The following is a 457,205-nucleotide window of genomic DNA, read 5'->3' on the forward strand; positions in this document are numbered from 1 at the left end:
TTAACGATATGCGACTGCTCGGCGGTGAACACGTCCGGCATCAGACGGTTTTCCAGGTACAGCACCCCGACCATATTGGCCTGCTTAAACATCGGCACGCACATCACCGCCGCGCCGGAGGCAACCAGATACGGGTCCTGACTGAAGGGACTGAAGTCCTCCGGCTTGCCGGTGCGAATCTCCTGGCCGGTACGGATCACCGCAGAGAGCACCGAAAGCGGCATGTCGGTGGCGGCAGGCCGCTCTTTGACAATTTTCACCCTGATGCCATCAGCGCTGGCTTCCGCCCAGGCTTCCGTTTCGGGAATGTTGCCATCCAGCACGCGGATCAGCAGGCAACGCTGCGCCCCGGCGCGCTCCAGCAACATGCGCATCAGGATATGGATCAGGCGGTCCAGATTGATCTCTTCGGTAAGGGCGCGCACCGCCGTCACCACACTCTCCAGATCGCGAATGGATTCATCTTCAAACGGAATGGTGGCGAAGGCATGGCTTTGCTTCTGCGTCGCCAGCTGCGGATAACGCTGCTCCAGCTGGCGCACCCTGGCAAGCGCGCCCCAGTTTTCCCAGCCGCTGATCGCCCCTTTGAGATAGGCATCGGCGGGCACGTCCAGCGCCCAGGCTTTGGCGCAGTAACCGGCCAGCTCATAGGCTAATGCGTTGATATGGATAAAACCGGACTGCCGTGACAGATTTATCGCCGCTTCGTACTGGCTGAGCGCCTCCCCGAGATTACCCTGGAGGCGCGCCAGTTCGGCGGCGATCAACGCGGCCTTATCCGCAAACAACGCAGGATTTAGCGTGGCCCAGTGGCTGATTTTATCCAGGTGGTATTGCACCTGCTGACGGATGCGGCCCGCCTCCGGCCCGGCTTTAAGCGGCACCGTCAGGCTCAGGGCGCTATAGAAATGCAAATCCATCAGGTAGATATAACCGGGCACCGCGCTCACCAGCTGTGTCGCCTGCGCAAAACACGGCAGCGCCAGGTCATACTCGCTGGCGTGGAAATGGGCCATACCGCGATATAACCACGACCAGAACAGCACCATCGCTTTTGGCCCGGACATCAGCCCCGGCTCGCTACCGATTAAATGCGGCGGCCAGGCATCAACCCCGGTAAATTTCTCCCCCGCGCTGCCGCGCAGATGCATCACAAAATGTTTTTGCATCAGCAGCACGTTCGCGACATCGGGATAAAACGCCTGTTGCGTAAAGGCCAGCCCGCGTTCGATGGAGGTCAGCACCGATTCCAGATGATCGCCTCGCGTCAGGTAGTTCATCACCTGATGGCGCAACGAGAGGCAGGCAAAGGAGCGATCGCCCTGCGCCAGCGCGACCTTGAAACTCTTTTTTGCGCAATCGATTGCGAAGCTAAGCGGTTGGGTCCAGATCCCCACCTGATCAAGCGGTAACAACGTCCGCGCTTTGAAACGGATAAAGTTGTGTTTCTCAGCCAGCTGCGTGGCTAACAACCCGCATTGAAAGCCGTAATGGTACTCCTGGTAACGGTCGGTGATCAGCACGCTAAACCACGACAGGCCAAATACCGATGCCCCCGCCAGACCGTGATCCAGCGTGATATCCAGCATTTTGCACACCAGCAGCAGATGCAGGCGCGGGCAATCGTAGGAGGAGGCAAAGATGGTGCTGGCCATCAGATTCAGCACCGACTCCGTTTCCCGATTGGTCATTGCTGGCAGCGCGCCTATCACCGCCTCGGGATCGCTGCCAAGTCGCGACTTCAGGGCGTTATAGGCGGCGTTGCACTCTTCCTCGTCAGGATAGCGATTGAAGTGCACGCCAAATACCGCCAGCCACGCCAGCGCGGTCTCCAGCGCCAGATAGTTATCCGACTGACGCATATGGATTTCCGCTGACAAACAGGCGGCGGCAGATTTCTCCGTCAGATTGCCGGGCATCCCCAGCAGTACGGTGCACAGGCGCTGCGCTTCGCGCAGATTCCCTTGCAGGAACTGGCACTCCGCTTCCTCAAAGCCAAGCAAAAAATTGTCCGGGGCCGGATGCTGCATAGGCAGAGCGCGCGCCGTATGCAGATAGCGTAAGGCCGAGGCATAATCCCCTGCCCGTTTGGCGCGCTGCGCCGCCGTGAGGCTCAGGCGAAAATAGTTGCGGCTTTGCGCCCTGGTCAGCGGCACCTCTGACGCCATGGCGATATGGTGCACGGCGCGGAATAACGTCTCGTTGCCCTCGGCGCGCGGGGCAGATTCCGCCAGCAGACAAGCCGCCTGCTGATGGATGCGCAGCTTCTGTTGGCAGCCGATAAGCAGGAAGGCGGCATCATGCACACGATCGTGCGTAAAGGCGTATTCATCGCTGGTCACGGTAATAAACCGGGCGGCAATCGCCGGACGTAACCGCTCCTGAATTTTACGCGGGTTGATGCCAAGAATATGGCTCAGCAACGCCAGCTCGCCGTTGCCGCCTAAACAGGCCAGACAGCCAAGCAGCTGACGGGTTGACTCCGGCATCCGCTCCAGCTGGCGGACCACCAGGCTGGCGACATTATCCGTGTACTGCCGCGCCTGTAGCGCCGTCTGGTCGTAGTGCCATTTCAGCGGATCCTGGGAGCAGAAGATCAAGCCATCATCGATAGCCTGTTTGAAAAATTCCTGCAAAAAAAGCGGATTGCCGCCGGTTTTCTCATGGATCAGCTGCGCCAGCTCGCTGGTGCTGCTGGTGCGGGTATGCAGCATCCCCGCCAGCCAGCGCGCCACCCTTTTGACATTCAGCGGTTCGGGGGTGATGGCGGTGATACGCGCCGCCGCGCTACGAATGCGCGTCAGGAAGTCGGCGATCAGCGGGCAAGGCATGGATTCCGCATCGCGATGCGCAATCACCAGCAAAAACGGCAGATTTTCATTGCGTTTGAACACATTCTCCAGCAATTGCAGGCTGGTGTGATCCGCCCAGTGCACGTCATCAATCAGCATCACCAGGGGTTTGCCGGAGGAGGCCAGCGCTTTAATCAGCGCGCAGGCCATTTGATTAAAGCGTTCGCGCGCATCGATCGCTGGTTCCGTCGCCGCGCCGGGCTGAATATCCAACAGCTGCCGCAGTTCAGGCACCAGTTCAGCCGCCAGATCGGCATCGTGGCCCAGCGCCCGCAGCAGGCGGGTACGCCAGCCGAGGACTTCGCTCGCCGACAGGCCCAGCAGATATAACGCCAGAGTACGGAATGCGGCGGTCAGCGCCGAGTATGGCACCGGCGGTGAGTGCTGATCGGCTTTGCCAACCGTTAACAGGATCGGTTTGTGTTGCAGCTTTTTTAACGCCGAGGCGATGATGGCGGATTTGCCCGACCCCGGCGCCCCGCCGATCATCACCAGGTTATGTGTGCCACTACGCTGCGCCTCTTCCAGCGCGTTAAGCAACACCCGCGCCTGGGGATGGCCGGTAAAGAGCGTTTCAACACGATAGTTCGTCGTGAAACGTTCCTGTAGTCCGAGCGTAAACGGCGCAATGCTGCCTTCCGGCGTCAGTGTCGCTTTACAGCGCCGCAGATCCGCCAGCAGGCCGTCGATGGTCTGGTAGCCATCGGCGGGTGATTTCGCCAGCAGACGCAGGATGATCGCCGCCAGCATCGGCGGCACATCCTGGCGCACCGAGTGCGGTGGACGTGGCGCGGTCGCCAGATGGTGGTGGATCCACTCCGCCTGCCCGGCCTGCGGCGAGCCGAATGGCAATCTGCCGGTGAGCATTTCATACAACACCACGCCAAGGCTGTAGAGATCGCTCAGGTTGCTGACCGGATAAGGCGTGCGCCCGGTATGTTCGGGCGACATATACGCCAGAGTGCCGCCCGAGGCGCGCAGCGAGTTTTTCAGCTGCGAATCGGCCGTGACCGTAGCGAGGCCAAAACCACCCAGCCGGTATGAACCGTCGTTATTGAGGAACAGATGACCGGGTTTAATATCGCCGTGCACAATTCCCTGATGATGGGCCTGACTGAGCGGCAGGCAGAGCTGGATGGCATTACGCAGATAATCCGCGATCTGCTCCGGCGGCACGCTGATGATCCCGGCCAGAGTGCGGTAAGGAAATGTCGGGTAGACCAGCGCGAAGCGTCCGAGATAGCGGGTATGACCGGCGGGTTTGACTGCCCAGCGCGGCGTCAGATGAGGGGCGAGCGCCAGCTCGTTTTTTAACAGCTGCGTGGCCTGGAATGTGACCTCGTCACTGGCGGCGGTGGCGATAATCACCGCCTCACCGGCGCTGTTATGCCCCATCAGCCAGGCGATGCTGCCATCCTGCGCCAGCGGGGTCAGCATCGTCTCCTCGCGCAGTGTCACTTGTTGTTCGTCACTAGCTTCCTGCGAGACAGAGATGATGCTCATTAGCGTGCTTCTCCGTACGTCAGTTCATGGCGGATGAGGGTCAGGAGCGTATCAACATCGATGGGTTTGCGTAAAAAGGTTACGGCGCCCAGCGCAATCGCATACCACTGCACAGATTCTTCCTGTTCGGCGGAGATGAAAATCACCGGCAGCGTCACGGCGCGTTGCTGCAAAATAGCGAAGAGTTCAAAACCGCTCATGCCCTTCAGTCTGACGTCGATGATCAGCATCGCGGCACCCGCTAATGCCGTCTCATCGCAGAGGAGTTCTTCGCCCGATTCATACAGGCTGGTGGTGTATCCGTCAGAATGCAGTAAATTGCTCAGGCCGTTACGGACTGAGCGTTCATCGTCAACGATAACAATCTGCTGTGGCAGCGTCATGCTGTAATCCTCTGATAATCCGCACGCGCGCGTGAGGCAATTCCTTACGGGCCTTTTTCACCACCTGGCGGAGGGGTGCCGCTGATTTTCGGCACGCACTCATGGCGGAACCAGGCGAGCGTCACCGGCTGACCGGCGATCAGCCGTTTAGCCAGCGGCACCAGCTGTTCGCCCACCAGCATGCCAAACAATCCCAGTAAGGCAATCACCGGCGGCGCCGGTGAGTTAACATCCATCAGGCCATACAGCACACCGGCGATGATACCGACGCCCAGCGAGATAACGTACGATTTCAGCATGTTCCGTCCTCCCCGACAACGTAAGTTATCGCCGCGTGACGGTTTTCGCTCTGAACAGAGAGGGCGCTGGTCTGATGGTGCGGCTTAATCTGCGCGGTGATCTGGCCGCCGATGATCATGCCGAGTAGACCAATTAACGCGATGGCGGGTGGTGCGGGCGAGCGGACCCGCAGCAGCGCATAGAACAGGCCAATCAGCACCCCCGCGCCCAGAGAAATGATCAAAGGATTCATTACGATCCTCCAGTGACCGACACCGTGGGTGCCGGTCAGCGCATGGGTATTAGCGTGCCGGTACCGCTGGCAGGGTACGGTGCTCGCTCTCCTGACGGGATGGCGCCTTGTGCACCATGGTGTAGGCATAATCAATGCCGATGCCGTAGGCGCCGGAATGCTCCTTGGCAATCTTCATCACCGCGTCATAGGTGTCGCGGTGCGCCCAGTCACGCTGCCACTCCAGCATCACCTGCTGCCAGGTAACCGGGACCACGCCCGCCTGGATCATGCGCTGCATCGCGTAGTCATGGGCTTCTTTCGAGGTGCCGCCTGATGCATCGGCCACCATATAAATTTCATAACCGCCTTCCAGCATCGCGCACAGCGCAAAACTGTTGTTGCACACTTCGGTCCACAGGCCCGATACCACCACTTTCTTCTTACCGTTCGCCGCCAGCGCATCACGCACTTTCTGGTCATCCCAGGAGTTCATTGAGGTACGTTCAAGAATGTCCTGGCCGGGGAACACGTCCAGCAGTTCGGGATAGGTATAACCAGAGAAACTCTCGGTTTCTACCGTGGTGATAATGGTCGGAATGTTAAAAACCTTTGCCGCTTTAGCCAGCGCAACGGTGTTGTTTTTCAGCACCTGGCGATCGATCGACTGCACGCCAAACGCCATCTGCGGCTGCTGATCGATAAAGATAATCTGGCTGTTATGCGGGGTCAGAACTTCAAGTTTAGCGTTAGACATGAATGTACCCATTGAGGTTAGTAACTGGATTAATGAACGAAGAAAAATGCAGTGAGGGGGTCACTGTCAGAGCGGAGTGTAAGGGGCATCAGGGAGGCGGACTATTATCTCTGTGTATAAGTATACGAACGTATAGGTATCCCTTTGTATAACTAGACGGCGTTTCTCCCTGCTCACCATAATCCTGACCTGATCGTGCTCTGACGCCCTGCGCCAGCGCATTTCCCGTCCTGCGGCTCGCCGCGTTTTCGGACATCTCAGTTCAGGAGGATCTATGGTGACGCTTGGTAAAGCAGATCTGATTTTAATCAACGGTAAATTCCACACGGTGGATCGCGGCAATCCGCTTGCCAGTGCGGTAGCGATTCGTGAAGGAAAATTCCTGGCCGTCGGCAGCCAGGCAGAGGTGATGGAGCACCACTGTGAAGGCACTAAGGTCATCGATCTTAAAGGGCATACCGCCGTTCCTGGCCTGAATGATTCCCACCTGCATCTGATCCGCGGCGGCCTTAACTACAACCTGGAACTGCGCTGGGAAGGCGTGCCGTCGCTGGCCGATGCGCTGCGGATGTTGAAAGAACAGGCGCTGCGCACCCCTTCTCCGCAGTGGGTGCGCGTGGTGGGCGGCTGGACTGAGTTTCAGTTTGCCGAGCGTCGGATGCCAACGCTGGAGGAGATCAACGAAGCCGCCCCGGATACCCCGGTGTTTATCCTGCATCTTTACGATCGCGCGCTGCTGAACCGCGCCGCGCTGCGGGTGGTGGGATATACCAAAGATACGCCGAACCCGCCGGGCGGAGAGATCCAGCGCGACAGCAACGGCAATCCGACCGGGATGTTAATCGCCCGTCCGAACGCGATGATCCTCTACGCCACGCTGGCGAAAGGCCCGAAGCTGCCGCTGGAGTTGCAGATCAACTCAACGCGTCAGTTTATGCGTGAACTGAACCGCCTCGGCCTGACCAGCGCCATTGATGCGGGCGGCGGCTTTCAGAACTATCCCGAAGATTATGCGGTGATCGCCGAGCTGCACAGCAAGCAGCAGATGACCATCCGTATCGCCTATAACCTGTTTACCCAGCGTCCCGGCCATGAACTGGAAGATTTTGAAAAATGGACCGATATGCTGACGCCAGGCCAGGGCAGCGACTATTTCCGCCACAACGGCGCCGGTGAAATGCTGGTGTTCTCCGCCGCAGACTTCGAAGATTTCCTCGAACCGCGTCCGGACCTGGCGCCCGGCATGGAGGATGAGCTGGAGCGCGTGGTGCGCCACCTGGTTGAACATCGCTGGCCGTTCCGCCTGCACGCCACCTATAACGAATCCATCAGCCGGATGCTGGACGTGTTTGAAAAAGTGGATCGCGAGATTCCGTTCAACGGCCTGCACTGGTTCTTTGATCACGCCGAAACCGTGACGCAGAAAAACATCGACCGCATCAAAGCGCTGGGCGGCGGCATTGCGGTGCAGCACCGTATGGCGTTCCAGGGCGAATATTTCGCCGAACGTTACGGCATCGAAGCCACCCGCCATACTCCGCCGGTGACAAAAATGCTGGAGACCGGCGTTCCGGTAGGTCTCGGCACCGACGCCACCCGCGTCGCCAGCTACAACCCGTGGACCGCGCTGTACTGGCTGGTGTCCGGCCGTACCGTCGGCGGAATGCAGATGTATGACGTCAATGCGCGTCTCGATCGCGATACCGCGCTGATGCTGTGGACTCAGGGCAGCGCCTGGTTCTCCAGTGAGCAGGGGAAAAAAGGCCAGATCATCGTCGGCCAGCTGGCCGATATGGCGGTGCTGAGTAAAGACTATTTCAGCGTCCCGGAAGAGGAGATCAAAGGGATTGAGTCGGTGCTGACGGTGGTGGACGGCAACGTAGTATATGCCGCCGGTGCTTTCAGCGCCGAAGCGCCGCCGACCCTGCCTGTACTGCCGGAATGGTCGCCGGTGGTGAAGGTGCCGGGCCACTATCGCAGCGCCCCGCCGGATGCCGCGACCCGCGTGGGTATGCTGTCCCAGGCGCACCATTGCAGCGGTCCGTGCGGCGTGCATAGCCACCAGCATGATTTTGCCCGTGGCGCTGAAGTGCCGGTTGCCGAAGAGAACGCCTTCTGGGGCGCGCTCGGTTGCAGCTGCTTTGCGTTTTAATCCGATGAAAACCTCATCCGTTTTCTCGCTCCCGCCCCGGATTGATCTGGGGCTATTCTTCCTGCGTCTGACCGGCAGCCTGCTGTTGCTCCACGTACATGGCTTGCCCAAGGTGTTCCATTTCCAGCTGGAACTGACGCGCATCGAAGATCCGTTCGGCATGGGGCCTTATATGAGCCTGATCCCGGCGATCGTGGCTGAGGTGGTCTGCCCGATTTTGATCATCCTGGGCTGGTGGTCACGTCTCGCCTGCCTGCCGATTATCGGCGTGCTGCTGGTGGCGATGCTGTTTGTTCACCCGGACTGGTCGATCGCGGACGGCCAGTTTGGCTGGTTGCTGCTGATCATCTTTACCACCCTGGCCATCACCGGGCCGGGCGCGTGGCGGATTGGCGTCAAACCGAAGCAGGAGTGGCGACATGGCACAGGTTAATGATGTGCACAGCGCGGGGACCGACCTCCCCGCTGACCACCCCGCTCAGCCCGCCTCGCCGTGGCAGCCGCTGCGGCAGCCGGTGTTCCGTATGCTGTGGCTGGCGACGGTGGTGTCCAACATCGGTTCATGGATGAACGATGTTGGCGTTAACTGGAGCATGTTGACGCTCAGCGCCGATCCGCTGTCGGTGGCGCTGGTGCAGGCCGCCAGCAGTTTGCCAATGTTTCTGTTCGCGCTGCCTTCCGGGGTGATGGCCGACATCGTCGATCGACGCAAATATCTGCTGTTTTCCCAGCTGTGGGTCTTTATCGCGGCGGCCAGTCTTACGCTGCTTTCGCTGACCGGCCATGTCACGCCCTGGGTGCTGCTGGCAGCCGCTTTCCTGCTCAGTACCGGCGCGGCGATGAGTTCACCGCCCTTCCAGGCGATTGTGCCGGATCTGGTGGAAAAAAATGAACTGGGATCGGCCATCGCCCTTAACTCGCTGGGCATCAACATCAGCCGCGCCATCGGCCCGGCGCTGGGTGGCCTGATCCTGTCGTTTGCAGGCCCGTGGATGGTGTTTCTGCTTAACGCGCTATCGGTGCTGGGTGTGGCCTGGGTGTTGTATCGCTGGAAAGCGGCCCCGAGCGTACAGCGCCTGCCGCCGGAGCACTTTTTCCCGGCGGTGCGTGTTGGCTTACGTTATGTCCATGCGGCGCCGGTCTTCCGTAACGTACTGGTGCGTACCTGCGCCTTTTTCCTGTTCGGCAGTGCCGGATGGGCCTTGCTGCCGCTGGTGGCGCGACGCGAACTCGGTCTTGGCCCCGGTGGTTACGGCATCATGCTGGCCTGCATCGGCGTCGGCGCGATCTGCGGCGCCGTGCTGCTGCCTGGGTTGCGCAAAAAATTCAGCGCCGACCGTCTGATGGTGCTCGCCAGCCTGATGTTTGCGCTGACCATGCTGGCGCTGGCGTTTATTCGTCACTTCTGGTGGCTGAACGCCTGTGAGTTCTTCACCGGTTTCGCGTGGATCGCGGTGCTGTCGACCCTCAATCTGGGGGCGCAGCGCAGCGCGGCAAAATGGGTGAAGGCCCGCGCGCTGGCGGTGTACCTCACGGTGTTCTTTGGATCGATGACCGTCGGCAGTACCTTATGGGGCCAGCTTGCCGCCCATTTCAGCATCCCGATATCGCTGTGTATCGCCGCCGCAGGCATGTTCCTGTCCTGTGCCACCGTCTGGCGCTGGCGGCTCGATCAGGACCCGGATCTCAACCTTGAAATCCTCAACGACAGCGACAGCAGCCCCGCCCCCGACGTTCATCACAACCGTGGCCCGGTCATGGTCACTTATGCCTATCAGATTCGGAACGAGGACGCCCACGCGTTTGTGGTGTGTATGCAGGATATGCGCCGGGTGCGCCGTCGCGGCGGTGCCATTAACTGGTCAATTTATGAGGACGTGCTGCAACCCGGCCTCTTCGTAGAAACCTTTGTGGTGGGTTCCTGGATGGAGCATCTGCGCGAAAAGGAACGCTACACCATCAACGATCGCAAGATTCAGAGCCGGGTTTACGCTTTTCATCAGGGCGATAGCCTGCCCGAAGTTCGCTACCTGGTTGCACCGCTGTAACGCCAAATCAACGTCATCACTACGAGGTCAATGCAATGAGCACATTCAGAACCACAGACGGTACGCAGATTTATTTTAAAGATTGGGGCAAAGGCAAACCGGTGCTGTTCAGCCACGGCTGGCCGCTGGATGGGGATATGTGGGACAGCCAGATGAACTTCCTGGCCGAGCGTGGCTATCGCGTTATCGCCTTTGACCGTCGTGGCTTTGGCCGCTCTGATCAACCGTGGCAGGGTTATGATTACGACACCTTCGCCTCCGATATCAATGACCTGATCAACTGCCTGGGCCTGGAAGAAATCACCCTGGTGGGCTTCTCGATGGGCGGCGGCGACGTGACCCGCTATATCGCCAACTATGGCACCGCGCGTGTTGCCGGTCTGGTGCTGCTGGGCGCGGTCACGCCGATCTTTGGCAAAACCGCCGATTATCCGCAAGGGGTGGATCTATCCGTGTTTGCCGGTATCGGTGACGGCCTGCGCAAAGATCGTGCGCAGTTTATCAGTGACTTTGCCGTGCCTTTCTACGGCACCAATGCCGGTCAGACCGTCTCTGACGGCGTGCTGACGCAGACGCTGAATATCGCTCTACTGGCCTCGCTGAAAGGTACGCTGGATTGCGTCACCGCATTTTCCGAAACCGACTTCCGCCCGGATATGCAGAAGATTGACGTGCCGACGCTGGTTATCCACGGCAGCAACGATCAGGTGGTGCCGTTTGCCACCACCGGTAAGGTGGCGGCTGAGATGATTCAGGGCGCGGAACTGAAGGTTTACGAGAATGGCCCGCATGGCTTTGCCGTGACCCATCAGGACCAGCTGAATGAAGACCTGCTGGCATTTTTGCAGGCGCACTAACTCGCCAGGGCCGCAACCTGGAGGGTTGCGGCCTGCGGTTTAGCCGGTCTAGCCGGTTTAGCGGGAAGGATGGTTCACTTCAATCGGACGAAGGTCAAACAGCAACACTTCCGCCGCATCCCCATCGCTGAAGCTGAGGGATTTTTCATTTCGCACCCGCGCGCCATCGCCAGCTTTGAACCTTACCCCGTTGACGGTGATGCTGCCACGCGCCACATGGATATAGGCATAGCGGTCATCATCGAGCGTGAGGGTCTGCTGCTCGCCCGCACTGAACAGCCCGGCGTAGATGCGGATATCCTGACGAATGCTCAGCGCGCCCTCTTCACCCTCCGGGGAAGCAATCAGACGCAGATTGCCGCGTTTTTCACTCTCCGGCACCGAGATCTGCTGATAGCCCGGCGGGGTGTTTTTCTCGTCCGGCACCACCCAGATTTGCAGGAAGTGGACGCCGTTGTCACTGGAGTGGTTAAACTCGCTATGGGTCACGCCGCTACCGGCGCTCATCAGCTGCACATCGCCGGGGATAATCACCGAGCCGGTGCCCATAGAATCTTTATGCGCCAGCGCCCCTTCCAGTACGTAGGAGATGATCTCCATATTGCTGTGCGGATGCGCACCAAAACCGCGTCCTTTTGCCACCTGGTCGTCATTGATCACCAGCAGGTCTGAAAAACCAACCTGTTTCGGGTCCCAGTAGTTGGCAAACGAAAAGGTATGGTGTGAATGTAACCAGCCGTGTGCACCTACTCCGCGTTGTTCTGACAGGCGTTGTTCGATCATGATCTGCTCCTTAATTCTCTGTGTTAACCGGGTAAAGGGCGGGTTTCCCTTCGTTAAACACAGCTTACTGGTAAACAGATCTGCCAGACAATGGCGCAGAAACTCAATCAGTGTAACGTTTTAGTGGACAATGCTGGCATGAAAATGCGCGATAAATCGCACGTCTTTTTGGGGGAAAACCGGCCTGGGATCAGACCGGTTGCAACAGAAATTACAGGTTGGAGAATTTGTGCAGTACGCGCACCAGCTGGGTGACAAATCCGTATTCGTTGTCATACCAGGAGACGGTTTTAACCAGCTGAATATCACCGGCTTCGCTGATTTCGGTCTGGGTGGCATCGAAAATCGAACCAAACGGCAGGCCAATCACATCGGAAGAGACGATCGGATCTTCGGTGTAATTGAACGATTCGTTGTTTTCACACGCCTGCTTAACCGCAGCATTCAGCTCAGCCACCGTGACTTTTTTATCCAGCACGGAGACCAGCTCAGTCACCGATCCGGTTTTCACCGGTACGCGCTGCGCATGTCCTTTCAGCTTGCCGGACAGCGCCGGGATCACCAGGCCAATCGCTTTGGCTGCCCCGGTGGTATGCGGGATCACGTTCTCCACTGCGGCGCGCGACGCACGAAAATCTTTTCCGCGCGGCCCATCAACCAGCGCCTGGGTGCCGGTATAGGCGTGTACCGTGGTCATGGTGCCGACCTTGATGCCAAAGCTGTCATTCAGCACTTTCGCCATCGGCGCGAGGCAGTTGGTGGTGCACGACGCCACTGAAATGATGCTGTCATCGGCCGTCAGAGTGTCATCGTTGACGTTAAACACGATAGTTTTCATATCGCCAGCCGGGGCTGAGATCAGCACTTTTTTGGCACCGGCATCCAGATGCGCCTGCGCTTTTTCCGCAGAGGTATAGAAACCGGTGCATTCAATCACCACATCCACGCCCAGCTCGCCCCAGGGAATATTCTTCGCATCTTTTTCAGCGAAAACTTCAATGGGTTTACCGTCAACCACCAGGCTTTGCGCCTCGGCACTGACCGAGACCGGGAACGCGCCGTAGTTGGAATCGTACTTCAGCAGATAAGCCAGCATTTCCGGAGAGGTGAGATCGTTAATCGCGATCACCTCAACCGGCTCCTGTTGTTCAAGAATCCGGCGCAGCACCAGGCGACCAATACGTCCAAAACCGTTAATACCAATTTTTTTCATGAGAGATGTCCTTGCCTTGAATGAAGAAGAGTTCAATAACAACCGGGGAATATGACATTAAAATTAACCTAACAGCGTGAGTAACCCCACGCATTCTGTGCGCAAAATTCCACCAGCAGTGAGATTCAGAAAACGCCAGCGGTGAGGCTGAGAAGGTATACAAACGGATAGGCAGGCAGGGGTAAAGTTATACGGATGGATAATTGATTTCTGACCGGTGAGGCAAAAGTCGCCGTCACGGCGACTTTCTTAACCTAACTTAGCGGGCGCGCCACAGTTTCTGGCTGGCGATATCCGCTCCCGCGCGCAGCGCACGGAATTTCTCACGCACCACGGTGGGATGCACTTCTGGCTTATAGGTAGCCTGCGAGGAGAAACCACAGTCGGCACCGGCCAGCACATTCTCTTTACCCACGCGTTCAGCGAAGCGAATCAAACGCTCAGCAATCAATTCCGGATGCTCCACGGTGTTGCTGGCATGGCAAATCACGCCGGGGATCAGTCGCTTCCCTTGCGGCAGCTTTACCTGCTCCCAGATGTGGTATTCATGCTCGTGACGCACGTTACCCGCCTCAAACGAGTAATCGGACACGTTGATATTCAGCATGTAGCGAACAAACTCGATAAACGGCACATCGTGGATGCGCGGGCCTTCATTGATGCTGTAGCAGGTGTGGTAACGAATTTTCTCCGCCGGGAGGCCACGCAACGCATGGTTGAGAATATCGACGTAGTTATTCGCCTTCTCAATGATTTGCGTATTGGTTAAATGGCGGTCCGCGAACAGATCCGGCAGGAATGGGTCATCGATTTGCAGGCCAAAACCGGCATCGATAATCGCTTTATACTCAACGCGCAACGCTTCCGCGACGGCAGAGAGATAATCGCCCTCGCTGGCGTAAAATTCGTTGCTGCCCACGCCGGTCGGGGCCACTGAGGGAACAAAGGCGCCATAGGCATTGGCGGATTTGGCCGCGTCCGCCAGATTGGTGAGATCGCGTTGCAGCTGCGCCACACCGTGATAAGAAACCGGGCCGGTGCAGGCGACCGGCACAAACGGCACCAGGTTTCCACCCAGCATCGCTTCACCAAAATAGCTTTTGTAGTACTCGGGGAAGGCTTCGACTTCAGCATCGAATGCGGCATAGCCCTGGCCGGGACGGGGTTCAAAACCGGCAATACGATCGCGAACGTAGGCAAAGAAACCCACTTTTGACATTTCACCATCGGCAACGATATCGATACCATCCGCTACCTGCTGCTGCACGGATTCAAACACCGCGTCGCGGATGCCGCTCTCCAGCTGCTCATGGTTATCTTCACCCTGAATGCTGGCTTTCATCATATCGAGCAGCTTAACCGGGCGTGCCAGACTGCCTACGTGGGTGGTCAGAATTCGATTATCAACGGACACAGAAATCTCCTGGATGGATGCATTTAGCTCGCCATACCTGAATACAAAACTGCTCCGATGTCAAATGGTTGCCGACGCCGCCCTTGTTGTCCAGCGGCGGCGTTGGCGCAGAAACTTACATCATTTGCGGTTCACGAATCGCATTGCCACGGTCGAAGCGGCTTAAGCGATAAGGCGCCAGATCGGTGTACGGCTGATCGTTCAGCACAATCTGCGAGCATAACTTCCCTGCCCCAGGACCGATGCCAAAGCCGTGACCGCTAAAGCCGGACGCCACAATCAGGCCAGGCAGCTGGCTGATTTCGTCAATCACCGGCACCAGGTCCGGTGTGGTATCGATCCAGCCACCCCAGGCGTGATCGACGGCGATGCCCTGCAATTCCGGGAATTCATGCACCATTTTCGCAATGGCTTCACGCAGAATTTGTGCATCCGGCGCCGGATCCAGCACGCGGATCTTCTCAAAGGGTGAGATTCCGTCCATCGACCAGGAACCTGCGGCTTCCGGGCCAGAGAAGAAGGAGCCGTTCAGGCGGATTTTCAGTTTTTTGGCGATTTTGCTGCGATACATCGGATAAAAGCGCATGGCGTAACGCAGGTTCTGCGGTGCAAGGTCGAGTTGCCCTCGCCCGGAAATCGCCACGGTATAGCTGCCATCCAGCCGACGGCGGATCGCCAGTCCCGGTACGCTCAGACAGCCTTTGGTCACTTCCGGCGCTAGTGTGGTTTTAAATGCGGTGCCGAGGATATTGGCGCTCGGCAGTTCAATCCCGTAGCGGTTACAGAAACGGGAACTCCAGGCGCCGCCGCAGCAGATGACTTTGCTGGCTTTCACCAGGCCGCGCTCGGTCCACACCCCGGTGACGCGCCCGCCGCTGATATCCAGCCCGCGTACCGCGCAGCGCTGCTGAATATTCGCGCCAAGCTGCTGCGCTCCCATCGCCAGCGCCGGTACCGCCTGTGACGGCTCCGCACGGCCATCGGTCGGCGACCAGACGCCGCCGAGCCACGCTGTTTTGCCGCCGATACGCTCACCGGCCTCTTTGGCCGACAGCATGTCGCTGTGGAAACCGATATTTTTGGCCTGTTTGCCCCAGTTTTCCCATTTCGCCAGATCGGCAGCCTCAGTGGTGCCGTACAGAATGCCGCTGCGGCGAAAGCCTAAATCCCGGCCAATCTCTTCACCCAGTTCGGACCAGCGTTGCAGGCTGTACATCGCCATCGGCAGTTCGTAAAGATCGCGGTTCTGCTGGCGCACCCAGCCCCAGTTGCGGCTGGACTGCTCACCGGCCACGACGCCTTTTTCGAACAGCGCCACTGACACGCCGCGCTTAGCCAGTTCATAAGTCACCGAGGTGCCAATGATCCCGGCGCCAATCACAATCACATCCACAGCGTCGGGAAAATTCGGGCTGTCGGGCACTGCATCAATCTTTACGCGCATAAAAAGTTCCTCAAGGTCACAGGTGATGATCCGGCTTGATATGCATGATCCACAGCACCTTTGCGTCCTGATCGGTATGATTAAAAATGTTATGCATCAATGAACTGCTGAACTGGAAACTGTCGCCGGGGCGCAGAATAGCGCTATCGCCCGCCAGCTCCAGCGTCAGTTCACCGCTGATCAGCAATCCAGCCTTCTCCCCCATCCCCATCAGCATCTCATCGGAGCGGACCTGCGGTGGGATAACGATCAACATAAACTGGATGTCATGATCGCCGGTTGGCGACAGCATCTCTTTGGCGATGCCGCGTCTGCCGACGTTGAAATGCGGGCGATCGGCCTCGCGACGCACATAATGCTCCGCGCCACGCGGCGCTGGCGCGCTTTCCTCCAGAAAGGCGGTGAGCGGCACCTGCAACACCAGCCGCAGCTGCTCCAGTACGCGAATCGTCGGGTTCGTCAGATTACGTTCTAACTGGCTGATCGCCCCGGCAGAGACGTTAGCCAGCAGCGCCAGTTCGTTAATCGTCATATTGCGCGCTTTGCGGATACGCCTGAGGCGCGCGCCAATATCGGCCTCCAGCGAACCGGGAGCGCTCTCGGCAACATTCACTTTATTCATGCAAAAGGTTCCATGCGTTGGCTGCCAGCGTGTGCAGAGGCACCGGATTATTTTCACTATAATGAAATTCAGCCTTAGGGTGTCAACCCGCGAGGCGATAAAAATGAAATAGCCGACAGAAATGGATTTTTATTATTGATTTTATTAGCAATAATTATCCATCCGAAGTTGCTATGACTCGCATAAGCAAAGCCTATGGCTGCGCCGGTCAATGGCGTAATCTGGCTACAGGTGGCGATGGATATTCATTTAAATGAATGAAGGCGGGCGAGGATTGCGGTGCAGCGTCAGGCGCTGAGGAAAAAAAAGGCCGCATTACGCGGCCACGCTTACCGGTTCTGATAGAGATCCCAGCGATTGCCATAAATATCTTCGAACACTACCACCGTGCCATACTCCTCCTCGCGCGGTTCTTCACAGAACGTCACGCCCTGCGCTTTCATGCGCTGGTAATCGCGCCAGAAATCGTCAGTTTGCAGGAACAGAAAGACGCGCCCGCCGCATTGGTTGCCGATAAAACTTTCCTGACGCGGATTGGAGGCTTTAGCCAGCAACAAATTACAGTCGCTTTCCGGATTCGGGTTCACCACCACCCAGCGTTTGCCCGGTTGCGGGGTGTCCTCTATCAGGTGGAAGCCCAGCTTTTGCGTGTAATATTCGATCGCCCGATCATAATCATCGACCACAATGGCGACATATCCCATACAGCGTTTTTGCGTTCTCATGGTTCTTAACTCCTGTTATGACCTTAAACGTTAACTGACCGCAATATTCCGCGCGATGGTTTGCAACATGCGCTTTCTGATCCAGCCACTGGCGGGCCGGATAGCCAGCCAATAGAGCAGCATCCTGCGACGGACTGCGGCGGTCGGGCAATAAATAAAGGTTTCAGTGATGACCTGATAGTTACCGTCGCCGTTGTCGATCACCTGATTATGAAGGATCAATCTGGCGCAATCGTTACGGGTGAAAGCGCGATAAGCCTGCTCATCGGCAATCGGCTCCAGCCCCATATCCATTTGCCAGAAACGGCCAATTAATCCCAGCGTACAGCTGGTTGCGTCGCTGTGCAGTTCGGTAAATTTTTGCAGATTAAAATCGGCGGGTCTGGCTAGCAACTTTTGTGGCCACTGGCGGATGATCAAAAGCGTACGCACCACCGCATCCTGTTGCGCATCAAAGGTTTTTAACGCCCCGATGATCTGTCCGGGGTGGTCGGCCATCATGCTGGCGTGATGCTTTTCATGAAAATGCACCGCAGGCAGCCACTCAGCGGCGGCCCATTGGTGGCTGTGGTTCTGGCTCAGACATCCCATATCTTTCATCCATAAAAAATAAAAAGCAGGCCAGCGCCTGCTTTATCGATGATTATGCGGCGCCGCCTGCCACTTTATTTAGCGCAATAACCTCTGAATGCTCGATTAACGGCGGCAGCTCGCCAAACAGCTTCGTAATATGCGGCGCGTTAAGATGTTTATCCAGTAACGCCTGGCTTTGCCACTCTTCGATCCAGATAAAACGGCGTGGATTCTGGCTGTCGCGATTAAGCTGATAAGTGATGCAGCCTTCCTCTTTTAAGGTCTCGGCAATCACGCCACGAAATAATGCCTCAGCCTGATCTTCACATCCTGGTTTGATTACAAACAACGCCACAACAGGAACCGTCATATTCACCTCCACTATGAAAAATAATAAGCAGCAATACGTTAGCGCAGCATTCCTGGGCTGTCAGTCTGAAAATGTGCGGCGGAAATTATTATTTTTCTCGCTTGCTGTGGGGAAATTATTCACGTCATAATTGTTGCGCTTATGTAACCAGAGGCGCTCTGAATGCCGGAAATATCCAACCTGTTGACCTTCGCTGTGGTGGCGCTGGGCCTGGTGCTGACGCCAGGGCCGAATATGATCTATCTGGTCTCGCGTTCCCTGTGTCAGGGTAAACGCGCGGGCTATATCTCGCTCGGCGGCGTGGCGCTGGGGTTTGTGTTTTATATGCTGTGCGCCGCGCTCGGCATCACCGCCTGGCTGTTCGCCGTTCCCTGGGCCTACGATGCGTTGCGTCTGGCCGGCGCGTTATATCTGCTCTATCTGGCATGGCAGGCGATTAAACCCGGTGGCCGTTCGCCTTTTGCGGTGCGCGATCTGCCCAAAGATAATGCGCGCAAACTGTTTACCATGGGGTTTATTACCAACCTGGCGAATCCGAAAATTGCCATCATGTTTTTATCGCTGTTGCCGCAATTTATTACGCCGGGGCATGGCAGCGTGCTGCTGCAATCGCTGGTGCTGGGTATGACGCAAATTCTGATTAGCCTGACGGTCAACGCCATTTTTATTACCACGGCGGGTCAGGTCTCGGCATTCTTTATGCGGCGACCCACCTGGCAATTAATTCAGCGCTGGCTGATGGGAACGGTGCTGGCGGGACTGGCGGTGCGTATGGCGCTCGACGCGCGCAAATAGCTGCGCGGCAGGCACCAGAGGCGCCTGCCCGTCATTAACCCAGCAGTTTTCGGTACTGAATAAACTCGGTTTTGCTGGCGACCCGATCATACAGCTGCCGCGCCGTGGCGTTGGATTCCTGCGTCGTCCAGTAAACCCGTGAACATCCCCGCGTTTCCGCCTGTTGATACACCGCCAGAATCAGCGCCTTGCCTGCACCTTTGCCGCGTGCGGCGGCGCTGACAAACAGATCCTGCAAATAGCAATAATCCCCCAGCGTCCAGGTGGAGCGATGGGTGAGATAATGCACCAGACCGATGAGTTCCCCTGCCTCTTCCGCCACCAGACAATGCATCGGTTGATCCTGCGCCAGCAGGCGGCGAAAGGTTTCTGCGGTGGTGTCGGTGCTGATTTCTGTTTGATAAAAGCGCTGATACCCCTGCCACAATGCCAGCCAGCCGGTGAAATCATCCGCGCGTAACGCTCTCAATTGCATGGTTAATCCTTACCCTGTATCGCATGAATTATCTTGTCGGCCGCGATAACGCGGTCATCATTCGGGAACCACTTATTGGCCAGCATAATCACCGCCACCTTCTCCGACGGGATAAACACCGCGTAAGTGGAGAAGCCGTTGGTGGAGCCGGTTTTGTTATACCACGCCTGCTGTGGCGCGGCCTGCGGCGGCACCAGCGGCGTAGCGGACATGCCTTTCATAATGCGCTGGCTGCTGTTGCCAGCCACCAGCGCGGCCTGCGTCACCGGCAGCGGATAATATTCCCACATCATCGCCTGAGTGAACGCTTCGGTGCGATATTCACCGTTATGGGTGGCGGCGATCGCCTGCTGCCACGCCGGAGCCACCGCCAGCGCGTTGCTCTGGATCGCCAGCCAGCGAATCAAATCGGCGCTGCTGGATTTCAACCCATAGGCTTCCGCGTCCAGCGGGGCTGGCGTGACGCGCACCGGCTGGTCCTGCTTGTTGTAGCCCTGGGCATAGTTGTTCATCTGCGCCGGTGGCACCTGAATCCAGCTATGGTGCATCCCCATCGCGGGCAGCAGCAGCTGTTCCATCGCCTGCTGAAAGGGTTGATGCAGACTTTTGGCGGCGATCATGCCGAGCATCCCAATGCCGGGATTGGAATAGACGCGCTGCGTGCCGACCGGCGCAGATGGCTGCCAGCGTTGATACCAGGCCATTAACTGCGCCTGATTGGTCACCTCGTCCGGTACAAACAACGGCGTACCGCTGGTGTGGGTCGCGAGGTTAAGCAGGGTGACGCGATCAAAAGCGCTGCCCTTCAGTTCCGGCAGCCACTGGCTGGCGCGATCGCTGAACTGCAACTTATGCTGCTGCGCGGCATAGCTGGCGAGGGTGGCGGTGAAGGTTTTGCTGAGCGAACCGATTTCAAACAGCGTGTGCTGGCTGATCGGCTGCTTTGTCGCTTTCGACGCCACGCCGTAATTATAAAACGTCGTTTTACCGTTATGCAGCACGGCGATCGCCATACCAGGCACCTGGTACTGTTGCATCAGGGGTTTGACGATGTCGTCGAGGCTGGCGGTTTGCGCCAGCGCGCTGCCGCTCACCAGCGCCGCCAGCGTGCTGAGGGTTGCCATTAAACGCATTGATATTCCTTTCATTTGAGTTTCAGGCCGAAATCAGTCACTCGCTATAGATTTCCCTGCGTCCTTTGACTAACCCAACCCCACAGGGGTGTCGATTAAGTGAACGAAATCACAACTGAGAAACATTTTATTAACCATAAATTGATCTTTTTCTGCCCTGCCCGTATAGCTTATGAAAATTATTTCACGCATACGAAATAATTTTCAGCACCTGCCCCGGCTCGTTTTACCGCGTTTTGTTGTCACGGCTGAGCCACACCTATTCAGCGTTTATCCGGGGAAAACCATGAACAAAATCTCAGCCGTTCTTACCTCTCTGCTCGTTGCGGGTTGTTTATCCAGCCCCGTCCGTGCCGCCGATGATGCGCCTCAATTTCGCTGCAAGCCCGGCGAAACCTATTACATGAACGTGATGGTCACCGGCGTCGAATACTGGTTCCCGGTGTACGAAATGTTTAAACAGGCCGCCCATCAGCTCGGCTGTAAAACGGTGTATGGCGGTACGCCTGCCTATGATGTGAATCAGCAGCTGGCGAGTTTCGAACAGGTGCTGGCGCAAAAACCGGCGGGCATCTTCCTGCATCCGATGAACCCGGACCCGTTTATCGAGCCGATTAATCGCGCCGCCGAAATGGGGATCCCGGTTGTGACCTTTGCCGCCGACTCCCCGCACAGCAAACGCGTGGCTTATATCACCTCGGATAACTTCCGCGAGGGCAAAGCCGCCGCCGACGAGCTGGGTAAAGCGATGGGGAAAGAAGCAGAGTTCGCCGTGCTGGAAAACCCCGGCCAGGATAACCATGACCGCCGCGTCACCGCGTTTATCAACGAGATGAAAACCGCCTTCCCGGACAGCAAGCTGGTTGCGCGGGCGGCCACCTATCAGGACCCGTCTAAAGCCTATAACGCAGTGCTGTCGATGTTGCAGGCGCATCCCAATCTGAAAGGCATCTTTATGCCGGAAGCCAGTTCGGCGATTGGCGCCGCGCAGGCGGTGGCAGAAAACGGCGGCAAGGTCAAAGTGATGACCGTCGATGTGAATGCCAAAGTGCTGGATATGATCAAAAGCGGTCAGGTATTTGGCGCCATCAACCCCAATCAGGGCATTCAGGGCTATCTGGGTTTTATCACGCTGTTTATGGCCGCCCATCCTGAACTGATTGACCCGATGAACGATGCCAAACGCAATGGCGTCAACCCCTTCTCGTTCCCGATTCTCGACAACGGTTACGCGGTGGTCACCAAAGACAACGCGGACGACTTTCGCTGGGATGCCTACCTGAAACGCCGTGGCACCAAAGGCATCAACGAGTAAGGAGCGCATGATGACAGCACTGCTTGAGCTGCGCGGCATCAGCAAAAGTTTCGGTCCGGTGAAGGCGTTGCAGGGCGTTGACTTCTGCTTGCAGGCGGGCGAAATCCACGCGCTGGCCGGTGAAAACGGGGCCGGGAAATCCACCCTGATGAATATCATCGACGGTATTTTGCGTCCGGACGGCGGAGAAATGCTGCTGGAGGGCCAGGCGGTGACGATCCGCTCGCCGCGTGAAGCACAGCGGCTGGGGATTGGCCTGGTCCATCAGGAGATCGCCCTGTGCCCGGATATCAGCGTCTACGAAAATATCTGGATGGCGCATGTAGCGAGCCATCGCGGCATGTTGTTGCCGCACAAGGCACTGCGGGAGAAGGCGCAACAGGTGATGAATCGCCTGGCGCCCATTCCGGTCACGCGCAAGGTCGGCGATCTCTCGCTGTCCCAGCAGCAACTGGTGGAGATCGCCAAAGCGCTCACTCTGGATTGCCGCCTGCTGATCCTCGACGAACCCACCGCCGCGCTCACCGAGCCGGAAGCGCAAACGCTGTTTGGCATTGTGCGCCAGTTGCAGGCGCAGGGCATCACCGTAGTGTATATCAGCCATCGCATGGCGGAGATCTTCGCGCTTTGCCAGCACATCACCATCCTGCGCGATGGCCGCACGGTGCACAGCGCACCGCTCAGCAGTATGACACCCGATGAGGTGATCACCCGTCTGGTGGGCCGCGAGCTGTCTCAGCTCTACCCCGATAAGCGGCCGCCCTGCCAGCTGCCGCCGCTGCTGGAGGTGCGTCAGCTGGGCGATGGCAAACATTTTCATGACATCAGCTTCGATCTGCGACCGGGGGAAATCCTCGGCATCGGCGGACTGATGGGCGCCGGACGCAGCGAAATCGCCCAGGGCATCTGTGGCCTGCGGCCGGTGAAACAGGGCGAGATTCGCATCCGGGGTGAGGCGGTGATCCTGAAGGATTATGCCAGCAGCATCCAGCGTCGCATGGTGTATCTGTCGGAGGATCGCAAAGACGCCGGGCTGTTTCTGGATATGCCGATCGACTGGAACATCTCGGCGCTGGATATCCGTGCGGTCAGCCACCACGGTCTGACGCTCAGCCCGCGTCGTGAACGGCAGCAGGCCGAGGTTCTGGCGCAGCAGGTCAGGCTCAAGCGCAGCAAGCTGAGCGATCCGGTCTCCTCCCTTTCCGGCGGTAATCAGCAAAAAGTGGCGCTGGCGCGCGTGTTGTCGGTCAATCCGCAGCTGGTGTTGCTGGATGAGCCGACGCGCGGCGTTGACGTCAGCGCCAAGGCGGAAATTTACCAAATCCTCGCCGGTCTGGCGGCGAACGGCATCGGACTGGTGGTGATCTCGTCAGAACTGCCGGAGCTGATTGGCTTATGTGACCGCATCCTGGTCATTCATGAAGGGCGCATCAGCGGTGAAGTGGCCGGTGAGGCGATGACGGAAGAAAACCTGATGCGGCTGGCGGCTGGCATCTCACCGGAAACGGAGGCTGTATGGCACTAAATACCACCCTGCCCGCGGCGCGCAAATCACCGTGGGTGCTGTTTGGCGGCCTGCACAAGCAGCGGGAAATCGGTCTGATCGTGATCATCGCGCTGATCTTTGTGGTGATGAGCTTTACCTCACCCTATTTCCTCACCTGGACCAATATGAAGGCGATGCTGCTGTCGTTTTCGATTGAAGGCATCGTGGTGATCGGCATGACCATTCTGCTGATTGTCGGCGGCATTGATCTCTCCGTGGGCGCAGTGGTGTGCCTGTCGATGGTGGTGGCCGGGCAGCTGTTTCTCAACGGCGTCGATCCCTGGCTCGCCAGCCTCGGCGGTATGCTGGCGGCGGCGCTGGTGGGCGTGCTGATGGGGCTGACGGTGACCAAAATCGGCCTCAGTCACTTTATCGCCTCGCTGGCGGCGATGGTGATTGTGCGGGGCCTGTGCATGATCATCACCCAGGGCACGCCGCTGTCGCTATTTACCTTGCCCGCCAGTTTTAAGTTTATCGGTCAGGGCGCCCTGTGGGGCATTCCGTTCGTGATCATCCTGTTTTTCCTGCTGGTGGCGCTGTTTGACTTCCTGCTGCGCAAAGCCACGCTGTTTCGCAAGGTGTTCTACACCGGCAGCAACGAACGCGCGGCGGCCTATTCCGGCATTAACATCAACCGTATCAAGCTGTGGGTCACGGTGCTGACCTCCACCCTCGCCGGTCTGGCGGGCATCATTTATATGGCGCGTCTTGGCTCCGCCACCCCCACCTTCGGCGTCGGCATGGAACTGAACGTGATCGCCGCCGCGGTCATCGGCGGTGCCAGCCTGAAAGGCGGAACCGGTTCGATTCTCGGCGCGGTGCTGGGCGTGGCGCTGCTCTCCATCGTCACCAGCTCGCTGATCCTGATTAACGTTTCCGTTTACTGGCAGGATCTGATCAAAGGACTGATTCTGCTGGCGGCGGTCTCCATCGATCATCTGTTAAATAAATACCGGGCGGCGTAACGCCCACAGCAACAAGGAATGACAGCCAATGGAATTCGATAGCGAACATCCCGCATTTCATAGCGCCCGTCAGATCTATCAGGTGCTGGTGATGTATTACCTCGACGGAAAAAAGCAGTCCGACATTGCCGCAGAGACCGGATTATCGGTAGCCAGCGTCAACCGGCTGATCCGGCAGGGCAAAGAGAGCGGCATGGTGGAGATCACCATCAAATCCCCCTGGCTTTCCGCCCATCAGCTGGAGAGCGACCTGGCGCAGCTGGGGCAGTTGCAGCAGGTGGTGGTGGCACCCAACGTGGCGCGCAGCGAAGAACAAAACCTGCAAATGGTTGGCGCCGCCGCCGCCGATTATCTGCTGTCACGTCTGCGCGATGGCGATGTGATTGCCATCACCGGCGGTAAAGGCGTCAGCGCGCTGGTCGATGCACTACAGCCGTCACGTAAATATGATGTTCAGGTGGTGCCCGCTCTCGGCTGCGTGCAGGGAAAACACTACACCGACGTTAATCATGTGGCATCCGAAATGGCGGCGCGCTTGGGCGGTCATGCGTGGCAAATTCATGCGCCGTTGTTTACCGATTCCGCCGATGAACGCGAAATGCTGATGGGGATCAGCGCGGTCAATCAGGTACTGGACAAAGCGCGCCACGCCACGCTGGCAGTGGTGGGTCTGGGATCGATCCACACCGATAACTCCAGCTATTACGATCTTAACCTGACGGCGCGACATGCCTCTGCCAGCATCGAGACCAGCGGCGCGCGCAGCGAACTGCTCGCCTGGCTGCTGGATGCGCAGGGACAACCCGCCCGGTTTGACGCCAACCGGCGGCTGGTCGGACTCACCCTGCCGGAGTTGCAGCGCATCCCCTTTTCCATGGCGGTGGTGGCGGGACGCGACAAAGTCGATCCCATCCACTGCGCGCTGCACGGTCACTGGCTGAAAGCGCTGGTGACGGATGAATCCACCGCCGCCGCCGTGCTGGAACTGAACCTGGGAGGTCATGATGCCTGAACCTTTAACCCGTGCCGCCCGTCTGGCCGCCCTGCGTCAGCGCAGCAGCGTGCCGGTCCTGATCGTGGGTGGCGGCATTAACGGCATCAGCACCTTCCGCGAACTGGCGTTGCAGGGCATTCCGGCGATTCTGGTGGAGAAAGGCGACTGGTGTCAGGCGGCGAGCGGCGCGCTGTCGCGCATGATCCACGGCGGGCTGCGTTATCTGGAGACCGGGGAGTTCGCGCTGGTGAAAGAGTCGGTCACCGAACGCGATCGTCTGCTGAAAAACGCCCCGCATTATGTCTTCCCCCTGCGCACCACGGTGCCGATTGATAATCTTGCCGGTGGGCTGCTGAACGCCACCCGCCGCTTTTTGCGCCTCAGCGATAAACCCACCCGGCGCGGCGCATTGCTGATCAAAACCGGGCTGAGCCTGTACGACATCTACACGCGGCAAAACGGCACCATGCCCAAACATCAGGTGCAGGGCGAAGCGGCTACCCGTCAGCGCTGGCCCGGCTTCGCCCCCTGGGTGAAGTACAGCGCCAGCTATTACGATGCGTGGATCAGCGCCCCGGAACGGCTGGGGGTCGAGCTGGTCAGCGATGCCGAACACGCCTGCCCGCAGGCGCTGGCGCTGAATTATATGCAGCTGGTCAGCGCGGACGGCGAAACCGTGACCGTGCAGGATGGGCTGAGCGGCGAACAATTTTCGCTCCAGCCGCATGTGCTGGTGAATGCCAGCGGCGCCTGGGTGGATCAGATTAATCAGCGGCTGGCCCCGGCCGCCACCGCGACAAAACTGATCGGCGGCACCAAAGGTTCGCATCTGATTATTGACCATCCCCCGTTGCTGCATGCGCTGGCGGGCGAAATGGTCTATTTCGAAAATCAGGAAGGCCGCGTCTGCATTATGTTTCCGTGGTTTGGCAAGGTGCTGGTCGGTTCAACCGATATCCGCGTCGATGATCCCGATGCGGTGGTATGCGAGGAGGCGGAAAAAGCCTACATCCTCGCCTCGCTGCGCTTTGTCTTTCCGCAGGTCGAGGTGCCGGATCAGGCCATCGTTTACACCTTCAGCGGCGTGCGCCCGCTGCCTGCCAGCGACGCGAAGGTGAACGGCCAGATTTCGCGCAATCATTCGCTGGTGCTGCTGCCGCCGGATGCCGCCCGTGCCTACAGCACGCTGTGCCTGGTAGGCGGCAAATGGACGACCTTTCGCTGCTTTGGCGAACAGGCTGCCGACCGGGTGCTGCGCCTGCTGGGCGAGCAACGCCGCGTCTCCAGCGCCGATCTCGCCATCGGTGGCGGTCGCGATTTCCCTGCACCCATGGCTCAGGCCGACTGGCTGGCCCAGCTGGCGCAACAGCACGGCGTGCCACTGCCGCGTGTGACGCAGCTGGTGCAGCGCTACGGTACGCGCGCCCTGCCGTTACTGACGCTGATTCAGCAGCAAGGTGAAAAGCCGCTACGGCATCACGCCGATTACAGCGCAACCGAGCTACGCTATCTGATTGAACATGAACAGGTGTGCCAGCTGGAGGATCTGCTGGTACGCCGTAGCAGCCTGGCGATTTGTGGCGAACTCAACCCGCCGCTGATGCAGGAAGTTTCACAGCTGCTGGCGCAGACGCTGGGCTGGAGCGAAAGCCAGCGCATCCAGCATTTACAACAAAGCTGCGCCAGCCTCGCCGGTTTACACGGCCTGACTGGCCTTTACCCACCGTTTTTCCAGGAGGAAACACGACATGTCAGTAACCAGTAAAGTTCGCATGAATCGCCTGTTTCATCACGGCAAATGCCTTGATGTGGCGATCGACCACGGTATCGCCAACGAGCCAGATTTTCTTATCGGCCTGGAAAATATCACCAGCGTAATGAGCAACCTGATCGCCGCCCAGCCTGACGCCATTCAGGTCAATTACGGTCAGGCCGATCTGCTGCAACAGGAAGCGGGCCGCAAACCGGCCCTGGTGATGCGGACGGATGTCGGCAACGCCTATAACGCCGCGCGTCACCGCGAGATGTGGGCGGTGTTGCACAACCCGGATGAGCCGATTCTTGCCGCTCTGCAAATGGATGCCGCCGCCGTGGTGGTCAACCTTTATCTGATCCCCGATGAACCGGGCATTTTCCGCATGTGCGTGGAAAATATTGGCCGCCTGCGCCAGGCGTGCGATCGCTACGCCATGCCGCTGATGATTGAGCCGCTGGTGATGGCACCCGCCGGACAGGGTGCCGCCTACGGTTCCCTCGGCGATGTGGAGAAAATCGTACCGCTGGTGCGGCTGGCACGCGAACTGGGAGCCGACATTATCAAAGCCGATCCAACGGAAAACATAGAAGATTTTCACCGCGTGGTGGAAGCCGCCCGTTGTCCGACGCTGGTGCGCGGCGGCGGTAAAGGTGAGCTGGGGGCGGTGCTGCAAAAAAGCGCCGCGCTGATGGCTCAGGGTGCCAGCGGTATGGTGTACGGCCGCAATGTGTACCAACACGATAACCCGTCGCGCGTGGTGAAAGCGCTGATGGCGATTATTCATCAGGGAGCCAGCGGCCCGGACGCGATGGAAATTTATCAGCAGGGTTAAGCCTTACCTGCACCGGCGCTTAAGCGGTGCGCCGTCTTCGCCTATTAAACGGAGTCGGATATGAGTCAGATCCTCGGTATTGATGCCGGAAACACCATGATCAAAGCGGTGCTGTTTGATCTTAGCGGCCAGGTGCTGTCCGTGGCTGAATGCGCGGGTGAAACCCACCAGCCGCAGGAAGGTTATGCCGAACGACCGGTGGCCGATATCTGGCATGGGGTCAGTCACGCGGTCAGCCGCTGTCTGCAACAGGCAGGTAAGCTGGCGCAGGATGTGATCGCTGTCGGGGCGGCCGGTCACGGCAACGGGCTGTATGCGCTGGATCGCCAGCAGCAGCCGTTATTCGGCATCCAGTCCATCGACCATCGCGCGCTGGAAACGGTGCAGGCGCTGGAACGCAGCGGCGCCGATCGGCTGATTTACGCGTTGTCCCTGCAAAAACCCTGGCCAGCGGCGACGCCGGTATTGATCCGCTGGATCAAACAATATCAGCCGGATCGTTGGGCGCAGGTGGCGCATCTGCTGTGCGCCAAAGATGTGATCGCCCATTTTCTCTGTGGCAACGTCAGCGCCGATTTTTCCGATGCCGCAGGTGCCGGGCTGATCGACTATCGCCAGCGCGGCTACAGCCGCGAGCTGCTGGCGCTGTATGGCATTGAAGATGCCCTGCCGCGCCTGCCCGCCTTACGTGAATCCTGTGATGTGGTCGGCCATGTCAGCGCCCATGCCGCCCGCCTCACCGGTCTGCCGCCGGGCATTCCGGTGGTGGCGGGGATTTTTGATGTGGTCGCCAGCGCCGTGGGTTCCGGGGTGGTCAACAGCGGCGAAGCCTCGATTGTGGCCGGGACCTGGAGCATCAATCAGGTGGTGGTCGATAAACCCGATTATCTGCGTCCGGTGTTTATGAACTCCATCATCGAAAAAGATCGTTATATGGCGATTGAGGCCAGCGCCACTTCGGCCGCCAATCTCGACTGGTTTCTGCGTGAATTCGACGATGGGCGTGCCGGTCAGGGTGCGGCGCGCAGCAGCGACAGCGTCGCCCATGTGCAACCGAATGCCCAGCTGCCGCTCTATCACCCCTACCTCTATTCCGGCCGCAAATCGGAACCGGCCAAGGCGGGTTTTTATGGCCTTGGCGGCTGGCACACCCGGGCCGATATGTTGTTTGCGCTTTTCGAGGGCGTCACCTTTGCCCATCGCGCCCATATCGATCGTCTGCGCGCGGCGGGCATTGCCGTCAGCCGGGCCACCCTGTCCGGCGGTGCGGCTCGCAGTTGCATCTGGCCGCAAATGTTTGCCGATGTGCTGGATATGCCAATTCGCGTCGCGGAATGCAAAGAAACCGGCGCATTAGGTGCCGCGCTGTGCGCGGGTGTCGGGGTGGGCGTGTGGAAAAATCTCGCCGACGCCGCGCAGCAGGCAGTGCAGATCAATGCCGGTGAACTGCTGCCGCGCCCGGATCGTTTTGCCTTCCATGATCGACGCTATCGGGTATTTAAAAAACTGGAGCTGGCGATGAGCGAGATGTGGCAGGAAGCGGGTTAATTGTTTGCAGCATCGGGAAAGGCGTGTATAAACAATGCTCTACCCGATGAATCAGGAGCAGCATCTTGCAAATCAACCAGCTACCGTTTGGCATTACCCTGTGGGATCAAATCGAAGCGGAAACCCATCCCGGTGACAGCGGTTTTGCGCTGTGGCGCACCCAGCGCTTCAACGATATTCGCGTACGAATGGTGGAGTATTCGCCGGGGTATCTGGCGGATCACTGGTGCCTGAAGGGACATATTTTGCTGTGTCTTGAAGGGGAAATGGTGACGGAACTGGAAGATGGACGCCGCTTTACCCTGACGCCTGGCGTCAGCTACCAGGTCGCGGATAACGCGGAAGCGCACCGCTCATCAACGGTAAGCGGCGCGAAGTTATTTATCGTCGATTAACCGTGCGCCCCGCCAGTTGACTGACGGGGCGTATCACTTAATGGCCGGGTTTAGCCAGCGCGTAAGCGGCCGTCAGATCCAGACGTTGCCAGAAGGATTGGTCCGCCGTGTTACCGGACAGCGGGTAGCCGCCAGGCAGCGCCGATTTCACCATCAACGCCCGACGCTGGGCATCGGACAGCTGCGGCAGCGCGGTTTTCAGCAACACTTCAGCCCCCGCAGGCACCGTTACCGCCGCATTTTTGCCCGCTGCGCGCGGCAGGTTGTAACTCATGGTAAAGCGATAGAACTGTTTCATCTGCGGTGAACGATAAGGATCGTCCTGACCCGCGCTCCGCGCACACTCGGCCAGCGAGGTGCCGCACTCTTTCTCCAGCGCTGCCCGCAGCTGATCGCGTGCTTCGCTGAACAACGCCTGATAGCGTGTGTCATTCAGATAATTCGCCACATTACGCTCGGCCACCATGCGTGAACCCATCACGTCCAGCGGATAATGCACGCCCAGCACCAGACGTGAATAACCGTAACGGGCGCCGCGGATCACCAGCGCTTCGAAGCGCTCCGGCACCATCTCCGCCAGCAGCAGCGCATCGGTGTAACCCGTGTTGGTATGACCGCTTGGGAAAGAGCCGCCATCGGCGGTATACGGCTGGTTGTCTTTCACCACGACATCATCCGGCACCAGATGAATGGTGTTGCCAGGATGCAGGAACGGACGCGGATAGTTGAAATGTTTTTTCGCTGCGCTGGTGCTGACTTCGCTGGCTTTAATCAGCGCCGCCGCTTTGCCGAGTTCACCTTTGTCATACGCGGCGAGAAAGGCTTTACCGAGACGTGGACCCAGCGCATCGGCGAGGAAATAGAGATGATTGATACCTTCCGCATCTGCCAGCGCCTGCTGGCGGGTGCCCCGGGTGGCATTCAGGTTGATGTCGGTGACGGTAGCGCGGCTGGCATCCAGCACGCTGGCGGGCAGTGCGCTAAAGCCTGACAGCAATGCAATATCCGCCTGCTGATTGGCTTTAGTCTGAAAATCGTAACCACGGCTCTTCAGCCAGCCATAGTCTGCCTGAGTCGGTGATTGTTTGGCTTTTTCCAGCAGGTCACGCGTCAGCGCAGGTTTGTTACCCTGTAACGCGGCGCGTTCGCCCTGCAACATCTGCTTTTCAAGATCGTTATAGCCTGCCTGAGCAGAACCGGTAGAAGTCTGGCTGGCGAGCGCGGCGGCGTCCGGCAGCGAAATGGCATGAGCCTGCTGCGCCAGCAGCATGACTGTCGCAATCAGTGTGTAACGGGTTTTCATTATTTTCCCCTGTTTTCAGAATATTACCTTGCCGGGGAAACACGCTAGCACCCTGTTGTGACAGTTTTATTTCAGTTAACGACACTGACTGGCACAGTTTTGTACGCAAATCTGCGCCAGCGAACCACAGGCGCCGTTGTTATCGTTCTTGCATTGCGATTGCTGCACGTAGCAGTTTTGCTGGCAGGACTGAATATCGCACTTCGCTGCCACGGGCGTCAGTTGCGGTAGCCGCGATTTTTGCTCTGGCTGCCAGTTGGTTTGCGCTGCGGCGCCGAGGCTGGTCAGCAGCAGCAACAGAAGGGTCCACTTCATCGCCTTATCCTCGCGTTGTTGATGTCTACAGTATGTACCCGGTTGAGGTTTATGGCGACCCGCTCGTCTGCGGCGTGATGCATTGCGTGAAACGAATGGTCCAGACTGGTGCGCGTTCATGCACCATTTCCGTGCAATCACCCATCGGTCACGCGTCTGCCAAGGCATGGAGGCGCTACCATCCTGCTCCGCGGCATTGGTACAAAAGTTGCAAGCCTGATTCGGTATAGCAAAGGAGAAGGTTATGAAAGCGATTGTGATTGGTGCTGGCATCGGTGGAATGAGCGCGGCGATTGCGCTGGAAAAAGCAGGCTATGAAACAGCGGTTTTTGAAGCGGTTAAAGAGATGAAGCCGGTGGGTGCGGCCATCTCCATCTGGCCTAATGGCGTGAAGTGTCTGAATGCGCTGGGCATGAAAGCGTCGCTGCGCGCGCTCGGTGGCAATATGGCGTTTATGGCCTACAACGATGCCCACACCGGCAGCACCCTGACCCGCTTTAGTATGTCGCCGCTGGTGCAGCAGGTTGGCGAATATCCCTACCCGGTCGCCCGCGCTGAATTACAGGCGATGCTGATTGATACCTATGGTCGCGCGCGCATCAGCTTTGGCAAACGCGTTACCCAGGTGGAACAGACTGCCACGGGCGTTACCGCCTGGTTTGATGACGGCAGCGAACAAAGCGCAGATTTCCTGATCGCCGCCGATGGCACCCATTCGGTAATCCGCCATTACGTGTTGGGCGAAAGCGTTGAACGTCGTTACGCCGGTTACGTTAACTGGAACGGGCTGGTGACCATTGACGAAAGCATCGCCCCTGCCGATCAGTGGACCACCTTTGTTGGCGAAGGCAAACGCGTCTCGCTGATGCCGGTGAGCGACAACCGGTTCTATTTCTTCTTTGATGTGCCGCTACCCAAAGGCTTAGCGGAAGATCGCAGCACCCTGAAAGCCGATCTTAAGGGCTATTTTGCCGGCTGGGCCGATCCGGTGCAGCGCCTGATTGACACCATTAACCCGGAAACCACCAATCGGGTAGAGATTCACGATATCGAACCTTTCAGCCAGTTCGTCAAAGGGCGTGTCGCGCTGCTGGGCGATGCGGCACACAGCACCACGCCGGATATCGGCCAGGGCGGCTGTGCGGCGATGGAAGATGCAATCGTGCTGGCGCAGACGCTGGCGGCGCATTCGCTGGGGATTGAGGATGCGCTGCTGCGTTATCAGGCGCGTCGGGTGGAGCGCACCAAAGATCTGGTGCTGAAGGCGCGTAAACGTTGTGATGTGACCCATGCGAAAGATGCGGCGGTGACTGCGGCCTGGTATCAGGATCTGAAGAATGAAACCGGCGAGCGCGTGCTGGCCGGTATGTGCGACACCATCGAGGGTGGGCCATTAGGTTAATCACCTGCGGCGACTGACCTGGTCGGCATAAATGCCGACCCTACGCTGAACGCCTGTAGGGTGCGCATTGATGCGCACCGGGCTGCATCTTCCGCGACTGACCTGGTCGGCATAAATGCCGACCCTACACCGAACGCCTGTAGGGTGCGCATTGATGCGCACCGGGCTGCATATTCCGCGACTGGCCGGGTTGGCATAAATGCCGACCCTACACCGAACGCCTGTAGGGTGCGCATTGATGCGCACCAGGTCCAATCGGTTATTCCCCTTCTAACCCGCGGTTTTTCAGCATCGGACCGATCTCCGGTGCTTTTCCACGCCACGCCAGCCACAGATGCTGCAAATCCGTGCTATTGCCGCGCGAAAGGATCTGGTCGCGGAAATGCTGACCATTCTCACGGGTTAAGCCGCCCCGCTCCTCAAACGCCTGATAGCCATCATCCGCCAGCATTTGCGTCCAGATATAGGCGTAATATCCGGCGGCATAACCGCCGCCCCAGATATGGCGGAAATAGCTGGAACGGTAGCGCGGTGGCACTACCGATAGCGCAATGTTCTCGGCCGCCAGCGCCTGCAACTCAAAATGGCTGACATCTTCCGGGTTGTCATGGGTGGTCAGCGAGTGCCATTGCAGATCGAGCAGCGCCGCCGCCAGCAGTTCCGTCATGTCGTAGCCTTTGTTGAACTTCGCTGCGCGCACCATTTTCTCGCGCAGCGCAGCAGGCATCGGCTCACCGGTCTGGTAGTGGCGGGCATATTGGGCAAACACCTGCGGATTGCTGGCCCAGTGTTCGTTAATCTGCGACGGGAATTCGACAAAATCGCGCGGCGTGGCGGTGCCGGAGAGGCCCGGATAACGCTGTGAGGCGAACAGGCCATGCAGCGCGTGGCCAAATTCATGGAACAGGGTGATCACCTCATCCCAGCTCAGCAATGCAGGCTGGCCCGCCGCCGGTTTGGTGTAGTTGCAGACGTTGTAAATCACCGGCCGGGTGCCGAGCAGCGTCGATTGATCGACAAAGTTACTCATCCACGCGCCGCCGCTTTTGTTGTCGCGCTTAAAGAAATCGGTGTAGAACAGCGCCAGCGGCGTATCGTCGGCATCAAAAATCTCATACACGCGCACATCCGGGTGATACACCGGCAGATCGTGACGCTCGCTGAAACGAATGCCAAACAGCTGGCTGGCAGACCAGAACACCCCTTTCTCCAGCACGTTTTCCAGCGCGAAGTAAGGACGGAGCTGGCTCTCATCCAGCGCGAATTTGGCTTTGCGCACCTGCTCGGCGTAGTAGCTCCAGTCCCAGGCGCGCAGCGGGAAACTGTGATGCGATTGTTCAATCGCCTGCTGAATATCCGCCGCTTCACGTTCGGCGCGACCGCGTGCCGCAGGCACGATATTACGCATAAAACTGAACGCCGCTTCGGGCGTTTTCGCCATCTGATCCTGCATACTCCACTCGGCATAGGTGTTAAAACCGAGTAACGCGGCCTGCTGCGCGCGCAGCTGCGCCATGCGCAGCACCAGCGCACGCGTATCGTTATCGTCGCCCTGTTCACAACGCGTCAGGGAGCGCTGGAACAACACTTCACGCGTGGCGTGCACGCTCAGCGACTGCAATGCCGGTTGCTGGGTGGTGTTCTGCAACGGAATCAGCCACTCGCCCGCCAGGCCGCGCGCTTCCGCCGCAGCTTTGGCATGGGCCAGTTCTTCTTCGCTCAACCCCGCCAGCGCTGCGGGATTGCTGACGGTGTAGGCGCCGGCTTTGGTGGCCGCCAGCAGCCGATTGCCAAAACGGGTGCTGAGGGTCGCCAGCTCCTGATTAATGGCGCGCAGCTGTTGTTTATCGGCATCGTTCAGACTGGCCCCGGCCAGTTGAAAATGCTGCCACACCACCTCCACCAGACGCATCGATTCAGCATCCGGGGCTTGCGAGCCGCGATGCTGATAGACGCTGTCGAGGCGCGCGAAAAGCTGGCTGTTGAGCTTGATTTCGTCATTGAGCGCGGTCAGCTGCGGCGCGATCAGTTCATCAATTTCCTGCAAGCGATCGCTGGTATTGGCCGACGTCATGGCGCTGAATACCATATTGACGCGGTTAAGCAGCTGCCCGCTGCGCTCCAGCGCTTCATAGGTGTTGGCAAACGTAGCAGGCTGTGGATTGCTGGCGATGGCCGCGACTTCGCGACGCTTCTCTTCGATACCGGCTTCCAGCGCGGGCAAAAAATCCTCTTCCTGGATGAGATCAAACGGTGGGGTCTGATATGGCAAGGTGCTGGCGGTGAAAAACGGATTGGCTCTTGAGTTCATTATCGCTCCTGATAATCAGCAACGCCGAAGCAGGCTCCGGCGGGATGTTTCTATCCTGGCAGTTTCGGCGCGGCTCAACAACTTATCCTCTGGCGCTGATACACGCTGATGATCTCACCGGCCACCGCGATGGCGATTTCGGCAGGCAGTTTACCGGTGACGTCCGGTAAGCCGATGGGGCAACGCAGCCGTGCCAGCAGGTCCGGCGCGACGCCTTTACCCTCCAGCCGGTAACGAAAGCGCTGTGCTTTGGTTTCTGAGCCAATCACCCCGGCGTAGCGAAAATCGCCGCGCCGCAGGATGGCCTCACTTAACGCCAGATCGAGCGGATGATGATGAGTCATCACCACGAAATAGCTGCCCGGCGCGGCGTCGGCTACGCAGTCCACCGGCTCGTCTTCCTGGCGTACCGTCACCCCTTCCGGCACTGCACGGAACTGCGCCGCACGGCTGTCGATCCAGGTTATGTGACAGGGTAACGTCGACAGCAACTGAACCAGCGCCTGTCCCACATGCCCGGCGCCATAGACCTGAATTTCCGGCTGCTGCTGCATCAGCGGTTCAAACAGGATGGTTGCCATGCCGCCGCAGCACTGACCAAGGCGCGCGCCCAGGGCGAACTCTTCGGTATGCGGCGCGCCACGTTGCTGTTGCAGCATCTCCCGCGCCTGGGCAATGCATTGATACTCAAGATGGCCGCCACCGATGGTGAGAAAGCTGTCGCTGGCCGTCACCACCATTTTGCTGCCACTGTCGCGCGGAACCGAACCGCGCTCGCTCAGCACGGTGATCAGCACGCAGCTTTCGCGTTTTTCCCGCAGGCGGTGCAGCACGTTAATCCAGTCGTGATAGATCATCATCCGCTCCCGAGAGGCGTTGAACGCCCCAGAAAACCCGCTCCGGCGTAGCCGGGGCGTCCAGCTGCGGATGCTGACGATAATCCGCCACGCTGGCGACCGCATCCTGTAAGGCACACCACACGGCAATCCCCAGCATAAACGGCGGCTCGCCCACCGCTTTGGAATGAAACACCGTCTGCTGCGGATTTTTACGGTTCTCCAGCAGGGTGACGCGCAGATCGGCCGGAACATCGCTGATGGCGGGAATTTTGTAGCTGGCCGGGCCGTCGGTAAGCAGCCTGCCCTGATCGTTCCACACCAGCTCCTCACAGGTCAGCCAGCCCATACCCTGCACAAAACCGCCCTCCACCTGACCGATATCAATCGCCGGATTAAGCGATGCGCCGACGTCATGCAGGATATCGGCGCGCAGCAGTCGATATTCGCCGGTCAGCGTATCAATCAGCACCTCGCAGCAGGCTGCGCCATAGGCGAAGTAATAAAACGGCGTGCCACGCCCGGCGTTGCGGTCGTAATGGATGCCCGGCACGCGATAGAAACCGGTGGCGGAAAGCGGTACCTGATTAAGCCATGCCTGCTGGCACACCTCGGCAAAGGTGAAATGCTGCGCGCCAACGCGCACGATGCCATTGCTGAAGCTCACCTGATCCGCGGTGCACTGATGAACCTTGCACAGCATCGCGGTTAAGCGTTCACGCAGGATCTGCGCCGCATCCTGCGCGGCTTTGCCGTTGAGGTCAGCCCCGCTGGATGCCGCCGTCGGTGAAGTATTCGGGACTTTGCCGGTATCAGTGGCGGTGATCTGGATGGTGCCGATATCGATTTGAAGCACTTCCGCCACAATCTGCGCCACCTTGGTGTTCAGCCCCTGGCCCATCTCGGTGCCGCCATGATTCAGCTGCACCGTGCCATCGGTGTAGATCAGGATCAGCGCGCCCGCCTGGTTGAGGAAGCTGGAGGTAAAGGAGATGCCGAATTTCACCGGCGTCAGCGCCAGTCCACGTTTCATCACGCGGCTGCTGGCGTTAAAAGCCTGGATTTCCGCGCGCCGCGCCGCGTAATCGCTGCTCGCTTCCAGCTGGGCAGTGATCTCATCCAGCAGGTTGTCTTCCACCTGCTGATGATAATGGGTGATGTTGCGATCCTGTTTGCCGTAGTAGTTACGTTTGCGCAGCTCCAGCGGATCGAGTCGCAGCTCGCGCGCGATATGATCCATGATCTGCTCAATCGCCACCATGCCCTGCGGGCCGCCAAAGCCACGGTAAGCGGTATTAGAAGCGGTATTGGTGCGGCAGCGATAGCCGGTGACCCGCGCATCGCCGAGGTAATAAGCATTATCTGCGTGGAACATGGCACGATCGACTATCGATCCACTAAGATCGAGCGAATAACCGCAATTTCCTGCCAGATCGATCTTCACGCCGCAGAAACGCCCGTCATCATCGAAGCCCACATCGTAGCGGACGTAGAACGGATGGCGCTTGCCGGTGATACGCATATCATCACGTCGCGCCAGGCGCATTTTCGCCGGTCGCCGCGTCTGGCGCGCCGCAATGGCGCACAGACAGGCCACGCCCGCCGCCTGGGTCTCTTTGCCGCCAAAACCGCCGCCCATGCGCCGCATATCGATGGTGACGTTGTTCATGCTGATGCCCATCACTTCAGCCACCAGTTTTTGCACTTCAGTCGGGTTTTGCGTGGAGGAGTAAACCTGTAGGCTGGCGTCTTCGCCGGGGATCACCAGCGCCGTCTGGGTTTCCAGATAGAAATGTTCCTGGCCGCCAATATGAAAGGCGCCCTGGAGACGGTGCGGCGCCCGCGCCAGCGCCGCATCGGCATCGCCGCGCTGATGCACATGGGGCTGCTGCACAAAATGCCCCTGCTCCAGTGCCTCGCACACATCCAGAATCGCCGGCAGGGGTTCATAGTCGACGATAGCCGCCATCACCCCGGCGCGGGCCGCCTCCGGTGATTCCGCCGCTACGGCGATCACCACCTGGCCGAGATACGACACTGTGTCCTGCGCCAGCAGCGGATCGCCCGGCTCCAGCGGCCCCACATCGTTAACGCCGGGAACATCCTGCCAGGTCAGCACGCTCACCACGCCCGGCACCGCATAGCACGGCTGCACATCCAGCCGGGTAATGCGCGCATGGGCGTGCGGGCTGAGCAGCGGGCAAAGATGCAACATGCCAGGCAGCTCGGGCTTATCATCGATGTAAATCGCTTCGCCAGAGACGTGTTTATCGGCGCTTTCATGCTTGCGGCTGCGCCCCACGCCGCTCTGGATTCCGGCATCAAACTGGGTTTTCCGCAGGGTTTCGTTCAGATCCGGTCGGTTATGAGACATAGCGCGTCACCTCCGTAATCGTCAGCTCGCCGCTGGCCTGCGCGTAATAACGGCGCAGCAGATTGCGCGCCACCCGCAGGCGATACTCCGCGCTGGCGCGGAAGTCGCTCAACGGCTGGAAATCGCTGCTCAATAGCGCACAGGCGCTTTCGATGGTGGCGAGCGTGAAAGGTGCGCCCGTCAGTGCCGCTTCCGCGTGTCGCGCGCGTTTGGGCGTCGCCGCCATTCCGCCAAAAGCGATGCGCGCCCGTACCACCAGGCCATTCTCCCGTTGCAGATTGATGGCGCAGAAAATGGCGGAGATGTCGTCGTCGAGGCGCTTTGACACCTTCCAGGCGACAAACTCAGGTGACACTGTCACTCTGGGGATGATGATGCTGTGAATAAACTCGCCGGGCTGCAACAGGGTCTGCCGATAGCCGGTAAAGAACTGATCGAGCGGCACGTCGCGCTGCTGCCCACCCTGCTGCAACCTGAGCGTGGCGCTGAGCGCCAGCAGCATCGGCGCCGCATCACCAATCGGTGAGGCATTGCCGATATTGCCGCCCAGCGTGCCCTGATTACGGATCTGCAACGAGGCGAAGCGCTCCAGCATCGCGCTGAACGCCGGGATACGCGTCGTAAGAAATTGATAGCATTGATGCAGTGACGCACCGGCCCCGAGATGCCAGCTCTCCTCGTCTTCGTGGCAGGTTTTCAGCTCCGCCACCTGTTCCAGCGCAATCAGCAGCGGAATGCGCTGATACTGTTGGGTGATTTGTAACGTCAGATCGGTGCCCCCCGCCAGCAGGCGGGCGTCGGGATGCTGCTGGTACAACGCGGCCAGCTGCGCCAGGGTTTTCGGCACATAGCAGCGGCTGCCGTTGGCCTCCAGCACCTGCACATCCTGATTGCTCAGCGCCTGTAAACGCTGCACCAGATTGGCTTCGCTCTGGCTGAAGTTATCGCATACCGGTTGTTCACACGCCTGCTGCGCGGCCTCCATGATCGGTCGATAGCCGGTGCAGCGACACAGATTGCCAGCCAGCGCCTGTTCCGCCTGGTGACGATCCCAGCCGTGGCTGTTTTTCTGTAAGGTGAACAGCGACATAACAAAGCCCGGCGTGCAGTAGCCGCACTGCGAACCGTGGCAATCCACCATCGCCTGCTGCACCGGGTGCAGATCGCGCCCCTGACGCAAATCCTCCACGGTAATCAGCTGTTTGCCTTGCAGGCTGCTGACCAGCGTCAGGCAACTGTTCACCGTTTCGTACTGCATCCGCCCCGCCACCACTTTTCCCAATGTCACGGTACAGGCACCGCAATCACCGGAAGCGCAGCCCTCTTTGGTGCCGCGCCGTTGCTGGCGAGTACGCAGATAATTCAGCAGCGTGAGATTCGGATCGAGATCGCACTCGGTCACCAGACGGTTATTAAGCAGAAACTGAATCATGCCGCTTGCTCCGCGCTGTCCCGCTGCCAGACCGGCTGGCCGTTAACCCAGGTTTGGGCGATGTTACGGTCATCGCCCAGCGTCATCAGCACAAACAGCTTTTCCCAGATGTCTTTGCTGTTGGCGCAGCGCAGCTGTTGCAGGGCGGATACCGCCGGATCGAGCACCACGAAATCCGCCTCTTTGCCGGGGTTGAAGTTGCCGATGGCATGATCGAGATCGAGTGCATGTGCCCCGCCCAGCGTGGCGTGATAAAAGGCTTCACAGGCGCTGAGTCGGTAGCTTTGCAGCTGGCCGACTTTGTAGGCTTCACCCAGCGTTTGCAGCAGGTTGAAGGTGGTGCCTGCGCCAACATCGGTGCCGATACCCATGCGTACGCCCTGCTGCCAGCAGCGCTTAATATTGAACAGGCCGCTGCCGAGGAACAGGTTGGAGGTGGGACAGAAGGCAATCGACGAATCGGTATCGTGCAGGCATTGCCATTCGTGATCGTCCAGATGCAGGCAGTGGGCAAATACGCTGCGTTTGCCGGTGAGTTGATGCTGGTGGTAAACGTCGAGATAACCGTCATGCTCCGGGAACAGCGCCTTCACCCAGGCGATCTCCTGCGGGTTTTCGCTCAGATGGGTATGCAGCCAGGTGTCGGGAAACTCTTCCCGCAGCTGACGGACTTTCTCCAGCAACTGCGGCGATGAGGTTGGGGCAAAACGCGGCGTCAGCGCGTAGCTTAAGCGCCCACGATTGTGCCAGCGCTCAATCAGCGTGCGGGTTTGCAGATAGCTGGCCTGAGGCGTTTCGGTCAGATAGGCGGGCGCGTTGCGATCCATCATCACCTTGCCCGCGATCAGACGCATATTAAGCTGCTCCGCCGCGCTGAACAGCGCCTCCACCGATTGCGGATGCACCGTGCCAAATACCAGCGCGGTGGTGGTGCCGTTCGACAGCAGCTGATGCAGGAAAAATGCCGACATCTGCGCGGCATGATCGGGACAGTGGTACTGGCTTTCTACCGGGAAGGTGTATTGATTGAGCCACTCCAGCAGCTGTTCGCCAAAGGCACCGATCATCTCAGTCTGCGGGTAGTGAATATGGGTATCGATAAAGCCCGGCACGATCAGTTTGCCGCGCAGGTCGATCAGGCTGGCCGGGTCCACCCACGTCCGGGCGCTTTCCCAGTTTTCGAGGCTGACCACTTTGCGGTCGCGCAACGTCAGTACCCCATCCTCCAGATAGCGCGCCTGGTCCGCGATGGCGTCGGGTTGGGAAGCGAGTCCGGTGAAATCAAAAAAGCTGGCGCGCAGCGTGGTGTCGGATGCAGAAGGCATAAATAATTCCTTAATCGGGAAAACCGTGCGGCTTTCTCCGCTGATAATTGCAGGTGATGATGGCCTTTAAACTAAATAGCAAACGCCATGCCAACCAACAGAACTTATTTATCTGTTGTTATTCAATGAATTAGGTTGCATTACAAAAAGATTGTGGCAGGCTGGATAAGCAATCGAATGCGCAAACGGTTGCCCGGCGCCGCCGCGTACCATAACGGTGCAGCCCTGCGCCATTATCGTGCAGGAAAAATTCTGCAACGGCTTTTCATGGGCAGCGAACAGGGTTAATGCTAAGGTGTGGCGTGGAACCTGAAATTGTTTCAGGATAGGTTGAATATGGATTTTTAATTTTTTTAAAATTAAAACAAAATTTCTTTTTCAGAAAGACATTTATTTTTTTGTCCGCCATTGCGGGAGTCTGTTATTTATAAGAAAAAAAAGGTAATTAACCGTCTTTGAGCATTGTTATTATGATTATCCAGAATAAAGTGCAGAAAAGCACTATTAGAATCCAAACTGGCCGTTGTGACATTTTCTACTCCCTGTCTTTCATTTCCCTGGTGACAAGAAAATATGCATTTAAAACTATAATTTCAAAATGGTTTCGCAGATCGATTATTGCTGATTGATCGTTCAAAACAATCAATTACCGATTCACTGACCTGATTTATCTGAAAACACACAAGTACATAACACCTGTAAAACAACTTCACTCAAATAACCATAACTATATGATTAAAAGGTATTTTTATAAATTAATAACTAATCTACTCTATAAATGACTTAACACTGGTTAAGACGTTAACAGGGAGATAAAGGGATGAAACTTTTTGGTTTACTTTTAGCCTGCGGAATAATCGTATGCACTTCAGCTCAGGCGGCCGTGCATCAGGCGGTGTCAGTCGCGGAAGCAAAAAAAATGCATGATGACAGGCACGTCGTGGTTGAAGGGAAAATCACCGGGCTGGCTGGTGATGATGATTACTGGCTGGAGGATGCTACCGGGAAAATTCGCATCGATGCGGATGACGACGATGATGATGACGGAAGTTACAGGCTAATTGGAAAAGAAGTTCGCGTAGCAGGTGAAATTGACCGTGATGATGGACAGGTGGAAATTGACTCGGACAGTATTCAGATACTGAAATAACGCCACTGCCCTGCACGCTTAAATAGCTTACAGGGCAAGGTTATCAAGAAATAAACGATAGCTCATTACTGAATTATATATTGCCGCAAAGTTATTTTGTAACATCTGCTTTGCCTCATCAGTCGTCACTCTCCGTTCTAAAGGTAAACATCACATCGTAAATAACCGACGCTGTCAGCTTCTCCGATATCACCATAACTATCATCCGTATAAAGGATGATTTTTTAAGTTACTGCCATAAATACCTCACAAAGGCGCCAAACTCGCCGTCGGATCAGAAACGGGATACCAGTTCAAACCGTTGGAAAAGCGCGGCTGCATAGCCGGAATAAGCGTGGTATCGGTGCATCCCGACCTGCGTCATTTTTTCCAGCACGCTGACTAACGATTCTCTGTTTTTCTGCGCGTCGGAGCTGTCGATAATCAGCGGAAGACGGGATTCTGATTCGAGCATAGTTTTCCCCAGGCATAAAAAAACCTCGCAGGGGCGAGGTTCATTGTGGTTTCTTTAGGTCGGGGGGTAAACTTTTGATTCCGGTTTAGCGTTCTCGGGTATTACGTCACTCCCACAATGTTTACATTTGAGTGGTTCTTTGCGAATAGCTTCAGCGCAAAATGTGCATTTCCTGTAATAACCTGACTCCCCGTTTAGCACTGCACGCTGTTCCGATGTTCTGGTTGAGAGCGCTACGATCAATCCGATTACTGGAGAAAGGAAAGCTATTAACCCAGAAATTAATCCATTGCCAAGCGTTATAGTTAAAGCTGCTCGAATCAGCAGGAATCCTGCTAAATACATAGAGAATAAGTAAATTATTCCGATGCTCATCCCGTTTCGTTTACCAGCAATAACACTTACCAATATTGCAGCAAACCCGTAAAGCAAAAAACTAAATATTGGTTCCATATCCTTAGATCCATGTCAGCTATAATTCCCGAAAATTCTAACACCTACCATGTATATGGGAATAACCTGAGCGATATTTCGGATTTTGTGTCATCTACTTTTCCGTTCAGTCTTCAGGGTGTGATTCAGCGTAAAGGTGTATCTGCTCATTCCCGCACTCAATCCACAAGAATTTCAATGAAAGATGAAGCTGCAAGACCAAGTTAGTGTCATTTGATTACAGATAAATGCGATTACTGATCTTATATCAGGATTTTCAAACGTTCATTCAAGGTATATTTAGCGAGGTGGGTACACCACGTTAACTGTAAGGAAACAGTAAAGCATGAAAAAATTTATTCTGGTTCTGTTATGCATGATCTTCCTGTCACCAGCATTAACTTTTGCCAATGACAGTCATCATGAAAACGGGCGAAATTCTGCGCATAAGCATGAAAAAAAAGGTAAGCACGGACATTCTGAAAACAAGTCAGAATTCAGAGGGCATGATTCCAGGTATAAACAAGATGGCCCCGCCCGGCATAAGCATAATAATAGAAAGATGAACTCCGGTCGCTCTGACTATCACCATGATAATGATTAATAGTATTGACCACATAGGATGAAAAATGACCCGCCGGTTGCGGGTTATTTTTTCGTTCCTTCAAGTTGGCCTGCTTTCCCTGCTTTATTGTCCACTCTTTACTTTCCGTTTTCTCTCGGTATGAAACAGCGTTCGCCATTCACATCAATACGGTTGACAAGAATAAGCATGTTCTCACCTGATAAAAGCACGCCGGAGCGGGCATAAATTTTATGCGGTCACGTTAATTGCGGAGGTGATGGTAATGGTGGCGTCACCTTCTGCAACGCCCGTCATAACGCCTGGCGCATCGACAGCCACAATGCTTTCATCAGAAGATGACCAGGTTCGTCCCCGCAGACGTTAGGGTTGCCGACAGTTCAGTCGTTGCGCCGTCGGGCTAGTCATCGTTCACGTGCACTTTAGGGAAGTCGAAGGTGTAAGAGCCCTCGTTATTCTCCAGTGTAAAACTGAACGGCAGCGTTGCGTCTGAATGTTGTTATTGAAGGAGATACCGAACGCGTCCACGCAGAAGCTGGAACCGCCATCAGTACTGTTGAGGCGGATGTTGCTGACCTTCCTGTAACACAGATCACCGGCGTTATCCTCGGGATCCGTGAAATATCTGACATCGTTTGCCCGTGATGTCTGACCCACCCCAGCTCCGCGACCGTCATCGTCATCGTCATCGTTGGGAATATCTGGCCGCATTTGCGGCATTTTAAAAAAAAACCTGCTTTCGCAGGTTGAGAATATGAAGCAAAATTTAATACTAACAGGCATACAACAAAACAATAAAAGCGTGTCACATTCGCGTTTAACACGCCTGTGATATTAATTTATTTTGGTTTTCAATATTTGATTAATGTCAATTTACGCACTCTAAATATCATAAAAACAATCTCATATGAGAATGAATGTTGAGTTAACACGCCTGATATTAACCGCGATAGTTCAGGGAAGTCAGCGAACCGAACCGCCCGACATGCATCGAGTTAAATCTGAATATCAGTATTGATTCCAATCAATTAATTGGGAGTCACTTTCAATTAAATAAAGTAAAATAACATCATAGATTAATGAATTGTTAAATAAATAAAAAAGTGAGAAACAAAAAATTAAGTCTTGAGTTAATAAAATGCTGAAAGTAACATCTTTCTTTGAATAGCCATGATGGCTATTTTAACCGAATGCCAATAGGAATTATTGATGAAATATTTAACTGCCACTCTTTTAGTTTCTTGTATGTTTCCCTACCTTGCATCAGCCAGTGCCATTGAAGATTGCAAGGCTAAAAGAATGGCTCTTGATAACGAGTTGAAAATTGCTCAGCAATACAACAATACAGGTAAAATCTCAGGATTAAAGCGCGCCATCACTGAAGTAAATACATACTGCACACCGGACGTGTTAAGCAGGATACCCAAAATCGGATTCACAAACTGGAACGAAAAATTTTTGAGAAAAAGGAAGATATCCAGGAAATCGAATACGACCTCGAAGGAGCAAAAACAGACGGTAACATTGATAAGATTTCAAAATATCAACTTAAGCTAGGTAAGAAAAAAAGCGAACTTGACGCCCTAATAGATGAACTCTTCAATACTCAAACAGAATTCAATGAATTAAAATAAAAACCCGCACGAAGGCGGGTTCTTTTCTTTAATCCTACCGATTGCGCGTTCAGCTTCGCGAAGAAGATATAGATCTAACAGGTTACTGGCTTGAAATTCAAGGAGTATTTTAATGCCAGCAACTGAGAAACAATCACATCCTTTATTTAATTTTTAGAAATGAATTGTTGATCTTTTTTTCATCCACCACACTACGCTTTCAACCGTCGCGACAACCGCACCTGCAGGATTTCGCTTTCCCTGCTCGGCTCGCCATTTCGGATCGTTTGACATGTCATGCCACAGACGCAGCCATAAATCGGCCATAAATACATTTTATTGAAGCTGGTCAGATTATTAAAAAAGACCCAGTCGACTATTAACGCCATTTAAGCTGCGCAGCATAAAGATATTTATTCAAAGAAAATAAAAAATTATTTAACCAATTAAAATCCAGTAAAAATTGCGCTGCAATGGTCTATAATGAAAGTAGACGGCAATGCAACTATTTGAGAGTAACAAACCCAAAGTCTCAGCCAATACCTTAAAAGGCTATAGCGCGACTTTAGGCGTTGTTGAAGGCATCGCAAGAAAAAACACCTTAATAAAAAATATTCGATATAACGATATTCTTAATTATCGCAGCGAATTTCTTCACAGTATGACAATGTATGCCCACGGCTCAAGATGCTGTCGGCAGGGGCCAATCCGACATTCATCGCGACACAGATGGGCCATGAAAACGCGCAAATGGTTTACGAGGTTTACGGTTCGTGGATTGGTGAACTCAGCGGAAGCCAGGTTGACATGCTCAACACGGTACTGGCATTTTAGTTTTGCCCCTTATATGCCCCTTTTTAATTTTTTCTTTGATTTTTTCATTTAAAATCAATAAATTGATCACTACATGCAATTGTTTAAGGAACAGTGAGATGATTATTTTTGTTACCGGCGCGACCGCCGGTTTTGGTCAAAGTATCACCCGCCGCTTCATTGCTACAGGTCATAAAGTGATCGCCAGCGGACGCCGTACCGAGCGTTTGCAGGAATTGAAAGACGAACTGGGTGACAATCTGTACACCGTTCAGCTGGATGTGCGCAATCGCGCGGCGATTGAAGAAGTGATCGCCGGGCTGCCTGCCGAATGGCGCAATATCGATGTGCTGGTGAACAATGCCGGTCTGGCGCTGGGGATTGAACCGGCGCATCGGGCGAACATCGAAGACTGGGAAAATATGATCGACACCAACAACAAAGGTCTGGTGTATATGACGCGCGCGGTGCTGCCTGCCATGGTGGAGCGTAACGTCGGTCATATCATCAATATTGGTTCGGTTGCCGGTAGCTGGCCGTATGCCGGTGGCAACGTCTATGGCGCCACCAAAGCCTTTGTGCGTCAGTTCAGTCTCAATTTACGTACCGATCTGCACGGCACCGCGCTGCGCGTCACCGATATCGAACCCGGCCTGGTGGGCGGCACCGAGTTTTCCAACGTGCGCTTTAAGGGCGATGACGGCAAGGCGGATAAGGTCTATGAAGGAACCACCGCGCTGACGCCGGAAGATGTGACCGAAGCGGTTTACTGGGTGGCGACGCTGCCAAAACACGTCAACATCAACACGCTGGAGATCATGCCGGTCACACAGGCGCTGGCCGGTCTGAAGGTGCATAAGGAATAAATTGCCAGGGTCGGCATGTTTGCCGACCTTACGCCCGCCCCCAGCCCGCCACAATAATCAGCATACCGCTGAAAGCAATCAACGCCCCCGCCCAGTCCCACGGACTTAGCTTTACGCCATCCACCACCCGCAACCAGATCAATGCCGTCAGCACGTAAACGCCGCCGTAGGCTGCATAAACGCGTCCGCTCGCTGCCGGGTGCAACGTCAGCAGCCAGACAAACAGCATCAGGCTGGCGGCGGCGGGCAGCAGCAACCACGCAGTTGCGCCCTTCTTCAGCCATAACCACGGCAGGAAACAGCCAACAATTTCGGCCACCGCAGTTAAAAAAAACAGCAGCGTGGTTTTGAACAGCATAAAAAGTCTCTCTGAAGTCTCAACAACAGGCTCACCGCTGGTGAGCAAACGAGCAGCGATGATATACTAGCGAAGATTGTTGTTACAGCCACCCTCGCGGCTGTGCTGGCGTTAACTGAAGGAAAAGATGATGAAAAAACAATTTCCCGCACTGCTTGCTGCGCTCCTGACTGCCAGCGTATTGCTGGCCGCCCCGCTGGCCTCAGCGAAAACCGATCGCCTGATTATTCAGGACGGCGACAACGCAGCCAGCAATGAAGCGGCACGTCAAAGCCAGGAGCAGTGGAACGATACGCGCAATCTGCGTAACAAGGTGAATACCCGCGTGGAGAAGGAGTTCGATAAAACCGATAAAGCCTTCGATACCCGCGACTCTTGTGAAAAAAGCTACAACGTCAACGCCTACTGGGAACCGAACACCCTGCGTTGCCTGGACCGCCGCACTGGCCGTGTGGTTGCACCGTAACCAGCGACAACTGCTATAGTCTTCAAGGGAATTCAAACCAAAGGAGTGTGTGATGAAAAAACGTGTGGCAGTTATATTGCTCTCCCTGCTGGCACTGCCGGTGCTGGCGCAGGCGTCCTGTGAAAGCGTAAAAGCAGACATCAGCAAAAAAATCATCGGCAACGGCGTGGCGGAGTCCGATTTCACCCTGGATATTGTGCCGAACGATCAGGCTGACCAGGCGGGTGGACAGGTTGTCGGTCATTGCGACAACGACACGCAGAAAATCGTTTACAAAAAGCTGGGGCGCGACGCCGACAGCAACGTGCCCAACGGCGCAGGCAGCTCGCAGGATACGTCACAGTAATGTCGGGTCGGCATTTTGCCGACCCCCTTCTTATTCTTCCGCTTCCGGCCGCTGATGCGGCATCAGCCACGCAATCCACAGCGCCAGCACGGCAATCAGCAGCGCCACCACAAACACCCAATGCAGCGAACTGGCAATCTGGCTGGTCCAGAAATGCAGCGTATCCTGCGGTAACGTCTGACGGCTGTCATGCGACATGATTTTCTGCATCGGATCGCTGGCCTGCGGCAGCCGCAGCATCAGATTGTAATTCAGCACTGCTCCCATCAGTGCAGTACCAATCGCCGACCCCAGCATCCGACTAAACATAATAGACGCGGTGCAGATACCGCGAATTTCATAGTGCGCATGGTTCTGCACCGACACCAGAAACGTGGTACTGGTCATCCCCATGCCGGTGCCAATCACAAACGCCGTCACACCCGCCTGTATAATGCTGCTGTCGGCGCGCAGCAGCAGCAATAAGGCGCTACCGGCAATCAGCAGCAGTGCGCCCAGCTGTGCGGTGAAACGGTAGGACGTGATCAGCATCAGACGGCCGCTCAGGGTGCTGGCGAGCGGCCAGCCAATCGACATCATCGCCAGCGCACTGCCCGCCTGGAGCGGCGTGCCGCCGATAATGCCCTGAATCCAGGTGGGCAGGAAGGCGCTGATCCCCATCATCGCAGCGCCAATAATCAGATTCCCGGCGTTACCGGCGACAATTAACCGGCTGCGCCAGATCGCGAGCGGGAACAGCGGCGCGGCAGCACGTTGTTCATGGCGTTTGAGGAACACCGCAGCGATCAGCGCCATCGCCAGGAACAGCAGCAGCCAGTAGCCCAGCACTTCCGCCTGCAACAGCGCGATCAACAAGGCGCTGACGCTCAGCATCAGCCAGGCACAGCCGGTAATATTCAGCGCGCAGCGCTCCTGTTGCTCGCGTGCAGGCAGGAAACGCGCCAGCAGCAACATCGAGAGCAAACCAATGGGGACGTTGACCCAGAAGATCACTGACCAGCTGAAGTGTTGCACCAGCCAGGCACCGCTGAGCGGACCGAGGATCGCCGCTACGCCCCATACGCTGGAGAGCCAGCCCTGCACGCTGGCGCGCTCACGCGGCGCGTAGATATCCGCCACGATGGTGGTGCTGAGCGGCATGATGGCGCCAGCGCCCAGCCCCTGGAAAGCGCGGAACAGGATCAGCCAGGTCATGCTGTGGGCGAAACCGCACAGCACCGAGCCGATGAGAAACAGCGATACGCCGATAAAAAACAGCGTCTTGCGGCCCCACATATCCGCCAGTCGCCCGTAAAGCGGCACCGTCACCGCCTGGGTAAGCAGATAGATGGAGAAGACCCAGCCGAACTGTGAAAAGCCCCCCAGGTCAGCGATGATGGTGGGCATCGCCGTGGCGACAATGGTGACTTCAATTGCCGCCATAAACATCGCCAGCATACAGGCGATCAATACCCAGTGGCGGTTTTCCGTGTGTACTTCTGCGCTCTCAGTCATTTTTCTTCCTTCCTTTGTGCCAAGGCTAGTCGAAATTTTCCGTTGTCAATTTCCTCTGCGTGCGCCTCATTTGTGACGGTGTAACAAAAATCGATGAATTTTTTTCATTGACGTGAAATGCCTTAACTCATGCGGGTTAAGCCCGGATTTTCCCCCTTTTCTATCTGTCTGATTTTGCCGCAAAAACTGGCATGTTCCGTTTTACATTGCTATAGGTCTAAAACCACTTTCCGTCATCTCACTGGAAAAGTGTCGTTAAGTAGTCGTTTTATCTGCCATTGCGCCGCGACGGGCTGTGCAGAACTTTTATTGTTTAACGCTAAGGCATTTAGCACTTTTGCGAATCAGGGAGACGCACGCTATGCAAAACGCATCGCTCGCCCGCCGAGCCGGACTGGCAGTGCTCGCCATTGTGGCGATCATTGGCCTGCTGGTCTGGGGTCTTGGGCTGGATACGCTGCGCGCCCGCAAGGTAGACCTGATCTATCTTGGGCAGCAGCATCTGTTTCTGGTGTTCTGGTCAATGTTTTTCGCGCTGCTGATCGGTATCCCCAGCGGCATTCTGCTGAGTCGTCCGTTTGCCCGCCGCTGGGCAGAGTATGTGATGCAGATCTTCAACGTCGGCAATACGCTGCCGCCGCTGGCGGTGCTGGCTCTGGCGATGGTGATTGTCGGGATCGGCGATCGCCCGGCGGTGATTGCGCTGTTCCTCGCCTCGTTACTACCCATCGTGCGTAATACCTATGCCGGACTGAGCGCGGTGCCCCCCTCGCTGCTTGAAGCCGCCAACGGTATTGGCATGACCAAATTTCAGCGTTTGCGTCAGGTGGAAATCCCGAATGCGCTGCCGGTGATCCTTGCCGGGGTGCGAATCGCTACCGCGATTAATGTCGGCACCGCGCCGCTGGCGTTCCTGATTGGCGCCAGCAGCTATGGCGAGCTGATCTTCCCTGGTATCTATCTCAATGATTTCCCGACGCTGATCCTCGGTGCAGTGGCAACCGCCCTGTTCGCGCTGATCCTCGACATGCTGCTTGCCGCATTGGGACGTTTCCTCAGCCCGCATTCAGCGGCATAACACAAGGAGCTTTGCGATGGCCACTGCCAACCCGCTGGCGCGCTGGGCGAAACGCACCGCGCTGGCGCTGACCGCAACCCTGGCACTCAGCCAGGCTGCTGCGGCCGCCACACCGATTGTGATGGCGACCAAGAGTTTTACCGAGCAACACATTCTGTCCGCGATGACGGTTATGTGGCTGCAAAAGAAAGGTTTTCAGGTGATCCCAAAAACCAATATCGCCACCACCATTGGTCGTAACGCGATGATTAATAAGCAGATCGATATGACCTGGGAGTACACCGGCACCTCGCTGATCATCTTTAATCACATCACCAAACCGATGTCGTCGCAGGAAGCCTATAACACGGTAAAACAACTCGACGGCAAGGTGGGTCTGGTCTGGCTGGACCCGGCTCCGATGAACAATACCTACGCTTTCGCCATGCAGCGGTCCCGTGCGGATAAAGAAGGCATCAGCACCATGTCGCAACTGGTGGCGAAGCTGGAACAAATCCGCAAAACCGACCCGGACCATAACTGGAAGCTGGGCCTGGATTTGGAGTTTGCCGGGCGTTCAGATGGCCTGAAACCGTTGCAGAAGGCATACAACATGCCGCTCGATCGACCGCAAATCCGTCAGATGGATCCCGGCCTGGTGTACAACGCCGTCAAGGAAGGCTTTGTTGATGCGGGGCTGATCTACACCACCGACGGACGCGTAAAAGGCTTTGATCTCAAGGTGCTGGAAGATGATAAACACTTCTTCCCAAGTTACAACGTCACGCCAGTGGTGCGTCAGGATGTGCTGGCGAGCCATCCGGGGCTGGACACGGCGCTGAATCAGCTGTCTGCGCTGATTACCGACGAGGCGATTACCGAGATGAATAAGCGCGTCGATATTGATCACCAGTCACCCGAACAGGTGGCGCGTGATTTCCTTAAATCCAAAAACATGCTGTAAGGAGGCGCTATGGATACCCTGCATTACATCATGGATAACTGGGATAGCCTGCTGGCCCTGACGTGGCAGCATACCTGGCTGGTGCTGGTGGCGGTAGGTTTTGCCATTGTGGTTGGCGTGCCGCTCGGCATTCTGATTGTACGTTTTAAGTGGCTGGCGACGCCGGTGCTGGGCATCGCCACTATCGTGCTGACCATCCCGACCATCGCGCTGTTTGGTCTGATGATCCCGCTGTTTTCGCTGATCGGTCAGGGCATTGGCGCTCTGCCCGCGATTACCGCCGTGTTCCTTTATTCGCTGTTGCCGATTGTGCGTAACACCCATACCGCGCTGGAAAATTTGCCGCCAGGGCTGCGTGAAGCAGGCCGGGGGATCGGCATGACCTTCTGGCAGCGTCTGCGCTGGGTGGAGATCCCAATGGCGCTGCCGGTGATTTTTGGTGGTATCCGCACTGCGGTGGTGATGAACGTCGGCGTGATGGCGATCGCCGCAGTAATCGGTGCCGGTGGTCTGGGTATCGAGCTGCTGGACGGCATCAGCGGCAGTGATGTGCGTATGTTAATTGCCGGCGCGTTGATGATTTGTTTGCTGGCTATTGTTCTTGACTGGCTGCTGCACCGTTTGCAGTCGGCGCTGACTCCTAAGGGGATTCGATAATGATAAAACTGGAAAACCTGACGAAAACCTTTACTCAGAAAAACGGCACCAGCTTTAACGCCGTAGATAACGTCAGCCTGGAAGTCCCTGCCGGGGAGATGTGTGTGCTGCTCGGCCCTTCCGGCTGCGGCAAAACCACTACGCTGAAAATGATTAACCGCCTGATCCCATCGACCAGCGGCAAGATTTTGATTAACGGTGAAGATACCAGCGGCCAGGATACCGTGACGCTGCGTCGCAATATCGGTTACGTGATCCAGCAGATTGGTCTGTTCCCGAATATGACCATCGAAGAGAACATCACCGTGGTGCCGCGGATGCTGGGCTGGGATAAAAAGCGCTGCCGCGAGCGCGCCACCGAGCTGATGAGCATGGTGGCGCTTGATCCGACGAAGTTTCTGCATCGCTACCCGCGTGAGATGTCGGGTGGTCAGCAGCAGAGGATCGGGGTGATCCGCGCGTTGGCGGCGGATCCGCCGGTGCTGCTGATGGATGAACCTTTCGGCGCGGTCGACCCGATTAACCGTGAAGTGATCCAGAACGAATTTCTCGATATGCAGCGCCAGCTGAAGAAGACCGTGATGCTGGTGAGCCACGATATCGATGAGGCGCTGAAGCTGGGCGATCGCATCGCGGTGTTTGGTCAGGGCAAAATTGTGCAGTGCGCCAGCCCGGATGAATTGCTGGCAAGACCGGCGAATGATTTTGTCGGTTCATTTGTCGGCCAGGACCGTACCCTGAAACGTTTGTTGCTGGTGCAGGCGGGTGACGTCACCGATCAACAACCGACTATCACCGTGCAGCGCAACACGCCGTTGCAGGAAGCCTTCGCCACCATGGATGACAACGATATGCGTTCGGTGACGGTCGTGGATAACGACGGCAAGCCGCTCGGCTTCGTTAAACGTCGTGAAGCGCGCGGTGCCAGCGGTAGCTGTGAAGAGAAACTGCATACCTTTAAGGTGACCGGCAAAGCCGAAGAGAACTTGCGCGTGGTGCTATCGAAGCTGTATGAACACAATACCGTCTGGATGCCGATCGTTGATGAAGAGGGTCGCTACAGCGGGGAGATTTCGCAGGATTATATCGCGGATTATCTCAGCTCAGGACGTACGCGCCGGCGGTTAAATCCTTAACGGCCCAAACCCGTAGCGGCGCAATTTATCGCGCCGCTACGGGTGGTGTTTAATGGGATTCTTCTGCGGCGGCCTTCAGCGCAGGCTGCGCCTGCTCTGATGGTAAAATCACGTTCAGCACAATCGCCAGAATCCCGCCCGTAGTCACCGCATGACCAAACAGGTTACTAATCAGCATCGGGAACTGTTTCAGCACATCCGGCACTGCTTCTACCCCAAGTCCCAGACCAAAAGAGACGGCGACGATCAGCATTTCACGACGTCCCAGCGGCGTTTGTGTCATCACCCGAATACCCGCAGCCACCACGCTGCCAAACATCACCAGCGTAGCGCCTCCCAGCACCGGCGGCGGGATCTGCTGCAACAGGTTGCCAATCACCGGGAAAATGCCCAGCAGCACCAGCAGCAGGCCAATCACCATACCGACATAGCGGCTGGCGACGCCCGTCATCTGAATCACGCCGTTGTTTTGTGCAAAAGTGGTATTGGGAAAAGCGGAAAACATCGCCGCCAGCACGCAGCTGATGCCATCGGCCAGAATGCCGCCCTGTAAACGGCGCTGAAAGCCTTCGCCTTCAATCGGCTGGCGCGACAGCAGGCAGTTGGCGGTTAAATCCCCCACCGCTTCGATCACGCTGATCACCGACACCAGCGCAATCGGCACGAAAATCGCCCAGTCAAAATTGAAGCCGAAGCGGAAAAAGCCCGGCATCACCAGCCAGCTGCCCGCAGCCATCGGTTTGAGATGCAGATGGCCGGTCAGGGCTGCGGCAACACAGCCGACAGCGATCCCCGCCACCACAGCGGTCAGACGCGCCCAGCGATTCCGCGTGCGGTTCAGCGCCACAATCACCAGCAGGGTCAGTGCGCCCAATGCCAGATTCCACGGCGCGCCGAAATCTGCCGCGTTTTGACCGCCAGCCCAATCGGTGATGCTGACTTTAATCAGGCTGATGCCGATCAGGGTGATGACCGTCCCGGTGACGACCGGCGTCAGCACTTTACGTAACGGCGCAACACAGCGGCTGATCAACATCGGGATGAGCGCTGCGATCAGGTTGCAGCCAAAGATCATCGCCATAATCTCTTCCGGGGAGCCGCCGCGTGCTTTCACCATCAACCCGCCGGAGAGGATCACGCCGAGAAAAGCAAAGCTGGTGCCCTGCAAACAAATCATACCGGCACCGACACCCATAAAACGCCGCGCCTGAATAAAGGTGCCGAGGCCGGACACCAGTAATGACATGCTGATCAGATAAGGAATGTACGCCTGTAAACCCAGAACCGAACCAATAATCAGCGGTGGCGTGATAATCCCCACCACGCTGGCCAGCACATGTTGCAGTGCGGCAAAAAATGCGGGGGCTGGGCCAATGCGTTCTTCCAGCCCATACAGCAAACCTTTTTCATCTGAGTGCGACATAACGGTGCTCCGGCAGTAAATTCATCAGGTCAGCTGATGCATGAATCACGCCAGAGCGACAGGTTATAGTGAAATTTTTGGCAGGATATTGAATTTAAACAAAATTAACGGGCAGAAAAAAACGGCTGAATCTGCAACCTTAGATTCAGCCATTTCGCATTTGCCACTTTTCGTTTCATCAGGCGGCGGGTTTTGCACTATCGCTGCGCGTCAGACGGTTATCCAGCAGGGAGAGATCCAGATAGCCGCTCAGCTCGCGCTGCTCCGCGCGCGGCAGATACGGCAGCTCACCCAGCAGCGGCGCGCCCAGCTTCTCACTCAGGACATCAATGATTTCAGCATAATGCGCCAGCCCCGGATTTATACGGTTCGCCACCCAACCCACCAGTGGCAATCCGTCGTGCGCAATGGCGTCAGCCGTCAGTAAAGCGTGGCTGATGCATCCTTCTTTGATGCCGACCACCATCACCACCGGCAGTTGTTCCTGTTTCACCCAGCCTGATAGCGGTTGCAGGTCATTCATCAGGCAGCGCCAGCCACCGGTGCCTTCAACCACCACATGGGCAGCACGTTCCTGTAATGCGGCCAGTCCCTGACTCAGCAGCGGATAGTCGATCCGCTGCGCCGGGCTGGTACTGATTTCATCCTCTTCCAGGGTAATAGGATTGACGGCGGCATAGGGTAATGCCAGGCCAGAAGCCTGCTGCAACAGTAGCGCGTCTTTATTGCGAAGCCCCTCGGGCGTCTGTTTCGCGCTTTTGGCGACAGGTTTATACCCCACCGCACACTGGCCAGCTTGTGCAAAGCACTGCAAAAGGGCACGAGATACCACGGTTTTACCCACCGCGGTGTCGGTGCCGGTAACAAAGAGCGTTTTCACCCTTCTTCCTCCTTCGTTAAAGCGATGTGAAACCAGATGGTACGAAGGGGCAGTTTAAGGAAATGTCGAACCTGACAGATTGCGTTAGCGCAAACTTAAGGCGAGCTGATTAACCCTGAAGCAGTTTCACCAGCAGATGGCCGGAGTAAAGAGCATCTTTGATTAACGCCGCCGCGCTGAGCGTGCCGGGGTCGTTAAACGCGGTAGGCGCCAGCTGGATGTCGTCGCTGTAGGCGGGCAATGCCTGCTGTCGAATGGTACTGTTCACGGCGGGAAACAGGACATCGGCCGCCTGATTGAGTGGCGAACCGATAAGAATTTGTCGTGGATTGAAGATATTTACCATCATGGCCAGCATCCGGCCAATATGATGTCCGACCCCGGCAATCACATCGCGCGCCAGGCGATCGCCCCCCTGCGCCGCCTGGCACAGGGCTTCGATGGTGAGCGGAACGTCGTGCAGACGACTCTCCGGCTGGGCCGGTAAACGCTGTGCTGCCAGGCTGAGCAGGCTGCCGATGCTGGCCACCGTCTCCAGGCAGCCATGATTGCCGCAGTAGCACTGCTGCCCATAAGGGTCGATCTGGGTGTGACCAATTTCCACCAGCGCACGCCCGCTTTTATGCAGCAGCTGCCCACCGGTAATCACCCCGGCTCCCACCGTTTCATCAATAACGATTTGAATCACGTCCTGCGCCCCGCGCGAGGCACCAAACAGCGATTCCGCCAGCGTCCAGGCGGAGATATCGTGCTGCACAAACACCGGCAAGCCGGTATGTTGCGACAGGGTCGCGCCGAGCGGCATGTCTTCCACATCGTAGCCGGGCATCCGCCGCACCACGCCAGACGCGGCGTTGATCAGGCCGGGTACGGTGATGGCAATGGCGGTCAGGCGCTCCAGCCGCTTCTGGTGACGGATAAAGAATGCATCAACCAGCGCCTGTAACTCCAGCAGCAGCGGTTTGTCGTCGCTGGCGAGCAGCGGCAGACGATCTTCCTGCAACGCGCGACTGCTGAGATCGCGTAACGTCAGCGTGATATGACCGGGTTGAATGCGGATTGCGAGATAGTGCCAGGCAAAGGTGTCGAGGATCAGGCCAATCGCCGGACGGCCACGGCTGCCAGGCTCCTGAAACTCCGTCTCCTGCACCAGATGTGCGTCCAGCATTTCACGCACAATTTTGGTGATGCTGGCGGGCGCCAGCTGGGCACGTTTGGACAGCTCAATACGCGAAATCGGGCCGAAATGATCGATCAGTCGGTAAACCACGCCTGCGTTGGTCTGCTTTATTTGGTCAATATGGCCAGGCTGACTGTCCAGATTCACGCCCTGCTCCCGGTTATTTTCGCGCTTCTAAATAAATATCCGCTATGGTGCGGCAGATTGGCAGGCAGCGCCAAATATTTGATTAGAAATGTGATTTATCGCACATAAAGCCAGGTGGTTTAGCTGCCGTCTGGCTTAGGTTTCAGCGTTACGTTGCAAAAGCATCATCATATTCGCCATCTGCGCGCTCGGTTCACGCGTGGCCGACCACACCAGCCACACTTCAGACAGCGCATCGGTTTCATGCAGCGGCAGCCAGACCACATCGGCCAGGCGCGCGCGCCGGAATGATGCGGGCAAAATCGAGACCCCCAGCCCGGTGGCGACCAGCCCGAGGATGGTCATCGCCTCACCCACTTCCTGCGTAATAAAAGGTTTGATCTGGTAACGATGCAGCAAGCCGAGGATCTCGCCATACAGCGCCGTACCGCCCTGCGGATCAAAAAATACAAAGGGTTCCTTCGCCAGCGCCTGGATAGAGATCGATTCCGCATCAGCCAGCGGATGCGCCCAGTGCACCACGGCGCACAGCGGTTCGCGCAGCAGCAGCTGATGCTGCAAATCACTCGGCAACGGTGTATTGCGCATCACCCCCAAATCCAGCCTTCCTTCATGCAGCGGCGCCAGCTGCTGCCGGGTATTAATCTCCTGCATCTGGATATGGACCTCCGGCCAGCGCTGACGAAAATGATACAAGGCGTCAGATACCAGTCCGGTAAACGGCGCCGAAGATGTGAAACCGATACGCAGCTCCCCTTCCTGACCGTTGTGCAGCCGTGCGGCGCGGCTGGCGGCCTGCTCCACCTGCAAAAGAACGCCGCGTGCATCCTGGAGAAACTGCTGTCCGGCGGCGGTGATCTGCACGCTGCGATTGGTGCGGGTGAAAAGCTGCGCGCCAATCTCCTGTTCCAGCTGTTGAATCTGCTGGCTGAGTGGGGGTTGAGAGATATTCAGCCGCAGCGCGGCACGACCAAAATGCAGTTCTTCTGCCACGGCGATGAAATAACGCAGATGGCGCAGCTCGATATTCATATTTTTAACGTCTCATTCGAGATTATTAATATATTGTACAACCTATTCATGCTTTTCTACGATATGAATTCCTGATAAAAACTGAGGATTTTCCGTGAGTCGCACTTCTCAGGCTGTGACACTTGATGAGGATGAAGTGTCCGTTGAGCCTGCTTCTGTCGCAACGCCGCTAACCTGGATTGAACGCGGATCGCCGCAATTTATGCGGGTGACCCTTGCCCTGTTCTCTGCCGGTCTTGCCACCTTTGCCCTGCTGTATTGTGTTCAGCCGATTCTGCCGGTGCTCTCCCAGCAGTTTGGCGTCTCGCCTGCCGCCAGCAGTATTTCGCTGTCGTTGTCCACGGCACTGATGGCGCTGGGTTTGCTGGTGACCGGACCGCTGTCCGATGCCATTGGCCGTAAATCGGTGATGGTGACCGCGCTGTTGCTGGCCGCGATCTGCACCGTGATCTCCGCGATGATGACCAGCTGGCACGGCATTCTGCTGATGCGCGCGCTGATTGGCCTGTCATTAAGCGGCGTTGCGGCGGTGGGGATGACTTACCTGAGCGAAGAGATTCATCCGCGCGTGATCGCGTTCTCGATGGGGCTGTATATCAGCGGTAACTCAATCGGTGGGATGAGCGGACGCCTGCTGACCGGGGTGCTGACCGACATCTTTTCGTGGCGCATCGCCATTGGCGTAATTGGCTGCTTTTCGCTGGCTTCCGCGCTGATGTTCTGGAAAATCCTGCCCGCCTCACGCCATTTCCGCCCGGCCTCGTTACGGCCACGTAATTTGCTGATCAACTTCCGCCTGCACTGGCGTGATAAAGGACTGCCGCTACTGTTCGCGGAGGGCTTCCTGTTGATGGGCGCGTTTGTCACCCTGTTCAACTACATTGGCTATCGCCTGCTGAGCGCGCCGTGGTTTCTCAGCCAGGCGGTGGTGGGTTTGCTGTCGGTGGTGTATCTGACCGGGTCGTGGAGTTCTCCCAAAGCCGGGGCGATGACCAGCCGTTTTGGCCGCGGTCCGGTGATGATCGGTGCGACGGCGATCATGCTGTGCGGTCTGCTGCTGACGGCCTTTAATACCCTGTGGATCATCCTGCCTGGGATGATGCTGTTTACCGCCGGATTTTTTGCCGCCCACTCCGTTGCCAGCGGCTGGATTGGTCCGCGCGCCCGTCGCGCCAAAGGCCAGGCCTCTTCCCTCTATTTATTCAGCTACTACGTCGGCTCCAGCGTAGCCGGAACCTTAGGCGGCGTGTTCTGGCACAGCTTTGGCTGGGGCGGTGTGACCGCGTTTATCAGCGTGCTGCTGCTGCTGGCGCTGCTGGTTGGCTGGCGGTTGCAGTGCCGTAAACTGTAATCCTCTTCATCTTTCCTTCGGGGCCTTGCGCCCCGCTCTCTCCCCGCCAGGACACGTTCGGACAAACCTTTAGTACCAAATAAAACAAAATACCCAGAGATCGCTATAATTCCTTCTATTCCAACAATAGTTAGAATTTTTTTTTCACAGCAATGAGGAAGCCAGATGGGTCTCTATTATTATGTCGATAAGCACGCGGGCTATAACGATAATCATGTGGTACATGCAACGGGTTGTCCCTTCCTTCCCCCCGATACGGCGCGGCGTTTTCTCGGCACTTTCTATACCGCAAACGCGGCAATTCAGCAGGCGCGTAAATTTTATCCCAGCGCCCTGGGTTGTGAACATTGTTGCCCGGTGGCGGTAAAAAAAAACCTGACCACTCAACATAGCGTGGCGCTAAAACACATGGTGCGACTCTGATAATCCTGGCCTGAAATCGCCCGCGACGTTGCGCCATTTTGTTAAGTTTTCCTGCCGCATTTCGCTATGTTAGACACAGGCTATTTTCTTTAGGTGATTAATTAATGCGGGAAAAATTCGCAACGTCGCAAATTGCCCTCCACTGGCTGACTGTCCTGTTGATCGCCGTCGCTTATACCACCATTGAACTGCGTGGCTTTGCACCGCGTGGATCGCTGCTGCGTAGTCTGATGATGATGACGCACTTCAGCTGTGGCGTCTCGGTGTGGGTGTTGATGCTGGTACGTGGCGCGCTGCGTCATCGCCACCGCACGCCGGGCATTATGCCGCCCCCGCCGCGCTGGCAGCAGTGGATTGCCAATCTGATGCATATCCTGCTCTACGCGCTGTTCCTGGTGTTGCCGTTGCTGGGCGTGTCGTCGAAATATCTCAACGGACGGCCGTGGCAGCTGTTTGGTCTGCCAATGCCGGTCGCCGCTACGCCGGATTTCGATCTCGCCGATACGCTGATTGGCTGGCATGAAACCCTGGCGCCGCTCGGCTACTGGCTAATTGGCCTGCATGCCGCCGCCGCGTTGCTGCATCACTATGTTCTGAAAGACAACACGCTGGCGCGTATGATGCCCGCGCGGAAACGGAGTTAATAACCTCAGGCTATTAACCCGCGCGTTGGCGATAAAAAATATTCAGTAATAAAACGCGCTTAGACGGTTTCCCTCAGCGTTTTAATCCCTCACAATAGGCACAAATTGTGACGAAGGTCACTTTACATGGGTGCACCTTCGCCCCTCACCTGCTGCCTGACTGATCTTAAATTAATGCAATCAACTACCGTCTCTCGTAAAACGGCCTGGCTACGTGTGGTACTGCTGGCTATCGCTGCTTTCGTCTTTAACACCACCGAGTTTGTGCCGGTCGGCCTGCTGTCCGATATCGCCGCCAGCTATGGAATGAAAACCGCGGATGTCGGCATCATGCTGACCATCTATGCCTGGGTGGTGGCGCTGTTATCGCTGCCGCTGATGCTGCTGACGCGCAATGTCGAACGCCGTATGCTGCTGGCGATCCTGTTTGTGCTGTTTATCGCCAGCCATGTGCTCTCCTCGGTCGCCTGGGACTTCAACTCGCTGGTGCTTTCGCGTATCGGCATCGCGCTGGCCCATGCGGTGTTCTGGTCGATTACCGCCTCGCTGGCGATTCGTGTCGCCCCGGCTGGTAAAAAAACCCAGGCACTGAGTATGCTGGCAACCGGCACCGCACTGGCGATGGTGCTGGGCGTTCCGATTGGCCGCGTGGTCGGGCAATATCTCGGCTGGCGCACCACCTTTGGCATGATTGGTCTCTCCGCGCTGGTGCTGCTGGTGCTGTTGATGCGCATTCTGCCGCGCCTGCCGAGCGAACATACGGGTTCGCTCAGCAGCGTACCGATGCTATTTCGTCGCCCGGCGCTGGTCAGCATGTATGTGCTGGTCACGGTGGTGGTTACCGCGCATTACACCGCCTACAGCTATATCGAGCCGTTTATGCAGGTAGTGGCTAACGCCGGTGAGAACTTCACCACGCTGTTGCTGCTGCTGTTTGGATCGGCGGGCATTATTGGCAGCGTGTTGTTCAGCACGCTCGGCAATAAATATCCGTCCTCGCTGCTGATCGCCGCTATCGCGGTGATTACCCTGAGCATGGGGCTGCTGATTTTCGCTGCGGTGCGTCCGGCAGCCATCGTCACGCTCTGTATTTTCTGGGGTATGGCGATGATGATGATCGGACTGGCGATGCAGGTACGCGTGCTGTCGCTGGCTCCGGATGCTACCGACGTGGCGATGTCGCTGATGTCGGGTATTTACAATATTGGGATTGGTGCTGGCGCCCTGTTGGGAAATCAGGTCAGCCTGCATATGAAGATGGCGGATGTGGGCAACGTCGGCGGGATCATTGGTCTCGTGGCGCTGTTCTGGTGTATCTACATTTTCCGTCGTTATCCGCAGTTACGTTCCAACGGTTAAAAAAAGGGCTTCAGATAGCTACTATCTGAAGCCTGCCCCTTCGAATCAACGTCTGATATCAATTATTTATAAATGTCTGCTGTGCCATGCAGGTTGTTCTTGCCAGAGGTCGAAGTGATGCGGAAAGACTTTGCTCCGGCAGCATTGGCCTTTTCCGACAGTTGATTCTCCAGTGATGTCAGATCCGTACTACCTGTTGAGGTCACCACGCCAACCTGCTGTTCATTAAGCGGGGTCTGATCGACCTGCTCGGCAGCGAAACTGGCAAATGCGATGGATGACAGGGCCGCAGCGGCCAACATCAGTTTTAAACTTTTCATAATCGTCTCTCTTCTTGCAGATGAATTGGGTTGATCGCCATTAAATTAACAATCGTTAAATAAATGCTAGATCCAAAGCCGTTCTCGCGTCAATAGATTTATTAACGTTTGTTATTTTAATGGGAAGTGGCGTCAGTATGGGCTTCCGTGCTATGTGGCACTTCACCAAACAGGCGATTTTTACCGGCGGAGCACAAACGGGCAAATCAGTCGCTACGCTCTGCGCTTCGGCATTGCATATTTTTTTAATGATCGGTAATTTAATAAGGTGTTTTGCACGCTGTGAGGATGTATGAACCAATCCACAACGCCCCTGCGGAAAAGTCGCGGGCGGCCAAAAGTGTTTGATCGTGAAGACGCCTTGGATAAAGCGCTGATGCTGTTCTGGGCGCACGGTTACGAAGGTACCTCGCTGGCCGATCTGGTGAGCGCCACCGGAGCCAAGGCACCCACGCTGTATGCCGAATTTGCCAACAAAGAAGGTCTGTTCAAAGCGGCGATGCAGCGCTATCTCGACAAGTTCAGCGCGCAACGCAATGCGGTGCTGCATGATAAAACGCGTAATGTGCAGTCGGCGATTGAAGCCTATTTTCGCGCTACCGCTGCCTGTTTTACCGCCAGCGATAAACCGGCGGGCTGCTTCTTAATTTCGACCTCCAGCGCGCTGTCGCCGGATTCCGCCGATGTCGCCCGCCTGCTGGAACAGCAACATCATGCGCAGGAAATCGCGTTGCAGCAGTTCCTTGCGGCCCGCCAACAGCAGGGCGAAATTCCGGCTGACAGCAATACCGCCACCATGGCGAGTTTTCTGGCCTGTTTGCTTCAGGGGATGTCGGTGCGCGCCCGTGAAGGGGCGAGCCGCGAGGATTTAGAACAGATTGTTGATACGCAGATGGCGATCTGGCCAGCGCTGGCGGGATATTGCGCGTCAGATTCGCTGCCGCTGGCGCAACGGACGGCATAAGGCCTGTCCGTTGCGCACCCTGACCTAAGGCAGGAAAAACATCGGTTTTAACTCAGCGCTGACCGGGCTGTCGTCGGCGTTGGAGGGCATCAAATCCTTCATCGATGCCCACCAGCGCTGGCATACCTCGGTTTGCGCCACTGCCGCCCAGCGCGCCTCCGACTCAATCTCCACGCTGGCGAACAGCAAATGACGTTCCGCATCCAGCCAGATCGCGTAATTGTGGGCGCCATGCGCCCTGAGCGTCTCTGCCAGTTCCGGCCAGATGGGTGAATGACGACGCAGATACTCGGCATGGCAATCCGCATGTACCTGCATCACAAAGGCTTTACGCAACATTGGCGCGCTCCACCTGCAACGCCGCCTGCCAGGGTCGCACGCCAAAACGCTCGCCCAGCGCAATCAGCTGCTCGGTGGTGATGCTCTGCCGAATCCCGCCCATCGATAGCGCCTTAACCACCACTTCCGAGGATTTCTCTGCGGTATCGATCAGGCCAAAGGTCTCATCGAGGTTTGGGCCGGCAGCAAAAATACCGTGGAACGGCCACATGACCAGGCTGTGGGTCGCCATCTCATCCGCCGTTGCCTGACCGATCCCATCGGTGCCCGGCACCATCCACGGCAGAATGCCGACGCCATCCGGGAACACCACCAGACATTCGGTGCTGCCTTCCCACAGCAGGCGGGTAAAGCGCGCCGGGTCCAGTTCCACCACGTAGCTCAGCGCCATAAAGTTGGTGGCGTGACAGTGCATAATTACGCGATCAACGCCGTTGCTGGCCTGCTTGCGTACGCTGTGCGACTGAAAATGCGCCGCCAGCTCGGAAGTCGGCAGGCCGCCGTGGCTCAGTCCCCAGTGGATTTTGTATGACAGTCCTTTGTCATCCACCTGCAACAGCACCAGACTGTCGGCCGGATCGAGTTGGACATTGCGGAAGAACTTGCCGGAACCGGTGACCAGGAACCAGTCATTCGCCAGCGCCGGAGCGGGTTTACTCAGCTCAATGCAGCGCGGTTCGGAATAGAAGTCTGCGGCATACGGCAGCACCTCTTCCGGCGTCAGGCGCAGGCTGACGTTGCCGCCGTTGCGCTCATCCCAGCCCTTCAGCCACATATCGCTGGTCGCTTTAACCATTCCCTGAACAAATGCGGAGGTGAGAATACTTTGCATGGTGTGTCCCTTAACGTTGAGCCAGAATCTGTTGTTCATAATGACGGACATCGCTCAGCCAGCTGGCGTCGGCGGGTACATCGTGACGCAGACACCAGGCTTCCCATACCGCCTGCCACGGCAGTGATTTCTGTTCTTCCAGCAGCGCCAGACGGGCGGTGTAATCCCCCTCCGCTTCCAGTTTGCGCAGCTGGTCAGTCGGCTCCAGCAGTGCGCGCAGTAGCGCCTTTTTGGCATTGCGCGTACCGATCACCCAGGCAGCGATGCGGTTGATCGAGGCATCAAAGAAGTCGAGGCCGATATGCACCTTGTCGAACAACTTCTGCCGCGCGATCTCATGGGCAATCGCCTGAGTTTCGTCATCCAGAATCACCACATGATCGCTGTCCCAGCGTACCGGGCGGCTGACATGCAGCAGCAGACGCGGCACATACAGCATGGCGGTGGAGATTTTGTCGGAGATCACTTCGGTGGGATGGAAGTGGCCCGCATCCAGCGTCAGCGCAGTCTGGCGACTGGCGGCATACCCCAGATAAAATTCGTTGGAGCCGACGGTGTAGCTTTCGGCGCCGATACCAAACAATTTGCTCTCCACCGCATCGATATGATGCTGCGGGTTGAGTTTCTCGCTGATGATCTCATCCAGCGCCGCCAGCAGACGCTGACGTGGCCCCAGCCGATCCACGGTCAAATCTTTCATGCCATCCGGCACCCAGATATTCATCACCGAGGCGCTACCCAGCTGCTCACCGAATGAGGCGGAGATATGGCGGCTGGCTTTGCAGTGATCAATCCAGAACTGGCGGATACCGTTGTCAGCGTGAGACAGGGTAAAACCGTCGGCGCTGAGCGGATGGGAGAAACAGGTGGGGTTAAAGTCCAGCCCCAGTTTGTTGCTTTTCGCCCACTCCACCCAGTTGCTGAAGTGCGCCGGTTCAATGGCGTCACGTTCCACCGGTTTGTCACTTTCCAGATAGATGGCATGGAGGTTAAGGCGTTTGGCGCCGGGGATCAGCGACATGGCTTTGTCGAGGTCAGCACGCAGTTCCACCGCGTTACGCGCCCTGCCGGGATAGTTACCGGTGGCCTGAATGCCGCCAGTCAGCGCCCCCTGCGGGTTTTCAAAACCACGTACGTCATCACCCTGCCAGCAGTGCATCGACACCGGAATACCATCCAGTTGCGACATCACCTGGTCCACATTCACGCCAATCGCGGCGTAACGTTGTTTAGCCAGTTCAAAGGCCTGTTCAATCAGCTTTGTCATAAGCGAGTTCCTTAGCGGGTTGGCTCAGCGCGGCGAAGCGTGCCTGGCTGGCACGAAAAGCGCTGTTGTTAAGCGGGGCAAATTTTTCTAACGGAAAGTTCTGGCTGATGCAGCGGCGTAAATCGGCAACATCGCGCAATTCGCCGAGGGCGATTAACTGGCAGCCGACATTACCCAGCGTCGAAGCTTCCACCGGCCCGGCGAATACCGGCAGCTGGCAGGCATCGGCGCACAGCTGGTTCAGCAGCGGGTTCTGGCAGCCGCCGCCCACCACATGCAGCTGGCCAATCGGCGCAGCGCGCAGCTGGCCCAACTCGCCAATCACCTGGCGATACAGCAGCGCCAGGCTGTCGAAGATGGTGCGTGCCAGTGCGGCCGGCGACTGCGGAATCGGCATATGCTGCTCGGCGCAGGCGTTTTGGATCTCCTGCACCATGCTGTCCGGGTTGATAAAACGGCTGGCGTTGGGATTGATCAGCGCGCGACAGGCAGGCTCATCGGCAGCCTGCTGAATCAATGCACAAAGGTCGGTGATCTGTAACTCGCTGCATACGCGCTGCAATAGCCACAGACCCATAATGTTCTTCAGTACCCGATAGCCTTCTGCGCCGCCTTCATTGGTGATATTGGCGTCCAGCGCAGCGCTGCTGAGACAAGGTTGCAGGCTTTCAATGCCCATCAGAGACCAGGTGCCGGAGCTGAGATAGGCGGCATCCTCCTGCATCAGCGGCGTGGCCAGCACCGCACTGGCGGTGTCGTGGGTAGCCACGGCAATCACCGGAATGGCATGGCCGCGTGGGCTGGTCCAGTGGCCGACGGTATTGCCTGGCGCGTGGGGTTGACCAAACCAGGCGGCATCCACCCCGGCCCAGGCGAGCAGATCGCGATCCCACTCGCCGCTGGTGATATTCAGCAGCTGCGTGGTGGTGGCGTTGGTGTATTCCCAGTTCAGCTGACCGGTGAGGCGATAATGCAGGTAGTCCGGGATCATCAGCGCGTGTTTTACCTGCGCCTGCCAGTCCGGCTGCTGCTGATGCAGCGCGCGCAACTGATAAAGGGTATTAAACGGCAGAAACTGAATGCCGGTACGCTGATAAATCGCCGCCTTACCGAGATCGTTTAGCGCCTGCGCCATCTGCCCCTGGGTGCGGGCGTCGCGGTAGCTCACCGCTTCACCCACTCGCTGGCCGTCTGCATCCAGCAACACCAGATCTACGCCCCAGGTATCGATGCCGATGCTGTCCGGCACAATGCCTTCCTCATCCAGCTGTTGCAGTCCCTGACGAATCTCCTGCTCAAGACAATCCAGATCCCAGCAGTCATATCCGGCCCGACGCACGCGTTGATTGGCGAAACGACGAACTTCGCGCAGGGTGATGTGTTGCGCTGCGGAGGTCCACTGAGCGAGCATCACGCGCCCGCTGGATGCGCCTAAATCAATGGCAACAATGTTACGCATACTCATGGCGTGTTCTTCCTGTGATGAGATGCATACAGAGTAGAAATCCTGCCTTTTTGCCACCTTCCCCTTACTGCCAGCGCGCCATTGCCGCTGGCACGGTGGCAAAGATGTTCGTGAGACAGCTCACAGAACCACACAAGCACCGAGTTGTGAGCTTCGCCGCATTTTCTCGATCAACGCGCGAGATCTTGAAAAATTAGCCATTTTCCTGCATCGCCCGGTGCAAAATTCAAGGTAAGGTGCGAACCGCGTGGGTAGACTCGGTTACGGTTTTGTTAATAATGAGAGGCGAACCATGACCGTTTTACACAGCGCAGACTTCTTCCCTGCCGGGGATTACGCCATTGCCATCGAGCCGCGTGTGCCGCAGCAGGCGTTTCCCGAGCACCATCATGATTTCCACGAAATCGTGCTGGTAGAACAGGGATCGGGCATCCATGTGTTTAATGGTCAACCGCAGGCGCTGTGCGCCGGGTGCGTCTGCTTCGTGCGCGATCACGATCGCCATCTGTATGAGCAAACTGAAAACCTATGCCTGACCAATGTGCTGTATCGCAGCCCAGCGGCGTTTCGCTTTCTCTCCGGCTTGCAGGCGTTGCTGCCGCGAGAAGAGGATGGCAACTATGCTTCGCACTGGCGCATCAATAACAGGGTGATGAGCCAGGCGTTGCAGCTTGTGACGCAGATGAATCAGCAGGGCGTCTGGTCTCTGGAGAAGCAGGCGCATCAGGAGCAGCTGTTCCTGCAACTGCTGGTGCTGCTGCGCGAGGCGGGTCACAACGATGCAGCGCAGGATCAGGAAGCGCGGCTGCACCGATTGCTCGACTGGCTGAATGAGCACTACAGTGAAGAGATTGCCTGGGAAGCGCTGGCCGATCGTTTTTCGCTGTCGCTGCGTACGCTGCATCGCCAGATGAAACAGCAGACCGGCAACACGCCGCAACGCTACCTGAACCGGCTGCGCCTGTTACAGGCGCGCCATCTGCTGCGTCATAGTGATATGCGCATTACGGATATCGCCTACCAGTGTGGATTTGGTGACAGCAACCATTTTTCCACGCTGTTTCGGCGGGAATTTGGCTGTGCGCCCCGAGCGGAGCGCCAGCAGATGTTGTGATCTGGAGTTAGCCTCATGTCGCTGATCTTGTCGCGCGAAGATTATTTCCCGGCCCCCAGTCTGCCGATTGCGGTGGCCGAACGCCTGCCGCAACCCTCCTTTCCGCCCCATCGCCATGAGTTCAGTGAAATTGTGATTGTCTGGCGCGGCAACGGTCTGCATGTGCTGAACGATCACCCGTGGCTGATCACCTGCGGGGACGTGTTCTACATCCGTGATAACGACTGCCACAGCTATGACAGCGTCAACGATTTGGTGCTGGATAATATTCTCTACTGCCGCGACCGTTTTCATCTCGGACTGGACTGGAGCCAGTTGCTGCCGCCACATGACGCCGAATCGCCAGGCAGCTGGCGCTTAACCACGCGCGGCATGGCGCTGGCGCGGGGCGTCATCACCCAGCTGGAGCGTGAAAGCCGCAAAAGCGACCCGCTCTCCATCCAGCTCTCTGAGGCGTTGTTTTTGCAGCTGGCGCTGATTCTGCGTCGTCACGGCTATGTTGCGGATCGCCCGTGGGCATTGCCGGAAGGCGAACAGCTGGATTTGCTGATGTCAGCGTTGCAGGGCGCGATTGATCGTCCGTTCGACCTCGCGACCTTTTGCCAGCAAAATGCGCTGAGCGAACGGGCGCTGAAACAGCTGTTTCGTCAGCAAACCGGTATGACCGTGGGTCACTACCTGCGCCAGCTGCAACTGTGCCAGGCGAAATATCTGCTGCGTACCCAGGATTGGTTAATCAGTGAAGTGGCCGCGCGTTGCGGCTTTGATGATAGCAATTACTTCTCGGTGGTGTTTACAAGGGAAACCGGCCTGACCCCAAGCGCCTGGCGACAACGGTTTTTGCCGCGTCCCGCAGTGATGGTTAACCCGGTCAGCATAAATGCTGACCCTACAATGTAGGGTGGCCATTAATGGCCACCGCAGAGAAATTAGGCCGCCATCCCCAGGCCCATGCGAAGGTGAATCCGGTGTAGGGTGGCCATTAATGGCCACCGCAGAGAAATCAGGCCGCCATTCCCAGGTCCATGCGAAGGTGAATCCGGTGTAGGGTGGCCATTAATGGCCACCGCAGAGAAATCAGGCCGCCATCCCCAGGCCCACGATATTGGCGGCAATAATAATCACCACGCAACCCAGCGACAGCACGCGCACCGGACGCTGACCGACCGATTTCCACTCCTTCATCACCAACCCGACCAGGCCGCCGCACAGCACGTACAGACTCATATGCAGCATCCAGCTGACAAAATCATACTGCGCCGGAATTCTGGCGTGGCCCCGGGCGTAGAAGAAAAATTGCAGATACCACATAGTGCCGCCCAGCACGGCAAACGCGATGTTCGCCAGCAGCATCGGTTTCGCCACAGAGAAGTCGGCGCGCACCGACAGATCGGATTTCACTGCCAGGCGAATAAAGCAGTACGCCAGGTTCACCAGCGCACCACCGCCCATAATCACCACATAACTCGGCAGCGCCACATATAACGGATTGATGCCCAGCTGGGCAGCGGCTTCATGCATCGGTTTCGCCGCGTCCATCGCAAATGACATACCGGCGGAGAAGATGCCGCAAATCACCGCCAGCACTAACCCTTTTTTCAGGTTGAACTCTTCGGCGTTGATGCCGAGCGCCCTCTCCTTCAGCAAACCGGCACGGGAAACAATCGCCACGCCAATCAGCGCCACAAACACCCCCAGCAGGGTTAAGCGACCGCCGGTGGAACTGAACAGTTCAACAAAACGTCCCTGCAACAGCGGCGTCATCAGCGTTCCCACGACCAGCGTGATACCGATGGCGATACCGATACCCATCGACATCCCGAGGTAGCGCATGGTCAGACCGTAGTTGATGTTACCGATGCCCCACATGGCGCCAAACAGAAACACCGGCAGCAGCTGTGAAAAGCTAAAGCTGCCGTAGTACGCCCAGAAGTTTGGCAGCAGCACCGCACTCACTACCCACGGCAGAATCAGCCAGGACATGATGCCACCGACCGACCACATGGTTTCCCAGGACCACTTTTTCACCTGTTTAAATGGGGCATAAAAACATGCGGCACTGGCGGCACCCACCAGATGCCAGAAAATACCTGCAATGATGGCACTGTTCATTGTTATTCCTTCGTAAGGTTGAGGCCAACAGGAAACCGACGGTCTCCCGATTACCGGCAGTCTACGGCGGGCAGCTTTTCCTCAGCCTTTGGATGGCTGCCGGAGATGTTGCGTGGTTGGCAAAATCCGGTGGGTACTCAATATGCGGATCACAAAATCGCATTTGCGGGCAGGCGCGTTAGAAAAACAGATAACCCTTTTATTATTATCAATTTTTTCTGGAAATGATGTGTTGATCAGCACAGTTTTAACCTGACTGCCAAACATTGGCTTAACATGGCAATCACACAAAGCACGCTTCGCGGCTTCCCCCGGCTACGATAAATCCGTATAACGTTGGGGAAATCATCAGGACGAAGGAATGAGATGAATACCAAATGGTTGACGCTGTTGCTCTCGCGTCCGGTGAGTCGCGTAATGCTTGATGATATCCGGGCGATTGTGCCGCCGGAATCGCTTAACGTGTTTATTAATGGACTGGAAGAGACGCGCTACGCCCGCCTCGAATGCGTACAAAGCGAAGATAACTGCGCCCTGCTGGCGTCAGCCATCGTGGTGTGGCGGCAACTGGGGCATATCCACAGTATTCAGTATCAAAAAGGTGAGCTGCTGCGTGAAGTGGACGATGCTACGCAGTTTCAGCTGTTCAGTATGATGAAAACGCATCGCGCCCTGGTTCAGCTGGCCTGAACCCGCTTTTACTCTCAGGACTACCATGAAAATCGGACTGCTTTTCCCCATCGCCATTATTATTGCCGGTATCAGTTTCCTCGCCTGGTTTATCGCCAGCGGCGCCGCGATGCCCGGCTCCTGACAGCTTTTCGGACTCCGCCGCGCCCGTCACTAACCCGCTGAATACGCAGCATTTCATCCGTTATGCTGCGTTTGTCATGCCGTTCTTCCCTTCTCTGCCATCTGGCAAAGCGCGTTGGCACTGAGAAAAAGGTGCTACAGCTTGATCTGTTTCACTCTGCATTTCACACAAATTTAACGAAACCGATCGCGGAGACCCTACAGATGACAACGCACCATCAACATTTCATCAACGGCGAATTTGTTACGCACCAGAATGATAAGTGGATTGAAGTGATTAACCCGGCCACCGAAGCGCTGCTGTCGCGCGTGCCGGAAGGGACAAAGCAGGAAGCCGCTCAGGCGATTGCCGCCGCAGAAGCGGCCCAGCCAGGCTGGGAAGCGCTGCCCGCGGTGGAGCGCGGGAACTGGTTGCGTAAAATCGCGGCCGGTATTCGTCAGCGCGAAGCGGAACTGACGGCCACCATCGTTGCCGAGGGCGGTAAGACCCAGGGCCTGGCGCAAACCGAAGTGCTGTTCACCGCCGATTATCTCGAATATATGGCCGAATGGGCGCGCCGTTATGAAGGTGAAATCGTCAACAGCGATCGTCCCAATGAAAACATCTTCGTGTTTAAGAAAGCGATTGGCGTCACCACCGGTATTTTGCCGTGGAACTTTCCGTTCTTCCTGATTGCGCGCAAAGCCGCACCGGCGCTGGTCACGGGTAACACCATCGTGATTAAACCGAGCGAGCTGACGCCGAATAACGCGGCGATTTTCGCCCGGATTCTGGCGGACATTCAGCTGCCAAAAGGCGTGATCAACTTCGTCTTCGGCTATGGCCCGGAAGTAGGTCAGGAGCTGGCGGCTAACCCGAAAGTGGGTCTGGTGAGTCTGACCGGCAGCGTCAACGCCGGTATCGCCACCATGGAAGCGGCGGCAAAAAACGTCACTAAAGTGTCGCTGGAGCTGGGAGGCAAGGCGCCGGCTATCGTGATGGACGATGCCGATCTCGATCTGGCGGTTAAAGCCATCGTCAGCTCGCGCGTGATCAACACCGGGCAGGTCTGTAACTGTGCCGAACGCGTCTACGTGCAGGAAGGCATCTACGATCGCTTTATCAACGCGCTGACCGACGCCTTTAAACAGGTGAAATTCGGCAACCCGGCGGAACAAACCGATATTGATATGGGGCCGCTGATCACCTCAGCCGCGCTCGGTCGCGTTGAGCAGAAAGTGGCGAAGGCAATCGAGCAAGGCGGCAAAGTGGTGCTGGGCGGTAAACGCGCCGGGGATAAAGGCTTCTATTTTGAACCGACCATTATTACCGGCGTACGTCAGGATATGGAGATCATGCGCGAAGAGATCTTTGGCCCGGTGCTGCCGGTGATGACCTTTAAAACCCTGGATGAAGCGATTACTCTGGCGAATGATTGTGAATACGGCCTGACCTCATCGATTTACACCCAAAACCTGAATACCGCGATGATTGCGCTGCGTCAGCTGAAATTCGGTGAAACTTACATCAACCGCGAGAATTTCGAAGCGATGCAGGGCTTCCATGCGGGCTGGCGTAAGTCCGGTGTCGGCGGCGCCGATGGCCGTCACGGACTGGAAGAGTATCTGCAAACCCATGTCGCGTATCTGCAATTCTCGTAATTGACATGGCCTGGTCGGCTTCACTGTCGGCCAGGCTAAACGTCGGCATCCATCCCGTTATCAGGACATAACCCCTCCAAAACAAAAATCTGCAACATCAAACGCCACATAAAGAAAATCATGGCACCTCAGTGCATTACGTATATGTACATACAAACTAAAAATATAATATACGCCAACACTTTCAGGATTAGATTCAGGGAATAAGCGTGAAAATAAAAATACCTCTTCTGGCTTTATTGGCGTTAACGGGCTGCGCACAAACCACACCAAAATTAGACACCGCCCCTATAATCAGCCAGGTTGAAAGTCTGAAATCACAAAATAATGATAACCACACGCCAATAGTGAACGTTGTCAAAGTTCAGCCCGTCAATATCACCAAACCCTGCCTGGTTGCCCTCGGATTAGCACCAAACAGCCCGCAGCCAGAAACAAAATGGTATGGTGATTGTAATAATGGCTATGCGGAAGGACTGGGGCTGTCTGTATTAATAAATGAAGGGCAAAAGATATTCTGGGTAGAAGAGTATCAGGGCAGTGGTATACCCGTGGATTATGGCAGTTTCCCCAGCTCAGGTAATTTCGTTACCCACGGTGTTCTCGATGCGCATACCATCTCGGCGAATAATATGCTGGTGAATACTGAAAATGGCTACGCTTCGCTGATTAATGTGCTGCAATACGTCGATATTGCCAACGGCAGAGAGTATTCAACAGCCACCAATCTTGCCAATGGCCTGACTTTCCTGATCTCACGCTACGTTAAAAGCGGGCTGACCATTAAAGTCATTCAATCCAACGACAGCACCGTAAACGTCGTCGCTGAGTTTGATATTTCCGCCAAAAACACCTTGATCTTCAAAGCGGTAAAATTACAGAACGGTCAGGTTGTTAGTAATATCAACGGCACAAATTATGATGCTTCCGCGATGCTGCCCTATTTCGAGCAGGAGTTTGCCACGATAAATAACCTGGCAGCCAAAGCCAATATGGCTAAAGATATCGGCAAAGAGAAAGTGAAAACGCTTGCCTATGCGATCTGCCAAAAGAAAAACCGACCGGCGGATGTCAGCGAGTTTTGTAATATCAAACCGTTCGAATCGTATAAAGCTGAATTTGTCAGAAGCAGCGAATATTATAAACGTGAACGCGCGTTACGTATGCAACAAATTCAGAATGCGACGCTGCTGGCAATACAGCAGCAGCAATTGCAACAGCAGCAACTTCAGGCGCTGAATCAATCGATGGCTGACCTCAACCGCACGGCGCAAAATATGCAGGCCAGCGCAATTAACAGTATGCAGAGCTATACGCCGCCGACTCCCAGCGTGCCGGTTTATAATCAACCCAGCATTTATACCTGCCAGGGAATATCAAACTGGACCTACTGCCGCCAGCAGCGCTAAAAAGTTAAAAAGGTCGCCAGCAATGGCGACCTTTTCATTTACACCAGAAAGTTAGGCTAAACGCTGTTTACTGCGCAGCAGCGCGATGCCGCTCAGCAGTGCCACCGCCATCAGATAATAACTCGGCGCCAGGCTGGTGCCGGTAGCGCTGATCAGCAGGGTACACAGCAGCGGGGCAAAGCCACCAAACACCGTCACCGCCACGTTGTAGCTAATGGCCATGCCGCTGGCGCGCGTTCCCACCGGGAACAGATCCGCCATCACCGACGGCACCGTCGAGAAGTAAATCGACTTCAGCAGCGCCATCCAGCCCACCAGCAGCATCAGCGTGGTTGGCGTGGTGTGATTGACCACCATTTTAAATGCCGGATAGATGGTGACGATCAGCAGAATCAATGATCCCCACATCAGGGGCACACGCCCCACCTTCTCCGCCCACAGCCCCATCAGCGGCGTGACCACCGTCAGGATCACCCCAGCCAGCAGCGTGGCGCTGAAGGCCGCAGAACCCGGCAGATGCAGCGTTTTGGTGGCGTAAGTCGGCACGTAGTTCAGCATGTAATTCACGGCGGTGGAGATCACCATCAGCCCGATAGCCAGCAGCATCAGCTCCTTCTGGCGGCCAAACAGCCGTTTCAGCGGCGCCGCTTCCGGCTGGTGTTGTGCAAAACTGGCCGGTTCATGTACGTGACGACGGATATAGATGCCGAGCGGGCCGATCAGCAGGCCAAAGGCAAACGGAATACGCCAGCCCCAATCCTGAATCTGGCTTTCCGTCAGGATCTGCGTCAGACCGAGACCAAACGCCGACGCCATCAGCGTACTCGCCCCCTGGGTAGCGAACTGCCAGCTGGCGATAAAGGCTTTACGCTCCGGGAAGTGTTCCACCAGAAACGCCGTGGAGCTGCCGAACTCGCCACCGGCAGAAAAGCCCTGAATCAGACGTGCCAGCAGGATCAGCACCGGCGCAGCCAGGCCGATCGAGGCATAGCCCGGCATCAGGGTGATGATGGCGCCACCCAGCATCATCAGGTTGATCGACAGCAGCAGCGCCTTTTTACGACCGTGGCGGTCGGCGTAGTTGCCCAGCACAATCGCCCCCAGCGGGCGGATCAGGAAGGAGACGCCAAAGCTGCCGAACGTCAGCAGCAGCGATACCGAAGGATCGCTGGTCGGGAAAAAGGCATGGGCGATATAGCTGGCGAAAAAGCCGTATACCGCGATGTCAAACCACTCCAGCGCGTTGCCGATACAGGTGGCGAACAGGGTTTTATGCAGGCTGGGTTTAACCGCGCTGGCCGGTGCGCTCTGGCTCAGGCTACTCATTTGGCACCTCCGGCGTGGGCGCGGTGACGGGCAATCAGATCCGCGCCCTGCTCACCCAATTCCCACAGCAGGCGCGTCATAATTTGCAGCCCTTCGCGCGCAATGGATTTCAGCATATGTTCGTTGACGCCATGCTGACCGCAGGCCGGATAGGAGTGCGGCACCCATAGCGTCGGCAGGCCGAGAATATCGGAGAACACTTCATTCGGCAGCGATCCACCGAGATTCGGCAGCAGCGCCGGTTTTTTGCCGCTGGTTTCAGCCATGCTCGCCAGCACCCAGTTGACCAGCGGATCGGTGGGATCGAGACGGGTGGCCGGCGATCCACGCATAAATTCGACCCTGACCTGGTGAAAACCATGCTGTTGCAGGTGCGCTTCGATGTGCTGGACCAGGTTTTGCCAGTCGGTGCCGACCACAAAACGCAGCTGGCAGACCGCGCTGGCTTCGCCCGGAATGGCGTTCATCGGACGCGCCGGATTGCCGGTGAGAAACGCCAGCACTTCCAGCGTGTTCCAGCCGTACAGGCGTTCAGTCGGCGTCAGTCCCGGTTCACCCCAGTTGACGTCAATCTGCGGATCGCCCGGCATCCCGCCAACCTCGATGTCGCTGAGAATGGCGCGCACATCATCGGTCAGCGAGGTTGGCTTCAGCGCCGCCACCTGCAACTCACCACGGGCGTTGACCAGCGAGGCAATGGCGTTCGCCAGCTGGGTGCCAGGGTTGGTGAGCAAACCGCCCCAGTTGCCGGAGTGATAGGCGTTGTCACGCGCGTTAATGGTCAGACGGAAATTGACGCAGCCACGCGAGCCAAGAAACAGCGTCGGACGGACCGCATTGAGGCGCGGACCGTCGGAGGCGATAAACAGATCGGCCCGGAGCAGCTCGCCATGCTGTTCACACAGTTCCGCCAGGCCCGGTGAGCTGATCTCCTCGCCCATTTCAAACAGCATTTTGCAGTTAAAGCCAAGGCGACCGTCGCGGGCCTTAAATACCTGCTCCAGCGCCGCCAGATTGACGCAGTGCTGGCCCTTATTATCCGCGCTGCCGCGACCATACCAGCGGTCGCCCTCTTCTTTCAGCTGCCACGGCGACAGGCCATCGCGCCAGTTCTCATCATCGCCAAACACCACATCGCCGTGACCGTAGCTCAGCAGCGTCGGCAGTGCCGGATCTTCAATACGTACCGCCACCAGGAAGGTATCGATAAAATGCAGCGTGAAGCCCAGCGCACTCAGCTGCGGGCCGATCTCGGCGTGCAGGTAGTGATGCAGTTCCTCACCACGGTCCGCGCGCTGGCTTTCGGTGACCAGCGCCACGCGGCGCGCCAGCAGTTGCTGGAATTCCCCGCTGTCGAAATAGTCGCTGGCCTGTTGAACGACCTGTTGTGCTGTCATGTTTGCCCTGTCTTTTGTTGGTTTTATCATCATCCTTATCTTTGCGGAAAGGCTGATTTGCCACAATTATCAATTTATCGAGTAAGATTTGCTTTTAAAGCAAAGCTAAGCTGCCCGATAACGAGGCATGCACCATCAGGAGGCAGGACGTGCTGAGTAATGAAATTCGCTATTTTCTGGCCGTCGCCAACGCCGGATCGTTGAGCGCCGCCAGTGAGCAGCTGTTCGTCGCGGTGTCGGCCATCAGCCGCCAGATCCAGCGACTGGAAAATCAGGTCGGCGTGCCGCTGTTCGATCGCCACGCGCGCGGCATGGTGCTGAATGAAGCGGGTGAAATTTTTGCCCACCACGTCCGCAAAAATATGCTGGATATGGAGTATGCGCTGGCGGAGATTAAGGGATTAACCGCGGTGCGGCGCACGCAGATCCGCGTTGCCTGTACCGACGGCATGGCCTTTACCCTGCTGCCGCGCCTGTTTGCTGGTTTCCGCGCCAGCCATCCCGGCGTCCTGTTCAACCTGAAAGTGGCGAGTACCCAGGGCGTGGCGGAGCTGATTCGTAATGGCGAATGCGATCTGGCGTTGCAGTTCAGCCTGCACGCCGAGCGCGGCGTAGATGTGATTGGCTCCTGGCCCGCGCCGGTGCTGCTGGTGATGCATCACAGCCATCCGCTGGCCCATGCCGAACGGGTAACGCTGGCCGACCTCAGCCAGTATCCGCTGGCACTGCCGGAGCAAAACACCACGGTGCGCCAGCTGTTTGATCTCTCCTGCCATATGAGCGGCCATGTGATTGAGCCGGTGCTGACCTGTGACAACTTCTCCACCCTGTATCATTTTCTGCTGCGCACCCCGCTGGCGATCACCATCAGCAGCCCGTTTACCGTGCTGTATGAAGCGGAAACCCACGGCCTGTTGCTGCGCTCGGTAGGAATCGATCAGCTGAACCAGCGTACGTTGCAGCTCCAGACGCAATCAGGGCGACCCCGCAGCGCCGCCCTGACGGTGTTTCTCGATTTCCTGTTGCAGCAGTTGAACGCGATGGAAGCGCCGCTGCAATTGCGCTGGAAGCCGTAACCCTTACGGCTGCATATCCACCGGATAGAAGATGTGCTTGCCGAACGGATCCACCTGATAACCGCTGACAGATTTGCGCACCGGCTCGAAAATGGTCGAATGCGCGATCATCACCGCAGGCATCTGGTCGTGCATGATTTGCTGCGCTTCGCGGTACAGGGCGATGCGTTTGCTGTGATCCTGCTCGGCCCGCGCTTCGGTGATGATCTTTTCAAACGGCGGGTAACACCATTTTGACGAGTTGGAGCCGCCGTTGGCCGAGGTGCAGCTGTACAGCGGGCCAAAGAAGTTATCCGGGTCGCCGGTGGCGGTGGTCCAGCCCATTAACGCCGCCTGATGCTCGCCACTTTTCACCCGCTTGAGATATTCACCCCATTCATAGCTGACGATATTGGCTTTGATCCCCACGGCTGCCCAGTCGGCCTGAATCATCTCCGCCATACGTCGGGCGTTCGGGTTATAAGGTCGCTGCACCGGCATCGCCCACAGGGAGATTTCCGTGCCCGGTTTGATCCCCGCCTGTTGCAGCAGCGCTTTGGCTTTTTCCGGATCGTAGTCGTAATCCTTAATATCGTTATCTGCGCTCCAGACGTCCGGCGGCAGAATGTTTTTCGCCACCGTGCCGGTGCCTCTGAAGATCGCCTCAATAATCGCCTGCTTGTTGATCGCCATCGCCAGCGCCTGGCGTACTTTCACGTTATCCAGCGGCGGTTTGGTGGTGTTAAACGACAGAAATCCGGTATTGAGTCCGGATTTCTGCATCAGCGTCAGGTCCGGATTTTTACGCATCGCATCGAGGTCAGCCGGATTGGGGAATGGCATAACCTGGCATTCATTTTTCTCCAGCCGGGCATAACGCACCGAGGCATCCGGAGTGATGGAAAACACGATGCGGTCCAGTTTGGCTTTGCCCTGCCAGTAATCCGGGAACGCTTTGTAGAGGATGCGCGAGTCTTTCTGATACTGCACCAGTTCGAATGGCCCGGTGCCAATCGGGTTCATATCCACTTTCTCCGGCGTCCCGGCCTTCAGCATCTTGTCGGCATATTCGGCGGAGTGGATCGAGGCGAAATACCAGGCAAGATCGGCAAGGAACGGGGCTTCTGCATGGGCCAGCGTGAAGCGTACGGTGTGGTCATCCACCCGGTCGATTTTTTTGATCAGCGTTGCCAGTTCCAGGCTGTCGAAGTTGGTGTAGGTACCGCCCGAGACGTTGTGGTACGGGTTTTTGCTATCCATCTGCCGCATAAACGAGAAGATGACGTCATCCGCGTTGAAATCTCGCGTGGGCTGGAAGAATTTGTTGCTGTGGAATTTCACCCCCTGACGCAGATGGAAGGTGTAAACCGTGCCGTCCGGGCTGATATCCCAGCTCTGCGCCAGGCTCGGCACCAGTTGCGTGGTGCCGGGGGTAAAATCGACCAGACGATTAAATACCGGCACCGCGCTGGCATCCACGCTGGTGCCCGAGGTATAGAGCTGCGGATTAAAGTTCTCTGGCGATCCTTCGGAACAGTAAACCAGGGTTTTTGCTGAAACGCCGCCCGCAATCGCCAGACCGAGCGCGGTGAGCGTCAGTTTTGCCATCATTTTTTTCATCATGCCTCTCGCTTTTTATTGACTTCCATAACCCAGCATCGGTATACCAAACGTTCATCTGGTTAATAAATAACATGATTTAGCCGCCGTGCGAACGAGCAACGCCGTGCGACTGATAAGGAATTGTGATGACAGACCAACTCGCCCGCCAGCTGACACAGCGTTTCTATCGTTATCTGGCGGTCTCCAGCCAGAGCGATGCCAAAGCCACCACCTTACCCAGTACCCCGTCACAGCACGCCATGGCGGCGCTGCTGGCCGCCGAATTGCGTGAGCTGGGGCTGGAAAACGTGGTGATCGATGAACACGCCACGGTGACGGCGCTAAAACGCGGCAATCAGCCGGGCGCAGCGCGGATTGGCTTTATCACCCATATCGATACAGTGGATGTCGGGCTATCGCCGGATATTCATCCACAAACCTTAACCTTTAACGGCGACGATCTGTGCCTCAATGCCAGCCAGGATATCTGGCTGCGCGTGGCGGAGCACCCGGAGATCCTGCCGTACCAGGGACAGCAGATTATCTTCAGCGACGGCACCAGCGTGCTGGGCGCGGATAACAAGGCGGCGGTCACGGTGGTGATGACGCTGATGGAAAATCTGCAAGGCGAGCACGGCGATATTGTGGTGGCCTTCGTACCCGATGAGGAGATCGGCCTGCGCGGCGCCAAGGCGCTCGATCTGGAGCAGCGTTTTAACGTCGACTTCGCCTGGACCATCGACTGCTGCGAGCTGGGTGAAGTGGTGTACGAGAACTTTAACGCGGCGGCGGCGGAACTGGTGTTCACTGGCGTACCGGCGCATCCGATGTCAGGCAAAGGGGTGCTGGTCAATCCCCTGCTAATGGCGCATGACTTTATTGCCCGTTTCGATCGGCTGGCGACCCCGGAGCACACCGAAGGACGCGAAGGCTACATCTGGTTTAATGATATGCAGGCCAATGCCAGCCGCGCGGTGCTGAAAGCCTCGATCCGTGATTTCGATTTACGTGGTTTTGATGCGAAGAAGCAGCAGCTGGTGGAAGTGGCGGATGAGATCGCGGCCCTGTATCCCACCGGCCAGGTGGCGCTGAGCATTAACGATATTTACAGCAACATCAGCAACGCGATAGGTGAAGATCGTCGCGCGATTGATTTAATTTTTGCGGCGCTGGCGCAGCTGGGGATTGAACCGAAGGTAATCCCGATGCGCGGTGGCACCGATGGCGCGGCGCTCTCGGCCAAAGGATTACTGACGCCGAATTTCTTTACCGGCGCGCACAATTTCCATTCGCGCTTTGAATTTTTGCCGGTGCCGTCGTTTGTGAAGTCGTACCAGGTGGCGGAAGCGTTGTGTTCTCTGGCCGCGAAATAGATTAATCCGGTCGGCATAAATGCCGTCAATACGCAGGGTGCGCATTTCTGCGCACCCTGAAAGATTATTTCGCCGTGCTGACATCGATGCCTGGGAAGAACTTCGCCGCCAGCTTCTTCACCGTGCCGTCGGTCTGCACTTTGGTGATCGCGGCGTCCAGCTCCTGCTTCAGCTTCGCATCGCCCTTACGCAAACCGAAACCGATACCGGAACCCAGAATGGTGTCGTCTTCTACCGGCTTGCCGACAAAAGCGAAACCTTTGCCCTGCGGCTTATCAAGGAAGCCCGACTGACCCGCTGCTGACATCACCAGCGTGCCATCAAGACGCCCGGCGACCATGTCGTTGTAAACCTGGTTCTGATCCTGATACGAGGTCACGGTAACGCCCTGCGGTTCCCAGTGCTTCTTGGCATAGGTTTCCTGAATCGAGCCTTGCAGCACGCCGATGTTTTTACCTTTCAGCGACTCCGCGGTCGGCAGCAGGCCCTGGCCCTGTTTTGCCACCAGCATGGTCGGGATGCGGTAGATCGGTTTGGTGAAATCGATGCTTTTCGCGCGCGCTTCGGTGATGTTCATCGCCGAGTTGATGGCATCAAACTTCTTCGCCTGCAAGGCCGGGATCAGCGCATCAAAGCTGCTTTCCACCCAGCTGCATTTGAAGTTACCGCTCTGGCAAATCGCTTTGCCCAGCTCGATGTCAAAGCCTTCCAGCTCGCCCTGGGCGTTACGGCTTTCAAACGGCGGATACTGTGATTCCAGACCGTAGCGTAAGGTTTCCTGCGCGAATGCATGAACAGAGGTCATCATGCCGAGCGCCACAAACAGTGCGTTTAATTTTTTCATTGTTATACCCCTAAGTTACCCTTTGACCCGGCAGAGCGCTTCTGCCCCGGCCTGTAATGTCGCATCGTCTTTGGCAAACGACAGGCGAATTAATTTATTGTCTGTGCCATCCATATAGAACGCCGACAACGGGATGGTGGCCACACCGTGATCGACGATGAGACGTTTTACCATTTCACTGTCGCTTTCGTCACTGAAATGTCCGTAACTGGCTAAAACAAAAAAGGAACCGGCGCACGGCAGCAGTTTAAACGGCGAATCGGCCATCAGCGCCAGCAGGCGATCGCGTTTCTGTTGATAGAACGGCGACAGCTGCAAATAGTTTTCCGGCTTTTGCAGATAATGGGCGAAACCCACCTGCATCGGCGTATCGGCGGCGTACATCATAAACTGATGCACTTTGACGATCTCGGTCATCAGCTCTGCCGGCGCCAGCGCATAACCCACGCGCCAGCCGGTGACATGGAACGTTTTCCCGAATGAGGAGACGATCACGCTGCGCTGCGCCAGTTCCGGGTGCGTTGCCATGCCGCAATGCGGACGGCCATCAAACACGATGTGTTCGTACACTTCATCGGACAACACCACGATATCGGTATTGCGCGTCAACGCCGCCAGTTGATCCAGATCCGCCGGGGTTAATACCTGCGCGCTCGGGTTGTGCGGCGTGTTGATGATGATCATGCGGGTGCGTGGCGTGATGCTGGCGCGCAGTTCGTCCCAGTTGATGGCGAAATCCGGCACCTGCAACTTCAGACCGATCGGCGTCCCGCCCTGCAAACGCACCACCGGCGCGTAGCTGTCGAAGGCCGGTTCGAAGAAAATCACTTCATCACCCGGATGCACCAGCGCGGAAATCGCCATATAAATGCCCTGGCTGGCGCTGCCGGTGATCAGCACTTCGCTGCCCACATCGTACTGCTGGCCATACAGCGTCTGCACTTTCGCCGCCAGCGCCTCTTTCAGCGCGGGCAGGCCGGTCAATGACGCGTACTGGTTATGCCCTTCGCGCATGGCGGTGCTGACCAGCTCGACCAGCTGCGGATCGCACGGGAAGTTGGGCGCGCCCTGCGACAGGTTGATGGCTTTGTGCTGCGCCGAAAGCTGACCAATCACGCTGAAAATGGTGGTACCGACATCGGGCAATTTAGAATGAATCCGGACACTTGAATGAAGAGACATCGCTACTCCGCAAGGTTGCATAACCACGTAAAGAAATCAGATTTCTATTCAACGGCCTGTGGCTTGAGTCGACAAGCGAATTGTTGTCATAATAGCCATGACTTAAACTCATAGCTTGAGGCCGTTATGTCCCGCTCCGCTCTGCCGCTCAACGCCATTCACGCCTTTCTGGTCACGGCGCGCCATCTCAATCTGACGCGCGCCGCCAGCGAGCTTTGTATTACGCAGGGCGCGGTCAGCCGCAAAATCGCCTCGCTGGAGAGCTGGCTGGGGTTTGCGCTGTTTGAACGCCATGCACGCGGCCTGCATCTGACGTCGCAGGGGGCGGCGCTGCTGCCGGAGTTGCAGCAGGGCTTTGCCATGCTGGTGAATGCCACGGAGAAAGCCAGCCGCAGCAACGCCTCGATTCGCCTGAAAGCCCCCACCTGCGCCATGCGCTGGCTGGTGCCGCGTCTGGTGGCGCTGGAGCAGCAACGGCCCGAGATCCATGTGGCGCTGACAACCACCCTCGACCACGCTTCACAGCTCGACAACTTCGATGCGGCGATCGTCTATGGTAGCGCCCCCGCCGAGGCGATTCATCTGTTTGATGAACGTCTGACGCCGGTGCTGGCAAGCAGCGTGGCTCCGCCTGCCAGCGTGGCTGCGCTGGCGCGCTTCACCTTTTTGCATCCCACCAATGATCAGCGCGACTGGCAGCTGTGGTTACAGCAACAACAGGTCAGCGTGCCGATGGCGCGTAATCAGCATTTTGCAACCATGGATCTGGCGATCAGTGCGGCGATTCAGGGATTTGGCGTGACGGTGGCGGATGTGTCGCTGGTGCAGAACGATCTGGCGAATGGCCGCCTGATCGCCCCGTTTGACCACTGCGTGACCACCGGGGCGAGCTACAGCCTGTTACAACGTGCACAGCAGGATGCGCCACCGTTCCTGCGGGAACTGGTGGCATGGTTGTGTCAGCCTCAGAATGAAACCCATTCGTCGGCGCTGGCGGATTTGGACTGAACGGCAGGCGCGGCGCTCAGGTTCGGACGGCGCAACGCGGGCGCGGCCACCGGACTGACGGGCGCATGGTCCGAGAGACGGAACTTCGCCACGGATGCCTGCAACGCTTCGGTCTGACGTTCCAGCGCGCTGGCAGCGGCAGACACCTGCTCCACCAGCGAGGCGTTCTGCTGGGTGACGCTGTCCATTTCGGTGACGGCAGTGCCGACCTGCGAAATCCCCTTGCTCTGCTCCTCAGACGCCGCCGCGATATGCTTCATGATCTCATTCACATCCTGCACTGATTTCAGGATGTTATGCATGGTGCTGCCCGCGCTGTTGACCAGTTCGGAACCTTTCTCGACGCGCTGCACCGAATCTTCAATCAGCGTGGCGATCTCTTTCGCCGCCCCGGCGCTGCGCTGCGCCAGATTACGCACTTCACTGGCGACCACGGCAAAGCCGCGGCCCTGCTCACCGGCGCGTGCGGCTTCCACCGCGGCGTTCAGCGCCAGGATATTGGTCTGGAAGGCGATGCTGTTGATAACGCTGGTGATTTCCGCGATCTTCTTCGAACTGCCGGAGATGCCTTCCATGGTGGTGACCACTTCACCCACCAGGCGGCCGCCCTGCTGCGCGGTGCCGGAGGCGGTTTCCGCCAGCGAACTGGCCTGACGCGCGTTGTCGGCGTTAAATTTCACCGTCGCGGTTAACTCTTCCATGCTGGCGGCCGTCTGCTCCAGCGCGGCAGCCTGTTCTTCGGTGCGTGAGGAGAGATCGTTGTTGCCGGCGGAGATTTCCGCCGCGCCGCGATAAATGTTTTCCGTACCGCTGCGGATGGCGCTGACCGCTTCACGCAGGCTGTCCTGCATGGCGCGCAGCAGCGGCACCAGTTTGCCGACGCAGTTGCGGCCAAACTCTTCTACCGGCTGGCTAAGATCCCCCTGGGCGATTACCGCGAAGTGATTGCGAATGCGTTCCAGCGGTTTGACCAACATGGCGACCAGATAGCGATCGGTAAACAGCAGGATCAGCAACCCTGCCGCTACCGCCACCAGGATAATGATCTTCGTGACGTTGGTCAGTTTATCCACGGTGACGCGGGTGTCATCCAGCTTCGCTCCTGCGGACTGGTTAAAGCTATCCGCGCTGGCACCAAAGGCGCGGCTCAGCGCCGGGGTCACATTGTTGGCCTGCGCGCGATACGCCTCCAGCGTTCCCTGCCGTGCCAGCGAAACCTGCGGCGTAATACCCTCATCCAGCAGTTTTTGCCAGTTGGCAATAACGCTGTTGACGGTGTCGGCATCCATCGGGCCAGGCGCCATGGCTTTAAACTGGTCGAGCTGTTGTTTCATGCTGTCCAGCGCCTGCTGTACCGGCGCGAAAGCATCGGCGGTCGGGGTTGCGCCCGCCGCACGGGTTTCCATTACGCGAGAAAGGCGCGTAACAACACGAAAATATTGATCATTTCCCTTACTCAGCGCCGTCATCTGATTGACCAGCTGTCGGTCAATCTCGTTGCCATCACTCAGGGCGTTCAGTGAGTGGACGCTAAACAGACCGACAACGCACCACAACAGACAAAACAACCCAAGAATGGTGAGCATTACTGCGCGAATGGTGAAGTTTTTTAAGATACCCATACGAAATCCCTTGATGTGAAACGCAATGGAGGCCCGATAAAATCGGGCATATTGCGTTTATCGGCAGTGGATAGGGAAAATGTACTGGTTTCGTAAGCTAATTAATTGCTGGGTAAGCAATGAACGGAAAATGATTGTCTGTATGAAATCAGGCCGATAGGCGAAAATTTGCTTTAAAAAATCGTTTGCATCCCTTCATCATTAGCAGGCTAATCAAAGTTTCACCATGCTGCGCATCATCAGACGGAACAGGCGCAGGCGCCCGCGCATAAAACGGGGCTTCAGCGTCAGGGGAGCTTCCGCTTCACGGCCAAACACCAGGGTAACATCCTCACCGTTGCGCCAGGCTGGCCAGTCAATCTCGCCGCGCAGCCGATAGCTGTACTCACTGGCGTCTCGCGCGAAGGTAACCCAAAAGGCGCTGACTGTGGCGGCAAAAGCGTGGTCAGCCTCGGTATAGGGGCGATTCTGCGGCAGCGCCAGCGACGTCAGCGTATTGAATACGTAAGGGATTTCGTTGCCGTGCCAGGCACCATACGGATAAAGATCGCGCGAATGTTCGGAGACGTAATCGAACCAGTAGCGCCAGCCGGGCATACCGATATTGTGCTGCGCCTTCACAATCAGTAGCGGCATCACCGAAAAAGCCATATCGCGCGCCAGCATCCGACCCAGCAGCGCATCGTCATGCATATCGTAGATCCACTTCATCAGCTGATAGCCAAGACGATTTTTGCGCCGCATCTGTTGCAGCACCCGCGTCGGGTTGACGCCAAAATAGTCGAGCACGCTGGCTTCATCGCTGTTGCTGCCAATCATCAGCGGCACGCGATGCTGGCGGCCAGCCATAAAGGTCGCCAGCATCGGTTTTGGCAACACCGCATCGCCGCAGATCGGCACCGGGCCAAGCGCCAGCGGACGTTGCAGCGGCCAGAACTCCGCGGCGGGCAAGGCGCGTAGCTCAGCCGCCGTGGCGTTTTCCGCCAGACCGAAATGTGCCGCGACCTGTTTACCCACCTGCTGCGCCTGTTTGCGGGGAATATCCGGCAGGCTATAGGCGCTTTGCACAATGCCTTTATGAAACAGCCCTTCCGCCAGCGGCGAGCAGCATAGCGACAACAGGCTGCGCGCACCGGAAGATTCACCAAATAGCGTGATATTGTGGCGATCGCCGCCGAACGACGGAATATTGCGCTGCACCCATTGCAGAGCGGCAATCTGATCGAGCAGCGCAAAATTGTTGATCACGCTGTCTGGCGGATATTCCGCATCCAGCGCCGGATGGGCAAAGAAGCCGAAATGACCCAGGCGATAGTTAAGCGTCACCACCACCACGCCCTGCGCCGCCAGCGCCTTGCCGCGGTACGGCTCAAGGCTACCCGCGCCAATGGTAAAGCCTCCGCCATGCAGCCAGACCATCACCGGTAGCGGTCGCGCAGGTTCAACGTCGGGCGTCCAAATATTGAGATAGAGACAATCTTCACTGAAATTGCCGGGATCGCCACCGCCGGCCGCCACACAATAGTCCCGGTTTTGCCAGCAGGCATCGCCCCATGCGGTGGCATCGCGCACGCCCTGCCAGGGTTGCATCGGTTGCGGCGGTCGCCAGCGCAGCGCACCGACCGGTGGCGCAGCGTAAGGTATCCCCTTGAAGAGAAAAAGATCATCATCCATTAAGCCCCTGAGTTCACCCTCTGCGGTCATGATCCTCAGGCGTCGTTCGTTTTTCATCTCGGCTTCCCTGATAAAGCATCTCTCCATTATTTGCAGGCCCCGAGCGGATGTCCATGTTGGTCAGGCATTTGCAGATTAAGCCGAAACAGCGCCCGAATCTTTGAACATCTCATTCAAATTTTTTGGCTGGCGCACTTTTGTCGATTACATTTAATGTTACACGTTAACCTGGCGCGTCGGAGAAATAGGATGTTCGGTGGAATTAATCAGTTATTTAGCCGGATGTGTGATCACCCGGACTTCGGTAAGTTATTGCTTCGTCTGACGTTTGGCGGTTTGTTGCTGTTTCACGGCGAGTTTAAGGTCATCCACGGCGTCGCCTGGATCGCGCAAATGCTCACCGTCAAAGGTATGCCAGGTTTCATCGCTTACGGTGCTTACATCGGGGAAATTGTGGCACCCATTATGGTGATTATTGGCTTACTGACGCGTCCTGCGGCCTTCATTATCGTGGTGAATATGATTGTCGCCACGCTGCTGGTGAAGATGGGCGTTGTCTGGCACACCACCGAGGTGGGTGCATGGTCGCTGGAAACGGAAGCCCTCTACGCGCTTGGCGCGCTCGCCATTATGTTTTTGGGTGCCGGGAAGTACGCGCTGGTGCGTAATCAGCGCCTGCAATAAAGAAAGGAAAGCCGGTCTGCCCTGCGCAGACCGGCTTTTTTTATGCCAGCCCGCAACGGACCAGACTGCGTTGCTGCATCTGCTGATACAACGCCATTTCATCCTGTACCGCCGCGCCCAGCGCGCTTTCAAACGCCTCGCGGCTGGCGTTGCCCGCACTGCGCACCTGCGCTGTATCCCCGAGATTGGACTGAAAAATCCCCGCCGCGCTGACCGGCAGAAAATCTTCATAGGTGATCGGTTCGGCCAGCAGGCGGCCTTCCTGCATCAGCTGTTCCATGCTTTCTTCGGCGCGCGGCGGCTGCTGAATGCCTTTCTCGGTCAGCCGGTAGCGGAACCACGCCAGCTGCTGATCGCGCAGCGTGATTTCATCATCAGGGAAGGCGCGGAACACCGCCGATAAATGTTGCTGGTGATGCTGGTTATCCTGGCCCGTTCCCGCTTCCGCCAGCAGCCGGTCGTACAGCGCGCGTCCTTTCGGCGTCAGCGCGACGCCGCGTTGTTCGATCTCACCGAAACGGGCGGTATGCGTGCCCTGAAAGCCATCGCGAAAATGCACCGGTTCTTCCAGCGCCTTGAAGCTGGTCTGACGCAGCAGAATCGGCACCTGGCGCTGCGGCGGCCCCTCAATCAGGGTTTTGGGATCGATGCCGCGTGTCGGCATCAGCGCCTGGACGCGGTCAATATCCAGCGTGCGCGGCGTCAGATGGTTGATGTGGCAGCCACGGAAGCAGACCACGTCGGCAATCAGCCGGTGTTGCAGGCTTAGCGCGCGGTAGGTGGCGCTGTCCACCGTGGTATCGGCGTGCCAGCGGAAGGTTTCCAGCGCTTCTTTGACAAACTGCGCCGCATCGGTCGCATTCAGACCGCCCTGCTGCTGATGTCTGGCGATAAGCTGCCGACAGCCGGGGGTAAAGATATCGCGGGCGGCGAGGATTGCGGCGGCTTTGGCGCGTAGCGCCTCATCGTTGATCAGCTCCAGCCGCAGAAGCGAGGTGAAGACGCGAAACGGATTGCGGCGCAGCGCGCTGTCGGAGACCGGGCGAAAGGCGGTGGAGTGCACCGGCACCCCGGCCTGCGACAGATCGTAATAGCCCACCGGGTGCATCCCCATCACCGCAAACATCTGGCGCAGCATATTCAGTTCGTCGGCAGTGCCGACGCGTATCGCGCCGTGGCGCTCCACACTTAAACGGCTCAGTTCATCGGCAGCGGCCAGACGGTTTTTCAGCGCGGGATTGGCTTCTAATGTCCGTTCATTGACGGCGCTTACCAGCTGCGTCAGGGTGCCGTAGAGTGGCACTTCCTGCTGATACATCGCCGACATGGCCTGAGAAAACAGCGTGCGGATCGCATCGCTGGTGAGAAAATTGTCCATGGTCATCACCTCGGGCTAAAGGGTTGTTGCTACTGTAGATCAACCCTTTAGCGCCGGGTAAGAATTTCGCCGAACTGTGATCGCCCTGTCACTCGCCCTGCTGCGCAGCATCGCCAAAGCGAAATTTCAGGACCAGCATCAGGGTGGTTAACACCGCCGGCAGCGCCAGTATCAGGAAGATATGGCTGAAGGACCAGCCGAGCGACAGAAACTCCGCACCGACAAAGGCACTGAGGATCGCGCCGACGCGACCCACGCCGTGCATCCAGCTGGAGCCGGTGGCGCGGGCATGGGTGGGATAATAGCTGGCGGAGAGTGCGTTCATACCGGTATTGGCGCCGTTAAAACAGAAGCCGCTACAGAAGGCGATGACGCTCATCAGCCCGACCTGCGCCGGGGAGAAGCCGAGGGCGATAATCGCGATGCCACCGAAAAAGTAGATCAGCGCCAGCGCCAGGTTGGCGTTGATACGGTCCATCAGCCAGCCCGCAAACAACGATCCCAGGGTGCCGCCCGCCTGATACATCGCGGTGATAATCGCCGCTTCCGTTACCGACATACCGAGGGTGTGGACCAGCGACGGCAGCCAGCTGCCCATCAGATAGACCAGGAACAGCCCCATAAAATAGCCGCCCCACAACATCAGGCTGCCGAACAGGTAGCGACGCGAGACCACGGTGGCCACTGCGCCACGCCGTGCGGTGGGCAACTCGGCGCTATGGAAATGGCTACCCGCCTGCACTGCGCCCGGCAGCATACGTTCGAGGATGGCGTGGATGCGGGCGCCTGGCGCACGGCGGGCGATGAGAAAACGCACCGATTCCGGTAAGCCACGCAGCAGGAAAGGCAGCACCACCAGCGGCAGCAAACCGCCCAGCAGCATCACTGAATGCCAGTCATAACGCGGCAGCAGCCAGGAAGCCGCGAAGCCACCGGTGGCCGCGCCAAAGGTGAAGCCGCAAAATACCACGGTGATGATAAAGGAACGGCGACGCTCCGGCGCGTATTCCGCTACCAGCGTCCCCACGTTCGGCATCGCGGCACCCAGCCCCAGCCCGGTCAGGAATCGGAACAGCATCATCTGTTCGATGTTCTGCGCCATCGCGGTCGCCAGCGTCCACAGGCCGAAGAACAACACGCTGAGCAGGATCATCACGCGTCGACCGTAGCGATCCGCCAGTGGCCCCGCCACCATCGCGCCCAGCGCCAGCCCAATCAACGCTGCGCTGATCACCATGCCGAGCTGATGATTGCTGACGCCCCACGATGCTTTCAGCGTCGGGGCGATAAAGCCCATCAGCGCAATGTCCATACCGTCCAGCGCAACTACAATGAAGCACAGCAAGATTAAGCGCTTTTGCCAGCTGCTTAATGCGCTCTGATTAATGAGCTGGCGTACATCTACTGCTTCAACGCTGGTCACGTAGAACTCCTGCCTGGACTTACCGATTTAAACATCAGTTTTGGTAAAAAAAACGGCGTGTATGATAGCTCATCGTTAACAATAACGGGCAGGAATTTTGGATGGAATTGATAATTATTCAACTTTTTCGCTCTTAACCCACTGATATTACTGGGAGTGATAATTGCCAGGCTAGAAGAATATGTGGGTTTTTATGTTAAAACAGCAGCTTATGCGTGTAACGCGACATCGGGATATTTTGTTAATATAATTTTGCAGGTAAGTTAACAAAATTTCAGTTTGCCAGTTGCCTGCAATGCCGAAATCTCATTAAGTGTGAGGTTATGGACAAAAATATCCTTTTCAATCAGCGCATTCGCTTGCGCCATTTACACACCTTTGTTGCCGTAGCGCAGCAAGGCACCCTCGGACGCGCAGCGGAAACCCTGAGCCTGAGCCAGCCTGCGCTGTCAAAAACCCTTAATGAGCTGGAGGAACTGGCCGGTGCCCGGCTATTCGAACGTGGCCGACTGGGCGCGCAGCTCACCACCCTCGGTGAACAATTTCTGACGCACGCGGTGAAAGTGCTGGATGCACTCAATCATGCCGGACAGAGTTTCAATTCCCCGCTACCGGGGCGCCCGATGGTGATCCGCCTCGGCGCACTCACCACCGCCGCCATGGGGATGCTGCCGCAAATCCTCGACCGCTTCCATCAGCAGCAGCCGAATACCACGGTGCAGGTCGCTACCCTGCATAACAACGTGTTGTTAGCCGGATTACGTGCCGGAGAGTTTGATATTGGCATCGGCCGTATGGCTGACAGCGAAATGATGGCGGGTCTGACCTATGAACTGCTGTTTCTGGAAACGCTCAAACTGGTGGTGCGTCCGGAGCATCCCCTCTTAAGTGACAATGTCACGCTTTCCCGCGCCATGCAGTGGCCGGTGGTGATTTCGCCGGAGGGCACCGCGCCGCGCCGCATTGCCCAGCAGATGCTGGACGAACAGGATTGCTCCCTGCCCGCCAACTGCGTCGAAACCTCGTCCACCTCGCTGGCACGTCAGCTGGCGCTGCGTTACGACTATGTGTGGTTTGTCCCTTCCGGCGCGATTAAGGAAGATTTGAATCACAACGCGCTGTGCGCCCTGCCCATCAACTCAAGCGGCCCTGGCGAGCCGGTGGGCATTATCACCCGTACCGGCAACACCCTGAGCCTGAGTGCGGAGGTGCTGATGGCCTCCATCCGTAAGTTCCACAATTAGCGGCTGCGCTTGGCATGACGTTCGCGGTTATCCAGGCGTGCCTTGTCGGTTTTACGCAGTCCCACGTAGAGCGCGCCCGCTCCGCCATGCTGCGGTTGCGCCATGCAGAAGGTTTGCACTTCTTCAAACTGTTGCAGCCAGCGCGCCACGTAGCTGCGCACGATATTGGCGTGCGCCTCGTCATTGCGCCCTTTACCGTGAATGATCAGCAGATTGCGCAATCCCTGCCTGCGCGCCTGCATCATAAAGCTGAATAACGACTGACGGCAGGTTTCCACCGGCTGGCGCAGCAGATTGAGGCTGGCATCCAGCGGGTATTTGCCCAGTCTCAGCTTATCCAGCACGCCCTGCTGAATGCCGTCGGCTTTGAATTCCAGTGGCGTGGTCAGCGGAATAATTTCCAGAAAACCACGGGTCAGAAAATTATCCTGTTCATCGGCGGGTTGTGCTGCGCGCGGTGCTTTGGTTGAAGGTGCGCGCAGCCACTGGGTGTTGGCGCAATCTTTTAACGGTGTCACATCACCCATGGCATCCCGGAAAAGGTCGTCATCATCAAGGTTCATGGTTTTTTCTCACAATACATGCCAGCTAAGAAAGGATAGCAAAGGCGTTTGGCCGTCACATCCGTCACTTTATGCCAGAAAAAATCTGCGCGCGATCACAAAAGGTGTCAACAAAACGTTCCAGATCAAAAAACGCCGTTGCGTTACTTATCAGCAAATAGCGGAATTACCAGTGATCAACGAATGTTGCGCCGACCACACTTTTTTTGAGGAATATTACTGCTCGGATGAGTTCCCTTCGCGCGGAAAAATGTTAAAATTGACGGCAGTCAATAATCATCGAGCGTAAATATTATGATCCCGGAAAAACGCAGCATTCGACGTATTCAGTCTGGCGGGTGTGCCATCCATTGTCAGGATTGCAGCATCAGCCAGTTGTGTATTCCCTTCACGCTGAACGAGCATGAACTGGATCAGCTGGATAATATCATTGAACGCAAAAAGCCGATCCAGAAAGGCCAGACGCTGTTTAAAGCCGGTGATGAACTGAAATCCCTCTACGCCATCCGCTCCGGCACCATCAAAAGCTACACCATCACCGAACAGGGTGACGAACAAATTACCGGCTTCCATCTGGCAGGCGATTTGGTCGGTTTTGACGCCATTGTCAGCGCGCATCATCCCAGCTTTGCGCAGGCGCTGGAAACCGCAATGGTGTGCGAGATCCCCTTTGAAACCCTCGACGATCTCTCCGGTAAGATGCCTGCCCTGCGTCAGCAGATGATGCGTCTGATGAGCGGCGAGATTAAAGGCGATCAGGATATGATTTTGCTGCTGTCGAAAAAGAATGCGGAAGAACGCCTCGCCGCCTTTATCTGGAACCTGTCCCGCCGCTTCGGTCAGCGCGGTTTCTCGCAGCGCGAGTTCCGCTTAACCATGACGCGTGGCGATATTGGTAACTATCTGGGACTAACCGTAGAAACCATCAGCCGTTTACTCGGTCGTTTCCAGAAAAGTGGTATGCTGGCGGTAAAAGGCAAATATATCACTATCGAAAACCATGCCCTGCTGGCAGAACTTGCTGGTCAGACTGACCAGGCTGCCTGATGCGATGCCGGATTAATAAATGTTATTTTATTGATCCGGCAACAACTTTTTCCCTTCTTCCCTGTCATAACTTAGGCTATCTTTAACCCAACTTGCTTTGGTTTTGAGGAGATTGCCTTATGTCCCGGTACCAAAATATTCTGGTTGCCATTGATGCTCAGCAGGACGACCAGCCCGCGCTGCGACGTGCGGTCTATCTCAATCAACGTATCGGCGGAAAAATCAAAGCCTTCCTGCCTATCTACGATTTCTCTTACGAAATGACCACCCTGTTGTCGCCGGATGAGCGCTCCAATATGCGTAAAGGCGTCATCAGCCAGCGCACCGAGTGGATCCGCGAGCAGGCTCATGCCTATATCGAAGCGGGCGTTGATATTGAAATCAAGGTGATCTGGCATAACCGCCCCTACGAGGCGATTATCCATGAAGTGCTGAGCCATCAGCATGATTTGGTGCTGAAGATGGCGCATCAGCACGATCGTCTGGAAGCGGTGATTTTCACCCCCACCGACTGGCATCTGCTGCGCAAGTGTCCGTGCCCGGTATGGATGGTGAAAGATCAGCCCTGGCCGGAAGGCGGTAAAGCGCTGGTGGCGGTCAACCTCGCCAGCGAAGAACCCCATCATGATGCCCTTAACCAAAAACTGATTCATGAAACCACCCAGCTGGCCGATATGGTCAACCACACCGAGGTGCATCTGGTGGGCGCCTATCCGATTACCCCGATTAATATCGCCATCGAACTGCCTGATTTTGACCCCAGCGTCTATAACGACGCCATTCGCGGCCAGCATCTGGTGGCGATGAAAGCGCTGCGGCAGAAGTTTTCCATTAGCGAAGAGTTTACCCACGTCGCCAAAGGTCTGCCGGAAGAGGTGATCCCCGATATCGCAGCCCATCTGGGTGCCGGGATTGTGGTGCTCGGCACTATCGGACGTACCGGATTGTCGGCCGCTTTCCTTGGCAATACCGCCGAGCAGGTGATCGACCATTTGCGCTGCGATTTGCTGGCAATCAAGCCTGATGACTTTAAATCCCCTATCGACCTCGATGATGAAGAGGACGATGACGATTAAAAAAAGGGCGACCCTAATGGTCGCCCTTCTTCTTTCTGATCGGGCGGCAATTTGCCGCCCTTTTTATTACAGCGCGCGCAAAATACCTTCCACGCTGGCCTTCGCATCACCAAACAACATCTGGGTGTTGTCTTTGAAGAACAGCGGGTTTTGCACACCGGCATAGCCGGTATTCATTGAACGTTTAAACACGATCACGTTCTGCGCTTTCCACACTTCCAGTACCGGCATACCGGCGATTGGGCTGCGTGGATCTTCCTGCGCCGCCGGGTTGACGGTGTCGTTAGCACCGATAACCAGCACCGTGTCGGTATCGCTGAAATCTTCGTTGATTTCATCCATCTCCAGCACTACGTCGTACGGCACCTTCGCTTCCGCCAGCAGCACGTTCATATGACCCGGCAGACGCCCGGCAACCGGGTGAATACCGAAGCGCACCTTGATACCGCGCGCGCGCAGCTTCTCGGTGATTTCCGCCACCGGATACTGTGCCTGCGCCACCGCCATGCCGTAGCCTGGGGTGATGATCACCGAGGAAGAGGCTTTCAGCAGCTCCGCGGTGTCTTCCGCAGTGATTTCACGGTGTTCACCGGCTTCTTCGCTCTCACCACCTACGCTGGTATCGGTACCGAAACCACCGGCGATCACGCTAATAAAGGAACGGTTCATCGCTTTACACATGATGTACGACAGGATGGCACCACTCGATCCCACCAGCGCACCGGTCACGATCAGCAGATCGTTGCTCAGCATAAAGCCCGCAGCCGCCGCCGCCCAGCCTGAGTAGGAGTTCAGCATCGACACCACCACCGGCATATCCGCACCGCCGATCGAGGCCACCAGATGCCAGCCGAACGCCAGCGCGATGACGGTCATCAGCAGCAGCGCGAACACCTGAGCGCCAGTGCTTGCGGTATGCACAAACCACAGCAGCAGCAGGAAAGAGACCACCAGCGCCAGCAGGTTCAGCTTATGGCGATGCGGCAGCATCAGCGGACGAGAGGAAATTTTTCCGCGCAGCTTGCCAAAGGCGACCAGCGAACCGGTAAAGGTGACCGCACCAATAAAGATACCGAGGAACACTTCGGTCAGATGGATATTTTCCATCACCGCCGGCAGGCCCGGTGCGTGATCGAGGTAGCTGTTGAAGCCCACCAGAACCGCCGCCAGCCCTACGAAGCTGTGCAGAATGGCAACCAGCTCCGGCATCTCGGTCATTTCGACCTTTTTCGCCAGACGCATACCAATCGCGCCGCCAATCACCATCGCCAGCAGGATCCAGGCAACGTTACCGCTGTTGGGACCGAAGATGGTGGCGAGCAGGGCAATGGCCATCCCGCTCATACCAAAAATGTTACCCTGCTTCGACGTCTCGTGCTTCGAGAGACCGGCAAGGCTGAAAATAAACAGAACCGCGGCAACAATGTATGCTGCAGTAACTAATCCGCCAGACATGTTGTTACCCCTTAATTCTTACGAAACATTTTCAGCATGCGCTGGGTGACGGTAAAGCCACCAAAGATGTTGATGCTGGCGATCAGCACCGCCACAAATGCCAGCAGCGTCACCCAACCGCCGTGGCCCATCTGCAACACGGCGCCCACCACGATAATGCCGGAGATGGCGTTGGTGACTGACATTAACGGCGTATGCAGCGCGTGGCTGACGTTCCACACCACGTAGTAACCCACCACGCAGGCGAGCGCGAACACGGTGAAGTGTGACAGGAACTCCGGCGGTGCCACGTTAGCCAGGCAGCCGAACAGCACCACAGCCAGGGCCAGCAGCACATACTTCCGCCACGGCGAAGCCGGTTTTTCTTCCACCTTCGCTTTGGGTGCGGCCGCAGGCTGTGCCGCTTTCGGCGCGGCGGAAACCTGAATCGGCGGTGCCGGCCAGGTGACTTCGCCCTCGCGGATCACGGTGACGCCGCGAATCACCACGTCATCGAAATCCACGGCGATTTCGCCATTTTTCTCTTTGCACAGCAGCTTCAGCAGGTTCACCAGGTTGGTGCCGTACAGCTGAGAAGACTGCGTCGGCAGACGACTCGGCAGATCGGTATAACCGATGATTTTTACGCCGTTGTCGGTCAGGGTCACCTGATCGGCGACGGTGAGTTCACAGTTACCACCGGTTTGCGCGGCCAGATCGACAATCACGCTGCCCGGCTTCATGCTGGCAACCATCTCTTTGGTGATCAGCTTCGGTGCCGGACGGCCTGGGATCAGCGCGGTGGTGACAATAATGTCGACCTCTTGCGCCTGGGCGGCAAACAGCGCCATCTCGGCCTTAATAAAGGCTTCGGACATCACTTTGGCGTAGCCGTCACCGCTGCCCGCTTCTTCCTCGAAATCCAGCTCAAGGAACTCAGCGCCCATACTCTGCACCTGTTCCTTCACTTCCGGACGGGTATCGAAGGCACGCACGATAGCACCCAGGCTACCCGCTGCGCCGATAGCGGCCAGACCGGCCACACCGGCACCGATCACCATCACTTTCGCCGGGGGAACTTTACCCGCCGCAGTGATTTGCCCGGTAAAGAAGCGACCAAACTCGTGCGCCGCTTCGACGATCGCGCGATAACCGGCAATGTTGGCCATCGAGCTGAGTGCGTCCAGCGCCTGCGCACGGGAAATACGCGGCACGGAATCCATCGCCATGACGGTGACGTTGCGCGCGGCCAGTTTTTCCAGCAGCACCGGATTCTGTGCAGGCCAGATAAAGCTCACCAGCGTGCTTCCGGCGCGCGTCAGGTCAATTTCGCCATCATCGGGTGCATTCACTTTCAGCACGATATCTGACTGCCACACCTCAGCGGTGTTGCTGATCGTGGCCCCTGCGGCAACAAAACTTTCATCATCAAAACTGGCGCGAATACCTGCGCCCTGCTCGATGGTTACGCTGAATCCCAGCTTGATCAGCTGCTCAACGGTTTTCGGCGTGGCGGCCACGCGCGCTTCGTTGGCTAACCGCTCTTTGGGTATCCCAATTAACATACTGTTTCCTTTCATCGGTTAAAGGATGAGGGTCTGTAAGCGGCACAAGCTCATGCAACTGAAACGGTGTTTCAGCTACTTATGAGCGAAATGCGCAATGTAACAAAGTCTTTATAACCTACTGAAAATATGAATAGCGATCTACAGCGATAACGCACACTTATGACATTCACACTAATATTCAGACGCAAAGATTGAATGCCGCGTTATGCCACTGCGTTTCAGCCATAATTAAAAATTATCTGCTAAGCAAAATCGTGTCACGGCGAATTAAGTGTTATTAAAAACCTTTATTTAACAATACTTTAACTATTATGCTTATAAGTGTTACCAGATTAACTGGTAAACTGCACAAAAAAAGGCCATAGCAGATGCTGATGACAGTCAGATGAATAATTCGGTTTGATTGTCAATCTGTGTCGCATAAATTGGCTGAGACAGGCCGATTATTACATGCAATAATCAGCGGCTAATCTGTTATACATCAAGAGTCCAGCACGTTTTCGTACTCATTTTGCGTAAGGCGAAGGATCCATTTTATGAAGCTGAAGAACACCATTCTGGCGTCCACCTTGTTATCACTGCTGGCAGCCAATGCGTTTGCCGCGCAGGAACTGACGCCGGAAAAAGCGGCCGCGTTGAAGCCATTCCAACGTATTAATATCACCGGCCGTTTCAACGCGATTGGCGATGCTGCTGACGCCGTCTCTAAGCGTGCAGATGAACTGGGCGCTGCCTCTTTCTATATTCAGGGTATCAACGACGCCACCGGCAACAGCGGCAACTGGCGTGTCACGGCTGACCTGTACCATGCTGATGCGCCAGCCGCATCAAAAGAGACGGAATACCTCACCTACAATGGCGTGAAGGCACTGCCGAAAGCGGAAGCCTACCGTCTGGAGCCGTTCGATACCGTTTCCGTCAGCGGCTTCTTTTCCAGCCAGCCGGATGTCAACGACGCTATTTCCAAAGCCGCCAAAGAGAAAGGCGCAGCCTCCTTCTTTATTGTGCGCCAGATTGATGCCAACAATGGCGGCAACCAGTACGTAACGGCTTACGTGTATAAAGCGGATGCCAAAGCGCGTGTGGTGCAAAGTCCGAACACCATCCCTGCTGATTCAGAAGCCGGTAAAGCGGCGCTGGCCGCCGGTGGCGCAGCGGCGAAAAACGTCGAGATCCCAGGCGTTGCGTCTTCAGAAACCCCAAGCACCAAAGTGGGCCGTTTCTTCGAAACGCAAAGCTCGACCGGCCAGCGTTATACCGTCACCCTGGCAAACGGCACCAAAATCCAGGAAGTGAATGCCATCACGGCAGCGCAGATGCAGCCGTTTGACACCGTCACCTTCACCGGCCACTTCGGGTCTCCGACTGAGATCTCCGAAGAAGTGGCGAAACGCGCGGCGGATAAAGGGGCGAAGTATTATCACGTCACCCGCCAGTGGCAGAACCAGAGCGGCGGCAACCTGACCGTCACTGCGGACCTGTTCAAGTAACATTCCGGCAGGGCGGCGCCCGTCGCCCTGCTGTTTGCATAAATGCTGACCATCTCTGCATCATCATTCATTGCCTTCCCTCCCCGCACTCCGTAAAATCTGCCGCCTGATTTTCAGGGCATTCCGTTTTTAAACCGGCAGTTTGTCGCGTTAATATCCAGCGGAATAACCACCACCCAGCATAGTATGCTGCTCAGGAAAGGCGTTTTGGATAAAAAATTAGGTCTTAGCGCGCTCACCGCGCTGGTGCTCAGCTCAATGCTCGGCGCAGGGGTATTCAGCCTGCCGCAAAATATGGCCGCCGTGGCGGGTCCGGCCGCGTTGCTGATCGGCTGGTTAATCACCGGTGTCGGGATTCTGTTTCTTTCGCTGGCGATGCTGCTGCTGACGCGCCTGAAACCCGAGCTGGACGGCGGCATCTTTACCTATGCGCGCGCTGGTTTTGGTGAGCTGATGGGGTTCTGCTCGGCCTGGGGTTACTGGCTGTGCGCGGTGATCGCCAATGTGTCCTACCTGGTGATTGTGTTTTCCGCGCTGAGCTTTTTTACCGATACGCCGGACCATGTGGTGTTTGGCGACGGTAATACCTGGCAGGCAATGCTTGGCGCGTCGGTGCTCCTATGGCTGGTACATGCGCTGGTGCTGCGTGGGGTGCAAACCGCCGCCAGCATCAATCTGCTCGCCACCCTGGGCAAGCTGGTGCCGCTGCTGCTGTTTGTGGTGCTGGCCGTGATGGCGTTCAACTTCGATCGCTTCCGCCTCGATTTTAGCGGCGTTTCTCTCGGCCAGCCGCTCTGGCAGCAGGTGAAGCAGACCATGCTGATCACCCTGTGGGTGTTTATCGGGGTTGAAGGCGCGGTGGTGGTCTCGGCGCGGGCGCGCCATAAGAAAGATGTCGGACGCGCCACCCTGCTGGCGGTGCTGGCTGCGCTGCTGGTGTATTTGCTGGTGACGTTGCTGTCGATTGGCGTGGTGCCACGCGCGGAGCTGGCGCAGATGCGCAATCCCTCCATGGCCGGGCTGATGAAACATCTGATCGGCCACTGGGGTGATGCGGTGATTGCGGTCGGGTTGATCATTTCGGTGTGCGGCGCCTATCTCAGCTGGACCATTATGGCTGCCGAAGTCCCGTTCCTCGCCGCTCAGCAAGGGGCTTTTCCGCGCAGCATTGCGCGTCAGAACCGCCATAACTCCCCGGCGGCATCGCTGTGGCTGACCAACGGCAGCGTGCAGGTGTGTCTGATTCTGATCGCCGTGACCGGCGCGGATTACAATACCCTGCTCACCATCGCCTCCGAGATGATCCTCGTCCCCTATTTGCTGGTGGGTCTGTATCTGATCAAAGTGGTGCGCGGACAGCAAAAACCGCTGGCGATGCTGACCGGCGTCGGCGCCAGCCTGTATGGCATCTGGTTGCTGTACGCCTCCGGCCCGCTGCATTTGCTGCTGTCGGTGGTGCTCTACGCGCCGGGCGTGCTGCTGTTTTTATATGCGCGGCGTGACGGCCGTGCCAGCAAGACGCTGTCACAGCTGGAACGTATCGCTATCGTATTTTTACTGGCGGCGTCACTGCCCGCAGTGTGGCAGCTAACGAATTAGTGCGGCTGGCCGGGAATGGAGACACACAGCAGGTCATCCTGCTGTGTCAGGTTGAGCGGCTTACGGTATTCCTGATGAATAGCGTCAAGTTGCTCATCCGACAATGGATAAGGTAACTGGATATCAAAACGGCTGATGTGCTGCTGTTCCGCAAGGGTGATCAGGCGTGCAATGTTGATCTCATCACTGACCTGAGTTGAAATGATTTGTAATGCTAATTCTTTCAGGTGATCGTCGCTCGCCTGTAGACTGTGCGTTGATTTACGGGTCACCATGCCGAAGATAGGCATCACACCATAAATCGCATCAACAAAACTCCAGCGTTTTTTACACGAGGCGGAAAGGAAATCACTGTAATTGAAGCAGATGCGGTCACTGTATCCGGCTGAAGCCAGCTCTTTATCAGACACCCTCGCACTCCTCCTGTTTTTCATTACGGTTCCGAACCTTGCGCGACTACGCGACGGTAATAATGGCACATTTAACGGTTCGTATACCAGTGAGCAAAGGATATTTCGTGCTGTGCCATAGAGCTAAAGGCGCGAAAAAGCTATGCTGCTGTCCATACTCACCAGTCACAGTGGATTATGAACAAAATAGTATATGTGGAAGATGAGCCGGAAGTCGGTGAACTGATCGCCGCCTATCTCGGACGTCATGACATTGAGGTGATTGTCGAAACGCGCGGCGATCGTGCCGAAGCCACCATTGAGGCTGCCGATCCCGATTTGGTAATGCTGGATATCATGCTGCCCGGCAAGGATGGCATGACATTATGCCGCGATTTACGCTCCAGCTGGCAGGGGCCGATTGTGCTGCTGACCTCACTCGACAGCGATATGAACCACATCCTGGCGCTGGAAATGGGTGCCAACGACTATATCCTTAAAACCACCCCACCCGCCGTTCTGCTGGCCCGCCTGCGTCTGCATTTACGCCAGGCGCACATCGGTCAGCCTGAAGTGACCCCGGCGGTGCAAAGCTCGCAGAAAGTGTTGCGTTTCGGCTCGCTGACCATCGATGCGCTCAATCGTCAGGTGACGCTGTTTGAAGAAAACATCACCCTGTCGACGGCGGATTTCGATCTGCTGTGGGAACTGGCCAATCACGCCGGCCAGATCCTCAACCGTGACGCCCTGCTACAGACTCTGCGCGGCGTCAGCTACGACGGCATGGACCGCAGCATTGATGTGGCGATTTCGCGCCTGCGTAAAAAATTGTACGACAGCGCCACCGAGCCATTCCGCATCAAAACCATCCGTAATAAAGGCTACCTGTTCGCGCCGCAGGCCTGGGATACCCGTTCCGCATGAGAAAGCTCTTTATCCAGTTCTATTTGCTGTTGTTCGTCTGCTTTCTGGTAATGACCTTACTGGTGGGGCTGGTGTACAAATTCACCGCCGAACGCGCCGGACGCCAGTCGATGAACGATTTGATGGCCAGTTCGCTGTTTCTGATGCGCAGCGAGTTGCGCGAGATCCCGCCGCGCGACTGGAACAAAACCATCCGCAGCCTCGACCTCGATTTGTCATTTAATCTGCATATCGAGCCGATGAGCAAATACGAACTGGATGAAGCCGATATGAAGCGGCTGCGCGCCGGTGAAATCGTGGCGCTCGACGATCAATACACCTTCCTGCAACATATCCCGCGCAGCCATTATGTGTTGTCGGTGGGACCGATTCCTTATCTGTTTTATCTGCATCAGATGCGTTTGCTGGATATTGCGCTGCTGGCCTTTATCGGGATGTCGCTGGCGTTGCCGGTGTTTATCTGGATGCGCCCCCACTGGAAAGAGATGTTAAGGCTGGAAAAAGCCGCACAGCGCTTTGGCCGGGGCGAACTGGATGTGCGTACCCATTTTGACAGCACCTCCAGCCTGTTCCGCCTCGGCGTCGCTTTCAACCAGATGGCGGATAACATCAATACGCTGGTCGCCAGCAAGAAACAGTTGATTGATGGCATTGCCCACGAATTACGCACGCCGCTGGTGCGTCTGCGCTACCGGCTGGAGATGAGCGACAACCTGAGCGAGGCGGAATCAGCGGCGCTGAAGCGTGATGTTGGCCAGCTGGAAAGCTTAATTGAGGAGTTGCTGACCTATGCGCGCCTCGACCGCCCGCGTGTCGACCTCAACCTGAAATCCTTTGATCTGGCCGAATGGCTGCGTCTGCATATTGAAGACGCGCAGGCGATAAACCCGCAGGCGCAGATCGAGCTGGACATTCCGCAGCGTGAAAACTACGGCGTGGCCGATACCCGCCTGATGGAGCGCGTACTGGATAATCTGGTCAATAACGCGTTGCGTTACGCGCAGCAGCGCTTGCGCGTCAGCCTGTGGTTTGATGGCAGCGTCGGTTGTTTACAGGTGGAAGATGACGGTCCGGGCATCCCGCAGGAGGAGCGTGAACGGGTGTTTGAACCCTTTGTGCGTCTCGATCCCAGCCGCGATCGCGCCACTGGCGGCTGTGGCCTCGGCCTGGCGATCGTCCACTCCATCGCTCTGGCGTTGCAGGGCAACGTCACCATCGAGAGCAGCCCGCTGGGCGGCGCCAGCGTTCGCTTTTGCTGGCCGGTTGATTTACCCTTGCGGGAAATCCCGTCACGCTTGACCTAACAAGGAGTTATAACGTGTCCTCAGCTTATCAGGAACTTAGCCGCACTTTTCTGCGCCTGTCGCGCTTCGGCCATTTAGGCGCCATTGCCGGTGTGGATATGCAAACCACCATGCCCGCTGGCGGCAGCCGCGCCCGTGGTGAAGCGATGGCCGAACTGAGGGTGTTTATGCACGAACTGCTGACCGATCAACGCCTCGGCGGGCTGTTTGACGCGGTGCAGCAGGAATCGCTGAACGATGTTGAGCAGGCAAACCTGAAAGAGATGCGCCGTGCCTGGCAGCAGGCCACCCTGCTGCCCGCCTCGCTGGTTGAGGCCAAATCGCTGGCGGGTTCCCGCTGCGAACACGCCTGGCGTCAGCAGCGTCCGGCGAATGACTGGCAGGGTTTCTCCGCCAACCTGAAAGAGGTGGTAAAGCTGAGTCGCGAGGAAGCGCAACTGCGCGCCGACGCGCTGGGCGTTTCGCGCTACGATGCGCTGCTTGATGTGTTCGAACCGGGGATGACCAGCGCGCAGCTCGACCAGACCTTTGGCGATCTGAAAAGCTGGCTGCCGGAACTGCTGCAAAAAGTGGTGGCGAAACAACAAAAGGTTGCGCTAACCACGCCGGTTGGCCCCTTCGCTATCGAATCGCAGAAGCAGCTGGGCCAGAGCCTGATGGCGACGCTGGGCTTCGATTTCAATCATGGCCGTCTCGACGTCAGCGCGCATCCTTTCTGCGGCGGCGTACCGGAAGATGTGCGCATCACTACCCGTTACAACGAGAACGAATTTCTCAGCGCGATGATGGGGGTGATCCACGAAACCGGCCATGCCCGCTATGAGCAGAATCTGCCCCAGCAGTGGCGCGGCCAGCCGGTGGCGCTCGCGCGATCCACCGCGATGCACGAGTCGCAAAGCCTGTTTATGGAGATGCAGCTCGGCCGCAGCCGTGAATTCCTCCAGCACATTCAGCCGCAGGTAGTGGCGCTGATGGGCGATCAGCCTGCGCTGGCCAGCGATAACTTTATTCGTCTGACGCAGCGCGTGAAGCCGGGCTTGATCCGCGTCGACGCCGACGAGCTGAGCTATCCGGCCCATGTCATTTTGCGTTACGAGATCGAACGTGCGCTGATTGAGGGCGACATTGAGGTCGATGACATTCCGGCATTGTGGGATGAGAAGATGCAGCAGTCGCTCGGCATCGATACGCGCGGCAACTACCGCGATGGCTGTATGCAGGATATCCACTGGACAGACGGTGCCTTTGGTTATTTCCCGACGTACACGCTGGGGGCGATGTATGCCGCTCAGCTGTTCCAGGCGGTGAAGCGCGCATTGCCGCAGGTCAGCGAACTGATTCTTCAGGGCGAGCTGCAACCGGTGTTTGACTGGCTGCAACAGAATATCTGGCAGCACGGCAGCCGCTTTCCGACCCAGCAATTACTGGTGAACGCCACCGGAGAAACCTTAAATCCGCACTATTTTCGCCAGCACCTTGAACAGCGTTACCTGGCTGAGTAAACTGCGCGGCGGCCTGTCAGGCCGCCTTTTCTCTTCCTTTACCTTCCTTTGTACAATCCGTTACACGCCGATACCAATGCCTCACGGAAAGTCCCCGAACAATTACATATAGTCTTTTCACCGGCCCCGCAGTGGGCTACACATGAAAAAATAGTTCGAGGAATTTGCAATGAAAAAATTATTTGCACTGGTGATCGCCGCTGCTATGGGTCTGTCTTCTGTCGCTTTCGCAGCTGAAACCACTGCTGCTCCGGCTGCCGCTGCTACCACTACCGCTGCACCGGTAAAACACAAAGCTACCGTTCACAAACACAAGAAAGCCGCAGCTCAGAAAGCTCAGGCTGCTAAGAAGCACAAAAAAGTAGCTAAGAAAGCCCCGGCTGCGCAGAAAGCTCAGGCTGCTAAAAAGCACCACAAAAAAGCAACCAAACCGGCTGCACAGAAAGCCCAGGCTGCTAAAAAGCACCACAAAAAAGCAACCAAACCGGCTGCACAGAAAGCCCAGGCTGCTAAAAAGCACCACAAAAAAGTAACCAAACCTGCTCAGAAAGCTCAGGCTGCTAAAAAGCACCACAAAAAAGCGGCCAAAGCTGCTAAATAAGGTTGCCTCCGCGCGCCCGACCTTGCATTAATGATTGAAAACACCCGGTTATGCCGGGTGTTTGTTTACTGGAGTAGCGGAATATGGTGCGTCGCTATCGCTTCGAAATCATTCTGATTGTGGTGATCCTGTGCGGCATTGTCGCAGCCAGCTTTTTTATTTAGTCGTTGTAGCGTGCTGATTAATCCCAATATTTTCTCCCTTTTTTACCGCTCACCGACTATAGTTATCGCTCAAGCGTGATGACAATAACCTCTTCTTATTCTCGCCATTGAGAGAACTATGCGCCTGGCTATCCTGTTATTTGTTGGTTTTTTCAGCTTTAACCTCGCAGCACATGCCGATGATGATGATGAAGGGCCAAGCCCTGATGAGATCAAGACGTTATTCTTTGGCAAGGATCACCGTAAAGCGATCAGCGATGTCAGCGCTGCGCCCTGGGATGCTATTGGTCAGCTGGAGACCCGGAGCGGCAATCTCTGCACCGCGACGCTGATTTCCGCACATCTGGCGTTAACCGCCGGTCACTGTTTGCTGGCCCCGCCGGGCAAGTTCGATAAGCCGGTTGCGCTGCGTTTTATGGCGGGCAACAAAGGCTGGCGCTATGAAATTCATGATATTGATGCGCGCGTAGAACCGTCGCTGGCACGTAAGCTGAAGGCGGATGGTGAAGGCTGGATTGTCCCGCCTGACGCGGCACCCTATGATTACGGTCTGATTATTCTGCACAATCCACCGTCAGGCATTACGCCTATTCCGCTGTTTGACGGCTCGCGCGGCGATTTAACCGATGCGCTGAAAGTCGCAGGACGTAAAGTGACGCAGGCCGGTTACCCGGCAGACCATCTGGACACGCTCTATTCGCACAGCGATTGCCTGATTACCGGCTGGGCACAGCGCGCGGTACTGTCGCATCAATGCGATACCCTGCCAGGCGACAGTGGTTCCCCGTTGCTGTTGCAGAAAGGTGATGGCTGGCAGCTGATTGCCGTCCAAAGCTCCGCCCCCGCGCCAGCGGATCGTTACCGTGCCGATAACCGCGCCATCGCGGTCACCTCGTTCCGCGATAAGCTGGAAGAACTGGCGCAGTAAGCCCGCTGCACATCCGCGTAACGGCGCGAACTATCGCGCCGTTACGACGACAACGCACGATTAACTGATCTGTTCTATCGTCTGCAAAATGCGTTTATCCGAAATCGGATAAGGCGTGCCCAGCTGCTGAGCAAAGTAGCTAATCCGCAACTCTTCCAGCATCCAGCGAATAGCCAGCACCTCCGCATCGTCCTGACGCTGTGGCGGCAGCTTGTTACGCCAGGTCTGCCACGCCTGCTCCACCGCCTGAACTTTCAGCATCCGCGCCCGGTCGCTGTGCGGGTCCACCGGCAGTTTTTCCAGACGACGTTCAATGCCCTGCAAATAACGCAGAGTATCCGCGAGGCGCTGCCAGCCGTTGCCGGTGACGAAACCGCGATACACCAGCCCGCTCATCTGATTTTTGATATCCGACAATGCCAGCGCCAGCGTCATATCGACGCGGCCTTTCAGCCGCTTGTTGATATTGAACACGCAGGTCAGGATCTGCTCCACCTGCTTCGCAATAGTCACCACCGTCTCGTTCAGCTCGGCACGCACCTTGTCGCGCAGCTGCTCAAAGTTCGCCTGCTGCCACGCCGGACCGCCCGCTTCGCTCATCAGCTTATCGACACCGCAGGCGATGCAGTCATCAATCAGTTCCAGCACCTTGCCATACGGGTTGAAATAGAGACCCAGCTTGGCTTTATTCGGCAGCTTTTCATGCAGATATTTGATTGGCGAAGGAATGTTCAGCAGCAGCAAACGCCGCTGACCGCGCCACATCATCTTCTGCTGCTCCTGCTCGCTGTCGAACAGGCGAATGGCGACGCTGTCCTTCTCATCCACCAGCGCAGGCCAGGCTTTAACCTGATAACTGCCACGCTTCTGCTCGTAGCTTTGCGGTAAATCGCCAAAGCTCCAGATATGCAGCCCGCTCTGCTCCAGCCCGTCATCGGCCACTTTCGACAGGGTTTCCTGCACTTTGCCCTTCAGCGCCTGCTTCAGCTGGTGCAGATCCTTGCCTTCCTGCAACTTGCGGTTGTGTTCATCAACCACGCGGAACGTCATTTTCAGGTGATCGGGCACCTGATCCCACTGCCAGGCATCGCGATCGATGGTGACACCGGTCATGCGGCGGAATTCGCGCTCCAGCGCGTCGAGTAGCGGCAACTCCAGCGCCGTCACGCGGCCAAGAAAGGCCTCGGCATAGTTCGGCGCGGGTACCAGATTGCGGCGCACCGGTTTCGGTAACGACTTGATCAGCGCAATCACCAGCTCACGGCGCACGCCCGGAATTTGCCATTCGAATCCGCCCTCCTCAACCTGGTTCAGCAACGGCAGCGGGATATGCACCGTTACGCCATCCGCATCCGCGCCGGGTTCAAACTGATAACTCAGTTTCAGCTTCAGATTGCCCTGATGCCAGAAATTCGGGTAATCGAGCTGGCTGACCTTCTCCGCGTCATCCTTTATCAGCATCTGCTTATCAAAACTCAGCAGATCGGGATTCTCTTTGCTGGCCTGCTTCCACCAGCTGTCAAAATGCCGTGCCGACACCACCTCGCTGCCGATACGGCGATCGTAGAAGGCAAACAGCGTTTCATCATCCACCAGGATGTCACGACGACGCGACTTGTGCTCCAGATCTTCCACTTCGCTGCGCAGCTTCAGGTTATTGCGGAAAAAAGCGTGACGGGTTTGCCAGTCACCTTCCACCAGCGCGTGGCGAATAAACAGCTCGCGGCTAAGCGGCGCATCGATGGTGCTGTAGTTGACCTTACGCGCCTGCACAATCGGCAGCCCGTACAGCGTCACTTTCTCGGTCGCCATCACCGCGCCCTGCGCTTTTTCCCAGTGCGGCTCGCTATAGCTGCGCTTCAGCAGATGCTGCGCCAGCGGTTCGATCCACTCGGGATCGATGCGCGCAGCAATGCGTCCCCACAGGCGGCTGGTTTCCACCAGTTCGGCCACCATGGTCCACTTTGGCGGCTTCTTAAACAGCCCGGAGCCGGGGAAGATGGAGAAACGCGCATTGCGCGCGCCGGTGAATTCCTGCTTCTCGGCATCTTTCTGACCGATATGCGATAACAATCCGCTCAGCAACGCGCAGTGCACCTCGCGATACGGCGCCGGTTCGCTGTTGACCGGCATCCCCAGTTCACGCACCACCTGACGCAGCTGTGCGTAGATATCCTGCCATTCACGCACGCGCAGATAGTTAAGGTAATCGCTTTTACACTGACGGCGGAACTGGTTGCCGGACAGCGCCTGTTGCTGCTCCTGCAAATAATTCCACAGGTTAACGAAGCTGAGGAAATCGGACTCTTTATCGGCAAAGCGCCGATGTTTCTCATCCGATGCCTGCTGTTTCTCCACCGGACGCTCACGCGGATCCTGAATCGACAGCGCCGCGGTGATAATCATCGCTTCGCGAACGCAACCGAGGTTCTGTGCCGCCAGCACCATGCGCGCCAGGCGGGGATCGACCGGCAGCAACGCCAGCTGACGCCCCGACGGCGTCAGTTTGTAATGTCCATCCTCGTTGACGGTGATCGCCCCGAGTTCCTCCAGCAGCCGCACGCCATCCTGAATGTTGCGCTTGTCCGGCGCTTCAACAAACGGGAACGCGCCGATATCGCCGAGGCCGAGCGCGGTCATCTGCAAAATCACCGACGCCAGGTTGGTGCGCAGAATTTCCGGATCGGTAAACGCCGGGCGACTAAGGAAATCGTCTTCCGAGTACAGGCGGATACAGATACCTTCCGAGACGCGGCCGCAGCGCCCTTTACGCTGGTTGGCGGAGGCCTGCGACACCGGCTCAATCGGCAGACGCTGCACCTTGGTGCGGTAGCTGTAGCGACTGATACGCGCGGTGCCGGGGTCGATGACGTATTTGATGCCCGGCACGGTCAGCGAGGTTTCTGCCACGTTGGTGGCCAGCACGATGCGCCGTCCGCTGTGGGACTGGAACACGCGGTTCTGCTCGGCATTCGACAGGCGCGCATACAGCGGCAGGATTTCGGTGTGCGGCAGATCGCGCTTCATCAGCGCATCGGCGGTATCACGGATCTCGCGTTCACCGCTCATAAAAATCAGGATATCGCTGCGGCTTTCCTGCCCCAGCTCATCCACCGCATCAAAAATCGCCTGCAACTGATCGCGATCGGTATCCTCAGCGTCTTCGACAATCGGCCGGTAACGCACCTCCACCGGATAGGTCCGGCCAGACACTTCAATCACCGGCGCGTTATTAAAGTGGCGCGAGAAGCGCTGCGGGTCGATGGTTGCGGAGGTGATGATGACCTTTAAATCCGGGCGGCGCGGCAGCAGCTCACGCAGATAGCCAAGCAGGAAATCGATATTCAGGCTGCGCTCGTGCGCTTCATCAATGATGATGGTGTCGTACTGCAACAGCAGGCGATCCTGCTGGATTTCCGCCAGCAGAATACCGTCGGTCATCAGCTTCACCTGGGTGGTTTCACTGACCTGATCGTTGAAGCGCACCTTGTAACCAATGCAGCCGCCGAGCGAGGTTTCCAGCTCCTCGGCGATACGGTTGGCGACGGTACGCGCCGCCAGACGGCGTGGCTGAGTATGACCAATCAACCCTTTAACGCCGCGCCCCAGCGCCAGACAGATCTTCGGCAACTGGGTGGTTTTACCCGACCCGGTTTCACCGGCGACGATCACGACCTGGTGATCGCGGATCGCCTCAGCAATCGCCTGCTGCTTCTGGCTGACCGGTAAATTTTCCGGGTAAGTAATACGCGGCGTGGCGGCCCGGCGCATAGCCACACGCTGCTCCGCCGTCGCAAATTCTGGCTCCAGTTCAGCCACGATACCTTGTTGCGCGGCGGGATTTTTCACTTTGCTCGCCCCCTGGAGTCGCCGCTGCAAACGCTGGCGATCGCGCAACATCAGATTATCGAGTCGCGTCCAGAGAGGGGCCAAAGGTGAGGTAACAGATGATGACATAGTGATGAATTACCGGCGGATTCAACGAATTAATGGGCGGCATCATAGCATATTTTGCCCCTGCCGCCCTGACCGTGCGTGCGGCCTTATTCAATAAATTCGAACATAGCTCTCGAAATATTGCGCTTTTACCCGGCTCTGAATCTCCGTAGAGTGTAACGCATTGAGCGGTAAGCCTTCCGCGTAAACAGACAGGAAAACACCATGAGCAAAGTATTAGTCCTGAAGTCCAGCATCCTCGCCGGTTATTCACAGTCCAATCAACTGGCTGATTTCTATGTTGAGCAGGCGCGCGAAAAAGGTGATGCGATCACCGTTCGTGACCTGGCCGCTGAGCCGATCCCGGTTCTGGACGGTGAACTGGTTGGCGCGCTGCGTCCGTCTGACGCCCCGCTGTCTCCGCGTCAGCAGGAAGCGCTGGCGCTGTCAGACGCGCTGATTGCTGAACTGCAGGCGCATGACGTGGTGGTGATTGCCGCGCCGATGTACAACTTCAACATCCCGACGCAGCTGAAAAACTACTTCGACCTGATTGCCCGTGCCGGCGTCACTTTCCGTTACACCGAATCAGGCCCGGAAGGTCTGGTCACTGGCAAACGCGCTGTGATCCTGTCCAGCCGTGGCGGTATCCATAAAGATACCCCGACTGACCTGCTGACCCCGTACGTTAAGCTGTTCCTCGGCTTCATCGGCATCACTGATGTGAACTTCGTATTCGCAGAAGGTGTGGCTTACGGTCCGGAAGTCGCGACCAAAGCGGCAAACGATGCCAAAGACGCGATCAAACAGATTGTTGCTGCATAAGTATTGACTGTGTCATTAGCCGGGCCTGAGCGCCCGGCTTTTTTTTGCCCGCTATTTTTGCAACCACTGGCCGTTAATGCCGCGCACAAATTCCCCGCTGCCTGCGCGATCAACCAGCTTCTCCCCGGCGATACGCGCCACTTCCGCGGTGGTTAAATTATTCTGCTGCGCCACGCGCTGATATTGCTGCGTACGTCCGTCGTTGATGCGTTTCACCAGCGCCAGGGTCTCGCTGTCCTGCTGACGCGCCGCAATGTACCCGCTCAGCGTTTCCCCTACGCGTCCCTGCTGCCGCGCCTGATCCAGCGTCAGCGCCCAGGCCGACGGCGCCAGTAATAACGCCAGCAGCAGCGCCAGCCCTTTGCGTTTCATCATGCTGCTCCTCAAAACAAACCGCTCTGATTTTTCAGCAGGGCTTCCACATCTTTATCGACCTTGATGTGGATTTCATGCTCAATTTTCACGTTCATATTGATGGTGATCGGCTCTTTTGGCGCCGCCACTTCAATACGCGGCACGCAGCCAATTAGCGGCAGCCAGGCTGCCAGCACCAGTAATGCCCTGAGGCTCATGGTTGGGGATCCTTTTTGGATGGCAGGGTGGCGTTTTGCTCCACCCAGGATTGCAAATTATCGCCAAAGCGCAGGCTGCGCCACAGCTGGAATAGATTTTCCTGATGACGGTAGTTGAGGTTGATAGTTTGCCGCCGATTGCTGAACTGGCTGGTGCCTGTGACCTGCGACTGCAACGTCAGGTTGCCGAAGTTATCCAGATCGAGCGTCGCCCAGGAGCGGGAGATCTCCATATAACGCAGCCAGTCCATCGCCGCACCGGCTGCAAAATTGTTGCTGGTAATGGCGTCAGCCATATCTTTATCCATACGGAAGGTCAGTGGGCCGCTGTTGGCAATCCAGCCCTTCTCGATCAGCCAGCGCGGATTGTTGACCCACAGCGGCAGTTCGCCGTTGACCTTACCCGACATAGCAAACTGTTTCGGTTTGATGGCGGTCACCAGGCGGCTGAGATCGATGGCGCGCAGCGAAATACGCGCCGGGTCGTGCTGCGGCAGGCTCAGCAGCGGCATACTGACATGGCCGCCCAGCAGGTCGAGGTTGACGTTGCTCAGCGTCAGCGGCTGATGCGCCTGCCACGGATAATGGCCCTGCAAATCGGCGGTGATGTTCTGCAAGGCAAACTGGTTTTTCACCTCGGCGATGCGCAGCGTCACCGGCCCGCGCCGCCCCAGCTGCCATTGATGATCCTTCAGGCGGAACGGCAGCGAGAAATCGACGCCGTTGATTTCGCTATCCGGCATCCATACGCTGCCGTTTTTTACCGTCCAGTGGCCGCCCGCTTCAAAACCCTGGCCGCTGGCGGCGGAGAATGCCACCTGGGCGCGCAGTTCGCCGGATTGAATGCGCATTTTCAGATCGCTGCTCAGCAACGGCTGAAAGACGGCGAGAGATTGTGCGGGCCACCAGGCCTCACCGCGCAGGCGTGTGCCATCCCAGCGCCCGTTCACTCGCAGCGGACCGATATCTTCCGCCTTCAGCTGCCCGCGCCAGACAAACTGGCTCGGATCGCGGCCTTTGGCATCGAAATCGAGCTGCGACGGCGGCAGCCAGCCACCGTAGCTGAACTGCGTCTGGCCTGATTTGAGGGAAAAACCGCCAGCGAACGCCCGATGTGCGGCATCACGCTGCCAGCGCACCGGGGCGGTGAGGGTCAGACGCGGTTGGCTGACCTGCACCATGCCATAGGCCAGCTGGTCGAAACCGGTATCCAGCGTATCCAGGCTGATCAGGGTGTCATGCCAGCTGCCGGTGCCTCTGACATCCCATTTGGCGTTGAGAGGTTCCATGCGCCCGTCGCCCCAGTAGCGCCAGTTCCAGCGGCCGCTGTCCGGCCAGAAGTTGCTGGCGCGCCCATCCAGATGCAGCGCGAAGCGACCAAAGCTCGGATCGTGCGCTTGCAGGATCGCCTGTAAACGCCCGTTAATCCCGGCGGTGCCGAGCGTGACCCCGGCCAGCGGCCAGCGCGCTTCGTCCACCTCCAGCGTTGACAACAGACGTCCACGCAAGCGCAGCAACGCGCCGGGTCGCAGCGTCAGTTGCGGATCGGTCAACATGCCGTGCAGCAGGCCAGGGATCGCGCCAAATAATTGCAGATCGGCAAATTTGCTCTCGCCGGTGAGCTGGAGCGGCAGCGCGCTGTCGCTGAGGCTCAGCCTGCCCGGCCCGATGCTCAGCACCAGGTTGCCTTTACCGCCGCGTCCCTGGGTCAGCAGATTAAATCGCCCTTCAATTTGGGTATGATCCAGCCCCTGCTGCCAGTCGCTCAGGGTTAAGGCCAGGCCACCGGACAACGGCTGCCCCGCCAGCGGCCAGCGCCATTGCCCCTGGCGAATGCGAATCTGGTGATCATCAACCTGCCACGGCAGTTGCAGCAAGGGCTGCTCGTCACCCTGCTGACGCACCGTTACCGTACCCTGCTGTTGCTGCCAGTTCAGAACCACGTTGAGCGGCTGCGGCCACTGCGCCAGATTGACATCGCCGCTGAGCGCGCCCGCCACCGGCAGGCCATCGGCGAAGGTCGGCAGGGTCAGGTCGCCATGCAGTTCGAGCGGTTTGGGCAGCAGCGGATGGGTCAGTTGCAGTCGGGCGACCTGCAACTGCTGCCCCTGCAAACGGGCATCGAGGTTGAGGTTATCGCCCTGATAACGCAGGTGCTGCGCGTCTTTATCGAGGGTGAGGTCAAACTGACCGGCATATTGCTGCCACGGCAACAGAATCAGTTGATCGAGATGGATATCCGCGCCCGGCAGCAGCGCCTGCCACTCCGCGAGGCTGCGCGGAGCCGCGCTGGGGGCGCTGCTTTGCGGCAGCGATTGCAGACAGTCGCTGTTGAGCTGAACCTGCTTCGCGTACAGCTGCCAGCGCTGCTGATGCCAGCCAAGGCTGGCGTCGCTGACGCTGGCGAGTTCACAATCGCCCGCCAGATAACGCACCTGAGGAAAGCTGATGCCGCCATGTTGCCAGCGCGGCGCGCCATTCAGTTCCACGCGGGTATTTTCCGGCAACCAGATACCTGCCAGTCGCGGCAGCCATTGCGTCAGCGTCAGCATCAATCCCAGCAGCAGCAGTATCAGCGCCAGCAGCGCAGCAAGTGTTCGACGAAGGCTCCGCGTCATGGCAGCTCACTTTCCTGTCCTTTACATAATCCTGACAAAGATGATGGCATGTTACGCCAGGTAAATGAAGATATTAGGATAAAGGTCTGACTCCGGCAGCAAAGGAACGCAGAAAACGTTATCCTGTGAGGATACCGACAGACCATTTTTCAGGAGCGAAACGATGAAAGTTGCGGTTTACAGCACCAAGCATTACGACAGGAAATACCTTGAGCACGTCAACGCCAGCTACGGTTTTGAACTGGAGTTCTTTGACTTTCTGCTGACGGAAGCCACGGCCAAGACCGCCGTTGGATGTGATGCGGTGTGTATTTTTGTCAATGATGATGGCAGCAAGGCGGTGCTGGAGGAGCTGGCAGCGCTGGGGGTGAAATATATCGCGCTGCGCTGTGCCGGATTCAATAACGTCGACCTTGAGGCAGCGGCCGCGCTCGGTTTGCAGGTGGTACGCGTCCCGGCCTATTCGCCGGAAGCGGTAGCGGAGCACGCGGTTGGCCTGATGATGACGCTCAATCGCCGCATCCATCGCGCGTATCAGCGCACCCGCGATGCCAACTTCTCGCTGGATGGGTTAACCGGTTTCAATATGCATAACAAAACCGCCGGTGTGGTCGGCACCGGTAAGATTGGCGTGGCAGCCATGCGAATTCTGAAAGGGTTTGGGATGCGGCTGCTGGCGTTTGATCCCTATCCGAGCGCTCAGGCGCTGGAGCTGGGTGCGGAATATGTCGATCTGAAAACCTTGTTTGCCGAGGCGGATGTGATCACCCTGCACTGCCCGCTGACGCCGGAAAACCACCATATGCTGAATGCACAGGCGTTTAGTCAGATGAAAGATGGCGTGATGATCGTCAACACCAGCCGTGGCGGATTGATTGATTCACAGGCGGCGATTGAGGCGCTGAAACAGCAGAAAATCGGTTCTCTGGGTATGGATGTCTATGAAAACGAACGCGATCTGTTCTTTGAAGATAAATCGAATGATGTAATTCAGGATGACGTGTTCCGTCGTCTGTCAGCCTGCCATAACGTGCTGTTTACCGGCCATCAGGCCTTCCTGACGGCAGAAGCGCTGACGGCAATCTCAGAAACCACGCTGAATAACCTTAGCCAGCTGGCGCGTGGCGAACCCTGTGCCAACCAGGTTAACGCCTGACTCTCTGCGCCTGCCTTAGCGGGCGCAACGTCCACCCATCAGCGCCTGCTCGTCACAGCGACGACCATTAGCCAGCTGACACATGCCGATACGCGAGCCATCTAACTGGCGTGAAAACGCCAGCGTGCCACCGGCATTGGCGCAATTGCTCTCAGCCATGGACGACATCACCACCTGCGGCTGAATATGTGCAGCAGTCGCCTGTTGCGGGGGTTCGTTATCACTATTGCTGCTGCAGGCAGAAAGTAACAGCGCAGCACCGGCCAGCAGGAAGGAAGCGGCTTTCATCGATCAGGCTCCGGGCGGTTGGGGGAAAATTCGAACCAGCATATGTCAGGCGCAGCAAGGGGTCGAGAGGCGACACAGCTTTTTACAAAATTTTCTTTCACGCTTTGCAACCAGAATTATCCTGATTGCAGCTTTTTCGCCACTTAGCGTCGGAAAGTGGCAGCATTTGAACCACCTGAGGAGGGACTCGATGTTGACGGATATGTTAATTCGCATCGCACTGGCGGGCATTCTCGGCGGCCTGATTGGGCTGGAACGCCAGATGCGCGCCAAGGAGGCCGGACTACGCACCCACATCCTGGTGGGTATCGGTAGCGCGATGTTTATGCTGGTGTCGAAATATGGCTTTGCCGACATGCTGAACAGCGACCATGTGGCGCTCGATCCCAGCCGTATTGCGGCGCAGGTGGTGAGCGGCATGGGCTTCCTCGGCGCCGGTACCATCATTATTCAGAAGCAGATCGTTAAAGGGCTGACCACCGCGGCTGGCTTATGGGTCACCGCCGCCATTGGCCTGGTCATCGGTAGCGGCATGTATGAAATCGGTATTTATGGCACGGTGCTGGCGCTGCTGGTGCTGGAGACCTTCCGCCGTATCAGCCACCTGCTGATTGGCCGTCATCACACCCTGATGGTGCATCTCAAACCGAAAAGCGTGCCGCTGGTGTTGCTGGTGCTGCAACGTGAAGGTATCCGCTACGGCCATATCGCGGTAGTCAACCGCGACAGCGAAAATGGCCTGTGTGAACTGAGCGTAGAAGTGACATTGTCACGCAAGGCGCCGGGGCATTCCCTTTATGAAAAAGTAATGGAAATCAAGGGCGTTCAGTCGCTGGAGATGGTGTAAAAAGCAACAACCTTAGATTGCGGTGCCTTCGCCTGCCGTCAGCACACGGATGAGAAAGTCATGACGGGCCGCTTTGCTAGACTGAAATGATTAACCCCGGCAATTTTACGGGCATTCTCAGCGTAGCAAAGGACGATTTATGATTACCGTCGACGGCAACGGTGCAGTGGCTTCTGTCGCCTTCCGCACCAGCGAAGTTATCGCCATTTACCCCATCACCCCAAGTTCCACCATGGCTGAGCTGGCCGATGGCTGGTCCGGCGAAGGCCGCCATAACATCTGGGGCGACGTGCCGCGCGTGGTGGAGATGCAGTCCGAAGGCGGCGCCATCGCCACCGTGCACGGCGCGTTGCAGACCGGCGCGCTCTCCACCTCGTTCACCTCATCGCAGGGTTTGCTGCTGATGATCCCCACCCTGTACAAACTGGCCGGGCAGCTGATGCCGTTTGTGCTGCATGTGGCGGCGCGCACCATCGCCACCCACGCGCTATCGATTTTCGGCGATCATTCCGACGTAATGGCGGTGCGTCAGACCGGTTGCGCGCTGCTGTGCGCCTCCAGCGTGCAGGAAGCACAGGATTTCGCGCTGATTGCGCAGATGGCGTCCCTTAACAGCCGTATCCCCTTTATTCATTTTTTTGATGGCTTCCGCACCTCGCACGAGATCAACAAAATTGTCCCGATCGACGACGAAACCTTACAGGCGCTGATGCCGGAACAGGCGATTGCCGAACATCGCGCCCGTGCGCTGACGCCGGATCATCCCAGCATACGTGGCACCTCAGCCAACCCGGATACCTTTTTCCAGTCACGCGAAGCCACCAACCTCTGGTATGACGCCTGTACCGGACACGTCGAAGCCGCCATGCAGGCCTTTGCCGAACAGACCGGCCGCCATTACCGGCCATTTGAATTTTACGGCCATCCGCAGGCGGAACGGGTGATTGTGATGATGGGTTCCGGTTGCGGCACGGCCGAAGAGGCGATTGATGAACTGCTGCAACGCGGGGAGAAAGTCGGGCTGGTCAAGGTGCGCCTGTATCGCCCGTTTGCGGCGGCGCATCTGTTGAGCGTGCTGCCTGAATCGGTGCAACGCATCGCGGTGCTGGATCGAACTAAAGAGCCTGGCGCGCTCGGCGAACCGCTGTTTCTCGATGTGATGACGGCGCTGGCGGAAGCCTTTAGCCGCGGTGAACGCAGCACGCTCCCGCGGGTATGCGGCGGCCGTTACGGTTTGTCATCCAAAGAGTTCGCCCCGGACGCGGTGCTGGCGGTGTTCCGCGCCCTGCAACGCCCCCAGCCACCGGCACGATTTACCGTCGGCATTTACGATGATGTCACCCACCTGTCGCTGCCGCCGGAAGCCAATATCGTGCCGAATCGCGCGCATCTTGAGGCGTTGTTTTATGGTCTCGGCAGCGATGGCAGCGTCAGCGCCACGAAAAATAACCTGAAGATCATTGGCAACGCCACGCCGTGGCAGGTGCAGGGCTATTTTGTCTATGACTCGAAAAAGGCAGGCGGCCTGACCGTTTCACATCTGCGCGTCAGCCAGCAGCCCATCCAGTCGGCGTATCTGATCCAGCAGGCCGATTTTATTGGCTGCCACCAGCTGCAATTTATCGACAAATATTTGATGCTCGACCAGCTGAAACCCGGCGGGATTTTTCTGCTCAACACCCCTTATGCCGCCGATGAGGTCTGGTCCCGCCTGCCACAGGAGGTGCAGACCCAGCTTAATGACAAACAGGCGCGGTTTTACGTGATCAATGCGGCGCGTATTGCCCGCGAGTGTCAGCTCGGCGCGCGCATCAATACCGTGATGCAGATGGCCTTTTTCCAGCTAACGCAGATTCTCCCCGGCGACAGCGCGCGGACCGAGCTGCAAAACGCCATTGCCCGCAGCTACCGCAGCAAAGGCGAAGAACTGGTGCAGCGCAACTGGCAGGCGCTGGCCATGGCGCAACAGGCGCTGGAAGCGGTGCCATTGCAGCCAGTCGATATCCGCAGTCCGCACCGGCCGCCAGTGGTGGCCGACAACGCTCCCGATTTCGTCAAAACCGTCACCGCCGCGATGCTGGCCGGACTGGGCGACAAACTGCCGGTCTCCGCGCTGCCGCCGGATGGCAGCTGGCCGACCGGCACCACGCAATGGGAAAAACGCAATATCGCCGAAGCCATCCCCATCTGGCAGCCTGACCTCTGCACCCAGTGCAATCACTGCGTTGCCGCCTGCCCCCATGCGGCCATCCGTGCCAAAGTGGTAGACCCGGCAGCGCTCGACGGCGCGCCCGCGTCCCTGATGTCGCTGGATGTAAAATCACGGGATATGCGCGGGCAAAAATATGTGTTGCAGGTCGCGCCCGAGGATTGCACCGGCTGTAACCTGTGTGTTGAGGTCTGCCCGGCCAGCGACCGTCAGCACCCGGAGATTAAGGCGATCAATATGATGTCGCGTCTGGAGCACGTTGAAGAGGAAAAAATCAATTACGACGCGTTCCTGGCGCTGCCGGAACTGACGGCCGAACAGCTGGAACGTATCGATATCCGTACGTCGCAGCTGATCACCCCGCTGTTTGAATATTCCGGCGCCTGTTCCGGCTGCGGCGAAACCCCGTATATCAAACTGCTGACCCAGCTGTTCGGCGATCGTCTGTTAATCGCCAACGCCACCGGTTGTTCTTCCATTTACGGCGGCAATCTGCCCTCCACGCCTTATACCACCAACGCCGACAGGCGCGGCCCGGCCTGGGCCAACTCGCTGTTTGAAGATAACGCCGAATTTGGCCTGGGCTTCCGTCTGAGTGTGGATCAGCAACGCCAGCGCGCGCGGCGTCTGCTGGATCAGTGTGCTGCGCAGCTGCCGGAAACGCTGGTAGCAAACCTTAAAAGTGACAATGTCACACCAACATTGCGCCGCGAGCAAATTGCGCAGCTGCGCAGCCTGCTCAACGATCGGCCTGCTGCCACCGCGCAGGCACTGATCGCCGCGGCGGATGCGCTGGTGGATAAATCGGTGTGGCTAATTGGCGGCGATGGCTGGGCGTATGACATCGGTTACGGCGGACTGGATCATGTGATGAGCCTGAGTGAGAACGTCAATGTGCTGGTACTGGATACGCAGTGCTACTCCAATACCGGCGGCCAGGCGTCGAAAGCCACGCCGCTCGGCGCGGTAACCAAATTTGGTGAACAGGGTAAACGCAAAGCGCGCAAAGATCTTGGCATGGCGACCCTGTTGTACGGGCACGTCTATGTGGCGCAGATCTCCCTTGGCGCGCAGCTGAATCAAACCGTGAAGGCGATTCAGGAGGCGGAAGCCTGGCCAGGACCATCATTGATCATCGCCTATAGCCCCTGTGAGGAACACGGTTATGACCTGGCGTACAGCCATGAACAGATGCGCCTGCTGACCACCAGCGGATTCTGGCCGTTATATCGCTTTGACCCGCGTCGGACGCAACAGGGGAAAGCCGCGTTATCGCTGGATTCGCGCCCGCCCAGCTCTGAGCTGGAACAGGCGCTGATGAATGAGCAGCGCTTCCGTCAGTTACAAACCCAACAACCGGAAGCGGCCGCCCAGCTGTGGCGGGATGCCAGCGACGCGGCTCAGCAGCGTTATCAGCGGCTGGCGGAACTGGCAGGAAAAGCAGAGAACAGTGAGTGATACAAAAAGCCCGACGCGACGGTCGGGCTTTCCTGAAATTAACAGGGCTTGAGTTGGGTAATCGCCATCTCCACCGCCCGGTTGGGTGATCCGGTTAACTCACGGTAGCGGAGTTGCAGATTTTGTAACTCCGTCGCCAGTACATCTTTTTCTGTTGTCACGCCGCGCTGTGCCAGCTCGAGATAACATTGCCCCACCAGCCGGCACGCTTCTTCAAATACCATGTCGTACGTTTGCATCTGCCTCTCCTCACCTTTAGAAACTAAAAAAAACGCTGTCTCCATCCTGTCAGCGTGGCGCAGGCAAAATCTTCGCGCAGATCAATAAATGCACTAATAGTTCAAATAAAGAATGCTGATCCCTCGTCGGGAAGCAAATTAACCGGAATGTCGCGGTCGTTCCATGCGGAATCCCATCCCAATCAGACGACCAAAGACAAAACGCAGAAACGGGAAGCGGCGAATGAGGCTGGGCATTTTGCTTTTGCCGCCCGGCTTACGCTTGTTGCTGCTCATTTTAATTTGCAGAAATTGTGTGGCGACGGTCGGGAACTGACGACGCTTCTGCACCTTCGCCAGATCGCCGGGCGTGACGCAGCCTTTCAGCAGCGGTCCGGTGAGATAATTCGCCGTCGCCACCGCATCCTGGATCGCCAGATTGACCCCGACGCCGCCAATGGGTGACATGGCATGTGCCGCATCACCGATGCACAGCACGCCCGGCTTCGCCCAGCTGTCGAGCCGATCAATGCGGATCGACAGCAACTTAAACGCGTCCCAGTCGCGGATTTGCGCCATGCGCGCGGCATCAAAAGGCGCCACGGCGGCGATAGCCTGTTGCAGCTGCGCCAGCCCGCTGGCCTGCAACGCGCCGAATTCACCTTTCGGGATGGTGTAACCGCACTGCCAGTAGTCGCCGCGATCGATGACGATAAAGTTCTGCCTTGGCCCTTTGTGTCCCATGCCCCACACCGGATCGTCCGGCTGCTTATCCAGCCGGAACCAAATCACATCACGCGAGGCACCAAATACCTGGCTGGTTAATCCGGCGGCCGCGCGCACCGCCGAGCTGCGACCATCGGCCCCGACCACCAGCTGCGCCTGAATTTCGACCGGCCCCTGTTCGCTGATGGCCCTGATACCGGACACGGCGCCGCCCTGATAGCGGAAACTGTCAAAACGGGTGGATTGCAGCAGGGTAAAACCTGCGAATTGCGCGCTTTTCAGCGCCAGAAAATTGAGGAAATCCCACTGCGGCATAAAGGCGATAAAGCGGCATTGCACCGGCAGGCGCGAAAAATCGGCCATGGTGACATCCTGACCCGCCACTTCGGCCTGCAACTTTTCCGCGCGCTGATGCGGCAGCTGTAACAGCTCGTCCAGCAGACCCAGCTGATGCATGACCTCCAGCGTGGAGGGATGAATGGTGTCGCCACGAAAATCGCGGAGGAAATCAGCGTGTTTTTCAATTACCACCACGCGCAGACCAGCGCGCACCAGCAGATAACCCAGCATCAACCCCGCCGGGCCGCCACCGACAATGCAACAATCGGCGTTAAGGATCTCACTCGCTTCAGGCTTCATAACCGCTCCTTCGTTAGCATCCAGCCAGTTTATGATAATAATTATCATTTGTGTATGCAGCGGCACGATTTATCACGTAGTCAGGAGGGATGGGAATTTTTCCGGAAGAACAGATGAGGCAGGCAAAGAGGACTGGAAGGAATATGCCCCACCCGGCGCTTATCTCCGGCACTCGCAATGGCTTAGCTCTTGAAGGGGCAAAGACATCATCTCAGATAATTCCGAGCTGCGCTTAACAATTATTGCTATGATGATTATTAGCAGAATAACTATAACTTACCGTCTGTAACTACCAGAGATAAATTCTGCCAAAATCCTGCTGATCCAATGACGCCTGAGCAATATCGCTATAAAACGTGCTGGAATTCGCCGCCGTAATCCGTACCATACGCGTCATACTTATGCCTGGCTGGCGTATCAGATATTGCCGCACCTATGCCCCTTTTGTTTCCGAGACAGTAAATAATGCAAGAAAACCAAGCTGTTGCGAAGAAAGAGCAATATAACCTGAAGGTAAAGCGTATATATTTATAAGGCTATAAAAAATAATAAAAATCATATAGTTAAACAAGAATCGCAACACCGCTAACTACTGTCAATCTGCTTAATTTATGCCCTTTTCCTGCCCTTTTTTAATAATTTTGCCCCTGATTTGCCCCCAAATTTGCCCCGCAAGAACCGCGAATTCGACGCAGAAACGGGCATCTTATGAACATTATTTTGCCCCTAAAAAATGAATGAATCGCCACGGGTTTAACAGACACCTGAGAGTCATTTAAGATGACTTAAAAGAGAGGTGCCCATGAGCGGTAAACGTTATCCCGAAGAGTTCAAAACTGAAGCGGTTAAACAGGTCGTTGATCGTGGTCATTCCATCGCGAGCGTCGCCACCCGGCTTGATATCACCACACACAGTCTCTATGCCTGGGTAAAATAAAGTACGGTCCTGATTCTTCCAGTAATAATGAACAGACAGATGCTCAGGCCGAGATCCGCCGTCTTCAGAAAGAGTTGAAGCGGGTTACCGACGAACGGGACATATTAAAAAAAGCCGCGGCGTACTTCGCAAAGCTGTCCGACTGAGGTACGCCTTTATCCGCGACAACAGCCGTTGCTGGCCTGTTCGTTTGCTCTGTCGGGTTCTGGACGTCCATCCGAGTGGATTTTATTTCTGGCTTCAGCAGCCACATTCACATCGTCACCAGGCAGACCAGATGCTGACCGGGCAGAGCAAACAGTTCTGGCTTGAGTCTGGGGGCGTGTATGGTTATCGCAAGATCCATCTCGATCTGCGTGATACCGGGCAGCAGTGTGGAGTGAACCGGGTCTGGCGGCTGATGAGGCGTGCCGGAATAAAAGCTCAGGTTGGGTACCGTAGCCCAGGGGCACGTAAAGGCGAAGCCAGCATCGTGGCACCCAACAGGCTCCGGCGGCAGTTTAATCCGGACTCACCGGATGAGCGTTGGGTGACGGACATAACCTACATCCGAACCCACGAAGGCTGGCTTTATCTGGCCGTGGTGGTTGACCTGTTCTCTCGTAAAGTTATCGGCTGGTCAATGCAACCCCGCATGACAAAAGAGATTGTCCTGAACGCATTACTGATGGCGGTGTGGAGGCGTAATCCTCAAGGTTCACTCTGATCAGGGCAGTCAGTACACGCGCCATGAGTGGCAATCTTTCCTGAAATCACACGGTCTGGAAGGCAGCATGAGTCGTCGCGGTAACTGCCACGACAACGCAGTTGCGGAAAGCTTTTTCCAGCGACTGAAACGCGAACGGATTAAGAAAAAGATCTACGGAACACGGGAAGAAGCCCGCAGCGATATTTTTGATTACATCGAAATGTTTTATAACTGTAGGCGTCGGCATGGTTCGAGCAATCAGATGCCACCGGCAGAATACGAAAACCAATATTATCAACGGCTCGGAAGTGTCTAGATTATCCGTGGCGATTCAATGATTGTATAAATATTTTATGAGCACTCTGCGGATTGATTCGCGATCTATCTCTTCGCCAGCACTCACCAGTTCCGCGACAGCGGCCCCTATCTCGTGGCACATCGCGTCATACGCCTGCTCTGCAAATCCCTTTTCCATATAACCTCCTGATTACATATTGTTACGGTGGCTTGAATTGATAAGTCAGCGGCATTAAAGTTAGCAAATCATAAGGATGTTACAGATTTTTCAAAGCAGACAGGAAGGAGTCTCGGGTGTCTTACAGTAATCAATACATCATCTCCTGGATGGATGCAGACCATGAACTGGCTCTGCGTCTGGACCGCGCGCTGAAGGGAGTGAAAGACAGCGTCCTCGAAAAAGGTCAGCAGCTCAATGATGCATTCACAAGAGCTACCTGGTATTCCTCCTGCTTTACTGACAACTATCAGGATGTTTGCTCCAAGTTGAGCAATGAGGATGTGAGATTTTTAAAGGCGCTGGTTGAGCTGGTAAAGAGAAGAGATATTATCACTTATTTAATCAGACTTTATGTCGAGAATTATTTTCATGGCTTTTCTGAAGATAAAATAACAAAAATTGCAAGAGAACTGTCGCGCCTGGGTGCACACACCGCAAGTGGTGTTTTAACAAGTCGCTCAATCGTTTATGCTGTGACATCAGCTATTGCGCACTCTTTCGCTATATCTTCATTTTTTTCGCGGGAAAAAATCGGCAATTATACAAATTATGCTATATGGCTCCTGACGGCTTACAGCTACGTGGACAAAGCAGCAAAGAAAGCCGACGAACTCCATGCTATAAATCCGACTTATTACCGCATCTTGTATAGTCAGAATGTTGAAATGCTTTACTTTCTAGTTGAACCAGTGCTTTCTCGTAATAATCACTTCAGTACCTTGATGAAGTCAGAAAGAGAATTGGCTGAAGGCTTATATAGGTTGATGCAATAATGAATAAGTTTCTAACAAGAATCGTTAAAGATTTGGCATGGTACTTTTCGGGACTAATACCCGTTATTCTGGTGATCATCTTTGGAATGTTCGCAGTAACGTATTGGGAGAAATACGCAATAAAATCAATAGGAATTTTCATCATATTCATTGGGATTGCGTATTTTTATGTTGTGAAAAAAATAAAAAACACAAAAGAGCAAGACTGATTATGAACTGAGCTTTAGCTTATTCATCACCGGTATGTAATATCAGTCGTATAACCACCGCCTTGCTTTAGCTGACTCTATTAGCATCCTTATGGTTAGTGGCTTTTTATCAAGGTTTACGGGATTCCTTGAGAAAACAGATTTCGATTTCCAGGGGAAGTAATGGTCAAACTCAAAACCTGTGTGAGCAACATGGAAGTGTTCAAAATATTTGTCGAGCATCTCATCCACGTCTTCAGGGTCATACAGCTCCTGTAAGGGTGCATCATCCTTTACTTCTACTTTGCGCAGAAGAAGTGTTGTTACCAGCGGGAGTTCTTTGTTTATAAAGTCCCTCACTGTTTCATCGCTAAACTGCATCACCAGATTTTGTCTCCAGCTTTTCGTCAATCGTAAAGCCAGCGACCTGCTCTGGCTGAATCAATTAGCATCTGAACTGTGAGTTCAGCTGGTGCGTGGTGATCGGTACTAAGCCACTTGGGTAGAATCACATTGGGTAGAAAGCGGACCCCTGCATTAGGAAAAGAGCGATTAATGGAAAATCCCGACATATCAACACAAAGAGATTCAGCATATTCATCAAGAAAATCGCTGGCTTCTTAAGCTAACTCCTTCCGGTAACGCTCAAAAAATGCAGGCAGAAAGGGGTTTTCCGGCAAGGAGCGGTATTCATTGCGCACACCTACACACCGCTTATCACACGGCTTAAGCTGACTTCCTACCTGATAGGCTGCCATTTCATGCACCCATACCATCTCCGTTTGTTCGTCTTAGCTACAAAATCCCGCTTCGATGGCCCTTGCAAGCCCCTTCCTGGCCCCTTCCATGCCCAGGCCGGTTTCATGGGCCAGATAGATAATAGGGAGGTAATAAAGTCCGAGCATATTTGCGTGGGGAGAAGTCATCAGATAAAACGCCACTACCTGAGCCTCTGCCCCCGACTCTCTCAAAATACGACCTGTCTTACCCGGCCAGAATTGTGGAGACACTGTTGAGTAATCACGCATAACCACAAGGTGTAACAAAACCGGCAGGACGGTACGAACTGTTGAAAACTACATTTGCCTTTTAAATTCCCTGCTCCGCTTTGCGTACATTTCTGGCTATATAAAAACGAAACCATTCGAAGGCATTAAAAAGTTACAGAAAGCCAGAGTCAAACCCGACCCACTGACAAAAAGTGAGTTTCAGAAGCTTGTGGAATCTGAGACGGGCCAGAGCCAGAACATGTGGCAATTTGCGATCTACTCAGGCGTCCGCCACGGTGAGCTGGCGGCGCTGGCGTGGGAAGACGATGATCTGGATAATGGGACGGTGCATATTCGTCGTGACTTAACAGCGCCAGGAACATACGGGCCGCCAAAAACAGATGCAGGCGATCGCATCATCAAGCTCCTGCAATCTGCGGTTGAAGCCCTGAAAGCACAACGCCTTCTGACGGAATTACAGCCAAAAACAAAAGTTGTTTTCCACCATCGTGAATACGGTTCGACAGAGAAACAGAAGATCCGGTTTGTTTTCATTCCAAGGCTCAGGAAGGGAGAACAGAAACCCGGCTATTCCCTTTCAAGCATCGGCGGTCGCTGGAATGCTGCTGTAAAACGTGCTGGCATTCGCCGCCGTAATCCGTACCATACGCGGCATACTTTTGCGTGCTGGCTTTTGTCGGCCGGAGCTAACCCCTCATTCATAGCGAATCAGATGGGGCACGAAAACGCGCAGATGGTTTATGAAATTTACGCCACCTGGATCGAAGAGTTGAACGGCGAGCAGGTAGATATGCTGAATAGCAAACTGGCGATTTAAAAAACCTTTGCCCCTTACATGCCCCCCTGGCTTCCGAGATAGTAAATAATGCAAGAAAATCAAGAAGTTAACAAGAAAGAGCAATATAACCTGAACAAACTCCAGAAGCGTCTGCGTCGTAACGTCGGCGCAGCCATCGCCGATTACAACATGATCGAAGAAGGCGATCGCATCATGGTGTGCCTGTCTGGCGGTAAAGACAGCTACACCATGCTGGAAATTCTGCGCAATCTGCAACAAAGCGCACCGGTTAATTTTTCTCTGGTGGCGGTGAATCTCGACCAGAAACAACCCGGCTTCCCGGCACACGTACTGCCTGAGTATCTGGAGCAGCTCGGCGTCGAGTACAAAATTGTTAACGAAGACACCTATTCGATCGTTAAAGAGAAGATTCCGGAAGGCAAAACCACCTGCTCGCTCTGTTCACGTCTGCGTCGCGGTATTCTGTATCGTACCGCCACCGAGCTGGGCTGTACCAAAATCGCCCTTGGGCACCATCGTGACGACATCCTGCAAACCCTGTTCCTCAACATGTTCTACGGCGGCAAGATGAAAGGTATGCCGCCGAAACTGATGAGTGATGACGGTAAACAGATCGTGATTCGTCCGCTGGCCTACTGCCGTGAGAAGGACATCATCCGTTTCGCTGAGGCGCGTCAGTACCCGATTATTCCCTGCAACCTGTGTGGCTCGCAGCCAAACCTGCAACGTCAGGTGGTGGCCGATATGCTGCGTGACTGGGATAAACGCTATCCGGGCCGCATCGAGACCATGTTCAGCGCCATGCAAAATATCGTGCCGTCGCATATGGCTGACATCAATCTGTTCGATTTTAAAGGTATCCAGCACGGCGACGAGGTGGTGGATGGCGGCGATCTGGCGTTTGACCGTGAATCGTTACCGATGCAACCCGCTGGCTGGCAGCCGGAAGAGGAAGACGCGCCAGACTTCAGCGCACGCCTGGACGTGGTGCAGATTAAGTAATTCCGTCGCTGATAAAAAAGGCGCGTCGCTTCGGCTACGCGCCTTTTTTTATTAACGATGCGGAGGTGGATCGATAATCGGTGGAAACTCGGGATCGTAAGGCGGATCGGGTTCCGGCTGTGGCTGGGGACGCGGGATCGGTTCCGGGATGGGGGGTGGATCGGTTGGTATGGGATCGGTAGCGCTGATAACTCGCATGACCTGCTCCTTGTTGCTGAATGTCCTTTAAGCATAGGAAAAGATACGCGGCACTGGCAAACAGGCAAAAAAAAGCCGGCGGATAAGCCGGCGTCGTACGAATCAAATGTGCTATGCAGTAATTCAAAAAAAGGAAGTAAGACAATATGGAGCGCAACGCCCATCGCTTGACGTTGCATTCACCTGCGAGAGAGAGTTTGCCCCTGTTGGTGGTTGCGGTTATTGATGTCGATCAGTTTTTTTACGCTTTTTTACTCTCGCGTCCTTATTTTACAGCGAGTTACCTTCTGCTAACCCGCAGTTAACACGACAGAAACCCTTACAACCATTTTCGCCGTTTCAGCCACCAGGCCAGACCGACAACCATCATCAGCAGCAGCAGACAGAACATCCCAAAGCCCAGATGGGAGCTGTTGCCGGGTATACCGCCCAGGTTGACGCCAAACAAACCGGTCAGGAAGGTGGTGGGCAGGAAAATCATCGCCAGCAGCGACATGGTGTAGGTACGACGGTTCATCGCTTCCGCCAGCACCGAGGCGATTTCATCAGAGAGAATGGCGGTACGCGCCACACCGGCATCAAGATCGTCCAGTCCTCGTCCCAGCCGGTCGGCAATATCCTGCATACGTCGCCGCTCAACATCGTCCATCCACGCCAGCTTCTCGCTCGCCAGACGTGAGTAGACATCACGCTGCGGGGCCATATAGCGACGCATCACGATAAGCTGCTTGCGAAGCAACGCCAGTTCACCGCGCGCCGGGACCTGCTGGTCCAGCAGCGCATCTTCCAGATCGATGATTTTGTCATGCATCTCTTCGATGAATTCACTGGCGTGATCGGTGAGCGCATCACACACATCCACCAGCCAGCTGCCGCCATCCACCGGACCGTTGCCGTTTTGCAGATCGGTCAGCACTTCATCAATGGCGTAAACTTTGCGGCGGCGCGTCGAGACGATCAGTTTGTCGTTGATAAACACCCGCATCGCCACCAGCTGGTCCGGGCGCGCATCGCTGTTGTGATTGACGCTGCGCAGCACAATCATAAAACCATCGCCAAGACGCGTGACGCGTGGACGCATACTATCGCCCGCCAGCGCATCGCGCACCGCATCCGGGATCAGCGGCGTTTTTTGCAGCCATTCAGCGCTTTGTTGTTGGGTGTAATTCAGATGTAACCAGCACGGACGTTCACAATTGATGACATCCGTCGCTTCAATCGGGATAACGCCACCTTTGCCGTCGAGTTGACAGGCCACAATGGCATCAGAGACCTGTAATGCTTTACCTTCAATGACGTTCACGAACTCGCCTCTCTATCAAAATCAATACGATACAGTCTAGCGCGACGCTGGCGAGTTGCAATCTTCAGGCTGTGAGCAAACATGACAGGCGGCCATCACGGCCGCCACAGGGATTAGTGCTTCTCTATCCACATTTCGCGGCTGTAAGCCACGTCTTCCGGATTGGTGATCGGGTAGCCTTTTACCCAGGGTTTAATCAGGCGACCGTTGGTGTACTGGTAGATCGGCGCTATCGGTGCCTCTGCGGCCAGAATCTGCTCGGCGCGGTTGTAGTCCTGATTTCGCGCCTGCGCGCTGGTTTCACTGCTGGCTTTCGCCAGCACCGCATCGTAGTCGGCGTTATTAAAACGCGCGATATTGCCGGTGTGACTGGAGGTCAGCAGACTCAGGAAAGTCGAAGGCTCGTTATAATCCCCCACCCATGAGGCGCGGATCACATCGAAGCTGCCGCTGTTGCGGCTATCAATGTAGGTTTTCCACTCCTGATTTTGCAGCGTAACCTCGACACCGAGGTTCTTTTTCCACATCGATGCCACCGCAATGGCAATCTTCTGGTGACTTTCTGAGGTGTTATACAGCAACGTCAGATGCAACGGTTTGCCCGGCCCATAACCGGCCGCGCTCAGCAAGGTTTTCGCCTGGGCGTTCAGCTCCTGCTGGCTGTGCTGCTGCATAAAGCCTGGCTGCGGGGTGAAACCGGCGGTCACGTCCGGGGTAAAACGCCAGGCCGGTTTCTCGCCGGTGCCAAGCACTTTTTCGGCGATGATGCGGCGATCAATGGTCCAGGAGAGCGCTTTACGCACGCGGACATCTGCGGTTGGCCCTTTTTGCGTGTTAAAGGCGTAGTAATAAGTACCCAGCTGATCCGGGGTAAAGACCTGGCCCGGCAACTCTTTCTTCAGCAATGCGTACATATTCTTCGGGAAGGATTCCGTGATATCGATATCACCCGCGCGATAACGCTTGGTGGCGCTGGATTCCTCGTTGATCGGAATAAAGGTGACTTTGGTCAGCACCGAATGCGCGTCATCCCAATAATTTTTGTTACGAACCAGCACAATTTTTTCGTTCACCACGCGATCCTGCAACTGGTAAGCGCCGTTGCCCACCAGTTTGCCTGGCGCGGTCCAGCCCTCGCCATTCTGCGCGATCACCTTCTGTGGCACCGGGAACATCGCGGCGTTGGCCACCATGCTCGGGAACCAGGGAACCGAATGTGACAACGTCACTTTGAGTCGATGATCATCCAGTGCCGTGACGCCCAGTTTATCGGCGCTCATCTGCCCTTTAATAATGGCATCGGCATTTTCGATGCCGCTCAGCGCGGCAAACCAGGCGGAGGGGGAGCTGTTTTTGGGGTCTACCAGACGTTGCCAGCTGTAGACGAAATCCTGGGCGGTGACCGGATCGCCATTGGACCAGCGCGCATCTTTACGCAGGGTGAAGAACCAGGTTTTGTTATCGCTACTGTTCCAGCTCAGCGCCACGCCCGGCACGATTTTGCCGTGCGCATCCTGATTGGTCAGCCCTTCGAAGAGATCGCGCATCACCTGAATTTCCGGCAGGCCCACCGCTTTCATGGGATCGAGTGAAGCCGGTTCATCTTTAATATGGCGGACGATTTCCTGCGACGGCGCCAGTTGGGCGCCCGGCGGCACATTGGCGGCGAATGCGGGTGCAATTGCGCCAATGACGATTAAAGCGGCCAGCGTCTTGCGAAACGTTATGTTCATCACCACTCCTTTACCCGAAAAAAGGCGGCTGCGAAGAAGAGAGGCGCCGCCAGCGACTTTGGGCACTTTATCGCAAATTGCTGATTGATAAATAGCTATTTTCTGACGCGCTGTTTACCGTTATGTTGAGGCTGGATCCCCGGTCACACTTTACCTTTGATCGTCAGCACCATCACTGGCGAGCTTTTGCATCTTCAAACGGAGGAATGTCTGCTTATGTCGTCATTACACCCGCGCCCGCTGCGCGGCAAACTGGACGCGGTCTGGCAACAATATGGGCAATCGGTACTGGGCGCACCGCTGTTGTGGTTTCCTGCTCCGGCAGCGGATGCCGACAGCGGCCTGATTATCGCGGGCACCCACGGCGATGAAAACGCGGCGGTAGCCACCCTGTCCGGTGCGATGCGCACCCTGCCTGAGTCTTTGCGCCGCCATCATGTGATTCTGGCGGTTAACCCGGATGGCTGTCAGCTGGGTCTGCGCGCCAATGCGCGCGGCGTCGATCTCAACCGTAATTTTCCGGCGGCGAACTGGCAGACTGGCGACACGGTGTATCGCTGGAATAGCGTGGCGGATGAACGCGATGTGGTGCTCTCCACCGGCGATCAGCCCTCTTCTGAACCTGAGACCACCGCGTTGTGCCAGCTGATCCATCACCTCAAACCACGCTGGGTGGTGACCTGGCACGAACCGCTGGCCTGCATTGACGATCCGCACCACAGCGAGCTGGCGCAGTGGCTGTCGCAGCAAACCCAGCTACCGGTAGTGAGCAGCGTAGGCTATGCCACGCCTGGCTCCTTTGGCAGCTGGTGTGACGATATTGGTCTGCTGTGCATCACCGCTGAAATGCCGCCAGTTTCGGTGGACGAAGCCACCGAAGTCTATCTGGAAACTATGATTAACCTGTTGCGCTGGCAGCCGCAGGCATAAGCACCCCGTTGGCAAAATGCAGTGACGGTTCCACATCGGCCGCCAGCCAGGTGGGGCCGTCGAGATCGGCAAACTGCGCCAGCGGCGTCAGCGGCAACGCGGCACGGATGGCGCGTGAGGTGCACAACATGCAGCCAAGCATGATGGCAAAGCCCTGCTGGCGCGCGCTCACCGCCAGCACCAGCGCTTCGGTCAGACCACCGGTTTTATCCAGCTTGATGTTCACCATGTCATAGCGCCCTTTTAACGCGCTGAGGCCGTCGCGCGTGTGGCAGCTTTCATCGGCGCAGATCGGCAGCGGATGGATAAAATTCGCCAGCGCCGCATCATGGGCTGCCGGTAATGGCTGTTCCAGCATCGCCACCTGTAAATCGGCCAATAGCTGGCAGCGCGCCGCCAGCCCTTCCGCCTGCCAGGATTCGTTGGCATCGACAATCAGCGTCGCCTCCGGCACCGCGCTGCGAATGGCAATCAGCCGCTCGCTGATAAAGCTGTCGTCCAGCTTGATTTTCAGCAGCCGTGCGCCGTGCTGCCACAACGCCAGCGCGCTGCTGGCCATCGCATCCGGGGTGTCGATACTGACGGTATGCGCCGTAACGATGCGCTGCGCCAGGCTGACGCCGCATAATTCCGCCAGGCTTTGCTGCTGTTGCTGCCGTTCCAGATCCCACAAGGCGCAATCAATGGCATTGCGCGCGGCCCCTGCCGGAAGTGCCTGCTGCAACGCGGCGCGCGTCATGCCCGCCTGTAGCTGCGGCAACACGGCCGCAATTTGCGCCCGCACCGAGGCTTCGCTTTCGCCATAGCGTGCATAAGGGGTCGCCTCTCCCACGCCACGGATGTCGTCTTCTTCAATTTCCACCACCACCACCTGCGCTTCGGTGCGACTGCCGCGTGAAATGACAAAAGGCGAATGCAGCGGCCAGGCTTCGGGATAACTCTTCACTGTTCTCATTAATTCTCCTTAATTCCGTCACTTAAATGCGATCAGGCTCGGCTTCCGCTACGAAATGCCCTCGTAAACCCTTCAAAAATATGTCATAAACAACGGCTATACCTGTTCTGACGCTATAAAAGTCAGATTTTTTCATCGTTAAAAGGAAATCGTATGTCTCAGAATGTTCACTTCCAGGGTAATCCGGTGCCAGTTGCAGGCCAGTTCCCGCAGGCAGGCGCACAGGCCAAACCATTCTCCCTGGTGGCTAAAGATCTCGCTGACGTGACCCTTTCTCAGTATGCAGGCAAACGCAAAGTCCTGAACATTTTCCCGAGCATTGATACCGGCGTTTGTGCGACTTCTGTGCGCAAGTTCAACGAACTGGCAGGCAAAGCCAGCAACACCGTGGTGCTATGCATCTCTGCTGACCTGCCGTTTGCCCAGTCACGCTTCTGCGGTGCAGAGAGCCTGAACAACGTAGTGACGCTGTCTACCCTGCGTGGCGCAGAATTCAAAGAAGATTACGGTGTGGCCATTGCCGAAGGCGCCCTGAAGGGCCTGACCGCGCGTGCGGTAGTGGTGCTGGATGAGAACGATAAAGTGATTTACAGCGAGCTGGTAAACGAAATCACCAGCGAACCGAACTACGATGCAGCGCTGGCGGCGCTGAAGTAATTGTTGAGGTGCGCAGCAATGCGCACCTTATTTAAAACCGCACTTACTCGCTTTCGTTACGTTTCTGACTCAAACCGTACTCACGCAATTTATTCGCGATCGCCGTGTGTGAAACGCCGAGGCGCTTCGCCAGCTTACGGGTACTCGGATAAGAAAGATAAAGGCGCGTCAGAATCGAACGCTCAAAGCGGCTGGTGATCTCATCCAGCGTCCCTTCCATCACCTCTTCACCCATGGTGACATCCAGCGCCTGCTCCGGCAGTACGATATCCTGCGGACGCAGCTCATACCCTTCCAGCTGAGTCAGCGCCCGATATAGCGCGTTTTTCAGCTGACGCACGTTCCCCGGCCAGCTGTAACGAGTCAGAAACGCCGTCAATTGTGGTGACAGGCGTGGACGCGGCAGGCCCTGCTCGTCGGCAAAGCGTGCGACAAACATCTCAGTGAGCGGCAGGATATCCAGCGGCCGTTCGCGCAGCGGCGGCAGATTGAGGGTTAATACGTTCAGACGATAGAACAGATCTTCACGAAACTCACCGCGCTGCACCAGTTCGATCAGGTTCTTCTGCGTGGCGCAAATCACGCGGACATCGACGTGGACCTCGTGTTCTTCGCCGACGCGGCGGAAAGTGCCATCGTTAAGGAAGCGCAGCAGTTTGGTCTGCATCCGGGGCGACATCTCGCCAATCTCATCCAGCAGCACCGAGCCGCCGTTGGCCTGTTCAAAGAAACCTTTCTTACCTTCCAGCGCGTTGGGATAGGCACCCGCCGCATGGCCAAATAATTCACTTTCGGCCACATCATCCGGCAGCGAGGCGCAGTTCAACGCCAGGAACGGCTTCTTACCCCGTGCGCTGCGCAGATGGCAGGCCCGAGCCAGCATATCCTTGCCGGTGCCGGTATCGCCGACGATCAGCAAAGGCGCATCGTGCATCGCCAGCTTGCGTGCCTGGTCCAGCACCTGACGCATTTTCGGCGTCACGGCGACGATATGATCGAACTCCGACTCATCCGTCACCGCCAGATTTTGCAGCTGGCGGCCCATGCGCGCGGTCGATTTCAGGGTGATCATCGCGCCAACCGGCTGATCGCTCTGACCTTCTTCTTCAGCCAGATAGATCGGTCGCGCTTCCATCAGGAAATCGCGCCCCTGAATCACCACATGCTGCGCTTCCGCATCGACGCGATCATTCTCTATCCAGCGTTGGAAGTTAAAGCCGGTGATCAGGGTGCCAGCGTTCTGGTTACGGATTTTTTGTTCGTCGAGATTAAACAGGTTTTGTGCCGCCGGATTCGCCAGCTCCACCTTGCCCTTCAGATCGATGGACAACACCGGTTCCGGCATCGCCACCAGCAGCGCGCTAAGCGCACGATGCTCGCGTTCTGACGGCATGTAAGCGACGGTACGAACATCTGTCACGCCTGGTGTACGGCGAATTTCCGCCATCAGGGTGCTGAATTGTTCGAATTCCAGCGCAGAAAAATTGAGGTAAATGCGGCCTAAAGGCGCAATTTCGATGCCACGCAGGTCGATATTGCGGGCAACCAGCAGGTCGAGCAGCTCGCGCGCCAGCCCGATACGGTCCTGGCAGAAAACTTCCAAACGCATTGCGATGGCCTTAATCAGGTTTTGATTTTAATGATAATACGCTAACTTGCGACGCCTCAGAAGGGGCCTGTCAGGAAAAGTTGACAGTCTGACGTCGACGACAGGAAAAAGTGTAACGGAACAACCAATAATAATCCCGTCAAAAATCACAATTAACAAAGATAATCTCACCTTTCGCACCCTTATCAGTGCGAAAGGTGAGCAAGTGCCGATTATTTAGCAGTCTGCCCTGCTTTTCCCTCGCTTTTGCTAAGGGTTTCTTTCAGCTGACCAATCAGCTCACGACGGAAATCACCCAGACGCGGTTTATCATCCTCCAGCCACGGCAGCGGACGGCACAGTTCCATCGCTTTAATGCCGAGGCGCGCGGTGAGCAAACCGGCACCGATGCCCTGCGCAGCGCGGGCCGAGAGACGTGCGGCAATATCCTGCGACACCCAATCCATCCCCACTTCGCGCACCAGTTCAGAGGCACCGGCAAACGCCATATTCAGCAGCACCAGGCGGAACAGGCGCAGGCGGCTGAAATAGCCGAGTTCGATACCATAAAGGGTGGCGATCCGGTTCACCAGCCGCAGGTTACGCCAGGCGATAAACGCCATGTCCACCAGCGCCAGCGGGCTGACGGCAATCATCAGCGTGGCTTCGGCAGCATGGCGACTGATTTCGCGGCGGGCCTGGCTATCCAGCACCGGCTGCACCAGCTGCGCATACAGGGTAACGATCTCGCGATCGTTATGGGTTTCATGCAGCGCGGCGTGCCAGCGCTGCAACGCCGGATGCGCCTGATCCAGTTGCGCCTGCTGCGCCAGTTTCTCGCAAAATGCGCGTCCTTTGCCGATACCGTGGCTGTGCAGCAGCTCGCGGCCGATATCGCGTTCTTCCGCGCGCTGACGCAGCCGGTATAAACGACGCCACTCGCTAATCAACGCGCCAGCACCGGCGGCGACAATCAGGCCACCGGCCACGCCGCTGCCGAGCGCAAACCAGTCGCGCGTCAGCCAGGCATCGTGCATCCACTGCACACCCTGCGCCACCACGCTGACGCCAAAAATGCCCAGCCCCGCACCCACCATTTTGCGCCACAGGCTGCGCTTCGGGCGCAACGCCGCTTCCACGACCTTTTCGCCCGCGCCCTCTGCCAGCGGCTCCTCCTCAGGGACCGCCAGGAACGCCCCTTCGGCGTCGGCGCTGAAGGTTTGCGCTGCCCGCAGCGGTGGCTCAGTGGCGGCATCCAGCGGCCGGGCAAAATCAATCCGGGGTTTTAACGGTGTTTCATCGCTCATCGCAATTTATCTCCCAGTAAAAATTCCAGCGCGGCGTCCATGCGGATATGTGGCAGCGGACGATCAACGTCGAGCTGCTGCGGCCGGAACTGTTCAAACTGAAATCCCTGCTGCTGCCAGAAATGATGGCCGGGCAGACGTGGCGGCACTTCGCCGGGATAAAAGGTCAGCGGTTCGCCGTCGTCGAGACGATGACCGCGCAGCGCAGGGAGTTTTTCCCCACGGTGGTCCACCAGCCCGCTCTCGGTGGCCTGCACCGAGGCGAGGCCCAGACAATCCATAGTGATGCCTTCAAACGCGGCGTTCTGCCATGCGTCCTGTACCAGCTGCTGGAGCAGCGACACCATATTGGCGTGTTGATCGGCGGTGATGTGATCCGCTTTGGTGGCGGCAAACAGCAGCTTGTCGATCACCGGAGAAAACAAGCGGCGAAACAGCGTGCGCTGGCCGTAATGGAAGCTCTGCATCAGTTGCGTCAGCGCCAGCCGCATATCGTTAAACGCCTGAGGCCCGCTGTTCAGCGGTTGCAGGCAATCAACCAGCACAATCTGGCGATCAAAACGCAGGAAGTGATTTTTATAAAAGCCTTTCACTACGTGCTGACAGTAGTAGTGAAATCGCTGTTGCAGCATGTCGAAGTTGCTGCCCCTCGGCGCCTGCGACAGTTTGCTGACCTGCATTTCCTCCACCTGCGGCCACGGGAAGAACTGCAAAGCCGGGGCGCCCGCCATATCGCCGGGCAACACAAAGCGTCCGGGCTGAATAAAATGCAGACCTTCAGCCTTGCACTGGTGCAGATAATCGGTCCAGGCGGCGGCAATCGCCGCCAGGCGGTTTTCGTCGGCGGGGGCGAACGGATCGAGATCTGCGCACAGGTTACGCCAGCGCTGCGCCCATACGGCGCGATCGCCCTGCAACAGGCCCAGCATCTGCCGTGACCAGCCTGGGTAATCCTGCGCCAGCATCGGCAAATCAAGCAGCCATTCGCCAGGATAATCGACGATTTCCAGATAGAGGGTCGCAGTATCTTTGAAGTGGCGCAGCAGCGATTCATCCGGGCGATAGCGCAGCGCAAGACGCATTTCGCTGACGCCGCGCGTCGGCGTTGGCCAGCTGGGCGGTGTGCCATACAGCTGCGCTAAGCCTTCGTCATAGGTGAAACGCGGCGTACCCAGCTCGCGCTGCGGTACGCGTTTGACGCCCAGCAGGCGTTCTTCGCGTGCCACGGCAAACAGCGGCAATCGGGAGCCGCTGTGGACATTCAATAATTGATTTACCAGTGAGGTGATAAACGCGGTTTTGCCGCTGCGGCTCAGCCCGGTTACGGCAAGGCGCAGATGGCGATCGACGCCGCGATTCATCAATGCCATCAATTCATTTTGCAGTCTTTTCATCGCTCTCCCTGATGAAGCGCGCCGAAAGGCGTCGGAACACCTTGCTCAGCAGCGGTTCCAGCGCGACCGCCAGCAACATACGTAACGGACGACGCGCCACTGATTTCACCGCCCAGCCAGCCAGGCCGCCAGGCGCATAGGTGACTGCGCTGATGATGATAAATTTTCCTGCCGACTTCAACGCAGGTGCTGCGCGACGACGCAGGGTAGTAAAACGCTGAGCGGACAAGGCAACCTCCATAAATCAGATTTGACGAAAACGGCTGCGCACGCTGAAGGTTTCAGAGGTGACGTAACGCTCGATATCGCGTACCTGGCGTTCATCAGACTTCAGCGCAGCGTCCAGCTCATCCAGCAGCTCGCTTGCACTCGGTGCATGTTTGCCGGGAATATCATCCTGCGGCTTTTCATCCAGCACAAAACCGAGCACAAAGTAGGCAATCAGGGTAAAGCCGAACAAGCCGATAAACATCGACATCACCACGATTACCCGCAACAGCAGCACCGGAATATCCAGGTACTCGGCCAGCCCGGCACAGACACCGCGGACTTTACCCTGCTGCGGGATGCGGTATAGCTTGCGTCCCTTCAGGTTACTCATGGTTGCCTCCAGTTCGGATGCTCGGCATCAAGGATGGCTTCCAGTGCTTCAACGCGTTCGCGCATACGGCGTGCTTCCAGGGTCAGTTGCTGCAAACGCTGCATATCCTGCGTCGACAGCTCCGCACCACCGTTGCGCTTGTTACTGTAATGGAGCCATAGCCAGATCGGTGCGACGAACAGCACGAAGATGGTCAGCGGTATGGCCAGAAAAAGTGCGCTCATTGACTCTCCTTAATCATCAGATGCTGAGCCAGCAGGCTCAGCGTCGTCACTCGCTACGGTTCATTTTGGCCTTTAGGGCCGCCAGCTGCTGGCTGATCTCATCATCCGCTTTCAGCTCGGCGAATTCCTGATTCAGACTTTTCGGTTTACCAAAGCGCTGGCTTTCCGCTTCGGCTTCCATATGGTCGATACGGCGTTCGAATGATTCAAAACGCGCCATCGCGTCGTCCAGTTTACCGCTGTCGAGCTGACGACGGACATCACGAGATGAAGACGCGGCCTGATGACGTAGCGTCAACGCCTGCTGACGGGCGCGGGTTTCGCTGAGTTTTTTCTCCAGCTCGCCAATTTCGCCTTTCATACGTTCCAGCGTCTCTTCAACCTGCGTCACTTCCTGTTGCAGTGAAGCGATCAAATCAGTCAGTTTCTGTTTTTCGATCAGCGCGGCGCGCGCCAGATCATCTTTATCTTTACGCAGCGCCAGTTCGGCTTTTTCCTGCCACTCGGTCTGCTGAATATCGGCCTGTTCAATACGGCGCAGCAGCTGTTTCTTTTCCGCCAGCGCACGGGCCGAGGTGGAACGCACTTCCACCAGCGTGTCTTCCATTTCCTGAATCATCAGGCGTACCAGTTTCTGCGGATCTTCGGCGCGCTCCAGCAGTGAGTTGATGTTAGCGTTCACGATGTCGGCGAAACGAGAAAAAATACCCATAATGATGTTCCTCTGTAGTCATGTGGTTGCGCAAAGCGCTTATCACTTAATACAAAAGCCGTGCCAGATTTTATCTCACTGAATTTAAAGAAATTGATTATTTTACATCCCACTACCATTCGCTTATGGTAGTGAAATTGATTAACTGATGGTGAAATTCATCATGGCGAATGGTAACGACAATCTGCTGGGCGAATCGAACAACTTTCTCGAAGTGCTGGAGCAGGTTTCCCGTCTGGCCCCGCTGGAAAAGCCGGTGCTGGTGATCGGCGAACGCGGCACCGGCAAGGAGTTGATTGCCAGCCGCCTGCATTATCTTTCCGATCGCTGGCAGGGACCATTTATCTCCCTGAACTGTGCGGCCCTGAATGAAAACCTGCTCGATTCGGAGCTGTTCGGCCACGAAGCCGGTGCCTTTACCGGCGCGCAAAAACGCCATCTCGGCCGCTTTGAACGCGCCGACGGCGGCACCCTGTTTCTCGATGAGCTGGCGACCGCCCCCATGCTGGTGCAGGAAAAACTGCTGCGCGTGATTGAATATGGTCAGCTGGAGCGCGTCGGCGGCAATCAGTCATTGCAGGTGAATGTGCGGCTGGTGTGCGCCACCAACGAAGATCTGCCCGCGCTGGCGGCAGAGGGCAAATTCCGCGCCGACTTACTTGATCGCCTCGCCTTTGACGTGGTGCAGCTGCCGCCACTGCGTGAACGTCGCAGCGACATTCTGGTGATGGCCGAACATTTTGCCATTCAGATGTGCCGCGAACTGGGTCTGCCGCTGTTTCCCGGTTTCACGGAACAGGCGCAGCATACGCTGCTGAACCACAGCTGGCCGGGCAACGTGCGTGAACTGAAAAACGTGGTTGAACGGTCGGTATATCGCCACCACAGCAGCGAAGAACAACTGGATAACATCATCATTAACCCCTTCGCGCCACGCAGTGCTCCGGCGCCACGTACCACCACGACCGCAGCAACCCAGCCCGCGCTGCCGCTCGATCTGCGCCAGTGGCAGAACCAGCAGGAGCGCCAGCTGGTGGAACGCAGCCTGGCGGAAGCGAAATATAATCAGCGTCGCGCGGCGGATTTACTGAGTGTTACCTACCATCAGTTGCGCGCGATGATGAAAAAACACGGGATTCAGATGCGCGACGAATAGATTTTACGTTGCCACTTCGTCGGCTAATTCTTCCAGCTCCTTGATAAGATCGGCCTGGGTATCTGGATTATCCAGGATATACCGGGCGCGTTTCTGTTTGTCGGTCATAAAGATATCAAAAGCGTTATCGAGGCTATCGGCCTGCATCGTCGTCATAAACAGTTCCTGCTGATATTCAGACAGTTCGAGATGCTTATCAGGATCTGTGGCAATTGAACGATGTTTGTTACGGCGTAAATTGGTGATCTGTTCAAATGTATAGGGCTGGAGATAGTTTTTTTCCTTACCATAAACCACCGTACCTGGCCTCGTATGGATATAATAATTATCAGGCAATACTATTTTGGCATCGCCTCTTTGTTTATGCACAGCTTCATGGAATATCATGCGATCTTTATCCCCCTGCGGTTTTCCCCAGAAGCGGCTTAGCAGGATAAATTTATCGTATAACGGACTATAAATGGCCGGGGACGTCATTTTATCCAGAAACTCCCCTTCGGCCACGCTGAAATTATCAGTTTCCATCCATTTTTGTGTATTCTCGAGATGCGTCAAATGATCCTGCATACGCGTTAATATCGCATCATCCACTTCGGATGGATTGCGACCAAGATATTCAGCGATAATCGCAATCGCCCTGCTATCTTTTTTATCTATAAGGGGCCTGGCTTTTTCAAGCGTTGTTTTGAAGTTTTCAAATGACTTGAGTAGCGCATTTTTATGCGCAATGTTATTTATCCCGATCTTTTCCATTCCGTCAGCAATCACCCTGATTCTGTTGATCTTCGTTGATTCCACATAACGGGTATCGATAATCTTACCATCTAAATTCCCCGACAGCCGGGACATCACCGGACCGCCGCCTTTCAGGCGTTGATCAATTTTCCATTGGTTGTCTTTAGCATCAAACATATATGCCAGCGGAGTGGCGCCGTCCCTGCGAGGATATGAAGCCGGTAATTTCATCTGAAATGAATTATTTCCTGTGATCTCTCCGGCGATATACAGGTCCTGACCATTTTTATTGCCGACTCTGAGCCAGCGGCTGCCGTCAGAGTCGCTGTAGACCTCCGGCAATCCAGCTTCGGGTTGCAGCGTGATCCCGTCCATCCTGCGCACCAGCGCTTTCGGCACGGTATGTTTAAACACCGGGGAGGTGACTTCGGTACGCGTCCAGCTTTGTTTCTTCTTGCTGTAACTAAAGATTGTGCGACTTAAACCGCCTTTTTTAAAGCCAGCCGACTCCTGCCGGGTGACTTCCGGCGTGATAAAATTCTCATGATGCGGAGTGACGGCAATATATTCTGCGAAACCCTGCTTTTGCCCGATACGCAGGAAGTATTGATTTGTCGCTTCCTTAAAATAGATACCGGGATAGCCAGCAATCTGATTCATTCCGATCAAACCGGAATATTTCTGTAACGTATCGGGAAGATTATCCAGGCTTTTAAATATCTGTTCATTTTCCTGCCATCCGTTTGCTTTGTTAAAAATGTACGCTTTTTGCTCTGATCCATAGGCGGTCTTGTGGTTTTTTTCTTTCAGGGTAATCAAATCACCCTCCAGCAACACATTCACGAATCTCTCTTTGCCATCACTTCCCGCTACGGGCAAATATAAATCTTCATTACCATCCCGCCAGACAATTTTTTTATCGCCATAATTCAGCGCCTTCAGAGACTCTTTTTTCCATGCATAGGTTTTCATCTCATCGGAGAAGACGATATTATCCGTCTGCCCCATTATTTTATCACCCCGGTATTCCGTCGGTTCCCCATTGCCGGTAGTAAATCGTGCATTCATCAGATCCATCAATGCAGCCTCAAGTTTTTCTTTATCAACCGGCTTGCCCTTAAGATGATCGTCGACCATACCAATAACTTCGCCGAGGGAGCTTCTGACTAATCCCGCCGGATGCAGCGACGTCACCGACGATTCTATTTTCCCGAGCTGGGAAGCAAATGATTTTAATGCTCTTTTGGTTTTCGCATCGATACTGCTTTTCCCAACGAATTCATATAACTTCATTGAGGCCTCAGTGAAAGAGGTCACCGGGTTTTTAAAGGCGCTCTTCAGCATTCCCGTTATATCCGATACGGTATAGTGGCGTTTAAATCCTGACTCCAGCTGCCTGATAATAATTGCATCTTCAGCGTTAAAGCTGGCCTGTGTTGGCGGTAGTTTGCGTGGAACTGAACGTCTGTTGCGTCTGCCGGCATCGTTCTCCGCCTTAAACTGCCGGGGGAATTTCCTGTGACGCCAGTTTTCGCTATTCACCCTTCGCTGACGGTTTTCGCCCTCCCCCTGCGTGCTTTTCCGCTTCGCCCGCTGCGACGCGCCCGACGCAGCTGTTCTGCGCGCGGCATAGGTGAATGCGGGTGACGGGAGCTGATGCCGCTGCATGGCACCCTGCACGCCGGGTTTCCGGGCCGCCCCGCGATGCGACCGCTTAGGGCCTGGCGGCGGCGTGGTCGCCGTGACCAGTGAAGCCGCGGAAATGACGGCTAAGGCGACGAGTGGCCAGCGGCTTCCGGTTTGGGTGCGATTATTTGCCTGATTAGATAGGGGCTGGTTTTTGCTGTTGTTGATATAAATTCGTTGTAGCTGACCGTTTTCGGCCCTGACGTTAGCGTAATGCTTACCTTTAACTTCGCCCGGACTGCGGATAAATCTGGCGGGTGAGGCTGTGATAATCCCTGATACCGACGGCATAGACACCTCCCTGAGAATGACGTTAGCGCATCACCTATGTTAGTCGGGGTGCAGTCAGAGGATAAACCAGCCGGGTCTTAAGAGTGTGTAAGCCAATGGCTCAGTGGCGCGGGGATATCAACGGTCGTTGTGGCAGGCAGTTTCATCTCTCGCTACCGCGCAAAAGATGACGGGGAAAATTTCACAAAAAAAAAGCCCGCATAGGCGGGCAACAAATACTGGAAGCAATGTGAGCAATGTCGTGCTCTTCTTCGGTAGAGCCACCGTCGAAGCGCAGAAGAATAATAATCATTCTTATTATCATCTGTAAAGGGCTAATTGAGAATTTTTCTCATTTCCACACTAACGTTGTGATTACCCCGTCGCCAGTTTGATGAAAAATACGTCAGAACGGTCCTTAATTTGGGGAGTACCCGGCGTTTGGGATACACTCTCGCTATTGCCTCAGAATCGTTGAGTTCTATGCCAAAATTATTCCCCTCGCTGTTGCTCTGCCTCAGCGTATTGAGTGCGTCTGCATGGGCGGCGCCAGCGAACGATATTCGTCACAGCGGCTTTGTCTATTGCGTAAATGGCACGGTAAATACCTTCAATCCACAGATGGCCAGCAGCGGTCTGGTGGTGGATACCCTTGCCGCGCAGCTCTACGACCGCCTGCTGGATGTCGACCCCTACACCTACCGCCTGATCCCCGATCTGGCGCAAAGCTGGGAGGTGCGCGACAACGGCGCGACATACCGTTTCCATCTGCGCAAGGATGTCGCGTTTCAGCACACCAACTGGTTTACCCCAACGCGAAAAATGAACGCCGACGACGTGGTGTTCAGCTTCGCCCGCATGTTTGACCGCCAGCATCCGTGGCATAACGTCAACGGCGGCAGCTACCCCTATTTTGATAGCCTGCAATTTGCCGATTCCGTGCAGAGCGTGAAAAAGCTCGATAACGACACGGTCGAGATCCGCCTGAACAGCCCGGACGCCTCGTTTCTCTGGCATCTCGCCACCCATTACGCCCCGGTGCTGTCCAAAGAGTACGCAGACCAGCTGACGGCCAAAGGCCAGCAGGAAAGACTGGATCGTGAACCGGTCGGCACCGGCCCGTTCCAGCTCAGTGAATACCGCACCGGACAATACCTGCGTCTGGCGCGCAACCCGCAATACTGGCGTGGCGTACCGCGTCTGCAACAGGTGGTGATTGATCTTGGCGTGGGCGGCACCGGGCGGCTGTCAAAATTGCTGACCGGGGAATGTGACGTGCTGGCCTATCCTGCCGCCAGCCAGCTCAGTATTTTGCGTGATGACCCGCGTTTACGGATGACCCTGCGTCCCGGCATGAATATCGCCTATCTGGCGTTTAATACCCGCAAAGCCCCGCTCGACCGGCCGGAAGTGCGTCACGCGCTGGCGCTGGCGATCAACAATGAACGTCTGATGGAGTCGATTTATTACGGCACCGCCGAAACGGCGGCATCGATTCTGCCGCGCGCCTCGTGGGCATATAATAATGACGCGCGCGTTACCGAGTACAACCCGGCGAAGGCGCGTGAGCAACTGAAAACGCTGGGACTGGAGGATCTGCATCTGCGCCTGGTGGTGCCGACGGCATCGCAATCGTGGAATCCCAGCCCGTTAAAAACGGCGGAGCTGTTGCAGGCGGATCTCGCACAAATTGGGGTGCGCGTCACCATCGTCCCGGTGGAAGGCCGTTTTCAGGAAGCACAGCTGATGGCCATGAACCACGATCTGACCCTCACCGGCTGGGCCACCGACAGTAACGATCCCGACAGTTTCTTCCGTCCGTTACTCAGCTGCGCGGCCATCCGCTCGCAAACCAATTATGCCCACTGGTGTTCACCGGCATTCGATGAAGCGCTGCAACACGCGTTGCTGTCGCAACAGCTGGCGGCACGCATCGATAGCTACAATACAGCGCAGCAGATTCTGGAGCAGGAGCTGCCGGTACTGCCGCTGGCGTCATCGTTGCGTTTGCAGGCCTATCGCCACGACATCAAAGGTCTGGTATTGAGTCCGTTTGGCAACGCCTCGTTCGCGGGCGTGTACCGCGATGAAAGCGGCGAGGAATAAGCATGATCATCTATATATTGCGTCGCCTGCTGCTGCTGATTATCACGCTGTTTTTGCTGTCGCTGGTGAGCTTCAGCCTGAGCTACTTCACCCCGAATGCGCCGCTGGAAGGGGCTTCGCTGTTCGATGCCTGGTGGTTCTGGTTTAAAGGCCTGTTGCAGTTTGATTTCGGTGTTTCCAGCACCAACGGCCTGCCGATTGATAGCCAGCTGCGCGAGGTGTTCCCTGCCACGCTGGAGCTGTGCATCCTCGCCTTTATGCTGGCGCTGATGGTCGGCATTCCGCTCGGCATCTGTGCCGGGGTTTTGCGAAATAAATGGCAGGACAAAGCGATTAGCGCGCTGGCGCTGCTTGGCTTCTCTATGCCGGTGTTCTGGCTGGCGCTGCTGTTTACCCTCTTCTTCTCGTTAACCCTGGGCTGGCTGCCGGTTTCCGGCCGTTTTGATCTGCTTTATCCGGTGCAGAACGTCACCGGTTTTGCCCTGGTGGACGCCTGGCTGAGCCATTCACCCTGGCGGCACGAGATGCTGATCAGCGCCATCACCCATATGATTTTACCGGTGATCGTGCTGGCGGTAGCCCCGACCACCGAAGTGATTCGCCTGCTGCGCAGCAGCACCAGCGAGGTGATGGATAAAAACTACGTCAAAGCAGCGGCTACCCGAGGGCTGTCGCGCTTTACCATTATCCGCCGTCATGTGTTGCACAACGCGCTGCCGCCGGTGATCCCGCGTCTCGGTTTGCAGTTCTCCACCATGCTGACGCTGGCGATGATTACCGAAGTGGTGTTTAACTGGCCGGGGCTGGGACGCTGGTTGATCAACGCGATTCGTCAGCAGGATTATGCGGCAATTTCCGCCGGCGTGATGGTGGTGGGTGGACTGGTGATCCTGGTTAACGTGCTGTCAGATATTGTCGGTGCGGCGCTTAATCCGCTGAAACATAAGGAATGGTATGCCCTACGATAATATTTATGCCGAAAAGCGGCAGCCTGGGGCTTTCCGTCTGTGCTGGCAGCGGCTTTATCACGACACCAGCGGCATGGTGGGCTTTTACGGCTTCGCGGCGCTGCTGTTCCTGTGCCTGTTTGGCGGTCTGCTGGCTCCCTACGGCATTGACCAACAGTTCCTCGGTTATCAGCTGCTGCCGCCCTCCTGGTCGCGCTACGGGGATGTCTCGTTCTTTCTGGGGACGGATGACCTCGGCCGCGATGTGCTGAGCCGCCTGCTGAGCGGCGTCGCCCCCACGGTGGGATCGGCCATCCTCGTTACGGTTTTCGCCGCCATCTGCGCCCTGCTGCTTGGCGTGCTGGCGGGCATTACCCACGGCCTGCGTTCGGCGGTGATGAATCACGTACTGGATACCCTGCTGTCGATTCCGTCGCTGTTGCTGGCGATTATCGTGGTGGCGTTCCTCGGGCCACGCCTCGAACACGCGATGCTGGCAGTCTGGCTGGCGCTGATACCGCGTCTGGTACGTGAAATCTATACCGCCGTGCATGACGAGATGGAAAAAGAGTACGTGGTGGCGCTGCGCCTTGATGGCGCGCGTAACCTGAATATTCTGTGGAACGCCGTCCTGCCGAATGTGCTGCCGTTGCTGGTGGGTGAATTTACCCGCGCGCTGTCGATGGCGATCCTCGATATCGCCGCGCTCGGTTTTCTCGATCTTGGCGCACAGCTGCCTTCGCCCGAATGGGGCGCGATGCTGGGTGACTCGCTGGAACTGATTTACGTTGCGCCCTGGACAGTGATGCTGCCGGGTGCGGCGCTGATGGTGAGTGTGTTGACTGTTAACCTGCTGGGCGACGGCATTCGTCGCGCCGTAGAAGCGGGAGCTGAATAATGCCGTTACTCGATATCCGCAATCTGGCCATCGAATTTATGACGCCGGACGGCCCGGTAAAAGCGGTTGACCGTATCAACCTGACGCTGACCGAAGGCGAAGTACGCGGCCTGGTGGGCGAATCCGGCTCCGGTAAAAGCCTGGTGGCGAAAGCCATCTGTGGCGTGACCAAAGATAACTGGCGCGTCACCGCCGACCGTATGCGTTTTGACGATATCGATCTGCTGCGCCTGTCGCCGCGTGAACGTCGCCGCATCGTCGGTCATAACGTGTCGATGATTTTCCAGGAGCCGCAATCCTGTCTCGATCCGTCTGAAAGTATCGGCCGCCAGCTGATGCAGGCCATTCCGCGCTGGACCTTTAAAGGCCGCTGGTATCAGCGTTTCTGGTTCTGGCGCAAAACGCGCGCCATTGAGCTGCTGCACCGCGTCGGCATCAAAGATCATAAGGACATCATGGGCAGCTTCCCTTACGAGCTGACCGAAGGCGAATGCCAGAAAGTGATGATCGCCATCGCGCTGGCTAACCAGCCGCGTTTGCTGATTGCCGATGAGCCAACCAACGCCATGGAGCCGACCACCCAGGCGCAGATTTTCCGTCTGCTCAGCCGCCTCAATCAGAACAACAACACCACCATTTTGTTGATCAGCCATGATTTACGCACCATGAGCCAGTGGGCGGATCGTATCAACGTGATGTATTGCGGCCAGACAGTGGAGACGGCGCAGAGCGAGGATTTGATGGGTACGCCGCATCATCCTTATACTCAGGCGTTGATTCGCGCGATGCCGGATTTCGGCAGTGCGCTGCCGCATAAAAGCCGCCTGAATACCCTGTCCGGTGCCATTCCGTCGCTGGAACATCTGCCGATTGGTTGCCGCCTTGGTCCGCGCTGCCCCTATGCGCAGCGCAAATGTATTGAAACGCCGCGCCTCAACGGCAACAAATCGCACCTGTTTGCCTGCCACTTCCCGTTGAATATGGAGGGCCAGTAAACATGGAAACGTTACTTGAGGTGCGCAACCTGAGTAAAACCTTCCGCTATCGCACCGGGCTGTTTCGTCGCCAGCATGTGGAAGCGGTGAAGGAAGTGAGTTTTACCCTGCGCGAGAAACAGACGCTGGCGATTATTGGGGAAAATGGCTCCGGCAAATCGACGCTGGCGAAGATGCTGAGCGGCATGGTGCCGCCCACCGAAGGGCAAATCCTGATTGACGATCATCCGCTGGAATATGGTGACTACGGCTATCGTAGCCAGCGTATTCGCATGATTTTCCAGGACCCGTCCACTTCGCTAAATCCGCGTCAGCGCGTCAGCCAGATCCTGGATTTCCCGCTGCGGCTGAACACCGAACTGGACGACGCGGAGCGCGAGAAACGCATTATCGCCACCCTGCGCCAGGTGGGATTGCTGCGAGACCATGCCGGTTACTATCCGCATATGCTGGCTCCGGGGCAGAAACAACGCCTGGCGCTGGCGCGTGCGCTGATCCTGCAACCCAAGGTGATTGTGGCGGATGAAGCGCTGGCTTCGCTGGATATGACCATGCGATCGCAACTGGTCAATCTGATGCTGGAGCTGCAAGAGAAGCATGGCATCGCCTATATTTATGTGACGCAGCACATTGGCATGATGAAGCACATCAGCGACCAGGTGCTGGTGATGCATCAGGGCGAGGTGGTGGAGCGCGGTGGTACCGCCGATGTGCTGGCTTCGCCGCTGCATGAACTCACCAAACGGCTGATCGCCAGCCACTTTGGTGAAGCCCTGACGGCCGAAGCCTGGCGACGTGATGTCTGATTGTTCACCGTGTCGCGGAAAACGCGGCGCGATTTACCGCATTTGACAGAGACGTGCTAGAATCCGCACGTCGATTAACGTCGGTCGCTCACTTTTTAACCATTGCGACCGCCAACAACAATGACCATAAGGATTACAGCTATGGGTTTTCTTTCCGGTAAGCGCATTCTGATTACTGGCGTTGCCAGTAAACTTTCCATCGCCTACGGTATTGCACAGGCGATGCACAAACAGGGCGCAGAGCTGGCTTTCACCTACCAGAACGACAAACTGAAAGGTCGTGTGGAAGAGTTTGCTAAAGATTTGGGTTCAGACATTGTTCTGCCGTGCGATGTGGCGGAAGACGAGAGCATCACTGCACTGTTCACCGAACTGGCAAAAACCTGGCCGAAATTTGACGGTTTCGTTCACTCCATCGGTTTCGCCCCTGGCGACCAGCTGGATGGCGACTACGTAAACGCCGTTACCCGCGAAGGCTTCAAAATCGCTCACGACATCAGTGCCTACAGCTTTGTAGCGATGGCGAAAGAGTGCCGCGCGATGCTCAACCCGAACTCAGCGCTGCTGACCCTGTCTTACCTGGGTGCTGAGCGCGCGATCCCGAACTACAACGTTATGGGTCTGGCTAAAGCGTCGCTGGAAGCCAACGTTCGTTATATGGCGAACGCCATGGGTCCGGAAGGCGTGCGTGTTAACGCCGTGTCTGCCGGTCCGATCCGTACGCTGGCCGCGTCAGGCATCAAAGATTTCCGTAAAATGCTGGCCCACTGCGAAGCGGTTACCCCGATTCGCCGTACCGTGACCATTGAAGACGTGGGTAACTCTGCGGCCTTCCTGTGCTCCGATCTGGCTGGTGGTATCACTGGTGAAGTGGTACACGTTGATGGCGGCTTCAGCATTGCCGCGATGAACGAGCTGGAACTGAAATAAGTTCCTGAGGGCGAGCCTGGCTCGCCCTTTTCAATTCTGCTGCTTTTCCCGCCCTTATACCCACTTGCTATTAATTATCACCGATCATTCTTTTGCCCCGGACAGCCCTTCGGCGACGATAAGCTAGCCCTTCGGTGCGCACCCGCTTTTCAGATTGTGGCGACCGACACCGAGTCCGTTTTTTGCGAAAGGAATGACCATGGAACAACGCCGTTCTCCAGGCCATGACCAGTGGTTTTACGAAAGCCAGACCCGACCGCAGCACAGCGCGGCGGCACCGCTGGTGCCCGAAGCTGCCCATATCGACGACCGTTTCCTGCTGGGTCTGCAACAGGAAGCCACCGCCTTGCAGCCGCTGTTGAATCGTTTTCAGCCGGTATTGCTGGCGGCCCGCGATCTGAGTCAGATTCTGTTCCCCGATGCGCTGACGCCGACGCTGACGCACACCCTGACGTTATATGATCGTCTCAGCACCGCGCTGACGGTGGCGCAGGTCGCCGGGGTGCAGCGTTTATGCAACCACTACGCCGCCCGGCTCAACCCGCTGCCCGGCCCCGATTCATCGCGCGAAAGCAATAACCGGCTGACGCAAATCACCCAATACGCCCGCCAGCTGGCAATGCAGCCGTCGCTGATTACCCATAACAGCATCAGCGCGCTGGATGCGGTGGGGCTGACCGAGCCGGATATCGTCACCCTGAATCAACTGGTGGGGTTTGTCAGCTACCAGGCGCGTGTGGTGGCGGCGTTGCAGGCGATGATTGGCCTGCCGGTACGCTGGATACCGGGGGTATCGCCGCCGCCGGATGCCAGCGCTGCGCTGTTCCAGCATCCGTCCGACTGGCAACATGCGCTCAAACCGGTTGAGCTGCGTTACGCCACCGCCGAACAGCTGGCGGCCGTCACGTTCTGTCAGGGACTGGATGGACTGGACGACGCGATATGGTTGCTGGTCCATGATGCCCAGGCGCTGTATGGCTGGGCGACGTTGCAACAGCGATTAAGCGAACATTTCACCGAAGATGAGGGACGCGTTCAGGCGGTGAGCGCCCGTATTCTCGGCTGCCAGCGCCAGTTCGCGCGGCACGCCGGGGCATGGCGCGACGCGCTGTTAACCGATGTGGACAGCGACGACCCGCTGATTACGCTGAGCGCGCAGCTTACCCGACAGCCAGAACGTTTCAGTGCGGCGCATCTGCAACCGTTACTTAATGCGGGTTGGGGGTCAGAAAGGATCTTTACCCTGCTCCAGGCAGTCGCGCTGGCTAACTGGCAGGATCGCCTGCTGATGGCGCTGGGCGAACCACGTTAATCCGGCAGGTGCCGTTGCGCCTCATCGAAGAAGTGCTGAGCCAGCGGCGTCGCCCTGCCCGGCTCGGCAATCACCAGCGCCGCCTGACGTCCCATCGGCGCAATCTCAATCGGTCGCCGTTGCAGATTTTGCAGCATGTCCGGCAATAAATGACCGCACGGCGCGACCATCACCCCCAATCCTACCTGCGCGCTTTGCAGCAGCTGCATAATCGAGGCGCTTTCAACAATAACCCGAGGCATCAGGCCTGCCGCGCGCAGCTGGCTATCGAGATAGCGACGGAAATAACGGGTGGGTTCCGCAAGGCATAGCGGCTGGCTGGCAAGTTGTGCCAGGTCGAGCGAGGGATATTCCAGCAATGCGGGAAACGCATCCGGATTGAATAGCGCCTCCACGCCGCGATCCTTCAGCAGCGCGGTCTGGAAATGGAGTTCACGCAGCGCGTTCAGTTCAAAAAAGCCGATACCGCCGTCCACCGTATGGCTGTTCAGGGCGTCGAGCAGTTGATCGGCGCTCATCGCCGATACGCGATAGTCGAGCTGCGGATAACGCGCCTCCACCGCTTTCAGCAACGCCGGGAGGGCTACGCTGCACTGCGGCATCACGCCGAGGCGCAGGGTGCCATTCACGCCGTGCTTAAGCGATTCCACTTCCAGCTTCAATCCCTGATAAACCGAAACGATTTCGCGCGCCCACGCCAGTACCCGCTCTCCCTCCGGCGTAAAGCCGTCAAAGTTATTGCTGCGGTTGATCAGCGACAGGCCCAGCTCACGCTCCAGATTTTTCAGACGCATCGACAGCGTTGGCTGGCTGACAAAGCTGGCCTCGGCTGCACGGCCAAAGTGGCGTTCGCGCTCAAGATTGCATAAATAGATTAACTGTTTGATGTCCATATATTTTCACAAAATTCACAGCGGCGACTGATGCGCACGCCGCAGTGCAGCCAGAGACATCATCGTCAGCATCAGGCCAATCATTAATAACAATTTAAAGCTGATGGCTTTTAACAGCACGATACCCACCACGCCGCCGCCGAGAAACGCCAGCACGGTAAACAGATGCAGTTTGAGGCGTTCAATATATAAAGGTGCATCTTTGGGCGATTCTTTGCGCCGCAGCACATCGAATAACATCGCCAGTTCGATGCCGATATCGGTTGAGGTACCCGATACATGGGTGGTTCTGACCCTGGCATTAGAAATGCGCGTCACCACGGCATTTTGCAATCCGAGCAAAAAACTCAGGCTGAGGATCAGCTGAACACCGGAGTCGCCATTGGGAAACCAGCTTTCCAGCACCCCAAGCACCAGCAAGGCGATGCCTTCGATAAAAATATTGATGGCATAGATACCGCGAATTTCGCGGCGGCGACCGGCATTGATGATCAGCGTGGAGAATGACGATCCGGCGATAAACAGCAGGATAATCACCAGGAAAAACAATCCGATATGCAGGTTGAGCTTCGCCAGATGGTCCGACAGCAAAGAAACGTTGCCGGTCATATTGGCTGAGAAAAACCCAACGGTTTCAAACGCCGCGGTGTTCAGTGCGCCCGCCACCGCCGCCAGCGTACAGGCGAGGCGACGGTCAGTATTATAGGTTCTGGAACTCTCAGTGCTAACCAGCATGGTATCTCTCTGACCATCCGAAACCCGGTTATCATCCTGCCAGCGCTGAATATTCTCAAGCGCTTCCATGCGCCTGCGACCATTTTTCCCGTCAGGCTACGCCAAGCGCCGTTTTCACCTCGTTGGCGATCTTCTCCACCTGCGGGCCGTAGATCACCTGGACATCGTGATCACTGACGCGATTGACGCCATTGGCGCCGGTGGTCATTAACGTCTGATCGACCACTTCGTTCATCTCTTTGACGCGCACCCGCAGGCGGGTAAAGCAGCAATCGACATCCTCTATATTGGCCTCGCCGCCCAGCCCGCTGATGATCACTTTGGTGCGCTCATCGGCGGACACCCGCTCAGGTGGCTGCTCCTCTTCGGATTCGCGCCCCGGCGTTTCCACCCGCATTCGGGTGATGACAAAGCGGAAGCCGTAGTAATAAATCGGCGCGTAGATCACCCCAAGCGCGAGCGTCCACCACCAGTGAGTTTTGCTGCCGCCGAGAATGCCGAATACCACCAGGTCGATGGCCCCGCCCTGCACGTTGCCAATCATCAGATGCAGCATCGACATCAGCATAAATGACAGACCGGTCAGCAGCGCATGCATCACGTACAGCACCGGCGAGACGAAGATAAAGCAGAACTCCAGCGGTTCGGTGATACCAGTGGTAAAGGAGGTCAGCGCGCCCGCCATCATCAACGCCTTGACGCGCTGCTTATGTTCCGGGCGCGCGGTGTGGTAAATCGCCAGCGCCGCCGCCGGCAGACCAAACATCATCACCGGGATTTTGCCCTGGGCAAGGAACTGCGTGGCAGTCCGCACCGTGTCGTCGGGGATCGCGCCCGGATTGGTGAGCGACGTATTGAAGATATTCAGCGCACCGACAATGGTCTGTCCATCAACCGTCGCCATGCCGCCAATCGGCGTGAAACGCACGGTTTCATTGAGAATATGGTGTAAACCGGTTGGGATCAGCAGACGTTCGCAGGCACCGAGCAGAAACGCCCCGTACTGGCCGCTTTTGCCGATCATCTGTCCCACCCAGGCGATACCGGAACCGATGGTCGGCCAGATCAGTGCCAGCAACACGCCCACCAGCGGCAGCACCACCACGGTGACGATCGGCACAAAACGGCGTCCGCCGAAAAAGCTGATGGCGGTGGGCAGCTGTTGGGTATAGAAACGGTTATGCAGCGCCACGGTGATCAGCCCGGCAATCACCCCGCCGAGCACGCTCATGTTATAGGTGAAGATGCCGAGCATCTCGATGTATTCCGCCGAGGTCATCATGGCAGTGGTCTGGTCCATACCCGCCTGTTGCAGGGCTTCTGGCGTGGTGGTGACCGCGGTTAATCCTTTCGCCCCGAGCGTAGCGCTGATCCCCACGTTCATGGCGATATAGCCAATCACGGCGGCAAAGGCCGCAGTGGGCTTTTCGGCTTTTGCCAGACCAATGGCGCTGGCGACGGCAAAGAACACCGGCAGGTTAGCAAACAATGCCCCCGCCACTTTACGGATAAAACCGATGATCAGCTGAGGCACCTGCATATGGGCGAAGGCGTCGCCGGTGATCGCCGGGTTCTGCATCGCAGCGGCGAGACCGAGGAAAATCCCGGCGGCGGCAATGACCGAGATGGGCATCATCAAGGCTTTACCGAAGGCGTGAATTTGGCTTGCCAGATTCTTCATGGTTCAGGCCCTTCCAATAATTGAAAGTACAATTATTAGCCAGTTAGCGGGATGCTACGTAACCACGCGGCAGCGGCGGCCGGAAAAGTTTGAACTGGCTCACGCTTTGCGCGATAAACGCCAGCTATCGCACCATTAAGTCAATCAATTAGACAACTTTTGCTGTCAGTCGCACACTTTCCCTCAACAGCCCGTCATAACCTGATAACAACTACTAAACAATAAGCCTGCATTTACTATGAAATTTAAACGTAAAATTCAGCCCTACCGCGCTGCTGCCGGTGGATGGGGTTCTTTGGAAGCAACCACCCGCTTTGTCATCGACAGTAAAGCCACCCTGAAAAACCTGCGTAACCTGCTGCGTATGAACAAGGCGCGCGGCTTCGACTGCCCCGGCTGCGCCTGGGGCGACGACAATAAAAGCACCTTCAGCTTCTGCGAAAACGGGGCCAAAGCGGTGACCTGGGAAGCCACCCGGCGCGTGGTGGAACCGGCGTTCTTCGCCCAGCACAGCGTCAGCACCCTGTACCAGCAAAGCGACTATTTCCTGGAATATCAGGGTCGCCTCACCCATCCGCTGCGCTACAACCGCGCGACCGACCATTACGAACCGATTAGCTGGGACGACGCTCTCGCCCTGATCGCCCGTCATTTAAAGGCGATGGATAATCCCGACCAGATGGAGCTGTACACCTCCGGCCGCGCCAGCAACGAAGCGTCCTGGCTGTATCAGCTATTTGGCCGTGTGATGGGCACCAACAACTTCCCGGACTGCTCCAATATGTGCCACGAAGCCAGCGGCACCGGCCTGAAACGCAGCATCGGCGTCGGCAAAGGCACCATCCGTCTCGACGATTTTGATCATGCCGATGCGATCTTTGTCTTCGGCCAGAATCCCGGCACTAACCATCCGCGTATGCTGCATAGCCTGCGTCATGCCGCCGATCACGGCGCGAAAATCGTGACCTTCAACACCCTGCGCGAACGCGGGCTGGAACGTTTTGCCGATCCGCAAAAACCGCTGGAAGTGGTGACGTCGATGGCCGGTACCATCAGCTCGGCCTATTACCAGCCCAATCTCGGCGGCGACATGGCAGCCATTCGCGGCATGGTGAAAACCCTGCTGGAGACCCATCGCGCCCGCCTGGCTGCCGGTGAACCGGGGCTGTTTGATCAGGCCTTTATCAATGCGGCGACCCAGGGCGTGGAAGATTATCTGGCGGCGGTGGATAACACCCGCTGGGATGAGATAGTGCGTCAGTCGGGCCTGAGCGAAGCGCAGATCCGCGAGGCGGCAGCGATTTATCAGAGCGCCGATCGCGTGATTTGTACCTGGGCGATGGGCATTACGCAGCACAAACATTCGGTCGATACGGTACGCGAAATCACCAATCTTCAGCTGCTGTTTGGTCAGCTGGGCAAAAAAGGCGCGGGCCTGTGCCCGGTACGCGGCCACAGCAACGTGCAGGGCAACCGCACCATGGGCATCGACGAGAAGCCCAATAAACCCTTCCTCGATGCGCTGGGCAAACATTTCGCTTTTGAGCCGCCACGCGAACACGGCCACAACACCGTTGAAGCCCTTAACGCCATGCTGCGCGATGAAGTGAAGGTGCTGATTGCGCTGGGCGGTAACCTGGCGGCGGCGGCACCGGACTCTCCGCTGACCGAAGAAGCGCTGCAACGTTGCGGATTGACGGTGCACATCAGCACCAAACTTAATCGCAGCCACCTGGTACCGGGTCACGAAGGCTTGATCCTGCCCACCCTTGGCCGCACCGAGCGCGATCGTCAGGCCACCGGCAACCAGTTTATTACCGTGGAAGACTCCTTCAGCATGGTGCACGCCTCTGAAGGGGTAGGCATTCCGCTGGCGGACACGCAGCGTTCGGAAACCGCGATTGTCGCGGGTATTGCCCATGCCACCCTCGGCAGCGACAAAATCGACTGGCTGGGGATGGCAGCTGATTACCATCTGATCCGCGATCATATCGCTGCCACTATCCCCGGCTTTGCAGACTTCAACACCAAATGCGATATCCCCGGCGGTTTCTACCTCGGTAACGCCGCGGCGGAGCTGCGTTTCAATACGCCGTCGCAGAAGGCCGAGTTCAGCAACGCCGCCCTGCCCACCTCGCTGTTCCCGCAGCTGGGTGATGTGGAGGTGCCGTTTACGCTGCAAACCCTGCGTTCCCACGATCAGTACAACACCACCATTTACGGCCTCGATGACCGTTACCGCGGCGTCTATGGCCAGCGCGAGGTAGTGTTTATCCACCCGGACGATATGCAGGCGCTGGGCTTCAGCGAAGGTCAGCTGGTGGATATCGAAACCCTGTGGAACGACGGACTTACCCGCCGCGTCAGCGGTTTTAAACTGGTGCCCTATAATATTCCCCGGGGCAACCTGGCGGCTTACTACCCGGAAACCAACCCGCTGGTACCACTCTCCAGTTATGGCGATGGCAGCGGTACGCCGACCTCAAAATCGGTGCCGGTAAAGCTGGCGTTAACCGCCGCCATACCCACCCAACGTATTGCCTGATCTCAGGGTTATCAGAAGGTAAAAAGCCGCGTCAAGCGGCTTTTTACCCTGTTTTGGCCTTGCCGCGCGGGCATGATTCGCGTAAAACTGTCAGCCGCTCTTAGGCCACGAAACTAAATAAATTATGTTCCAGGATAACCCGCTGCTCGCGCAGCTGAAAGAGAAGCTCCACGCGCAGACGCCGCGCGCAGAAGGTGTGGTGAAAGCCACGGAAAAAGGTTTTGGCTTTCTGGAAGTCGATGCCCAGAAAAGCTACTTCATTCCGCCGCCGCAGATGAAAAAAGTGATGCACGGCGACCGCGTCGTTGCTGTGATTCACACCGATAAAGATCGCGAGAGCGCCGAGCCGGAAAGCCTGGTCGAGCCGTTCCTGACGCGTTTTGTCGGCCGCGTGCAGAAAAAAGATGATCGCCTGTCTATCGTGCCCGATCATCCGCTGCTGAAAGATGCCATCCAGTGTCGTGCCGTACGTGGTCTGACCCACGATTTCCAGGCCGGTGACTGGGCGGTAGCCGAAATGCGTCGCCATCCGCTGAAAGGCGATCGTGGTTTTTATGCTGAGCTGACTGAATTTATCACCACCGCCGACGACCATCTGGCGCCGTGGTGGGTGACGCTGTCGCGCCACAATCTGGAGCGCGAAGCCCCTGAAGTCGGTTTTGGCGAGATGATCGATGAACATCTGCAACGTGAAGACCTCACCGCGCTGGATTTCGTCACCATCGACAGCGCCAGCACCGAAGATATGGACGATGCGCTGTACGCAGAAGAGACCCCCGAAGGCGACCTGCGTCTGACCATCGCCATTGCCGACCCTACCGCTTATGTGCCGGAAGGCAGCGCGCTGGACAAACTGGCCGCCAAACGCGCCTTCACCAACTACCTGCCGGGCTTTAACATCCCGATGCTGCCGCGTGAACTGTCAGACGATGTCTGCTCACTGCGCCCGAACGTACGTCGCCCGGCGCTGGTGTGCCGCGTGACCGTGCTGAAAGATGGCAGCCTGGCCGACGACATTCATTTCTTCGCAGCATGGATCGAATCCAAAGCCAAGCTGGCGTATGACGAGGTTTCTGACTGGCTGGAAAACAGCGGCAGCTGGCAGCCGTCCAGCGACGCCATTGCCCAGCAGATCCGTCTGCTGCATCGCCTGTGCCTGGCGCGCAGCGAGTGGCGTCAGACCCATGCGCTGGTGTTTAAAGATCGCCCTGACTACCGTTTTGTGCTGGGTGAGAAAGGCGAAGTGCTGGATATCATTGCCGAGCCGCGCCGCATCGCCAACCGCATCGTCGAAGAAGCGATGATTCTGGCAAACGTCTGCGCCGCGCAGGAGCTGCAACAGAAACTGGGCTTCGGTATCTACAACCTGCACACCGGTTTTGATCTTGCCAACGCCGAACAGGCGGCTGGCGTGCTGGCCGGTCACGGTATCACCGTGGACCCGCAGGCCATCACCACGCTGGACGGCTTCCGCCAGCTGCGTCGTGAGCTGGATGCCCAGCCGACTCAGTACCTCGACAGCCGTATCCGTCGTTTCCAGTCCTTTGCTGAGATCAGCACCGAGCCGGGCCCGCACTTTGGTCTGGGCCTGGAAGCCTACGCGACCTGGACATCACCGATTCGTAAATTCGGCGATATGATCAACCATCGTCTGCTGAAAGCGATTATCCGTGGCGAAAAGATTGGCCGTCCGCAGGATGAGCTGACCGTGATTATGGGTGAGCGTCGCCGCCTGAACCGCATGGCCGAGCGCGATGTGGGTGACTGGCTGTACGCCCGCTTCCTCGCACCGTTCGCCGGTAGCGATCGTAAGTTCAGCGCTGAGATCATCGACGTGTCGCGTGGCGGTATGCGCGTGCGTCTGCTGGAAAATGGCGCGGTCGCCTTTATCCCGGCCCCGTTCATCCACGCGGTGCGTGATGAGCTGGTGTGCTCGCAGGAGAGTGGTACCGTGCAGATCAAAGGTGAAGTCGCCTATCGCGTCACCGATGTGATCGACGTGACCATCGCCGAAGTGCGTATGGAAACCCGCAGCGTGGTGGCGCGTCCCGCCGCCTGAGCCTGAAAATAGGCGGGATAACAGCGCGTGCTGTTATCCCGTATTTCTCCCCATAATGCTAAGCCACTGTTAAATTTGTTCCCCGCTTCACACTTCTTCATTGTTTAGCTGTCGCTAACATTCCATTACATTATTTTTAACTTGTTGTATTCGATCGTTTATTTTTTTCCGGTCCCTACAAGGAGTTAACTCATGAACAACGTCAAAACCAGACTGATCTGGTTAGCCGTGGCGTTAATCGGTGCTGCGTCGTTTGCCATGCTGGCGCTCAATCGCGGCGAGCACGTCAATGCCGTCTGGCTGGTGATCGCCGCGGTGGCCTGCTACAGCATCGCTTATCGCTTCTACAGCCTGTTTATCGCCGAGCGCATTTTCGAGCTGGACGATCGTCGCCGCACCCCGGCGGAGCGTTTTAACGATGGTCTGGATTATGTGCCCACCAATAAATGGGTACTGTTCGGCCACCACTTTGCCGCCATCGCCGGTGCAGGCCCGCTGGTCGGCCCAATCCTTGCCGCCCAAATGGGGTTTCTGCCCGGCACCCTGTGGATTCTGATTGGCGTGATGCTGGCCGGGGCGGTGCAGGACTTTCTGGTGTTGTTTATCTCAACGCGCCGTGACGGCCGCTCGCTGGGCGAAATGGCACGACAGGAACTGGGATCGTTTGCCGGGGTGATCACCATGCTGGGTGCGCTGGGCGTGATGATCATCATCCTCTCTGCGCTGGCGCTGGTGGTGGTGAAAGCGCTGGCCAACAGCCCCTGGGGTTTGTTTACCATCGCCGCGACCATCCCGATTGCGCTGTTTATGGGCGTATATATGCGCTTCCTGCGGCCGGGCAAAATCGCCGAAGTGTCGATTATCGGTTTTGTGCTGATGATGGCGGCAATTATTTTCGGCGGCGATATCGCCCAACACCCCTTCTGGGGGCCGTTCTTTACCCTGAAAGGCACCGAGCTGACCTGGGTGCTGGTCATCTACGGCTTTGTCGCCTCCTCGCTGCCGGTGTGGCTGCTGCTGGCGCCGCGTGATTACCTCTCCACCTTCCTGAAAATTGGCGTGATTATCGGCCTCGCCATCGGCATTTTGTTTGCCATGCCGGAACTGAAAATGCCGGCAGTGACCAAATTTATTGATGGCAGCGGCCCGGTGTTCTCCGGTGCGCTGTTCCCGTTCCTGTTTATCACTATTGCCTGCGGCGCCATCTCCGGCTTCCATGCGCTGGTGGCCAGCGGCACCACGCCGAAACTGATTGAACGCGAAAGCCATATCCGCTTTATCGGCTATGGCGCGATGCTGATGGAGTCGTTTGTCGCCATTATGGCGCTGATTTGTGCTTCGGTGCTCGATCCCGGCGTCTACTTCGCCATGAACGCCCCGGCGGCGTTAATCGGCACCACGGTAGAAAGTGCCTCGCAGGTGATTAATGGCTGGGGCTTTGTGTTGACACCGGAAATGCTGACCGGCATCGCCAGAGACGTGGGGGAAAATACCATTCTGTCACGCGCCGGGGGCGCGCCAACCTTCGCGGTTGGCATGGCGCATATCATTACCGAGGTGTTTAACAGCCGCGTCATGATGGCGTTCTGGTATCACTTCGCCATTTTGTTTGAAGCGTTGTTTATCCTGACGGCGGTGGACGCCGGCACCCGCGCCTGTCGTTTTATGGTGCAGGATCTGGTCGGCACCGTGGTGCCGTCGCTGGCTAATAACCGCTCGTGGATCGGCAATATGGCAGGCACCACCGTGGCGGTAGCGGGCTGGGGTTTCTTTGTTTATCAGGGGGTGGTCGATCCGCTCGGGGGCATTAATACCCTGTGGCCGCTGTTCGGTATCGGTAATCAGATGCTGGCCTCAATGGCGCTAATCCTCGGCACCGTGGTGCTGTTTAAGATGAAGAAGCAGCGCTATGCCTGGGTGACGATTCTGCCCACCGCGTGGCTGTTTATCACCTCAATGACGGCGGGCTGGCAAAAGATTTTCCACGAGAAACCGTCTATCGGCTTCCTCGCTCAGGCAAACAAGTTCCGTAAAGGGCTGGATGACGGGGTGATTATCGCGCCCGCCAAAACCGTCGCCGATATGCAGACCATCGTGTTTAGCAACCAGATAAACGCCGCCCTCTGCGGTTTCTTTATGCTGGTGGCGGTCACCATGTTAATTGCGGCGTTCTTCGTTATCCGCCGGGCGCTGCGCAGTGAGATACCGACGGTGCATGAGTCGGAGATATCGCTACGTAAGGAGGTGCGCAATGTCTGATGCCATTCTGCATTACAGAAAACCGACCGGAGAGTGGCAGATTCGCCACTGCCTGCCGCTCGGCGGCGTGGTGGTTGACCCGCCGCGCACCCGCTGGCAGATGCTGTGGCGCGGTTTGCAGCAAAGTTTCCGTTTGATGGTCGGCGTGCATGATTATCAAAATTATTTACAGCATATGCGCCTGCATCACCCCGATCGAGCGCCAATGACTGAAAGAGAATTTCACCGTTACTGCCTCGATGCCCGTTTCCCCAGCCAGGGCGGAAAATTAGGCAAGTGCCCCTGTTAATCCTGTGAAGCCCCAAATTTTGGGGCTTTTTCGTGCCATTCTAATCTGCAAACAAAAATATATTTGGATTGCATCTTGTGCTTATGCAAGAGGATGAATACTGTTGCTAAAATAATGAGATACCGCCTGCTGCGCATTCCCCCGGAGGAAGTTTCAATGACCGATGAACAAGGGCAAACGTTGCTGTACACCTTGTTTGGCACGACCAGCCCTCATTGGCGCCTGACTTCGGACAGCGATGCGTTGCATTTTGCCGAAGATGAAAACGCGCATACTAACCTGGCGGTTCCGCTAACCCCCGCGCAGGCGAGTCTGTTACGCGCCATGACAGTCATAACTTCCAGTATAAACCTGACGTTATCGCTCCATGGGACGCCATTACCGATGCATTTTGTCGGTCGTAAAGTGAACCAGTCCACCTGGGCGGGCACCGCTTCAGCCTGGGGCGATACATCGTCGGTAGCCCGCGATCTGACCCTGGGTCTCTCCTTTGCCGAGCAGGTGGTTTCCGAGGCCAACTCGGTGATCGTCATCCTTGATCAGCGCGGAAACATCCAACGTTTCAATCGCTTAAGCGAAGAATACACCGGTCTGAAAGAACAGGAAGTGATTGGCCGCAATGTGTTTCAGCTGTTTATGACCAAGCAGGAAGCCCAGGCATCACGTCGCAACATCGCCGGTTTCTTCCGCGACGGCAATTCTTATGAAGTGGAACGCTGGGTCAAAACCAAAAAAGGCCAGCGACTGTTTCTGTTTCGTAATAAGTTCGTGCACAGCGGCAGCGGAAAAAATGAAATTTTCCTCATCTGTTCAGGAACGGATATAACCGAGGAGCGACGCGCCCAGGAACGTCTGCGCGTGCTTGCCAATACCGATACGGTGACCGGATTACCTAACCGCAACGCCATTCATCAGCAGATTAGTCTGGCACTGGAACTGGCGAATGGCAGTCAAACCGGCGTGGTTTACCTCGATCTGGACAATTTTAAGAAGGTCAACGACGCCTACGGCCATATGTTCGGCGATCAGCTGTTGCAGGCGGTGTCACTGGCGATCCTCAGCTGCCTCGGCAAAGATCAAACCCTCGCGCGTCTCGGCGGCGACGAATTCGTGGTGCTGGCGGAAAACACCAGCCAGGCGGCGCTGGAAGCGATGGCTTCACGTATTCTTGAGCGGCTGCGCCAGCCGTTCCGTATCGGTCTGATTGAGGTCTATAGCGGTTGTTCGATCGGCATCGCCCTCGCCCCGCTGCACGGCGACGATCGCGAGAGCCTGATCCGCAACGCCGATACCGCCATGTATCACGCCAAAGAGAATGGCCGCGGTAAATTCTGCGTGTTTGCCAGTGAGATGAACCAACGGGTATTTGAATACCTGTGGCTAGATACTAACCTGCGCAAGGCGCTGGAACAGGAGCATCTGGTGGTGTATTACCAGCCGAAAATCGATCGGGATGGTGAAGTACGCACGGCCGAAGCGCTGGTGCGCTGGAACTCGCCGGAACGCGGTCTGGTGCCGCCTGGGGATTTTATCTCTTACGCCGAGGAGTCTGGCCTGATTGTGCCGCTTGGCCGCTGGGTCATGCTTAACGTGCTGCAACAGATTGTTGCCTGGCGTAGTGAAGGGATCTGGCTGCGGGTGGCCGTCAATGTTTCCGCCAAACAACTGATTGATCAAAGTATCTACAGCGACCTGAAACAGGCGCTGACTGAAAGCGGGCTGACGGATTGTCCGATTGATATCGAACTGACCGAAAGCTGCCTGATCGAGAACGAAGCCGATGCGCTGAAGCTGATGAAGCAGTTTCAGGAGCTGGGGGCGCAGGTGCATCTCGACGATTTCGGTACGGGCTATTCGTCGTTGTCTCAGCTGGCGCGCGTCCCGATCAACGCGATCAAACTTGACCAGAGTTTTATTCGTAATATCAATAAGCAACCAGTTGCGCAGTCGCTGGTGCGTGCCATTGTAGCGGTGGCCAAAGCCCTGGAGTTGCAGGTGATTGCCGAGGGTATTGAAACCAAAGCCGAAGAAAAATTTGTTATGACCAACGGCGTCGATGGGCGTCAGGGTTATTATTACGCAAAACCAATGCCCGCGGACCAGCTCGGGCATTGGCTGGCTAAGCATCCTGCCCGCGTTTAACGCTGGTCTGCGTTATTATCCGGCTTTGCGCAGGGACGCGCTATGACGGTTTTGCAGCTGTACCAGACGTTCCATGTACGCAATATCTTTCGGTTCCAACGTAAAGGCATAGTCTACCCAGTCCTCGGTTATATCCATCAGTTCTGCCCTTGAGAGTTGCAACACGCGCTGGCGCGCTTTCAGCATCGCCCGTACGCCATTGAGTTTTGGCCGTAAGGTGTCGATGAAGGTGCGCGTGGCGCGATAGCTATCGCCCGGCTGGAACACTTTGTCCACCAGACCGCGGGTTTCATACCATTCCGCGCTGTGTGACTCCCCTTCGCAAATTAACTCCTCGGCCAGCTTCATACCGGCGCGACGCGCCACCAGCGAGTAACCTCCCATACCGGGGAACAGGTTGAAGGCAATTTCCGGGAACCCCAGACGGGCGCTGTTTTGCGCCAGAATGAAATGATGCGCCAGCGCGGCTTCAAAACCGCCACCGAGCGCACTGCCCTCAATCATGGCCAGCGTTACCGCACCGGTATCAAATCCCTTGGCTGCCGAATGGATGCAGTCCACACAGGCACGGGCATAGGCGCGCAGTGCTTCACGACGGTTATTGCGAATGCATTCGACAAAGAAACGCAAATCGCCTCCCGCGTTGAACATCTGTGGCACTAACGAACCCGTCACCCAAAAATCAATCGGCAGACCAGAACGCTGCGCGGCATAGCTCAGGTTCATGATTTCCTCGATCAATTCGTGGTTGAAGCTGGGACGCGGCTGCGCCCGCAACATCATCCACATGGTGTGACGGCCTTCCTCATAATAAGCAGCCAGCTGCGTGGTTTGTCCGACTTCGGTGAACAATCTACATGTAGGTTGGTTAATAACTGTCATAGTCTCATCCTCTAGTTATGTGATGCGTTAAACGCAACATCAGCGTAATCCAGAGTGAGGCCAGACCAAATGAGAGATTGATTTATAAAGTAAAATCCAGAGATTTCCCCGACGCAGGGGCCGGGGAAAGATTAGCAGGGTTACTTGATGGCTGCGCGCTGCCCTACAGCAACATGAGAACGCTTAACGCGTCGTGAATAAACCGCCGTAATAATCGGCACCAATACTGAAGTCACAATCACCGAAGTGGCGACCAGCGCGGTGGCAGCGGGTGCGACCGGTTTAAACTGCGGCAGCATTTCAGCAATTAATACCGGCGTCGCTACGGCTGCGCCAGCGGTGCTGGAAGCCGCAATCCCTGCCGTACCATCGCCACCGCCAATCAGGCGATCTGCCAGAATTAGCGGGATACCGGTGATGATAATCACCGCCACGCCCAGCAGCACGCCCAGCAAGCCGGTCTGCGCGATCACGGCTAAATCGATGGTGTTACCCAACGCAAAGGCGAAGAACGGAATCAGGGTATGCACCGCTTTGCCGAAAAAGTCGCGCAGCTCAGGATCGAGATTGCCGAGAGCGAAACCCACCAGAAACGGCAGCACCGCGCCCACAAACACATGGGGTTCGAATGAGGCAATCCCGGCGGTGCCCAAAATCACCATAGTCATCAGTGGCCCTGATTCCAGTGACATCAACACGAAGGCGCCGGCCTCTTCTTTGGCACCATATTGCTGCATGATCGAGGCATACAGGCCGCCATTGGTCATATCCATCGCTGCCACTAACGCCAGCGTGGAGAGACCGGCAAACATGCCAACCTCGACGCCATTTTCCGGCATCACGCGCGAAGCAATCGCCGCAACAATCCAGGCGACCGCGATTTTTGTCAGCACCAGAGTGCCGGATTTGCGCAGCACGGTACCGGTGGCGCTGAGTTTGATCGATGCCCCCATGCAGAAGAACCACACCGCGAGGATCGGTACGGTGCCGCTCATCAATCCGTTGGTGAAGGAGCCGAAATATTTTCCCGCGCCAGGGGAGAAGGTGTGGCATAGCGCGCCAAGAAACAGCGGAATCAACATCATGCCGCCAGGGATTTTATCGATCGCACGTTTGATATGCATAGGGTTATCACCTGTACTGAGCCTGAGGAAGGGGTTTTTCATGTTGCCGATTGGCATGGCAGGCACGATAACGACCAGGCGCAGGGAAAAAAGTGATCGCAAATGTATTTATGAAACGTTGTTTTATTTTTATTGATTAATGGTTTTGTTTTTTGATCATGGTCGCCATACCAGTTACATTCAGGCATGAAAAAAGGCGCCGTCTGGCGCCTTTAGCGAGGTGAATCAGTTCTGCCCATACCAGGCATTTTTGCCATGCTTGCGCAGGTAATGCAGGTCAAGCAGGGTTTGTGAGATGGGAGGCAACTCCTGACGTAGCTGTTCGGTGTGCAGCGCCATATAAGCCACCTCCTCCAGCACTACGGCGCTGTGTACCGCGGCCTCAGCATCTTTTCCCCATGCAAAGGGACCATGAGAATTGACCAGCGCTGCCGGGATGGCTGAAGGGGATATGGCGCGCTCAGCGAAAGTTTCGATGATCACCTGCCCGGTATTCCACTCGTACTCCTGTTCAATCTCTTCGCGATGCATGGCTCGGGTGCAGGGAACGGTGCCGTAGAAATCGTCCGCGTGGGTGGTGCCCCAGGCCGGGATATCCCTGCCCGCCTGCGCCCAAATGGTGGCATGGCGTGAATGGGTATGCACAATGCCGCCAATCCCCGGCCAGGCAAGGTATAAGGCGCGGTGCGTTGCGGTATCCGATGACGGCCGCATTTTGCCCTCCACCACGTTACCGCTCTCCAGCTCCACCACCACCATGTCGTCGCGCTGCATGTTAGCGTATTTCACCCCTGAGGGTTTGATGACCAGCAGACCGCGTTCGCGATCGATGGCACTGACATTGCCCCAGGTAAAGGTCACCAGGTTATAGCGTGGCAGATCCAGATTGGCTTCCAGCACCTGCTGTTTCAACGCTTCCAGCATGTTTTTTCTCCTGCAAGATGTGATGGAGAAATTGTGCAAAGCCTGCGGCAAAAACGTTATGGAGGGAATGGCTGTAAAAGCAGCGGAAAGTGGCTGATGACGTAAAAATGTGGCGCGAATTAAGAATTTTCCATCTTCGGAAAAATTCCGTAAAGATTAGACTTGTCTCCAGCCAACCGCGGACCGATTTAGCCGCCTTGCGGCATGGCTGACACGCTGTTATTGCTTGCGGGCTGCGGATTGCAGGCTCAGGGAAGAGAACCGTAATGACATAACGGGGTGAAACAACTTCAGGGCGTAACACCTATACTTATAGGGTTGCCTCTGTGCGAACAATCAAGGAGAAGTGAATGACAACAACAATGAAACGTCTGACTGCTGCAGTGCTGGCTACCACATTAGTAATCGCCCTCAGCGGTTGTTCCAGCTGGTCCAAACGTGACCGTAATACCGCGATTGGTGCGGGTGCTGGCGCGATTGGTGGTTCCGTTCTGACTAACGGCAGTGCATTAGGTACCATTGGTGGCGCCGCAGTCGGTGGCATTATCGGCCATCAGGTCCACTAAACCGCCATTATAAAAAAATCAGGCTTACGCAGCGCATCTACTTCAACGGGCCACTCATTGAGTGGCCCATTCTTATTCAGCCGCCAGCCAGCTTCACTTTCATGCCTTTGGCTTCCAGCAATGATTTGATCAGGTCGCGCTTGTCGCCCTGAATCTCAATCACACCGTCTTTAACTGCCCCACCGCAACCGCATTTTTTCTTTAGTTCGGCAGCCAGTTTTGCCAGCGCTTCATCATCAAGATCGACGCCGGTGATCAGGCAGACGCCTTTGCCTTTGCGGCCACTGGTCTGGCGCTGGATACGCACAATGCCATCGCCTTTAGGACGCGGGGCTTTCTCTTCAGTTTGCGTAATGCGCCCGGTTTCAGTGGAATAAACCAGCGGGTTGTCCTGAGCCATTAGCCCTCCTGTAAGCTGTGCAGAATTTGTTGCAGGGTGGCGGCCGGGTCGGCGGATTGGGTGATCGGACGCCCGATCACCATATAATCAACACCGGCCTGCTGCGCCTGCTGCGGCGTCATGATACGACGCTGGTCGCCAGCGTCGCTGCCCGCCGGACGGATTCCCGGCGTGACCAGCGCAAAATCCTGGCCGATAACCTGTTTGAAATGCGCGGCTTCCTGGGCGGAACAGACCACGCCATGCAGGCCGCAATCACGCGTCAGGCGCGCCAGACGTTCTGCCTGCGCGGCAGGTGACAGCGTGATGCCCAGACCTTTGAGGTCCTCTTCATCCATGCTGGTGAGCACCGTCACTGCAATCAGCAAAGGTGCGTCCTTACCATAGGGCACCAGCGCTTCACGCGCGGCGTTCATCATACGCGCCCCGCCGCTGGCATGGACGTTCACCATCCACACGCCCAGATCCGCCGTAGCGGCTACCGCATGGGCGGTGGTATTTGGGATATCGTGAAATTTCAGGTCGAGGAAGATTTCGAAGCCACGCGCCTGTAACGTTTTGACCAGTGATGGCCCGAACAGCGTGAACATCTCTTTGCCCACTTTCAGACGGCACTGGCTCGGGTCGATGCGATCGACAAATTGCAGTGCGCTGTCGAGATCATGATAGTCGAGTGCCACCAGAATAGGTGAAGTGGTAACAGGCATAACGTTTCCTCAGTTACAGGCACCCGCAGGCGCGTTAGACAAACGGCAAGCATTCTACCCGCGTGGCCTGATGACGACAATCAAACTCCGGCGATTAACCGGCTGATTGACTGATGGCTGCACGATGCCGGGGTGTCAGGATGACGCAGCCTTTAGTATGTTGTAACTATATGGCGGATTTTTTTTAAAGAACGCAACGGCCGTTATTGGCCGTCGAGTCCGCGAATCGGTTTAACCGAAGACCAGGCGCGGCAGGAAGGACAGTGCCAGTACAGCGCATGAGCGGTGAAACCACATTTCTGGCAGCGATAGCGCGGTTTGGTGCGGATCTGCTCGCCCACCATATCGCGCAGCACCATCAGACTCTCTTTGGCACGCCCATCCTCTGCTTCGTGCAGGTGGAAATCCATCAGTCGATGGAAAACGCGCATGGTCGGATGGCGTTGCAGCTGACGATTGATATACAGCTGCGCCGCTTCCGGGCCTTGCTGCAGTTCCAGGATATCGGCGAGATAGAGTTCCGCCGCCGCGCCAGTGTTTTCGTCCACGCAACGTTGCAGGAATTGTGCCCAGCTATCGGGCTGATTCAGACGCTGGTAACAGGTTTCCAGCATCGGCAGGGTTTCACTGACCAGCTCTTTGTCCTGCTCCAGCACGCGCTGCAAACGTTCTGCCGCTTTGGCGTATTCGCCCTGCTCCATCAGGATGCGTCCGGTCATGATGGAGACTCGCGCACTCTGCCGGTCGGCCGCTTCACCCTTTTTCAACAACGACATGGCGCGATCGAGATCGTCGCTGCTTAGCGCCAGCAACGCCAGCTCGCAGTAGAAATGGGCAATTTCGCCGATCTGTTTGTCTTTGCCCAGCTTCACCAGTTTTTCAGCCACTTCAATCGCCTGTTGCCAGTCGCTGGTGGCCTGGTGGATCAACAACAACTGTTGCAGCGCGCCGATACGGAAATCGGTCTCATCCACCAGCTGGCTGAACATATCTTCTGCCCGGTCATATAATCCAGCCGCCATATAATCACGGCCAAGCTGTTGCACCGCCAGCAGCCGTTGTTCGTAGCTGAGCGAAGCGCTTTCCATTAGTGACTGGTGAATACGGATGGCGCGGTCAACTTCTCCGCGCGAACGAAACAGGTTACCCAGCGTCAGGTGGGCTTCAACCGTACCACTGTCCTCTTTTAACATGTCGAGGAACAGATCAACGGCCTTGTCCTGTTGATTGGAAAGCAGAAAGTTAACCCCCGCAACGTATTCACGCGACAGGCGATTGGCTTCCTGTTGCTTATCCTGTTGCGCACTGCGTCGGCCCATATACCAGCCATACGCCGCAGCCACAGGAAGAAGCAGAAACAGCAATTCAAGCATCGAAGCTTAATCCCGACGGCCAGCAGAAGATGACGTTGTCACCGTGGCCGATTGTTCATTCTGCGCCTGCATACGCTTCAGCTTGCGTTGTGCGTGTGCCAGCGAAACCCGTAACCGTAACCAGAAGAGACCACAAATCGCCCATCCCAGCAAAAATCCGGCACCAAACAGGCCCGCCAGCAATGTAGAAATACGAAATTCGCCCTGCGCCAGCAGATAGTTAAAAGTGATGATTTGGTCGTTATGTGCTCCGAGCGTGACGGAGATGATGAAAATGACCAATACCACGAGAAAAATCAGCAAATATTTCACAATGCATCCTGTCGTGAGGTAATCCAATAGAAGTATGCCAAAAAAGCGACGCTGATGCTGCTTATCACCACATCAAACTGCCTGTTTTACGCAAGTACAATCAATAATATGGGGTTGAATGGAAAAATTACAATCCGTCGTCACGCGACGCAATCTCTTTTGCCTCTGGCGGTGGTACTGTCAAAGGCCCGCAGAAACGCTGCGCCAGCCATGTGGCCAGCGTCACCAGCAGCCAGGCAATAAGGGTTGCCATCACCAGGTCGCGCGGCCAGTGCATCCCCAGCATCAGGCGGCTGCCCATCACCAGCGAGGCCCAGACAAACAGCACTACGATGGTCAGCGTATGGCGACGCGGCCACAGCAATCCGATGACCAGCAATGCCCAGCTGGCAGCGAACATGGTATGGCCGGAAGGAAAGGCAAAGCCGGTTTCAAATGCCCAGTGATTTTTTAACCAGCGCGGGATGGCGTTATCATCCGCCAGCAGTTGCTCCACCTTCTCGCCGCGCTGTTTCGGCTTCAGCTGATAAAACTGACTTTCAGTGATACCGTGGTTTTTGGCCAGCCACATTACATAAGGACGCGGTTCCTGCACCTGATCTTTGATAAAGGTTTTGGTGTACTGCCCGGTCAGAATGGCACCGTTCATGATAATCAGCAGCAGGATCGCGGGCCTGAGTCTGAAGCGCAGGCACCACAAGACCCAGACGCTAAGGATAAGGCTGGTGAGCGTTCCCCAGGGGCTGGTAACGGTTTCGGTCATCCAGAACAGGAAGGTTAACAACGCGCCATTGGCACCCGGCTGCCACTGCCAGCCAGAAAGCCAGACACCGACCGGCATAATCAGTAATAAAAACGCCCCAAGCGATGTGCGTTGTACAATCTTTAACATCCATTTTCCTTCAGGTCCGCGCAAAACTTGCTCTGACGCATAACTTTAGCTGAAAAAAGAATAACATAACCATTGCGGCTTGGATAATTGTGCCTTATCACTACAATCACTCTGACGGATTAACTGCCTGACTACAGGTTGTGGCACAATATTGTCAGTTTTATCGGGCCAAACTGGCCCGTGCGTTATCATGATGATAGCGCATCCTCTGAAGGTTCTGGAGAGTCACATGCAGCTTAAACGGGTAGCAGAAGCCAAACTGCCCACACCATGGGGAGATTTCCTGATGGTTGGTTTTGAAGAACTGGCAACCGGGCACGACCATGTTGCGCTGGTTTATGGTGATATTAGCGGCCACCATTCGGTGCTGGCGCGTGTCCATTCCGAGTGTCTGACCGGCGACGCGCTGTTCAGCCTGCGTTGCGATTGTGGCTTCCAGCTGGAAGCCGCGCTGACCGCCATCGCCGAAGAAGGTTGCGGCGTGTTGCTGTACCATCGTCAGGAAGGCCGTAACATCGGTCTGCTGAACAAGATCCGCGCCTATGCGTTGCAGGATAAAGGTTACGACACGGTTGAAGCCAACCATCAGCTGGGTTTCGCCGCTGATGAGCGCGATTTCACCCTGTGCGCCGATATGTTCAAACTGTTGGGCGTCAATGAAGTGCGTTTGCTGACCAACAATCCGCGTAAAGTGGAAATCCTGAGCGAGGCCGGTATCAACATCGTTGAGCGAGTGCCTTTGATCGTCGGTCGCAATCCGAAGAACGCCCACTATCTCGACACCAAAGCCGAAAAAATGGGGCATCTGTTGCCGAAGTCGTAAAAAAAGAAAGCCGGGAATCTCCCGGCTTTTTCTTTAGTTCAGCATGTTGCGTATCACGTAATGCAGGATGCCATCGTTCTGGTAATACGTCAGTTCATTACCGGTATCGATACGACAACGCGTCTGCAACGTCTCGCGACGGCCATCCGCGCGGGTCAGGGTCACCGGTACCGTACAGCCGGGTTTCAGCTGCGACAGATTCGCCACGTCAATATGCTCTTCGCCGGTGAGTTGCAGCGTTTTACGCGTCACGCCCTGCGGGAACTCCAGCGGCAGAATGCCCATACCGATCAGGTTAGAGCGGTGAATACGCTCAAACGATTCGGCGATCACGACGCGCACCCCTTGCAGACGCGGTCCTTTTGCTGCCCAGTCACGGCTGGAACCTGAGCCATACTCTTTACCGGCAATCACAGCCAGCGGCACCCCTTCTGCCTGATATTTCATCGCGGCATCGTAGATTGCCAGCTGTTCATTGCTGGGAAAGTGTTTGGTGTAACCGCCTTCCACGCCGGGCACCATTTCATTGCGGATACGGATATTGGCGAAGGTTCCGCGCATCATCACTTCATGATTACCACGACGTGAGCCGTAGGAGTTGAAGTCATTGCGCTCCACGCCATGCGCCAGCAGATAACGCCCTGCCGGACTTTCCGCTTTGATGCTGCCCGCCGGTGAGATATGGTCGGTGGTCACTGAATCGCCGAGCATCGCCAGAATGCGCGCGCCTTTGATGTCCTGCACCGGCTCCGGTATTTTGCCCATATCATCAAAGAACGGCGACAGACGAATATAGGTGGAACCCTCATCCCAATCGTAAGTGGCGGCCTCACTTACCTTAATCTGCTGCCACTCCGGTGTGCCATCAAACACTTCGGCATACTCTTTGTGGAACATATCGCTGGTGACCTGTTGTACCGCTTCGGCGATCTCTTCCGGCGACGGCCAGATATCTTTGAGATAAACATCGTTACCGCGTTGATCCTGGCCGATCGGATCGGTTTGCAGATTGATCTTCATATTACCGGCCAGCGCGTAAGCAACCACCAGCGGCGGCGACGCCAGCCAGTTGGTTTTCACCAGTGGATGGATACGCCCCTCAAAGTTACGGTTCCCCGATAGCACCGCACCGACCGTCAGATCCCCCTCTTTGATGGCGCTTTCGATGCTATCTGGCAGTGGCCCGGAGTTACCGATGCAGGTGGTACAGCCATAGCCCACCAGATTAAAACCCAGTTCATCCAGATAAGGTGTCAGTCGCGCCACCGCCAGGTAATCGGAAACCACTTTGGAACCCGGCGCCAGAGAGGCTTTTACCCATGGCTTGCGCATCAGCCCCTTCTCAACCGCTTTTTTCGCCAGCAGCCCCGCTGCCATCAATACGCTGGGATTCGAGGTGTTGGTACAGGAGGTAATGGCTGAAATCACCACTGCGCCATCATCGAGCTGATAACTGTCGCCGGTTTCGCTATCGCGATAGCTGACGCTTTTATGCGCTTTCTGCGCCTGGTTGATTTCCAGTTCGTTACTGGCGGCAAACGCGGCGGGAACGTCACCTAACGAGACGCGATCCTGCGGACGTTTAGGGCCAGCAAGGCTGGATTCCACTTCGTTCATATCCAGCGCCAGGGTGCTGGTGAATACGGGTTCATCACCGGGGTTACGCCACATGCCCTGCGCTTTGGCATAGGCTTCCACCAGCTGCACCTGCTCGCTTTCGCGTCCGGTCAGCGTCATGTAGTTGAGGGTGATTTCATCGATGGGGAAAAAGCCGCAGGTCGCACCATATTCCGGCGCCATATTGGCAATGGTGGCACGGTCAGCCAGCGGCAAATCAGCCAGGCCGTCACCGTAAAACTCAACGAATTTACCCACCACCCCGTGTTTACGCAGCATCTGCGTGACGGTTAATACCAGGTCGGTGGCGGTGATGCCGGGACGCAGTTTGCCGGTCAGCTTAAAGCCCACCACGTCGGGGATCAGCATGGAAACCGGTTGGCCTAACATCGCCGCTTCCGCTTCGATACCCCCAACGCCCCAGCCCAGTACGCCAAGCGCGTTAATCATGGTGGTGTGGGAATCGGTGCCGACCAGCGTGTCAGGGTAAGCCACTTCTTTGCCATCCAGGTTTTCATGCCAGATGGCTTTGCCGAGATACTCAAGATTGACCTGATGACAGATACCGGTGCCCGGTGGCACCACACGAAAACGGTTAAAGGCTTTCTGGCCCCAGCGCAGGAACACGTAGCGCTCGTGGTTGCGTTCCATTTCCAGCCGCACGTTTTCTTCAAATGCGTCATCATCGCCGAAATGATCCACCGTGACGGAGTGGTCGATAACGAGGTCGACCGGAGAAAGAGGATTCACCTTCGCCACATCACCGCCAAGACGTTTTACCGCTTCACGCATTGCCGCCAGATCGACGACCGCCGGTACCCCGGTAAAATCCTGCATCAGCACGCGCGCCGGACGATAGGCAATCTCACGGTCGGCATGGGCATCTTTTTGCCACGCCACCAGTGCCTGAATATCTTCAGCCGTGACGGAATCCTCATCCTGCCAGCGCAGCAGGTTTTCAAGCAGGACTTTCATGGACTTGGGCAGGCGATCGATATTGCCTAACGGATGGGACGCTTTTAGCAAGCTGTAATATTGATAGGTGTTCTTACCAACTTTCAGCGTCTCCTGACTCTGCTCGCGCAACGTTAACGACATAGCTCCTCCTTTAATTGACTCTCTTAACCTCAGTAACCACAAGGTTTAGCTTAAAGATAGACCACATTTTCGTTAACGTTTTGATAACAACACGAATTGACACATTGGCGTAACGCTGGAATACAAACAAAAATGCCCTGACATAAGGTCAGGGCATTTAAAAAACCAAATAATTTGAGTTATTGAATTACATCATCATCCACACGGCAGCCGCCCAAAAAGCAAATGAAAAGGCATATACGCTGAACCAGGACATTGTTGTCGTTGCATTCATAGAGTCACTCCCTCCCGGATTCCGGGCAAAAAAAGCTACTATCTTCAGCCTGCGCTGATGACACCGTTTTTATATGCTGAGTGTTAAAGGAAGGGCTTTAAAATTGCCCACCGGATAACCCGGTAAAATGAGGGACTATTCTTCTGTATTTAAAGAACAGAACGCAGACTGCGTTATTTTGACTTCGGATCCATGAATGATTCAATAAAGTGACGCTGTTTTTCACTCAGTTCCCATGACGCAGGAATCGTCACATTTTGTTCTGGCGTTACGACGTCTTTACCTTTACACGCAGGCGTGTTCGGCTGACGCGCAGAAACCGGGTATTTTCGACTGAGTGTATTTGCCCACATGGTTTAACCCCACATACGCCAAATCATTAATGCCACCACTACCCAGAACAGCGCTGATGCAGCGAAGACAGTTAACCAGGCCTTGCGACGGATGTTACCTGAACGCTCAACCTTGGTGCTTTTAGCCCGGAAGTCCGGTTGTACAGTTAATCTCGTAGCCATAGTTTTTGATAATCACTCTCAATAAAACGATTGATGACATCGATTAAGATTTAGGACGAATCCTAAACTTGTTAAGTCCAAAAATCCAGTTATTTTTATTGAGCACAACGATTAATGCTATTTATCAAAACCCAAAAAACTGATGAGATAAATTTAATAACCAATCAAACTATTAATTTAATAGTTACATTGTAAATTTGGGTTAAATCGAATTTAGATCCATTCTAAATTCAAGTTTTAATTACCGGGCCTGATAAAAAGCCCTTCCCCATCAGCTCTTAACTGGAGTATGGGAATATTCCTGGCAGTCCGCAAAGCGGCAACGTAAAAAATGTGTACTGATTCGCATTTAAGAACTAACAATGAAAAAACATGTGACCGATGTTTCATTTACATAAAAATAATGAAATTTGTTGAGCTACCACTGGCGCTAAGGAGGGAGAAAAACAGAAGGTGCCCACTGGACACCTTGGCAAAATAATGACTTAGGGAATTATTTAAAAGGTAATTTGATATCGCGGAACATGGCTTCGATGTCTTCATTGGAGCGTAATGCCACCGCCGTATCCACCACATCACGGGTCAGATGAGGGGCGAAACGCTGAATGAAATCATACATATAGCTGCGCAGGAAGGTGCTACGTCTGAATCCAATTTTGGTGGTGCTATTCGTAAAGATTTCTGAAGCTTCAATTCTCACCAAATCCGGATCGGAAACCGGGTCTACCGCCATGCTGGCAATCACACCCACGCCTAATCCTAATCGAACATAGGTCTTAATAACGTCGGCATCGGTGGCAGTAAAGACAATGCGTGGCGTTAAACCGGCCCGGTTAAACGCGGTATCCAGTTCTGAACGGCCGGTAAAACCAAAGGTGTAAGTCACCAGCGGGAACTCCGCCAGCTCCTCAATCGTCACCTGCGCTTTGCCCGCCAGCGGATGATCTGGCGTGACCACAATCGCGCGGTTCCAGTGATAACACGGCAGCATAATCAGATCGTCGTAAAGATGCAGCGCTTCGGTGGCGATAGCAAAGTCAGCATTGCCTTTGGAGACGGCTTCCGCAATCTGCGTCGGCGAACCCTGATGCATATGCAGAGAGACGCGCGGATAGCGTTCGATAAAGCCTTTAATCACGCCGGGCAGCGCGTAGCGTGCCTGAGTATGGGTGGTGGCAACATAAAGCGAGCCTTTATCCGGCCAGGTGTGTTCACCCGCGACCGACTTAATCGCATCCACTTTGGATAATACTTCGCGGGCAATGCGGATGATCTCCTCACCGGCCGGGGTCACCTGGGTCAGATGTTTTCCACTGCGCGCAAAAATCTGCACGCCCAGTTCATCTTCCAGCATTCTGACTTGTTTACTGATACCCGGCTGCGAAGTGTATAAGCCTTCCGCGGTCGAAGAGACATTGAGGTTATGATTGACCACTTCAACGATGTAACGCAACTGCTGCAATTTCATAGTTATAGCTTCCCGGTAGGCGACAGAGTAGCAATCCCAGCGAGCGTGTTTCCGCTTTGAGTGAGGGTTTTCAGGGAATGCGTGTCAGCGAAACGTAAAAATCTATAACCACTATATCAGTTAAAGAAAGAATGTAGAACGATTAGCTATAAGGATGCTGAAAAGGCCAGCGGACGCTGGCCTTCGGGGGATTACTTCTTCGCTACCTGCCAGCTGCCATCGATATAGAAGGCGGACCAGCCGGTCGCTTTGCCCTCTTTTTCGGAGGCAACATATTGTTGTTTAGTCTTACGACTGAAACGCACCATAGTCTTGTTGCCTTCCGGATCGACTGCCGGCGCTTCTGCCAGGTATTTCAGTTTTTCAGGCAGACGATCGGCAAAACGCTGCAACTCTTCCACCAGCGGCGCACGCGTTTCTCGTGATTTCGGGAAGGTATTGGCGGCGAGGAACACGCCCGCGGCACCGTCACGCAGCACGAAATAGGCATCCGATTTCTCACACGCCAGTTCAGGCAGCGGAACCGGATCTTCCTTCGGCGGCGCCACTTCACCGTTACGCAGGATCTTGCGGGTATTTTTACAGTCATCGTTGGTGCAGGCCATGTACTTACCGAAACGCCCCATTTTCAGGTGCATCTCAGAACCACATTTTTCGCACTCGACGATCGGACCGTCATAACCTTTGATACGGAACTCGCCCTGCTCGATCTCGTAACCGTCACATTCCGGGTTGTTACCACAGACGTGCAGCTTGCGCTGGTTATCAATCAGATAACTGTCCATGGCCGTGCCGCACTTTTTACAACGGTGGCGGGCGCGCAATGCGTTGGTTTCCGCATCGTCACCTTCCAGTATGTTCAGCACCTCATTTTCCGGGATCAGGTTGATGGTTTGCTTGCAACGCTCTTTCGGCGGCAGCGCATAACCGGAACAACCAAGGAACACGCCGGTGCTGGCGGTACGAATCCCCATCTTGCGGCCACAGGTCGGACAATCGATCGACGTCAGCACCATCTGGTTCGGCTGCATCCCGCCCTCTTCCGGCTCTTTTTCCGCCTGGTCCAGCTGCTGGCTGAAATCGCTGAAGAATGAATCCAGCACGCCTTTCCACTCGGCCTGATTGTTCGCCACCTGGTCGAGGCTGTCTTCCATATGCGCGGTAAAATCGTAGTTCATCAGCTCACGGAAGTTTTCTTCCAGGCGATCGGTCACGATTTCACCCATCTTCTCGGCGTAGAAACGGCGGTTTTCCACCCGCACATAACCACGATCCTGAATGGTGGAGATGATGGAAGCATAGGTAGACGGACGACCAATGCCGCGTTTTTCCAGTTCGCGCACCAGCGAGGCTTCGCTGAAACGCGCTGGCGGCTTGGTGAAGTGCTGGCTTGGCAGCAGCTCTTTGAGATCCAGCACATCGCCGACATTTACCGGCGGCAGGGTCAGATCTTCGTCATTTTTACGCAGCGCAGGCATGACGCGGGTCCAGCCATCAAAACGCAGCGTGCGGCCTTTGGCTTTCAGTTTGAAGTCTGCCGCGCCAACGGTCAGCGTGGTGGAGTCGTACTGCGCCGGGACCATCTGACAGGCAACAAACTGACGCCAAATCAGCTGATACAGTTTCTGCGCATCCGCTTCCATATCCTTCAGCTGTTCTGCGGCCACCGCCACGTCTGAAGGACGAATCGCTTCGTGCGCTTCCTGCGAATTATCTTTGCTGGCATAGGTATTTGGCGCATCCGGCAGATATTTCGCACCAAAACTTGTCTCGATATAGCCGCGCGCCATGGCGATAGCATCCTGACTCAGGTTGGTGGAGTCAGTACGCATATAGGTAATGTGGCCCGCTTCGTAGAGACGTTGCGCCATCATCATGGTTTTCTTCACACCGAAACCGAGTCGGGTGCTCGCAGCCTGCTGCAAAGTCGAGGTAATAAAAGGTGCAGATGGCTTGCTGCTGGTCGGTTTATCTTCGCGATCCAGGACGTCATAACGCGCTTTCTGCAACAACGCCAGCGCCGCATGGGTCTGCTCGCGGTTAACCGGACGGAAGGCTTTATCGCCCTGATGCGTCACCTGCATCGCCAGCGCAGCGCCTTTCGGCGTAACGAGGTCAGCATCCAGTTCCCAGTACTCTTCCGGGACGAAGGCTTTGATTTCGCGCTCGCGCTCAACCACCAGACGTAACGCCACCGACTGCACACGGCCAGCCGACAGACCACGGGCGATTTTTTTCCACAGCAGCGGAGAAACCATATAACCCACCACGCGGTCCATAAAACGGCGCGCCTGCTGGGCATTAACACGTTCGATATTCAGTTCGCCCGGCTTGTCAAACGCCTGACGAATCGCATTCTTGGTGATTTCGTTAAACACCACGCGGCTAAAACGCGTATCGTCGCCACCGATCACTTCGCGCAGATGCCAGGCAATGGCTTCTCCTTCGCGATCAAGGTCGGTTGCGAGATAGATGTGGTCAGCGTCGGCAGCAAGGCTTTTCAGTTCAGAAACAACCTTTTCTTTACCCGGCAGGATCTGATAATCCGCCTGCCAGCCATGCCAGGGATCCACGCCCATACGGTTTACCAGCGCGGCTTTTTCGTCCTTCTTCACCTTTTTGGCGGCGGGTTTCGCCTTTTCCCCGTCGGTACTCTTACGGGCAGTTGAACCACTGGTCGGCAAATCACGGATATGACCGACGCTGGATTTCACCACGTAGTCATTACCGAGGTATTTATTGATTGTTTTGGCCTTTGCCGGGGACTCAACGATTACGAGTGATTTACCCATATGTACCTTTACCTAATTGAAACGTCCTGATAAACGGGAGAGGATTGGAGGCCCTGAAACCCAGTGGGTTCAATATTGCTGCCAGGTTTTCACTTTTCAAGGCAGCAAGGGCAATCTCAGGTCAGAATGAATCGACTTATACAACTTTATGATTAGGAGCGAGTTTTCCGTCTGACACTATCACACATCCTGGTGTGATCTCCCTGAAAACTGAATCGCCCACACTCTACCTGATAAAATCCGTTACGCAACTTAATTAGCATTCTGTTTAATTTTGCGCCAGCTTTGCCTCGCGACGCTGATTTGCACCACGCGCTAACTGGCAAGTAATATAGAAGGAGAAAAGAGACTGTCAAAAAAGGAGTGAATAATGTCAGCATTTACGGAATCCATTTCACGCCAGGCGTTACTGGAAAAAGCTAATCAACTCATCAAAGAACACGATGATTATTTTGCCGGTATGGAAGCGAATGACGTCATCCAGCAAGGTGATGTGCTGGTGTTTCGTGGCCCGTACTTTCTTGATGAGCAGGGATTGCCGGGCGCTAAAACCACCGCGGTGTTTAATGTGTTCAAATACCTGGCCGTCGCCCTTTCCTCTCACTATCACCTGGAATAAAAAAACCCGGCCGGAGCCGGGTGGGTTTACAGCAGCGGCTTGTTGCCGCGTTGCCACATTTTCAGAATCACCCGCTCCGCCGCCAGGCTGGCGCTGTGCGTCATCCGGTCGATCATTTTGCGTTTACGCGCGTAGTGCACGCCGAGCACGCTAAAGCGATCCATCTGCCTGATAATCAGCGCATCGCTGGTGCCGATTTCATCGACCAGGCCAAGATCCAGCGCCTGGCGTCCGTACCAGTGTTCACCGGTTGCCACCTTCTCCAGATCCAGCGTCGGGCGCATCTGCTGAACAAAGTCTTTAAACAGCTGATGGGTTTCGTTGAGGTCTTCCTGAAACTTTTCGCGCCCTTCGTCGGTATTCTCACCAAACAGCGTCAGAGTACGTTTGTACTGCCCGGCGGTGTGCAGCTCCACATCAATATCGTTGCGCTTCAGCAGACGATTAAAGTTGGGGATTTGTGCCACGACGCCAATGGAACCGATAATGGAGAACGGTGCCGCCACGATACGATCGGCGACGCACGCCATCATGTAGCCGCCGCTGGCTGCCACCTTGTCAACCGCCGCAGTCAGCGTCAGACCGGCATCGCGCAGGCGTTGCAGCTGAGACGCCGCCAGACCATAGCCATGCACCACCCCGCCCGGACTTTCCAGCTTCAGCAGCACCTCATCACCCGGCGTCGCCACCGCCAGCACCGCAGAAATCTCTTCACGCAGCGAACTGACTTCACCGGCGTCCATGCTGCCTTTAAACTCCAGCACGTAGAGCGTCGGCTTTTCCGTTTCGCTGATGCCCGCTTTGGCATTACGTTTGGCCGTTTTCGCTTTCAGCTTCTCTTCTTTTTTATGCTGCTTCAGCCATACTTTTTGCACCTGCGGCTTCATCTTCGCCAGCTGCAAATCTTCTTTCATCTGGCGGTAGTCTTCATCCAGATGGGTTAAGCGCAGCTGACCGCCGCTGTGACGTTTGCGCAGCGCCGCATTGAGCACAATCAGAACAATAGCTGCGATCGTCACCACGACGGTGACGGCCTTGGCCAGAAATAATCCATAGCTGGAGAGTAAATCCATTCTGCCGCCTTATTAAACAGTGAATTACAGACAAAGGCTGAGTTTACCCGCTTTACCGTCATTCGTCGCCTGAATTGCCCGCAGGCGGCACAGAATGCGCGGTTGAGCGATTGCACCCGACGCCAAATTGAGGCATAAAGCCCAAAAACCTACTGACCTGTGCAAAGGATATCGCTGTGCATTATCAACCGAAAAGCGATCTGCTTGAAAATCGTATTATCCTGGTGACCGGCGCTTCTGACGGGATTGGCCGCGAAGCCGCGTTGACCTATGCGCGCTATGGCGCGCAGGTGATCCTGCTGGGACGTAATCCCGAGACGCTGCAACGTACGCAGCAGGCGATCGCTCAGCTCAACAAGCAACCGGCGTCATATCTGCTGATGGATTTTTCTGACGCGACACCCGAAAGTTGCCAGCAACTGGCGGAACAGCTGGCGCAGCAGGTGCCGCGTCTCGACGGCGTGCTGCATAACGCCGGTATTCTGGGCGAAATCGTGCCGCTGGCCGAACTGGATCCCGACATCTGGCGGCAGGTGATGCAGATTAACCTCGATGCCACCTTTTATCTCACTCAGGCGCTGCTGCCGCTGCTGCTGAAATCTGATGCGGGTTCGCTGATTTTCACCACCTCAAGCGTGGGTCGTACCGGCCGCGCGGGCTGGGGCGCGTATGCGGTGTCCAAATTCGCCACCGAAGGCATGATGCAGGTTCTGGCCGATGAGTATAAAAACCGACATCTGCGGGTGAACTGCATTAATCCGGGCGGTACGCGCACCAAAATGCGTGCCAGCGCTTTCCCGGAGGAGGATGCCCGTTTGCTGAAAACCCCGGCAGATTTAATGCCGCTCTACCTTTATTTAATGGGCGATGACAGCCGCCGCAAAACCGGTATCAGCTTTGATGCTCAGCCAGGCCGTAAACCCGGACCGGCCAGCGCATGAACGATCAACGTCATCAGCAACGCCAGCAGCGCCTGAAAGAACAGGTGGACGCCCGTATCGCCGCGGCCAGCGAAACCCGTGGCATTGTTATGGTCTTCACCGGCAACGGCAAAGGCAAAACCACGGCCGCGTTCGGCACGGCCTTACGCGCCTGCGGCCACGGCAAAAAAGTGGCTGCCATCCAGTTTATTAAAGGTGAATGGCCGAACGGCGAACGCAATCTGCTGGAGCAGCACGGGGTTGAGTTTCAGGTGATGGCCACCGGTTTTACCTGGGAAACGCAGAACCGTACAACCGACACCGAGGCCTGCCAGCAGGTGTGGCAACACGCAAAGCGTATGCTGGCGGATGAGCAGCTGGATCTGGTGATCCTCGATGAAATCACCTACATGGTGAGTATGGATTATCTCGATCTGGCGGAGCTGGTTACCGCGCTGACGCAGCGCCCGACGGGACAGAGTGTGATTATCACCGGCCGCGGCTGTCATCGTACATTAATGGAGCTGGCGGATACCGTCACCGAGATGCGTCCGGTAAAACATGCCTTTGACGCCGGGATTCAGGCCCAGCAGGGTATCGACTGGTAAAAATGACTGACGCCGCTAAGCGGCGTCAGTTTTTGGTTCAGGAACCGCGTTTGCTGCTGCGACGCGGCGAGTTGCTCACCTGGCTGTGGCGCTTCACTGCGCGACGGATCTGGTTCGCTTTGGTGCGGCGACGATCTTTCTCTACCGCCACTTTGGTCACTGTCTCTTCCGGCATCCCGACCAGGGTGCGCAGATAGTTGACCGCCGGTAACTCCATCTCCATCCAGCCACCACGCGGCAGACCTTTTGGCAGTTGGATATCACCGTAGCGCACGCGCATCAGACGACTCACCTGCACGCCCACCGCTTCCCATAAACGACGCACCTCACGGTTACGCCCTTCGGTCAGGGTGACGTTGTACCATTGGTTGATACCTTCACCGCCCGCAAAACGCAGGGTTTTGAATGCTGCCGGGCCATCTTCCAGCTGCACGCCTTTGCTCAGCTGACGAATTTTGTCATCACCCACTTCACCGAATACACGCACCGCGTATTCACGTTCAACTTCACGGCTCGGGTGCATCAGACGGTTAGCCAGTTCACCATCGGTGGTGAACAGCATCAGACCGCAGGTGTTGACGTCCAGACGACCGACAGCGATCCAGCGTGAACCACGCAGGCGCGGCAGACGATCAAACACCGTCGGACGCCCTTCCGGATCGTTACGGGTACAAAGTTCGCCTTCTGGTTTATAATAAGCCAGCACCCGGCACACTTCTGCGGCGGATTCGGCGATAGAAACCAGATGGCCATCGATGCGGATCTTCAGGGATTTATCATTTTCGATGCGATCGCCCAGCGTCGCCAGTTTGCCATCAACGCTGACGCGTCCGGCTGAAATCATGGTTTCGATTTCACGACGCGAACCATGACCGGCGCGCGCTAATACTTTCTGTAATTTCTCGCTCATTGAGCTGCCTCGTTGTCGCCTTCCCAGGCGTCGTGGTAAGAAGGTGCGGACACAGGGATTACCAGTTCCCGTATCAGAATCTGTAATGCCCGCGACATTATGTCAGGTCGTCAGGCGGCCCGCGATTTTACACTAAGCATAGCAGCGTTAACACCTTTTCCTTTTCTGCCGATAATAGATGGCCACACCTTTTCGCCCGATTTATCCCTGAAAATCCATACATTCGTACCACTGATAGATAGAGCATCCGGGTGATAGGGGGCGATGTCTCAACCCCCTGAATTATTACTCTTTTGCCTCAGCCGAATTCAGCCTGCTCTCGGGCGTACTTAAACAGCGTGATACATTAGCCGCCCGCAAGACTGGTCTGGTAGCAGAGCGCGCCACCCTTATGGATAATGCCCAATAGAAAGACTGCCTTGCATCGACAAAACAGCATAAAGTTCCAGGTGATGGACTTAAAAAAGCCTCATTGCACTAACAAATATAAATTATTAGTTTTTTGATACTGCATTTTGAATTATCACTCTACTTTCTGATTTATTTTATTCAGATTAAATTTCATGAATTGTTCCGATTTAAAATGTGTGTAAAATTTGAGCCTGAAATCCAGTGAGTCGCAAAACGATAAGTTTCATATTTACTGATTGCACTCTCTTTCATTACAAATTATTAACGACCACTGTGAAATTTCACTGATAATACCAACCGGTGCACACGGGAAACGTAGCGCTAATTCATTCAGGAATGAGTTAAATTTGCATGTCAAAAATCTTCACCAGGGATTTCCAGACATGCCTGAATAAAGATCACTATCATGAGAACTTCTCTGCTTTGGCCTGCGCTTGCCGCGCTGGCACTGAGCGGTTGTTCCGTGGGCCATACAGAGTACAGCCGCGCGGCGCTGGAACACGTTGATATGAGCGTGACTGGCATCCCGACAGTACTGGGTTTGGGTATCCTCGGCACAACCATCCCGTTAACGCCTGAATATAGTCTGACGGCTGCGCACGTAGCAAAAACTGCCGTGCAGCGCGTGAAGGCTTATCACCCCTATTGCGACGTCGCAATTATCTACCACAAGAACAGTCCGGATACGCTGGCTAAATTCCGCAGCAGTCAAATTGGTGAACCGATTAAGATGTACGGTTACAGTTTTATTTCTGCCATGCCGGTTGAATCGAGCGGCGAGAATTTAGCCCGCACCGCGATCAACAACCACTGGAATAAAAAACCTTGTGTTGCCATGGCATCAAATGCCGGGGTAGTACAGGGGATGTCGGGTGGCGCAGTATATAATGCTGACCAGACAATAGGTGGGGTGATTGTTGGATATAGCCATGAAATTGAGAATCTCCACAGCGGCAAAATCATATTAAATGATGTGTCGCTCTATATTCCGTATGGCGAATTCAGAAAATGGCTGGAAGCGAATATTGGCCAGACGCCGAACCCGACGCCTGACCACGCTTAATCAGAGAAATGGACGAATATCGCCTACGCCTTCGCGCACGATCACTGGAGCATCGCTGGTGAGATCGACCACCGTGGTCGGCTGTTGTCCCAGCGTTCCGCCATCAATGATCAGATCCACCAGCTTACCGATGCTGTGCTGGATCTCTTCCGGGTCGGATTCAGTGAAATCGTTGCCTGGCAGCATCAGCGATGTCGACATCATCGGCTCGTTCAGCGCCTCCAGCAGCGCCAGCGCCACCGGGTTGGACGGCACACGCAGCCCAATAGTTTTACGCTTGTCGTTCATCAGACGGCGTGGCACTTCTTTGGTCGCTTTCAGAATGAAGGTGTAGTTGCCCGGCGTGTTGTTTTTAATGATGCGAAATGCCGAATTATCCACCTGCGAATAGGTCGACAGCTCCGACAGATCGCGACACATCAGCGTGAAATTGTGGTGCCCATCCAGCTGACGAATCCGGCAGATGCGCTCCATGGCATTTTTTTCTTCAAGACGACAACCCAGCGCATAACCGGAATCGGTCGGATAAACAATCACGCCGCCTTTATTCAGATAATCAACCGCCTGATTAACCAGACGCGGCTGCGGATTTTCCGGGTGAATGTGAAACAATTGACTCATAAAAACCTCATATCACCTGTCTGCTGGAACCTGCTCAGGCGCCAGTTGCGGAAAACGTTCCCAGATCGGCTCCACACCGCCAGGTAACCACAGCTTGCGACCCAGTTCGATCCACGGACAGGGTTGGTGAAAATCAGATCCCTGCGACCCTGCCAGCTGATGATCGCGGGCATAAATCGCCAGCTGGCTACGCTCGTTAGGAGCCTGCTGACACTGCGCCACTTCCATTGCATCGCCACCCACTGCAGCAAAATGGGCGATCAGCCGTTTCAGCCATTTGGCGGAAAGACCATAACGCCCCGGATGGGCCAGCACGGCATAGCCGCCAGAATCATGAATTGCATCAATAGCTTGTTTAATTGTACACCATTGCGGCGGCACATAGCCGGTTTTCCCGCGCGCCAGATAATTTTTGAACACCTGGGCCAGATTGTCCGCTTTACCCACTTCAACCAGATAGCGGGCGAAGTGACCACGGGTGATCACCCCGCCCTGCGCCAGGCGCTGCGCCCCTGCCAGCGCATCTGGAATGCGCGCGCGTTCCAGCCGTTCAGCAATCATCAGCGCCCGATCGATGCGACATTGGTGCTGTTGCGCCAGAAACTGCGTCAGCGTTGAGTGCTGACAGTCCACATTTAATCCGACAATGTGGATTTCATGGTTTTCCCATAAGGTGGAGGCTTCCAGCCCGGCCACTACTTTAATCGGTAAACCCTGCGCCGCAGTCTGCGCTTCCGCGACCCCGGCAATGGTGTCGTGATCGGTGATGGCGAGCACGCCGATGCGCATCTCCACCGCACGCTGAACCAGCGCGGCAGGCGTCAGCAAGCCATCAGAAGCCAGCGTGTGGCTGTGTAAATCGTAGAGGGGAAAACGGGCGATGTCCGTCAAGGATAACTCCAGCAACTGCATGAACCGGCAGGCATGATAACGATTTTGCCCTTAACTGAAAAAGGGTATTGACTTTTTTCACCCGAACCCGTTAACTAGTACACAAGTTCACACGTAACGGGTATTTAATCATGGCATTTGTTCATACGCATTCAAATGGTTGGTGGCGCGATGTTCCCGAACACGGGCGACGTCGTCGTGCACAACTTGCGTAAACGCTGTGCAGATACCTTAGCCCGCCACCGAGCGGGCTTTTTTTTGAGCTAAATTCAGAGAATTCATCATGCCAAATGCGAAACCTACATTGAAGTTGATTACCGGCACCGCGCCCTATCGCGAAGATCCGGCCGCAGTGTTTCATCAGTTATGCGGCGCACGTCCGGCAACCCTGCTGCTCGAATCCGCCGATATCGACAGCAAACGTAACCTGAAAAGTTTGTTAATCGTCGACAGCGCGCTGCGCATCAGCGCAATGGGAAATACCGTGACCATTCAGGCGCTGTCGGAGAATGGCCGTGCGCTGCTCGCGCTGCTGGATGACGCGCTACCGCAGACGGTGCGTATTGAGGTACGCCCGGATGGCCGCGAGCTGCACTTCCCACGCGCCCAGAACCTGCAGGATGAAGATTCACGTCTTAAAGCGCTGTCGGTGTTTGATGCGCTGCGCCTGATTCCGCAACTGGTGCATAGCCCGGTAGAAGAACGTGAAGCGATGTTCCTCGGTGGTTTGTTCGCGTACGACCTGGTCGCCGGCTTTGAAGATCTGCCCGCGCTGCGCAATGACCAGCGCTGCCCCGATTACTGCTTCTATCTGGCCGAAACCCTGCTGGTGATTGACCATCAGCAACGCAGCGCACAACTGCAAGCCAGCCTGTTCTGCCCATCCACCAGCGAATTCCAGCGCCTGCAAAGCCGTATCGAGCAGCTGCGTGGACAGATGACTCATGCAGCCCCTGCACTGCCGGTGCAGACCGTAGAACATATGGTGTTGAGCACCAATCAGAGCGATGAGATGTACTGCAACGTGGTGCGTGAGATGCAGGAAGCGATTCGTATTGGTGAAATCTTCCAGGTGGTGCCGTCACGTCGTTTCTCGCTGCCGTGCCCATCGCCGTTGGCCGCCTATGACACGCTGAAGAACAGCAACCCCAGCCCGTATATGTTCTTTATGCAGGATCAGGATTTCGCGCTGTTCGGTGCCTCACCGGAAAGTTCGCTGAAATATGACGCCACTAACCGGCAGATCGAAATTTATCCCATCGCCGGTACCCGCCCGCGCGGCCGCCATGCTGATGGTTCGCTGGATCGCGATCTGGATAGCCGTATCGAACTGGAGATGCGTACCGATCACAAAGAACTGGCTGAACACCTGATGCTGGTCGATCTGGCGCGTAACGACCTGGCGCGTATCTGTGTGCCAGGCAGCCGTTACGTTGCCGACCTGACCAGCGTTGACCGCTACACCTTCGTCATGCACCTGGTATCACGCGTGGTAGGCACCCTGCGCCACGACCTTGACGTATTACACGCTTATCGCGCCGTGATGAATATGGGCACCCTGAGCGGCGCCCCGAAAGTCCGCGCCATGCAACTGATTGCCGACGCCGAAGGCACCCGTCGCGGCAGCTACGGCGGCGCAGTAGGTTACTTCACCGCCCACGGCGATCTCGACACCTGCATCGTCATTCGTTCTGCCTGGGTAGAAGATGGCGTTGCCACGGTGCAGGCCGGTGCTGGCGTCGTGCTGGATTCCCAGCCGCAGGCGGAAGCCGATGAAAGCCGTAACAAAGCCCGCGCCGTGCTGCGCGCGATTGCCACCGCCCATCACTGCAAGGAGATTTTCTGATGGCCGATATCCTGCTGCTCGATAATATCGACTCCTTTACCTACAACCTCGTTGATCAGCTGCGGACCTTTGGCCACAACGTGGTGATCTACCGTAACAACCTGCCCGCTGCGCTGCTGATCGAACGTTTACAGCAGATGGAGAATCCGGTGCTGATGCTGTCGCCCGGTCCTGGCGCGCCGAAAGATGCCGGTTGTATGCCTGAACTGTTGCAGACATTGCGCGGCCGCCTGCCGATTATCGGCATCTGCCTGGGTCATCAGGCGATTGTGGAGGCCTATGGCGGCCATGTCGGCCAGGCCGGCGAGATCCTGCATGGCAAAGCGTCGTCCATTACCCATGATGGCCTCGGCATGTTTGCCGGTCTGAGCAATCCGTTGCCGGTGGCGCGTTACCACTCGCTGGTGGGCAGCAACACCCCGGCCGAGCTGACCGTCAATGCCAGCTACAACGGCATGGTGATGGCGGTACGCCACGATGCCGACCGCGTATGCGGTTTCCAGTTCCACCCCGAATCTATTCTCACCACCCAGGGCGCACGTTTGTTAGAGCAGACGCTGGCCTGGGCGCTGGCGAAGTAATAGGGAGATAATGATGCAAGCTATTCTGGAAAAACTTTATCAGGCCCAGACACTGACCCAGGCGGAGAGCCATCAGCTGTTTAGTGCCATTATTACCGGCCAGCTCGAACCAACGCAGTTGGCAGCAGCGCTGATCGCCATGAAGGTGCGTGGCGAACGCCCGGAAGAGATCGCCGGTGCCGCGTCGGCGCTGCTGGAAGATGCCAGGCCCTTCCCGCGCCCGGATTACACCTTTGCCGATATCGTCGGCACCGGTGGCGATGGCAGCAACAGCATTAACATCTCCACCGCCAGCGCTTTTGTCGCGGCAACCTGCGGGCTGAAGGTGGCGAAACACGGTAACCGTAGCGTGTCGAGCAAGTCGGGTTCGTCCGATCTGCTGGCGGCATTCGGCATCAATCTGGATATGCCAGCTGAGCTGGCGCGCCAGGCGCTGGATGATTTGAACGTCTGCTTCCTGTTTGCCCCGCAGTATCACAGCGGCTTCCGCCATGCGATGCCGGTGCGCCAGCAGCTAAAAACCCGCACCCTGTTTAACGTGCTCGGTCCGCTGATTAACCCGGCACGTCCACCGCTGGCGGTGATTGGCGTGTACAGCCCGGAACTGGTGCTGCCGATTGCGCAGACGCTGAAAGTGCTTGGCTACCAGCGCGCTGCCGTGGTGCACGGCGGCGGCATGGACGAAGTGGCGCTGCACAGCCCAACGCAGGTTGCGGAGCTGCGCGATGGCGAAATCACCGGTTATCAACTGACGCCGGAAGACTTTGGTTTCCGCTTCCACGCTAAAGAAGCGCTGGCGGGCGGCACCCCGGAAGAAAACCGTGACATTCTTACGCGTTTACTCCAGGGTAAAGGCCAGCAGGCCCACGAGGAAGCCGTAGCGGTGAACGTGGCGATGCTGCTGAAAGTATTTGGACATGAAGATTTGCGTGAAAACGCGCAACGCGCCCTCGCCGCGATCCGCAGCGGCCAGGCCTATGAGCGCGTTGTGGCACTGGCAGCGAGAGGGTGAGATGAGCATCAAGGGAACCGTGTTAGAAAAAATCGTGCTGGATAAAGCCGTATGGGTTGAAGCGCGTAAGGCGCAACAGCCGCTGGCGACCTTCCAGAACAGCCTGCAACCCGCTGAACGTCAGTTTTACGACGCGCTGCGTGGCACACGTACCGCCTTTATCCTGGAATGCAAAAAAGCGTCACCGTCAAAAGGTCTGATCCGCGAAGATTTCGATCCGGCGACCATTGCCGGTGTGTATCGCCACTATGCTTCCGCAGTCTCGGTGCTTACCGATGAGAAATATTTTCAGGGCAACTTCGAGTTTCTGCCCATCGTCAGCGCAGCGATTACCCAGCCGGTGCTGTGCAAAGACTTTATTATCGATGCGTATCAGATCTATCTGGCGCGCCATTATCAGGCCGATGCCATTCTGCTGATGTTATCCGTGCTGGATGACGATCAATATCGCCAGCTGGCCGCGGTGGCGCACAGCCTGAAAATGGGCGTGCTGACCGAAGTCAGCAACGAAGAAGAACTGGAACGCGCCATCGCGCTGGAAGCCAAAGTGGTGGGTATTAACAACCGCGACCTGCGTGATATGTCGATCGATTTGAACCGTACCCGTCAGCTGGCGCCGCGTCTGGGCCATGGCGTGACGGTCATCAGCGAATCCGGCATCAATAACTATGCCCAGGTACGCGAACTGAGCCATTTTGCCAACGGCTTCCTGATTGGCTCTGCCCTGATGGAAGAAGATGACCTCAACGCCGCCGTGCGCCGTGTGCTGATGGGCGCCAACAAAGTTTGTGGTCTGACCCGTGCAGAAGATGCCCGTACCGCCCATGAAGCCGGCGCCATTTACGGCGGCGTGATTTTCGCCGACGGCTCGCCGCGCAAAGTCAGCAGCGAACAGGCGCAGGCGGTGATCGCGGCCGCGCCGCTGAAATACGTTGGCGTGTTTCGCAACAACAGCCTCTCTGACATCGTCAACCTGGCCACCACGCTGCAACTGGCGGCAGTCCAGCTGCACGGCGATGAAGACCCGGCGTTTGTCGCTGAACTGCGTCAGGCACTGCCTGCCAATGTGAAGATCTGGAAGGCGCTGAGCATTACCAACACCCTGCCGACACGCGACTGGCCGCACGTTGACCTTTACGTGTTTGATAACGGCCAGGGCGGCACCGGCCAGCGTTTTGACTGGTCTCTGCTGCACGGACAAGACCTGAGCAATGTGCTGCTGGCCGGTGGCCTGAGCGCGGATAATTGTGTTGAAGCCGCGCAGCTCGGCTGTGCCGGTCTGGACTTCAACTCCGGGGTGGAGTCTGCCCCTGGCATTAAAGATGCCGGCAAAGTGACTGCGGTGTTCCGCACCCTGCGCGCCTATTAATTTCTCTCGCCCGCCGGGTGCGGGCTTGATAAGGAAGATGAGAAGATGACGTTACTGAATCCCTATTTTGGCGAGTTTGGCGGCATGTATGTGCCGCAGATCCTGATGCCGGCATTGCGTGAGCTGGAAGCCGCTTTTGTTGAGGCCCAGCGCGATCCGGAGTTTCAGGCCGAGTTTACCGACCTGCTGAAGAACTACGCCGGTCGCCCCACCGCGCTGACCCTGTGCAGCAACCTGACCAAAGGCACCAAAACCCGGTTATATCTGAAGCGTGAAGACCTGCTGCACGGCGGCGCGCACAAGACCAACCAGGTGCTGGGCCAGGCGTTGCTGGCGAAGCGGATGGGCAAGAAAGAGATCATCGCCGAAACCGGTGCAGGTCAGCACGGCGTAGCCTCTGCCCTCGCCTGTGCGCTGCTCGGCATGAAATGCCGCATTTATATGGGTGCCAAAGACGTTGAGCGTCAGTCGCCTAACGTGTTCCGTATGCGTCTGATGGGCGCGGAAGTGATCCCGGTGCACAGCGGTTCCGCCACGCTGAAAGATGCCTGTAACGAGGCGCTGCGTGACTGGTCCGGCAGCTATGAAACCGCGCACTACATGCTCGGCACGGCGGCAGGCCCGCACCCCTATCCAACCATCGTGCGTGAGTTCCAGCGCATGATTGGCGAAGAGACCAAAGCGCAGATCCTCGAACGCGAAGGCCGTCTGCCGGATGCGGTGCTGGCGTGCGTTGGCGGCGGCTCTAACGCCATCGGCATGTTCGCTGACTTTATCGATGACGCAGGCGTAGGCCTGATTGGCGTCGAACCGGCGGGTCACGGCATCGAAAGCGGTGAGCACGGCGCACCGCTTAAGCATGGCCGCGTCGGCATCTACTTCGGCATGAAAGCGCCGATGATGCAGACCGAAGAGGGCCAGATTGAGGAGTCCTACTCCATCTCTGCCGGCCTCGACTTCCCGTCAGTCGGTCCGCAGCACGCTTACCTCAACAGCATTGGCCGCGCCGAATATGTGTCGATTACCGACGACGAAGCGCTGGATGCCTTTAAACAACTGTCGCGCGCGGAAGGCATCATTCCGGCGCTGGAATCATCCCATGCGCTGGCCTATGCGCTGAAGATGATCCACGACAACCCGGAAAAAGAGCAGCTGCTGGTGGTTAGCCTCTCCGGCCGTGGCGACAAAGACATTTTCACCGTGCACGATATTCTGAAAGCGAAGGGAGAGATCTGATGGAACGTTACAATCAGCTGTTTAAACGTCTGTCGGCGAATAACGAAGGCGCATTCGTTCCCTTCGTCACCCTTGGCGATCCGTCGCCGGAGATGTCGCTGAAGATTATTGATGCGCTGGTGGCGGGCGGTGCCGATGCCCTGGAGCTGGGCATCCCGTTCTCCGACCCACTGGCTGATGGCCCGACGATTCAAAACGCCACGCTGCGTGCGTTTGCCGCTGGCACCACTGTCGCACAGTGTTTTGAAATCCTCGCGGCGGTGCGCCAGAAGTACCCGGACCTGCCGATTGGCCTGCTGATGTACGCTAACCTGGTGTTCAGCAAAGGTATCGATAACTTCTACGCCCAGTGTGAAGCGGTGGGTGTCGATTCAGTGCTGGTGGCGGATGTGCCGGTGGAAGAGTCTGCCCCATTCCGCCAGGCGGCACTGCGTCATAACATCGCGCCAATTTTCATCTGCCCGCCGAATGCCAATGATGATTTGCTGCGTGAGATCGCCTCACACGGTCGCGGCTATACCTACCTGCTGTCGCGTGCCGGGGTGACCGGTTCCGAAAACCGTGCCAGCGTGCCGTTGCAGCATCTGATCGACAAACTGCGTGAATACCATGCTGCGCCGCCGTTGCAGGGCTTTGGTATCTCCGAACCTGGTCAGGTAAAAGAAGCGATTACTGCGGGCGCTGCCGGTGCCATTTCCGGTTCGGCAATCGTGAAGATTATCGAGCGCAACCATAACCAACCGGATACGCTGCTGAGCGAGCTGAAAGCCTTTGTCAGCAACCTGAAAGCCGCTACCCGTTAATCTCCCCAGCCTTATCCGTCACGCGCGGATAAGGCTGTTTCCGCTAGTCCAGCTGATACGTCTGCTCATCGCCGGAGCCATCCGGGTAGACCAGCTTCATGGTTAGATTCTGGCCCTGAATACGCCAGGTGATAACTGCATCATCCGGGCCATCGCGCCAGCGCCCATCGCTGTCCTGATTATCCGCCATCCAGATCACCCGATCGTCCTGTAAACGGCAGCGGATCGCCCAGCGCGAATGATCCGACGGACGCAGATAATGCACCCGCGCCTCGCCCTGCTCGTCCACATTATCCAGCTGCATAATTCTGAAGTTACGCCCAAAGCTGATGGCGGCGGTGGCTTTGCACAGCGTGCCAAGATGCGGATTGATCAGCGTCGATTCCGCCTGCGCGCGCGGCACCGGTAACGTCTGGCTGGCGAACAGTTGCAGATAAGAGAGATAGCCAGCAGTGGCTATCGTCAGGAACACTCTTTTTTTCATGATTTTTCCCTGAAAGCGGTGCGTGGTTCGCTATTTTTGTTATCGCGACTCAGCGTTCGCGTTGCGCGACCAGCTTAGCGTGGAGCGGAAAAAGCCAATTGGATCAATAAGTGGCAAAAATCGTTTCATTCCGCAATTTTTGCACGTCTGGATTTGACCATTTTCCCCGGCCACACCACACTTTAATCGCACCGTCACATCGCGGTGAAACATCATGTATGACAGGGAGATAACCGATGAAAATGTTCAAAGTCGTTGCGGGACTGTTGATGGCTGCGGTGATGGCGCTGACGCTCAGCGCGTGTGCACCTACGCCGACAAAGGAAGGGACCGGTGGCTATATTGATGACACCGTCATCACCACCAAAGTGAAAACCGAGCTGCTGAAGGATGATTCCCTGAAATCGACCGAGATTAATGTGGAGACCTTTAAAGGTCGGGTGCAGTTAAGTGGTTTTGTCAGCTCACCACAGATGGCCAATCATGCCGTTGCTGTGACACGCAGTGTGGCGGGCGTGAAGTCCGTTGTGAACAATATGCAAATCAAATAAGTCATCGGGCGGCCTGTGGGTCGCCCGATTCTTTTCCGGTCCCGGTCAGAAACGATAGCCCACGCCAAAGAAGAACACCCACGGGTCGATACGGGTATTAATATTCTGTTCTTCTCCCCCCGCTTTGAATTTCACTTTTGTATCAATATCCATGTACCACAGTGAGGCGTTCAGCATCCAGTCGCGGTTGATCTGATAATCCACACCGACCTGACCCGCTGCACCCCAGGAATCTTTTACGCTGAGATCGCTCAGGCCAGCATCTTCGCCGGTCTGGTTGAACTTCGCATCATAAAAGGTGGTGTAGTTGATACCCGCGCCAATGTACGGGCGGAACTGGCTGCGGCTGTCGAAAAAGTAGTATTGCGCCATCAGCGTCGGCGGCAGCTGACGTACCGTCGCCAGGGTGCCCGTAGCCGCCAGTCCAACTTTATGACGGAACGGCGTTGCCGCCAGTAATTCTACGCCGATGTTATCCGTCGCCATGTAGGTAAAGGTCAGACCCAGCTGCGTATTATTGCTGACGCTGAAGCCGCCCAATCCCAGCACATTGTCAGACCCTTCCGTGGGACGCACCGTCGCGCTACCGGCACGCATAAAGAAATCGCCCGCTTCATGAGCCATTGCCAGTTGCGGCAGGGCCAGGGCAGCCAGTAACGCGCATTTTGCTAGTTTCATATTCACTCCTTTGCCAGAAAAAATTGAGGTAATGATGCAGACTGCGGCAAAGATCTAACGCTTTTCAGGCAAAAAATCATCTGAATCAATTCAAATAAATCACTTATAAAACAATGAATTGATTCAGATCAATTTTGGCTTTACACGGCGTAATAAAAATCTGCTTGCTGAAATTTCACCGCGTGATTATTTTGCTGTTTCTACCGTTGATTTTGGTTCGATGCTTAGGAGAAGCGGGCGATCAAATGAGCGAATCACTTAACCCCTGTATGACCTGTGGCGCCTGCTGCGCCCATTTCCGTGTCTCTTTCTATTGGGCCGAAGCCGACGATGGCGGCGGCGTGGTGCCAGTGGAATTAACTGAACCCCTGAGCCTGATGATGCGCAATATGCGCGGCACTAACACGCGTCAACCGCGCTGTGTGGCGTTGCAGGGTGAGGTGGGAGGCTGTGTCTCTTGCGGCATCTATCAACAACGCCCGTCGCCCTGTCGTGAGTTTTCCATGTCGGGTGAAAATGGCGAGCTGAATGAAGCCTGCGATCGGGCCAGGGCGCGCTATGGTTTGCCTGCGCTTTTTCACCCTTCTTTACCTGAGATGACAGAAAGTTATCGTAATCCGGGTGCCAGCACGCTTACAGAACATGTACAATCGCCGGGTTAATTAACCCGGTTCCTTCAAGGAGTGTACATGTCTATCACGGCAAGCTCGTTATACCGTGACACAGGAAATTTTCTGCGCCATCAGCTGATTACCATCGTGCTGATGGCGTTGCTTACCTCGTTTATTACCGTGATTATCGGCCACGCGTTGACGCCTGCGGCGGACCAGCTGTCGCTGTTAAGTCAGGGTGATGACAGCGCATCTTCGCTGTTTGAACTGGTACAGAATATGTCGCCGGATCAACAACGCATTCTGCTGCGCGCTTCGGCTGCCGGCACATTCGCGGCGCTGGTCGGCAATACCCTGCTGCTGGGCGGCATGTTATGCCTGATCCCGATGGTCTCTTCCGGCCAGCGTGTCAGCGCCCTGCGCGCGATTGGCGCTTCCGCGCCACTGCTGCCAAAACTGCTGCTGCAAACCTTCCTGATCACGCTGCTGGTGCAACTCGGCTTTATGGTGCTGATGGTGCCTGGCGTAATTTTGGCGATTCTGTTGTCGCTGGCGCCGGTGATGCTGGTCAGTGAGAAAATGGGTGTGATGAGTGCAATGCGCGCCAGTATGCGTATGGCGTGGAAAAACGCCAGGATCATCGCCCCGGCGATTATTGTCTGGCTGCTGGCGAAAATCGCGCTGATGTTCTTTTTCTCTTCGCTCACCGTATTGCCTGCCAACGTGGCGTCAGTGGTGCTGAATGCGCTGGGGAACCTGGTTTCGGCCATCCTGATTATCTATTTGTACCGGCTATATATGCTGTTACGTTAAGGATTATGGCGTCCGCAGGACGCCCTGATTAACGCTCCTGCCCTGACTGGATATTCTATGAAGCAGTTACTCGATTTTCTTCCACTGGTCGTGTTCTTTGTTTTCTACAAGCTGTATGACATTTTTGTCGCCTCTGGCGCGCTGATTGTGGCGACCGGCCTTGCCCTGGTCGTCAGCTGGGTGCTGTATCGTAAGCTGGAGAAGATGACCATCATCACCTTCGTGCTGGTGGCGGTGTTTGGCACCCTGACGCTGGTGTTCCATAACGATGAGTTCATCAAATGGAAAGTCACGGTGATCTACTCCCTGTTCGCACTGGCGCTGCTGTACAGCCAGTGGTTTATGCAGCAGCCGCTGATTCAGAGCATGTTGGGCAAGGAGTTACAGCTGCCGGATGGCGTCTGGCGTCGTCTGAATATTGCCTGGGCCATTTTCTTCCTCGCCTGCGGTCTGGCGAATATTTATGTTGCGTTTTGGTTATCACAGGAATTTTGGGTTAACTTTAAAGTGTTTGGTCTGACCGGCCTTACCCTACTGTTTACCCTGTTAAGTGGCGTGTATATCTGGCGACACATGCCGCAACAAGAAGAAAAATAAATACTGATGCCCGGCAATGCCGGGTTTTTTTGGCGGCTGCCGCCAATCACCTGCATAAGAACTGAAGCAATGGACGAAAAACATAAGTTGCCGCAAGGCGAGATGGTGCTGCGCACGCTGGCGATGCCTGCGGATACCAATGCCAATGGCGATATTTTTGGTGGCTGGCTGATGTCGCAGATGGATATGGGTGGCGCGATCCTCGCCAAAGAGATTGCTGAGGGTCGCGTGGCGACGGTACGCGTTGACGGCATGAGCTTCCTCAAACCGGTTGCGGTTGGTGATGTGGTGAGCTGCTATTGTCGCTGTATGCGCACCGGCAACAGTTCCATGACCATCAATGTGGAAGTGTGGATCAAGAAAGTTTCGTCAGAGCCGATTGGTCAGACCTACTGTGCCACCGAAGCGGTGTTTATTTATGTCGCTATCGATAACACCGGTAAATCGCGGCCGCTGCCGCCAGGTAAAGCCAACCTGAGCCATTAACAGCCATTAAAAAAGCGGTCATCTGACCGCTTTTTTTATCTTACTCAATATTCGCACCGCCGTTGATGCGGAACACGATATTCATCGTCAGATTGGTGCCGGGCCGTCCTGGCTGGTAGCGCCATTTCTTCATCGCCTGCTTCACTTCACGTTCAAACATATTGCGCGGTTCAGCAGACAGAATCTGAATATTGTCGACGCGACCATCGCTATCCACGTCAAACTGCACGCGCACACGGCCTTCCACACGCAGCGCAAAAGCGCGTGCCGGGTAGGCTGGCTTGCTGACGTTCATCGCTTTCGGACCGTCTGAGACCGATGGCGTCGACGTCGGTGAGGTTTTCGGTGCCGTGGTCGGGCGCGTCTGGGTGGTCGGTGCGTCGGTTTTCACCGGGGCCTGAGGCTTCGCTTCTTCGCGTGGTTTCACCTCACGTTTCGGCTCGTGCTTCTTCTCAACCTTCGGCTTAGGTTTCGGCTTTGGCTCAGGTTTGGGAATCGGAATCGGAACTGGCTCCGCTTTTGGCGGCTCCGGAGCAACTTCAGGCACCGGCTCCGGCGTTGGCTCAGGTTCCGGCGGCGGCGGTGTCTGTACCGTTGGTGCAGGCTCTGGCTGCACTTCAGGTGCCACCATGGATACGCTGATCGGTTGTGATGCTTTGGGAACCTCAATGACCTGATGAAACGATGCATAGAGAATGCCCGCAATCACTGTGCCGTGAAGTACCACGGATAACAGCACAGAAACGGGGGTACGTTTGGGGAAAGGCATAGTCAGCGTAGTCATAACAGTCATGTTCATTGAGTGAAGCGCAGATTTTAAATGCAAATAGCAATCAGTTTCAATAAGCAGTGTTAAGTGTGTACCACGAAATGCCTTTTTTAACCCCTTTTGCGCCAGATGACAGCCGAATTATCTTTCGTTTGCACTCTGATTACCGATCACTTAACGTGTTCCGCAAATCCGACGAGCTTAACGGGAGTTCCCTATCGTGCTTTACGTCATTTATGCGGAAGATAACGCTGATTCACTGGAAAAACGTACTGCTGTACGCCCTGCCCATCTGGCACGCCTGCAACTGTTGCACGATGAAGGCCGTTTGATCGTTGCCGGTCCGATGCCTGCGGTCGACAGCAACGATCCTGGCGCAGCCGGTTTTTCCGGTTCAACAGTGATTGCCGAATTTCCGTCACTGGAAGCCGCACAATCCTGGGCAAATGACGATCCTTATATCGCTGCCGGTGTGTATAAGCAGGTTGCGGTTAAGCCGTTCAAACGCGTTTTCTAAAATGTGGCGCGCCCTGGCTCTGCTGACGGTGATTTTTGCCCTGATTGGCAGAGCCCTCTGGCTCTGGCGGCGGCACGGTTTTCGTCACGCCCGCCAGCAAATCGTGATGTTGATTGTGCTGGCGGCAGCACTACAGCTGGTTAACCTGACACTGGTGTTACGCGGCGCTTAAGTGCCGCGTTTTTACATCAGAGATTTTGTGCGATAAACAGGATGGAACGGCGATGCTGCTGTGCAACCTGGTGACGAATCGCATGAATGCGTTTATAGCGACGTGACTGCCCTTCCAGCCAGCGCGCACGACGACGGTGCACCTGACGCAACATTCTCCAGCGAGCCACTTCATTTCTGCTTCGTCTCATCACATCCTCTCTGACTGGCTAATCACCGGCACGCATTATAGTGATCTGCCACAAAATGCCAATTCGAATCGCTTATCGTCCTGCCTTTACGATTAAGGGTTTCGCTACAGTTCAGCAACACGTAAACTTTGCTCATCAAAGCGTGAACGGGATGTCCACTTAATGACCACATTTTATACCCTTATCAGTTGGTTGCTGCTGTTCGGCTACTGGTTGCTGATTGCGGGTGTCACACTGCGAATTCTGATGAAGCGACGTGCTGTCACCTCGGCGATGGCCTGGTTGCTGATCATCTACATTCTGCCCCTGGTGGGTATTATTGCGTATCTGTCATTCGGTGAACTGCATCTGGGCAAACGGCGGGCCGAGCGCGCCCGCACCATGTGGCCTTCAACCGCCAAATGGCTCAACGACCTGAAGCAATGTCGTCATATCTTTGCTACCGAGCACAGCGACGTGGCGCTCTCTCTTTTCCAGCTTTGTCAGCACCGCCAGGGCATTGCTGGCGTCAAAGGAAACCAGCTCCAGCTGCTCACCAACTCTGACGAAGTGATGCACGCGCTGATTCGTGATATCCAGCTGGCGCGCCACAATATCGAGATGGTGTTCTATATCTGGAATCCCGGCGGTCTGGCGGATGAAGTGGCCGAATCGCTGATGGCGGCCTCGCGTCGTGGCGTACACTGTCGCCTGATGCTGGACTCCGCAGGCAGCGTGGCGTTTTTCCGCAGCCCGTGGGTTGGCATGATGCGCAATGCCGGGGTCGACGTAGTGGAAGCGTTGCAGGTCAGCCTGTTGCGCGTGTTCCTGCGCCGTATGGATTTACGTCAGCATCGCAAAGTGGTGTTGATCGATAACTACATTGCCTATACCGGCAGCATGAATCTGGTGGACCCGCGCTTCTTCAAACAGGATGCGGGTGTAGGCCAGTGGATTGATCTGATGGCGCGTATGGAAGGCCCGGTGGCGACTACCATGGGCATTGTGTACTCCTGCGACTGGGAAATTGAAACCGGCAAACGCATCCTGCCACCCGCACCGGATGCCAATGTCATGCCGTTTGAGCAGGAAAGCGGCCACACCATCCAGGTGATCGCGTCCGGTCCGGGCTTCCCGGAAGACATGATCCATCAGGCGCTGCTGACGGCGGTCTACTCCGCACGCCACCAGCTGATTATGACCACCCCCTATTTCGTGCCCAGCGATGATTTGCTGCACGCCATCTGTACCGCCGCGCTGCGCGGTGTGGAAGTCAGCATTATTGTGCCACGCCACAATGATTCTCTGCTGGTGGGCTGGGCGAGCCGTGCCTTCTTCACCGAACTGCTGGAAGCAGGCGTGAAGATCTACCAGTTCGAAGATGGCCTGCTGCATACCAAGAGCGTGCTGGTCGACGGGCAGCTCAGCCTGGTGGGCACGGTCAACCTGGATATGCGCAGCCTGTGGCTGAATTTTGAGATCACGCTGGTGGTCGACGACGCCGGTTTTGGCAGCGATCTCGCCTGTGTTCAGGACGACTACATCGCCCGCTCACGCCTGCTGGATGGCGCACGCTGGGCAAAACGTGCCTGGTGGCAGCGCATCGTCGAACGACTGTTTTACTTCTTCAGTCCTTTACTGTAAAACGAGCGGAAATATTTCCCGCCGCAGGGCACGCAAATGACCATGGATTTAAACAACCGTCTTACCGAAGACGAAACGCTGGAACAGGCTTACGATATTTTCCTTGAGCTGGCTGGCGATAACCTTGATCCGGCAGACATCATTCTGTTCAATTTGCAGTTTGAGGAACGCGGTGGCGCAGAGCTGTTCGATCCGTCGGAAGACTGGCAGGAACACGTCGATTTTGACCTGAATCCTGACTTTTTCTCTGAAGTGGTGATTGGCCTGGGCGAAGCTGACGGTGAGCCGATTACCGATGTTTTCGCGCGTGTGCTGTTATGCCGCGAGAAAGACCACAAACTCTGCCATATCCTGTGGCGCGAATAAGCGTCGCGATAATGAAGAACGCCGGGCTATTGCCCGGCTTTTTTTTTACAGCGGATCGACCTTCAGGCAGGAGACCGCATGACGGAAACTGCCCTCCAGCAGCGGACGCGTTTTAGCGCACTCCGGCCCGGCAATCGGGCAGCGGGTACGGAACACGCAGCCTGACGGCGGGTTGATCGGTGACGGCAGCTCGCCTTCCAGCAGCTGAATCTGTTTGTTCTTTTCCAGATCCGGGTCAGGAATGGGCACTGCCGACATCAGCGCACGCGTATACGGGTGCTGCGGATTGTTGTATACCGCATCATAGGTTCCCAGCTCCACCGCATGGCCGAGATACATCACCAGCACACGATCGGAGATATGTTTCACCACCGCCAGGTCGTGAGCGATAAAGATCAGCGACAGCCCCATTTCACGTTGTAGCTGCTGCAACAGGTTCACCACCTGCGCCTGAATCGACACATCAAGCGCGGAGACCGGCTCATCACAGATAATCAGTTTCGGTTCCAGGATCAGCGCACGGGCGATACCAATACGCTGGCACTGCCCACCGGAAAACTCGTGCGGATAACGGTTGATGAGGTTCGGCAACAGACCAACCTTCATCATCATGTTTTTAACCTTATCCTTCACTTCCTGGCGCGCCATTTTCGGATGATACGTCCGCAGCGGCTCGGCAATGATATCGCCGATGGTCATACGCGGGTTGAGCGAAGCCAGCGGATCCTGGAAGATCATCTGGATATCGCTGCGCGCCTTGCGCCACTCTTCCTGACTCTGTCCCAGCAGATCGCGCCCCAGCCAGGCAACACGGCCTTCGGTGGCTTTTACCAGTCCGATAATGGCACGCGCCAGCGTTGACTTGCCGCAGCCGGACTCGCCCACCACGCCGAGGGTCTCGCCCTCGTACAGGCGCAGACTGACGCCGTCCACCGCTTTCAGGGTTTTGGCCGGTTGCCAGAACCACTGCTTGCCATCTTTGATATCGAAATGCACCTTAAGATCGGCGATTTCCAGTAACACTTTCTTTTCGGCTACGGCGTTCATACTAACTCCTCCACCGGCTTGAAGCAGGCACGCAGACGGCCATCCGCAAAGGGTTTCAGCGGCGGTGCCGTGCCGCAGATGTCCATGGCATGGGGGCAGCGTGGCTGGAACGGACAGCCCTGCGGCAGACGTAACAGGTTCGGCGGGTTACCAGGGATGGTCGTCAGCGACTCCCCTTCGGCGTCAAGACGCGGCACCGCGCTTAACAGGCCGATGGAATACGGATGCGCCGGTTGATAGAACACGTCCCGCGCCCGGCCATATTCCATGGTTCGTCCGGCATACATCACCAGCACCTTGTCGCAGATCCCCGCGACCACGCCAAGATCGTGGGTAATCATAATGATCGCGGTGTTGAACTCACGCTTCAGTTCGTTCAGCAGCGTCATGATCTGCGCCTGCACCGTCACATCAAGGGCGGTGGTTGGCTCATCGGCAATCAGCAATTTAGGGCGACACAGCAGCGCCATGGCAATCATCACGCGCTGACGCATCCCGCCGGAAAACTCGTGCGGGTACATCTTCATACGCTTGCGCGCTTCCGGCATTTTTACCGCATCGAGCATCCGCACCGACTCTTCAAACGCCTGCGCGTTGTTCAGGCCTTTGTGCAGCTTTAGCACTTCCATCAACTGTTCGCCGACCCGCATATACGGGTTCAGCGAGGTCATCGGGTCCTGGAAAATCATCGCAATCTGCTCGGCACGCAGCTTATTCAGCTTGTTTTCCGGCAGATTGAGGATCTCCTCGCCATTAAACTTTGCCGAGCCGCCAATGCGGCCGTTTTTCGCCAGCAGCCCCATCAGCGCGAACGCCGTCTGGGATTTACCGGAGCCGGACTCGCCAACGATCCCCAGGGTTTCACCGGCGCGCAGCGAGAAGTTCAGATCGTTCACCGCGGTAACATCACCGTCGTGCGTGCCAAAGGTGACGCGCAGATCTTTGACGTCTAACAACAGGTTGCTTCCCGCACGGGCCGCCATCGCTGGCTGAAATTCATGAATGGTCATCGGGAAACTCCTTAACGATCTTTCGGGTCGAGGGCATCACGCAGGCCATCGCCGATAAAGTTAAAACAGAACAGCGTGACCACCAGGAAACCGGCCGGGAACATCAGCAGCCAGGGTGAAACCTCCATCGAGTTAGCGCCGTCGCTCAGCAGCGCGCCCCAGCTGCTCAGCGGCTCCTGGGTACCGAGACCAAGGAAGCTGAGGAAAGATTCGAACAGGATCATGCTGGGCACCAGCAGCGAGGCATAAACCACTACCACGCCCAGCACGTTAGGCACGATATGGCGCAGCACGATATTGGTGGTGGAGACACCGCCAACCTGTGCGGCCTCGATAAATTCCTTGCGCTTCAGGCCCAGCGTCTGGCCGCGCACGATACGCGCCATATCCAGCCACGACACCATGCCGATGGCGACAAAAATCAGCAGGATGTTGCGACCAAAGAAGGTCACCAGCAGGATCACGAAGAACATAAACGGGAAGGAGTTGAGGATCTCAAGGATACGCATCATCACCGAGTCGGTTTTGCCGCCAAGATAACCGGCAGCCGAACCGTACAGGGTGCCGACCAGCACCGCAATCAGCGCTGAAGCGATACCCACCATCAGCGAGATACGGCCGCCAATGGCAACACGCACCAGCAGATCACGCCCGGAGGAGTCAGTGCCAAACCAGTGGCCCGAGGTGGTATCCGGCGCGGCCGACATCATGCCCCAGTCGGTATCGTCATAGCGGAACTGCGACAGCATCGGGGCAAACACCACGAACAGCGCAATCAGAACCAGCACCAGCAAACTGAGCAGCGCGGCGCGGTTATGGATAAAGCGACGGCGCGCATCCTGCCACAGGCTGCGCCCTTCCACTTCCAGCTTTTCACTGAACGCATCCAGAGCTTCGCTGTTTTTCTTACTTAACATCATGGGCGAACTCCAGCATCAGTAGCGAATCTTCGGATCGATCACGGCGTACAGCACGTCAACGATCGCGTTGAATATAATGGTCAGCACGCCCACCAGAATGGTCAGGCTCATCACCAGCGAGTAGTCGCGGTTGAGCGCTCCATTGACGAACAGCTGGCCAATCCCCGGCAGACCGTAGATCGATTCGATCACCATCGAGCCGGTAATGATGCCGACAAATGCCGGACCCATATACGAAATCACCGGCAGCAGCGCCGGTTTCAGCGCATGACGCAGGACGATACGACGCAGCGGCAGCCCTTTGGCGCGCGCGGTGCGGATAAAGTTTGAGTGCATCACTTCAATCATTGAACCGCGGGTGATACGCGCGATGCTGGCGATATAGGCCAGCGACAGCGCCACCATCGGCAGCAGCATGTATTGCCACTGTCCGCCATTCCAGCCGCCGCCAGGCAGCCAGCGCAGGGTGATGGCGAAGATCAGGACCAGCAGCGGCGCCACCACAAAACTCGGTATCACCACGCCGGTCATGGCGACCCCCATCACCGCGTAATCCCATAAACTGTTTTGCTTCAGGGCGGCAATGACGCCCGCAGTGACCCCCAGCACCATCGCCAGCACAAAAGCGGCGAGACCCAGTTTAGCCGAGACCGGGAATGCGTGCCCCACCAGATAGTTAACGCTGTAATCCTTATATTTAAAGGATGGGCCGAAATCGCCGTGCGCCAGCTGTATCAGGTAATCAACATACTGTTTGCCGATGGGATCGTTGAGATGGTATTTGGCTTCGATGTTCGCCATCACTTCCGGCGACAGCGTGCGTTCGCCGGTAAACGGGCTGCCGGGAGCCAGTCGCATCATAAAGAAGGAGATGGTGATCAGAACGAAAAGCGTCGGAATCGCTTCCAGAATCCGGCGCAGGATGAATTTTAACATTGCCGTACCTACCAGGCTGTTGCTTCACAAAGTAAAAGGCGGTGCCGCAGCACCGCCGCTGATAGCCTGTGTGCTATTAGTGTTTAATTATATAAAAGTTTTTATCGAGGGTTTTATCCAGCGGATCTTTGCCGGTATAGCCGCCGACATAAGGTTTCACCAGACGCGCGTTCACGTAGTAGTAAACCGGGACGATGGTGCTGTCTTTATCCAGGATCTGCTCGGCTTTTTGATAATCCGCAGCACGTCCTTTCTCATCAGCAGCTTTGATCGCGTCTTTAATCACCTTGTCGTATTCTGCGCTCTTATAGTGCGAGGTGTTACTGCTGCTGTCAGACAGCATAATGTTCAGGAACGAGGTCGGTTCGTTGTAGTCCGCACACCAGGCCGCACGCGAAACGTCAAAGTTGCCCTGATGACGCGTGTCGAGGAAGGTTTTCCACTCCTGGTTTTCCAGCTTGATGTTCACGCCGATGTTTTTCTTCCAGATGGACGCCGCCGCGATCGCCAGTTTCTTGTGCAGATCGGAGGTGTTGTACAGCAGGTTGAAGGTCAGCGGTTTGTCAGCGGTATAGCCTGCTTCAGCCAGCAGTTTCTTCGCTTCAGCGTTACGTTTTTCCTGTGACCACTTGAACCAGTCTGGCGGCAGAATTTCCATGCCATCGGTGGCTGGCGGGGTGAAGCTGTAAGCCGGCATCTGGCCCTGTGCCAGGACTTTGTTCACCATGATGTCGCGATCCAGACCCAGTTTCAGAGCAGCACGGACGCGCGGATCGGTAAACGGCGCTTTCTGGTTGTTGATTTCGTAGTAGTAAGTACACAGGTACGGATCGACGTGCAGCTCTTTGCCGTTATCATGTTGCAGCTTTTTGAACAGCTCGATCGGCATGTTGTTGTAAGTCATGTCGCTGCCGTTCTCTGAGAAGTAACGGTTAACGTCGCTCACTTCAGAGTTGATGGGCAGGAAGGTGACTTTATTCAGAACGGTGTGCGCGTTGTCCCAATATTCCGGGTTACGTACCAGCGTAATACGTTCGTTGATCACATGGGCGTCCAGTTTAAAGGCACCGTTACCCACCCAGTTCTGCGGCTGCGTCCACTGGTCGCCGAATTTTTCCACCACCGGCTTGTAGACCGGAGACATTACGGAGTTGATCAGCAGTTTGTCGAAGTACGGTACCGGCTCGCTCAGGGTCACCTGCAACGTGTGATCGTCGAGGGCTTTTACACCCAGATCGGTAATCGGTTTTTTACCGGCGATAATGTCATCAACGTTTTCGATATGACCATATTGCGGGTAGCTGGCATACGGGGATGCGGTTTTCGGATCCACCAGACGCTCCCAGCTATAGACGAAATCCTGCGCGGTCACCGGCTGGCCATTTGACCATTTGGCGTCTTTACGTAAATGGAAGGTCCAGACTTTAAAATCTTTGTTTTCCCAGCTCTCTGCCACGCCAGGTACCGGTTTACCGTTGCTGTCGCTCACCAGCAGACCTTCATACAGGTCGCGCGCGACGTTATCTTCCGGTACGCCTTCGATTTTATGCGGGTCCAGCGATTGCACTTCGTCGCCATTACCACGTACCAGCTCCTGTTTTGCTGCCAATTCAACGCCTGCTGGCACTGTCGCTGCCAGCGCGGCATTCCCTGCCAGCGCGCCAATCGCCGCTACCACTCCTAAGGCGATAAGGCTTTTTTTCGTGATGTTGTTCATTATTACGCTCCAGTTTTATTATCGTCACCGGGTCAGTTAAACCGACCCGGCGTACCCCGTATCCGGGAGATCTCCGCCCTGTCTGGTCAGAGATCGCAATCACCCTTATCTGGGTTATGCCACGGTAACGTGCCGCCCGACTGTAGCGCCGGGTCAACCCATTACTCAATGTTTCTTTATGTAATAGTATTTCAGATTGATCAGATCCTGCGGATCTTTACCGGTAAATCCCCCCACCCAGGGTTTAACCAGCCTGACGCTAACCCGGTAATAGACCGGAATGATGGCCGAGTCTTTATCCTGCTGATTTTCTGCCTGCTGATAGAGCGAAGCACGCGCGGATTCATCCATTGTCGTCAGCGTCTGCGCCATTAACTGGTCAAAAGCCGGGCTATGGTAGAACGCGGTATTAATGGAGGCGCCGCTCAGCAATATATTCAGGAAAGTGGACGGTTCGTTGTAATCAGCACACCAGGTGGCGCGCACCACATCGTATTGCGCCTGGTGGCGGGTTTCGAGCAGCGTTTTCCACTCCTGGTTTTGCAGCGTCACCACCGCCCCGAGGTTTTTCTGCCACATGGAGGCAGCGGCAATCGCCTGCTTTTTATTTTGCTCGGAGGTGTTGTACAGCAGGGTAAAGCGCAGCGGATGCTGATCGTTAAATCCGGCCTCGGCCAGTAGCTTTTTCGCGCTGGCGTTACGCTCGGCCTGGGTCTGGGTGAACCAGGCCGGCGGCGAGAGTTGCATACCGGCGGTAAATGGCGGTGTCAGGCTGTATGCCGGGATCTGCCCCTGCCCCATGATTTTCTGCGCGATGATGTCGCGATCCAGCGTCAGTTTCAGCGCAGTGCGGACGCGGGCATCATCAAACGGGGCTTTTTTGTTATTGATTTCGTAGTAGAAGGTGCACAGCAGCGGGCTGACTTTGACCTGGTCGCCGAGATCCTGTTGCAGCTTATGGAACATATCCGGCGGCACGACGCTGTTGGTCATGTCGCTGCCACCGCTACGATAACGGTTGATATCGCTGTTTTCTGCGGTTAGCGGCAGATAAACCCCTTCATCGATTACCGTGTGCGCGTTGTCCCAGTAGAGTGGATTACGCTTCACCACGATCTTTTCATTCACCACCCACTGACTCAGCGTGTAGGCGCCATTGCTGATGTAGTGTTCTGGCTGCGTCCATTGTTCACCCCACTGCTCCACCGCCGGACGGTAAACCGGCTTCAGAGAGGTGTGAGCGACCATCGAGAGAAAATAGGGAACGGGTTCCGTAAGCGTGACCTGAAGATGATGCGCATCCAGCGCCCTGACTCCCAGCTCACTGGGTTTGGCTTTACCGGCCAGCACCGCATCAACATTGGCGAGATGCGCTGCCTGTAAATAGCTGGCATAGGGAGACGCGGTTTTGGGATCGGCCAGACGTTGCCAGCTGTAGACAAAATCCTGCGCCGTAACCGGCTGACCATTGCTCCAGCGCGCATTGTCGCGCAGGGTGAATGTCCAGACACGCCCGTGATCGTTCTGCCACTGCTGCGCCACGCCCGGTACAATTTGTCCGTTGTTATCGGTATTGACCAGACCGTCCAGCAGGCTTTGAATCACATTCGATTCTGGTACGCCTTCAATTTTCTGCGGATCGAGGGACGCAACTTCGCTGCCGTTATTAATTACTATGCGCTGTGTGTCTGATAATTGTGTTGCTGCTGGAATTTCTGCCGCCTGGCTTTGGCTAAGCACACTCCACAGGCAGAGGGCGAGAGGTGAAAACGCCGTGGCCTTTGCTACCATCCATTTCATCAACAAAGATCAACCTTAAACATAAACCTGATAGCGAGTAAGCAAGAACCGTACACATTTTTGGCTATCAGATAAAAAAATTGCGATGTTCAGAAAATTATCAGAACAAATGCCCGTGCGCCAAAGCTAAACCACAAAAATGTTAGCTAATTCTCTTTTATCACGTCCGGCCGACAAGGAAAAGTGTTAATTATTGACCAAAATTATCATTTAACAGCATGATAAATAATCACTTTTATTAAAAATCGCTGGCATTGTGTACATATCGACATGGCTTATATCTTAAATGCATTTTATGTCATTAGTTATCATGGAAATGACATATCCGTTTGCCATTAAAAATAAACCACGACGTTTCTTCATGGATTAAGATGATAACCAGAACAAAATGCTGTGATAATTATCACAATAAAAAGTCAGGGAGAGTGGTGATTTGTTGAGGGCAGTAGCAAAAGTGATAACCGGACGACGATGTTAAGCCCGATGAATAAAGGCACTGTAACGGTGCAATATTTTCATTAATTGCACCCTATTAGTTCAGCCGATGATGACGCAGTGAAAATTAAAACGATTTTTAGCTTAATAATCCGGGAAAAATGGCTTTAAGTCCGGTCACCACAAATTCGATGCCTAACGCCATTAACAGCAACCCCATAATACGCGTTATCACGTTAATACCGGTCTGGCCCAGCACTCTGACCATCAGCGGCGCAGCCCGAAACAACAGCCAGCAGCAGAAAGCGAAGATAGCAATCGCCACCGTAAATCCCAGCAAATTTTGCCAGTTATGGTAGCGCGTGCTCCAGACGATGGTGGAACTAATGGCACCCGGACCCGCCATCAGCGGCAACGCCAGCGGCACCACACCGATGCTTTCACGAATGGCGGTCTCTGATTTTTCCTGTTTGTTCTGCTTATCTTCACCCAGCTTGCCGCTGATCATCGACATCGCAATGGTCACCACCAGAATGCCACCGGCAATACGGAATGAATCGATCGAGATACCGAACAGATGCAGAATCGCGTCGCCAAGGAACAGCGACGTCCACAGAATGATCGCCACCGCCAGATTGGCGGTCAGGTTGGTTTTATTACGTTCAACCGCACCCTGGTAGCTGGTCATGCTGATGAAGACTGGAATGATCCCAACCGGATTCACCAGGGCGAACAAACCGACAAAAAACTTAATATAGCCGGATAGATCAAGTAGCACGGGGGTCACGGTCAGCTCCAGATTAGTCACAGTGAAAATCGCGCATAATGTAGTGCAAAACTCAGAGCAAAAACCAGAGTCTTATGCAGAAATATATGCTGCTATTGAGCAAAAAAAGCAGTGCATTTATCTGCTGTTAATGCAGGGTTATCCGTTTGCTGCTGTTCAGACCTGATTGTGTGGCGCTGGCGATTACTTTAATTGCGAAAGTACCTGCTGAAAGGTGTCAGCTTAGGACAAAATTGATCTGCATCATAATTAAGCTACCTCATCAGGGGTAATCTTAAGCCATCGAAACCCGACCCGGACGCTCAACCATCCAGACCAGTAAACCTTTTTAGTAAGCAACCGCGAGTGCGCTCACGCCCCCGGACCAACAGCGTCGTATGCCACGACTATACTTCTGGATCCAGGCTTGTTTACTAAAAAAGTTTAACTTCCTTCAGGAGAGCACCATGGCCGTTACTAATGTCGCCGAACTTAATGCACTGGTAGAACGTGTTAAAAAGGCACAGCGTGAATACGCCAATTTTAGTCAGGAACAAGTTGATGCGATCTTCCGCGCTGCCGCCCTCGCCGCTGCAGATGCGCGAATCCCTCTCGCTAAGATGGCCGTTGCCGAATCCGGCATGGGCATCGTTGAAGATAAAGTCATCAAAAACCACTTCGCTTCCGAATATATCTATAACGCTTATAAAGATGAAAAAACCTGTGGTGTGCTCGACACTGATGACACCTTCGGTACCATCACCATTGCAGAACCCATTGGCCTGATTTGCGGTATTGTTCCAACCACTAACCCGACCTCAACAGCCATCTTTAAAGCCCTTATCAGCCTGAAAACCCGTAACGGGATTATCTTCTCGCCACACCCGCGTGCCAAAGATGCAACCAACAAAGCTGCTGACATTGTGTTGCAGGCCGCTATCGCCGCAGGTGCGCCGAAAGACATTATTGGCTGGATCGATGCCCCGTCCGTTGAGCTGTCAAACCAGCTGATGCATCACCCGGATATCAACCTGATCCTTGCCACCGGTGGTCCGGGCATGGTGAAAGCCGCATACAGCTCCGGTAAACCGGCGATTGGTGTGGGTGCCGGTAATACCCCGGTCGTCGTGGATGAAACCGCCGATATCAAACGCGCCGTCGCATCGATTCTGATGTCAAAAACCTTCGATAACGGCGTGATTTGTGCTTCTGAGCAGTCAGTGATTGTCGTTGATTCCGCCTATGAAGCCGTACGTGAACGTTTTGCCAGCCACGGTGGCTACCTGCTACAGGGCAAAGAGTTAAAAGCAGTTCAGGACATCATCCTGAAAAATGGCGCATTGAATGCTGCGATCGTAGGTCAGCCTGCGGCGAAAATTGCTGAAATGGCCGGTATCTCCGTCCCGTCAAATACCAAGATTCTGATTGGCGAAGTGAAACTGGTTGATGAATCTGAACCTTTCGCCCACGAGAAACTGTCGCCGACGCTGGCGATGTACCGTGCGAAAGACTTCGAAGATGCCGTTGATAAAGCCGAGAAACTGGTGGCAATGGGCGGTATCGGCCATACCTCCTGTCTGTATACCGACCAGGATAACCAGCGCGAGCGTGTGCACTACTTCGGCGACAAGATGAAGACCGCACGTATCCTGATCAACACCCCGGCTTCACAGGGGGGTATCGGTGACCTGTACAACTTCAAACTGGCTCCGTCGCTGACACTCGGCTGTGGTTCGTGGGGCGGCAACTCCATTTCTGAAAACGTGGGACCGAAACACCTCATCAACAAGAAAACCGTGGCCAAGCGAGCTGAAAATATGTTGTGGCATAAACTTCCGAAGTCCATCTACTTCCGTCGTGGTTCTCTGCCAATTGCGCTTGAAGAAGTGGCGACTGACGGGGCCAAACGTGCTTTCATCGTCACCGACCGTTTCCTGTTCAACAACGGTTATGCCGACCAGGTTACCAGCGTACTGAAATCACACGGTATTGAGACTGAAGTGTTCTTTGAAGTTGAAGCCGACCCGACGCTGAGCATCGTGCGTAAAGGTGCCGAGCAGATGAACAGCTTCAAACCGGACGTGATTATCGCTCTCGGCGGTGGTTCACCGATGGATGCGGCGAAAATCATGTGGGTGATGTACGAACATCCGGAAACCCACTTTGAAGAACTGGCGCTGCGCTTTATGGATATCCGTAAACGTATCTACAAATTCCCGAAAATGGGTGTGAAAGCGCGGATGATCGCCATCACCACCACTTCCGGTACCGGTTCTGAAGTCACACCGTTCGCCGTAGTCACCGATGATGCGACAGGTCAGAAATACCCGCTGGCTGACTATGCCCTGACTCCGGACATGGCGATTGTCGATGCCAACCTGGTGATGGATATGCCGCGTTCACTTTGCGCCTTCGGCGGTCTGGATGCCGTGACTCACTCACTGGAAGCCTACGTGTCGGTGCTGGCGAATGAATACTCAGATGGTCAGGCGTTGCAGGCACTGAAACTGCTGAAAGAGAACCTGCCAGCCAGTTACAAAGAAGGGGCGAAAAACCCGGTAGCTCGTGAGCGTGTGCACAATGCGGCAACCATCGCAGGTATCGCGTTTGCCAACGCCTTCCTCGGTGTGTGTCACTCAATGGCGCATAAACTCGGCTCCGAGTTCCATATCCCGCACGGCCTGGCGAACGCCCTGCTGATTTCCAACGTCATTCGCTACAACGCCAATGACAACCCGACTAAGCAGACCGCCTTCAGCCAGTACGACCGTCCGCAGGCACGTCGTCGTTATGCCGAAGTGGCTGACCATCTGGGCCTGAGTGCCGCCGGTGACCGCACCGCGCAGAAAATTGAGAAACTGCTGGCGTGGCTGGAAGAGATGAAAACCCAGCTGGGTATCCCAACCTCCATTCGTGAAGCCGGGGTACAGGAAGCGGACTTCCTCGCGAAAGTAGATAAACTGGCTGACGATGCCTTCGATGATCAGTGTACTGGCGCTAACCCGCGTTATCCGCTGATTGCTGAGCTGAAACAAATCATGCTGGATACGTTCTACGGCCGTGAATATGTTGAAGCGACGGATGAAGTTGCCGACGCCGTTGACCTGCAACCGGTCAAAGCGGTGAAAATCGAAAAAAAAACTAAGAAAGCCTAAGCTGTAATAATGAAAAAACCCGCTGCGGCGGGTTTTTTTATATCAGCAATTTTTATAGATGGGGTTGCTGGGCGCCATAGATGGCTTTTAAGGAGCCTTCGTCAATTGCCTGCTTATAATGTTTACGGCAGACGGATATATAGCGTTCGTTTCCGCCAATTACCACCTGCTCGCCTTCGCTAAAAGGCTTGCCATTGGCATCAAGTCGTAAAACCATACTGGCTTTACGTCCGCAATGGCAGATGGTTTTCAGTTCAACTAACTTATCGGCCCAGGCCAGCAAGTATTGGCTGCCGACAAACAATTCACCACGGAAATCGGTGCGTAATCCATAACACAACACCGGAATATCCATATTGTCGACCACATCTGACAATGCCCTTACCTGTTCCCGCGTCAGGAACTGGCTTTCATCCACTAACACACAATGCACTGGTTGCCGGGCATGTTCTGCCGCTATTTCTGTATCCAGCTGAGTTTGTGCGTTATATAAAAATGCCGGAGAAGAGAGGCCGATACGTGAACTGACCTTGCCGGCGCCGAAGCGGTCATCAATTTCAGCGGTATAGACCAGGGTGCGCATACCACGCTCCTGGTAATTATAAGAAGACTGTAACAAAGCTGTCGATTTGCCCGCGTTCATCGCAGAGTAATAAAAATAGAGTTGAGCCATTGAAAAATCTCATCAGGGCATGATTCAGATGCGCGTAAGTCTACCATAAAGGCGCAAGGCTGTAGCGATGCATTATTTTTATCGTTTGCTCAAATTACCAGCACCGATCGCTTCCTTTATTGCCTGAGCGGGCCACCAATAGCACGCAATGATAAAGAAACGCGCCTGCTGACTTTTTATTCAGCGTTATTCCCCCCTGCCATAAGTTGTATGGCACCACCTTGAGGCAGGACACAAACTATAAGGGTAAAAAAATACAAAGCAGCAAGTTAAATAGACAAGACTTGTTGATAAGAACGCTTCCTGACTTTTAATTTACGTTTTACTTTTTAATTTTGCTATTGCAGTTATTTTTTTCCACCACTATTATGAGCTGGCAGAACAACTCCCATTAAATATATTTTGAGATTAGGACAATGAGCGAAGCACTTAAAATTCTTAATAATATCCGTACATTGCGCGCACAGGCTCGGGAATGCTCTCTGGAAACACTGGAAGAGATGCTGGAAAAACTCGAAGTTGTGGTGAATGAGCGTCGCGAAGAAGATTCTCATGCACAGGCAGAAAATGCTGAGCGTAGCCGCAAACTGGAACAATATCGTGAGATGCTGATTGCTGACGGTATCGATCCGAATGAGTTACTGCAGGCTTTATCTGAAACCAAGGTTGCAGGTAAAACTAAGCGTGCTGCTCGTCCGGCCAAATATCAGTACATCGATGAAAATGGTGAAACCCGCACCTGGACTGGTCAGGGTCGTACTCCCGCCGTGATTAAAAAAGCGATTGAAGAACAAGGCAAACAACTGGACGATTTTCTGCTGTAATCTCGCCAGTGCTTCGAAACGATTGTATTTACACACCTGTTTTGTGAATTCACCAGGTAAAAAAAAGGAAGCCCATGGCTTCCTTTTTTGTGCATTCTTACTTCTGGTAAAACTCACGGTACCAGTTAACAAATTGCTGCACCCCTTCCCGAACACCGGTTTGTGGGCGGAAATTAATGGCATCGTAAAGCGCCTGCGTATCCGCACTGGTTTCCAGCACATCGCCCGGCTGCATTGGCATCATGTTTTTATCCGCCTCAATACCCAGCGCGCTCTCCAGCGCCTCGATATAGGTCATCAGACTGACGGGCTGGCTATTACCGATGTTGTAGACATGATAAGGCGCGGAACTGGTAGCCGGAGAGCCGGTTTCAACTGTCCAGTTATCATTCGGCTGCGGAATCACATCCTGTAAACGGAAAATCGCCTCACTGATGTCATCAATGTAGGTGAAGTCGCGCGTCATCTGACCATTGTTATAAACATCGATACGTTCACCTGCCAGCATTGCGCGGGTAAATTTAAACAGCGCCATGTCCGGGCGTCCCCACGGGCCATAGACGGTGAAGAAACGCAGTCCGGTGGTGGGTAATTGGTAGAGATGCGAATAGGAATGCGCCATCAGTTCATTGGCTTTTTTCGTTGCCGCATACAGTGAAACAGGATGGTCAACGGCGTCGTCAGTTGAAAAAGGCATTTTACGGTTCAGACCGTAAACTGAACTGGAAGAAGCATAAAGCAGGTGGCCGACTTTATGATAGCGGCAGCCTTCAAGAATATTGAGATGGCCGATTAAATTAGCATCGGCATAGGCATGTGGGTTTTCGATGGAATAACGCACCCCTGCCTGCGCCCCTAAATGAATCACCCGGTCGAAGCCGTGCTGCTCAAATAAGGAAGAAATGGCCTGGCGATCTGCCAGGTCCATTTTACTAAAGCGGAATGCGGGATGTTGGGCGATCTGATCAAGACGGGCTTGTTTCAGGCTGACATCATAATAATCATTCAGGCTGTCGATACCGACAACCTGGTGACCGGCGGCCAGCAGACGCTGGCTAACATGAAATCCAATAAAACCTGCCGCGCCGGTAACCAGAAACTTCATACATCCCTCATTTATTACGCAATTTGAATTGAAGCTCCGCGGCCGATTGCATAATAAACAAAGCCGCGTTTGCTGATGCGTTCCGGATCATACAGGTTACGACCATCAAAAATCACGGGTTGTTTTAATGCCGTTTTAATGACATCAAAATCAGGCGCACGGAAATTCTGCCATTCCGTACAAATCACCAGGCCATCAGCACCCTGTAGCGCCGCTTCCTTGGTACCCATCAGTTTCAGGTCGCTGCGATGTCCGTAGACACGCTGCGCTTCATCCATGGCTTCCGGATCGAACGCCTGTACGGAAGCACCAGCTTCCCACAGCGTTTCCATCAGCACACGGCTGGAAGCTTCACGCATATCGTCGGTGTTCGGTTTAAATGCCAGACCCCACAGAGCGAAGGTTTTACCACGCAGATCATCGCCAAAGTGACGTTTGATAAAGCTCGGCAATTTGTTCTTCTGCGAGTCGTTGACATCTTCTACCGCCTGCAACAGACGCGGTTTATAACCAATCGACTCAGCCGTGCGAATCAGCGCCTGCACATCTTTCGGGAAGCAGGAACCGCCGTAACCACAGCCCGGATAGATGAAGTGATAGCCAATACGGGAATCGGAACCGATACCCTGGCGCACTTTCTCAATATCCGCACCCAGGCGCTCAGCCAGGTTGGAGATCTCATTCATAAAGCTGATTTTGGTGGCTAGCATGCAGTTAGCCGCATACTTGGTCAGCTCCGCGCTGCGGATATCCATCAAAATCATACGATCATGGTTGCGGTTAAACGGCTCATACAGCTCGCGTAACAGCTCCACAACGTCGTCGTTATCGGTACCGACCACGATACGCTCAGGACGCATGCAGTCATTAACCGCTGCACCTTCCTTGAGGAATTCCGGGTTAGAAACCACATCAAACGCGATGTTCACATCACGGTTTTTCAGGGTCTCAGTCATCACCGAGCGCACTTTATCGGCGGTGCCAACCGGTACGGTTGACTTGTCGATAACCACTTTGTGGCCATCCATGTGTTGCGCGATAGTCCGTGCTACCGCAGTCACATATTTCAGATCGGCAGAACCGTCCTCATCCGGCGGTGTTCCCACGGCAATAAACTGCATAACGCCATGGTTAACGCCCTCTTCCGCATTGGTGCTGAACTTCAGGCGGCCCGATTCATAGTTCGCCATTACCAGCGGAGTCAGCCCAGGTTCAAAAATCGGGATGATGCCTTTTTTCAGGTTCTCGACTTTATTCGCGTCGACATCAATACAGAGAACGTCATGTCCGACTTCGGCTAACACCGCAGCCTGAACCAGACCGACATAGCCGATACCAAATACAGTGACTTTCATTGAATTATCCTGTGTTTAATGAGTTACTTTTTGTTGCCAACCGCGCCTTCGAGCCACTGCGTGAAATCTTTGCCCAGAACCGGGTGACGAACACCGTACTCAACAAAAGCCTGCATATAACCCAGCTTGTTACCGCAGTCATGGCTCACACCGGTCAGGTGATAGGCCTCAACGGTCTCTTTTTCCATCAGCATCGCAATTGAGTCAGTCAGCTGAACTTCACCACCGGCGCCCGGAGGTGTTTTCGCCAGCAGCGGCCAAATGTCCGCAGACAGCACGTAACGACCGACTACCGCCAGGTTTGACGGCGCTTCAGACGCTTTCGGCTTCTCAACCACACCTACCATCGGCGCGCTTTCACCTGGTTTCAGGTCGGCACCCTGGCAGTCAACCACACCGTACGCGGTAACGTCGGCAACCGGTTCAACCATGATCTGGCTACGGCCACTTTCTTCGTAACGTGACAGCATTTCTGCCAGGTTGTCTTTGGTCGGATCCGATTCGTATTCATCGATGATCACGTCAGGCAGGATCACCGCAACCGGCTCATCACCCACCAGCGGATGTGCGCACATAACGGCGTGGCCCAGACCTTTCGCGATACCCTGACGCACCTGCATGATGGTTACGTGCGGGGGGCAAATAGATTGGATTTCATCCAGCAGCTGACGTTTAACGCGTTTTTCCAGCATTGATTCCAGCTCAAAACTGGTATCAAAGTGGTTTTCGATGGCGTTTTTGGAAGAGTGCGTAACCAGCACAATCTCATTAATCCCAGCGGCAATACACTCGTTCACGACATACTGGATCAACGGCTTATCGACCAGCGGTAACATTTCTTTCGGAATAGCTTTGGTGGCAGGCAGCATACGCGTACCCAAACCTGCAACCGGGATTACCGCTTTTTTTACTTTAGACTTAAAGGCAGACATCAAGATACCTCTCTTATAGGCCGTTCAAGTTAATACTTGATATGTCGGTTTAAAAATCGAAATTGAGTATATCAGTTACTATCAGACGGATTTATCCTGGATGGAGTTAATCCGCGGAATTTAAGACTATTACCCAAGTGTAAAGCTTACCCCTGGCCCTGTCTCCAGCCCGCGGAAAATATAAATAGAATCGCTTATTCTTCAGCCGATAACATCAGACGCAGCCTGCCGCCAGCGCCCCAGACATGGCACTGCCAGGACTCTGCGCGCTGGCTGATTTGATTGAGGTGGGTGCTGCCCATAGTACCAAGGGGAACACCATTGCTGAGTTGAATTTGGTGGGTGTTGATATGCAGCGTGGCGTTAAGACCCGCTGACACCAAAATAAGATTTTTCAGTTGCCGATGGTAATACCCCACCAGCAGCGGAAATTGCCCGCTCAGGTTGGCTTGCCTTAACAACATATTAACCTGACGCAACAAACTATTTAACTCTGGCAGGCGTTGCTTCTGCCCGGAAAGTTGTTCCTGCAATAATCCATTAAACAGCGCCCGCAGCAATAACGCCGCCAGCACGCCATTATCACCGGCGCGGGTGACATCCAGACAATAAAACGCCAGATCTTTATCCGATAAAGCCGCGATATCCAGCACCAATCCTGGCTGTTCAGCCATGGTGAGTTGACGATAGTTAATTCGGCAATTGGCGATGGTTTGTTGTACCGGCGGTTGCAGCTGTTTCAGCAGTTTCGACGCCGCCAGCGGATCGCGCACTAACGCATCCCAGTCCTGGAACAACTGTTCGTCTTCTTCGACCTTAGAGGTGAACATTGAGGGATAGAGGCATTCAAACACCGCCTCACGAAAACGCTCAAGGTTGCGCAACGGTTTAAGCAGCACATCCTGCACGCCCAGGCGCAGCACATGGGCGATATCCGCCATGTTTTGCGTCGCTGAGATGATCAGCACCGGCACGCTGTTGCCGCGGCTGCGAATATGCTCGACAAACTGAATGCCGCCCATGCGTGGCATTTCCAAATCGCAAATAACCAGATCAGCCGATTGAGCCGTCAGCAACGTCAGGCCATCAAGGCCGTCACCAGCTTGCATCGTTTGCGCGCCCAGACTGATTAAGAAGTTATCCAGCAACGAACGGAAAACGACCTCATCTTCGACAATGAGTATCTTTTTGCCGATTAGTGGTTTTTCCATCCTCTCCCCCTGCGTACCAGATATTTCAATAGTGGTTCATAAAACGCAGTTGCGCCTTTCAGAATTGACCGAAGTAACAACATCTGTGAATGAACAACCTGATTATCTGTTACGGACCAGCGGTAATAGTTCATCCATTTTTTTCTCAACGGCGGCCTTGCCTGCCGCAATGGCTTCTTCAGCACGGTGAAAGTCCAGCGTAGAAATTTGCGGACAGAATGGCTGAATCAGCACATCCGGCGGATCGCCTGCCATGCGATTACGCTTCAGGCGATTTTCCAGTACCTGGATGGAGGTTGACATAATCTCCATAGCTCCAGGGGTTTGATTGGCGCGACGCTGGGTCAATCCCAGCAGCCGCTGACGCAGTTTCTTGCCCCAGCTCAGTGCTTCCGCCGCGGCCTGTTCTTCCCCGCTCTGCGGCGTGACTGACAGCAAATCCTGCTGCATCAGGTGCGCATCATGCTGAAGATCGACGGCGATAACAATATCGGCCCCCAGCGCACGCGTAAGTGAAATCGGCACCGGGTTTACCACCGCGCCATCCACCAGCCAGTAACCATTGTAGCCAACAGGTGGTAATAAGCCTGGCATACTACAGGATGCGCGCACGGCCTGGTGCAGATCGCCTTCGGTCAACCACAACTCACGACCGGTACTAAGATTGGTCGCCACCACACCGAAAGGTTTGTCACATTGCTCAATCAATTCGTTGGGGATCAGCTGGCGTACATGGCTGAAAACCCGATCGCCGCGCAGCAAACCGCCGCGTTGCCACGAGAGATCCATCAGGCGGATGACATCCCAGTAGCGAAAGGCGCTGACCCATTTTTCCATCATGTTGAGACGACCATTGACATAGGCCGACCCCACCAGCGCACCGACCGAGCAACCGGCCACGACATCGATATCAATTCCAGCCCGTTCCAGCGCATTGATGACGCCAATATGCGCCCAGCCCTTGGCGGCACCTGAACCCAGTGCCAGCCCGATCCTCACCTTTCTCATCTCACCTCAGGATTTGCCTGGTACGTAGCATCGCGCCTGACAGTCAGTTACCATAGCGCGCGCAATCTTTTACTCTAATCACTCTCTGGAGATGACGTGTCCGAAAAGTGCCCCTGCTGCAGCGGAAAGCAGTATAGCCTATGTTGCCAGCCCTTTCTGACCGGGCAGGCCACCCCGGCCAGTGCCGAGCAATTGATGCGTTCACGCTATTGCGCCTATGTCGGGAAAAACGCAGCCTGGCTGGTCTCCACCTGGCACTCCAGCAAGCGAGTGGCCGAACTTGAGACGTTATTATCTGAAAGTTTTACCGGCACCGAATGGCTGGGCCTGAATGTAACCTGTTGTAATCACGGAAGCCATGAGAATGAAGCCTTTGTGACCTTTTTTGCGCGATACATCGAAAAAGGGCGCACATCGGCCATCTATGAATGTTCACGCTTTCTTCGTGAGGATCAACGCTGGTACTATGTTGACGGAACAACGCCTCCGCTGGGGCGTAATGATCGCTGTCCTTGTGGCTCCGATAAAAAATACAAAAAATGTTGTGGCTGATTTGGACATCTGCCCAACGGCTTTACCATTCATCGCTTTGACAGGACTCTGATCGAGATGCAAGCGCAAACCATGCAACGAAAAGTTTTACGTACCATTTGCCCCGATGCGAAAGGTCTGATCGCCAAAATCACCAACATTTGTTACAAGCACGAACTCAACATCGTGCAGAACAACGAATTTGTCGATCACCGTACCGGGCGCTTTTTTATGCGCACAGAGCTGGAAGGCATTTTCAACGACAACACCCTGCTGGCCGATCTCGACAGCGCATTGCCGTCCGGTTCCGTGCGTGAACTGAACAGCGCCGGTCGTCGCCGTGTGGTAATTCTGGTGACGAAAGAAGCCCATTGCCTCGGCGATCTGCTGATGAAAAGCGCTTTTGGTGGTCTCGATATGGAGATTTCCGCGGTTATCGGCAACCACGAGACGCTGCGCTCGCTGGTCGAACGTTTCGACATTCCTTTCGTGCTGGTGAGCCATGAAGGCCTGACCCGCGAAGAACACGACAACCGCATGGTTGAAGAGATCGATCGTTATCAGCCAGATTATGTGGTGCTGGCCAAATATATGCGTGTGTTAACGCCCGCCTTTGTCCAGCGTTACCCGAATCAGATCATCAATATTCATCACTCCTTCCTGCCCGCCTTTATCGGCGCACGTCCTTATCATCAGGCGTACGAGCGTGGCGTGAAAATCATTGGCGCCACCGCGCATTACGTCAATGACAACCTCGATGAAGGCCCAATCATTATGCAGGATGTGATCAACGTCGATCACAGCTACACCGCAGAAGAGATGATGCGCGCCGGTCGCGACGTAGAGAAGAACGTACTGAGCCGTGCACTGTATAAAGTGCTGGGCCAGCGCGTGTTCGTTTACGGCAACCGAACGATCATTCTGTAACCATCCCGACGCTGAATTGTGCAAGGCTTCAGCGTCTCGGGTGAAAAGTGGGCAATCGATTCATAAATTTAGTGCGGGCGCTTTACAGACGGAACGCATTTGGTATTATGCGCCCCGCTTTCAGGCGTAATGATTCAGGCCAGTGGTGGGATTCCCGAGCGGCCAAAGGGAGCAGACTGTAAATCTGCCGTCACAGACTTCGAAGGTTCGAATCCTTCTCCCACCACCATCTGAATCGTCTTAGCCTGTTGCCACAATATGCCCTATCCCTGGTGGGATTCCCGAGCGGCCAAAGGGAGCAGACTGTAAATCTGCCGTCACAGACTTCGAAGGTTCGAATCCTTCTCCCACCACCATCCGAATATTCTCCTTTAGTGATTACTACTCGCCCTGCCATCATGCTGATGGAGAAGGATGAGAAGCCTCGACCGAAGGTTCGGGTCGAGCCATGCGAGACAACGCGCTTCAGCGCGGCCCAAAGGGTGAGGCGCTACGCGCCGAATAATCCTTCTCCCACCACCATCCGAATATTCTCTTGCTGTTATTCCGCCTTTTCCAAGGCAAAAGCCTCTCTGATTGCCTCGACAAAACATCTGATTTTAACCGTCTGTTTTCGTGCTGACGGCACAAGCACGTACATTGGCCGTGATGGGCCGGTATAGTCCGGCAGCACTCTCACCAGGCGTCCCTGACGGATTTCCTCTTTCAGTACATCTTCCGGTCCCAGCGTCACGCCATAGCCTTCCAGCGCCGCATGCATAAGCGCTTTCCAGTCATTCGACCGTAATCGCCCCTCCGGCCTGACCTCTTCTGTTTTGCCCTCTTTGTGAAAAATCCAGCGACAGGGCGACGCGGCAGACCACAGTCCGTAAACCAGACAGGCATGTTGATGCAAATCCTGCGGCACCTGCGGCGCGCCATGCCGGGCGAGATAGGATGGGGAAGCACAGGCGATGAGCCGGTATGGGGCCAGCGGCCATGCCACCATGGTACTGTCGGCCAGTTCGCCGATACGGATGATGACTTCGGCCTCTTCTTCGGCTGGATTAATCAGGCGATCGCTGAGCGTCAGCTCAACCTGCACATCCGGGTAGCGTCCGAGATAACGGGTGATAAAGGGGGCAACCGCATGTGAACCAAAAGTCACCGGCGCATTGACGCGAATAATGCCGGCAGGCGTGGCCTGCATATTAAGCACTACCGCATCCGCCTCTTCCACTTCCGCCAGCACCACCCGGCAGCGCTCATAGTAGCTGCGCCCGATATCCGTCAGATGCTGTCGCCGCGTAGTACGGTTAATCAGCGCCGTACCGAGACGGGATTCCAGTGCCGCGACATGTTTGGCAACCATCTGAGGCGATATCCCCAGCGCGTCAGCCACGGCGGCGAACGATCCCATTTCCGCGGCTTTCACGAAAATCTTCATACCGGCCAGCCTGTCCATCATTCCCTCCTTTGAGTTGTTTATAAAACAACAGCAATACGATTTATCTTCAATGAAGAGGGAATCATAGTGGGTGCTCCCTGTAAATAGCATATGGAGTGTTACATGAAGATAGGAATCCTAGGTGCCGGATTCGTTGGCCGCGCCATCGCCAGACTGGCTATTCACGCCGGTCATCAGGTGATGCTGAGCAACTCACGCAGTCCGCAAACGTTGTTCAGCCTGCGTCCGATGATCGGCTGTGAAACTGGCACCGCAGCAGAAGCCGCCAGATTTGGCGATATCGTTATCATCGCCGTCCCTTTAACCGCCATTGATGCGCTGCCGGTGGCGGAACTGCGCGGCAAACCGGTGCTGGATGCCGTTAACTACTACGCCGAACGCGACGGTGACGTGGACGTTTTGCTCTCCCGGCAGACCACCACCAGCGAGCTGCTGGCCAGCTATTTGCCTGAGGCCCGCATAACCAAAGCCTTTAATGCTATCCCGATGACTCAGCTTGAAAGCGACGGATTGCCTGCGGGCGCGCCAGGGCGACGCGCGTTGCCGCTTGCCGGAGACGACGCGGAAGGTAAGGCCGTGGCCGCCACGCTCTATCAGTCATTTGGTTTCGACGTGGTCGATGCCGGTTCGCTTGCCGAAGGCTGGCGTTTTGAGCGCGGAATGCCCTCCTACTGTGTCCGCCTGACCAAAGACCAGCTGGAGAGCGTGCTAGCGCAGGCCAAACGCCACTGACGCGCAGACTGACCGCCCGGCACGTTCGGGCGGTCATCACCATTCTGACCATGACATTTGCCGCAAAACTCGCTACCATCCCGCCATACTTTTGCGGATAAAAATGGCAGCGAAATGAAATTTGTCTCTTTCAACATCAACGGTTTGCGTGCACGCCCTCATCAACTGGAGGCGCTGGTTGAGCAGCATCAGCCTGACGTCATCGGTTTGCAGGAGACCAAAGTCCATGACGATATGTTCCCGCTCGAAGAGGTCAGCAAGCTCGGTTACAACGTCTTTTATCATGGGCAGAAAGGCCATTATGGCGTGGCGCTGCTAACCAAAGAGCAGCCGATTATGGTGCGCCGCGGCTTCCCCGGTGACGATGAGGACGCCCAGCGCCGTCTGATCATGGCAGAGATCCCCAGCCCGATTGGCGCGATCACCGTGATTAATGGCTATTTCCCGCAGGGAGAAAGCCGTGACCATCCGATCAAATTCCCGGCGAAAGAGAAGTTTTATCGCGACCTGCAAAGCTACCTTGAGCAGCAGCTGGCCGCAGACAAACCGGTGCTGATTATGGGTGATATGAATATCAGCAGTACCGATCTCGACATCGGTATCGGCGAAGAGAACCGCAAGCGCTGGCTGCGTACCGGCAAATGTTCGTTCCTGCCGGAGGAGCGCGAGTGGATGGATCGTCTGCTGCAATGGGGTCTGGTGGATACCTGGCGCGATAAATACCCGACAACGGCAGACCGTTTCTCCTGGTTTGATTACCGTTCCAAAGGCTTTGATGATAACCGTGGTCTGCGCATCGACCTGCTGCTGGCCAGCCAGCCGCTGGCGGCACATTGCACCGCAAGCGGTATCGACTACGACATCCGTAGTATGGAGAAGCCGTCCGATCACGCACCAGTGTGGTCGAGCTTTACCTTTTAATGACGCTGCGTGGCCTGCATCCAGGCCACGCGGGTTATTTGATAATCTTCCAGATAAGCGGATTGGTGCCCATCACCTTCTCATCGCGTGAGCATTGCAGCAGCACGCCTTCCGCTTTCACCACCGCCCCCTCGGAATAACTGCGGTTCTCATAGGTACAACACTGCAAGCAGTTGCTTTGCTGATTGTTCTGCCCCTGCGTCCACACTTCCGGTGGCATATCCACCACCACGTCGGTGTTACCCGTTCGGCCGGTATCCGGCGTTCGATTCGCCTGCGCCGCCGCGCTAAACAGCAGCACGGCACTGAGCATTACCATCAGATAACGCATCACTCGGTCTCCTTCACTTTGCGCCGGGCGGGTTTACGCGGGCGTTTGGTTTTGCCCGGCGCTCCACTCGCGGCAATGCCACGAAATGCCTGAAGTGATGGTTGCTGGCGTGCCTGACCAATCAGACCGATTAACGTGCTGACCAGCGGCTGCATAAACTCATCATAGCGACAGGCTTTTTCACTGATACGGGTGAGCGTCGACTCCCAGTGCGCCGTCATATCGGGCCGTGCCGCCATCTCCGGCAGCGCATGAATCAATGCCCTGCCCGCATCCGTCGAGTGGATATAGCGGCCCTTCTTCACCAGGAATGTGCGCCGGAACAGCAATTCAATAATGCCGGCGCGCGTTGCTTCCGTACCTAAACCATCGGTCGCACGCAGCACTTTCTTTAGATCTTTATCCTGCACAAAACGCGCAATGCCGGTCATGGCGGAGAGTAGCGTCGCGTCAGTGAACGGACGTGGCGGCTGGGTTTGCTTTGCCAGCACTTCACCGCGCTCGCACAATAACGCATCCCCTTTGCTGACCACCGGCAGTGGCGTGCCGTCATTCTCCTCATCACGCTCTTTGCTGCCGAGCAGCGAACGCCAGCCCGCTTCCGCCAGAAAGCGCGCCTTCGCGACAAATTTGCCGCCAGCGATGTCAAGATCGATCACGCACTTGCGAAATACCGCATCCGGGCAGAACTGCATCAGATACTGACGCGCAATCAGCCCGTAAATATTGGCTTCGTTTTCACTGAGATTGACCTTGCTGGCACGCGCGGTAGGAATGATGGCGTGGTGGGCATCCACTTTTTTATCGTCCCAGCAACGGTTTCTTTGGTCGGCATTGAAATCCGCCGGTGGCGTCATCTGCGGCTGATGGGCCTGAATAGCGTTGAGCACCGCATGGCGACCGGCAAAATGTTCCTCCGGCAGATAACGGCTATCAGAACGCGGATAGGTGATCAGTTTATGGGTTTCATACAGGCGCTGGCAGCAGTCGAGCACATTTTGCGCGCTCAGCCCGAAGCGTTTCGCCGCCTCAATTTGCAGGCTGGACAGTGAAAACGGCAACGGGGCGATTTCCGATTCCCGTTTATCGTTATAGCCGGTGACCAGCGCAGGTTTGCCATTGATGCGCTCCAGCACATGGTCCGCCAGCGGACGATGCAGCAGCCGGCCTTCTTCATCCTGCCACGGCTCACAGGCATCGCTCGGCACCCAGCTCGCCACAAAGCGCTGCTCATCCGGGGTGACAATATGCGCTTTGACCTCGAAGTAATCTTTCGGGATAAAGTTTTCGATCTCTTCATCGCGGCGCACCACCAGCCCGAGCACCGGAGTCTGAACGCGGCCGACCGACAGCACGCCGTCATAACCGGCGTTACGTCCCAGCAGCGTCCAGGCGCGGGTCATATTGATGCCATACAGCCAGTCGGCGCGCGCACGCGCCAGCGCCGAAACGCACAACGGAATAAATTCACGGTTCTCGCGCAGGCGACCGACCGCACGCTCCACCGCCTGGGGGTTAAGATCGTTAATCAGGCAGCGTTGCACGTTCTGACGCTTTTCGGCGGGCAGTTGCAGGTAATCAATGACCTCATCCACCAGCAGCTGCCCTTCGCGATCCGGGTCACCGGCGTGGACCACCTGTGTGGCCTGCGCCAGTAACCCTTCAATCACTTTCAGCTGCTTTGCAACGGACGGACGCGGCTGCAATCGCCACTTTTCCGGGATAATCGGCAGATCGGCCAGATTCCAGCGAGCATAGCGGCTGTCGTAGCTATCTGGTTGCGCCTGCTCCAGCAGGTGCCCGACGCACCAGGTCACCACCTGATCGTTGCCGCAGGCAATATAGCCATCGCCGCGACGGTGGGGTTTGGGTAAAACATCTGCGATGGCACGGGCCAGGCTGGGTTTTTCTGCAATAAACAAACGCATGTATGGCGCCGTTCCTTAAACGTCAGTTAACTACGGTAATCAGTGGATGGTGGGGTTCTGCGGCATACAGCGCACCGATAGCGCTGGCGGTGACGCCTGCCAGCGTGGCGCAACGCAGAAATTCCTCTACGGCTGACGGTTGCACCGCCACCAGTAAACCACCGGACGTTTGTGGATCACACAATAGCGCGCGCGTAGCATCGTCCATCGGTGATACATGCTGACCATAACTGGCAAAATTACGACTGGTGCCACCCGGCACGGCACCGGCAGCGATGTAGGCATCCACTCCCGGCAGACGCGGCACCTGGTGCGCCATCACTTCAGCGCGTAAGCCGGAACCCTGGCAAATTTCGCTCAGATGGCCCAGCAGACCAAAACCGGTGACATCGGTCATCGCCGTCACGCCCGCCAGTTGCGCAAACTCCGCGCCCGCTTTGTTAAGCTGGCACATCACTTCTGCCGCCAGGCTCTGGTGTTCCGGCCGCAGCACCCCTTTTTTTTCCGCAGTGGTCAGAATGCCGATACCAAGGGGCTTGGTGAGGAACAGCTGGCAGCCCGCCTGAGCAGCGCTGTTTTTCTTCACGCGCGCCACATCAACGATACCGGTGACCGCCAGGCCAAAAATCGGTTCCGGCGCATCGATCGAGTGACCGCCCGCCAGCGCTATGCCCGCCGCCTGACAGGCCGCGCGGCCGCCCTCCACCACCTGCTGCGCGACTTCCGGACTGAGCACGTTAACCGGCCAGCCCAGGATAGCAATCGCCATGATCGGTTTGCCGCCCATGGCATAAATATCGCTGATGGCATTAGTGGCGGCAATGCGGCCAAAGGTATGAGGATCGTCAACGATCGGCATAAAGAAGTCGGTAGTGCTCACCACCGCGCTGCCATTCCCCAGGTCATAAACCGCCGCATCATCACGGGTTTCATTGCCCACCAGCAGGTGAGGATCGTGGAAAGCGCTGAGTTCGCTATGCAGGATGGTTTCCAGCACCTGCGGGGAGATTTTACAGCCGCAACCAGCTCCGTGGCTGTATTGCGTCAGGCGAAGAGGTTCACTCATGGCGGGTTCCTTATGCACTGGCAGATAGCGCTATGTTAGCCTGGCTGCCAGCATGTGGTAAGTGTTGCGCGGTAACAGCTCGATCAATCGCACAGGCTATGTGCAATCAGTGCGAAGCTCCTCAGCCTGCCGCAGAAGCCCGCCACTGTCTGTCAGAAATAACTGACAAATTCCGCCGTGTCGGGCGGGAGCACGGTGGTGCTGGATTTCAGCTGCGGCGTGCCGAGGTAGAGGAAGCCGACAATCGCATCCTGCTCGCGACAGCCAAAGGCTTCGCGTACCTGCGGATGATCGGTCCAGGGACCGCTGCGCCAGATGCCGTTAAAGCCCTGAGCTGCGGCTGCCATCTGCATCGCCATCACCGCGCAACCGGCTGAAACCAGCTGTTCCCAGCGCGGTACTTTCGGGTGTTCTTCGCAGCGGGCCACGACGGTGATGATCATCGGTGCGCGGAACGGCGAGGAGCTGGCTTTTTCAATCGCCTTCTCATCCATCTGGCTGGCGCGCGCCGCCTGCTCCAGCAGTTGACTCAGACGATCGCGTCCCTCTTTCTCGACAATCACGAAGCGCCACGGCTGCAATGTGCCGTGATCGGGGGCGCGCATAGCGGCGCGCAGAATGTTTTCCAGTACCTCTCCGCCAGGCGCCGGATCCGCCAGACGTGACGCAGAACGGCGATTAACTAACAAATCAAGTGCATCCATTATCTTTTCCCTTAAATGAAAACGTTGCCTAATCCTGGCATATGACGATCTTTTGTAACAGTCTGGCGCGATTTCCTGCTGACTTTTAGCACGCTGCTCTTTAGGATGAGGACGACATCGGGGCAGCCAGCGTGCAGGCTGTCTTCGGCTACGTGAATATGGAGAGTCTATGCGCACATTGTGGCGAATTATTGCTGGCATTTTCCGCTGGGGCTGGCGGGTGCTGAATTTTATTCGGGAATTTATTCTTAATTTGTTTCTTATTGTTTTAATCCTGGCCGGCGTTGGCATTTGGCTGCAATTTAGCGGTTCCAGCAGCAGCGAGCCGGTCCAGCAGGGTGCGCTAAAAGTCGATCTCAGCGGGATGCTGGTAGACAAGCCCTCGGTCAGCAACCGTTTAAGCCGCATTGGCCGCCAGCTGCTGGGCACCAGCAGCGATCGCCTACAGGAAAATTCGCTGTTTGATGTGGTGGATGCTATTCGCCAGGCGAAAGGCGACAAAAACATCACCGGTATCGTGCTGGATCTGCGTGACTTCGCCGGTGGCGATCAGCCTTCGCTGCAATATGTCGGCAAGGCGCTGCGCGAATTCCGCGACAGCGGCAAACCGGTCTACGCGATTGGCGACAGCTACAGCCAGGCGCAATATTATCTGGCCAGCTATGCCAGCAAAGTCTATCTCTCCCCGCAGGGCACCGTTGATCTGCACGGTTTCGCCACGAACGGCCTGTACTACAAAACGCTGCTCGACAAGCTGAAAGTCAACTCGCATGTGTTCCGCGTCGGTACTTATAAATCGGCGGTTGAACCCTTCCTGCGCGACGATATGTCACCGGAAGCACGCGATGCCGATAGCCGCTGGGTGGGTCAGCTGTGGCAGAACTACCTGAACACCGTGTCGGCAAACCGCCAGATTACGCCGGAGCAGTTGTTCCCCGGTGCTGCGGGCATCATCAGCGGATTGCAGGCGGTACAGGGCGATACCGCCAAATACGCGCTGGACAACAAGCTGGTTGACGTACTGGATAGCCGTGCCGCCGCAGACCAGGAACTGGTCAAAACCTTCGGCTGGGATAAGGACAATAACGATTATCGTAACGTCAGCATTTATGATTACACCGTTAAACAGCCGCCTCAGCACCAGGATGGCAACATCGCGGTGATTCTGGCGAGCGGTGCGATCATGGACGGCGAAGAGAGCGCAGGCAACGTCGGCGGTGATACCACCGCAGCGCAGATCCGCGATGCGCGTCTGGATCCGAAAATCAAAGCGATTATTCTGCGCGTCAACAGCCCTGGCGGCAGCGTGACCGCGTCCGAAGCGATCCGTGAAGAACTGGCTGCCGCACACGCGGCCGGGAAACCGGTGGTGGTCTCCATGGGCGGCATGGCGGCTTCGGGTGGATACTGGATCTCGACTCCGGCCGACTATATCGTGGCCAGCCCAACAACCCTCACCGGCTCGATTGGTATCTTTGGCGTGATCAACACGGTTGAGAACAGCCTCAGCACCATTGGCGTGCATACCGATGGCGTGGCCACGTCACCGCTGGCGGATGTGGCAAGCACCAAAGCCTTGCCGACCGAAGTTCAGCAGCTGATGCAGCTGACCATCGAGAACGGCTACCGTAACTTTGTCGGTCTGGTCGCCACCTCGCGTCATAAAACGCCGGAGCAGATCAACGACATCGCGCAGGGCCATGTGTGGACCGGTAGCGATGCGAAAGCCAATGGCCTGGTGGATGCATTGGGTGACTTTGATGATGCGGTGCACAAAGCCGCTGAGCTGGCGAAAGTGGCTACGCCGCAGCTGACCTGGTATCAGGACGATCCGGGTATGCTGGATCTGCTGCTGAATCAGATGAACGCGTCGGTGCAGGCGGTAATGCCGCAGGCGCTGAAAGTGTGGCTGCCGGCACCGATGCTGGATGTGATGAGTGCAATGAAGAACCAGCCCGGTCTGTTCGATAACCTCAACGATCCGCAAAATCGTTACGCCTTCTGCCTGAGCTGCGGCGACGTACGATAATCTTTACAGCCCGACCGCTGGTCGGGCTGCTTTTCCCCGCTAATCCCCTTATACTGCGCGTTTTACGGCAAGTCTGAGTCCATTCATGCAAAAGAAAAATATCTACGTAGCCTACACGGGCGGGACCATCGGTATGCAGCGTTCAGCGCAAGGCTATATCCCGGTTTCCGGTCACCTGCAACAACAGCTGGCCAATATGCCGGAGTTTCATCGCCCCGAGATGCCTGCGTTCACCATCCATGAATACAATCCGCTGATGGATTCCTCCGACATGACGCCGGATGACTGGCAGGCGATCGCGGATGATATTAAGCAGAATTATGATCGCTACGACGGTTTCGTTATTCTGCATGGCACCGATACCATGGCCTTCACCGCCTCTGCGCTCTCCTTTATGCTGGAGAACCTCGCTAAGCCGGTGATTGTGACCGGTTCGCAGATTCCGCTGGCGGAATTACGCTCAGACGGCCAGCAAAACCTGCTCAACTCGTTGTATGTGGCGGCCAATTATCCGATCAACGAAGTGGCGCTATTCTTTAATAACACGCTGTTCCGCGGCAACCGTACCACCAAAGCGCACGCTGATGGCTTCAATGCGTTCGCCTCACCTAACCTGTCGCCACTGCTGGAAGCCGGTATCCATATTCGTCGTCTGAACACGCCGCCGGCCCCGCAGGGTACAGGCGAGCTGATTGTTCATCCGATCACGCCGCAACCGATTGGCGTGGTGACGATTTATCCGGGGATTTCCGCGGAAGTGGTGCGCAACTTCCTGCGCCAGCCGGTGAAAGCCCTGATCCTGCGCTCCTATGGCGTCGGTAACGCACCGCAGAACGCCGAGTTCCTCGCTGAATTGCAACAGGCCAGCGAGCGCGGCATCGTGGTGGTTAACCTGACGCAATGCATGTCCGGTAAAGTCAATATGGGCGGCTACGCCACAGGTAATGCGCTGGAACATGCCGGGGTTATCAGCGGTGCTGACCTGACCGTGGAAGCGACATTAACAAAACTTCACTTTTTACTGAGTCAAAATCTCACCAGCGCGGAAATTCGTGCCAAAATGCAGCAGAATCTACGCGGCGAACTGACTGAAGACTGATACGGAGCGAGAAGTAATGAAGCGGGCATTGATAATCATCGATATTCAAAACGATTTTTGCCCTGGCGGCCCGATGGCCGTGCGTGAAGGCGATCTGACCGTTGCCGTCGCTAATCGCTACGCACGCGAATTTCGTGCCCGGGGAGAGTGTGTGGTGGCGTTGCAGGACTGGCACCCGGACAACCACGGCAGTTTTGCCTCGGTCTCCGGCGAACCGGTCTATACCTTAGGGGAACTGAACGGACTGGCGCAGATCTGGTGGCCGGATCATGGCATCCAGGGGTCGGCAGGGGCCGATTTCCATCCCGATCTGGACCGCTCGTTAATTGATGCGGTATTCCATAAAGGAGAAGATGTCGAAGTCGACAGCTATAGCGCCTTCTTCGATAACGGCCATCGTCGTAAAACCGAGCTGGACAGCTGGCTGCGCGAACGCGACATCAGCCATTTAGTGGTGCTGGGACTGGCGACCGATTACTGCGTTAAGTACAGCGTGCTGGATGCGCTGGAATTGGGTTATCAGGTCGAGGTGGTTGAAGAAGGCTGCCGCGGCGTAAATCTCAACCCGGATGATAGCGCCATCGCCATTGAGCAGATGCGCAACCAGGGCGCGGTAATTATCTGAAAAACAGGGCTGGTGATTACCAGCCCTGCTGCTTTGGGAAACTCAGTGAAGATTGATGCGGGTGACATCCGGCTCAATACCGAACTCTTCCTTCAATTCCTTCTTCGACTTCATCACCATTTCACCGCCTTTGCCGATGGTCATATGCTGCGGCGCCTCGTTATGACGAGCCTGCCATAGCATCACCAGTTGCAGACAGTTTTCACGCTGCTCGGGGGTCAGGGCTACGCCATCCGGCCATTTGCCGGTTTCCACCGCCGTCGCCAGACGCTGGTAAACTTCTGGCGTCATCGCCGCCAGCATCGCTTCCAGTTCCTGTTTCATCCTTACCCCTGTTTTTCGTTGCCCTGCTCGTCAGTAAAACTGAGCGAGGCAGAGTTCACGCAGTAGCGCTCACCGGTGGGTTGCGGTCCATCCGGGAAGACATGACCGAGGTGCGCATCACAGGTGCCACAGCGGATTTCAATGCGCTGCATACCATGTGAATCATCTTCCAGGTAACGGATGGCGTCATCATTGACCGGCTGATAAAAGCTCGGCCAGCCACAGCCAGAGTCATACTTGCTTTCGGAGAGGAACAGCGGAGCGTTACAGACCAGGCAGTGATAGATGCCCTCCTGCTTGTTATGCAGAAGGGCGCCAGTAAAAGGGGGTTCCGTTCCACGATGCTGGGTTACATAGCGCTGCATTTCCGACAGCTGCGCGATTTTTTCCGCGGATGCGGTGTCTTTAGCCATTTTGGGATTCCGGAGTGTCATTCTGAAAAAATCGACTAGTATTCTAACAAACGAATAACATCATCCGGGTCTTTTTTCGTGCGAACGCATCTCTCATGATGATCACAACGCGAATTTGTGAAGTCGATCACCCTTTAGAAAAGCCATCCCTTTATAGTCGGCGATCGGCGAATCTGGCTCTGGAATAATCCGCGTTGCGCAAGCGTTTGCGCAACGAATAATTCCTGTCACGCGAATTGACCTGTCGCAACAATTGACACGATTCCGCTTGACGCCTGGTAAGGTTTTTGTAATTTTACAGCCAACCTTTTATTCACTAACAAATAGCTGGTGGAATATATGACTATCAAAGTAGGTATCAACGGTTTTGGCCGTATCGGTCGCATCGTTTTCCGTGCTGCACAGCAGCGTTCTGACATCGAAATCGTCGCGATCAACGACCTGCTGGACGCCGAATACATGGCTTACATGCTGAAATATGACTCTACGCATGGTCGTTTCGACGGCACCGTAGAAGTTAAAGACGGCGCGCTGATTGTTAACGGTAAAAAAATCCGTGTTACCGCTGAGAAAGACCCGGCTAACCTGAAATGGGACGAAGTGGGTGTTGACGTTGTTGCTGAAGCAACCGGTATCTTCCTGACCGACGAAACCGCACGTAAACACATCACCGCCGGCGCCAAAAAAGTGGTTCTGACTGGCCCGTCTAAAGATGACACCCCGATGTTCGTTCGTGGTGCTAACTTCGACAAATATGCTGGCCAGGATATCGTTTCTAACGCATCCTGCACCACCAACTGCCTGGCTCCGCTGGCAAAAGTTATCAACGACAAATTCGGTATCGTTGAAGGTCTGATGACCACCGTTCACGCGACCACCGCGACTCAGAAAACCGTTGATGGCCCGTCTCACAAAGACTGGCGCGGCGGTCGTGGCGCATCTCAGAACATCATCCCGTCTTCTACCGGCGCAGCTAAAGCTGTAGGTAAAGTTCTGCCGGAACTGAATGGCAAACTGACAGGTATGGCGTTCCGCGTTCCTACCCCGAACGTATCTGTTGTTGACCTGACCGTGCGTCTGGCGAAAGCAGCCTCTTACAAAGAAATTTGTGCTGCAATCAAAGCCGCTGCTGAAGGCGAAATGAAAGACGTGCTGGGCTATGTTGAAGACGACGTCGTTTCTACCGATTTCAACGGCGAAGTGCTGACTTCAGTATTCGACGCTAAAGCAGGTATCGCGCTGAATGACAACTTTGTGAAACTGGTTTCCTGGTACGATAACGAAACCGGTTACTCCAACAAGGTTCTCGATCTGATTGCTCTGGTTTCTGCTAAGTAAGATAACCAGTACAACAGACAAGGGGCGACTTCGGTCGCCCTTTTTATTTGGCTAGCTTAAGAGAAGGTCTTTGTATGCAAGAGTCACTTTTTTCGCTACCTGTGGTTGAACAGATCACACCTTACCTGTCACAACGTCAAATCGGCGATCTGCCGGTTATTATTGTCAGCCATCCGCGCGTACGTGCCGCCATTACCCTACAGGGCGCCCATCTGCTGGCCTGGCAGCCTGGCGGCCAACAGCCCGTCATCTGGCTCAGTGAAAAGACTCCGTTCGTCGCCGGTAAAGCCATTCGCGGCGGCGTGCCGATTTGCTGGCCGTGGTTTGGCCCGGCCGGTGAGCCTGCGCACGGCTTTGCCCGTAATCAGCCGTGGACGCTGTCTGCTCATGATGAAAACGAAGATGGCGTGCTGCTGACTTTTTCCCTCGAAAGCAACGCGCAAACCAAAAAACTCTGGCCGCACGATTTTACGCTGTTCGCCCGCTTCCGTATCGAATCCCATTGCGAGATTGAACTCGAAGCCCATGGCGACTTTGAAGCCACTGCCGCGCTGCACAGCTACTTCCAGGTGGCGGATATCGCCGGGACTGAAGTCAGCGGCCTCGGTAACAGCTTTATTGATAAGGTCAACGGTAATGCGGTTGTTGCCTCCAATGGCAAACAAACCTATCCCGACCGCATCGATCGTATTTTTACTGCGGCGGATGATTGCAGCGTGATCCATGATAAAGGCGGTAACCGTCAGATTGAGGTTTACCATCATTATCAAAGTGACGTTGTCACATGGAATCCCGGACCGGAACTGTCTTGCAGCATGGCCGATATGCCGAATGACGGTTACAAAACCATGGTCTGCGTCGAAACCGCCCGCATTAATCAGCCGCTGGTAAGCGCAGGTGAATCCCCTGCCCGCCTCGCCACCACCTTCCGGCTGCGCAACAAGCCGTAATCAGAGCGGCGCTGAGGCGCCGCTAGACCACATCCAGCGGCTGTTTTTCCTGCGGCGGTGGAAAAGCCTGATTTAATATCGCCAGCTGCTCACCGCTTAATACCACCTTAAGCGCCGCCGCATTTTCCTGCACATGGGCCACACTGCTGGCTTTAGGAATGGCGATCACCCCATCTTTACGAATCACCCACGCCAGCAGCAGTTGCGCTACGCTAATGCCCTGCTGTTGTGCAATCTGCTGCACCCGTGGGTCGCTGAACAATGACTGACGTAAGCGGCCAGCCTGTGCCAGCGGACAATACGCCATGATCGGTACGTTGCGCTGCTGACATTCCGGCAGCAAATCATACTCAATCCCGCGCGAGGCCAGATGGTAGAGCACCTGATTAGTCAGACAGGCTTCGCCGCCTGGCTCGCCCCACAACTCCTGCATATCCTCAGTGTCAAAATTCGATACTCCCCAGTGACGGATTTTCCCCTGCTGTTGCAGCGTTTCCATCGCGCGGATGGTCTCTTCCAGCGGAATATTACCGCGCCAGTGCAGCAGGTAGAGATCGAGGTAATCGGTTCGCAGGCGTTGCAGGCTGCGCTCACAGGCATCGATGGCATCCACTTCGCCGGCATTCCACGGGTAGACCTTCGAGACCAGCCAGGCCTGATCGCGTCGCCCTTGCAGCGCGTCACCCACCACCCGCTCGGCACCGCCCTCAGCATACATCTCTGCGGTATCGATAAGACGCAGCCCGGCATCCAGCCCCGCCTGCAAAGCAGCCACTTCCTGCTGATGTGTGGCCGGGTTTTCACCCATATACCAGGTACCCTGACCGATCGCCGGTAAAGGTGGTTCTCCGATGAACTGAATTGTCTTCGTCATAGATCCTCCTGATGAACCATAATGGTGCGCAACATTGGTGCAAGGTAAGAAAAACGCCCCATGATGGGGCGTTGACAGGCAGCCATTAGAAGGTGTAGCTGACTCCCGTCCAGATAAGGAACTGCCCGCTCTTGTCAATCATTGGGCTGTCTTTGATTTCACTGGAGAACTTCATATAGCGACCCGACATACTGGCGTTCCAGCGCTCACTAATCTGGTAGCTGGCGTTCATTTCAACATAAGGTGACCAGCCATCATCCGGCTGATATTGATCGATGCCGGTACGCGCGCTTTCATGGGCAGATACGCCATAGTAGTAACGGTTCTGGTTGGCACTGTTCCACAGCGCGCCAATCCCCGGCGTCAGGCTGAATGCGCCAAAGTTGAAGTTGTAGAGGTAGGTCAGGTCCCACATCACACCGTTGCTGTTGTTGAGTACATCGCCCAGCAGCGCAGTACGCAGAATGCCCCACTGCGCGACATGGCGATAGCTGGCACCGGCCATCAGCGTCATACGACGCTTATCCAGATCCTTCATATCCCCCAGATCATTCTCTTTAGGATCATACTCCTGAGGTGAACCCAGCACCGTCAGCGACAGCTGATTTTGCGGGTCTTTCCACAGGTAGTAACCCCCCTGCAGACTGTGGAGCCAGAAATTTTCCCCTTCATAGTTGATCACCGGAATGGGCAGATAACGATCCTGTCCGCCCCGGTAAGGTGACTGCGCGTAAATAACGGAAGCCCCGAGAGATAAGGGTTCAGCATAGGTGCTGAACGCCGCAAAATAGCAGGGAACGAGTAAAGCAAGCGCTTTAAGTTTGAAATGGTTCACAATTTGTTCAGTCCATTAATATAACAATCACACGCAGAGTCTAACCAAATTCTTTCCATGGTTTAACTTTTAATGAAGGTTGTCGTTAGCAACTCCGGAATTGTCTCAGAGGGGCGATACCGGCGGCAATTGAGGGAGAAGATCCCTGGGCCTTATGAGACTTTGTTATTGATATATCGCTAAATACGGATAAAAGACGGAGGAAATTTCTTAAATGCCTTCTACAGTTAAAAGTGAGACAAGAGTTGTTGTACGAGCAGAGTAACCATAAGAATTGTGTATCCCGATAAAAAAACGTCAGGTTGGCATAAGGGTTGCTGTACTCAATAGAGAATATCTTCCGGGAGCTGCATGAGCATCTAATTACGCTCCTTTACCTGTGCTAAAAACGAAAGGACGGGCATCGCTATGAATATATTCGATCACTATCGTCAGCGTTATGAAGCTGCCAAGGACGAAGAGTTCACACTGCAGGAGTTCCTCGCAATTTGTAAGCAGGATCGCAGTGCATACGCCAACGCTGCAGAGCGACTGTTGATGGCCATTGGTGAGCCAGTGATGGTTGATACTGCTCAGGAGCCACGCCTTTCCAGAATATTCTCGAATCGCGTCATTGGACGCTACCCCGCGTTTGAAGAGTTCTATGGCATGGAAGAAGCGATTGAGCAAATCGTCTCTTACCTGAAACATGCCGCGCAGGGGCTGGAGGAGAAGAAACAGATTCTTTACCTGCTGGGTCCGGTGGGTGGCGGTAAATCTTCACTGGCTGAACGCCTGAAAGCGTTAATGCAGCGCGTACCAATTTACGTGCTGAGCGCGGATGGCGAGCGCAGCCCGGTGAATGACCATCCGCTGTGCCTGTTTAACCCGCAGGAAGACGCCAATATCCTCGAAAAAGAGTATGGCGTACCGCGTCGCTACCTTGGCACCATCATGTCGCCGTGGGCGGCCAAACGCCTGCATGAGTATGGCGGCGACATCACCCGCTTCAAAGTTGTTAAAGTCTGGCCGTCGATTCTGGAACAGCTGGCGATTGCCAAAACGGAACCCGGCGACGAGAACAACCAGGATATCTCCGCCCTGGTGGGTAAAGTGGATATCCGCAAACTGGAAAACCACGCGCAGAACGATCCTGATGCCTACGGCTACTCCGGCGCCTTGTGCCGCGCTAACCAGGGCATCATGGAATTCGTTGAGATGTTCAAAGCACCGATTAAAGTGCTGCATCCGCTGCTGACCGCCACTCAGGAAGGTAACTATAACGGCACGGAAGGTATCTCCGCCCTGCCGTTTAACGGCATCATTCTGGCGCACTCCAACGAATCAGAATGGGTCACCTTCCGTAACAACAAAAACAACGAGGCGTTCCTTGACCGTGTGTACATTGTCAAAGTGCCTTACTGCCTGCGCGTTTCCGAAGAGATCAAAATCTACGAGAAACTGCTTAATCACAGTGAGCTGACCACTGCGCCATGCGCACCGGGCACGCTGGAAACCTTAGCGCGCTTCTCCATTCTGTCGCGTTTGAAAGAGCCGGAAAACTCCAGCATCTATTCAAAAATGCGCGTCTATGATGGTGAAAGCCTGAAAGATACCGATCCGAAAGCCAAGTCATGGCAGGAGTATCACGACTACGCTGGCGTGGACGAAGGGATGAACGGCCTCTCAACCCGTTTCGCCTTTAAAATCCTGTCGCGCGTGTTCAACTTCGACCATGCAGAAGTGGCGGCCAACCCGGTGCACCTGTTCTATGTGCTGGAGCAGCAGATTGAACGTGAACAGTTCCCGCAGGAGCAGGCCGAGAAATATCTGGAGCACCTGAAAGGCTATCTGATTCCGAAATACGCGGAGTTCATTGGCAAAGAGATTCAGACGGCATATCTGGAGTCCTACTCCGAGTACGGCCAGAACATTTTTGACCGTTATGTCACCTATGCCGACTTCTGGATTCAGGATCAGGAGTATCGTGATCCGGATACCGGACAATTGTTTGACCGCGAATCACTGAACGCCGAGCTGGAAAAAATCGAGAAACCTGCCGGGATCAGCAACCCGAAAGATTTCCGTAACGAGATTGTCAACTTCGTGCTGCGCGCCCGTGCGCACAACAGCGGACGCAATCCGAACTGGACCAGCTACGAAAAACTGCGCACGGTTATCGAGAAGAAAATGTTCTCGAACACCGAAGAGTTGCTGCCGGTGATTTCGTTTAATACCAAAACCTCAACGGACGAACAGAAAAAACACGATGATTTTGTCGATCGCATGATGGAGAAAGGCTATACCCGCAAACAGGTCCGCCTGCTGTGCGAATGGTATCTGCGCGTGCGTAAATCGTCATAATCGATGGCTGTAAGCTAAACGGCGCCCATGCGTCGGAAGAGGAAGGTCGGGCTTGCCCGACCTGGCTTGCACTGTAGTTTGGGGGAACTTTATGGCCTATTTCATCGATCGGCGTCTGAACGGCAAAAACAAAAGCGCGGTCAACCGGCAGCGCTTTCTGCGCCGTTACAAGTCGCAAATCAAGCAGTCGATCTCCGAGGCCATCAACAAGCGTTCGGTCACCGACGTGGAAAGCGGCGAGTCCGTCTCTATCCCAATTGACGACATCAATGAACCGATTTTCCATCAGGGACGCGGCGGCAGCCGTCATCGCGTCCATCCCGGTAATGACCACTTTATTCAGAACGATCGCGTCGAGCGGCCACAGGGCGGCGGCGGTGGCGGCGGGAGTGGTCAGGGCAATGCCAGCCAGGATGGTGAAGGCCAGGACGAGTTCGTCTTCCAGATTTCGAAAGATGAATATCTTGACCTGCTGTTTGAAGATCTTGCGCTGCCTAACCTGCGCAAAAATCAGCATCGTCAGCTGAACGAATATAAAACGCACCGCGCCGGCTTCACCTCGAATGGGGTGCCCGCCAACATCAGCGTGGTCCGTTCGCTGCAAAACTCACTGGCGCGTCGTACCGCAATGACTGCGGGCAAACGTCGTATGCTGCATGAACTGGAAGCCACGCTTGACGAGGTGAGCAAAGCCGAACCGGCCCAGTTACTGGAAGAGGAGCGTCTGCGTAAAGAGATTGCTGAGCTGCGTGCGCGTATCGAACGCGTGCCGTTTATCGACACCTTTGACCTGCGCTACAAAAACTTTGAGAAACGTCCTGAGCCTTCCAGCCAGGCGGTAATGTTCTGCCTGATGGACGTGTCTGGCTCGATGGATCAGGCCACCAAAGATATGGCGAAGCGTTTTTACATTCTGCTCTATCTGTTCCTGAGCCGAACCTATAAAAACGTCGACGTGGTGTATATCCGCCACCATACCCAGGCGAAGGAAGTGGACGAGCAGGAGTTCTTCTACTCGCAGGAGACCGGCGGCACCATCGTCTCCAGCGCCCTGAAACTGATGGATGAAGTGGTGAAAGAGCGTTACGACCCGGCACAATGGAACATCTACGCCGCTCAGGCGTCGGATGGCGACAACTGGGCTGATGACTCTCCGCTTTGTCACGAGATCCTGGCGAAGAATATTCTGCCCGTGGTGCGTTACTACAGCTATATCGAGATCACCCGCCGCGCGCACCAGACTCTGTGGCGTGAGTACGAGCACTTGCAAGCGATGTTCGATAACTTTGCTATTCAGCACATCCGTGAGCCGGAAGATATTTACCCGGTATTTAGAGAGCTTTTCCATAAACAGGTGGCAGACGCCTGATGAGATAGCCGGTCACTGACCGGCTTTTTATTGCCCGCGCCCCGGTTCACCCGCCCTCACCCCTGCTGATTTTTCAACCAATTTTAACCGCAGATGGGGTGCTGCTTCCTGAAATTAAAAAAAGTGAAATTTTGCGCTGACAACCTATTGATAAGACGATATCTTTTGTCCTTGCCCGCGTGAAAGTTGCGCACTACGCCTGATTTGCCACCCGCCGCAGGAGAAAAGCCGTTGAATGCCAGCATGGTTTACAGTTTGTTCATTATTGGTTCAGTGCTGGTTGCGGCAAGTATTCTGCTTAGCTCCTTTTCCTCGCGTCTGGGTATACCGATTCTGGTGATCTTCCTCGCACTGGGTATGCTGACCGGCATCGATGGCATTGGCGGTATCGCTTTTGATAACTACCCGGTGGCGTATCTGGTCTCCAACCTGGCGCTGGCGATTATTCTGCTGGATGGCGGGATGCGCACCAAAGCCAGCTCGTTTAAGGTGGCGCTCGGCCCGGCGCTGTCGCTGGCTACCGTCGGGGTAATGATCACCGCGGGACTGACCGGGGTGGCTGCCGCCTGGCTGTTCCATCTCGATCTGATGCAGGGTTTTCTTATCGGCGCGATTATCGGCTCGACCGACGCCGCCGCCGTGTTCTCCCTGCTCGGCGATAAAGGCCTGAACGAACGTGTCAGCGCCACGCTGGAGATCGAATCCGGCAGCAACGACCCGATGGCGGTGTTTCTTACCATCACGCTGATCGACATGATTCAACAGGGGCAAAGCGGCCTGAGCTGGATGTTTGTGGTGCATCTGGTGCAGCAGTTCGGTCTGGGCGTTGTGCTGGGGCTGGGCGGCGGCTGGGCACTGCAACAGCTGATTAACCGCATTAACCTGGCGCAGGGACTGTATCCCCTGCTGGCGCTGAGCGGCGGCATCATCGTATTTGCCCTGACCACGGTCATGGAGGGCAGCGGCATTCTGGCGGTGTACCTGTGTGGCTTCCTGCTGGGCAACAGCCCGATTCGCAACCGTCATGGCATCCTGCAAACCTTCGATGGTATGGCATGGCTGAGCCAAATCGGCATGTTTATCGTGCTGGGCCTGCTGGTGACGCCGTCAGACCTCTGGCATATCGCCATTCCGGCCATGCTGCTGTCGCTGTGGCTGATTCTGGTGGCGCGTCCGCTGTCGATTCTGGTCGGGCTGCTGCCCTTCAAAGGTTTTACCGGACGCGAGCGCATTTTTATCAGCTGGGTAGGACTGCGCGGCGCGGTGCCGATTATCCTCGCGGTATTCCCGATGATGGCCGGGCTGGAGAACGCTTCCCTTTACTTCAACATCGCCTTCTTCGTGGTGCTGGTCTCGCTGATGTTGCAGGGCACCTCACTCGGTTATGCCGCGCGTAAAGCCAAAGTCGTGGTGCCGCCTACGGCGTCTCCGATTAGCCGCGTCGGGCTGGATATTCACCCGGAAAATCCGTGGGAGCAGTTCGTTTATCAGCTCAGCGCCGACAAATGGTGTGTTGGCGCCGCGCTGCGTGATTTACAGATGCCACGCGAGACGCGGATCGCCGCCCTGTTCCGCGACAATGCGTTGATGCATCCCACCGGCAGCACGCGTCTGAAAGAAGGTGACGTGTTATGCGTGATTGGTCGTGAGCGCGACCTGCCCGCGCTCGGCAAGATGTTTAGTCAGTCTCCGCCGGTGGCCCTCGACCAGCGTTTCTTCGGTGACTTTATTCTTGATGCCGATGCGCGCCTGCGCGATGTCGCGCAGATTTATGGTCTGGATCTGGATGAAGAGACCAACGATCAGCAGTCGCTGGGCCAGCTGGTAATGACGCTGCTGGGCAGCACGCCGGTAGTCGGTGACCATGTTGAATGGAACCAGCTGATCTGGACAGTGGCGGAGAAAGAAGATAGCCATATCCTGAAGATTGGCGTGCGCGTGGCGGAAGACAAGGAATAATCCGAGAGCATTCGCCTCGTAAACCGCTCTGGAACGACTATGATCACTATTCCACCCAGTTCACACGGGAGAATACGATGGGACATGTGGTTAAGATTGGTCGTTACGAGATCATCGATGCGGAACTGAACCCGGAAAAACTCGAAACCGTCAGTATCCCCTGCCTGACAAACCCCGGCCTGAGCTATCAGCTCGATGGCTGGGATCATGAAACCAGTGTGCCGGCATGGATTGATGGTGAACCCGTCGATTTGGAAATTGGACATTATGATAAGCAGCAAGATCGCTGGGTATTAAAAAAACCTGCGTGAGCAAACTTATTACCGCCATCCGCTTCGTATGGCGGTTATTCCGAAAAGCAGTCTTAAAATGAAGCGCTATATCGAGTGTTTTTTTAGTTTTATTACATAAATTCATACATTTACATCATCATTTCTTTAATCATAATTCCCCTTTTCAGACTATTTCCATATTAACGTCGTCAAATAACTCCTGCATACTCTTTAGTGTTGCTGCAGCATTTCGTGACGAAAATCACGCATTCCAGGCTCTTTTTGGTGCAGCGCTTATGGCAACACTGACTTATATCTCGCTGAAAAATAATGCCTTTCCTCTTTCGGCGATCCACACCTGAGCGCGTACTTGATTCTGGTCAGGCCATCTTTTACTTAAGAAAAGAGAGCAGGTTTTATGGCAAGTACATTGGTAATGAATAACCCAACCCGCTCGTGGAGCGGCTTGCGAAAAAATATCATCTCGAAAATCGCCTTAAGCATTTCTGATTTAATTGCTTTAAATCTGGCATTGTTCTTGTCAGCGGCGACCGTCCAGGGTATTTGGGGAGAACTGGACACCTTTATTCCACCGCAGCAGATTGAATACCGCTTTATTGCCCAGATGGGCCTTGCACTCCTTTGTACCCTGTGGTTTTGGGTGCGCCTCCGTCATTACACTTACCGCAAGCCTTTCTGGTTCGAACTGAAAGAAATTATCAAAACCCTGTTTGTGTTTTCCCTGCTCGACCTTGCGCTGATCGCCTTCTCGAAATGGGACTTCTCGCGCATGGTGTGGGTGTTCAGCTGGACTTACGCGCTGTTGCTGCTGCCGCTGATGCGTGCCGTAGTGAAACGCATGATTAATCGCGCCGGACAGTGGCAAAAAGAGACCATCATCATTGGCTCGGGCAAGAACGCCATGGAAGCCTATGCCGCGTTGCAGAGTGAAGAAATTCTTGGCTACAACGTACAGGCGTTTATTGCTCTCGATGAAGAAGGCCGCCCGGAGAATGTAAACGGCGTACCGGTGCTTACCTGGGAAGATATTAACTGGCAAACCATGGACCGCGACAACACCCAGTTTATTGTGGCAACCGAGTTTGAGCAGCAGGTGGTGCGCGATAAGTGGCTGAAGTTTCTCTCCAAAATGCAGTGCCGTTCGGTCTCGGTCATTCCGACGCTGCGTGGCGTGCCGCTGTATGGCACCGATATGTCGTTTATCTTCAGCCACGAAGTGATGATTCTGCGCGTCAGCAACAACCTTGCGAAACGCTCATCGCGCTTCCTGAAGCGTACCTTCGATATCGTGGTCGCCTCTCTGCTGCTGCTGTTCCTCGCGCCGGTGTTCGGTTTGCTGTGCTTTATGGTGAAACGCGATGGCGGCAACGCCATTTATGGTCACGAGCGTATCGGACATAACGGCGAGAAATTTAAGTGCCTTAAATTCCGCTCCATGGTGACCAACTCGCAGGAAGTGTTGCAGAACCTGCTGGCGACCAGCGAAGAAGCGCGTGCCGAATGGGACCGTGACTTTAAACTGAAAAACGATCCGCGCATCACCAAAATTGGCGGTTTCCTGCGTAAAACCAGTCTCGATGAACTGCCCCAGCTGTGGAACGTGATCCGTGGGGAGATGAGTCTGGTGGGGCCGCGTCCGGTAATTGAAGCTGAGCTGGAACGTTACGCCGGCGATGTGGATTACTACCTGATGGCAAAACCGGGGATGACCGGCCTGTGGCAGGTCAGCGGTCGTAACGATATTGACTACGATACCCGCGTCTACTTCGACTCCTGGTACGTGAAGAACTGGGCGCTGTGGACTGACATCGCCATCCTGTTCAAAACGGCTGGCGTGGTGCTGCGTCGCGACGGCGCTTACTGATACCCTCGACGCGATGTCTGTGGCAATCTGGCAGACATCGCCTTTTCTTTTTAATCCTTTCTTTTTGCCTGCTTAATCATTACCCTTCCCGCTTGTTTAACAAGTGTTTCTGGTTTGTGATGCAAAAATTTACCCTGCTGCTTTTAAGCCTGGTGCTGCTGGCACCATTAGGCATTGATCTTTACCTTCCGACGTTACCGCAAATTGCCGCAGGCCTGAACAGCCCGGTCAGTCTGATCCAGACCACTATCCCGTTGTTTTTACTGGTGATGGGTATCGGTCAGCTGGTGACAGGCCCGCTGGTTGACAACTTTGGTCGTAAGCCAATCGCCCTGATTGGCCTGGCGCTGTATATCATCGGTAGCGGAGTCGCGGCGACGGCGACGGTCTGGCCGGTGTTTATGCTGGCGCGCTTAATTCAGGGATGCGCGGTATGCTGCACCGCCGTGGTGGCCTTCAGCGGCGTGCGTGACCGTCTGAGCGGCGAGGAAGCGGCACGCGCTTACGGTTTTCTCAACGGTGCGCTGAATATTGTGCCCGCGCTGGCACCGCTGCTCGGCGGCCTGCTGGCCGATGCCTTTGGCTGGCGTGCGCCCTTTTGGTTCCTGTGCGTCTACGCCGTGGTGATTACGGCGGTGGTGCTGCTGTGGCTGCCGGAAACCCGCCCGGCCAATACCCTGCGGGTCGCCGGACTGCCGCTGGCGCAGTATGCCGCCATCGCGCGGGAACCGCGTTTTCTCGCCTTTGCTTTTGCAAACGCCGGGGCGCTCGGCATGGTGCTGACTTACGTGTCGCTGGCGCCGCATGTGCTGATGACCGAAGGAGGGCTGACGCCGTTGCAGTTCTCGTTCGCCTTTGGCGCCAATGGCTTCTGGATCATGCTGGTCAGTGCGTTTGTGAATAAAACCATTCGTAAAGCCGGACGGCCGTTCTGCCTTGCCATGGGTTTTGTCACCATGTTGATCGGCGCACTCATGCTGACGGCGGGGATGACGCTGCTGCCGGAGGCCTGGCAGACGCACTGGTCGCTGTATATGATCCCGGTGGCGATCGCCGTTGCTGGCCTGGCCTTTACCGTTGGCCCGGCCACCAGCTATGCGCTGGAGCCGTATCAACAACAGGCAGGCGTCGCTGCGGCCTTACAGGGATTTATTCAGATGGCGTGTGGTGCGGGCGGCAGCCTCGCGGTGGTTGCGCTGCCGCTGGCGGAGAAATCCGCGCTGGCACTCATGATGCTGGTGGGTGCAGCGCTGGCGCTGATCGCCTGGCGCTGCAGTAAACGGATGCACGGTTCTCTGACCGCCGTTAAATAACTTCCACCGGAACGCGTGGGGCCAGGGCGCACATCAGCTCATATCCCACCGTTCCGGCGGCTTTCGCCACCTGATCGATTTTCACCTGTTCGCCCCACAGTTCCACTTTCGAACCAATGCCTGCCTGCGGGCAGGGTTCCAGATCGATCATTATCATATCCATCGAAATCGCGCCCAGCGTGCGGGTCATCACCCCATCGACAGAGACCGGCGTTCCGGTCGGCGCATGGCGTGGATAGCCATCGGCATAGCCACAGGCCACCACACCGATGCGCTGGGCAGCGGCAGCATGGTAACGATAGCCGTAGCCAACACCCTCTCCGGCATGTAACTGCTGAATGCCGATGATCTCGCTGGTCAGGGTCATAACCGGTTGCAGCCCGGAACTGGCGATATCCTGCCAGTTGCCGCTCGGTGACGCGCCATATAACACGATGCCAGGACGAACCCAGTCGAAATGCGCTTCCGGGTGCCATAAGGTTGCCGCCGAGTTCGACAACGAACGCGGACAGTGCAGCCCCTCTGCCGCCAGCTCGATACGTTGCATCGGCTCAATCAGCCCCTGCGGGTTTTCCGCATCGGCGAAGTGCGCCATCAGCGTCATCTCGCCCACGTTGGGTAACGCACGCACCGCCTGCCAGGCGGTGTTAACCTGCTCCGGGCGGAAACCCAGCCGGTTCATGCCGCTGTTCACTTTCAGGTAGATATCAATCGGCGCCGCAAGCCGGGCTTTCGCCAGCGCCTGAATCTGCCAGTTGCTGTGCACGCTGGTGGTTAGCCGATAACGGTCAATCAGTTGCAGATCGTCCGGCTTGAAAAAACCTTCCAGCAACAAAATCGGCTTCTTCCAGCCCTGCTCACGCAGCAGAATGGCCTCTTCCATATTCAGCAACGCGAAACCATCGGTCTCCGCCAGGCTCTGCCAGACGCGGCTAATACCGTGACCGTAAGCGTTGGCCTTCACCACTGACCAGACATGTGATGCCGGTGCCGCCTGACGAACGACGGCCAGATTATGTCGCAGCGCCTGTTGATTAACGGTGGCGACAATAGGACGTGACATGCTCTTGCTCTCCCTGAATGCTCAACGCGCCGCGTTAGCGTTACGCAACGGCGAAGTGTTTGGCTCAAAACCCGGCAGATAGCGCAGCACCGATAAATCGTCAGACGCAATCGCCGGTTTCTGACCGGAAATCAGATCGGCCAGCAACTGGCCGGAACCACAGGCCATAGTCCATCCCAGCGTACCGTGACCGGTATTGAGATAGAGATTGGAGAGCGGCGTGCGCCCGACAATCGGCGTTCCATCCGGCGTCATCGGACGTAATCCGGTCCAGAAACTGGCCTGTTCAACATAACCGCCTTCAGGATAGAGATCGCTGACCACCATCTCCAGCGTTTCACGTCGTGCCGGTAACAGTTTGGTGTTAAAACCAACAATTTCCGCCATGCCGCCGACGCGGATGCGATCGTCAAAGCGCGTTACCGCCACTTTATAGGTTTCATCAAGGATGGTGGACACCGGAGCCGCGTCGGAATTTTTAATCGGAATGGTCAGCGAGTAGCCTTTCAGCGGGTAAACCGGGATATCGACAATATCTTTCAACAGCGCGGTCGAATAAGAACCAAAGGCCACCACGTAGGCATCGGCTTTGATCACTTCATCGCCACACTTCACGCCGTAGATACGGTTGCCTTCACGCAGCAGGTGATCCACCGGGGTATCGAAACGGAAGGTGACGCCCGCCGCCTGCGCCATCGCCGCCAGACGCTGAGTAAACAGCTGGCAATCGCCGGTTTCATCATTCGGCAGACGTAAGCCGCCGGTCAGCTTGTGGGCCGTGGCCGCCAGCGCGGGTTCAACACTGGCCAGCTGGTGCGACTCCAGCAGCTGGTAAGGCACCCCCGCCTCTTTCAGCACCGCGATATCTTTGCTGGCGCTGTCGAATTGCTGCTGGGTACGAAACAGTTGCAGGGTGCCGCCCTGCCGCCCTTCATAGGCGATACCGGTCGTTTCGCGCAGCGCTTTCAGGCAGTCGCGGCTGTATTCGGCGATGCGCACCATGCGGCTTTTGTTTTCCTGATAATGGCGCATGTCGCAGTTACGCAACATGTTCCACATCCACTCCAGCTGAAAGCGGCTGCCATCCAGACGGATCGCCAGCGGCGCGTGGCGCTGGAACATCCATTTAACCGCTTTAAAGGGTACGCCCGGTGCGGCCCAGGGTGCGGCATAGCCGGGAGAAATTTGTCCGGCGTTACCGGCGCTGGTTTCCAGCGCGGCGCCCGGCTGGCGGTCAATCACCGTAACCTCATGCCCGGCCTGCGCCAGGTACCAGGCGCTTGCCACGCCGACCACACCACTTCCCAGAATCACTACGCGCATAAGCCCCTCGACGCGACAACAAAAGCATAATTGACCATAGATTAAGCCTGAGACAGCATATCCAGGCACCTGAAAACAGCTCACTTCTGACAACACCATTTCACATGTTTTTTACCAAACTGGTAACTAAAATCATGCCGACACGGCAAAATCAGGATTTTTTATGCTGAAAAGTCATTAATCAGCAATTTATGATGCGGCATCCAGTCATTTTCACTTTTTTCAGGAGAAAGCGCCGCAGTCATATAATGCTCTTATAATCAGAGTTTTATTCTGCTAAATGGCTGGTTATCCATATTTGGAATCATGAAATCATCCCCGGCGTTGATTTGAATGATTTTGTGCCAAAAGAATTCGTTTGAGTTCCGGTTTCGGATAAGCGACAGTGGACTATCATTGAAGTGTTCGCTCAGTTTTTTTGGGCTGTCTTTCTCAGGATGAAGCCTTAAACGTTCGTGACAGGTGACAATCCGTTGCCTGCCACTCTGCAAAACAGAGGTGCGCTATGACGACAATCTTTGACGAGCCAACCAGGAACAGTAAACGACTCAGTGATGGACCTGACTGGACATTTGAATTGCTCGATGTCTATCTGGCGGAAATTGACCGCGTAGCCAAACACTACGGGCTGGATACTTACCCGCATCAAATTGAAGTGATTACCTCTGAGCAGATGATGGATGCCTACTCCAGCGTGGGTATGCCTATCAATTATGCCCACTGGTCGTTCGGTAAAAAGTTTATCGAAACCGAGCAGCGTTATAAGCACGGGCAGCAAGGCCTGGCTTACGAGATTGTGATTAACTCCAACCCCTGTATTGCCTATCTGATGGAAGAGAACACCGTAACGATGCAGGCGCTGGTTATGGCCCATGCCTGTTATGGTCACAACTCATTCTTCAAAAATAATTATCTGTTCCGCAGCTGGACCGATGCCAGTTCGATTGTTGACTACCTGCTGTTTGCCCGTAATTACATCACCGACTGCGAAGAACGCTATGGCGTTGAAGAAGTGGAACGCCTGCTGGACTCCTGCCACGCGCTGATGAATTACGGTGTGGATCGCTATAAACGTCCGCAAAAAATCTCTTTGCAGGAGGAGAAAGCACGGCAGAAAAGCCGTGAGGAGTATCTGCAAAGTCAGGTGAATACGCTGTGGCGTACCCTGCCGCGTAAAGAGAAAGAGTTGGTACAGATTGAAGCCTCGCGCTATCCCTCTGAGCCGCAGGAAAACCTGCTGTACTTTATGGAGAAGAACGCGCCGCTGCTGGAGCCATGGCAGCGTGAAGTGCTGCGCATCGTGCGTAAAGTCAGCCAGTATTTTTATCCGCAGAAACAGACGCAGGTGATGAACGAAGGCTGGGCCACCTTCTGGCACTACACCATCCTTAACCACCTGTATGACGAAGGAAAAGTGTCGGAACGCTTTATGATGGAGTTCCTGCACAGCCATACTAACGTGGTGTTCCAGCCCGCCTATAACAGCCCGTGGTACAACGGCATTAACCCGTATGCGCTGGGTTTCGCCATGTTCCAGGATATCAAGCGTATCTGTCAGTCGCCGACGGAAGAAGATCGTTACTGGTTCCCGGACATCGCCGGTTCCGACTGGCTGAAAACGCTGCACTTTGCCATGCGTGAGTTTAAGGACGAGAGCTTTATCAGCCAGTTCCTGTCACCGAAGGTGATGCGCGATTTCCGCCTGTTCACCGTGCTGGACGACGACCGCAACAATTATCTGGAAATTGCCGCGATCCATGATGAAGCGGGTTATCGCGCCATCCGCCAGCAGCTGTCGGCGCAGTATAACCTGAGCAATCTGGAACCGAATATCCAGGTGTACAACGTTGACCTGCGCGGCGACCGTTCGCTGACGCTACGTTATGTGCCGCAGCAGCGCGCCCCGCTGGATAAAAGCCGTCGTGACGTGCTGAAGCATGTCCACCGCTTGTGGGGCTTTGATATCATCCTTGAGCAGCAAAATGAGGATGGCAGCGTGGAGCTGCTGGACCGCAGTCCGGCGCGCGGCCCGGCGTTGTAACCGCTAACGCAGCATAAAAAAAGCCGTCATGATGACGGCTTTTTATTTTGTTCGGCGGCTTAACGCTTGCTGCCTAAATCGTCCGGCATACTTTTCTGCATACCATGCCAGATCTCCCCGCTGCGACGACCGTAATCACGGACGCAATCGACAATCTGTTCCTGCGTCGGGTTTACGCCGCACAGATTCGCCAGCTGCTGATAGAAACTGCGGGCCAGTTCGCGCGCTTCCGGGTTAGAAAAATAGTGACGGCCAACGCGGGTATACAGACCTTTCAGACCATTGAGGATCAGACCGTAGATCGGGTTGCCGGAGGCGAACGCCAGGCCACGAAACACGCGGTAATCCAGTTCGGTGTAGGCTTCAGGCTGATCGTCAGCGCTCAGGGCGGTGTCCAGCACATCACGCGCTTTATCAGGATGATGACGCAGCGCGCGGCTGATAAAGATTGACGCGATATTGGTACGTACCGACAGCAGATTATCAATCAGCTGCGGGACGCTGTCGTGATCAAGACGCGCCAGCGTTTCGAGAATGTTCAGGCCTGATGTTTCCCAAAAATCATTCACTCGCGTGGGTTTACCGTGCTGAATGGTCAGCCAGCCATCACGCGCCAGACGCTGCAATACTTCACGCAACGTGGTACGGGTTACCCCAATCAGTTCAGAAAGCTCACGTTCGGCAGGTAGAATCGACCCCGGCGGAAAACGACTGTTCCAGATGCTTTCAATAATATATTCTTCAGCAAATCCTGCGGGGCTTTGCGCCTTAATCACCATAGCATTTATTTCTCGTTGCTTTCTTTGTCGTAATTAGCACTCATCATACCAGAGGGGCTATAGCGGATATAGCCTGGCAACTGATTAAAAGCGCGCGCTGGCGCAAAATTCAGCATCACCGAATACCCCTACTCTCGACATTTGCTTACAACCCGCTGACACATTACCCTTGGCAACATTTAAAACATGGTTGTTAATCAGGGAGAGTCAATGGAACTCAGTTATACGCAGGCATTCAGGCGCAATTTTCTTGGGCAGTCGCCCGAATGGTATAAACTTATCCTCCTTACTTTTTTGCTAATCAATCCACTGATTTTCTTTTTTATCAGCCCATTTTTGGCCGGCTGGTTACTGGTGGCGGAATTTATTTTTACGCTCGGCATGGCGCTGAAATGCCACCCATTACTGCCGGGGGGTTTGCTGGCTATTGAAGCCATTGCCATCGGCATGGCCAGCGCGGAACAGGTTAAAAGCGAACTGGCGGGCAATATTGAAGTGCTGCTGCTGCTGATTTTTATGGTGGCGGGCATCTTCTTTATGAAGCAACTGCTGCTGTTTGTTTTTACCCGGATGCTGCTGTCCCTGCGCAGCAAAGTGCTGCTCGGCCTGACCTTCTGCCTGGCAGCGGCCTTTCTCTCCGCCTTTCTCGATGCGCTGACCGTGCTGGCCGTAGTAATCAGCGTCGCCGTAGGGTTCTACGATATCTATGATCGCGTGGCGTCGGCGCAGCATGACGATGCGGGAACACCCGAGACGCTGGAAAAGTTTCGCGCTTTCCTGCGCAGCCTGATGATGCAGGCCGGCGTCGGAACCGCCCTTGGCGGGGTGATGACCATGGTGGGCGAACCGCAAAACCTGATTATCGCCCACGCGGCAGGCTGGAACTTCACCGACTTTTTCCTGCACATGGCGCCCGTGACCGTGCCGGTGTTGCTGTGCGGCATTCTGGTCAGCGTACTGGTGGAGCGCTTCCGTCTGTTTGGCTACGGTGAAACCCTGCCGGATGCGGTGCGTATCGTTCTGCTGGAGAGCGATCGGCAGGCCAGCGCCCAGCGCACCCGTCAGGAGACGCTGCAACTGTGGGTGCAGGCCCTGATCGGCGTATGGCTTATCATCGCGCTGGCTTTTCATCTGGCCGAAGTGGGCCTGATTGGCCTGTCGGTGATTATTCTCGCCACCTCGTTGTGCGGCTTCACTGATGAGCATCAACTGGGCCAGGCCTTTACCGAAGCCCTGCCGTTTACCGCGTTACTGGCGGTGTTCTTTGCTATCGTCGCGGTCATCATTGAGCAGCAACTGTTCCAGCCTCTGATTCATTTTGTGTTGCAGGCCGACCCGGACTGGCAACTGCGCTGGTTCTATGTGTTCAATGGCGTGTTGTCATCGATTTCCGATAACGTGTTTGTTGGCTCGGTGTATATCAACGAGGCGAAGCGGGCGTTGCAACATGGCGCGATCGATTTGCGCCAGTTCGAGCTGCTGGCCGTCGCCACCAACACCGGCACCAACCTGCCCTCTGTGGCGACGCCCAATGGTCAGGCGGCGTTTCTGTTCCTGCTGACCTCGGCTCTGGCGCCGCTGATCCATCTCTCCTACGGTCGCATGGTGTGGATGGCGTTGCCGTTCACCGTGGTGCTGTCGCTGGTCGGGTTTTTCTGCATCACCGAATGGCTGGTGCCATTAACCGATTACTTTTTACAGCAGGGTTGGATTAGCGTTGCACAACCCTAAACTTTTTTGGCCTGGATCAGGATAACTCATTTTTATACATGATTTTTTCCTGTAGCCAGGCTGGCACGGTCGCGCTTTTGGTTTACACTGCCAGACATTAACGGCTACAGGAAAAGCTATATGTTGCGATATTTGAACCAATGTTCGCGAGGTCGCGGAGCCTGGTTATTGTTGGCACTGACTACGCTGGCTCTTGAACTGACAGCACTCTTTTTTCAGCATGTCATGGGCCAGAAACCCTGCGTGATGTGTATTTATGAACGGTGTGCGCTGTTCGGCGTGATGGGCGCGGGCATCGTTGGGGCGATTGCGCCCAAAACCCCACTGCGTTGGGTAGCGATTCTGATCTGGCTGTACAGTGCCATTCAGGGATTAAAGCTCTCTTACGATCACACCATGATCCAGCTGCATCCCAATCCGTTCGTAACCTGTGATTTTGCCGCACGTTTCCCTGGCTGGCTGCCGCTGGATAAATGGCTGCCGTCGGTGTTTGTCGCCAGCGGCGACTGCGCTGAACGTAGCTGGACCTTCCTCACCTGGAGTATGCCGCAGTGGATGATCTTCATTTTCGCTGCTTATCTGCTGGTAGGCGCGCTGGTGCTGATTGCTCAGCCTTTCAAAGCCAAACGTCGCGATCTGTTTAGCCGCTAAAAAAAATCAGGCAGCCGAGGCTGCCTGTTTTCTTATCAACCGTTGCGGTCGGGCCGATCGATAATATGATCTTCCCAGTCGCGCACTTCACTCTCCCGCACCGCGATATAACGCACTGAAATGCGCTGCGCATGCATCGCTTTCTTCGAACCGGACACCAGAGGATGCCAGGCCGGTAACGTCTTCCCTTCACCTAACAAGCGATAGGCACAGGTACGCGGCAGCCAGTTAAACGTGGTGAGGTTGTCCCGCGTCAGTTTGATGCAATCTTCTTCATACTCAAAACGCCGTTCGTAGTTACGACACTGGCAGGTTTTGATGTTCAGCTGATTGCAGGCGACGTTGGTGAAGTAGATTTCATCGGTATCCGCATCCTGCAGTTTATTCAGGCAGCACTGACCGCAGCCGTCGCACAGCGATTCCCACTCGGCGTCGTTCATTTGGTCAAGGCGTTTTGTCTGCCAGAAAGGAAGGTCTGTCATGATGGCGGTCCGGGTTAGCTTTAAAACCGCACCTTATAAAGGTTCAGGTGCGGTGATGCAAGTTTTACAGTACGCGCGTGGTAATACCGTGACCCGCCAGCGAGATTTCAAGTTTGTCGCCAGAGCGCATCGGACCCACCCCTTCAGGGGTGCCGGTGATCACCACATCGCCGGCGCGCAGCGTAAAATACTGGCTCATATAGGCAATCAGCGGCAGGATTTTGTGGATCATATCGGCGGTGCTGCCATGCTGGCGCACTTCACCGTTCACCACCAGCTTCAGCTCGGTATTCTGCGGATCACCATTGAATTCGGCCGCCGGGATAAAACCAGACAGCGGGCAGGAGTTATCGAAGCCTTTAGACTTTTCCCATGGCTGACCCGCTTTCTTCAGACCCGCCTGCACATCACGCAACGTCAGGTCCAGCGCCACGCCGTATCCGGCAATGGCCTTAGCCACATGTTCTTCATTCGCCTGCTTCAGCGTGGCGCCGATAAGTACCGCCAGCTCCACTTCGTGGTGCACTTCACCAAAATTGCCCGGAATGGACAGTGGCTGACGCAGATCGCACAGCGCAGTTTCCGGTTTGATAAATACCACCGGCTCGCTGGGCGTTGCGCTTCCCATCTCCTTGATGTGCTTAGCATAGTTGCTGCCTACACAGACCACTTTACTGACCGGGTAATCCAACAAAGCGCCCTGCCAGTTACGATGCTGATACATGCTATTCCCCTGCTTTGGTTTGAGTATGACGCCAGTCCAACTGGCGCGTTGTGTCTGCTTCAGTGCCGGAACGCGGCAGGCTGAGGGTCAATATATTAAGCTGGTTTTTGGCTGTGAGCTGTGCGGAAATTGTCAAAAGACGTTAATCGTTATCATCACGGGGCGAGAGGACATTGGTTTATTGCCTGCAATTAAGGCTTTAATGCAGGCAATAAATAAAGCGATGCGGGTGGATGATTTAATCTGGATATATTTACAGATGAATCCGAATTAATCTTTTTTGCCGTGCTGAAGATGTATGTTCAGCAGACTTTCCACCGGGGGCGGCAATTGTAAATAATAGCCCTGTTCGCTCAGTCCCTGCTTAACTTTATTGATATCCGCATTAGCCAGTTTTTCGCGTTTGTCCAGCGACAGCACCATTGAGAGCTGGGGTTTGCCGAAGCCGCGCAGCAATTCCTCCGGGACGCGCGAGAAATCGTCTTTTTTTTCAACATAGAGATAAGTCTGGTCACGTTGCGGGCTTCTGTAGATCACACAAAACATATTTTTTACTCGAATTAACCTGTGGCGTCACTTGCCTGAATATAACAGTAACTATAACATGCTTGCAGAACTTCGAATATTGACCGTGCGGTGTTAATGACGATTTTATCGGCTTGCATCAGACGGAAGTGAAAACAGGACGAGTCAGGACAGATGTCGCAAACGCCAATCGAATTCAAGGGAAGCAGTTTTACCCTGTCAGTGGTTCATCTGCACCATTCGCAACCCGAGGTGATTCGTCAGGCGCTGCAGGACAAAATCGACCAGGCACCCGGCTTTCTGAAAAACGCGCCGGTGGTGCTGAATGTGTCTGCACTGAACGGTGACATCAACTGGAAGCAGATGCAGCAAGCCGTCACGGCAACGGGGCTGCGCATCGTTGGCGTCAGCGGTTGTAAAGATGATGCGCTGAAAAAGATGATCGCACGTGCCGGATTACCTGTGCTGTCTGAGGGGAGCGATCGCAAAAAGCGCGTTGAAACGCCTGCTGCTGAACCCACGCCAGCGCCCGCCCCCGTCGCGGCAGATACCGTCACCAAAACCCGCATCATCCATACGCCGGTCCGTTCGGGGCAGCAAATCTATGCCCGCAACGCTGATTTGATTGTCACCAGCAGCGTCAGCGCCGGTGCCGAGCTGGTTGCCGATGGCAACATCCATATTTACGGCATGATGCGCGGTCGTGCCCTGGCGGGTGCCAGCGGCGATCGTGACTGCCAGATTTTTTGTACCAACCTCGCCGCAGAGTTGGTCTCAATTGCCGGGGAATACTGGATCATGGATCAGATTCCGGCAGAATTTTTTGGTAAAGCTGCGCGTCTGTGCCTCAAAGAGGGCGCGCTCACCATTCAGACACTTAATTAGGCCCCTTTTCTTTCGTTAAGGAAATCAATATTTATGGCACGCATCATTGTAGTTACATCGGGTAAAGGGGGCGTTGGCAAGACCACGTCAAGCGCGGCCATCGCCACTGGTCTGGCGCAGAAAGGCAAAAAAACCGTTGTGATCGATTTCGATATCGGTCTGCGTAACCTCGATCTGATCATGGGCTGCGAACGCCGCGTGGTTTACGACTTTGTTAACGTCATCCAGGGCGATGCCACGCTGAATCAGGCGCTGATCAAAGACAAACGCACCGAGCAGCTTTACATTCTGCCGGCGTCGCAAACCCGTGACAAAGATGCCCTGACCCGTGAAGGCGTGGAGAAAGTGCTGAACGATCTGGCAGCCATGGACTTCGACTTTGTGGTTTGTGACTCTCCAGCCGGTATCGAAACCGGTGCGCTGATGGCGCTGTACTTCGCCGACGAAGCCATCATCACTACCAACCCGGAAGTTTCATCAGTACGTGACTCCGACCGTATTCTCGGCATCATCGCGTCCAAATCACGTCGCGCGGAAAATGGCGAAGAAGCGGTGAAAGAACACCTGCTGCTGACCCGTTACAATCCGGGCCGCGTAAGCCGTGGCGATATGCTGAGCATGGAAGACGTGCTGGATATCCTGCGTATTCCGCTGGTTGGCGTTATTCCTGAAGATCAATCGGTACTGCGCGCCTCTAACCAGGGTGAGCCGGTGATCCTCGACGCCACCTCAGATGCCGGTAAAGCCTATGCTGATACCGTAGACCGCCTGCTTGGCGAAGAACGCCCCTTCCGCTTTATTGAAGAAGAGAAGAAGGGTTTCCTGAAACGCCTGTTCGGGGGATAACCAATGGCATTACTTGATTTCTTTTTATCCCGTAAGAAGAACACAGCCAACATCGCCAAGGAAAGGCTGCAGATTATTGTGGCTGAACGCAGAAGGGGTGACAGTGAGCCCCATTACCTGCCGCAGCTTAAGCGCGACATTCTGGAAGTGATTTGTAAGTACGTAAAAATTGATCCGGATATGGTGACGGTTCAGCTGGACCAGAAAGGGGATGATATCTCCATTCTGGAGTTGAACGTCACGCTACCGGAGACGGAAGAAGTCACCAAATGACGCCAGCGGTCTCCTGATTTTCCCCTGCGCAGTTCGCAGGGGAAACAAGGGGATTACAGCGTTTGCAGAATCTCGTCGATGCGCGCTTTCAGCAAATCGCCGCGCCAGCCTGTCAGCAATTCCGGCGTGCGTGATGCGCTTTTCAGTCCCCATTGCACACTCAGCACCTGATTGATCTGACGACGCGAAGCCAGCAGTTCCTGGCTAAAGCCGGTCTCTTCACTCACCTGCTGCACCAGCGCTTTGATCGCCTTAAACGTCTGCTTGTAATGCGGATGGTCAATCAGATTGCCGAGCGGTTCCGGCAGCGTGGCTTCATCCTGCGCCTGCGCTTCGGCCACCAGCGCCAGCATCGCTTTGCCGTGAAAACGGATCTCATGGCCATTGAGTCCCAGATGATCCAGCTCGCCTAAACTACCCGGCATAAAGCGCGCCACTTTCCACAGATTCTCTTCGCGAACCACAAAGTTCACCGCCATATCTTTCTGCCGCGCAATATTCAGACGCCATGCAGCCAGACGCTGCAACGCCGCCAGCTGACGCGGACGCAGTTGCCAGGCATTGGTGATATCGCGCCAGGCATCTTCAGGCGCCAGTACATCAAGACGACGCTGACACAGGGTGTCGCATTCGCTGAGCGCCGCCGCCATATTGCCTGCGGCTTCGGTCTGCGCCACCAGCTGGTGCGCGATGGGCAACAGATAGGCCACATCAGCCGCCGCGTATTCACACTGACGCGCCGTCAGCGGCCGCGCCAGCCAGTCGGTGCGCGCTTCGCTTTTATCGAGTTCGATTTGGTTGAAGTGCATTACCATCGCGGCAAAGCCCCACGACAGCGGCTGCCCGGCAAAGGCCGCCAGAATCTGGGTATCGATCATCGGATCGGGCAGACAGCGAAAACGGTGCAGGAACACTTCAAGGTCTTCACCACCAGCGTGCAGGAATTTGGTCACCTGCGTATCCCGCAGCAGCGCCACAAACGGCGCCCAGTCGGTGATGTTGAGCGGATCGATCAGGACCAGTTGCTCGCCATCAAACAGCTGAATCAAGCCCAGCTGCGGATAGTAAGTGCGCGTGCGGACAAATTCGGTGTCCAGCGCCACGGCAGCGTGCTGGCGCGCTTTGTCACACACCGCAGCCAGTTGGTCATTTTGGTCGATCAGGGAATAATTCACGTTATGTTTTCGCTGCGGCATACTTCGCGCAGCGCTCCATGTTAAAAGCAATAAAAACGCCGGTCATTGCCGGCGTTAACCATTAGCGGGTTGCGCGTTACTGCCCTTCCCGCTTCACCTCGTCGCGCAGTTCACGACGCAGGATCTTGCCCACATTGGTTTTGGGCAGCTCGTCACGAAACTCAATAATCTTCGGTACTTTGTATCCGGTAAGCTGGCGGCGACAATGATCCAGCACCTCTTCTTTGGTCAGCGAAGGATCTTTTTTCACGATACATACCTTCACCGCTTCACCGGAAAGATCGCTCGGCACGCCAATCGCGGCGGCTTCACGCACTTTCTCATGCTGCATCAGCACATCTTCGATTTCGTTAGGATACACATTAAAACCGGACACCAGGATCATGTCTTTTTTCCGATCGACGATGCGGATAAAGCCTTCGCTGTCCACGGTAACAATATCACCGGTATGCAGCCAGCCATTTTTCAACACTTCGTCGGTGGCCGCCGGGTGCTGCCAGTAGCCGAGCATCACCTGCGGACCGCGAATGCAAAGCTCGCCCGGTTCACCGGGTGCCACTTCATTATCCTGCTCATCCACGATACGCACATCGGTGGAGGGTACCGGTAAACCGATACTGCCGGTGTGACAGGTAATGTCATACGGATTGACTGACACCAGCGGCGAGCACTCCGTCAGGCCATAGCCTTCCAGCAAATAGTGGCCGGTGAGTTTTTCCCAGCGTTCCGCCACCGCTTTCTGCACCGCCATGCCACCGCCGGCGGATAAACGCAGCGTGGAGAAATCCAGCTGGTTAAAGTTGGCGTCGTTCAGCAGCGCGTTAAATAGCGTGTTGACGCCCGTCAGCGCGGTGAACGGAAACTTCGCCAGCTCTTTCACAAAACCCGGAATGTCGCGCGGATTGGTAATCAACAGGTTCTGGCCGCCGAGATCAAGAAACAGCAGGCAATTCACCGTCAGGGCGAAAATATGGTACAGCGGCAGCGCCGTGACCACGCACTCCTGTCCGGGGCGCAGCAGTTTGCCGTAAGTCGCTTTGGACTGTTCGAGGTTGGCCTGCATGTTGCCGTGGGTCAGCATCGCGCCTTTCGCCACCCCGGTCGTGCCGCCGGTATATTGCAGAAACGCCAGATCGTCATTACTGACATCAGGACGCGTATAGGTGAGCTGCGCCCCCTGCTGCAACGCGTGACGGAACGGCACGGCGCCAGGCAGATGGTATTTCGGCACCAGCTTTTTCACATAGCGCACGACAAAATTGACCAGCGTACCTTTTACCGGCGCCAGCTGGTCGCCCATGCGCGTCAGCATCACATGTTTTACCGGCGTTTCGGCAACCACTTTTTCCAGCGTGTGGGCAAAGTTTGAGACGATAACAATCGCGCTGGCGCCACTGTCCACCAGCTGATGCTTAAGCTCGCGCGGCGTGTAGAGCGGGTTGACGTTAACCACCACCATGCCCGCACGCAGCACGCCAAACAGCGCCACCGGATATTGCAGCAGATTGGGCATCATCAGGGCAACACGATCGCCCGCCTGCAGTTTCAGCCCCTGTTGCAGCCAGGCGGCAAAAGCGCGGCTTTTCTGCTCCAGCTGACGATAGGTCATCGGCTGGCCCATGTTAACGAAAGCGACCTGATCGGCATAACGCGTTGCTGCCTGCTCAAAAAGATCGATCAAAGAGGTATAACGGTCCGCAGTAATTTCCGCCGGGACATCTGGCGGATAGCGTTTCAGCCAAACCTTATTCAAAGATTCACCCCGATATTCTTGTTGCTTAGCCATCGCCGCCTCTGCCATCAATGTTATTAACAATATTTTAACTGATTGTACCAGTTTGCCCGGTATGACATTTTCAGGTTGCGAGGCGCATCACTAAATTTCGCGCTTCGGTTGCGCTCTCAATAAAAAGGCCCGCTCGCGTGCACCGCGATCGGGCCGTAACAGACTGATAAACAAAAGTTATTCAGTCAGAATGGTTTCTACCTGTGCCGGGCCGCTGTTGTACATGCCCCAGTAGGGGTTAGGTCCCCAATAACCGGGGTGACGACGCGTCGGTCCATACCAAATCCAGGGATCGATTGGCTGTGGCGGCGTCATCACCTGCTGCGTCAAACGCCAGCGCTGATAACCTTTCACATCGATCACCACAAAATTATAGCTGGCCTGACCCACAGTGCCTTTCTCGGTGCCTTTGATGTTACCCAGCACGGTAACGAACTGGTTTTTCACGTCCACCGGATCGACAAAGCCGTGAATGTCGGCAAAAATGCGGCCAACCGACGCCGCATCCAGGCGTGGGCGCGCGCTGTCATCCAGCGGCTGGGTGGCGATTTCGAGGCGCGTCAGACCATTCAGATTGGTGACGTTCACCACCTTACCGCCGAAACGCGACTCCTGCCCGACATATAGCTGCGGCGCATTCATCACCCGAAGTAAATCTTGCTGTGGAAGCTGAGAACTCCCTTTAATCGAGTCCGGCACCGAAACACAACCGCTGATCAACAGCACGCAGGCTAACAGAGCGCCAGACATCCCTTTACGACTTATTGGCATGGTACTTCTCCTGTTATTTCTCAGATTAGACTGAATGCGCAGCGATAAGTTGCGTGGCGCTTTTAACGGCCTGGTAACTTTTTCCATGCCACTTCATTGCGCAGATACACCGGCTCAGCGTGCTCCACCGCCACGCTTTCCCCGCGCTGCCATGCAGACACCGCCAGCGGCAGCATATCTTCTGCGGCAGGCAGCAGCACCTCGCTGGAGTGCAGCCGGGCGCCCGGCGAAGTCAGCAATTGCGGGTAAGCCTGCCAGCCGGTACCGACCGTGGTCCATTCACCACTCAGGCTGGCGATACGTGCCTGCGCCGCTTCTGGCGTCAGCACCGCTTCAGTCTCAGCGCCCTGCCATTCACCCTGTGCATCGCGCTGATACTCCGCCCAGTACACTTCGCCCATACGCGCATCAATCGCCGCCAGTACCTGAGTCGCACCGGTCAGACGCCATGCGCCCTGCGCCATGGTGGCTAAGGAAGAGATGCCGATCATCGGCAGATTCGCCCCCAGCGCCAGCCCCTGTGCGATACCGATACCGATGCGCACGCCGGTAAAGCTGCCAGGCCCGCGACCAAATGCCAGCGCATCGAGCGCGGTCAGTTCGAGCTGCTGCGCCTGCAACAGTTCCTGCACCAGCGGCAGAATACGCTGCGTATGATCGCGCGGGGCAATTTCGAAACGGGCATCAATCTGCTGCTGATGCAGCAGCGCGGCAGAACAGGCTTCTGTCGCCGTGTCCAGGGCTAAAATTCGGGCGGACATAACAACCTCGGGAGAGTCAAAAATGGCGCGCATCTTATCACAGCCTGGCACAAATTAGTGACTCTCCTGCTCACGGACAAAGCGGATGGCGCGGTCAAGGTCGCGGGTGCGCGGCGTGGGGGGCAAGCTGTTGAGGAATAAGGCACCGTAGGGACGCGACACCAGGCGCTGATCGCAAATCACCAGTACACCACGATCGTCGGTATCACGAATCAAACGCCCCACGCCCTGTTTCAGGGTAATTACCGCATCCGGTAACTGCACGTCGTTAAAGGGATCGCCGCCGCGCAGGCGACAATCTTCCATACGCGCCTTCAGAAGCGGATCTTCCGGCGAGGTAAAGGGCAGTTTATCGATGATGACCAGCGACAGCGCATCGCCACGCACATCCACCCCTTCCCAGAAGCTGCTGGTAGCCACCAGCAACGCGTTGCCCGCGTCGAGAAACTGCTTCAGCAGCTGGCCTTTGCTGGTTTCGCCCTGCAACAGCACCGGAATGGTCATGGAGGCACGGAATTCCACCGCCAGTTCACGCATCATCATGTGCGAGGTGCATAAAAAGAAGCAGCGCCCTTTGTTGGCGTCGATAAGCGGCTTCATCATCCGCGCCAGCTGACGCGCGCCGCCGGGGCGATTAGGCTCCGGCAGGTTGCGCGGCACGCACAGCAAGGCCTGGCGGGCATAATCGAACGGACTACTGAGGATCAGCGTTCTGGCCTTATCCACCCCCAGCCGACTGGCGAAGTGGCCCATCTGTTCATTCACCGCCAGCGTCGCCGAGGTGAATACCCACGCCGCCTTGCGGGTATCCATCACTTCCCGGAAGCGTTCCGAGACCGAGAGCGGCGTCAGCGCGAGGGTAAAATGACGGCTGGTACATTCGTACCAGTAGCTGAAACCCGGTTCATCGATGGCGCGCAGGCGTTTCAGCCGGGTGCGATACAGAGCGGCACGCTCAAAAGCGGCATCCAGCAGCGCAGAACGACCCAGCGATAGCTTGATCACGTCGTAACAAAGTTCCAGCGCATCATCCAGCAGGGTCAGCATCCGCATGATGTTATTGTCGTTGAGCAGATCGCGCAGGTTGCCGCGGAAACCCGGTTCTCCCAGCGTCAGGCGGAAATCCTGCGTGCATTGCGCCAGACGGTCGGCGGATTTTTGTAGTTGCTGCACATCGCGCACTTCGGTGCGGTAGGCAATGATGATGTCTTTGACCAGGTCGAGTAGCTGACGGCTGGAGAGCTGCTGGCCGAAATACTGGCTGGCGATATCCGGCAACTGGTGGGCTTCATCGAAAATCATCACCTCAGCTTCCGGGATCAGTTCGCCAAACCCGCTCTCTTTTACCACCAGGTCGGCAAGAAACAGATGATGGTTAACCACCACCACATCCGCTTCCATCGCGCGCTTACGCGCTTTGACCACAAAGCACTCTTTATACAGCGGACAGTCGCTGCCGAGACAGTTATCGTTGGTACTGGTGACATAGGGCCACACCGGGCTGTCTTCCGCGACACCCGCGCAGCCGCTGGTATCGCCATCAATGGTTTCCGATGACCAGCCCCGCAGGGTAATCAAATCGCTCAGCGCCTGAACGCTGAGGTCACCGCCACTTTGCGTCTGCTGCTCCATACGCTCAAGGCAGAGATAGTTGGAGCGCCCTTTCAACAGCGCGGTTTTACCTTTGAATTTCAGGGCGCGGGCAATGGTGGGAAGATCGCGGTTGTACAGCTGATCCTGCAAGGCTTTAGAACCGGTGGAGATGATCACTTTTTTCCCGGCACGCAGGGCGGGCGCAAGATAGGCATAGGTTTTCCCGGTACCGGTTCCGGCTTCAACCACCAGTTCACCGCCGGTTTTCACCGCTTCAGCTACCGCCTGCGCCATTTCACGCTGCGCTTCGCGCGGTTTAAAGCCTGGAATCGCCTGCGCCAGCGCGCCGTCAGCTGCAAAATCGTCTGCCACACATCCTCACCGATTGCTTAAAAGTACTGTAATTATGTCAGTATTCTGCCCAGGCGACCACAACAGATGACAGCGGGTTGCCGGATGTGGCAGGCTAGCGCAGCGATAAATAAGGAGAAAACCATGACCATTACGCGTATCGATCCGGAACACCGCATGTCAGAAGCCGTGATTCATAACCAGACGGTGTATTACACCAGCGTGCCGGAGAATCTTGATGAGGATGCCGAAGCGCAAACCGCCAATGCGCTGGCAGTGATTGACGCGATTCTGACCCGCGTCGGTTCTGATAAGAGCAAAATCCTCGATGCCACCATTTTTCTGGTCGACAAAGCGGACTTCCCGGCGATGAACCGCGCCTGGGATGCCTGGGTTTCGCCGGGCAATGCGCCGGTGCGTTGCACCGTGCAGGCCGGTTTGATGAACCCGAAATATAAAGTCGAAATTAAAATCGTCGCCGCGCTGTAACCCGTTCGGGCGTCAGGCGTCGTCGTCTTCGTCCTCGTCGTCTTCAAAGCGCGCCCGAATCTGCTCTCCCTGATGGCTCTGGCGAATTTCATGCGCCACCTGCGCAATCGCCTGGCCGCTGGACATCCCGCCCGCCATCAGTTCCTGGATGCGTTCAACTGCCTGTTGTTGCTGTTCGTGAGATAGTGCCGGAAGACCTGTAAACATAACTCGCTCCTGCTAAAAGGGGACGCATTATTCCATGCGGAACAAACAGGTGCCAGCGACAAAAAAATATGGCAGGCTAACGCCCTTAATGCTGTTACCTGATTCATCCCATGATCGTAAAAATCCTCAATCTGAAGTATACGCCGGATACGTTGTCGCAACTGTTTTCCACCCTTGCTCACCAGCCCTGGGCGATGCTGCTGACCTCTGGCCAGGCCGATCATGCGGATAACCGTTTCGATATCATGACTGCCGATCCGCGCGTTACCCTGGTGACCCGCGGCGCGCAGACCGAAATCGCCCGCTCCGACAGCCTTCTTATCAGCACCGACGATCCGCTGACGCTGGTGCAGCAGCAGTGTGACGCCCTTGGCGCTGCGCCTGCCTTCCACCCCGATCTGCCTTTCCAGGGCGGTGCGCTGGGCTTATTCGGTTACGATTTAGGCCGCCGGTTTGAGCAGTTGCCGCAGCGGGCACAGCACGATCTCCATACCCCGGATATGGCGGTGGGGATTTATGACTGGGCGCTGATTGCCGATCACCATCAGCAGCAGCTGACGCTGGTGGCGCTCGATGATGCAGACGCCCGCTGGCAGTGGTTGCAGGCGCAAACCGCGCGGCCGACGCCGCCCTTTGCGCTGACCAGCGACTGGCACTCCAATCTCAGTTTTGACGCCTACGCCCAGCGTTTTGCCGCTGTGCAGGCCTATATCCAGGCGGGCGACTGCTACCAGGTGAATCTGGCACAGCGTTTCCAGGCCAGCTATCGCGGCAATGAATGGCAGGCGTTCGAACGGCTGAACCAGGCGAACCGCGCCCCGTTCAGCGCCTTTCTGCGCCTGCCGGATAGCGCCATCCTCAGTCTCTCGCCGGAACGCTTCCTGTCTCTGCAACAGCAGGTGATTGAAACCCGGCCGATTAAAGGCACGCGACCGCGCATGGCCGATCCCGTCGCCGATCGGCAGCAGGCTGAGGAACTGGCCAGCGCGGAGAAAGATCGTGCCGAGAATCTGATGATTGTTGACCTGCTGCGTAATGATATCGGCCGCGTGGCTGAACCGGGCAGCGTCAGCGTGCCGCAGCTGTTTGTCGTGGAGCCTTTTCCTGCGGTGCACCATCTGGTGAGCACGATACGCGCTCGCTTACCGGCCTCGCTGGCGGCGACCGATCTGCTGCGCGCCTGTTTCCCCGGCGGCTCCATCACCGGCGCACCGAAAATCCGCGCCATGGAGATCATTGAAGAACTGGAGCCGCATCGTCGCAACGCCTGGTGCGGCAGCATCGGATATATCAGCCTGTGTGGCCGCATGGACACCAGCATCACCATTCGCACCCTGATTGCCGAAGACCAGCAGCTTTACTGTGCTGCTGGCGGCGGCCTGGTCGCCGATAGCGAGGTGACGGCGGAGTATCAGGAAACGCTGCATAAAGTGAATCGTATTCTGCCCAGCCTGCGGGAGCCAGTCTGACATGAACAACGCCCTGACCCTTAATCAATTCCTCAGCCGTTTCCTGTTGCAACCGCCGCTCACGCCCGCGAAAAGCGCCATCAGCGGCCGCCGCGCTGCGGTACTGGTGCCGGTGATTGCTAACGCTGAACCCGGTTTATTGCTGACGCGCCGTTCATCGCACCTGCGGAAACATGCGGGTCAGGTGGCTTTTCCCGGCGGGATGCAGGATGCCAGCGATGAATCGCTGATCTACACCGCGCTGCGTGAGGCGCAGGAGGAAGTTGGCATTCAACCCGAGCAGGTGCGGGTGGTGGGCGTGTTGCCCGCCGTGACCAGCAGCACCGGCTTTGCCGTGACGCCGGTGGTTGGCATCATTCCTGCCGGTCTGCCGCTGTCGATTAATCCCGACGAGGTGGAAAGCGCCTTCGCCATGCCGCTGGCCGAGGCATTACGTCTGGGGCGCTATAGCGGCCTGACGCTGCGTCACGGCCATCGCCAGCATCAGGTGTGGCTCTCCTGGTACGAAGATTATTTTATCTGGGGCATGACGGCGGGCATCATTCGCGCGCTCGGCCAGCAAATCGCGCTCCCCGCCTGATTGATGCACGCTGGCATCCCTGCTTGCCACTTTGTCACCTCGGTTTTACTGCCCTCGCCACGGATAACTATTTCTGTGCTGTATAATTAGTTTATTTCATGCGAAAAGCTGCTCGTGATAAAGCGGGGGCGATTACTATTAGCCGCATAAAATGGCCTGCGCCTGAGATAATAAGATTTGTGAGGAGTGTCACCGGTGATTAGTGTTTTTGACATGTTCAAAGTGGGTATCGGCCCGTCCAGTTCGCATACCGTCGGCCCGATGAAAGCGGGTAAACAGTTTGTGGATCTGCTCGCCGAACAGGGTAAGTTGCAGGATGTCACGCGCGTTGCGGTTGACGTCTACGGCTCTCTGTCGCTTACGGGCAAAGGTCACCACACCGATATCGCCATCATTATGGGTCTGGCCGGTGCCTCTCCCGCTACCGTGGATATCGATAGCATTCCCGCTTTTATCCAGGATGTTGAGCAGCGCGAACGTTTGCTGCTGGCCAATGGCGCACACGAAGTGGATTTCCCGCGCGAAGGCGGAATGGTCTTCCGCAGTGAAAACCTGGCGCTGCATGAAAATGGCCTGACGCTGTTTGCCTTCGCGGGCGATCTGCTGATCCTCAGCAAAACCTATTACTCCATTGGCGGCGGGTTTATCGTCGATGAAGAACATTTTGGCCAGTCGGTGCTGGATGAGGTGTCCGTCCCCTTCCCGTTTAACTCCGCCAACGCGTTACTCAGCCACTGCCGGGAAAGCGGTCTGTCGCTCTCTGGCCTGGTGATGAAAAATGAGCTGGCGCTGCACAGCCGCGACGATATCTTCAGCTACTTCGCCAACATCTGGCAGACCATGCAGGCCTGTATCGATCGCGGACTGAATACCGAAGGCGTTTTGCCTGGCCCGCTGCGCGTACCGCGCCGTGCCGCCGCGCTGCGCCGTTTGCTGGTCTCCTCCACCAAACACTCCAATGATCCGATGAACGTGATCGACTGGGTGAATATGTTTGCGCTGGCGGTGAACGAAGAGAATGCCGCCGGTGGACGTGTGGTCACCGCACCGACAAACGGCGCCTGCGGCATCGTGCCTGCGGTGCTCGCTTACTATGATCATTTTATTGAGAGCGTCACGCCGGATATCTATATCCGTTATTTCCTCGCCTCCGGTGCCATTGGCGTGCTGTATAAAATGAACGCGTCAATTTCCGGCGCTGAAGTGGGTTGTCAGGGCGAAGTTGGCGTCGCCTGTTCGATGGCCGCGGCAGGTCTGGCGGAACTGCTGGGCGCCAGCCCGGAACAGGTTTGCGTCGCTGCCGAAATCGGCATGGAACATAACCTCGGTCTGACCTGCGACCCGGTAGCCGGACAGGTTCAGGTGCCCTGCATTGAGCGCAACGCCATCGCTTCGGTGAAGGCCATCAACGCGGCACGGATGGCGCTGCGTCGCACCAGTGAGCCACGCGTATCGCTCGATAAAGTGATCGAAACCATGTACGAGACCGGTAAAGATATGAACGCCAAATACCGTGAAACGTCGCGCGGCGGCCTGGCGATTAAGGTGCAGTGCGATTAATTTCGCGCCCGTTACGGCGCACAAAAAATCACCACTCAGACGTTTTTATGCATCTGCTGCTACCTCAGCCCTTCCAAACCATATAGAGTGATTTACGCGCGGCCCTTGTTGGCCGCGCTGCTTTTTCAGTGCCGCTTTTTTTCCTGAGCTGTGCTAAACCTGGCCGCCGCTATGCCGATAACCTATACGTTACTTTGGCTTTATTCTTAGTCTTGCAAGGTGGTTACTGATGCTCATAGCCCAGCAATTTGTTGGTCAATTTCGCCGTAAGCGGCTGCTTATTGCGTTAGCGATCGCCGCGCTGGTTTTAATTCTTACGCTGACTTTTCGTTATATCGAGGAGAAGTCGCGTATTGAGCAGCAGTCGCTGGACTTTGCTTCCCGCGCTATTGAACGTTTTGATCGGATGTTTTCGCCGCTGGATGTCTCCGCCAATAACACCCTCGGTCTGGTGGGCGTCTCCTGCCCGGAGGTGCGATTCCCGCTGATTGAGAAAATTGCTGCGCTGCAAACCGTACGTTCTATTCTGCTGGTCGAGCACGACACGCTTTATTGCTCGAGTATTTACGGTCCGCAAAATATTTCCTTCAGCCAGACCTATCCTGAGCTGGCGATTAATAATCAACGCATGATGCTGACCATCGATGATTACCTGTTAAAAGGTTCGCCGGTGCTGCTGCTGTGGACACCACGATCGCTGGATAATCGCGATGGCTTATTACAGGTTATTAATATTGAATTAATGACTGATTATCTGCTGGAGCCGCAATTACCCTGGGTGGAACGCGCCATATTTAACGTCGGTGGCCAGAGTCTGGAATACGGCAATCCGATGATTGAACCGACGGTGCCGTCGGAAGATGAAGTCGCCTACGATCAGACCTCGCTGCGTTATCCTTATACCATCACGCTGTATGGCCCCTCTCCGGCCCGTCTGGCGCTGAGCACCATGCCGTCTCAGCTGCCGCTGGCGGTGCTGCTGAGCCTGCTGATGGGTTATATCGTCTGGCTGGCTACGGCCAATCGCATGAGTCTGAGCTGGCAAATCAGCTATGGCATCACCGCCAATGAATTTATGGTTTACTGCCAGCCACTGATCAACGCCAAATCCGGCGAGTGCGATGGCATTGAATTGCTGCTGCGCTGGCATAACCCGCGTCAGGGCTGGGTCGCGCCTGATGTGTTTATTCCGCTGGCCGAACGTCAGAACCTGATTGCGCCACTGACACGCTTCGTGATTGCCAAAGTGGTGGATGAACTGCCGAATCTGCCGCGCTGCTCCTCATTCCATATTGCGATTAACGTCGCCGCCAGCCATTTCCACGATCGGGCGATTGTTGAAGACCTGCAACGTATCTGGTGGCCGGCCAATCCGCAGCCGAAGCTGGTGGTGGAGCTGACGGAACGCGATGCCCTGCCGGTGATTGATCAGTCGGTGGTGGCGCAGCTGCATGACATTGGCGTGCGACTGGCGATTGATGACTTCGGTACCGGACACAGCTCCCTCGCCTATCTGAAGGACCTGAAGCCGGATGTGCTGAAGATTGACAAGATCTTTACCGCCGCGATTGGTACCGATGCGATTAACGCGACCGTCACCGATATGGTGATTTCGCTGGCGCAGCGTCTGAATATCAGCCTGGTCGCCGAAGGGGTTGAAACCGCGGAGCAGGCGCAATATCTGCGTGAACGCGGCGTGGATCATTTGCAGGGTTATTTCTATGCCCGGCCAATGCCGATTGAGGATTTCCCTGCCTGGCTGGAACAGCATCAGGCGCAGTTGAGCGCATAAAAAAACGGCACCCGCAGGTGCCGTTTTTATTTACGCTTCTTCTTCCTCATCATCGTGCGGCTTGTCTTTGGTGACGCGCACCAAATCGACACGGTAATCGGTCGCTTCGATAATGTGGAAATGCAGCGGCGGCAGATCAATCACCTCACCCGGTTTCGGCAGCTGGCCTTTCTGGTCAATCAGCAGACCCGCCAGCGAAGCGTGGTCATCTTCAGCTTTCACCAGTTCGTGATAATCCAGCAGCTGTTGCAGCGAGTGCAGATCGGTGCCGCCCTTAACCAGCCAGCCATCGCCATCAGCAACGATATCCGGCGTTTCGTCCTCATCCGGGAACTCACCGGCAATCGCTTCCAGCACATCCAGCGGGGTGATCAATCCCTGCACCACACCAAACTCGTTGGTAACGATCACAAAGCTGCCTTTGGCACGACGCAGCACGCCAAGCAGGTTGATTGGGTCCAGCGTCTCCGGTACCACAATCGGCGACGTGCCGGCGGCAAAGGTGGCCACGTCCATGCCGTGCTCCAGCGCGACCAGCAACTCTTTGGCACGCACCACACCGATGATCTCATCCAGCTCACCGCGACACACCGGGAACAGGCTGTGCGGCGTATCCAGCAGCTGAATGCGGATCTCATCCAGCGGACGCTCAGCATCCACCCAGGAGATTTCGCCACGCGGCGTCATGATGCTGCGAATCGAACGTTGTGCCAGCGTCAGCACGCCGTTGATCATATAGCGTTCTTCATCTTTAAACGCTTCCTGCGGCATCGCTTCCACCAGCGCGGACTCTTCGGCAGTGGCGGCCTGTTTACGCTGACGCCCGCCCATTAAACGCAAAATCGCTTCGGCGGTACGTTCACGCATTGGGCGATGCGCCTGATGACGAATAAAGTTGCGGCGGGCGATCTGGTTAAACAGTTCAATCAGGATCGAGAAGCCGATCGCGGCATACAGGTAGCCTTTCGGGATATGGAAACCAAAGCCTTCCGCCACCAGCGACAGACCAATCATCAGCAGGAAGCTGAGACACAGCACCACCACCGTCGGATGCGCGTTAACAAAACGGGTCAACGGTTTCGACGCCAGCAGCATCACGCCCATGGCGATTACCACCGCGGTCATCATCACCGGCAGATGGTTTACCATCCCCACGGCAGTGATCACGGCATCCAGCGAGAACACGGCATCCAGCACCACGATCTGTGTGACGACCGCCCAGAAACTGGCATAGCTGCGATTGCCTTCCTGCTCCAGATTTCGGTTTTCCAGCCGTTCATGCAGCTCCATCGTGGCCTTAAACAGCAGGAACACACCACCCGCCAGCAGAATTAAATCGCGCCCGGAAAAGCTGAAATCGCCTACGCTGAATAGGGGTCGCGTCAATGTCACCATCCACGAGATCAACGACAGCAGGCCAAGTCGCATTATCAGTGCCAGCGACAGGCCAATCAGACGCGCTTTATCACGCTGCTTTGGCGGCAGTTTGTCAGCCAGAATGGCAATGAAAACCAGGTTATCGATGCCGAGAACAATCTCCAGCACGATCAGCGTCAGCAAACCCGCCCAGATGGAGGGGTCGAAGAGGAATTCCATCAATGACTCCTTAAGCCGGTGATGCGCACGCGGAAACCGGTCTGCGCCAGCAGGCGAGACAGCAGATCGTTAGCAGATTGGATAGCGCCGAATGGCGTGGATGCTTGCGCCAGCAGGCGCGGAGAAAGTGTTAAGCGGCGTCGGTGACGGTCCATAAAGGTGAGCTTTAGCCCGGTACTCCTGAATAATAAACAGATCGTTAATGTATCAGCTACATTCCTGGCGTCAAAAAATTTTCTTACATTTACAAATGGTAACACCCTGAAAGGAGGAGAGATAAAAATACAAATTAACGCCGTTACGCTCTCAATTACTGACAAACATCACATAAATTATTTTTTCACTCACTAAAATAAATCGCGACCTTATCGCTGTTTAGCGGAAAGTTTTGGATTATTTATTAATGCTTTCCTTTAGCTTAGCCCGAAACGATCCACCTGAAGCTACAACGGTAATTTTCATCGATTCCCGGCAATGCCAGAGAATCTCTCATGCGAACGGAGGTAGCAAGTGACCATTGCTATTGTAATTGGTACACATGGCTGGGCGGCAGAACAACTGCTCAAAACAGCAGAAATGCTGTTAGGTGAGCAGGAAAACGTCGGATGGATTGATTTCGTTCCCGGCGAAAATGCAGAAACGCTAATTGAAAAATATCAGGCCCGCCTGGCTAACATGGACACCTCAAAGGGTGTGCTATTCCTGGTTGATACCTGGGGTGGCAGTCCATTCAACGCGGCAAGCCGTATCGTCGTCGACAAACCGGGTTATGACGTCATCGCCGGTGTTAACATTCCCATGCTGGTTGAAACCCTGATGGGCCGTGATGATAACCCGACACTGGAGGAGTTAATTCACATCGCGGTAGAAGCCGGTCGCGAAGGCGTGAAAGCGCTGAAGACCGAAACCGCAGAACCTGCCCCTGCTGCACCGGTTGCCAAAGCCGCGCCGCAGCCGCAAAAACCTCTGGCTCCCGGCGAGCATATGAAGATTGGTCTGGCGCGTATTGATGACCGTCTGATTCATGGCCAGGTCGCCACCCGCTGGACGAAAGAAACCAACGTCACACGCATTATTGTCGTCAGTGATGAAGTCGCCAACGACCATGTGCGTAAAACACTGCTAACCCAGGTGGCACCGCCAGGTGTGACCGCGCATGTGGTGGACGTCGACAAAATGATCCGCGTCTGGAACAACCCTAAATATGGTCGCGATCGCGTCATGCTGCTGTTCACCAACCCCACCGATGTGGAACGCATCGTTGAACAGGGCGTGAATATCAAATCCGTCAATATCGGCGGGATGGCGTTTCGCCAGGGCAAAACCCAGGTCAATAACGCGGTCTCCGTGGATGAGAAGGATATCGCCGCATTCCGCAAACTGAATGACCGTGGAATCGAACTGGAAGTGCGCAAAGTGTCTAACGACCCGAAACTGAAAATGATGGACCTGATTGCGAAGGTGAATCCGTAATTCGCCATCTATGCCTGCGTGTGCGGGCGAATATTCGTGACCCTGGATTAGGAGAAATACAATGGAGATAACCACGCTACAAATCATCTTGATTTTTATTGTGGCCTGTATCGCCGGGATGGGATCGATTCTTGATGAGTTCCAGTTCCACCGTCCGCTGGTGGCTTGTACGCTGATTGGTGCGGTACTCGGTGATATGAAAACCGGCATCATCATCGGCGGTACGCTGGAGATGATCGCGCTGGGCTGGATGAACATTGGCGCAGCTGTGGCGCCGGACGCCGCCCTCGCCTCGATCATTTCAACCATTCTGGTTATTGCTGGTGGTCAAAGTGTGGGTGCCGGTATCGCGCTGGCGATTCCGCTGGCCGCTGCCGGTCAGGTACTGACCATCATCGTGCGTACCATCACCGTGGCCTTCCAGCACGCAGCCGATAAAGCAGCGGAGAAAGGCAACCTGAGCGCGATTTCGTGGATCCATGTGTCTGCCCTGCTGTTGCAGGCGATGCGTATCGCGATCCCGGCGTTGATCGTGGCGATTTCCGTCGGCACCAGCGCGGTTCATACCCTGCTCAGCTCAATCCCGGAAGTGGTAACCAATGGCCTGAACATTGCCGGTGGCATGATCGTGGTCGTAGGTTACGCGATGGTGATTAACATGATGCGTGCGGGCTACCTGATGCCGTTCTTCTACCTCGGCTTCGTCACCGCGGCGTTCACCAACTTCAACCTGGTGGCACTGGGCGTGATTGGCGTGGTAATGGCCGTGCTGTATATCCAGCTGGCGCCGAAATATAACCGTGTTGCGGGCGCTGCGGCGACCGGTCCTGCGCAAAACGACCTCGACAACGAACTCGATTAAGGAACAGGTGAGATCATGGTTGATACAACTAACACACAAAAGAAACTCACCCCAGGCGATGTCCGTGGTGTGTTCATGCGCTCTAACCTGTTTCAGGGTTCATGGAACTTTGAACGTATGCAGGCGCTGGGCTTCTGCTTCTCAATGGTGCCGGTGATTCGCCGTCTCTATCCTGAGAACAACGATGACCGTAAACAGGCGATCAAACGCCATCTGGAGTTCTTCAACACCCATCCGTTTGTGGCTGCGCCGGTGCTTGGCGTAACGATGGCGATGGAAGAACAGCGTGCCAACGGCGCAGCGATTGACGATGCGGCCATCAACGGTATCAAAGTGGGTCTGATGGGGCCGCTGGCCGGTGTGGGCGACCCGATTTTCTGGGGTACGGTACGTCCGGTATTCGCGGCACTGGGTGCCGGTATCGCGATGAGCGGCAGCCTGCTTGGCCCGCTGCTGTTTTTCCTCCTGTTTAATATTGCGCGTTTGCTGACCCGTTATTACGGCGTCGCTTATGGCTATCGCAAAGGGGTGGATATCGTTAGCGATATGGGCGGCGGCTTCCTACAGAAACTGACGGAGGGTGCGTCGATTCTCGGCCTGTTTGTTATGGGGGCGCTGGTCAACAAGTGGACGCATGTGAATGTGCCGCTGGTGGTCTCGCGCATTACCGACCAGACCGGAAAAACCACCGTCACCACCGTGCAGTCAATCCTCGACCAGCTGATGCCGGGTCTGATCCCGCTGCTGCTGACCTTTGGCTGTATGTGGCTGCTGCGCCGCAAGGTTAACGCACTGTGGATTATCGTCGGCTTCTTTGCGATTGGTATCTTCGGTTACTGGATTGGTTTACTCGGTCTGTAATGCCTGTGCCGGGAGCCTTGCTCCCGGCTGTTTAGCAAAGTTACCTGAGCGCCATCGCTGAGTTAACTTCTGTTAAGGAATCATCATGTCACTGACTGACGCCCTGATTGCGCTGCTGATTGCCGGCCTGCTGCTGTTCGCCATCTATGATGAGGCGATTCTGCCGCGCCGCAACGGCCCGACAAAACTGCGTGTGCCGCTACGCCGTCGCCATAAGATCGATAGCGGTATCTTTATCGTGCTGTTATTGATTTTACTGTGGAATAACGTCAGCAATCACGGCCCCCAACTCACCACCACCCTGCTGATGGTGTTGTGTTTTATGGCTGTCTGGCTGTTCTGGCTGCGAAGCCCGAAATTGCTGATGAAAAATGACGGCTTATTTTTTGCCGGAGTATGGATTGATTATCGCCGTATTCAAAGCATGAACCTGTCCGAGGATGGCATCCTGGTGATGCAGCTGGAACAGCGTCGTTTGCTGATTGCCGTAAAACAACTCGACGATTTAGAGCGGATTTACCATACGCTGGTGGAAGCGCGTTAATCGCGCTGCCACAGGGTCAGGGTGAAATCGGCATCGCAGCTAAATTCGCTCGCCTGCGCCAGGGTTTGCCACACCTCTTCACGCGCACGCCAGGCAAATGGCGTCATCTGCAACAGGGTCGTTGCCGCACGGCCACTCAGGCTCATGGTGTAGCGCAGGCTATGTTGTTCTGCCTGATGAAAACCCGCGTAGATCTTCTCTTCCGCGCCATGCAACTGCACTTCACGATAGATGAGCGCCTTAAACTGCTGCAAATGGTGCGGCCCCGGCGTGACCGTCAGTAAATACCCCCCCGCCTTCACCACCCGGCTCAGTTCGTCTTCATTGCAGGGCGCATAGATTCTGACTATCCCCTCCAGCGACGCATCAGCAAACGGCAAACGCTGGCTGGAGGCTACGCAGAACTTCACCGCGCGATAGCGCTTTGCCGCCATGCGAATCGCGGCCTTTGCCACATCCAGCCCGTAGACCTGTGCGCCCGGCAAGGCTTCGGCCATGGCGGCGGTGTAATATCCCTCGCCACAGCCGATATCCAGCAGCGGTGCCGATGCATCCGGCAGGCGTTGCGCCAGCAAGGTCGCGACCCGATCGCGCAGCGGTTGATAATGCCCGGCGTCAAGAAACTCGCGCCGCGCCAGTAACATTTCTGCGCTATCGCCAGGCTGACGTGAACCTTTGTGCTGCACTGGCAACAGATTGACGTACCCTTCTTTGGCCTGATCAAACTGATGGCCCGCATCACAGCGATAACTGGTGGCCTGCAATACAAGCGGCTGATGGCAGAGAGGGCAAATCAAAGACATAGATAACTCCGGGTTAGCGATTCGCGGCGCAGTTTACCCTGATCATCTGGTAACAGAAAGGACAAAGAAAAGCCCCGGTCAGTGACCGGGGCTTTAGGATTCGTTTCAGTGGTGCATGGCACCGAGCCTGGTGACGAAATCAGATAGCAGTTACGTTGACAGCTGCCGGGCCTTTCTGGCCATCCTGAATTTCGAACTCAACGTTTTGGCCTTCGGCCAGAGTTTTAAAACCATTGCCCTGGATAGCAGAGAAGTGTACGAACACGTCTTTGCTGCCGTCAGCAGGAGTAATAAAACCAAAACCTTTAGACTCGTTGAACCACTTAACCTGACCTTTAATCTTTGCCATTTTGCAAATTCCTTAGAGTGTTTATATTGCCCGAAGGCAGACCTACAGATAAACCAGAGACATTACTGAATGAGGCACTAATTTAAGGTTCGGCAAGGAAGCGGTATTCAACGTCAACGTTTTTACTCATAACTTCTTTACTGAAGATGCCATACATAAACAGAACTGTACCTCGTTTGACCCACGAATCGTTATCACATATCCGCAAATTAATGGCAAGCCATTTTTAAAAGCTGATCGACATGCCGCACACAATTGTTAGCTAAACCACACTCTTTGCCCGCTTCCCCTCACCCTTCGCTGGATCGGATTGCACAAAAAAGGGTTATTGGTCAGTATAGTTACCGCCAAAAATTGTTGTAGTCAATCTGCGGTAATTTGTCCAATTCATCGCTGCTCAAACGCTAAACTATAGGCAAAAAATATTGCACAAATATGGCACCGATAATGGATTCCACCAAAAAGTTAACCGCTCGCGCAACATATGTGCATTGCTCAAATCCTGTACAATAAATTTCGACAGGTACAGGTTATTAATAGTTTTGCACCAAAATCAGGAAAATATAAACGCCATTGCCCCAAATATATGCACGCATCTGCTTTGGCAGTTATCTCAATTTTTTCTAACGTCCCAACAATTAAATGTTAAAACAACGCACCCGCTAGCGGGAGTTAACAAAAATGGCTTAAGACAAATCCGAAACGATATTCGGCAGGCTACGACTCTCGCCTATTCTCCATGGCGAAAAGTCCATAGTGGACTCCCCGGCAGCCGTTAACGCCTGCGCCAGCATGGCTGGGGGTTCATCCAGCGATTCATCCGCCAGCTCAAAGACCCCCCAGTGAATGGGAATCGCCACGGGCCGACCAATATGTTGCCAAAGCTGCACCGCCTGATCGGGGTCCATGTGCTGACTGCGCATGAACCACTTTGGTGCGTAAGCGCCTATTGGCAGTGCCGCCAGATTGAAGGGGCCGAATTTTTCGGCAATTTCATGCAGGTTTTCGCTATAACCACTGTCGCCGGAGAACCAGAAATTCAGCGCGGCGCTGCGTATTACCCAGCCGCACCACAGAGAACGATTGCGGTCGAAGAAAGATCGCATACTCCAGTGGCGTGCCGGCACCGCCGTAAAGTGCAATCCGGCGAACGTTATACTCTGCCACCAGTCAAGTTCAGTCACCTGTCGCACGCCACGGCGACGGCACCACTCACCCATGCCAAGCGGCACCAGGAAGCGCGCCTGCGGGAACTGTCGCGCAATGCGTTTTACCGTTGGGCGATCCAGATGATCATAATGGTTGTGCGAAATCAGCACATAATCGAGGTGCGGCAGCTCGGCTATACGCAACGGTGCGGGTGTTTTGCGTTGCGGACCGGCAAAAGGTAACGGCGAGGCACGCTGTGACAACGCCGGATCAATCAGCAGATAACGTTGATTAAGACGCAGTAACAAGGCCGCATGGCCGAGCCACCAGATGCGATCGTCTTCACCACTTAAATCGACCGGCTGGCACCAGTCGCTGATAAACGCCGGATAGCCTGCCTGCGGTGGCAGCGGTAAGCCCTGTTCCTTGCGTTCACGCCGCCAGCGCTGCAAATCCCCCGGTTGCCGTGTTTCCTCTTCCGGGTTGCGGAAGCCTTCCGGCGTATGGTGCTTTTTTGCTGCATCGAACCAGGGGTTTTGCCAGGCCATTACCTCTCCATTAAACGCTTAACGCTCCGGGATCAGACGAATAAAATCGCGTTTTTCGCCTTCATCTTCTTCGCTTTTCTTTGCTGTGTCCGGCTGAGCATCCGCCAGGCGGCGCAACAGCGCATTCTGTTTTTTCTGCTCATCCAGCAGCGCCTCCAGCAAACGAATCTGCTCGCTGGCACGGACGCTGGCCCGGTTCACAAAAAACCAGGCGATAAAGGCCACAACGATAATGATGACCAGCACGCCATAGCTAAATAACGGGCTGGGATTTGCGGCTAACTCGTTCATAACTGCCTCAGATTACTGATTAACGTCAAACACTCATTCCAGCGCTGATTCTACCCCTTGCGGAGGGAAAAGATAATGGGTGTGGACGGAAAGCAGATTTTCCTGCGAGACGCCTTTCAGTTATCTCTGATCGATCAAACGAGAAAAGCGAGGCATGCTGCTACTATAGAGATGGCAGCAACACCTGGACAGCTGCGTTATGTATCACATGGAGACAAAATGAAACTATTCATCCGGGCGATTGTGGTGATCGCCGTTATCTGGCTGGCAATGTTATTCACCGGCTATGGCGTATTAACCGGCAGCAACAAGAATGCGGCCGGCCTGGGCTTGCAGTGTAGTTACCTGACTGCCCGTGGCGTGATTACCGCACAGTATCTGCATACTGACAGCGGCATTGTCGGCGTTACCGACTGTCCGCTGCTGAAGAAAAGCGGTGAAGTGGTCGACAATTAAAGATTAAGCGGGCTGGCAACAGCCCGTTTACTTATTGGTTCAGAACGGATAATCGTGATAACCCATCTGCTCTGACACTGCGCGTGCCGCACGATGCAGCATCGCAACGTATTCGTTTTTGCCCTCTTCCGAGAAACGGATGGTGGGAAACGAAATGCTGAGACCGGCAATCACTACGCCGAAGCGGTCAAACACCGGGACGGCGATACAACGCAATCCCTCTTCCTGTTCTTCGTTATCTTCGCCAAAGCCCTGGGCTTTTACCTGATCGAGCACCCTGAGCAGCGCTTCGGCCGTCACGATGGTATTGGCGGTACTGCGACGAAATTCGACTTCACGCAAAATGTCCTGCACTTCACCGCGATCGCGCCAGGCCAGCAGCACTTTACCAATCGCCGTGGTGTGCAGCGGGTTACGACGGCCGATACGCGAATACATACGCAGGTTGTACAGCGAATCGATTTTGTGGATATAAACGATGCTATCTTCTTCCAGCGCGCCAAGGTGGATTGTCTCTTTAGTCAGGCGCGACAGTTCTCGCATCTGCACATCGGCACTGCGGATCAGATCCACGTTTTGCAACGCCCTGGCACCAAGTTCGAATAGCTTCAGGGTCAGTGAATATTTTTCGCTCTCACCTTCCTGCGCCACATAGCCCAGCGACTTCATGGTTTGTAAAAAGCGATAGACGGTGCTTTTTGACATCATCACGCGCTGGGACAGCTCGGTAATGCCGTGATCGCGCTCCTCGCCCAGCGCCTGCAAAATACCAAACACCTTCATCACCGAAGAGACGGAATCAGGTTGTTTATCGTTATCAGCGTTCGCCATCGCGGATCCTTTTTTGACGTTGTTTCAAAAAAAACGGAACAGAAGCGCCAGTATATGCGTTTCCACCTGACAGCGACAATGCAAAGCACTAAGCGACACATTCCCTGATACTTTTTGTCAATCAATGCGGTGCTTTCCCGCCCGAAATTGATTAGCATGATGATATTCACTCACTTCATTTATTCACTTTATGTCCGCTACTTCACTTCAGGATGGTTTACCCGTTCCCCAACGTTACGGCGCGATTATCACCATTGCTCTGGGCATCATGATGGCGGTGCTGGATGGTGCGATTGCCAACGTGGCGTTACCGACTATTTCGCGCGAATTACATGCCAGCCCGGCAGAGTCGATCTGGATTGTAAACGCCTACCAGATTGCCATTGTTATCTCACTACTTTCGCTGTCATTTCTCGGCGATATGCTGGGTTATCGTCGCGTTTATCAGGTCGGTCTGGCGCTGTTTATCGCCACCTCCCTGTTCTGTGCACTCTCAACGTCGCTAAATATGCTGACGCTGGCCCGTGTCCTTCAGGGGTTCGGCGGGGCAGCGCTGATGAGCGTCAATACCGCGCTGATACGCATCATTTATCCGCAGCGCTTCCTCGGACGCGGTATGGCGATAAACTCGCTAATCGTGGCGGTTTCAACCGCGGCTGGCCCAACCGTAGCCGCGGCGATCCTGTCGGTCGCCAGCTGGAAATGGTTGTTCTTGATCAACGTGCCGCTGGGTGTTATCGCACTGTGGCTGGCGCTGCGTTTCCTGCCGGATAATCAGCAGAAAGCCAAACAGCAGAAATTTGACGTCGCCAGTGCCGTAATGAATGCGCTGTTCTTTGGCCTGTTGATCTCCGCCCTCAGCGGTTTTTCACAGGGACAAAATCACTGGCTCATCCTCGGTGAGGTGGTGTTGTTGGTGCTGGTGGGGGTGGTGTTTATCCGCCGTCAGCTGGCGATGCCGGTTCCATTGCTGCCGGTGGATTTACTGCGTATCCCGATTTTTACGCTGTCGCTCTGCACTTCAATCTGTTCCTTCTGCGCGCAGATGCTGGCAATGGTCTCTCTGCCCTTCTTCCTGCAAAACGTGCTGGGACGCGATGAAGTGGCCACCGGTTTATTACTGACGCCCTGGCCGCTGGCGACCATGGTGATGGCACCGATTGCCGGTCGTTTGATTGGGAAAGTACATTCGGGTCTGCTGGGTGGTCTGGGACTGGTCATGTTCGCGGCGGGCCTGTTCCTGCTGGCTCTGTTGCCCGCTCAGCCTGCCGATGCCGATATTATCTGGCGCATGATGCTATGTGGTGCCGGTTTCGGGCTGTTCCAGTCGCCGAATAATCACACCATTATCTCTTCCGCACCTCGTAACCGCAGCGGTGGTGCCAGCGGAATGCTGGGTACTGCGCGTCTGCTGGGACAGAGTACCGGTGCGGCTCTGGTGGCGCTGATGTTTAACCTGTTCAGTCAAAGCGGCACCCACGCCTCACTGATCCTCGCCGGGGCGTTTTCAACCGTGGCGGCGGTGGTGAGCATGGCGCGCATGACACAAGCGCGGGTAACTGCTGAATCATAAAACCGTAGCGGCGCGATAAATCGCGCCGCTACAGAATATGATGTTACTTCAGATATTCACCGCTACGCAGCGCTTCAATACGCTTATCCAGCGGCGGATGCGACATAAACAATTCGCTCAGCGATTTGCCTTTGCCGTTGATGCAGAAAGCCATCATGCTGCTCGGCTCCTGCGGTTCATAGCTGGTTTTCAGACGCTGTAACGCGGCAATCATCTTCTCACGCCCCACCAGCTTCGCCGAACCGGCATCCGCATGGAACTCACGGTGACGCGAGAACCACATGGTGATGATGCTGGCGAGGATACCAAACACCAGTTCCAGCACCGTGGCGACCGCAAAGTAAACCAGCGGGTTGCCGTTGCTGCTCTCATCCCCATCGCGGTTGCCAGACAGGAAGCCGGACGCCACCTGGGCGATGATACGAGAGATAAAGATAACGAAGGTGTTCACGATGCCCTGAATCAACGTCATGGTCACCATGTCGCCATTGGCGATATGGCTGATTTCATGCGCCAGCACCGCTTCCGCTTCATCGCGGCTCATGTTCTGCAACAGCCCGGTCGATACCGCCACCAGCGAAGCATCACGGCGAGCGCCGGTCGCAAAGGCGTTGATATCAGGGGCATGATAAATTGCTACCTGCGGCATCGCAATGCCGGCCTGCTGAGCCTGGCGGCCAACGGTATCCATTAGCCAGCGTTCCGTCTCGTTACGGGGTTGTTCAATCAATTCACCACCGACCGAGCGCAACGCCATCCATTTAGACATCAGCAGTGAAACAAACGCACCGCCAAAGCCAAACAGACCTGCCATAATCATCAGACCCTGAACACTGCTTGACTGGATTCCTGTCAGACTGAGAATCAGTCCGAAAACCAACATCACCGCCAGGTTGGTGATCAGGAAAAGAGCAATACGCATCATAAACGTTAATCTTCCTCAGTTGTGCACGCGCTTATACGCGGATATACATCCTAGGGTCATTACGCAGCATTTCAAGCGACCTTAATCTTTAAGTGTCTAAAAAGACATAACTTTACATTCAGACATGCTGCCTCGCCAGCCGGAGATGAACGCGGTTGAGGCCTGATCGGCAGGCAAAAAAAAGCACCGCATAATGCGGTGCTTGTTGTCTGACCAGAAGGTTACTTGCTGCTCGCGGCTTGCGGCTGGGCTTTTTCCAGCTGCGCCATATCGTTGGCAATTTTCACCGTTTCATCCAGGTACGGATCCGGCTCTTTGTAATCCTTCGGCAGATCGTCGAGGCTCTTAAGCGGTGCTTTGCCTTCCGCCTGATAACGCGCATTGATGCGTTCCAGACGCAGTGCATCTTCGTCGTGGTTCTCTTTCTCGCGCTGGGTAATATTGAGCGACACGATATTGCGTTTGTCTTTCGTGGCATTGAAGCGCGCAATATCTTTCATGATGTACTGGAACTCGCGATCTTTAGCGATGCGATCGTTATGCTCTTTGGTCAGCTCCGGCACCAGCGGTGAGATATCACCGGTTTTGGTGTAGTTCGCTGCGGTAACGCTATCCCATGGCAAGGCGTTATCTTCAAACTTCTCACCGGTTTCCGCCGCTTCGACGCCGGTTGGCATCAGCAGATCGGGCGTCACGCCTTTACGCTGAGTACTGCCGCCGTTGATACGGTAAAACTTCTGGATAGTGTACTGGACCGAACCGAGGGCCGGCCATTCCGGGCGCAGCATCTGATCGTAGATACGATTCAGTGAGCGATATTGCTGCACGGTGCCTTTACCAAAGGTCGGCTCACCGACAATCAGCGCACGGCCATAGTCCTGCATCGCTGCGGCAAAGATTTCCGACGCGGAAGCACTGAAACGATCGACCAGCACGACCAGCGGACCTTTGTAGTAAACGATGCCGTCGTTATCGCTGTCCTGACGCACGCGACCATTGTTATCACGCACCTGCACTACCGGACCGCTTGGAATAAACAGGCCGGAAAGCGATACCGCCTCGGTCAGTGCGCCACCGCCATTGGTACGCAGATCGATAACGATACTGTCGACATTCTGCTTCTGCAGTTTTTGCAGCTGCACCTTCACATCATCGGTCAGGCCAACGTAGAAGCCTGGGATATCCAGCACGCCGACTTTTTCTTTACCGACGGTCTGCACCGTACCTTTCACCGCGCGGTCTTCCAGACGGATTTTCTCACGCGTCAGCGTCACGGTGCGGGTTTTGGTGCCTTTACCGGCAGGCAGGATTTCCAGGCGCACTTTGCTGCCTTTCGGTCCTTTAATTTTCGCGACCACGTCATCCAGACGCCAGCCGATCACGTCTTCCATCGGTTTGCCGGGCTGGCCGACACCGACGATGCGATCGCCCACGCTGATGGATTTGCTCTTGGCCGCCGGACCACCGGCTACCATCGAGTTGATCACCGTGTAGTCATCATCCATTTGCAGCACCGCACCGATACCTTCCAGGGACAGGCTCATTTCGGTGTTGAACTGCTCGGTATTACGCGGCGACAGATAGTTGGTGTGCGGGTCGATTTCATGCGCAAAGGCTGTCATCGCCAGCTGGAACACATCTTCGCTGTTGCTCTGCGCCAGACGGCGGATGGCAAAGTTGTAACGCTTAGTCAGCGTCTCGCGGATCTCTTTGTCATCTTTACCGGCCAGTTTCAGGCTCAGCTCGTCGTATTTGACCTTGGCATCCCACAGCGCATTCAGCTCATCGGTGCTTTTCGGCCAGGGTGATTTGGCACGGTCAATGTCGATAGTGTCATTGCCGCTAAAGTTCATCGGGCGAGCCAGCACGCCAAGCGCGTATTGATAACGCTCAAAGCGGCGTTTCTGCGCCAGATTGTATAAATCGTAAAACACATCCAGCTTGCCGCTGCGCAACTCATCGCCGAGGGTGGTTTTCTTATCGGCAAACTGCGCGATATCCGACGCCAGCAACACGTTGTGGTTGTAGTCGAGCAGATTCAGGTAGCGATCAAAGATTTTCGCTGAGAAATCCTGATTCAGATCGAACTGACGATAGTGAGAACGGGTAAAACGCGAGGTAACGCGTTCGCTGACGGTGGGATGTTGTGGTTCTTCGTGTAGCTGGGGAATCTGGTCGGCGCGGGTAATATTATCAGCGCCAAAGCTGGGGCCTGCCAGCAGCAGGCCCGCGATCATACCGATCTTTAAAATGTTGTTCATGCCAGGGTCAGCCTCCGTTTCAGAACTGCAAATGTTCTGCGCGCACAATCATTGCCATGCCGGAAGCGAGCTGCACCCGAACGCCATCTTTCGTAATTTCAAGAATGGTAGCGTCCATCGCACTTTTGCCTGCTTTAACTTTAATATTCTGGCCGGGTTGCAAAGTTGAGGTATCAGTGATGGGTTTGGCTCGCGCCGGGCGAGGGGCAGCATTACGTTCAGAAGACGCGGCACGGGGTGCCTGAGGACGCGGTTTACGCGGCGCATCACCTTCAGCCGCTTTACGCGGTGCCGGTTTACGCGGACGTCGTTCGCCGGTCTCTTCCCCTGCTTCACGCTTCTTCGCTTTTTGCTGTTCGCGCTGTGCCTGGACACGAGCTTTCGCTTCTTCCAGCTGCTTGCGCGCATGTTCTACGTGCTGCTCATCCAGCACGCCACAGGCGTTGCCGTCGAGATCGACACGAATCGCACCGGCTTTAATGCCATAAAGGTAACGCCAGCTTGAGGTATAAAGACGCAAGGCCGAACGCAGTTGCGTCTTGCTCAGGCCCATATCGCCCTGAACACGCTCGACCAGATCCTGAAAGATGCCGATTTTGAGCGGACGCGCTTCACCTTCGGCGCTAAAGCATTGCGGAAAACGCTCCGCCAGAAAGGCGATTACTTCTTTACTGCTGTTCAACTTAGGTTGATTTTCCATGAAATTTCCTGATTACAACGGGTTTGCCGACCAGAGCAGGCATGAACAGGCGACATTATAATGACAACATCGCCAAATGCTATGTGATCCAGTCGATTAGCTGCGCGTCAGTTGAAGAAATTTTTCAATGTCGCTGCCCGCCAGTACTTCACAAAGCCCGTCAGTAAGGGCCACCAGCCCCGCTTCATCCTCACTGTCGAAGCGAGAATAAACCGTACTATCGATGTCCAGAACACCGACTAACGTGCCATTCACTTTCAGAGGAATGACGATTTCCGCATTACTGGCGGCATCACAAGCGATATGACCGGGGAAAGCGTGCACATCTTCAACGCGCTGCACTTTCTCTTCTGCAATCGCCGTGCCACAAACCCCTTTGCCCACCGGAATGCGCACGCAGGCAATTTTGCCCTGGAAAGGACCCAGTACCAGCGTGTTGGCTTCCGTTAGCAAATAAAATCCTGCCCAGTTAACGCCTTCCAGGCGTTCAAACAGCAGCGCACTGCAATTACCCAGTGCAGCGAGGAAAGAGGTTTCGCCCGCCAGCAGCGCGCGAACATCGCGATTTAAATCCTCGTAAAAGGCTTTTTTGTTCATTGTTTAACCATAATCCGACACAGCAGAGCCGCTTTGTCACTTAGTTGTTAAAATAAGCACTAATAATCCAGCCTCACAAGGTGAATCATTGTGTTAGTTACTATACCCTTAGCTTGCTGTGGATCGAACTTCATACCACCACAGACGTCTCAGCCAGCAATGTGCTGCCTGACATGCCGGTAACCGTAACGAACGATGGGCCACTTGCGTCACCCTATGAAAATTCACGCTATCAGCCAGACGTTGCCCCACGCACGTTATCAGCGTTGTCCACAATGCGATACCCTTTTTTCCTTACCGGATGTTAAATCGCATCAGGCAGCTTACTGCCCGCGTTGTCATGCGCGGATTCGTAGCGGTTTCGACTGGTCAATGACGCGTCTGACCGCGATGGCGGTTACCATGCTGGCGCTGATGCCGTTCGCTTTTACCCTGCCGCTGGTGGATATTCGCCTGCTCGGTATGCGCATCAATGCCAGCCTGCTGGAAGGGGTGATCCAGATGGCGCAGCAGGGCGATGTGCTCACCGCCTCTATCGTGGCGTTCTGCACCATCGGCGCGCCCGTGACGCTGGTGGCGGGGATCAGTTACTTAGGTTTCGGCCATGCGCTCGGCATGAATCTGCGCCCGGTGCTGCTGATGCTGGAGAAGCTGAAAGAGTGGGTGATGCTGGATATCTACCTGGTCGGTGTCGCGGTGGCATCCATTAAAGTACAGGATTACGCCACGCTGGAGATCGGCTACGGCATGGTGGCCTTTATCGCGCTGACGGTATTCAGCCTGCTAACGCTGATCCATCTGAACGTCGAACAACTGTGGGAACATTATTATCCACAGTCGATCCCCACCTCACCGCCTGAAGAGTGGCAGGTCTGCCTGAATTGCCATCACACCGGCATGGCGGATGAGCGCGGACGCTGTACCCGTTGCCACACCCCGCTGGATTTTCGTCGGCGTCACAGCCTGCAAAAATGCTGGGCTTCGCTGATTGCCTCGATTGTGCTGCTGATCCCGGCTAACCTGCTGCCGATTTCCATCGTTTACGTTAACGGCGCACGGCGCGAAGATACCATTTTCTCCGGCATTCTTGGCCTGGCCTCCGGCAATATTCCCGTGGCCGCCGTGGTGTTTATCGCCAGTATTCTGGTGCCGTTTACCAAAGTGCTGGTGATGCTGACGCTGTTGCTCAGCATTCACTTTAAATGTGAACAGGGCCTGAAAACCCGTATCCGCCTGCTGCGCGCTGTCACCTGGGTGGGCCGCTGGTCGATGCTGGATCTGTTCGTCATTTCATTAACCATGTCGCTGGTCAACCGTGATCAGCTGCTGGCTTTTACCATGGGACCTGCCGCGTTGTATTTCGGTGCGGCAGTAATCCTGACCATTATGGCTGTTGAGTGGCTTGACAGCCGCCTGATCTGGGATGCACATGCAACAGGAAACGCCGACTACACCGACTAGCGCGAATCTGCGTAACAAGCGCAAGATTTCGCCGTTCTGGTTACTGCCCATCATCGCGCTGCTGATTGCGGCGTGGTTGCTATGGACCAACTACCAGGAGCGCGGGACCACCATCACCATTAACTTCCAGAGCGCGGACGGTATTGTGCCGGGCCGAACGCCGATACGTTATCAGGGCGTGGAAGTGGGTACGGTGCAGGGCATCGTGCTGAGTGATGACTATCGCAGCATCCAGATCAAGGCCAGTATCAAAAGCGACATGCGCGATGCGCTGCGCGAAAATACCCAGTTCTGGCTGGTGACGCCGAAAGCCTCGCTGGCCGGGGTATCCGGGCTGGATGCGCTGGTCGGCGGTAACTACATTGGCATGATGCCGGGCAACGGTAATCCCAGCGAGCATTTCACCGCGCTGGATACGCAGCCGAAATATCGTGTCAATACCGGCGAGCTGCTGATCCATCTTCATGCGCCGGACCTCGGCTCGCTGAATACCGGTTCGCTGGTTTATTACCGTAAAATCCCGGTCGGCCGGGTGTATGACTACAGCATCAATAGCAGCACCGATGGCGTGACCATTGATGTGCTGATTGAACGTCGCTTCATTAATCTGGTGAAAAAGCAGAGTCGCTTCTGGAATGTCTCTGGCGTGGATGCCGATGTCAGCCTGAGCGGAGCGAAAGTCAAACTGGAAAGTCTGGCGGCGCTGGTGAACGGGGCCATTGCCTTCGATTCACCCGATGAGGGCCAGCAGGCGAACACCGATGAGAATTACACCCTCTATCCCGACCTGGCACAGAGCCAGCGCGGCGTACAAATCAGTCTCGACCTGCCTGGCGGCGATAACCTGAAAGCCGGCAGCACGGCGCTGATGTATCAGGGGCTGGAAGTCGGCACCCTGACCAAACTTAATTTGCTGCCTGGCGGCAAAGTCACCGGCGAACTGACCGTCGATCCATCGGTCGCCGGTCTGATGCGTAGCGGCACCCGCATCGAAATGCGTACGCCAAAAATCAGCCTCACCGATACCAACCTCAGCAGCCTGCTGACGGGCAACACTTTTGAACTGGTGCCTGGCGAAGGCCAGCCGCAGGATCACTTTAACGTGCTGCCCGCCAGCGAATCGCTGCTGCAAAAACCTGATGTCCTGACGGTCAAACTCAGTGCACCCGAAACCTACGGTATCGATTCCGGTCAGCCGGTGATGTTATATGGCATGAAGATCGGCCAGGTGATTTCGCGTCAGCTGGACGAAAAAGGCATCAGCTTTGTCGCGGCCATCAATCCTGAGTATCGTCATCTGGTCCACGGCGACAGCAAATTCATCGTCAACAGCCGTATTGACGTGAAGTTTGGCCTTGATGGCATGCAGGTGCTGGGAGCCAGCGCGCGCGAATGGGTTGACGGCGGGATTCGCCTGGTGCCGGGCGCGAAAGGGAATCCGCAGAACACCTATCCGTTATATGCCGATGCTGAGCGTGCCGAAGAAGGTATTATCGGCGATCAGCCCCCCGCCACCCTGAAACTCACCGCCAACAGCCTGCCGGATGTGCAGGCCGGTTCTGTGGTGTTGTACCGTAAATTCCAGGTTGGTGAAGTGGTTGACGTCGTGCCCCGTGCCGATGCCTTTGAAATCTCAATTCATATTGAACCGCAGTACCGCAAACTGCTGACCGCTGAAAGCGTGTTTTGGGCGGAAGGCGGCGCCAAGGTCCAGCTGAACGGCAGTGGTCTGACGGTGCAGGCATCGCCGCTGAACCGCGCGCTGAAAGGCGCTATCAGCTTCGATAACCTGACCGGCGCCCAGGCGGCGAAAGGCGTGAAGCGCGTGCTTTATCCTTCAGAAACCGCTGCCCGCGCCGTCGGCAGCCAGATCTCGCTGCATACCTTTGATGCCAGCAAACTGTCGGCAGGTATGCCGATTCGTTATCTCGGCATCAACGTTGGCCAGGTCGAATCACTGGCGCTGAGCGCCGATAACAACCAGGTCGTGGCGAAAGCGGTGCTGTATCCTGAATACGTGCAGGATTTCGCCCGCATTGGCAGCCATTTCTCGGTGGTTTCTCCGCAAATCTCTGCTGCGGGCGTCACTCATCTGGAAACGCTGTTGCAGCCATACGTTAACGTTGATCCCGGCAAAGGCGCGCAGGCGCGCACCTTCGAGCTACAGGAGAGCACCATTACCGACTCCCGTTATCTCAACGGTCTGAATATCTATGTTGACGCCACGGAAGCGGGTTCACTTTCCGTTGGCACGCCGGTGTTGTTCCGCGGCGTGGAAGTTGGCACCGTCACTGGCACCTCGCTGGGCAGCATGGCGGATCGCGTTCAGGTCGCGCTGCGCATCAGTAAGAAATATCAGCACCTGGTGCGCAATAACTCGGTGTTCTGGCTGGCATCCGGTTATAACCTCGATTTCGGCCTGATTGGCGGCGTGGTGAAAACCGGCACCTTCCAGCAGTTTATTCAGGGCGGCATTCAGTTTGCCACCCCGCCAACCGTGCCGCTGGCGCCACAGGCCGGCGCCGACAAACACTTCCTGTTGCAGGACGAAGCGCCGAAAGAGTGGCGCAGCTGGGGAACCGCCATCCCTGATCCTGCACAACCCTAAGCAAATCGGGCAGCCTGGCTGCCCGATTCTTTTTCGCATGTTACACTTCGTGCTCTGTTTGCTATCCCCGGAAGAAACCCGTGTCCGAACGCTTTCCTGAAGATTTCCTCACGCTGATGCGTGCCAGCCTGACCGATGAAGCCGAACTGCAACGTTTCATTGCCATCAGTCAGCAACCACTGCGTCGCAGCCTGCGCGTCAATACCTTAAAAATCAGCGTGGCCGATTTCCTGGCGCGCACCGCCCATTACGGCTGGCGACTGATACCGATTCCGTGGTGTGCCGAGGGATTCTGGATTGAGCGCGATGACGAATCCCTGCCGCTGGGCAGCGTTGCTGAGCACCTCAGTGGATTGTTCTACATTCAGGAAGCCAGTTCGATGCTGCCGGTGACGGCGTTATTTGATGCCGCCCCCAACGCTCAGCAGGTTATGGATGTCGCGGCGGCACCGGGGTCCAAAACCACGCAGCTGGCAGCACTGATGCGTAATAAAGGCGCCATCCTTGCCAACGAATACTCCGCCAGTCGTGTCAAGGTGTTGCACGCTAACATCAGCCGCTGTGGCGTCAGCAATGTCGCCCTCACCCATTTTGACGGTCGGGTGTTTGGCGCGGCATTACCGGAACAGTTCGATGCCATCCTGCTGGATGCGCCCTGCTCCGGCGAAGGCGTGGTGCGTAAAGATCCGGACGCGCTGCGCAACTGGACGCTGACCAGCACCGAAACGATAGCTGCCACCCAGCGCGATCTGCTCGACAGCGCCTTTCATGCGCTGCAACCCGGCGGTACGCTGATCTACTCAACCTGTACACTGAATCAGATTGAAAACCAGCAGGTGATTGGCTGGTTACAACAACGCTACCCGGACGCTGTTGAAATCGTGCCGCTGCATGGCCTGTTTGCCGGTGCTGAGCAGGCGCTCACCCCCGAAGGTTTCCTGCACGTATTCCCGCAGATTTTCGACAGCGAAGGCTTCTTCGTCGCGCGGTTACGCAAAACGGCCAGCATCCCGGCCCTGCCCGCGCCAACCTATAAACTGGGGAAACTGCCTTTTTCACCCGCCAGCAGAAAGCTGACGGCGGAGGTGATGCAGGCGGCGGCCAAAGTCGGCCTGACCTGGGACGATAACCACACTTTATGGCAGCGCGACAAAGAGTTGTGGCTGTTCCCGGCCGCGCTGGAAAGCTGGCTGAGCAAAGTCCGCTTCTCGCGCATCGGCCTCAAACTGGCTGAAACCTTTCCAAAAGGCTATCGCTGGCAACATGAAGCGGTTGTCGCGCTGGCGCAGCCGGAGAGCGCACTGGCGTTTGCATTGACGGAAGCGGAAGCGGAGAGCTGGTATCGCGGCCAGGATATTCATCCGGAAACCCTGCCTGCACGGGATGAGGTGATTGTGACTTACCAGCAGCAACCACTCGGACTGGCAAAAAAGGTGGGAAATCGCATCAAGAATAGTTACCCCCGCGAACTGGTGCGCGACGGCCGCCTGTTCCGCTAAGGTTATTGCAGCTGCACCAGCGTGAGCCGGTTGCCGAATACGGCGCCGGTATCAATGTAGTGTTGATTGGCCACGTTAAGCGGCTGTTCGAGTGGCGTATGGCCGAAATAGAAATCGCTAGCTCCCTCAATCGCCGCTGAGTTGCCGCGCTGATGCCGTCCCAGCCGATCGCGACTCCACACCACCTGATGCCAGTCCACATCCTGCCCCAGCGCGTAGTGGCTGGCAGGATAATCGGCATGAGCAATCACCACCACCCTATCCGCCAGTTGCAGATGCAGCACCAGCGGCAGCGCGGCGCAGCGTTTTAAGGCATGGCGCGCGGCAATCAAATTGCTGCCGCGCAGCTGCCAGAACCAATCGCCGCCGTTCATTAGCCATAGCATCGGATCTTCACCCGCGAGCGCCGCAAGCGCCATTTGCTCGTGGTTGCCACGCACACAACGAAACCAGGGTTCTTCCAGCAGCTCCAGACAACCGGGACTGTCCGGCCCACGATCGATCAGATCGCCGACGGATAACAATAAATCCTGTTGTGGATCAAACCGATGCAGAATAAGCTGCGAATCTAGCTGGGTGCGGCAACCGTGTAAATCGCCCACCACCCAGATATTGCGCCATGCTTCCGCATTGACCTTCTGATAAAACATCGCGGTCTCCTGAAAGCTGGTTTACTGGAAGTTTAGTGAATCCATCATAAAGTATAGCCTGGCGACCTGTAGGCATCGGAGGGAAGCGTGAACAGTCGTAAGCAGTTTATTGGAGTTTTGGTCGTGATTTTTATCGGCAGTCTGTTGCTGCTGGAAACCCTTGCACGCCTGGTGCATGTGCTGGTAGTGGGATAAATCGCTGTTGCGGACGAGGCTCGGGAAGTGGATAACAAAATTCAACTAAGGCCGCATCCTGCAGCCCTGATGAATGTCCCTTCCGGCGCTTATCTCCGGCACTCATTGAAGGTGTTAGCTCTGTGAGGGACGGCGAATACTGTAAATCTTCAGAGTATTCCGAACAAGTTAAATGATATTAACTATCATTCTCATAAATAATATCTTTCGAAATCAAACAATCTTGATTTAAATCAATGCATTAAATAATGCAGCAGAAATCTACCTTTACCCGTCACAGCAAAAGAGAAAAGCATCGATTAACAACGTTAATCACGCTTTGAGTGCTGACATGCAGGCGTAAAGAGCGCAGCGGAACGGTTAGCATCCTGAGCCACACTAAAGGTGTGATTTTTGCCAGACTTAACTCACCATGCTTTAAAAAGGAGTGAGTCAATGAAAGATTATTATAAGATCGATCTGGAAGCCTTTATGCAGAATAATGCGGCATTAATTGGTGAAATTAAAAGCAAAGCGCCAGTTTATGCTGATGATATGGGAATGGATGAGATTCAGTATATTAACCGCGAGGTTAAGCGTGCCCATCTGGAATATGTCGAAAGCCTGGGCGTAAAAGATCCCTACGAATATTATATTTCACAACACGAAGAAGATCGTTATCTCGCCGACCAGCTTATCGCCCAGCACCGCAAAACGCTACATTCTGCTTCGTAAGCCTTTTTCAGATCATGTTGCCACAAACAGTGTGTGGCAACATGTCGTTCGGCGCTAATCAACGACTATCGCGTGATAAAGAAAATTGCCGCCATAAAGCCAAGAAATAATACCGCAAAGGTAATAAATCCCTGACGCGGTGATTTTGCCCGGCCAACCAGCGCGGAAATAAACACAGACAATAAGGTTAATGTACCAATCATCACCCAGAGAAGGTATTGAGTATTTGCCATGGAGGGTCCTTGTGAGCAGGCAATAATAAATCGCTACTCTTATACCATTTTTTTGCTATCAGGACATGCCTACCCTGCCACAGGCTGCTGACAACGCACCGCTTTTAGCGCTTCCAGCTGCTTCAGACGCGCCTGAAGCTTATTGTTAGCGTTAGCTTTGGCGATACCATTCCCAATGCCAAAATCGCCGAGAAAACCGACCACGGTGAGCGCATCAAACTCGCCGGTTTTATCAATTTTTTGCTGCATAAGTTGTGTCTTCGCAATCTCCTGCTGCAACGCCTGACAATCATCAGTTCTGGCTTCTTCATCGCTGACTGCCGGGGCTTGTGGATATTGCTTAAGGGCGCAACCACTGAGGGCCAGTAGCGCGACAAGGAGAACGGGTTTATACACAGACGCTTTCCTGCAATTATATTTGGTACTGCTAAGTTAGCAGGAATTGCGCGCGTACGTCTGCATCTGTTGTGGATGATGCTAAACGCCAGGGTTTTGCCGGCCGGAAACCGGATGTGGTGTCCGTTCAACGCAACGATAAGTAATATTTAACTTGCTTGTGATTTGTATCCGTGCGTTAATGGCTCGTCGGTCTGATTAGCAGACAGTTTCAAAGTTAGTTCCTATAGTATTTCTCATCCAGTTTAGTGCCGCATGCCAGCCTTTCTCTTTGAGTCTTATCGCAAGTTCTGATTCGTCTCTGCAATTCAGCCTCTGTCGCCGTATGGCTTATTGAAAAGGTATAAATTATGTCTAATAAAATTCTTGGCACCGTTAAGTGGTTCAACTCTGAGAAAGGTTTTGGTTTTATCACTCCGGAAAATGGCAGCAAGGACGTATTCGTCCATTACTCAGCCATCCAGGGTACAGATTATCGCTCGCTTGACGAAGGTCAGCGCGTTGAGTTTTCAGTTGAAGATGGCCAGAAAGGTCCTTCAGCAGTGAATGTGGTTGGGCTTTAAAATTACGTCAGCTTCAAAACGTTTCAGATGTCCGCATTGCCATGGTTCCCAGTATCGAACTTCTGTGTTCGACATCAGTAAAAAGAATCCCCATGGCGCAAAATGCATATTTTGCAAATCCGCAATGGTGGCGTTACGGCCGTCGTTGTCTTGCAGTTTACCTGCTTTCTGATTTGCAGAAAGTAAATCTGACAATTAGATAATTATCAGATTGATCTATTTCAGGCACCGCTTCGGCGGTGCTTTTTTATATTTATAATCCGCTGCCATAGCAGATGTGATCGGTAAGAAATGCGAAAGTATCTATCTGATTTTCTGCCGGATACCTGCGCGATGTCATTAGTAAAATCTCACCTTTAGTCATCGCCGTGACAATCCCAATAAGTTATCACCCGCTAATGACAGGTTAATGTCAGCACTTTCCATTGATGCTCGCCAGATACTGCAATAGAATGTTATGCGTTTACAAAAATCAGATAAACCTTATTGAGAACAATGGCAAAAAACAACCTTACAAATTACGAGTTTATGCGCCTGTGCATTCACACTGAAGCACTGGGGCTAGACCACACATTCACCTGGGGGCGAGTGCTGCGTCGTTACTGGCGTAGTCGGCACATCCGCTATCAGGTTAAATGGCGCATCGCTAGCTATTTCTATGCGCTGGATGGCTATTGGAGTAAGAAGTTTGCCGTTTGGCTCAATGACCATATCAGTGAGAAGCACAATGTGGAGATTGGGTTGGGTGCGGTGATCGGTCCGGGCCTGCGCATCGCGCACCACCACGGGATTGTCATCACCAGCATTTTCCGTGCGGGTAGTCATTTCCACATTTGCCAAAACACCACGATTGGCATTAAAGAGAAGATGGGCGGGTTTATCGTGGCGGGCGATCACGTCCGCGTTGGGGCAAACTCCTGCATTATCGCTGATAATCTGCGGATAGGCAGCAATGTGACTATCGGTGCACAATCTTTTATTAATAAAGATATTCCTGACAATGTGTCCTGCTACACGCGTAAAGAACAAATTATGATTGTAAAGAATGATGCAAGCCATGTAACGCTAATGGAAAGCGCAGCTTAAATTAGACAGGCGATCAGCTCTGGCTAAGATCGCCATATCAATTTTTATATAACAGTCGTTGCAGCAATCCTTTATTATGGTCCCTCACTGAGCCAGGATCAGTTCGCCGAACCCCTTATCTTTTAATAAGATCGCCAAAGTTTTCTTTTATCATACCCTCACCTGAGATATTCCCACCCCCAGGAAATAAATATCATTTAGCCTCTCTTTTCAGCATGGCTGACCATTAAACATGGTCGCTGAACCCCTGTTGATAAAGGTAAATAATAAAAATTTTCATTATGTGCAATACACCCAGACCAGAGTTCGAGAACAACTACGGATTATAGAAATCCGCATTTCGCCTCAAATACCCGATGGTTTTTAAAGACAACTTGACACACTCAAAAACATGTTAGCGAAGAGTATCATCACCAAAAGCCTGGAGCTCGCGACGTTGTAACGGCGGATCATAAAGCTGGCCGCAGCTATGACAACGAACAGAATGACTATGTATAGCGTGCTAATTATTTCAATGATGATGATGGCTTGACTGGATATTAGAATTTCGGACAACTGAAAATAAAGCGTTATCAATCAGATAGACAAAAAAAGACCGAATACGATTCCTGTATCCGGTCCAGGGAAATGGCTCTTAGAGAGCCGTGCGCTAAAAGTTGGCATTAATGCAGGCGAGGTCGCCTTGCCTTTTAAAGGTAGACCAAGGGTGATTATTTTCCAGCCAACCATCACGACAGGGACGTAAAGCTGCCGACTCTGTGATCGCGACGGCAGAATAGCAGCAGGAATGCGGCGTAGCGGGCTGCTACGCCAGTCGGGAAGGGATTACTTGTCGCACAGTGCCTGAGCGCGCGCGATGATCGGCGCGAGGCTCATTTTCTGTCCCGGATGGGCTTTGTCATCCGCCAGAATGGTGCTGATCGACTGCGTGGTACCACGGCCTGATTTCTGGCTAGCTTCTGCTTTGTCATTCAGCGGATACTGCAACAGCGTGCTGTCATTGATAGCAAACAACGCGCCACCTTTCTCGCAGCTCAGCATCACTTCTTCCCGCGTAAACGGCCATTTGTCTTTGCCAATTTCATAACGGCTGACGGTAATAATCTGCGCGGCCATCGCCTGGCTGCAAAGTGTCATCAGCACACAAGCTGGAATAAGTTTCTTCAGCAAAATGTCGACCTCATACATTCAATCGGGATACAGGATTCAGGTTGGCGACAGCGTAGCAAACACGCTGACCAACCCGATAACAGCTATCGCCAGCAGCAGCTCAAGCTGCGTCAGGCGGATAAAAAAGTGCGGCGTCGAGCTACCGGCAAGGCGAAAGCGCGGCACCAGCCAGTAACGGTTGATCAGTGCAATCATCATCATCAACGCCACCAGCAGCGCTTTGGCGATTAACAACTCACTCCATAGCGTGAGGTGCCATTGCCACGGCAGGCCAGCAATCAGCAGGCTGTTGGCGATGCCGGTCAGTAACGCCAGCACCACGGCAAGATGTCCATAGCGGGAAAAACGCATCATGCTGCGGATGGCGTCAGTGCGATGCTCAATCCTGCGCGCCTCACGCATCAGGACCAGCAGCGGCAGCAGTCCCCCACTCCAGAACGCTGCGGAAATCAGGTGTATCGCATGATTGATCTGCTGCGCGACGCCCGGCCAGCCATCACGCATCGCGGCGTGGCCTACGCCAGCGAGGGCGATTAACTGCAACAGCCCAGCCAGTAACAGCAGTTGCTGGCGTAGCCTGCCGCGTAACGACAATGCCAGCACGCTCAGCAGAGCGAAGAGGATTTCCCAGCGCCACACCTGACCAAAACGTGTGCCAAGCACCGCCCGCCAGGTATCGCTGGCAAAAACGTTACGCCAGTCACCACTCATCAGGCCGGTTTGCGTCGCCAGCATTAATACCGCGCTGACAAAGCTCAGCACCGCGCTGATCAGCAGGATGCCATGCAGACGCCTTGCCAGCATCGGGCGAAAGCGCGCCGGTGCCAGCAGTGCGGTGTAGAACGCACTGCCGGTCAGCAGCAATGCGGATAAAAAGTGGAGCGCCCGCAGGCTAATCCACAGCGTACTCAGGCTCATTACTTGACGCTAAACGCGTAACTTCCTTTGGTTTTATGACCGTCCACCGAAAGTACGTGCCAGTTCACCTGGTAGTTGCCCGCCGGCAACGGCTGGCTAAGCGGCACAATCAGCTGGTCGTGCTGTTTTTCGTTCAGTCTGACCTTTTCTGCTGGCATAACGTGCTGCTGCGAGTCGCGGATTTCAACGCCGCTAAATGCCGGTTCCACATCTTCGGTGAAGGTCAGCGTCAGAGCTTTAGGTGACGAATCAACCGTTGATTTATCGGCCGGGACCGGTGTTTTAAGGTGAGCATGCGCGAGGGCATACTGACTGAAGGCCAGCGCAGACGACGCCAGCAATAGCGCCGCCACGCGGTTAAACACAGTCTTCTTCATAAGATCATCCTCCATTTTGCGGCAAGCCGCCGCAGGCGTGGCAGCAGGATACGCTGCTGATCCGCAGGTGTCGAGACCTGCAATGCGATCCCTTTTCCCTTGATCCTTAACGGGGAAAACATTACTTTTGCCCCTGTTTATCAGGAGAAAAGCATGAGTCAAAACCTTGCCCTGCTCTCGCAGGAAGAGAAAGACAAAGTGAATGTCGAGCTGGCCGCTGCCGGGGTCGCGTTTAAAGAGCGCTACAACATGCCCGTGGTAGCGGATTTGGTCGAGCGTGAACAGCCAGAAGCGCTGCGTGACTGGTTTCGCCAGCGGTTGATGCAATATCGCCAGGCGTCGCTCAGCCTTTCCCGTCTGCCTTACGAACCGAAGCAGAAATAATTTATGTTCCGTGTAATCGATACCGAAACCTGCGGGTTGCAGGGTGGCGTGGTTGAAGTGGCGTCCGTGGACGTGGTTGACGGACAGATCGTCAATCCGATGAGCGATTTGATCTGCCCGGATCGACCGATAAGTCATCAGGCGATGGCGGTACACCGCATCACTGAAGCGATGGTGGTGGGTAAACCCACCATTGAACAGGCGATTGGGCGCTATCACGGCAGCGCGCATTATGTGGCGCATAACGCCAGTTTTGATCGCCGTATGTTGCCGACAATGCCGGGTGAATGGATTTGCACCATGACGCTGGCGCGCCAGCTGTGGCCGGGTCAGAAGTATGGCAACCAGGCGCTGCGTCACAGCCTGAAGCTGGATGTGACGCCCCCAGCCGATTTGCATGCCCACCGCGCTTTATACGATTGCTACGTCACCGCGGCGCTACTCATCCGTATTATGGAAAAATCGGGCTGGGATGCGGCGCAAATGGTCAGCCGCTGCCAGCCTGCACCGGTGGCGGAGGATGTGTTTCCGTTCGGCAAATATCGCGGCCAGAGTATTGGCAGCATCGCCCGCAAAGATCCCGGTTACCTGCGCTGGGTGCTGGAAAACGTGCGCGATCTGCGCCCGCCATTGCGGCAGGCGCTGCGTAAGTACGTGAAAGAGACTCAGTAGTCGCTGTGGTCTGGCAACGTTCCCTGCGCCAGGCCGATCAGGAAGGTAAACTCCAGCGCCACCCCTTCATACGATTTGAAACGGCCAGATTTGCCGCCATGGCCGGAATCCATATCGGTGCACAGCAGCAGCAGCGTGTCGTTGGTTTTCAGTTCGCGCAGTTTCGCCACCCACTTGGCCGGTTCCCAATACTGCACCTGCGAATCGTGCAGGCCAGTAGTGACCAGCATATGGGGATAGGCTTTCGGTTCCACGTTGTCATAAGGGCTGTACTGGCGGATGGTGTGATAGTACTCCGCCTGCTCGGGATTGCCCCACTCATCGTATTCGCCGGTCGTCAGCGGGATCGACGGATCGAGCATGGTGGTGACCACATCCACAAACGGCACCTGCGCCACTACGCCGTGATAGAGCTGCGGCGCCATATTGATCACCGCCCCCATCAATAATCCCCCGGCGCTGCCTCCCATGGCATAAAGCTGCTGCGGATCGCCCAGCCCTTTTGCCACCAGCGCTTCGGTCACGTCGATAAAGTCGGTAAAGCTGTTGAGTTTGTTATGCAGGCGGCCATCGTCATACCACTGCTGCCCCAGCTCACCGCCGCCGCGCACATGGACGATGGCATAGACAAAGCCACGCTCCAGCAGGCTGATGCGGCTGGTGCCGAAGCTGGCGTCCATGCTGCTGCCATACGCGCCATAGCCGTAGACCAGCAGCGGATTGCCGCCCGGCCTGAAGTGCTGGCGATGATACACCAGCGAAACCGGCACTTCGGTGCCATCACGCGCGGTGATCCAGTGATGTTCGCTTTTGTAATCTTCCGGGTTGAAGCCCGGCACCGGCGTCTGTTTCAGTACCCGCCGTTCACCGCTCTCCATATTCAGTTCAAACAGAGTGGTCGGCGTGGTCAGCGAGGAGTAGCCGTAGCGCAGCATATCGCTGTCCGGCGAGGGATTGTAAGCCAGCCACGTCACATAGGTGGGATCGTCAAAGGCGATACCGGTGCTTGCGCCGGTTTCCCAGTGGATTTGCCGCAGGCTGGACATCCCGCGTGAGCGCTCCTCCACCACCAGCCAGTGTCGGAACAGCTGGAAATCCTCCATCACCACCTGATCGCGCGGGGCAATCAGCGTCTCCCAGCGATGCTCCGCCAGCCAGGCGCTACGATATAAGCCGAAGTTTTTCCCTTCGCGGTTGGAACGGATATAGAACTGATGATTGTAGTGATCAATGGTGTATTCATGGTCACGCCGACGCGGACAAAAGACCTGCGGCTGGGCATCCGGATATTCCGCGTCAATCAGCTGAATCTCGCTGGTGGTGGTGCTGAACAGAGCAATCAGGATGAAGTGTTCTGAGGTGGTTTTGTGCACGCTAAGATGGAAGGTATCATCCTGCTCCTCATACACCAGTTGATCGTCAGATTGCGGATGGCCCAGCTCATGCCGCCATACCTGGTACGCCAGCAGGGTTTGCGGATGTTTACGCACGTAATAGACGGTGCGCGAATCATTCGCCCACGCCAGGCTCGACGAGGCATTGCTCAGCACTTCGGGATACCAGCTGCCGCTCACCAGGTTGCGGAAGCGAATGCCGTACTGGCGACGGGAGAGAAAATCTTCCGCCAGCGCCATCACCTGATTATCGGGGCTGATAGCCAGCGCGCCCATGGTGTAGAAATCGCTGTGTGACGCGCGCTGGTTGCCATCCAGCAGCAATTGCCACTCGTCATCGGCGCCCGCATCCTGCGACTGACGGTAGTAAGCCGCGTATTCATTGCCGCGCTCATAACGGCTTTGGTAGCGATAACCATTTTTCACGTAGGGCACCGAATGATCCTGTTGCGGGATGCGGTCGATGATCTCTTTCAGCACCCGCTCCTGCAACGGTCCCTGTGATGCCATCATCGCTTTGCCGTAGTCATTTTCGGCGTGCAGATAGTCGAGCACCTCGGGATTTTCCCGCTCGTCATCACGAAGCCAGAAGTAATTATCAGTGCGCGTTTCCCCATGCAGGGTCATTTGATGCGGGATTTTTTTTGCCTGAGGCTGATTCATGGTTCTTTTCCCTGAAGAGACAACATCCTGCAAGCGTGGCACTTATCAGGCGGGAAGCCAAGTTATCAGCGGCAAGGAAAATGTAAACGAAGGCCACTGACGTGGCCTCCGGCAGGATTAATTCGCGGGTAAAGCCGCTTTCTCCGTCTCGATATCTTTCTGCATCGCGTCGCGCACGTCCTGAGGAATTTTTAATGCATCACCCAGTGCCGAGAGGTAGCTACGTTCCATAAAGTGGTCGGGATCGATGGTGGCACAGCTGAGAAAGTACAGCTCCAGCGCTTCCTCTTCATTCTTCACATCCGCCGCCAGCCAGTGGGGATCGAGCGGACGGTTCATCGCCTGCTGGATCAGCGCTTCAGCCTGCGCGCCATAACCCGCCTGATGGATATTCTGCTCGATGGCGGCGCGCTCGCGATCGTCAATATGGCCGTCGCTTTTCGCCGCGAACACCAGCGCGGTGACCAGCCGTTCCGCGCGTTGATCAACCGGCGTCTGCACCACGCCGTACGCGGCGTCATCCTGATGAGTCTCACGCACGCGCTGTTTGTATTTATTCCACAGCACCGCGCCGGCAGCCGCACCGCCGCCGATAATCAGCGCCTTGCCGCCATATTTGGTCAGCAGCTTACGTGATGATTTGCTGGCGATCAGCAAACCCGCCAGCCCCCCTAACGCGCCGGGTGCCAGCATGTCGCTTAGCCCGCCCGCTTTACCCTCGCTTCCCTGCTTTTTCAGCATCGATTGAATTTGCTGCAACCAGTTATTCATCGTTTAACTCCTGTTGAGGTTTCCGCTCCATATGCTGCCGCAGCGGGTGTCAGGAAACGTCAGAGCGGGAAAAGTAAGGCAAACCTCGTCAGGGCGAAAGGATGAGAACGCAAACGTTTTCGTATATACTGCGCGCGCGTTTTGACTGCTAAGGTGAAATTATGACGACTCTCGGAACCGCGCTGCGTCCTGCCGCAACGCGTGTCATGCTGTTAGGTTCAGGCGAGCTGGGTAAAGAAGTAGCACTGGAGTGCCAGCGTCTTGGTGTGGAAGTGATTGCGGTTGACCGCTACGCCGATGCGCCCGCGATGCATGTTGCCCATCGCAGCTATGTGATCAACATGCTGGATGGCGATGCGCTGGCAGCGCTGATTGCTCAGGAAAACCCCGATTTCGTGGTGCCGGAAATTGAAGCCATCGCCACCGAAAAACTGCTGGAGCTGGAGCAACAGGGGCAAAAAGTGGTGCCGACCGCGCGTGCGGCCCGCCTGACCATGAACCGTGAAGGGATCCGTCGTCTGGCGGCGGAAGAACTGGCGCTGCCGACCTCCAGCTACCGCTTTGCCGACAGCAAAGAAAACTTTGTTGCCGCCGCGGATACCATTGGTTTTCCGTGCATCGTGAAGCCGGTAATGAGCTCATCCGGTAAAGGTCAGAGCTTTATTCGTGACGCCAGCCAGCTGGACAAAGCCTGGGACTACGCGCAACAGGGCGGCCGTGCCGGTGCCGGTCGCGTGATCGTCGAAGGCGTCGTGAAGTTTGATTTCGAAATCACGCTGCTGACCATCAGCGCCGTGGACGGCATTCATTTCTGCGCGCCAATCGGTCATCGTCAGGAAGACGGCGATTACCGTGAATCCTGGCAGCCGCAGCAGATGAGCGACGTGGCGCTGCAACGCGCTCAGGATATCGCGGAAAAAGTGGTAGCTGCGCTTGGGGGTTACGGCCTGTTTGGCGTGGAGCTGTTCGTGTGTGGCGATGAGGTGATCTTCAGCGAAGTCTCGCCGCGTCCGCACGATACCGGGATGGTGACGCTGATTTCTCAGGATCTGTCCGAGTTTGCCCTGCACGTCCGTGCGTTCCTCGGTCTGCCGGTGGGTGGGATTCGTCAGTATGGCCCGGCGGCCTCGGCGGTGATTCTGCCGCAGCTGGAGAGCAACAACGTGCGCTTCGTCAATGTGGAAGCGGCGCTGGGTGCCGGTCTGCAACTGCGTCTGTTTGGTAAGCCGGAAATCGCCGGTCAGCGTCGTCTCGGCGTGGCTCTCGCCACCGGTGACAACACTGATGACGCCATTGCCCGCGCCATTGCCAGCGCGGCGGCGGTGCAGGTCGAAGGCTAATGCCTGATGCGGTGAGCGCCCTGCTCACCGCACACCTGTTTACTGCGCCCCGGCTACCGCTTCACGCGCCAGGCGGGTAATACGATCCCAGTCACCCGCTTCCAGCGCATCGTTTGGCACCAGCCATGACCCGCCAATACAGAGCACGCTTTTCAGCGCCAGATAATCACGGTAGTTAGCCGGTGAAATACCGCCGGTCGGGCAGAAACGCACCTGCGGGAAAGGTCCGCCAATCGCCTGCAAGGCTTTCACGCCACCGTTAGCTTCCGCCGGGAAGAATTTGAATTCACGCAGGCCGTAATCCATACCGGTCATTAATTCAGACACGGTGCTGATGCCAGGGATTAACGGCACCGGCCCTTCTACCGCCGCCTTCAGCAGTGGCTCGGTGATGCCGGGGCTGATAACAAACTGCGCGCCCGCATCGGTCACTTCTTTCAGCTGCTGAGGATTGATGACCGTGCCCGCACCGACAATCGCCTCGGGGACTTCTTTAATCATCGCGCGCAGCGCATCCATCGCCACCGACGTACGCAGGGTGACTTCCAGCACGCGCACACCGCCCGCCACCAGCGCTTTGGCCATGGGCACTGCGTGTTCAAGTTTGTTCACCACAATGACCGGCACAACCGGTCCGGTGGTCAGGATCTGTTCTGCACTTGTTTTCCAGTTTTTCATCACGTTTCCTAAGGGTTTTCAGTCAGGCAAGTTATGGCCTGCGGGATGTTCCTGAGCAGTACCATACAAGATCGGCGTGACTCGCGTCTATCAGCGACGTGGGATTTTTGAAACTGCGGTTCAATTTATACGGCAGAAAGTGGGCTACAACGTCACGATATCGCCGGAAGCCACATCCAGCGTCACCGCGCTGCCCTCCTGACAGGCCTGGGTGCGCTGCCCGGCAGGATCGGGATAGACGGCAATGCCACGCGCGGCAGCAAGCAGCGCCGCATGAGACTGGGAGCCAATGGCGGTGAAAAAGATTCCTTTAATCCATGCGCTGTCTAATGCCATGACCTCGGACGGCAACAGATAATTCGCGATAATCAGCGTGGGCGTCGGCTCCTGCGGCAGGCTAAATAACGGATGGCCGAGCAGCAGCCGCAATACCCGCAGACCAATGTCATAAACATCGATATATCTTTCACGCAAGCAGGCATCCTCAATGGCGCGGTACTCATCCGCCATCTGTTCAATCACCTGTAGCCACAGCTGTTCAACCGGCGCGTTCTGTTGTTCCAGCTGCTGGCAGCTGGCGTCGTACAGTTCGCTGTCGTCCAGCATCATCTGATGGGCGGAGAATATCGCCGCCTCCTTCTCCGACAGCTGCTGTGCCGTCACGCCAATCAGTTCATCCAGTTCACCCTTTGCGCGGGCGATCGCATCGCTGAGCCGGGCGATGGCCACGGACTTCTCTTCCGTAGCGCGCGTCGTCAGCAGCGGCAGGCGGCGTTCCAGACGACGCACCGTCACCGCAATCCCAGCCTGCGGTTTTACCACCGCAGCCTGCGCCGCAACGTTCTCCGTCGGCCGGTCGCCGAATTGCGTTGCCGCCAGCGCGGCAAACGCGTCAATCGCCTCCTGCGCCTGTGGTCCCTGGGCTTTCAGGGTAATCACGTCGCCAAACCTGATCGCCAGCAGCGCCACATTGTTCATGCTTTTTGCATTGATTGCCCGGTCGCCATTCACCAGTTGCACATCAGCATCGAACTGGCTCAGGCCCCGGGCAATCGCCGCCGCCGGACGCGCATGGATACCGGTCGGATTGGTTATCGTCCAGGAAAAATGGTGGGCTTCGGTTTCCGTGTCGCCTGCGGTTACCACGGACGGCACAGGCGTCAGCACGTCGCTCTGGCCCAGTTGGGCGTATTTCGCCGCCAGCGCCTGATGCGCTTCCGCTATAACCTCGTCGATACCCTGACCCGCGGCAGCGGCCACGGCGGCGGCGACCGTTCCCTCCACCAGCGGCGCGGCGCACACCTGAACCCGACTCGCCACCTCCTCGCCCAGCAACTCGATCGCCATATCGGTACTCAGGATGGCACTTCCCATATCAACCATCACCAGCACATCGTCGTCCAGCACGTCGCCGATGGCCGCCATCACCGCCACCGGGTCAGTCCCTATCGGATTCTCCGGGTCGTCAATGCCCGCCGCCAGCGCGAACTGCACTTTTCCCTGTGTCATTTGCGACGCCAGCTCAATGACGCCTTCCGCCAGTTTCCTGCTATGAGAAACCACCACGATATTGACCATATTTCAAAACCTTATCGACGGCAGCGATCAACCACCTTGTTTAATTCAACAGCCTGATTACCGCTTAACCGATAACCTCACACAGCGTTTTAAACAGCAGATAGCTGGAGGTGGCGCCGGGATCGAGGTGCCCGATAGAACGCTCCCCGAGATAACTGGCGCGGCCTTTCGCGGCCCGCATCGGAATGGTGCTTTTCATCGCCGCTTCAGCCGCTGGCAATGCCGCAGCCAGCGCGGTCGGCATCGGCGCGTCCTGATGGTTTTTCAGCGATTCAACGATGGCTGACAGCGTATCCACCATGGTTTTGTCGCCGGGGTGCGCCATGCCGCGCGAGATAATGCGCTCGGTGCCTTCGCGATACAGGTTGTAGAGATCTGTCACCGTTAACTCTTCTTTCGCCATCACGCATTCGGCGGCTTTGATAAAGAAGGTGCCATACAGCGGTCCGCTGGCACCGCCGATACTCGACAGCAGCACCATCCCGATATTTTTCAGAATGGTGCCAATGTCCTTATCCTCCAGCGTTGGCAGCTTTTCTTTCACCTTTTTGAAGCCACGGTTCATGTTTAAGCCGTGGTCGGCGTCGCCAATTTCGCGGTCCAGATTTGTCAGAAATTCCTGTTGTTGCTCGAACAGCGTTGCCGACGCATCCAGCCAGTCAATTACCTGTTTTTTCGTCACAACCATTGTTATCCCTCCGTGCCAGAAAGTTACATTTTCCAGCGTAATGCTGGCGTGCTGACGGGAAAGTCCCACAGCCTCAGCATCTCGTCATCGACTTTTAACAGCGTTATCGAGACTCCCTGCATGTCGATAGAACTACAAAACGTTCCCACCAGATTACGGGCGACATGGATATGGCGATCGGTGAGCAGCTCTGCCGCCTTGCGGTAAACCGCGTAAAGCTCAGACAGCGGCGTGCCGCCCAACCCGTTGACCAGCAGAATTACGCTGTCATGTTCATTGAGCGGCTCGGTGGTCTGGCTCTGTTCCACCCACTCGCTCTGGCCCGCATCCCATTGACGCAGCACGCGGGTATAGGGGGTATTGTCGAGGACTTCGTTCACCATTTCCGTGACCAGGGTGTCGCAGTCACTGTACTTCTCGCGGCGGATGCCCGGTTCACCGTGGATACCAATGCCGAACTCGATCTCATCATCCGCCAGATCAAAACTGGCCCTGCCCGCAGCCGGTACGGTACAGGCCGACAGCGCAACGCCGATTGAACGTCCACGGTTGCCGATACGCGTTGCCAGTTGCACGCACTCATCCAGGCTGTAACCCTCTTCCGCCGCTGCGCCCAGCAGTTTTTCCGCCAGTACCGTGGTGGCGACGCCACGCCGTCCTGCGGTATACAGGCTATCTTTCACCGCCACATCATCGTCAATCACCGCCACCTGGACACGGATACCCTCACCGTGCAGCAGCTCTGCCGCGGTCTCAAAATTGAGGATATCGCCGGTGTAATTTTTAATCAGCAGCAGGATGCCGTTATCGCTGTTGACCTTTTGCGCGCATTCATACATCTGATCGGGTGTTGGCGAGGTGAAGATATGTCCGGGGCAGGCGCCGTCGAGCATCCCAAAACCGACAAATCCGCCATGCATTGGCTCATGGCCCGACCCGCCGCCGGAAATCAGCGCAACTTTGGGTTTGTCCGCACGGCGGCAGACATAGAAAGGCTCGATATTTACCGTTAATTCGGGGTGAGCCAGAGCGAAACCTTCCAGCTGTTCCCTGACGACATCATCGACTTTATTAATCAGCTTTTTCATCAATCCATCCTCATGGTGGCCTCCCCTGTGCGCGCCTGAATTACGCAACCGGGGAGGCGAATGTTAATGAGCAGAAAAGAGCGGTAATAAGAATTTGTATAATAACGAGCCGACAGCACCGCCAATTAAGGGGCCAACAATCGGCACCCAGGCATAGCTCCAGTCGGAATCGCCTTTGTTTTTTATCGGCAACAACGCATGTGCCAGACGCGGTCCAAGGTCACGAGCCGGGTTGATGGCATAGCCGGTTGGGCCGCCTAACGACAGGCCGATACTCCATACCAGCACGCCGACCGCATAAGGTCCGAAGCCGGAGGCAATGCCGTTGTGCGAGTTGAAAATCCCCAATACGCCAAATACCAACATCGCAGTACCGATGATTTCAGTCACCAGGTTCCATTTATAGTCCCGGATGGCAGGACCGGTACAAAAGGTGGCGAGAATTAAGCCGGCATCGTCGGACGCATCGTAGTGGCGTTTGTAGGTGAGCCAGACCAGAATCGCCCCCAGAAACGCGCCAATCAGCTGGGCGACCATATACATCAGCGCCGTACTGGTTGAAATGCCGCCCTGAATCCAGACACCCAGGGTGACCGCCGGATTAAGATGCGCGCCGCTCACCCAGCCGGTGGCGTAAACGGCGACCGTCACCGCGAAGCCCCATCCGGCAGTAATCACAATCCATCCGCTATTTCCTCCCTTGGTTTGTTTTAACACCACGTTGGCCACCACACCGTCGCCAAGCAGAATCAACAGCATGGTGCCTACTATTTCTGATAAAAAGACGTTCATCTTTCTTTCCTTTTTTGCAGGTGATGTTGCTGGCCATCTTATGCAGAGAACAAGGTGAGAGTAGGAAGGGAGAAAAAGGCTGTAAAAAAAATATTTTTGTTCAATTCGGGAACGTTGTTTTTCCGCGGAAGGTTGCAAAATGGAACATCAATGCCGGGAAAAACCGGGTTATTTGACAGCTGTCAAACTGCGTTAAAAGATGTGAGATGCTTCACAGCGCGATCCCGAAAAGAGAAAAGAATCAATTAATACAATCAATTAACCGATGTTTTCTCCGTTGCGGCGCACAGAAAATCATTTGCCGATCGACGTCACAAATTGGGACTCCGCTTTCCAGTGCTGAACAAAAATGCCGTACATATAACGCTATGCTTAGCGTGACCGCTCAGCGCTTTCCGCAGGCAAAAACACATATCGGCTGGAACCTCGTGAGTATGAACAGCAGGAAGGCACCGCATGCGTCTCAACATGAAAGCGATATGGCGGGCGTTTATCGCCAAAGATCCGGGAGTATCTAACAACCTGACCAGCCTGGATCGACCCGACATCAAACCCTGGCTAAAAGAATCCTGGCTGCGTTCCCGCCGACAGCAGCGCCACGATCACTGGCCGCAGCAGCTTTATGCCAAAGGCATCACCTTCGACTCCCTGTGCCGCAACAAATCGGAGATGCTGAATATCTCCTCACCGATTATCGAAGATATCTTCGAATATCTTGATGCCCCGGAATGCGCCATCTTTATCACCGACGAAACGGGCTGCACCCTGAGGTTCTACGCTACCCCGGCAATGGCGATCAGACTGGCGGCGCTGGGTATCCGGGAGAGTATTTACTGGCGCGAGGCGATGATGGGCAATAATGCGATCTCCAGCGCGCTGCTGCTGCATGAAACGGTCAGTATCATCGGCTATGAACACTTCAACCGGCATCTGCATCCGTTTGCGGTTTGCGCGGCGCCGGTGTTTGACAGCGACAGCGCGGTGATGGGCGCGGTCGGCATTGTCCTGCTCACCGGTAACGAAACCGTACCCGCGCTGGGGCTGGCGCTGGTCCACTCTATCGAACAACAAATCACCGCCAGACTGAATACCGACCTGATTCTGGCCGAGTCGAATCAGCACCTCAGTGAAGTCCACGCGCTGCTGGACGGCGTGGAAGAAGGCGTACTGGCGTGGGACAACAAAGGCACCATCCTGTATCTCAATATCCGCGGCAGCGATCTGTTTGGCGTGAAAAGCGAAAAGATCCTCGGAAAAAACATTCACGATATCATCCAGTTGCCGCAAAGCATCCTCAATGCCATTGCACAGAATCGTGAAGTCGATCTGTTCGAAACCGCCATCGAGTTTGGCGGCTCCTTTATTTCACTGGCGATATCGCTGAAAATCGTTAAAGGCCCCAATAATTCGCCGGATCGCTATATCGCGCTGCTGCACCCCATCGATCGCCTGCGCGAACTGGTGCACCGCCACAGCGGCGTCCGGGCACAACTGACCTTCGACGACCTCGACTATGTCGGTAGCTCAAATAAGATTCGCCGCGTGGTTCGCCTGGCCCAGCAGGCCGCCAAAGGGCGTGGCTCGGTGCTGCTGCACGGCGAAGAAGGTCTGGGCAAATCCTACCTCGCACAGGCGATCCACAATGCCAGCGAACGGCAGGACAAACCTTTTATCACCATCAATTGCCAGGCAATACCGCGCGAAACGATGACCAGCGAGTTTCTCGGCGGCATCATCAACGGCGATAAACATGTGATCTCCAAATTTGAGCTGGCCAAAGGCGGCACGCTGCTGCTGGAGAATGTTGAATACCTGACCACAGAAGTGCAAACCGCGCTGCTGCAATTGCTGAAGACCGGGCTGCTGAACAAAGCCAACCAACTGGTGGTGCCGCTGGATGTTCGCCTGATTACCACCACCACGGTCGATATCAACCAGTACGTGGATGAAAACCGCTTCCGCCGCCATTTACTGTATGAATTGCAGTCGTTCGATATTGATATCCCGCCGTTACGCGAGCGCAGTGAAGATATTCCGGCGCTGATCAAACGTTATCTGAAGATAATGAGCCACGAAGTCGGCAAAAACGTGTCGTTGTCTGGCGATGCCCTGGCGTTACTGGCGCGTTACGGCTGGCCGGGTAATAACCGGGAGCTGCGCAACGTGCTTGAGCGCGCCTTCAGTTACAGCGACGGTACCCTGATTCGGGTGAAAGATATTCCTTCGTCCCTGATTGAACGCATCCGCGATCTCTCCACCCTCCCGCCGTCCACTGGCCTGCACAGCCTGAACGATATGGAGCGGGACGCGCTGATTCAGGCCGCCATCCAGTGCCAGGGAAAAGCGATTAAAATTATCCAGGCGCTGAAGATCAGCCGCACTTCACTGTGGCGTAAGCTGAAAGCCTTCAATATTCATCTGGAAGATTATAAGACGCGCTGAGTGGGGCAAAAAAAAGCCCGCGCGATGGCGGGCTTAGCAGGAGGTTACTCGAATTCGTTCCAGGAACGTCCGTCGCGGGTGATCATCGCTACGGAAGCAACCGGTCCCCATGTGCCGGCCTGATAAGGCTTCGGCGCATCGGCATCGGCATTCCACGCATCGATGATGGAGTCAACCCAGGTCCAGGCCGCTTCCACTTCATCACGGCGCACAAACAGCGCCTGGATGCCGCGCATGGTTTCCAGCAGCAGACGCTCATAGGCATCAGCCAGATGCGACTGGTTGAAGGTTTCCGAGTAGCTCAGGTCCAGCTTGGTGGTTTGCAGCTTATGCTTGTGATCCAGACCCGGCACTTTGTTCAGAATCTCGATATCCACGCCCTCATCCGGTTGCAGACGGATGGTCAGCTTGTTCTGCGGCAGTTCCGCGTAGGAATCTTTGAACAGGTTCATTTCCGGGTTCTTGAAGTACACCACCACTTCAGAACATTTGGTCGGCAAACGCTTACCGGTGCGCAGATAGAACGGCACGCCCGCCCAACGCCAGTTGTCGATGTCGACACGGATCGCCACGAAGGTTTCCGTCGCGCTCTGCTTGTTGGCACCCTCTTCTTCCAGGTAGCCCGGCACTTTTTTGCCCTGCACAAAACCGGCGGTGTACTGACCACGCACGGTTTTGTCGCGCACGTTGGTCTGGTCGATACGACGCAGCGAACGCAGCACTTTTACCTTCTCATCACGGATGGCGTCAGCGCTGAGATCGGACGGCGGTGACATGGCGATCATGGTGAGAATTTGCAACAGGTGGTTCTGGATCATGTCACGCATCTGACCGGCTTTGTCGAAGTAACCCCAGCGGCCTTCGATACCCACCTCTTCCGCCACGGTGATCTGCACATGGTCGATAGTGCGGTTGTCCCAGTTGTTGACGAAAATGGAGTTGGCAAAACGCAGCGCCAGCAGGTTCAACACCGTCTCTTTGCCAAGGTAGTGGTCGATACGGAACACCTGGCTCTCTTCGAAGTATTTACCCACGCTGTTGTTGATATCCTGCGATGTCTCCAGCGAAGTACCGAGCGGTTTTTCCATGACCACGCGTGCCGGCTTGGCATTCAGTTTGGCTGAACCCAGACCTTCACAGATGGCGCCAAAGGTGCTTGGCGGCATGGCGAAGTAGTTGATGGTGACGCGATTTTTCTGATCGAGCATTTTGCCCAGACGAGAGAAATGCGAGGTGTCGTTGACGTCGAGGTTACAGAAGTCGAGACGGCTGCTGAGTTTGTCCCACAGCGCTTCGTCGATCTTCTCTTTCATGAAGGTTTCCAGCGCTTCACGTACCACTTTGGTGTACGCGTCCTTGTCCCACTCCGCGCGTCCCACACCGATAATGCGCGTGGTTTCGTGAATCTGACCGGCTTTTTCCAGCTGATACAGTGAAGGCAACAGTTTCCGGCGTGCAAGATCGCCTTTGGCACCGAAAATCACCAGATCGCATGCCTGGGCTGTTTGTGTTACCGCCATTTTCCTCTCCTCGTTGCAGGATATACCCGGGGCGAGCGTCCTCATTAACCGGGTCCTTATTGTAATTTTCTTACAGCACAATGTACTTTTTTCGCCGGTGCAGAACAACCCGAACGCGGCGTGTTGCTGGTGATAACTCTAGAACGTGAATTGCGAACAACGTGTGTTGTCACGTGCGCTTTTCGCGCTTTTTCTGTTTCGGTATTTGTCGGGCTAAAACCCATCGCGCGTCAAAGTATGACAAAAAAATCACGTTTACATTTATCCGCCACTGCGTGCGACAGCAGTTTACACGGTATATTCTTCTGAACAGAGCGCCGTTTCATCCCGGAATGACATCGGCAAAAGTGATGAGTGGTCATCGGGTTATCAATATGCTGGAACAAATTCAGGCGCAACTACCGGCGCTGAGTAAATCGGAACGAAAAGTTGCGGAACAGATCCTCGCAGCCCCCCAACAGGCGATGCATTCCAGTATCGCCACGCTGGCGCGCGCTGCCGAGGTGAGCGAACCGACGGTAAACCGCTTCTGTCATCGTATGGGCACCCGGGGTTTTCCCGATTTTAAACTGCAACTGGCGCAGAGCCTGGCGAAAGGCCCAAGCTGGGTAAGCCGCGATGTGGAAGAAAATGACAGCGTAGAAAGCTACAGCCACAAAATTTTCGACTCGGCGCTGGCCGGGTTGAATCGCGTGCGTCAGCAGCTGGATATGCCGGTGATCCATCAGGCAGTACGGGCGCTGACGCGAGCCAATAAGATCGCCTTTTTTGGCCTCGGCGCGTCTGCGGTGGTGGCCCATGACGCAACCAATAAATTCCTGCGTTTTAATCTGCCGGTCATCTGGTCAGAGGATATTGTGATCCAGCGCATGAGTTGCATAAATAGTGGGCCAAATGACGTTTTTGTTCTCATATCACATACTGGTCGAACCAAAAATATGATAGAACTGGCTCGCCTGGCGCGTGTAAACGCTTCCACCGTGTTGGCTATCACCTCTCCGGGTTCACCCCTTGCTGCAGAAGCCACCCTGGCGCTGACGCTTGATGTCCCTGAAGATACTGATATCTATTTGCCGATGGTATCCCGCCTGGCACAATTGACCATGGTCGATGTCCTGGCAACGGGTTTTACCCTTGAGTGCGGCACCTCTTTTCGCGAAAATCTTAAACGGGTTAAAGAGGCGCTGAGAGATTCGCGCCTGGAGAAGCATGTGCAGGAAAAAATCAATGCACAGCAAAATAATTAACATCACATTCACAATGTGAGTCGAATCACAGCCCATCGATCATATAGAATATGTGACCACAACGTGTCCAGATGACAGGGACACGATACTTAGTCAACGGAGTCCTTCATGTCCAGACGTCTCAGAAGAACCAAGATCGTTACAACCCTCGGCCCGGCAACCGATCGCGATAACAACCTCGAAAAAATCATTGCTGCGGGTGCGAACGTTGTACGACTCAACTTCTCCCATGGTACCCCGGAAGATCACCAGCTGCGCGCCAACAAAGTGCGTGAGATTGCGGCGAAACTTGGCCGCCACGTAGCAATCCTGGGTGATTTGCAGGGTCCAAAAATCCGTGTATCCACCTTTAAAGAAGGCAAGGTGTTCCTTAATGTGGGCGACCGCTTCCTGCTGGACGCCAGCCTGGGTAAAGGTGAAGGCGACAAAGAGAAAGTCGGTATCGACTATAAAGGTCTGCCTGCCGACGTGGTGCCGGGCGACATTCTGCTGCTGGACGACGGTCGTGTGCAGCTGAAAGTGCTGGAAGTTCAGGGTATGAAAGTGTTCACCGAAGTGACCGTCGGTGGCCCGCTCTCCAACAACAAAGGCATTAACAAACTGGGCGGCGGCCTGTCAGCCGAAGCGCTGACCGAGAAAGACAAAGCCGATATTCTTACCGCCGCGAAAATTGGCGTTGATTATCTGGCCGTCTCCTTCCCGCGCTGCGGCGAAGATATGAACTATGCCCGCCGTCTGGCGCGCGACGCGGGTTGTGATGCGCAGCTGGTGGCGAAAGTGGAACGTGCCGAAGCCGTCGCGACCCAGGAAGCCATGGATGACATCATCCTCGCCTCCGATGTGGTGATGGTGGCCCGTGGTGACCTCGGCGTGGAAATTGGCGACCCGGAACTGGTCGGCATTCAGAAAGCGTTGATCCGCCGTGCGCGCCAGCTGAACCGCACCATCATCACTGCTACGCAGATGATGGAATCGATGATCACCAACCCGATGCCGACCCGCGCCGAAGTAATGGACGTGGCGAACGCCGTGCTGGATGGTACCGACGCCGTGATGCTGTCGGCGGAAACCGCAGCGGGTCAGTACCCGGCGGAAACCGTGTCGGCGATGGCTAAAGTGTGTCTGGGCGCGGAAAAAATCCCCAGCGTCAACGTCTCTAAACACCGTCTTGACGTGCAGTTCGACAATATCGAAGAAGCGATTGCCATGTCTGCGATGTATGCCGCGAACCACCTGCAAGGTGTGACCGCCATCATCACCATGACTGAATCAGGCCGTACCGCGCTGATGACCTCACGTATCACCTCGGGCCTGCCGATCTTCGCAATGTCACGTCACGAACGTACGCTGAACCTGACCGCACTTTTCCGTGGTGTGACGCCGGTTTATTTCGACAGCAATAATGACGGTGTTGCCGCAGCGCACGATGCCATTAACCTGCTGCGTGACAAAGGTTTCCTCGTGTCCGGCGACCTGGTGATTGTCACCCAGGGCGACGTGATGGCGACCACCGGCACCACCAACACCAGCCGTGTACTGCGCGTAGACTAATTACGCCCACTGACAGCGGCTGTACCACATGGAAAAACGCGACTGCCTGGCAGTCGCGTTTTATTTTCTCTGACAAGGAGGCCAGATGGCCCGCTATCAACCCATAACCCAACTCACCGGGCGCGTGCTGCTGTTCCCACTGGCGCTGGTGCTGTTCGAATTTGCCACCTATATCGCGCACGACATGATCCAGCCGGGCATGTTGCTGGTGACTCAGGAATTCAGCGTCGGCCCGGAATGGGTCTCCACCTCGCTGACCGCGTACCTGATGGGCGGCGTGGTACTGCAATGGCTGCTCGGGCCGCTTTCCGATAAGTACGGACGTCGTCCGGTGCTGTTGTTTGGCATTCTGTTCTTCGCCGCCGCCTGCATCCTCACCACTTGGGTCAGCACTATTGAGCAGTTCGTCGCGCTGCGCTTTGTTCAGGGTATCAGCCTGTGCTTTATCGGTGCCGTCAGCTATGCCGCCGTGCAGGAAGCGTTTTCCGAAGCGCTGGCGGTACGCATGATGGCGTTAATGGCTAACGTCGCCTTGCTGGCGCCGCTGGCCGGCCCGTTAGCCGGTGCCGCATGGCTTACCGTTGGCGACTGGCGCAGCATGTTCTGGCTGTTCGCGTTCTGTAGCCTGGTAGCCTTTGCGCTGCTGTGGCGCATCATGCCGGAAACTGCCGGCGACCGTAGTCACTCCATTGCCCTGCCGAGCCTGGCACGGGCCTATGGTCGCCTGGCGCGCGATCGTCAGGTCATGTATGGCTCCTTCGCCATTGGCCTGGTGTTTATCCCGATTCTCACCTGGGTGGCCCTGTCGCCGGTGATCCTGATGCATGATGAAGGGCTGTCGCGGATGCACTATGCCCTGCTGCAACTGCCGGTGTTTCTGGCGATGATCGGCGGCAATCTGACCCTCGGCAAACTGGCCGGGCGGGTGCCGATTGAACAACCGGTGAAATTCGCCGCCTGGCCAATTTTGATTGGTCTGAGCATTGCGCTGCTGGCAAACCTGCTCAACAGCCACACCTATCTGCTGCTGACGGCGGGTTTGAGCCTGTATGCCTTTGGTGCCGGGATGGTGAATGCCGGTTTGTATCGTCTGACGCTCTACGCCAGCAATGAGGGCAAAGGCAGCATTGCGGCGATGCTGGGTATGATCAGCATCCTGACGTTAGCCATCGGCATTGAACTGGCGAAAAGTGGCTATTTCAGCGGTGGCACGCCGTGGTTCAGCGCTATCAACTTTACCAGCGGCGTACTGTGGTTTGGTCTGGTCACGTTGTTCCTGCGTGAGCGGAAACGTCGCAGCCATGTAGAAACGATGGGGTAAATTTCGGCGGGCACGGCATTGTCAGTGCTGGAAGGTTAGCTCAGCGTAGCTCTGCAAATAATCATGGCCTGCCGGTGTCTCACCCATTCTGCCAGGTGAGGCGCCGCCAGGCCGGTTTATTTACTTACGTGGATAGAGATCTTTGCGCACATAAGGCTCGATATCGCCCTCTTTACGCGTCTTCAGCAGCTTCAGAATCCAGGTATATTGTTCCGGATGCGGACGCACAAAGATTTCCACTTCTTCATTCATGCGACGCGCCAGGGTTTTATCATCCGCTTCCAGCAGATCATCCATCGGTGGTCTGACATACACTTCCAGACGATGGGTGGCGCTGTTATACACCGGGAACAGCGGCACGACGCGCGCGCGACACACCTTCATCAGACGGCCCACGGCGGGCAAGGTCGCTTTGTAAGTCGCAAAGAAATCAACGAATTCGCTGTGTTCCGCGCCGTGATCCTGGTCCGGCAGATAATAGCCCCAGTAGCCCTGGCGCACCGAGCTGATAAACGGTTTGATGCCGTCATTACGCGCATGCATCCGGCCACCAAAGCGGCGACGCACGGTATTCCACACGTAATCCATCAGCGGATCGCTCTGATTGTGGAACATCGCCGCCATCATCTGCCCTTCGGACGCCAGCAGCATCGCCGGGATATCCACGCCCCAGCCATGCGGCACGAGGAAAATGACGTTTTCTTTATTGGCCTGTAGCTGATCAATGATCTCGCGTCCGTACCAGTCAACACGCTGGCGCACATGCGCCGGGTCACGCATCCCCAGTTCAGCCATCATCACCATCGCCTGCGGCGCGGTGGCAAACATGCGATCGACAATCTCTGCGCGCTCAGCTTCGCTAAGCTCCGGCAGACAATAATACAGATTGATCAGTGCACGGCGACGTGCGCTTTTCGCCAGCTTGCCTGCCAGCTTACCCAATCCGCCCAGTAGCGGGTCGCGGACTTTTGCTGGCAACATAGCCATACCGGCCAGCGCACCAATCGCCAGCCAGTTGCCCCAGTATTTCGGCTTCAAAAAAGAACGTTGAAAAACGGGAATAAACTCAATGTTATTTTTCTTACGGGTTTCCATGCACTCGCCTCTGACAATGACCGGACAATAATAGTGACGATGACTAATTTTGCAATCTTCGTGCGCCAGATAGCAAAAAACCGACGAAGAATCCGTCGGTTTTTCAGGTCTGCCCGTGATAATCCGTTATTTAAGCGCCAGCTGTGGCAGGTTGGTTTTCACCTGCGCCAGGTAGGTGCTGCGATCTTTACCGGTCAGGCCTTCCATACGCGGCAGTTTCGCCGTCAGCGGATTAACCGCCTGATTGTTGATCCAGATTTCATAGTGCAGGTGCGGACCGGTGGAGCGTCCGGTATTGCCGGAGAGCGCAATGCGATCGCCACGCTTCACTTTCTGCCCCGGTTTTACCAGCACTTTGCTCAGGTGCATGTAGCGCGTCATATACTGGCGACCATGACGAATCGCCACGTAATTACCCGCTGCGCCGCCGTTCTTCGCCATTACCACTTCACCGTCGCCCACCGCTAACACCGGAGTACCAATCGGCAACGCAAAGTCGACACCACGGTGCGGCGCAATACGGCCGGTTACCGGGTTCAGACGACGCGGGTTGAAGTTGGACGAGACGCGATACTGTTTCACCGTCGGGAAACGCATAAAACCGCGCGCCAGGCCAGAACCGTTGCGATCGTAAAATTTGCCGTCATCGGCGCGGAACGCATAGTAATCTTTGCCGCCAGTACGTAAGCGCACGCCCACCAGCTGGCTTTGCGCGCTCTTGCCGTCGAGCATCTCGCGCGACATCAGCACGCTAAACTGATCGCCTGCACGCAGTTTGCGGAAATCCATCTGCCACTGCATCGCTTTGATTACGCTGCTGGTTTCTGCGCTGGTCAGTCCGGCATTCCGGGCGCTGGTGGCAAAACTGCCTTGCACTTCGCCTTTCAGCACGTTGTTCTGCCATTCCCCTTTTTGCAGCACCTGCTCCATCTTAAAGCTGCCATTTTCCTGGCGCTGATAGGTGCGGGTTTCGCGGCGGTTAATTTCCCAGGAGAAGGTTTGCAGCTGTCCGTCGGCATTCAGTGTCCAGTTTAGTTGCTGTCCAACCCCCAGGCCGCGCAGATCTTTATCGCTGCTGACCAGCGCGTTGATGTCACCGAGATCGATACCATATTGGTTGAGCGCGCTACTCAGGGTGTCGCCCGATGAAACGGTGTAATCGTGAACGTTCGGGTTATCCGGTACGTCTTTATCGATGTCGTCAGCGGGGATGTCTTCTTCCGGTTCCGGCGTCGATTGATCAATCGGCTCGCTGGCTTCCGGCAGCAGATGACGCAATTCGAACTTGTCCAATGTGATGTCTTTGACAATCGGCGTAGCATCATCGGTGGGATGATAAACGTAAGGCCGCCAGACAGCGACGGCCAACGTGACAACAGTTAATGACCCCAGCATAACGCGGTGGGGGCGCGGCAAATTATTAAATGCGAGGGCGACAGAGCGGGCTATCTGCTGCACTTTTACCTATTCCTCTATGCTCCATTCAGGCAGCTTGCATACTGGCTCGACAGCTGTGAGAGGAATTTCACGTAGCTGTCTTTGGTTAAGCTGATTCCCATGCCCAGTGGATCCAGCGTGCCTCTGCGCACATTGGTCCCCCTCGACACGGCATCGATGACTGCCGGCCTGAATTGTGGTTCAGCGAAAACGCATACGGCTTTCTGCTCAACCAACTGTGTTCGTATTTGATGTAAACGCTGTGCACCCGGTTGGATCTCAGGGTTGACGGTAAAATGTCCTAATGGTGACAAACCGTAATGTTTTTCAAAGTAGCTATAAGCATCGTGAAAAACGAAGTAACCCTTATTCCGCACCGGCGTAAGCTGCGCGCCAATGTGTTTGTCTGCATCCGCCAGTTCTGCCTCGAATTGCTGCAGGTTGGCATCCAGTTTGGCTTTGCTTTGCGGCATAAGTTCCAATAATTTTCCGTGGATTGCAACAGCAGATTGTCTTGCTATCTCTGGGGACATCCACAGATGCATATTAAACTGACCATGGTGATGGTGTTCATCAGATGCGTCTTGTTTACCAGAATTTTCTGAACCTGCCGCCGCAGCGTGACCCTGCTCATGATCATCGTCATCATCATCGCCGCTAATCAATAGCGGTTTGACGCCTGGCATCGCGGCAATTTCGAGATTTTTATTGGCCGGCAGTTCTGCCGCCGACTTCGTCAGGAAGGCTTCCATTTCCGGTCCAACCCAAACCACTAAGTCTGCGTTTTTAATACGTTTTACATCTGACGGACGTAGTGCATAATCATGCTCAGACGCGCCATCCGGCAGCAGCACTTCTACCGGCGTTACGCCATCAGCAATCGCAGCGGCGATAAATCCAAGCGGTTTAATTGAGGCTACCACTGCCGCTGATGCGGGCAGGGCGAAAGAAGCGGCGAGCGCTGCCGCAGGAAGAGTAAAAGCAAGGCGCTTTTTAATATGTAACATAATGCGTCATTCCATCGTGACCCGTTGATGGAATGTGATATTATAACATTCGAAATTCTGTGCAACCTGTAAATATCATGTCTTCACTTGTTACGCTCGAAAACATTTCTGTGAAATTCTCCCAGCGCCCGGTGCTGGCGGGCATCAGCCTGTCCCTCGAGCCGGGAAGAATTTTGACGCTGCTCGGCCCAAATGGCGCCGGGAAATCAACCCTTGTCCGCGTGGTGCTGGGGCTGTTAGCACCGGATGGCGGTGAGGTAAAGCGTGCGCCCGATTTGCGCATTGGCTATGTGCCGCAAAAACTGCATATCGACCCTACCCTGCCGATCACCGTTGAACGCTTTATGCGTTTATCGCGTGGCAGCACCAGGGATGCCATCCTGCCCGCACTGAAGCGTGTTCAGGCCGGTCATCTGCTTCATGCGCCGTTGCAGAAACTCTCCGGCGGCGAAACCCAGCGCGTACTGCTGGCCCGTGCGTTGCTCAGCAATCCGCAACTGCTGGTGCTGGATGAACCGACGCAGGGCGTGGACGTCAACGGACAGGTCGCCTTATACGACCTGATTGACCAGCTGCGCCGTGAGCTGAATTGTGGCGTGCTGATGGTTTCCCACGACCTGCATCTGGTGATGGCGAAAACCGATGAAGTACTATGCCTCAATCACCATATCTGCTGTTCCGGCACGCCGGAAGCGGTGTCGCAGCATCCGGAATTTATCGCCATGTTCGGTCCGCGCGGAGCGCAGCAGCTGGCGATCTATCGCCATCATCATAATCATCGTCACGATTTACAGGGACGCATTGTTCTGCGCAAAGGAAACGGCCCGTCATGATTGAATTGTTATTACCTGGCTGGCTTGGCGGTGTGCTTCTGACACTGGCGGCCGGTCCGCTTGGCGCGTTTGTCGTCTGGCGCCGCATGTCCTATTTTGGCGATACCCTCGCCCATGCCTCCCTGCTCGGCGTGGCTTTCGGTCTGCTGTTTAACGTCAATCCCTATTATGCGGTGATTGGGGTGACCGTCTGCCTGGCGCTGGGCCTGGTCTGGCTGGAACGCCGTCCTCACCTGGCGATTGATACCCTGCTCGGCATCATGGCACACAGCGCACTGTCGCTTGGTCTGGTGGTGGTCAGCCTGATGTCCGGCGTGCGTGTCGATTTGATGGCTTATCTGTTCGGCGATCTATTGGCGGTGACGCCACAGGATTTGTGGATGATGGGTGGCGGCGTAGCGATTGTGCTGGCGGTGATGGCGTGGCAGTGGCGTTCGCTGTTGTCGATGACCATCAGCCCGGAACTGGCACAGGTGGATGGGGTGAATATCCAGCGCACCCGCCTGATGCTGATGCTGGTGACGGCGCTGACCATTGGTGTGGCGATGAAGTTTGTCGGGGCGTTGATCATTACGTCACTGCTGATCATCCCGGCCGCCACCGCGCGTCGATTCTCGCGTTCGCCAGAGCAGATGGCTGGCTTCGCGGTGATTATCGGCATTCTGGCGGTGACCGGCGGCCTGAGCTTATCAGCGCTTTACGACACGCCCGCCGGTCCTTCCGTGGTGTTGTGTGCTGCCGTGCTGTTTATTATCAGCATGACAAAGAAACCGGCGGCCTGACGCCGGTTTACTCTTCGCGCGTAATGCCGAAGTGACGATACGCATGTTGCGTTGCCATACGGCCACGAGGCGTGCGTTGAATAAAGCCCTGCTGAATCAGGTAGGGTTCAATCACATCTTCGATAGTTTCGCGTTCTTCACCGATAGCAGCCGCAAGGTTATCCAGCCCGACCGGGCCGCCCATAAACTTATCGATAATCGCCAGCAGCAGCTTGCGGTCCATATAATCAAAGCCCTGGCTATCGACATTCAGCATATCCAGCGCGCTGGCCGAAACCTCGCCGCTCATGTCGCCATTAGCCCGGACTTCAGCGAAGTCGCGTACGCGGCGCAGCAGACGGTTGGCAATACGCGGCGTGCCACGCGCACGACGGGCGATTTCCAGTGCACCCTCCTCGCTCAGCGCCAGACCTAAACAGGCGGCGCTGCGACCCACGATATGTTGCAGATCGGCCACGTTATAGAACTCAAGACGCTGGACGATGCCGAAACGGTCGCGCAGTGGCGAGGTCAGCGAACCGGCACGGGTGGTGGCGCCAATCAGGGTAAACGGCGGCAGATCGAGTTTGATTGAACGCGCGGCCGGACCTTCACCGATCATGATATCCAGCTGATAATCTTCCATCGCCGGATAGAGCACCTCTTCCACCACCGGTGACAGGCGATGGATCTCATCGATAAACAGCACGTCATGCGGCTCAAGGTTGGTCAGCATCGCCGCCAGATCGCCGGCTTTCTCCAGCACCGGGCCGGATGTGGTACGCAGATTGACGCCCATTTCATTGGCGACAATATTCGCCAGCGTGGTTTTGCCGAGTCCGGGCGGACCAAAAATCAACAGATGGTCGAGCGCATCACCGCGCAGCTGCGCCGCCTTGATGAAGATTTCCATCTGCTCACGCACCTGCGGCTGGCCGACATATTCCGCCAGCAGCTTAGGACGAATGGCGCGGTCGAGGCTCTCTTCTTCGTTAACAACGCTGGCGGAGACCAGACGATCGGCTTCAATCATGCATTACCTCAAATGGCTGCGCGCAGGGCTTCGCGAATTAGCGTTTCGCAATCCGCATCAGGTCGGCCAACTTTGCTGATCATGCGGCTGGCTTCCTGCGGTTTATACCCCAGCGCTACCAGGGCCGCAACCGCTTCTGCTTCCGCGTCGTTGCTCTCGGAGGCGGCAGACGGCGTGGTGAGGGTAAAGGCCGAATCGCCACCGAACAGGTCGCCATGCATCCCTTTAAAGCGGTCCTTCATCTCTACCACCAGACGTTCGGCGGTTTTCTTACCTACGCCCGGCAGTTTCACCAGCACGCCGATCTCTTCTTTTTCCACCGCGGTGACAAACTGCTGCGCCGACATACCGGAAAGGATCGCCAGCGCCAGCTTCGGTCCGACGCCGTTGACTTTAATCAGCTCACGGAACAGCGCACGTTCCTGCTTGCTGTTAAAACCAAACAGCAGCTGCGCATCTTCACGCACCACAAACTGAGTGAAGATAATCGCTTCCTGGTTCAGCTCAGGCAGCTCATAAAAGCAGGTCATTGGCATATGCACTTCATAACCGACGCCGTGCGCCTCAATTAACACCAGCGGCGGCTGTTTTTCCAGAATGTTGCCTCGTAAACGACCAATCACCTGAGCGCTTCCTTAATTTGTGAGTTAGCCCGTTTATATACCATAAAAAAGGCTGGATGAATATCCAGCCTGTGGGCGTCGTGCTATTTCCGCTAACCCGATCGTAACCTGCCGCGCGTCAGCACCAGTTTGCTATCACTCATACGCGCCGCATTCTGGCTGACGTGGCAATGGGTGATGGCGATGGCCAGCGCATCGGCGGCATCCGCCTGCGGATTGGCAGGCAGCTTCAGCAGGGTACGCACCATATGCTGCACCTGACTTTTCTCGGCGCTGCCGATACCCGTAACCGTCTGCTTTACCTGACGCGCCGCATATTCAAACACCGGCAGGTCAAGATTCACCGCCGCGACAATGGCCGCGCCGCGCGCCTGGCCCAGCTTCAGCGCTGAGTCGGCGTTTTTTGCCATAAACACCTGTTCGATGGCAAAAAAATCGGGGGAGAACTGGGTGATGATTTCGGTCACACCGGCATAGATCAGCTTGAGGCGGGATGGCAGATCGGTAACGTTGGTACGGATACAGCCGCTGCCCAGATAGCTGAGCTGGCGGCCGGTCTGGCGGATAACCCCGTAGCCGGTGACGCGCGAGCCGGGGTCGATCCCGAGAATTATCGCCATTGCGCGCCTCCGGCGGGTGGCCGTAGTGAAAACGCCATTACAGCGTTTCCGCCACCTCATCAGAAATTTCACCGTTATGGTAAACTTCCTGCACGTCGTCACAATCTTCCAGCATATCAATCAGACGCAGCAGTTTTGGTGCGGTTTCCGCATCCAGTTCCGCTTTGGTGGATGGGATCATGGTGACTTCAGCGCTGTCGGCTTTCAGGCCAGCCGCTTCCAGCGCATCACGCACCGCGCCCAACTCTTCCCACGCGGTGAACACGTCAATCGCCCCGTCATCGTAGCTCACGACATCTTCAGCACCGGCTTCCAGCGCAGCTTCCATCAGGCTGTCTTCATCCTGACCGGGTGCATAGGAGATCACGCCTTTTTTGCTGAACAGATACGCCACTGAGCCATCTGTGCCGAGGTTGCCACCGGTTTTGGTGAAGGCATGACGCACTTCGCCGACGGTACGGTTGCGGTTGTCACTCAGGCACTCAATCATCACCGCAGAGCCGCCCGGACCGTAACCTTCATAAATGATGGTTTCCATGTTGGAATCATCTTCACCGCCCACGCCGCGTGCAATGGCGCGGTTCATGGTGTCGCGGGTCATGTTGTTGGACAGGGCTTTGTCCATTGCCGCGCGCAGACGCGGGTTAGAACCGGCATCACCACCACCGAGTTTCGCGGCAGTCACCAGCTCGCGAATGATTTTGGTGAAGATCTTTCCGCGCTTAGCATCCTGCGCAGCTTTTCTGTGTTTGGTGTTCGCCCATTTACTATGTCCTGCCATATATCTTCTCTCTTGTATATTGCACGGGCTGTCTCACTTGCGATCTCGCTGCGCCGCTGACGCCCGACTGTTCAAGTCCGCAATGCAGTTCTGTGGTTCCGCATTGAATCAATAAAAATCTTAGCGAATCTGCCGCCAAAAAAACGCGCGGCGAACAGACATTCAAATAAATTCTTCTATTGCCTGGCGGTTACTCCAGGACTTGGTCAGGGCTGCGGCATCGGCGGGAGCCAGCCAGCGGGCGGCAAGATGCTCGCTGAGCACCGGGTCGCGTTCGTCGGGCAGCGCCAGCCGGAACCAGTGTTCGCGGTTGTGCGTAGTGCCCGGCGCGTAGCGATGGCGATAGTGTGGGAAGATCTCGAAGTCGATCTGTTTGTGGCAATCTTCCAGCAGGAGCTGTTCGGTAACGACATCAATCGCCAGTTCTTCCTGCACTTCGCGCTGTGCCGCCTGAAGCGGGGTCTCCCCCGCTTCGAGGCTGCCGGTGACCGATTGCCAGAAGCTCTCGTCATCACGGCGTTGCAGCATCAGCACCCGTCCGGTGTCCTGAGCAAAAATCACCACCAGAACCGAAACCGGATGCTTATAGCCCATTATTTATTCTCGAGCTTGTCTTTCTTCGGCGCCAGCTGAATGCCGAGGTCGGCCAGCGCTGCCGGGTTGGCTTCGCTTGGCGCTTCGGTCATCAGACAGGCTGCCGCCGTGGTTTTCGGGAAGGCAATCACGTCACGGATGTTGTCGGTACCGGTCAGCAGCATGGTGACGCGATCCAGACCAAATGCCAGGCCCGCGTGCGGCGGCGTACCGTATTTCAGCGCATCCAGCAGGAAGCCGAATTTCTCGCGCTGCTCCTCTTCGGTGATACCGAGGATGCTGAACACCACCTGCTGCATTTTGCCGCTGTGGATACGCACCGAACCGCCACCCACTTCGTAACCGTTGATCACCATATCGTAAGCATTGGCTACCGCCTGCTCCGGGTTCTCCGCCAGCTGCTCAGCGCTCATCTCTTTCGGTGAGGTGAACGGATGGTGCATCGCTGCCAGGCCGCCTTCGTCATCCGCTTCGAACATCGGGAAGTCGATAACCCACAGCGGCGCCCAGGTTTTGTCGTTGGTGATTTGCAGGTCACGGCCCACTTTCAGACGCAGTGCACCCAGCGCATCGGCCACCACTTTGGCGCGATCGGCACCAAAGAAGATCACGTCGCCATCCTGTGCGCCGGTACGTGCGAGAATTTCCGCCACGATAGCGGCATCCAGGAACTTAGCCACCGGGCTTTGCACGCCTTCAAAGCCTTTCGCCAGCTCGTTGACTTTCATCCACGCCAGACCTTTGGCGCCGTAGATTTCCACGAACTTGCCGTATTCATCAATCTGCTTACGGCTCAGGCTGGCACCGCCCGGCACGCGCAGCGCGGCAACGCGGCCTTTGGCATCGTTCGCCGGGCCAGAGAAGACCTGGAATTCGACGTTTTTCAGCAGGTCAGCAACGTCCACCAGCTCCATCGGGTTACGCAGGTCCGGTTTGTCCGAACCGTAACGGCGCATCGCTTCCGCGAAGGTCATCTGCGGGAAGTCACCGAGATCCACGCCTTTCACATCAAGCCACAGTTCACGGATCAGACGCTCCATCACTTCACGCACCTGTTCGGCGCTCATAAAGGAGGTTTCCACGTCGATCTGGGTGAATTCCGGCTGGCGGTCGGCACGCAGGTCTTCGTCGCGGAAGCACTTCACGATTTGATAGTAGCGGTCAAAACCCGACATCATCAGCAGCTGTTTGAACAGCTGTGGCGACTGCGGCAGCGCATAGAATTTGCCTTTATGCACGCGGCTCGGCACCAGATAGTCACGTGCGCCTTCCGGCGTGGCTTTGGTCAGCATCGGGGTTTCGATATCGAGGAAACCTTCGTTGTCCATAAAACGACGTACGAAGCTGGTGATTTTCGCACGGGTTTTCAGACGCTGTGCCATCTCCGGGCGACGCAGGTCGAGGTAACGGTATTTCAGACGTGCTTCTTCGCTGTTGATCTGGTTGGAATCCAGCGGCAGCGGCTCAGCACGGTTAATGATGTTCAGGTCGTGGGCGAAGATTTCAATCTCGCCAGTCGCCATGTCGCTGTTTTTATTCTTCTCATCACGCGCACGCACAGTACCGGTGATCTGGATACAGAATTCGTTACGCAGCTCAGATGCCAGCTGGAAAGCCTCCTGACGATCGGGATCGAAGAACACCTGAACGATACCTTCACGGTCGCGCATATCGATAAAAATCAGGCTACCCAGATCGCGACGGCGGTTTACCCACCCGCAAAGAGTGACTTGCTGACCCACATGAGACAGATTGAGCTGTCCGCAATATTCTGTACGCATAACGTATCCTTTTAACTTCGCCGCTGCTGCCAGACAGCATCAGGCCGCGTAACCTTCTGAGATGCTGCCGCAAAAAAGGCGGCCATTATAATGGAAAAAGCCTGCCAGGATAAGTAGAGCCGCGCCAAAGCGGACAAAACATCCACTTTTGTTACGCCCGGTTTTCCTGCCTTGCCTGAAACAGGTTAACCTACGCCTTATTTTCCCGCCTGCAATTGTCCTGGAGTCGGTTTTTGACACTACGTATCGGTTTACCGCAGTGGCAGCATACGCACTGGAAACAATTTGGCCTGGAAACGCTGGCCGATTACGCGCAGCTGTTTGACTGCGTCGAAGGCAACACCACCTTATACGCGCTGCCGAAGCCCGAAGTGGTGCTGCGCTGGCGCGATATGACCCACGATGATTTCCGCTTCTGCTTTAAATTTCCGGCCACCATCAGTCACCAGGCGGCGTTGCGTAACTGCGACGAATTGCTGAACGACTTTTTCCGCCTGCTGGAACCCTTAGCTCAGCGCATCGGCCAATACTGGCTTCAGCTGCCCGCCGCCTTTTCACCGGCGCAGCTCAATGACTTGTGGCAGTTTCTCGATAGCCTGCCGCGTCGCTTCAGTTACGGTGTGGAGGTGCGTCATGCCGCGTTTTTTGCCAAAGGCGAGGCGGAGCGCGCACTCAATCGTGGTCTGCAACAGCGCGGCGTGAACCGGGTGATTCTCGATAGCCGCCCGGTGCACGCCTCCCGGTCGCAAACCGCCGCCGCCATTGATGCGCGCAGCAAGAAGCCACGCGTGCCGCCCCATGCGGTGCGGACCGGCAGCCAGCCGATGGTGCGTTTTATCGGCAGCGACAGCGTCGATGAAACCCTGCCGCTGTTCCAGCCGTGGCAGGCGAAGTTGCCCGAATGGCTGGCGGAGAGCGATCCGCTGCTGTTTATCCATACGCCGGATATGGGCGAGGTATTTCCGCTGATCCAGGCACTGTGGCCGCAGCTGCAACAGCTGGAGAGTCGCCTGCCCGCCCTGCCTGCCTGGCCTCAGCAATCCAGCCTGTTCTGACGCCGGCAGGCTACACTCATGGGAAACGGGTGCAGCCTGCGGCAGTTTCTGCCAGAATAGCGCCCTTTCCGTTTTCTCTCCGGATATTTCATTATGTCTGACCGCGATACGCTATTTTCCGCGCCCATCGATAAACTGGGCGACTGGACCTTTGACGAGCGCGTGGCTGAAGTCTTTCCCGATATGATTCAGCGCTCGGTGCCCGGTTATTCCAACATCATTTCGATGATTGGGATGCTGGCAGAACGCTTTGTGCAGCCCAACAGCCAGGTTTATGATCTTGGCTGCTCGCTCGGTGCCGCGACCCTGTCGGTGCGCCGCAATATCCATGTGTCTGGCTGCCAGATCATTTCTGTCGATAATTCCCCGGCGATGGTTGAACGCTGCCGCCGCCATATCGATGCCTTCCGTGCCGATACCCCGGTGCAGGTAATAGAAGCGGATATCCGCGATATCCACATCGAAAACGCTTCGCTGGTGGTGCTCAACTTTACGTTGCAGTTCCTGGAGCCGGATGCGCGCGTCGTGCTGCTGCAAAAGATTGCGCAGGGTCTGAACCCCGGTGGCGCGCTGGTGTTGTCCGAGAAGTTCAGCTTTGAGGATGCCGAGGTTGGCGAGCTGCTGTTTAACATGCATCACGACTTCAAACGCGCCAATGGCTACAGCGAACTGGAGATCAGCCAGAAACGCAGCATGTTGGAAAACGTTATGTTGACCGACAGCGTGGAAGTCCACAAAGCCCGCCTCAGGCAGGCGGGTTTTGCCCATGCCGAGCTGTGGTTCCAGTGCTTCAACTTTGGATCGCTGGTGGCGCTGAAATGATTGATTTTGGCAGGTTCTATCAGCAAATCGCCACTGGCCCGCTCGCCAGCTGGCTGGAAGTGTTACCCGCGCAGGTTGCGGCCTGGCAGCGGGAAAATCTGCACGGCCATTTTCGCAACTGGGAAAAGTCGATCGAGCATCTGCCCGCCCTGCAACCGCAGAAACTCGATTTGCTGCACAGCGTCAGCGCGCAGCAGGATGACTTAACCGATCGCCAGCGCGCCGGAATTGAGAAGCTGCTGCGTAATTTAATGCCGTGGCGCAAAGGACCTTATTCGCTCTACGGCACCGAGATCGATACCGAATGGCGTTCCGACTGGAAGTGGCAGCGCGTGTTGCCGCATATCTCGTCGCTGGCCGGACGGACGGTGCTGGATGTGGGCTGCGGCAGCGGTTATCACATGTGGCGCATGATCGGCGCCGGGGCGCATCTGGTGGTGGGTATCGATCCGATGCAGCTGTTCCTGTGTCAGTTCGAAGCGGTGCGTAAATTGCTGGGCGATGACCGCCGCGCGCATCTGCTGCCGCTCGGCATTGAGCAGCTGCCTGCGTTGCAGGCGTTTGATACCGTGTTTTCCATGGGCGTGTTATATCACCGCCGTTCGCCGCTGGATCATCTGTTGCAGTTGAAAAATCAGCTGGTCAGCGAAGGCGAGCTGGTGCTGGAAACGCTGGTGATCGAAGGTGATGAAAACGCGGTGCTGGTGCCGGGCGAACGCTACGCGCAGATGCGTAACGTCTACTTTATTCCGTCTGCCGCCGCGCTGAAAAGCTGGCTGGAGAAGTGTGGCTTTGTCGATGTCCGCATCGTCGATTACGCCATCACCTCGGTGGAAGAACAACGTCGTACCGACTGGATGACCAGCGAATCGCTGGCCGAGTTCCTCGATCCCAGCGACAGCAGCAAAACGGTTGAAGGTTATCCGGCCCCGCTGCGTGCGGTGCTGGTGGCACGCAAGCCGTAACTCTTAACGCCGCGACAGCGCCAGCTTCGCGGCGAAACCGATAAACACGCAACCCGTCAGACGATCCATCATTTTAATCACCCCTGGGCGACGCAGATGCTGCGCAAAATAATGACTGCCGCCAATTAACACCGCATTCCAGACTAAGCCAATCAGCATGTGGGTCAGCGCCATCAGCGTACACCACAGCGGCACCGAGGCGCCGGCCGGAATAAACTGCGGCAGGAAGGTGACGTAAAACACCCCGACCTTCGGATTCAGCATGTTGCCCAGCAACCCGCGCACGAAACAGGCGGAAAAGCGTTGTTCCTTCGTGGTAGTGAGTTGCCCTTCCAGCGCCTGAGTACGCGGATTCAGCAGCAGTTTCACGCCCAACCACAGCAAATAGGCCGCACCCACCCATTTCAGCAGGTTGTAAGCCATTTCCGAGGCCAGCAGCAGTGCGCCCAGCCCCAGTCCGACCATCACCCCCCATACCAGACAACCGAGCGTCACGCCAAGCGCCGTGGCCGAGGCGCGCTGCCAGCCCTGCGCCGCAGCGGTACGCAGCACCAGCGCGGTATCAAAACCAGGGGTTAAGGTAAGAAGGGTGATAGCAAACAGAAATGAAATCAGTAAGGTCATGGCGTGTTCCCTGAGAGTGCCTCATTCGCTGAGCGTTACATTGGCGTCTGGACGGTAGCAGCTCAATATAAGTTTGTGGCATTAATTTTTCAAATTGCTGTACTGATCAAATTTTAACCACCTATTTGTGTCAGAATGTTTCATGATTTCTAACCACAAGGAGTTATGGATATGAGTAGGTTCATTTTTTCTTCACCACGGAAATATGTACAGGGCGCGGGGATGCTGGATGAGCTAGGGGCACATCTCGCGGAGCTGGGAGATCAGGCGTTTCTGGTTGCCGATGATGTTGTCTGGCAACTGATTGGCAATCGGACTCAACTGGCATTAAACGCCGACTGCATTGAATTTAGACGCCAGAAGTTTAATGGCGAAGCCTCTGTTAATGAAATCGACCGACTGACACAGCTGGCTAAATCATTCGGCAGCAATGTCATTGTCGGCTTCGGCGGCGGTAAAACCCTGGATACGGTAAAAGCGGTGGCGGATGAGTTAAAACTCCCGGTTGTCACCGTCCCGACCATCGCTTCTACCGATGCGCCATGCAGCGCGTTATCGGTCATCTACACTGACCACGGCGTGTTTGAAAGCTATCGTTTCTACAGTAAAAACCCGGACCTGGTGCTGGTGGATACCGCTATCTGCGCCAGTGCACCCGCTCGTCTGTTCGCTTCCGGCATTGCTGATGGCCTTGCCACCTGGCTGGAAGCGCAGGCGGTGTTACGTTCCCATGCCAAATCGATGCTGCATGGCGATCCCACCATCGCCGGGACGGCTATTGCGCGCGCCTGTGAAGAGACACTGCTGACCTGGGGTTTTAGCGCCTACACCGCGGTAAGCGAAAAACGTGTCACCCCGGCGGTGGAAGCGGTGGTGGAGGCCAACACCCTGCTGTCCGGGCTGGGCTTTGAGAATGCCGGGCTGGCGGGAGCGCACGCCATTCACAACGGCTTTACGGCTATTGATGGCGATATCCACCATCTGACTCACGGTGAGAAAGTGGCGTACGGCACTCTGACGCAGATGGTGCTGGAGCAGCGCCCGGATGAAGAGATCGCCCGCTACATCCGTTTCTATCGTTCCATTAATATGCCGACCACGCTGAAGGAGCTGCATCTGGAGAAGGAAAGCTGGGACAATCTGGTGCGGATCGGTGCGCTGGCTAACAGCGAAGGCGATACGCTGAAGAACCTGAATCCGAATCTGTCGCCGGAAGATATCGCCAACGCCATTCTGGCGGTGGATGCGTTTAGCAAAACCGTAAATTAATATCAACCTACCCTGGCGGCGCAATAAAACGCGCCGCTATATTTTGCAGCGTTATTGTTCTGCCGTCGGCTTATCCCAGTACTGATATTTGTACGCGGAACTAAGATGGCGTTCGATGGTGCCTTTCTCAAACACCTCGGTTTCATGCAGATAACTCAGCGTGCAATTACCGACATCATCCCACAGCTGACATTCATCCACCGAACGGATAGTACTGACCGGCGTGCTTGCCGTGCCATTGAGGCGTAGCTCGCGCCACTGGTTATCGTAGGTGTAGGTATCTTTGCTGCGTGCGCTGGTGGCGCTGGTGACCAGCCCCTGCGGATTCCAGTGATAGTCGCTCACCCCGTTGGTCATCGCATCGCTGCCGCGCGCGACGCTTTTTTCCAGCCGTAAGTGTTTGTCGTAGCGGTAGGTGGTATCGGTAAAACCACTTTTGCCCATGCTGGTGAATTTATCGGAGGAGCTGATGATGTTGCCGCGCTCTCCCATTTGCCAGTTGATGGTGCCCTGTCGATTATCCACCACCACTTCTTTGCCTTCTTTCAACACTTTGACCAGATAAGCGTACTCGGCCACCCAGCCGCCCTGCACGCGCGCAATATGCTGCTCCATGCTCAGCACCACATTGCTTTCGCTTTTATCGTAGGTAATGTCTGCAATCATCAAATCGCCACAGGGATCAAACTGTCCCAGCACCCGTTTTTGCGAATCGACATCTTTGCCAAATTCACCGGCAATCACCTGCCGTACCGCCCCTTTCGCATTGCCTCCCAGCATAATCCAGTTGTTGCTATTGGTGATATTTTTGCTCAGCGGCGGGCAGCGGGTCGTGACGGCCAGCGCAGCGCCACTGAGGGGTAAAAGCAGCAGTAAAACGGCACAAGGGATGGATTTCATGATGGTTATCCGTGAATAGCCTTAACTTCAATGTAAGCATCTTTTTCCCTGATGCGCTATGGATGGGTGATCGACAGACAAAAGAATTTCAGCAAAAAAGGCGCACTGAGGATGGATGTCGTTCGCCTACGAACCTGAACGCCGCAATGCTGTAAATCTCGCCAGGCTCACAATCAACGAAACGGTCGCTAAGTATATTCAGGGGGCCATTGATGACGAAATTCACCAGTAAGGAAACTAACGATGCCAGCAGAACCTATCAAATTTAGCAACGCTATGGTTGTCAAAGTGCTGAACGGCGAAAAGTCGCAGACGCGGAGGAAGGTAAAGGGAGAGTTATTCAATCATCAGCGCCTGGAAGATCATCTAAATTCAGCCCGCAATCAACGGCTATTGCCAGGCTCAAACGCCATCCCCATCGACAATCTATTGAAACTCAACCGGTTTGGTCAGCCCGGCGATCGCCTGTGGGTGAGCGAGTGGATATACGTCGTTGAACATCGAACTGACGGTACCGCCATCGTGCATTATGAGGCTGACAATACCGAGAGTTGTGTGGTAACCCCTGCCGACCGGATCCCCCTTGAACCCTATGAATGCCACCAGCAAGCCTCCCGCATCCTGCTAAAGATTAACGATGTTCGCCTGGAGCCATTGCAGGCAATCAGTGAAGAAGATGCGAAAGCAGAAGGTGTGGTACCAACAGGCGGTAGAACCCATATCGCGGCTTTTAAGGATGCGTGGATATCTCTTTATTCAGAGGAGGACTGGGCGTCCAATCCGTGGGTGTGGGTCATTGATTTCGAGCAGGTAAAATCTAAATGATGTACGACCTGGACAGAGCCGGGATGCGTTATTAACGTAGCCCGATGAATAAAAAGAACCCCAGCAAGAAAGACTGGGGTTTGGTACTTGCAAACATCACGTCATGCTATCGGCGTGCTGCGCGGCAAAATTGGCGTGATTTCAGGCTACCCGGACGGTGCTTATCTGCAACATGCTTTTCATGGCTTCGACAACATCACCATCAACGCAGTAGCGACTGAATTCATCGGTTTCCGCTTCGGAACACATCGAAACCCCGGCTTTGCGGTAGCGCATGGGGGAAGCGACTAAGCGGCTGGCCGAGCTGTGAACCTCCTGGAGGCCACCATCCAGGAACTTCTGCAGGTTGCTCAGACGCACCCCTGCTCCGGCCATAATGATTGGACCGGTGCTTTGTGCATTTAGTTCCCGCAATAATGGAATTCCGGTTTCGGCGCTCTGCTGCTGGCCCGAGGTAAGAATGCGCGCAATGCCGAGGTCACTCAGCACATCAAGCGCGCGCTTGGGGCTGTGACACAAATCAAAGGCGCGATGGAACGTCACCGCCATGCCATCGCACAACGCCATAATCTGACGCATACGGACAGTATCCACATGCGCGTCTTCATCCAGCATACCGATCACCAGTCCGGGGAAACCCAGCTCGCGCATTAACGCCACATCCGATTTCATCACCTCGAACTCATGCGCGGTGTAACAAAAATCGCCGCCGCGCGGCCGGACAATGGGATGCACCGGTATGGTGATGTCACGTCGTGCTGCTTCCAGCACTCCCGCTGATGGCGTTAATCCGCCTTCACGTGGTGCGCTACACAGCTCCACACGATCGGCACCGGACAGCTGCGCAGTCATTGCACAGTCGATGCCGTAGCAGCATATTTCCAGTTTCGTCATACTTTTCTCCTTTCACATGACTTCTGGCTCGGGAAGATTGCTTAAGTTAGTCTGCTCATTGGAGACAGTTTACGTGGAAAACTTACTATGGCATTCAATTTTGACCAATGGATAGACCGGCGTCACAGCGATAGTTTGAAATGGCACAAATATGGTGATCAGGATGTACTGCCGTTGTGGGTTGCTGATACCGATTTTCGCTCGCCAGAATGCATAATCGAAGCGATAAAAAACCGCGTCGATCACGGTGTTTTTGGTTATGGCGACACACCCACTGGCTTGATTGATATTACGATTTCCCGCCTGGCGCAGCGCTACGGTTGGCAGATTCAACCGGAGTGGATTGTACTATTACCTGGCGTGGTGTGTGGCCTGAATCTTTCGGTCCGCGCATTTACGGACTCCACGCAAGGCACCATCGCTCCAGGACCGATTTATCCGCCGTTTCGCGCTGCCGCCAGACTGGCAAATCGCAGCCAAATCAACCTGCCGCTGCGTTTACAGCAGCAGCGCTGGCTTATGGATTTAGAGGCTGCCAGCGAACTGTTGCAGGGTAATGAACGTTTGCTGATGCTCTGCAACCCGCAAAATCCTGGCGGCACCGTATATCGCCGTGAAGAACTGCTGGCGCAGCTGGCTTTTGCGCAGCAGCATGACCTGATCGTCTGCTCCGACGAAATTCATTGTGATCTGATCCTCAGCCCCGGTGTGCAGCACCTGCCTTTTGCTGCGTTAAGTGAAGATGCCGCGCAACGCAGCATCACGCTGATCTCACCGTCGAAAACGTTCAACATCGCCGGACTCGGTGCATCGATGGCCATCATTCCCAACCCCGAGCTGCGTAAACGTTTTATAAAGACGCGCCAGGGAATTGTGCCCGGTGTGGACATTCTGGCACTGGTGGCCGCCGAAGCGGCCTGGCGTGAGGGGGATGCGTGGCTGGCGGCGCAGAACGACTATCTGCGCGCCAACCGTGACTGGCTGGTTGAGCAGGTCAACGCGCTGCCGTCGCTGAATATGGTTGCGCCTGAAGCCACCTACCTCGGCTGGATCGATGCCAGCAGTCTGGGGGTTGCCAGCCCGGCGCGCTATTTTGAAAAGCATGGGCTGGGCTTCTCACCCGGCGGTGATTTTGGTGATGACAACTTTGTCCGCTTCAACTTCGGCTGTACGCGCGCCACGCTGGAACAGGCGGTGGCGCGTCTGCAACAGGCCGTCGCCGCGCCGCGTTAATCCTGTTCGCTGGCGACGATCTCTTCCAGTCGCCACGGATGAAATTTGATGGTGGTTTGCCCATCCGTTACCGCCAGGGTCGGATTGGGCAGGCGCTCGTTCTCACCTTTTGGCGCGCTGGTCTTAAACGAAATACCCGGCTGCGTCAGGGCTTCATCGGCCAGCAACGCCATCGCGCGCATCCCCAGGCTTTCCGGCTCTCCGCGCAACACAATTTCCACATGCTCCCAGCCTTCGTGGCGATACAGTTTTTCACCCGGCCACGGCAGTTCAATCACGTCAACCTGCCAGCCTGCCAGTTGTATCGGCTGATGCAATTTGAACAGGCAGATCGGGCGCCCGTTGATCATTGCTTCAGAAAACTGGCTGCCAATTTGCAATAATCCCTGCTTCCAGCGCTCCGCCGTGGCGTATTGATGGCACCGCACCGCCAGGTGATCGGCCTCATGCTCGCTGAGTTGCAACCCTAAACGTTCAGCAAATTGCTGTAACGCCGCGTCGAATCGCAGTAAATCCTGTTCCAAATCCTTCAGTTCTGAAGGAAAAATCATCGTCATGCGTTAATTTCCTCGCTATTAGTTTAGATATTCTAATTAATGCAACATTCGGAAGACGTTAAATTTCTCTTGACAAAATAGTCGGAATCATCTGATTTAGTCGCAAAATAGCCGTAAAACCGTCCAAAACAGGCTTTTAATTCGGATTTATCGCCTTAGCAGGTCCAATGGTTACTTTATGAAAGTGGCTTAAACGCATGTTTAATATCACAATAATTAATACAATGAGATAACTCTTATTTCAGTTGCAAACAATTGCAGCCTGAAAGCCTTTCTTATAAATTTGTGGCTACACAAATAAAAGGAATGGCCCTATGTCTATGCTCATCGTTGTCGCGGTCCTGATTGCATTGATGGGATTTGCTATTTCCCGCCACTGGAAGGTACGTGAAGATAAAAGCGTTAAAAATCCTCGTCGCTTCACACGGCGCCGTTAATCGGCGCTGGACTTCCCGCTGCTTCTCAGTCCTATCCGATTGCTGACGCCCCCTAACATTTCACGTATACTTCCCCTCTTATTTTTTCCATCCCGCCAGCCCGAGCGCGCTTCTGCGGGATGACGACATTGGCTCGCGCATCAGCAGGCGGGCTATTTCAGCATATGAAGGTAACGCGGTGAATATTCAGACTCTTCTTTCCGACAAAGTCAGTCAGGCAATGATCGCGGCAGGCGCCCCTGCCGATTGCGAACCGCAGGTTCGTCAGTCTGCTAAGGTGCAATTTGGCGACTACCAGGCAAACGGTATCATGGCCGTGGCGAAAAAGCTCGGTCAGGCACCGCGTCAGCTGGCTGAGCTGGTGATCCAGCATCTTGATCTGCAAGGCATTGCCAGCAAAGTTGAAATCGCCGGTCCCGGCTTCATCAATATTTTCCTCGATCGCCAGTGGCTGGCGGCGCAGGCGGCACAGGCGCTGACATTACCGCGTCTCGGTGTCAGCAGCGTGACTCCGCAAACCGTGGTTATCGACTACTCGGCGCCTAACGTGGCGAAACAGATGCACGTCGGCCACGTACGTTCCACCATCATCGGTGATGCCGCGGTGCGTACGCTGGAGTTTCTCGGCCACAAGGTGATCCGGGCTAACCACGTCGGTGACTGGGGTACCCAGTTCGGTATGCTGATTGCGTTCCTTGAGAAGCAGCAGAACGAGCATCACGACGATATCGCCCTCGCCGACCTCGAAGCCTTCTACCGCGAAGCGAAACGCACCTACGACGAAGATGAAGCCTTCGCCGAGCGCGCACGTAGCTATGTGGTGAAACTACAGGGTGGCGATGAATATTGCCGCACCATGTGGAAGAAGCTGGTCGACATCACCATGAGCCAGAATCAGGAAATTTATGATCGCCTGAACGTCACCCTGACGCGCAAAGATGTGATGGGTGAAAGCCTGTACAACGACATGCTGCCAGGCATCGTGGCTGATCTGAAAGCCAAAGGTCTGGCGGTAACCAGCGAAGGCGCAACCGTGGTATTCCTTGATGAGTTTAAAAACAAGGAAGGCGAACCGATGGGCGTGATCGTGCAGAAAAAAGATGGTGCCTATCTCTACACCACCACCGATATCGCCTGTGCGAAATACCGTTACGAAACCCTTCATGCGGACCGCGTGCTGTACTACATCGACTCCCGTCAGCATCAGCACCTGCAACAGGCGTGGACCATCGTGCGTAAAGCTGGCTATGTGCCGGATAGCGTGCCGCTGGAACACCATGCGTTTGGTATGATGCTGGGCAAAGATGGCCGTCCGTTCAAAACCCGTAGCGGTGGCACCATCAAGCTGGCTGACCTGCTGGACGAAGCGGTAGAACGTGCGCTGGCGCTGGTGAGCGGCAAAAACCCGGAGATGACGAAGCAGGAGTTGCAGGATCTGGCGGAAGTCGTAGGCATTGGCGCGGTGAAATACGCCGACCTGTCAAAAAGCCGCACCACCGATTACATCTTCGACTGGGACAACATGCTGGCGTTCGAAGGCAACACCGCGCCTTATATGCAGTATGCCTACACCCGCGTGCTGTCGGTATTCCGCAAAGCCGGTATCGATGCCGACAGCCTGCAAGGCGAGATTGTGCTGACCGACGATCGTGAAGCCCTGCTGGCAACGCGTCTGTTGCAGTTCGAAGAAGTGATCACCCTGGTAGCGCGTGACGGTACGCCGCATGTGATGTGTGCCTACCTCTACGATCTGGCAGGCCTGTTCTCTGGCTTCTACGAACATTGCCCGATCCTCTCAGCGGAAGACGCGCAGACGCGCAACAGCCGCCTGCAACTGGCCGCGCTGACCGCGAAAACGCTGAAACAGGGTCTGGATACCCTCGGCATCAAAACCGTCGAGCGTATGTAAGCCATGCCTGACCGCCCATCCGCAGTGATGGGCGGTTAGCTAATATTGCATTAAAGAGCAGCCATCCTCAGCCGATACTGGTTTTCATCAATGGATGAATCTGAGGAGCAAAATGAAACGAATCCTGTTGGCCGCTCTCTTGTTAGGGACGGTGCCTGTGGCTTTTGGCGCTTCATTTGATTGCAATAAAGCCGCTGGCTTTACTGAGCTGACCATCTGCACCACCCCTTCACTCTCCACGTTAGATACTCAACTAAACACCCTTTACAACACCGCGCTACAGCAACAACCGCAAAATAAAACGCTGTTACGCAAATCACAACTTGCCTGGCTCAGGGACATAAGAAACAAAGCCACCACGATTCAGGATCTGGAAACCGCTTATCAGGGGCGCATCAGAGACCTTACGACCCTGACTGGCGGAAAGGCAGCGTCTTCGCCCGCAGCGCCCGTCCAGCCTGTGGCAACACCAGCGGCGGCACCCGCCAAATCCCCTCTTGAGATAAAAGCAGAATCGGGTGATGTCGCCGCACAAACTGAGTTAGGCATCAAACTGAGTGACGGCAATGCCCAACAGCAGCAAGCGGCGCTGGTCTGGCTGGAACCGGCAGCCAAAGCTGGCAATATCGCGGCGATATCGCGCCTGGGTTATCTGCTTACCTACGGGGAAGGCGTGGAGAAAAATATCCCCCGGGGAATTCAGCTTACGCAGCAGGCTGCAACAGCGAATAATGCTGAAGCGCAGATAAATCTCGGTTACAGCTACGGCAAAGGAATCGGGGTCACTCAGGATTTACAACAAGCGTTGTTGTGGTATGAGAAAGCGGGTCAAAATGGCAGCCCTCTGGCGGCAAGGAATATTCAGGCGATAAAATACCAGATTGCACAGCAGGAAAAATATCAGGATGGATTTACCGCAATTATTACTTGTGGCCCGGTGGCCAGCGGAAATTATGTCGATAACTGCTTCAATGATAGCGACTTAAAAATCACGCAAAACAGTATGACGACGCTTTATAATATGAACAGTGGTCATTATCCCAGCCAGGCTGGAGAATCCAAAAGTGATGGCCTGCATATTCTATTGACGAAGAGTTTCACGCTGTTTGCGCAAAATAGCATGGATAATGACATTCTCTCGGTGAAAATTGTCCGGAACAGCACCGGCGAAGTGGTTTATCAGGATCAGGCATCAAAATATGGCGTCATAAAAGTGCAGAATTAAACCGCGCTCGGTAAATACCGGCTTGCCAGTGAATAACTGGCAAGCATCCTGCGCTAAAGCGTGCCGTTACTGATAATTCACCATCACTTCACTGCTCACCACCCGCAAACCCGGCGGCATCGCACCTCGCCCGGTAAATCCAAACGCCAGATGCAGAGTTTCATCCGCTGCCACATGCGCCAGTCCACGCGTGGTGCCGCTTGCGCCATCCAGCAGCACGCAGCGCTGGCTGGCGCACAGGCGAACCACCAGCCCGGATGGCGCCGGGCGGCTGAGCTGATAGCGCCAGCTAACCTGCGAGATATACCCCTTCACCGGCGAACTGGCGCGCAGCGGCGGTGACGTAAGCCAGTTGTTGCGCGCACCCAGACTCGGCCCGCTGGCGCTGGCATGCCACGCGCCGTCGGCGGCGACCGCCCACAGCGGCAGCAACAGGAATAACCCCGGCCAGACGCGGCGCATCTTATTTGCCTCCGATGGTGGCGGTCATACGGATCTGACGGTTATCGGTCAGTTCCATATTGGACAACACCACCAGCTGCGGCAGGTTGCGACGCAGGAAACGCGCCAGCAGCGCACGCAGCGGATGGTTCACCAGCAGCACCGGCGGCGCACCCATCATCTCCTGACGTTGCAGGGCATCCTGTGCCTGATGCAACAGACGATCGGCAAGGCCCGGCTCCAGGCCGCCACCGCCCTGCAATGCCTGCAACAGCAGACGTTCCAGCGTGGCGTCAAGGCCAATCACCTGCACTTCCCCGTTGCCAGGGAACCACTGCTGGGTGATGGCGCGACCCAGCGCCACACGTACCACGCTGGTCAGCTCCTGGGCATCGGTCTGCACCGGCGCGTGTTCTGCCAGGGTTTCGATAATGGTGCGCATATCGCGAATCGACACGCGCTCGGTCAGTAGGTTCTGCAACACCTTATGCAGCGTGGTCAGGGTGATAACACCCGGCACCAGATCTTCGGTCAGCTTCGGCATTTCCTGGGTCACGCGATCCAGCAGCTGCTGCGCTTCCTGACGACCAAACAATTCGCTGGCGTACTGCCCGATCAGATGGTTGAGATGCGTCGCCACCACGGTACTGGCTTCCACCACGGTGAAGCCCTGAATCTGCGCCTGTTCTTTCAGCGCGCTATCGATCCAGATCGCCGCCAGGCCAAATGCCGGATCAACGGTCGCTTCACCAGGCAAGGTGCCCGCTGCGGTGCCAGGGTTGATCGCCATCCAGCGGCCCGGATAGGCATCTCCGCTGCCAATCTCCACCCCTTTCATCAGAATGCGGTAGCGCGCAGGCGGCAGTTCCATATTGTCGCGAATATGCACCACCGGCGGCAGGAAGCCGACGTCCTGCGCCACTTTTTTACGGATACTGCGGATACGTCCCAGCAACTCGCCATTTTGCAGGTGATCGACCATCGGAATCAGACGATATCCCACCTCCATCCCGAGACTGTCTTCCAGCTGCACGTCAGTCCAGGAGGCTTCGATCGTGGCAGGCGTATCCTGGCTTTTCACCAGGCTGGAGGTTTCCGTCTGTTTCTTCGGCTGCATCTCACGACCGCGCAGCCACCACGCCAGGCCGAGCAACGCGGCGGTGAACAGCAGAAAGACAAAGTTCGGCATCCCCGGCACCAGACCGAGCAGACCAATCACCCCGCCGCTCAGCATCAGCACGCGTGGGTTATTAAACAGCTGGCCCACCATCTGCTGACCAACGTCCTGATCGGTGCTGACGCGCGTCACGATGACACCGGCTGCGGTGGAGATAACCAGCGCCGGGATCTGCGCCACCAGGCCGTCACCGATGGTCAGCAGCGTATAGGTTTCCGCCGCATGACCGAGATCGAGACCGTGCTGCACCACGCCCACCAGCAGGCCGCCGATCACGTTGATCACCATGATCATGATGCCGGCGATGGCATCACCGCGCACAAACTTACTGGCGCCGTCCATTGAACCGTAAAAGTCAGCTTCCTGGGTCACTTCAGAACGGCGGCGTTTGGCTTCGTCTTCGCCAATCAAACCGGCGTTGAGGTCGGCGTCAATCGCCATCTGTTTACCGGGCATCCCGTCGAGCACAAAACGCGCGCCCACTTCCGCGATACGTCCGGCACCTTTGGTGATAACCATAAAGTTGATGATCACCAGGATGATGAACACCACGATACCAATGGCGAAGTTGCCGCCCACCAGGAAGTGACCGAAGGCTTCCACCACGCGTCCCGCTGCGTCCGCGCCGGTATGGCCGTCGAGCAGGATGATACGGGTAGAGGCCACGTTCAGCGCCAGACGCAGCAAGGTGGAGAACAGCAGAATGGTCGGGAATGCGGCAAATTCCAGCGTGCGCTGGGTGAACATCGCCACCAGCAGCACCATGATCGACAGGGCAATGTTGAAGGTAAACAGCAGGTCGAGGATAAATGCCGGCAACGGCAGCACCATCATCGACAGGATCATCATGATCAGCACCGGACCGGCCAGTACCTGCCATTGCGTGTCTTTAAAATTGCCCGGTAAACGCAGCTTTTCGGCCAGATTAGCCATCGTTTCTGTTCTCTCCTGGAATGTCCATCTCTGCCGGGACCGACAGGTTTTTTGGTTTCTTCGGTATCATGCCGCCTTCACGCTTCCAGCGTCGCAGCTGCCAGACCCACGCCAGCACTTCTGCCACCGCCGCATAAAGGGCGCCGGGAATAAACTGACCAATTTCGGTGTGCCGATAGAGCGCACGCGCCAGCGGCGGGGCTTCAAGAATCGGTACGCGGTGCTCTTTGCCCAGTTCGCGAATTCTCAGCGCCACATCGCCCGCCCCTTTGGCGATCACCTTGGGTGCGCTCATTTTCTTCTCGTTATATTGCAGTGCGACGGAGTAGTGCGTCGGGTTGGTGACGATCACATCGGCCTTCGGCACGTCAGCCATCATGCGGCGACGGGCCGCTGCGCGCATCGCCTGGCGAATACGTCCTTTGACGTGGGGATCGCCCTCCTGCTGTTTGAATTCATCGCGAATATCCTGGCGCGACATGCGTAACTTTTTATAAAAGCTATAGAGCTGCCAGAAAACGTCGAAGCCAACCATCGGGATCATGCCAAGCATGGTCAGCGCGCAGCAGACGGCGATCATGTTCATGCCGTGCTGCAACGCGTTCATCGGCGATTCGCTGATTAAACGCAGCATCTCCTGCCAGTGCGACCAGACGTACCAGCCAGCGACGGTTCCCACCAGCGACGCCTTCAGCACCGCTTTCAGTAACTCCGCCCAGGTCTGGCCGGAGAACATGCGTTTCAGACCACTCAGCGGATTGAGTTTGGTGAAATCCATCTTGATCGATTTGCCGCTGATCACCAGCCCGCCCAGCAGCATTGGAGCCGCAATCGCCACCAGCACCAATCCCGCCATCAGCGGCAGCAGCGCCATCACCGCCTGACCGATCAGGCTGCCGATATGTGCCACAATCACCTTGTCATCGGTGACCATGCCGTGGTCAAAACGGAACCCGCTGGCAACCATCGACGCCAGGCGTCGTGCCATGCTGGTACCGCCCATCCACAAAATCATGATGCCCGCCAGCAGCATCAGTAATGATGTCAGCTCGCGCGAACGCGGTATCTGCCCTTCCTCTCGTGCTTTTTCAAGTCGGTGGGGTGTGGGCGATTCTGTTTTGTCATCGTCGCTCTCTTCAGCCACGACATACCTCTGCTGGCAGGAATTCTGAGCATAGAATGCCAAAAGGCGGCGGGTCTAAAGCGTGGATTAAAGGGGGAAAACGTCAGTTTATTTAGCCATAAGTTAAATTGCCGCCGCCGGGCCGTGATGGCGACGGCGCGGGCTGTCGTGCCGCCGCGCTTATTACGGGCCTGTCGCCGGATAAGGCATAAAAAAAGGCGTCCTCCCACATGTCATTACACGGGGCCGGACGCCTTTATCCAAAGCACTCGTTCTGCCGTTGCTGGCAAAACAAATGCACAATGTCAGCAGAAATATTGCAAAGGCTGTGCCAGAACGTCGGATGGCTACATTTCAGACAGTTAGCCTATTTGCCTCGCCGGCCGCCGAAAAATGCGCACTGTGCTGACGCAAAATACGCACAATCTTTGTGCAATTAACCCACAAACGCTATCGCGCTGTTCTGCTGGTGAATAACCTCACGGAGTAAAAGGCTTAGCAAAAGCCATGCCGGAACCGCAGTTGCCGTTGGCTGAAAGCGCCGCGTTAATTCTGAAAATGAGAAAATTGTTTACTGACGCAATCTTTTTTTACCTGATAAAATAGATTAATCTTATTTACCATTTTTTCCGGGTGCCAACTGACGCCGAAAGCCGCTGCGCAGGCCCGCGGGGCGCTCAGCAGCAAATAAGTTAAATCGGCTTAACTATCCCCCGTCGCACGCTTTTTTTCTCACCTGATAACCCGGTGGTTTTGCCCGCTAGCACGGGATTTCCTGCGGTGCAATGGTTTGAATTCTCAAAAGTCTTAGGTAGACTGATCAGAGCACTATCTTTCTGTAATCTGACTGTTTTTTTGATGGCATTCTCGCTGCATAATCTGGCTGTCTGCATCCGTCTCCGGACGCGCAGGTCGGCGCATTATGCAGTTAATCTGATGAAATTTGAGGATCATGGTGAATAAGAGTCTTGTGCTAACGCTGCTGGCGGTGCTCACTCTGGCGGGTTGTAAAGCGCCACCGCCGCCAGTCACTGATGACACCCTGATAACCAGTGAAGTCAATGGGGTCAAACTGGTTCATCGTCATGCGGTGGCAGCACCTGGTGAATTCACACCGGTCAATGAGAGCTTCCGAGCTTTGTATGGCGCATCGATCATGACCACCCCCGACTACGGTGGCAAAGTGGTGCGTTATCTGGAAACGGGTAAAACCTTTGAAGTGCTGGGCCGGGTCGAACACAGCTGGCTGGCGATTGCTGATGAAGCCCAGGGTCAGCTGGTTGGCTACGTGCCGCCAAAAGCGGGCGTAGAGAGCAGCCGTTATGATGCCACCCTGCGTAGCGACCGCCCGCGTCCCCGCCGCAGCAAACAGGTCTGTGTTGATGTGGGGGGCGCCAGCAAGGCGTGCCGCACCAATGATACCGCGACCTGGATCTTAGACTAACCATGAAATCCGGCGCATATTGCCCGCAGATGCCTCACTCTCTGCGGGCAGAGGGTTCCACTATTGCCTGGAAGATCGAGATTTAATGACTCAGGAAGCGCTTGCCCGTGATGTTACCGTCACGGGCAATGATAACCTTTTATTAACTGCCGCAGCGCCAATCCTCAATGCCGTCGTTCAGATTCGGCAGGCCGCCACACATGACGACCCCGCTGGCCTGCGCCAGCTGCTGATTGAAGAAATCCGCCAGTTCGAACAACGTTGCAAACAAGCCGGTTTGCCTTTTGAGATGATCATCGGCGCGCGCTATTGCCTGTGCAGCTTGCTGGATGAAGCGGCGGCCCAAACCCCGTGGGGGACGCGCGGCGTCTGGTCCGGCAACGGTATGCTGGTCACCTTCCACAATGAAAGCTGGGGCGGCGAGAAAGTCTTCCAGCTGCTGTCGCGCATCTCGCAAAGCCCGCAACAACATCTGTGGTTGCTGGAAGTGATCCATTACTGCCTGCTGCTGGGCTATGAAGGCCGCTACCGTGGCAGCGACAGCGGTCGCGCCCAGTGCGAGGTCATTCGTAAGCGTCTGGCACAGCTGATCACTGAAACCCGCCCCGATAACGCCGCCGCGCTGGCGCGTCTGGTGGAAGTTCACCCGCTGGTCAGCACCTTATCGCGCCCGATGGTGCCGCTGTGGGCCTGCATCACGCTGGCCGCGCTGGTGGCTTGCCTGATCTACAGCGGCCTTAACTGGCGGCTGGGCAACGCGGCCGAACCGCTGCTGCGCGCCATCTATCAGACGCCGCTGCCACAAATCATGCCGGGACGCCGTCCGACATCGCCCCAGGCCCTGCTCGACCTGCATCAACGTCTTAATGATGTGATCGCCGCCGGACAGCTGGAGGTCAGCGATGGCGCGTTCGGCAGCAAGGTGATCATTCCTGCCGATAAGCTGTTTTCTGCGGATGGCACGGTGGTGAATCAGGTGGGTCGCGCGCTGCTGGCGCACGTTGCCAGTGCGATGAAATCGGTAAAAGGCACGGTGCTGGTGTCAGTCTACACCGACAATCGTGCGGTAGATGGCCGTTTCGCTTCCAGCTATGAGTTCTCTTTTGCCCGCGCCCGCGCCGTGACGCAGTTGCTTAATCCGCAGCTGGCCGAGGGGCACAGCGTTAAAGCCGAAGGCCGTGGCGACAGCAATCCGCTGCTGCCGAATGACAGCAATGAAAACCGCGCGCGTAATCGTCGGGTCGAGATCACGCTGTTTGCCGCACCGGAAACCCTTAGCAATCATCAGGGAGGCCAGTGATGCGCGCATCACTTCAGCATCTGTTAACCCACCGTCTGCTGTGGAGCTTTATCGGCGTCACCGCCCTGAGCTGCGTGCTGTGGATCCTCGGGCCGCTGTGGAGCTGGGGCGATACCCGCCCGCTGGAGCCGGTGTTGCCGCGTCAGCTGGTGGTGGGTTTGCTCTACCTGTGCTGGGTACTGTTCCAGTTTATCCCGACCCTGTGGCGTGCCTGGTTCAACAGCAAATTGCTGAACCGCTTGCAGGCGGTCAGCAGCGAAGAACTTTCCGACCGCCAGGCCACAGAAACGCTGCTGACCCAACGCTTTAACGAAGCAGCGCAGCGGCTAAAACGCAGCCAGTTTGGTCGCCGTCAGCGCCAGGGCTGGCTGGCGCGCTTTCAAAGCCACTACCTTTATCAACTTCCCTGGTACGTAATTATCGGTGCGCCAGGGGCCGGTAAAACCACCGCGCTGCTCAACGCCGGGCTGGAATTCCCGCTCACCGACAGCCTCGGCAAAGCGGCCGTCCGCGGCGTGGGCGGTACGCGCCATTGCGACTGGTGGTTCACCGACAGCGCGGTGCTGATCGACACCGCCGGACGTTACGCGCTACAGGAGAGCCAGCGCGCGCGCGACGCCAGCGAATGGCAGAACTTTATTCATCTGCTGAAACGCTATCGCACCCGCCAGCCGATTAACGGCGTGATTATGACCATCAGCGTGGCCGATCTGCTGACCGACTCAGCAGAAGCGCGTCACGCGCAGGCCAGCGCGTTGCGTCAGCGGATGGTCGAGCTGCATCAGCAAACCGGTATCCACTTCCCGGTGTATGTGATGGTGACCAAGACCGACCTGCTGAAAGGATTTATGAGTTTTTACGCCGCGCTGAATAAGCCGCAGCGCGATGCGGTGTGGGGATTCACCTTTCCATGGGAGCCGGGCAAACCGCATAAAGATGACTGGCACCGCAGCTTTAGCCAGCAATATCACCTGCTGGAGCAGCGCCTGCAACAACAGCTGGCCGGGGTGATGGCGCAGGACCGCGATTTGACGCAGCGCGCCGACAGCTTCCTGTTCCCGCAGGAGTTCAGTTCGCTGCGTCCGCTGCTTAACGAATATCTGGATGTGGTATTTTCCGGCCACCAGGATGCGGTTGCCTGGTCAGCGCGTGGCCTGTTTTTCACCAGCGGCACCCAGGAAGGGTTGCCGTTTGACCGCATCATGGGCGAGCTGAACCGCAAATTACAGCTACCGCAGGCCGGTCAGCACACCATCGCCGCCTGGGATAGCGTCAATCGCAGCAGCCCGATCCCCGGCACCAAAGGCCAGAGTTTCTTTATCCGCGACCTGCTCAGCGAGCTGGTATTTCGTGAAAGCGGACTGGCGGGCAGTAACCGCCACTGGGAGTACCGTAACCGCCTGTTCCACTGGATTGGTTACGGCGTACTGACGGGCGCGCTGCTGCTGCTCTCCTGTCTGTGGCTGACCAGCTACTTCCAGAATCAGCGTTACCTTGATCAGGTCGCCGCGCGCATCGCACCGATTACCCGGCAAAGCCAGCAGGTGATTCATCAGCCTGCGGATAATATTTTTGATCTGCTACCCTTCTTAAATAACCTGGTTAAATTGCCGTTGTCGGATCGCTTTTCCCTCGACAATCCGCCGCTTACCATGCGCGTCGGCTTGTATCGCGGCAATCAGGTCAGCGACGCAGCCTGGGTGCTTTATCAAAATGCCCTTAAGTCTTTATTGCTGCCGCGGGTGGCCCAGCAAATCACCAACTTGCTGCGCGATGACCCCGGCACCGATAACGAATACAGTCGCAACGCGCTGCGCGCCTATCAGATGCTGTATCAGCCCCGCAATTATGACGGCGAGTTTTTGCGCGGCTGGTTGATGCAAAATTTACAACGCACGCTGCCAGAGGATGTCAACGCGCGCGATCTGCAACAGCTGGACTGGCATCTCAGCCAGTTGCTGGATCAGCAGATTCAGTCTTCGCCTTATGCCCGTGACAATGCGCTGATGATGCGTAAGCTTGCGGAAAATCTGAAAAATGCTGGTCAGAGCGGCAATACGCTGACGCTCGCGCCGCTGAAGGCTGCACAGCGATTGACCGGACACAGTGAGTAATGGTGAGGTAACGATGGCGACACATACCGCCCCCGGCTGGTACGGCAAGTTGCCGACCACCGGTGATTTCCTGCGCCAGCGTCTCAGTGAGAATAGCGTGACGCCCTGGAGCCACTGGTTTCAACAGGGGTTGCTGCACTGGCATCAGCAGGAGAATGCCAGCACCCAGCATTTTTTGTCCGCGCCGGTGTGGAACTTCGTCTTACCGATTTCGCCGGTGCGTCAGCAGGTGCAGATGGGTTGCCTGCTGCCATCGTGCGATCGCGTTGGCCGCGCCTGGCCGTTGCTGGCGCTGCGCAGCTTTCCGCTGAGCCAGTGGCACGCATCGCAGCTGGCGATTTCCGGCGACTGGTTTCAGGAACTGGGTGTGACGCTATTGCGTGCGGTGCGTGAGGCGCAGACCGCAGACGAGCTGGAGGAGGCAATCCGGCAGATCTCACCGTTGCTGGTGCCGGAAAAACGCCGCTCGGACATCATGGACGTGATTGGTTTTGCCGATTTGCCCTGCACGCTGAGCTGGCGTGAAGTGGCGGATCGTTTTGATCCCCAGCAGCACATGAGCTACTGGTGGAGTAATCGCAGTGACGGTTTTGCTCATGCCACCCATAAACATAGTGGCCCACTCACCGCGCAACTTTTTTCATTATTGTTTAACCCGGCGTCGGGTGCGCAGCCGGGACGTAACGGTCTCTATCCGCCCATGTTCGAATAGACCGGGACGCTTGCCCTCTGAAAACGGGAAGACTCATGGAATTTACCATTGTGCAGTGCAATACGGATGTGCCCGCAAAAACGGTGGCCTTTAAGCCACCCGGCGGCACCATCGGCCGCAGCCAGGATAACGATCTGGTGCTGCCGGATGAATCGCGCGCCATTTCGCGCCTGCAGGCACTGGTACATCTGTCACCGGATGGCGACTGCCGTCTGACTAATCAGGGCAGCGTCACCTCGGTGGTGCTCAATGGCGTCGCTTTGCAGCGCGGTGCGCAGGTGCAACTGCAACACGGTGATGCGCTGAAAATTGGTGATTATGGGCTGGAAGTGCGCGATCCGGCGCGCACTCAGGCGCAGAAAGACGATCCGCTGGCCTTCTTTGCCGCCAGTGAGAACGACCCGCTCGGTATGCTGGACAGCATGGTTGCCGAGGTGATGCCAGAACCGGCGCCGTCACGTCACGAACGTCATAACGATGCCCGTCTGGCTATCGATCCGCAGGGCGATTCTTCTGCCCTGCCCGCGGTGTTGCCCGAAGTCGGTCAGGACAAGCTGATTGCCGCGCTGCTTGACGGCATGGGGCTGAACAATGGTCATCAGACGCCGATGAACGAGGAACAAATGCGTATCACCGGCCGGATGCTGAGCCTGTTCTCGCAAGGCACGGTAGCGCTGCTCTCCTCACGCTCGATTCTGAAACGCGGCGTCAAAGCCGATATGACGATGATCCTCAACGAGGCCAATAACCCGTTTAAAATCCTGCCGTCCGGCAAAACCGTATTGATGCAGATGTACCAGAGCCAGATGCCGGGCTTTATGCCGCCGGAAGCGGCAGTCCGGGATGCGCTGGTGGATTTACAAGCGCACCAACTGGGGATGATTGCCGGTATCCGCGCCATCATTGCGGCGATGCTGCAATCGTTCAACCCGCAGCGGCTGGAAGATCAGGCGCGCCAGGATGGCGTGATACCGAAAATGCCGTTCGCCAGCAGCCGGAAAGCGGCCCTGTGGGATCACTTTTCCCGCCATTATCAACGCACCGCCGGTGAGATCGAGGACGATTTTCATACGCTGTTCGGCGAAGCGTTTCTCCACGCCTACGATATGGAAGTCAACCAATATAAAGACTCGCAGACGCGGACCGAAGACGCATGAAGATGATGTTTGCCAGCCGCTGCCAGCAAGGTATGCGCGATGAAAATCAGGATCGCACCGGCGCAAAGCTGGACGACCGCAAAGCCTGTTTTTTAGTCTGCGATGGCGTTGCTGGCTTACCGGGGGGCGACCTGGCGGCGCAGCTGGTGCGTGACACCCTGTTGCAGGCCATACAACACAACGAAGCCTTCAATCCGGAAGTGACCCATGCGGCGATTGAGCATTGCCAGCAGGTGCTGCTGGAGGCGCAGGGAAAGAATCCGAATTTTTCCCGCATGAGCACCACGCTGGCAGCCCTGTTTATCGACCGGGAAAAACAGCTGGCCTGGTGGGCGCACGCAGGTGACAGCAGGGTTTATCACTTCCGTCATGGCGTGCTGAGTCAGGTAACGCGTGACCACAGCCTGGCCCAGCAATTACGTGAAGCTGGCTATGAAAATACCGGCATTAACAGTAATTTACTCTATAATGCGCTCGGTGTTGAACCGGCGCGTCCGGCCACTTTTAGCGATGTGATTGCGCTGGAGGATGGTGACGCGTTCCTTGTCTGTACCGATGGATTCTGGCTCAATCTGACCACCAACGAAATGGAACAGGCACTGCGCATGGTGAATGCCTGCGAAGAGTGGCTGGCATTGATGGAACAAGCCGTTAACCGCAGCGTGAAAAGCGACAATCTCAGTGCTCTGGCCATCTGGATTGGCGAACCGCAGGAAGCAACGCTGCTTTATTCCCAGGCTGATGCGGCACGTTTTCTGCCGTCACGTTATTGATCCCAAGGATTCATATGAAATTTTGGTTGCCGGGCTTAGCGACCCTGCTGCTGGCCCTGAATGCACAGGCTGAAGATTATCGGGTGGTCTATTCGCCGAGCCTCTCGCTGGAAGTGTATATCGATGACGTGGCAAGTAATGCGCCGAATGACTGGTGTAAAGAGACGCTGCCGCTGCGCATTGTCTCCGGCAAAAGCACCGATTCCGGCGTGCTGACCAGCTTTCTGCCGCGCGTGGGTACGCTGCTGGCGAATCAGTGCGGCACGCTGGATGTGATCCCGTGGCAGATGACCAACAAAGAGGGCAGCGTACTGGCGAACGGCAGCGCTACCAAAGTGCAAAACTGGCGACCGATTGTGCTCAACGATGCCACGGCCAGCGCCAGCAGCGCGACTGCCGCGCCGCTCGATTTATCGCGTCCAGCCGATAGCACGCCGCTCCAGCATTTTGCCCTGCCTGGCGGCTGCCACTTCCGTACCTGGTGGGATGATAAAGGCCAGTCGCTGTTTATCCCCGATAATCCGCAGCAGCATTGCTCGACGGAAGGCTGGCTGGAAGGCGCCAGTGAACTGAAATTGATGAGCGGCGGCCAGACAAGTTCGTTGCCGGTGAATTTTTACCAGGGGTATCCCATCGCCAACCTTAATCTGAGCGGCCCTGCGCTGAACGTGGTGGCGGTGAATAACCAGCGCATGATCGTGACGCGCCCGGATGCTGAAGATAGCTGGCTGGTGCTGCCATTTGACGCGCAGCAACACGTCTGGCACTTCACCGGCACGCTGCTGATCAAGATGGACAAGACCGCTGGACAGGATAACGATGCCGTTAAAAAGCGGGTTGAAACCTTACGTGGCGTTTGGTCGCCACAGTTTATGCCACAGCAAAAAGTGACTGTGTTACTGATTGACACCCTGCATGCGGATCTCGCCGATCCGGCTATCGGTGCCTGGCGTAACATTAATTAATTAGCGGTCGTCGCCCCTGTGATCCAATGACGGGGCGCTACAGGACGTGTTCAGAGAGTTCACTATGTCGGCAAACGAAAACCAAAAGGTACCCAACGCCCTGCCCGCGGGCTACCGGTTCAATGAGTTCGAAATCAAGGAAGTGATTGGCGGCGGCGGCTTTGGCATTGTCTATCGTGCCTGGGATCATCAGCTGGAACGCACCATCGCCATCAAAGAGTATATGCCGGTGTCGCTGGCGGTGCGTGCTGCCGACCTGTCGCTGGAGCTGCGCGGCGAACGTTTCCAGAAACTGTTCAACGCCGGGCGTAATAGCTTTATTCAGGAGGCCCGCCTGCTGGCGCGCTTTAACCATCCTGGCCTGCTGCATGTGCTGCGCTTCTGGGAAGAGAACGGCACCGCCTATATGGGCACGCTCTACTACAGTGGCATGACGCTGAAAGAGTGGCAGATGACCAGCCCGGAAAATATCAACGAGGCGTGGATCCGCCGTCTGCTGCCGCCCCTGTTTGGTGCCATCAATACCATCCATCAGGCGGGTTATCTGCATCGCGATATCTCGCTGGATAATATCCAGATTCAGGAAAATCAGTTGCCGGTGCTGCTTGATTTCGGCTCCGCACGCAAAGAGATTGGCAACCTCTCCGATGAAACCGAAATCATGCTGAAACCTGGCTTCGCCCCGATCGAGCAATACAGCGAAGAAGGCGAAGGCGAACAGGGCCCCTGGACCGACATCTATGCGCTTGGCGCGGTGCTGCACAGCCTGATTACCGGCCATGCGCCGCCGGTGTCGGTGGTGCGCTGCATCGAAGATAATTTCCAGCCGCTGGTTGAACGCAAACCTGAAGGTTTCTCGCTGCCGCTGCTTCATGCCATTGACTGCGCGCTGGCGATGAAGCCTGCTGACCGGCCGCAATCCATTGATGCATTTGCCTGCCTGATCGATTTGCCGGTAAGCGATGTGGAAGCACTGATGACCAGTTTCCCGGTCGTCAGCGAGACGCCAATGGAGGTGGAAGCGCCCGTTGTAGCGCCCGAACCGCAGGTGATGGCGGTCAACCATGCGGCAGCTGCCATCGAGCCGGTCACGTCGCGCAACGTACGCCGTTTATCGCCGGGCCTGCTGGCGGTGGCTGCGGTCGCCGTGCTGGCGGTGATCGTCGCGGTGTGGAAGGTCAATCACCGTAATACCGAGACGCCGGTGGTCGCGTCAGCGACTCCGGCGTCGGCGGAAGCCAGTAAACCGGCCACCAGCACGCCGATGCTGGCCACCATTTACCTGCGTTTGCAGAGCGGGGAAAATATCGTGCTGAATGGTAAAGCGCAGGACGTGAAACCCGCCAGCAGCGGCTATGCCTCGCTAAATCTGGCGGCGGGTCAGTATCGCATTGAGGTTCATAATGGCAGCCAGGTTCACAGTCAGTCACTGACCATTGATAAACCTGGCACCTGGCTGATTAATCCCGGAAATTAAGACGACAGGCGCGCTGTGCTTTGTTGCAGCGCCCTGACCTCACGGGCAAGCACGGTGAGGCCCTCTTCCTGCATACCGCGTCTGGCCAGTTCCTGCTCCAGCGAGAAAAGATATTGCGCGTTGGTGCCGAGCGGTCCGCTGGCCTGGGCAATCAGCGGGGCGATGGTGCCGGGGCAGGAGTCCGCTTCAAACAGCGGATGACGCGGGTCCATAATAAACACCAGCGCCGACACGCTGCGACCATCGTCCAGCTTCAGCTCACACCAGGTGGGCAGATAGCAGCCGGTGATCATCTCACGCTTCCACAGCAGTTCCAGCTCTTCATGCAGGCGCGCTTCCGGCAGACGAAACGCCAGCCCGCTGGTGGTCCCGCCCTCTTTCAATGCCAGCATCCGCCCCGGATGCGATGCGGTACCGCGCCCGGCAACCAGACGCAGACAGAAAGCACGGTGCCAGCCCTCAAGATACCCTGAGGCCACTTCTTCCGCTTCAAACACCGGGTTCCACATCAGCGAGCCGTAGCCGAAAATCCATACCGGACTTTGGTCAGGGCGACAGGCGAGCGTCGCAGCAAGCGAAGCAGCACGCTGTTCACAGCTCCACAGCAGCGCATCCTCAATATCACCAAATGATGTTTTACAATCCGCTTTTAATAAAAATTCCCGGGTTAGCAATGCGACCTCCTCAACTACCCTGACATCCTGTCGGTTTGGCTCCTCTGGAACTGATGACATGGCCTGTAGCAGGCAATTTGCCGCCTTTAATGAAGACATTAATCCATTTGTCACAATTTTTTCAAGGTTGATGCCGATCACAAAGGGTAAATTACCTGAAAATAGCATCGGCGGCCTGGCATGAAACTTGAGCAGAAGAGATGAAAACAGTGAAGCGGGTCAGAATGACCCGCGCAGAACAGATTAATGCTTGAGGTGCCACTTATCGTCGTCGCCCTTCTGGTACTCTTTTTTGACTGCCGCCCAGGCCACTTTGTGTGCCACTTCTTCACGCGAATCATCATCGCGACGATCTTCTTTATCGCGGTACTGATCCCAGGCGCTGTTGAACGCCTTCTGGTAGATGGCCTGCGCATGGGCGGGCAATACGTGACGCACGCTGTCAGGCAGTTCTCGTGTTGATGAATAAGGCATAGTTCCTCCCTTTCTGAAACACGTAATAAGTCTGGAACAGATGAACAAAAACGCAAACACCTACTTTTGACAGGTTAATACTGAAAACCCATCTCAACATGAATTATTACTAAGATATCCAGCTAAAAATGGCGATTATCAGCAAATTTAACTGATAAATACGAACCCTTAAGCCAATGAAAAATAGCCATAGAATTCAGATAACCCACAAATTCACTGAAATTTAATTGAAATCGTCATAAAGTAAAATCCCGTAAAGATGCAGCAGCAGGAGTGATGAAAAGTTACACTGCGCGTCGCTGTATAAGTCATTATATTTATCAGGCACTGATGGCCTGATTTTGTTCTTATTGCCGGAGAGGATGGTGAATGGCTACACAAGAGAAGACCCGACATACTGAGTATTCCCTGATTTTCCCGATTGCCGCGTTGGCAGTTCTGAGTTTTTTGGGTGGACAAACCGGCCTGCTGCCCATCATTGGCATCAACCTGCTGGCGCTGGTCGCCATCCTGAGCAGTGCGTTCAGCGTGGTGCGTCATGCGGACGTGCTGGCGCATCGTCTGGGTGAACCCTACGGTTCGCTGATACTCAGCCTGTCGGTGGTGATTCTGGAAGTCAGTCTGATTTCAGCGCTGATGGCCACCGGCGATGCCGCACCCGCCCTGATGCGCGACACGCTTTACTCAATCATTATGATTGTCACCTCAGGTCTGGTGGGGTTTGCGCTGCTGCTGGGCGGTCGCAAGTTCGCTACCCAATACCTCAATCTGGCCGGGGTGAAGCAGTATCTGATCGCCATTTTCCCGCTGGCGATACTGGTGCTGGTGTTTCCTAACGCGTTACCCGGCGGCAACTTCTCTACCGCTCAGGCGCTGCTGATTGCGGCGATTTCTGCTGCGATGTATGGCGTATTCCTGCTGATTCAGACCAAAACGCACCAAAGCCTGTTTGTTTATGAGCATGAAGATGAGAGCGATGATGGCGATCCGCATCATGGCAAACCGTCGGCGCACAGTTCTTTGTGGCACACCGCCTGGCTGCTTGTGCATCTGATTGCGGTGATCAGCGTGACCAAAATGAATGCCACCACGCTGGAGAGTTTGCTCACTGAGTTGAATGCGCCGCAGCAGTTCACCGGTTTCCTTGTGGCGTTGCTGATTCTGTCACCGGAAGGTCTGGGGGCGATTAAGGCGGTGCTGATGAATCAGGTGCAACGTGCGATGAACCTGTTTTTCGGCTCGGTGCTGGCGACCATCTCGCTGACGGTGCCTGCGGTGACGATTATCGCCACCCTCACCGGTCAGCAACTGGTCTTCGGTCTGGAACCACCGCATATGCTGATGATGAGCGCAGTGCTGATTCTGTGCCATATTTCGTTTTCCACCGGGCGCACCAATGTGCTCAACGGCGCGGCGCACCTGGCGCTGTTTGTCGGGTATCTGATGACGATTATGTTGTAAATCCCTGCGTTATTCGCCTGGTCGGTACTCATACCGACCAGGCAATAAAAAAGCGCCTTACGGCGCTTTTTTTTATCCCTCAGCAAATTAATTGCTGGTATCCAGCGCCGGGAAGCTTTTTACCAGATCATCAATCGCTTTCATCTGCACCAGGAACGGTTCCAGCTTGTCGAGCGGCAGCGCTGAAGGACCATCACACTTGGCGCTGTTCGGCTCCGGGTGCGCTTCGATAAACAAACCGGCGATACCTACCGCCATACCGGCGCGCGCCAGTTCTGCAACCTGAGCACGACGTCCGCCGGAGGCCGCACCAAACGGGTCACGGGTTTGCAGCGCATGGGTCACGTCAAAAATCACCGGGCTGTTGTTGGTGACGTTTTTCATCACGTTGAAGCCCAGCATATCCACAACCAGGTTGTCATAACCGAAGTTGCTGCCACGGTCACACAGGATCACCTGATCGTTGCCGCCTTCAGCAAATTTTTCCACGATGTTGCCCATCTGACCAGGGCTGACGAACTGCGGCTTCTTCACGTTGATCACCGCGCCGGTTTTCGCCATCGCTTCAACCAGGTCAGTCTGACGTGCGAGGAACGCCGGCAGCTGAATCACGTCAACCACATCCGCAACCGGCTGCGCCTGCTCCGGGGTGTGCACATCGGTAATGATTTTTACGCCAAAAGCCTGCTTCAGCTCCTGGAAAATCTTCATGCCCTCTTCCAGGCCTGGGCCACGGTAAGAGCGAATTGAAGAACGGTTAGCTTTATCAAAGGACGCCTTGAATACGTAAGGGATACCGAGTTTGTCGGTAACGGTTACGTAATGTTCGCAGATGCGCATGGCGAGGTCGCGGGACTCCAGCACGTTCATGCCGCCGAAGAGAACAAATGGCAGATCGTTTGCGACCTTGATATCGCCAATACTTACTACTTTCTGTGTCATGCCCTTTCCTTTTTCAGAGGTACGCTTAGTGCAGCGTGACCTGTTTTTGTTCAATTGCGTGGATCTGCACTTTAATCATTTCGCTCACCGGGTCTTCCGGACACTGTTCAACGAAGTAAGTAAGATCGTTAAGCGCGATATGTTCGCACTCCAGCTGAGCGTAAATTAAACCACGGTCGCGGATTTCATAGGGATCATCCGGATCGATTTGCAACAGCACCTGGCTGACATTCAGCGCCAGTTCCATCTTCTTCTCGTCCATCAGCGCCGCTTTCAGCGTATCGAGCATTTTGCGCATCACGCTGACGGTTTTCGCCTGATCGAGATCGTCCTGATAGAGCTTGGCGGTCGGACTGATATTGCCCTTCAGCCACACTTCCAGCGTATGGGTATCCAGGGTTTCGCCGTTGAACGGGTTGATCAGCCACATTTCGCCATCCAGCCAGTCGGCGCGCAGGATCAGCTGTGTCGGGAAAATCACCGGCATCAGCGGCAATTCCAGTTCTTCAGCGATATGCAGCAGGATCACGCCAAGCGACACGGCGGTCCCCTGGCGGCTTTTCAGCACCTTATCAATCCATAACGCATCCGACAGATTGTAAATGCCGCTGGCACCGCCAAAACCCCACTGGCGATAGAACAGCTCCAGCAGCTTCTCCAGTTGCAGATCGGCATTCGGTGTCGTGCTGACATAGGCACGCGCTTCATCAACCAGCGCGGCCAACTGTTGCTCAACGGATTGAGCAGAAAAATCATCGCGGATGGCGCAGGTGGCACCAATAACCGCTTCACTTAACGGTGTCTGACTGTAATCAAGTTGCTCTGGCGAGGTCATACTATCCCCAATAACGGCATTTTGGTCATCGCCAGTTTAATCACTACCAGCAACGCAACGACGGCGATCAGGCAGGCAATCCAGCGGGTACCCATCTTTCGCGGGCGACGACTTAATGCCACGGAACCTAAGGCGATGTAGATAATAACCCCTAACAGCTTCTCCGTCAGCCAGCTTCCTTGTGGTGTGAACGGGTAAAAGTGCGTAATCATGACCAACAGCACGCCGCTGAGCAGCAAAAAGGTGTCGTTGACGTGCGGCGCAATGCGCACCCAGCGGCGATTCAGCTGCGCGGAACCGGTGCATAACCAGTAAAAACGCACCAGAAACAGGCTGATGGTGATCAACACCGTGAGCAGGTGAAATTGTTTAATCAGCGGATACCAGGTAACCATCTTGCTTCCTTAATCAGAGAAATTGCCCAAGGGTGACGCGCGGATTACCGCCGTAATCCTCCACTGTTTGCACCGCCTGATAACCGTGCTGCGTCATCAACGCGCGCACCGCCTCGCCCTGCTGCCAGCCATGCTCCAGCAGCAGCCAGCCGCCAGAGACCAGCCAGCCGGGTGCGGTGCTGATAATCGCTCGCAGATCCGCCAGACCCGCATCGTCGGCCACCAGCGCGCTTAGCGGTTCAAAGCGTACATCGCCCTGCTGCAAATGTTCATCGGTGGCGTCAATATAAGGTGGATTACTGACAATCAGGTCTGCGCGTTGCGGGGGAAGTTCGTCGAACCAGTGGCTGAGAAAAAACTGCACGTTGGCGATATGCAGACGTTGTGCATTTTCCTGCGCCAGCGCCACGGCAGCGGCAATACGATCGCTGCCGATCACCTGACAATCAGGCCGCTCACTGGCCAGCGCCAGCGCGATGGCGCCGGTGCCGGTGCCTAAATCGAATAATGTTGCCGGCGTGGCAGGCAGATGGGCCAGCGCCTGCTCCACCAGCACTTCGGTGTCCGGGCGCGGGATTAGGGTCGCATCGCTGACGCGCAACGGCAGCGACCAGAACTCACGTTCGCCCACCAGATGGGCTACCGGCTCACCCTTTGCCCGTCGCGCCAGCAGCGCGTCCAACTGCTGTTGCTGAGCGTCGTCGAGCTGTGCATCGTCAAAGGCCACCAGCCAGCTGCGGGATTTGCCGGTGACAAACGCCAGCAAAATCTCCGCGTCGCGCTTCGGACTGTCGCCGCCACTCAGCGTGGCGACGGCGTGCTTCAGCCAGTGGCGAATCTCCATTAATCCTGTCCAGCCAGCGCAGCCAGCTGATCGGCCTGATATTCCTGCACAATCGGCTCAATCAGACTGTCCAGCTTGCCTTCCATGGTTTCATCCAGACGGTAAATCGTCAGGTTGATGCGGTGATCGGTGACACGCCCCTGCGGGAAGTTGTAGGTACGAATACGATCCGAACGGTCGCCGCTGCCCAGCAGGTTACGACGGGTGGAGGCTTCCGCTTCGTGACGTTTGGCCATTTCAGCCGCATGGATGCGCGCACCCAGCACCGCCAGCGCTTTGGCTTTGTTTTTATGCTGTGAACGCTCATCCTGACACTCAACCACGATGCCGGTTGGCAGGTGAGTAATACGGATGGCGGAATCGGTGGTGTTAACGTGCTGACCACCGGCACCTGAGGAGCGGAAGGTGTCAATTTTCAGGTCGCCAGGGTTGATATCCGGCAATTCGGCCTCCGGCAGTTCCGGCATCACGGCAACGGTACAGGCGGAGGTGTGAATACGCCCCTGTGATTCAGTTTCCGGTACACGCTGTACGCGGTGACCACCGGATTCGAACTTCAGACGACCATACGCGCCCTCGCCGTTGACGCGGGCGATGACTTCTTTATAGCCGCCGTGCTCGCCATCGTTACAGCTGACGATTTCCACCTGCCAGCGGCGCGCTTCGGCATAGCGGCTGTACATACGGAACAGGTCGCCCGCAAAAATGGCGGCTTCATCGCCACCGGTACCGGCACGGACTTCGACAAAGCAGGAGCGCTCATCATCCGGGTCTTTCGGCAGCAACAACACCTGGAGCTGCTGCTCCAGCACTTCGCGCTTTTCGCGCGACAGTTTCAGTTCTTCCTGCGCCATATCACGCATCTCAGGATCGTCGAGCAGCATCTCTGCCGTCTCAACATCTTCCTGTACCTGCTGCCATTCGCGGAAACAACGGGTGACGTCAGACAACTGCGCATATTCGCGCGAAAGTGCGCGGAAACGGTCCTGATCGGCAATCACGCCGGCATCGCCAAGCATCGCTTCCACTTCTTCGTGGCGTTCCTGGAGCGCTTCCAGCTTGGCAACAATAGAGGTCTTCATGTAATTGAGGGTATCCCGTAAAAGGTCGTGACAGCCTAATCGAGACCGAGGCTGTCACGTAAGATCTGCAGGCGTTCGCTGTCGCCATCGCGCGCGGCCTGCTGTAGTGATTTGGTTGGAGCGTGAATTAAACGGTTGGTCAGTTTGTGCGCCAGTTCCTGCAACACTTTTTCCGCGTCAGCACCCTGACGCAATGCGGCCAGAGCGCGTTCCTGCAATTCTGCACGCACGTCATCGGCCTGCGTACGGTACTCGCGAATGCTTTCGACCGCGCTTTGCGCGCGCAGCCAGGCCATAAATTCGCCACTTTCCTGCACCACGATACTTTCGGCCTGTACGGCAGCCGCTTTGCGCTGCGCCATATTCTGCTCGATGATCGCCTGCAGGTCATCCACGCTATACAAATAGGCGTTGGCAAGTTTACCCACTTCCGGCTCTACGTCACGCGGTACCGCAATATCCACCAGCAGCATAGGCTGGTTGCGGCGTGCTTTTAAGGCACGTTCCACCATCCCTTTACCAATAATCGGCAGCGGGCTGGCGGTGGAGGAGATAATAATGTCGGCATCGGCCAGGCGTGAATCAATATCCGCCAGACCAATGACTTCTGCGCCCACTTCATCCGCCAGCAACTGCGCGCGCTCACGCGTGCGGTTGGCGATCATCAGTTTCTGTACATGATGTTCACGCAGATGACGCGCCACCAGTTCGATGGTTTCGCCCGCGCCCACCAGCAACACATTGACGGTGCTGAGTGATTCGAAGATTTGACGCGCCAGCGAACAGGCGGCAAACGCCACGGAAACGGCGCTGGCACCGATTTCGGTTTCGGTACGCACGCGTTTCGCGACAGAGAAGGTTTTCTGGAACATGCGCTCCAGTTCACTGGATAACGCATGGCCGCGTTGCGAGTCGGCAAAGGCTTTTTTTACCTGGCCGAGGATCTGCGGTTCGCCCAGCACCAGGGAATCCAGTCCGCTGGCAACGCGCATCAGATGGCTGACGGCCGCGTTGTCCTGATGCCAGTAGAGGCTTTTGCGTACATCTTCTTCCCGCAGCTGGTGATAATCACATAACCAGCGCACCAGCTTCTCCTGCAAATCCACCTGTTGCTCTACGCTCAGGTAAAGTTCAGTGCGATTGCAGGTGGAAAGCACCACACCACTCTGCACCATCGGCTGGGACAGCAGGCTGCTAAGTGCCTGATCCAGCGTGTCCGGCGTGAACGATACACGTTCGCGCAGTGCAACAGGTGCGGTTTTATGGTTGATTCCGAGTGCGAGCAGCGTCATGGTGATTCGGGTTGGGATATCCCAATTATTGTCATGGTTTTGTGAGGGGCATTCTACAAGATGCCACAGATCAAGAAAAGCCATACAAAGGCTATGACTGTAATAAGATTAAACTGATCGTGCGCAATAATCGGTACATCAGCATTGACGGCTTAGATGCGGATGGTTAGCGTTACTGGTTACGAATTAAAAACGTGTCTGAGGAGATGACCACGTGATGCCTATGCCCCCGCGCAATTTGTTGCGCCTGTTACCCCTTGCCAGCGTACTGCTGGCTGCCTGTAGCGTGCATAAACCGCAGGGTCCGGGTCCAAGCACCACCGCACCACAGTGGCAACAACACCAACAGGCCGTGACGAAAGTCAGCCATTATGAAACTCGCGGCGCCTTCGCTTACATTTCTGATCGACAGAAAGTGTATGCTCGCTTTAACTGGCAGCAAACCGCCGCCGACCGCTACCGCCTGCTGCTGACCAACCCACTGGGCAGCACCGAATTGCAGCTCGATGCGCAAGGTTCCGTGGTACAAATCGTCGATAACAAAGGCAAACGCTACGTCAGCAACGATGCGGAGAAGATGATCTCGCAGCTGACCGGCATGGATATCCCGCTCAGCAACCTGCGCAAATGGATGATGGGTCTGCCTGGCGATGCCACCGACTACCAGCTGAATGACCAGTATCAGCTGCAAAGCGTAAACTACAGCCGTAACGGACAGCAGTGGAAAGTCACTATCTCTGATTACGACAATAAAGTAACGCCGCCGCTGCCAGCCAATCTGGAGCTGAACGAAGGCGGTCAGCGTATTAAACTGCGGATGGATAGCTGGACCGTACAATGATCACCACCTGGCCCGCGCCGGCGAAGCTGAATTTATTTCTCTACATTACCGGCCGTCGTTCTGACGGCTATCATAATCTGCAAACCCTGTTTCAGTTTCTGGATTATGGCGACACCTTAACCATCACCCCGGATAGCAGTGGCAACATCACCCTGCTGACCCCGCTGGCGGATGTGCCGGATGAAGAAAACCTGATTGTCCGGGCCGCGCGCGCCCTGATGCAGGCGGCGACAACCCGTGGCACCCTGCCTGCGCAGGCAGGTGCGCAGATTGCGCTGGAGAAGCGTCTGCCGATGGGCGGGGGGCTGGGTGGCGGTTCGTCAGATGCGGCGACGGTATTGGTGGCGCTGAATCATTTGTGGCAAACCCGGCTCAGCGTTGATGAGCTGGCGACCATTGGCGTACGACTTGGCGCGGATGTTCCGGTGTTTGTCCGGGGCCATGCCGCCTTCGCCGAAGGGGTGGGTGAAAAAATACAGCCCGCGCAACCGGCGGAAAAATGGTACCTGGTGGCACATCCTGGCGTAAGTATCGCCACCCCGATTATCTTTGGCGATCCTGAACTGACGCGGGATTCACCGAGTCGCTCACTTGATGAACTTATGCAGCGTCCTTTTCGCAATGATTGCGAGGCTGTGGCAAGAAAACGTTTTCGCGAGGTTGATGACCTTGTTTCCTGGCTGCTAGAATACGCGCCGTCGCGCCTGACTGGGACCGGAGCTTGCGTGTTTGCTGAATTTAACACCGAATCCGAGGCCAATCAGGTGCTGGAGCTTGCCCCGAAATGGATATGTGGATTTGTGGCGCGCGGGCTTAATATCTCGCCGTTGCAGCGTACCCTTTCCGGGATTTAAGCGTATGCGTGACAGTGTCACCCCTGTTCCAGGCACTGCACGCGACGCATCAACACACCTGTTTGAACAACGTTTTGCGGTATTCGCCGGTTATCGCAGCGTCGTTCATTTCTGGACGCAAAGCCTGAGGTTCTTCTCGTGCCTGATATGAAGCTATTTGCTGGTAACGCCACCCCGGAACTAGCACAACGTATTGCCAACCGCCTTTACACCAGCCTCGGTGACGCCGCTGTCGGGCGATTCAGCGATGGTGAAGTGAGTGTACAGATTAATGAAAATGTACGCGGTGGTGATATTTTCATCATCCAGTCCACCTGTGCCCCCACAAACGATAACCTGATGGAACTGGTTGTGATGGTCGACGCGCTGCGTCGGGCTTCTGCTGGTCGTATTACTGCTGTTATCCCCTACTTTGGCTATGCCCGTCAGGACCGCCGCGTGCGTTCTGCGCGTGTGCCGATCACCGCTAAAGTAGTCGCAGACTTTCTCTCCAGCGTCGGTGTTGACCGTGTTCTTACGGTTGACCTGCACGCCGAGCAGATCCAGGGCTTCTTTGATGTCCCGGTAGACAACGTGTTTGGCAGCCCAATTCTGCTGGAAGATATGCTGCAGATTGGTCTGGAAAACCCGATTGTGGTTTCCCCGGATATTGGTGGTGTGGTTCGCGCCCGTGCGATTGCCAAACTGCTGAACGACACCGACATGGCTATCATCGATAAACGTCGCCCGCGCGCCAACGTTTCTCAGGTGATGCACATCATCGGTGACGTCGCTGGCCGTGACTGTGTACTGGTCGACGATATGATCGACACCGGCGGTACGCTGTGCAAAGCGGCTGAAGCGCTGAAAGAGCGCGGCGCCAAGCGTGTATTCGCTTACGCCACGCACCCCATTTTCTCTGGCAACGCGGTGGAAAACCTGCGCAAATCGGTGATCGACCAGGTTATCGTTTGCGACACCATCCCGCTGTCTGAAGAAATGAAATCCCTGCCGAACGTGCGTACCCTGACGCTGTCCGGTATGCTGGCCGAAGCGATTCGTCGTATCAGCAACGAAGAATCCATCTCTGCCATGTTCGAACATTAATCGAACGGAACCGGGCCTCGCGCCCGGTTTTACTTTTTTCCGCCTCGCCGTAACTTTTTTCACCGATTAAGCCGCTTCTGCCACAGCCATTTCCGCGATATATTTCGCTAAAATTCACTATTCTCGCTGCCAATGACTTTTTTCAGCCAACACTGAAATCCGCACTTTAGCACTCCAATGAATAGTGGTATTTTTCACCACACTTTTTTTGAGAACTCCGACCACTATGGCTCTCGACATCTACACACTTTTTGTTTGTGAGCTTTATGTGCTGGGGTTTTTAAGCATCATTCTGGTCTTTGCCTGGATCGGCTCGCAGTACGATCGGGTGCTGGGCTTCACCACTCTGACCCTGACGCTCACCTTAGTGACGGTGTTTCTCAGCAGCCTGCGCGCCGCCGGGTTGCAATTCCTGCCGGTCGCGATGGGCAATGTGATGCTGATGCTGGCCTACGGCAATCTGCTCAATGCTTTCCGCGTGTTCTGCCACAAACCCACCGGACTGAGCTGGCTGGCGGGTGCCTTGCTGTGGTCGATTTTATGCCTCTTCCCCGCCTTCTATTACAGTATGCCGAAACGGGTGCTGGTGATTTGTTTGTTGTGCATCATTTACACCGCCGCGCTGATACGTCTGCTGTGGCATACCCGCGCCGCACTGACGGTGACTTTCTGGCCCGCGCAGATTCTGTTGTGGATCCATCTGCTGTTTCATGTGGCCCGGATTTTTCTTGATGATGCGGTCGCCTCGCCGGTACATGGTGCGATTGGCGGTACCCGTTTCTCGGTATATGTCATTCTCGAGTCGATCCTGTTTGTCATCGGACTGACCTTTACCATCCTGGCGATGGTGAATGAGCGCACGCAAATTGCCCACAAACTGGCTTCTTTGCGCGATCCGCTAACCAGCGTCTGGAACCGTCGCGCGTTGTTTGAACAGGCGGAAAAGATAGTGGCGAAAAGTGCCCGTCAGCATCAACCTTTCACCGCCGTGCTGTTTGACCTCGACCATTTTAAGAGCATCAATGACCGCTACGGGCACCAGCAGGGAGACCGGGTGTTAGTTGATTTTTGTCAGGTCGTACTCTCGTTGTTGCCCGCTGGGGGCCAGTTTGCCCGTCTGGGCGGCGAGGAGTTTGCCGCGATCCTGCCGGGCGATGGCGAGCAGGCGCAGCTCATCTGCGAAAGGATTCGCGTGGCAACGCAGTTGTCACAACCCGATGCGATCAGTTATACCGTGAGCATTGGCTTCGCCACATCCGGCGCGGAAGACCACCATTTTCCGGCCCTGATGGCGCTAGCCGATGAAGCGTTGTATCGCGCGAAGGCCAGTGGCCGTAACCGCACAGAACAGTATCTGACGCAGTTACAGCCCTTTAATCAGGCCACGCTGGTATAGCGTTATGAGTGATGCGTATTACGGCGGCAACGTTTATCGCCGTAGTGACGCAGCCAGAAGTAGCGATCTTCTACTTTTTCACGTCCGCTGACGCGCGCACCGACCAGCCACAGTAAAGCCCCAACGAAAATGCTGAACATGGCACCATGCGCAAGGAACTGCGGCAGGTTGAGCGAAGGTATCTGGTTGATGATTGAATAACCGACGCCGAGAACCATTGTGAGTAAGCCCAGACACATCAAACCGTTACCGATATAGCGTGAGTGATGACGTTTCATAGTTCACCTCCATCCTTATGAGCAAAGCCAAAAAACAGCACATAACGTTAACCTGCCATAAGCTTAGGCAATGACCAGCGGTTAAGATGCGTACAGGATCACACATCCTTCACAAACTCTGACAAAACTTTACCGCTTAGCTGATTGATTTCGATAGAAAATGATTAATCACCGGAAGTCATTATTCTCTGCCTGCGCCCTTTGTCATCTCTCCAGCCACGCAGTAAACTAACGCCCTTTCTGAAGCGAGACAGGATAATCATCGTGAGCAGCATTAAACTGATTGTGGGACTGGCGAATCCCGGTGCCGAATATGCCGCTACGCGTCATAACGCGGGCGCCTGGTATGTGGATCTGCTGGCGGAGCGTAACAATCAGTCTCTGAAAGACGAACCCAAATTCTTCGGTTACACCGCCCGACTGTCGCTTGCCGGTGAAGATGTGCGCCTGCTGGTGCCCACCACGTTTATGAACCTGAGCGGCAAAGCGGTGGCGGCGATGGCGACCTTTTATCGCATCACCCCGGAAGAGATTCTGGTGGCGCACGATGAGCTGGATCTGCCGCCGGGCGTGGCGAAATTCAAACAGGGCGGCGGCCATGGCGGCCATAACGGCCTGAAAGACATCATCAGTAAACTGGGTAACAACAATAATTTTCACCGTTTACGGGTGGGCATTGGCCATCCGGGCGATCGTAATAAAGTGACCGGCTTTGTGCTGGGCAAACCGCCCGCCAGTGAACAGAAACTGATTGATGACGCGATTGATGAAGCGGTGCGCTGCACCGAGCTGTGGCTGAAAGAAGACAAGATTAAGGCAATGAACCGTCTGCACGCGTTCAAAGCCGGTTAAGGCCAATTCCCGCGCCGCAGACCTGCAATTCTGTGTATAATGCGCGAAATTTTTTGAATCTGTCAGCGTTGCCAGCCAGCGCTGCACCCTCAGTGAGAAAGGTAATCAAGCCATGGGATTTAAATGCGGTATTGTGGGCCTGCCGAACGTCGGTAAATCCACCCTGTTCAACGCGCTGACCAAAGCGGGTATCGAAGCAGCCAACTTTCCGTTCTGCACCATCGAGCCAAACACCGGTGTGGTGCCGATGCCCGATCCGCGCCTTGATCAACTGAGCGATATCGTTAAGCCACAGCGTGTTGTGCCAACCACCATGGAATTCGTCGATATCGCCGGTCTGGTTGAAGGTGCGTCAAAAGGTGAAGGCCTCGGCAACAAATTCCTGACCAACATCCGCGAAACCGAAGCTATCGGCCATGTGGTGCGCTGCTTCGAGAATGAAAACATCATTCACGTTGCAGGCAAAGTTAACCCGGCGGAAGACATTGACGTTATCAATACCGAACTGGCGTTGTCGGATCTCGACACCTGCGAACGCGCCATTCAGCGTGTGCAGAAAAAAGCCAAAGGCGGCGACAAAGATGCCAAAGCCGAACTGGCTGCGCTGGAGAAATGCCTGCCGCACCTGTCAAACGCCGGCATGTTGCGTTCGCTGGATCTGGACGCTGACGAGAAAGCGGCAATCCGCTACCTCAGCTTCCTGACGCTGAAGCCAACCATGTATATCGCTAACGTCAACGAAGACGGTTTTGAAAACAACCCCTATCTCGACCAGGTTCGCGCCATCGCGGAAGCTGAAGGTTCGGTGGTGGTGCCAGTGTGTGCCGCAGTGGAATCGGATATTGCTGAGCTGGAAGATGATGAGCGCGCGGAATTTATGGCCGAAATGGGTCTGGAAGAGCCGGGCCTGAACCGTGTCATTCGCGCCGGTTACACCCTGCTGAACCTGCAAACTTACTTCACCGCCGGTGTGAAAGAAGTACGTGCCTGGACCATCCCGGTGGGTGCAACTGCACCGCAGGCAGCCGGTAAGATCCACACCGATTTCGAAAAAGGCTTTATCCGTGCGCAGACCATCGCGTTTGATGACTTTGTTGCTTACAAAGGCGAACAGGGTGCAAAAGAAGCCGGAAAAATGCGTTCAGAAGGTAAAGAGTACATTGTCAAAGATGGCGATGTAATGAACTTCCTGTTCAACGTCTGATTTATCTTCGTCAACAGGGTTCATCCCTGTTTGCTGTGTTTAAAAAATCCACGTCCCGGCGTGGATTTTTCTTTTCTGCCGCAGAATAAAATTATTCCCTTCTCCCTGAAAATCATCTCTGTCAATTATCTTCAACCCGCCTTTACTTATTAAATACATTCCAGGGAGCTTTCGCTGCCTGGCAAAGAACATTCTCTATTTTCTCCCTGGCCGCCTTGTTATACGTTAATAGCGAATTTAATTTCATGGTTTATCTTTCGACGAAAGTTAATTTATCTTCGCGAGAAGCGGTTAATTTACGTCTGGATTGTGATTTATTTTTAATAACACCAATAAACCTTACAAAACATTTAAAACTTTACACCGGAGAAGTATGAAACATCATTTATTAGCTTTTACCCTGGGAGCCACTTTAATTGGTAATGCTGCGGCCATTACGCCGGGCGGCATGGCATCATGGGATTGGTCAGTTGGTAACGAACAAAACATCACCAGCTTAACTTTTCCATTCACTATTAATGAAGCACCCGCAAAAGCCAGCTATTACTATGCTCAGCAATTTGGATTTACTGGCGCAGACTGGACTAAGTCTGGTTATATCGGACTTCAGCCACGCACCGCCGATCAATACATGGTCGTTTTCTCTTCTTTCTTTGCAGGAACTGAAATCGTGGATAGCGATCGCTGCCGTCTGGGCGCTGATGGCGGCCCTGGTGTCAGCTGCTCGACCATGTACCCGGTTAAAGTTGGTAAAAAATATCTGTTTGAAGTCCGTCGTGGCACTGGCGATTTGAACGTCTGGCAGGGTTTCGTCAAAGAAGAAGGTAGCAGTGTTGAGACGAAGATTGGCGCATGGCGGCTTCCGCCCGGTATGGCGACGCTGCGTCCCACCCAGAGCGGCTGGATCGAACATTATCTGGAGGTAGACAGTTGCTATATTACGCCACTGACGCAGATAACCGTCTCTCCGCCTTACGTCACCGCCACCAATAAACAAGGTACGCTATCCAGTCCCAAAGAGTATGGAAGGTGTGTGGGTAAATTTGGTTATCAGTATGAGTTTCTCGGTAAAGATTTAAAAACCACCGTGGGTCAGCGAATGGTTACCACCGATGCATACAGCTCCAGCCTGTTTGATGGCGAACTCCTCCCCGACAGTCTAATCACTATCGGCGTCTACGACAGTAAAAATCAGGAATTAGAAAAACACACGGTGACGGTAGGCAAAGACTACACCGGAAAATGGACCTGGCCGGCTTACAGCGCTGCACTATTTAACAACAATCTGAAGAAAGTTAAATTGGGTCTGTTAGATAAGAACACCGGGGAAATTAATGTCAAATCCGGCTCCTCATTTGAAAATCAGATTTATAAAAACCAGCTGGAGAATCTGAAAGTTATTACCACCATTGAAGACATGTGGATTAACGTTGATCCTTACAGTGATGAACTGTACGAGGGTAGTCTGGCCGCAGGTAGTTCAGTCATGATTAGCGTTGAAGATCAGTCGGGGAAATTGCTGGAGGATTATACCGTCGTGGTGCCTGACAGTGAGACCGATCGCTGGAAATGGTCAGGCTATACCGGCACAGAATTCAACAAGGTTCTGAAAAAGATCAAAATCGGTGAAAAAGATAAGAATAATGACATTACGATTATTCCAACCTCATCTTATCGAAATGCCATCTGGAAAAAGAACCCGGAGAATTTAAACGTCAGAGCGGAAATTTTCAGCGCGGCCGCAAACCCGTGGGTTAACCAGGACGATTTTGGTAACAAATTAGCCGCTGATTTAGCTTCAGGCAGCAGCGTCACCATAAAAGTGAAAAGCCAGCTCGGTATGCTACTGGAAGAACACACCGTCGAAATCCCGGACGGTCATCTGGATCGCTACATGTGGCCTCCCTTTGCTGCGACAGAATTCAACAGCATTCTGAAGCAGATTAGGATTGGTGAGAAAGAGACGGACGACAGCATCAAAGTTATTGCAGGATCACAATTTCGCAATCTGATCTGGAAAAAAGAGCGAGCCAATCTGATTGTCGAGGTGTCTATCAAACAGTAATTCACCGGTCTGGAGAGCGAATTGAACTACGTTGAAGAAATGCGCAGCCTTATTGGACATCGCCTGTTGCTGCTGGCAGGCGCGAACGTCATCATCACTGACGTAAAGTCCCGCATCCTGCTGCAACTGCGCAAGGACGGCAGCTGGGGATTACCCGGCGGGTTGCTGGAACCTGGCGAGTCGCTTGAACAAGCCGCGTTGCGGGAAGTGAAAGAGGAAACCAATCTGGATGTGCACCGGCTGCATCAGCTGGGCATCTTTTCGGGGCCTGAATTTACCTTCACCCTGAAAAATAACGATGAGATTAACGTAATCACCGCGCTTTATCGGGCTGAGGAGTGGTCAGGCGTCATGATCAATGACCCCAGTGAAAGCGACGATCTGACCTTCTTTCCGCCAGATGAATTGCCGGAGAACATGTCCGGGGAGTATCGGACGTATATCCGTTATTATCTGGCACAGCAACATTAAGCCCGTGCTGGCTCACAGTAAAAATCCACGCTTACGCGTGGATTTTTTTATCTGCGACTTACTTAATGCCCATCGCGTCCCGCAGGGTAAAGAACAGGTCGGTCTGATCGGTCAATCCCACCACATTGGCCGCACGGGGGCCGTAGGCCGCAATACGCAGCTGCGTGCCGGTATGTTCCTGCGAATCCTCTTCTGAGTTGCCGTAGCTGATGGTCATCACCGCGCCATCTTTGGTGTTGACGGCCTGCGTCAGCCCCGGCGCTTTGGTGCCATTTTCGATAATCTGGCTGCTGTGGGCGTGATCCGCCGTCACCACCACCAGGGTATCGCCATGCTCACGAGCAAATGCCAGCGCCTGCTGCACCGCTTCGTCGAGATCGACAGTTTCACCAATCTGTCCACAGGGATTGGCAGCATGATCCTGTTTGTCGATCGAGGCGCCCTCCACCTGCAGGAAGAAACCTTTGTCGTTTTTACTCAGCAGCTCGAGCGCTTTTTGCGTCATCTGTGCCAGCGTCGGGGTGCTTGCCGGACGATCTTTATTCACTTCACAGGTCACCACCGGCTTATCCAGATTGCCGTGGTAGCTGGCTTTGGGTCCCTGCCAGCGCACCGGCATGTTGCCATCAGCGAACAGGCCCAGCAGCGGTTGCTGCTGATCGGCCTGCTGAACGCCGTTCATACCCTCAAGGTTATCCACCCATTGATAGCCCAAGGCCTGCGCCTGTTCACGCAGCGTTTTTCCCTGATATTCCCCCGCCTTCGCCACTTCGCTAAAGGTTTTCGCCCCGCCGCCCAACGTGACGTCTGCACGGGTTTTCAGCAGCTGCTCGGTGATCGATCCTTTACCCCCCTGCTCCAGCGCGTTAGTCGGGCACAGCTCGCTGGTTTTTTCCGGGCCATAGCATTTACGTGAGGTCACATGGGCGATCAACGCCGCAGGCGTCGCGTCCTGCAATTCTGCGGTGGAAACGTTGCCGGTGGCCTTACCGGCGGCTTTAGCCAGCTCCAGCAGGGTTGTCTGATCTTTGCCATTGACGTCAACGCCAATCGCGCCATTGTAGGATTTGGTGCCCGTCGCCCAGGCAGTAGCGGACGCTGCCGAGTCCGTCACGTAGTTCGGCTTGTGGGTTTTCTTATCCAGCGAATAATGCGTGTACTGACCGGTCAGCGGCAGCGCATCAATGCCCGCAAAGAAGCCACCGGCGCCCCTTGCCTGATTACGCGCGGCGGTGATTTCCGCATCCCCCATGCCGTCGCCAATTAACAGGATCACGTTTTTCGCCGTGCTGTTGCTCAGAGAGGCTTTTAGCGCCTCAGTTTGATCGCCAGTAAGACGACGCGCGCCGCCGTGCTGGGTCAGGTCGCCGGTGGCGGCGCGGGAATAGCCGGAGTCATCTGCCACGGCCGGAGCCGCGAGCAAAGAAGCGAGGAGTGGCACTGTCATCAGAGGTATCTGTTTCATTTATAAGCATCCTTATTCACAAATATAACCAAATGTTTCCGCGGACAAGTCTGCGACAATCCCGTGACGCTTTTGTGACTGGCAAACATTATTTCGATGACAGAATCGCCAATACGGACAGGCTTAAAGCAATCCGCTCAGTGCTTAAGCGAATAGAAAAAAAGGAGAAAATAGAGCTTGACCCTTTTCGGCTAACTCCCTATAGTAGCGCCCCGTTGGCCCGCTGAGGTCAGCGAACAAAATGTGGTGAGGTGTCCGAGTGGCTGAAGGAGCACGCCTGGAAAGTGTGTATACGGCAACGTATCGGGGGTTCGAATCCCCCTCTCACCGCCATATTTTAGAGAAGAGCCTGAACGAAAGTTCAGGCTTTTTTCTTTGTCTTTTTGTCAGGATGACGGACTTAAAACGTTACCTGCCCGCGCTGCACTCTCGCCACGCATAAAAAAACCCGGCCTGAGCCGGGTTTTGCCTGAATTCAATCTCTCAATGGTTAACTGTAAGCATGCAGCGTGCGCTGACACAAGGCCGAACGGACGCAGTCGTCTTTGCCGAAACGGACAATGCCTATCATCTCGTCCTCTTCGAAGCGCGACAGCGCATCGCCGAGTCCCGATAGCACGCCACGCGGCAAATCACACTGGGTGATATCCCCGTTGACAATCACCGTCACGTTCTCGCCAAGGCGCGTCAGGAACATCTTCATCTGCGCGGCGGTGACGTTTTGCGCCTCATCCAGAATCACCACGGCATTTTCGAAGGTGCGTCCGCGCATATACGCGAAAGGCGCGATTTCGACTTTGCCGATTTCGGGACGCAGGCAGTATTGCATAAAGGAAGCGCCAAGACGTTTAACCAGAACGTCATAGACCGGCCGGAAATAAGGGGCGAATTTCTCGGAAATATCTCCGGGGAGGAATCCAAGATCTTCATCCGCCTGCAGAACCGGGCGCGTAACGATTATCCTGTCGATATCCTTATGTATCAGGGCCTCAGCCGCTTTGGCTGCGCTAATCCAGGTTTTCCCGCAGCCGGCTTCACCGGTGGCGAAAATAAGCTGTTTCGTTTCTATGGCATTAAGATAGTGCGCCTGAGCATCATTTCTGGCCTCAATCGGCGAGCGGTCGCGCAGATCACGCGCCATGCCAATTGAATCCAACCCACCCATCTGCACCAGCGAAGTGACCGATTCTTCTTCACGCTGACGATGACTGCGAGAGTCATTCCGAAGCACTCGTCTGGCTTCACGACGCGCTTTGATCACTGCTTTCTGTCTTCCCATAGTGGCACCTTACAGTTGGTTTCATTTATCGCTACAGGGATTGTCCTGATGCGATGACGTGAACGCTTTAGAGGTTTATGTGGCTTCCTTTAGAGCCGTTTCGAGCCATTGAGAAAAGTGTGCAACAACGCCAAAACGCTGTAGCGCACCGGTTTGATATTTGAGATTGAAAAAGAACGAATAGTGAAAAGTGAAGAGGAAACTTACGAGGGAAGAAAGCCCCCGCAGAGTACTGCGTGTATTGAAGGGTATTTACCTGTCCGTTGAAGGACCGAATCATGCGCGAACTCCAGTGACCTTAGCCACACATCTGACAACGCTTATGAATAAAGTGCATCATATTTGCGGTGGTTTGCAACACTAATTTTACCTGGCGGCTAACAAAAAGTAGCGACCCGCTACAAGCAGCCTGGGCCTTAAATTAAATTTATTAGCCTTATCAGTAAGATGGATAATTGAGGCCTGGCTAAACTTTTTAGGAACAATCGGAAACCGGGGCTGCCGGGCCATGCTGGGGAAAAACAGAAAGGAGAGCAGGCGCGCGTGCGATTAAGCGCCAACCGGCTGTGTATTTATTAATCAACCCGGTCTTGGCGGCGGCCCGCGATAATGGTTAGCCGCCGGGAAATGTTTTTTCGTGCAGCGCCAAAAAAAAAGCCCGCCTCATGAAACGAGACGGGCCGGGTTGCCTGACGTGTTTATTTCGTCAGGTATTCCGCTTCCGCGGCAGCAAAACGTTGTTGAGCCGCCTGAGAGGGTTCACGTCCCATCAGGCTGACCACCACAATTGCGATGCTGGCGAACAGGAAGCCCGGAATGATTTCATACAGATCCAGCCAGGCGTAATGTTTCCACACCAGCACGGTCAGCGCGCCGATGACCATACCGGCCAGCGCGCCGTTGCGCGTCATACGCTGCCAGCACACGCCGAACAGCACCACCGGACCAAAGGCCGCGCCAAAACCCGCCCAGGCATAACTCACCAGTCCCAGCACACGGTTTTCCGGATTCGACGCCAGCGCGATAGCAATCACGGCAATCAGCAGCACCATCAGACGCCCTACCCACACCAGCTCTTTCTGGCTGGCATTTTTACGCAGGAAGCCTTTGTAGAGATCTTCCGTCAGCGCGCTGGAGCACACCAGCAGCTGGCAGCTCAGGGTAGACATCACCGCCGCCAGAATGGCCGACAGCAGAATCCCGGCAATCCACGGATTAAACAGAATGCGAGCCAGCTCGATAAACACGCGCTCGCCATTCTGACTGACTCCAGCCGCCTGGTCCGGGTGATTCTGGAAGTAGGCAATACCAAAGAAGCCAACCGCCACCGCGCCCGCCAGGCACAGGATCATCCAGGTCATGCCGATTCGACGCGCGGTACGAATTGAGCGATGGGAGTCGGCAGCCATAAAGCGCGCCAGGATATGCGGCTGGCCGAAGTAGCCGAGACCCCAGCCCAGCAGCGAAATCACCGCCACAAAATTCAGGCCTTTCAGCATGTTGATGTTTTCGAGGCTCTTAGCCTCAATCACCGCCAGCGAGTCGGAAAGGCCGCCCACCGCCACGATAACAATCACTGCCGTCAGGATCAGCGCAAAAATCATCAGGCTGGCCTGAACCGTATCGGTCCAGCTCACCGCAAGGAACCCGCCCACCAGGGTATAAAGAATGGTGGCAGCAGCCCCTGCCCACAGTGCGGTTTCATAGCTCATCCCAAAGGTGCTTTCAAACAGACGGGCGCTGGCAACCACGCCCGAGGCGCAGTAAATGGTAAAGAAGATAAGGATAATGACCGCCGAGATAACGCGCAGGATTTTGCTGTTATCTTCAAAGCGGCTGGTAAAGAAGTCCGGCAGCGTCAGGGCGTTGTTGTGATGTTCCGTCTGCACCCGCAGACGTCCGGCAACGATTTTCCAGTTCAGCCAGGCGCCGATGGTCAGGCCGATGGCAATCCAGCTCTCGGAAATGCCTGACAGGAAAATGGCCCCAGGCAGGCCCATCAGCAGCCAGCCACTCATATCCGATGCCCCGGCAGACAGCGCAGTGACTACGCTCCCCAGACTGCGGCCACCGAGAATATAGTCGTCAAAGTTTTTAGTCGAACGCCAGGCGACAAATCCTATCGTCACCATCCCGAGGATATAAACCACAAAAGTCACCAACATCGGTGTACTTACACTCATTCTATCTCTCCATTTATTATTCGATTTCCTAAAGAAATCCTTTTCCTGACGCCACCGGAACGAGGCAGCATCAGAGCTTTACCGCAGCCGGGAAAGCGATTTCCGTTAAGGCGCGGTATCCTGCCGCAAAGCCGCGACGGGCACAATGCATTTAACACAGCAGCCACAGCAAGCTCACTCACCTTCGCCGACCGCATATCAATAGGTTGCGCCACCTCACACTTTTAGTTGCACCTGACTACTCACCCAACAAAATTAAGTCGTATCGGGTTGCAACGTTGGCGAGGTTTTTGCAGCAATATCCATGCCGCTTTTGCTGTAAACACCGTCAGACCGTTGATTTACGGACAACTGCGGCCACATTTAACATGGTTGCACAAAGTTGCAACATGAGTGATAGTGCTGCCACACAGAACATCAACCGACTCTTTTTGAGGAACAGGAAAGCATGGGAACCACCACCATGGGGGTAAAGCTGGATGAAGCCACCCGCGACCGTATTAAACTGGCGGCGCAGAAGATTGATCGCACGCCGCACTGGCTGATTAAGCAGGCGATTTTTAACTATCTGTCGCAGCTGGAAACGGGTGAATCGCTACCGGAAATCCCACTGCAACACAGCGATGCCGCCCAGGATGACAGCGCGCCAGAAGAGGCATTGCAGCCGTTCCTCGACTTCGCTGAACAGATCCTGCCGCAGTCGGTTACGCGCTCGGCCATCACCGCTGCCTGGCGTCGCCCGGAAACCGATGCCGTCCCCATGCTGCTGGAACAGGCGCGCCTCCCTGCCCCGCTGGCAGAGAAAACCCATCAGCTGGCTTACACCCTCGCTGATAAACTCCGGCACCAGAAAGGTGCAACCGGGCGCGCCGGGATGGTGCAAAGCCTGTTGCAGGAGTTCTCCCTCTCTTCGCAGGAAGGGGTTGCACTGATGTGTCTGGCGGAAGCGCTGCTGCGTATTCCCGACAAACCGACGCGTGACGCCCTGATCCGCGACAAAATCAGCAATGGCAACTGGCAATCACACCTTGGTCGCAGCCCGTCGATGTTCGTCAACGCTGCCACCTGGGGCTTGCTGTTCACCGGCCGCCTGGTCTCCACCCATAACGAAGCCAACCTGTCGCGCTCGCTGAACCGCATCATCGGCAAGAGCGGCGAACCCCTGATCCGTAAAGGGGTGGATATGGCGATGCGTCTGATGGGCGAACAGTTTGTTACCGGCGAAACCATCGCCGAAGCGCTGGCCAATGCGCGCAAACTGGAAGAGAAAGGCTTCCGCTACTCCTATGACATGCTGGGGGAAGCGGCGCTCACGGCCAGCGATGCCAAAGCCTACCTGGTCTCCTATCAGCAGGCGATCCACGCCATCGGCAAAGCGTCCAACGGTCGTGGCATTTATGAAGGTCCGGGCATCTCAATCAAACTGTCGGCGCTGCATCCGCGCTACAGCCGCGCACAATACGAGCGTGTGATGGAGGAGCTGTATCCGATCCTCAAATCCCTGACGCTGCTGGCGCGTTCGTACGATATCGGTATTAACATCGATGCCGAAGAAGCCGACCGCCTCGAACTGTCGCTCGACCTGCTGGAAAAACTCTGCTTTGAACCCGAGCTGGAAGGCTGGAACGGCATCGGCTTTGTGATTCAGGCTTACCAGAAGCGCTGCCCGTTTGTGATCGATTACCTGGTCGATCTGGCGCAACGCAGCCGCCGTCGTCTGATGATCCGCCTGGTGAAAGGGGCTTACTGGGACAGCGAAATCAAACGCGCACAGATGGACGGCCTGGAAGGCTATCCGGTTTACACCCGCAAGGTGTACACCGACATCTCCTATCTGGCCTGCGCCCGCAAACTGCTGGCGGTCCCTAATCTGATCTACCCGCAATTCGCCACCCACAACGCCCATACCCTGGCGGCGATTTATCAGCTGGCGGGCAATAACTACTATCCGGGTCAGTACGAGTTCCAGTGCCTGCACGGCATGGGCGAACCGCTGTATGAACAGGTGGTGGGGAAAGTGGCCGACGGCAAACTCAATCGTCCGTGCCGTATTTATGCCCCGGTGGGCACCCACGAAACTCTGCTGGCTTACCTGGTTCGCCGTCTGCTGGAAAACGGTGCCAACACCTCGTTTGTTAACCGCATTGCCGATACTTCGCTGCCGATTGATGAACTGGTGGCCGATCCGGTAGCGGCGGTGGAGAAGATTGGCGCGATCGAAGGCGCGGTTGGCCTGCCACACGCGAAAATCCCGCTGCCGCGCGAGCTGTATGGCGCCAAACGCGTCAACTCTGCCGGTCTGGATCTGGCCAACGAACACCGTCTGGCGTCACTCTCCAGCGCCCTGCTGAACAGCGCCAGCCAGCCGTGGCAGGCCCAGCCGCTGATTGAAGGCGAGCTGGGTGACGGCAGCAGCCGCCCGGTGCTCAACCCCTCCGCGCCTGCGGATGTGGTCGGCAGCGTGCGCGAAGCCAGCGAACAGGAAGTGTCACAGGCGCTGGATGCCGCGGTGAATGCCGGCCCGATCTGGTTTGCCACCCCGCCGCAGGAGCGCGCCGCCATTCTGGAACGCGCTGCGGAGATGATGGAAGGCCAGATGCAGCAGTTGATCGGCCTGCTGGTGCGTGAAGCCGGTAAAACCTACAACAACGCCATTTCCGAAGTGCGCGAAGCGGTCGACTTCCTTTATTACTACGCGGGCATGGTACGCGACGATTTCGACAACGAAACCCATCGTCCACTCGGCCCGGTCGTCTGTATCAGCCCGTGGAACTTCCCGCTGGCGATCTTCAGCGGCCAGATCGCCGCGGCACTGGCGGCGGGCAACAGCGTACTGGCAAAACCGGCGGAGCAAACGCCGCTGATCGCCGCACAGGCGGTACAGATTATGCTGGATGCCGGTGTCCCGGCGGGCGTGCTGCAACTGCTGCCGGGTCTCGGTGAAACCGTGGGCGCCCAGCTGACTGGCGATGAACGCGTGCGTGGCGTGATGTTTACCGGTTCAACCGCAGTGGCGACGCTGCTGCAACGTAACCTGGCCGGTCGTCTCGATCCGCAGGGGCGTCCAACGCCGCTGATCGCCGAAACCGGCGGCATGAATGCGATGATCGTCGATTCCTCGGCGCTGACCGAGCAGGTGGTGGTGGATATCGTCGCCTCGGCGTTCGATAGCGCGGGCCAGCGCTGCTCGGCGCTGCGTCTGCTGTGCGTGCAGGACGATGTCGCTGACCACACGCTGAAAATGCTGCGTGGCGCGATGGCTGAATGCCGCATGGGCAACCCGGAGCGTTTATCCACCGACGTCGGCCCGGTGATTGATGCCGAAGCCAAAGCCAATATCGAGCGCCATATTCAGGCGATGCGGAATAAAGGCCTTACCGTGTATCAGGCGGTGCAGGAAAATCCGCAGGACAGCAAAGAGTGGGCTTCCGGCACCTTTGTTAAGCCTACGCTGATTGAGCTGAACCAGGTGAGCGATCTGGATAAAGAGGTGTTTGGTCCGGTGCTGCACGTTGTGCGTTTTGCGCGTAATACGCTGCCGCAGCTGATCGACCAGATCAATGCTTCCGGCTACGGTCTGACGCTCGGCGTGCATACCCGTATCGACGAAACCATTGCCCAGGTGACCGCCGGGGCGAAGGTCGGCAACCTGTATGTAAACCGTAATATGGTGGGTGCAGTGGTGGGCGTGCAGCCGTTCGGCGGCGAAGGCCTGTCCGGCACCGGTCCGAAAGCCGGGGGGCCGCTGTATCTTTACCGCCTGCTGGCCAACCGACCGGATGGCGCACTGCGCACCACCTTTGATCGCCAGGATGCTGAGCGTCCGGTCGATGGCACCCTGCGCGCCAGCCTTCTGAGCGCTCATCAGGCGCTGCAACAATGGGCGCAGGATAAGCCTGAGCTGCTGGCGCTGACGCAACGTTATGACCAGCTGGCGCAGGCCGGTACGGTGCGTCTGTTGCCGGGTCCGACCGGTGAACGCAATACCTTCACCCTGCTGCCGCGTGAGCAGGTGCTGTGTATCGCCGACAACCAACAGGATGCCCTGACGCAGCTGGCGGCGGTGACCAGCGTCGGTAGCCAGGCGCTGTGGCAGGACGATGAACTGCATCGTTCGCTGCGCGCCGCCCTGCCTGCGCTGGTTCAGCAACGTATTACGCTGGCGAAAGATGTGCTGGCGGCAGAGTTCGATGCGGTGATCTACCACGGGGATGCCGATCAGCTGCGCAGCCTGTGCGAGCAGGTTGCCGCACGCGACGGTGCGATTGTTTCGGTGCAGGGCTTTGCCCGTGGAGAAACCAATCTGCTGCTGGAACGTCTGTTGATTGAGCGCTCGCTCAGCGTCAACACCGCCGCGGCAGGAGGAAATGCCAGCCTGATGACCATCGGCTGATAAAAGACCTGGGCGGCATTGCTGCCGCCCAGGTGATTTACGCTGCCGATTTACTTCGCTTCATCCCGATCAACGTCGGGAAGACAAACAACGACTGTCCCAGCCCGCGATTGGTCACCGACCACACCGCCACCGAACACAACGAACAGATACCGACGATGGCAATCGGGTAGAAACAGGCCCACAGCAGGGAGAACCACGTCTGTTCGAACAGATGATGACGCTGTGCAAACAGAATCGCCGACATGCCAAAGTATTCGATAAAAATACGGTGGATGACGTAGATCTGTAAGGTGTTGCGGCCTATCCAGTTGAGGTAGGTCATACGGAAATGCGCGTTGAGCCAGCGACAAACCGCGACGCTGCCCAGCACCGCAATCAGACACAGGAACAGGCTTTTATCCAGACCAATGATGACGTGAATACCGGCCATGGCCGCCAGCAGCGCCCAGGGCACGATGTTTTCACGCCGCCACTCGCTGAGACGCAACATCAGAGGACTCCAGAAGGTGCCCAGCAGGAAGAACAGGAAATATTGCGCCACACTCTGCGGCCCCCAGTAGGGAATAATCTTTTCCACCGCCAGATAATTCAGCACCACCGCCACTGCCAGTAATGCCAGCTTGTGCTGACGGAAAATTTTGGCACCCAGGAAATAAATCCCCAGTCCATACAGGTACCATGACGTACTCATGCCAAGGAACGTCAGCTTGAGGAATTCCAGCAGCGACCCGGCATAAGCTGCATTCAGATTATCCGAAATGCGTTGTCCGGTGATCTCGGAAGAAATACCGATAATTGACCACCACTGAATAAATCCCCACAAAATATAAAGATAAAACAGGTTGGTAATACGGCTGGTAAATACCTGCTTCCACGGACGATTCATAATCCCGTTGGTTGCCAGTAAACCCGACACAAAGAAAAACGCAGGCATACGTAATGGCGACAGTACCGTATTAAACTTCACCCATATTTCCGCCGGGATCCATCCCGCCGAGAGAAAGTGCAATGTGTTCTCAAATCCCGGTAATACCGTGTGGTAGAGCACCACTAAAAATATGCAGGCACCCTTAAGGGTGTTTACCCACAATATCTCTTCGCTCCTGGTGTTATTCATATGATTAACTCCCGCTGTGTAGGTCTGAACGCGAAATGTGAGGTAGACAAATAGGGAAATACATTTTTAGTTATTGGGGGGATTATCGGGCAGGAGGCGGGGGCTGACTGTAGCGAAAGTCCTAAAAGTTTTTTACTGGCCCTGATATAACAATGATTTACGTAGTGCTGCATTTCTTTACAAATAAGCAGGCTAATGATTTCTCGCGTTAATTTAATCACTAAAGGCAACATCAACACAGTTCAACGGCAAATAAATGCAGTAAATAATTAAGAACATTTTCTCCCAGGCCAACCATCTATTAATCAAGGCAGCATAGCGTCAGGATGATATGTGGCAAATGGATAAGCGGAAATATAACGGTTGTGCTAGCGAGATAAATAATTCGGGCCAGTTTAAACTGGCCCGGCAAATATCAGGGCAAGGATGCGGGCTTCACTTCTGCCTGGGGTTTACGCAGTAAACGTGGATAGAGAAATAGCATACGACCCGGCCCACGGTTGAGCAGCGTCCATACCAGCAGCGACACCGAGGTACAGAGCGCCACACCGATCACCGGCATCAGCAGCGCCCATGCCCAGCTAAAGGCGGCATGGTTAAACCAGCCATAGTGCAACGCCAGCGCCAGCGCGCTCAGGCCGAGCAACTCGATAAAGATGCGGTGCAACACATAGATCTGCAACGTGTTGCGTCCAATCCAGTTAAGCCACGCCATATTGAAACGTTCATTCAGGAAACGGCACAGCACGATGCCAAACACGATAGTCAGCAGGCTGTAGAACGGATTTTTATAGATGCCGCCCACATGGTGCGCCACGCCAATCAGCGCAATACCGGCCAGCAGCAGCCAGTGCTGGCGCTTCAGGCTGCTGATTTCAATCAGCGTCTGGCTGAAGAACACGCCGAGCAGGAAGTAGAGGTAATTCTGCGCCACGCTGGCCGGTCCCCAGCCGGGGATCAGACTGAACTGCGCCGCATAGTTAGCGACGATCGCCAGCAGCACCAGCGCGATCCGCTGGCGATGAAACAGTTTGGTAAACAGGAAAAAACCCGCCAGCGCATAGAGATACCACAGGCTGGTCATCGACAGCAGCAGCAGCTTTACAAACTCCAGCGGCGAGTCCGCATAGGCGGCGTTTTTGGCGCTGGATAAGCGATCGCCCATCAGATGGGTCGAGATGTAGTGAATGCTCAGCCACTGAATCACCCCCCACAGCAGATAGAGGTAGAGAATATTGCTGAACTTCTTCGTGAACACCTCTTTCCAGCTCTTTTTGCTGATCGCACTGGCGGCCAGCAGGCCGGAAACGAAGAAGAAAGCGGGCATACGTAACGGGGAGAGATAGGTATTGAAGATCACCCACCACGTACCGGGTACGATGCCGGCGGTCAGATAGCGCAGCGATGGGGCAAAGGTTGTGATGATTGAGTGGTGCAGTACCACCAGCAAAATGCAAGCGCCTTTCAGCGTGTTGATCCAGAGGACTTCTTTCCTGGCTGCCGTCATTGTTTAATCCTGATTGTGCCATGAATTTGTAAAGAATTATTTATATTTATAAATTTGTCTCAATGGGACGGACTCTGAAAAAATTCTCAGTCCAAATTCAGAATGACAGGTACAGGTATAAAGCGCTTTTTTTCAGCAAGTTATAAAAATCAGGGAATTATTTTTTCAGAAGAAACTGAGGGGGTAGCGGAGGGGAAATGATAAGCCAGCGCCACCTGTCAGCGGCGGCGCTGGTGCTTATTGATTAAGAAATTTATCAAGAAATTGCCGGGTGCGGGCATGTTGCGGATTGCTGAACAACGCCTTCGCCGCCCCCTGCTCCACGATACGCCCCTGATCCATAAAGATGGCGCGATCCGCAACGTCACGGGCAAAGCTCATCTCATGGGTGACGATCACCATGGTGCGTTTCTCTTCCGCCAGCGCGCGGATGGTGTTCAGCACCTCTCCCACCAGCTCCGGATCGAGCGCCGAGGTCGGTTCATCAAACAGAATCACCTGCGGCCGCATTGCCAGCGCCCGGGCGATGGCGACGCGCTGCTGCTGTCCACCGGACAGACGGCGTGGAAAGCTCTCTTCCTTGCCGTGCAGACCGACTTTATCCAGCAGCGAACGCGCGCGCGCAATGGCTTCGGCTTTCGGCTCACCTTTGACGATCACCGGACCTTCAATGATGTTTTCCAGCACCGAACGATGGGGAAACAGATTGAAGTTCTGAAACACGAAGCCGACCTGCTGACGCAGACGACGCACCTGCTCTTTCTGTTTGTTCATACCCAGCGACGCATCGATACTGATATCGCCGACGCGGATCGTGCCGCTGTTGGGCACTTCCAGCAGATTGATGCTGCGCAGCAAGGTGGTTTTACCCGACCCGCTCGGCCCGATAATCGCCACTACTTCGCCGGAGGCGACGTCGAGATCGATTCCGTGCAGCACCGTCTGACCGTGAAACTGCTTCACCAGCTGACGTACTTCTATCGCACTCATTTCGCCTCCCGATCCTGACGGTTAACCTGATCTTCCAGCCGGTTTTGCAAGGCTGAAAGCACGGTTGCCATCACCCAGTAAATCACCGAGGCCGCCAGATACATGGTGAACACCTCCAGCGTACGCGAGGTTATCAGCTGTGCCTGACGGAACAACTCCGGCACCTGAATGGTTGCGGCCAGCGACGTATCTTTTACCAGGCTGATAAAGCTGTTACCCAGCGGCGGCAGCGCGGTGCGGGCCGCCTGCGGCAGGATCACGCGGCGCAGCGTTTGCCACGGCGTCATACCGATACTGGCGGCCGCTTCCCACTGTCCACGTTCGATGGCGGCAATCGCGCCACGCAGGGATTCAGAGGCATAAGCCGCGGTGTTCAGCGACAGGCCAATCATCGCCGAAGGAATCGGGTCCAGCTCGATGCCAAACTGCGGCAGACCGTAGTAGATCATAAACAGCTGGGCGATAAGCGGCGTACCGCGAAAGATCGAGACATAACAACGCGCCAGCCAGTTGATCGGCCAGAAGTGCGACAGACGCATCAGTGCCAGCACAAAGCCAAGGATCAGGCCGAAGAACATCCCGCCGATACTCAGCTGCAACGTGAACAGCGCGCCTTTCAGTAAAAATGGTGCTGAATCCAGCACCAGTTTGAGACTTTCCTGCATTATTTAGTGACGTCCGCGCCGAACCATTTCTCAGAGAGTTTGCTCAGCGAGCCATCTTTCTGCATATCGGCGATGGCGGCATTAATCGCCTTCAGCAGATCGTCATTGCCTTTACGCAGCGCCACGCCTGACTCCAGACGGGAGAACGCCGGGCCAGCAACGGCCATGGTATCACCGGTTTTCTTCACCAGATCCAGTGCCGCGAGGCGGTCAACCAGGATGGCATCGAGGCGGCCAGAACGCAGATCCTGATACTTGGTCGGGTCATCATCATAGGTACGGATATCCACGCCTTTGACGTTGTCACGCAGCCACTGCTCGTAGTTGGAGCCGAGGCCGACACCCACTTTTTTGCCAGACAGGTCTTCCGGTTTGTTGATGCTGCCCGCGTTTTTCTTCAGCGTCAGCGCCTGCACGCCAGAAATGGTGTACGGGGTAGAGAAGTCATATTTCTTTTTACGCTCGTCGGAAATGGTGACCTGGTTGATCACCACATCGATGCGTTTGGAGTCCAGCGACGCCAGCATCCCGTCCCATTTGGTCGGCTTCAGGCTGGCTTTCACGCCGAGGTGCTGCGCCAGCTGCTGTGCGAATTCCACTTCAAACCCGGTCAGCTTGCCGCTTTCATCCTGGAAGCTGAACGGCGGATAGGTGCCCTCCAGCCCGACCAGCAGCGTGCCGCGATCTTTTACTTTTTGCAGCAGATTTTCTGCCGCGAAGGTTTTCACGTTAAAGCCGGCGACCAGCGCCACCGCCATCACTCCCATCACCAGCTGGCGACGAACCTGTGAGAAAGCCATATTTACCCCATTATTATTTGTAAGTTGTGTGTGTTGTGTGCGTTATTTCGCCGGGTCAGGCGAATAACGGCCGGATTATAAACTTTTTTTCGCCCGCGTCTCAGACCGAAGGATGATAAGCAAATAACGCCGGTGCACCACCGGTATGCACAAATAACAGCGGACCTTCGCGGCGGAAGCGATTCTGGCTGATACCGTCGATCAAACCCGCCATCGCCTTCCCGGTATAGACCGGGTCGAGCATAATGCCTTCCAGTCGGGCCAGCAGTTTCACCGCGTCCATGCCCTCTTCATTTGGCTCACCGTAGCGCGGGGCGAAATAGTCATCCCACAGGGTAATGGGCGCACGCGCCTGCACTTCCAGCTGCTGCGCCAGCGCGCTGCGAATGCGTTCCACCACTGGCAGCTGATCGGCCACTTTACGCGATACCGTCACGCCCACCAGCTCGCTGTCCGGCAGCAGCTGCTCAAGGCCAATGGCCAGACCGGCATGGGTGCCTGCGCTGCCGGACGCCACCACCACCGCAGCGAAATCCACGACCCCTTCGCTCTGATGGGCAATCTCCTGAGCGCACTCGACGTAGCCGAGCGCGCCAAGCGCATTCGACCCGCCAACCGGCACCACATAAGGACGGAAACCCTGCGCTTCCAGCAGCGTCGCCTGCTCTTCCAGCTGCGCTGTCGGATTGTGAAGCGCGTCAACCATCACTACCTCAACGTCCATCAGATCCAGCAACAGACGGTTGCCGTTGCTGAGGTAATTTTCCGCCGTGGTGCCAATCGGGTTTTCCAGCAGCGCGACACATTTCAGGCCGAGACGCGCCGCAACGGCAGCGGTCTGCCGCACATGGTTAGACTGGATAGCCCCAGCCGTCAGCAGCACATCCGCCCCTTCACGCAAGGCATCCGCCGCGAGGAATTCAAGTTTGCGTAGTTTGTTACCGCCGAGCGCCACCGGCGTGAAGTCATCACGTTTGATAAAAATATCACGACCAAGATAGTCAGAAAGACGTGGCAGATGTTCTAACGGCGTGGGTGCACCCAGCAGCTCAAGACGCGGGAACTGGTGCAGAAGATGTAAGGACAATGCAGCCTCCATTCGGGCAAAGTGCGATTATTCTTACAGTGTTGCAGAAGATGGGAAAAGGCGCACCCGGAAATCATTCCGAGCGGCCCTTGTTGCTGACGTCTTCGACAACAACAAGGGCAGGATCACACTCAGCTACGCTGCCAGCCTAAAAACTGGTCGTATTTGCGCAGTGCGATGCGGTAATTGTTATTACCGGCATCGGGTAAGTCGTTTTCCAGACATTCATGCCAGCTGTTGCCCCGTAAACGTTCAGCCGGGAAATTTTTTGCGCTAAGCATGTCGTCGAGACGACGTAACCGCACCACATATTCACGTATGGTGCTGTGACTCATCTCAGTCTGTTCAAAGAGGTATTGTTTGAACGCCATGATATCGAAGTAATTCGGATGAGTATTACAAAAAATATCGCTACAAAAGCGACACAATGCTGTCAATTCCGGCTGGAGTTTCATCCAGACCTGATCGTCAATCATTTGGTCCATGCGTGCGATGGCCTCTTTATTGATGATCTGGCCGCGAAATACTAACGCCATACGGTCAAGAACTTTGCCACAATGTGAACAATTGCTTTGGCTGTGCTTGTAGTCTTTAAGATAGCGACTTAAAGGTCTGGCTTTGGATTTGGCTCCCATTGCTGAGTCCCCGGTTTTATTATTTTTGGATCGCCAGGAACTGAGTCTGTCAGCGCGCTCCCGTTAATCGGGCACGCAGGCGTTTAATCGCCTGACTGTGCAGTTGACTGACGCGGGATTCGCCCACTTCCAGCACCGCGCCAATCTCCTTCAGGTTCAGTTCTTCCTGGTAGTACAGTGTCAGCACCAATTTTTCACGCTCAGGCAATGCCTCGATCGCTTCAATCACGCGCTCACGCAGATTCCCTTCCATAAGTTGATGAAGTGGGTTGGCTTCCTCATGCCCTTCCGTCACCAGCTCCGCACTGTCACCGTGCTCTTCCCGATACTCGTCGTAAGAGAAGAGTTGGCTGTTGTTGGTATCCAGCAGAATCTGCCGATACTCCTCCAGCGAAACATTCAGTTGATCAGCCACTTCCTGCTCGGTAGCCGCGCGCCCCATCGCTTGCTCTACCTGATGCATGGCACCGGCCACCTCGCGCGCATTACGACGCACGCTGCGAGGCGCCCAGTCGCGGCTGCGCAATTCGTCCAGCATTGCCCCCCGGATGCGCTGCACTGCGTAAGTGGTAAAGGCGGTGCCCTGGAGCGCGTCGTAGCGTTCCACGGCATTCAGTAAACCAATGCCACCTGCTTGCAGCAGATCGTCAAGTTCAACGCTGGCTGGCAAACGAACCTGCAAGCGCAGCGCTTCATGCCGCACCAGAGGAACGTAGCGCTGCCAGAGCGAATGTTTATCCATCACGCCATCGGCGGTATAGAGATCGTTCACGTTGACTACCCTGCGTTAATAAAGTTATCGGCATGATTATCCAATTCTGTAGGGTGTTTTGATTGGCAGAATAGGCAGGCAAAGCGCGTTTATTTCAATTTTGTAATGGATGGCGGCGTCAGCGACCGCCATCCTGGGAGGGATTAGCGCAGATTACGCAGACGCTGCCGCGTGCCGGGCGGCACGTTGTCCCACAGCGCACAGGTTTTTCCATCAAGCGCTTGATAAAAAGGGCTAATGTTCTCGTCACTTTCCAGCTGAGAATTAAACAGTACCCGGCCGGTTTCCGCGTCAATGCTTAACATTCGGTTGATAAAAAGCCGTTGTAAATCGCTGCGCAGGAACAAACCGTTATCCACGCTGTTATCGGCGAGGAAGCCTTCGTCATTTTCCTGGGTATCAATATGGCAGGCCTCCACCCACGGCCAGCTGTGGCGTTCAGTGAGCCGCGTACCGGTGATGACACAGGCGCCGTAGCGCGCTTTCACCGCCGCGTTGAACTCAGCCTGGCTGGCATGCTGGAACACCTTCGCTTTGACGCGACGCCCCACCTCAGTACCGGGCATCACCGCGTTGGGGACTTTATGCTGCGGCGTGCTCAGCACCACCAGGAACTGCACCTTGCGCGACAGCGGGAAGCAGGGGCACGCCTGGGGATCAAACAGCTGCCAGAACTCATCCTCTTCATTCTGGCGCATCAACACCAGCTTGAAGCCGCGACTCGCCAGCAGGTTCTGCGCCTCGGCGGAATGGGGATCGAGCATCGCATACACGCGCGTTTCCCCCACCACCTTCCAGCGGTTCTCCTTCTTTATTTCATCGGTGCGACGAAAATAGAGAAAAGCCTGCTGGTTCTTCAGATAGTGCTCAAAACGGCGCAGATAGTTTTTGCGTTCGTTATCGTCGGAGACAAACAGCAGATCCTCCAGCGGGCTATTAATTTCCGCCTGCGCAAACAGCGCGCGGATAATCAAATTGCGATAGCTGGTTGACGGGCTAAGCAACCCGCGTGCGGTAAGCTCTTTTTCGTCGGGATGCTGCTGCGCATAGCGCAACGCAATCTCTTCGAAGGTCAGTAGCTCACCGGGTAACAAGTCATAATTGAAGCGCATAGACACCCCAGAAAAAGGAAAAAATGATGCAAATTTCGAGTGATTCTGAAGGGTGTTATCGGCAGATCCGGAGGGTTCTGTAACAGGATGGTTACTTTTTTCTGGCAGGGAAACGCGGCGCGATCTCGCGCGCCGCCAGGCGAGAGATTACACCTGCTTCGGCAGCGAATCAGCCGGTCTGCTTTTAAAACGCGCGATGATGTCAGTGGCTAATTTTTCCACGTTATCATGACGTTCCGCGTCCGTCGGAGAAACACCGTGGGCGGCACGGAAATCAGCCCCCTGCATTTCAATCACCGCCTGAAGTGCAGAAAAGTTGGTATTTCTGACCCGTTGAAAGCCGGTGTTGGTCCTTCCCCAACGATCGAAGACCAGTAAAGTATCAGGACGTAGCGCCAGGAAAGGCTGATTCAGACGTTGCGATGGCGGCTCATGGGAGATACCGCCATCAGGATCGTAACGGGCAATAAAGTCACCGTCTTCATTCTCCTGAAAAATCGTGATGCCCTGCGAATGTGCCAGGTCGCTGTACAGCGCGTCTGCCGGAATAGCATCGATTTGCGTCTGTAAGGTCTGCTGGCGCACATTAAGTTTTTCGCGGTAGGTTTCGCCACCCGCCAGCGTTGCCACCAGCCGGTACCAGTCACCCTGGGGGCGGTAAGGTTCTTCCCCTTCGCCTCGCTCCGCGCTCATCTCCGCGGCAATAGTAACGATGCCCCGTAGCCCTTCACTGCCATACGGATGTGAAAAGAGTAAGTAGGCGAGCTGGTCGGTATTCAGGAGTCGCTTAGTGAACGCGGGCTGCGCATCTTCGATCAATCTGGCAATTTGCTTATCATTAAATTCACTGCCCAGAATCTGCTGACCGATCCTGCGCAGGGAATAGAGTAATAAAAAGTTGTCCGGTTCATTACTCTGCTCAGGATCAGGCAGGGCCTGAAATAACTTCTCAAGACTGTCATCGTTGAAGCCACTCATCCAGTCAATATCAACCTTGCCTTTTTTGGTAATCGCGGTGAATTGTTCATGACTATTGCAATATAACCCGATAATAGCGAGGCGCTCATGCGAAATAGCCAGGTTATCGATAAACTCGCGGCAGAGATATTCAATGCTGAATCCTTTATCGCCATAAGGCAGCCCAGCCAGATTCATCTGTGTCACCGGAAAACCTTCGCCGATGACCAGCGGGGCAATAACCATATCGCGCAAAAAACTTTTCATTCTGGCGTAACGTTCGCTGGTCAGATGCTGCTTAATACTTTTCTGGCAAAGAACGCCATCATAATATAATTCTCTCTGCTCAGCATTAATGACGCTTCGGGCCATAAAAAGAGGACTATGCTGCAAAACCTGCTCGAAGAGGATGTCACCGGGCAGGCGGTCCAGAAAGCGTATTTCAAACAACCGTTTGACCCGGTGCGCGATAACTTCATCAGGATCCAGGTTGCTTCTGTTTATCAGCTCAGCCAGATCGTCAGTATAGTTATAATAATCTACATTATAATCGTCTTCCTCTTCCCGATCGCTCCTGAGTCTCAACGCGTCAAAATCTATTTGATCATCATACGGGCTGATTTGCAGTAATATTTTATCAAACATATCTTTCATCAACCGGATCTGCTGTTGAACCGAATGTTCATTAATACGCCGGAAATTATCAGGCAGTTCGGGATCGTTGACGATATCCTGCAATTGGTCGTCTAATTCATCTAAACCCACCCCCAGCAATGCCAGATCCTGAATCAGCTTAGCGACGTCTGTCATTTCAACAAATTCAATAAATTGTTGTGGCGTCAAACCTGAACTCACCAAAATATTCACCAGATCATCATTGAGGACATTGATAAACGTCTTCAATGGGTCAATGCCATCCCTTTTTTTCAGCCTGACCTGTTCATGAAAGGCATAACTTTTCGCGGCACGCTGACAGGATTTCGCCTGCGCCTTTAAATGCCCGACCCGGTTCTTTTTTTCCGCTGGAGGAATCTCACTTGTTATGATGCTGTCTATGATTTCTCCGAGCCTTTCTTCATCATAGACGGATAAGAAATTATGCAGAATATTTTTGAAGTTTATCTCTTCTATGTTGGAAAGTGGCTGTGCAGCGGTGATTTTTCTGTCGATAAAACCGCTTAAATCACTGCACAAAGAGAGTGCAATCTTGCTGAGGACCGAATTTTTTACATGCGGGGCATTCTGCGAGAGAAAACGAACCATATGATCGAGGGATTTTTCATCCGAAAGATTGCCTCTTTCGGTACTGGTAGTGGCCAGCTGCGTTTCTCTTTTTCGGTTGCCACGGCTTTCTACATAACGCACCCCAGACTTTTTCGTCAGCGACGGTTTCTCTCTGGATAACGTCTGCTCTTTTGATTTATTTCTTAATAATTCACTTGCCCTTACCGCTGGCGGACCGCTTTCGATACGGATATTCCCGTCATGCTGCATACTATTTATTAACAACACCGGCGCGGGTCGATAAATATTCGTAACAGAAGCCAATGATAAATTCCCGCGCGCTGGTGCAATTGAGAGATTGCGGCTCCCACCTGAAGCGACAAGGGTTGGTATAGGGATGTTACGCGCGATCGCGGGGTTATTAGGTAATAACGACGGCGGCGTCATCGTTATTGGATTCGTGAGTGTATTGGATAATCGTAATGGGGCAGATAATCGGGTCGTGGTACCCGCTACGTTGCGGGTTGGCATCATGGTTCCGGCGGTCGCATCCACGCTATTATTCGGCATATATTTTTCCCTCTTAAATAACAGTAATCCATTAATCTTTGTGACGGGTTAAAAATAGGCCCCCGCCAGAGTACGGATGTAAATAACGGGGGCTGATGGTTTTATGGCGCGTGAAAATAATGTCAGGATGGCCGTGCTCGGGCGCGATAAAGCGCTAAAATCTCGCTGGCCAGGTTCTCCTGCGCCTGACGCTGCTCCACAATAGTGGATGCACGCAAACGTGTTTTATTAAGATTGGCCGTTTTCATCTCCGCGATGGCCTCAACTGCGGTAAAGCTGGTATCTTCGAAACGATCAAACTCCTCAATCTCTTCGCCTTCACAGGCACAAGGCACCAGGGCTTTTGGCCGGATCACCAGTAACGGCTGATCGAGAAATTCTACTGGCGGCGTCAAAGTCATCCCGCCGTCAGGATCAAAGTGCGCGATAAACTCACCCTGCTCAGTTTCCTGAATAATGATGGTGTTTTCATGTGCAGCCAGCAGGCTGTATAGCTCCGGGTTGGGAATTTTATTGATTTCTGCCTGTAAAACCTGACGGCGCACGGCGAGTTTGTCGCCGGATGATTTTTCATAAGCCAGCGTCTGTAGCAAATTCCGCCATTCAGCATAAGGGTGATAATCGCCTTCCTTCATCTCAAAATTTTTCGCGAGATAAATGACGCCGTTGCTAAGCAGAGCGCCTTGCGCATCCGTGATGGCATAAGGCTGGAGAAATAACAGATAAGCCATCTCGTCGATGGTGAAAACAACGCCAGCCAGATTTTTCATTGCATCGCTAATTAAGTTGCAAATCTGATTATCGTTAAAATCCGCGCCATAAATTGCTTCACCAATCACTTGCAGTGCATTTAATACTACAAACCGTGACAGTTCATTATCCCGCTCCCCATCCGGCAGCGCCTGAAATAACAATCCAAGGACATCATCACTCAGCCCCGCCATCCAGCCGACATCGAACTCTCCTTTCAGGGTGATTTCCGCCAGTTTCACATTGCCATAAATGGCATATGAACGCAGTCTCTCCAGTGATACGGCCGGGTTAGCGATAAACTCGCGATTAAGCATCTCAATGCTCAGCCCCTTGTCGCCAAAATTAAGCCCTTTCAGGTTCATATCTTCTATCGGATATCCTTCACCAATAACGAAAGGCGCTATGGTTAAATATTGCAAAAAGACCTCTACTCTTTCTGCCCGTCGATTATCAATGCAGTTTTTTACTTTCTCTTCGTTTAGCATATTCTTGTTGTACAGATTGGTTTGCTCGGCGTTAATCACACTTCTGTTCATAAATAGCGGGCTATGCCAGGCAGACTCGCGAAAAACGTTAAGCATTGCAACGCGGTCATATGCACGCATCTCCATTAGCCGCGTATTCCTGGCGATAATCACTTTATCGATATCAACGCCCTCCTGACCAGTTAAAGCGTCAGGATCGTCCATATAGTTATCACCGGCCTGGTTATCTTTAATTTCTCTATCGCTGATGATAAAAAACCCGTCAAAATCCAGCCTCCCGTCACAATAAGGTGTGATTTCCGACAATGATTCGTAAAAATATTCCTTTAAATTCCTGATTTGTCGCTGTACAGAGACTTCCCTGATTCGCGTAAGATGTTCGGGCAAGTCAGGATCGGCTAACGTTGCCTGCATAATATCGGGCCATATCTCTTCATTCGCTCCCAGCATCCCCATATTCTCAAGCAGACTAACGGCTTCGGTTGTCTCCAGGAACGCCGTATATTGCGGTTGGGTTATCGCTGCGTCCGTCAGCAGGGTAATAAGATCATGGTTAAGCGCATTAATAAAAAAATGGGTTAAATCAATCTCCGTGCTCTTTATTCCCCCGGCCTGCTGATAAAAAGCCTGACATTGTACGTCGTGCTGCGATCGTTCCGCCTGCGTGGTTAAGCTGCCTGACAGGCGCCGCTCTTCCAGGCGTGGCAGTTTAAACAACGGAATAATTTTTAGCGTGTTTTTTAACCTTACCTCATCATATTTTGCTAAATAATGATGAAGGATACCGTTGATCTTTTTATTATCCTCGTGGGAAAGTTCCCGAACGGATGTCAGTTTCCTGCCGATAAAACCGCGTAAGTCGTTGCGCAAACTTTGATTTATCTCGCTGACAATTTTTTCCTGAACACTGGGCCGGGTCAGCGTCAGCAATGGCATTTTTTCAGTAAAGACATCTGAAGATTTCCCGGCACGCTTAGTTCCACCAGGGACGCTTCTTATAGCCCCTCTGTTCACCGTTGCACTGGATTTTAATAAATCACTCTGCCCTGCCCCCGGATAAATCCCAGGTGATGAATGGTGAAAAGGCGTTGCGGTGACAAACCGCAGCGGGCGAATTGCACTAACCAATGAAGGTCTGACTGTGGGTGGATAAGAGGAAGATGGCGCGCTCAGGGATGTGATTTCGCGATGAGGGAATGAGGAGAGCGATGGCGCGGATAATCTCGGAATTGCAGCGGTATTGCTTAAATAAGCCACGGGCGGCACTGTTGTTGTAGTTAATGCTGATGGCCGGGTTGTTAATTGCAGCTGCCGGTTAAAAGAATTAGCATTAATTTGACTCAGATCTGACATAGGACATTCCTTATTCAATAATCATGTTCCATCATTTTTCTGGTATAGCGTGTGAAATCCCAGTACGCGGTTTTAACGCATGGCGCATCAGTCAGACGAGGGTAGTGAGAAAAATACGTCTGATGACTCTCCCTGCTGTGGATGAGTTCATCAACGCTTCACTGCTCTTTTTTACCTGAGTTGATTGTTTTCTTTCCTGATTTTTTCCTGACAAACCCTCAGCGTCACGCTGTTATCCCCCACATTGCCCCTCTTTTTAGCGGTTATTTGCGCCATTAACTGCCCTGCTTCACTCGTATGCTCAAGGCATGACTCTGCGCGCGCAGAGAACGAATGAGAAGAGAGCGAACTATGAAAGGAATTGTGCTGGCGGGCGGGACCGGGTCCCGATTGCATCCCGTGACCTGTGGCGTCTCCAAACAGCTGCTGCCGGTCTATGACAAACCGATGATCTACTATCCGCTTTCCGTGCTGATGCTGGCCGGTATTCAGGACATTCTGGTGATTACCACCCCGGAAGATCTGGCGGGTTTTCAACGCCTGCTCGGCGACGGCAGCCATTTCGGCGTCAATCTGCAATTCGCGGTGCAACCTTCGCCGGACGGCCTGGCACAAGCCTTTATCATCGGTGAATCCTTTATCGCCGGTGAACGCTGTGCGCTGGTGCTCGGCGATAACATCTTCTTCGGCCAGAGTTTCGGTAAAAAACTGGAAGAGGTAGTGGCGCGTCCGCACGGGGCCACGGTATTTGGTTATCAGGTGATGGACCCGGAACGGTTTGGCGTGGTGGAGTTTGATAAGCAGTTCCGCGCCCTGTCCATCGAAGAGAAGCCGCTGCAACCGAAATCTAATTATGCGGTGACCGGGCTTTATTTCTATGACCAGAATGTCTGCGCCATGGCGCGTGAGGTAAGACCCTCGCCGCGCGGCGAGCTGGAGATCACCACGCTAAATCAGATGTATCTTGACGATGGCCTGCTCAACGTCGAAGTGCTGGGACGTGGCTTTGCCTGGCTCGATACCGGCACCCATGAAAGTTTGCTGGAAGCCTCGCACTTTATTCACACCATTGAAAAGCGTCAGGGTTTCAAAATCGCCTGTCTGGAAGAGATTGCCTGGCGCAAAGGCTGGATTAGCGCGGACGACGTGATGTCGCGCGCCGGGTACCTGGGCAAAACGCAGTACGGTCAGTACCTCAAGATGCTGGTGGAGGAGTGATGGAAGTCATTGCAACCAAAATTGCGGATGTCAAAGTGATCAAGCCTGCGGTTTTTGGTGATGCGCGCGGTTTTTTCCTCGAAACATTCGAGAAGCGCCGCTACCAGCAGATGCTGAATATCGATCTCGATTTCGTGCAGGACAACCACTCACGCTCGGCGCGCCATGTGCTACGCGGACTGCATTTTCAGAAAACGCGTCCGCAGGGCAAGCTGGTACGGGTGGTGCGTGGCGAAGTGTTTGATGTGGCGGTCGATATCCGCCCCGATTCGCCTACCTTTGGTCAGTGGGAAGGCATTATCCTGTCGGAAGCCAATAAAACCCAGCTGTGGATCCCGCCGGGTCTGGCACATGGTTTTCTGGTGCTCTCCGAAGAAGCCGATTTTGAATACAAGTGTACCGACTATTATCAGCCGCAGGATGAAGCCTGCCTGCTGTGGAATGACCCGGACCTTGCCATTCAGTGGCCAATTGAAGTCCCCCAGCTTTCACCCAAAGACCAGCGTGGAATGACGCTGGCGGAGCTAACCTCATGCGTATTCTGTTGACCGGCGCTGCCGGGCAGTTAGGACGCTGCCTGCTGGACCGTTTTCCTGCCGACTGGCAGGTTTATCCCTATAGCTCGCAGGAACTGGATATCACCCAACGCGCCGCGCTGCGCGCCTGTGTCGCGCAATGCACCCCGGATGTGATTATCAATGCCGCCGCCTACACCGCGGTGGATGAAGCTGAATCCAACCCGCAGCGCGCCTTCGCCGTAAATGCCGATGGCCCGGCCCTGCTCGCCGAGGTGGCGCGTGAGTATCAGGCGCGGGTGATCCACGTCTCAACGGACTACGTCTTTGACGGCAGCAAAGCCACGCCGTGGCAGGAAGGCGATCCGCCCGCGCCGATCAACGTCTACGGACTGAGCAAGTTTGAAGGGGAAAAGCAGCTGATTCAGGAGCTGCCTAATGCGGTGATTGTGCGCACCGCCTGGCTTTTCAGCGAGTATGGCCGCAACTTCGTGCGTACCATGCTGACGCTGGGTCGCCAGCGTCAGCAGCTGAATGTGGTTGACGATCAGATTGGCAACCCAACCTATGCCGGTGATCTCGCCGCCCTGTTGATCCTGCTGGCGCAACAGCCGCAGATTAAAGGGGTGCTGCATTTTGCGGGCAACGAAACCGTCAGCTGGTGTGCGTTTGCCCAGGCGATTTTCCACACCGCCGCCGCGCAGGACGACGTCTACGCCAGCGTCAGTGTGAATCCGGTCAGCAGCGCCTCATGGCCTACGGCGGCGCCACGTCCGCGCAACGCCATGCTGCGCAGCCAGCGCTTACCCGCGCTGGGATATGCCCCCTCCAACTGGCGCGCCCGGCTGGTGGAGGTGATTCCGGCGTTGCTGGCGGAAGAAACCCAAAAACTGGCGAATTAAGCCAAAAAGCTCGTCTGTTTAACCCATCGTTCCTGCCCTGGCCTGAATAAAATAACTGCGTTTAATTTACTCAGGCTAAGGTTGGACGCCATGTCTTCACCCTCCCGGGCGCTGCTGCTTGATGCGGGATTCGCATCGCTGCCCTTTCTTGATGTGTTACGCCAGCATGGATACCGCACCGCGGTGTGCGGCAGCAAGACACAGGATCCCGGCCACCGCTTCGCCGATGACAGCAGCCCTGTTAACTACGGCGATGTGCAGCAGGTTATTGACCTGTGCCGCGCATGGGGCATCAGCGCCCTGCTTCCCGGCGTGACCGATGTTTCCTATCTTACCGGCGCGCGCGTCGCGGCTGAGCTGGGTTTCGCCGGATTCGATACTCCGGAGATCAGCGACACCCTGTTCCAAAAGGATCAGTTTCGCCACTGGGCGCAGCACCATCATTTCCCGGTCCCTGCGGCGGTCAGCCAGCTCGATCATAGCGATGCGCTGCCGTTACCGCTGATCGTGAAGCCGGTGGACGCCTACAGCGGCTTAGGTATTACCCATATCAGCCAGCGTGAACAGCTGAGCGCCGCTTTTCACGCGGCGCAGCAGGCATCGCGCAGCGGCGAAGCCTTGATCGAACAATTTATTGAAGGTTCGCTGCACAGCCATTCGGCGTTTGTGCGTAACGGCGCCATCGTCTGCGAGTTTTTTGTCGATGAATTCAGCACCGTCTATCCGTGGCAGGTAAACAGCAGCTCGCTGACCACGCAACTCAGCGACGTGATGCAGTCGCAGGTCAGCGATTGTCTGGCAACGCTGGTGTCGCAGCTGGGTCTGAGTGATGGCCTGCTGCACACCCAGTTTATGACCGATGGGCGCGATTTCTGGTTAATTGAACTGACCCGCCGCTGTCCGGGCGATCTGTATAGCCGCCTGATCAGCCTGTCAACCGGGGTGCCGTACTGCGACCATTTTGTCGCCCCTTTTATCGGCCTGAACGACCACTTTGACCAGCGTCGTCCGGCGCGTCAGCGCTTTATCGCCCGTCATACCGTCTCCGTCGCCGCGACCATGCGTTTCCCTGGGTTCCATTTTGCCAGCCTGCCCGCGCAGATTCTGGATGTCATTCCGCTGAAGCTGCCCGGCGACGCGCTGGAACCCGCCCCACGCGATCGCGCGGGCCTGGTGTTTGCCGAGTTCGACAATCTGACGACGCTGGCGAACCTGACCCCCAATCTTAATCAGTATCTCAATCCGCCGATGCAACAGGAGAGATCATCATGACTCAACCGCTCAACATTGCTTTTCTCGGGGGCGGCATCAATTCCGCCATCGGCCAGACGCATAAAATCGCCAGCCAGATGGATGGCGAGTTTCAGCTGGTAGCCGGTTGTTTCAGCCGCGATACGCAGATTAATCAGCAAACCGCGCAGGCATGGGGCATTGCGCCCGAACGCCTTTACGATCATTACGAAGCCTTACTGGCGGCGGAACATACGCGCCTGGATGCCGTGGTGATTTTGCTGCCGACGCCGCACCATCTGGATGTGATTGTGCGTTGCCTTGATTATGGTATCGCGGTGATTTGCGAAAAGGCGCTGGTGGAATCCGTGGCCAGCGCGCGGGTGGTGGACCTTGCTCTGCAACGAACCGGCGGCCAGCTGTTTGTCACCTATAACTACAGCGGTTATCCGATGGTGCGCGAGCTACGTCAGCGTATTGCCGATGGCGAACTGGGTAACGTCCAGCAGGTTCTGGTAGAGATGCCGCAGGAGGGTTTCAGCCGTCGCAATCCGGCCGGTGAGGTCGCACGGCCGCAAAGCTGGCGACAGAGCGACGGGGTGATCCCGACCGTGTCACTCGACCTCGGCGTACACGTTCATCAGCTGGTGGATTTTATCACCCAGCGCAAAGCCACCGATGTGTATGCGCTCAACAGCCACTTCACCACCCTGCCGAATATTATCGACACCGTGCACGCCGTGTCGCGCTATGAAGGCGGCCTGGTGTGTCAGTACTGGTACGGCAAAGCCGCGCTGGGCTATCGCAATGGGTTACGCATTCGGGTGATGGGCGATAAAGGGAGTGCCGAGTGGTTGCAGGTCGAGCCGGAGACGCTGAAGCTGTGTAACGTTCACGGCCAGGTAACGCTGATTGATCGTACCGACAACGCCAACCATATCGCCAGTCTGCCGCGCTACTGCCGCTTTAAAGCAGGCCATCCGGCCGGATTTATCGAAGCCTTTGCCAATTACTATGCTGACATCGCCCACAGCTTGCGCGGCGGCAGCAACGAATATAGCCAGGGTATTGAGACGGCGCTGAACGGACTGGAATTCCTTGAGCAGGCGCAGCGCAGCGCGACCTCACATCAGCCGGTCACGCTGTTCGGTCACAAAAGCCAGGCGGTCAACGCAGCGGCGATTGTCGCCGGATGATACCGCTCCCCCGTAATACGGGGGAGACATGCCACCCTCAGGCGGCCGCGATCTGGCTGGCCGCCAGCACAATATCAATGATGTGGGTCTGCTCAGCTTCGGTCAGCGTGGGGTGAATCGGCAGACACAGCACCTGTTGCGAGGTTTGCGTCGAGACCGGCAGATTATCAGGATGCGATGAGTCATAGCCTTTATACATCGGGAACTCGGAGATCAGCGGATAGAAGTAGCGACGGGCATAGATCCCGGCCTCTTTCATGCGCTGATAGAGCTGGTCGCGCGTCAGCGGGAACTGCTCCGCATGGATAAACAGCGGACAGTAGGCATAATTCCACTCGGTTTGATCATCCGCCTGCAACAGGGTTACGCCCGGCACCGATGACAGCGCCTCGCGGTAGCGTTGATAGATACGCTGGCGCACCGCAAACGCCGCATCCACATGTTTGAGCTGCAACATGCCGAACGCCGCCTGGAACTCACTCATCTTGCCGTTAATACCGGCCGCCACTACCGTGGTTTCATCGGCAAAGCCAAAGTTTTTCAGGTAATCGATACGGCGTTTAATTTTCTCATCCGGGCAGATAATCGCCCCGCCTTCAAAGGTGTTAAACACCTTGGTGGCGTGAAAACTCAGCACCGACAAATCACCGTGATTCAGGATGCTGACGCCCTCGCGTTTCACCGCAAAAGCATGGGCGGCGTCATAAATCACGCGCAGACCATAGGTATCGGCGATGCGCTGGATCGCGTCGGTATCACAGGGAATGCCGTAGCAGTGCACCGGCATAATGGCGCTGGTTTGCGGGGTGATAGCCGCCTCAATTTTCGCCGGGTCGAGGTTGCAGGTCGCCGGATCGATATCGACAAACACCGGCTTGATGCCGTTCCACAGCAGTGAATGCGAGGTCGCCACGAACGAGTAAGGCGTGGTAATCACTTCCCCGCCAACACGCAACGCCTGCAACGCCGTCATTAACGCCAGGGTGCCGTTCGAAAACAGGCAGATATGTTTAACCCCAAGATACTCCGCCAGCGCCGCTTCCAGCGCCTGATGGTAGGGGCCACCGTTGGTCAGGTATTTGCTCTGCCAGATATTCTCCAGATAGGGAATAAACTCCTCCAGCGGCGGCAGTAACGGGCTGGTAACCAGAATGTTTTTATTATCGTAATGCGGCGCGATCTTTTTCATTAAAACCCCCTGCGGGCGGTGTCATATTGCACGGTCAGGAAAAATGGATATCAGCCTGCTGCCAGAACGTTGCCAGCGTGGCGGCGTTGAGCTGATGCGCGGGCGCCAGCGGCGGCACAGCAGACCATTCCGGTTGCTGATGCAGATCGCGCAGACGGGTAATCCAGACATTTTCTTTGTTACGTACCGGTGTGGCGCAGCCGCGACGCGTCGATGAAACCGTGTCGCTGCATAGCGCCGGAATGCCCGCCGCCTGGTAATGCAGCAGAATTGAATCGTCCTGGTAGCGGTTTTCGTCGTTGTTGAGACGGAACAGCACGGCGAGATGGACCTGTAATCCCTGCAACTCATCGCCCGATACCGGACCCGCAGGATGGATTTCACTCACCGCGTCGAGCCAGCGGGCAGGCGCCTCACCACGCATGATCCAGTCGATAAAACCTGAGGTTTCACCGATCACGCGGGCAAAAAAGCGCACATCCGCCTCGCTCAACGCCTGGGTGTCGCATAACACGCGCAGCCGCGCCGCGCGTGGCACGCTGGGCATCGCCGTTTGCGGCAAGGCGACCAGCGATGGCAGCAGGTGGGCGGCTTGCTTCCGCTTTTGCAGCCACTGCTGTAATTCTTCGCTCCACACCAGCCAGCCACTCAGCCATTGCGTCTGTAACAGTTCCGCGTTCGCCTGTGGCGTGAAGGTGGCTTCCGGCAGGCAATAACTCTGACAACCGGTGAGGCTGACCAGCGACGCGATACGCTGCATTTGCCCCTGTGCCGCCTCCGCCGTAAAGATCAGGATGTCCGGTTGCAGGCGCGCCAGTGCCCACAGCGGTAACGCCTCATACGTGAGTAAGGCGATCTGCTGTTCCTGCGCCATCGCGTTGAGCAGCGCGAGCAACCGCGCGCCGTTCGCCTGGCTTTTGTCTCCCTGGACAAAGGCCACGCGAGGAATATTCCCTTCGCTGAAGGCGGCCCAGATTTGCTTCAGGCTTTCATCCACGCTAAAGGGTTCGCCATACAGCGAGTAACTGCGGTGATAACCGGGATCGCATAACAACTCGCGTCCCCAGCGTTGTTGCAGGATGGCGGCTGCCGCCGAGGCTCCGTTGAATCTGCGCGCTTCGCCATCCGTCGCTACCACGCTATGCGCGGTCCAGATGGCCGTGTGACCGGCCTGCGCGGCTTTCAGGGCAAAGTCGGTTTCCGCCATGGCGAGGTCACGAAAGTCTTCGTCCAGTCCACCCAACTGCTGCCAGCAGCGCTGACGAATTAACAGGCACTGCCCGTTCAGCAGTCGCGCCTGGCGATCGCTTTGCAGATAACCGCTGGCAGCCAGCGAATCCCAGCGTTGCCCCTCGCCAATATGGCCAGCCAGACCGCTATAACCCGCAATCAGGCCGGCAGAGAGAATGTGTTGTTCGGTATGAATCAGTTTCGGGCCGACCAGCGCCACCTCCGGACGCAGCGCGTGGTTCATCAGCGCCGCCAGCCAGTTATCCAGCAGAAAGATCAGCTGCGATTCAATAAAACACAGGAATTCGCCGCGTGCTTCGGCCGCCGCGCGATTACGCAGCGCCACCGGCTGCCAGTCGGATGGCAGATTAATTACCCGAATGCGGGCCGGATCGATGGTCGCCAGCCCGTCCAGCCAGGCATTAAGCGTGCTGTCATCATGCTGATGATTGATCACCAGCAGTTCGGTATTCGGCCAGTTGTTATGTTGCAGCAGGCTGGTGATGGCACGCTCCAGCATGGCCAGCGCGTTGTCCGCCAGCAGAATCAACGATACCTGCGGCAGCGCATCGTGGCCGTAAAGCACGCGCAATGGCAGCCCAGGCTGCGCGTCCACCAGCGCGGCCGGATAGCCCCGTTGATGCAGGCCATGCTCCAGCACGCGCGCGGCATCGGGGTTCTCGCCCGGCTGAGGCTGGGGAAGAATACAGAGTAGGTCCGGGTAGTGCCGAATAGCGGCGGCCCCGGCGCGCAGATAAATCTGCTGCATCAGGGCGAATTCCACCGCCTGCGGATAGTTGTACGCATCATCGAGTCCGCTGTGTAACGTGCTTCGCGCCAGCAAACAGCGTTGCAGATACAGCGCCGGTGACGCGCTGAACAGATCCCAGTCCCAGTTCGGTTTCAGGTGCGGCACCGGTTCGCCAGCGGCATTCAGCCACAGTTCATCGGCATACACCGCCTGTGCATCCGCGTGGCTGGCGAGGAAGTGAGCCAGCACCGGCCAGCTTTCCGCGCTGTAAAAACTGCCCGCCGGGATGCAGTGCAGCCAGTCAAATGACGACTGTGCGACAGCCGCTTTCAGCCAGTGCTGCCAGTCATCCACCGGGATCGCAACGGTATCGGACGGCAGGCCGCTGTCCCGATCGGTAATCACCGCCAGCTGGACGAACGCCGGGCGTTCTGCCAGCGTATCGAGGGTCAGCAGCAGGTGATCGGGTTGTTCAGCGTTGTCCCATACCGCGACCAGGATGCGTGGCGGGGTCGCCAGCGCCAGTCTGGAGCTGAGCGCAGGGGTTAACCGGCGATTAACCAGCCAGTTTTCCAGCCGCCCCTGCTGAAGTTTTTGCTGATGTTGACGCGCCTGCTGCTGAGAGATTTGTACCAGCACCTGCAACTGCTGCTGCGTCTGCTCACGGCGTGTCAGCAGCGTCTCACGCATTTTCCACAGCTCTTTGCGCATCGCCGCCAGCGTCGCCGCCTGATCATCCCAGCAGATGCCGACCGCACCGTTTTCCGCCAGAGTGGCTGCCGTCAGCGCATATTTCTCGTAGCCTGGCGCCGTCAGCGCCACCACCGGACTGCCGCACAAAATCGCCAGCAGCGCGGTACCGGAGGATTCAAAGGTGTAGAAGGTTCGCGCGGTTTTCAGCTTCGCCGCCAGCTGCGTCAGCGTGAGCGGATTTTGCATCGACAGGATCTCAATCCCCGGCGGTAAGGCGGAGAAATCCACCACCGATGCCGGTATACGGTTGAGATAGAGAAGATCGCAGGTTTTTTCCGGCTGGTCGTCCTGAAACAGATCCAGGTCATAAAACTCAATATTCAGGAAGCGCGGATTGGCGTGTTTACCGGCAAATTCCGGGCGAAACCAGAAGAACAGATCATCATGGGCGGCCTCTAACGCGTTGCCATTGAGTACCCCTTCCCGGTTGAGCATATAACGCACCACTACCGGCGCCTGGAGCGGGTTGCCGCTTACCACTTCCGGGTAAATGGCAATAAATAGGCCGCCACGCAGTCGGTATTCCCGTAGCTCCTGGCCGCTGACCATCGGGGTATTCCACGCCGGATTGACGGTGCAATTGACCATCCACGCCTGTCTGCCGCTTTCATTCAGCAGATGACACAACCGGTGCATAACCTGCACGCCAGCCGATGACTCGCGATAGTTTGGCGCGATGATGAAGTAGGGAAAGTTTTCGTCCTGAATGGTCGTCATAGTGGCTAGCGTCTGCTGATCCTGAGGTTGCCAGGCAAATTTTGCTTATAGTAGCCACGCGCTGCGGCAACCAATCCGCAAAACAAAGGGCAAAAAAGGGGTATTTCCCGTTCAGGCCAGCACCCGGTCAGGTGCTGGCCTGCCCGTCAGCCGCGCCAGGCTTTAAGCCAGTTATCAACATGGCTGCCGCTGAGCATCCACTCCGCGTGCACCTGTTTTTTCAGGGCCAGACCGTTTCTTTCGCTTTCATCCAGGTCACTGAGGTGCATACGGATAGCATCAACCCAGTCTTTGAAGCGGTTCTTCACCCGCGTCACATTCAGTTCCGTGTTGCGATAGCACTCCACATCGCTGCACACCACCGGAATGCCGCAGGCACCGTACTCCATCAAACGCAGATTGCTTTTACAGGCGTTAAAGATGTTCTCTTCCACCGGCGCCAGCGCCAGATCCAGATTGAGCGCCGCCAGCGCCGCAGGATAGAGACTGATGTCAACGCCAGCATGATGTTCATGGATGTAAGGACGCAGTTTGTGCGGGCACATCCCCATAAACACCCACTCCACTTCGCCGGACAACGCTTTCACCACATCCGCAATCATCTCCAGATCGCCCTGATGGCTGGATCCACCCGCCCAGCCGACACGGGGTTTACGCCCCTGACCGCGCAGGCTGTGCAGATTGCCCCACCAGTTGACCGGCAGTCGGTTCAGCACCACCTGAATATCCGGGTGGAACGCGGCCAGTGCCTCGGCCAGTGGCGGCGTGGAGACAACAAAACGGTCAAAATAGCTCAGGCTTTTGCGCAGATGCCCGGAAATCTCCTGACTGAAATTGACGCGGTTATAGTGCTTCATCGGCAGGTTCAGGATGTAGTCATCCAGTTCGAAGACTTTGAACATATCAGGCAGCTTACCCGCACGGGCGATCCATGTATGGAAAGCCGGCGCAAAGCGGCGCTGGATGATCAGACTGTCGGGGCGATACTGCACCACTTCGCTAAGATTGAGCAGCGACAGCGACGCATGACCCTGCGCTTTGCCTTCCATCTGCATGGCGTGCAGCGGTTGCATCATGCGGTAGTGACCACAACCTGAGGTATCGGAGTGATGCAGTAGCAGTTGTGGCAAGTCAGCACGCTTAACCGGCTGCCAGCTCGCTTCACTGTCGTTGCTGAGATCAAAATGGCGACTGCGCAGCGACAGATTGGTGTTATAAGCCGGGTCGCGGCCCACCAGCGGCTGCCAGCGCTGCAACAGCTTATCTTCTTCCTGCTGCTTAAGGCCGGCGGCCGATTTTAACGACACCCCGGCAAACGGGCTTTTGCGTTCGGCAGCACGCAGAATGCGGGCGTAAGGCGTCCAGACCGTTAAATAGCCCTGTTCACGGGCACGCAGGCACAAATCCACATCGCTATACAGCGTCTGCGCTTCATCGAAACCATTCAGCGCCGCGAACACCGCAAAGCGCACCAGCATAAAGTCGCCAGAAACCGCGCTGTAATTCTGGTCAAGATGCAGACGTCCCAGCGCGCTGGGGGCGTTGTCGTTGAGGCCACGCAGCACATCACCGACCACGCCGTTAACCCCTAGCACAAAGCCTGCATGGCGGACTTTGTTGTCGGCTGACAGCTGCTTACCGCCAACAATCGCCACTTCCGGGCGCTGGGCATGGTTGAGCAAATTATCCAGCCAGTCGCCATCCGTAACCGCCAGCTCGCTATGCAGGAACATCAGGTATTCGCCCTGCGCCTGCTCTGCCGCCAGATTGCCCATCGCTCCCTGATGCCACTCACCCGCAAAGCGCACCACACGAATACGCTGCGGGTCCACCGTGGCGATGGCGTCCAGCCAGTTGTCACGCTCCGCGCTGGGCTGGTTGTCCGCCACAATCAACAATTCGTAATGCTGATAGCGGGTTTTCTCCAGCAGCGTGGTGACGCAGGTAATCAACGCGGGCAGGCTCTGCCCGGCGAGGATCACGATGGAGACTTTCGGCTGGGCGGCGTGGTTGTAGCGCAGACGGTAGTTGTAGTAGCTGTCGATGGCGATTTCAGCATCGGCATAACCGCGATTCTGTAAGTGGCGCTGGATGATTTGCGCATCCATCGCAATGTCGCGTGCGCGCAGGTGTGCCGTCAGCAACGGTTCAGCCAGATGGCCGACCACATTCAGTCCCTGCGATTCGATCAATTTAACGATCAGATCCAGTTCAGCGGCCTGCGGATAACTGACGTCAAATCCCTCGGCCGCCAGCAGCAGTTCACGGCGGAATAGCCAGTGCTGCGCCATGGTTTTCGGCGAACTGAGCAGCATATCGAGGTTGAAGTCGGGGCGGAACGCCAGGCCAGCAGGCTCCTGGTTAATAAAGAAGTATTCATCGGCATACAGCGCCAGCACATCCGCGCGCGCGTGCAGTGTGGTGGAAAGCGCGATCAATCCAGAGGCATTGAAGCGGGTACCCGCCTCAACAAAGATAAACCAGCCAGCGTCCTGCTCATTGATCAACTGATTGATCACCGCCAGCCGGGTTTCTGCCTGCGCCGGGAACGCCAGCACACCTGCGGTGTTATCCGCCACGGCGCCCACCAGCAGCGGACGCAACGTCAGAAACGGTGAGGAAAACGCCTCGAGGGAAGCCAGCGTCTCGCCCAGTTGGGCGGCATTCTCCGGGGTGACATTGATCACCACCGCCAGGCAAACGCTTTGCGTCACCTCCGCGCTGAGTTGTTGCAGCGCCGCCTGATGTCTGGGCGCCAGCTTGCGCACCGCATTCCAGTGGTAAAGCGTATTGAGGCTGAGCGCGTGATGTTGCAGCTGCCGGAGATTTTGCTGCGTGACGGTAGCCGGTTGCGTCAGCGTGGTTACAGAGACCAGCTCAGAAGGCCCTCTGGCGCTGGTGTACCACGGCGCTTTACACAGCTGATGAATCAACTGTTCACGCGGCAGGCGATGATGCTCATCACCTTCGGTCTGGTGCGGCTGGGGATAAATATCCGATGCCCGCACCGAGCATAACGGCGTGGGAAACCAGACGACATCGCCCTGCGTCAGTAATTTACTGTACAACACCAGCGCAGCGATTTTTGGCTGCGCCTCACCCTCAATGCTGAACAGCGCGTGCGGATCCGGCATCAGCGCCAGCAGCCGATCGCGGCGTATCAGGGTGGCGCAAAGATCGCCCAGCAGGTTGTAGCTCAGCCGACACTGATAGCGCAGCAGGCCGGTGCCGCTGATCACCCCCGCCTGCGGCAGAATGGCCGCAGTGGAAAGGATATCCGGCAGCAGCTCACCAAGGGGATCGATGCGATTCCGTTTGGCGAGCGCCAGCACCGCCTGGGGTGCTGCCAGCAGTCCCGCAAGCAGCGTACTGACGCAGTCGCTGGCAAGAAGATCGCCGAAACTGAGGAGCTTGATATAGTCGCCCTGCGCCGCCTGGATGGCATCCGCAATCACCGTCGGATGATCGGCCGGAAAGGTCAGATGCCTGACCGGGTGGCCCGGCTGGTCGAGGTACGGCTGCAACAGCGCTGGAATAAAGGTTTTGCTGCTGAAGTCAGCGACCAGAATTTCGCAGTGGGGGTGATCCTGCGCCAGTGCGCTGTTCAGCACCTCTTCCAGCCAAACCGGGAACTGCGCCGTGATAATGATGCTGACAAGTGGAGAGTGGTTCATCAGAGGCCCTTTTCTGGCAATAGCTGCGTCGCTGGGTGTAGAGCACGCAGAAAGACGATTTTTCCTCATGGTAAGGGTTTGCGCCGCATTCAATTCGCCAAGCAGTGACAGGATTCTGGCGTTATTCAGGGCAAAAAAAACCCCGCCGAAGCGGGGTTGTCGATAAACAGTGTTAAGGCGATTAGCCTTGCAGCAGAGACAGAACCTGCTGCGGTACGGCGTTGGCTTTAGCCAGCACGGAGTTACCTGCCTGCTGGATAATCTGCGCTTTAGACATGTTTGACACTTCTGTCGCGTAGTCCGCATCCTGGATACGTGACTGCGCTTCCGACAGGTTAGTCGTGGTGTTGTTCAGGTTGGTGATGGCAGAATCCAGACGGTTCTGTACCGCACCCAGGCTTGAACGGTAGGTATCCACGCTTGCGATAGCTTTGTCCAGCAGAGCCAGTGGGTCAGCAGTCGCTGCACCAGAGAATTCTGCAGTCGCGGTGGTTGCACCGCTGGTGCTCAGCTCAACGCTGGCAACGCCGCTGGTCGGTTTAGTCGCGTCCTGGCTGTTAGTCAGTTCGCTCGCAGACACAGCATAGTTTTTGCCCTGTACGGTGGTGTAAGCAGTTACGGTACCGCCGCTGTCTGTACCCACTTTAACCAGCTGACCGCTCTGAGTTGCACCGCTGGTCGCCAGACCGTTAGCAGCATCACCATAAGAGACGTTAACGGTGTTCAGCTCAACTTTACCAGCATCTGCGCCTGAGTTGTCTACAGATACAGAGTAGTTATCGCTGCCAGACTGGACGACATACTGGCTGGTGCCAGAGATCTGGTGCAGAGACAGAGTGCTCTTATCCACGCCCAGTTTAGTTGCCACGTCAGACATATCCACGTCAGTCATCACGCCGGTGCCGGTATCAGCAACCTGAGAGATGGAATCAGTCACATCCAGGCTGTTTTTAGCAACAGAGAAGCCGCTCAGACCCAGAGTTGAAGAGTCAATCTTCTGCAGGTTGATATCGATGGTTTCGCCATCGTTAGAACCAACCTGAATGCTCATTGCACCGTTTTTAGACAGCACGTTCACGCCGTTGAAGGTGGTCTGGCCAGACACACGGTCAATTTCGTCGAGACGTGATTTGATTTCGTCCTGGATTGAAGACAGGTCGGAATCGGAGTTGGTACCGTTCTGAGACTGAACAGTCAGTTCACGGATACGCTGTAAGTTGTTGTTGATTTCTGACAGTGCGCCTTCAGTAGTCTGCGCAGCAGAGATACCGTCGTTGGCGTTACGAGCAGCCTGAGTCAGGCCGTTGATGTTAGAAGTAAAGCGGTTGGCAATTGCCTGACCAGCAGCGTCATCTTTAGCGCTGTTGATACGAAGACCAGAAGACAGACGCTCAATAGAAGTAGACAGAGCAGACTGGTTCTTGTTGATGTTGTTCTGAGTGATCAGCGAGAGGCTGTTGGTATTAATGACTTGGGCCATGATAAATATTCCTGTTAATCAAGTCTTTCGGTTAAGGTGTGGGCTTCAACCCGCCGGCTTCAGCGCCGTCAAAGTTGTTATCGTCTGCCCTTAAACAACCTTTAGATTTTTTTTAGTACCAGGCAAAAATTTTTCTCTTCAGCCTGTCACGCTTATCTTTATCGCCCTGCCCGCTAACTTCTTTAGAGTCAATTGATCACTTTTCTAGCGCCAGAAATACCCTTCTCTATATGCGTTATTCGCTTTATTACCCGTAGGTAAATAATTTTAAACTTTCCCCATTCAACGCCGATAACCCCGGTATTCACTCTCCGTGTCGACATAGAAAGGAAACAACATGGCAAGTATATCTACCCTGGGTGTCGGTTCAGGCCTCGATTTAAGTAGCATTCTGGATAGTCTGGAAACTGCTGAGAAAGCGTCATTAACGCCGATCTCCAACCAGCAGAGTGCCTATACCGCAAAACTGAGCGCGTATGGCACCCTGAAAAGCGCCCTGACAACCTTCCAGACGGCGAACACCGCATTAAACAGCGCCGATCTCTTTACCGCCACCAGCGCAACCAGCAGCTCCACCGCTTTCAGTGCTACCACCTCCGGCACCACCGTCGCCGGTAACTACACCATCAGCGTCTCCCAGCTGGCGCAGGCGCAAACGCTGACATCCGCAACGCAAAGCAGCAACACCGCCACGCTGGGCGATAGCTCTGCCAGCAGCCGCACGCTGACCATTAAACTGGTGGATGGCAGCAGCAAAGACATTACCCTGACCAGCGATCAGACGTCGCTGACCGGGATGCGTGATGCTATCAACAGTGCCGATGCAGGCGTTACCGCCTCCATCATTAAAACTGGTGATAGCACCTACCGCCTGTCGCTGACCTCGAGCGAAACCGGCAGCGACAATGCCGTCAGCAGCATCAGCGTGACCGGTGATGACACTCTGCAAGGCATCCTCGGTTATGACTCAACCGCCAGCAGCAATGTGATGACCCAAAGCGTGGCCGCGCAGAACGCCAAGCTGACGGTCAATAACGTCGCGATTGAAAACAGCAGTAACGAAATCAGCGATGCGCTGGAAGGCATCACGCTGAAGCTGAACGACACCACCACCGGTAACGCCACGCTCAGCATCACCAAAGATAGTTCGAAAGCGAACACCGCGATTTCCAACTGGGTGGATGCTTACAACACCCTGCTGACGCAGTTCGATACGCTGACCAAATACACCGCGGTGGATGTGGGTTCTGATACTCAGGACTCCAGCAACGGCGCGCTGCTGGGTGATAGCACCCTGCGTACGATTCAGACCCAGCTGAAAAGTATGCTGACCAACGCACAAAGCTCCTCCACCTATAAAACGTTGGCGCAGATCGGTATCACCACCGACCCGACTTCCGGCCAGCTGGAACTGGACTCCGATAAACTTTCAACTGCCCTGACCAGCGATTCTGCTGGCGTGAAAGAGATGATCGTCGGTGACGGTACAACCACCGGCATCACCACCACCATCGCCACTAACCTGACCAGCTGGCTCTCTACCACCGGTATTGTGCAGGCGGCCACCGACGGCGTGAGCAAAACGCTCAATGACCTGACGACCCAGTACAACGATATGAGCACGCGTATCGACAACATGGTGGCACGCTACAAAACGCAGTTTACTCAGCTCGACGTTCTGATGAGTTCGCTGAACAGCACCAGCAGCTACCTGACGCAGCAGTTCGATTCGTCAAGCAGCAGCTCCAGCACCAGCAGCTCATCCTCATAAGGAGTGATCATGTATAGCGCAAACGGCACTCAAGCCTATGCCAAAATCGGCGTTGAAAGCGCCGTCATGAGCGCCAGCCAGCAACAGCTGGTGGTGATGCTCTTTGACGGCGCGCTCAGCGCGCTGGTCCGCGCCCGCCTGTTTTTGCAGGATGGCAATATGGAGGGCAAAGGTCTGTCGCTCTCCAAAGCGATCAACATTATCGAAAACGGACTCAAACAGGGTCTGGCAGAAGGCAGCGGTGATGAACTCACCGATAACCTGTTAGGACTGTACGCCTATATGGTACGCCGTCTGCTGCAAGCCAATCTGCGCAATGACGTGGAAGCCATCGAAGAAGTTGAAGGCCTTCTGCGTAACATTGCTGATGCCTGGAAAGAAGTCGCTCAACCTCAACACCTTCAGGACGCCGTTTAATGACTATCGCACCGCATCTGATCGCTATCTATCAACAGCTACTCGATCTCAGCCAGGGAATGCTGCGCCTAGCAGCAGAGGGCGAATGGGATGAATTGATCACCAGGGAAATGGATTACGTCAGTGCGGTGCAACAGCTGGCACGTTCGACGCAGGACGCCGCACCTTCGCAGCAAACCCAGGAGCAATTGCGCCCGGTATTACGCCATATCCTCGACAACGAGAGTGAAGTCAAACGTCTGTTGCAGGCCCGTATGGATGAACTGGCGCAGCTGGTCGGCCAATCATCACGCCAGAAATCGGTGATGAGCGCCTACGCCAAACAAGGCAGCGTATTAGTCCCGCGCGGATCGCTCTGAATCCAGCCCTCGCGTCGCGGCAGCGAAAAGAAATTTTCCTGCCGCTGCGTCTTTTTTGTCGCTTACTCCATACTTGATTGCACATCGTCCCCCCTCTGGAGTGCAATTCATGCCCAATCCCACGTTATTGCAGTTTTTCCATTGGTATTACCCGGATGGCGGCCAGCTGTGGCCGGAAGTGGCGGAAAAAGCCGCGTGGCTCGGTGAGCTGGGTATCACCATGGTGTGGCTGCCGCCCGCCTATAAAGGGGAGTCCGGCGGGTATTCGGTCGGTTATGACACTTACGATCTGTTCGATTTAGGCGAGTTCGATCAGAAAGAGAGCGTCGCCACCAAATATGGCGACAAGCAGCAACTGCTGGCGGCGGTTGATGCGCTGCGCAGTCACAACGTTGGCGTGCTGCTGGATGTGGTGCTGAACCACAAAATGGGCGCCGATGAGAAAGAGGTGGTGAAAATTAACCGCGTCAATCCGGATAACCGTGATGAGATCGCTGATGAAGTGGTGGACGCCGAGGCCTGGACGCGTTTCACCTTTCCGGCGCGCGCCGGTCAGTACTCGCAGTTTATCTGGGATTACAAATGCTTTAGCGGCGTGGATCACATCGAGAATCCCGATGAGAACGGGGTGTTTAAAATCATCAATGATTACACCGCCGAAGGCTGGAACGATCAGGTAGATAACGAGCTGGGCAACTTCGACTATCTGATGGGCGCCAATATCGACTTCCGCAATAATGCGGTGAGCGAGGAGCTGAAATACTGGGCGCGCTGGGTAATGGAACAGGTGCCCTGTAGCGGTTTCCGCCTTGATGCGGTGAAACACATTCCGGCATGGTTTTACAAAGCGTGGATTGACCATGTGCAGGCGGTGGCCCAGGAGCCGATGTTTATCGTGGCGGAATACTGGTCGCACGAGACCGATAAACTGCAACAGTATGTGCATCAGGTGGAAGGGAAAACCATGCTGTTCGATGCCCCGCTGCATATGAACTTCCACGAAGCGTCGAAAGCGGGCAATCAATACGACCTGAGCAAAATCTTCGATGATTCACTGGTGGTGGCCGATCCCTGGCATGCGGTCACCATCGTCGCCAACCACGATACCCAGCCGCTGCAATCGCTGGAAGCCCCGGTCGAACCCTGGTTTAAACCGCTGGCCTATGCGCTGATTCTGCTGCGTGAACAGGGGGTGCCGACGGTCTTTTACCCCGACCTGTTTGGCGCCAGCTATGAAGATGAGGGCGGTGACGGCGAGATGTACCAGATTGAGATGCCGGTGATCCCTGAGCTGCAACCCCTGATCCGCGCGCGTCAGCAGTATGCCTGGGGCGTACAGACCGACTATTTCGATCATCCCAACTGCGTCGCCTTCAGCCGCAGCGGCACCGAGGAGAATCCGGGTTGCGTGGTGATTATGTCGAATGGTGATGAGGGAGAAAAACAGGTGGCGATGGGAGCTGGCTACGGCGGCAAGCAGTGGCGCGATATACTTGGCCACCGTGAGGAGATTATTACGTCTGATGCCGACGGCAACGCCCAGTTCCGCTGCAATGCGGGCAGTGTCAGCCTGTGGGTGGTGACGGAGTAGCGGCACCCTCGCACTCTGCCGCTAACGGCGAGTGCGAGGGTAAATGATTACTCAGCGATCATCGTCGCCGGCTTCATAATCTCTGGCTCGATATTCTGAATCACCGTCTGTTTCTGATCGTCCGTCACCTGCGCCAGCGCCTTCTGGCACTCCACGGTCGGGCGATCCACTTTACGCATCCGCAAACCGTCATAGCGCAGTTCGCCATTTTCCAGTTTCAGCGGCATCACCCGTACCAGGCGCGTCACGTTAACCCACTGGTTATCCAGACGGGTCAGTTTGCCTGGCTTGGCAATCACGCGCTGCCACTGGCGGCAATCCAGCGTATCACCCTCCGGGCTGATAATCAGGCTGCCCAGCGCCTGATCGCTGATGAGCTTGCGCTGCGGGCCTACCGTTTGCCAGTTGCCCTGCAACTCGGCCGGTGCCGGGGTTTTCACTGCCGCTTCATAATTGTTGATTTGCGCACAACCGGTCAGCGCCAGCGCCGCCAGTACCATCCACTTTTTCATCTTCGGTCCCTACACTCGCTTCAATGGCGGCTACGTTATAATTTTTGCCATGCCTTCCGCAAGATATCTGCGTCATCGCGATTAAGTGTTGTCAGTCTGAGGAAAAGATTCAAGCCGGTTAGCGGCACGCCGATAACTACAGCTGGAGTGAAAAGGACCTGCGATAACAATAACAACGCCGACTACACACTCAACTTCGTTTCGGAGAACGCTGTTATGCGATTGACCCTTCACGCGCGTCTGGCATCCATTGTCGGACTGCTGTGTATTTTGTTAATTGTGGCCGCAGGCTGGGGAATTTTGGGACTTCGCGCCGCTGACCAACGGGCGCAAAACGCCTATCAGAATGAATTATTACCGCTGCAATACTCTTCCCGCCTGTACCGCATGGTGCAGGAACAATCCTCCACCCTGTTTGATGCCCTGCGCTACTGGACCGACGCCAGCGAAGTGGATAAACGGCTGGCGCGTATCGCGCAGTATGGCGATCGGATTGGCCAAGATCGTCACACCTGGCAGCAACTGACAGTCGATGCCCAGACCCGTCCCCTCAGCCAGGCCTTTATCAGCCATCTCGACAGCTGGCAAAAAGCCCTCAATGACGCCGGGGCACTGCTGAAAAGCGGCAACCCTTCTGCGGCGCTGGTGGTGATTGAAACCCGTCTGCACAGCGGCAGCCAGCTGCTCCGGCAGGATATTGATCATCTCGATGCGCTGATGCATCAACATGCCGAACATACCTGGCAGCAAAGCAACAGCGCCTATCAGCTGGCGCGCAACAGCCTGATTGTGGTGCTGCTTGCCGGTCTCAGCATCGCGCTGGCGGCGGGCTGGCTGCTCAACCGTTCGATCCGTCGTTCGATTGATCAGGCGTGCGAGCTGGCTGAAGCCATTGCCGCCGGTGAATTGAATCACCGCATCGGGAAAGTCTCGCGCGACGAAATGGGCGAGCTGATGCAGTCGTTGCTGCGGATGGATGTGCGTTTGTCAGAGATCGTACGTGAAGTGGGTTCCAGCGCCGGGGCGCTCAGCGATGCCGCGCGCCAGATGGCCGATGGCAACGATGACCTCTCCGAGCGCACCCATGCGCAGGCCAGTTCGCTGGAGCAGACCGCCGCCAGCATGGAGCAGATGACGGCCACGGTAAAACATAACGCCGATAACGCCGCGCAGGCCAATGAGCTGGCCAGTGATGTGCGCCACCAGGCAGAGCGCGGCAGCCAGGTGCTGCGCGATGCGGTCAGCGCGATGGAGGAGATCGAGTCGTCCAGCAAACGTATAGCCGACATCAACCGCGTGATTGATGAAATCGCCTTCCAGACCAACCTGCTGGCGCTCAACGCCGCCGTGGAAGCGGCGCGTGCCGGTGAACAGGGTCGCGGCTTTGCCGTGGTGGCCGCAGAAGTCCGCCAGCTGGCACAACGTTCTGCGGGCGCGGCCCAGGAGATCAAACAGCTGATCCAGGCCAGCGTCAGCAAAGTGGAGGCCGGTAGCGAGCTGGTGCAGCGCTCGGGCGCGATGCTGGATGACATCAATCAGGGCGTGGCGCGCATGGTCGCTATCGTGGGTGAGATCGCCGTCGCCAGCCGCCAGCAATCGAGCGGTATCGAGCAGGTGAATACGGCGGTGATCCAGATGGATGGCGCAACGCAGCAGAATGCTGCGCTGGTGCAGCAGGCCAGTGCCGCCAGCCAGACCGTTAGCCAGCACGCCGGGCTGCTGGTGGAGAAGATGTCATTCTTCCGCCTACAGGATGGCGGCCAGCCACTTCAGCCTTGAGGAGCTGCATAATGCGCAAATTACTCGCCCTGCTGGCCGCACTGCCGCTGCTGGCACCGGCCGCCACCACGCTGAATATCGCCACTATCGCCAACGGTGATATGACCATCATGCAGCAGCTCTCCAGCCAGTATGAGCAGCAGCATCCAGGCGTAAAGCTGCAATGGCATGTGATGGACGACGGCGCCCTGCGTCAGGCGGTGCTGTCGGCCATGAACAGCGGCCAGGCACAGTTTGATGTGATTACCGTCGGCACCTACGAAGCCCCTCTGTGGGGCGAGAAAGGCTGGCTGGCTCCGCTGAATAAGCTGCCCGCCGATTACGACAGCGACGATCTGCTAACCCCGGTGCGCAAAGCCCTGTCGTGGAAGCAAACGCTCTACGCCCTGCCCTTTTATGGCGAAAGCAGCATGACCTACTACCGCAAAGACCTGTTTGCGGAAAAAGGCCTCACCATGCCTGCCGAGCCAAACTGGAGCGATATCAAACGTTTCGCCGCCCAGCTGACTGACGTGCAAAAAGGCATCTACGGTCTGTGCCTGCGTGGCCAGCCGGGCTGGGGGGATAATGTGGCCTTGCTGACGACCATGGCCAACGCCCACGGCGCGCAGTGGTTCGATGCCAACTGGCAGCCAACCCTCAATTCAGCGCAGTGGCGTGAAACGCTGACTGACTACCTGGCGATGGTGAAACAGGATGGCCCGCCGGACACGGTGCAGAACAGTTTTGGGCAGATCCTGCGTCTCACCGCTCAGGGTAAATGCGCCATGTGGATCGACAGCACGGTTGCCGCCGGTTTGCTGGTCAATCCGCAGATTTCGCTGGTGGCGGATAAGCTGGCGTTTGCCCCGGCCCCCGGCGGCGTGACGCGTAACGGTTCACACTGGCTGTGGTCATGGGCGCTGGCGGTACCCGCCAATACGCCAAACCAGGATGCGGCGGTGCAGTTCATCAGCTGGGCAACCTCACGCCAGTATATCCAGCAGGTCGCGGATACCGTTGGCTGGGGGGCGGTACCTCCGGGCAGTCGTAACTCCACCTATCAGCAGGCCAGTTATCAACGTCTGGCGCCTTATGCTGCACAGGTGCGGGAAGCGATAGAAAGCGCCACGGTAGAACAGCCGACGCTCAACCCGGTGCCCTATCAGGGGGTGCAGTACGTCAGCATTCCGGGCTTTGATCAGATGGGGAATGCGGTCGGGCAGAATCTGGCCGACATGCTGAACGGTAAACTGACCCTCGACGAAACCCTGGCGAAGAATCAGCAGGACGTTACGCGTATTTATCAACAGCGGCATTGATTGGTCGGGGTTCCTGACAAGCCCGGCGGTGCAGGTTACACTAGCGCCCTGAGTTGACCCGCAGGAACCCCGAATGAAAACGCCAGAACAGTATTACGCCCAGGCACGCGAGATGTTTTTCGCCGCCCACCCTGATTTCCAGTCGGCACTGGATGAGCTGTCGGACAACGATGCGGAGCAGGCCGGCATGACGCTGACCGCCCTGCGTCAGTGGCACGCGGAACGCATCTATGCGGCTTTTTTACGTCAGAAGAATCTGGATGGTATGCTGTTTTCTATTCAGCTCGCCGAGCCGGACAAAGCGGTGGCAGCCGAGGCGATTGAAACCTATCTGAAATCCCATGCGACGGCGCTGGGCATGACCTGGGAAGAGTTTTGCATTAAGAACGAACTCTGAATTACGCGTAAGAAATCACGCGACTCTGGTTTAAAGTGGCATTACAGACACACCTCCAACCACTCAAAATGTTCAGGATAAAGTTGTACAACATTAAAAATGCTGTATAACTTAACCTACGACTTCGGTCGTAGATTGTCCTTGAACGAATGGTGCTGTTGCACCGCCTCTGGAGGTGTTGCTGGATTTCCACCTCCAGAGGTCTGTTTTTTTTCTTACTCTTCCCGCTCAATCGCTTTGACTTCCACGTAACGCGCCACCGCCAGCAGGCGATTGATATGCGTCAGCAACAGATCCACATCTGACTGTAAAAACTCCTCTGATGAATGGGATGCCGTGACGATCGCATCCTGTACCGTGTCGCTGATGGTCAGCGAGTTATCCTGTTTTGCCTGAATCAGCAGCGCGGCAACCAGCAGTGATTGCGCTTCTACCTGCGCCATCAGTTCCTTCGCTTCTACATCCATTTTTGCCATCTTGAGCAAAATATCGATTACCAGCTGTCGCATATTTATCCCCCGGAATATAAAAGTGCCCTATCGTGACGATGTTGAGTATTAATGCAAAATCCCTGTTGCGCTGTGAGCGCCAATAAAATTTTCAGCGAAGCGCACTCTGCCGCTTGATACTGTTTTTATTTACAGTAATATGACGCTCTGTTTGCTTAAAGGAATGCCCTGATGTTTGTGGAGCTGATTTACGACAAGCGCAACGTGGCGGGATTACCCGGTGCGCGTGAGATGATTTTGCAGGAACTGGAAAAACGCGTGCAGCGGGTGTTTCCGGAAATCGAGGTGCGGGTCAAGCCGATGGAACGCAATGCGATCGAGACCGACATGAGTAAAAACGAGAAAGCCACCCTGGCACGCATCATCGAAGAGATGTTCGATGAAGCCGATATGTGGCTGGTGGCCGACTGAGCCACCAGCGCCCACCGTACTTAGCTTTCCTGCTCGCTATGATTAATGGCGATTTCCAGATCCTGAATCGCCTGATCAATATCGTCCAGCAGTTTGCCCTGCTTATTGATCAATGCATCGAAACGCCCGGCATACTCTTTGTCTTTGTACTCACCGGCATCAAAGGCCAGCCAGTGACTGGAAAGGGTTTCGGTGTTGGTCTGCGCGTAGTGACGCATCTCTTTTAGCTGTGAGGTGACATCACGCAGGTAGTCAGTTTTGGTTTTGATTGCCTCTGAATCACTCATGCTATGTTCCTTTTCACGAATATTGCCAGTTAAAATAACGTCCGAGTGATTAAAGGTAGTAGAAAATAGCGAAGCCGCATTAGGAATAATCGGAACTGTTGCTGTCGTTGCCGATGGCTGCGCCGGATAAAAATAAAAAAGGGGCATCGCTGCCCCTGGTAATACGCGTCCGGCGGGTTACAGATATTTTCGTGCCAGCGCGACCAGTTCATCCTTCGCAGCGACACCCAGCTGTGCCACGCCGGTTTCGACAAAGCTCAGCGCCTGCGCAAAGTCTTTCACTCCCGCGGTGATATCCTGGGTGACGGCATCACTCGCCGTGGCGGTAGCTGGCTGTGCCGCAGGCGCCGCAACCGATGTCGCTGGCGTAGAAGCCGTCGTCGCTGACGCAATGCTGTTAGCAAAATCATCCGCTGGCGTGCTGGCTGTCGTCGGGGCGGCAGCATTGCTCGTTGCCGCCGTGTCAGCTGGCGCAACCGTCGCGCCAGGAGTGGTGGTGGTAGTTTGATCGATAATTGATTGATCGCTCATAATTTTCTCCTCTTTGGATAATAAAGACCGCAGACTGCCGAAGCTGGCTGCAATCCGTTCGGTAATGCTCATCGCCCACCTCCTTCACGCCGTGCGCCGGGTTGCCCATCGCTATTTACCTGCTGCTTTACCTTGTCGGCGGTTTTATTTGCCGTCCGGTCTGGCAGGCCATCAAGCTTTCTCTGCAACACCGTGACCTGGCTGGTCAGCTGATCCACCTTGGCTTCGCGCCGGTCAGCGATGGCGCGATACTCGCGCCGGATATCCTCAACCCGTCGATTGGCGCTGTTGCTGACATAAAGAAAAAGGATCGTCATCGCCACACACAGCAGTGACAGTCCCATCAGCAAACCGCCCAGCACCAGGTGGCGACGATGATTTTTCGCCGCAAACTCACTATTTATCTGAACCATCGCTACTCTCCCCCAGGGTGGCTATCAGTTGATTTACCTGGCTGCGAAACTTGTCGCTCTGATCGGCTTCAGTCATCGCCAGCAGAATGCCAAGCGCGTTTTTTATCAGCCGCAGGTCAGTCTCCAGCGATGAGATGCGGCGCAGGTTTCTGTCATGGCGGACGCGCAGATCATCATTCTCCTGGCGTAGCAGCGCATGGCTCTCTTTGAGCAGCATCACCTGCTCTTTGTAGCTGGTGATAATTTCCCCACCGGCACGGTTGCTGGTAACGATCGCAGCGATACCCGCCATTAAGGGTTTCCAGAACAATGCCGCCGCACCGCCACCGAGCAGCAGCGCACCGACGCTGGTGACCAAACTACTCTCCATGCCCCACCTCTCATCGCTGGCAAGCATTGCGGCCCGGAGTTCGTTACCCGCCCTTGCCATAACAGCGGCTAACGTCTCAAAATTTAAGTTTACTTTAATTAATGGATTTAAGTATACTTAAGTCAATCAATCGGGAGTTGTCAAGATGATGAAAAAAGAATCAGCAGGTGAGCGCATCCGCGCCAGACGTAAGCAGCTGCAACTGACACAACAGGCGCTGGCAAGCCGTATCGGCGTGTCACATGTGGCTGTATCACAATGGGAAAAGGAAGAAACGGTACCACGCGGCGAGAACCTGCTGCGGCTGGCTGAACTGCTGCAATGCACTGCCGCATGGATTATCGATGGTGACGGTGAAGTGTTCAGCGCCCCGGCGCGGATCAGCCAGCTGGCCACGGTGCCATTGATAAGCCTGACACAAGCGATCGACTGGCAGACGGAACAGCGACTGGCGCTGATCCAGCAGGCTCAGCGTTTTCTCTATACCGACGTGAAAGTCAGTGAGCAGGCGCTGGCTGTGGTACTGAGCGATAACGCCATGCTGCCGGATTATCGTCCGGGCGATGCATTGATATTCGATCCCGCCCTCGCCCCCCAGCCAGGAGATGTAGTATTGGCAGTGGCTGATGGACAGCCGCTGGTACGTATTTTCCGCCTGCTGGCGCAGCAGGACGACGAACAAATTTTCTCGTTACGGCCACTGAATAACGATTTTCCTGCATTACAAACGTCATCAAACAGGCTGGATATTATTGGAACTTTAACGGAAATGCGGCGTTATCGTGGCTAAATGCCTGTACGCAAAAAACCCGCACAGGGGCGGGTCAAGTAAGGCAAAAACTACGGCAAAAATTACAAGACGTCGGTCAGATGATCGACGACAACCCTTCCGTTTACATCGGTTTGTGTAATGCGGTAACTGACGTTATATGAACGCTGGATGCATAATTTATCAAACAGCGACACTCGACCTTTATGCTCGCCATTCACGCCAACGATATGCCATTCCGTAATATCTTCCTGACCGCGGTTATTGAGCTTTTGCATACCCTGTTCTACTAAGCGATCGCTATCATCAATCTTCAAATAATCACGCAACATTGTACTCACCTCCCGTTAACGAAGGTCACACTACGCTTTTTATTTGTCGTTTCAATCTAATATTTTTATCGATAGTCCTGTTACGACATGAAGCAGAAAGGATCCGACTTGACGAGGCAGATTCCCGCGATTCGACCTGATCAATGCCACAGACCGTCTTTCCCGATAAAATATTTACGCCCGCGACATTTCCCTGACGGCTCTGGTAATGTAATTTCCACAAAAACAATGCTGTGGAACCTGCCATGCTCTCAACCGTCCTTTATCGCAGCCACCTGTGTGACCACGTCCCGGTGAAAACGCTGGAAGATATGGTGGCAAAAGCCAACAAAAAGAATGAATTATCAGGCGTCACGGGTATTTTATTGTTCGACGGACTGCACTTTTTCCAGTTGCTGGAGGGACCGGAGGAAGCGGTTCACCACATTTACGAACGTATCTGTAAGGACGCACGCCATCAAAACCTCGTTGAATTGCTCTATGACTATGCCCCGTCGCGCCGTTTTGGCAACGCCGGTATGGAGCTGTTTGACCTGCGGGAGCATGATAAAGCCACCGTATTACAGGCCGTGCTGAATAAAGGAACATCCCGCTATCAGCTCACTTTTGAAGATCGGGCATTGCGCTTTTTGCGCACCTTTGTCGAAGCCAGAGAGAAAGAAAACTACTTTGAGATTCCCCCGGCCAATACCTGGGAATTTATCGCCGACGAGCAGGAAAATGTGGTGATTGATGTCATCCCTGATGCGGCGACATTGTGCCATTTTGCCTTCCAGCCAATTATCGATCCTTTCTCACGCGAGGTGCTGGCACTGGAGGCGCTGATTCGCAGTACCGAGGGGGAGTCGCCCCAGACCTTTTTTGCCCCCTATAACCGTGAACAGATTTACGAGGTCGATCTCAAATCCAAAAGTCAGGCGTTTAAGCTGGCACGGCAGTTCGCCATTCCTGGGCTGACGCTCTCGATTAATTTGCTCCCGATGTCATTAGTAATGGTGCCAAATGCCGTGGAATATCTGCTGACGGAGATTGCGGCCAATGGTCTGGTACCGGAACAGATTGTGGTGGAAGTGACTGAAGATGAAGCCATATCACGCGCAGAGGAATTTACCGCCGCCATTAAACAACTCAAGGCAGCAGGTATCAGCGTGGCGCTGGACGATTTTGGTGCAGGCTTCGCCGGTCTGTCGCTGCTGACAAAATTCCAGCCGGATAAAATTAAAATCGACCGCAACATCATTCAGGATGTGCATAAAAGTGGCCCTAAACAGGCGATCGTCCATGCCATTATTAAATGCTGTGCCTCGCTGGAGATCTCGGTGATTGCCGAAGGGGTGGAACAGCCCGAAGAGTGGATGTGGCTGGAAGCCGCGGGCATCAGTAAATTCCAGGGCTTCTTATTCGCCCGTCCGCAGCTGAATGGCATTCCCGCAGTGGCGTGGCCGGAGATAAAGTAACATCGGGCATTTGTAGCAAGGGTTGTTTCTCAACAGGTATGATTCCATTCATGCTATTTCTAAACGTCATACCTGCCGCTTTGGCCTGCCACGATTATGTGATGGGCCATAATGTTTAAATTGTTACCGCCAGTTTGCCGTTCTGCAATACCCTCTCCCCCGCACTGGCAAATTATCACCTTGTATTGATTAGTGATTCTTATAGTAATTTTTTGCCGGTTCAGCTCATCTCCCTCCTCAACTCAACGTTCATGAGATACCCCCTGGTTAATATTTGTACTGCCATCACTATTTAGTTAAATTTTCATCAGCAACGTCAGATTAATCCTATCTATTTACTTGATCTTTACTCAGATTTTGCCAAAATTTACTTCCAACTATGTGAACCCTCATAATAAGGCTACTTAATGTCTCAAAGCGACCCGTTAACAGCAGCGAGTGAAGTGCAGCAACGGACAGACACCATTCCGCGGGCTACAAAAAAAATCATTTTCGCAGATCAACTTAGAGCATTAGCATTTTTGAGTGTCGTTATTGTTCACTGGTTGGGTATTTACTCTTTTAACCCCGATTTCATTTCTATGGTTACCGGTGCACCCTCCGCAAAAATTGGAAACGGTGTAATTTATAATTTAATAGCGCCGCCCTTGCCCAATTTCAACTTTGGTCCTTTTGGTGTTGCTATATTTTTCATGATCAGCGGATTCGTCATCCCTTTTTCAATGAAAAATAAATCCAGTCCTGGCTATATACTTTCCAGATTCATCAGGATTTACCCAACATATATTGTCTGTGCGTTAATAATGTTTTTAGGTTACTCATTAAGTCATTATTATTGGGGAAGCCAGGGAAATATTACTACGCTCCAGTTTTTATCAAACATTAGTTTGACCGCATCGATTTTCAGCTACCCCAGTATTGACTTCGTCAACTGGACACTCTCAATCGAAGTTAAGTTTTATATTATCTGTTTTTTCCTTTATCGTTTCATCAGAAACGGCAACGCTTTACCTCCATTATTGTTAGCAGCTCTGATTTTCGCCGTTATATTTCTGACTCAGGGAGAACCAACTCCTCATCTGCAAGGTGAATTCTCTTTCGACGGCATCAAGATGGAAGGCGTATATTTGTGTTTCATGTTCTTAGGGCTTTTCTTTAATTTCCTTTATGAAAATAAAATCACAATTGTCACCTTCTTAATCGGAAACATTATTTTAGCCTTATGTTTCTTTTTCTCATGGAAGTATGGAATGCATGACAACTACTTCCCTTCAGTTATATGCAACTACTTATATGGATATGTTGTATTCGCTGTTGCCTATGTGTTGAGAAAGTTCTTCAGACCGTTTGGCCCTTTGAAGTTTTTGTCTAATATCAGCTACTCTTTTTATGCCTTACATTCCGTTATAGGCTATTGCATCATCAGGTTCCTTGAATATAAAGGAGTGAATTATCTTCTTGCGATTCTGATAGCATTTTTCGTTGTAATGATATTGTCAACACTGGTTTACCTGACAATAGAAAGAAAATGCATCTCAATAGGTAAGATGCTAAAATAACGCCCTATTGTATCGTTTGACTGTGATTTACTCAGAAAAAAAGGATTAAAAGTGCAGCCATCAAGATTAACGCATCAGCATAAATTATGGATAATTGTTATTGCGGCAATAGTAATCTATTGTTATCACTACCTAATCATCCCGGAAGCGCCAGGACATGATGCCGCACATATGGAAGGATGGTGGGGTTGGTACGATCAGGGTCAATACCTCAAAGCAGCTATAGCCTTTGGTGCAGGAGACTTTTCTCCCTCTAGCCACTATTATCCACCTCTTTATCCTTACATCGGCCATTTGTTTTATGGACTAATCCCCAGAGATCCCTTTTTCTTTATAGATGGGGCTGCTTTTGTTTTATTTTCATATGCCTTTATTAAAGCTTCCTCTAAATACATTGGCTTTCCCGTTGCTTTTATTGCATTTTATTTTTCAGTCGCATCCCATCACGAAATAATAAAACACTTCGTCATCCCCTGGACAACGACCATAACGGTAATCTCCTACTCCGTATGCCTGCTTGGGTTATCTAACCTGCAGAATAAATCCAGCCTCTCCAAAAAAGAACTAATTTCCTACCCTGCGCTGCTTTCTCTGGCAATGGCGCTGTTAGGCCTGGCGAGACCTATAGATGCTTTGTTGGCGGGTGTTTTCTTCCTTGCCTACTTAATTATGTTGTACGTCAGAATTGAAGATGTAGAGTTCAAGAAACGGGCGATAAAATTAATACCTACAGTAATAATTTTCATTATTGGCCCGGTTATCTCTATTGTTATATTTGCTTTATTCAACGAGAAGGTTTTCGGCACAATTCAGGGTGGGTATGTTAATTCTACTGCAACCAGCAGTGGTTACTTTATTACAGAGTTAATTCAGAAATCTGTTTCGCTTTTGTTTGATGCTGGCAGCCTGTTTGCCGTACCTGGAGAAGGCATTGTTGAGCATTATCCATGGATTGCGGTTTCAATTGCCGGAATGCTGTTATGCCTGTTTATCGGTGATGCCTTCCTACGTACATTGGCAATAGCACTTGTCATTCATTTCTGCCTTTATGCACCTTATGGTGACTTGCTGCCCGTTGGCGTGTGGCGCTATGGCAACATTCATTACTTCAAATGGGGCATTCCTTACCTGATGCTTTTCGCCCTGGTAGCCATTTACTGGTGCGTGCCAAAATTCAAATTTACTCAGCGCAAAAGCCTCTTCTGCCTGATCTATGTCGTAGTTGCATCGCTAGCGATTTTGAGCTTTTCGTTCAGCACGACCGAACATACGCAAGAGACAAAGCTGGAAGGTTCAACGCTTGAGATCCTTTATGACACGCCAGCGACTGTCAAATTTATCGACATCCCCGGCATTGCCGATAACTACATTGCCATTTACTTCGGTGAGCATAAGCTATGGAATGGTGATAAGGAATTAATGAAGATTCATGACTTCAGGCTTATCCCAACCTCTTATGGTGCCAGACTTTATTTCAATCGCCCCATACAGACCTCAGGCATAAAGCTGCAATTTGATCCTGCGATTACGTTCAGTAAACCGATCACTCAGGTCGAGTCTGCTTCCTATGGCTATCAACTGTCATTAGCGAAATTGAAATCGTCTATATTGCGTGGACATCATAACCAGAACTGATTAACGCACAGTGAGCCACTTAATCCGTGGCTCACTGCTGTTTTCAGCTCACTCGGGATGCTATGGCATTACTTTTCAGATGGGACAGGCAAACGCTGAGAGTCGGTAAGGATTAGAGACGCAGAGCCAGAAACGCAGTATTGATTCGGCGAACGTGCTCAACACAACGTCCACCGAACTTGTCCCACATATGCATCGCAGAAGAACAAAATTAATAAATAACCTTTAATAGCAATGAAATAATTGCCTACACCTGCATATTCATGATGTCCGTATACGCCGACACCAGCTTGTTCCTGACCTGAATCCCCATCTGCATAGAAACAGACGATTTCTGCAGATCGACCATCACATCGTTCAGTGCAACACCCGGTTTGCCCATCTCGAAATCCTGTGCCTGGCTGCGGGCGTTGTTCTGGGTTTCACTGATCTTATCCAGCGCTGCTTTCATCGTGGCGCCAAAATCCACCTGCTGCGTTGCGTCACTCTGGGTGCCGCTGGCCTGCAACGACGTCAGCTGAAGCTGTTGCAGAACACCATCAATTGCCTGAATCGACATGCCATTACCTCGTTGAAGATGATTCAATTTTTCACGATGGAAAAGTTAGCACACTGTCAATAAGACAAAGGCGCTAAATGACTGCAAAAACCCCGGCTTTTTCAGCCATCGAATTTCTCATTTCAGAAAATAATGCAAAGCATTGGAGTGGAATTTCATTTTTCACCGTATCAGGGAGTCAGTTTTGTCACCACAACACACCCGGTCAATTATGTCAGGCAGGAATCGGTCATGAATGCGAGTGCAGCCGCTACACAGGAAACAACAAAGAAAGGCTTCAGTGACCTTCTCGCCCGCCTGCGCGCCAATCCGCGAATTCCCTTAATTGTCGCAGCCGCTGCCGCTATCGCAGTGATTTTTGCGTTGGTGCTCTGGGCGAAAGCCCCCGACTATCGCGTCCTTTATAGCAACCTCTCTGATGAGGATGGCGGCGCGATTGTCACTCAGCTTACGCAAATGAACATTCCCTACCAGTTTGCCGAGAATGGCGGCGCGCTGATGGTGCCTGCCGATAAGGTGCATGAACTGCGCCTGCGTCTCGCCCAGCAGGGTCTGCCGAAAGGCGGCTCGGTAGGTTTTGAGCTGATGGATAAAGAGAAGTTCGGCATCAGCCAGTTCAGCGAGCAGGTCAACTACCAGCGTGCGCTGGAAGGTGAGCTAGCGCGTACTATCGAAACACTCGGCCCGGTAAAGAGCGCGCGCATCCATCTGGCGATGCCGAAACCGACGCTGTTTGTTCGTGAGCAGAAAGCCCCTTCGGCGTCGGTCACGCTGAACCTGCAACCTGGCCGTGCGCTGGATGAAGGCCAGATTCAGGCGGTGGTGCATATGGTCTCCAGCAGCGTACCTGGCCTGCCGCCGGGTAACGTCACGGTGGTGGATCAGGCTGGCCGTCTGCTGACCCGTTCCGACAGCGAAGGCCGTGACCTCAATGATGCCCAGCTGAAATTCACCTCCGATGTCGAGGCGCGTTATCAGCAGCGCATTGAAGCCATCCTGAATCCGATTGTTGGTCAGGGCAACGTTCACGCGCAGGTGACGGCGCAGCTGAACTTTGACCGCAGCGAACAGACAGATGAGAAATACCAGCCGAACGGTAGCCCGACCAACTCGGCAATTCGTTCACGTCAGACCAGCACCAGCGAGCAGAACGGCAGCCCGTATCCGGGTGGTGTGCCGGGTGCGCTGTCGAATCAGCCGGCACCGGCCAACACTGCGCCAGTTACCAATCCGCCGACCAATGGTCAGAATGCCAATGGTCAGAACAACGCGGCCAACGGTACGACAACCAGCACGGCGCAGAACAGCGGGCCGACCAACTCCCGTCGTGACGACACCGTCAACTACGAGCTGGACCGCACCATTCGCCATACCCAAATGAACGTGGGTGAAGTGCAGCGCCTGTCGGTCGCGGTGGTAGTTAACTACCGCACGGACGACAAAGGTAAAGCGGTTGCGCTTAATGATCAGCAGCTTAAACAAATTGAAGACCTGACGCGTGAAGCGATGGGCTATTCGCAGCCGCGTGGCGACAGCATCAACGTCGTCAACTCACCGTTCAACATGACGGAACCGACCGGTGGCGACCTGCCCTTCTGGCAGCAGCAGGCGTTCTTTGATCAGCTGATGAATGCCGGTCGCTGGCTGCTGGTGGCGCTGGTTGCCTTCATCCTCTACCGCAAACTGGTACGTCCGCAGCTGATGCGTAAACGCGACCAGGAGAAAGCCGCTGCCGAAGCCGCAGCAGCCCGCGCCTCAGAGCAGGAAGAGGAAGAAGCCTACAGCGTGCAGCTCAGCAAAGATGAACTGGATCAGGAGCGTAAATCCAGCAACCGCATGAGTGCGGAAGTGATGAGCCAGCGCATCCGTGATATGTCTGAAAACGATCCACGCGTTGTTGCGCTGGTGATCCGTGAATGGATGAGTAACGAACTATGAGTCTGACCGGTACTGAAAAAAGCGCCATTCTGATGATGACCATTGGCGAGGATCGTGCGTCTGAGGTGTTCAAACACCTCAACCAGCGTGAAGTGCAGCATCTGAGTGCCGCGATGGCGAGCATGAAACAGATTTCGCACAAACAGCTGACCGAGGTGCTGCGTGAGTTTGAAATGAATGCCGAGCAGTTTGCGGCGCTCAGCCTCAACTCCAACGATTACCTGCGCACGGTACTGGTCAAAGCATTGGGCGAGGAGCGTGCCTCCAGCCTGCTGGAAGATATTCTCGAAACACGCGAGACCACCAGCGGGATGGAAACCCTCAACTTTATGGAACCGCAGGCGGCGGCCGATCTTATCCGCGACGAACACCCGCAGATTATCGCCACCATCCTGGTGCACCTCAAACGTGGTCAGGCGGCAGATATTCTGGCGCTGTTCGACGAACGTCTGCGCCACGATGTGATGCTGCGTATCGCCACCTTCGGTGGTGTACAGCCAGCGGCGCTGGCGGAACTGACCGAAGTGCTCAACAGCCTGCTGGATGGTACCAACCTCAAGCGCGCGAAGATGGGCGGCGTGAGAACCGCAGCAGAAATTATCAACCTGATGAAAACCCAGCAGGAAGAGGCGGTTATCGAAGCGGTACGCGACTTCGACGGCGAGCTGGCACAGAAGATCATCGACGAGATGTTCCTGTTCGAAAACCTGGTGGAAGTGGACGACCGCAGCATCCAGCGTCTGTTGCAGGAAGTGGAGTCCGAGCAGTTGCTGATCGCCCTGAAGGGTTCCGAACAGCCGCTGCGCGAGAAATTCCTCAAAAACATGTCCGCCCGTGCGGCAGACATCCTGCGCGACGACCTGGCCAACCGCGGCCCGGTACGTATGTCGGCGGTGGAGAACGAACAGAAAGCCATCCTGCTGGTGGTACGCCGCCTGGCAGAAGCCGGCGAGATGGTAATTGGTGGAGGCGAGGAAACCTATGTCTGATGCCTTTTCCGCCCGTCCGTGGCAACCCTGGCAGCCTGATGATTTAGGGCGTTTATTCGACCCTGAACCGGAACCGCTGCCGCTGGAATCGCTCAGCGACGAAGTGCTGAGCGCCGAAGACGAACAACAGCAGCAGCTGGAACGTCTGCAACAGCAGATGCGCAAAGACGCACAGACCCAGGGTTACAGCGAAGGCTATCAAAAGGGTCATGCCGAATCGCAGCAGCATGGTTATGACGCCGGTTTTCAGCAGGGTCTGGCGGATGCGCAGCAGCAGCAGGCGCCGTTGCAGGCACGTATGCAGCAGCTGGTCACCGAATTCCAGCACACGCTGGAATCGCTGGATAGCGTGATTGCCGCCCGTCTGATGCAGCTGGCGCTGGAAGCGGCGCGTACCGTGATCGGTCAGGCAACGACCGTCGACGGCAGCGCCCTGCTGCGCCAGATCCAGCAGCTGATTCAGCAGGAACCGATGTTCAGCGGCAAACCGCAGCTGCGCGTCCACCCGGATGATTTGCAGCGCATTGAGCAAACCCTAGGCCCGACGCTGGACCTGCATGGCTGGCGTCTGCTGGCCGACAGTTCGCTGCACCCTGGCGGCTGTAAGCTGAGCGCCGAAGATGGCGATCTCGATGCCAGCGTGGCGACGCGCTGGCAGGAACTGTGCCGTCTGGCGGCACCGGGAGTGTTCTGATGTCCACGCGTCTTAATCGCTGGCTGGGCGCACTTGACGCCTTTGAAGAACGTATTTCACAGGTGCAGACCGTGCGCCGCTATGGCCGTCTGACGCGTGCCACCGGCCTGGTGCTGGAAGCCACCGGTCTGCAACTGCCGCTTGGCGCCACCTGCGTCATTGAACGCCACGACGGCGTGAACATCACTGAAGTCGAGAGCGAAGTGGTCGGTTTTAACGGCCAGAAACTGTTTCTGATGCCACTGGAAGAAGTGGACGGCATTCTGCCGGGCGCCCGCGTCTACGCACGCATCACCGGCGATAACGCCCACAGCGGCAAACAGCTGCTGCTCGGCCCGCAGCTGCTTGGCCGCGTGCTTGACGGCGGCGGCAAGCCGCTTGATGGCCTGCCTGCACCGGAAACCGGCTATCGCGCGCCGCTGATCACTGCCCCGTTCAACCCATTGCAACGTACGCCGATCGAAGATGTGCTGGATACCGGCGTGCGTGCCATCAACGCCCTGCTCACCGTCGGACGCGGCCAGCGTATGGGCCTGTTCGCCGGTTCCGGCGTGGGGAAAAGCGTGCTGCTGGGCATGATGGCGCGCTACACCAAAGCTGACGTGATTGTGGTCGGTCTGATTGGTGAACGTGGCCGCGAAGTTAAAGAGTTTATTGAAAACATTCTTGGTGCCGAAGGGCGCGCCCGCTCGGTGGTCATTGCCGCACCGGCTGACGTCTCGCCGCTGCTGCGTATGCAGGGCGCCGCCTACGCCACCCGCATCGCCGAGGATTTCCGCGATCGCGGCCAGCATGTGCTGCTGATTATGGACTCCCTCACCCGCTACGCCATGGCGCAGCGTGAAATTGCGCTGGCGATCGGCGAGCCGCCGGCCACCAAAGGCTATCCGCCTTCGGTGTTCGCCAAGCTGCCCGCGCTGGTAGAGCGCGCCGGTAACGGCACCCACGGCGGCGGTTCGATCACCGCGTTTTATACCGTGCTGACCGAAGGTGACGATCAGCAGGACCCGATTGCCGACTCGGCGCGTGCCATTCTGGACGGCCATATTGTGCTGTCGCGCCGCCTGGCTGAAGCCGGTCACTACCCGGCGATTGATATTGAAGCCTCGATCAGCCGTGCCATGACGTCGCTGATCGATGAAAACCACTACGCACGCGTGCGCCAGTTTAAACAACTGCTCTCCAGCTTCCAGCGTAACCGCGATCTGGTGAGCGTCGGTGCTTATGCCGCAGGGAGCGATCCCATGCTGGACCGGGCGATTAAGCTCTATCCGCAGATGGAAGCCTTCCTGCAACAGGGGATTTTCGAACGCAGCGACTACGACGATGCCTGCCTGCATTTACAGGCGATGTTCGGATAACCTCGCTTAAAGGGGATTGCAATGAAAACGGCCAATGCTATTGATACATTGCGCGATCTGGCGGAGCAGGATCTGGAAAAAGCCGTCATTCATCTCGGCGATATGCGCCGCGGTCAGCAGGCGGCAGACGAGCAGCTGACCATGCTGCTCGATTACCAGGATGAGTATCGCAACAAACTCAATGCCGATATGTCCGGCGGCATCGCCAGCACCCGCTGGACCAACTACCACCAATTTATTCAGACGCTGGAAAAAGCCATTGAGCAGCACCGCAATCAGCTGCAACAGTGGAATCAGCGTCTCGATCAGGCGCTCAATAACTGGCGGGAAAAGCAGAAACGGCTGAATGCCTATCAAACGCTGATCACCCGCGCCGCCGAAAACGCATTACGACAAGAAAACCGTCTCGACCAGAAACGGATGGATGAATATGCCCAACGGGCCGCATTGAGGAAAGGCGAATGATTACGCTGCCAACACTCGCTTCGCAAACCCCAACGTCGGGAGAGGCGGACACTTCAGTTTCAACGGACATTCTGCACGGGGTAGAAACCCTGCCGCAGGACTTTGTTACCGCCCTGGGAAACCAGTTACTGACGCTGGCAAAACAACAGGGCACCAGCACGCAATCGGCTGATCTGTCAACAGAAAGCGATGAAAAATCCGGCAAAGGCGTCTCCCTGAGCACGCTGATGGCGGCACTGGACAAACCAGAGACCCTGAACGCACTTTTACAGCCGGAAAATATTAAAGCCGCGGGCAAATCAGCCGATGATAAGGATAAGAGTGAGGCAAGTTCGTTAAGTGCCAGCGACTTACAGAATGTTCAGGCGTTATTTGCCATGTTGCCGGCGGCGGTTGAAAACCGTACCACAACAGACGCCGCCAGCAGCGCGCTGACTGAGAACACCAGCGGCAGCAACGCCAGCCTGAATAGTGTGCTCAGTTCGCTGGTCAAAAGCCTGAAAGATGAATCGACCACGCCGGACGCGACTGCCGCGACGACGACGGCGGCAACAACGGCAACAGCGGCGACAACAACGAAGAAAACCAGCGATGTGGTGGATGCTTTAACGGCGCAAACCACCACCACGCAGAGCAGCAGTACCGACAGCACCAGCAGCACGGCGCTGACGCTGGATCAGAGTTTCCAGCAGGTGCTGAGTACGCTGAGTAAACCGGATGATAAGCGTAGCCTGAGCAGCACCAGCGATACGACGACACCGGTGACCAGCGCACCGCTGAGCAGTACCACGCAGCTGACCAGCAGCACCGCGTCGACCAGCACCACCCCGTCGACACCGATGCTCAATGCGCAGCTCGGCAGTTCCGAGTGGCAGCAGGCGCTGAGTCAGCAGATTGTGATGTTCAGCCGCAACGGCCAGCAGAGTGCTGAGTTGCGTCTGCACCCGGAGGATCTGGGTGCTATCCAGATCAGCCTGACCCTCGATAAGGATCAGGCACAGTTAAATATGGTTTCCAGCCACAGCCATGTGAGGGCCGCGCTGGAAGCGGCTCTCCCACAGCTGAAAACGGCGCTGGCGGAGAGCGGCATCAACCTGGGACAGAGTAATGTCAGCAGCGACGCCTCCGCACAGGGCCAGAATTATCAGGGCCAGCAGGAAGGTCGTCGTGATGGCCAGCACGGCAGCTTTACCCTCTCCCAGGACAGTGACAACGAGATAACGCCTATTGCCGTCCCGGCAGCCCTCCAGGCGCGCGCGACCGGCAACGGCGCTGTCGATATCTTTGCCTGACAGCGGCTAACGCTGAAGGTAAGCGTAAAACCCGCGTCTTTTCTTCCCATTGTTTGACTTAAGACGCGGGATAATCTGTCCAGGCGAGCCGAAAGGCTCGCCCATAATTCACAGGAAGTAACTGCAAACATGTCTGATAACGCGAAAGCTAAAGGCCGCAAACGTTCAATATTAATTCCGGTGTTACTGGTCGTAACGCTGGCCGCTTGCAGCGTGGCAGGCTATGCAGTCTGGCGAATGATGAATAAACACGAGGGCGACAAGCCGGAAGTGGCGAAAGTGGAGCCGCCGCCCGTCCCCGTATTTTTTGCAATGGATACTTTTACGGTTAACCTGGTCAATCCCGACAACGATCCTGACCGCGTGCTGTACGTTGGCTTTACGCTGCGTCTGCCGGATGAGGAAACCCGTCGTCGGCTGAATGACTACCTGCCGGAAGTGCGCAGCCGTTTGTTGCTGTTGCTTTCCCGCCAGAGCGCCAGCGCACTGGCGACCGAGCAAGGCAAACAGGCACTGGTTGATCAAATCAAACAAGTACTGTCGCCGCCGCTGGTAAAAGGTCAACCACCGCAGGTGGTCAGTGACGTGCTGTTTACCGCCTTCATTTTGAGGTGATTTAATGGGCGATAGCATTCTCTCCCAGGCTGAGATTGACGCGCTGCTCAATGGCGACAGTGACAGCGCGGAAGTAGAGAAGAGTTCCACCGGAGGCGATGGTGATATTCGCCCCTATGATCCCAATACCCAGCGTCGCGTCGTCCGCGAACGTCTGCAGGCGCTGGAGATCATCAATGAGCGTTTTGCCCGTCACTTTCGTATGGCGCTGTTTAACCTGTTGCGCCGCAGCCCGGATATCAGCGTCGGGGCGATCAAGATTCAGCCGTACCACGAGTTTGCCCGCAACCTGCCGGTGCCGACCAACCTGAACCTGATCCACCTGAAGCCGCTGCGCGGTACTGCGCTGGTGGTATTTTCGCCGAGTCTGGTGTTTATCGCCGTGGATAACCTGTTTGGTGGCGATGGCCGCTTTCCGACCAAGGTAGAAGGCCGCGAATTTACCCATACCGAACAGCGCGTTATCCGCCGTATGCTGAAGCTGGCGCTGGAAGGCTACAGCGATGCATGGAAAGCGATCTACCCGCTGGATGTGGAGTATGTCCGTTCCGAGATGCAGGTGAAGTTTACCAACATCACCACCTCGCCGAACGATATCGTGGTGAACACCCCGTTCCAGGTGGAAATCGGTAACCTGGTGGGTGAATTCAACATCTGTATTCCGTTTTCGATGATTGAGCCGCTGCGCGAGCTACTGGTCAATCCGCCACTGGAGAACTCGCGTCAGGAAGATAACCACTGGCGTGACAACCTGGTAAAACAGGTGCAGCACTCGGAGCTGGAGCTGATTGCCCACTTCGCGGATGTATCGCTGCGTCTGTCGCGTATTTTGCAACTGAAACCTGGTGACGTCCTGCCCATCGAGAAGCCGGATCGCATCATCGCACACGTAGATGGCGTACCGGTGCTGACCAGCCAGTACGGCACGATAAATGGCCAGTATGCACTGCGTGTCGAGCATCTGATTAACCCGATTTTGAATTCGCTGAATGAGGAACAGCCCAATGAGTGACAGCAAGAAACCGTCCGATGACGACATCTCCGCGGACGATCTGTGGGCTGCAGCAATGAATGAGCAGGCGTCAACCAGCGCGCCCGAGCCGAGTGAAGCGGTATTCAAGTCGCTCGACGGCACCGGTGCCAGCGGATCATTGCAGGACATCGATCTGATTATGGACATCCCGGTCAAACTGACCGTGGAACTGGGCCGCACCAAGATGACCATCAAAGAGCTGCTGCGTCTGACGCAGGGTTCCGTGGTGGCGCTGGATGGCCTCGCTGGGGAGCCGCTGGACATTCTGATCAACGGCTACCTGATAGCGCAAGGTGAAGTGGTGGTGGTAAACGACAAATATGGCGTGCGCATCACCGACATCATCACCCCGTCTGAACGTATGCGTCGTCTGAGCCGCTAAGCATGTTGAAGAACGCGCAAACGGTACAGCCTGCCGCCCACAGCGAACCGGTGGTTTCAACCGGCTCCGTGGTCGGTCAGGTGGGCAGCGTACTGGCGGTGATCGTGTTATTGATCCTCGCCTGTGGCTGGCTGGCACGCCGTCTCGGTTTTGCGCCGAAGGCGGTCAGCGGACAGGCGCTGAAAGTCAGCGCCAGCGTACAGGTTGGTCAGCGTGAGCGCGTGGTGATTGTCGATACCGCCGATGCCCGTCTGGTGCTCGGCGTGACGGCCCAACAGATTACCCATCTGCACAGCCTGCCGCCGGTCGCGCCGGAAGAACAGGCGGCGCCCCATGCTGCGCCGCAGGATTTTCGTCAGCTGTTACAGAATCTGGTTAAACGTCCCGGAAAACCCCAATGATGCGTCGATTGCTTCCCCTTCTGCCGCTGCTGTTGCTGGCACCGGTTGCCCATGCGCAACTGCCTGGTCTGGTAAGCCATCCGCTGGCGAATGGCGGCCAGAGTTGGTCGCTGCCGGTGCAGACACTGGTGTTTATCACCGCACTGACCTTTATTCCGGCGGTGTTGCTGATGATGACCAGCTTCACCCGCATCATTATTGTGTTTGGTTTGCTGCGTAACGCGCTCGGTACGCCGTCCGCCCCGCCGAACCAGGTACTGGTCGGTCTGGCGCTGTTCCTCACCTTTTTCATCATGGCGCCCACCTTCGACAAAATTTATTCCGATGCCTATCTGCCGTTCAGCCAGGACAAGATCAGCATGGATGTCGCCATTGATAAAGGCGCTCAGCCGCTGCGCGATTTTATGCTGCGACAGACGCGCGAAGCGGATTTAGCGCTGTTTGCCCGTCTCGCCAATACGCCGCCAATTGCAGGCCCGGAAGCGGTGCCGATGCGTATTTTGCTGCCGGCCTACGTAACCAGCGAGCTGAAAACCGCCTTCCAGATTGGTTTTACCGTGTTTATTCCTTTCCTGATCATCGACCTGGTAGTCGCCAGCGTACTGATGGCGCTGGGGATGATGATGGTGCCCCCTGCCACCATATCGTTGCCGTTCAAGCTGATGTTGTTCGTACTGGTCGATGGCTGGCAGCTGCTGGTGGGTTCACTGGCACAGAGTTTCTATTCCTGAGTGACGCAGGCCGCCACTTTCCTTAATACAGGAGCGCAACATGACACCGGAATCGGTAATGGTAATGGGACAGGAAGCGATGCGGATCGCGCTGATGATGGCTGCCCCGATGTTGCTGGTGGCGCTGGTCAGCGGTCTGATCATCAGCCTGTTGCAGGCCGCCACGCAGGTGAACGAACAAACGCTGTCGTTTATCCCTAAAATTCTGGCGGTGGCAGCGACCGCCGTGGTTGCGGGTCCGTGGATGCTGAATCTGATACTGGATTACATGCGCAACCTGTTTACTAACCTGCCTTATATCATCGGTTAATGATTAATTTCGACAGCAGTCAGCTGGTCCATTGGGTCAGCCAGTTTTTCTGGCCGATGGTGCGTTTGCTGGCGTTGTTCGCCAGCGCCCCGGTGCTGAGCGAAAAATCGATCTCCAACCGCGTGAAGATCGGGCTGGCGATACTGACCACCTGGCTGCTGATGCCGCTGCTGCCGCCGGTTGAAGTCACCCTGTTTACCGCCGCCGGTTTCTGGCTGCTGCTGCAACAAATTTTGATTGGCGTCGGCCTCGGCCTGGCTATGCAGTTCGCCTTTGGCGCGGTGCGCATGGCCGGTGAAATAATTGGTTTGCAGATGGGGCTATCATTCGCGACATTCTTTGATCCCGGCAGCCGTCTGAATATGCCCGTGCTGGCGCGTTTACTTGATATGCTGGCGATGCTGCTGTTTCTGACCTTCAATGGTCATCTGTGGTTGATTTCTATGCTGGCGGACAGTTTTCATACCATGCCGATCAGCGATCACCCGCTCAACGCCAATGCATTTATGTCGCTGGTGAAGGCGGGAGGATTAATTTTCCTTAATGGCATGATGTTAGCGCTGCCATTAATCGTTTTACTCCTCACGCTCAATATGGCCCTGGGTTTGTTAAACCGTGTTACACCACAGTTATCAGTTTTCGTCGTTGGCTTCCCAATTACCTTAACGGTGGGGATCCTTAGCATGGGTCTGATGATGCCCCTCCTTGCCCCCTTCTGTGAACATCTCTTCGGTGAAGTCTTTGATTTGCTCGCGCAGTTTATGTCAGAACTCTCCCGCGCGGGATGATTAACGATTCTGTAGCCGTTCTTAAACGATAGTTAAGCAATCAAAATCTATTTGTGCATTTTTCGAACCATATTTCTCAGAAATCAACTGAGGAAATTCTGATAAATGCGCATTTCTGGTGAAAATTATTCTTATTAAACCGCGCTTCGCGTATTTTAGTCAGACGAATCCTACGCTGCCTAAGCACGCGGATTCGTTGACAAAATGCCCAAAATGTTGTTTTTGAACAAAAAAAATTTAACAGCGATTTTTCTTGTCAGAATCCCTTTTTTACGGCATTGTCAACACTCGCTGAAACGTCACACTTTCGAAATTCAAATGTTTTTAAGATTTGTCCTATCAGATTTGTCTGTGACATGCGCGATAGTGACAGGGCTCTCAAAAACAGAGCGATTTAAACACTTAAGGCAATTTCCCGGCGATTCCCACTATCGCGGGAACAAGAGTGACGTTGAAGTAGCACAAAAAAAACTTCGCAGAACGAGTCAGGGAAGAATCATGATGGCGCACGGGGTTATGACGCCAGCCTGTAGAGCAGAATAAAAAAGTGTCTTTAGAAATCTCTCTCGTACCGCAAACACGTAATTCATCGTTGATTTAAACGGATAACAAAATTGGTGAGGGTCGCTAACATGCCAACGATTATTATGGATTCATGCAACTACACACGCCTGGGATTATCGGACTATATGTCCGCAAAGGGAGTTAAAAAGAAAAATATAACTTCCGTATCAGATATCGAGCAATTGCAACAAAGATGTGAGCAGCTGAAACCCGGTGTCGTTTTTATTAACGAAGAGTGTTTCATTCATGAATCCGATTCAAGCGATCGTATTCGCGGCGTTATTATGCAGCATCCTGACACCTTATTTTTTATTTTCATGGCGATCTCCAATATCCATTTTGAGGAATATCTCTACGTTCGTAAGAACCTGATTATTACGTCAAAATCGATAAAGACATCGACTCTGGACTCCTTACTTGGCACCTACCTGCAAAAGAAACTCAATGCAGCGCCACGTATTTCAGCAGGGCTGGACATTCACCCGCTGACATTAAGCCAGACTGAATCTAATATGCTGAAAATGTGGATGTCTGGTCATGACACCATTCAAATTTCAGACAAGATGCAAATCAAGGCAAAAACAGTTTCGTCACACAAAGGTAATATTAAGCGAAAAATAAAGACTCACAATAAACAGGTTATTTACCATGTGGTACGTCTGACCGATAATGTTACCTCCGGGATCTATGTCAACGTGCGATAATTTCCCGTGGTAAAAATAAGGGCCAGTCAGCAGATTGGCCCTTTTTCGTATTTGCCTATTTTGCGATGAAGATCCCACTTTGCTGGCTAATCCTTTCCTCTCTCATGCCGATGTAAGCTTCAGAACACCTACCTAACTGAGAGCAAGGATATGAAAACAGCATCGATTGATGAGCAACATAAGCTCAGCATCTGGCAGAACCTGCGCCTGATGCCTCTTTTCAGCATGATCTTTGGTGGCATTCTGCTGCTTTTTGCCCTGTGTATTGGTCTCGCCAGCTACTTTCTGATTCAAAGTAATAATTCACTCAATGACGCCACGGATGAAATCCAGGTCCGTATGGGAATTTCCAACAGCTCCAACCATCTGCGCACGGCGCGCCTGAACGTGATTCAGTCCGGAGCGGCAGCGCGTATTGGGGAAATGGATAGCTACCGAGCCGACCTGGCAACCAGCGAGCAACGTATTCAGCAGGCGCGCGCCGGTTTCAAACTCTATATGGATCGCAAAACGAAAACCGCCGAGGACCTGGCACTCGATGCTCCGCTGACCGAACGCTTCAATGCTTATATTGATAAAGGCCTGAAGCCGATGATTGAGTCAGCGAAACAGGGCAGCTTCGAAGGCATTATCGCGCAGGAAACTGACGTGACGCGCAAACTGGATGATGCGTATAACGATGTGTTGCTGAAAGCGATTAAGATCCGCACCCAACGCGCCGACGCCATCAACAACGAAGCCGCACAGAAGTCACGCATCGGCTTTATCGCCATGGCCTCAGCCTTTGCTGCCGCGCTGGTACTGGTGCTGATGACCTTTATGTTCCTGCGTCGCGTGGTGATCAATCCGCTGCGCCAGTCGGTGACCCGCATCGAACGTATCGCCCAGGGTGATTTGACCGCACCGCAACAAGCCTGGGGCCGCAGCGAAATTGGCAGCCTGCTGCATAACCTGCAACTGATGCAGGACTCCCTGGTGCGTACCGTAGGTGTGGTGCGCGAAGGTGCAGTGGCGATTTATCAGGGTTCCAGCGAAATCTCCGCCGGTAACACCGACCTCTCCTCCCGCACCGAGGAGCAGGCTTCCGCGCTGGAGCAGACCGCAGCCAGCATGGAACAGCTGACAGCCACCGTGAAGCAGAACGCTGAGAACGCCCACCACGCCAGCCAGCTGGCTGCCGACGCGTCAGGTAAAGCGCGCAGCGGCGGTGAACTGGTGAGCGGCGTGGTGAAAACCATGAACAACATTTCCGGCAGTTCGAAGAAAATTGCCGAGATCACCAACGTGATTAACAGCATCGCCTTCCAGACCAACATTCTGGCTCTGAACGCCGCTGTTGAAGCCGCGCGTGCCGGTGAGCAGGGCCGTGGCTTTGCCGTGGTCGCCAGCGAAGTACGCAACCTGGCGCAGCGCAGTGCACAGGCGGCGAAAGAGATCGACTCGCTGATTACCGAATCGGTTGATTTGATCAGCAACGGCTCGCATCAGGTGGGTGAAGCCGGTGCCACTATGGGTGAGATTGTCGAAGCGGTGCGCCGCGTGACCGATATTATGTCGGAAATTGCCGCGGCCTCTGATGAGCAGAGCCGTGGTATCCAGCAGGTGAGCCTGGCAGTGACGGAGATGGATAACGTTACCCAGCAGAACGCCTCGCTGGTAGAAGAAGCCTCCTCGGCGGCGGCATCGCTGGAAGACCAGGCGGGTAAACTGACACAGGCGGTGGCGGCGTTCCGCCTGAATGATGCACCGGGATTCGGGGCGCCAGCGCCAGCGGTCCAGCCTGTATTAAAAGCGCTGGCACCACGCCAGGCGCTGGCAACGGCGGGAAATGATAACTGGGAGACGTTTTAAGCAGTAATATCCGCCCCGTAACGGCGCGATAAATCGCGCCGTTACGGGTGATACTCCTTATTCTTCGGCATACGGCTCGACAAACACCCCTTCCGCATGATCGCTCTCGTTAAAGAACCAGATCCCCAGCGGATAATCTTCCAGCGCCACCAGATACATGACCCCTTCATTAAACGGCTCCACCGCCAGAATCGTTCCCAGACGGCGCGGGCCGCCATCTGTCTTTACCGTCACGCGGTCATTGACCTTCATCGATTGTTCTCCAGAAATAGTCCTGAGACACAGTGTAACGGAAGAAATGCGCGGCTGTGTGATCGCGATCAGCGTCGGGTGATTCCCCGCGCCGGGCTAAAGAAGCGTCCGCTAAGGGATTTTCGCTTTCTTAACGTTTAGTGGCGAGACTTTTGACGCGGCTGCCACGTAGAATTTTTAGTACTGCACCAACCCCAAAGGCGCAGTCAACCTAAAAGTAACAAGGATTTTTGCCCGCGCAGCGCGGGCTTTTTTTTGCCTGTCACCCACGCCCTGCCCATTCTTCCCTGCCGTCTATACTGTTTAAGAACCCTTTCGCCTTTCAGGAGACCTGATGATGGCAACAGCAAAAGAGTATAGCGATAACGTTCAGCGTGAAGTGAATATCGATGTCGAGGCGCTACTCAACGCAATCCAGGAAAAAACCTCAGGCGAGGTTAAAGAGTATATGGAAGCTGAGCACGCGCACCGCGTAAAGGTCAATGGTGAGTCCTATGACTCCTATACCGAGCTGGCGGAAGCCTTTGAACTGGATATTCGCGATTACACCATCACCGAGGTGAATCGCTGAAATCGATTTCAAAAAAATACCCGGCGGGATGGCCGGGTAAAGTTAAAGCGATAAATTCGTTACACCAGGAAAATCTCTAACACAGAGCCAGATTACGCCTTAGCCTGTATAAGACAAGTCCCATACCTGCGTGAGCTGCAACGGATCCCGCGCCCGCAGCGCCGGTTGTTACCGAAAACACCGCATGCCTGCTGTCTTTTTTCTGCGCACAGATTACGCATGCACAATTCTGCTATCGCTGCGTTTTAGGATTTATCCTGGCTGATCACACCGCTGTCATACGAAAAAAGTGTGATCACGATTACGCTATTATACTGATAATTCCTCACTTTACGGACGCCACAGGGTGTAAGGAGTGTGATGATGGTCAACCTTGACCAACCGTTATTGATTGTCACCGACCTGGATGGTTCGCTGCTGGACCATCACGATTATCGCTGGGATGCCGCCAGCGAATGGCTGGCGCGTCTGAAACAGCACCAGATCCCGCTGGTGATCTGTTCCAGTAAAACCGCCGCCGAAATTATTCCCCTGCAAAAGAAACTGGGTATCGCTGGCGCCCCTTTTATCGCCGAAAACGGCGCGCGCATTGCCTGGGGCGGAGAGCAAACACTCCCTGAAGGGCCGGGCCGCGACTACCTTGCGCTCTGTCAGCAGTTGAAAACCTTGCAATCCGCCTTTCGTTTCACCGGCTTTCACGATTTCAGTGATGCTGAGGTGGCGAAATTCACCGGCCTGACGCTCACTGAAGCCAGCCAGAGCCGCCAGCGCGACGCGTCGGAAGTGGTGCTGTGGCGCGATGATGCGGCACGGCTGGCGGCGTTCCGCGAGGCGCTGCAACCGCTGGGACTCGATCTGACCCAGGGCGGACGTTTCTGGCACGTAATGCCGCAGGGCAGCGGCAAAGGTGTCGCGCTGCAACGCCTGCAACACCATCTTGCACAGCAGGAAGGGCACAAACGCACCACTATCGGCCTGGGTGACGGACCCAATGATGCGCCGATGCTGGAACGCGTCGATTATGCCGTGGTGATAAAAGGCTTCAGTAAAACGCCGGTCATACTTAACCGCGAGGATGATCACAACGTCTACCACACCGCGCACGTTGGCCCGCAGGGCTGGCGCGAAGGCCTGGACTATTTTCTTGCCCAACCCGATTAACGGGCTGAACAGCTAACCAGAAGGATGAGGCGATGAGTGATTTTTACCAGAACGGAGTGATAACCAACTTTCATAATCTCACCCACCGCAGCGTTGAATCGCTGGAAAAAGAGATGGTGCGCTTTGCACGCAAACGCAAAATGGGGCTGATTTTACCGTCGCTGTTTTCCGAACTGGAAGGCCCGGCGCTGGATAATATCGTCAATGAGCTGGCGAAGGTGCCCTACCTCGATGAAATTGTCATTGGTCTCGATCGGGCCGACCGCGACCAGTTTCTGTTTGCCCGTGAGTTCTTCTCGCGCCTGCCGCAGCGTCATCGCATTTTGTGGAATGACGGACCGCGCCTGAAGGCGCTGGATGCGGAGCTGGATAAAGAGGGCTTATCGCCGAGCCAGCCGGGCAAAGGACGCAACGTGTGGTTCTGTACCGGTTACACGCTGGCGTCGGATCGCACCAGCTGCGTCGCGCTGCACGACTGCGACATCGTCACCTATGAGCGCGGTATGCTGGCGCGTCTGCTCTATCCGCTGGCCAACCCCTCGTTTCAGTATGAGTTCTGCAAAGGATTTTATGCGCGCGTGGCCGATGGCAAACTGAATGGCCGCGTCGGTCGCCTGCTGGTGGGGCCGCTGCTGCGCTCGCTGCAAAAAGTCTATGGACATTCGGAGTATCTGGATTACCTCGCCAGCTTCCGTTATCCGCTCTCAGGTGAGTTCGCCATGCGGACCCATGTGCTGAACGGCATCAAGATTCCCGGTGACTGGGGGCTGGAGATTGGCGTGCTGTCGGAGATTTATCGCAACTACACCACGCGCCAGAGCTGCCAGGTGGAGATCGCCGATAACTACGATCATAAACATCAGCCGCTGTCGGAAGAGGATGGCACCGGTGGGCTGAAACGCATGAGTAATGATATCGTCCAGTCGCTGCTGCGCAAGCTGGCGACCATGGGCGTGCCGCTGACCAGCGACTCATTCCGCGTCCTGAAGGCCACCTACTATCGCAATGCGCTGGATATGATGGAGATCTACAACCACGAAGCGACCATGAACGGTCTGAAGTTCGACCAGCACATCGAAGAGGCTGCGGTTGAGATGTTTACCCAGGCGATCCTCGATGCCGGCCAGGCGTTTATTGAGCGTCCGAACGATAAACCCTTTATCCCCAGCTGGAGCCGGGTGCAGTCGGCATTCCCGGATATTCTGCATCGTATCTATCAGGCCGTCGAAGAGGATAACGACGGCAAGGTCTAATCCTCACTGCATACGCGATTGCGTCCGCGGCTCTTCGCCAGGTAAAGGCGACTGTCGGCTTTGGCTTGCAGACTTTCCGCGGCGTAATCGCCCTGCTCCTCACTGCCGGACACCCCGGCCGATAGCGTGACGTGAAAGGTGGTGCTGGCGTTAACCAGGATGGTTTTCTCCGCCAGTCGCGCGCGGATACGTTCCGCCACCGCCCTCGCCTCCGCCAGCGTGGTTTCTGGCAGCACGATGCAGAACTCCTCACCGCCGATACGCCCGGCAATATCATAGTTACGCAGCGTATGGCTGATTATGCTGGCGACGTGGATCAACGCCTGATCGCCCGCATGGTGGCCCCAGCTATCATTGACGTTTTTAAAGTGATCGACATCCAGCTGAATGACGGAGAGCGGCAGCTCCTGCTGCTGACAGCGCACCGCCAGCGCAACGAACTGCTCAAAGAAGGCGCTGCGATTGAGTAAACGCGTCAGGCCATCATAATTGGCGCGCCAGCTCAGCTTCGCAGAGAGATCGTCCATCCGGCGCACCAGACGGAAAATCACCTGATGTGACACCAGCAACAGCAGCACAAACAGCAGCCACATACCGAGCAGGAACAGGGAAACACGTCCCGGCTCCTGTTGCATTCCCTGCTTCAGGCTCTGCACGTTAACGATATAAGCATCAACGTTGTTCAGTTTGCTCCAGCTGGCAAATTGCGTCCCAAGACGCAGAATGCCGCTGGGTTGCGTTTTCATCAGCGCTTCCAGCCGCTGTTTCTGCGCCTGCGGCAGCGGTTTTTCATCCGGCGCCTGTAGCCGCACCACTTCCTGCAAATTGCGGTCCAGCAGCAGCAGTTTGCCCGGCAAGCGGGTATGGCGGATTTTCTCCATCAGGTCACGAATACGTTGCTGCGAAAAGTCCATCGACAGCACGCCATACCAGTAACCCTGATTGATGATCGGTGCCGAGACGGTAAGCATCACACCTTCGTTAAACAATCCCTGATAGGCCGCCGTCCAGCGCAAACGCGCCTTGCTGTTGGGTTCGGGCTGCTGACTGCGGAAATAACCGCGTTGCACCATCGTGGCGTAACTGGTTTCCAGTTCCTGCGGGGTTTGCGGCGGGCGCGAGCTGATATAAAACCCGGCGCGCGAGATGTACCAGAAGCGCGTATGGAAATCCTGTTCGGGATCGCTGAACTGCAAAATAAAACTGAATTCCATCGCAGCGCAGAGTTCGTGAGAGATGCGCGCGGGATCGCGTTGCAACAGCGGCGCACCGGCCAGCCAGGCATCGCTCAGGCCGTTGATCGGCATACTGCGCGGGCTGTTGAGTTGCAGCTGCCACTGTGGCTGGCTACGCAACAGTTGAAAACGCTTCAGCGCTTCGCGGGCGTTATCGGAATCGAGTGGATGCGCCAGCGCATAGTTGAGCATTTTTTCGTAGTAAATCAGGCCATCGATACTTTCCTGAAATTCACTGTCGAGACTTTTCTGGATCTCCGCCAGTTGCGCACGCTGACGATCTTCGTAGTTAGCTTTTAATTCCAGCGCTTCACGTACCGTCAGCAGCGCGGAGAAAAGGAAGACCAGCAGAAAACAGAGATGAACACGCAAAAAAGGATTGCCCAACTGCCGGGAAAGTGGCGATTGTGCCATCAGCAACCATGCTCCGGAAAAAAGCGAATGAAAACAGTGTAGACAGCGGGGGAAAAATCGTACAGGCAGGGATCAAAGGAAGATCAAACAGTTTGAGCAATAACACGGGACGGTAAAAAACCGTCCCGGCGGCGGTTAGCTGGCCAGCTGTTGCGCGGCGGATAAGTGACAAAGCTCGTCACTGTGGAACGCCTCGCGACGCACGCTGTAGCCATCATACCAACGACACTCTACCATTCCGCTGGCATAGCCGGTCACCACCATCGTGGGTCCGCCCTGTTTGTGCTGAACTTCGTCACTGATCGCAAAGGTCATACGCGCCCTCCCTTCTCCCGTTGAATGAACTTCATCAGGTATAGCAGGTGGGGGAGGTTTTTGCCTATAAGAGTTTGTGATTACTACTGCAATTTAGGAATAAGCAGTTAAATGTGTTGAATATAAAAAAAGCGGATAAAAATTATTATCCGCTTTGAAACCGTTTTCCGGGTGGGGAAATCAGATTTTGCAACCTTCGCAGTCCGCTTCGTCGCCCAGATCGGCTGGCACTTCCTGCGCTTTTTCAGCAGCTTTCGCCTCAGCCTGTTCCAGCTGTGCATCGATATCAAATTCAAACATATCGTCGTTCATCATCGTTCTCCTGACCCGTGATTAAAAATTTCCAGCGCTTTATAGCGATTATCCACGCAGTTTGGCAATCAGATTCACCACTAATAGCACGATCGACCCAATGATAAAGCCGAGCACCAGATTGGCCCCGTTGCTCAGCAGCATGGAGGCGAGGCTGCTAAATCCGCTGCTGTATTCGGTGATGGCATGATGCAACGGCGTAATACCGTGCACCACAATGCCCCCACCGACCAGAAACATCGCCACCGTGCCGACCACCGAGAGAAACTTCATCAGTAGCGGCGCCGCAGCCAGCAACAACCCACCCACGGCCTGCGCCAGGGTAGAGGACTTCTCCCGCAGCCAGTAACCGAGATCGTCGATCTTCACAATCGCCGCGACGATGCCGTAGACGCCAACGGTGACCAGAATGGCAATCCCCGCCAGAATCAATACCTGGTTAAGTAATGGCGCCTCGGAAACAATCCCCAGCGTAATCGCCACAATCTCGGCTGAGAGGATAAAGTCGGTGCGCACCGCGCCTTTCACTTTATTCTTCTCGAATTCCAGCGGGTCCTGCTGCGCCAGCTGGTCGAGGCGCTGCTGACGCGCCTCCGGGCTTTTTTCGGCTTTATCGTGATTCAGGCTATGCAGCACCTTCTCCACGCCTTCGTAGCACAGGTACGCGCCGCCTATCATCAGCAACGGCGTAATCAGCCAGGGCGCAAAGGCGGAGATTAACAGCGCCAGCGGCACCAGAATCAGTTTGTTAATAAAAGAGCCTTTCGCGACGCTCCATACCACCGGTAATTCGCGATTGGCTTTCACACCCGTGACCTGTTGCGCATTGAGTGAAAGATCGTCACCCAGTACGCCTGCGGTCTTTTTTGCCGCTACTTTGCCCATCACAGAAATGTCGTCAAGCAAGGTAGCAATATCATCCAGAAGCGTCAGTAAGCTGGTTCCTGCCAAAATTATTATCCTTATTCCGGTTCGTGATCCTGACAACAGGGGCAACGCTCAACCGCCGTCACTGACATATCGGCGATGCCCGCACAATCCCACTCGACGCGTAACGGCTGTCCCGCCGCATCACCGGCGTGCAAATACTTGCTCACCGGGCTTTCTGTCATACCGCTTATCTCTTCAGTCGCCACCAGCGTATCGCCCAGATAGATGCGCGCTGTGGCACGGGTGTTGACCATCCGCTCGTCACGAAGTTGGTACAGGCGTTTGACCGTCAGTTTGATGCTGCTCATGGCTCTATTCCGCGTCCCAGAGAAAGGGGAGATCTAAACCGTTATGGCGCGTAAAAGCAACAATCCCCCTACTCGCCACGATAATGATGCAGACCGGTATGATCGATTTCGCCGCTGTGGCTGGCGGCCAGCAACCACTCTTCCAGCCGTTCAATCAGCGCGTCATCCTCCAGACGCATCTTGCCACGCAGCGCGCACTCCCAGACGATCAGCACCTTCCAGCCTCCCTCCTGCAACTGCTGCACATAACGTCGGTCACGTTCGACGTTGCTGTTAATTTTTCCGGTCCAGAATTCGGTGCGGGTCGCTGGCATTTTGAACAGATAACAATGATGCCGATGCCAGAAGCAGCCGTGGACAAAAATAATCGCCTGCTGAGCAGGTACGACAAAATCAGGACGACCCGCCAGCGCCTTATCCTGCACGCGATAAGTAAAGCCGCGGTCTTTCAATATCAACGCGATACGTTGTTCAATTGCAGTGTCCTGATTACGAATTGCGCGCATATTTTTGCTGCGCACATCGCGGGAATGGACGTCGGCCATAGCGTTTCCTTTTTCTTGTGGCTCCTTCAACTTTAGCGGTTTGGGGCAAAAGCGAAAGCCCCGCAGGCAACAGACACCATGGGTGCTGACCGCCCGCCCCGGCGACATAAGTCAGACGCGTGAGATTGCACACGATTCAATTAATCCTTTTGCAGGCTGCGTTTAACCGCAGCGGGTTTCCGCCCCGCTATCGCTCCGTCATTGAGTAAAAACCCTCTGCGATTTCTCTGTAAACACAGATTTTGCCGCGCACTTTTCCATCACAATTCATCCACTTTACCCGCAGCGAAATTTCCTGCTGCGGATTTAACTCAAGCCAACACCGGACCTTATCAACACATTAACAATCAAACACTTATAATAATCTGGCACGTCTGATTTCCTTTCCATTTTTGAGGAACCCGCCATGGTTAAAAAGAGTGACAGTGCCACCGCCGCCCTCTCCCGCAACGCGCTGCGGGTACAGGACAGTAACGGTAATAATCTTGATTTCGATAAAATCGTGCTGGAACTCGCCAGCCTTGAAGGGGGCGGCAGCCTGGTGCAGCTGGCTGATGTGGAGACGCTACGTAAAACCGAACCCGGCAGCCCTGGTGAGCTGGCTTCGGTACTGGAATACAGCAAAGGCACCAAAATGGGCGGCGGCCTGTTTGTCTACGATGCCACCGACACCCGCACCGCCGAAGATTATGGCCTGAACATCGTCACCTCCAAAGGGGCGCGCTGGAAACGGGTGTTGTTCGATTATAACGACGTGACGGTGCTGCATTTTGGCGCCGTGCCCGATGGCAGCACCGATTGCCTGGTTGCGGTACAGCGCATGTTTGCCTGGTCGCAGAAAAACTATCCCTCCACCGGCATCCGCTTTGGCGCGGGCAAATATCTGATCTCGAAATTCGATATTTCCGCCAATGAGGTTAATCGCTTTAAACTCTCCGGCGCTCAGGTCAACTTTGGCTATTTCCCCACCACCACCCTGGTTTCCGACCATAAAAACGATGAAGTGATGTTTAAAGTGAAAGCGCGCTACGTGGAAATCTCCGGCTTTGTCATCGAGGGGGAAAGTAAAACCACGGAGTTTCCTGCCGCCAACAGCAAAGGCTTTTTCAAAAATATTATTGTTGCCGGTCAGTTTTTGCGCGTCAGCAGCATGGAGTTTCGGTATTTAGGCGGCCGCGCCCTCGATATTGTTGATACGCTGGATTGCAAAATCGACCAGTGGTACGCACGTAATTGCCAGGACTCCTTAATTTACGCCAGCTGGTCGGATACCGAAAAAGGGGCATGGGACCATTCAACCGCGGTGGAACTCTCCAATTTCAATATTCAGTACAGCAGCCTGAAACCGGCTATCTATGCGCCGCGCTGCACGCAGTCAATCATTCATAATGGCTGGATTGAACACAGCGATGATCCCGGTGATCTTTCCAATGGTCAGTGGATTATTGAGGCCCTGAGTATTGAAGACTGCAAAGCGCCAATGAAAATGGCCTATTGCCGCACCATTACGTTTCAGAAAAATATTCAGGGCGGGAATGGTTTTGATTTTACGCCCACAGGCAAGGAGTGGCTGTCGGAATATGAACGCGGCACTATCGAAATAGATAATACCGGCACCATTATTAATGGCTCGCTGAATTACGACTATATCACCACGCAAAATCCGATGGATAACCGCAGCAATAATGAAAGCTGGTTTTGTGTCGGTGAAATTAAACTGAAGCAATCACAGCAGGCACATATGCGGGTGATTGGCAGCGCGCAATACAACAGCGTCGGCAGCACCCAGCTGGATTTCAGCGATCGAACTTCGGAAGGGGTGGCGCATATCTACTTTCAGATGGGAAATAGCCAGGTGGTCAGCACCTGGTATGGCGAAGGCTCCTCCCCGGTAGTGAAGGTACATATCGAAAAACTGGCGGGTGACGGCGAATGTCGGGTTTACATCAAGCTGGCGATTTATAGCGGTTTTTGCAAAGTGCTGCTTGATACCAACGCGGAAGATCGTCATCAGGCCGGTATTCATTTTCTCTTTCGCAAAGTCTTTAGCAAATGCGATGCCAGCAAATCCGCCGAGCTGGATAGCGCTGTGCAGACGCCGGTGGTATTTGAGCAGCACTGGACCGGAAATAACCGGGTCGGCTTCGGTTATAACAACGATGGCGAATTGTTAATGCGCGCCGCCCGAGGCACCTTAGCCGATTACAGCGACACCACGGAATTGCTGAAAGTCCGTATCAACGGCGCAGAGTACGCGCTGGAAGTGCGCAGGAAAAAGTAGCGGACGCTGGCGGGCACGACCCGCCAATTTCTTCAGGGCGTGATGAGTGATAGCATAGCCGCTTCACTGTTAAGGAAAAACGCATGCACGCCGAAGAAACCGCCGCGACTGCCTCACCCTCTCCGCTCACCGTTTCCGCGAATGACGATGCCGCTACCCTGCTGATGCAGGCGCTGTCGATCTATGCCGCACGCGATCTGGTCACCACACTCAGCAATGCCGGGGGGCGTGACTGGAGCGTGCCGCGCCTCAATCGCATTCGGGCAGGAAAAAATGCCGTTCCGCCGTTAAGCAGCGCGGAAATCGCCAGCCTGCAAGCGCTGTTGCCCACGCGGCCAGCCCATTACAACGCGCCGGCCTTCCAGTTTGTCGACCTGTTTGCCGGTATTGGCGGCATCCGTCGTGGTTTTGAACAGATCGGCGGCCAGTGCGTGTTCACCAGTGAATGGAACAAAGAAGCGGTACGCACCTATAAGGCGAATCATTATTGCGATCCCCAGGCCCATCGTTTTAACAGCGACATTCGCCAGGTGACGCAACCGGCGGGATTGAGCGATGAGCAGGCCATTTATCAGCATATTGATCAGACCATCCCGGATCATCAGGTGCTGCTGGCCGGTTTCCCCTGCCAGCCATTTTCGCTGGCGGGCGTCAGTAAAAAGAACGCGCTGGGCCGGGCGCACGGCTTTGAATGCGAAGCGCAGGGCACCCTGTTCTTTGATGTGGCACGTATTCTGGCGGCAAAAAAACCGCCCTTCTTTGTGCTGGAAAACGTCAAAAACCTGAAGAGTCATGACAAAGGCCGCACCTTCGCCATCATTATGGCCACGCTGGACGAACTGGGTTACGACGTGGCCGATGCCGATGAGGGCGGTCTGCCGGATGCCAAAATCGTCGATGCGCGCCATTTCCTGCCGCAGCATCGTGAACGCATCGTGCTGGTGGGTATCCGTCGTGATAGCGGCCTGAGCAACGCTTTCTCTCTGCGCGCCCTGTCTACGCTTTATCCGCAACAGGTGCCTGCGCTGAGCAGCCTGCTGGAACCCCAACCGGAGGCCAAATATACCCTGTCGCCGGTGCTGTGGAACTATCTCTATCAATATGCCAAAAAGCATAAAGCCAGGGGCAACGGCTTTGGCTTTGGCCTCAATGACCCGCGCAACCCGAAGATCTGCGTGCGCACCCTGTCGGCACGCTACTACAAAGATGGTTCGGAGATTCTTATCGATCGCGGCTGGGACAGCGCGCTGGGTGAGCAGGATTTCCAGCACCCCGATAATATGGCGCGACGCCCACGACGTTTAACGCCGCGCGAATGTGCGCGTCTGATGGGTTTTGAAGCGCCGGGTGAAACCCGGTTCCGCATTCCGGTCTCCGATACGCAAGCCTATAAGCAGTTTGGCAACTCGGTGGTGGTGCCAGTGTTTGCTGCCGTGGCGCAACTGCTGCGGCCACTGATTGAGCAATACCTGCAACGCACACAGTGAGTCTGTACCAAAATTTACTTTAGGGACGATATTTCTGCTGTTTTCCCTGGCCGTCGTCCCACTGTCACCAAACTGTCATCGCCCCTGCCAATACTGCTTTTTATTTTTTTGGGGGCGTTTGATGTCACTCCTTTCCGTTATCTCTCTGCCGGCGCGGCTGCGCGCCCGGTTTTCCCTGCGTATGCCACTGTGGCTCACCAGCCTGCGCAGCCAGTTCCTGCTATTTATTGCGCTGTTTTGCCTGCTGCAATCTGCCGGGGTGTGGTTGCTTAATCAGCATGTCAATCAGACACAAACGTCGCTGCAACAGGCCAGCCAACTCCGGGATAGACTGGCCCTGCTGGACAAGGCGCGTATTGAATTGCTCACTGCCAGTGATAACAGCCACGGGGCCGGTATTTATCTGATGCAGGATCAGCAAAGCGGTTCAGTGGACAGCTGGAAAAGCCTCGCCGCCGCGGCCCAGGATTCGCTCGACCAGGCGCAGCAGCTGTTTAGCCAATATCATGCCGCTGCCGACAGCCCACTGGCGCAGGGTTTTACCCTGCTGAAAGAAGGCTTGCAGGAGCAGCTGAAAGGCCTCGCCGCCAACGACATCAATGCCTTTTTTATGGTGCCGATGCAGGCGTTTCAACAGCAATTTAACGATGCCTGGTTTCATGAGATTGAGCAGGCCAACCACCAGCTGAGTGAGGTTAATCAAAGCACCCTCGGCACCCTGAAGCAGAGCCGTAACCTGTCACTGCTGGTCAGCGCGCTGCTGATGGCGTTGCTGGCGCTGGCTGCCAGCCTGCTGATGCGGGGTGTCCTGCTGCCGTTACGGCGCGCCAACGCGCAGCTGGCGCAAATCGCCACCGGTGATTTACTCGCCAGCGACGCCCCGCTGCGTCGTCAGTCACTGGAGACGCGCCAGCTGTTCCAGTCAATTGACACCATGCGTCAGGGCTTGCAGCAGATTGTCAGCGATATCAACACCGTGGCGACGAGCGTCGCCGCCGGTGCGGAGAAAATGCAGCAGCACAATGAGCTGGCGATGCAGCAGCATCAGACCCAAAACGCCAGTTTCCACCATCTGTCGCAGCGCCTGCACCGCGTGTCGGAAGAGGTGGAGAACGGCGCGCAATTCTCGCAGCAGGCCACCCAGGAAGCGCAATCGGCCGATGCCCTGATGCGCAACTGCGCGCGTGAAGTGGATAATATGGAAAACCAGATGCAGCAGATTGTCAGCGCCTCGGGCGATATCGCCGGAATTGTGGACATGCTGGATAGTCTCTCGTTGCAAACCCGATTGCTGGCGCTGAACGCGGCCATTGAATCGGCACATGCCGGGGTTTATGGCCGCAGCTTCTCGGTGGTGGCGAAAGAGATTGGCCTGCTGTCGCAGCAGAGCGGCCAGTCCACACGGCAAATCGATGGCCTGATTCAGACTACCCGTCAGCACGTCAATGACGGTTTCGACAAAGTGAAAAGCCTGGAAACGCTGTTCGCCCGGATAAGCCAGGCGGTATCGGGCGTGGTACAACAGCTGAATGATTTGCAGACCAATACCACGGCACAAAGCCGTCGCGTCAGTACCATCGCGCAGGAAGTGGTGGCGATGAGCGAACAGCTACAACAAAACGAAGCGATCAATGCTCAGCAGGTGCAGGCCGCAGCGCAGTTGCGCGCGCTTTCCGACCGGCTGGCGCAGCGCGCGCAGCAGTTTCGCGTTGAAGTGAAGGCGATATAAAAAAAACCCGTCAGTGACGGGTTTCTTATTATTTCTTTTTCTTGCCCTGCTTTTTCAGCAGTACTCGAATCTGTTTCAGTTCAGTAGCACTCAACTGTTCAGAGACGGCTTCTTCCGTATCCTGATTATCAATTGCTGACTGAGCCGGTGCCTGTAAGCTTGCCTCAAGACGATTAACAATCTCCTGACTCATGGAGATTTGGTTATCCAGAGCCAGCTGTTTGATATGTTCTTTCAGCGCAGGATCAATTTTGATGGTTAAATTAACGGTCTCGGTCATCGTGCTACTCCTTTTTGATTTTCATCAACGTAGCTTAAGTTGCCGAAAGTTAACAGGCTGTCATAAAAATTTAATATTAAACGTGTATAGGGCTGAAGTCCCTTAACACCGATTCATCAATGGCTGTCAGGTTACCCTGCAACTCCGCGCACAGCTTCGCCATGTAATGAACGAGGAAGTCAGCATTGTGTTCCGCCAGCTGACGACCCGCCTCGGTTTGCATGGTTTCCGGCAGGCGCAGCAGCTTCTTCTGGAAGTGGTCCAGCGTCCACTGCACATCGTTCAGCTCTCGCTCTTTACCCAGCGGGTCCTCGCTGTCAAACAGCGGCCGTCCCAGTGCGCCTGCGGTATAGAACACGCGCGCCAGGCCAATCGCTCCCAGCGATTCCAGCCGATCGGCATCCTGCACAATCTTCGCTTCCAGGGTGAGTGGCGCGATGCCAGCGCTGAAACTGTGCGCCTGCACCGCATGGGCTACGGCGTCTACGCGGTCGGCAGGAAAGTCCGGGAAGTCCTGTTGCAGGATGCGGCGCGTCTCTTCGGCGGCGTAGGTCGAGGCCAGATGACGTTCCGGGTGGTTCTTCGGCAGATTAACCACATCATGGAAATAGCAGGCGGTCAGCACCACCAGCGGATCGGCTTCACTTTGTTGCATCATGCGCGACGCACTCATCCAGACGCGACGCAGGTGGGCGATATCGTGAGCTTTATCTTCATGCAGCCAGTTCTGCTGCATCCAGTTTTCAAATCGGGGTTGCCAGCCAGTAAGCGACATCATGCTTCTCCTGTTATTGCTGTTATAAAAGCACCTGGGTGCTACTCCTGCGCACATCTTAGCGGCCCGGTGATGACACTTTCTTTACAACCCTCCTGCATAATCACGGTTAAAAAAATGCGATCCTGATCTTGTTATAGCGCTGTTAACAATGTTTTCCCAGAGCCGCGTGCGTTTTCGGTATTTCCTCATCTTCGTTTTAGTTAAACAACTCTGTTTAGCATCCATAATGTTTTTAAAGCATACGGAAATAGTGCGTAACGCGTTTATTCTGGTTAAACGCGCTACCAATAAATGATTTGGCTGGCCAATAACCTGCGACATATTCTGAAAGAGTTCCCATTCTGTCCGTTATAACGTACTGTATCTGGGAAAAATGCGATTCTGTTTTTCCTTCGAACCCAAACGAGCACGTTTTTTGCTTATAAGCCATTTTTTAAATCAAAAAATGACCGAAAAGCCTGACTATAAGGCGACAAATTATTAAGCAAATTGATTTAAACCCATTATGCTAATTCTGCACATCCGTGGATGCGGATGGTTAAGCAGGTTCTCCGGGTTCGTGACACAACAAGAGGTAAATCATGAAAGAACGGCCGATTCTTTTTTCCGAACAGCGGGTGCGCGCCCTGCTGGTTGGCCAGCAAACACAGACCCGGCGCATTATGAAAACTCAGGCTTTTGGTCCGGGTCAGGATCATCACGAAGGCGTGCACGCGTTTGACGTCAGCGCCAACCATCTGCACGGCTATAAGCTGATGTCGATGGCGGATATCAGTTATCACTGCCCGTACGGCAAAGCCGGCGATCGCCTGTGGGTGCGCGAAACCTGGCGTGGCCCGATCGTGCCCGAGGAGCAGCTGGCGGAGTACGAACGTGATCCGCTGCCGTACCGCAATCCGTCATTCTGCCAGTACCGCGCCGACAGCAATGAACTCGGCCAGCTGGATGAGAATTTGCAGGATGCCGAGCAATTTGGCTGGCAGACGGCGATCCATATGCCACGCTGGGCCAGCCGTATCGATCTGGAAATTACCTCGGTACGCGCCGAGAAGATTCAGGATATCAGCGAAGATGACATCATGGCGGAGGGCGTTCAGACCGATTCGCACTTCCTCAATAACTTCTTCACCATGAATATGAATTCTGAATCGCCGAAAGAGGCTTACCGCAAAGCCTGGCAGAAGCAATATGGTGCCACCAGCTGGGAAGTGAACCCGTGGGTCTGGGTGATTGCCTTCCAGCGTGTAGAGCGCGAAGGCTAACCCGCGCTTACCCTCTCCCGCTGCGGGGGAGGGTAAGGTAAAAGTCTCCCCCTCTCGCACCTTTGCAACTCCAGTCACAGACAAAACCTCCGCTAACAGGTTGAATAGACGGCTTTGGTTCCGCCCTGAAGAGTGAGTGATGCGATGTTCAAATGGCCGTGGCATGCGCAGGTAGAAGCTTCCGTTGCAGCGCTTCCGTGGCAACAGGCGCTGGCGCAACCCATCTTCTCGTTACTGGAAGAGAGTGAGCAAACCACCCTGATCGCCCTGGCACAGCGCTTTCTGCAACAGAAAAAGATCACCCCCCTCCAGGGACTCCAGCTTGATGAACTGCGCAGCGCGCGGCTGGCGCTGCTGTTTTGCCTGCCGGTACTAAAGCTCGGCCTCGAATGGCTCGACGGCTTCCATGAAATCCTTATCTATCCCGAACCCTTTAGCGTGGATGATCGCTGGGAAGATCACAGCGGCCTGGTGCATCAGGCGCCCGCCGTCCATGCCGGGCAGAGCTGGACGCAAGGCCCGGTGGTACTGAATGCGCTGGATATTCAGGACTCGTTCGACCTTTCCGGCTACAACCTGGTGATCCACGAAGTGGCGCACAAGCTGGATGCGCGCGGCAGCGGCTACACCAGTGGGATCCCGGCCATTGCGTTGCGCGATGTCGCCAGCTGGGAAAAAGATCTGCTGCACGCGATGGAAGAGATCGAAGCCGAAGTGGAACTGGTGGGCGAGCAAGCGGCTACCATCGACCCCTACGCGGCCAGCGATGCCGCCGAGTGTTTTGCGGTGCTCTCCGAGTATTTCTTTAGCGCGCCGGATCTGCTGGCAAACCGCTTTCCTGCCATGTATCGCCATCTGCAACAGTTCTATCGTCAGGACCCGCTGGTGCGTTTAACATCAGGAACTGTTTAAAGCGCGATCGCTTTGTATTAATGCTAGCCAGTTGAATACAAATGTGTTTTCAGCTGTTGACACATCCGGCAGCGCCCATTAATATGCGCGCCATCAACACCGATTCCTCTGTAGTTCAGTCGGTAGAACGGCGGACTGTTAATCCGTATGTCACTGGTTCGAGTCCAGTCAGAGGAGCCATATTCTTGTTTTCATGCATCCCTGCGAATCTTTCAATGATTCTGATTCAACGAGATAGCGTGAAAAACCTTCCCGATGCATTTTCAGTTTTCCCTCCGCATCGGGAAAAATGGGTGGTCTGATCTGGGGTCATTTCAGTTCGATTATGGAGTGACCACCCTATGTCTCTCAACGACACCAAAATCCGCAGTCTCAAACACTCTGATAAACCCTTTAAAGTCTCCGATTCTCACAGCTTATATCTTCTGGTTAATCCCGGCGGTTCGCGTCTGTGGTATCTGAAATACCGCATGAGTGGAAAATGGAAGCTTCTGCTCTGACCCAATCTTCAGGGTTCAAAAACAGCAATCACAATCCGGCCGCCTGCAAATCGCCCAGCGTCACCATCAACATCATCGGATCCATCGGCGAAGGCTCAAACCCCACCTTCAGATAAAACTCTCTGGCATTATCGGACAAGGCATGAACCAGCATTCCCCGGATACCAATAGTGTCAGAAACCTGGATCACTCTTAATCCGGCATCCCGCACCAGTGCCCGCCCGACACCCTGACCGTGTAATGATGTGTTCACCGCCAGACGGCCCAATACCACAACAGGAATTGGATCGGGCATATTGCGACGAAAGCGTCCGGGCGCGCTGCCTGCTATCACTGAGCTGGAGGCCAGCGAGTAATAAGCCAGCACCTTCAGGTCATCACAGCAAACGAATGTCCGGGATGCACCCGTAAGCTGATTTTTCATTGCCCGCTGTTTTAGCCAGTTGTCCATAGAATCCACGCCGCAACAAAATGATGAGAGATCATGTCCGGCATGGAGTGGCTCAGGGGCGGAAATCATTTTTCAGATTCCCAGGGTCCGGGGGTCTGCATAGTTTTACGCAACGCTGTATTCGGCGCGGGAGCCTGATCCAGCCGGGTCAGGAACTCCTGATAAGCTTCAGGATCTGCCAGGATAATCCCCTGCTCAATCAGGGCTTCCTCAGCGGCAGCACGGGCAGCTTCAAGAACAAAATCAGTGCGATTTTTCCCCTTTGCCTTTGCTGCACGATCAATAAGGTCGCGTTCGGCAGGCCTGATGCGTAAATTCAATGTTTCGCGCTTAACAGAAACGCTATATGTCGCTGGCATAATGTCATCCTCCGGCCTGCAATCTGAACAGTAATTAT

Annotated in this window: 426 protein-coding genes, 4 tRNA genes, 1 other RNA gene, 10 pseudogenes and 1 other annotated feature (1 of these 442 cut by a window edge); of the genes and pseudogenes, 222 read left to right on the forward strand and 219 right to left on the reverse strand. The window is 55.5% G+C overall.

Annotation, left to right across the window (positions count from 1 at the left end):
* The 5 genes in view from AC6I8V_RS10210 to AC6I8V_RS10230 are tightly spaced (at most 49 nt apart) and all read right to left on the reverse strand, a layout consistent with a single transcriptional unit that may run on beyond the window.
* Positions 1-4,355, reverse strand: the 5' portion of a protein-coding gene (locus AC6I8V_RS10210) for an AAA family ATPase (RefSeq protein WP_497842167.1). The gene continues 1,216 nt to the left of window position 1, outside the view; 4,355 of the gene's 5,571 nt are visible here — the first part of the coding sequence; it begins with the start codon at positions 4,353-4,355; the stop codon falls past the left edge of the window.
* Entirely contained in the window at positions 4,355-4,738 is a 384-nt protein-coding gene (locus AC6I8V_RS10215) for a response regulator transcription factor (protein ID WP_497842168.1), read from the reverse strand. The genes AC6I8V_RS10210 and AC6I8V_RS10215 overlap by 1 nt, the downstream gene beginning before the upstream one ends.
* Positions 4,739-4,782: 44 nt before the next feature.
* A complete protein-coding gene (locus AC6I8V_RS10220; protein WP_497842169.1) occupies positions 4,783-5,037 on the reverse strand; it encodes a XapX domain-containing protein in 255 nt (84 codons plus the stop codon).
* Complete coding sequence (locus AC6I8V_RS10225; RefSeq protein WP_497842170.1) at positions 5,031-5,270, reverse strand: DUF1427 family protein; 240 nt, start codon at positions 5,268-5,270, stop codon at positions 5,031-5,033. Before AC6I8V_RS10225 ends, AC6I8V_RS10220 begins: the two co-directional genes overlap by 7 nt.
* A 49-nt stretch (positions 5,271-5,319) precedes the next feature.
* Positions 5,320-6,006 (reverse strand): hydrolase, encoded by a 687-nt coding sequence (locus tag AC6I8V_RS10230; RefSeq protein WP_497842171.1) that lies wholly within the window; start codon positions 6,004-6,006, stop codon positions 5,320-5,322.
* A gap of 274 nt (positions 6,007-6,280) precedes the next feature.
* Here AC6I8V_RS10230 and AC6I8V_RS10235 point away from each other — a divergent pair, with 274 nt between their 5' ends.
* Genes AC6I8V_RS10235 through AC6I8V_RS10250 form a run of 4 tightly spaced genes read left to right on the forward strand, consistent with a single transcriptional unit; the run spans position 6,281 to position 11,063 of the window.
* Positions 6,281-8,158, forward strand: a complete 1,878-nt coding sequence (locus AC6I8V_RS10235; protein WP_497842172.1) for an amidohydrolase — start codon at positions 6,281-6,283, stop codon at positions 8,156-8,158.
* A 4-nt stretch (positions 8,159-8,162) separates the two neighbouring features.
* Entirely contained in the window at positions 8,163-8,591 is a 429-nt protein-coding gene (locus tag AC6I8V_RS10240) for a DoxX family protein (RefSeq protein WP_497842173.1), read from the forward strand.
* On the forward strand, positions 8,578-10,206 hold the full coding sequence (locus tag AC6I8V_RS10245; protein ID WP_497842174.1) for an MFS transporter: 1,629 nt from the start codon (positions 8,578-8,580) through the stop codon (positions 10,204-10,206). Before AC6I8V_RS10240 ends, AC6I8V_RS10245 begins: the two co-directional genes overlap by 14 nt.
* Positions 10,207-10,241: 35 nt before the next feature.
* Positions 10,242-11,063: an alpha/beta fold hydrolase gene (locus tag AC6I8V_RS10250; protein WP_497842175.1), complete on the forward strand. Its 822-nt coding sequence runs from the start codon at positions 10,242-10,244 to the stop codon at positions 11,061-11,063.
* A 57-nt stretch (positions 11,064-11,120) separates the two neighbouring features.
* Here AC6I8V_RS10250 and AC6I8V_RS10255 read toward each other — a convergent pair whose 3' ends face one another.
* The 8 genes from AC6I8V_RS10255 to AC6I8V_RS10290 form a co-directional block, all read right to left on the reverse strand.
* Positions 11,121-11,846 carry a pirin family protein gene (locus tag AC6I8V_RS10255; RefSeq protein ID WP_497842176.1) on the reverse strand — a complete coding sequence of 242 codons (726 nt, stop codon included), beginning with the start codon at positions 11,844-11,846 and terminating at the stop codon, positions 11,121-11,123.
* Positions 11,847-12,057: 211 nt separating this feature from the next.
* Positions 12,058-13,059, reverse strand: coding sequence for a type I glyceraldehyde-3-phosphate dehydrogenase (gap, locus tag AC6I8V_RS10260; RefSeq protein WP_497842177.1), 1,002 nt, complete (start codon positions 13,057-13,059; stop codon positions 12,058-12,060).
* Between the two features lie 259 nt (positions 13,060-13,318).
* Positions 13,319-14,473 (reverse strand): uroporphyrinogen decarboxylase/cobalamine-independent methonine synthase family protein, encoded by a 1,155-nt coding sequence (locus AC6I8V_RS10265; RefSeq protein ID WP_497842178.1) that lies wholly within the window; start codon positions 14,471-14,473, stop codon positions 13,319-13,321.
* Positions 14,474-14,588: 115 nt separating this feature from the next.
* The gene (locus AC6I8V_RS10270; RefSeq protein ID WP_497842179.1) at positions 14,589-15,917 is read right to left on the reverse strand and encodes an NAD(P)/FAD-dependent oxidoreductase; all 1,329 of its coding nucleotides are present in this window, start codon (positions 15,915-15,917) and stop codon (positions 14,589-14,591) included.
* 16 nt (positions 15,918-15,933) lie between these two features.
* Positions 15,934-16,539 (reverse strand): helix-turn-helix domain-containing protein, encoded by a 606-nt coding sequence (locus AC6I8V_RS10275; protein WP_497842180.1) that lies wholly within the window; start codon positions 16,537-16,539, stop codon positions 15,934-15,936.
* A gap of 329 nt (positions 16,540-16,868) precedes the next feature.
* Positions 16,869-17,264, reverse strand: coding sequence for a VOC family protein (locus AC6I8V_RS10280; RefSeq protein ID WP_497842181.1), 396 nt, complete (start codon positions 17,262-17,264; stop codon positions 16,869-16,871).
* A gap of 30 nt (positions 17,265-17,294) precedes the next feature.
* Positions 17,295-17,855, reverse strand: coding sequence for a hypothetical protein (locus AC6I8V_RS10285; protein ID WP_497842182.1), 561 nt, complete (start codon positions 17,853-17,855; stop codon positions 17,295-17,297).
* A gap of 52 nt (positions 17,856-17,907) precedes the next feature.
* The gene (locus AC6I8V_RS10290) at positions 17,908-18,207 is read right to left on the reverse strand and encodes a putative quinol monooxygenase (RefSeq protein WP_497842183.1); all 300 of its coding nucleotides are present in this window, start codon (positions 18,205-18,207) and stop codon (positions 17,908-17,910) included.
* 162 nt (positions 18,208-18,369) lie between these two features.
* Here AC6I8V_RS10290 and AC6I8V_RS10295 point away from each other — a divergent pair, with 162 nt between their 5' ends.
* Entirely contained in the window at positions 18,370-19,002 is a 633-nt protein-coding gene (locus tag AC6I8V_RS10295) for a LysE family translocator (RefSeq protein ID WP_497842184.1), read from the forward strand.
* Positions 19,003-19,036: 34 nt separating this feature from the next.
* On the opposite strand, the gene AC6I8V_RS10300 is transcribed toward AC6I8V_RS10295, so the two are convergent.
* Positions 19,037-19,477, reverse strand: coding sequence for a GNAT family N-acetyltransferase (locus AC6I8V_RS10300; RefSeq protein ID WP_497842185.1), 441 nt, complete (start codon positions 19,475-19,477; stop codon positions 19,037-19,039).
* A gap of 2 nt (positions 19,478-19,479) precedes the next feature.
* Complete coding sequence (ampC, locus tag AC6I8V_RS10305; RefSeq protein ID WP_497842186.1) at positions 19,480-20,610, reverse strand: class C beta-lactamase; 1,131 nt, start codon at positions 20,608-20,610, stop codon at positions 19,480-19,482.
* Positions 20,611-20,896: 286 nt separating this feature from the next.
* On the opposite strand from ampC, the gene AC6I8V_RS10310 reads away from it, so the two are divergent.
* The 8 genes from AC6I8V_RS10310 to AC6I8V_RS10345 all read left to right on the forward strand — a co-directional run bounded on the left by AC6I8V_RS10310 (position 20,897) and on the right by AC6I8V_RS10345 (position 29,961).
* Entirely contained in the window at positions 20,897-21,925 is a 1,029-nt protein-coding gene (locus tag AC6I8V_RS10310) for a substrate-binding domain-containing protein (RefSeq protein WP_497842187.1), read from the forward strand.
* Between the two features lie 7 nt (positions 21,926-21,932).
* A complete protein-coding gene (locus tag AC6I8V_RS10315) occupies positions 21,933-23,450 on the forward strand; it encodes a sugar ABC transporter ATP-binding protein (RefSeq protein WP_497842188.1) in 1,518 nt (505 codons plus the stop codon).
* On the forward strand, positions 23,441-24,436 hold the full coding sequence (locus AC6I8V_RS10320; RefSeq protein WP_497842189.1) for an ABC transporter permease: 996 nt from the start codon (positions 23,441-23,443) through the stop codon (positions 24,434-24,436). The genes AC6I8V_RS10315 and AC6I8V_RS10320 overlap by 10 nt, the downstream gene beginning before the upstream one ends.
* A gap of 28 nt (positions 24,437-24,464) precedes the next feature.
* Complete coding sequence (locus AC6I8V_RS10325; protein ID WP_497842190.1) at positions 24,465-25,448, forward strand: sugar-binding transcriptional regulator; 984 nt, start codon at positions 24,465-24,467, stop codon at positions 25,446-25,448.
* On the forward strand, positions 25,438-27,195 hold the full coding sequence (locus AC6I8V_RS10330; RefSeq protein WP_497842191.1) for a glycerol-3-phosphate dehydrogenase/oxidase: 1,758 nt from the start codon (positions 25,438-25,440) through the stop codon (positions 27,193-27,195). Before AC6I8V_RS10325 ends, AC6I8V_RS10330 begins: the two co-directional genes overlap by 11 nt.
* Complete coding sequence (locus tag AC6I8V_RS10335) at positions 27,179-28,018, forward strand: class I fructose-bisphosphate aldolase (protein ID WP_497842192.1); 840 nt, start codon at positions 27,179-27,181, stop codon at positions 28,016-28,018. Before AC6I8V_RS10330 ends, AC6I8V_RS10335 begins: the two co-directional genes overlap by 17 nt.
* Positions 28,019-28,078: 60 nt before the next feature.
* Positions 28,079-29,566 (forward strand): FGGY-family carbohydrate kinase, encoded by a 1,488-nt coding sequence (locus AC6I8V_RS10340; RefSeq protein ID WP_497842193.1) that lies wholly within the window; start codon positions 28,079-28,081, stop codon positions 29,564-29,566.
* 65 nt (positions 29,567-29,631) lie between these two features.
* Positions 29,632-29,961 (forward strand): DHCW motif cupin fold protein, encoded by a 330-nt coding sequence (locus AC6I8V_RS10345; protein WP_497842194.1) that lies wholly within the window; start codon positions 29,632-29,634, stop codon positions 29,959-29,961.
* Positions 29,962-29,998: 37 nt separating this feature from the next.
* Here AC6I8V_RS10345 and AC6I8V_RS10350 read toward each other — a convergent pair whose 3' ends face one another.
* Together AC6I8V_RS10350 and AC6I8V_RS10355 are read right to left on the reverse strand one after the other, a co-directional pair.
* Positions 29,999-31,264 carry an acid phosphatase gene (locus AC6I8V_RS10350; RefSeq protein WP_497842195.1) on the reverse strand — a complete coding sequence of 422 codons (1,266 nt, stop codon included), beginning with the start codon at positions 31,262-31,264 and terminating at the stop codon, positions 29,999-30,001.
* Between the two features lie 75 nt (positions 31,265-31,339).
* On the reverse strand, positions 31,340-31,579 hold the full coding sequence (locus AC6I8V_RS10355; RefSeq protein WP_497842196.1) for a hypothetical protein: 240 nt from the start codon (positions 31,577-31,579) through the stop codon (positions 31,340-31,342).
* A gap of 244 nt (positions 31,580-31,823) precedes the next feature.
* Here AC6I8V_RS10355 and hpxO point away from each other — a divergent pair, with 244 nt between their 5' ends.
* Positions 31,824-32,981 carry an FAD-dependent urate hydroxylase HpxO gene (gene hpxO / locus AC6I8V_RS10360; protein ID WP_497842197.1) on the forward strand — a complete coding sequence of 386 codons (1,158 nt, stop codon included), beginning with the start codon at positions 31,824-31,826 and terminating at the stop codon, positions 32,979-32,981.
* Between the two features lie 259 nt (positions 32,982-33,240).
* Here hpxO and dcp read toward each other — a convergent pair whose 3' ends face one another.
* The 5 genes from dcp to guaD all read right to left on the reverse strand — a co-directional run bounded on the left by dcp (position 33,241) and on the right by guaD (position 41,259).
* Positions 33,241-35,292 carry a peptidyl-dipeptidase Dcp gene (gene dcp, locus AC6I8V_RS10365; protein WP_497842198.1) on the reverse strand — a complete coding sequence of 684 codons (2,052 nt, stop codon included), beginning with the start codon at positions 35,290-35,292 and terminating at the stop codon, positions 33,241-33,243.
* 74 nt (positions 35,293-35,366) lie between these two features.
* The gene (gene xdhC, locus AC6I8V_RS10370; RefSeq protein WP_497845811.1) at positions 35,367-36,149 is read right to left on the reverse strand and encodes a xanthine dehydrogenase accessory protein XdhC; all 783 of its coding nucleotides are present in this window, start codon (positions 36,147-36,149) and stop codon (positions 35,367-35,369) included.
* On the reverse strand, positions 36,127-38,502 hold the full coding sequence (xdhB, locus tag AC6I8V_RS10375) for a xanthine dehydrogenase molybdopterin binding subunit (RefSeq protein WP_497842199.1): 2,376 nt from the start codon (positions 38,500-38,502) through the stop codon (positions 36,127-36,129). Before xdhB ends, xdhC begins: the two co-directional genes overlap by 23 nt.
* Complete coding sequence (gene xdhA, locus AC6I8V_RS10380; protein ID WP_497842200.1) at positions 38,492-39,934, reverse strand: xanthine dehydrogenase small subunit; 1,443 nt, start codon at positions 39,932-39,934, stop codon at positions 38,492-38,494. The genes xdhB and xdhA overlap by 11 nt, the downstream gene beginning before the upstream one ends.
* Positions 39,931-41,259 (reverse strand): guanine deaminase, encoded by a 1,329-nt coding sequence (gene guaD / locus AC6I8V_RS10385; protein WP_497842201.1) that lies wholly within the window; start codon positions 41,257-41,259, stop codon positions 39,931-39,933. Before guaD ends, xdhA begins: the two co-directional genes overlap by 4 nt.
* 820 nt (positions 41,260-42,079) lie before the next feature.
* On the opposite strand from guaD, the gene AC6I8V_RS10390 reads away from it, so the two are divergent.
* Positions 42,080-42,409, forward strand: a complete 330-nt coding sequence (locus AC6I8V_RS10390; RefSeq protein WP_497842202.1) for a NirD/YgiW/YdeI family stress tolerance protein — start codon at positions 42,080-42,082, stop codon at positions 42,407-42,409.
* 274 nt (positions 42,410-42,683) lie between these two features.
* Here AC6I8V_RS10390 and AC6I8V_RS10395 read toward each other — a convergent pair whose 3' ends face one another.
* Positions 42,684-42,863, reverse strand: a complete 180-nt coding sequence (locus AC6I8V_RS10395; protein ID WP_497842203.1) for a hypothetical protein — start codon at positions 42,861-42,863, stop codon at positions 42,684-42,686.
* A 54-nt stretch (positions 42,864-42,917) separates the two neighbouring features.
* Positions 42,918-43,316: a DUF2545 family protein gene (locus AC6I8V_RS10400; protein ID WP_497842204.1), complete on the reverse strand. Its 399-nt coding sequence runs from the start codon at positions 43,314-43,316 to the stop codon at positions 42,918-42,920.
* 325 nt (positions 43,317-43,641) lie between these two features.
* Here AC6I8V_RS10400 and AC6I8V_RS10405 point away from each other — a divergent pair, with 325 nt between their 5' ends.
* A complete protein-coding gene (locus tag AC6I8V_RS10405) occupies positions 43,642-43,899 on the forward strand; it encodes a hypothetical protein (RefSeq protein WP_497842205.1) in 258 nt (85 codons plus the stop codon).
* 210 nt (positions 43,900-44,109) lie between these two features.
* Here AC6I8V_RS10405 and AC6I8V_RS10410 read toward each other — a convergent pair whose 3' ends face one another.
* Positions 44,110-44,238, reverse strand: a complete 129-nt coding sequence (locus tag AC6I8V_RS10410; protein ID WP_497845812.1) for an Ig-like domain-containing protein — start codon at positions 44,236-44,238, stop codon at positions 44,110-44,112.
* A gap of 885 nt (positions 44,239-45,123) precedes the next feature.
* Between AC6I8V_RS10410 and AC6I8V_RS10415 the strand changes: the two are divergent.
* The 4 genes and pseudogenes from AC6I8V_RS10415 to ydfG form a co-directional block, all read left to right on the forward strand.
* Positions 45,124-45,279, forward strand: a pseudogene (locus AC6I8V_RS10415) (DUF1090 family protein); the annotation flags it as partial.
* 83 nt (positions 45,280-45,362) lie between these two features.
* Positions 45,363-45,512, forward strand: coding sequence for a hypothetical protein (locus tag AC6I8V_RS10420; RefSeq protein ID WP_497845813.1), 150 nt, complete (start codon positions 45,363-45,365; stop codon positions 45,510-45,512).
* Positions 45,513-46,178: 666 nt separating this feature from the next.
* Positions 46,179-46,325: pseudogene (locus AC6I8V_RS10425) on the forward strand (site-specific integrase); the annotation flags it as partial.
* Between the two features lie 98 nt (positions 46,326-46,423).
* Positions 46,424-47,170 (forward strand): bifunctional NADP-dependent 3-hydroxy acid dehydrogenase/3-hydroxypropionate dehydrogenase YdfG, encoded by a 747-nt coding sequence (gene ydfG / locus AC6I8V_RS10430; protein ID WP_497842206.1) that lies wholly within the window; start codon positions 46,424-46,426, stop codon positions 47,168-47,170.
* 28 nt (positions 47,171-47,198) lie between these two features.
* On the opposite strand, the gene AC6I8V_RS10435 is transcribed toward ydfG, so the two are convergent.
* Positions 47,199-47,528, reverse strand: coding sequence for a YnfA family protein (locus tag AC6I8V_RS10435; RefSeq protein WP_497842207.1), 330 nt, complete (start codon positions 47,526-47,528; stop codon positions 47,199-47,201).
* A 130-nt stretch (positions 47,529-47,658) separates the two neighbouring features.
* Here AC6I8V_RS10435 and AC6I8V_RS10440 point away from each other — a divergent pair, with 130 nt between their 5' ends.
* Positions 47,659-47,994, forward strand: a complete 336-nt coding sequence (locus AC6I8V_RS10440; RefSeq protein ID WP_497845814.1) for a DUF1283 family protein — start codon at positions 47,659-47,661, stop codon at positions 47,992-47,994.
* A gap of 52 nt (positions 47,995-48,046) precedes the next feature.
* Positions 48,047-48,340: a DUF1161 domain-containing protein gene (locus tag AC6I8V_RS10445; RefSeq protein ID WP_497842208.1), complete on the forward strand. Its 294-nt coding sequence runs from the start codon at positions 48,047-48,049 to the stop codon at positions 48,338-48,340.
* 30 nt (positions 48,341-48,370) lie between these two features.
* Here the strand turns inward: AC6I8V_RS10445 and AC6I8V_RS10450 are convergent, their stop codons facing one another.
* A complete protein-coding gene (locus AC6I8V_RS10450; protein ID WP_497842209.1) occupies positions 48,371-49,834 on the reverse strand; it encodes an MDR family MFS transporter in 1,464 nt (487 codons plus the stop codon).
* Between the two features lie 361 nt (positions 49,835-50,195).
* Here AC6I8V_RS10450 and AC6I8V_RS10455 point away from each other — a divergent pair, with 361 nt between their 5' ends.
* Genes AC6I8V_RS10455 through osmV form a run of 4 tightly spaced genes read left to right on the forward strand, consistent with a single transcriptional unit; the run spans position 50,196 to position 53,648 of the window.
* Positions 50,196-50,912: an ABC transporter permease gene (locus AC6I8V_RS10455; protein WP_497842210.1), complete on the forward strand. Its 717-nt coding sequence runs from the start codon at positions 50,196-50,198 to the stop codon at positions 50,910-50,912.
* Between the two features lie 16 nt (positions 50,913-50,928).
* The gene (locus AC6I8V_RS10460; RefSeq protein WP_497842211.1) at positions 50,929-51,855 is read left to right on the forward strand and encodes a glycine betaine ABC transporter substrate-binding protein; all 927 of its coding nucleotides are present in this window, start codon (positions 50,929-50,931) and stop codon (positions 51,853-51,855) included.
* Positions 51,856-51,864: 9 nt separating this feature from the next.
* Entirely contained in the window at positions 51,865-52,512 is a 648-nt protein-coding gene (gene osmW, locus AC6I8V_RS10465) for an osmoprotectant ABC transporter permease OsmW (RefSeq protein ID WP_497842212.1), read from the forward strand.
* On the forward strand, positions 52,512-53,648 hold the full coding sequence (osmV, locus tag AC6I8V_RS10470) for an osmoprotectant ABC transporter ATP-binding protein OsmV (protein WP_497842213.1): 1,137 nt from the start codon (positions 52,512-52,514) through the stop codon (positions 53,646-53,648). Before osmW ends, osmV begins: the two co-directional genes overlap by 1 nt.
* A 49-nt stretch (positions 53,649-53,697) precedes the next feature.
* Here the strand turns inward: osmV and AC6I8V_RS10475 are convergent, their stop codons facing one another.
* The 4 genes from AC6I8V_RS10475 to AC6I8V_RS10490 all read right to left on the reverse strand — a co-directional run bounded on the left by AC6I8V_RS10475 (position 53,698) and on the right by AC6I8V_RS10490 (position 58,310).
* Entirely contained in the window at positions 53,698-55,071 is a 1,374-nt protein-coding gene (locus AC6I8V_RS10475) for a nucleobase:cation symporter-2 family protein (protein ID WP_497842214.1), read from the reverse strand.
* Positions 55,072-55,249: 178 nt separating this feature from the next.
* Complete coding sequence (gene bioD, locus AC6I8V_RS10480) at positions 55,250-55,951, reverse strand: dethiobiotin synthase (RefSeq protein WP_497842215.1); 702 nt, start codon at positions 55,949-55,951, stop codon at positions 55,250-55,252.
* Between the two features lie 109 nt (positions 55,952-56,060).
* Entirely contained in the window at positions 56,061-57,278 is a 1,218-nt protein-coding gene (gene mlc / locus AC6I8V_RS10485) for a sugar metabolism global transcriptional regulator Mlc (RefSeq protein ID WP_497842216.1), read from the reverse strand.
* A gap of 135 nt (positions 57,279-57,413) precedes the next feature.
* Complete coding sequence (locus AC6I8V_RS10490; RefSeq protein ID WP_497842217.1) at positions 57,414-58,310, reverse strand: LysR family transcriptional regulator; 897 nt, start codon at positions 58,308-58,310, stop codon at positions 57,414-57,416.
* Between the two features lie 94 nt (positions 58,311-58,404).
* On the opposite strand from AC6I8V_RS10490, the gene ynfM reads away from it, so the two are divergent.
* The 4 genes from ynfM (at position 58,405) to AC6I8V_RS10510 (ending at position 62,087) form a co-directional block, all read left to right on the forward strand.
* The gene (ynfM, locus tag AC6I8V_RS10495) at positions 58,405-59,661 is read left to right on the forward strand and encodes a multidrug efflux MFS transporter YnfM/SxtP(Kp) (protein WP_497842218.1); all 1,257 of its coding nucleotides are present in this window, start codon (positions 58,405-58,407) and stop codon (positions 59,659-59,661) included.
* Positions 59,662-59,826: 165 nt separating this feature from the next.
* Positions 59,827-60,084 carry a hypothetical protein gene (locus AC6I8V_RS10500; RefSeq protein WP_497842219.1) on the forward strand — a complete coding sequence of 86 codons (258 nt, stop codon included), beginning with the start codon at positions 59,827-59,829 and terminating at the stop codon, positions 60,082-60,084.
* Positions 60,085-60,188: 104 nt separating this feature from the next.
* The gene (cybB, locus tag AC6I8V_RS10505; RefSeq protein WP_497842220.1) at positions 60,189-60,728 is read left to right on the forward strand and encodes a cytochrome b561; all 540 of its coding nucleotides are present in this window, start codon (positions 60,189-60,191) and stop codon (positions 60,726-60,728) included.
* Between the two features lie 174 nt (positions 60,729-60,902).
* Positions 60,903-62,087 (forward strand): sugar transporter, encoded by a 1,185-nt coding sequence (locus tag AC6I8V_RS10510; RefSeq protein ID WP_497842221.1) that lies wholly within the window; start codon positions 60,903-60,905, stop codon positions 62,085-62,087.
* Between the two features lie 62 nt (positions 62,088-62,149).
* On the opposite strand, the gene bhsA is transcribed toward AC6I8V_RS10510, so the two are convergent.
* Positions 62,150-62,407 (reverse strand): multiple stress resistance protein BhsA, encoded by a 258-nt coding sequence (bhsA, locus tag AC6I8V_RS10515; protein WP_497842222.1) that lies wholly within the window; start codon positions 62,405-62,407, stop codon positions 62,150-62,152.
* 292 nt (positions 62,408-62,699) lie between these two features.
* Between bhsA and AC6I8V_RS10520 the strand changes: the two genes are divergently transcribed.
* Complete coding sequence (locus tag AC6I8V_RS10520; protein ID WP_497842223.1) at positions 62,700-63,371, forward strand: TetR/AcrR family transcriptional regulator; 672 nt, start codon at positions 62,700-62,702, stop codon at positions 63,369-63,371.
* Between the two features lie 24 nt (positions 63,372-63,395).
* Here the strand turns inward: AC6I8V_RS10520 and rhaM are convergent, their stop codons facing one another.
* The 4 genes from rhaM to rhaB are packed head-to-tail and all read right to left on the reverse strand — an operon-like array spanning position 63,396 to position 67,274.
* The gene (gene rhaM / locus AC6I8V_RS10525; RefSeq protein WP_497842224.1) at positions 63,396-63,710 is read right to left on the reverse strand and encodes an L-rhamnose mutarotase; all 315 of its coding nucleotides are present in this window, start codon (positions 63,708-63,710) and stop codon (positions 63,396-63,398) included.
* Positions 63,700-64,542, reverse strand: a complete 843-nt coding sequence (gene rhaD, locus AC6I8V_RS10530; protein ID WP_497842225.1) for a rhamnulose-1-phosphate aldolase — start codon at positions 64,540-64,542, stop codon at positions 63,700-63,702. The genes rhaM and rhaD overlap by 11 nt, the downstream gene beginning before the upstream one ends.
* A 10-nt stretch (positions 64,543-64,552) precedes the next feature.
* Positions 64,553-65,809 (reverse strand): L-rhamnose isomerase, encoded by a 1,257-nt coding sequence (locus AC6I8V_RS10535; protein WP_497842226.1) that lies wholly within the window; start codon positions 65,807-65,809, stop codon positions 64,553-64,555.
* A complete protein-coding gene (rhaB, locus tag AC6I8V_RS10540; protein WP_497842227.1) occupies positions 65,793-67,274 on the reverse strand; it encodes a rhamnulokinase in 1,482 nt (493 codons plus the stop codon). The genes AC6I8V_RS10535 and rhaB overlap by 17 nt, the downstream gene beginning before the upstream one ends.
* A gap of 292 nt (positions 67,275-67,566) precedes the next feature.
* Between rhaB and rhaS the strand changes: the two genes are divergently transcribed.
* A complete protein-coding gene (rhaS, locus tag AC6I8V_RS10545; RefSeq protein WP_497842228.1) occupies positions 67,567-68,388 on the forward strand; it encodes an HTH-type transcriptional activator RhaS in 822 nt (273 codons plus the stop codon).
* 15 nt (positions 68,389-68,403) lie between these two features.
* A complete protein-coding gene (gene rhaR, locus AC6I8V_RS10550; protein WP_497842229.1) occupies positions 68,404-69,288 on the forward strand; it encodes an HTH-type transcriptional activator RhaR in 885 nt (294 codons plus the stop codon).
* A 177-nt stretch (positions 69,289-69,465) separates the two neighbouring features.
* Here rhaR and rhaT read toward each other — a convergent pair whose 3' ends face one another.
* Positions 69,466-70,500: an L-rhamnose/proton symporter RhaT gene (rhaT, locus tag AC6I8V_RS10555; RefSeq protein WP_497842230.1), complete on the reverse strand. Its 1,035-nt coding sequence runs from the start codon at positions 70,498-70,500 to the stop codon at positions 69,466-69,468.
* Positions 70,501-70,866: 366 nt separating this feature from the next.
* Between rhaT and AC6I8V_RS10560 the strand changes: the two genes are divergently transcribed.
* The 4 genes from AC6I8V_RS10560 to AC6I8V_RS10575 all read left to right on the forward strand — a co-directional run bounded on the left by AC6I8V_RS10560 (position 70,867) and on the right by AC6I8V_RS10575 (position 74,363).
* Complete coding sequence (locus AC6I8V_RS10560; protein WP_497842231.1) at positions 70,867-71,190, forward strand: hypothetical protein; 324 nt, start codon at positions 70,867-70,869, stop codon at positions 71,188-71,190.
* Positions 71,191-71,215: 25 nt separating this feature from the next.
* A complete protein-coding gene (locus AC6I8V_RS10565) occupies positions 71,216-71,314 on the forward strand; it encodes a YoaK family small membrane protein (protein WP_007887946.1) in 99 nt (32 codons plus the stop codon).
* Positions 71,315-71,517: 203 nt separating this feature from the next.
* Positions 71,518-72,954 (forward strand): aldehyde dehydrogenase, encoded by a 1,437-nt coding sequence (gene aldA, locus AC6I8V_RS10570; RefSeq protein WP_497842232.1) that lies wholly within the window; start codon positions 71,518-71,520, stop codon positions 72,952-72,954.
* A gap of 209 nt (positions 72,955-73,163) precedes the next feature.
* Positions 73,164-74,363 carry a hypothetical protein gene (locus AC6I8V_RS10575; protein ID WP_497842233.1) on the forward strand — a complete coding sequence of 400 codons (1,200 nt, stop codon included), beginning with the start codon at positions 73,164-73,166 and terminating at the stop codon, positions 74,361-74,363.
* A gap of 51 nt (positions 74,364-74,414) precedes the next feature.
* Here AC6I8V_RS10575 and AC6I8V_RS10580 read toward each other — a convergent pair whose 3' ends face one another.
* Positions 74,415-75,689: an MFS transporter gene (locus AC6I8V_RS10580; protein WP_497842234.1), complete on the reverse strand. Its 1,275-nt coding sequence runs from the start codon at positions 75,687-75,689 to the stop codon at positions 74,415-74,417.
* Positions 75,686-77,086, reverse strand: coding sequence for a M20 family metallopeptidase (locus AC6I8V_RS10585; RefSeq protein WP_497842235.1), 1,401 nt, complete (start codon positions 77,084-77,086; stop codon positions 75,686-75,688). Before AC6I8V_RS10585 ends, AC6I8V_RS10580 begins: the two co-directional genes overlap by 4 nt.
* A gap of 149 nt (positions 77,087-77,235) precedes the next feature.
* Here AC6I8V_RS10585 and AC6I8V_RS10590 point away from each other — a divergent pair, with 149 nt between their 5' ends.
* Positions 77,236-78,162: a LysR family transcriptional regulator gene (locus tag AC6I8V_RS10590; RefSeq protein ID WP_497842236.1), complete on the forward strand. Its 927-nt coding sequence runs from the start codon at positions 77,236-77,238 to the stop codon at positions 78,160-78,162.
* Between the two features lie 3 nt (positions 78,163-78,165).
* Here AC6I8V_RS10590 and AC6I8V_RS10595 read toward each other — a convergent pair whose 3' ends face one another.
* The gene (locus AC6I8V_RS10595; RefSeq protein WP_497845815.1) at positions 78,166-79,761 is read right to left on the reverse strand and encodes an ABC transporter substrate-binding protein; all 1,596 of its coding nucleotides are present in this window, start codon (positions 79,759-79,761) and stop codon (positions 78,166-78,168) included.
* 128 nt (positions 79,762-79,889) lie between these two features.
* On the opposite strand from AC6I8V_RS10595, the gene pepT reads away from it, so the two are divergent.
* Entirely contained in the window at positions 79,890-81,116 is a 1,227-nt protein-coding gene (pepT, locus tag AC6I8V_RS10600) for a peptidase T (RefSeq protein WP_497842237.1), read from the forward strand.
* 64 nt (positions 81,117-81,180) lie between these two features.
* On the opposite strand, the gene AC6I8V_RS10605 is transcribed toward pepT, so the two are convergent.
* Together AC6I8V_RS10605 and AC6I8V_RS10610 are read right to left on the reverse strand one after the other, a co-directional pair.
* Positions 81,181-81,960 (reverse strand): ABC transporter substrate-binding protein, encoded by a 780-nt coding sequence (locus AC6I8V_RS10605; protein ID WP_497842238.1) that lies wholly within the window; start codon positions 81,958-81,960, stop codon positions 81,181-81,183.
* 15 nt (positions 81,961-81,975) lie between these two features.
* Positions 81,976-83,142 carry a methionine aminotransferase gene (locus tag AC6I8V_RS10610; RefSeq protein WP_497842239.1) on the reverse strand — a complete coding sequence of 389 codons (1,167 nt, stop codon included), beginning with the start codon at positions 83,140-83,142 and terminating at the stop codon, positions 81,976-81,978.
* A gap of 126 nt (positions 83,143-83,268) precedes the next feature.
* Between AC6I8V_RS10610 and AC6I8V_RS10615 the strand changes: the two genes are divergently transcribed.
* Entirely contained in the window at positions 83,269-84,150 is an 882-nt protein-coding gene (locus AC6I8V_RS10615) for a LysR substrate-binding domain-containing protein (protein ID WP_497842240.1), read from the forward strand.
* Here AC6I8V_RS10615 and AC6I8V_RS10620 read toward each other — a convergent pair.
* Both AC6I8V_RS10620 and AC6I8V_RS10625 read right to left on the reverse strand, forming a co-directional pair.
* A complete protein-coding gene (locus AC6I8V_RS10620; RefSeq protein WP_497842241.1) occupies positions 84,108-85,772 on the reverse strand; it encodes a methyl-accepting chemotaxis protein in 1,665 nt (554 codons plus the stop codon). The two genes, AC6I8V_RS10615 and AC6I8V_RS10620, sit on opposite strands and share 43 nt — an antisense overlap.
* A gap of 213 nt (positions 85,773-85,985) precedes the next feature.
* Positions 85,986-87,503 (reverse strand): carboxylesterase/lipase family protein, encoded by a 1,518-nt coding sequence (locus tag AC6I8V_RS10625; RefSeq protein ID WP_497842242.1) that lies wholly within the window; start codon positions 87,501-87,503, stop codon positions 85,986-85,988.
* A 192-nt stretch (positions 87,504-87,695) separates the two neighbouring features.
* Here AC6I8V_RS10625 and AC6I8V_RS10630 point away from each other — a divergent pair, with 192 nt between their 5' ends.
* On the forward strand, positions 87,696-88,130 hold the full coding sequence (locus tag AC6I8V_RS10630; protein WP_497842243.1) for a DoxX family protein: 435 nt from the start codon (positions 87,696-87,698) through the stop codon (positions 88,128-88,130).
* A gap of 40 nt (positions 88,131-88,170) precedes the next feature.
* On the opposite strand, the gene hglS is transcribed toward AC6I8V_RS10630, so the two are convergent.
* Both hglS and AC6I8V_RS10640 read right to left on the reverse strand, forming a co-directional pair.
* Entirely contained in the window at positions 88,171-89,508 is a 1,338-nt protein-coding gene (gene hglS / locus AC6I8V_RS10635; RefSeq protein ID WP_497842244.1) for a 2-oxoadipate dioxygenase/decarboxylase HglS, read from the reverse strand.
* Positions 89,509-89,596: 88 nt separating this feature from the next.
* Entirely contained in the window at positions 89,597-90,931 is a 1,335-nt protein-coding gene (locus AC6I8V_RS10640; protein WP_497842245.1) for an MFS transporter, read from the reverse strand.
* Between the two features lie 323 nt (positions 90,932-91,254).
* Here AC6I8V_RS10640 and AC6I8V_RS10645 point away from each other — a divergent pair, with 323 nt between their 5' ends.
* Entirely contained in the window at positions 91,255-92,175 is a 921-nt protein-coding gene (locus AC6I8V_RS10645) for a LysR substrate-binding domain-containing protein (protein ID WP_497842246.1), read from the forward strand.
* On the opposite strand, the gene smrA is transcribed toward AC6I8V_RS10645, so the two are convergent.
* The gene (gene smrA, locus AC6I8V_RS10650; RefSeq protein ID WP_497842247.1) at positions 92,172-92,738 is read right to left on the reverse strand and encodes a DNA endonuclease SmrA; all 567 of its coding nucleotides are present in this window, start codon (positions 92,736-92,738) and stop codon (positions 92,172-92,174) included. The two genes, AC6I8V_RS10645 and smrA, sit on opposite strands and share 4 nt — an antisense overlap.
* A 294-nt stretch (positions 92,739-93,032) precedes the next feature.
* Between smrA and fnr the strand changes: the two genes are divergently transcribed.
* Entirely contained in the window at positions 93,033-93,785 is a 753-nt protein-coding gene (gene fnr, locus AC6I8V_RS10655; RefSeq protein WP_031279133.1) for a fumarate/nitrate reduction transcriptional regulator Fnr, read from the forward strand.
* A 119-nt stretch (positions 93,786-93,904) separates the two neighbouring features.
* Positions 93,905-94,861: a universal stress protein UspE gene (gene uspE, locus AC6I8V_RS10660; RefSeq protein ID WP_497842248.1), complete on the forward strand. Its 957-nt coding sequence runs from the start codon at positions 93,905-93,907 to the stop codon at positions 94,859-94,861.
* Between the two features lie 66 nt (positions 94,862-94,927).
* Here uspE and pntB read toward each other — a convergent pair whose 3' ends face one another.
* Both pntB and pntA read right to left on the reverse strand, forming a co-directional pair.
* A complete protein-coding gene (gene pntB / locus AC6I8V_RS10665) occupies positions 94,928-96,316 on the reverse strand; it encodes a Re/Si-specific NAD(P)(+) transhydrogenase subunit beta (RefSeq protein WP_497842249.1) in 1,389 nt (462 codons plus the stop codon).
* Between the two features lie 11 nt (positions 96,317-96,327).
* A complete protein-coding gene (gene pntA / locus AC6I8V_RS10670) occupies positions 96,328-97,860 on the reverse strand; it encodes a Re/Si-specific NAD(P)(+) transhydrogenase subunit alpha (RefSeq protein ID WP_497842250.1) in 1,533 nt (510 codons plus the stop codon).
* 539 nt (positions 97,861-98,399) lie between these two features.
* Here pntA and ydgH point away from each other — a divergent pair.
* Together ydgH and AC6I8V_RS10680 are read left to right on the forward strand one after the other, a co-directional pair.
* On the forward strand, positions 98,400-99,353 hold the full coding sequence (ydgH, locus tag AC6I8V_RS10675) for a DUF1471 family protein YdgH (protein WP_497842251.1): 954 nt from the start codon (positions 98,400-98,402) through the stop codon (positions 99,351-99,353).
* 207 nt (positions 99,354-99,560) lie between these two features.
* A complete protein-coding gene (locus tag AC6I8V_RS10680; RefSeq protein WP_497842252.1) occupies positions 99,561-100,952 on the forward strand; it encodes an amino acid permease in 1,392 nt (463 codons plus the stop codon).
* Here the strand turns inward: AC6I8V_RS10680 and AC6I8V_RS10685 are convergent.
* Positions 100,949-101,362, reverse strand: coding sequence for a hypothetical protein (locus AC6I8V_RS10685; RefSeq protein WP_497842253.1), 414 nt, complete (start codon positions 101,360-101,362; stop codon positions 100,949-100,951). The genes AC6I8V_RS10680 and AC6I8V_RS10685 overlap by 4 nt on opposite strands.
* 177 nt (positions 101,363-101,539) lie before the next feature.
* On the opposite strand from AC6I8V_RS10685, the gene rstA reads away from it, so the two are divergent.
* The 6 genes from rstA (at position 101,540) to AC6I8V_RS10715 (ending at position 106,764) form a co-directional block, all read left to right on the forward strand.
* A complete protein-coding gene (gene rstA, locus AC6I8V_RS10690; RefSeq protein ID WP_497842254.1) occupies positions 101,540-102,265 on the forward strand; it encodes a two-component system response regulator RstA in 726 nt (241 codons plus the stop codon).
* Positions 102,262-103,569, forward strand: a complete 1,308-nt coding sequence (rstB, locus tag AC6I8V_RS10695; protein ID WP_497842255.1) for a two-component system sensor histidine kinase RstB — start codon at positions 102,262-102,264, stop codon at positions 103,567-103,569. The genes rstA and rstB overlap by 4 nt, the downstream gene beginning before the upstream one ends.
* Before the next feature lie 14 nt (positions 103,570-103,583).
* A complete protein-coding gene (locus tag AC6I8V_RS10700) occupies positions 103,584-105,071 on the forward strand; it encodes a carboxypeptidase M32 (RefSeq protein ID WP_497842256.1) in 1,488 nt (495 codons plus the stop codon).
* A 169-nt stretch (positions 105,072-105,240) separates the two neighbouring features.
* Positions 105,241-105,672: an acid resistance repetitive basic protein Asr gene (asr, locus tag AC6I8V_RS10705; protein ID WP_497842257.1), complete on the forward strand. Its 432-nt coding sequence runs from the start codon at positions 105,241-105,243 to the stop codon at positions 105,670-105,672.
* 83 nt (positions 105,673-105,755) lie between these two features.
* A complete protein-coding gene (gene ydgU / locus AC6I8V_RS10710) occupies positions 105,756-105,836 on the forward strand; it encodes a small membrane protein YdgU (protein ID WP_462982560.1) in 81 nt (26 codons plus the stop codon).
* Between the two features lie 118 nt (positions 105,837-105,954).
* Positions 105,955-106,764, forward strand: coding sequence for a trypsin-like serine peptidase (locus AC6I8V_RS10715; protein WP_497842258.1), 810 nt, complete (start codon positions 105,955-105,957; stop codon positions 106,762-106,764).
* 60 nt (positions 106,765-106,824) lie between these two features.
* Here AC6I8V_RS10715 and hrpA read toward each other — a convergent pair whose 3' ends face one another.
* The gene (gene hrpA / locus AC6I8V_RS10720; protein ID WP_497842259.1) at positions 106,825-110,721 is read right to left on the reverse strand and encodes an ATP-dependent RNA helicase HrpA; all 3,897 of its coding nucleotides are present in this window, start codon (positions 110,719-110,721) and stop codon (positions 106,825-106,827) included.
* 204 nt (positions 110,722-110,925) lie between these two features.
* Between hrpA and azoR the strand changes: the two genes are divergently transcribed.
* A complete protein-coding gene (azoR, locus tag AC6I8V_RS10725) occupies positions 110,926-111,525 on the forward strand; it encodes an FMN-dependent NADH-azoreductase (RefSeq protein ID WP_497842260.1) in 600 nt (199 codons plus the stop codon).
* Positions 111,526-111,576: 51 nt separating this feature from the next.
* On the opposite strand, the gene AC6I8V_RS10730 is transcribed toward azoR, so the two are convergent.
* Genes AC6I8V_RS10730 through AC6I8V_RS10740 form a run of 3 tightly spaced genes read right to left on the reverse strand, consistent with a single transcriptional unit; the run spans position 111,577 to position 114,715 of the window.
* Complete coding sequence (locus AC6I8V_RS10730; protein ID WP_497845816.1) at positions 111,577-111,897, reverse strand: YdbL family probable chaperone protein; 321 nt, start codon at positions 111,895-111,897, stop codon at positions 111,577-111,579.
* A gap of 11 nt (positions 111,898-111,908) precedes the next feature.
* A complete protein-coding gene (locus AC6I8V_RS10735; RefSeq protein ID WP_008106429.1) occupies positions 111,909-112,097 on the reverse strand; it encodes a YnbE family lipoprotein in 189 nt (62 codons plus the stop codon).
* Positions 112,094-114,715, reverse strand: a complete 2,622-nt coding sequence (locus tag AC6I8V_RS10740; protein WP_497842261.1) for a YdbH family protein — start codon at positions 114,713-114,715, stop codon at positions 112,094-112,096. The genes AC6I8V_RS10735 and AC6I8V_RS10740 overlap by 4 nt, the downstream gene beginning before the upstream one ends.
* 163 nt (positions 114,716-114,878) lie before the next feature.
* Between AC6I8V_RS10740 and AC6I8V_RS10745 the strand changes: the two genes are divergently transcribed.
* Positions 114,879-115,871: a 2-hydroxyacid dehydrogenase gene (locus AC6I8V_RS10745; RefSeq protein WP_497842262.1), complete on the forward strand. Its 993-nt coding sequence runs from the start codon at positions 114,879-114,881 to the stop codon at positions 115,869-115,871.
* A 15-nt stretch (positions 115,872-115,886) separates the two neighbouring features.
* Here the strand turns inward: AC6I8V_RS10745 and AC6I8V_RS10750 are convergent, their stop codons facing one another.
* Positions 115,887-116,159 (reverse strand): putative hemolysin, encoded by a 273-nt coding sequence (locus AC6I8V_RS10750; protein ID WP_497842263.1) that lies wholly within the window; start codon positions 116,157-116,159, stop codon positions 115,887-115,889.
* Between the two features lie 190 nt (positions 116,160-116,349).
* On the opposite strand from AC6I8V_RS10750, the gene AC6I8V_RS10755 reads away from it, so the two are divergent.
* Both AC6I8V_RS10755 and nifJ read left to right on the forward strand, forming a co-directional pair.
* A complete protein-coding gene (locus tag AC6I8V_RS10755) occupies positions 116,350-117,006 on the forward strand; it encodes an MgtC/SapB family protein (RefSeq protein ID WP_497842264.1) in 657 nt (218 codons plus the stop codon).
* Between the two features lie 139 nt (positions 117,007-117,145).
* Complete coding sequence (gene nifJ / locus AC6I8V_RS10760) at positions 117,146-120,673, forward strand: pyruvate:ferredoxin (flavodoxin) oxidoreductase (protein WP_497842265.1); 3,528 nt, start codon at positions 117,146-117,148, stop codon at positions 120,671-120,673.
* A 38-nt stretch (positions 120,674-120,711) separates the two neighbouring features.
* On the opposite strand, the gene AC6I8V_RS10765 is transcribed toward nifJ, so the two are convergent.
* Both AC6I8V_RS10765 and AC6I8V_RS10770 read right to left on the reverse strand, forming a co-directional pair.
* Positions 120,712-120,912, reverse strand: a complete 201-nt coding sequence (locus tag AC6I8V_RS10765; protein WP_497842266.1) for a DUF2767 family protein — start codon at positions 120,910-120,912, stop codon at positions 120,712-120,714.
* 138 nt (positions 120,913-121,050) lie between these two features.
* Complete coding sequence (locus AC6I8V_RS10770; RefSeq protein ID WP_497842267.1) at positions 121,051-122,256, reverse strand: FAD-dependent oxidoreductase; 1,206 nt, start codon at positions 122,254-122,256, stop codon at positions 121,051-121,053.
* A 340-nt stretch (positions 122,257-122,596) separates the two neighbouring features.
* Here AC6I8V_RS10770 and AC6I8V_RS10775 point away from each other — a divergent pair.
* From AC6I8V_RS10775 to AC6I8V_RS10790, 4 genes and pseudogenes are all read left to right on the forward strand, one after another.
* Positions 122,597-122,668, forward strand: a pseudogene (locus AC6I8V_RS10775) (hypothetical protein); the annotation flags it as partial.
* A 390-nt stretch (positions 122,669-123,058) separates the two neighbouring features.
* Positions 123,059-123,193, forward strand: a complete 135-nt coding sequence (locus tag AC6I8V_RS10780; protein WP_497842268.1) for a transposase — start codon at positions 123,059-123,061, stop codon at positions 123,191-123,193.
* 157 nt (positions 123,194-123,350) lie between these two features.
* Positions 123,351-123,927, forward strand: a pseudogene (locus AC6I8V_RS10785) (IS3 family transposase); the annotation flags it as partial.
* 39 nt (positions 123,928-123,966) lie between these two features.
* Positions 123,967-124,197, forward strand: a complete 231-nt coding sequence (locus AC6I8V_RS10790; RefSeq protein ID WP_497845817.1) for an IS3 family transposase — start codon at positions 123,967-123,969, stop codon at positions 124,195-124,197.
* Between the two features lie 15 nt (positions 124,198-124,212).
* On the opposite strand, the gene AC6I8V_RS10795 is transcribed toward AC6I8V_RS10790, so the two are convergent.
* Positions 124,213-124,356 carry a hypothetical protein gene (locus AC6I8V_RS10795; RefSeq protein ID WP_497842269.1) on the reverse strand — a complete coding sequence of 48 codons (144 nt, stop codon included), beginning with the start codon at positions 124,354-124,356 and terminating at the stop codon, positions 124,213-124,215.
* A gap of 116 nt (positions 124,357-124,472) precedes the next feature.
* On the opposite strand from AC6I8V_RS10795, the gene AC6I8V_RS10800 reads away from it, so the two are divergent.
* Positions 124,473-125,171 (forward strand): hypothetical protein, encoded by a 699-nt coding sequence (locus AC6I8V_RS10800; protein ID WP_497842270.1) that lies wholly within the window; start codon positions 124,473-124,475, stop codon positions 125,169-125,171.
* Positions 125,172-125,422: 251 nt separating this feature from the next.
* Here the strand turns inward: AC6I8V_RS10800 and AC6I8V_RS10805 are convergent, their stop codons facing one another.
* The 3 genes and pseudogenes from AC6I8V_RS10805 to AC6I8V_RS10815 form a co-directional block, all read right to left on the reverse strand.
* Complete coding sequence (locus AC6I8V_RS10805; RefSeq protein ID WP_497845818.1) at positions 125,423-125,740, reverse strand: DUF1493 family protein; 318 nt, start codon at positions 125,738-125,740, stop codon at positions 125,423-125,425.
* Positions 125,741-125,766: 26 nt separating this feature from the next.
* Positions 125,767-125,967 (reverse strand): annotated as a pseudogene (locus tag AC6I8V_RS10810) (DUF1493 family protein); the annotation flags it as partial.
* A 21-nt stretch (positions 125,968-125,988) separates the two neighbouring features.
* Positions 125,989-126,387, reverse strand: a pseudogene (locus AC6I8V_RS10815) (DNA-binding protein); the annotation flags it as partial.
* Between the two features lie 7 nt (positions 126,388-126,394).
* Here AC6I8V_RS10815 and AC6I8V_RS10820 point away from each other — a divergent pair.
* Together AC6I8V_RS10820 and ttcA are read left to right on the forward strand one after the other, a co-directional pair.
* A pseudogene (locus tag AC6I8V_RS10820) lies at positions 126,395-127,186 on the forward strand (tyrosine-type recombinase/integrase); the annotation flags it as partial.
* A gap of 48 nt (positions 127,187-127,234) precedes the next feature.
* On the forward strand, positions 127,235-128,170 hold the full coding sequence (gene ttcA, locus AC6I8V_RS10825) for a tRNA 2-thiocytidine(32) synthetase TtcA (RefSeq protein ID WP_497842271.1): 936 nt from the start codon (positions 127,235-127,237) through the stop codon (positions 128,168-128,170).
* Positions 128,171-128,221: 51 nt separating this feature from the next.
* On the opposite strand, the gene AC6I8V_RS10830 is transcribed toward ttcA, so the two are convergent.
* The 3 genes from AC6I8V_RS10830 to AC6I8V_RS10840 form a co-directional block, all read right to left on the reverse strand.
* The gene (locus AC6I8V_RS10830) at positions 128,222-128,368 is read right to left on the reverse strand and encodes a hypothetical protein (RefSeq protein WP_497842272.1); all 147 of its coding nucleotides are present in this window, start codon (positions 128,366-128,368) and stop codon (positions 128,222-128,224) included.
* A gap of 319 nt (positions 128,369-128,687) precedes the next feature.
* Positions 128,688-129,671 carry a zinc transporter ZntB gene (zntB, locus tag AC6I8V_RS10835; RefSeq protein WP_497842273.1) on the reverse strand — a complete coding sequence of 328 codons (984 nt, stop codon included), beginning with the start codon at positions 129,669-129,671 and terminating at the stop codon, positions 128,688-128,690.
* A 113-nt stretch (positions 129,672-129,784) separates the two neighbouring features.
* Positions 129,785-131,404 carry a peptide ABC transporter substrate-binding protein gene (locus AC6I8V_RS10840; protein WP_497842274.1) on the reverse strand — a complete coding sequence of 540 codons (1,620 nt, stop codon included), beginning with the start codon at positions 131,402-131,404 and terminating at the stop codon, positions 129,785-129,787.
* A gap of 216 nt (positions 131,405-131,620) precedes the next feature.
* On the opposite strand from AC6I8V_RS10840, the gene mpaA reads away from it, so the two are divergent.
* The gene (mpaA, locus tag AC6I8V_RS10845) at positions 131,621-132,334 is read left to right on the forward strand and encodes a murein tripeptide amidase MpaA (protein WP_497842275.1); all 714 of its coding nucleotides are present in this window, start codon (positions 131,621-131,623) and stop codon (positions 132,332-132,334) included.
* On the opposite strand, the gene ycjG is transcribed toward mpaA, so the two are convergent.
* A complete protein-coding gene (gene ycjG / locus AC6I8V_RS10850; protein WP_497842276.1) occupies positions 132,303-133,289 on the reverse strand; it encodes an L-Ala-D/L-Glu epimerase in 987 nt (328 codons plus the stop codon). The genes mpaA and ycjG overlap by 32 nt on opposite strands.
* A 153-nt stretch (positions 133,290-133,442) precedes the next feature.
* Here ycjG and tpx point away from each other — a divergent pair, with 153 nt between their 5' ends.
* Entirely contained in the window at positions 133,443-133,946 is a 504-nt protein-coding gene (gene tpx, locus AC6I8V_RS10855; protein ID WP_497842277.1) for a thiol peroxidase, read from the forward strand.
* Positions 133,947-133,989: 43 nt separating this feature from the next.
* Here tpx and tyrR read toward each other — a convergent pair whose 3' ends face one another.
* The 7 genes from tyrR to pspA form a co-directional block, all read right to left on the reverse strand.
* The gene (gene tyrR / locus AC6I8V_RS10860; protein ID WP_497842278.1) at positions 133,990-135,555 is read right to left on the reverse strand and encodes a transcriptional regulator TyrR; all 1,566 of its coding nucleotides are present in this window, start codon (positions 135,553-135,555) and stop codon (positions 133,990-133,992) included.
* 212 nt (positions 135,556-135,767) lie between these two features.
* A complete protein-coding gene (locus AC6I8V_RS10865; RefSeq protein ID WP_497842279.1) occupies positions 135,768-136,841 on the reverse strand; it encodes a TIGR01620 family protein in 1,074 nt (357 codons plus the stop codon).
* Entirely contained in the window at positions 136,838-138,235 is a 1,398-nt protein-coding gene (locus AC6I8V_RS10870; protein WP_497842280.1) for a YcjX family GTP-binding protein, read from the reverse strand. Before AC6I8V_RS10870 ends, AC6I8V_RS10865 begins: the two co-directional genes overlap by 4 nt.
* Positions 138,216-138,464, reverse strand: a complete 249-nt coding sequence (gene pspD / locus AC6I8V_RS10875; RefSeq protein ID WP_497842281.1) for a phage shock protein PspD — start codon at positions 138,462-138,464, stop codon at positions 138,216-138,218. Before pspD ends, AC6I8V_RS10870 begins: the two co-directional genes overlap by 20 nt.
* A 15-nt stretch (positions 138,465-138,479) precedes the next feature.
* On the reverse strand, positions 138,480-138,836 hold the full coding sequence (gene pspC / locus AC6I8V_RS10880) for an envelope stress response membrane protein PspC (RefSeq protein ID WP_497842282.1): 357 nt from the start codon (positions 138,834-138,836) through the stop codon (positions 138,480-138,482).
* Entirely contained in the window at positions 138,833-139,060 is a 228-nt protein-coding gene (pspB, locus tag AC6I8V_RS10885; RefSeq protein WP_497842283.1) for an envelope stress response membrane protein PspB, read from the reverse strand. The genes pspC and pspB overlap by 4 nt, the downstream gene beginning before the upstream one ends.
* A gap of 46 nt (positions 139,061-139,106) precedes the next feature.
* Positions 139,107-139,772, reverse strand: a complete 666-nt coding sequence (gene pspA, locus AC6I8V_RS10890; RefSeq protein WP_497842284.1) for a phage shock protein PspA — start codon at positions 139,770-139,772, stop codon at positions 139,107-139,109.
* Between the two features lie 163 nt (positions 139,773-139,935).
* Between pspA and pspF the strand changes: the two genes are divergently transcribed.
* Positions 139,936-140,928, forward strand: coding sequence for a phage shock protein operon transcriptional activator (pspF, locus tag AC6I8V_RS10895; protein ID WP_497845819.1), 993 nt, complete (start codon positions 139,936-139,938; stop codon positions 140,926-140,928).
* A 3-nt stretch (positions 140,929-140,931) separates the two neighbouring features.
* Here pspF and AC6I8V_RS10900 read toward each other — a convergent pair whose 3' ends face one another.
* Positions 140,932-143,640: a hypothetical protein gene (locus AC6I8V_RS10900; RefSeq protein ID WP_497842285.1), complete on the reverse strand. Its 2,709-nt coding sequence runs from the start codon at positions 143,638-143,640 to the stop codon at positions 140,932-140,934.
* 462 nt (positions 143,641-144,102) lie between these two features.
* Here AC6I8V_RS10900 and sapA point away from each other — a divergent pair, with 462 nt between their 5' ends.
* The 7 genes from sapA (at position 144,103) to AC6I8V_RS10935 (ending at position 151,613) form a co-directional block, all read left to right on the forward strand.
* Entirely contained in the window at positions 144,103-145,725 is a 1,623-nt protein-coding gene (sapA, locus tag AC6I8V_RS10905; protein WP_497842286.1) for an ABC transporter substrate-binding protein SapA, read from the forward strand.
* A gap of 2 nt (positions 145,726-145,727) precedes the next feature.
* Positions 145,728-146,693: a putrescine export ABC transporter permease SapB gene (gene sapB, locus AC6I8V_RS10910; protein WP_497842287.1), complete on the forward strand. Its 966-nt coding sequence runs from the start codon at positions 145,728-145,730 to the stop codon at positions 146,691-146,693.
* Positions 146,680-147,570 carry a putrescine export ABC transporter permease SapC gene (sapC, locus tag AC6I8V_RS10915; RefSeq protein ID WP_497842288.1) on the forward strand — a complete coding sequence of 297 codons (891 nt, stop codon included), beginning with the start codon at positions 146,680-146,682 and terminating at the stop codon, positions 147,568-147,570. The genes sapB and sapC overlap by 14 nt, the downstream gene beginning before the upstream one ends.
* Entirely contained in the window at positions 147,570-148,565 is a 996-nt protein-coding gene (gene sapD / locus AC6I8V_RS10920) for a putrescine export ABC transporter ATP-binding protein SapD (RefSeq protein WP_497842289.1), read from the forward strand. Before sapC ends, sapD begins: the two co-directional genes overlap by 1 nt.
* Before the next feature lie 2 nt (positions 148,566-148,567).
* Positions 148,568-149,371: a putrescine export ABC transporter ATP-binding protein SapF gene (gene sapF / locus AC6I8V_RS10925; RefSeq protein ID WP_497842290.1), complete on the forward strand. Its 804-nt coding sequence runs from the start codon at positions 148,568-148,570 to the stop codon at positions 149,369-149,371.
* Between the two features lie 141 nt (positions 149,372-149,512).
* Complete coding sequence (gene fabI, locus AC6I8V_RS10930; RefSeq protein ID WP_013509224.1) at positions 149,513-150,301, forward strand: enoyl-ACP reductase FabI; 789 nt, start codon at positions 149,513-149,515, stop codon at positions 150,299-150,301.
* Positions 150,302-150,500: 199 nt separating this feature from the next.
* The gene (locus AC6I8V_RS10935) at positions 150,501-151,613 is read left to right on the forward strand and encodes a carboxymuconolactone decarboxylase family protein (protein ID WP_497842291.1); all 1,113 of its coding nucleotides are present in this window, start codon (positions 150,501-150,503) and stop codon (positions 151,611-151,613) included.
* On the opposite strand, the gene AC6I8V_RS10940 is transcribed toward AC6I8V_RS10935, so the two are convergent.
* From AC6I8V_RS10940 to AC6I8V_RS10950, 3 genes are all read right to left on the reverse strand, one after another.
* Positions 151,610-152,506 carry a LysR family transcriptional regulator gene (locus AC6I8V_RS10940; RefSeq protein ID WP_497842292.1) on the reverse strand — a complete coding sequence of 299 codons (897 nt, stop codon included), beginning with the start codon at positions 152,504-152,506 and terminating at the stop codon, positions 151,610-151,612. The two genes, AC6I8V_RS10935 and AC6I8V_RS10940, sit on opposite strands and share 4 nt — an antisense overlap.
* Positions 152,507-152,521: 15 nt before the next feature.
* Positions 152,522-153,241 (reverse strand): YoaK family protein, encoded by a 720-nt coding sequence (locus AC6I8V_RS10945; RefSeq protein WP_497845820.1) that lies wholly within the window; start codon positions 153,239-153,241, stop codon positions 152,522-152,524.
* A 91-nt stretch (positions 153,242-153,332) separates the two neighbouring features.
* Positions 153,333-154,922, reverse strand: coding sequence for a PTS transporter subunit EIIC (locus AC6I8V_RS10950; RefSeq protein WP_497842293.1), 1,590 nt, complete (start codon positions 154,920-154,922; stop codon positions 153,333-153,335).
* A 238-nt stretch (positions 154,923-155,160) separates the two neighbouring features.
* Between AC6I8V_RS10950 and AC6I8V_RS10955 the strand changes: the two genes are divergently transcribed.
* From AC6I8V_RS10955 to pdeR, 5 genes are all read left to right on the forward strand, one after another.
* Positions 155,161-157,467 carry an FdhF/YdeP family oxidoreductase gene (locus AC6I8V_RS10955; RefSeq protein ID WP_497842294.1) on the forward strand — a complete coding sequence of 769 codons (2,307 nt, stop codon included), beginning with the start codon at positions 155,161-155,163 and terminating at the stop codon, positions 157,465-157,467.
* A 124-nt stretch (positions 157,468-157,591) separates the two neighbouring features.
* The gene (locus tag AC6I8V_RS10960) at positions 157,592-159,526 is read left to right on the forward strand and encodes an exoribonuclease II (protein WP_497842295.1); all 1,935 of its coding nucleotides are present in this window, start codon (positions 157,592-157,594) and stop codon (positions 159,524-159,526) included.
* A 192-nt stretch (positions 159,527-159,718) separates the two neighbouring features.
* Positions 159,719-161,785, forward strand: a complete 2,067-nt coding sequence (locus tag AC6I8V_RS10965) for a carbon starvation CstA family protein (RefSeq protein WP_497842296.1) — start codon at positions 159,719-159,721, stop codon at positions 161,783-161,785.
* Positions 161,778-162,074: a YbdD/YjiX family protein gene (locus AC6I8V_RS10970; protein WP_497842297.1), complete on the forward strand. Its 297-nt coding sequence runs from the start codon at positions 161,778-161,780 to the stop codon at positions 162,072-162,074. Before AC6I8V_RS10965 ends, AC6I8V_RS10970 begins: the two co-directional genes overlap by 8 nt.
* Positions 162,075-162,230: 156 nt before the next feature.
* Complete coding sequence (gene pdeR, locus AC6I8V_RS10975) at positions 162,231-164,216, forward strand: cyclic di-GMP phosphodiesterase (protein WP_497842298.1); 1,986 nt, start codon at positions 162,231-162,233, stop codon at positions 164,214-164,216.
* A 15-nt stretch (positions 164,217-164,231) separates the two neighbouring features.
* Here the strand turns inward: pdeR and AC6I8V_RS10980 are convergent, their stop codons facing one another.
* From AC6I8V_RS10980 to araD, 3 genes are all read right to left on the reverse strand, one after another.
* Positions 164,232-165,098, reverse strand: a complete 867-nt coding sequence (locus AC6I8V_RS10980; protein WP_208715207.1) for a crotonase/enoyl-CoA hydratase family protein — start codon at positions 165,096-165,098, stop codon at positions 164,232-164,234.
* Positions 165,099-165,238: 140 nt separating this feature from the next.
* On the reverse strand, positions 165,239-166,222 hold the full coding sequence (gene kdgT, locus AC6I8V_RS10985) for a 2-keto-3-deoxygluconate transporter (protein ID WP_497842299.1): 984 nt from the start codon (positions 166,220-166,222) through the stop codon (positions 165,239-165,241).
* A 225-nt stretch (positions 166,223-166,447) separates the two neighbouring features.
* A complete protein-coding gene (gene araD, locus AC6I8V_RS10990) occupies positions 166,448-167,146 on the reverse strand; it encodes an L-ribulose-5-phosphate 4-epimerase (RefSeq protein WP_497842300.1) in 699 nt (232 codons plus the stop codon).
* Between the two features lie 350 nt (positions 167,147-167,496).
* Here araD and osmB point away from each other — a divergent pair, with 350 nt between their 5' ends.
* The gene (gene osmB, locus AC6I8V_RS10995) at positions 167,497-167,712 is read left to right on the forward strand and encodes an osmotically-inducible lipoprotein OsmB (RefSeq protein ID WP_497842301.1); all 216 of its coding nucleotides are present in this window, start codon (positions 167,497-167,499) and stop codon (positions 167,710-167,712) included.
* A gap of 76 nt (positions 167,713-167,788) precedes the next feature.
* Here the strand turns inward: osmB and yciH are convergent, their stop codons facing one another.
* The 5 genes from yciH to pgpB all read right to left on the reverse strand — a co-directional run bounded on the left by yciH (position 167,789) and on the right by pgpB (position 171,396).
* A complete protein-coding gene (gene yciH, locus AC6I8V_RS11000; protein ID WP_497842302.1) occupies positions 167,789-168,112 on the reverse strand; it encodes a stress response translation initiation inhibitor YciH in 324 nt (107 codons plus the stop codon).
* Entirely contained in the window at positions 168,112-168,819 is a 708-nt protein-coding gene (gene pyrF / locus AC6I8V_RS11005; protein WP_497842303.1) for an orotidine-5'-phosphate decarboxylase, read from the reverse strand. Before pyrF ends, yciH begins: the two co-directional genes overlap by 1 nt.
* Positions 168,820-169,022: 203 nt before the next feature.
* Positions 169,023-170,192, reverse strand: coding sequence for a lipopolysaccharide assembly protein LapB (gene lapB, locus AC6I8V_RS11010; protein ID WP_497842304.1), 1,170 nt, complete (start codon positions 170,190-170,192; stop codon positions 169,023-169,025).
* 6 nt (positions 170,193-170,198) lie between these two features.
* Positions 170,199-170,504 carry a LapA family protein gene (locus AC6I8V_RS11015; protein ID WP_497842305.1) on the reverse strand — a complete coding sequence of 102 codons (306 nt, stop codon included), beginning with the start codon at positions 170,502-170,504 and terminating at the stop codon, positions 170,199-170,201.
* Between the two features lie 127 nt (positions 170,505-170,631).
* Positions 170,632-171,396 (reverse strand): phosphatidylglycerophosphatase B, encoded by a 765-nt coding sequence (pgpB, locus tag AC6I8V_RS11020; protein ID WP_497842306.1) that lies wholly within the window; start codon positions 171,394-171,396, stop codon positions 170,632-170,634.
* Positions 171,397-171,625: 229 nt separating this feature from the next.
* On the opposite strand from pgpB, the gene ribA reads away from it, so the two are divergent.
* A complete protein-coding gene (ribA, locus tag AC6I8V_RS11025) occupies positions 171,626-172,219 on the forward strand; it encodes a GTP cyclohydrolase II (RefSeq protein WP_497842307.1) in 594 nt (197 codons plus the stop codon).
* Between the two features lie 33 nt (positions 172,220-172,252).
* Here the strand turns inward: ribA and acnA are convergent, their stop codons facing one another.
* The 5 genes from acnA to topA form a co-directional block, all read right to left on the reverse strand.
* Positions 172,253-174,934, reverse strand: a complete 2,682-nt coding sequence (gene acnA / locus AC6I8V_RS11030; RefSeq protein ID WP_497842308.1) for an aconitate hydratase AcnA — start codon at positions 174,932-174,934, stop codon at positions 172,253-172,255.
* Positions 174,935-175,381: 447 nt separating this feature from the next.
* A complete protein-coding gene (locus tag AC6I8V_RS11035; protein ID WP_497842309.1) occupies positions 175,382-175,561 on the reverse strand; it encodes a YciX family protein in 180 nt (59 codons plus the stop codon).
* Between the two features lie 3 nt (positions 175,562-175,564).
* On the reverse strand, positions 175,565-175,723 hold the full coding sequence (locus AC6I8V_RS11040; RefSeq protein WP_013509244.1) for a YmiA family putative membrane protein: 159 nt from the start codon (positions 175,721-175,723) through the stop codon (positions 175,565-175,567).
* Positions 175,724-176,216: 493 nt separating this feature from the next.
* Entirely contained in the window at positions 176,217-177,191 is a 975-nt protein-coding gene (gene cysB / locus AC6I8V_RS11045) for an HTH-type transcriptional regulator CysB (RefSeq protein WP_021183095.1), read from the reverse strand.
* A gap of 191 nt (positions 177,192-177,382) precedes the next feature.
* Positions 177,383-179,983 carry a type I DNA topoisomerase gene (topA, locus tag AC6I8V_RS11050; RefSeq protein WP_497842310.1) on the reverse strand — a complete coding sequence of 867 codons (2,601 nt, stop codon included), beginning with the start codon at positions 179,981-179,983 and terminating at the stop codon, positions 177,383-177,385.
* 370 nt (positions 179,984-180,353) lie between these two features.
* Between topA and AC6I8V_RS11055 the strand changes: the two genes are divergently transcribed.
* Positions 180,354-180,602 (forward strand): YciN family protein, encoded by a 249-nt coding sequence (locus AC6I8V_RS11055; RefSeq protein ID WP_497842311.1) that lies wholly within the window; start codon positions 180,354-180,356, stop codon positions 180,600-180,602.
* A gap of 26 nt (positions 180,603-180,628) precedes the next feature.
* Here the strand turns inward: AC6I8V_RS11055 and sohB are convergent, their stop codons facing one another.
* A complete protein-coding gene (gene sohB / locus AC6I8V_RS11060; RefSeq protein ID WP_497842312.1) occupies positions 180,629-181,675 on the reverse strand; it encodes a protease SohB in 1,047 nt (348 codons plus the stop codon).
* A 176-nt stretch (positions 181,676-181,851) separates the two neighbouring features.
* Between sohB and AC6I8V_RS11065 the strand changes: the two genes are divergently transcribed.
* Complete coding sequence (locus tag AC6I8V_RS11065) at positions 181,852-182,616, forward strand: YciK family oxidoreductase (protein ID WP_497842313.1); 765 nt, start codon at positions 181,852-181,854, stop codon at positions 182,614-182,616.
* The gene (cobO, locus tag AC6I8V_RS11070; protein WP_497842314.1) at positions 182,613-183,203 is read left to right on the forward strand and encodes a cob(I)yrinic acid a,c-diamide adenosyltransferase; all 591 of its coding nucleotides are present in this window, start codon (positions 182,613-182,615) and stop codon (positions 183,201-183,203) included. The genes AC6I8V_RS11065 and cobO overlap by 4 nt, the downstream gene beginning before the upstream one ends.
* A 37-nt stretch (positions 183,204-183,240) precedes the next feature.
* Here cobO and rluB read toward each other — a convergent pair whose 3' ends face one another.
* On the reverse strand, positions 183,241-184,113 hold the full coding sequence (gene rluB / locus AC6I8V_RS11075) for a 23S rRNA pseudouridine(2605) synthase RluB (RefSeq protein WP_497842315.1): 873 nt from the start codon (positions 184,111-184,113) through the stop codon (positions 183,241-183,243).
* Positions 184,114-184,930: 817 nt separating this feature from the next.
* Here rluB and AC6I8V_RS11080 point away from each other — a divergent pair.
* Entirely contained in the window at positions 184,931-185,587 is a 657-nt protein-coding gene (locus AC6I8V_RS11080) for a serine protease (protein WP_497842316.1), read from the forward strand.
* On the opposite strand, the gene AC6I8V_RS11085 is transcribed toward AC6I8V_RS11080, so the two are convergent.
* Positions 185,588-186,208, reverse strand: coding sequence for an L-threonylcarbamoyladenylate synthase (locus AC6I8V_RS11085; protein ID WP_497842317.1), 621 nt, complete (start codon positions 186,206-186,208; stop codon positions 185,588-185,590).
* 12 nt (positions 186,209-186,220) lie between these two features.
* Positions 186,221-187,099: an RNase RNM gene (gene rnm / locus AC6I8V_RS11090; RefSeq protein ID WP_497842318.1), complete on the reverse strand. Its 879-nt coding sequence runs from the start codon at positions 187,097-187,099 to the stop codon at positions 186,221-186,223.
* 155 nt (positions 187,100-187,254) lie between these two features.
* Positions 187,255-187,359, forward strand: a sequence feature (Trp leader region).
* A 23-nt stretch (positions 187,360-187,382) separates the two neighbouring features.
* On the opposite strand from rnm, the gene AC6I8V_RS11095 reads away from it, so the two are divergent.
* The 5 genes and pseudogenes from AC6I8V_RS11095 (at position 187,383) to trpA (ending at position 193,946) form a co-directional block, all read left to right on the forward strand.
* On the forward strand, positions 187,383-188,945 hold the full coding sequence (locus tag AC6I8V_RS11095) for an anthranilate synthase component 1 (protein WP_497842319.1): 1,563 nt from the start codon (positions 187,383-187,385) through the stop codon (positions 188,943-188,945).
* Positions 188,945-190,538 (forward strand): annotated as a pseudogene (gene trpD, locus AC6I8V_RS11100) (bifunctional anthranilate synthase glutamate amidotransferase component TrpG/anthranilate phosphoribosyltransferase TrpD). The gene AC6I8V_RS11095 and the pseudogene trpD overlap by 1 nt, the downstream one beginning before the upstream one ends.
* Before the next feature lies 1 nt (position 190,539).
* Complete coding sequence (trpCF, locus tag AC6I8V_RS11105) at positions 190,540-191,907, forward strand: bifunctional indole-3-glycerol-phosphate synthase TrpC/phosphoribosylanthranilate isomerase TrpF (protein ID WP_497842320.1); 1,368 nt, start codon at positions 190,540-190,542, stop codon at positions 191,905-191,907.
* Between the two features lie 45 nt (positions 191,908-191,952).
* A complete protein-coding gene (gene trpB / locus AC6I8V_RS11110; RefSeq protein ID WP_497842321.1) occupies positions 191,953-193,143 on the forward strand; it encodes a tryptophan synthase subunit beta in 1,191 nt (396 codons plus the stop codon).
* Complete coding sequence (gene trpA / locus AC6I8V_RS11115) at positions 193,143-193,946, forward strand: tryptophan synthase subunit alpha (protein ID WP_497842322.1); 804 nt, start codon at positions 193,143-193,145, stop codon at positions 193,944-193,946. The genes trpB and trpA overlap by 1 nt, the downstream gene beginning before the upstream one ends.
* Before the next feature lie 43 nt (positions 193,947-193,989).
* Here the strand turns inward: trpA and AC6I8V_RS11120 are convergent, their stop codons facing one another.
* Positions 193,990-194,430: a hypothetical protein gene (locus AC6I8V_RS11120; protein ID WP_497842323.1), complete on the reverse strand. Its 441-nt coding sequence runs from the start codon at positions 194,428-194,430 to the stop codon at positions 193,990-193,992.
* A gap of 236 nt (positions 194,431-194,666) precedes the next feature.
* Here AC6I8V_RS11120 and AC6I8V_RS11125 point away from each other — a divergent pair, with 236 nt between their 5' ends.
* Complete coding sequence (locus AC6I8V_RS11125) at positions 194,667-194,981, forward strand: BON domain-containing protein (protein ID WP_497842324.1); 315 nt, start codon at positions 194,667-194,669, stop codon at positions 194,979-194,981.
* A gap of 45 nt (positions 194,982-195,026) precedes the next feature.
* Here AC6I8V_RS11125 and ompW read toward each other — a convergent pair whose 3' ends face one another.
* Complete coding sequence (gene ompW / locus AC6I8V_RS11130; protein ID WP_497842325.1) at positions 195,027-195,659, reverse strand: outer membrane protein OmpW; 633 nt, start codon at positions 195,657-195,659, stop codon at positions 195,027-195,029.
* A 245-nt stretch (positions 195,660-195,904) separates the two neighbouring features.
* Between ompW and AC6I8V_RS11135 the strand changes: the two genes are divergently transcribed.
* The 4 genes from AC6I8V_RS11135 (at position 195,905) to yciA (ending at position 198,166) form a co-directional block, all read left to right on the forward strand.
* Positions 195,905-196,321: a YkgJ family cysteine cluster protein gene (locus AC6I8V_RS11135; RefSeq protein WP_497842326.1), complete on the forward strand. Its 417-nt coding sequence runs from the start codon at positions 195,905-195,907 to the stop codon at positions 196,319-196,321.
* Between the two features lie 27 nt (positions 196,322-196,348).
* A complete protein-coding gene (locus tag AC6I8V_RS11140; RefSeq protein ID WP_497842327.1) occupies positions 196,349-197,083 on the forward strand; it encodes a YciC family protein in 735 nt (244 codons plus the stop codon).
* A 57-nt stretch (positions 197,084-197,140) separates the two neighbouring features.
* Positions 197,141-197,680 (forward strand): septation protein A, encoded by a 540-nt coding sequence (locus AC6I8V_RS11145; protein ID WP_497842328.1) that lies wholly within the window; start codon positions 197,141-197,143, stop codon positions 197,678-197,680.
* Positions 197,681-197,749: 69 nt separating this feature from the next.
* A complete protein-coding gene (gene yciA, locus AC6I8V_RS11150) occupies positions 197,750-198,166 on the forward strand; it encodes an acyl-CoA thioester hydrolase YciA (RefSeq protein ID WP_497842329.1) in 417 nt (138 codons plus the stop codon).
* Between the two features lie 40 nt (positions 198,167-198,206).
* On the opposite strand, the gene tonB is transcribed toward yciA, so the two are convergent.
* Entirely contained in the window at positions 198,207-198,950 is a 744-nt protein-coding gene (gene tonB, locus AC6I8V_RS11155; RefSeq protein ID WP_497842330.1) for a TonB system transport protein TonB, read from the reverse strand.
* 205 nt (positions 198,951-199,155) lie between these two features.
* Between tonB and AC6I8V_RS11160 the strand changes: the two genes are divergently transcribed.
* Both AC6I8V_RS11160 and AC6I8V_RS11165 read left to right on the forward strand, forming a co-directional pair.
* On the forward strand, positions 199,156-199,452 hold the full coding sequence (locus tag AC6I8V_RS11160) for a YciI family protein (RefSeq protein ID WP_497842331.1): 297 nt from the start codon (positions 199,156-199,158) through the stop codon (positions 199,450-199,452).
* 1 nt (position 199,453) lies between these two features.
* Positions 199,454-199,624, forward strand: a complete 171-nt coding sequence (locus tag AC6I8V_RS11165) for a hypothetical protein (RefSeq protein ID WP_497842332.1) — start codon at positions 199,454-199,456, stop codon at positions 199,622-199,624.
* 16 nt (positions 199,625-199,640) lie between these two features.
* Here the strand turns inward: AC6I8V_RS11165 and AC6I8V_RS11170 are convergent, their stop codons facing one another.
* The gene (locus tag AC6I8V_RS11170; protein ID WP_497842333.1) at positions 199,641-199,814 is read right to left on the reverse strand and encodes a YciY family protein; all 174 of its coding nucleotides are present in this window, start codon (positions 199,812-199,814) and stop codon (positions 199,641-199,643) included.
* Positions 199,815-199,976: 162 nt separating this feature from the next.
* On the opposite strand from AC6I8V_RS11170, the gene cls reads away from it, so the two are divergent.
* Positions 199,977-201,437, forward strand: a complete 1,461-nt coding sequence (gene cls, locus AC6I8V_RS11175; RefSeq protein WP_497842334.1) for a cardiolipin synthase — start codon at positions 199,977-199,979, stop codon at positions 201,435-201,437.
* A gap of 36 nt (positions 201,438-201,473) precedes the next feature.
* Positions 201,474-201,803: an HI1450 family dsDNA-mimic protein gene (locus tag AC6I8V_RS11180; protein WP_208617283.1), complete on the forward strand. Its 330-nt coding sequence runs from the start codon at positions 201,474-201,476 to the stop codon at positions 201,801-201,803.
* Between the two features lie 45 nt (positions 201,804-201,848).
* Here the strand turns inward: AC6I8V_RS11180 and oppF are convergent, their stop codons facing one another.
* The 7 genes from oppF to AC6I8V_RS11215 all read right to left on the reverse strand — a co-directional run bounded on the left by oppF (position 201,849) and on the right by AC6I8V_RS11215 (position 210,455).
* On the reverse strand, positions 201,849-202,850 hold the full coding sequence (gene oppF / locus AC6I8V_RS11185) for a murein tripeptide/oligopeptide ABC transporter ATP binding protein OppF (RefSeq protein ID WP_497842335.1): 1,002 nt from the start codon (positions 202,848-202,850) through the stop codon (positions 201,849-201,851).
* Positions 202,847-203,860 (reverse strand): ABC transporter ATP-binding protein, encoded by a 1,014-nt coding sequence (locus AC6I8V_RS11190; RefSeq protein ID WP_497842336.1) that lies wholly within the window; start codon positions 203,858-203,860, stop codon positions 202,847-202,849. Before AC6I8V_RS11190 ends, oppF begins: the two co-directional genes overlap by 4 nt.
* 11 nt (positions 203,861-203,871) lie before the next feature.
* A complete protein-coding gene (gene oppC / locus AC6I8V_RS11195) occupies positions 203,872-204,780 on the reverse strand; it encodes an oligopeptide ABC transporter permease OppC (protein WP_497842337.1) in 909 nt (302 codons plus the stop codon).
* A gap of 15 nt (positions 204,781-204,795) precedes the next feature.
* Positions 204,796-205,716: an oligopeptide ABC transporter permease OppB gene (gene oppB / locus AC6I8V_RS11200; protein ID WP_497842338.1), complete on the reverse strand. Its 921-nt coding sequence runs from the start codon at positions 205,714-205,716 to the stop codon at positions 204,796-204,798.
* A gap of 76 nt (positions 205,717-205,792) precedes the next feature.
* Positions 205,793-207,433, reverse strand: coding sequence for an oligopeptide ABC transporter substrate-binding protein OppA (oppA, locus tag AC6I8V_RS11205; protein ID WP_497842339.1), 1,641 nt, complete (start codon positions 207,431-207,433; stop codon positions 205,793-205,795).
* Between the two features lie 165 nt (positions 207,434-207,598).
* On the reverse strand, positions 207,599-209,233 hold the full coding sequence (locus tag AC6I8V_RS11210) for an ABC transporter substrate-binding protein (RefSeq protein ID WP_497842340.1): 1,635 nt from the start codon (positions 209,231-209,233) through the stop codon (positions 207,599-207,601).
* 574 nt (positions 209,234-209,807) lie between these two features.
* Entirely contained in the window at positions 209,808-210,455 is a 648-nt protein-coding gene (locus tag AC6I8V_RS11215) for a YchE family NAAT transporter (RefSeq protein WP_013509345.1), read from the reverse strand.
* A gap of 446 nt (positions 210,456-210,901) precedes the next feature.
* Between AC6I8V_RS11215 and adhE the strand changes: the two genes are divergently transcribed.
* Positions 210,902-213,589, forward strand: coding sequence for a bifunctional acetaldehyde-CoA/alcohol dehydrogenase (gene adhE / locus AC6I8V_RS11220; RefSeq protein ID WP_497842341.1), 2,688 nt, complete (start codon positions 210,902-210,904; stop codon positions 213,587-213,589).
* Positions 213,590-213,641: 52 nt separating this feature from the next.
* Here adhE and tdk read toward each other — a convergent pair whose 3' ends face one another.
* Positions 213,642-214,262: a thymidine kinase gene (gene tdk, locus AC6I8V_RS11225; RefSeq protein WP_497842342.1), complete on the reverse strand. Its 621-nt coding sequence runs from the start codon at positions 214,260-214,262 to the stop codon at positions 213,642-213,644.
* 416 nt (positions 214,263-214,678) lie between these two features.
* Between tdk and hns the strand changes: the two genes are divergently transcribed.
* On the forward strand, positions 214,679-215,086 hold the full coding sequence (gene hns, locus AC6I8V_RS11230; RefSeq protein ID WP_497842343.1) for a histone-like nucleoid-structuring protein H-NS: 408 nt from the start codon (positions 214,679-214,681) through the stop codon (positions 215,084-215,086).
* A 97-nt stretch (positions 215,087-215,183) separates the two neighbouring features.
* On the opposite strand, the gene AC6I8V_RS11235 is transcribed toward hns, so the two are convergent.
* The 5 genes from AC6I8V_RS11235 to rssA all read right to left on the reverse strand — a co-directional run bounded on the left by AC6I8V_RS11235 (position 215,184) and on the right by rssA (position 220,697).
* Complete coding sequence (locus AC6I8V_RS11235; RefSeq protein ID WP_497842344.1) at positions 215,184-216,191, reverse strand: NAD-dependent epimerase; 1,008 nt, start codon at positions 216,189-216,191, stop codon at positions 215,184-215,186.
* Between the two features lie 14 nt (positions 216,192-216,205).
* Complete coding sequence (locus AC6I8V_RS11240; RefSeq protein ID WP_497842345.1) at positions 216,206-217,546, reverse strand: UDP-glucose dehydrogenase family protein; 1,341 nt, start codon at positions 217,544-217,546, stop codon at positions 216,206-216,208.
* 23 nt (positions 217,547-217,569) lie between these two features.
* On the reverse strand, positions 217,570-218,478 hold the full coding sequence (galU, locus tag AC6I8V_RS11245) for a UTP--glucose-1-phosphate uridylyltransferase GalU (protein ID WP_497842346.1): 909 nt from the start codon (positions 218,476-218,478) through the stop codon (positions 217,570-217,572).
* Positions 218,479-218,672: 194 nt separating this feature from the next.
* Entirely contained in the window at positions 218,673-219,689 is a 1,017-nt protein-coding gene (gene rssB / locus AC6I8V_RS11250) for a two-component system response regulator RssB (RefSeq protein WP_497842347.1), read from the reverse strand.
* Between the two features lie 102 nt (positions 219,690-219,791).
* Positions 219,792-220,697 carry a patatin-like phospholipase RssA gene (gene rssA, locus AC6I8V_RS11255; protein WP_497842348.1) on the reverse strand — a complete coding sequence of 302 codons (906 nt, stop codon included), beginning with the start codon at positions 220,695-220,697 and terminating at the stop codon, positions 219,792-219,794.
* A gap of 96 nt (positions 220,698-220,793) precedes the next feature.
* Between rssA and AC6I8V_RS11260 the strand changes: the two genes are divergently transcribed.
* The 5 genes from AC6I8V_RS11260 (at position 220,794) to AC6I8V_RS11280 (ending at position 222,677) form a co-directional block, all read left to right on the forward strand.
* Complete coding sequence (locus tag AC6I8V_RS11260; protein WP_497842349.1) at positions 220,794-221,249, forward strand: YchJ family protein; 456 nt, start codon at positions 220,794-220,796, stop codon at positions 221,247-221,249.
* A 57-nt stretch (positions 221,250-221,306) separates the two neighbouring features.
* Positions 221,307-222,155, forward strand: coding sequence for a formyltetrahydrofolate deformylase (purU, locus tag AC6I8V_RS11265; RefSeq protein ID WP_497842350.1), 849 nt, complete (start codon positions 221,307-221,309; stop codon positions 222,153-222,155).
* A gap of 144 nt (positions 222,156-222,299) precedes the next feature.
* Positions 222,300-222,384: transfer RNA gene (locus AC6I8V_RS11270), tRNA-Tyr, on the forward strand.
* Between the two features lie 42 nt (positions 222,385-222,426).
* Positions 222,427-222,511: transfer RNA gene (locus tag AC6I8V_RS11275), tRNA-Tyr, on the forward strand.
* Positions 222,512-222,548: 37 nt separating this feature from the next.
* Positions 222,549-222,677, forward strand: a non-coding RNA gene (locus tag AC6I8V_RS11280) — RtT sRNA.
* Between the two features lie 19 nt (positions 222,678-222,696).
* Here AC6I8V_RS11280 and AC6I8V_RS11285 read toward each other — a convergent pair.
* Positions 222,697-223,599, reverse strand: a complete 903-nt coding sequence (locus AC6I8V_RS11285; RefSeq protein WP_497845821.1) for a LysR family transcriptional regulator — start codon at positions 223,597-223,599, stop codon at positions 222,697-222,699.
* A gap of 105 nt (positions 223,600-223,704) precedes the next feature.
* Between AC6I8V_RS11285 and AC6I8V_RS11290 the strand changes: the two genes are divergently transcribed.
* Both AC6I8V_RS11290 and xthA read left to right on the forward strand, forming a co-directional pair.
* Positions 223,705-224,334, forward strand: coding sequence for an NADPH-dependent F420 reductase (locus tag AC6I8V_RS11290; RefSeq protein WP_497842351.1), 630 nt, complete (start codon positions 223,705-223,707; stop codon positions 224,332-224,334).
* Positions 224,335-224,448: 114 nt separating this feature from the next.
* A complete protein-coding gene (gene xthA, locus AC6I8V_RS11295; protein WP_497842352.1) occupies positions 224,449-225,255 on the forward strand; it encodes an exodeoxyribonuclease III in 807 nt (268 codons plus the stop codon).
* A 34-nt stretch (positions 225,256-225,289) separates the two neighbouring features.
* On the opposite strand, the gene AC6I8V_RS11300 is transcribed toward xthA, so the two are convergent.
* From AC6I8V_RS11300 to AC6I8V_RS11315, 4 genes are all read right to left on the reverse strand, one after another.
* Complete coding sequence (locus AC6I8V_RS11300) at positions 225,290-225,586, reverse strand: YnjH family protein (protein WP_497842353.1); 297 nt, start codon at positions 225,584-225,586, stop codon at positions 225,290-225,292.
* Positions 225,586-227,514, reverse strand: coding sequence for a DNA topoisomerase III (locus tag AC6I8V_RS11305; RefSeq protein WP_497842354.1), 1,929 nt, complete (start codon positions 227,512-227,514; stop codon positions 225,586-225,588). Before AC6I8V_RS11305 ends, AC6I8V_RS11300 begins: the two co-directional genes overlap by 1 nt.
* Positions 227,515-227,536: 22 nt before the next feature.
* Entirely contained in the window at positions 227,537-228,580 is a 1,044-nt protein-coding gene (gene selD / locus AC6I8V_RS11310; protein ID WP_497842355.1) for a selenide, water dikinase SelD, read from the reverse strand.
* A gap of 152 nt (positions 228,581-228,732) precedes the next feature.
* Positions 228,733-229,284 carry an NAD(P)H nitroreductase gene (locus AC6I8V_RS11315; RefSeq protein WP_497842356.1) on the reverse strand — a complete coding sequence of 184 codons (552 nt, stop codon included), beginning with the start codon at positions 229,282-229,284 and terminating at the stop codon, positions 228,733-228,735.
* Between the two features lie 169 nt (positions 229,285-229,453).
* Here AC6I8V_RS11315 and sppA point away from each other — a divergent pair, with 169 nt between their 5' ends.
* The 3 genes from sppA to pncA all read left to right on the forward strand — a co-directional run bounded on the left by sppA (position 229,454) and on the right by pncA (position 233,037).
* Positions 229,454-231,313: a signal peptide peptidase SppA gene (sppA, locus tag AC6I8V_RS11320; protein WP_497842357.1), complete on the forward strand. Its 1,860-nt coding sequence runs from the start codon at positions 229,454-229,456 to the stop codon at positions 231,311-231,313.
* 85 nt (positions 231,314-231,398) lie between these two features.
* Entirely contained in the window at positions 231,399-232,412 is a 1,014-nt protein-coding gene (ansA, locus tag AC6I8V_RS11325; protein WP_497842358.1) for an asparaginase, read from the forward strand.
* Between the two features lie 16 nt (positions 232,413-232,428).
* Positions 232,429-233,037 (forward strand): bifunctional nicotinamidase/pyrazinamidase, encoded by a 609-nt coding sequence (gene pncA, locus AC6I8V_RS11330; protein ID WP_497842359.1) that lies wholly within the window; start codon positions 232,429-232,431, stop codon positions 233,035-233,037.
* A 42-nt stretch (positions 233,038-233,079) separates the two neighbouring features.
* Here pncA and AC6I8V_RS11335 read toward each other — a convergent pair whose 3' ends face one another.
* Complete coding sequence (locus tag AC6I8V_RS11335; RefSeq protein ID WP_497842360.1) at positions 233,080-233,361, reverse strand: YeaC family protein; 282 nt, start codon at positions 233,359-233,361, stop codon at positions 233,080-233,082.
* A gap of 2 nt (positions 233,362-233,363) precedes the next feature.
* A complete protein-coding gene (gene msrB, locus AC6I8V_RS11340) occupies positions 233,364-233,774 on the reverse strand; it encodes a peptide-methionine (R)-S-oxide reductase MsrB (protein ID WP_497842361.1) in 411 nt (136 codons plus the stop codon).
* A 339-nt stretch (positions 233,775-234,113) separates the two neighbouring features.
* Between msrB and gapA the strand changes: the two genes are divergently transcribed.
* Together gapA and AC6I8V_RS11350 are read left to right on the forward strand one after the other, a co-directional pair.
* Entirely contained in the window at positions 234,114-235,112 is a 999-nt protein-coding gene (gene gapA, locus AC6I8V_RS11345; protein ID WP_497842362.1) for a glyceraldehyde-3-phosphate dehydrogenase, read from the forward strand.
* A 74-nt stretch (positions 235,113-235,186) separates the two neighbouring features.
* A complete protein-coding gene (locus AC6I8V_RS11350; RefSeq protein ID WP_497842363.1) occupies positions 235,187-236,062 on the forward strand; it encodes a D-hexose-6-phosphate mutarotase in 876 nt (291 codons plus the stop codon).
* 22 nt (positions 236,063-236,084) lie between these two features.
* On the opposite strand, the gene AC6I8V_RS11355 is transcribed toward AC6I8V_RS11350, so the two are convergent.
* Both AC6I8V_RS11355 and AC6I8V_RS11360 read right to left on the reverse strand, forming a co-directional pair.
* Positions 236,085-236,936: an aldo/keto reductase gene (locus AC6I8V_RS11355; RefSeq protein ID WP_497842364.1), complete on the reverse strand. Its 852-nt coding sequence runs from the start codon at positions 236,934-236,936 to the stop codon at positions 236,085-236,087.
* Positions 236,937-237,021: 85 nt separating this feature from the next.
* Positions 237,022-237,771, reverse strand: a complete 750-nt coding sequence (locus AC6I8V_RS11360; protein WP_497842365.1) for a MipA/OmpV family protein — start codon at positions 237,769-237,771, stop codon at positions 237,022-237,024.
* 408 nt (positions 237,772-238,179) lie between these two features.
* Between AC6I8V_RS11360 and yeaG the strand changes: the two genes are divergently transcribed.
* From yeaG to AC6I8V_RS11390, 6 genes are all read left to right on the forward strand, one after another.
* Entirely contained in the window at positions 238,180-240,114 is a 1,935-nt protein-coding gene (gene yeaG / locus AC6I8V_RS11365; RefSeq protein WP_497842366.1) for a protein kinase YeaG, read from the forward strand.
* Between the two features lie 91 nt (positions 240,115-240,205).
* Positions 240,206-241,483, forward strand: a complete 1,278-nt coding sequence (locus tag AC6I8V_RS11370) for a YeaH/YhbH family protein (RefSeq protein ID WP_497842367.1) — start codon at positions 240,206-240,208, stop codon at positions 241,481-241,483.
* Positions 241,484-241,714: 231 nt separating this feature from the next.
* Positions 241,715-243,442 (forward strand): potassium/proton antiporter, encoded by a 1,728-nt coding sequence (locus AC6I8V_RS11375; RefSeq protein ID WP_497842368.1) that lies wholly within the window; start codon positions 241,715-241,717, stop codon positions 243,440-243,442.
* 77 nt (positions 243,443-243,519) lie between these two features.
* Positions 243,520-243,753: a DUF1480 family protein gene (locus tag AC6I8V_RS11380; RefSeq protein ID WP_497842369.1), complete on the forward strand. Its 234-nt coding sequence runs from the start codon at positions 243,520-243,522 to the stop codon at positions 243,751-243,753.
* Positions 243,754-244,132: 379 nt separating this feature from the next.
* Positions 244,133-245,599 carry an undecaprenyl-phosphate galactose phosphotransferase WbaP gene (wbaP, locus tag AC6I8V_RS11385; protein ID WP_497842370.1) on the forward strand — a complete coding sequence of 489 codons (1,467 nt, stop codon included), beginning with the start codon at positions 244,133-244,135 and terminating at the stop codon, positions 245,597-245,599.
* Between the two features lie 119 nt (positions 245,600-245,718).
* Positions 245,719-246,912: a multidrug effflux MFS transporter gene (locus tag AC6I8V_RS11390; protein WP_497842371.1), complete on the forward strand. Its 1,194-nt coding sequence runs from the start codon at positions 245,719-245,721 to the stop codon at positions 246,910-246,912.
* Here the strand turns inward: AC6I8V_RS11390 and dadX are convergent.
* A complete protein-coding gene (gene dadX, locus AC6I8V_RS11395) occupies positions 246,905-247,975 on the reverse strand; it encodes a catabolic alanine racemase DadX (protein WP_497842372.1) in 1,071 nt (356 codons plus the stop codon). The two genes, AC6I8V_RS11390 and dadX, sit on opposite strands and share 8 nt — an antisense overlap.
* Before the next feature lie 21 nt (positions 247,976-247,996).
* Positions 247,997-249,298 carry a D-amino acid dehydrogenase gene (locus tag AC6I8V_RS11400; RefSeq protein WP_497842373.1) on the reverse strand — a complete coding sequence of 434 codons (1,302 nt, stop codon included), beginning with the start codon at positions 249,296-249,298 and terminating at the stop codon, positions 247,997-247,999.
* Positions 249,299-249,803: 505 nt separating this feature from the next.
* On the opposite strand from AC6I8V_RS11400, the gene AC6I8V_RS11405 reads away from it, so the two are divergent.
* Complete coding sequence (locus AC6I8V_RS11405) at positions 249,804-251,339, forward strand: SpoVR family protein (RefSeq protein WP_497842374.1); 1,536 nt, start codon at positions 249,804-249,806, stop codon at positions 251,337-251,339.
* 59 nt (positions 251,340-251,398) lie between these two features.
* Here AC6I8V_RS11405 and fadR read toward each other — a convergent pair whose 3' ends face one another.
* On the reverse strand, positions 251,399-252,118 hold the full coding sequence (gene fadR, locus AC6I8V_RS11410) for a fatty acid metabolism transcriptional regulator FadR (RefSeq protein WP_497842375.1): 720 nt from the start codon (positions 252,116-252,118) through the stop codon (positions 251,399-251,401).
* 210 nt (positions 252,119-252,328) lie between these two features.
* On the opposite strand from fadR, the gene nhaB reads away from it, so the two are divergent.
* Positions 252,329-253,849, forward strand: a complete 1,521-nt coding sequence (gene nhaB, locus AC6I8V_RS11415; protein WP_497842376.1) for a sodium/proton antiporter NhaB — start codon at positions 252,329-252,331, stop codon at positions 253,847-253,849.
* Positions 253,850-253,969: 120 nt separating this feature from the next.
* The gene (gene dsbB, locus AC6I8V_RS11420) at positions 253,970-254,500 is read left to right on the forward strand and encodes a disulfide bond formation protein DsbB (RefSeq protein WP_497842377.1); all 531 of its coding nucleotides are present in this window, start codon (positions 253,970-253,972) and stop codon (positions 254,498-254,500) included.
* 35 nt (positions 254,501-254,535) lie between these two features.
* Here dsbB and ycgN read toward each other — a convergent pair whose 3' ends face one another.
* Together ycgN and AC6I8V_RS11430 are read right to left on the reverse strand one after the other, a co-directional pair.
* Positions 254,536-254,982 (reverse strand): cysteine cluster protein YcgN, encoded by a 447-nt coding sequence (ycgN, locus tag AC6I8V_RS11425; protein ID WP_497842378.1) that lies wholly within the window; start codon positions 254,980-254,982, stop codon positions 254,536-254,538.
* A gap of 64 nt (positions 254,983-255,046) precedes the next feature.
* Positions 255,047-255,706, reverse strand: coding sequence for a fumarylacetoacetate hydrolase family protein (locus AC6I8V_RS11430; protein WP_497842379.1), 660 nt, complete (start codon positions 255,704-255,706; stop codon positions 255,047-255,049).
* Positions 255,707-255,731: 25 nt separating this feature from the next.
* On the opposite strand from AC6I8V_RS11430, the gene AC6I8V_RS11435 reads away from it, so the two are divergent.
* Positions 255,732-255,980, forward strand: a complete 249-nt coding sequence (locus AC6I8V_RS11435) for a hypothetical protein (protein WP_497842380.1) — start codon at positions 255,732-255,734, stop codon at positions 255,978-255,980.
* Here AC6I8V_RS11435 and AC6I8V_RS11440 read toward each other — a convergent pair.
* Positions 255,977-256,252, reverse strand: coding sequence for a YcgL domain-containing protein (locus AC6I8V_RS11440; protein ID WP_497842381.1), 276 nt, complete (start codon positions 256,250-256,252; stop codon positions 255,977-255,979). The genes AC6I8V_RS11435 and AC6I8V_RS11440 overlap by 4 nt on opposite strands.
* Positions 256,253-256,405: 153 nt before the next feature.
* Between AC6I8V_RS11440 and minC the strand changes: the two genes are divergently transcribed.
* The 3 genes from minC to minE are packed head-to-tail and all read left to right on the forward strand — an operon-like array spanning position 256,406 to position 258,235.
* Positions 256,406-257,116: a septum site-determining protein MinC gene (gene minC, locus AC6I8V_RS11445; RefSeq protein WP_497842382.1), complete on the forward strand. Its 711-nt coding sequence runs from the start codon at positions 256,406-256,408 to the stop codon at positions 257,114-257,116.
* A gap of 33 nt (positions 257,117-257,149) precedes the next feature.
* A complete protein-coding gene (minD, locus tag AC6I8V_RS11450) occupies positions 257,150-257,962 on the forward strand; it encodes a septum site-determining protein MinD (RefSeq protein WP_013509388.1) in 813 nt (270 codons plus the stop codon).
* Between the two features lie 3 nt (positions 257,963-257,965).
* Positions 257,966-258,235, forward strand: coding sequence for a cell division topological specificity factor MinE (gene minE / locus AC6I8V_RS11455; RefSeq protein ID WP_013509389.1), 270 nt, complete (start codon positions 257,966-257,968; stop codon positions 258,233-258,235).
* Positions 258,236-258,288: 53 nt separating this feature from the next.
* Here minE and rnd read toward each other — a convergent pair whose 3' ends face one another.
* From rnd to yoaA, 5 genes are all read right to left on the reverse strand, one after another.
* The gene (gene rnd, locus AC6I8V_RS11460) at positions 258,289-259,410 is read right to left on the reverse strand and encodes a ribonuclease D (protein WP_497845822.1); all 1,122 of its coding nucleotides are present in this window, start codon (positions 259,408-259,410) and stop codon (positions 258,289-258,291) included.
* Positions 259,411-259,507: 97 nt separating this feature from the next.
* Positions 259,508-261,184 (reverse strand): long-chain-fatty-acid--CoA ligase FadD, encoded by a 1,677-nt coding sequence (fadD, locus tag AC6I8V_RS11465; protein ID WP_497845823.1) that lies wholly within the window; start codon positions 261,182-261,184, stop codon positions 259,508-259,510.
* Between the two features lie 210 nt (positions 261,185-261,394).
* On the reverse strand, positions 261,395-261,988 hold the full coding sequence (locus AC6I8V_RS11470) for a Slp family lipoprotein (RefSeq protein WP_497842383.1): 594 nt from the start codon (positions 261,986-261,988) through the stop codon (positions 261,395-261,397).
* 62 nt (positions 261,989-262,050) lie between these two features.
* A complete protein-coding gene (gene tsaB, locus AC6I8V_RS11475; RefSeq protein WP_497842384.1) occupies positions 262,051-262,749 on the reverse strand; it encodes a tRNA (adenosine(37)-N6)-threonylcarbamoyltransferase complex dimerization subunit type 1 TsaB in 699 nt (232 codons plus the stop codon).
* 54 nt (positions 262,750-262,803) lie between these two features.
* The gene (gene yoaA, locus AC6I8V_RS11480) at positions 262,804-264,714 is read right to left on the reverse strand and encodes a DNA repair helicase YoaA (protein ID WP_497842385.1); all 1,911 of its coding nucleotides are present in this window, start codon (positions 264,712-264,714) and stop codon (positions 262,804-262,806) included.
* Positions 264,715-264,837: 123 nt separating this feature from the next.
* On the opposite strand from yoaA, the gene AC6I8V_RS11485 reads away from it, so the two are divergent.
* A complete protein-coding gene (locus tag AC6I8V_RS11485) occupies positions 264,838-265,182 on the forward strand; it encodes a RidA family protein (RefSeq protein WP_497842386.1) in 345 nt (114 codons plus the stop codon).
* A gap of 12 nt (positions 265,183-265,194) precedes the next feature.
* Here AC6I8V_RS11485 and AC6I8V_RS11490 read toward each other — a convergent pair whose 3' ends face one another.
* Positions 265,195-265,389 (reverse strand): YoaH family protein, encoded by a 195-nt coding sequence (locus AC6I8V_RS11490; RefSeq protein WP_497842387.1) that lies wholly within the window; start codon positions 265,387-265,389, stop codon positions 265,195-265,197.
* A 110-nt stretch (positions 265,390-265,499) separates the two neighbouring features.
* Here AC6I8V_RS11490 and pabB point away from each other — a divergent pair, with 110 nt between their 5' ends.
* The 4 genes from pabB (at position 265,500) to pdeD (ending at position 270,790) form a co-directional block, all read left to right on the forward strand.
* The gene (gene pabB, locus AC6I8V_RS11495) at positions 265,500-266,858 is read left to right on the forward strand and encodes an aminodeoxychorismate synthase component 1 (RefSeq protein WP_497842388.1); all 1,359 of its coding nucleotides are present in this window, start codon (positions 265,500-265,502) and stop codon (positions 266,856-266,858) included.
* A 1-nt stretch (position 266,859) separates the two neighbouring features.
* On the forward strand, positions 266,860-267,438 hold the full coding sequence (locus AC6I8V_RS11500) for a CoA pyrophosphatase (protein WP_497842389.1): 579 nt from the start codon (positions 266,860-266,862) through the stop codon (positions 267,436-267,438).
* A gap of 195 nt (positions 267,439-267,633) precedes the next feature.
* Positions 267,634-268,998 carry an L-serine ammonia-lyase gene (locus AC6I8V_RS11505; protein WP_497842390.1) on the forward strand — a complete coding sequence of 455 codons (1,365 nt, stop codon included), beginning with the start codon at positions 267,634-267,636 and terminating at the stop codon, positions 268,996-268,998.
* Between the two features lie 229 nt (positions 268,999-269,227).
* Positions 269,228-270,790: a cyclic di-3',5'-guanosine monophosphate phosphodiesterase PdeD gene (gene pdeD, locus AC6I8V_RS11510; RefSeq protein WP_497842391.1), complete on the forward strand. Its 1,563-nt coding sequence runs from the start codon at positions 269,228-269,230 to the stop codon at positions 270,788-270,790.
* A gap of 30 nt (positions 270,791-270,820) precedes the next feature.
* Here the strand turns inward: pdeD and AC6I8V_RS11515 are convergent, their stop codons facing one another.
* Together AC6I8V_RS11515 and AC6I8V_RS11520 are read right to left on the reverse strand one after the other, a co-directional pair.
* The gene (locus AC6I8V_RS11515; RefSeq protein WP_497842392.1) at positions 270,821-272,386 is read right to left on the reverse strand and encodes a TerC family protein; all 1,566 of its coding nucleotides are present in this window, start codon (positions 272,384-272,386) and stop codon (positions 270,821-270,823) included.
* Positions 272,386-272,541, reverse strand: coding sequence for a hypothetical protein (locus tag AC6I8V_RS11520; RefSeq protein ID WP_497842393.1), 156 nt, complete (start codon positions 272,539-272,541; stop codon positions 272,386-272,388). Before AC6I8V_RS11520 ends, AC6I8V_RS11515 begins: the two co-directional genes overlap by 1 nt.
* A 355-nt stretch (positions 272,542-272,896) precedes the next feature.
* Here AC6I8V_RS11520 and manX point away from each other — a divergent pair, with 355 nt between their 5' ends.
* From manX to AC6I8V_RS11540, 4 genes are all read left to right on the forward strand, one after another.
* On the forward strand, positions 272,897-273,859 hold the full coding sequence (gene manX, locus AC6I8V_RS11525) for a PTS mannose transporter subunit IIAB (protein WP_497842394.1): 963 nt from the start codon (positions 272,897-272,899) through the stop codon (positions 273,857-273,859).
* A 61-nt stretch (positions 273,860-273,920) separates the two neighbouring features.
* A complete protein-coding gene (locus AC6I8V_RS11530) occupies positions 273,921-274,721 on the forward strand; it encodes a PTS mannose/fructose/sorbose transporter subunit IIC (RefSeq protein WP_497842395.1) in 801 nt (266 codons plus the stop codon).
* A gap of 15 nt (positions 274,722-274,736) precedes the next feature.
* Positions 274,737-275,582 (forward strand): PTS mannose transporter subunit IID, encoded by an 846-nt coding sequence (locus AC6I8V_RS11535; protein ID WP_497842396.1) that lies wholly within the window; start codon positions 274,737-274,739, stop codon positions 275,580-275,582.
* Positions 275,583-275,667: 85 nt separating this feature from the next.
* Complete coding sequence (locus tag AC6I8V_RS11540; RefSeq protein WP_497842397.1) at positions 275,668-276,126, forward strand: DUF986 family protein; 459 nt, start codon at positions 275,668-275,670, stop codon at positions 276,124-276,126.
* On the opposite strand, the gene rlmA is transcribed toward AC6I8V_RS11540, so the two are convergent.
* From rlmA to AC6I8V_RS11565, 5 genes and pseudogenes are all read right to left on the reverse strand, one after another.
* The gene (gene rlmA / locus AC6I8V_RS11545) at positions 276,123-276,929 is read right to left on the reverse strand and encodes a 23S rRNA (guanine(745)-N(1))-methyltransferase (protein WP_497842398.1); all 807 of its coding nucleotides are present in this window, start codon (positions 276,927-276,929) and stop codon (positions 276,123-276,125) included. The two genes, AC6I8V_RS11540 and rlmA, sit on opposite strands and share 4 nt — an antisense overlap.
* 139 nt (positions 276,930-277,068) lie before the next feature.
* On the reverse strand, positions 277,069-277,278 hold the full coding sequence (cspE, locus tag AC6I8V_RS11550; RefSeq protein WP_001062678.1) for a transcription antiterminator/RNA stability regulator CspE: 210 nt from the start codon (positions 277,276-277,278) through the stop codon (positions 277,069-277,071).
* Positions 277,279-277,363: 85 nt separating this feature from the next.
* Positions 277,364-277,435: pseudogene (locus tag AC6I8V_RS11555) on the reverse strand (DUF2627 domain-containing protein); the annotation flags it as partial.
* 529 nt (positions 277,436-277,964) lie between these two features.
* Positions 277,965-278,975 carry an MBL fold metallo-hydrolase gene (locus AC6I8V_RS11560; RefSeq protein WP_497842399.1) on the reverse strand — a complete coding sequence of 337 codons (1,011 nt, stop codon included), beginning with the start codon at positions 278,973-278,975 and terminating at the stop codon, positions 277,965-277,967.
* Between the two features lie 18 nt (positions 278,976-278,993).
* Positions 278,994-279,266, reverse strand: coding sequence for a YebO family protein (locus AC6I8V_RS11565; protein ID WP_497842400.1), 273 nt, complete (start codon positions 279,264-279,266; stop codon positions 278,994-278,996).
* A gap of 219 nt (positions 279,267-279,485) precedes the next feature.
* On the opposite strand from AC6I8V_RS11565, the gene AC6I8V_RS11570 reads away from it, so the two are divergent.
* Positions 279,486-279,722 (forward strand): YobH family protein, encoded by a 237-nt coding sequence (locus AC6I8V_RS11570; protein WP_497842401.1) that lies wholly within the window; start codon positions 279,486-279,488, stop codon positions 279,720-279,722.
* A gap of 39 nt (positions 279,723-279,761) precedes the next feature.
* Here AC6I8V_RS11570 and kdgR read toward each other — a convergent pair whose 3' ends face one another.
* Positions 279,762-280,553, reverse strand: coding sequence for a DNA-binding transcriptional regulator KdgR (kdgR, locus tag AC6I8V_RS11575; protein WP_497842402.1), 792 nt, complete (start codon positions 280,551-280,553; stop codon positions 279,762-279,764).
* Between the two features lie 190 nt (positions 280,554-280,743).
* Here kdgR and AC6I8V_RS11580 point away from each other — a divergent pair, with 190 nt between their 5' ends.
* Entirely contained in the window at positions 280,744-282,126 is a 1,383-nt protein-coding gene (locus AC6I8V_RS11580) for an MFS transporter (RefSeq protein ID WP_497842403.1), read from the forward strand.
* A gap of 43 nt (positions 282,127-282,169) precedes the next feature.
* Here the strand turns inward: AC6I8V_RS11580 and htpX are convergent, their stop codons facing one another.
* The 4 genes from htpX to AC6I8V_RS11600 all read right to left on the reverse strand — a co-directional run bounded on the left by htpX (position 282,170) and on the right by AC6I8V_RS11600 (position 286,609).
* Entirely contained in the window at positions 282,170-283,051 is an 882-nt protein-coding gene (gene htpX, locus AC6I8V_RS11585; protein ID WP_497842404.1) for a protease HtpX, read from the reverse strand.
* Between the two features lie 221 nt (positions 283,052-283,272).
* Entirely contained in the window at positions 283,273-285,312 is a 2,040-nt protein-coding gene (gene prc, locus AC6I8V_RS11590) for a carboxy terminal-processing peptidase (protein WP_497842405.1), read from the reverse strand.
* Positions 285,313-285,331: 19 nt separating this feature from the next.
* Positions 285,332-286,012 carry an RNA chaperone ProQ gene (proQ, locus tag AC6I8V_RS11595; protein ID WP_497842406.1) on the reverse strand — a complete coding sequence of 227 codons (681 nt, stop codon included), beginning with the start codon at positions 286,010-286,012 and terminating at the stop codon, positions 285,332-285,334.
* Positions 286,013-286,108: 96 nt separating this feature from the next.
* Positions 286,109-286,609, reverse strand: coding sequence for a GAF domain-containing protein (locus AC6I8V_RS11600; RefSeq protein WP_497842407.1), 501 nt, complete (start codon positions 286,607-286,609; stop codon positions 286,109-286,111).
* Positions 286,610-286,825: 216 nt separating this feature from the next.
* Here AC6I8V_RS11600 and yebS point away from each other — a divergent pair, with 216 nt between their 5' ends.
* The 3 genes from yebS (at position 286,826) to rsmF (ending at position 292,177) form a co-directional block, all read left to right on the forward strand.
* Positions 286,826-288,070: a membrane integrity lipid transport subunit YebS gene (gene yebS / locus AC6I8V_RS11605; RefSeq protein ID WP_497842408.1), complete on the forward strand. Its 1,245-nt coding sequence runs from the start codon at positions 286,826-286,828 to the stop codon at positions 288,068-288,070.
* The gene (locus tag AC6I8V_RS11610; RefSeq protein ID WP_497842409.1) at positions 288,039-290,678 is read left to right on the forward strand and encodes a PqiB family protein; all 2,640 of its coding nucleotides are present in this window, start codon (positions 288,039-288,041) and stop codon (positions 290,676-290,678) included. The genes yebS and AC6I8V_RS11610 overlap by 32 nt, the downstream gene beginning before the upstream one ends.
* Positions 290,679-290,758: 80 nt before the next feature.
* Positions 290,759-292,177, forward strand: a complete 1,419-nt coding sequence (rsmF, locus tag AC6I8V_RS11615) for a 16S rRNA (cytosine(1407)-C(5))-methyltransferase RsmF (RefSeq protein WP_497842410.1) — start codon at positions 290,759-290,761, stop codon at positions 292,175-292,177.
* Positions 292,178-292,179: 2 nt separating this feature from the next.
* Here rsmF and AC6I8V_RS11620 read toward each other — a convergent pair whose 3' ends face one another.
* Positions 292,180-292,827 carry a metallophosphoesterase gene (locus AC6I8V_RS11620; RefSeq protein WP_497842411.1) on the reverse strand — a complete coding sequence of 216 codons (648 nt, stop codon included), beginning with the start codon at positions 292,825-292,827 and terminating at the stop codon, positions 292,180-292,182.
* 630 nt (positions 292,828-293,457) lie between these two features.
* Between AC6I8V_RS11620 and AC6I8V_RS11625 the strand changes: the two genes are divergently transcribed.
* Positions 293,458-293,736, forward strand: coding sequence for a hypothetical protein (locus tag AC6I8V_RS11625; RefSeq protein ID WP_497842412.1), 279 nt, complete (start codon positions 293,458-293,460; stop codon positions 293,734-293,736).
* Positions 293,737-293,801: 65 nt separating this feature from the next.
* Here AC6I8V_RS11625 and AC6I8V_RS11630 read toward each other — a convergent pair whose 3' ends face one another.
* Together AC6I8V_RS11630 and AC6I8V_RS11635 are read right to left on the reverse strand one after the other, a co-directional pair.
* Positions 293,802-293,969 carry a hypothetical protein gene (locus tag AC6I8V_RS11630; protein WP_497842413.1) on the reverse strand — a complete coding sequence of 56 codons (168 nt, stop codon included), beginning with the start codon at positions 293,967-293,969 and terminating at the stop codon, positions 293,802-293,804.
* Between the two features lie 69 nt (positions 293,970-294,038).
* The gene (locus tag AC6I8V_RS11635) at positions 294,039-294,365 is read right to left on the reverse strand and encodes a hypothetical protein (protein ID WP_497842414.1); all 327 of its coding nucleotides are present in this window, start codon (positions 294,363-294,365) and stop codon (positions 294,039-294,041) included.
* Positions 294,366-294,715: 350 nt separating this feature from the next.
* On the opposite strand from AC6I8V_RS11635, the gene cspE (AC6I8V_RS11640) reads away from it, so the two are divergent.
* From cspE (AC6I8V_RS11640) to AC6I8V_RS11650, 3 genes are all read left to right on the forward strand, one after another.
* A complete protein-coding gene (gene cspE, locus AC6I8V_RS11640) occupies positions 294,716-294,928 on the forward strand; it encodes a transcription antiterminator/RNA stability regulator CspE (RefSeq protein WP_497842415.1) in 213 nt (70 codons plus the stop codon).
* Positions 294,912-295,100, forward strand: a complete 189-nt coding sequence (ymcF, locus tag AC6I8V_RS11645) for a cold shock small protein YmcF (RefSeq protein WP_497842416.1) — start codon at positions 294,912-294,914, stop codon at positions 295,098-295,100. Before cspE (AC6I8V_RS11640) ends, ymcF begins: the two co-directional genes overlap by 17 nt.
* Before the next feature lie 323 nt (positions 295,101-295,423).
* Entirely contained in the window at positions 295,424-296,014 is a 591-nt protein-coding gene (locus tag AC6I8V_RS11650; RefSeq protein ID WP_497842417.1) for an LbetaH domain-containing protein, read from the forward strand.
* Between the two features lie 825 nt (positions 296,015-296,839).
* Here AC6I8V_RS11650 and AC6I8V_RS11655 read toward each other — a convergent pair.
* The 3 genes from AC6I8V_RS11655 to copC are packed head-to-tail and all read right to left on the reverse strand — an operon-like array spanning position 296,840 to position 298,479.
* The gene (locus AC6I8V_RS11655; RefSeq protein ID WP_497842418.1) at positions 296,840-297,202 is read right to left on the reverse strand and encodes a YebY family protein; all 363 of its coding nucleotides are present in this window, start codon (positions 297,200-297,202) and stop codon (positions 296,840-296,842) included.
* 18 nt (positions 297,203-297,220) lie between these two features.
* The gene (gene copD, locus AC6I8V_RS11660; RefSeq protein WP_497842419.1) at positions 297,221-298,102 is read right to left on the reverse strand and encodes a copper homeostasis membrane protein CopD; all 882 of its coding nucleotides are present in this window, start codon (positions 298,100-298,102) and stop codon (positions 297,221-297,223) included.
* On the reverse strand, positions 298,102-298,479 hold the full coding sequence (copC, locus tag AC6I8V_RS11665) for a copper homeostasis periplasmic binding protein CopC (RefSeq protein ID WP_497842420.1): 378 nt from the start codon (positions 298,477-298,479) through the stop codon (positions 298,102-298,104). Before copC ends, copD begins: the two co-directional genes overlap by 1 nt.
* Positions 298,480-298,632: 153 nt before the next feature.
* On the opposite strand from copC, the gene AC6I8V_RS11670 reads away from it, so the two are divergent.
* Both AC6I8V_RS11670 and exoX read left to right on the forward strand, forming a co-directional pair.
* Positions 298,633-298,863, forward strand: a complete 231-nt coding sequence (locus tag AC6I8V_RS11670) for a DNA polymerase III subunit theta (protein WP_497842421.1) — start codon at positions 298,633-298,635, stop codon at positions 298,861-298,863.
* Positions 298,864-298,866: 3 nt separating this feature from the next.
* The gene (gene exoX / locus AC6I8V_RS11675) at positions 298,867-299,535 is read left to right on the forward strand and encodes an exodeoxyribonuclease X (RefSeq protein WP_497842422.1); all 669 of its coding nucleotides are present in this window, start codon (positions 298,867-298,869) and stop codon (positions 299,533-299,535) included.
* Here exoX and AC6I8V_RS11680 read toward each other — a convergent pair.
* Positions 299,529-301,592 (reverse strand): prolyl oligopeptidase family serine peptidase, encoded by a 2,064-nt coding sequence (locus AC6I8V_RS11680; protein ID WP_497842423.1) that lies wholly within the window; start codon positions 301,590-301,592, stop codon positions 299,529-299,531. The two genes, exoX and AC6I8V_RS11680, sit on opposite strands and share 7 nt — an antisense overlap.
* A 117-nt stretch (positions 301,593-301,709) precedes the next feature.
* Positions 301,710-302,363, reverse strand: a complete 654-nt coding sequence (locus AC6I8V_RS11685) for a tellurite resistance TerB family protein (protein WP_497842424.1) — start codon at positions 302,361-302,363, stop codon at positions 301,710-301,712.
* 161 nt (positions 302,364-302,524) lie between these two features.
* On the opposite strand from AC6I8V_RS11685, the gene purT reads away from it, so the two are divergent.
* Positions 302,525-303,703: a formate-dependent phosphoribosylglycinamide formyltransferase gene (gene purT / locus AC6I8V_RS11690; protein WP_497842425.1), complete on the forward strand. Its 1,179-nt coding sequence runs from the start codon at positions 302,525-302,527 to the stop codon at positions 303,701-303,703.
* Between the two features lie 39 nt (positions 303,704-303,742).
* Here the strand turns inward: purT and AC6I8V_RS11695 are convergent, their stop codons facing one another.
* From AC6I8V_RS11695 to AC6I8V_RS11715, 5 genes are all read right to left on the reverse strand, one after another.
* A complete protein-coding gene (locus tag AC6I8V_RS11695) occupies positions 303,743-304,381 on the reverse strand; it encodes a bifunctional 4-hydroxy-2-oxoglutarate aldolase/2-dehydro-3-deoxy-phosphogluconate aldolase (RefSeq protein WP_497842426.1) in 639 nt (212 codons plus the stop codon).
* A 144-nt stretch (positions 304,382-304,525) separates the two neighbouring features.
* Positions 304,526-305,959, reverse strand: coding sequence for a dihydroxyacetone kinase phosphoryl donor subunit DhaM (gene dhaM, locus AC6I8V_RS11700; protein ID WP_497842427.1), 1,434 nt, complete (start codon positions 305,957-305,959; stop codon positions 304,526-304,528).
* 64 nt (positions 305,960-306,023) lie between these two features.
* Positions 306,024-306,647 (reverse strand): dihydroxyacetone kinase subunit DhaL, encoded by a 624-nt coding sequence (gene dhaL, locus AC6I8V_RS11705; protein WP_497842428.1) that lies wholly within the window; start codon positions 306,645-306,647, stop codon positions 306,024-306,026.
* 23 nt (positions 306,648-306,670) lie between these two features.
* Positions 306,671-307,735, reverse strand: a complete 1,065-nt coding sequence (gene dhaK / locus AC6I8V_RS11710; RefSeq protein ID WP_497842429.1) for a dihydroxyacetone kinase subunit DhaK — start codon at positions 307,733-307,735, stop codon at positions 306,671-306,673.
* A 63-nt stretch (positions 307,736-307,798) separates the two neighbouring features.
* Positions 307,799-308,527: an MIP/aquaporin family protein gene (locus tag AC6I8V_RS11715; RefSeq protein WP_497842430.1), complete on the reverse strand. Its 729-nt coding sequence runs from the start codon at positions 308,525-308,527 to the stop codon at positions 307,799-307,801.
* Between the two features lie 456 nt (positions 308,528-308,983).
* Here AC6I8V_RS11715 and dhaR point away from each other — a divergent pair, with 456 nt between their 5' ends.
* Complete coding sequence (gene dhaR / locus AC6I8V_RS11720) at positions 308,984-310,969, forward strand: dihydroxyacetone kinase operon transcriptional regulator DhaR (RefSeq protein ID WP_497842431.1); 1,986 nt, start codon at positions 308,984-308,986, stop codon at positions 310,967-310,969.
* Positions 310,970-311,013: 44 nt separating this feature from the next.
* On the opposite strand, the gene zwf is transcribed toward dhaR, so the two are convergent.
* Positions 311,014-312,489 carry a glucose-6-phosphate dehydrogenase gene (gene zwf / locus AC6I8V_RS11725; protein ID WP_497842432.1) on the reverse strand — a complete coding sequence of 492 codons (1,476 nt, stop codon included), beginning with the start codon at positions 312,487-312,489 and terminating at the stop codon, positions 311,014-311,016.
* Between the two features lie 368 nt (positions 312,490-312,857).
* Between zwf and AC6I8V_RS11730 the strand changes: the two genes are divergently transcribed.
* From AC6I8V_RS11730 to AC6I8V_RS11740, 3 genes are all read left to right on the forward strand, one after another.
* The gene (locus AC6I8V_RS11730) at positions 312,858-313,736 is read left to right on the forward strand and encodes a MurR/RpiR family transcriptional regulator (protein ID WP_497845824.1); all 879 of its coding nucleotides are present in this window, start codon (positions 312,858-312,860) and stop codon (positions 313,734-313,736) included.
* 108 nt (positions 313,737-313,844) lie between these two features.
* Complete coding sequence (pyk, locus tag AC6I8V_RS11735; RefSeq protein WP_497842433.1) at positions 313,845-315,287, forward strand: pyruvate kinase; 1,443 nt, start codon at positions 313,845-313,847, stop codon at positions 315,285-315,287.
* 85 nt (positions 315,288-315,372) lie between these two features.
* Complete coding sequence (locus tag AC6I8V_RS11740) at positions 315,373-316,608, forward strand: MFS transporter (protein ID WP_497842434.1); 1,236 nt, start codon at positions 315,373-315,375, stop codon at positions 316,606-316,608.
* Positions 316,609-316,728: 120 nt separating this feature from the next.
* Here AC6I8V_RS11740 and lpxM read toward each other — a convergent pair whose 3' ends face one another.
* The 3 genes from lpxM to znuA all read right to left on the reverse strand — a co-directional run bounded on the left by lpxM (position 316,729) and on the right by znuA (position 320,147).
* Positions 316,729-317,703, reverse strand: a complete 975-nt coding sequence (lpxM, locus tag AC6I8V_RS11745; protein ID WP_497842435.1) for a lauroyl-Kdo(2)-lipid IV(A) myristoyltransferase — start codon at positions 317,701-317,703, stop codon at positions 316,729-316,731.
* 126 nt (positions 317,704-317,829) lie between these two features.
* Entirely contained in the window at positions 317,830-319,161 is a 1,332-nt protein-coding gene (gene mepM / locus AC6I8V_RS11750; RefSeq protein ID WP_497842436.1) for a murein DD-endopeptidase MepM, read from the reverse strand.
* A gap of 14 nt (positions 319,162-319,175) precedes the next feature.
* On the reverse strand, positions 319,176-320,147 hold the full coding sequence (gene znuA, locus AC6I8V_RS11755) for a zinc ABC transporter substrate-binding protein ZnuA (protein ID WP_497842437.1): 972 nt from the start codon (positions 320,145-320,147) through the stop codon (positions 319,176-319,178).
* A gap of 77 nt (positions 320,148-320,224) precedes the next feature.
* On the opposite strand from znuA, the gene znuC reads away from it, so the two are divergent.
* Both znuC and znuB read left to right on the forward strand, forming a co-directional pair.
* Positions 320,225-320,980 (forward strand): zinc ABC transporter ATP-binding protein ZnuC, encoded by a 756-nt coding sequence (gene znuC, locus AC6I8V_RS11760; RefSeq protein WP_497842438.1) that lies wholly within the window; start codon positions 320,225-320,227, stop codon positions 320,978-320,980.
* A complete protein-coding gene (znuB, locus tag AC6I8V_RS11765) occupies positions 320,977-321,762 on the forward strand; it encodes a zinc ABC transporter permease subunit ZnuB (protein ID WP_497842439.1) in 786 nt (261 codons plus the stop codon). Before znuC ends, znuB begins: the two co-directional genes overlap by 4 nt.
* A 7-nt stretch (positions 321,763-321,769) precedes the next feature.
* On the opposite strand, the gene ruvB is transcribed toward znuB, so the two are convergent.
* The 6 genes from ruvB to aspS all read right to left on the reverse strand — a co-directional run bounded on the left by ruvB (position 321,770) and on the right by aspS (position 327,173).
* A complete protein-coding gene (gene ruvB, locus AC6I8V_RS11770) occupies positions 321,770-322,774 on the reverse strand; it encodes a Holliday junction branch migration DNA helicase RuvB (protein ID WP_497842440.1) in 1,005 nt (334 codons plus the stop codon).
* Positions 322,775-322,782: 8 nt separating this feature from the next.
* The gene (gene ruvA / locus AC6I8V_RS11775; RefSeq protein WP_497842441.1) at positions 322,783-323,397 is read right to left on the reverse strand and encodes a Holliday junction branch migration protein RuvA; all 615 of its coding nucleotides are present in this window, start codon (positions 323,395-323,397) and stop codon (positions 322,783-322,785) included.
* Between the two features lie 92 nt (positions 323,398-323,489).
* The gene (gene ruvC, locus AC6I8V_RS11780) at positions 323,490-324,017 is read right to left on the reverse strand and encodes a crossover junction endodeoxyribonuclease RuvC (protein ID WP_497842442.1); all 528 of its coding nucleotides are present in this window, start codon (positions 324,015-324,017) and stop codon (positions 323,490-323,492) included.
* Positions 324,018-324,054: 37 nt separating this feature from the next.
* Positions 324,055-324,798: a YebC/PmpR family DNA-binding transcriptional regulator gene (locus tag AC6I8V_RS11785; protein WP_497842443.1), complete on the reverse strand. Its 744-nt coding sequence runs from the start codon at positions 324,796-324,798 to the stop codon at positions 324,055-324,057.
* Between the two features lie 162 nt (positions 324,799-324,960).
* A complete protein-coding gene (nudB, locus tag AC6I8V_RS11790) occupies positions 324,961-325,392 on the reverse strand; it encodes a dihydroneopterin triphosphate diphosphatase (protein WP_497842444.1) in 432 nt (143 codons plus the stop codon).
* Positions 325,392-327,173 (reverse strand): aspartate--tRNA ligase, encoded by a 1,782-nt coding sequence (aspS, locus tag AC6I8V_RS11795; RefSeq protein WP_497842445.1) that lies wholly within the window; start codon positions 327,171-327,173, stop codon positions 325,392-325,394. Before aspS ends, nudB begins: the two co-directional genes overlap by 1 nt.
* Before the next feature lie 233 nt (positions 327,174-327,406).
* Between aspS and AC6I8V_RS11800 the strand changes: the two genes are divergently transcribed.
* The 3 genes from AC6I8V_RS11800 to cmoB all read left to right on the forward strand — a co-directional run bounded on the left by AC6I8V_RS11800 (position 327,407) and on the right by cmoB (position 330,015).
* Positions 327,407-328,228: a DUF72 domain-containing protein gene (locus AC6I8V_RS11800; protein ID WP_497842446.1), complete on the forward strand. Its 822-nt coding sequence runs from the start codon at positions 327,407-327,409 to the stop codon at positions 328,226-328,228.
* 93 nt (positions 328,229-328,321) lie between these two features.
* Complete coding sequence (gene cmoA, locus AC6I8V_RS11805; protein WP_497842447.1) at positions 328,322-329,050, forward strand: carboxy-S-adenosyl-L-methionine synthase CmoA; 729 nt, start codon at positions 328,322-328,324, stop codon at positions 329,048-329,050.
* Positions 329,047-330,015 (forward strand): tRNA 5-methoxyuridine(34)/uridine 5-oxyacetic acid(34) synthase CmoB, encoded by a 969-nt coding sequence (gene cmoB / locus AC6I8V_RS11810; RefSeq protein ID WP_497842448.1) that lies wholly within the window; start codon positions 329,047-329,049, stop codon positions 330,013-330,015. The genes cmoA and cmoB overlap by 4 nt, the downstream gene beginning before the upstream one ends.
* A gap of 3 nt (positions 330,016-330,018) precedes the next feature.
* On the opposite strand, the gene AC6I8V_RS11815 is transcribed toward cmoB, so the two are convergent.
* A complete protein-coding gene (locus tag AC6I8V_RS11815; protein ID WP_497842449.1) occupies positions 330,019-330,639 on the reverse strand; it encodes a LysE family translocator in 621 nt (206 codons plus the stop codon).
* 171 nt (positions 330,640-330,810) lie between these two features.
* On the opposite strand from AC6I8V_RS11815, the gene AC6I8V_RS11820 reads away from it, so the two are divergent.
* A complete protein-coding gene (locus AC6I8V_RS11820; protein ID WP_497842450.1) occupies positions 330,811-331,908 on the forward strand; it encodes a glycerol dehydrogenase in 1,098 nt (365 codons plus the stop codon).
* A 51-nt stretch (positions 331,909-331,959) separates the two neighbouring features.
* Here the strand turns inward: AC6I8V_RS11820 and AC6I8V_RS11825 are convergent, their stop codons facing one another.
* Positions 331,960-332,808: a hypothetical protein gene (locus AC6I8V_RS11825; protein WP_497842451.1), complete on the reverse strand. Its 849-nt coding sequence runs from the start codon at positions 332,806-332,808 to the stop codon at positions 331,960-331,962.
* A 243-nt stretch (positions 332,809-333,051) separates the two neighbouring features.
* On the opposite strand from AC6I8V_RS11825, the gene AC6I8V_RS11830 reads away from it, so the two are divergent.
* Positions 333,052-333,633, forward strand: a complete 582-nt coding sequence (locus AC6I8V_RS11830) for an ASCH domain-containing protein (protein ID WP_497842452.1) — start codon at positions 333,052-333,054, stop codon at positions 333,631-333,633.
* A 141-nt stretch (positions 333,634-333,774) separates the two neighbouring features.
* On the opposite strand, the gene cutC is transcribed toward AC6I8V_RS11830, so the two are convergent.
* The gene (cutC, locus tag AC6I8V_RS11835) at positions 333,775-334,527 is read right to left on the reverse strand and encodes a copper homeostasis protein CutC (protein ID WP_497842453.1); all 753 of its coding nucleotides are present in this window, start codon (positions 334,525-334,527) and stop codon (positions 333,775-333,777) included.
* Between the two features lie 87 nt (positions 334,528-334,614).
* Between cutC and AC6I8V_RS11840 the strand changes: the two genes are divergently transcribed.
* Positions 334,615-335,760: a MalY/PatB family protein gene (locus AC6I8V_RS11840; RefSeq protein ID WP_497842454.1), complete on the forward strand. Its 1,146-nt coding sequence runs from the start codon at positions 334,615-334,617 to the stop codon at positions 335,758-335,760.
* Here AC6I8V_RS11840 and AC6I8V_RS11845 read toward each other — a convergent pair.
* Positions 335,757-336,317 (reverse strand): VOC family protein, encoded by a 561-nt coding sequence (locus AC6I8V_RS11845; RefSeq protein ID WP_497842455.1) that lies wholly within the window; start codon positions 336,315-336,317, stop codon positions 335,757-335,759. The genes AC6I8V_RS11840 and AC6I8V_RS11845 overlap by 4 nt on opposite strands.
* A gap of 314 nt (positions 336,318-336,631) precedes the next feature.
* On the opposite strand from AC6I8V_RS11845, the gene AC6I8V_RS11850 reads away from it, so the two are divergent.
* The 3 genes from AC6I8V_RS11850 (at position 336,632) to AC6I8V_RS11860 (ending at position 339,888) form a co-directional block, all read left to right on the forward strand.
* Positions 336,632-336,754 carry a hypothetical protein gene (locus AC6I8V_RS11850; RefSeq protein WP_299451610.1) on the forward strand — a complete coding sequence of 41 codons (123 nt, stop codon included), beginning with the start codon at positions 336,632-336,634 and terminating at the stop codon, positions 336,752-336,754.
* 178 nt (positions 336,755-336,932) lie between these two features.
* On the forward strand, positions 336,933-338,663 hold the full coding sequence (gene argS, locus AC6I8V_RS11855) for an arginine--tRNA ligase (protein ID WP_497842456.1): 1,731 nt from the start codon (positions 336,933-336,935) through the stop codon (positions 338,661-338,663).
* A gap of 112 nt (positions 338,664-338,775) precedes the next feature.
* Positions 338,776-339,888, forward strand: a complete 1,113-nt coding sequence (locus AC6I8V_RS11860; protein WP_497842457.1) for a lysozyme inhibitor LprI family protein — start codon at positions 338,776-338,778, stop codon at positions 339,886-339,888.
* Positions 339,889-339,954: 66 nt separating this feature from the next.
* On the opposite strand, the gene flhE is transcribed toward AC6I8V_RS11860, so the two are convergent.
* The 3 genes from flhE to flhB are packed head-to-tail and all read right to left on the reverse strand — an operon-like array spanning position 339,955 to position 343,583.
* The gene (gene flhE, locus AC6I8V_RS11865) at positions 339,955-340,350 is read right to left on the reverse strand and encodes a flagellar protein FlhE (RefSeq protein WP_497842458.1); all 396 of its coding nucleotides are present in this window, start codon (positions 340,348-340,350) and stop codon (positions 339,955-339,957) included.
* Position 340,351: 1 nt separating this feature from the next.
* Complete coding sequence (gene flhA / locus AC6I8V_RS11870; RefSeq protein ID WP_497842459.1) at positions 340,352-342,439, reverse strand: flagellar biosynthesis protein FlhA; 2,088 nt, start codon at positions 342,437-342,439, stop codon at positions 340,352-340,354.
* On the reverse strand, positions 342,432-343,583 hold the full coding sequence (flhB, locus tag AC6I8V_RS11875; protein WP_497842460.1) for a flagellar biosynthesis protein FlhB: 1,152 nt from the start codon (positions 343,581-343,583) through the stop codon (positions 342,432-342,434). The genes flhA and flhB overlap by 8 nt, the downstream gene beginning before the upstream one ends.
* A 931-nt stretch (positions 343,584-344,514) precedes the next feature.
* Between flhB and AC6I8V_RS11880 the strand changes: the two genes are divergently transcribed.
* The 8 genes from AC6I8V_RS11880 (at position 344,515) to AC6I8V_RS11915 (ending at position 353,504) form a co-directional block, all read left to right on the forward strand.
* Positions 344,515-345,006: an SH3 domain-containing protein gene (locus AC6I8V_RS11880; RefSeq protein ID WP_497842461.1), complete on the forward strand. Its 492-nt coding sequence runs from the start codon at positions 344,515-344,517 to the stop codon at positions 345,004-345,006.
* A gap of 85 nt (positions 345,007-345,091) precedes the next feature.
* Positions 345,092-346,306: a type IVB secretion system protein IcmH/DotU gene (gene icmH / locus AC6I8V_RS11885; protein ID WP_497842462.1), complete on the forward strand. Its 1,215-nt coding sequence runs from the start codon at positions 345,092-345,094 to the stop codon at positions 346,304-346,306.
* Positions 346,306-348,420, forward strand: a complete 2,115-nt coding sequence (gene tssM / locus AC6I8V_RS11890) for a type VI secretion system membrane subunit TssM (protein WP_497842463.1) — start codon at positions 346,306-346,308, stop codon at positions 348,418-348,420. Before icmH ends, tssM begins: the two co-directional genes overlap by 1 nt.
* 13 nt (positions 348,421-348,433) lie before the next feature.
* Positions 348,434-349,132: a type VI secretion system-associated protein TagF gene (tagF, locus tag AC6I8V_RS11895; protein ID WP_497842464.1), complete on the forward strand. Its 699-nt coding sequence runs from the start codon at positions 348,434-348,436 to the stop codon at positions 349,130-349,132.
* Between the two features lie 35 nt (positions 349,133-349,167).
* Positions 349,168-350,289 (forward strand): type VI secretion system-associated FHA domain protein TagH, encoded by a 1,122-nt coding sequence (gene tagH / locus AC6I8V_RS11900; protein ID WP_497842465.1) that lies wholly within the window; start codon positions 349,168-349,170, stop codon positions 350,287-350,289.
* Entirely contained in the window at positions 350,286-351,062 is a 777-nt protein-coding gene (locus AC6I8V_RS11905; protein ID WP_497842466.1) for a PP2C family protein-serine/threonine phosphatase, read from the forward strand. Before tagH ends, AC6I8V_RS11905 begins: the two co-directional genes overlap by 4 nt.
* A 14-nt stretch (positions 351,063-351,076) precedes the next feature.
* The gene (locus AC6I8V_RS11910) at positions 351,077-352,027 is read left to right on the forward strand and encodes a hypothetical protein (protein ID WP_497842467.1); all 951 of its coding nucleotides are present in this window, start codon (positions 351,077-351,079) and stop codon (positions 352,025-352,027) included.
* 64 nt (positions 352,028-352,091) lie between these two features.
* A complete protein-coding gene (locus AC6I8V_RS11915) occupies positions 352,092-353,504 on the forward strand; it encodes a serine/threonine protein kinase (protein ID WP_497842468.1) in 1,413 nt (470 codons plus the stop codon).
* Here the strand turns inward: AC6I8V_RS11915 and AC6I8V_RS11920 are convergent.
* Together AC6I8V_RS11920 and chaB are read right to left on the reverse strand one after the other, a co-directional pair.
* Entirely contained in the window at positions 353,501-354,178 is a 678-nt protein-coding gene (locus AC6I8V_RS11920; protein ID WP_497842469.1) for a gamma-glutamylcyclotransferase, read from the reverse strand. The genes AC6I8V_RS11915 and AC6I8V_RS11920 overlap by 4 nt on opposite strands.
* Before the next feature lie 243 nt (positions 354,179-354,421).
* On the reverse strand, positions 354,422-354,652 hold the full coding sequence (gene chaB / locus AC6I8V_RS11925; RefSeq protein ID WP_497842470.1) for a putative cation transport regulator ChaB: 231 nt from the start codon (positions 354,650-354,652) through the stop codon (positions 354,422-354,424).
* Positions 354,653-355,021: 369 nt separating this feature from the next.
* Here chaB and chaA point away from each other — a divergent pair, with 369 nt between their 5' ends.
* Entirely contained in the window at positions 355,022-356,113 is a 1,092-nt protein-coding gene (gene chaA / locus AC6I8V_RS11930; RefSeq protein ID WP_497842471.1) for a sodium-potassium/proton antiporter ChaA, read from the forward strand.
* 87 nt (positions 356,114-356,200) lie between these two features.
* On the opposite strand, the gene kdsA is transcribed toward chaA, so the two are convergent.
* Genes kdsA through hemA form a run of 6 tightly spaced genes read right to left on the reverse strand, consistent with a single transcriptional unit; the run spans position 356,201 to position 361,503 of the window.
* Positions 356,201-357,055 carry a 3-deoxy-8-phosphooctulonate synthase gene (gene kdsA, locus AC6I8V_RS11935; protein WP_497842472.1) on the reverse strand — a complete coding sequence of 285 codons (855 nt, stop codon included), beginning with the start codon at positions 357,053-357,055 and terminating at the stop codon, positions 356,201-356,203.
* Between the two features lie 25 nt (positions 357,056-357,080).
* The gene (sirB1, locus tag AC6I8V_RS11940) at positions 357,081-357,890 is read right to left on the reverse strand and encodes an invasion regulator SirB1 (protein ID WP_497842473.1); all 810 of its coding nucleotides are present in this window, start codon (positions 357,888-357,890) and stop codon (positions 357,081-357,083) included.
* Positions 357,887-358,285, reverse strand: coding sequence for a SirB2 family protein (locus AC6I8V_RS11945; protein ID WP_497842474.1), 399 nt, complete (start codon positions 358,283-358,285; stop codon positions 357,887-357,889). Before AC6I8V_RS11945 ends, sirB1 begins: the two co-directional genes overlap by 4 nt.
* A gap of 13 nt (positions 358,286-358,298) precedes the next feature.
* Positions 358,299-359,129, reverse strand: a complete 831-nt coding sequence (gene prmC / locus AC6I8V_RS11950) for a peptide chain release factor N(5)-glutamine methyltransferase (RefSeq protein WP_497842475.1) — start codon at positions 359,127-359,129, stop codon at positions 358,299-358,301.
* Positions 359,129-360,211 (reverse strand): peptide chain release factor 1, encoded by a 1,083-nt coding sequence (prfA, locus tag AC6I8V_RS11955; RefSeq protein WP_497842476.1) that lies wholly within the window; start codon positions 360,209-360,211, stop codon positions 359,129-359,131. The genes prmC and prfA overlap by 1 nt, the downstream gene beginning before the upstream one ends.
* A 35-nt stretch (positions 360,212-360,246) precedes the next feature.
* The gene (gene hemA, locus AC6I8V_RS11960; RefSeq protein ID WP_497842477.1) at positions 360,247-361,503 is read right to left on the reverse strand and encodes a glutamyl-tRNA reductase; all 1,257 of its coding nucleotides are present in this window, start codon (positions 361,501-361,503) and stop codon (positions 360,247-360,249) included.
* Positions 361,504-361,720: 217 nt separating this feature from the next.
* On the opposite strand from hemA, the gene lolB reads away from it, so the two are divergent.
* The 4 genes from lolB to AC6I8V_RS11980 all read left to right on the forward strand — a co-directional run bounded on the left by lolB (position 361,721) and on the right by AC6I8V_RS11980 (position 365,680).
* Positions 361,721-362,344, forward strand: coding sequence for a lipoprotein insertase outer membrane protein LolB (gene lolB, locus AC6I8V_RS11965; RefSeq protein ID WP_497845825.1), 624 nt, complete (start codon positions 361,721-361,723; stop codon positions 362,342-362,344).
* Positions 362,341-363,198, forward strand: coding sequence for a 4-(cytidine 5'-diphospho)-2-C-methyl-D-erythritol kinase (gene ispE / locus AC6I8V_RS11970; protein ID WP_497842478.1), 858 nt, complete (start codon positions 362,341-362,343; stop codon positions 363,196-363,198). The genes lolB and ispE overlap by 4 nt, the downstream gene beginning before the upstream one ends.
* Before the next feature lie 138 nt (positions 363,199-363,336).
* Positions 363,337-364,284 (forward strand): ribose-phosphate diphosphokinase, encoded by a 948-nt coding sequence (gene prs / locus AC6I8V_RS11975; protein WP_006118899.1) that lies wholly within the window; start codon positions 363,337-363,339, stop codon positions 364,282-364,284.
* Positions 364,285-364,510: 226 nt separating this feature from the next.
* Positions 364,511-365,680: a GGDEF domain-containing protein gene (locus AC6I8V_RS11980; protein ID WP_497842479.1), complete on the forward strand. Its 1,170-nt coding sequence runs from the start codon at positions 364,511-364,513 to the stop codon at positions 365,678-365,680.
* A 2-nt stretch (positions 365,681-365,682) separates the two neighbouring features.
* Here the strand turns inward: AC6I8V_RS11980 and ychH are convergent, their stop codons facing one another.
* Complete coding sequence (gene ychH / locus AC6I8V_RS11985; RefSeq protein ID WP_497842480.1) at positions 365,683-365,958, reverse strand: stress-induced protein YchH; 276 nt, start codon at positions 365,956-365,958, stop codon at positions 365,683-365,685.
* A 264-nt stretch (positions 365,959-366,222) separates the two neighbouring features.
* Between ychH and pth the strand changes: the two genes are divergently transcribed.
* From pth to AC6I8V_RS12005, 4 genes are all read left to right on the forward strand, one after another.
* Positions 366,223-366,810 carry an aminoacyl-tRNA hydrolase gene (gene pth / locus AC6I8V_RS11990; protein WP_497842481.1) on the forward strand — a complete coding sequence of 196 codons (588 nt, stop codon included), beginning with the start codon at positions 366,223-366,225 and terminating at the stop codon, positions 366,808-366,810.
* 112 nt (positions 366,811-366,922) lie between these two features.
* Positions 366,923-368,014 (forward strand): redox-regulated ATPase YchF, encoded by a 1,092-nt coding sequence (ychF, locus tag AC6I8V_RS11995; RefSeq protein WP_497842482.1) that lies wholly within the window; start codon positions 366,923-366,925, stop codon positions 368,012-368,014.
* Positions 368,015-368,387: 373 nt separating this feature from the next.
* Positions 368,388-370,079, forward strand: coding sequence for a DUF3472 domain-containing protein (locus AC6I8V_RS12000; protein ID WP_497842483.1), 1,692 nt, complete (start codon positions 368,388-368,390; stop codon positions 370,077-370,079).
* A 21-nt stretch (positions 370,080-370,100) separates the two neighbouring features.
* Positions 370,101-370,550, forward strand: a complete 450-nt coding sequence (locus tag AC6I8V_RS12005; protein ID WP_497842484.1) for an NUDIX hydrolase — start codon at positions 370,101-370,103, stop codon at positions 370,548-370,550.
* A 58-nt stretch (positions 370,551-370,608) separates the two neighbouring features.
* Here AC6I8V_RS12005 and phoA read toward each other — a convergent pair whose 3' ends face one another.
* Positions 370,609-372,015: an alkaline phosphatase gene (gene phoA, locus AC6I8V_RS12010; RefSeq protein WP_497842485.1), complete on the reverse strand. Its 1,407-nt coding sequence runs from the start codon at positions 372,013-372,015 to the stop codon at positions 370,609-370,611.
* Positions 372,016-372,260: 245 nt separating this feature from the next.
* On the opposite strand from phoA, the gene AC6I8V_RS12015 reads away from it, so the two are divergent.
* Positions 372,261-372,348, forward strand: a tRNA-Ser gene (locus AC6I8V_RS12015).
* A gap of 157 nt (positions 372,349-372,505) precedes the next feature.
* Here the strand turns inward: AC6I8V_RS12015 and phoH are convergent.
* Together phoH and putP are read right to left on the reverse strand one after the other, a co-directional pair.
* Positions 372,506-373,294 (reverse strand): phosphate starvation-inducible protein PhoH, encoded by a 789-nt coding sequence (gene phoH / locus AC6I8V_RS12020; RefSeq protein WP_497842486.1) that lies wholly within the window; start codon positions 373,292-373,294, stop codon positions 372,506-372,508.
* 698 nt (positions 373,295-373,992) lie between these two features.
* Complete coding sequence (gene putP / locus AC6I8V_RS12025) at positions 373,993-375,477, reverse strand: sodium/proline symporter PutP (RefSeq protein ID WP_497842487.1); 1,485 nt, start codon at positions 375,475-375,477, stop codon at positions 373,993-373,995.
* A 448-nt stretch (positions 375,478-375,925) separates the two neighbouring features.
* Here putP and putA point away from each other — a divergent pair, with 448 nt between their 5' ends.
* Entirely contained in the window at positions 375,926-379,870 is a 3,945-nt protein-coding gene (gene putA, locus AC6I8V_RS12030) for a trifunctional transcriptional regulator/proline dehydrogenase/L-glutamate gamma-semialdehyde dehydrogenase (protein WP_497842488.1), read from the forward strand.
* Between the two features lie 37 nt (positions 379,871-379,907).
* On the opposite strand, the gene AC6I8V_RS12035 is transcribed toward putA, so the two are convergent.
* From AC6I8V_RS12035 to AC6I8V_RS12085, 11 genes are all read right to left on the reverse strand, one after another.
* The gene (locus AC6I8V_RS12035; RefSeq protein ID WP_497842489.1) at positions 379,908-380,990 is read right to left on the reverse strand and encodes an acyltransferase family protein; all 1,083 of its coding nucleotides are present in this window, start codon (positions 380,988-380,990) and stop codon (positions 379,908-379,910) included.
* A gap of 415 nt (positions 380,991-381,405) precedes the next feature.
* On the reverse strand, positions 381,406-382,497 hold the full coding sequence (locus AC6I8V_RS12040) for an acyltransferase family protein (protein WP_497842490.1): 1,092 nt from the start codon (positions 382,495-382,497) through the stop codon (positions 381,406-381,408).
* A 237-nt stretch (positions 382,498-382,734) separates the two neighbouring features.
* Positions 382,735-383,487, reverse strand: a complete 753-nt coding sequence (gene tcyN, locus AC6I8V_RS12045) for an L-cystine ABC transporter ATP-binding protein TcyN (RefSeq protein WP_497842491.1) — start codon at positions 383,485-383,487, stop codon at positions 382,735-382,737.
* Positions 383,484-384,152, reverse strand: coding sequence for a cystine ABC transporter permease (gene tcyL / locus AC6I8V_RS12050; protein WP_497842492.1), 669 nt, complete (start codon positions 384,150-384,152; stop codon positions 383,484-383,486). Before tcyL ends, tcyN begins: the two co-directional genes overlap by 4 nt.
* Positions 384,152-384,952: a cystine ABC transporter substrate-binding protein gene (gene tcyJ / locus AC6I8V_RS12055; RefSeq protein ID WP_497842493.1), complete on the reverse strand. Its 801-nt coding sequence runs from the start codon at positions 384,950-384,952 to the stop codon at positions 384,152-384,154. Before tcyJ ends, tcyL begins: the two co-directional genes overlap by 1 nt.
* Positions 384,953-385,052: 100 nt before the next feature.
* Entirely contained in the window at positions 385,053-386,039 is a 987-nt protein-coding gene (locus AC6I8V_RS12060) for a D-cysteine desulfhydrase (protein WP_497842494.1), read from the reverse strand.
* 131 nt (positions 386,040-386,170) lie between these two features.
* Positions 386,171-386,674, reverse strand: coding sequence for a flagella biosynthesis regulatory protein FliZ (fliZ, locus tag AC6I8V_RS12065; RefSeq protein ID WP_497842495.1), 504 nt, complete (start codon positions 386,672-386,674; stop codon positions 386,171-386,173).
* 49 nt (positions 386,675-386,723) lie between these two features.
* Complete coding sequence (locus AC6I8V_RS12070) at positions 386,724-387,446, reverse strand: RNA polymerase sigma factor FliA (RefSeq protein WP_013509526.1); 723 nt, start codon at positions 387,444-387,446, stop codon at positions 386,724-386,726.
* A gap of 143 nt (positions 387,447-387,589) precedes the next feature.
* On the reverse strand, positions 387,590-388,558 hold the full coding sequence (locus tag AC6I8V_RS12075; protein WP_497842496.1) for an HNH endonuclease signature motif containing protein: 969 nt from the start codon (positions 388,556-388,558) through the stop codon (positions 387,590-387,592).
* A gap of 147 nt (positions 388,559-388,705) precedes the next feature.
* Positions 388,706-391,309, reverse strand: a complete 2,604-nt coding sequence (locus AC6I8V_RS12080) for a hypothetical protein (protein WP_497842497.1) — start codon at positions 391,307-391,309, stop codon at positions 388,706-388,708.
* Positions 391,310-391,431: 122 nt separating this feature from the next.
* A complete protein-coding gene (locus AC6I8V_RS12085) occupies positions 391,432-393,900 on the reverse strand; it encodes a hypothetical protein (RefSeq protein WP_497842498.1) in 2,469 nt (822 codons plus the stop codon).
* Positions 393,901-394,251: 351 nt separating this feature from the next.
* Between AC6I8V_RS12085 and rfbA the strand changes: the two genes are divergently transcribed.
* The 5 genes from rfbA (at position 394,252) to AC6I8V_RS12110 (ending at position 398,961) form a co-directional block, all read left to right on the forward strand.
* Entirely contained in the window at positions 394,252-395,118 is an 867-nt protein-coding gene (gene rfbA / locus AC6I8V_RS12090; protein WP_497842499.1) for a glucose-1-phosphate thymidylyltransferase RfbA, read from the forward strand.
* Complete coding sequence (rfbC, locus tag AC6I8V_RS12095; protein WP_497842500.1) at positions 395,118-395,666, forward strand: dTDP-4-dehydrorhamnose 3,5-epimerase; 549 nt, start codon at positions 395,118-395,120, stop codon at positions 395,664-395,666. The genes rfbA and rfbC overlap by 1 nt, the downstream gene beginning before the upstream one ends.
* Positions 395,651-396,535 (forward strand): dTDP-4-dehydrorhamnose reductase, encoded by an 885-nt coding sequence (rfbD, locus tag AC6I8V_RS12100; protein WP_497842501.1) that lies wholly within the window; start codon positions 395,651-395,653, stop codon positions 396,533-396,535. The genes rfbC and rfbD overlap by 16 nt, the downstream gene beginning before the upstream one ends.
* A gap of 90 nt (positions 396,536-396,625) precedes the next feature.
* Positions 396,626-397,807: an ATP-grasp domain-containing protein gene (locus AC6I8V_RS12105; protein WP_497842502.1), complete on the forward strand. Its 1,182-nt coding sequence runs from the start codon at positions 396,626-396,628 to the stop codon at positions 397,805-397,807.
* The gene (locus AC6I8V_RS12110; RefSeq protein ID WP_497842503.1) at positions 397,804-398,961 is read left to right on the forward strand and encodes a Gfo/Idh/MocA family protein; all 1,158 of its coding nucleotides are present in this window, start codon (positions 397,804-397,806) and stop codon (positions 398,959-398,961) included. The genes AC6I8V_RS12105 and AC6I8V_RS12110 overlap by 4 nt, the downstream gene beginning before the upstream one ends.
* A gap of 37 nt (positions 398,962-398,998) precedes the next feature.
* Here the strand turns inward: AC6I8V_RS12110 and AC6I8V_RS12115 are convergent, their stop codons facing one another.
* From AC6I8V_RS12115 to AC6I8V_RS12130, 4 genes are all read right to left on the reverse strand, one after another.
* Positions 398,999-400,150, reverse strand: coding sequence for a DegT/DnrJ/EryC1/StrS family aminotransferase (locus AC6I8V_RS12115; RefSeq protein WP_497842504.1), 1,152 nt, complete (start codon positions 400,148-400,150; stop codon positions 398,999-399,001).
* A gap of 34 nt (positions 400,151-400,184) precedes the next feature.
* Positions 400,185-403,601 carry a glycosyltransferase family 2 protein gene (locus tag AC6I8V_RS12120; RefSeq protein ID WP_497842505.1) on the reverse strand — a complete coding sequence of 1,139 codons (3,417 nt, stop codon included), beginning with the start codon at positions 403,599-403,601 and terminating at the stop codon, positions 400,185-400,187.
* Positions 403,602-403,747: 146 nt separating this feature from the next.
* The gene (locus AC6I8V_RS12125) at positions 403,748-407,275 is read right to left on the reverse strand and encodes a glycosyltransferase (RefSeq protein WP_497842506.1); all 3,528 of its coding nucleotides are present in this window, start codon (positions 407,273-407,275) and stop codon (positions 403,748-403,750) included.
* A 181-nt stretch (positions 407,276-407,456) separates the two neighbouring features.
* A complete protein-coding gene (locus AC6I8V_RS12130; RefSeq protein ID WP_497842507.1) occupies positions 407,457-408,755 on the reverse strand; it encodes a FliC/FljB family flagellin in 1,299 nt (432 codons plus the stop codon).
* Positions 408,756-409,092: 337 nt separating this feature from the next.
* Between AC6I8V_RS12130 and fliD the strand changes: the two genes are divergently transcribed.
* From fliD to amyA, 4 genes are all read left to right on the forward strand, one after another.
* The gene (gene fliD / locus AC6I8V_RS12135; protein ID WP_497842508.1) at positions 409,093-410,526 is read left to right on the forward strand and encodes a flagellar filament capping protein FliD; all 1,434 of its coding nucleotides are present in this window, start codon (positions 409,093-409,095) and stop codon (positions 410,524-410,526) included.
* Between the two features lie 9 nt (positions 410,527-410,535).
* A complete protein-coding gene (fliS, locus tag AC6I8V_RS12140) occupies positions 410,536-410,943 on the forward strand; it encodes a flagellar export chaperone FliS (RefSeq protein WP_021182881.1) in 408 nt (135 codons plus the stop codon).
* Positions 410,943-411,302 (forward strand): flagella biosynthesis regulatory protein FliT, encoded by a 360-nt coding sequence (fliT, locus tag AC6I8V_RS12145; protein ID WP_497842509.1) that lies wholly within the window; start codon positions 410,943-410,945, stop codon positions 411,300-411,302. Before fliS ends, fliT begins: the two co-directional genes overlap by 1 nt.
* 109 nt (positions 411,303-411,411) lie before the next feature.
* On the forward strand, positions 411,412-412,893 hold the full coding sequence (gene amyA / locus AC6I8V_RS12150) for an alpha-amylase (RefSeq protein WP_497842510.1): 1,482 nt from the start codon (positions 411,412-411,414) through the stop codon (positions 412,891-412,893).
* Positions 412,894-412,940: 47 nt separating this feature from the next.
* On the opposite strand, the gene yedD is transcribed toward amyA, so the two are convergent.
* Positions 412,941-413,405 carry a lipoprotein YedD gene (gene yedD / locus AC6I8V_RS12155; protein ID WP_497842511.1) on the reverse strand — a complete coding sequence of 155 codons (465 nt, stop codon included), beginning with the start codon at positions 413,403-413,405 and terminating at the stop codon, positions 412,941-412,943.
* Between the two features lie 216 nt (positions 413,406-413,621).
* On the opposite strand from yedD, the gene AC6I8V_RS12160 reads away from it, so the two are divergent.
* The 3 genes from AC6I8V_RS12160 to AC6I8V_RS12170 all read left to right on the forward strand — a co-directional run bounded on the left by AC6I8V_RS12160 (position 413,622) and on the right by AC6I8V_RS12170 (position 416,882).
* Positions 413,622-415,184 carry a methyl-accepting chemotaxis protein gene (locus AC6I8V_RS12160; protein ID WP_497842512.1) on the forward strand — a complete coding sequence of 521 codons (1,563 nt, stop codon included), beginning with the start codon at positions 413,622-413,624 and terminating at the stop codon, positions 415,182-415,184.
* Positions 415,185-415,195: 11 nt separating this feature from the next.
* Entirely contained in the window at positions 415,196-416,485 is a 1,290-nt protein-coding gene (locus tag AC6I8V_RS12165; RefSeq protein ID WP_497842513.1) for an ABC transporter substrate-binding protein, read from the forward strand.
* 73 nt (positions 416,486-416,558) lie between these two features.
* Positions 416,559-416,882 (forward strand): DUF6388 family protein, encoded by a 324-nt coding sequence (locus AC6I8V_RS12170; protein WP_497842514.1) that lies wholly within the window; start codon positions 416,559-416,561, stop codon positions 416,880-416,882.
* Between the two features lie 215 nt (positions 416,883-417,097).
* Here the strand turns inward: AC6I8V_RS12170 and iraP are convergent, their stop codons facing one another.
* Complete coding sequence (gene iraP, locus AC6I8V_RS12175) at positions 417,098-417,391, reverse strand: anti-adapter protein IraP (protein WP_497842515.1); 294 nt, start codon at positions 417,389-417,391, stop codon at positions 417,098-417,100.
* A gap of 171 nt (positions 417,392-417,562) precedes the next feature.
* Here iraP and AC6I8V_RS12180 point away from each other — a divergent pair, with 171 nt between their 5' ends.
* Positions 417,563-417,802: a DinI-like family protein gene (locus tag AC6I8V_RS12180; protein WP_084875590.1), complete on the forward strand. Its 240-nt coding sequence runs from the start codon at positions 417,563-417,565 to the stop codon at positions 417,800-417,802.
* A gap of 20 nt (positions 417,803-417,822) precedes the next feature.
* Here AC6I8V_RS12180 and AC6I8V_RS12185 read toward each other — a convergent pair whose 3' ends face one another.
* The 4 genes from AC6I8V_RS12185 to AC6I8V_RS12200 all read right to left on the reverse strand — a co-directional run bounded on the left by AC6I8V_RS12185 (position 417,823) and on the right by AC6I8V_RS12200 (position 419,403).
* Positions 417,823-418,089, reverse strand: coding sequence for a hypothetical protein (locus AC6I8V_RS12185; RefSeq protein ID WP_497842516.1), 267 nt, complete (start codon positions 418,087-418,089; stop codon positions 417,823-417,825).
* Between the two features lie 177 nt (positions 418,090-418,266).
* On the reverse strand, positions 418,267-418,620 hold the full coding sequence (locus AC6I8V_RS12190) for a hypothetical protein (protein WP_497842517.1): 354 nt from the start codon (positions 418,618-418,620) through the stop codon (positions 418,267-418,269).
* A 68-nt stretch (positions 418,621-418,688) separates the two neighbouring features.
* A complete protein-coding gene (locus tag AC6I8V_RS12195; RefSeq protein WP_497842518.1) occupies positions 418,689-419,033 on the reverse strand; it encodes a hypothetical protein in 345 nt (114 codons plus the stop codon).
* Positions 419,017-419,403, reverse strand: coding sequence for a hypothetical protein (locus tag AC6I8V_RS12200; RefSeq protein WP_497842519.1), 387 nt, complete (start codon positions 419,401-419,403; stop codon positions 419,017-419,019). The genes AC6I8V_RS12195 and AC6I8V_RS12200 overlap by 17 nt, the downstream gene beginning before the upstream one ends.
* A gap of 145 nt (positions 419,404-419,548) precedes the next feature.
* Here AC6I8V_RS12200 and AC6I8V_RS12205 point away from each other — a divergent pair, with 145 nt between their 5' ends.
* Positions 419,549-420,193, forward strand: coding sequence for a helix-turn-helix domain-containing protein (locus tag AC6I8V_RS12205; protein ID WP_497842520.1), 645 nt, complete (start codon positions 419,549-419,551; stop codon positions 420,191-420,193).
* A gap of 62 nt (positions 420,194-420,255) precedes the next feature.
* On the opposite strand, the gene AC6I8V_RS12210 is transcribed toward AC6I8V_RS12205, so the two are convergent.
* A complete protein-coding gene (locus tag AC6I8V_RS12210) occupies positions 420,256-420,504 on the reverse strand; it encodes a hypothetical protein (protein WP_497842521.1) in 249 nt (82 codons plus the stop codon).
* Between the two features lie 245 nt (positions 420,505-420,749).
* On the opposite strand from AC6I8V_RS12210, the gene AC6I8V_RS12215 reads away from it, so the two are divergent.
* From AC6I8V_RS12215 to AC6I8V_RS12225, 3 genes are all read left to right on the forward strand, one after another.
* Positions 420,750-421,961, forward strand: coding sequence for a diguanylate phosphodiesterase (locus AC6I8V_RS12215; RefSeq protein WP_497842522.1), 1,212 nt, complete (start codon positions 420,750-420,752; stop codon positions 421,959-421,961).
* A 407-nt stretch (positions 421,962-422,368) separates the two neighbouring features.
* Positions 422,369-423,520, forward strand: coding sequence for an acyltransferase family protein (locus AC6I8V_RS12220; RefSeq protein WP_497842523.1), 1,152 nt, complete (start codon positions 422,369-422,371; stop codon positions 423,518-423,520).
* A gap of 51 nt (positions 423,521-423,571) precedes the next feature.
* The gene (locus AC6I8V_RS12225) at positions 423,572-425,155 is read left to right on the forward strand and encodes a hypothetical protein (protein ID WP_497842524.1); all 1,584 of its coding nucleotides are present in this window, start codon (positions 423,572-423,574) and stop codon (positions 425,153-425,155) included.
* A 247-nt stretch (positions 425,156-425,402) separates the two neighbouring features.
* On the opposite strand, the gene fliE is transcribed toward AC6I8V_RS12225, so the two are convergent.
* Positions 425,403-425,714, reverse strand: a complete 312-nt coding sequence (fliE, locus tag AC6I8V_RS12230) for a flagellar hook-basal body complex protein FliE (RefSeq protein WP_497842525.1) — start codon at positions 425,712-425,714, stop codon at positions 425,403-425,405.
* A gap of 231 nt (positions 425,715-425,945) precedes the next feature.
* Between fliE and fliF the strand changes: the two genes are divergently transcribed.
* From fliF to AC6I8V_RS12305, 15 genes are all read left to right on the forward strand, one after another.
* On the forward strand, positions 425,946-427,652 hold the full coding sequence (gene fliF / locus AC6I8V_RS12235; protein ID WP_497842526.1) for a flagellar basal-body MS-ring/collar protein FliF: 1,707 nt from the start codon (positions 425,946-425,948) through the stop codon (positions 427,650-427,652).
* Positions 427,649-428,641: a flagellar motor switch protein FliG gene (gene fliG / locus AC6I8V_RS12240; RefSeq protein WP_497842527.1), complete on the forward strand. Its 993-nt coding sequence runs from the start codon at positions 427,649-427,651 to the stop codon at positions 428,639-428,641. The genes fliF and fliG overlap by 4 nt, the downstream gene beginning before the upstream one ends.
* Positions 428,634-429,335 (forward strand): flagellar assembly protein FliH, encoded by a 702-nt coding sequence (gene fliH, locus AC6I8V_RS12245; protein WP_497842528.1) that lies wholly within the window; start codon positions 428,634-428,636, stop codon positions 429,333-429,335. The genes fliG and fliH overlap by 8 nt, the downstream gene beginning before the upstream one ends.
* Positions 429,335-430,696 carry a flagellar protein export ATPase FliI gene (fliI, locus tag AC6I8V_RS12250; RefSeq protein WP_497842529.1) on the forward strand — a complete coding sequence of 454 codons (1,362 nt, stop codon included), beginning with the start codon at positions 429,335-429,337 and terminating at the stop codon, positions 430,694-430,696. The genes fliH and fliI overlap by 1 nt, the downstream gene beginning before the upstream one ends.
* Positions 430,697-430,717: 21 nt before the next feature.
* Positions 430,718-431,161, forward strand: coding sequence for a flagellar export protein FliJ (gene fliJ / locus AC6I8V_RS12255; RefSeq protein WP_497842530.1), 444 nt, complete (start codon positions 430,718-430,720; stop codon positions 431,159-431,161).
* Entirely contained in the window at positions 431,158-432,453 is a 1,296-nt protein-coding gene (locus AC6I8V_RS12260) for a flagellar hook-length control protein FliK (protein WP_497842531.1), read from the forward strand. Before fliJ ends, AC6I8V_RS12260 begins: the two co-directional genes overlap by 4 nt.
* 129 nt (positions 432,454-432,582) lie before the next feature.
* On the forward strand, positions 432,583-433,068 hold the full coding sequence (gene fliL, locus AC6I8V_RS12265) for a flagellar basal body-associated protein FliL (protein WP_497842532.1): 486 nt from the start codon (positions 432,583-432,585) through the stop codon (positions 433,066-433,068).
* Positions 433,069-433,072: 4 nt separating this feature from the next.
* Entirely contained in the window at positions 433,073-434,080 is a 1,008-nt protein-coding gene (gene fliM, locus AC6I8V_RS12270) for a flagellar motor switch protein FliM (protein ID WP_208715468.1), read from the forward strand.
* Positions 434,073-434,483, forward strand: coding sequence for a flagellar motor switch protein FliN (gene fliN, locus AC6I8V_RS12275; protein WP_497842533.1), 411 nt, complete (start codon positions 434,073-434,075; stop codon positions 434,481-434,483). Before fliM ends, fliN begins: the two co-directional genes overlap by 8 nt.
* Before the next feature lie 2 nt (positions 434,484-434,485).
* Complete coding sequence (gene fliO, locus AC6I8V_RS12280; protein ID WP_497842534.1) at positions 434,486-434,884, forward strand: flagellar biosynthetic protein FliO; 399 nt, start codon at positions 434,486-434,488, stop codon at positions 434,882-434,884.
* The gene (gene fliP / locus AC6I8V_RS12285) at positions 434,884-435,615 is read left to right on the forward strand and encodes a flagellar type III secretion system pore protein FliP (protein ID WP_497845826.1); all 732 of its coding nucleotides are present in this window, start codon (positions 434,884-434,886) and stop codon (positions 435,613-435,615) included. The genes fliO and fliP overlap by 1 nt, the downstream gene beginning before the upstream one ends.
* A gap of 40 nt (positions 435,616-435,655) precedes the next feature.
* On the forward strand, positions 435,656-435,925 hold the full coding sequence (gene fliQ, locus AC6I8V_RS12290) for a flagellar biosynthesis protein FliQ (RefSeq protein ID WP_497842535.1): 270 nt from the start codon (positions 435,656-435,658) through the stop codon (positions 435,923-435,925).
* Complete coding sequence (gene fliR / locus AC6I8V_RS12295) at positions 435,925-436,713, forward strand: flagellar biosynthetic protein FliR (RefSeq protein ID WP_497842536.1); 789 nt, start codon at positions 435,925-435,927, stop codon at positions 436,711-436,713. The genes fliQ and fliR overlap by 1 nt, the downstream gene beginning before the upstream one ends.
* A gap of 632 nt (positions 436,714-437,345) precedes the next feature.
* On the forward strand, positions 437,346-437,981 hold the full coding sequence (rcsA, locus tag AC6I8V_RS12300; protein WP_480364272.1) for a transcriptional regulator RcsA: 636 nt from the start codon (positions 437,346-437,348) through the stop codon (positions 437,979-437,981).
* A gap of 150 nt (positions 437,982-438,131) precedes the next feature.
* A complete protein-coding gene (locus AC6I8V_RS12305) occupies positions 438,132-439,832 on the forward strand; it encodes a methyl-accepting chemotaxis protein (RefSeq protein WP_497842537.1) in 1,701 nt (566 codons plus the stop codon).
* Between the two features lie 57 nt (positions 439,833-439,889).
* Here the strand turns inward: AC6I8V_RS12305 and dsrB are convergent, their stop codons facing one another.
* Positions 439,890-440,084 (reverse strand): protein DsrB, encoded by a 195-nt coding sequence (gene dsrB, locus AC6I8V_RS12310; protein ID WP_497842538.1) that lies wholly within the window; start codon positions 440,082-440,084, stop codon positions 439,890-439,892.
* Positions 440,085-440,421: 337 nt separating this feature from the next.
* On the opposite strand from dsrB, the gene AC6I8V_RS12315 reads away from it, so the two are divergent.
* The 3 genes from AC6I8V_RS12315 (at position 440,422) to AC6I8V_RS12325 (ending at position 443,069) form a co-directional block, all read left to right on the forward strand.
* A complete protein-coding gene (locus AC6I8V_RS12315; protein WP_497845827.1) occupies positions 440,422-440,655 on the forward strand; it encodes a DUF2525 domain-containing protein in 234 nt (77 codons plus the stop codon).
* 363 nt (positions 440,656-441,018) lie between these two features.
* On the forward strand, positions 441,019-441,816 hold the full coding sequence (locus tag AC6I8V_RS12320) for a mannosyl-3-phosphoglycerate phosphatase-related protein (protein WP_497845828.1): 798 nt from the start codon (positions 441,019-441,021) through the stop codon (positions 441,814-441,816).
* Between the two features lie 32 nt (positions 441,817-441,848).
* Positions 441,849-443,069 carry a glycosyltransferase family protein gene (locus AC6I8V_RS12325; protein WP_497842539.1) on the forward strand — a complete coding sequence of 407 codons (1,221 nt, stop codon included), beginning with the start codon at positions 441,849-441,851 and terminating at the stop codon, positions 443,067-443,069.
* Here the strand turns inward: AC6I8V_RS12325 and dgcQ are convergent.
* The 6 genes from dgcQ to AC6I8V_RS12355 all read right to left on the reverse strand — a co-directional run bounded on the left by dgcQ (position 443,066) and on the right by AC6I8V_RS12355 (position 447,128).
* Positions 443,066-444,718: a cellulose biosynthesis regulator diguanylate cyclase DgcQ gene (gene dgcQ, locus AC6I8V_RS12330; protein ID WP_497842540.1), complete on the reverse strand. Its 1,653-nt coding sequence runs from the start codon at positions 444,716-444,718 to the stop codon at positions 443,066-443,068. The two genes, AC6I8V_RS12325 and dgcQ, sit on opposite strands and share 4 nt — an antisense overlap.
* A 135-nt stretch (positions 444,719-444,853) precedes the next feature.
* The gene (locus tag AC6I8V_RS12335; RefSeq protein WP_497842541.1) at positions 444,854-445,033 is read right to left on the reverse strand and encodes a YodC family protein; all 180 of its coding nucleotides are present in this window, start codon (positions 445,031-445,033) and stop codon (positions 444,854-444,856) included.
* A 180-nt stretch (positions 445,034-445,213) separates the two neighbouring features.
* A complete protein-coding gene (locus tag AC6I8V_RS12340) occupies positions 445,214-445,348 on the reverse strand; it encodes a hypothetical protein (RefSeq protein WP_497845900.1) in 135 nt (44 codons plus the stop codon).
* A 45-nt stretch (positions 445,349-445,393) separates the two neighbouring features.
* Positions 445,394-446,296: a DUF808 family protein gene (locus tag AC6I8V_RS12345; RefSeq protein WP_497842542.1), complete on the reverse strand. Its 903-nt coding sequence runs from the start codon at positions 446,294-446,296 to the stop codon at positions 445,394-445,396.
* 11 nt (positions 446,297-446,307) lie between these two features.
* On the reverse strand, positions 446,308-446,583 hold the full coding sequence (locus AC6I8V_RS12350; RefSeq protein ID WP_497842543.1) for a hypothetical protein: 276 nt from the start codon (positions 446,581-446,583) through the stop codon (positions 446,308-446,310).
* A gap of 68 nt (positions 446,584-446,651) precedes the next feature.
* The gene (locus tag AC6I8V_RS12355) at positions 446,652-447,128 is read right to left on the reverse strand and encodes a very short patch repair endonuclease (RefSeq protein ID WP_497842544.1); all 477 of its coding nucleotides are present in this window, start codon (positions 447,126-447,128) and stop codon (positions 446,652-446,654) included.
* A gap of 406 nt (positions 447,129-447,534) precedes the next feature.
* Here AC6I8V_RS12355 and AC6I8V_RS12360 point away from each other — a divergent pair, with 406 nt between their 5' ends.
* The 3 genes from AC6I8V_RS12360 (at position 447,535) to AC6I8V_RS12370 (ending at position 452,625) form a co-directional block, all read left to right on the forward strand.
* Positions 447,535-449,409 carry a putative phage tail protein gene (locus tag AC6I8V_RS12360; protein WP_497842545.1) on the forward strand — a complete coding sequence of 625 codons (1,875 nt, stop codon included), beginning with the start codon at positions 447,535-447,537 and terminating at the stop codon, positions 449,407-449,409.
* Between the two features lie 83 nt (positions 449,410-449,492).
* The gene (dcm, locus tag AC6I8V_RS12365) at positions 449,493-450,896 is read left to right on the forward strand and encodes a DNA (cytosine-5-)-methyltransferase (RefSeq protein WP_497842546.1); all 1,404 of its coding nucleotides are present in this window, start codon (positions 449,493-449,495) and stop codon (positions 450,894-450,896) included.
* A 121-nt stretch (positions 450,897-451,017) separates the two neighbouring features.
* Positions 451,018-452,625 (forward strand): methyl-accepting chemotaxis protein, encoded by a 1,608-nt coding sequence (locus tag AC6I8V_RS12370; RefSeq protein WP_497842547.1) that lies wholly within the window; start codon positions 451,018-451,020, stop codon positions 452,623-452,625.
* A 28-nt stretch (positions 452,626-452,653) separates the two neighbouring features.
* On the opposite strand, the gene AC6I8V_RS12375 is transcribed toward AC6I8V_RS12370, so the two are convergent.
* The gene (locus AC6I8V_RS12375) at positions 452,654-452,905 is read right to left on the reverse strand and encodes a hypothetical protein (protein ID WP_497842548.1); all 252 of its coding nucleotides are present in this window, start codon (positions 452,903-452,905) and stop codon (positions 452,654-452,656) included.
* Positions 452,906-452,981: 76 nt separating this feature from the next.
* A complete protein-coding gene (locus tag AC6I8V_RS12380) occupies positions 452,982-453,680 on the reverse strand; it encodes a phosphohydrolase (protein WP_497845829.1) in 699 nt (232 codons plus the stop codon).
* A 584-nt stretch (positions 453,681-454,264) separates the two neighbouring features.
* On the opposite strand from AC6I8V_RS12380, the gene AC6I8V_RS12385 reads away from it, so the two are divergent.
* The 4 genes and pseudogenes from AC6I8V_RS12385 to AC6I8V_RS12400 form a co-directional block, all read left to right on the forward strand.
* Positions 454,265-454,945 carry an ASCH domain-containing protein gene (locus AC6I8V_RS12385; protein ID WP_497842549.1) on the forward strand — a complete coding sequence of 227 codons (681 nt, stop codon included), beginning with the start codon at positions 454,265-454,267 and terminating at the stop codon, positions 454,943-454,945.
* A gap of 144 nt (positions 454,946-455,089) precedes the next feature.
* Positions 455,090-455,857: a DgsA anti-repressor MtfA gene (gene mtfA / locus AC6I8V_RS12390; RefSeq protein ID WP_497842550.1), complete on the forward strand. Its 768-nt coding sequence runs from the start codon at positions 455,090-455,092 to the stop codon at positions 455,855-455,857.
* Between the two features lie 104 nt (positions 455,858-455,961).
* A tRNA-Asn gene (locus AC6I8V_RS12395) sits at positions 455,962-456,037 on the forward strand.
* Between the two features lie 161 nt (positions 456,038-456,198).
* Positions 456,199-456,339, forward strand: a pseudogene (locus tag AC6I8V_RS12400) (Arm DNA-binding domain-containing protein); the annotation flags it as partial.
* A 46-nt stretch (positions 456,340-456,385) separates the two neighbouring features.
* Here the strand turns inward: AC6I8V_RS12400 and AC6I8V_RS12405 are convergent.
* Together AC6I8V_RS12405 and AC6I8V_RS12410 are read right to left on the reverse strand one after the other, a co-directional pair.
* On the reverse strand, positions 456,386-456,877 hold the full coding sequence (locus tag AC6I8V_RS12405) for a GNAT family N-acetyltransferase (RefSeq protein WP_497842551.1): 492 nt from the start codon (positions 456,875-456,877) through the stop codon (positions 456,386-456,388).
* A complete protein-coding gene (locus tag AC6I8V_RS12410; RefSeq protein ID WP_497842552.1) occupies positions 456,874-457,167 on the reverse strand; it encodes a type II toxin-antitoxin system TacA family antitoxin in 294 nt (97 codons plus the stop codon). The genes AC6I8V_RS12405 and AC6I8V_RS12410 overlap by 4 nt, the downstream gene beginning before the upstream one ends.
* Positions 457,168-457,205: the final 38 nt, after the last annotated feature.

This window comes from Pantoea sp. X-Soil-TKNS-1207 (assembly GCF_059730485.1).

Excerpts from the sequence above, each read along its gene's own strand:
- AC6I8V_RS11300 (WP_497842353.1), bottom strand. The coding sequence starts at position 225,586 with ATGCGTTATCTGATGGTAATGCTCAGTGCCGTGCTGCTGTTTAGCGCG.
- AC6I8V_RS12340 (WP_497845900.1), bottom strand. The coding sequence starts at position 445,348 with ATGATGAACGACGATATGTTTGAATTTGATATCGATGCACAGCTGGAA.
- AC6I8V_RS10645 (WP_497842246.1), top strand. The coding sequence starts at position 91,255 with ATGGACAAAAATATCCTTTTCAATCAGCGCATTCGCTTGCGCCATTTA.
- prmC (WP_497842475.1), bottom strand. The coding sequence starts at position 359,129 with ATGGAGATTCGCCACTGGCTGAAGCACGCCGTCGCCACGCTGAGTGGC.
- AC6I8V_RS12115 (WP_497842504.1), bottom strand. The coding sequence starts at position 400,150 with ATGAAAAAGATCGCGCCGCATTACGATAATAAAAACATTCTGGTTACC.
- AC6I8V_RS12405 (WP_497842551.1), bottom strand. The coding sequence starts at position 456,877 with ATGATTTCCGCCCCTGAGCCACTCCATGCCGGACATGATCTCTCATCA.
- AC6I8V_RS11785 (WP_497842443.1), bottom strand. The coding sequence starts at position 324,798 with ATGGCAGGACATAGTAAATGGGCGAACACCAAACACAGAAAAGCTGCG.
- minE (WP_013509389.1), top strand. The coding sequence starts at position 257,966 with ATGGCATTACTTGATTTCTTTTTATCCCGTAAGAAGAACACAGCCAAC.
- AC6I8V_RS10750 (WP_497842263.1), bottom strand. The coding sequence starts at position 116,159 with ATGAAAGCCGCTTCCTTCCTGCTGGCCGGTGCTGCGCTGTTACTTTCT.
- AC6I8V_RS10980 (WP_208715207.1), bottom strand. The coding sequence starts at position 165,098 with ATGACAGTTATTAACCAACCTACATGTAGATTGTTCACCGAAGTCGGA.
- AC6I8V_RS10535 (WP_497842226.1), bottom strand. The coding sequence starts at position 65,809 with ATGACAAAGCTGATTGAACAGGCCTTTGAACTGGCTAAACAACGTTAC.
- AC6I8V_RS10335 (WP_497842192.1), top strand. The coding sequence starts at position 27,179 with ATGTCAGTAACCAGTAAAGTTCGCATGAATCGCCTGTTTCATCACGGC.
- AC6I8V_RS10250 (WP_497842175.1), top strand. The coding sequence starts at position 10,242 with ATGAGCACATTCAGAACCACAGACGGTACGCAGATTTATTTTAAAGAT.
- kdgR (WP_497842402.1), bottom strand. The coding sequence starts at position 280,553 with ATGGCGAACGCTGATAACGATAAACAACCTGATTCCGTCTCTTCGGTG.
- rcsA (WP_480364272.1), top strand. The coding sequence starts at position 437,346 with ATGCCAACGATTATTATGGATTCATGCAACTACACACGCCTGGGATTA.
- AC6I8V_RS12385 (WP_497842549.1), top strand. The coding sequence starts at position 454,265 with ATGAAAGAACGGCCGATTCTTTTTTCCGAACAGCGGGTGCGCGCCCTG.
- AC6I8V_RS12190 (WP_497842517.1), bottom strand. The coding sequence starts at position 418,620 with ATGAGCGATCAATCAATTATCGATCAAACTACCACCACCACTCCTGGC.
- AC6I8V_RS11815 (WP_497842449.1), bottom strand. The coding sequence starts at position 330,639 with ATGACCTTACTGATTTCATTTCTGTTTGCTATCACCCTTCTTACCTTA.
- fliQ (WP_497842535.1), top strand. The coding sequence starts at position 435,656 with ATGACACCGGAATCGGTAATGGTAATGGGACAGGAAGCGATGCGGATC.
- ansA (WP_497842358.1), top strand. The coding sequence starts at position 231,399 with ATGCAAAAGAAAAATATCTACGTAGCCTACACGGGCGGGACCATCGGT.
- mpaA (WP_497842275.1), top strand. The coding sequence starts at position 131,621 with ATGTCGTCATTACACCCGCGCCCGCTGCGCGGCAAACTGGACGCGGTC.
- AC6I8V_RS11035 (WP_497842309.1), bottom strand. The coding sequence starts at position 175,561 with ATGTGGGCAAATACACTCAGTCGAAAATACCCGGTTTCTGCGCGTCAG.
- ruvC (WP_497842442.1), bottom strand. The coding sequence starts at position 324,017 with ATGGCGATAATTCTCGGGATCGACCCCGGCTCGCGCGTCACCGGCTAC.
- tcyN (WP_497842491.1), bottom strand. The coding sequence starts at position 383,487 with ATGAGTGCGATAGAAGTACGTCAGCTGGTGAAGCAGTTTCACGGTCAG.
- AC6I8V_RS10400 (WP_497842204.1), bottom strand. The coding sequence starts at position 43,316 with ATGGAACCAATATTTAGTTTTTTGCTTTACGGGTTTGCTGCAATATTG.
- AC6I8V_RS11135 (WP_497842326.1), top strand. The coding sequence starts at position 195,905 with ATGAGCGAATCACTTAACCCCTGTATGACCTGTGGCGCCTGCTGCGCC.
- ydgH (WP_497842251.1), top strand. The coding sequence starts at position 98,400 with ATGAAGCTGAAGAACACCATTCTGGCGTCCACCTTGTTATCACTGCTG.
- AC6I8V_RS11170 (WP_497842333.1), bottom strand. The coding sequence starts at position 199,814 with ATGAGACGAAGCAGAAATGAAGTGGCTCGCTGGAGAATGTTGCGTCAG.
- ymcF (WP_497842416.1), top strand. The coding sequence starts at position 294,912 with ATGTGGTTGGGCTTTAAAATTACGTCAGCTTCAAAACGTTTCAGATGT.
- AC6I8V_RS10275 (WP_497842180.1), bottom strand. The coding sequence starts at position 16,539 with ATGAATAAAGTGAATGTTGCCGAGAGCGCTCCCGGTTCGCTGGAGGCC.
- hemA (WP_497842477.1), bottom strand. The coding sequence starts at position 361,503 with ATGACGCTGCTCGCACTCGGAATCAACCATAAAACCGCACCTGTTGCA.
- dhaR (WP_497842431.1), top strand. The coding sequence starts at position 308,984 with ATGCGTCTCAACATGAAAGCGATATGGCGGGCGTTTATCGCCAAAGAT.
- AC6I8V_RS11470 (WP_497842383.1), bottom strand. The coding sequence starts at position 261,988 with ATGCCAATAAGTCGTAAAGGGATGTCTGGCGCTCTGTTAGCCTGCGTG.
- AC6I8V_RS10580 (WP_497842234.1), bottom strand. The coding sequence starts at position 75,689 with ATGAGTAGCCTGAGCCAGAGCGCACCGGCCAGCGCGGTTAAACCCAGC.
- AC6I8V_RS12130 (WP_497842507.1), bottom strand. The coding sequence starts at position 408,755 with ATGGCCCAAGTCATTAATACCAACAGCCTCTCGCTGATCACTCAGAAC.
- AC6I8V_RS10955 (WP_497842294.1), top strand. The coding sequence starts at position 155,161 with ATGAAATTTAAACGTAAAATTCAGCCCTACCGCGCTGCTGCCGGTGGA.
- AC6I8V_RS11490 (WP_497842387.1), bottom strand. The coding sequence starts at position 265,389 with ATGTTTACAGGTCTTCCGGCACTATCTCACGAACAGCAACAACAGGCA.
- cspE (WP_001062678.1), bottom strand. The coding sequence starts at position 277,278 with ATGGCAAAGATTAAAGGTCAGGTTAAGTGGTTCAACGAGTCTAAAGGT.
- AC6I8V_RS11240 (WP_497842345.1), bottom strand. The coding sequence starts at position 217,546 with ATGAAAGTCACTGTATTTGGTATCGGCTATGTCGGTCTGGTTCAGGCT.
- pdeR (WP_497842298.1), top strand. The coding sequence starts at position 162,231 with ATGACCGATGAACAAGGGCAAACGTTGCTGTACACCTTGTTTGGCACG.
- AC6I8V_RS10610 (WP_497842239.1), bottom strand. The coding sequence starts at position 83,142 with ATGTCTCTTCATTCAAGTGTCCGGATTCATTCTAAATTGCCCGATGTC.
- znuB (WP_497842439.1), top strand. The coding sequence starts at position 320,977 with ATGATTGAATTGTTATTACCTGGCTGGCTTGGCGGTGTGCTTCTGACA.
- AC6I8V_RS10770 (WP_497842267.1), bottom strand. The coding sequence starts at position 122,256 with ATGAAGCCTGAAGCGAGTGAGATCCTTAACGCCGATTGTTGCATTGTC.
- tyrR (WP_497842278.1), bottom strand. The coding sequence starts at position 135,555 with ATGCGTTTGGAAGTTTTCTGCCAGGACCGTATCGGGCTGGCGCGCGAG.
- znuC (WP_497842438.1), top strand. The coding sequence starts at position 320,225 with ATGTCTTCACTTGTTACGCTCGAAAACATTTCTGTGAAATTCTCCCAG.
- fliR (WP_497842536.1), top strand. The coding sequence starts at position 435,925 with ATGATTAATTTCGACAGCAGTCAGCTGGTCCATTGGGTCAGCCAGTTT.
- sppA (WP_497842357.1), top strand. The coding sequence starts at position 229,454 with ATGCGCACATTGTGGCGAATTATTGCTGGCATTTTCCGCTGGGGCTGG.
- pspF (WP_497845819.1), top strand. The coding sequence starts at position 139,936 with ATGGCGAATGGTAACGACAATCTGCTGGGCGAATCGAACAACTTTCTC.
- AC6I8V_RS10340 (WP_497842193.1), top strand. The coding sequence starts at position 28,079 with ATGAGTCAGATCCTCGGTATTGATGCCGGAAACACCATGATCAAAGCG.
- AC6I8V_RS12035 (WP_497842489.1), bottom strand. The coding sequence starts at position 380,990 with ATGAATAACACCAGGAGCGAAGAGATATTGTGGGTAAACACCCTTAAG.
- AC6I8V_RS11125 (WP_497842324.1), top strand. The coding sequence starts at position 194,667 with ATGAAAATGTTCAAAGTCGTTGCGGGACTGTTGATGGCTGCGGTGATG.
- AC6I8V_RS10220 (WP_497842169.1), bottom strand. The coding sequence starts at position 5,037 with ATGCTGAAATCGTACGTTATCTCGCTGGGCGTCGGTATCATCGCCGGT.
- AC6I8V_RS10330 (WP_497842191.1), top strand. The coding sequence starts at position 25,438 with ATGATGCCTGAACCTTTAACCCGTGCCGCCCGTCTGGCCGCCCTGCGT.
- yebS (WP_497842408.1), top strand. The coding sequence starts at position 286,826 with ATGAAAATTCACGCTATCAGCCAGACGTTGCCCCACGCACGTTATCAG.
- rlmA (WP_497842398.1), bottom strand. The coding sequence starts at position 276,929 with ATGTCTTTGATTTGCCCTCTCTGCCATCAGCCGCTTGTATTGCAGGCC.
- AC6I8V_RS11540 (WP_497842397.1), top strand. The coding sequence starts at position 275,668 with ATGTCACTGACTGACGCCCTGATTGCGCTGCTGATTGCCGGCCTGCTG.
- AC6I8V_RS10560 (WP_497842231.1), top strand. The coding sequence starts at position 70,867 with ATGAATACCAAATGGTTGACGCTGTTGCTCTCGCGTCCGGTGAGTCGC.
- AC6I8V_RS11380 (WP_497842369.1), top strand. The coding sequence starts at position 243,520 with ATGGGACATGTGGTTAAGATTGGTCGTTACGAGATCATCGATGCGGAA.
- AC6I8V_RS11400 (WP_497842373.1), bottom strand. The coding sequence starts at position 249,298 with ATGCGCGTAGTGATTCTGGGAAGTGGTGTGGTCGGCGTGGCAAGCGCC.
- AC6I8V_RS11290 (WP_497842351.1), top strand. The coding sequence starts at position 223,705 with ATGAAGATAGGAATCCTAGGTGCCGGATTCGTTGGCCGCGCCATCGCC.
- AC6I8V_RS10790 (WP_497845817.1), top strand. The coding sequence starts at position 123,967 with ATGAGTCGTCGCGGTAACTGCCACGACAACGCAGTTGCGGAAAGCTTT.
- AC6I8V_RS11435 (WP_497842380.1), top strand. The coding sequence starts at position 255,732 with ATGACGCCAGTCCAACTGGCGCGTTGTGTCTGCTTCAGTGCCGGAACG.
- acnA (WP_497842308.1), bottom strand. The coding sequence starts at position 174,934 with ATGTCGTTAACGTTGCGCGAGCAGAGTCAGGAGACGCTGAAAGTTGGT.
- AC6I8V_RS12410 (WP_497842552.1), bottom strand. The coding sequence starts at position 457,167 with ATGCCAGCGACATATAGCGTTTCTGTTAAGCGCGAAACATTGAATTTA.
- AC6I8V_RS12335 (WP_497842541.1), bottom strand. The coding sequence starts at position 445,033 with ATGACCTTTGCGATCAGTGACGAAGTTCAGCACAAACAGGGCGGACCC.
- dhaM (WP_497842427.1), bottom strand. The coding sequence starts at position 305,959 with ATGGTCAATATCGTGGTGGTTTCTCATAGCAGGAAACTGGCGGAAGGC.
- AC6I8V_RS12165 (WP_497842513.1), top strand. The coding sequence starts at position 415,196 with ATGCGCAAATTACTCGCCCTGCTGGCCGCACTGCCGCTGCTGGCACCG.
- AC6I8V_RS10355 (WP_497842196.1), bottom strand. The coding sequence starts at position 31,579 with ATGAAGTGGACCCTTCTGTTGCTGCTGCTGACCAGCCTCGGCGCCGCA.
- AC6I8V_RS10630 (WP_497842243.1), top strand. The coding sequence starts at position 87,696 with ATGTTCGGTGGAATTAATCAGTTATTTAGCCGGATGTGTGATCACCCG.
- yeaG (WP_497842366.1), top strand. The coding sequence starts at position 238,180 with ATGAATATATTCGATCACTATCGTCAGCGTTATGAAGCTGCCAAGGAC.
- fadR (WP_497842375.1), bottom strand. The coding sequence starts at position 252,118 with ATGGTGATTAAGGCGCAAAGCCCCGCAGGATTTGCTGAAGAATATATT.
- AC6I8V_RS11915 (WP_497842468.1), top strand. The coding sequence starts at position 352,092 with ATGTCGGCAAACGAAAACCAAAAGGTACCCAACGCCCTGCCCGCGGGC.
- rfbD (WP_497842501.1), top strand. The coding sequence starts at position 395,651 with ATGCGTATTCTGTTGACCGGCGCTGCCGGGCAGTTAGGACGCTGCCTG.
- fliE (WP_497842525.1), bottom strand. The coding sequence starts at position 425,714 with ATGTCGATTCAGGCAATTGATGGTGTTCTGCAACAGCTTCAGCTGACG.
- fliS (WP_021182881.1), top strand. The coding sequence starts at position 410,536 with ATGTATAGCGCAAACGGCACTCAAGCCTATGCCAAAATCGGCGTTGAA.
- AC6I8V_RS11845 (WP_497842455.1), bottom strand. The coding sequence starts at position 336,317 with ATGACGATGATTTTTCCTTCAGAACTGAAGGATTTGGAACAGGATTTA.
- AC6I8V_RS10235 (WP_497842172.1), top strand. The coding sequence starts at position 6,281 with ATGGTGACGCTTGGTAAAGCAGATCTGATTTTAATCAACGGTAAATTC.
- AC6I8V_RS11520 (WP_497842393.1), bottom strand. The coding sequence starts at position 272,541 with ATGGACCGTCACCGACGCCGCTTAACACTTTCTCCGCGCCTGCTGGCG.
- AC6I8V_RS11625 (WP_497842412.1), top strand. The coding sequence starts at position 293,458 with ATGAAAGATTATTATAAGATCGATCTGGAAGCCTTTATGCAGAATAAT.
- fliZ (WP_497842495.1), bottom strand. The coding sequence starts at position 386,674 with ATGGGAGCCAAATCCAAAGCCAGACCTTTAAGTCGCTATCTTAAAGAC.
- oppA (WP_497842339.1), bottom strand. The coding sequence starts at position 207,433 with ATGAACAACATCACGAAAAAAAGCCTTATCGCCTTAGGAGTGGTAGCG.
- cspE (WP_497842415.1), top strand. The coding sequence starts at position 294,716 with ATGTCTAATAAAATTCTTGGCACCGTTAAGTGGTTCAACTCTGAGAAA.
- AC6I8V_RS11140 (WP_497842327.1), top strand. The coding sequence starts at position 196,349 with ATGTCTATCACGGCAAGCTCGTTATACCGTGACACAGGAAATTTTCTG.
- AC6I8V_RS11820 (WP_497842450.1), top strand. The coding sequence starts at position 330,811 with ATGAGTAGGTTCATTTTTTCTTCACCACGGAAATATGTACAGGGCGCG.
- AC6I8V_RS10460 (WP_497842211.1), top strand. The coding sequence starts at position 50,929 with ATGGCCACTGCCAACCCGCTGGCGCGCTGGGCGAAACGCACCGCGCTG.
- azoR (WP_497842260.1), top strand. The coding sequence starts at position 110,926 with ATGAGCAAAGTATTAGTCCTGAAGTCCAGCATCCTCGCCGGTTATTCA.
- cybB (WP_497842220.1), top strand. The coding sequence starts at position 60,189 with ATGCGGGAAAAATTCGCAACGTCGCAAATTGCCCTCCACTGGCTGACT.
- AC6I8V_RS10715 (WP_497842258.1), top strand. The coding sequence starts at position 105,955 with ATGCGCCTGGCTATCCTGTTATTTGTTGGTTTTTTCAGCTTTAACCTC.
- AC6I8V_RS12370 (WP_497842547.1), top strand. The coding sequence starts at position 451,018 with ATGTCACTCCTTTCCGTTATCTCTCTGCCGGCGCGGCTGCGCGCCCGG.
- AC6I8V_RS12040 (WP_497842490.1), bottom strand. The coding sequence starts at position 382,497 with ATGACGGCAGCCAGGAAAGAAGTCCTCTGGATCAACACGCTGAAAGGC.
- fliM (WP_208715468.1), top strand. The coding sequence starts at position 433,073 with ATGGGCGATAGCATTCTCTCCCAGGCTGAGATTGACGCGCTGCTCAAT.
- dhaL (WP_497842428.1), bottom strand. The coding sequence starts at position 306,647 with ATGGTTGTGACGAAAAAACAGGTAATTGACTGGCTGGATGCGTCGGCA.
- asr (WP_497842257.1), top strand. The coding sequence starts at position 105,241 with ATGAAAAAATTATTTGCACTGGTGATCGCCGCTGCTATGGGTCTGTCT.
- AC6I8V_RS10805 (WP_497845818.1), bottom strand. The coding sequence starts at position 125,740 with ATGCAGTTTAGCGATGAAACAGTGAGGGACTTTATAAACAAAGAACTC.
- AC6I8V_RS12200 (WP_497842519.1), bottom strand. The coding sequence starts at position 419,403 with ATGGAGAGTAGTTTGGTCACCAGCGTCGGTGCGCTGCTGCTCGGTGGC.
- AC6I8V_RS11210 (WP_497842340.1), bottom strand. The coding sequence starts at position 209,233 with ATGAAATGGATGGTAGCAAAGGCCACGGCGTTTTCACCTCTCGCCCTC.
- dcp (WP_497842198.1), bottom strand. The coding sequence starts at position 35,292 with ATGAACTCAAGAGCCAATCCGTTTTTCACCGCCAGCACCTTGCCATAT.
- pabB (WP_497842388.1), top strand. The coding sequence starts at position 265,500 with ATGATCGTAAAAATCCTCAATCTGAAGTATACGCCGGATACGTTGTCG.
- AC6I8V_RS10585 (WP_497842235.1), bottom strand. The coding sequence starts at position 77,086 with ATGACAGCACAACAGGTCGTTCAACAGGCCAGCGACTATTTCGACAGC.
- AC6I8V_RS11485 (WP_497842386.1), top strand. The coding sequence starts at position 264,838 with ATGACCATTACGCGTATCGATCCGGAACACCGCATGTCAGAAGCCGTG.
- rhaR (WP_497842229.1), top strand. The coding sequence starts at position 68,404 with ATGTCGCTGATCTTGTCGCGCGAAGATTATTTCCCGGCCCCCAGTCTG.
- aldA (WP_497842232.1), top strand. The coding sequence starts at position 71,518 with ATGACAACGCACCATCAACATTTCATCAACGGCGAATTTGTTACGCAC.
- rstB (WP_497842255.1), top strand. The coding sequence starts at position 102,262 with ATGAGAAAGCTCTTTATCCAGTTCTATTTGCTGTTGTTCGTCTGCTTT.
- yciH (WP_497842302.1), bottom strand. The coding sequence starts at position 168,112 with ATGGCTCAGGACAACCCGCTGGTTTATTCCACTGAAACCGGGCGCATT.
- AC6I8V_RS11905 (WP_497842466.1), top strand. The coding sequence starts at position 350,286 with ATGAAGATGATGTTTGCCAGCCGCTGCCAGCAAGGTATGCGCGATGAA.
- AC6I8V_RS11565 (WP_497842400.1), bottom strand. The coding sequence starts at position 279,266 with ATGAACGAGTTAGCCGCAAATCCCAGCCCGTTATTTAGCTATGGCGTG.
- rhaT (WP_497842230.1), bottom strand. The coding sequence starts at position 70,500 with ATGAACAGTGCCATCATTGCAGGTATTTTCTGGCATCTGGTGGGTGCC.
- AC6I8V_RS10730 (WP_497845816.1), bottom strand. The coding sequence starts at position 111,897 with ATGAAACGCAAAGGGCTGGCGCTGCTGCTGGCGTTATTACTGGCGCCG.
- pdeD (WP_497842391.1), top strand. The coding sequence starts at position 269,228 with ATGCTCATAGCCCAGCAATTTGTTGGTCAATTTCGCCGTAAGCGGCTG.
- AC6I8V_RS12315 (WP_497845827.1), top strand. The coding sequence starts at position 440,422 with ATGGCAACAGCAAAAGAGTATAGCGATAACGTTCAGCGTGAAGTGAAT.
- topA (WP_497842310.1), bottom strand. The coding sequence starts at position 179,983 with ATGGGTAAATCACTCGTAATCGTTGAGTCCCCGGCAAAGGCCAAAACA.
- sapC (WP_497842288.1), top strand. The coding sequence starts at position 146,680 with ATGCCCTACGATAATATTTATGCCGAAAAGCGGCAGCCTGGGGCTTTC.
- AC6I8V_RS11740 (WP_497842434.1), top strand. The coding sequence starts at position 315,373 with ATGGCCCGCTATCAACCCATAACCCAACTCACCGGGCGCGTGCTGCTG.
- ispE (WP_497842478.1), top strand. The coding sequence starts at position 362,341 with ATGATCACCACCTGGCCCGCGCCGGCGAAGCTGAATTTATTTCTCTAC.
- AC6I8V_RS12105 (WP_497842502.1), top strand. The coding sequence starts at position 396,626 with ATGTCTTCACCCTCCCGGGCGCTGCTGCTTGATGCGGGATTCGCATCG.
- putP (WP_497842487.1), bottom strand. The coding sequence starts at position 375,477 with ATGAGTGTAAGTACACCGATGTTGGTGACTTTTGTGGTTTATATCCTC.
- pntB (WP_497842249.1), bottom strand. The coding sequence starts at position 96,316 with ATGTCTGGCGGATTAGTTACTGCAGCATACATTGTTGCCGCGGTTCTG.
- tcyL (WP_497842492.1), bottom strand. The coding sequence starts at position 384,152 with ATGCAGGAAAGTCTCAAACTGGTGCTGGATTCAGCACCATTTTTACTG.
- AC6I8V_RS11080 (WP_497842316.1), top strand. The coding sequence starts at position 184,931 with ATGAGAACTTCTCTGCTTTGGCCTGCGCTTGCCGCGCTGGCACTGAGC.
- AC6I8V_RS11405 (WP_497842374.1), top strand. The coding sequence starts at position 249,804 with ATGACGACAATCTTTGACGAGCCAACCAGGAACAGTAAACGACTCAGT.
- nifJ (WP_497842265.1), top strand. The coding sequence starts at position 117,146 with ATGATTACCGTCGACGGCAACGGTGCAGTGGCTTCTGTCGCCTTCCGC.
- AC6I8V_RS11305 (WP_497842354.1), bottom strand. The coding sequence starts at position 227,514 with ATGCGTTTGTTTATTGCAGAAAAACCCAGCCTGGCCCGTGCCATCGCA.
- AC6I8V_RS10960 (WP_497842295.1), top strand. The coding sequence starts at position 157,592 with ATGTTCCAGGATAACCCGCTGCTCGCGCAGCTGAAAGAGAAGCTCCAC.
- fliD (WP_497842508.1), top strand. The coding sequence starts at position 409,093 with ATGGCAAGTATATCTACCCTGGGTGTCGGTTCAGGCCTCGATTTAAGT.
- oppC (WP_497842337.1), bottom strand. The coding sequence starts at position 204,780 with ATGATGTTAAGTAAGAAAAACAGCGAAGCTCTGGATGCGTTCAGTGAA.
- AC6I8V_RS11350 (WP_497842363.1), top strand. The coding sequence starts at position 235,187 with ATGCAAGAGTCACTTTTTTCGCTACCTGTGGTTGAACAGATCACACCT.
- ruvB (WP_497842440.1), bottom strand. The coding sequence starts at position 322,774 with ATGATTGAAGCCGATCGTCTGGTCTCCGCCAGCGTTGTTAACGAAGAA.
- AC6I8V_RS10490 (WP_497842217.1), bottom strand. The coding sequence starts at position 58,310 with ATGAATATCGAGCTGCGCCATCTGCGTTATTTCATCGCCGTGGCAGAA.
- kdsA (WP_497842472.1), bottom strand. The coding sequence starts at position 357,055 with ATGACACAGAAAGTAGTAAGTATTGGCGATATCAAGGTCGCAAACGAT.
- lpxM (WP_497842435.1), bottom strand. The coding sequence starts at position 317,703 with ATGGAAACCCGTAAGAAAAATAACATTGAGTTTATTCCCGTTTTTCAA.
- AC6I8V_RS10950 (WP_497842293.1), bottom strand. The coding sequence starts at position 154,922 with ATGAAGAATCTGGCAAGCCAAATTCACGCCTTCGGTAAAGCCTTGATG.
- AC6I8V_RS10215 (WP_497842168.1), bottom strand. The coding sequence starts at position 4,738 with ATGACGCTGCCACAGCAGATTGTTATCGTTGACGATGAACGCTCAGTC.
- AC6I8V_RS11335 (WP_497842360.1), bottom strand. The coding sequence starts at position 233,361 with ATGAAACAGGAACTGGAAGCGATGCTGGCGGCGATGACGCCAGAAGTT.
- AC6I8V_RS12305 (WP_497842537.1), top strand. The coding sequence starts at position 438,132 with ATGAAAACAGCATCGATTGATGAGCAACATAAGCTCAGCATCTGGCAG.
- AC6I8V_RS10940 (WP_497842292.1), bottom strand. The coding sequence starts at position 152,506 with ATGGACATCAAACAGTTAATCTATTTATGCAATCTTGAGCGCGAACGC.
- AC6I8V_RS12210 (WP_497842521.1), bottom strand. The coding sequence starts at position 420,504 with ATGTTGCGTGATTATTTGAAGATTGATGATAGCGATCGCTTAGTAGAA.
- galU (WP_497842346.1), bottom strand. The coding sequence starts at position 218,478 with ATGTCTGCCTTTAAGTCTAAAGTAAAAAAAGCGGTAATCCCGGTTGCA.
- AC6I8V_RS10325 (WP_497842190.1), top strand. The coding sequence starts at position 24,465 with ATGGAATTCGATAGCGAACATCCCGCATTTCATAGCGCCCGTCAGATC.
- AC6I8V_RS10745 (WP_497842262.1), top strand. The coding sequence starts at position 114,879 with ATGAAAGTTGCGGTTTACAGCACCAAGCATTACGACAGGAAATACCTT.
- AC6I8V_RS11685 (WP_497842424.1), bottom strand. The coding sequence starts at position 302,363 with ATGAATAACTGGTTGCAGCAAATTCAATCGATGCTGAAAAAGCAGGGA.
- rluB (WP_497842315.1), bottom strand. The coding sequence starts at position 184,113 with ATGAGCGAGAAATTACAGAAAGTATTAGCGCGCGCCGGTCATGGTTCG.
- fliP (WP_497845826.1), top strand. The coding sequence starts at position 434,884 with ATGCGTCGATTGCTTCCCCTTCTGCCGCTGCTGTTGCTGGCACCGGTT.
- ychF (WP_497842482.1), top strand. The coding sequence starts at position 366,923 with ATGGGATTTAAATGCGGTATTGTGGGCCTGCCGAACGTCGGTAAATCC.
- AC6I8V_RS10270 (WP_497842179.1), bottom strand. The coding sequence starts at position 15,917 with ATGCGCGTAAAGATTGATGCAGTGCCCGACAGCCCGAATTTTCCCGAC.
- trpA (WP_497842322.1), top strand. The coding sequence starts at position 193,143 with ATGGAACGTTACAATCAGCTGTTTAAACGTCTGTCGGCGAATAACGAA.
- AC6I8V_RS12085 (WP_497842498.1), bottom strand. The coding sequence starts at position 393,900 with ATGTCAGATCTGAGTCAAATTAATGCTAATTCTTTTAACCGGCAGCTG.
- mtfA (WP_497842550.1), top strand. The coding sequence starts at position 455,090 with ATGTTCAAATGGCCGTGGCATGCGCAGGTAGAAGCTTCCGTTGCAGCG.
- AC6I8V_RS12350 (WP_497842543.1), bottom strand. The coding sequence starts at position 446,583 with ATGAGCAGCATCAAACTGACGGTCAAACGCCTGTACCAACTTCGTGAC.
- AC6I8V_RS10240 (WP_497842173.1), top strand. The coding sequence starts at position 8,163 with ATGAAAACCTCATCCGTTTTCTCGCTCCCGCCCCGGATTGATCTGGGG.
- rhaM (WP_497842224.1), bottom strand. The coding sequence starts at position 63,710 with ATGTTGCGTAAAGCCTTTGTGATGCAGGTACATGCGGATTGCCATGCC.
- rfbA (WP_497842499.1), top strand. The coding sequence starts at position 394,252 with ATGAAAGGAATTGTGCTGGCGGGCGGGACCGGGTCCCGATTGCATCCC.
- AC6I8V_RS10780 (WP_497842268.1), top strand. The coding sequence starts at position 123,059 with ATGAGCGGTAAACGTTATCCCGAAGAGTTCAAAACTGAAGCGGTTAAA.
- AC6I8V_RS12360 (WP_497842545.1), top strand. The coding sequence starts at position 447,535 with ATGGTTAAAAAGAGTGACAGTGCCACCGCCGCCCTCTCCCGCAACGCG.
- AC6I8V_RS10405 (WP_497842205.1), top strand. The coding sequence starts at position 43,642 with ATGAAAAAATTTATTCTGGTTCTGTTATGCATGATCTTCCTGTCACCA.
- purT (WP_497842425.1), top strand. The coding sequence starts at position 302,525 with ATGACGACTCTCGGAACCGCGCTGCGTCCTGCCGCAACGCGTGTCATG.
- nhaB (WP_497842376.1), top strand. The coding sequence starts at position 252,329 with ATGGAACTCAGTTATACGCAGGCATTCAGGCGCAATTTTCTTGGGCAG.
- AC6I8V_RS11600 (WP_497842407.1), bottom strand. The coding sequence starts at position 286,609 with ATGAACAAAAAAGCCTTTTACGAGGATTTAAATCGCGATGTTCGCGCG.
- exoX (WP_497842422.1), top strand. The coding sequence starts at position 298,867 with ATGTTCCGTGTAATCGATACCGAAACCTGCGGGTTGCAGGGTGGCGTG.
- AC6I8V_RS11910 (WP_497842467.1), top strand. The coding sequence starts at position 351,077 with ATGAAATTTTGGTTGCCGGGCTTAGCGACCCTGCTGCTGGCCCTGAAT.
- AC6I8V_RS12220 (WP_497842523.1), top strand. The coding sequence starts at position 422,369 with ATGTCTCAAAGCGACCCGTTAACAGCAGCGAGTGAAGTGCAGCAACGG.
- smrA (WP_497842247.1), bottom strand. The coding sequence starts at position 92,738 with ATGAACCTTGATGATGACGACCTTTTCCGGGATGCCATGGGTGATGTG.
- AC6I8V_RS11580 (WP_497842403.1), top strand. The coding sequence starts at position 280,744 with ATGTCCGCTACTTCACTTCAGGATGGTTTACCCGTTCCCCAACGTTAC.
- AC6I8V_RS11390 (WP_497842371.1), top strand. The coding sequence starts at position 245,719 with ATGCAAAAATTTACCCTGCTGCTTTTAAGCCTGGTGCTGCTGGCACCA.
- AC6I8V_RS10475 (WP_497842214.1), bottom strand. The coding sequence starts at position 55,071 with ATGTCGCACTCAGATGAAAAAGGTTTGCTGTATGGGCTGGAAGAACGC.
- yciA (WP_497842329.1), top strand. The coding sequence starts at position 197,750 with ATGGACGAAAAACATAAGTTGCCGCAAGGCGAGATGGTGCTGCGCACG.
- ydgU (WP_462982560.1), top strand. The coding sequence starts at position 105,756 with ATGGTGCGTCGCTATCGCTTCGAAATCATTCTGATTGTGGTGATCCTG.
- AC6I8V_RS12260 (WP_497842531.1), top strand. The coding sequence starts at position 431,158 with ATGATTACGCTGCCAACACTCGCTTCGCAAACCCCAACGTCGGGAGAG.
- rhaS (WP_497842228.1), top strand. The coding sequence starts at position 67,567 with ATGACCGTTTTACACAGCGCAGACTTCTTCCCTGCCGGGGATTACGCC.
- xdhC (WP_497845811.1), bottom strand. The coding sequence starts at position 36,149 with ATGATCTATCACGACTGGATTAACGTGCTGCACCGCCTGCGGGAAAAA.
- AC6I8V_RS10965 (WP_497842296.1), top strand. The coding sequence starts at position 159,719 with ATGAACAACGTCAAAACCAGACTGATCTGGTTAGCCGTGGCGTTAATC.
- AC6I8V_RS12180 (WP_084875590.1), top strand. The coding sequence starts at position 417,563 with ATGTTTGTGGAGCTGATTTACGACAAGCGCAACGTGGCGGGATTACCC.
- rhaB (WP_497842227.1), bottom strand. The coding sequence starts at position 67,274 with ATGAGTATGCGTAACATTGTTGCCATTGATTTAGGCGCATCCAGCGGG.
- AC6I8V_RS10595 (WP_497845815.1), bottom strand. The coding sequence starts at position 79,761 with ATGAAAAAAATGATGGCAAAACTGACGCTCACCGCGCTCGGTCTGGCG.
- AC6I8V_RS10870 (WP_497842280.1), bottom strand. The coding sequence starts at position 138,235 with ATGAAAAGACTGCAAAATGAATTGATGGCATTGATGAATCGCGGCGTC.
- AC6I8V_RS11055 (WP_497842311.1), top strand. The coding sequence starts at position 180,354 with ATGTCAGCATTTACGGAATCCATTTCACGCCAGGCGTTACTGGAAAAA.
- AC6I8V_RS10390 (WP_497842202.1), top strand. The coding sequence starts at position 42,080 with ATGAAACTTTTTGGTTTACTTTTAGCCTGCGGAATAATCGTATGCACT.
- araD (WP_497842300.1), bottom strand. The coding sequence starts at position 167,146 with ATGCTGGAAGCGTTGAAACAGCAGGTGCTGGAAGCCAATCTGGATCTG.
- rssB (WP_497842347.1), bottom strand. The coding sequence starts at position 219,689 with ATGGAAAAACCACTAATCGGCAAAAAGATACTCATTGTCGAAGATGAG.
- sapF (WP_497842290.1), top strand. The coding sequence starts at position 148,568 with ATGGAAACGTTACTTGAGGTGCGCAACCTGAGTAAAACCTTCCGCTAT.
- iraP (WP_497842515.1), bottom strand. The coding sequence starts at position 417,391 with ATGCGACAGCTGGTAATCGATATTTTGCTCAAGATGGCAAAAATGGAT.
- AC6I8V_RS12320 (WP_497845828.1), top strand. The coding sequence starts at position 441,019 with ATGGTCAACCTTGACCAACCGTTATTGATTGTCACCGACCTGGATGGT.
- flhA (WP_497842459.1), bottom strand. The coding sequence starts at position 342,439 with ATGGCTAATCTGGCCGAAAAGCTGCGTTTACCGGGCAATTTTAAAGAC.
- AC6I8V_RS10765 (WP_497842266.1), bottom strand. The coding sequence starts at position 120,912 with ATGCAAACGTACGACATGGTATTTGAAGAAGCGTGCCGGCTGGTGGGG.
- fliI (WP_497842529.1), top strand. The coding sequence starts at position 429,335 with ATGTCCACGCGTCTTAATCGCTGGCTGGGCGCACTTGACGCCTTTGAA.
- xdhB (WP_497842199.1), bottom strand. The coding sequence starts at position 38,502 with ATGTCTCATAACCGACCGGATCTGAACGAAACCCTGCGGAAAACCCAG.
- pgpB (WP_497842306.1), bottom strand. The coding sequence starts at position 171,396 with ATGTTAAAGATTGTACAACGCACATCGCTTGGGGCGTTTTTATTACTG.
- AC6I8V_RS11120 (WP_497842323.1), bottom strand. The coding sequence starts at position 194,430 with ATGAAAAAAAGAGTGTTCCTGACGATAGCCACTGCTGGCTATCTCTCT.
- AC6I8V_RS10935 (WP_497842291.1), top strand. The coding sequence starts at position 150,501 with ATGGAACAACGCCGTTCTCCAGGCCATGACCAGTGGTTTTACGAAAGC.
- AC6I8V_RS10315 (WP_497842188.1), top strand. The coding sequence starts at position 21,933 with ATGATGACAGCACTGCTTGAGCTGCGCGGCATCAGCAAAAGTTTCGGT.
- sapA (WP_497842286.1), top strand. The coding sequence starts at position 144,103 with ATGCCAAAATTATTCCCCTCGCTGTTGCTCTGCCTCAGCGTATTGAGT.
- AC6I8V_RS10320 (WP_497842189.1), top strand. The coding sequence starts at position 23,441 with ATGGCACTAAATACCACCCTGCCCGCGGCGCGCAAATCACCGTGGGTG.
- AC6I8V_RS12185 (WP_497842516.1), bottom strand. The coding sequence starts at position 418,089 with ATGAGTGATTCAGAGGCAATCAAAACCAAAACTGACTACCTGCGTGAT.
- AC6I8V_RS11680 (WP_497842423.1), bottom strand. The coding sequence starts at position 301,592 with ATGAATCAGCCTCAGGCAAAAAAAATCCCGCATCAAATGACCCTGCAT.
- minC (WP_497842382.1), top strand. The coding sequence starts at position 256,406 with ATGTCGCAAACGCCAATCGAATTCAAGGGAAGCAGTTTTACCCTGTCA.
- AC6I8V_RS11095 (WP_497842319.1), top strand. The coding sequence starts at position 187,383 with ATGCCAAATGCGAAACCTACATTGAAGTTGATTACCGGCACCGCGCCC.
- trpCF (WP_497842320.1), top strand. The coding sequence starts at position 190,540 with ATGAGCATCAAGGGAACCGTGTTAGAAAAAATCGTGCTGGATAAAGCC.
- AC6I8V_RS11440 (WP_497842381.1), bottom strand. The coding sequence starts at position 256,252 with ATGTTTTGTGTGATCTACAGAAGCCCGCAACGTGACCAGACTTATCTC.
- pspC (WP_497842282.1), bottom strand. The coding sequence starts at position 138,836 with ATGAGTAACCTGAAGGGACGCAAGCTATACCGCATCCCGCAGCAGGGT.
- AC6I8V_RS10830 (WP_497842272.1), bottom strand. The coding sequence starts at position 128,368 with ATGCGAGTTATCAGCGCTACCGATCCCATACCAACCGATCCACCCCCC.
- AC6I8V_RS11165 (WP_497842332.1), top strand. The coding sequence starts at position 199,454 with ATGTGGCGCGCCCTGGCTCTGCTGACGGTGATTTTTGCCCTGATTGGC.
- osmW (WP_497842212.1), top strand. The coding sequence starts at position 51,865 with ATGGATACCCTGCATTACATCATGGATAACTGGGATAGCCTGCTGGCC.
- pepT (WP_497842237.1), top strand. The coding sequence starts at position 79,890 with ATGACAGACCAACTCGCCCGCCAGCTGACACAGCGTTTCTATCGTTAT.
- copC (WP_497842420.1), bottom strand. The coding sequence starts at position 298,479 with ATGAAGAAGACTGTGTTTAACCGCGTGGCGGCGCTATTGCTGGCGTCG.
- AC6I8V_RS10840 (WP_497842274.1), bottom strand. The coding sequence starts at position 131,404 with ATGAACATAACGTTTCGCAAGACGCTGGCCGCTTTAATCGTCATTGGC.
- ychH (WP_497842480.1), bottom strand. The coding sequence starts at position 365,958 with ATGAAACGTCATCACTCACGCTATATCGGTAACGGTTTGATGTGTCTG.
- AC6I8V_RS10740 (WP_497842261.1), bottom strand. The coding sequence starts at position 114,715 with ATGACGCGGAGCCTTCGTCGAACACTTGCTGCGCTGCTGGCGCTGATA.
- AC6I8V_RS10565 (WP_007887946.1), top strand. The coding sequence starts at position 71,216 with ATGAAAATCGGACTGCTTTTCCCCATCGCCATTATTATTGCCGGTATC.
- AC6I8V_RS10620 (WP_497842241.1), bottom strand. The coding sequence starts at position 85,772 with ATGGGTATCTTAAAAAACTTCACCATTCGCGCAGTAATGCTCACCATT.
- AC6I8V_RS10625 (WP_497842242.1), bottom strand. The coding sequence starts at position 87,503 with ATGAAAAACGAACGACGCCTGAGGATCATGACCGCAGAGGGTGAACTC.
- AC6I8V_RS10455 (WP_497842210.1), top strand. The coding sequence starts at position 50,196 with ATGCAAAACGCATCGCTCGCCCGCCGAGCCGGACTGGCAGTGCTCGCC.
- AC6I8V_RS10520 (WP_497842223.1), top strand. The coding sequence starts at position 62,700 with ATGAACCAATCCACAACGCCCCTGCGGAAAAGTCGCGGGCGGCCAAAA.
- htpX (WP_497842404.1), bottom strand. The coding sequence starts at position 283,051 with ATGATGCGTATTGCTCTTTTCCTGATCACCAACCTGGCGGTGATGTTG.
- guaD (WP_497842201.1), bottom strand. The coding sequence starts at position 41,259 with ATGCCTTCTGCATCCGACACCACGCTGCGCGCCAGCTTTTTTGATTTC.
- AC6I8V_RS10245 (WP_497842174.1), top strand. The coding sequence starts at position 8,578 with ATGGCACAGGTTAATGATGTGCACAGCGCGGGGACCGACCTCCCCGCT.
- cls (WP_497842334.1), top strand. The coding sequence starts at position 199,977 with ATGACCACATTTTATACCCTTATCAGTTGGTTGCTGCTGTTCGGCTAC.
- ydfG (WP_497842206.1), top strand. The coding sequence starts at position 46,424 with ATGATTATTTTTGTTACCGGCGCGACCGCCGGTTTTGGTCAAAGTATC.
- AC6I8V_RS10900 (WP_497842285.1), bottom strand. The coding sequence starts at position 143,640 with ATGCCGTCGGTATCAGGGATTATCACAGCCTCACCCGCCAGATTTATC.
- dadX (WP_497842372.1), bottom strand. The coding sequence starts at position 247,975 with ATGTCACGTCCTATTGTCGCCACCGTTAATCAACAGGCGCTGCGACAT.
- fliT (WP_497842509.1), top strand. The coding sequence starts at position 410,943 with ATGACTATCGCACCGCATCTGATCGCTATCTATCAACAGCTACTCGAT.
- AC6I8V_RS10290 (WP_497842183.1), bottom strand. The coding sequence starts at position 18,207 with ATGACGGTTCCTGTTGTGGCGTTGTTTGTAATCAAACCAGGATGTGAA.
- hglS (WP_497842244.1), bottom strand. The coding sequence starts at position 89,508 with ATGGACAATTTTCTCACCAGCGATGCGATCCGCACGCTGTTTTCTCAG.
- prc (WP_497842405.1), bottom strand. The coding sequence starts at position 285,312 with ATGAACAACATTTTAAAGATCGGTATGATCGCGGGCCTGCTGCTGGCA.
- fliL (WP_497842532.1), top strand. The coding sequence starts at position 432,583 with ATGTCTGATAACGCGAAAGCTAAAGGCCGCAAACGTTCAATATTAATT.
- aspS (WP_497842445.1), bottom strand. The coding sequence starts at position 327,173 with ATGCGTACAGAATATTGCGGACAGCTCAATCTGTCTCATGTGGGTCAG.
- putA (WP_497842488.1), top strand. The coding sequence starts at position 375,926 with ATGGGAACCACCACCATGGGGGTAAAGCTGGATGAAGCCACCCGCGAC.
- gap (WP_497842177.1), bottom strand. The coding sequence starts at position 13,059 with ATGAAAAAAATTGGTATTAACGGTTTTGGACGTATTGGTCGCCTGGTG.
- fliG (WP_497842527.1), top strand. The coding sequence starts at position 427,649 with ATGAGTCTGACCGGTACTGAAAAAAGCGCCATTCTGATGATGACCATT.
- cmoB (WP_497842448.1), top strand. The coding sequence starts at position 329,047 with ATGATTGATTTTGGCAGGTTCTATCAGCAAATCGCCACTGGCCCGCTC.
- AC6I8V_RS11560 (WP_497842399.1), bottom strand. The coding sequence starts at position 278,975 with ATGGCCTGGCAAAACCCCTGGTTCGATGCAGCAAAAAAGCACCATACG.
- AC6I8V_RS12080 (WP_497842497.1), bottom strand. The coding sequence starts at position 391,309 with ATGCCGAATAATAGCGTGGATGCGACCGCCGGAACCATGATGCCAACC.
- ribA (WP_497842307.1), top strand. The coding sequence starts at position 171,626 with ATGCAGCTTAAACGGGTAGCAGAAGCCAAACTGCCCACACCATGGGGA.
- AC6I8V_RS11145 (WP_497842328.1), top strand. The coding sequence starts at position 197,141 with ATGAAGCAGTTACTCGATTTTCTTCCACTGGTCGTGTTCTTTGTTTTC.
- AC6I8V_RS11880 (WP_497842461.1), top strand. The coding sequence starts at position 344,515 with ATGGTGAATAAGAGTCTTGTGCTAACGCTGCTGGCGGTGCTCACTCTG.
- AC6I8V_RS10225 (WP_497842170.1), bottom strand. The coding sequence starts at position 5,270 with ATGAATCCTTTGATCATTTCTCTGGGCGCGGGGGTGCTGATTGGCCTG.
- AC6I8V_RS10500 (WP_497842219.1), top strand. The coding sequence starts at position 59,827 with ATGGGTCTCTATTATTATGTCGATAAGCACGCGGGCTATAACGATAAT.
- uspE (WP_497842248.1), top strand. The coding sequence starts at position 93,905 with ATGTCCCGGTACCAAAATATTCTGGTTGCCATTGATGCTCAGCAGGAC.
- AC6I8V_RS11980 (WP_497842479.1), top strand. The coding sequence starts at position 364,511 with ATGGCTCTCGACATCTACACACTTTTTGTTTGTGAGCTTTATGTGCTG.
- AC6I8V_RS10755 (WP_497842264.1), top strand. The coding sequence starts at position 116,350 with ATGTTGACGGATATGTTAATTCGCATCGCACTGGCGGGCATTCTCGGC.
- AC6I8V_RS12170 (WP_497842514.1), top strand. The coding sequence starts at position 416,559 with ATGAAAACGCCAGAACAGTATTACGCCCAGGCACGCGAGATGTTTTTC.
- bhsA (WP_497842222.1), bottom strand. The coding sequence starts at position 62,407 with ATGAAAAGTTTAAAACTGATGTTGGCCGCTGCGGCCCTGTCATCCATC.
- AC6I8V_RS12375 (WP_497842548.1), bottom strand. The coding sequence starts at position 452,905 with ATGACCGAGACCGTTAATTTAACCATCAAAATTGATCCTGCGCTGAAA.
- AC6I8V_RS11180 (WP_208617283.1), top strand. The coding sequence starts at position 201,474 with ATGACCATGGATTTAAACAACCGTCTTACCGAAGACGAAACGCTGGAA.
- ttcA (WP_497842271.1), top strand. The coding sequence starts at position 127,235 with ATGCAAGAAAATCAAGAAGTTAACAAGAAAGAGCAATATAACCTGAAC.
- AC6I8V_RS11235 (WP_497842344.1), bottom strand. The coding sequence starts at position 216,191 with ATGAAGTTTCTGGTTACCGGCGCGGCAGGTTTTATTGGATTTCATGTT.
- AC6I8V_RS10450 (WP_497842209.1), bottom strand. The coding sequence starts at position 49,834 with ATGACTGAGAGCGCAGAAGTACACACGGAAAACCGCCACTGGGTATTG.
- yedD (WP_497842511.1), bottom strand. The coding sequence starts at position 413,405 with ATGAAAAAGTGGATGGTACTGGCGGCGCTGGCGCTGACCGGTTGTGCG.
- AC6I8V_RS11620 (WP_497842411.1), bottom strand. The coding sequence starts at position 292,827 with ATGTTTTATCAGAAGGTCAATGCGGAAGCATGGCGCAATATCTGGGTG.
- AC6I8V_RS10440 (WP_497845814.1), top strand. The coding sequence starts at position 47,659 with ATGAAAAAACAATTTCCCGCACTGCTTGCTGCGCTCCTGACTGCCAGC.
- AC6I8V_RS11715 (WP_497842430.1), bottom strand. The coding sequence starts at position 308,527 with ATGAACGTCTTTTTATCAGAAATAGTAGGCACCATGCTGTTGATTCTG.
- wbaP (WP_497842370.1), top strand. The coding sequence starts at position 244,133 with ATGGCAAGTACATTGGTAATGAATAACCCAACCCGCTCGTGGAGCGGC.
- AC6I8V_RS10310 (WP_497842187.1), top strand. The coding sequence starts at position 20,897 with ATGAACAAAATCTCAGCCGTTCTTACCTCTCTGCTCGTTGCGGGTTGT.
- AC6I8V_RS10295 (WP_497842184.1), top strand. The coding sequence starts at position 18,370 with ATGCCGGAAATATCCAACCTGTTGACCTTCGCTGTGGTGGCGCTGGGC.
- chaB (WP_497842470.1), bottom strand. The coding sequence starts at position 354,652 with ATGCCTTATTCATCAACACGAGAACTGCCTGACAGCGTGCGTCACGTA.
- tagF (WP_497842464.1), top strand. The coding sequence starts at position 348,434 with ATGGCGACACATACCGCCCCCGGCTGGTACGGCAAGTTGCCGACCACC.
- AC6I8V_RS12000 (WP_497842483.1), top strand. The coding sequence starts at position 368,388 with ATGAAACATCATTTATTAGCTTTTACCCTGGGAGCCACTTTAATTGGT.
- AC6I8V_RS11500 (WP_497842389.1), top strand. The coding sequence starts at position 266,860 with ATGAACAACGCCCTGACCCTTAATCAATTCCTCAGCCGTTTCCTGTTG.
- hrpA (WP_497842259.1), bottom strand. The coding sequence starts at position 110,721 with ATGTCATCATCTGTTACCTCACCTTTGGCCCCTCTCTGGACGCGACTC.
- AC6I8V_RS11515 (WP_497842392.1), bottom strand. The coding sequence starts at position 272,386 with ATGGAATTCCTCTTCGACCCCTCCATCTGGGCGGGTTTGCTGACGCTG.
- AC6I8V_RS10255 (WP_497842176.1), bottom strand. The coding sequence starts at position 11,846 with ATGATCGAACAACGCCTGTCAGAACAACGCGGAGTAGGTGCACACGGC.
- AC6I8V_RS10605 (WP_497842238.1), bottom strand. The coding sequence starts at position 81,960 with ATGAAAAAATTAAACGCACTGTTTGTGGCGCTCGGCATGATGACCTCT.
- selD (WP_497842355.1), bottom strand. The coding sequence starts at position 228,580 with ATGAGTGAACCTCTTCGCCTGACGCAATACAGCCACGGAGCTGGTTGC.
- fliH (WP_497842528.1), top strand. The coding sequence starts at position 428,634 with ATGTCTGATGCCTTTTCCGCCCGTCCGTGGCAACCCTGGCAGCCTGAT.
- tdk (WP_497842342.1), bottom strand. The coding sequence starts at position 214,262 with ATGGCTCAACTCTATTTTTATTACTCTGCGATGAACGCGGGCAAATCG.
- tonB (WP_497842330.1), bottom strand. The coding sequence starts at position 198,950 with ATGACTACGCTGACTATGCCTTTCCCCAAACGTACCCCCGTTTCTGTG.
- gapA (WP_497842362.1), top strand. The coding sequence starts at position 234,114 with ATGACTATCAAAGTAGGTATCAACGGTTTTGGCCGTATCGGTCGCATC.
- AC6I8V_RS11840 (WP_497842454.1), top strand. The coding sequence starts at position 334,615 with ATGGCATTCAATTTTGACCAATGGATAGACCGGCGTCACAGCGATAGT.
- cysB (WP_021183095.1), bottom strand. The coding sequence starts at position 177,191 with ATGAAATTGCAGCAGTTGCGTTACATCGTTGAAGTGGTCAATCATAAC.
- tsaB (WP_497842384.1), bottom strand. The coding sequence starts at position 262,749 with ATGTCCGCCCGAATTTTAGCCCTGGACACGGCGACAGAAGCCTGTTCT.
- AC6I8V_RS10300 (WP_497842185.1), bottom strand. The coding sequence starts at position 19,477 with ATGCAATTGAGAGCGTTACGCGCGGATGATTTCACCGGCTGGCTGGCA.
- fliO (WP_497842534.1), top strand. The coding sequence starts at position 434,486 with ATGTTGAAGAACGCGCAAACGGTACAGCCTGCCGCCCACAGCGAACCG.
- AC6I8V_RS10285 (WP_497842182.1), bottom strand. The coding sequence starts at position 17,855 with ATGGGATGTCTGAGCCAGAACCACAGCCACCAATGGGCCGCCGCTGAG.
- rhaD (WP_497842225.1), bottom strand. The coding sequence starts at position 64,542 with ATGCAAAGTATTCTCACCTCCGCATTTGTTCAGGGAATGGTTAAAGCG.
- AC6I8V_RS11825 (WP_497842451.1), bottom strand. The coding sequence starts at position 332,808 with ATGAAATCCATCCCTTGTGCCGTTTTACTGCTGCTTTTACCCCTCAGT.
- AC6I8V_RS12205 (WP_497842520.1), top strand. The coding sequence starts at position 419,549 with ATGATGAAAAAAGAATCAGCAGGTGAGCGCATCCGCGCCAGACGTAAG.
- AC6I8V_RS12355 (WP_497842544.1), bottom strand. The coding sequence starts at position 447,128 with ATGGCCGACGTCCATTCCCGCGATGTGCGCAGCAAAAATATGCGCGCA.
- adhE (WP_497842341.1), top strand. The coding sequence starts at position 210,902 with ATGGCCGTTACTAATGTCGCCGAACTTAATGCACTGGTAGAACGTGTT.
- sapB (WP_497842287.1), top strand. The coding sequence starts at position 145,728 with ATGATCATCTATATATTGCGTCGCCTGCTGCTGCTGATTATCACGCTG.
- chaA (WP_497842471.1), top strand. The coding sequence starts at position 355,022 with ATGGCTACACAAGAGAAGACCCGACATACTGAGTATTCCCTGATTTTC.
- sapD (WP_497842289.1), top strand. The coding sequence starts at position 147,570 with ATGCCGTTACTCGATATCCGCAATCTGGCCATCGAATTTATGACGCCG.
- tpx (WP_497842277.1), top strand. The coding sequence starts at position 133,443 with ATGTCTCAGAATGTTCACTTCCAGGGTAATCCGGTGCCAGTTGCAGGC.
- AC6I8V_RS12325 (WP_497842539.1), top strand. The coding sequence starts at position 441,849 with ATGAGTGATTTTTACCAGAACGGAGTGATAACCAACTTTCATAATCTC.
- AC6I8V_RS10615 (WP_497842240.1), top strand. The coding sequence starts at position 83,269 with ATGTCCCGCTCCGCTCTGCCGCTCAACGCCATTCACGCCTTTCTGGTC.
- AC6I8V_RS11285 (WP_497845821.1), bottom strand. The coding sequence starts at position 223,599 with ATGGACAGGCTGGCCGGTATGAAGATTTTCGTGAAAGCCGCGGAAATG.
- pntA (WP_497842250.1), bottom strand. The coding sequence starts at position 97,860 with ATGTTAATTGGGATACCCAAAGAGCGGTTAGCCAACGAAGCGCGCGTG.
- AC6I8V_RS10865 (WP_497842279.1), bottom strand. The coding sequence starts at position 136,841 with ATGAGCGATGAAACACCGTTAAAACCCCGGATTGATTTTGCCCGGCCG.
- hpxO (WP_497842197.1), top strand. The coding sequence starts at position 31,824 with ATGAAAGCGATTGTGATTGGTGCTGGCATCGGTGGAATGAGCGCGGCG.
- AC6I8V_RS11370 (WP_497842367.1), top strand. The coding sequence starts at position 240,206 with ATGGCCTATTTCATCGATCGGCGTCTGAACGGCAAAAACAAAAGCGCG.
- AC6I8V_RS10970 (WP_497842297.1), top strand. The coding sequence starts at position 161,778 with ATGTCTGATGCCATTCTGCATTACAGAAAACCGACCGGAGAGTGGCAG.
- trpB (WP_497842321.1), top strand. The coding sequence starts at position 191,953 with ATGACGTTACTGAATCCCTATTTTGGCGAGTTTGGCGGCATGTATGTG.
- AC6I8V_RS10510 (WP_497842221.1), top strand. The coding sequence starts at position 60,903 with ATGCAATCAACTACCGTCTCTCGTAAAACGGCCTGGCTACGTGTGGTA.
- dgcQ (WP_497842540.1), bottom strand. The coding sequence starts at position 444,718 with ATGGCACAATCGCCACTTTCCCGGCAGTTGGGCAATCCTTTTTTGCGT.
- AC6I8V_RS12380 (WP_497845829.1), bottom strand. The coding sequence starts at position 453,680 with ATGTCGCTTACTGGCTGGCAACCCCGATTTGAAAACTGGATGCAGCAG.
- fliF (WP_497842526.1), top strand. The coding sequence starts at position 425,946 with ATGAATGCGAGTGCAGCCGCTACACAGGAAACAACAAAGAAAGGCTTC.
- AC6I8V_RS11945 (WP_497842474.1), bottom strand. The coding sequence starts at position 358,285 with ATGGTTACCTGGTATCCGCTGATTAAACAATTTCACCTGCTCACGGTG.
- AC6I8V_RS11610 (WP_497842409.1), top strand. The coding sequence starts at position 288,039 with ATGCAACAGGAAACGCCGACTACACCGACTAGCGCGAATCTGCGTAAC.
- proQ (WP_497842406.1), bottom strand. The coding sequence starts at position 286,012 with ATGGAAAATCAACCTAAGTTGAACAGCAGTAAAGAAGTAATCGCCTTT.
- lapB (WP_497842304.1), bottom strand. The coding sequence starts at position 170,192 with ATGCTTGAATTGCTGTTTCTGCTTCTTCCTGTGGCTGCGGCGTATGGC.
- xdhA (WP_497842200.1), bottom strand. The coding sequence starts at position 39,934 with ATGATTCAGTTTCTGCTTAATAACCGTCTGGTGACCGAGTGCGATCTC.
- AC6I8V_RS10280 (WP_497842181.1), bottom strand. The coding sequence starts at position 17,264 with ATGAGAACGCAAAAACGCTGTATGGGATATGTCGCCATTGTGGTCGAT.
- prfA (WP_497842476.1), bottom strand. The coding sequence starts at position 360,211 with ATGAAGACCTCTATTGTTGCCAAGCTGGAAGCGCTCCAGGAACGCCAC.
- icmH (WP_497842462.1), top strand. The coding sequence starts at position 345,092 with ATGACTCAGGAAGCGCTTGCCCGTGATGTTACCGTCACGGGCAATGAT.
- pyk (WP_497842433.1), top strand. The coding sequence starts at position 313,845 with ATGTCCAGACGTCTCAGAAGAACCAAGATCGTTACAACCCTCGGCCCG.
- osmV (WP_497842213.1), top strand. The coding sequence starts at position 52,512 with ATGATAAAACTGGAAAACCTGACGAAAACCTTTACTCAGAAAAACGGC.
- tagH (WP_497842465.1), top strand. The coding sequence starts at position 349,168 with ATGGAATTTACCATTGTGCAGTGCAATACGGATGTGCCCGCAAAAACG.
- AC6I8V_RS11190 (WP_497842336.1), bottom strand. The coding sequence starts at position 203,860 with ATGACCATTCATGAATTTCAGCCAGCGATGGCGGCCCGTGCGGGAAGC.
- osmB (WP_497842301.1), top strand. The coding sequence starts at position 167,497 with ATGACAACAACAATGAAACGTCTGACTGCTGCAGTGCTGGCTACCACA.
- pyrF (WP_497842303.1), bottom strand. The coding sequence starts at position 168,819 with ATGCCTGTTACCACTTCACCTATTCTGGTGGCACTCGACTATCATGAT.
- tssM (WP_497842463.1), top strand. The coding sequence starts at position 346,306 with ATGCGCGCATCACTTCAGCATCTGTTAACCCACCGTCTGCTGTGGAGC.
- sirB1 (WP_497842473.1), bottom strand. The coding sequence starts at position 357,890 with ATGACCTCGCCAGAGCAACTTGATTACAGTCAGACACCGTTAAGTGAA.
- ycjG (WP_497842276.1), bottom strand. The coding sequence starts at position 133,289 with ATGAGAACAGTGAAGAGTTATCCCGAAGCCTGGCCGCTGCATTCGCCT.
- cutC (WP_497842453.1), bottom strand. The coding sequence starts at position 334,527 with ATGACGAAACTGGAAATATGCTGCTACGGCATCGACTGTGCAATGACT.
- kdgT (WP_497842299.1), bottom strand. The coding sequence starts at position 166,222 with ATGCATATCAAACGTGCGATCGATAAAATCCCTGGCGGCATGATGTTG.
- AC6I8V_RS12125 (WP_497842506.1), bottom strand. The coding sequence starts at position 407,275 with ATGAACCACTCTCCACTTGTCAGCATCATTATCACGGCGCAGTTCCCG.
- minD (WP_013509388.1), top strand. The coding sequence starts at position 257,150 with ATGGCACGCATCATTGTAGTTACATCGGGTAAAGGGGGCGTTGGCAAG.
- pspA (WP_497842284.1), bottom strand. The coding sequence starts at position 139,772 with ATGGGTATTTTTTCTCGTTTCGCCGACATCGTGAACGCTAACATCAAC.
- AC6I8V_RS10735 (WP_008106429.1), bottom strand. The coding sequence starts at position 112,097 with ATGAGCCTCAGGGCATTACTGGTGCTGGCAGCCTGGCTGCCGCTAATT.
- AC6I8V_RS12110 (WP_497842503.1), top strand. The coding sequence starts at position 397,804 with ATGACTCAACCGCTCAACATTGCTTTTCTCGGGGGCGGCATCAATTCC.
- phoH (WP_497842486.1), bottom strand. The coding sequence starts at position 373,294 with ATGGGAAGACAGAAAGCAGTGATCAAAGCGCGTCGTGAAGCCAGACGA.
- pspB (WP_497842283.1), bottom strand. The coding sequence starts at position 139,060 with ATGAGCGCACTTTTTCTGGCCATACCGCTGACCATCTTCGTGCTGTTC.
- znuA (WP_497842437.1), bottom strand. The coding sequence starts at position 320,147 with ATGTTACATATTAAAAAGCGCCTTGCTTTTACTCTTCCTGCGGCAGCG.
- AC6I8V_RS11315 (WP_497842356.1), bottom strand. The coding sequence starts at position 229,284 with ATGGATGCACTTGATTTGTTAGTTAATCGCCGTTCTGCGTCACGTCTG.
- rssA (WP_497842348.1), bottom strand. The coding sequence starts at position 220,697 with ATGAGAAAGGTGAGGATCGGGCTGGCACTGGGTTCAGGTGCCGCCAAG.
- AC6I8V_RS10945 (WP_497845820.1), bottom strand. The coding sequence starts at position 153,241 with ATGCTGGTTAGCACTGAGAGTTCCAGAACCTATAATACTGACCGTCGC.
- AC6I8V_RS10350 (WP_497842195.1), bottom strand. The coding sequence starts at position 31,264 with ATGAAAACCCGTTACACACTGATTGCGACAGTCATGCTGCTGGCGCAG.
- lolB (WP_497845825.1), top strand. The coding sequence starts at position 361,721 with ATGCCTATGCCCCCGCGCAATTTGTTGCGCCTGTTACCCCTTGCCAGC.
- AC6I8V_RS11085 (WP_497842317.1), bottom strand. The coding sequence starts at position 186,208 with ATGAGTCAATTGTTTCACATTCACCCGGAAAATCCGCAGCCGCGTCTG.
- nudB (WP_497842444.1), bottom strand. The coding sequence starts at position 325,392 with ATGGGCTATAAGCATCCGGTTTCGGTTCTGGTGGTGATTTTTGCTCAG.
- sohB (WP_497842312.1), bottom strand. The coding sequence starts at position 181,675 with ATGGATTTACTCTCCAGCTATGGATTATTTCTGGCCAAGGCCGTCACC.
- AC6I8V_RS11830 (WP_497842452.1), top strand. The coding sequence starts at position 333,052 with ATGCCAGCAGAACCTATCAAATTTAGCAACGCTATGGTTGTCAAAGTG.
- AC6I8V_RS11860 (WP_497842457.1), top strand. The coding sequence starts at position 338,776 with ATGAAACGAATCCTGTTGGCCGCTCTCTTGTTAGGGACGGTGCCTGTG.
- fabI (WP_013509224.1), top strand. The coding sequence starts at position 149,513 with ATGGGTTTTCTTTCCGGTAAGCGCATTCTGATTACTGGCGTTGCCAGT.
- dhaK (WP_497842429.1), bottom strand. The coding sequence starts at position 307,735 with ATGAAAAAGCTGATTAATAAAGTCGATGATGTCGTCAGGGAACAGCTG.
- purU (WP_497842350.1), top strand. The coding sequence starts at position 221,307 with ATGCAAGCGCAAACCATGCAACGAAAAGTTTTACGTACCATTTGCCCC.
- AC6I8V_RS12075 (WP_497842496.1), bottom strand. The coding sequence starts at position 388,558 with ATGCGCTTCAATTATGACTTGTTACCCGGTGAGCTACTGACCTTCGAA.
- dsrB (WP_497842538.1), bottom strand. The coding sequence starts at position 440,084 with ATGAAGGTCAATGACCGCGTGACGGTAAAGACAGATGGCGGCCCGCGC.
- AC6I8V_RS12160 (WP_497842512.1), top strand. The coding sequence starts at position 413,622 with ATGCGATTGACCCTTCACGCGCGTCTGGCATCCATTGTCGGACTGCTG.
- rfbC (WP_497842500.1), top strand. The coding sequence starts at position 395,118 with ATGGAAGTCATTGCAACCAAAATTGCGGATGTCAAAGTGATCAAGCCT.
- ompW (WP_497842325.1), bottom strand. The coding sequence starts at position 195,659 with ATGAAACTAGCAAAATGCGCGTTACTGGCTGCCCTGGCCCTGCCGCAA.
- AC6I8V_RS12195 (WP_497842518.1), bottom strand. The coding sequence starts at position 419,033 with ATGGTTCAGATAAATAGTGAGTTTGCGGCGAAAAATCATCGTCGCCAC.
- AC6I8V_RS11655 (WP_497842418.1), bottom strand. The coding sequence starts at position 297,202 with ATGTATGAGGTCGACATTTTGCTGAAGAAACTTATTCCAGCTTGTGTG.
- msrB (WP_497842361.1), bottom strand. The coding sequence starts at position 233,774 with ATGGCTAAAGACACCGCATCCGCGGAAAAAATCGCGCAGCTGTCGGAA.
- AC6I8V_RS11850 (WP_299451610.1), top strand. The coding sequence starts at position 336,632 with ATGTCTATGCTCATCGTTGTCGCGGTCCTGATTGCATTGATGGGATTT.
- fnr (WP_031279133.1), top strand. The coding sequence starts at position 93,033 with ATGATCCCGGAAAAACGCAGCATTCGACGTATTCAGTCTGGCGGGTGT.
- AC6I8V_RS11630 (WP_497842413.1), bottom strand. The coding sequence starts at position 293,969 with ATGGCAAATACTCAATACCTTCTCTGGGTGATGATTGGTACATTAACC.
- ampC (WP_497842186.1), bottom strand. The coding sequence starts at position 20,610 with ATGCGTTTAATGGCAACCCTCAGCACGCTGGCGGCGCTGGTGAGCGGC.
- AC6I8V_RS11570 (WP_497842401.1), top strand. The coding sequence starts at position 279,486 with ATGAAACTATTCATCCGGGCGATTGTGGTGATCGCCGTTATCTGGCTG.
- xthA (WP_497842352.1), top strand. The coding sequence starts at position 224,449 with ATGAAATTTGTCTCTTTCAACATCAACGGTTTGCGTGCACGCCCTCAT.
- AC6I8V_RS11695 (WP_497842426.1), bottom strand. The coding sequence starts at position 304,381 with ATGAAAAACTGGAAAACAAGTGCAGAACAGATCCTGACCACCGGACCG.
- AC6I8V_RS10395 (WP_497842203.1), bottom strand. The coding sequence starts at position 42,863 with ATGCTCGAATCAGAATCCCGTCTTCCGCTGATTATCGACAGCTCCGAC.
- AC6I8V_RS10435 (WP_497842207.1), bottom strand. The coding sequence starts at position 47,528 with ATGCTGTTCAAAACCACGCTGCTGTTTTTTTTAACTGCGGTGGCCGAA.
- phoA (WP_497842485.1), bottom strand. The coding sequence starts at position 372,015 with ATGAAACAGATACCTCTGATGACAGTGCCACTCCTCGCTTCTTTGCTC.
- AC6I8V_RS11355 (WP_497842364.1), bottom strand. The coding sequence starts at position 236,936 with ATGACGAAGACAATTCAGTTCATCGGAGAACCACCTTTACCGGCGATC.
- fliJ (WP_497842530.1), top strand. The coding sequence starts at position 430,718 with ATGAAAACGGCCAATGCTATTGATACATTGCGCGATCTGGCGGAGCAG.
- cmoA (WP_497842447.1), top strand. The coding sequence starts at position 328,322 with ATGTCTGACCGCGATACGCTATTTTCCGCGCCCATCGATAAACTGGGC.
- AC6I8V_RS10230 (WP_497842171.1), bottom strand. The coding sequence starts at position 6,006 with ATGTCTAACGCTAAACTTGAAGTTCTGACCCCGCATAACAGCCAGATT.
- oppF (WP_497842335.1), bottom strand. The coding sequence starts at position 202,850 with ATGAACGCCGTAGCCGAAAAGAAAGTGTTACTGGAAATCGCCGATCTT.
- amyA (WP_497842510.1), top strand. The coding sequence starts at position 411,412 with ATGCCCAATCCCACGTTATTGCAGTTTTTCCATTGGTATTACCCGGAT.
- AC6I8V_RS11530 (WP_497842395.1), top strand. The coding sequence starts at position 273,921 with ATGGAGATAACCACGCTACAAATCATCTTGATTTTTATTGTGGCCTGT.
- dsbB (WP_497842377.1), top strand. The coding sequence starts at position 253,970 with ATGTTGCGATATTTGAACCAATGTTCGCGAGGTCGCGGAGCCTGGTTA.
- cobO (WP_497842314.1), top strand. The coding sequence starts at position 182,613 with ATGAACGATCAACGTCATCAGCAACGCCAGCAGCGCCTGAAAGAACAG.
- oppB (WP_497842338.1), bottom strand. The coding sequence starts at position 205,716 with ATGTTAAAATTCATCCTGCGCCGGATTCTGGAAGCGATTCCGACGCTT.
- pncA (WP_497842359.1), top strand. The coding sequence starts at position 232,429 with ATGAAGCGGGCATTGATAATCATCGATATTCAAAACGATTTTTGCCCT.
- AC6I8V_RS10795 (WP_497842269.1), bottom strand. The coding sequence starts at position 124,356 with ATGGAAAAGGGATTTGCAGAGCAGGCGTATGACGCGATGTGCCACGAG.
- AC6I8V_RS12215 (WP_497842522.1), top strand. The coding sequence starts at position 420,750 with ATGCTCTCAACCGTCCTTTATCGCAGCCACCTGTGTGACCACGTCCCG.
- zwf (WP_497842432.1), bottom strand. The coding sequence starts at position 312,489 with ATGGCGGTAACACAAACAGCCCAGGCATGCGATCTGGTGATTTTCGGT.
- fliN (WP_497842533.1), top strand. The coding sequence starts at position 434,073 with ATGAGTGACAGCAAGAAACCGTCCGATGACGACATCTCCGCGGACGAT.
- AC6I8V_RS11535 (WP_497842396.1), top strand. The coding sequence starts at position 274,737 with ATGGTTGATACAACTAACACACAAAAGAAACTCACCCCAGGCGATGTC.
- rstA (WP_497842254.1), top strand. The coding sequence starts at position 101,540 with ATGAACAAAATAGTATATGTGGAAGATGAGCCGGAAGTCGGTGAACTG.
- copD (WP_497842419.1), bottom strand. The coding sequence starts at position 298,102 with ATGAGCCTGAGTACGCTGTGGATTAGCCTGCGGGCGCTCCACTTTTTA.
- AC6I8V_RS11430 (WP_497842379.1), bottom strand. The coding sequence starts at position 255,706 with ATGTATCAGCATCGTAACTGGCAGGGCGCTTTGTTGGATTACCCGGTC.
- AC6I8V_RS11650 (WP_497842417.1), top strand. The coding sequence starts at position 295,424 with ATGGCAAAAAACAACCTTACAAATTACGAGTTTATGCGCCTGTGCATT.
- hns (WP_497842343.1), top strand. The coding sequence starts at position 214,679 with ATGAGCGAAGCACTTAAAATTCTTAATAATATCCGTACATTGCGCGCA.
- AC6I8V_RS11670 (WP_497842421.1), top strand. The coding sequence starts at position 298,633 with ATGAGTCAAAACCTTGCCCTGCTCTCGCAGGAAGAGAAAGACAAAGTG.
- AC6I8V_RS12120 (WP_497842505.1), bottom strand. The coding sequence starts at position 403,601 with ATGACGACCATTCAGGACGAAAACTTTCCCTACTTCATCATCGCGCCA.
- tcyJ (WP_497842493.1), bottom strand. The coding sequence starts at position 384,952 with ATGGCTTTCTCACAGGTTCGTCGCCAGCTGGTGATGGGAGTGATGGCG.
- ycgN (WP_497842378.1), bottom strand. The coding sequence starts at position 254,982 with ATGACAGACCTTCCTTTCTGGCAGACAAAACGCCTTGACCAAATGAAC.
- flhE (WP_497842458.1), bottom strand. The coding sequence starts at position 340,350 with ATGCGCCGCGTCTGGCCGGGGTTATTCCTGTTGCTGCCGCTGTGGGCG.
- AC6I8V_RS10445 (WP_497842208.1), top strand. The coding sequence starts at position 48,047 with ATGAAAAAACGTGTGGCAGTTATATTGCTCTCCCTGCTGGCACTGCCG.
- AC6I8V_RS11040 (WP_013509244.1), bottom strand. The coding sequence starts at position 175,723 with ATGGCTACGAGATTAACTGTACAACCGGACTTCCGGGCTAAAAGCACC.
- dcm (WP_497842546.1), top strand. The coding sequence starts at position 449,493 with ATGCACGCCGAAGAAACCGCCGCGACTGCCTCACCCTCTCCGCTCACC.